A 457499-nucleotide genomic window follows, 5' to 3' on the forward strand; every position below is an offset into this window, starting at 1 on the left:
GTAGGTCGCTGCCAGGTCTGCAAAGCGCAACTTATATCAATCAATCTTCTCAATCACGCCAAACGGCCCATAGCCGAGACAAAAGGGCCGCCCATCAAGCGGCCTTTTGTGTTAAATTATATCTCGCGGGGTGGAGCAGCCCGGTAGCTCGTCAGGCTCATAACCTGAAGGCCGCAGGTTCAAATCCTGCCCCCGCAACCAAATCCCACACAGACCGCCATACACACTGATACAAAAAGCCCGCCTCGTGCGGGCTTTTGGCGTATCTGCAAGTCCTCCTTCGTCGAACCGGTGCGTTGTCGAACTGCCGGAACAGACACCGGGACCGGAAGGCACGTCCTCCGCGGGATCAGAGTGGGCCGAACCCGATGCGGGCCGAATAACGGCCGTTGCCGTCACGATTTGTGCGTGGCATCTTCCCAGCGTGGAGGATGCCACGTCTCGCTTCGAGTCGTTGGATGACGGGTTTTCCATTTTTCGCTGTGTTAAGTCTGTCTTCTCAACGGAGGCTCGAATGAGTGTCGGCCTGATTGCCCTTTTTGATGATATCGCTGCACTGGCCAAGGTGGCTGCGGCCTCGCTTGACGATATTGCCGGCCAGGCAGCCAAGGCCGGCACGAAAGCGGCAGGTGTCGTCATCGATGATGCGGCTGTGACACCCCGTTACGTCACCGGATTTTCCGCAGCACGCGAATTGCCGATCATCGGCAAGATCGCCCTCGGCTCGCTGAAGAACAAGCTTCTGATCCTGCTTCCCGCGGCGCTTATCCTGAGCCTTGTCGCACCGCAGGCGATCACACCGCTGCTCATGATCGGCGGGCTTTTTCTCTGCTATGAGGGCGTGGAAAAGGTTTACGCACTCGTGCTACCGCATGCAGCGCACACCCATGAATCGGCACTCGAGGCTACGAGCCTCGATGCACAATCGCTCGAAGACGAGAAGGTTGCGGGTGCGATCAAGACGGATTTCATCCTGTCGGCCGAAATCATGGCGATTACGCTCGGTGCGTTGCCGTCAGGCAGCATAGTCACGCAGGCCTTCATCCTTGCGGTCGTCGGACTGGGTATAACGGTCATGGTCTATGGTGGCGTGGCGTTGATCGTGAAGGCTGATGATCTGGGGCTGATGCTGGCGCGTGTACAGACGCCGTCTCCGATGGGTTCCTTCTTGCGCGCGATCGGAAAAGGGCTTGTCACCGGCATGCCCTATTTTCTGAAAGTGCTCGGCATTATCGGAACGGCGGCCATGATCTGGGTCGGCGGCGGCATCATCGTTCACGGCCTCGAAACCTATGGTTTCGGCGGCCTTGCGCATCTCATCCATGATGTCGGGGAGGCGACCGCGCATGCCATTCCCGTTCTGGCGTCGGTGCTGCGCTGGGTCGTCGAGGCTACAGGAGCTGGCATCGTCGGTATTGTCGCGGGCCTGATTACAATTCCGGTCGCAGGCTACGTCATCTCGCCACTGTGGCGGTACCTCAAATCGCTCCTGCCGCGCCGCCGGCGGAAAGAGGCACTGGCGGATGGGAAAAAAATGAACATAGCGGCCACCGACAGGCAGCAATGATTGACGATGCACGGCATCACTCGATGCAATTCCAGGCAAAGCGCGAGGCGCTTTTGCCGGGAATTGTGTAAAAACAAAAAGTTAGGGCGGTTCTGCGTTTCCGTGAAAAGCTGAAGCGCTCTAAGGCGTCATATCCAGCGGGGCGGAGACCGAATTTGCCTACTCGCCCTGTCGTAAGTTGCGAAGTCGGTCGAAAAGGACGGCGAGCACGATTGCTCCGCCGATGAAGCTTCCCTGCCAGAAGGCGTTGATGCCGAGCAAGCCGAGACTGTTGCGGATGATCTCGATGAGGGCGGCGCCGACCAAGGCTCCGAAGGCGGTGCCGACACCGCCGGCGAGATTGGCGCCGCCGATAACCGCGGCCGCGATGACTTGAAGTTCCATTCCGGCGCCGATGTTTGTGGTGACGGCGCCGAGCCAGCCGGTTTGAATGATGCCGGCAACGCCTGCCGACAGGGCGGAAATCATATAGACGATAACCTTGATCCTCGGCACTGGAACGCCCGTCAGTGTCGCCGCGTGCTCATTGCCGCCGATGGCAAAGACATAGCGGCCGAACTTGGTCCAGCGCAGCACGAAACCGGTGATGAGGGCCAGCACGACCATGTAAAGCACCGGATTGGCGATGCCGAAAAGCCAAGCGCCGCCACCCAGCGCCAGCAGCTTGTCGTGATCAGGCCCGAACTGGAAAACGACGGTGTTGTTGGATGCGACCATTGCAAGGCTGCGTGCAATAGACAACATGCCGAGCGTGACGACGAAAGGTGGGAAGCCGAGATAGGCAATCAATACGCCGTTGAAAGCTCCGACCAAAAGAGCTGTACCGATCGAGGCGGCGATGCCGACTTCAATGCCGTATCCCGCGTGCATGACGACCGCCAGCACCATGCTGCACAGGCAAAGCACGGAGCCGACGGACAAATCGATGCCGCCGGTGATGATGACCAGCGTCATACCAAGCGCGATAATTGCAACGAAAGTGACGTTGCGGGTGATGTTGTAGATGTTCTTCGCGGTCGCAAAGGAGTCCGTCGCCATCGACAGAAAAATGCAGGCGAGAATGACTGCAGTGAGCACCCAGAAGGTCTGGCCGCTGAAGACCGATGCCAGCCAACTCCGTTGCTTCTGTCCGATCGTCTGGTCAAGTGTAATCGCCATCGTCGACCTTCTTTTTTCCTATTGCAGCGGATAGCATCGATCACACCTGTTCGATGGCGCCGGTGATCAATCCCGTCACTTCCTCCGGCGAACTTGCGGCAATCTGCTTGTCGGCCACTTTTCTGCCCCGCCGCATCACGATCACGCGGTCGGCGACCGAAAAGACGTCGGGCATGCGGTGGCTGATCAGGACAACGACAATGCCCCGGTCACGCAATTGGCGGATCAGGTTCAAAACCTCAGCCACCTGGCGCACGGAAATGGCTGCCGTCGGCTCGTCCATCAACACGATTTTCGCTTCCGACAACATCGTTCGGGCGATCGCCACCGCCTGTCGCTGGCCACCCGACATTTGCTTGACGAGATCGCGCGCCCGCGTCTCGGATTTGAGCTCGCGAAATATCTCGCCGGAGCGTTTGTACATGCTCTTGTAGTCGAGGATGCGAAAAGGCCCCATGCCGCGGCGCAATTCTCGTCCGAGAAACACGTTTGCTGCCGCCGTCAGATTGTTGCAGAGCGCCAGATCCTGGTGAACGATCTCGATGCCATGCTGGCGTGCTTCCTTCGGCCGATGAAGCACCAGATCGGCGCCGTCGAGGCGCATGGTTCCGTGGCTCGGGCGAAAGTTGCCGGCGATCATCTTCACCAATGTCGACTTGCCGGCGCCGTTGTCGCCCATCAGGCCGACAACCTGCCCCGCTTCAAGCGAAAACGAAATATCGTTGACAGCCTGGATGGCGCCGAAATGTTTGGAAATATTGGTGAGCTCAAGAACCGCCACCAGCCTTCTGGCCTCCCAAGACTTGCAGGCTATCCGTCGCGTGTCTTCGGCGCGAGGCTCCAGCGACTTCGCTTTTCCAATGTCCTCCCAGAAAAGCGATCAGAAACATTTACGCAAAACCTTGCCGCAGCGTCAACTATTGTCCGGTGTATTGGCCTTATTATCGCAAAAATCTGTTTTGTCAGACAAATATCGTTTGACGAGAGCGGCGCGTGAATATTAGCTATCGGTGGGAGAGAGAGCATGCTGATCCTTGTGACCGGTGCGACGGGCAAGGTCGGGCGGCGCTTCATTGCTGGGCTGCTTGACGATCCGAGATTTTCCAAGGCCCGTATTCGCGCGCTTTGCCATAATCGGCTGTGCGATGAGACCGACCGTGTCGAAGTCATCCGCGGCTCGATCGCCGATCGCGACATCGTGGCAGCGGCGCTCGACGACGTTACCCATGTCGTGCATCTCGCCACCTGCAAGGAAACGCCTGAAGACATCATGGATGTCACGGTCAAAGGTCTGTTTTGGCTGCTCGAAGAGTTCCGCACGAGCGTCACTGCACGCCAGTTCATCCTGATCGGGGGTGATGCGGGCGTGGGACATTTCCACTATCGCCACAATGGCCCGATCACCGAGAATACTCCCCATCGTGCTTATCCGGGAAGCTATGCGCTTTCCAAGGTTCTGGAAGAGGTGATGCTGGAGCAGTTCGGCATTCAGTACGGCCTCAATGGCTGTTGTCTGCGGGCGCCCTGGATCATGGAAAAGGACGATTTCAAATATTCGCTGTCTTTTGGCGACGATGTCTTTGGTGGCCCGGACTGGAAGACGCTGGTTCCGGAAGACGCGGCACGGCGCTACGCTGCTCTGGGGACGGTGCCACTGCTCCTTGATGCTGACGGACGACCGCTGAAACGCAATTTCGTGCATGTCGATGACCTCGTATCGGCCATATTGGCAGCGATCGACAACCCGCGGGCGGAGCGGCAACTCTTCAATATCTGCATGGATCGCCCTGTCGACTATGCGGACGTCGCCGCCTACCTCCAGCGCACGCGCAATCTCGGCTCTGTCGAGATACCAAGCCGCTTCCATTCCAATTGGATGGACAACAGCAAGGCGAAATACCTGCTGGACTGGCGGCCGGACTACGATCTCGAAATGCTTATCGACTCGGCATGGCAATACGAGCGTTCGAAGGAGGAGCCTCGCATCGTCTGGTATCCGGGTTGATTTCGTATGGCGGGCATGTCGTGCCCGTCTGTTTCAAGGGAGGAAACTATGAGGAAGGCATTACTACTGACAGCCGCAGTTCTAGCACTGACCGCCGGGCAGGCCCTGGCGAAGAAGCAACTGGTCATCGTCGTCAAGGGCCTCGACAATCCGTTCTTCGAAGCAATCAACCAGGGTTGCCAGAAATGGAACAAGGAGAACCCGACTGCGGAATACGAGTGCTTCTACACCGGTCCGGCATCGACATCCGATGAGGCCGGCGAAGCGCAGATCGTTCAGGATATGTTGGGCAAGGCAGACACGGCTGCAATCGCAATTTCGCCGTCCAATGCAAAGCTCATCGCCCAGACCCTGAAAACCGCCAATCCAACGGTTCCGGTGATGACGCTCGATGCCGATCTTGCCGCCGAGGATGCAGCGTTGCGCAAGACCTATCTCGGCACGGACAACTATCTGATGGGCGCACGCATCGGCGAGTACATCAAGAAGGCTAAGCCGAAGGGCGGCAAGATCTGCACGATCGAAGGCAATCCGGGAGCAGACAATATTCTACGCCGGGCGCAAGGTATGCGCGACACGCTCACTGGCGAGAAGGGCTTGACCGCGCTGAAGGGCGAGGGCGGGTGGACGGAGGTCGCCGGCTGCCCGGTGTTCACCAATGACAATGGTGCCCAGGGTGTTCAGGCAATGACCGATATCCTCGCGGCCAATCCCGACCTGGACGCATTCGGCATTATGGGTGGCTGGCCATTGTTCGGCGCGCCGCAGCCCTATCGCGACCTGTTCAAACCGATGGCCGACAAGATCGCCAGCAACGATTTCGTCATTGGTGCGGCTGACACGATCGGCGACGAGGTTGCCATTGCGAGGGAAGGCCTGGTGACGGCGCTCGTCGGCCAGCGGCCGTTCGAGATGGGCTACAAGGCGCCTTCGGTGATGATGGATCTGATTGCCGGCAAGCCGGTCGAAGATCCGGTCTTCACCGGGCTCGACGAGTGCACCAAGGATACAGTCGATACCTGCATTCAAAAGTAGGTCCGCGGTTTGGCGGCACTCGGTTCAAGGGTGCCGCCGACTGCCCCACGAGAGACGGATCGAAAGGCCCGCAGGGCTTGACGCGCCCCGGATTCCGCGCTTTTTGGCGGCGTCAATCGCAGGCGACTTCCTCGTTATTACGATTGTTTTGAGAGTACATGCAGACAATCGAAAGATGCTGAGGCAGTAGAAATAAATGCCTGACAAGAAATCGGGAAAGCCGGCGGCTCCGGTCGAAGTGGTGACGGTTGACCGTTCGGCCACAAGGCGCCCAAATGCTCCCCGCATGACGGGGGCGAGCGTTCATGTGTCTTTGGCGGGAGAGATTGGGCTGCGAATCGTACGCGGCGACTATCCGCCGGGCACGATCCTGCCAAATGAGGCAAAATGGTCTGAAGTCTTTGAAGTCAGCCGATCGGCGGTGCGCGAAGCGATCAAGATGTTGATGGCCAAGGGCCTGCTTTCTTCTCGCCCGAAAATCGGCAGCTGGGTCGAACCCAAGGAGCGTTGGAACCTACTGGATCGAGATGTCTTGGGCTGGTATGCCGCGTCTCCCGATCGTGAAGCCTTTCTGAGGGCTGTGCAGGAACTCAGGCATATGATCGAGCCGGAAGCGACGGCACTGGCTGCGGAGCGGCGAACCGAGGAGCAAATGAATGCGATCAGTCAGGCCCTGCATGACATGGATCAGGCGACATCGCTTCAGCAGCGAACGGAATCCGATGCGCGATTTCATATCGCGATCCTACGCGCCTCCGGAAATGATCTGCTGGTGCCGCTCGGCGTACTGATCGAATCGGCGTTGAACCACCTCTTCGCCCACGTCACGCGAGAGGAAGACAATTTGCGCTATGCACTGAAGCTTCATGAAAATATTGAAAAAAACATCCGATTGCAGCGACCGAACATGGCGCGCAACGCCGTTCGCAAGGCGCTGGCAAATACCGACCAGATCATAGCACGTTGGTCGCGATAGAGGTGTGCATCCTGCCCGGCTGGCGCCTTGCCGGCAACCTGATGCAGAGCCGTTCAAGCTCCTACGGTGCTTGGTGCCTACCCAAAACCTGCGGCTTGTGCTATTTTCTCAGGCTACCTTCGGGGGCTGAACCATGCGCGGGTTGCTTGCATCGGTGGGGTTGATTTTCACAGCGACAATGGCCGCTGCGGGGAGCCCCTTGTTCGATGCAGTCGCAACCGGAAACACCGCCGCCGTCGAACAGGTTTTGGCTGCGGGTACGGATGTCAACAGCCGGGCACGCGATCTGGCGACGCCTCTCATCAACGCCGCGCTCGGAGACCAGCTCGCCATCGCCGAATTGCTCATCGGCAAAGGTGCTGACGTCATGGCTCGGAATTCGGGCGGCTTTACGCCGCTTCATGCCGCGGCCTTTTCCGGCAGCTTGCCGATCAGCAAGCTGCTGCTTCACCACGGGGCGACGCTCGACGATGCGGCCAACAAAGCGGGTGTAACGCCGCTGATGGTCGCCGGTGAGGAAAACCACGTCGCTCTCGCCGCGTTTCTTCTCGCTGAGGGGGCTGACGTCGGTCATGCAGAGGTTCACGGCTACACGCCGATCACGCGTGCGGTCTGGAAGGGCAACATGGACATCGTGCGATTGTTCAAACGGCACGGCGCGTCGTGCCCACCGGCCAGCCGCCTCGGCGAAGAAGGTTACGCCAAGTGCATTGAAATCCACGATTGAATAGGAGGCGCAGATGTGTGCAGGGACCAGAAGCGGTGCGCGAGGAATTGGTCGCTCTGTGGCGGTGTTCCTTCTGGCTTTGGCAGCCGCCGGTGGATCGCAGGCTTTTGCCGACGACTCGGTCAATACGGGGTACTTCGGCGGCGTGGCAATCATGGGATACGATCCTGTCGCCTATTTCACCGAAGGCAAAGCCGTGAAAGGCTCCGAGGAATTCTCCCACGAATGGCTCGGGACGCCTTGGCTTTTCGCCAATGCCAAACACCGCGAAATGTTCATCAGCGAGCCGATCAAATATGCGCCTCAGTATGGCGGTTACTGCGCGGGCGAGGTGGCTCTCGGGTCGGTCACGGTAAATGTCGATCCAGAGGCGTTCAAGATCATCGACGGCAAGCTTTACCTGATCTACGACAAGGGATCGGCGGAGGGGTTTGCCGCGCATGTGGCTGAAGCAGTCCCGAAAGCCGACAGCAACTGGCCGAAGGTCGCAGCCGATCTCGAACGGGATCAGTATCACTGACCGCGGGTGGAGTGCGGCTATTTGACGGGCGAAAAATAGAAGACCTTGGTGGAGTTCACGTAAGCATAGCTGGTTTCAGCAGGCGAGTTTGCAGATCTGTAGACCGGGCCGCAATCGGCTCGTCCGAATGCATTTTCGCTCTGCTCGCAGAGCATGTCGCCCTGGACGAAAACCGTCTCGGTGATCATCTGCGTCGCCGAGCGGAATGCAGCCTTTCCATCGCGTTCGATTTGCATGAGTGCAGGGCTTCCTGAGGGCTCGGTCTTGCCCCGCAGGAGTTTTCCCATGACGGCGCTTGTGATTTCGTCGTCGTGCAGCCGGTCCTGCTCGTCGCCCTTGAAAGCGAACGGCCATTCCGGCAGACCGGCCTCGCGCAGAGCATCGAGGATAAAGGCCAAATCCTGCTCGTTGCGGAAGTGGGCGTTGCTGATACGCCAGCCCGCCAGGGAATCGCGCCCTGCCACAAAGCGAAGTCCTTCGGTGACTGTCGCACGGGCGTCATCGAGGCGACCGGCACGGGCATAGGCCATTGCGAGCGGGGTAACGAAATCGCCATTTCCCGGAGAACCGTCTCGCGCGCGTTGGAAATTGTCGATGGCCTTTGCGTAGTCGCGCTGCAAATAAAAGACCAGGCCGGCCGTGTATCGGTTGATGGCGGAGAGGTTCGGATCGTGCCTGAGCGCCGTCTCGACGGCCGCGCCGGCTTCGGCATGATTGCCGGAGAACAATTGAACATATGCCAACGCCATATGCGCCTCGGCATCGGTAGACCCGAGCGACACTGCCTGCTGCGCCGAGGTGACAGCCTGCTCATAGCGGCGGTCCACGACCTGCATGACGGCAAGAACGGCGTAGGGCGATGACAGAACCGGGTCGAGAGCCAGCGCGCGACTTGCTTTCTCGTAGACCCTTTTTCGGGCCAGCGCGCTCTGGAGAACATCGTCGTAGGCGCTTCGCCAGACATAAGCTGTCGCGCGCGCATCGGCCGCGAAGGCCTCTGCAAAACCGGGGTCGAGCGCTTCTGCTTTGTCAAAGAGGGCCAGTGCCTCCAGCAGCCGGGAACGGCGGCCGGTCCGCGTCGCCTGCTCGGCACGAAGGTAGTAGTCGTATGCTTCCAGATTGGCGGTCGGCGGACGGGTAATCCGCTCCGCCTCGGATCGAGTGAGCTTCAGGCCAAGCGCGCCGGCGATCTGCCGACTGAGCTCGTTTTGCACAGCCATCACATCCGCCGCGCCGCGGTTAAACCGGTTGGCCCACAGGTGATCGCCGCTTGCGGTATCGATCAGTTGCGCATTGACACGGATTTGGTCGCCTATCCGCTGCACGCTGCCCTCGACGACAAAGCGCACGCCGAGATCGCGTTCGATGTCGGCCAAGACCAAGGGCTTGCCTTTGTAGGCAAACACCGAATTATGACCGATGACGTCAAGGTCCGAAAGCATGGCCAGATCGGCAATCAGGCTGTCGGTCATGCCATCGGTGAAATAATCCTGGCCGGGATCTTTGCTCAGATTCGCGAAAGGAAGCACCGCGACGGATGGACGTTGCGGCACGAACGGCCATTGCCATACGAAGACAATTGCAGCGGTCGCGATCAGCAGCGCTGCTAGCGTCGCCAGGATAATCGCACGGCGGCGCGGCCGAGGGGAGGCGACAACCTTGCCTGCCTCAGCGGGATCTAACAGGACACGATAGACGCGAACCGGATCGGCTATGTTTTTCAGTTGCTGCTCACCGAGGGCGGAGAAGCCGACATCAGCCTTGTGTACCGTGTGATCGAATGCGGTGCCGGATATGCAAATTCCGCCGGGCTGGGCAAGACTCTCCAGCCGTGCGGCTATGTTGACGCCGTCTCCGTGAATGTCCTCTCCTTCGACGATGACATCGCCGAGATTGACGCCGATGCGGAAAAGCATCCGCTGCTCGGGACGCAGGGCTGCATTGCGTTCTGCCTTTTGTTGCTGGATCTTGACGGCGCAGCGCAAAGCATCCACCACGCTTTGGAACTCAACCAGGATTCCGTCGCCCATGGTCTTGATCAGGCGGCCGTGATGCGTGGCGATCTTCGGTTCGAAGAGTTCGTGGAGATCGGAGTGGAAGCGGATACGCGTTCCCTCTTCGTCGATTTCGCTCAGACGGCTGTAACCGACCACATCTGCAATCAGGACTGCTGCAAGACGGCGCTCCATACCAGCTCTTCCTGGGTGTCAGATCCCCGACCGATATCTTACAGCAGGTGCCGAGCCGTTGCCATGACAGTCGCCCAAAGTGGCATCACGCTCGCCGGCGACATGCCTCGCGAAATCAACTGCGTGAAATGAGTTGCCGGGACGTCGGTCCGAGCCGCAGTTCCTGTCAGCTTTGGCGAGTATCCGGGACCACCAGGCCCGCCTTGCGGAGGCCTTCAACACGGCGGCTAAAGTCCTCGGGGTTTCGGAATGGAAGGACGCGGCGGCGGCGCTCGACGGAGAAATTGGGATTGATCTGGAGCGCTTTTTCCCAGGCCTGTCTGCTCTCTTCCGGCCGCCCGAGGTGGCCGTAACATGACGCGAGCAGGGCATAGGCCGTTTCAGATTGGGCGTTTTGCTGGAGCCGCTGCTCGATCGCGGCAATCGCCTGCTCATATTCGCCGAGAGAAAAGTGCGCATCGGCGAGAAATTGGAAAAGAACTTCCGGATGGTGCGGGTCGAGCCGCATCGATTCATTCAGTGTCTCGAGAGCGCCTGCGGGATCGCCGGAAAATATCTGGATATGGGCCATCAGCATCAGGAGGTCGGCGGAGTTGGGAGAAAGCGTGAGGCCCTGCAACACTTCTGCGCGCGCCCGGTCCAGTTCCCGGTTCCACATGCAAGCCATGCCCAGCGCGAAGTGGCCATTCGGCTGTTCCTCGGCCATCTCCATTGCCTGCTGCGCGAGATCCAGTCCGATCCGCAGCGAAGCCTCCGGATCGTTGCTCCACGCGTTGATGTAGTCGAGCACATGCGTGAAGGAAATCAGTGCCTGGGCGGCCGCATAATCCGGATCGATAGCGAGGGCGTCGGCCGCCAGGCTGCGGGCGGCTATATTTCCGGTTCGGGTGTGGGCCGACGCCTGCTCGCGGCCGCGCAATAGGAGCTCATATGCGCCGATATCGACTGCGCGTCCTTGGACCAACCGATCCTGGTCGCCATGCGTGAGGTTCAGCTTCAGCGCCGCCACGATCTCCTGGGTGAGCTCATCCTGAACCGCAAAAATATCCGTAAGCTCGCGGTCGAAACGGCTGGCCCAGATATGCCCGCCATTATTGGCGTCGATCAATTGGGCAGTGACACGCACGCGGTTGCCAGCCTTGCGCACGCTGCCTTCCAGGACATAGCGGACGCCGAGCGCCTTGGCCATCTCAGGCACGGAGGCTGTGACGTTCTTGTAGACGAAGGAAGAGTTGCGGGCGATCACGTGCAATTCGGAGAGCTTCGAAAGGTCGGTAATGATGTCCTCGCTGATGCCGTCGGAGAAATATTCCTGCTCGGCGTCGCCGCTCATGTTGTTGAACGCCAATACTGCGATGGAGGGCTTATCGGAAACGGCCGTAGCCGGAGGCATTTTCATTGCCGGCTGGACTTGTCGTGCCGTGTTCGACAGCGGTCCGACCTGGAGAGAATAGACCTGCATCGGCTCAGCGATATTCTTCAGCTGGATCCGGCCGAGATCGGTCACGGCAAGATCAAGCCGCGCTTTCACCTGGCGGTAGGCATCCTCGGAAAGACAGATGGCGCCGGGCTTGGCAATGCCCTCCAGCCGCGCGGCGATATTGACGCCGTCGCCCATCAAGTCGCCATCGCTTTCCTCGACCACATCCCCCAGATGGATCCCGACCCTGAACTCGATGCGATGCTCGGGCGACACGCCGATATTGCGCTCGACCATGGCAGTCTGCACTTCGATTGCGCAGCGCACGGCGTCCACGACGCTGCGAAACTCGATGAGGCTTCCATCCCCGGTACGCTTGACCACACGGCCATTGTGCACGGCGATGGTCGGATCGACCAGATCGCTGCGCAGAGTTCTCAACCGCGCCAGGATGCGATCCTCGTCCGCACCGGCGAGACGGCTGTAGCCGACCACATCCGCGACCAGGATCGCCGCCAGTTTTCGCGTCACGCTCGTAGCCTCAGTTCCTTGTCGGACCAAAATAACACAGTGTGAGCGGTAGCGTCGCCAAATCCCGTTTGCCTTTGCTGAGAAGCGGCCGGTGGCCAGGCTAATCTCCGTTTTTCAGCGAAAAGGCAAAGACGTAGTCGCCGGCGTCCTTCGAATATGGTGCGCCGCCGACCGATATCAGGACATATTGCTTGCCTGTTTTCGGCGAGACGTAGGTCATGGGCGTCGCGCTCGAGCCGACCGGCAGGGGATATTTCCAAAGCTCGGTACCGTTCTCGGCATCATAGGCGCGGATATAGTAGTCCTGGAAGCCGGCGAAGAAAACGACACCGCCGGCGGTCACTGAAGTGCCGGCATAGCTCGGCAAGCCCATCGGCATAGGCAAACGGGTTTTGATCTTGAACGGCCCGAGTTCTTCGGCGGTCCCCGCCGGAACCTGCCAGGCGATCTTGCGGGTACTCAGATCCACCGCCGTGACGGTGCCGAAGGGCGGCTGCGTGCAGGGAACGCGGAGCCTCGAGGTCCACATTTCGGTGGCCATGCCATAGGGCGTACCGCGCTGCGGGGCGGAGGGGCCGTGCGCGGTCGTGGTGAGGGCAAAATCGACATACTCCGCGCGCGGGATGAGCGCGAAGAGGCTCGGTACGCGGATATCGTTCATGAAGACTCGGTTGTTGGGCAGATCGACCGATACGCTTCCCCAATTGAGGCCACCCAGATTTCCCGGCTGCTGGATCGCATATTGGGTGCCGATCGGGGTGAAATCGCCGTCGTAGCGCATCTTTCGGAAGGCGATGCGGCATGCCAGCTGATCGAACATGGTCAGGCCCCAAGCTGTCTGCTCGGTCACGCGTTCCGCGCCAATGGTCGGCATGCCGACGGAATAGGGCTGCGTCGGAGACAGTTTCTCTTCCGGTGCGCCGCCTTGCTGCGGCACCGGCTTCTCCTGGACTTCGGCAAGGGGCACGCCGGTCTGACGGTTGAGCAGGAAAAGCTGCCCACGTTTGGTGGTCTGCAGGAGAGCGGGCACGGTGGCGCCATTGCCGTCAGGCAGATCGATCAGGACCGGTTGGGCCGGCAGGTCATAGTCCCAGATGTCGTGATGCACAGTCTGAAACTTCCATTTCTCCCGCCCGGTCGTCACATCGAGCGCCACCAATGTCGCGTTGTATTGGTCGGCGAAGGCCGGACGATTGACGCCGTAATAATCCGGGGTGGTATTGCCGAGCGGCGCATAGATGAGACCGAGCTTGTCGTCGAAGGCGGCCGTCGTCCACATATTGGGTGTGGCCCGCGTATAGGTCTGGCCCTCCGGTGGGAGTTTGGTGATCTCAGGGTTGCCGAGATCCCATGCCCATTCGAGCTCGCCGGTGACCACGTTGAATGCGCGGATGACGCCCGAGGGTTCGCCGACCTCCTGATTGTCGGTGACCCAGCCCCCGACGACGATCAGATTGCGGGCAATCAGCGGCGCCGATGTCTGGAAGTAATAGCCTGTCTTGACTTCGCCCATGCCCTGGGAGAGCTGCACGGTGCCATTGTCTCCGAAGCCCCTGCAGGGGGCGCCGGTCTTGCTGTCGATCTCCAGCAGACGGGCATCAATCGTTGTCTGCACCAGGCGCTCGTTGCAAAGACCGTCGGCGGATTGCGCGTCCTGCGGCATCTTATAGTAACCGAGACCACGGCAGCGCTGCCAGTAAGGCGCCGTCGCCTTGGGATCGAAGATCCAGCGCGGCTTGCCGGTATCGGCATCGAGCGCTGCGATCACATCCGTCGGCGTGCAGGTGTAGACCGTGTCGCCGATCTGCAGAGGCGTGTTCTGATCGGCGCCATCGCTCTTTCCGGTGCGGTATGTCCAGGCAAGATCGAGTTTGGAGACATTGCCGCGGTTGATCTGATCGAAGGGCGAGTAACGATCTCCCGCCGTGGTGCGGCCATAGGAGGTCCAATCGGAGGGAGAATTGTCGCCCTTGGTCGCCTTGTAGGCGGTGATGTCGGCGGAAGGGCGGATGACGCCATGCGGCGTGAAAGCAAGGCTAAAACCGGCAACGAACAGGATCGCCGTGACCAGGGCGCCGCCATGGTAGAGCTTCCGGTTGGCGGTCGGCGAGAGCGATGGCGCAAAGAGAAGCGCAAAACCCGCCAGCGCGATCGGAGACATCAAGCGCGCAAAAAGTGCCCAAAAATTGAGACCCGATTCCCATAGCGCCCAGGGAAAACTGAAGATGGCGACAAGCAGGACGATGAGGCCGCCGGACGTCTTGCGGCGCCAGAGCAGAAACGCGGCAACCAGATAGGCAAGCCCGACGATCGCATAATAGGGCGAGCCGCCGAGGCTGAGCAGCAAGGCGCCGCCTCCTATCAGCCCCAATCCGATCAGGGCGAGAACAATACAGAACAGGGTGGCTAGAAATTTCATAGTCTCCTCATCCAATCTGCTGCCCGATCGCCTGGATCCCAACTCCGACCGTCGCATGGCGCCCCGGGAAGCGCGGGGCCATTGGATTGGCGGTCGGATACGTATCTTCGGGAGAGCGGTGCTCTCTCGTTCAATTTTTACTTGATGTAGCTGTGGTCACTGACACGCCGCCCCGATCCGGCAATGATGCCGCCGCCGCTCCTGCGGCAACGGCTTGCCATTCCAAATCGAGTCAATACTTCTGAAAGGGGCACAGATGTTTCTCGGCGAAAAGCTTGATCTAGCGAACGGGCGACCGACAGGATTCGATTATATGCGATTACTGTTAGCCTTTTCAGTGCTTTGGATACATACGGCCCGCGTCACGTACGGCGATGACCTCTTTCTTTGGGAGTCACCCTTCCGTCCTGTCATCAAGTCAGTGCTGCCCATGTTCTTTGTCCTGAGCGGGTTCCTCGTGGCTGGCAGTCTTGAACGATCGAAGACATTGATCTCCTTTCTCGGGAATCGGTTTATCCGGATCTACCCTGCTCTTGCGGTAGAGGTGTTGCTGGCTGCCTTTATACTCGGAGCGATCTATACGGAGTATGACCTGCGTGACTATTTCACCGATCCTCAGTTCTTTACTTATCTGCTGAATGTCACCGGGCACATTCACTTCAATCTTCCCGGCGTATTCCTGGACAATCCTGATGCTGCGATGGTGAACGGGCAACTCTGGACGGTGCCCTTCGAGCTTGAGTGCTATGCTGCGATCGCCGCCCTATTTCTGCTCGGCGTGGTCAGGCGGCGCGTGATCGCCCTGATCGCAACGCCGGCCTTGATCATAGCCTTTGGGATCGCAAGATATTGGAAGCATGAAAGCGACTGGGCCACCATGCCCACGACCGCATCGGGCAATCTGCTTATTTGTGCATTTCTGGTGGGGGTGACCTTCTATCTCTACAAGGACAGGGTTCGCTGGGATATCCGGATTTTCCTCGCCTCAGTGGCAGTCATCCTCTGGGCCTACTGGTTCACCTCTTTCGGAGACTTCATTGCCATCCCGGCAATCGGATATGTCACGGTTTTCCTCGGTCTGACCTCGCCCCGAAAGCTTGGTGTTCTGCGCGGGGCCGACTATTCCTATGGCGTCTTCCTCTACGGCTACCCGATCCAGCAGGCCTTCGTCGCGCTCGGGCCTTGGGCGCATAACTGGTGGCTGAACGGCATCGTCTGCAGCATTATTGCCACCTGCTTTGCCGCTTTCTCGTGGAGATTCATCGAAAAGCCGGCGTTGAAATTGAGGAAACAAGTAACCTGGCTTGAAAATCTCAGGCTTCAGCGCGGCACGAAACGACAACTGGCCGGGGCGGTCTCGAAATAGAGTTCTGGATGCCGGCTTGGAGGCGGGCAATTCCGGAACAGGCTCAATCCAGAAAACAACTCAATAGGGCTCGCCATCACCGCGAGCCCTGTTTCTTTGATGCTGGCTGAGCGCCACAGACGAAAATCCGGGCCGTTTGCAAGGGCCTGGTTTGCAGCAGGCTTGCTGCACGATCACTGCCATATCGACGTACCTACACCGATAAGCGCGGCCCGGATTTGGCGCGCATATCCGCTCATGCGTAAGCCTATGTTCAGACTGATCTTTTCGGTTGGACAAGGTAACGTCGTGGCTAGATCTATGACTGTATTAATCCTCCAAATGCCCAACTTTTCCAGCTGTCGTATCCGATGGTTTCTTGGTTTTTTGGGGAGTGATCGGCCCTTCTGGATGAATAGTTGAATATTCTCCAGCGTTGTTCAATCGATCTGTTGGGCGGCTATTAGCAATATTTTAACGGTAATAGATAAAATACTTTGATCGAACTTCGTTTCGACTTTGGGTTTTGTCATGTCATTGAGGGGCTGACGGTGGCTTGAAGAAGGTGAAGAGAGGAGCAGAATAATGCTGAAGAGCACGCTCATCGTGATTGCCGTCTCCTTCGCCGCCGGAGCGACCATTCGCGCCTGGGCCTTCGCATTCTTTGCATTTCTGCTGGTCGCGGCTTTGAGCGTTGTGATCCTGCTGAAAGGTTCTTCCTTGACGGAGGCAATCGCTTCCGGCCTCCAAGTGCTTGTATTGATGGAGATATGCTATCTGGCGGGTCTCTTCGCTTTCTCGTTGGGGGGGCATATTCAGAAGCGCCGGAAAAAGACCTCCATCGCTGACCGCTCCCATGCGACCGGCAAGCGTCCTCATGGATGGTGACATGACCGATGCGGCAGGAAGCTCGGCTGTGCTATGGACGCAAACCCGCTGAGCACTTTTGCTGGAATTGCTTAGGAGTCCACCCTGGGCAGTAATGCGTGCCGGGAAAGCAGGGCCGAGAGTGTTTTTGCGATGATCACGAAATCCAGCGCGAGCGTCCATTTGGACAAATACTCGACGTCGAGGGAAACTCTGTTCTGATGGCTGGCGTCGTTGCGTCCGTTGATCTGCCAGTGGCCGATCAAGCCGGGACGGACGGCCATATAGGCAGAGGCATGTTCGCCGTAACGCGGCAGCTCTTCCTTGGTAATGGCGTGGGGCCCGACGAGGCTCATTTGACCCAGCAACACGTTGATCAATTGCGGGAGCTTGTCGAGGCTCGATCGTCTGACGATAGCGCCGACGACAGTGACATGTGCCTTGGCCGTTGCGTCGGCGCGTGTCGTGCGAAACTTGAGGCAGCCAAACTCTTTTCCCTTATAACCGATCCGCGGATGGGAATTGAAAATGGGTCCCCAATCACTTAGCGTTATGATGGCTGCTACGGACAGAAGAAACGGTGACAAAAGGAATAAGAGACCTGTCGCAATGATGATGTCGAATGCGCGTTTCAGAAGTCTGCTGATCGTATGGGATTGTGACGAATTGAATGGACGCCTTTCCTGCCGCGCCCTGGCGAAATCCCGCCAAGGTTCGGTTGGGTTGCGCCCATGATTTTTTCCCGCCATCCGCGTCTCCGTTAGGCGAATCCCAGAAATCACAGTCAAAAGCTTGTTTGAGTGCAAGTTTGGTGTCTGTGACCGAAGTCATAACCGTGGATAAATTCTTTATCATGTGAAGAATTTCTTGTGAATAGTTGAAGAAGTATTTTTTTAGAAAAATATACATCTGTGATGTTGGAAATATTTATTCCAGGTAAAAATATTATTATTATATTGTTGGCCTATTCTAACGGCGCACAATTGTTTCGAATTGTATAAAAATTATCCAACAGCTTCAGAAGTGTGCTTTTAACAGAATTAAATATGGATTTTATGATATATAAATGTGAGGATTCGTCAGAATTATGTATAGTTTTAGAATGTAAATTTTATATTATTATTATTTGACTTTCTAACTTAACGCATTACGAATGTCGGTGACGACAATAAATCAATTAGTCTGCTTGGAGTTGCGCGTATGGACGGTGCGATTAGCATCAAAGACAGCAGGATTGAAGGAGGCGCGGCGCGAATAAGCGAAACGGTTACTTGCGGTCCTGTAGGTATTGTTTACGGCGGCCGGCCGGATTTGGATCACGAGTTTCCGTTTTGCCGCTCGAGTGTTCGAAAATTTCGTCGCGGTGAGGTTATTGCCGGCGCCGGTGTCGTCATCGACATGTTTGCCCGCGTGCAGCGCGGAATGGTGAGTGCAAGCACCCCGCTTGCCGATGGACGCGAGTTCATCGTGGAAATCATTCCGAAAGGCGGCTTGATCGGCGAATTGGAGGTGTTGCGCAAACAGTCTCTCAGCCTGGAATATCGGGCCACGGCGGACTGCGAACTGCATTACTTCGACGGCCGTTTGCTGCGGGACTGGTGTGCGAATGATCCGCAATTTCAGGTGAAGATCCTGTCGAAGGCACTGGCGCGTGTTTCAGAACTCGAACTGCGGATTATTTCCAACGCCGGGTCGAGTTTAAGGCAGAGGCTGGCCCGGACGCTGCTGCGTCTTTGTGCCTTGTACAACGTCGATACGCAGAATAGCGGCAACGAGCTCATTATCTCCCAACACCACCTGGCCGCGACGCTGCCGGCGTCGCGTGAGAAGGTCAACCAATGTCTGCGCCGTTTGCGCGAGAGCAAGGTGGTTGACGGGACACAGGGCAAAATCCGCATTCTCAATCGGAAGGCGCTTGAGGCTTATGCCGAGGGGGCAGTGTCTCTCGCTTGAGGCACCGCCGCGATAAACAAAAAACGGAGCAGCAGAAAGCCTCGACAGAACCCGCCACCGGCGGGTTCTGTGTTTGATGCGGTGGGCGTTGATAAATCGGAGCAAGCAGGGCCGAAAGATCAGCTTGGCGGTTTGCCTTCATGCACATCGTCGCAAACCGCTGCGGATTTTGCGTGGCCTGCTTTAGAGCATTTCCGTTTTTCTCCGAATCATGGAAATGCTCTATCTCTTTGTTTTCACGCAATTCCGGACGGAAAACCGCTACGCACTTTTGCTGGAATTGCTCTAGACTTCGCTCTCGCAAGCATGTCTCCAGTATTGCCAGCCTTCACCCTGGATCAGCCCGTGATCGGACAGGTCCTTCCAGCTTCTGTAGGTGCCCGTATCCTCACAGACGAAGTCATCCATGTCCTTGCTCGAAGAGTATACGGTATATTCTTCCGTATGTTGGGACAGGTGCGCCGCATCGGCAACCTTGTGCACGAAGGTCGACAGGAACTTGAAATGCAGAAGAGCGCCGGATACGCCGAGCGCTCCGCGCATGTCGCCCAGATTTAGGGAGAGCGGCCAGACCTGGTGCGATGATTTCAGAAACAGACGTTCACCCTTGATATAGACGAGTGGTATCTTATTGAGCGCGGGGCCGTCCCAGAGCCGGTCGTGGAAATAGACGCGCCCGCGGACGCCGCCCTTGATCCATATCGTCCCGTTGCGTTTGTCGAAATGTGCGACATAGCCGGATCGGTCGAAGAGATTGCAGACCTCGAGCGGGTTGCGACCGGGTTCGCATATGTTTTCGAGAACGGGATGCGGGCTGTACATGTCGATCATGACCGAGCGGAGCGAGTGGCCGCCCATGGATTCGATATAGGTGGTCAATTGATCGATCGGTCGTGTGTCGCAATGCGGATAGACCAGAAACTCGTCCGCATCGACATAGAGGACCCATTTCTCCCGGCAGTGGCGGTTGATTACTTCGTTGATCCAGTCGTTTCCGAATCTCGCCGCCTTGTAGGAGCCATGAGCCGAAAGAAGGGACACATCGTCGAAGCTGGACAGCAACTCGGCCGTACCGTCGGACGAGCCGTTGTCGATGCAGATGAAGTGCTCGAAGCCGAGATCGCGATAATACTGCAGGAAGAATGCCAGCCGATGTCCCTCGTCGCGGATGACGCAGATGACGACATGACGCGCCTGCTTGAGCCCGTCGCGCAGCAGGTCGTAGCGAACCTGCCGAGCCTTGAGCGTCCGGCGCAGGCGAGCTTTTAGGTAATGCGAGATACTGGCGGCGGAAGCCCTATAACTCATATTCTGTCCTGAACACTATCCATTCTGGGTGAATGGATGAATACTTGCGCATCCGCCTGCAATCCACGGCTCGACCGGCAATCCCGACATCCGTCACGCGGACAATCCTCAGGTCTGACCAACAACACATCATCATACGGCGTAGTCGCCGCCGACCAGCAGGCTCTGGACGCGCGGATGGGGTCCGTTTTTCTCGATTGCGTGTTCGATGCGCGCTCGTATCGATCGGTATTTATACAGCATCTTACGGTCGAAGCTTATTCCGCGATACAGCGCGTTGTAAATCGGATGTGCTTTGCGCAGGTCGACGTAGACTTGGCTTTCCTTGTCGGTCCATGGAAAGAAGGTGCCATGCCACGGCTTCGGATGCGCCATGTAATGGACGATCGACAGGGAGGACATGTTTACCAGATGAAGGAACTGTTTGGGGAAGTTCCAGCGGTTCGATACGAGTATAAGCGATGAACCGCAGACATAATTCAATGCGCCTTGATCATGTTTGCCCTCGCAGGCCTCGGGGTTTTTAGCAAAAAGCTCAAGCGCCTCCTGCCCGATCCAACCGTTGCGGTGGAATTTCAGCACCCCTGCGTTGAAATAGTAGTTGCTCTTTCCAGTGTCGAGGAAGTCATGGATCGCGGTGTAATCGCGCGCCGCGAAAAACCTGCCCTCGGGCACAGTGGCATTTTCGAGCCGACTGAGATCGCTGACGATCTGGGTATCTCCATCGAGATAGATGATCTGGGTATAGTTGGCAGGCAGGATCTCGCAAAGGACCAGCTTGGCCATGGTGCTGACGCTGATGCGTCCCTGGAAATGCGAACTGTCGAGCTTGCCGAGCGAATCCCGCAGCGCGTCGGTCGCATCGATCAAGTCGACCCGGCTGGTTGCCAGCAGGGCTTTCAGCTCGTCGAAATTATCGAGATGTTCCGACATGAGGACGCAGACATCTGTCGCGGGGCTTGCAAATTTGCGAGCCTGAAGTGCGGAGAGAATGGTCGGAAATGAATACTCGACATCCGTGACGTAGACGACGCACTGATTGTTCATGTCATCACCCTTCCGATTGTGCGCAATACGAATGAATCGGCATTGACTTGCCCGTCGAGGGAACGGTTGAGAATTGAGCCGACGGGTCTGTCATATGAAGGCCCTGTTCGGTATATATAGCCGGTGCTCAGCGCCGCAGAGCTGAACGGGTGTCTGGCCGCCGGCGGTTTTTATGTGTTTCATTGTTGAGATATTCGCCATGAAGAGTGCCTTGCCTGTAAAAAGGCTGTGTTTCGACATCGTGTTTCGCGGTACGACGGTCGGTACCGGGACCCTTGTCGGAAAGCAGAGGGAAGGGGAATTGTCATGTTGATCACCGCAGTCGTGGCAGCGGTGATATCGATAGCTGCCGGAGCTTCCATCCGTGCCTGGGCTTTCGCAATTTTCGCCTTCCTCGTGGCAATCGGCTTCGGCAGCGTGGTTTTCAGCGACGGCTCCTCCATGATCGCGGCCATCCTCTCTGCCATTGCCATCCTCGCACTCATGGAAGTTGGCTACTTGGCAGGCGTGTTCGTTTCGGGGTTTGTGCGGCGTAGTGCCAGGCAGCGGCAAAACAATTCCGTCGCAGATAACGTCGCGCCCACCAGAGAGCGCCAGCAGAGCTGATTTTGACATAGAATCCGCAGAATAGCCTTCTGGGGACGGTTTTGCGCGATCGCGTTCGGCCGACGAATTGCTATTACCGGCAATGTTTGAAAGATGCGGCGCGGCCGGCCGATTCCGAACCGGCGCGGGCATGCCGATGGCTCGACGAGACCATCTCGCGCCATGGCGAAACTGCAAGGCGGGCGTCATCGCGTTGAAAACATCGGCGCTCTCATCTGAGATGTCGATGTCTCCAGTGGGGTCCGGTTGGCAAGCGATCGGGTCGCCTGTCGTGGCGAGATATTGGTTGTCGCCAGGCAACCGGCCGCCAGGCCCGCCGTGGTGCTGAACAGCAAGCCGAGATCGGTACCGCTTCCTGATATCGATGCCGAGGCGACCTGAGCTATCGATGCCATAATTGCGGCGTTTCCGATCGCGTGCGTTTTCCGATCGCCTGATATGTGGCGGCCGGACGCCCTCACAAGGCTGTACAGGAAGGTGGCGAAGAGCAGAGTGCCGGTCAAACCGACATTAGAGAGCAGGGCTGCGATAAAACTCGAAGCTCGAACCGTGCCGAGCCCGGCGCCGAAGGTAGCGGTGTCGACGAATGCGATCAATGCCAGCGTATTCCAGGCGGTCCGCTCTTCGCCGGATTGCGATTGGAGCTTGTCCGATAGGGTGGTGTTCACAAGGCCGGCGATGGAATCCCACGCGTCGGGGACAAGGCTGAGTGCGACGATGGCGCAGGGGATCAAGAACAGCGTGATCACCAGGAGTGTGACATGCGGCGTCGTAGCCGGGCCCCCGATCAGCCGTTTCAGGCAGAACAGCACGAACATGCAGACGACGAAGATGCCCGCGATATAGGCGGTCGTCGACGTGCAGAGGACGATCGTCGGGCCGATGAAAAGCGTTGCAAGTCCCGCCATTCGGCTTTGAACACGCTCCAGCCAGAGCATGAGCGTGAAGGAAAAATAGGCCAGTGCGACCGCGCCATACATGCTTGCTTCGGGAAAGGGGCCGACAATGCGCTTGAAGCCGCTGATCGTCTCGGCCGTATGCATCGTATAATTTGCGTTCCTGATGACATCGAGCAGGTAGGACTGGCCGGTCAGGAAGGTTCCGATATCAATCAACGCCAGGGCAAAACAGACGATTGACGCCACGATCAACTGCTGTGCGATGAAACGGGCATATCCAAGTCTTGCAAGCCCTGAAACGACGGCAAAGCAGGCGAGGTCGCCGAGCAGATAGACAGACTGGCTGAGATTGGACGAACCCGGCGCCAGCGGCGCGGCTACCGTCGACATCATGCCCGATGCGTCTCGTGCCGAGGAATAGACGAGGGTTGCGCCGGCAAAAATGCGGGGCAAGAAGAAAGACGATGCCACGGAAAACAGGATGTAGGTGGCAAACCAGAAGCCGGGGCCCGGATAGGCGAGGCTGGTCAGTATGGCCTGCGTTTGAGCCGGGCGCAGCAGGGCGGCCGCAACGAGAAAGAGCACCAGAAGATGGCTCGGCTGGATGCTGCTGCTGCCGAGCGCCGGCAATTGGAGCGCCGCTGCGGCGCCCAAGAGCGTCGACAGGCAGAGGGTCGCTATAGAAAAACGCGCGCCGTTGACCATGGTGAGCAGGCCAAGCAGCAGAATGAGGAAGCCGATCGGTTCTATCGACATGCTTCAGATCCCGATCCGGAGGACGAACGGCCAAGGCATCGGGTTTGCCGAAAACCGGTATCCGGCTTTCGGCGCGATGCTTGAGGCGAAAGCCGCCTGTTGTCATCGATGATCACAGCCGCCCCCTAATTCGCTCCCGTCTGGGATATCCAGCCGGGAGCCGCCTGATTGTCTCCGGCGACATTAGACAGCGGGACTGCCGAGCTTTGCTGCTGCGGCGCGGACTGCAGTTGCAGTGGAGGCGGTGGCGTCTGAAGGTCGGTGTCGGTGTCGATGCCGATTTCGACGACATCATGTGGCCGCAAGGTGGTCGTCTCGTCCGCCTCGATGTTGCGATAAGTCCCATCGTCGTTGCGACGCACGATCCGGTAGTTTTTCTGTGCTCTGCCAAGACCCGGCATGTCGGTGTTCATCTGCGCGAGTTGAGCGCTGTATCCGGCCTGTTCGCCGAGGAGTTGGGCCACCTGGATGTCGATTGCCGCCCTGCCGATCGCGAGATTGACCTGATTCAGCAGTTCCTGGTTTTCGCTGTTCTGCCTGTTGGCGATGTTGATCTTCGAGCGATCGGCTTCGCTGAGCCCCTGGCGAGCCGTGGTCAGGGCGACCTCGAGATCGATCAGCGTACCTTGTGCATCCGCCGCCCAGCGGTCGACCGAGACCTGACGGGAATTGCTGACCAGGCCCTTGCTCACCAGACTGTTGACATTATCCAGTTCCTTCTGCGCAAGATCGATCTGCCGCTTCTGCGAATTGATCTTGGCTTCGAGCGACTCGACCTGCTGGCCGTAGAGACGCGCGAGGTCGCTCGCCGCGTCGATCTGGCTCTGGATATCGACGCGGCGCAGCCGCATCAGGTTCAATTCCTGCGCCTTCAGCTTGTCCACATCGGGCGTTCCGACGAGCTCGGCAGGGATCTCGAAACTCTGTTCGCCGGCAATTTCGGCACGCAGCCGCGCCTGGCGCATCAGAAGATCGCGCCTGTTGAGAATGGCCGTTCGATAGGCGCCTGCAGCCTGGATCCGGTCGCGCTCGAAGACGGTATTTTCCTCGCGATCCCGAAGGAAGCCGCCGGCAATGCTGACGGCCTTCATGACCGTCATATCTGCCTCAAAAGCATAGCGCCCGGGGGTCTGCACGGTTCCGGTTACGAAGATCGGCGCATGCTGGGCGATCTCCAGGGCGATGAACGGTTTTCCCGGCAGTTCGGCCTTTTCGGACAGTGCGCCGGCGATCGCATCGGCGACCTGCTGCGTTGTTTTCCCGATCGCCTGCACCTGGCCGGCGATCGGGATCGACAGATTGCCGGCATCGTCGACGGCATAGGTCCCGTCGAGCGCCTCCCAGCTGGCATATCGGGAATCCGACGATCGCCATTCAACGACACGCAGTCTCACCTGGTCTTCCGGCACAAGAGTGTAGTTTTCCGCATGGGCGACGCTCCAGCCGGTCATGCAGGAGAATACCAGCAATGCAAGGGCGACGGAGACGAGGCGATCGGACAAGGATGTGTGCTGCATTGTCTGCTATCTCCGTTTCGTTGCGATCGATGGCGACGGCATCTCGCGCGGCGAAGGATTGCCGAACTCGAGAATGCGGGACGGAGAGGTACGGCCGACAACAAGATCGGACAGCGCCAGAAAATTTCCGTTCAGACGTCCCCAGCGGTCGATCAAGCGGTCATTGAACAAGAGGCCCCGCGTATTCGCCAGGATGTTGCGGCCGATCTGGACGACGGCACGACCCCTCGACATCGTGCCCTTCCGGATCAGATAGACGGGATTGGCAACCTGCGAATAGCCGAGCCTTCGCCCGGGCTGGCGCCCGGATCTGACACCGAGATGCACCCCGCGGGCGCCTTCGACATGCACGGACCTGCCATAGCGGGCGATGGACCGGCTGAAATCGACATCCTCGAGCCAGCCATAGAGCGGCAGCTGTTCGTCAAAGGCCAGCGCGTGCTCGAGAACGGGTGAAAGGCGAACCGCCATGTTGCATCCGTAAGCGTTGTAGACCTCCGTCACCCGCTCGGTTGCTTCGCCCGCAGTATCAAGGATCTGCAGGGCCTTTGACATGCTGAGGCCACCATCCAGGACACCGTCGGCCAGGACTTCGCCGGTGGCGATCGCCACGTTGGGGTTAGCCGCAAAGACGGCCGCCATCCGGGGCAGGAAGGTCGCGGCGGGAATGAAGTCATCGTCCAGGAAGATCAGAACATCGATATCGAAAGCGGCAGCCTGGATGATCCGGTTGCGCTGGGAGGTCAGGCCGCGGCTGCCGACGATGACTTCCACATCGCAGCGGTCGGCGAGCCCGGCGGCATCGTCGATCGCGGGCACGCAGACGATCAGCCGCTCCGCCTGGTTCGGCAGAGCGGTGAGATAGTCGACCGTCTCCCGCAGTATCGAGGGGCGGCCCGCCGAGGCGATCCCCACGGCCATTCGCAGTGGATGGCTTGCGCGCTCCGCCATGGCTTCAGGTCCGCAAGGGACAGGCGCCGGCCCGATCGACCCGTCCTGCCTGGTTGCTTCTGCCGAGGGGGAGGTCATGACTGCATTCTCTTCGGCGCATGGTTGATGATCGCCCCGAGGATCTCCGCGCCGACATTCCGCAGCGTGTCGATGACGCGCATGGTATCGTCGATCGAAGTGTGCCCGTGCGAGGTCACCACGAGGACACCGTCCAGCTCCGACGCGATCGCATTGGCATCCGGCGACGCGGAGAATGAGGAGATATCGACGAATATGGCGTCGAATTCCTTTTTCAGGTCGGCAAAGCTCAACTGCGTGCGGCGGGAACTCAGGCGAATGGCCGGCGTCACCGCTTCGACCTTGCCGAGGGGAAGGAATTTCAGCGTCGGGGTGAGCGGCAATGCCGCCGTCTGAATCAGCTCACCATTGTCGAGAACATCGACGAGGCCTGTGGAACTATCGGGCGCGATCGATTTGCTGAGCGAGGATTTCTGCGCGGCCGCATCGATCAGCAGCGTGTGCGCCCCTGATATCGACGACAGCACCGCAAGTTCGCATGCTATGGTCGATGCGCCACTGCCGGGATTGACGGCGACTATACCGATGACGACCCGGCGTTTGCGCCGAAGACCGACGACCGTCGCGCTCAATTCCGCCATGCCCGGAATAACAGGATAGGCGGCTGTGTCGCTACTGCCGGTGTCGGCGGCGAGGAAACGCGCGGGGTCTCCATTCCGGCTCTTCCTCGATGTCGACAGCAAAGTGACGAAGGGCAGCCCACCGGCTTCCGCGATCTGATGGGGGCGGACGATCCGGCGATCGCCGGCATGCCTGATCATGGCAAGTGCCAGGCCGGCGCCAAGACCAACCGCCGCCGCAAAGGCGATGATGAGCGTGCTGCGTGGTCTCTCCTTCGAAAGAGGCAGCGTGGCTCGTGAGACGATCGTCGCATCGGACACCGGGTAGGTGATGCGCTGCTTGGCTTCGGTCAGCTGGTTCAAGGTATTTTCATAGAGGGTGCGGCGAGCGTCCGTCGCGCTCTGCAGTTCCGCAAGCTTGAATTGATCGCGCGGATTGCTGGTGAAGCTGGCCAGGGCGCTGGCAGCTTCGGCCAGTCCCCGCTGCTGCTCGATTACGAATTTTGCCAGCCAGTCGCTATATTGCCGGGAAGCATTGGCCTTCATCGCGATATTCTTCTGGATATACTGCCTGGCGAGCGTGTCGGCGATGTCGACTGCCTTCTGAGGGGTGGACGCTGCCGCCGATATCTCGATGATCGTCGAACTGCCGATCCGGCGTACTCCCATCATACTCTGCAGCGTGGCGATCGCCCGATCGTGGGTCCGCTCCTCTTCCGTCTGCGGTCGTCTCTCACTCGTGGCTGCGTCTGCCGTTTCCTGAGATGCGTCCGGTTCTGAAGAGATTCCCATCAACCAGTTCTTTGCCCTGTCCTGCAGCGAAGGCGTCTGATCGACAAAGTCAGGATCGGTGTCGAGACCAAGGACTCTTACCGTTCCGCTGACGACATCGCTGGATTTGGCAATCTCCAGTTGACCCTCTATAAATGCGTCTTCCGCGAAAGCCCTCTGGGCTTCGGAGCCGCTCACCTGGGGGAAGATCACAAGCTGCGTGTTGGCAACGAAAGTCGGCTCGACGGTCAGCAGGTAGCTCCCTGCGATTGCGAGGAAGGCGATCGTCGTCGTCACAATCCACAGCCAGCGCATTCTGAGAAAGAACAGCATATCCCGCAAGGTCAGCGGCGAATTCCCGCCAGTGGCTGCGGGAGGCAGAGATATCGGAGAAACACCGCTGAAGATCGTGCTCGAGGTCATGTCGTCCTATTCCAAAATGGCGATATCACGGAGTCACCAGGCACCGGGTGACCGGGTGCTGGCAGCTTGGAGGGGACGGGGGGAGTAGCGTGTCTTCCGATTTCAGGCATGATCGGCAGCCCTCCCCCTGAAGGCTCAGTACGAGCCACGCTGCGAAAACAGGGCGGGAATTGTCTTGGCAATGATGACGAAGTCCCGGCCGAGCGACCAGTTGTTGAGATACTGGACGTCGAGGGAAACCCGGTACTCGTAGCTGACATCATTGCGCCCGCTGGTCTGCCAGTGACCGGTCAGGCCCGGGCGGACGGCCATGTAGGCCCATATATGCTCGCCGTAGCGCGGCAGTTCCTCGGCGGTGATCGGCCGGGGGCCGACAAGGCTCATTTCGCCGCGCATGATATTGATCAGTTGCGGAAGCTCGTCGATGCTCGACCGCCTCAGAATCTCGCCGACGGCCGTGATTCTCGGATCGTCCTTCAGCTTGCGCGTCGCTTCCCATTCGCTTCGCGCAGCCGGGTTGTTTTCCAGCAATTCGGCAAGCTGAGCACTCGCGTCGGTCTTCATCGTCCGAAATTTGAGGCATCCGAATGGCGCTCCGCCGACCCCGATGCGCGTATGGGAATAGAAGACCGGGCCGCGGTCGCTCATCTTCACGATCAGTGCGACGAGCAACAGAAGCGGGGAAAGCAGGATCAAGGCGATAACGGCGATGAAAAGGTCTATCGCGCGCTTCGACGATCTGCCCGCTGCACGGGGCCGGGACGAATGGAGATCGCCGCCTTTCGCGGGCGGCCGCCCAACACGCGACCAAGCCTCGAAACTATGTGCTTCCCATGTCATCGGTGCTCTCCAAACATTCCGATTAAGAACCGTTGAAAGTTTGCTGCGCCGCACCCTGGTTGTCTGTTACCAAGGTCATAATCCTTAACAAATTCTTTATGCTACTAACCGGCATTAGTGAATTCCAACTACACCCAATAGCCTTATTTTCATATCTAATGACAATCTAACCTACTTCATGGTGATTAATAGGCGCAGATTCATTTACAGTTTTGATATGATCATTTCGGTTGTTGCTGATTTTTAATTCACCAAGACTGTTTAATAAGCATGTGTCATTGATTGAACGATGGTTTTGTGGTTTCGCCGAAATTTTGATTGCAATTGATAATGTATCTTTTGCTTCTCAACCAAATGTAGACTTTATCTTTGCGTTATCTCTTGCCGATGTTATTTGACTCTCATATTAAGACAATATAAATGATGCAGTGCAGCATTGCCTATGGTTATTCGAGTACTGGGAGTTGTGCGCATGGACGGGTTGACACACGCATCAGATCGCAGAGCCGGCATCGGCAAGGCGGCGGTACCGGCTAACGGCGGCATTCATCTCAACAGTCGCATCGTCATTGACGACGAATTTCTTTCCTGCCGATCGAGCGTCCGACGTTTCCGGCGCGGCGAGGTCATCGCCGGGGCCGGCGTTCTCGTCGATACGTTTGCGCGCGTACAGTCGGGGGTGGTCAGCGCAAGCACGATGCTACCCGACGGCAGGGAATTCATCGTCGAGATCATTCCGAAATCGGGCCTTATCGGCGAGCTCGAGGTTCTGCGCAGGCAGGCCTTGAGCCTCGAATACCGAGCCGGTTCCAACTGCGAACTGCATTTCTTCGAAGGCCGGCTGCTGCGCGACATGTACGCCAGCGACCCCAGCTTTCGCGAAAAGGTCTTCTCCAGGGCGCTGGCGCGTATTTCAGAGCTTGAACTCCGCATCATTGCAAATGCGGCGTCGAGCCTGCAGTCGAGGCTGGCCAGTACGCTGCTGCGGCTCTCCGCCGTATATGGAAAAGATGCGGCAAACAGCGGGGACGAGCTGGTCATCTCGCAAAATGACCTGGCGGCGACGCTGCCGGCGTCCCGCGAGAAGGTCAATCAATGCCTGAGGCGCCTGCGGGAAAGCAAGATCATCGACGGCGGGCAGGGCAAGATCCGCATTCTCAACCGCAAGGCGCTGGAGGCCTGTGCCAACGCGGTTTCGGTGAAGTGATGGGCTCATCGCTCCCCGAGGCCCCTCGATCCGCTGCTAGCTTCGGCCGCTTTCCCCGCCCCGGCACCACAAAAATCGATCGCGTCGTCATCATCGACGACTACTCGGTGGCCAGAGGCGGTGCAACAGCGCTTGCGGTGTTGTCTGCCAAGCTTTTTCGGGGACTCAGCATCCCTGTAACCTATATTTGCGGGGATGACGCCGCCAATGCGGAGCTTGCCGCACTTGGGGTCTCGATGGTCGGGCTGAACAGCCGCGACCTGCTCAGCGCCGAACGTGCCAAGGCTTTCGTGACCGGCATTCACAATGGCGCCGCCGTCCGTATGGTCGCCAACTGGATTGCCGCACAGGACACCGCCAACACCGTCTATCATGTGCATGGCTGGCACCAGATCCTGTCTCCGGCAATTTTCAGGGCGCTGATGCCGGTCGCCAGGCGATGCGTGGTTCACGCACACGATTTCTTCACGGCCTGCCCCAACGGCGCGTTCTTCGACTATCAGGCGCAGGAAATCTGCCTTCGACGTCCGCTCGGGGGAAGCTGCATTGCAACGGCCTGCGACAAGAGAAGTTATTCGCATAAATTGTGGCGGGTCGCCCGCGGCTCCAATATCCTCCGGCGCCTGAAGGATCAGGCCGATTTCGGCCGGATAATTCTGCTGCACGAGAAGATGGCGAGCTTTCTCGTCGGCGCCGGCTATCGACCGGAGCGGCTGACGACGATCCGCAATCCCGTCGCTCCTCTCTCCATCAAACGCATCGAGGCGGAGGCCAACGACGAGTTCGTCTTCATCGGGCGGCTGGACGAGGAGAAGGGCATAGAAGACGCTGTGGCCGCCACGCGCAGAGCCGGCGTCAGGCTCTGCGTGATCGGGGACGGGCCGCTGATGCCGTTGGTCGCAGCGTCAGGAAATCACGTCAGGGCCTTGGGCTGGCAGTCGCATGCGGAGATTGGCCCGACCATCCGCAAGGCGCGTGCCCTGTTGATGCCTTCGCGCTATCCCGAGCCGTTCGGCCTCGTCGCTATCGAAGCAGCCAGGAGCGGTCTGCCGGTCATCATGTCGCGCAGCGCCTTTCTCGCCGAGGAAATGGAAAGAGCCGGCATGGCGCTTGCCTGTGATACGGCTGACGAAAGCGCCTTTGCCGAGACTTTGGCGCGATTTAGCCAGATGCCGAGGCATGAGGTCCGCGCCATGAGCGAGCGGGCTTTCCGGCTGTCGCCGGATCTCGCCTCGACACACGAAGAATGGCGCGACGCGCTTCTTGCCGAATATCACAGCCTGATTTCAACGAATGTGGTTCCCGAACTGACAGACGGTGTGGCGATACAAGGAGTATTCAGTTGACCCTTAAAGCAACAACCTCTCTTCCTGACGCGAGAGCATTTCTTGGTGATGCGCCTGTGATGGCGAAAAGACGCGTCGCGGAGGCCGGAAGCGCAAGCGAAACCAAGCAGCTGCGGGTTGCCATCGTGCATTACTGGCTCGTTTCGATGCGCGGCGGCGAGAAGGTCGTCGAAGAACTGTGCCGCATGTTTCCGCAGGCCGACATCTTCACCCTCGTCTGCAACCGGGATCGCATCAGCGATTTTCTGAAGACGCGGAACATCCGCACGTCCTTCCTGCAGAAGATCCCCGGCGCGCAGCGTCATTATACCAAGATGCTGCCGCTGATGCCCTTCGCGCTCGAGCAGTTCGACCTGCAGGATTACGATCTCGTGCTGTCGAGCGAATCCGGACCCGCCAAGGGCATCATCACACGCGCCGACGCCCTCCACGTCTGCTACTGCCATTCGCCGATGCGCTATATCTGGGATCAGTTCCATGTCTATCGCCATGGCCTTCCCTGGGTGGGCCGCGCGTTGATGTCGATCACCGCGCCCATGCTGCGCGCCTGGGATGTGACGACGTCCTCGCGGGTCGATCTGTTCGTCGCCAACTCCGATTATGTCGCAAGCCGCATCCGCCGCTTCTACGACCGGGAATCCATCGTCATCCATCCTCCCGTTGCGACCGATGATTTTGCGGTGGGGAAGGGGAAAGGCGAGTTCTATCTCTATGCGGGACAGCTGACCACCTACAAGCGGCCGGATATCGCCGTTCGCGCCTGCACCGAGGCCGGCCGAAAACTGGTGGTGATCGGCGAGGGCGAACAATTGGCTTATCTGAAGTCGATTGCCGGACCGACCGTCGAGTTTCTCGGCCATCAGCCCTTCAACGTTCTGCGCGATCACCTGTCGCGATGCCGCGCCCTGTTGTTTCCGGGTACCGAAGATTTCGGCATCCTGCCGGTGGAAGCCATGGCATCGGGGCGGCCGGTCCTGGCGTTCGACGCCGGCGGCGCCAGGGAAACCGTTTCCTCGCCGCAGGTCGGCTTTCGCTTCGCGGAGCAGACCACAGAAGCTCTGCTGGAAACGATGGCGGCGTTCGAAGAGGTGGAGGACGATATCGATCCGCATGCGATCCGCGCGCACTCGTTGAAATTCTCTTCCGCCGTGTTCCGCGACCGTCTGTCCGGCCTGATCGAGCAACAACTATCCACCCATGGCGACCGACCCGCCGACGTCTTCAGAAGACGGCCGGGCTGACGGGAAGAAGCGGAGCCGCCTGCGTTGCCGCCGCGACCGAAACCGTCTCTCAAACCCTCGACGAGGAATAAATAAACAGACCATGTCAAGCGTATCTCAGAGGACGGCGACGGCGAGCATCTGGACCATCAGCGGAAAATTCCTGGCGCGGATGCTCGATTTCGTCAGCCTCCTTGTCCTGGCAAGGCTTTTGAGCCCCGCGGATTTCGGCCTGGTCGCCATCGCGACCTCGGTGCTGGTCATCGTCGAGACAATTTTGGACCTGCCGCTGACGCAGGCCCTGATGCGTCAGCCGTCGCCTTCGGACGATATGTTTGCCACGGCCCTTACCCTCAGCCTGCTTCGAGGCGTGGCCATCAGCACGCTGATGATGATCATCTCCTGGCCGATGGCGCTGATCTATGACGATTCCCGGATTTTCTCTCTTGTCGCCGTGCTCTCCATCGCGCCTGCCATGCGCAGTGTGATCAGCCCGCGCATGGTGTTGTTCATGCAGCGGTTCGATTTCAAACGCGAGTTCGCACTCGATCTCATCACCAAGGGGTCGACACTGCTATTCGGTGTCGGGGTGGCGGTCGCGACCGGCAGCTATTGGGGACTGGCGATCGGCGCGGTTGCAGGCCCGACCGCCGCGGCGATCACCTCCTATGTCTTTGCGCCGATGCGGCCGAGGTTCAGCCTTTCTGAGTGGAAGCACTTTCAGGACATGATCAGCTGGAACACCGTCTCGCAGGTACTGAGTTCGATCAACTGGCAACTGGACCGGCTGCTTTTGCCGCGCTTTACCGGCTTGTCGACGTTCGGCGCCTTCAGCGTCGCCGACAACATCGCCGGTATTCCATACCAGACCTTCGTTGGGCCATTACTGCGTCCGCTGATGGCGGCATTCTCGACCGTCGATGACAGTCGCAATCTGATCGCGGCCTATCTGAAGGCGACGAACGCGATCACCTTCGTTGCTGCGCCCATCCTCCTCGCGCTCGCTTTTCTTGCCGAGCCGTCCGTACGCATTATCGTCGGCGAGAAATGGGCATCCGCGGCGCCGATTCTACAATGGCTGTGCATCGTCAGTCTGCTCGGTCTTCCCACGAACATGATGCCGCCATTGGCTATGGTCCTGAACAAAACCCGCTATCTCGCTCTCCGGATGTTTGCCGAGTTCGCCGTCAGGGTTCCGGTCACCATCCTGGGCGTTGTCTATTTTCAGGTAGCAGGAGCATTGGGTGCGCGGATCGTGGCGGTGCTTGTCGCCTATGCCGCATCGCTCATCATCACGCGTCGGCTGATCGGCGCGACGTTTGCCGCTCAGTTGTATGCCTTTTTACGGCCTCTGGCCGCGAGCTTGCCGATGATCGCTTTCCTGCTGTGGATCGAGCCGATGCTCTCCGCCATGCCTGTCGGCCTCAACCTTGTCGTCAGCCTGGCGCTTTACGGCGGGGCGGCAGTAGCGATCTTCTGGGCCTTCGCGCTGCTCGTGTGGCAGGTTGTCGGTAGACCCGACGGCATCGAGACCATCGTCGTCCAAAGGCTCATGCCGCGACGAAGCGGGGTTCTCACTTCATGATCGAAACAAGTGCAGTCCAACGATTGGTTTGGCGTTTTCGGAGGAGCAGAATGCGTTACAAGGTATCTTCTAAGGCTTTTGGTTTGCTCATCATCCTCGGACTGGGGGCGTTACCCGGCCAACCGAGCGTCGCCCAGGAGCCGCTCAATATCAATGCCTACCAACTGACGTTCGAGGAGAGTTTCGACAGCCTCGACGTTTCGGCCTGGGGAGAGAAAAGCTCTCGCTGGATCGCCCATACGCCCTGGAACGGCGATTTCGGTGACGCCCGTTTCACCGATCCGGCCCCCGGCTTTCCGTTTACCACCGATCAGGGAATTCTGAAGATCGAAGCGCGCAAGGAGGCCGATGGAACCTGGCGTTCGGGCCTGTTGTCGTCGGTGAACCCGAAAGGCCAAGGATTCTCGCAGCAGTTCGGCTATTTCGAAGCACGGATGAAGCTGCCGCCGGGCAAGGGCGTCTGGCCGGCCTTCTGGCTCATCGGGCTCGACCGGTCGAAATACACCGCAGAGATCGACGTCTTGGAATATTATGGACGCGCGCCCTACGAATTCAGCATGGGCTTTCATATCTGGCGTCAGAGCCAGGGTGGCCAGAACACCACCGGTGGCCATTGGCAAACCGTCCAGGATGGAATTTTGAACAGCGAATATCACACTTACGGCGTCGATATCCAAGCTGACAAGACGAGCTTCTACCTCGACCGCCAGTTCATCTGGAGCTTCGATACGCCGAAGGAGTTCCATATGCCGTTCTATCCGCTGGTGAACCTGGCACTCGGCTCAGGTTGGCCGATCGATGAAACGCCGAATCCTTCCATCCTGCTCGTCGACTATATCCACGTCTACCAGCGGAAGCCCACCGACGCGGCGAATTGAGCAGGGGACGGGGATAGTCGTTCCGTCGCTAACGGCCGCAGCTGAGGCCGGTTTCCGGATCGAAGAGATGCATTGCCTCTTCGTCGAAAAAGAGGGTGAGCTTTTCGTTGTCGCGGATCGGCGTGCGCGGCGGCAGGCAGGCCATCAGGCGCTGATTTCCGGCAAGGACGGTAACGACGAGTTCCGGGCCGGTCAGCTCTGCGACCTCCAGGTTTGCCTCGATCGACGGGCCGGTGCCGCCTGTGCGAAGCGCCTCGGGACGGATGCCGAGGATGAGGTCGCGGCCATTGCCGGCCGTCTCGCGGAAACGGGCGGGCAGGGGCAGGCTGGCATCGGAGCCTGAAAGCGCCAGGCGATCGTCACGCACTGTTGCCTTCAGCAGGTTCATCGGCGGCGCGCCGACGAAGGTGGCGACATAGAGCGTTGCCGGATGGTTGTAGATCTCCTCGGGTGTGCCGAGCTGCTCGATGCGGCCGTCGCGCATGACGGCAATGCGGCTGGCCAGCGTCATCGCCTCGATCTGGTCATGGGTGACATAGACGACCGTCGTCTTCAGCATCTGATGCAGCCGCTTGATCTCGGTGCGCATCTCCATGCGCAGCTTGGCGTCGAGGTTGGAGAGCGGTTCGTCGAAGAGGAATACTTCAGGCTTGCGCACCAGCGCGCGGCCGATCGCGACGCGCTGGCGCTGGCCGCCGGAAAGTTGGCTCGGCTTGCGGTCGAGCAGGTTTTCGATCTGCAGCAGCTTTGCAGCATCACGCACGGCCTTGTCGCGTTCCGGCGCCGGCACCTTGCGCATTTCCAGGCCGAAACCGATGTTCCGGTGCACCGTCAGGTTGGGATAGAGCGCGTAGGATTGAAAGACCATGGCGATGTCGCGGTCCTTCGGATGCACGCCGAGCACCGAGCGGCCGCCGATCCTGACATCGCCGCTCGTCGCCTCGGCAAGGCCGGCAATGATGTTCAGCAGGGTGGATTTGCCGCAGCCGGAGGAACCGAGCAGCACCAGGAATTCGCCGCTTTCGAGTGAGATGTCGATGCCTTTCAGCGTTTCGACGTCGCCATAGGTCTTGCGGATGTTCTGAATTTCGAGTGCGCTCATCGCACTGGCTCCTGCAGGTGTATCGGGCCGCCATAGTTGCGGGGAAGGGTGGAAATGGCGCGCGAGGCAACCTCGGTTCCCGCCATGAGGCAGGAAACCAGCGGTGCATCGCTTGCGAGCGCGGCGAGGAAAGCGGCGTTGAAGACATCGCCGGCGCCGATCGTATCGACGACCTCAACGACGGGTGCGGCCACCGAAACCAAGAGGCCGTCCGGCCCGATCGCGATGGCGCCGTCCGGCCCACGTTTGACGACGACGATCGCACCCTCCGGCATATGCGACCTGATGTGACGGGCGGCCTCGATCGGATCGGCGATGCCGGCAAGCGTGGTCGATTCAACCTCATTCAGCAGCGCGATGCCGCTGCGGGAGAGCCAGGCGCGTGTCGCCGCGCAATTCTCGTCTGTCCAGCCGTCGAGCGGCCAGCCGGTATCGAGGGCGATGGTGATGCCATGGCTGTCGGCCCAGTCGAACAAGGCGTCATATTCTCTCGTCAGATCGTCGGTCAGGAACGAGCCGCAGAGAAGGGCATAACCGCCCTGAAGCCTCTCGCCCTCGATGACCGCGAAGACATCTGCCAGGCTGAAGCGCGGCAGATGACCCCTTGTGGTGAAGAAGGTGCGTTCGCCGTCCGGATGGGTGATGCCGACGGAGAGTGTCGTTTTCTCAGGACGCACCGGCCATTTCTCTGAACGGCGGCCGAAGGCTTCTCGCAGCCAGCGGCCGAACTGGTCACTGCCGATGTTGGCGGCGATCTCGAATTCGACGCCAAGCGCTTGCCAGGCGAGCGCGCTGTTGCCGGCTGCTCCGCCGACCCGCAATTCGTCATGGTCGACGATGATTTCCGTCCCGGCCTTCGGCCAGGGGGCGGCCGGTCCAAGGATCAGGTCGACATTGACGTTGCCGATGACTGCAAGTGGCCGCATTCATTCGCTCCGGGTGATTTTGGTGGATCGAACAGGCGTTCCGGCATTCTCCACGCGGGTATCGGCAAAGGCGATCATCAGTCGCTGGGCAACCGGCAGCATGGCGAAGATCGCGGCAAGGCCGGTTGCAGGGGCAAAGCGGATCGTCACTGCGCCGGCGACCGGCGCTTGCCCGGATGCGTCGAACAGGATGACGGGGGCGCCGGTCTCGACGGCGGATACCGCCATTGCGGTGACCAGGCCGGCCGTCTCGTCCGAGCCGCGGAAGAGCACGACGCCGATCTCCGGCCCCAGCATCTCCATCGGTCCGTGACGCAACTGGCCACCCTCCAGCGAGAAGCAGGGACGACGCGACAGTTCCGTCAATCCGAGCGCCAGCGCCTCGGCGACACCCTGCAGCCGCCGGCCTGAGGTGACGACGGTCGCGACGTTTTCGAGGGCGGCGAGGGCGTCGGCGATGTCCTGGTCTTCAGGCGCCCTGAGGACGGCAAGCGCGGCGCCCGGATCTTCGCCGAGGGCGGCAAGGATTGCCAGATGCAGGGCGAAGGTTACCGTCAGGCTGCGGGTGGCGGCGAAGGCAAGCTCGGTGCCGCCGCTACCCACCAGCGACGGGGTCGTTCTTGCAAGGAAGGAACTGCCTTCGAGCGTCAGGCCGAAGGTCTCCGCCGTGCCGCCGGTCTCGTCGAACCAGCGCACGACCTCGGCGCTTTCGCCGGATTGCGAGGTGACGAAGATCGTCCTGCCGGTGATCGGCAGCGGCTGGCCGAGCTGCTCGGACAGCGGCAAGGCGAGGGCATCGATGCCGAGCGCGCGGTAGAGCGGCTCGACGGCACGGTTGACGGCGTGCGAGCCGCCCATGCCGATCAGCAGCAGCCGGCCGGTTTTCTTCAGCGAGGCGGCGGCCCTCGCCGCCATCGGCCGGGCAGCTTCGTAGGAGGCGATCGCATCGGCATGCTGGCGCGCCATTTCGCGATCGATCGCGGCAAGTCCGGCCGGCCGGATTGTTTCTTCTGTCATGTTCATCCCTTGACGCCGCCGCTGGTTAGCCCGGAAATCAGGGCGCGTTGCATGACGAGGCCGATCAGCACGGGAGGCAGGGCGGCGAGCACGCCTGCCGTCGCGATCAGTCCGTAATCGGAAACGCGGCCGCCGGCGAGATCGGCGATGGCGACGGTCAGCGTCTTGGCGCGCTGGTCCGAGGTGAAGAGCAGCGCATAGAAGAATTCATCCCAGGCAAGCAGGAATGCAAAGAGGCTTGACGTCGCGACCACGGGGGCGGCGAGCGGCAGCGTGATGATCCGCAATGTCTGGATCAGGCCGGCGCCGTCGATCATCGCGGCGGATTCGATTTCGCGCGGGATGGAATCGAAGCCCGATTTCATCAGCCAGGTGGTGAACGGCGCGAGAATTGTCAGATAGACGAGGGCGAGGCCGAAGACGTTGTTCAGCATGCCGAGATGGGAGAGGCTCATATAGAGCGGCACGGCGAGCGCCACCGGCGGCAACATGTAGGTGGCGATCACCATCGACAGCGACCAGCCGACGGAAGGCGTGCGCGACACCGCCCAGCCGGCCGGAATCGCAAGCGCGATGGCGGCGATCGTCGCCATGCCCGCCACCTCGATGCTGTTGCGCAGCGATGAGGTGAAGGCGGCGCCGGCGCTGTTTTCGAGCGTCGAGAGCAGCACGGCGTAGCGCGAGAAATCCGCCGTCTGCGGCCACCAGCGCAGGGGTTTTGCTGCAAGATCGGCGGCCGGCGAGATGCTCATGATGAACAGCCACAGGATCGGCGCCAGGATGACGGCGGCGAGCAGCAGCGCGCAGAGATGGATGAAGGCGGAAAAGAGCGGGCTCTGGCGTTCCATCAAGCGGCACTCCCGGCGGTCTTGCGCACCAGGGCGGCGTAGCCGGCGGCAAGCAGCGTCACCAGCAGCGTGACGATCAATGCCAGCGAGGCGCCGGAGCCTGCCCGCTGGAAGGAGAAGGCTTCCTGATAGACGAGGATCGACAGTGTACGCGTGCTGTTGGCCGGGCCGCCGCGGGTCATGACCCAGATGATGTCGAAGACCTTGAAGGCTTCGATCGTGCGCAGCACCAAGGCGACCATCAGCGGGCCGGCGAGATAGGGGAGGATGACGAAGCGGAAGCGGGCGAAAGCACCGGCGCCGTCGACCAGCGAGGCGGCGGTGATGTCGCGCGGCACGGCCTGAAGTGCGGCCAGTGCGATCAGCGCCACCAGCGGGAAATTCTTCCAGCAGTCGGCGACGATGAGGGCTGCCAGCGCCGTGCCCGGCTCGCCGAGCCAGGAGCGGTAGGCCTCCAGCAGACCGAGTTGGGTCAGTGCGGCATTCAGCGCGCCGTATTCCGGATTGTAGATCAGCCGCCAGAGCGTGGCGTTGACGACGGTCGGCAGTGCCCAGGGCAGGATCATCAGGGCGCGAAGCACGGTGCGGCCGCGAAACTGCTGGTTCAGCAACAGCGCCGCCAGAACGCCGATCACCATTTCGGCGGCGACCGAGATGATCGCGAACCATGCGGTGGTGATCAGCGTGCGCTGGAAATTCGAGCCGGAGATCATCTTGGCATAATTGTCGATGCCGACGAAGTTTCCTTGCGTGCCGACGAGCTTGGCATCGGTGAAGGAGAGGCCGATAGTATCGATCAGAGGCCAGCCGATGACTGATATCATCACCACGAGAAGCGGCAGCATCAAAAGCCACGCGCGGGTTGTCAGCCAAGTGCCCGACATCGAGGCGACCCTTCTTCATTCATAGGTTATCGAAAGCGAACCGGGCGACGGCGGGCGCCGCCCGGGTTTCATGCTTTGCTCAGAGGCCGCTGTTGTCGGCCGCCGACTTCAGCGCGTCTTCGGGCGAGGTCTGGCCGAGCAGCGATTCCTGGATCGCTTGCTGCAGCGCGGTCGAAAGCTCCTGATATTTCGGTGTCGTCGGACGTGGATACATGGCGGCAAGGCCGATCTTGGCGGCGGAGATCAGCTCCTCCTGGCCCTTGGTGACAGCAGGGTCTTCGTAGGAGGATGCCCAGATCGGCAGGCTGAGCTTGGCATAGGCATTCTGCGTTGCCTGTGATGTCATGAAGGTGATGTACTTCCAGGCCTCATCAGGATGCTGGCTGGCCGAGGTGATGCCGAGGCCCATCGAGCCGTTGACGGCCGAAGCCTCGCTCTTGCCGGCAACACCCGGCGCCGGCACGACGCCGACCTTGCCCGCGACCTTGCTGTCCTTCGGATTGTTGGCCATGTTGTACATGTAGGTCCAGTTCAAAGCGAAGGCGGCATCGCCGTTTTCGAAGACCTTGCGGACGTCCTCTTCCAGGAATTCCTTGGAGTTCGGATTGGTCAGGCCCGAGGAATAGCTGGAGACCATGTATTTCAACGCATCGAGGCCGCCGCCGGTCTGGAAGGCCGGCTTGCCGTCCTTGAGGAAATCGCCGCCATAGGCGCTGACGAGTGTGGTGTAGTCGCAGATCGCGGCCTCGGCCTGCGACCAGCTCCAGGCGATCGGCGTGGCGAGCAGGCCCTTGTCCTTGATGGTCTTTGCCTGCTCGGTCAACTCGTCCCAGGTTTTCGGCGGCGCCTTGATGCCGGCCTTTTCAAGGATTTCTTTGTTGTAGAACAGGTATTTGGTGTCGAGGATCCACGGCATGCCGTAATATTTGTCGTCGTACTGCACGGTGGTCCAGGCGCCCGGCAGCACGCCCTTCTTCATCTCGTCGGTGACACGAGAGGAGACGTCGACCAGAACCTTGTTGGTGGCGTATTCGGCCGGCCAGATGACGTCGAAGAGGACGACGTCGTAACCGCCGCCGGACCCTTGCGCCAGCACCGTCTTGTCGTGCAGGCCTTCATAGGGAACGAATTCGAGATTGACCTTGATGTCGGGGTTCGCCTTGGCGAAGGCGTCGGTCATGGCGCGCACATCGGCCTCGCTATAGGCGGCCTGTGCCATGAAGAGCGCGTTCAGCGTCGTTTCGGCGAAAGCGTGCGGCGCAAAGGATGCGCCGATCAAGGCCGCACCGAGAAGCGTCTTGTTAAGGGATTTCAGCATTGCAGCCTCCAGTTTTTGACATTTACGCATTGCCGAGGGCGGACTTCGCCGCCCTCGGCGTTCGAGAAGGCGCGTGTTGAAAACGTGCCAGTCCATCATCTCGGAGCGTCGTCGGAGGCCTCGCTGGGCTTCCTGCGTTCCCTGGGACTCTCCGGTCCCTCATTAAGTCAAATGTATTGACTTAATACTTCTTCAACATTCTAATGGAGTCAAGAGGCAATTGCAGATGAATGACAGTCGACCGATCCGGGCCAAGAGCGGCACCAATCACGAAGGCACCAGCGCCCATAACCGGCGCGTGATGATCGATGCCCTAAGGATCAACGGTGCGCTTTCACGCGCCGATCTGGCGCGGGCGACGCGGCTGACCAAGCAGACGGTGTCCAATATCATCGAGGAACTCGAACGCGACGGTCTCGTCAGTTCGCAGGAGGCGGTGCGGAAGGGCAGGGGCCAGCCCTCGACGCCCTACGGCCTGGTGCCCGAGGGCGCCTTTGCGATCGGCCTGCAGATCGACCGGCATGTGACGCGGGCGGTCGCCGTCGATCTGGTCGGCAGCGTTCTCGTGCGTGACGAGGCCGGCCTGCCGCCAGGCGGTCCGTTTAACGGGACGAAGGTCATCCTTGATCTCGTCGCCGGCGTGCGGTCGAAGCTCGCCGGGATCGTCCAGCAATCGGAAAAGCGGCTGGTCGGCCTCGGCGCCGCCATGCCCGGACCCTTCGGGGTCGCCGGCAGCGGCGACGATCCGTGGATGATGGAGGCTTGGCAGAAGTTTCCATTGCTGGAAACGCTGGCCGCCGGCACCGGGCTCGATGTCGGCCTGCAGAACGATGCGGCCGCGGCGGCGACCGCCGAGCGTATGGTGGGAGCCGCCCATGGCCTCGACCATGCCGTCTGCCTCTTCGTCGGCTATGGCATCGGTGCCGGCCTCATTCTGAACGGCGAGCTTTACCGCGGCGCCAACGGCAATGCCGGCGAGATCGGCATGGCATTGCTGTTTGCCGACGGCAAATCGACGCCGCTCGAACATCGCGCCTCGCTCGCCTCGCTCTACCAGCATCTGTCGATCGATCCCGCCGATCCTGACCTTTATGCGCGGATCAACGAGCTTGCCTTAAGGGGCGATCACGGCATCCGCGCCTGGGTCGAGGCGGCCGCAGCGGACCTGCGCTGGAGCATCCATCTCCTCGAGACGCTGTTCGATCCGCAGACGGTGATCCTCTGCGGCAGCGCGCCGGAAGCGCTGGTAAGCAGGCTGTTTGCGGCGATCGGCCCGCTGCTGCCGTCGATCGCCGAGCGCCGCGGCCGGACACTGCCGCGCCTGCAGCCGGGCATAGCCGATCCCTGGTCGGTGGCGCTGGGTGCCGCCGCCGGGCCGATCAGTCGTGCATTCGATCCACGTTTTGCCGCGATCCTGAAGGATTCCCGTCAGTCCTGAGGCTGAAACCAGTGTTGCACACCAGTGCAACGGCAAAAAATGCGGGCTGTTGGCAAGTTTCGTTAGGATGGTTCGGGCGAATAAATCCGTCCGGTCGAAATATAAATAAATATTGCATTCCCCCTAAAATTCCATTGTTTTGAATGTAATAGAAATTTACTCGCAATATGCTAAAGAACTCCTCGAAATTTCTCCAAATATATCTCCGATATCGGCGAATAACAACTATGTGAATTTTTTATGACAACTGGATTTCGATCATTTCATGTCATGGAATATTCATTGGCCGCGGCAATTTGAACCCGCTAATAGGGCGTGCGCTGAAAGTGCGCGTCCCTTTTACGTTCGAGGTTCTCATGCAAGCCAAGCTTCTCGGCGCCGTTGGCGCCCTTCTCGCTACAGCGTTTCTTGCTGGTCCCGCCGCCGCCGCCGATAAGACCAAGATCGACTTCTGGTTCGGCAACTCCGGTGACATTGCCAAGCGTGTCCAGGAACAGTGCGATCGCTTCAACCAGTCGCAGGCCGATTACGAAGTCGTCTGCACCAGCCAGGGTAGCTACGATGCGTCCTTGCAGAACACCATCGCTGCCTTCCGCGCCGGCAAGCAGCCGACCATCGCCCAGGTCTCCGATGCCGGCACGCTCGATATCATGCTCTCCGGCGCCTATTATCCGGCCAACAAGCTGATGGCCGACATGGGTTATACCGTCGACTGGAACGATTATTTCTCAGGTATATCGGGCTATTACGCGACCTCGAAGGGTGAGATGTACTCCTTCCCCTTCAATTCCTCGACCGCTCTGCTCTACTGGAACAAGGACGCCTTCGCCAAGATCGGCAAGGATCATGCTCCGGCAACCTGGAAGGAAGCAGGCGAAGACCTCAAGGCTCTGAAGGATGCAGGCTATGCTTGTCCGCTCGGCTTCGACATCTCCAACAACGAAGTCTGGCAGTACATCGAGCAGTTCGAAGCCGTCAACGGCGAAGCCATCGCCACGAAGAAGAACGGCTTTGAAGGTCTCGACGCCGAGCTGGTGTTCAACAAGAACCCGCTTCTGGTCAGCTATATCAAGGACCTCAAGTCCTGGTATGACAACAAGCTTGCCGTGATCAAAAACAAGGCCGTCGGCCAGACCTTCGTCGAAGCCTTTGCCGCCGGCGATTGCCAGGTCATCCTGACCTCGGTCGGCGACCATGGCAATGTTGGCCGCACCGCCAAGCAAGGCATGAACTGGGGCGTTTCCATGCTCCCGACCTACGGCGACGCAACCCGTCACAGCTCTTACGTCGGCGGCGCTTCGCTTTGGGTTCTGAAGGGCCATTCGGACGCTGAATACAAGGCTGCCGCTGCCTTCTTCAACTTCATCGCAAAGCCGGAAGAGGCTCTGACCTGGTCGACCGTTACCGGCTACATCCCGGTTCGTAACTCCGGCTTCGAATATCTCAAGAAGCAGGGCTTCTACGACAAGGCGCCTTATGCCGGCCGCGAACTCGCCATTCAGAGCCTGACCGCATCGCCTGCCGGTGACGCGGCTCCGCACGGCATCCGCCTCGGTGGCCTGCTGCAGGTCCGCACCGAAATCGCCAATGGTCTGCAGGCCATCTTCGTCAACAATGCCGATGTCCAGGCTTCGCTCGACGGCGCTGCCGAACGCGGCAATACGCTCCTGCGCCGCTTCCAGCAGACCTATAAGAACGTTCAGTTCCCCTGATCGCCCGATATATGCCGCACCCGGCCCGCGTCGCGCGCCGGGTGCGTCCTTGTAAGTTCCCTTATCGGCCGCGGATGCGTACTCGCCGCCCGCGTCTAAAGCGCGCCGCTCGCGCTTTAGATCTTTATGTCGGCGCATGTCGTTACCGCAAAACCGCTGCACACTTTTGCGCGACATGCTTTAAACCAAACCAGGACGAAAACGACCACTCATGGAAAAGCGCGTCACTTTCTCCTCGACGACGATCGGACTGCTCTTCGCATTTCCGATGCTGCTGCTGATCTTCGTCTTCTTCTATTGGCCAAGCGCGCAGGCGCTCTATTGGGCGTTCACGCTTGAGCAGCCATGGGGCGGCGGCAATGCCTGGGTCGGTTTCGACAATTTCAAACAGTTGCTCACCGATCCGATCTATTGGGACTCGATCACCCGTAGCATGATCTTCGGCTTCAGCTCGACGGCGATTGCCATGGGACTGGCGCTCATCCTGGCGCTTTTGACCGATCGTGAACTGCGCGGCCACAAGGTCTACCGGTCGGTGTTCATCTGGCCTTACGCAATTGCCGCTCCCGCTCTCGGGCTCGCCTTCCGCTTCATCCTGGCGCCGGAGGCCGGCCTGCTGTCGGTCATCAATCACGTCTGGCCCGGTCTCTGGAACCCGGCGCTCGACGGCAAGGATGCGATGATCGCCGTCATCGTCGCCTTCTCGTGGAAATATATCGGCTACAACTTCATCTTCTTCCTCTCGGCGCTGCAAGGCATTCCGCGCTCGCTGATCGAGGCGGCGGCCATGGACGGTTCGGGGCCGATGCGCCGGATCTGGGATATCCAGCTGCCCTTGCTGACGCCGACGCTGTTTTTCCTGCTCGTCATCAACATCACAGAGAGCTTCCAGGATTCCTTCGGTATCGTCGACGTCATGACCCAAGGCGGGCCGGCGCGCGCCACCGAACTCATGGTCTACAAGATCTATTTCGACGGCTTCAGAGGTCTCGATTATTCCGGCGCTGCGGCGCAGTCGATCATCCTGATGGTGCTCGTCGTCCTTCTCACCATCTTCCAGTTCCGCTTCATCGAGCGGCGCGTGCACTACAAGTGAGGTCGCGGACATGATCGAACGCACGCCGATATTCAACTTCATCTGCTATACGCTTCTTGCGCTCGGCATGGTGATCGCGCTCCTGCCTTTCGCCATCGTCATCATCGCGTCGACGCTGGATCTGGAAACGGTCAATCGCGTGCCGCTGCCGCTCACGCCGGGCTCGCATTTCTGGGAAAACGCCGAGGCCGCCTGGGTTCGCGCCGACCTCGGCAACAAGCTGTTCCACAGCATCATCTTCGCCACGACGGTCGGTGCCGGCAAAGTCATGCTTTCTTCCATGGCGGCTTTCTCGATCGTCTATTTCCGCTTCCGTGGCCGCTATGTGATTTTCTGGATCATCTTCATCACGCTGATGCTGCCGCTGGAAGTCCGCATCGTGCCGACCTATTCGATTGCGGCCAACGCGCTGCAGCCTTTCCAGACGATCCTCGACGTCACCGGGATAAGCTGGCTCGTCTCGCAGATCACCGGCATTCAGATCAAGCTCGAATGGGGTCTGCTGAATTCCTATCCCGGTCTCGTTCTGCCGCTGGTCGCCACGGCGACCGGCACCTTCCTTTACCGGCAGTTCTACCTGACGGTTCCGGACGAGCTGGCCGAAGCCTCGAAGATGGACGGTTCGGGCCCGGTCCGGTTCTTCTGGGATATTCTGCTGCCGCTTTCGCGGCCGAATATGATCGCGCTGTTCACCATCATGTTCGTCTGGGCCTGGAACCAGTATCTCTGGCCGTTGCTGATCACCACCGATCCGAATTTCGGCATTGCGGTGACGCAGTTGAAGACCCTGATCCCGTCCGAATTCGGCCTGCCCGACTGGAACGTCGCCATGGCTGGAACCCTGATCATCATGTCGCCGCCGCTGGTGCTCGTCATCCTGATGCAGCGCTGGTTCGTGCGCGGCCTTATCTCCACCGAGAAGTGAAGGAGTACTCCCTTGGCACCGATCTCCATTCGTGGCGTGAAGAAGAACTACGGCAAGACCCCCGTCGTCCACGGCGTCGATCTCGACATCCAGTCGGGTGAGTTCATCGTCATCCTCGGCCCGTCCGGCTGCGGCAAGTCCACGCTGCTGCGTATGATCGCCGGCCTCGAGGAAATCAGCGGCGGCGAAATCGCCATCGATGGCCGTGTCGTCAACCAGATGGAGCCGCGCGAACGCGGCTGCGCCATGGTGTTCCAGAACTACGCGCTTTACCCGCATATGAGCGTCGCCGAGAATATCGGCTATGCCTTGAAGGTGGCCGGCGTTTCGACGGCGGAGCGTACGCGGCGCATCGGCGAAGTCGCCAAGGCGCTCAGCCTCGAACCCTTCCTCGACCGTCGGCCGGCCGCCCTTTCCGGCGGCCAGCGGCAGCGCGTCGCCATGGGCCGCGCGATGATCCGCGAGCCGAAGGTGTTTCTCTTCGACGAGCCGCTATCGAACCTCGACGCCAAGCTGCGCATCGCCATGCGCGCCGAAATCCGACGCCTGCACCGCCGCCTCGGGGCCACCTCGATCTTCGTCACGCATGACCAGACGGAGGCGATGACGCTGGCCGACCGGCTGGTGGTGATGAACGGCGGCAGGGTGGAGCAGGTCGGCACGCCGGAAGAAGTCTATCATCATCCGGTCTCGCGCTTCGTCGCCGGTTTCGTCGGAACGCCGGCGATGAACCTGCTCGAGGGTACGATCAATGACGAGGGCGTCTTCGTCTACGACCAGAGCCGCAAGGTCGTGCTGCCGCGCGAGCGCGCCGCACCGCTGAAAGGCAAACGCGTCGTGCTCGGCATGCGCGCCGAAGCCGCCCGGCTGGTGGCCCCGGATGCGCCGGGTGCCCTCACCGCAACGGCCGATTTCATCGAAGAGCTTGGCGCAAGCCGTGTCGTCCACGCCGATTTCGACGGGCTGCCCTTTGCCGTGGCGCTGACCGAGGCGGTGAAGGTGAAGTCGGGAGATCCGATCGGCATCGCGATCGATTACGACCAGATCCACCTCTATGCCGCCGATACCGGCCGAATCATCGAGAACACTGCCATGAGCGGCGCCGGCGTCGTTCACGCCTGAGCGCGCCGCAGGCGTTTCCGGTCCCGTGTGAGCGCCCGATATCAGCGATGGATCGGGTCGAGGTGCGGCACATAGGGCGGAACATAGATGAAATCGCCGGGGCCGGCCTCGGCGGTATATTCCAGATGTTCGCCCCAGCGCATGCGGGCCTTGCCCTTGACCACGTAGATGATGCTTTCGAGATCGCCGTGGTGATGGGCGCCGGTCTTGGCGTTGGCATGGATCGTTACCGTGCCGGCCCAGATCTTTTCGGCGCCGGCACGCGCATTGTTGATCGCAGTCGCGCGGTTCATGCCCGGCGTCTGCGCGGTATTCGGATCGAGCGAATTGCCGGGAATGACCTTGACGCCATGTTCGCGCCAGTCGACATGATGGTGCTCGTGGTCGTCGCTCATGCCTTGCCTCCTGCTTCGATTTGGTCAGTCTAGGCCGGCGCCGGGCGGCAGCCAAGCGGATTTGCCCGCACAATATCTTGGCGCCCCGATAGCTTCTGTGCACATAGGAAAGAACGGACCCGATGAGCCACCTCCCGCAGATCGACTACGACACGGCTTCGGAAGAGATTCGTGCGGCGCATGACGAAGAAATCAGGCTGCGCGGACGGATGACCAATATGAAGCGGACACTGCTGCATTCGCCCGCCGCCCATCGCATCTACGCCGAATGGTTCACGCTGCGGGCCGAACTCGATCCTGCTGTCAATGACCGGGCGATCTGGATCTTCTCGCATGCAATCTCTAAGGCGGCGCAATCGAAAATCGCCATCACCTTCTTTCGTCGGGCGCTGATCAACAATGGTTTCAATCCGGACGCACTGGAGCTTTCCGAGGAGGAAGCGCTGCTCGACGCTTTCGGCAAGGCGATCGTTGCCGATTCCAACGCCGTACCCGCCGAACTCTGGGCGAAGCTGAAACAGCGCTACGAGATCAAGGTGCTTGTCGATCTCGTCGCCTTCGCCGGCATCATGCTGGCGACCGCCGTCTTCAACAATGTCGTCGACGTCGATTTCGACCCCGAGCTTGAAGCTTTCGCCGAAGGCGCCAATTCCGCCTAACCGAGTGCGGCGATCGCGCCCCTGACGGCGTCCGCGCCGGGTCTGGTCGGCCGGTATTCCAGACCGACGGCGCCGTGGTAGCCGTTGGCGAAGATCCAGTCGAGGCGATGGGCAAGGTCGATTTCGCCAGAGCCCGGTTCGTTGCGGCCGGGGTGATCGGCGACATGGACGTGGATGATGCGATCGAGGCGGCCATCGAGCACGTCCTCGGTGCGCTCGTCCATCACGGCGGAGTGGTAGATGTCGTAGACGATGCCAATCTCGGGGCGGGCGACGTCATCGATGATGTCGAGGCCTTCGCGGGTCGAATCGAGGAAATAGCCGACATGGTCGATGCGGATGTTGAGCGGCTCGACGCCGAGGCGCACACCGCTGTCTGCAAGAATATCGGCGCCGGCCTTCAGTGTTTCAGTCAGCGCCCGGCGCTGTTCTTGCCGGCTCAGGGCCGGGAGATCGTCGCCCGCCTGGGCAATCAGCACCGGCGCGCCGAGACGCCTGGCGACAGTGACGGATTCGGCAAGGCCTTTCAGCCAAGCCTGCCGGTTGGCGGCGTCGGTCAACGCGATCATCGGTTCGGCGACGAGGCTGGTGACGGCAAGGCCGGTTTCCTTCAGTGTCGCCTCGATCGCGTCCAGATCCCTGTCGCTCCAGCGCCAGAATTCGATTGCCGTCAGGCCGGCAGCATGGGCGCGGCGGATGCGGTCGGGAAAGCGGTCGCCCTCTTCGGCAAACAGCCACTCTATGCAGGCTGAATAACGTGGCATGAAAACTCCTCCCATCCTGTTGATGTAGGCATGCGACAGATCGCAGCCTCTCGCAAGAGGCGTTCGGGCGCTTGACGCCCGGGTTCATTGGCGGAACACTCAGCATATCAGGCCGGGATCTCCGGCCGTTGCGGAGGAAGACATGGATCTCGGATTGAAGGGAAAGACTGCCGTCATAACAGGCGCGTCGGTCGGTATCGGACTGGCGATCGCCGAGGGGCTGGCGGCTGAGGGCGCCAATCTCGTGCTGGCGGCCCGCGGCGGCGATCGGCTCAAGGCGGAAGCCGCCCGTATCGCCGAGAAGTACGGTGTCGACGCCATCGCTGTTGCCGCCGACGTGGCGACGGCTGGGGGAACCGAGGCGATCATTGCGGCGGCGGCCGAAAAAGGCGGGGCCGATATCCTCATCAACAATGCCGGCACCGGATCGAATGAGACGGTGATGGAGGCGCCGGACGAGAAGTGGCAAGCCTATTGGGACCTGCATGTGATGGCCGCCGTGCGGCTGGCGCGCGGCATCGCGCCGCAGATGAAGGAACGCGGCGGTGGTGTGATCCTGCACAACGCCTCGATCTGTGCCGTTCAGCCGCTGTGGTACGAACCGATCTACAATGTCAGCAAGTCGGCGCTGATGATGTTTTCGAAGACACTGTCGACCGAGCTCATCAAGGACAATATCCGTGTCAACTGCGTCAATGCCGGCCTTATCCTGACGCCCGACTGGATCAAGACCGCCAAGCAGTTGACGGCCGAAACCGGCGGCAACTGGGAAGGCTACCTGCAGAGCGTCGCCAACGAACACGCCGCCTCCAAACGCTTCGGCACGCCGGAGGAACTGGCGAATGTCTTCGTCTTCCTGAGTTCGGAGCGCGCGAGCTATTGCATCGGCTCGACCTATTTCGTCGATGGCGGCATGCTGAAGACGATTTGACGGCGGCCGCCGGCAGGGCTCGGCAAGTCGATCTTTCGCAAGACTGCCGGGCCGGCCTGTGGACGTTGCCGATACAAGCTATAAATAATAGCTATTTTGTTGTATGTTCACGCTTTTGACGCTATTTGCCTGCTATTGGCAGGATAAATACTGCGATTCTACAAGGCGACGACGATGCTGACGAAAAAGGGAAAATACGGGCTGAAGGCGCTGGTCGATCTGGCGCGGCTGGCGCCGGGCGAGACTGCCTTCATCAACGATATCGCGGCCCGCAACAATATCCCGAAGAAGTTCCTCGATACGATCCTGCTGGAACTGCGCAATGTCGGCATCCTGCGCTCGAAGAAGGGGCCGGGCGGCGGCTATTCGCTGTCGCGGCCGGCCTCGGAAATCCGCATCGGCCATGTCATCCGCACGCTCGACGGGCCCCTAGCACCGATTCGCTGCGCCAGCCGGACGGCGTACGAGGCCTGCGACGACTGCGCCGATCCTGAGACCTGTCAGGTGCGGCGCTCGATGACCGATGTTCGGGACGCGATCGCCGCCATTCTCGACAATATGACCCTCGAGCAATTCGTCGCCGACGGCGGCCGCATCGAAGGCGCTAAGGAACAGTTCCCGATCTCCGCCGCCAGCTGATTAGGCGCCACCGACCTTCGACATGTATTCGCCTGCGGTATGCACCAATCTATCCCGCGGCAGCGAAAGCGCGTGAATGCGGGCATTCCGCCAATGGCGGTCGAGATTGAGCCCGATGCCTGCTGATGTTCCCCCTGCAAGTTCGAACAGCGCGTTTGCGGTGTCGAGCGCCGTTTCCTCGGCAAGGATCGCGGCCGCCGAGGCGGAGAAATGCGCGTCCGCCATCGCTGCCTCGACAGGATTGACCTGGGCGATGTCGAGCTTGCGGCCAGCCCGTTCCAAGGCCGCCGCTGTCGCTTCGATGCGGATGGCGCGTTCGCCGATCCGGGGAAGAACCGTCGTGCTGCGATCGCCGATCGCGGTCATCAGGTCGCTCCATGCGGCTCGCGCGATGCCGAGGCCGACGCCGGCCTTGAGCAGCAGGCCGAGCGAGATGCCGGTCGAATGTCCGGACGAGGGGGCAGGCGCAACCGCATCGGCATTGACATGAAGCGTGCCGACGATCGCCGTCGCCGATCCATTGGTGCGTTGGCCGAAGCCGTCCCAATCGTCGACCACCTGCACGCCTTCGTCATCGCGTGCGAGGTAGAGCGTCACCGGGCGGCTGGGCGGAGCGGTGGCGGCTGCGGCGATCCAGTCGGCGAACAGAATACCGGGCACTTGGCGCGTGCGCCCGCTGAGGCGATAGCCCGGGCCTTCGGCCGTAAGCTCGGCCTCGTCAGTAAAGGCGGCGCCGGCGAAGCGGTCGCCGAGCAGCACACGGGCAAACAGCGATGCCTTCAAATCCTCGCCGGCCTGGGTACGGAGCGTTTCCAGTGCGCAAAAATGATTTTCCAACGCCTCGCCGATCGAGGCGTCGCCCTCGGCGATGATCGCAACGATTTCGGCGAGCAGGGCGTTCGACACGTCGAGTCCTTCATGGTCAGGCGGTACGGCGATTGCCGTCAGCCCCGATACCGACAGCGCATCGAGCTCGGCAAAGGGCAGGATGCGGTTGATATCGCGTTCGCTCGCCTGGTGCCGGAATGCGGCAGCGTGGTCGCGGGCCGCGGATATCGCCTCCTCTTCGCTTTCGATGCGATGCGCGGGAGGCCTCAAGCTCTCATGAAACTGCGATACCGTTCCCATCGGTCACTCTTTCCTCGACGGATACAGGAGTGAGGGATTAGCCCTCGAATGATAAGACCGGTTTTTCTACAAAACCCGAATGGTTTGAATTTTCTTACCAGCTTGATTGCCCTGTTCTCCACGCTACTTACGGTGAAGTGGGGCTTCCTTGATTGAGAAACATGATGAGCGACTCTCGTGCTCGCAACAGCGAGGTTTCGAAAATGGCGCGCCAGCCGAGACCGCGTCTGACGCTGGATATTGCCGCTATCCCAACCTATGCGATCGGCGACATTCACGGCCGGTACGATCTGCTTGTGAAAGCCGAGGAAGCGATCCTGCGTGATGGCGCGCGGCTGCCCGGGCGCAAGCTGATCGTCACGCTCGGCGACTATATCGACCGCGGCCCGGAATCGGCACAGGTTATCGGCCATCTCATGGAGCCACCACCTGATGGATTCGACCGCATCTGCCTTGCCGGCAATCACGAAATCGCCATGCTCGACTATATCGACGGCTGGATCTCCTATGACGATTGGATGCAGATGGGGTCGGCGGAGCTGCTCAAATCCTATGGGCTCGATCCGGACCACCTGCCCCTGGTCTTCCCCACCGGCGCAAAACTCGATGCCTTCATCCGCCAGTCGTTGCCGCGTACGCATATCGATTTCATGCGGGCGATGCCTGTCCTGCTGGAAACCCCAAGCGTGATTTTCGTGCACGCCGGCATCAATCCGAAACTGCCGCTCGACAGGCAGACGGACGAGGATCTGGTCCTCATCCGCCAGCGATTTCTCGAAAGCCGGGTGCCGTTACCGAAACTCATCGTTCACGGCCATACGCCGAACGACAAACCCGATATACAGCCGAGGCGGCTCAATATCGATACGCGCGCCTATCGCAGTGGCAAGCTCACCGTCGCGCGCCTGTGGCAGGGCCAGGTGCATCTGTTTTCGACCTGACTTGCGCGCGTGTTTCTTCAGAGCCGGGTGGGTCGTCTCAGACGACCCCTTCATCGACCGGCTCCGTCTTTGCCGGTTCTACCGTAGCCGGCCGGTTGCGGCGCCAGCCGCGCAGCACGACGTAGAAGACCGGCGTCAGGAACAGACCGAAGATCGTCACACCGAGCATGCCCGAGAAGACGGCGGTGCCGAGCGACTGGCGCATTTCGGCGCCGGGGCCGGTGGCGATGGCAAGCGGCAGAACTCCGAAGATGAAGGCGAATGCCGTCATCAGGATCGGGCGCAGGCGAAGATGGCTGGCCTCGATGGCCGCTTCCACCGGCGACTTGCCTTCCTCTTCCGCCTGCCTGGCGAACTCGACGATCAGAATGGCGTTTTTGGCCGCAAGACCGATCAGGACGATCAGGCCGATCTGCGTCAGGACATTGTTGTCCATGCCCCGCAGGGAGACCCCGATCAGCGCCGCGAGCACCGCAAGCGGGACGATGAGAATGATCGCGAGCGGCAGAACCCAGCTTTCATATTGGGCCGCCAGCGCCAGGAAGACGAAGACGACGGAGAGGGCGAAGATGTAGATGGCCGTGTTGCCGGTGTGGGTCTCCTGATAGGCGAGTTCCGTCCATTCGAAGGTCGTGCCCTGCGGCAGGATCTTCGCAGCCAGCGCTTCCATCTTGGCGATGGCATCGCCGGTCGACGTGCCCGGCGTCGGATTGCCCTGAAGCGGCACCGAGACGTACATGTTGTAGCGCTGGACAAGCGCCGGGCCGCTGGCATCCTGAATGTCCATCAAGGTTCCAAGCGGAACCAGCGCGCCGGTTGCCGATCGAACCTTCAGGGCGAGAATGTCTTCCCTGTCCATGCGATATTGCCGGTCGGCCTGGGCGCGGACCTGGTAGACGCGGCCGAACGCATTGAAATCGTTGACGTAGGCGACGCCGAGATTGATGGAAAGCGCGTTGAAGATATTGGGGATCGGCACGTTCAGGAAGCGTGCCTTGTCGCGGTCGAGCGCCAGGAAGTATTGCGGGCTTGCATCGGAGAATGTCGTAAAGACGCCCGTCAGCCCTTCGGTCGTCGCCGCCGCACCCATCATCTGGCGGGCGAGGCCGAGCACGCGCGTCATGTCGGCGTTTTCGAGATCTGATATCTGCATCTTGAAGCCGCCGGAATTGCCGACGCCACGCACGGATGGCGGCGGGATGGCAATGATGAAGGCTTCCTGGATGCTTTGCAGCTTGCCGTAAAGCTCGCCGATGATCTTGTTGGCGTTCTCTCCGCCTTCTTCACGTTCGGCAAAGGATTTGAACGGAACGAAGACGACGCCGGCATTCGAAGCATTGGTGAATGTCGCCCCGCTGAAGCCGGCAAATTGCACGGCGTTGCCGACGCCGGGCACGGTGCGGGCGATATCGCCCACCTGTCTGACGACGGCATCGGTACGCGCAAGCGAGGCGCCGTCCGGAAGCTGGATGACGATGATCGCGTAACCCTGGTCCATGGTCGGGATGAAGCCGGCGGGAACTTTCGTTCCCATGTACCAGGTGGCCCCGAGCAGGCAGACGAAGGCGGCCATCGCGGCTGTCAATCCCACCCAACTGCTGACCAGATGCCGAACGGTCCATGAATAGCCCGAGCTCAGCCGATCGAATCCACGATTGAAGCCGTTTGCAAGTCCTCTTCCCAGGCGCGTGGCGACGTTCGTGCGCCTGGTTTCGTGGTCATGGGTTTTCAGCAATATGCCTGCAAGGGCGGGCGACAGCGTCAGCGAATTCAATGCGGAAATTGCCGTGGTGACAGCGATCGTCACCGCGAACTGCCGGTAGAACTGGCCTGAGATGCCGGGAATGAAGGCGGTCGGCACGAATACGGCAATCAGCACCAGCGAGATGGCGACGACGGCAGTTCCGACTTCGTCCATCGTGACGTGGGATGCCTGTTTTGGCGTCATGCCGCGGGCGAGATTGCGCTCGACATTTTCCACCACCACGATCGCGTCGTCGACGACGATCCCGATCGCCAGCACGAGGCCGAACAGGGTGAGCATGTTGAGCGAGAAGCCGAAGGCCAGCAGGACGGCGAAGGTGCCGATCAGCGATACAGGGATGGCAATGATCGGAATGATCGCCGTTCGCCAGGATTGCAGGAAGACGAGAACGACAATCGCCACCAGGATGGCCGCCTCGGCGATGGTTCTATAGACCTCGGTGATCGAATCCGAGATGAATTCGGTCGTGTCGTAGACGATGCGATATTCCAGGCCCTGCGGGAAATTCTGCGAGAGGTCCTTCATGATCGACTGGACCTGATGGGCGGTGTCCAGGGCATTGGTTCCCGGCCGGGCGAAGATGCCAAGAGCAACGGCCGGGTCATTGTTGAGATAGCTGTTGGTGACGTAATCCTGCGCGCCGAGTTCGATACGGGCGACATCCTGCAACTGCACGAGCCGGCCCGATGTCGTCGATTTCACGATGACATATCGGAACTCGCGCACATCGGAGAAGCGTCCATCCGTTCGCACCGTATATTCGAACGCATTCTTGCCGGTCACCGGCGGGGCACCGATCTTGCCTCCGGACACCTGGACGTTCTGGTCTCTCAGCGCGGCGACGACGTCATCGGATGTCATCCCGTAGGCGGAGAGTTTTTCCGGATCCAGCCAGATTCGCATCGAATACTGGCGTTCGCCGAAGAGCTGCACGTCGCCGACGCCGTCAAGGCGAACGAGAACGTCACGGATTCGGTTGCGGGCGTAGTTCGAGACATAAAGCTGGTCATAGCGGTGCGACGGCGACAGCAGATGCACCACCATCATCAGATCGGGCGAGCTTTTGTCAGTGGTCACCCCAAGCCGCTGGACTTCCTCGGGAAGACGGGGCAGGGCGATGGAAACGCGGTTCTGAACGAGCACCTGCACCTTGTCGAGATCGGTGCCGAGCTTGAAGGTGATCGTCAGCGACATGGCGCCGTCGGCGCTGGAATAGGACGACATGTAAAGCATGTCTTCGACGCCATTGATCTGCTGTTCGAGCGGGGTCGACACGGTATCGGCGATCGTCTGCGGATCGGCACCCGGATATGACGTGCGCACGACGATGGTTGGCGGCGCTATCTCCGGATACTGGGATACCGGCAATTGCGTATAGGCAATGCCGCCGACGACCAGAAGAACGATCGAGATGACGGCCGCAAAGATCGGCCGGTCCACGAAAAAATGAGCAAATCTCATTGTCCGTTCTCCGCGCCGGCGGTTTCGGGCGCAGTGTCCTGCCGCTCCTTGGGCAGTTCGGTCATCTGAGGTGTGATCTTGGTACCCGGCCGGGCGCGGATCAGGCCGTTGACGATGATCGTCTCGGTCCCGTCAAGGCCTTCGCGTATGACGCGGTAGCCATAGAGCCGGGGTCCGGGTCTCACCGGCTTGGTCGAAACCGTGCCGTCCTCGGCGACGACATAGACGACGCGCTCATTCTGGTCGGAGCCGATTGCCTCGTCGGGAACGAGAATGGCCTGGTAGGTGTTGGAGGCTTCGACCTGTATGCGGCCGAAGAGGCCGGGCTGAAGGACGAGATCGGGGTTGGGGAAGCGGGCCCGCAGACGAATGGTGCCACTCTCATTGTCGACCCGGTTTTCGGCGAAATCGAGCTTTCCCTTGAATGGTTTTGCATTGGGATCCGAGATCGTGACGGAGACATCCAGACCGCCGCCGCCCTGTTGGAGATCCTTGCCGAGCTTGCGCGCCGTGTCGGCGAAATTCAACAGGCGGCGCTCGTCGACGTCGAAATAGAAATCGATCGGATCGAGCGAAACGATTGTTGTCAGCACGGTCTGGTCGGTCTGCACGAGGTTGCCGGCCGAAATCAGCCGGCGATCGATGCGGCCGCTGAGCGGCGCCTTGATCTCGGTATATTCCATGTCGAGAGAAGCGCGATCGGCTGCGGCCTGCGCGCCGCGGACATTGGCCTCGGCCGAATCGAATTCGCGGCGGCGATCATCCAGCGTCTGCGCCGACTGGCTGCCGCTCGAAGCAAGCGATTGCGTGCGCTTATATTGCGCATCGGCAAAGACCAAGGCGGATTGCGCCGATTCGAGTGCGGCCTTTGCCTGATTGAGCGCGGTGACGAACGGCCTCTGGTCGATGACGAAGAGCAGGTCGCCCTGCTTGACCAAGGCGCCGTCCTGGAAATGGATTTCCTGCAGGTACCCACCGACGCGCGAGCGAACGGAGACTTCGTCGACCGGCTCGAAGCGGCCGATGAATTCGTCGCTGTCGACGACATCGCGCACAACAGGCTTGGCGACGGTGACGGGCGGGGGCGGCGGGGCGCTCTGAGCCAGCGCGGCCAAAGGCATGAATGCGGCGATAGAGCCAAACACCAGCATCTGTCGAAGCGCGTAGGTCATACCAGTCCTCCAATCTTGGCAGCCGATTAACTAGCCGCCAACCTCAAGATGAAGTGATGCTGTTCAGGTCTTGCTGCTTTGAACGAAGGCCTCTGCCCCCGGGGATTTCTCCGGCGTCCGATCCCTTGGAAAGGAAGGCCGGCAGGCAATGTCGATCAGAAAAATCGTAACCCTATGGAATTGGACTATAAACGGCAGCGGCGAAAAATTGCAAATGCCAATTGGTTACGATTTTCGAATCCATCAAAACTTCACAGAGCGCGTCAGCTCTCCACAATCTCGTCTCTGCCCGGCGGCAGGGCGCCGAGTTCGGCCCAGTCGAGTTCCTGTTCCAGCATGTGAAAGACATCGTCGTCGATCTCGCCGGCGCGGCGCATTGCCGCCAGTCTGCGGCGCTTCGCAACGATGACATTGCGGCGCTGCTTGTCGAGCCGGCTGACCTCGCGCGGATGTTTCCCGTCCACGGCGATCTCGCGCTCGGAGGTGTACACGTCGCGCAGGATGCGGGTGGATTTGTCTTCGCCGCCGGCGAGTTCGGCAAGTGCTGCATCGATCAACGTGACACGGGCTCTGGCGAGGTCGCGGTCCACGGAGGTGTCCGGTTCGAATTTCAGGAAACGGATCAGCGGCCCGAGCGTCAGGCCCTGGACGATGAGCGTGCCGAGAACGACGGCGAGCGCGCTGAGCAGGATGATGTCGCGATCGGGGAAGTCGATCGGCAGGGCGAGCGCGGTGGCCAGCGTGACGAGGCCGCGCATGCCGCACCAACCGGCAAGCAGGCTCGTCGCGAAGGTGGGAACGGCCTGTTTCGTGCGCCCGCGCGCGGCAAGAAAGTTGATGACGCGGTTATAAAACAGCACCCAGGCCAGCCGGACGAGAATGACCGTGACGAAAACCATGGTGGCGAAGGTGATTGCGAAATCCAGGCGGCCGGGATCGAGGTCGAGGACGATCTGACGGGCCTGCAGGCCCATCAGCAGGAAGGCCAGCACGTTGAGCAGAAAGACCGCGGCCTCCCAGACCGAATAGGAATGGATGCGGTGGCGGGCCGTCTGCCGCTCGGGCATGTAGCGGGCGATGACCATCGCGTAGACGACGATCGCCAGTATTGCCGAAAAGTGTAGCCGCTCGGCGATGATCCACGTGCCGAAAGTGGCGACGAATTCAAGCAGGGTGCCGCCGAGCGTGCCGGCGAGCCTCAGGCCGACGACCATGTAGAGACGGCCCATGAGGTAACCGAGGATGAGGCCGCCCGGCACGGCGAGCGCCAATTCCGCCAGGGCACCGGCGAAGAAGGCGGGGCTCGCGGCGGCTGCCACCGCGGCGCTGAAGATCAGGAGCGCGACGGCGTCGTTCAGGAGGCTTTCGCCCTTCAGGATCACATAGGTCTGGCGCGGCAGGGTGAAGCGGTCGAGCATGGCGGTCGCCGCCGCCGCATCCGGCGGCGCGACGATGGCGCCGAGTGCGACGGCCGCGGCAAGCGGCAGGCCGGCGATCGTCACGCTGACGGTGGCGACGGCGGCGGCCGTCAATATCACGGCGATGGCGGCGAGCGAGAGGAGTGGCAGCCAGTTGTGCCTCAACGTCCTCGGCGGCAGATCATAGGCGGCGTCGAAGAGCACGGGCGCGATCAGCAACGCCAGCGCAAGCTCGGGATCGATTGCGACCTCAGGCGCCCAAGGCACGGCGGCGACGATGACGCCAGCGATCGCCAGCATTGTCGGATAAGGGATCCGGAACTTCCTGGAGAATTGCAGAAAGACGATCGCCACCAGCAGCAGCGTCAGCATGCTTTCGAAGAACGCCATCGAGCTCCCCAATGCGGCGCCTCCGGCGGAGGCGACGACTACAGGCAGAATTAGGGCGGAGCTAGGCCGCGGCTACCGTCTGGCGTCTGCAACCGGCGAAAGGAAGAACTGCAGGACAAGCCTGAGCCGGCCTGCGGCATTTTCGCCGCTGCTTCCGAATCTGGCATCCCAGCTCTTGTGTGGCGTACATGCTCAATATATGTACCGATATCATAAGTATGCTTATAAATAATGATCGCAGGTTTTCATGAGCGCCACTCCGACCCTTGGCTTCCTTCTCCACGACGTCGCACGGCTGCTGCGCAAGCGGTTCGAGCAGCGCGCGAAGTGTCTCGGGCTGACCCGGTCGCAATGGCAGACGCTTGCCTATCTCTCGAACAATGAAGGCATCCATCAAGGCGGCCTTGCCGAAATCCTCGAAGTCGAGCCGATCACACTGGTGCGCATTCTCGACAAGCTCGCCGAACGCGGGCTGATCGAGCGCCGCCAGCACCCGACCGACCGGCGCATCTGGCTGCTCTACATGCGCGACGAGGCGCACCCGCTGCTCGCCGAAATGCGCGAGCTCGGCGACACCACCCGCGCAGAAGCGTTGGACGGCGTCTCCGTCGAGCAGCGCGAGCAGCTTTTCCACATTCTATCCGTAATGAAGACGAACCTGGTTCAGGCATGCCGGAGCCCGGTTGACGAGAACGAGACGAACGATGGCTGATCAATCCCCCCTCCGCGTCGTTGCCGACGCCCATGCCAAGACTCCTGTCGAAGAAACGGAAGCGAAACAGCAGGAAACGGTAGCCGAAGCGCCTTCATCCAATTCAGCGCCGGCTGCCGCCGTGGCTGCGCCTGGCGGCAACAAGGTCCGCCGCCGGCGCAGTCTCACGCGGCCGATCCTGTTCGCCCTGCTGCCGGTGGCGCTCGTCGTCGGCGGTTATTATTACGTCAATGGCGGCCAGGTGATGTCGACCGACAACGCCTATATTCAGGCCGACATGGTCGGGCTCACCACCGATGTCTCGGGCATCGTCGAGCAGATCGACGTGCATGAGAACGAGGCGGTCAAGGCAGGGCAGGTGCTCTTCAGCCTGCGGCCGGATGCTTTCAAGATTGCGCTCGATGGCGCCAAGGCGCAGCTCGGCGCGCAGCGCAACCAGATCATGAATCTCAAGGCCAGCTATCAGCAGTCGCTTGCCGAGATCACGCAGGCGCAAGCCGATCTGCCCTATTATCGGGATCAGTTCGATCGGCAGCAAAACCTCGTCAACAACGGCAGCGCGACGCAGTCGGCCTATGACGAAGCCAAGCATAATCTGGAAGCCGCTGAGCAGAAGGTTACCGTCGCCAAGGCGGAAGCCGCAACGACGCTCGCCCAGCTCGGCGGCTCCGCCGATCAGCCGATCGAGGAGAATCCGCTCTACCTGCAAGCCAAGTCGAATGTCGACAACGCCCAGCGCGAACTCGACCACAGCGTCGTCAAGGCGCCGTTCGACGGCATCGTCACCAATGTCAACGCGCTGCAGGTCGGCTCCTATCTGCAGGCGTCGCAGCAGGCCTTCTCGCTTGTTGCCACCGATCACCTTTGGATCGCCGCCAGCCCGAAGGAAACCGAGCTCACTTACGTCAAGCCCGGCCAGACGGCCGAGATCTATGTCGACACCTATCCCGGCGTGAGATGGAAGGGCAAGGTCGAGAGCATCAGCCCGGCCTCCGGCTCCAGCTTTTCGCTGCTGCCGGCGCAGAATACCACGGGCAACTGGGTGAAGGTCGTGCAGCGCATTCCGATGCGCGTCAGCATCCAGGAAACCGAAGGCAAGCCGCCGCTCCGCGTCGGCATGAGCACGGTGGTCGATGTCGAGACCGGCCATGTCCGCGGCCTGCCTGATTTCGTCAACAAGCTTCTGGGCCGGCCTCAGGGCGGGGATCATGAGTAGCGCTTCTGCATCTGCGGCGACGCCGGTTGCCAATCGCGGTGCGATCACGGCCTGCGTCATTCTCGCCGTCATCATGCAGGCGCTGGACACGACGATCGCCAACGTGGCGCTGCCCTATATCCAGGGCAGCGTGTCGGCCTCCGCCGACCAGATCAACTGGGTCTTGACCTCCTATATCGTCGCGGCGGCGATCATGACGCCGCCATCGGGCTTTCTCGCCGCCAAGTTCGGCCGCAAGCGCGTGCTGCTCGTCGCCATCGCCGGCTTCGTGGTTGCTTCGGTGCTCTGCGGCCTGGCGCAATCGCTGAACCAGATCGTTGCCTTCCGCCTGCTGCAGGGCCTGTTCGGCGCATCGCTGGTGCCGCTTTCCCAGGGCATCCTTCTCGATATCTATACCGTGGAGGAGCGCGGCTCGGCCATGGCGCTTTTCGGCGTCTCGGTCATGGTCGGACCGGTCCTCGGCCCAGTCATCGGCGGCTGGCTGACCGACAATATCAGCTGGCGCTGGGTGTTCTACATCAACGTGCCGATCGGCGCGCTTGCTTTCGCCGGTATCGTCATCTTCGTTTCGGAAACGAAGAGGGATGCGCTCGCCAAACTCGATTGGTTCGGCTTCGGGATGATGAGCCTGTTCATCGCCGCGCTGCAGCTCTTCCTCGACCGCGGCGAGCAGCTCGACTGGTTCTCCTCGGGCGAGATCATGCTCGAAGCGATCGTCTGCGCCGCCGCATTCTATCTGCTTCTGGTGCACACGCTGACCGCAGAAAAATCCTTCGTCAATCCGAAGCTGTTTCTCGACCAGAACTTCACGGTCAGCATGATCTTCATCTTCGTGGTTGGCGTCACCTACCTCGCATCGCTGGCGCTGATGACCCCCTATCTGCAGACGCTGATGGGTTATCCCGTCATCACCGCCGGCATCGTCATGGGGCCGCGCGGGCTCGGCACCATGCTGTGCATGTTCATTGTCGGGCGGCTGATCGGCAAGGTCGATACGCGCTTGCTGCTGGTGCTCGGTCTCGGCCTAACCGCCTGGGCGATGTACGACATGACCGGCTGGACGCCCGATGTTTCGCAATGGACGATCGTCTCGGTCGGCTTCATCCAGGGCGCCGGCCTGGGCTTTCTCTTCGTGCCGCTGACGACCATCGCTTTCGCGACGCTGCCGGCCCATATGCGCGGCGACGGCACCGGCCTCTACAACCTGTCGCGCAACATTGGTTCGGCGGTCGGCATCTCGATCGTCTCGGCCCTGATCGTCGAGAACACGCAGAGCAACCATGAATCGATCGCGGCCTATGTGACGCCGTTCAACCATGCCTTCAACGCTGTGGCGGCGCAGGGCCTCAGCCCGGTAACGGCGGCGGGGCGTGCTTCGCTCAACGAGATCATCACGCTGCAGTCGACGATCATCGCCTATATGGACGATTTCAAGCTACTGATGCTGATGTCGCTTGCGGTCATCCCGCTGGTGCTCTTGCTACGCAAGCCGAAGGCGGCGCCCGCCGTCGACCACAGCGCAGTCATGGAATAGTCAGCGAAACGGCTTGCTGAGATAACGCGATCCCTGAATGCCGAAGCGCCACGGAACTTCGGCATTCTTCGTAATGCCGATGCGTTTTCCCGAGACTATGGGCACCGGCGCGGAGGGCGTGAGTGTGTAGGGCGGGCGGTCGAGCAGTCTGTCATTGATCTCGATATCGATGCCGAGCGCCTGACAGAGCTTGCCGGGGCCGCTGCAGAGCGACGTCAGCGCATCGGTGCCGCGTCGCTCCATCATCACGGGGATTCCGGTTTCCGGCTCCAGGGCGCGGATGAGGGCTGCCGAGCCCGGATGGCAGACGAAGTTCAGGCACCAGTACATGCCGTAGATGCGGTAGATATAGACATTGCCCGACTTGCCGTACATGGCGCCGTTGCGCTTGGTCGGGCCGCGGAAGCTGTGCGAGGCCTCGTCATCGGGGAAATAGGCTTCGGTCTCGGTGATGCGTCCGCCGACGCCATTCACGGTCAGATGGCAGCCGAGCAGGTCGCGGGAGACGGCGATCGCATCGCGCTCGAAAAATGCCCTGAGGCTTTCGCCGGCGAGCGTGCCGGCGCCGATCGCGCCTGATATCGTTCCACCATCGGTCATATCAGACGCAGATAACATCCAGTGTGGCTGCCGTCATCCCAAAAGGCATCAGTGGCCGGCATTCGGATCGCGCATCGGGATCGACGACGATGTGACCGAGACCGGGTCACTCGCCGGGAAGGAATCTTCCAGACCCTCCTCCAGCTCTTCTTCGAGCAAGGCGGGATCCTTGCTGCGCGCGCCGTCGCTATGGGCCGGTTCGATGGCTGCTGCGAGCAGGGTCTTGGCGCGCATGGCGGCGTTTTCCGAGGTCAGCTCAGGCGTGCTCCGCAGCGTCACGGCAATGCTGTCTTCGCCTTCGCCGCCGAATTCGACGACGAAACCGTCTTCCGTCTGGTAGACGGTGATATCGTAGAGTGCCATGGCCGTTCTCCGAGGGCGCGCATATTAGCAGGGCGCATTTTAGTGAAGCGCGTTTTCGGAATTTTGTCGAGCGAAGACCTTCACCAGCCAGTCGATGAAGACGCGCACGCGCGGTGAAAGCTGGCGGTTGCGAGGGTAGAGCAGGGAAACCGGCGTCGGGGTCAGTGGAAAATCCTTGAGCACGTGGATCAGCGCTCCCTCGGCAAGGTCCTTTTCGGCGTGATAGCGCGGGATCTGGATCATGCCGAGGCCCATCCTCGCCGCTGAAATATAGCTTTCAGCGGCGTTGACGGCGACGGTGGCGGGAATGGTGATCTCACGCACCGTGCCGTCGACGATGAATTCGAGCGGCAACAGGCTGCCGGTGCTGCTGGACCGGAAGCCGACCATGCGGTGGCCGGCAAGCCGATCCGGGTGCTGCGGCAGGCCATGGGTGGCGATATAATGGGGAGAGGCGAGCGTGATCTCATCCAGCATGGCGACGCGCCGGGCGACCATGTCGCTATCGCCCAACGTGCCGACGCGCAGCACGCAATCGATGCCTTCGCGCACCAGATCGACCAGCCGGTCGCCCTCGCTCATGTAGAATTCGATCTCTGGATAAGTCTCGAGAAAGGACGGCAGGCTCGGCAGCAGGAAATGGCGGGCAAGCGTGCCGTGCACATCGACGCGCAGCAGGCCCTTCGGTTTGGCGCCGGCAAAAGCGCCTTCGGCATCCTCGATATCGGCAAGAATCGACAGGCAGCGCTGGTAATAGGCTTCGCCATCGAGCGTCGCACTGACATGACGTGTCGTGCGCTGGAGCAGGCGCACGCCGAGGCGGGCTTCGAGCTGCTTTACCGCATCGGTAACGGTCGAGCGCGGCAGGCCGGTGTCTTCGGCGGCAAGCGTGAAGCTGCGACGTTCCACGACACGGCAAAACACGCGCATGGCATCGAATCTGTCCATCTATTTGTTCGTTATTCCCGGATAGTTATGGCGAAGAATGCACGATTATCCGCTTTTGGGAAAGGCGCATCTTGTCCTCATCGAAAACGCGCTGCGGCGCAGGATGAAGGAGAAGGACAATGGCTTCCAACGAAAACGGCAAGGTTGCACTCATCACCGGTGCTTCCCGCGGCATCGGCGCAGCAGTCGCTCGACGCCTCGCCAGGGACGGTTTCACCGTCGTCATCAATTATTCCGGCAATGCGGCTCCGGCCGAGGAACTGGCCCGGGAGATCGAGCAGGCCGGCGGCAAAGCGCTGACGGCGAAAGCCGATGTCAGCGAGGCGCAGGCCGTCCGCCGCATGTTCGATGCTGCGGAAACCGCCTTCGGCGGGGTCGACGTGCTCGTCAACAATGCCGGCATCATGATGCTCGCGTCGCTTGCCGAGGCTGACGATGCCAATTTCGACCGCCAGATCGCCGTCAATCTCAAGGGTACCTTCAATACGCTCAGGGAAGCGGCCAAGCGCCTGCGCAACGGCGGCCGGGTCATCAACTTCTCGACCTCGGTCGTCGGTCTGAAGCTCGAAACCTACGGTGTCTACGCCGCCACCAAGGCCGCCGTCGAAACACTGACGGCGATCATGGCCAAGGAGATGCGCGGCCGCAACATCACCGTCAACGCCATCGCGCCCGGCCCTGTGGCCACGGATCTTTTCCTCAGCGGCAAGTCGGACGAACTCATCGCCCGCATGGCGAAGATGAACCCGCTGGAACGTCTCGGCACACCCGAAGACATTGCATCTGCGGTTGCCTTTCTCGCCGGCCCGGACGGCGGCTGGATCAACGGCCAGACGCTGCGCGCCAATGGCGGGATGATCTGACGACAGACCGGCGGCGGCTTCCAGACCGCCGTCATCGCAATTATGTGAACGTGATTGCGGAATTTTTCCTTACAATCCTGCGGAGAGTGCGTATATCTGTTTTATCGCGAGAGAGTGGAATTCCCTGCCGCTCTCTTCCGAACCTCCGGAGCCTGCCGCGCCCATCTGCGGTGCGACAGGCTTGATGTTCAAAGTTGTAAATTGCGGCCCGTCGAAGGTTTTCCCCTGCCTTCCGGGCCGTATTTGTATTGGCGCTTAGACGTCGTTCAGTCTCGCCTCTCCCAGAAGCTTCACCAGCCAGTCGACGAAGACGCGCACCTTGTTACTGAGATGGCGGTTCGGGGGATAGACGACGTAGAGCGGCAGCGCATCGCGGCGCCAATCCGGCAGCACGCGCACGAGCTCGCCCTTCGCAATCGGCTCGCGCGCCATGAAGATCGGCACCTGCGCGATGCCGAGACCCGTCAATGCAGCTGTCAGATAGGTGCGGCTATCGTTGACCGAGGCGATGTAACGCGGACTGGTCTCGATCACCTCCTCGCGCCGGCGAAATTCGAAGGGCAGCGTTCGGTTGTTTTGGGCGCGGAAATAGTTGACGGAGTAGTGGTCAGACTCCAGATCCTCCGGCCGCTCGGGCATGCCGAATTTCTGGATATAGCTCGGCGAAGCACAGGTGATCATCTCGACTTCGGAGACGCGTCGCGCAATCAATGACTGGTCGGCCGGCGTGCCGGCGCGCAGCGCGCAGTCGACATTTTCCGCAAGATAGTCGACCGTGCGGTCGCCGACACCGAGGTCGATGCGGATATCGGGATAACGCTGATAAAAATCGCAGAGTGCGGGAACGACGATCCAATCGGCGAAAGCACCAGCCATCTCGACGCGCAGCCGCCCGCTCGGCAGGCTTTGTGAATTGGAGAGGCTGCCGTCGAGTTCTTCCAACTCCGAAATAATCTGGGCGGCGCGTTCGTAATAAAGCGCGCCGTCCGTGGTTACCATGACCCGGCGCGTCGTACGATTCAAAAGCTTGGTGCGCAGATGCGCCTCAAGGCCCTGGATGAGATTGGTCACTGTTGCCTTGGGCATGGCGAGCATGTCGGCGGCGCGGGTGAAATTGCCCGTCTCCACGACGCGAATGAAGACGCGCATTGCCGAGAGTTGATCCATCGGTTTCAAATCCGCAGTTTGCGTTGCACCATTGTTCGAGATCTGGAACAGTGTTATCGCGATATAGCTTCTTATTCCTTGGTTGGAATAACAATATCTTTTTTATGGAAAATGCAAGCGGCAGCTGTTGTCTGCCTGCGGCCGACGCAAAGAGACCGGAAGCATGACGGTGGAATGGAAAGATATGTTGCTGGATAAGGTGGCCATCGGCCCCGTTTCCGCACGCATCTACCAGGGCGCCGATTACGGCAAGGGGCCGCCGATCGTGCTTTACCTGCATGGCGGCGCCTTTCTCGACAGCGAGAAGAACGTCGACCGGCCGGTGGCGATGAGTCTGGCCAAGGCCGGCGCCATCGTCGTCGCCGCCGACTACAGCAGCCTGTCCGGCAATCTGTTTCCGCAGGCGCTGGAAGTCTCTTTCTCGGTTTTCACTTATCTCGCCAACAAACGCGCCGGTCTTGGCGACCGCAAGTCGCTGCTCTTCGTTGCCGGCGAAGAGGCAGGCGGCAATGTCGCTGCCGGTGTGGCGCTGAAGGCGCGCGACCAGATGCCGGATGCGCTCGACGGCCAGGTGCTGATTTCGCCGCTGCTCGATCCCTTTATGGGTACGTCGTCGATCCGCAAGGCCGAGGCCATCGGCATGCGCCAGCGCTGGACGGAAGGCTGGAGCCATTATCTGAGCGGCGGCGGTTGCCATCCTTATGCGGCGCCGTGCCTCTGTTCGCGTATTTCCGGCGTCGCGCCGGCGCTGATATTCACCGCGGAGGATGATCCTCTGCACGACGAAACAATTGGTTACGGTGCCCGCCTGAAACAGGCCGGCGTCGGTGTGCGCCAGCATGTTCTTCCCGCCGGGACGGGCTGGCCCTCGATTTATGGTGGGAAATCCGACGGAGCGCCCGACTGGCAGGAAAACGTCAGCCGCCATTTCGGAAGCTTCCTTCGGGACGTAAGCGTCCAACCGCAATTGCATTGAAGAAGACCTGATATTTCGGCGGCCTGGGGCCGCAAGGAGAGTACTCATGACGTCCAGAAGTAAGCGCTGGGCCCTGTTGGGCGCCGGCATAGGCCTTGTTGCGTCCGTTTCCGGGGCCGCATTGTTTTTCGAACTGCCGATGAGCACGACCGCCACGGCCGCTTCCGCCCCCGCGCAGGCTCCCGCTGTGCCGGTGACGGTTGCCGTCGTTGCGGCGCGCGACGTGACGGCCTGGGAGAATTTCTCCGGCCGTCTCGAAGCGGTCGACCGGGTGCAGGTGCGTTCCCGTGTTGCCGGCGCCATCCTGTCGGTGGCTTTCCGTGAAGGGGCGCTGGTCAAGCAGGGCGACCTGCTCTTCACCATCGACCCGGCCCCCTACCAGGCGAGCGTGGCGCAGGCGCAAGGTCAGGTCGCTTCGGCCGAAGCCAAGGTCAGTCTGGCTCAGACCGAACTCGACCGCGGCCGCAGGCTTTCCGACAATCGCACCATCTCCCAGAGCGATCTCGATCAGCGCCAGAGTTCACTGGCCGAGGCTCAGGCGGGGCTGCGTTCGGCGCAGGCCGCCCTGCAGTCGGCCCAGCTCGATCTCGATTACACCGAGGTGCGGGCTCCGGTTTCCGGCCGCATCGGCAAGATCGAGGTGACCGCCGGTAACCTCGTCGCGGCCGGTTCGACCTCGCCGGCGCTGACGACGCTCGTTTCCGTCGATCCGATCTATGCGAGCTTCAATGCCAGCGAAGAGATGGTGACGCGCGCGCTCGCCCAGCTTCCGCAGACGGACAGCGCCCTGCCTGCCGTCGAAGAGATCCCGGTCGAGGTCGGCACGCTGACCGACAGCGGTACCCCGATCAAGGGCAAGCTGCAGCTGATCGACAACGAGGTGGATGCATCAAGCGGCACGATCGGCGTGCGGGCCGTCTTCGACAATCCGGGCGGACGCCTCATCCCCGGCCAGTTCGTGCGGGTGCGCATGGGCCAGCCGAAGGCCGAGAACAAGATCGTCATCAGCGACCGTGCCGTCGGCACGGACCAGGACAAGAAGTTCGTCTTCGTCGTCGATGGCGAGAACAAGGTCGCCTATCGGCAGGTCCAGCTCGGCACGCTGGCTGACGGCCAGCGGGTCGTCGAAAGCGGCCTGAACGTCGGCGAAAAGATCGTCGTCAACGGTCTGCAGCGCATCCGTCCAGGCGCCGTCGTCGCACCTCAGATGGAAGAGAAGGTCGCGACCGCGCAGTAAAGACTTTGCCTTCCCCTCCGGGGGAAGGCCAACACCCGAAATGATATGACCCGCCGGCGGCTCCCAAACCGCCGGAGAGGGACGTTGTATCCATGTTCACCCCGGAGAGGGCTTTGATATGAACATCTCCAGATTCTTTGTCGACCGCCCGGTCTTTGCCGGCGTTCTTTCGGTCCTCATCCTGGTTGCCGGCTTGATCGGCCTGCGCGCGCTGCCGATTTCCGAATATCCGGAGGTCGTGCCGCCGTCGATCGTCGTGCGCGCCACCTACCCCGGCGCCAATCCGTCCGTCATCGCGGAAACGGTGGCAACGCCGCTCGAAGAGCAGATCAACGGCGTCGAGGGCATGCTCTACATGTCCAGCCAGGCGACATCGGACGGTGTGCTCAACGTGACCGTCACCTTCAAGCTCGGCACCGACGCGGACAAGGCGCAGCAGCTCGTGCAGAACCGCGTCAGCCAAGCCGAACCGCGGCTGCCGTCGGAAGTCCGGGCCCTCGGTATCACCACGGTCAAGAGCTCGCCCGACTTCATCATGGTCGTCAACCTCGTCTCTGACGGCGACAATCACGACATTACCTATCTTCGCAATTACGCGACGCTGAATATCAAGGATCGGCTCGCCCGTATCGCAGGCGTCGGTCAGGTGCAGGTCTTCGGCGCCGGCGACTATTCCATGCGGGTCTGGATCGATCCGCAGAAGGCGGCCGAGCATGATCTCGCCGCCAGCGACATCAGCAACGCCATCAGCTCCCAGAACGTTCAGGCCGCCGCTGGCATCATCGGCGCTTCGCCGAGCCAGCCGGGTGTGGACCTGCAGCTGAATGTGAATGCCCAGGGCCGTCTGCGCACGCCCGAGGAGTTCGGCAGCATCATCGTCAAGACGGGCGCCAATGGCGAGATCACCCGCCTTCGCGATGTCGCCCGCATCGAGCTCGGTGCTGCGGACTATACGTTGCGTTCGCTGCTTGACGGCAAGCCGGCCGTTGCCGTTGCCGTCCTTCAGGCGCCTGGTTCGAACGCGATCGAGATCGCGGACAATGTGCGCGCCACCATGGACCAGCTGCAGCTCGCCATGCCCCAGGGCGTCAAATACGAGATCGTCTACGATACGACGAAGTTCGTACGCGCCTCGATCGAGAAGGTCATCGACACGCTGCTCGAAGCCATTGCGCTCGTCGTCCTCGTCGTCATCCTGTTCCTGCAGACGTGGCGCGCCTCGATCATTCCGCTGATCGCGGTTCCGGTATCGATCATCGGTACCTTCGCGGTCATGTATGTCTTCGGCTTCTCGATCAACGCGCTCAGTCTGTTCGGGCTGGTGCTTGCGATCGGTATCGTTGTCGACGACGCGATCGTGGTGGTGGAAAACGTCGAGCGCAATATCGAACATGGCCTGTCGCCACGGGCTGCGACCTACAAGGCGATGAAGGAAGTCTCCGGTCCGATCGTTGCGATCGCGCTGGTCCTCGTCGCCGTCTTCGTCCCGCTCGCCTTCATCTCCGGCCTGTCGGGACAGTTCTATCGCCAGTTCGCGCTGACGATCGCAATCTCGACCGTCATCTCGGCCTTCAACTCGCTGACGCTCTCTCCGGCGCTGGCTGCTCTTCTCCTGAAGGGCCATGATCAGCCGAAGGACTGGCTGACGCGATTCATGGACGCCATCTTCGGCTGGTTCTTCCGCGGCTTCAACCGTGTCTTCGGCGCGGGTTCGAATGCCTACGGCAAGGGCGTGGGTGGGCTCTTGTCGCGCAAAAGCATCGTCATGGTGATCTATCTGGCGCTGGTTGGTGCGACCTACAGCATGTTCAGCACGGTCCCCGGCGGCTTCGTGCCGTCTCAGGACAAGCAGTATCTGATCGGCTTCGCCCAGTTGCCGGATGCTGCAAGCCTCGACCGCACGGAAGACGTCATCAAGCGCATGACCGATATCGCGCTGGCGCAGCCGGGCGTTGCCAATGCGATCGCCTTCCCGGGGCTGTCGATCAACGGCTTCACCAACTCCTCGAATGCCGGCATCGTCTTCGTGACGCTGAAGGACTTCGAAGAGCGCAAGACGCCGGATCTCTCGGGCGGCGCAATCGCTATGGCGCTGAACCAGAAATTCGGCGCCATCCAGGATGCCTTCATCGCCATGTTCCCGCCGCCGCCGGTCAATGGTCTCGGCACGACAGGCGGCTTCAAGCTGCAGATCGAGGATCGTGCCGGCCTCGGCAACCAGGCGCTCGACGAGGCCACGAAGGCAGTGCTTGCAAAGGCCTACCAGACGCCTGAGCTTGCGGGGCTGTTCTCCAGCTTCCAGATCAACGTGCCGCAGCTCTATGCCGATCTCGACCGCGCCAAGGCCGAGCAGCTCGGGGTTTCCGTCACCGACGTCTTCCAGACGCTGCAGATTTATCTCGGTTCGCTTTATGTGAACGATTTCAACGCCTTCGGCCGCACTTACAGCGTCCGTGTGCAGGCCGATGCGAAATTCCGCGCCCAGCCGGAAGACATCGGGCAGTTGAAGGTCCGTTCGGCATCGGGCGAGATGATCCCGCTTTCGGCGCTGCTGAAGGTGGAGCCAAGCACTGGTCCGGAGCGTGCGAACCGCTACAACGGCTTCCTCGCTGCCGATATCAACGGCGGTCCGGCACCGGGCTTCTCGTCCGGCCAGGCGCAGGCGGCAATCGAGAAGATCCTTCACGAGACCCTGCCGGCGGGCATCGACTTCGAATGGACGGATCTGACCTATCAGCAGATCCTTGCCGGCAATTCGAGCATTGTCGTCTTCCCCCTGGCTCTGCTGCTCGTTTTCCTCGTGCTGGCCGCCCAGTATGAAAGCCTGACGCTGCCGCTTGCGATCATCATGATCGTGCCGATGGGCGTTCTGGCCGCACTGACGGGCGTCTGGCTCACGGGTGGAGACAACAACATCTTCACTCAGATCGGTCTTGTCGTCCTTGTCGGCCTATCGGCGAAGAACGCGATCCTCATCGTGGAATTCGCCCGCGAACTGGAGTTCGAGGGAAGGACACCGCGGGAGGCCGCGATCGAGGCCAGCCGCCTTCGCCTTCGCCCGATCCTGATGACCTCGCTCGCCTTCATCATGGGCGTCGTGCCGCTCGTCGTCTCCACAGGCGCCGGCTCGGAAATGCGCGCCGCCATGGGGGTCGCGGTCTTCTCGGGTATGATCGGCGTGACCTTCTTCGGCATCTTCATGACGCCGGTTTTCTACGTGCTGCTGCGGCGGCTGACGGGCAACCGTCCGCTCGTCCAGCACAAGCCGGACGAACACAAGGAAGAAGAGGCGGAGGTTATCCGGCTCGCGGCGGAATAAACGGAATTCAACCTTCCTTTGTCGAGTAAATCGGGCGGGAACTTCGGTTCTCGCCCGTATCGTTTGGGGCGTTCGATAAAAATGCGCTACGTCCGTCAAAACGGTTTGCATCGCGGAACGAGGGGACTATCAAAGGTGGACAACGGTTTGGGAGGACTGAATGACGAGTTCGAGAAAAGGTCATGACGGCAGGCGGATCGCCTTTCTCGGCACCGGCCTGATGGGGGCGCCCATGGCTCGCCGGCTGCTTGCCGGAGGCTTTGCCGTCATCGTCTGGAATCGCGATTCCAGCAAGGCCGAGGCGCTTGCGGAAGACGGCGCGGTTTGCGTGAAAACACCTGCGGATGCCGTTTCCGGCGCCGACGTCGTCATCACCATGCTGACCAATGCCGGGGCGGTGGAGGACGTGTTGTTCGACCGGGGCGCGGCCGATGCGATGGCGCCGGGCACCGCCGTCATCGACATGAGTTCGATTGCCCCGCATTTCGCCCGCGATCATTCGGCGAGGCTTGCCGAACTCGGCATCCAGCATGTCGATGCGCCGGTATCCGGCGGTGTCGTCGGGGCGGAAGCCGGTACGCTCGCGATCATGGCGGGCGGCGACAAGGACGTGATCGACGGACTTGCGGATGTCTTTGCGCCGATGGGGCGGGTAACCCGCGTCGGTCCGAGCGGGGCGGGCCAACTCGCCAAGCTCGCCAACCAGCAGATCGTTGCCGTGACGATCGGCGCCGTCGCCGAAGCGATGTTGCTGATCGAGGCGGGCGGCGGCTCGCCGGCGGCCTTCCGAGACGCCATTCGCGGCGGCTTTGCCGAGAGCCGCATCCTGGAACTCCACGGCAAGCGCATGGTCGAGCGGCAGTTTACTCCAGGCGGTTCGTCCAGCAACCAGCTGAAGGATCTGAACGCCGCCATGGCGACGGCCAAGACCCTGTCGCTGACGCTGCCGCTGACGGCGGCGGTGCATGCCGAATTCAGCGAATTCGTCGCCAACGGCAATGGCGAAAAGGATCACAGCGGCCTGCTTCTCCATCTCGAAGAGAAGAACGGCCGGCCGGGAGGAAAGCAGTGACGGACAGCCATTCGCCGCAGCGGCGCCTGCGCTCGCAAGATTGGTTCGACAATCCCGATCATATCGACATGGCGGCGCTCTATCTCGAGCGTTTCATGAATTACGGCATCACGCCGGAAGAGCTGCGCTCCGGCAAGCCGATCATCGGGATTGCCCAGAGCGGCAGCGATCTCACGCCTTGCAACAGGGTGCATGTCGAACTTGCCAAACGCGTGCGCGACGGCATCCGCGACGCCGGTGGCATTCCAATCGAGTTTCCGACGCATCCGATCTTCGAGAATTGCAAGCGCCCGACGGCCGCACTCGACCGCAACCTCGCCTATCTCGGTCTCGTCGAGATCCTCTACGGCTATCCGCTCGACGGCGTTGTGCTGACCACCGGCTGCGACAAGACCACACCTTCGGCGATCATGGCGGCTTCGACGGTCGATATTCCGGCGATCGTGCTCTCCGGCGGCCCGATGCTCGACGGCTGGCATGAAGGGGAACTGGCCGGCTCCGGCACGGTGATCTGGCGGATGCGGCGAAAATATGCGGCAGGTGAGATCGACCGGGAAGAATTCCTGCAGGCCGCACTCGATTCGGCTCCCTCCGTCGGCCATTGCAATACGATGGGCACCGCTTCGACGATGAATGCATTGGCCGAAGCGCTCGGTCTTTCGCTGACAGGCTGCGGCGCCATTCCGGCCGCCTACCGTGAGCGCGGCCAGATGGCCTACCGCACCGGGCGGCGCGCCGTCGAGATCGTGTTCGAGGATCTGAAGCCGTCGGACATCCTGACGCGCGAGGCTTTCCTCAATGCGATCCGCACCAATTCGGCGATCGGCGGCTCGACCAACGCGCAGCCGCATCTGGCTGCGATGGCCAAGCACGCCGGCGTCGAACTCCATCCGGACGACTGGCAGGTGCACGGCTTCGATATCCCGCTGCTGGCCAATGTCCAGCCGGCCGGCGTCTATCTTGGCGAGCGCTATCATCGCGCCGGCGGCACGCCGGCGATCATGTGGGAACTGCTGCAAGTGGGGAAACTCGATGGTAACTGTCGCACGGTGACCGGCAGGACGATGGCCGAGAACCTGGAGGGCAGGCAAGCGCGCGACCGCGAAGTCATCAAGCCATTCGCCGAGCCGCTGAAGGAGCGGGCGGGCTTCCTCGTTCTCAAGGGCAATCTCTTCGATTTCGCCATCATGAAGATGAGCGTCGTCTCAGAGGATTTCCGCCGGCGCTATCTTCAGGAACCCGGGCACGAAGGCGTCTTTGAGGGCAGGGCGGTGGTCTTCGACGGTTCCGAGGACTATCACAAGCGCATCAATGAACCCGAACTCGGCATCGACGAGAATACCATCCTCGTCATCCGCGGCGCCGGGCCGATCGGCTGGCCGGGTTCGGCTGAGGTCGTCAACATGCAGCCACCGGATCACCTCCTAAAGCGTGGTATCCGCAGCCTGCCGACGATCGGCGACGGTCGCCAATCGGGCACGGCGGACAGTCCCTCTATCCTCAACGCCTCGCCGGAAAGTGCGGCCGGCGGCGGCCTCGCCTGGCTTCGTAGCGGCGACATCATCCGCATCGACTTCAACGAGGGGCGCTGCGACATGCTGGTCGATGACGCCGAGATCGAACGGCGCAAGGGTGAGGGTATTCCGCCGGTACCGGCGGATGCGACGCCGTGGCAGCAGATCTACCGTCGAACGGTCACGCAATTGTCGGACGGCGCGGTGCTGGAGGGGGCGACGGAATTCCGCCGGATCGCGAAAAACCCGCCGCGGCACAACCATTGATCTCGAGATACGGTAGACTGCAAGTTCCTTGATCCAAAAGGGGAAAGTCGTAACGAACAGTTCACCTAGTCACGAGTTCGATCATCAAGACAAGGCTTCATTAATGCCGGCCTGAGACCATATTGCAGTTATGCAAGCTTCTAAGGCTAGACCGCGTTGCCAGAAAATAAACCCACACGATCCGAACAAGAGTTTCAGGATCTTCTGCGCCGGCTCGAACTCGCTCTCGATGCATCGCGGATCGGTGTCTGGGAGCACAGTATCGCGAAGAACGGGATCTTATGGGACGCGCAGATGCACCGGCTCTACGAGACCGGCGAGTCGTTCCGGGAGGTGCCGGCATGGCTCTGGTCGAATGCCATCCATCCCGACGATCGCGAGCAGGCCGAACGCGACTTCGACCACGCGATTGCGACACGGGGCGCCTATAATTCGCAATTCCGGATCGTGCTGCCGAGCGGCGAAATCCGCCATCTGCGCTCGCGCGCGCATTTCTACGTGGATGCGGAGGGGTCGCCTTCCTTCATCGGCGCCGAATGGGATGTGACTGCCGACGTACAGCTCAACGCGGAGCTGGCGCGGCAGAAGCTGGTGGCCGAGGCGAGAGCGCTGGCGCTCGAGGAAAGCAATGCGCGCATCGAGCATGTCGCCGATCACGATTATCTCACCGGCTTGTCGAACCGGCGCCTTCTCGACAAGCGGCTCGCGGAGCTGCCGGCCGACAAGAGCATCACGACGCTCGCGGTCCTGCATCTCGACCTCGACCAATTCAAGCAGATCAACGACAGCCACGGTCATGCGGCCGGAGACGCCGTGCTCAGGGCGGCAGCTCTTCGCATTACCGCTGCCATTCCCGCGAATGGCATGGTCGCCCGCGTCGGCGGCGATGAATTCGTCATCGTGCTGGTGAATTTCACCGATCTCACGGAACTGAAGCTGATCACCGAGGACCTCCAGCGCCGATTGCGCAAGAAGATCCGCTTCGGTCAGGAGATGCTGCAATCCGGCGCCTCGATCGGCGTATCCTGGAGCGGCGATCGGCGAGCGCGCAACCTGCTGGCCGAATCCGACCTGGCGCTCTACCAGGCCAAGAAGCTCGGGCGCAATCGCGTCGAATTCTTCACGCGGCAACTGCAGGAGGATCTGCGGGCCAAGCGCCGGCTAGCCGAAGAGCTGAAGCTCGGGCTGGAGCGCGGAGAGATCGTTCCCTATTATCAGGTGCAGCTCGACGCTAGGACACGGGAGGTCATCGGCTTCGAGGCGCTGGCGCGGTGGAAACATCCGGAAAAGGGTGTGCTCGCCCCGGGGATATTCCTGAAGATTGCCGATGAGCACGGACTTGCGGCGGAGATCGACGCGGCGATCCTCAAAAACGTTCTCCAAGACCGGCTGTTCTGGCTGTTGCGCGGCTTTGCGGTTCCGCGCATCGCCGTCAATATCTCGGCGTCGCGCCTTGCCGATCCGGCATTGCTCAACAAGCTGAGGAAACTCGACATCCCGCCCGGTGTGATCGTTTTCGAACTGGTCGAAACGATTTTTCTCGACGACAGCGACGAAAAACTGCTCGAGCATATCGGCGATATCAAACAGATGGGCATCGACATCGAGATCGATGATTTCGGATCGGGCCATGCCTCGCTCATCGGTCTCGTCAAGCTGCGGCCGAAGCGGCTGAAGATCGACCGGCAGCTCGTCACCGAGGTCGTCAGCTCCGCCGAGCAGCGGCGGGTGGTGGGGTCGATCGTGGAAATCGCCAAGGCGCTCGATGTCGAGGTGATCGCCGAGGGCATCGAGACCGAGGCGCATGCCGTCGTGCTGGCGCAGCTCGGCTGCGACGGCCTGCAGGGTTATGCCTTCGGTTATCCCGCCCCGGCCGCAGAGACCGACCGTCTTTTCGCATCGACGGCGAGCGGCATCGAAAAGCAGAAGACCGCGACGGGCGGTTGAACGGCCGGTGATCCTTTTTGCCGGCTGGCGAAAATGATTTCGGCCGGAATGCTCTCCTCGCCTTTCGGATCAGGCAGGCGATATCCTGTCGGCGCGGCACTTTATTTGCCGCGGCAGGAAGATAAATGGGACACAAGTAATTTGCTTGAGCTTGCAACCGCATTGTTTCATGGTAAGGCGGAAACGAAGCTTTCTGCATTGCATCGAAAAATGATTATACGCGTCGTCAACACCATGAGCGCGGTTCTCCATCATTGACAGATGCAATCGGGGCGCTTGGGGCCTGACAATTGCTTTGCCGTTGCTGGGATGGACTTGCGGGACATTCAATCTGGGAAGGTCGCATGAATTCGGAATTTGCCGTTCGTTCGATGCGGCCCGGCGAACTGGAACTCGTACTCGAATGGGCGCGTCAGGAGGGCTGGAACCCGGGCCTCGATGATTCGCTTGCATTTCTCGAGGCCGATCCGTCGGGATTTTTCGTCGGCTCCATCGGTGAAGTCCCCGTCGGATCGATCTCGGTCGTCAAGTATGGCGAGAGTTTTGCCTTCCTGGGCCTCTACATCGTCCATCCCGATTTCCGCGGCAAGGGTTACGGCAAGGCGATCTGGGAGGCCGGCATCGCCAGCGCGGGAGACCGGACGATCGGTCTCGACGGCGTTGCCGCACAACAGGACAATTACCGCAAGGCGGGCTTCGAGCCTGCCTCTTCCACCATTCGCTACGGCGGTGTCGCCACCTCCTTGCCGGTTTCGACGCTGGTCGCGCAGCCGGTGCTCGATTCGCGTCTCGAAGGCCTGCAGCGGTATGATTCGGCGATCTTTCCGCAGCCGCGCGATGCCTTTCTTGCCGCCTGGTGCACCGGCCGCAAGGGCCGTCGCTCGGCGGTGGTGCGTAAGAGCGGCAAGATCCGCGGTTACGGCACGATCCGCCGCTGCTACGAGGGCTACAAGATCGGCCCGCTCTTTGCCAACGATGCCGACAGCGCCGCGGCGCTGCTTGCCGAATTGATCCCCGAGGCGAAGGGGGCTGCGATCTTCATCGACATTCCGGCGGAGAACCACGAGGCGGTCGCGCTTGCCGAAGGCCTCGGCCTTCAACCGGTGTTCGAGACGACGCGCATGTATCGCGGGCCGGCGCCGGCCATCCCGCTGAAACACGTCTTCGGTGTGACGACGCTGGAGCTTGGTTAGGGCCTAATCCAGAGGTGAGGCGGTTACGGTCGGAGCCGAGGCTTTCGGCCGGCCCTTTTCGGCGATTGCGATGCCGCCCAAAGTCAGTACCAGCGCGATGACATGGAAGGACTGCAGCGTCTCGCCGATCAGAGCTACGGAGAGCAGCGTCCCGAATACCGGCACGAGATTGATGAACAGCCCGGCCCGGTTGGCGCCGATGGCTACGACACCCTTGATATAGAGGATCTGCGCCACCAGCGAGGGGAAGATCGCCGTATAGAGCGTGATGACCCAACCGGCCTGGTCCGGCCACTGTGCGGCGCCGCGTTCGGCCTCCCAGATGAGCAGCGGCAGCGAGGTCAGCATGGCGCCAAGCGCCGGGACCGCCATCAGCGTTCGCCAGTCGAGTGGCGGCTTCCAGCGCAGGAAGATCGTGTAGACCGAATAGGCGGCAATGGCGATCAGCATCAGTCCGTCGCCGCGGTTAAGGCTCAATTGCAGCAGCGTTGTGAGGTCGCCATGGGCGGCGGTCAGAGCAACGCCGATCAGCGTCATGCCGAAGCCGAGACATTGCGCCAGCGAGATGCCGGTGCGGAAGAACATGAAATTCAGCAGGAAGATCAGCATCGGGATGCCGGCCTGCTCGATGGCGACGTTGATCGCCGTCGTATATTGCACGGCCGAATAAAGCATCGCGTTGAAAAGCGTGTAGCCGATGACGCCGTAGAACAGCAGCAGCGGTAGGTTCTTCCTGACCACCGGCCAGTCCTTGCGCAGTTGCGGCACCGAAATGGCGACGATCACCGCCACGGCGAGGAACCAGCGCAGGAAGGTCAGCATCATCGGGCTGACATGCCCGAGCGCGAGTTTGCCGGCGACGGAATTGCCGCCCCAGCAGAGGGTGGCGATAACGAGGCAGATATAGGCCGTGGCTTGCAAGAGCGTTCTTCCCGTCTTTCTGCGGTCGTCGTCCGGCGTTTTGTGACGGGCAATAGCCTGCCGGCTGCTGATTTGTCACGTAAAAAGCCCAATCTACTGTGACAACAGGGTCGCTTTCCAAAAAACAAAGCTTTATAGATGCGCGGGTTTGAGCAGGTGCGCGGTTCAGCGCCGGTAACAGGAAGAGTTGGATGACGAACGTAGTCGTGGTCGGTTCGCAATGGGGTGACGAAGGCAAGGGCAAGATTGTCGACTGGCTTTCGGAGCGTGCGGATATCGTTGTGCGCTATCAGGGCGGACACAATGCCGGCCATACGCTCGTCATCGACGGCACGAGCTATAAGCTTTCGCTCTTGCCGTCCGGCGTCGTGCGCCCGGGCAAGATGGCGGTAATCGGCAACGGCGTCGTCGTCGATCCGCATGCGCTGATCGCCGAGATCGGCCGGCTGGAGGCGCAGGGCGTGACGGTTACGCCTGACAACCTGCGCATCGCAGACAATGCGACACTCATTCTTTCCCTGCACCGCGAGCTCGACGCGATGCGCGAGGATGCTGCGTCGAACAGCGGCACCAAGATCGGCACGACACGCCGCGGCATCGGTCCGGCCTATGAAGACAAGGTCGGCCGCCGCGCCATCCGCGTCATGGATCTTGCAGATCTCGAAAGCCTTTCCGGCAAGGTCGACCGTATTCTGACGCACCACAATGCGCTTCGCCGCGGCCTCGGCGTCGCCGAAGTCAGCCATGAAGCGATCATGGAAGAGCTGACTTCGATCGCCGATCGGGTGCTGCCGTTCCGTGACACCGTCTGGCTCTTCCTCGACAAGGAGCGCCGCAAGGGCTCCCGCATCCTCTTCGAAGGTGCACAGGGCAGCCTGCTCGATATCGACCACGGCACCTATCCCTTCGTGACGTCGTCGAACACCGTGGCCGGTCAGGCCGCGGCCGGTTCCGGCATGGGTCCCGGCTCGCTCGGCTATATCCTCGGCATCACCAAGGCCTATACGACACGCGTCGGCGAAGGCCCGTTCCCGACCGAGCTGAAGGACGCGATCGGCGAGTTCCTGGGCGAAAAAGGTCATGAGTTCGGCGTGGTGACCGGACGCAAGCGGCGCTGTGGCTGGTTCGACGCCGCGCTGGTGCGCCAATCGATCGCCACCAACGGCATCACCGGCATCGCGCTCACCAAGCTCGACGTGCTCGATGGCCTCGAGGAATTGAAGATCTGCGTCGGCTATATGCTCGACGGCGAACAGATTGATCATCTTCCCGCAAGCCAGGGAGCGCAAGCTAGGGTCGAACCGATCTACATCACGCTGGAAGGGTGGAAGGAATCGACCGTCGGCGCCCGCAGTTGGGCGGACCTGCCGGCACAGGCGATCAAGTATGTTCGCCAGGTCGAAGAGCTGATCGGGGCGCCTGTCGCGCTCCTTTCCACCAGCCCGGAGCGGGATGACACGATACTTGTGACCGATCCGTTTGAGGATTAAGCTCACGGGTCACTGTGGAGGATGGTTCGGTAGGGTACCGGACTTCTTGAGAAAGTACTGATGGCGGATTTTATTGCAGTTATTCGGCGGGCCGTCGACGGCTTGGCTGAAAATACCCCCGAAATGCGGGTGAAGGTCTACGAACGTGCCCGCGGCGCAGTGCAGCGGCAGCTCGAGAACATGAAGCCGCGTCCGCCGGAAGCCATGCTGCAACGCCAGCTCGAAAAGCTCGAGGCCGCCATCCGCGAAGTGGAAGGTGAACACTCCGAGGCGCTGTCGCTCGACGAGCCTGTTGCCGCCGCCACCGCGCTGGATTCCGCAGAAGAACAAGCGCTTCACGACGAAAGCGAACCGGCGCCTGTGCCGGAGACTGATGTCGAGGAGCCGGTTGACGAAGCCTATGCCGAGCCGCAAGCGGCCGAGGCCGCCGACGAGCCCGGTCACGTGGAAGCTGCCTCGCCCGAGGAAGCTGAGGAAGAGGTCGCTGCCGAGGAACCCCTTTCCGCGGAAGCATCCGTTCCCGCGGAAACTCCTGTTCCCGCGGAAGCTCCTGCTTCCGCCGAGACATACTGGCATCCCTCGCATGAGGAGGAAGCGCCGGCCGAGGAATGGCATGCCAGCGAGGCGCGCGACGTCGCTGCCGAGGATGTGCCGGCCGAACATGACGGCTGGGAGCCGCCCGTCGGGGATCACGACGAACAGGCCGGCGACTATCATGCGGACGAGCAGCATCCTGCGGAAGCCGAAGAGGTTGCGGCGGAACCGGTGGCGGTGGAGGCTGACGAGCCGGAAGTCGAGGAGGCTTACGAGCCCGCCGAGCCGCTTCAGCCGGTCACGCGTGGCATAGATCACGCGTCGAACCGGCTGGTTGAGCCGGTCGCCGATTTCGATCGCCCGCAGGAGTTCGTCGAGCACAGCCGCGAGGAGCCGCTGCAGGCCGACGCCGTGGCGCATTTCGATCCCGTCTGGGCCGAGCCCGCCGCCGAGACGCCGGCTCCGGCGCCCAAAGATGCGGAGACCGAATGGGCGGAAGAGGAACTCAGGCAATATTCGCAGACGGCGCCGATCACCGCGGATGCTTCGGCGCGCGCCTTCGAGGAGGTGATATCGAGCCTCGAAAATGCGGCCCCCGCCGCCGTCATGCCGGCTGCCAAGGAAAGTTTCTCCTGGGAGACGGCCGCTTTCGACGATCTGCCGCCGATCGAGGCCGGCAGCAATAAGAAGACGCCGGTCGCTTCGCATTTCGACGATGTCGATATCTTCGCAGAAGTGCACAACGGCAAGCCGGCGCCTGCCAGCGCCGCGCCGAGCGAGGACTGGCGCGAGGCGAAGGCGCTGCGCGGCTACGACCGTCGCGGTTCGGTCGCCGCTGACGACGATGACTCCAATCCGGCGATGGATATCGATCAGATTGTTGCGTCCAAGCTGCAGGGCAAGAATTTCCGGATGGAGCCGAAGCGCCGTCGCTTCGGCCTCGGCACCGTGATCACGCTCCTCTTCGCCCTCATCCTGATCGGTGGCGGCGCCTATGCCGGCTGGATGAACAGAGAGGCGCTGGTGGCGATGGTCGACGGGCTTGTCAGTTCGGCACCGTCGCAGGCGACCCGGAACGAGGCGGCAACACCGCCGGCTGGCTCCGCGACGCCTGCCCAGCCTGAGCCAGCGACGCCTGCTCAGCCGACCACGCCAGGAGCGCAGAATACGCCAGTGGCACCGCCGCAGCCGAACCCGAACCCGCAGGTGGCGTCAATGAACAATGACGGCGCCCCGGCCAATTCGAAATTCACTCAGCGGCTGCTGACCGATGGGACAGAGGTCGACAGCGGACCGGCCACGGTGCCGGGAACGCCGACGGCAGAAGGAAAATCGGTCGCCGAGCAGAACGTCGCGGCAGCCGATACGCCGGCTGCCAGCGCACAGGGCGATGCGGCACCCGCCGAAACGCTGACGCCGAACGGTCCGGCGGCATCGCCGCAGCAGACCGCGCCCGTTGGTTCGTCGCAAAAGATGTTCCTCTATGAGGAGCGCATCGGCCAGAGCTCGCCGACGGCAATCGAGGGATCGGTCGTCTGGAGTGTGCAGCACGAGGCCGGTCAGGGCGGACGGCAGGAGGCGACGGTGCAGGGCAATGTCAGCGTGCCCGAGCGCAATCTCTCGGCTCTCATCACCTTCAAGCGCAATTCCGATCCGTCGCTGCCGGCAAGCCATCTCGTCGAGGTGGTCTTCTCGGTGCCGCCGAATTTCGAAGGCGGCAGCATCGACAGCGTCCAGCGCATCTCGATGAAGCGCACGGAGCAGGACCGTGGTGACGCGCTGATTGCGGTTCCGGCCAAAATCACCGACGATTTCCACATGATCGCGCTCAACGACTATCCCGATGCGCGCAAGGCCAATCTCGACCTGATGGCGACCCGTAGTTGGATCGATATGCCGATCACCTATCGCAACGGCCGCCGCGCGCTGCTGACGATGGAAAAGGGCGACACCGGAACGAACGCCTTCAACACCGCGATCAAGGAATGGACCGCCCTCGGGGATGTGTCGACGAGCCAGTGATGGTTTTTTCCGCAATGCCAACTTTATCGGACTTTGGCGGCTGACGAGGCTGCGAAAAGCGAATGAAACAGAAAAGGCGGGCCGCAAGGACCCGCCTTCTTCAATTCTATCACGCGGCAGGTTTATGCCGTGGCTTCGACGACGCGGACGGCCTTGGCGCGTTCCAGCGCTTCCTTGCGGACCGCATCCTGCACCTTTTCGAAGGCGCGGACCTCGATCTGGCGGACGCGTTCGCGGCTGATGTCGAATTCGGTCGAAAGGTCTTCCAGGGTCACCGGATCCTCGGCGAGGCGGCGAGCCTCGAAGATGCGGCGTTCGCGCTCGTTCAGCACGCTCATCGCTTTTGCCAGCATGCGCCGCCGGGTGTCGAGCTCATCCTGTTCGATCAGCACGTCTTCCTGGCTGTCATGGTCGTCCACCAGCCAATCCTGCCATTGGCCGCTATCACCTTCGGCAGCCTTGATCGGCGCGTTCAGCGAAGCGTCGCCGGAAAGGCGGCGGTTCATCGAAATGACCTCCTCCTCCGAGACGTTCAGCTTGGTGGCGATTTCCGAGACGTGCTCCGGCTTCAGGTCGCCGTCGTCGATCGCCTGGATGCGGCCTTTCAGCCGACGCAGGTTGAAAAACAGGCGTTTCTGGTTGGCGGTCGTGCCCATCTTTACCAGCGACCACGAGCGCAGGATATATTCCTGGATCGAGGCCTTGATCCACCACATGGCGTAGGTGGCGAGGCGGAAGCCGCGCTCGGCATCGAACTTCTTGACGGCCTGCATCAGGCCGACATTGCCCTCGGAGACGACTTCGCCGATCGGCAGGCCGTAGCCGCGATAACCCATCGCGATCTTCGCGACGAGGCGAAGATGGCTGGTGACCAGCTTGTGGGCGGCGTCGCGATCGCCATGCTCGGCATAACGCTTGGCGAGCATGTATTCCTGCTGCGGCTCGAGCATCGGGAATTTGCGGATTTCGTCGAGGTAACGATTGAGACCGGCTTCGCCGGCGGTAATGGACGGCAAGGTATTTCGGGCCATAGTGCACCCTCCTAAAGTGAATTCCGGCTCCCGATGGAAACGCGTTCTCGCGTTAAAAAAGGCAAACCGGGACGTGCGGCTCTACTGTGAGCCCGCACTAAATCCATATACAGATAAGTGTGGCGAAACGGCGGTTCAAGGGTGCCGCTCACGCAGGTGTGAGTTGGAAGAGGGGTCTCTATCGCCGCAGTGCCTCGACCAATTCCACCATATCATCCGGCAGCGGCACTTCGAAATGCATGATTTCGCCGGTGCGGGGATGCTCGAACTGCAGCATGAAGGCATGCAGCGCCTGGCGGTCGAAACCGTTGACGACCTTACGGATCTCTTCGGGCAGAAGATTGACCTTGGTCTTGAAGCCGGCGCCGTAAACCGTGTCGCCGAGCAGCGGATGGCCGATATGGGCCATGTGGACACGGATCTGGTGGGTGCGCCCGGTTTCGAGGTGGCACTCGACCAGCGAGGCGAACGCGGTGGCGTCCGGCTTTTCGTGGAAGCGTTCGACCACCGTGTAGTGCGTGATCGCCTCGTCGGCGTCATGACTGTCGGGGCGCTTGACGGCGCGGCGCGTGCGATCGCCGGTGGCGCGGCCGAGCGGCGCGTCGACGGTGCCCGTCAGCGAGCGCGGCCGGCCCCAGACGACTGCCTGGTAGGCCCGCTCCAGCGGCATGGTGCGGCCGTGGTCGGCAAATTGAAGCGAGAGGTGGCGATGGGCGATGTCGTTCTTGGCGACGACCATGACCCCTGTCGTGTCCTTGTCGAGACGGTGGACGATGCCGGGGCGGCGCACGCCGCCGATGCCGGAGAGCGTATCGCCGCAATGGTGGATCAGTGCGTTGACCAGCGTTCCTGTCCAATTGCCGGGACCGGGATGGACGACGAGACCGGAAGGCTTGGAGATGACGATGACGTCGTCGTCCTCATGGAGGATAACGAGCGGGATGTCCTCGCCCTGCGGCGTCGGGTCTTCCGGCTCGGGCAGCGTGATCTCGAAACTATCGCCGGTGCGCACCTTGCGCTGCGGGTCGGTGACGGGTTCTCCGCGCAGAAAAACCTGGCCGTCCTTGATCAGCGCCTTGATGCGGCTGCGTGAAAATTCCTCGCCAACCTGCGCCGTCAGCCAGGCGTCGAGCCGGCCTTCGGCGGTTTCATCGGCAGTCAGGACTTTTCTATTGCCGGCTGCTTGTTTAAAGGGGTCGCTCAAGACGCTTCTTCTCCGACGTATTTTTTTAGAACGGGACGCACAGATGACAGCAATCGAGCCAGACGACCAGGAAGAGAAGCCCCTTGATCCGGCGATGGAAAGTGTCCGGCGCAAGATGGTCCGCCTGCAGATCGTTTCCGGCGCCATCATGTTCGTGAGCCTTATGGCGGTCTTCGGTGCCGTTGTCTACAAGACGATGCGCGACGATCCGAAGGAGACGGCAGCAACCGTTGCCGCCTCCGGCGTGCCCTCGGATGCGCCGCTTGCCGCGACCGTTTCTCTGCCGCTCGGCTTCAAGGTGCAGTCGACCTCGTTGTCTGCCGGGCAGATCCTGTTTTACGGCGAAACCGTCGAGGGCAAGAACAAGGCCCTGGTCTTCGACCTCAGGACCGGCCGTACCGTCGCCGACGTCACCGTCGCGGGCAATTGAGGTCGGCATGGCCGCCGTCCCGATCGCCATCGACAGCGCCGACGATCCGCGCCTCGCCGAATTCCGCGACATAAGAGAGCGCGACCTGACGGGTCGCGAGAACCGCTTCATCGCCGAGGGCACCGTCGTGCTGCGCATGCTTGCCGAGGCGCATGCGGGAGACCGCGGCTTTTTCGCCGAAAAGATTCTGCTGCTGCGCAATCGCGTCGAGGGCGTGCTGCCCATCCTGGAGCGGTTTCCGGCCGATGTGCCAGTCTATGTCGCCGAGGCCGATGTGCTTAACGGCGTCGTTGGCTTCCATCTGCATCGCGGCGTTCTCGCGCTCGGCCGGCGGGAGGATGGCGGAGAGGGTGCCCTTCTCGCGGCGCTGCCGGAACGGGCGCTGGTGCTGGTCGGCTGCGGCATTTCCAATCACGACAATGCCGGCTCGATGTTCCGCAATGCGGCCGCCTTCCGGGCGGATGCGGTGCTGCTCGACGAAACTTCCTGTGATCCGCTTTACCGCAAGGCGTTGCGTGTTTCGGTCGGTTCGGTGCTGAGCGTTCCACATCGGCGCGGCGGCAAGGCGCTGGATGTGCTCCTGGCGCTTGCCGAACGGGGCTTTGCCATCTGGACGCTTTCGCCGCACGGCAAGACCGATATACGCGCCATTCCGGCTTCAGCGCGCATGGCGCTGGTCGTCGGCACGGAAGGGGAGGGCTTGCCCGAGGCGCTGCTTGCGCGTTTCCAGAGCGCCCGCATTCCACAGTCGGAGGACCTCGATAGCCTCAACGCTGCGACGGCGACGGGGATCGCGCTGTTTTCCATGGCTTCCGCGATGGCGCGGATCTAACCGGGGTTATCTGGCAGATCGGCATGATGGCGCGCCGCCGCGCGCCCTATCGGACGCGCTCGGGATCGGCGATGATTGCGGCCGCCCTGTCGGCAAGGCTGATGCGATCGTTTGGGTTCTTTTCCGCGGTATCCGCCAGCAAGGTACGGATCGGCGAGGAGGGACCTTCGTTGAGGGCGGTCAGCGCCACCATGTTGGCGGCGATCGAGGCGATCTCCTCGCGGATCGCGCCATCGCGCCCGGATACCGCCTTTGCCTTCTGCAGGCGCTCGGCAAGGGCGGCGCTGCGTGTGCGGACATCCTCGCCGATCTCGGCGATGACGTCGGCGGTGTCGAGCGCGGATACTGTCGTGTCTTCGGCCGTCACTTCCGCCGGCAGCTCGGCGGCCATCCCGGCAAGGCCGGCGTCGCGCAGCACCCGGTTGACCTTGCGGATCTCGGCATTGGCGGCCTTCAACTGTTCCTTCAACTTGGCAATCTCCTGCAAGCGGCGGGCGACCAGGGTTTCCTTTTCGGCGGCGGAAGCGCTCTCGCGCGCGGCCTTGTCTTCCAGGCGGATCACCATATGCTGCTGCTGCGTCAGTTTCTGTTCGGCGTCCCTGGCGCGCTTCTGCAAGAGAGTCACGTCCTGGCGTAAGGTATCGCGTTCGTCACGCAGCGCGTTGGCGCGGAATTTCAGGCTCTCCGCCTCGGTGTCGCGCGCGGCCAGGTCGATCCTCAGCCCATCGGCCTGTTCACCGAGCTTGCTCAGTCGCGTCCTCATCGTCGCCAGTTCGCTTTCCTTATTGGCAGCGGACTGCTCGGCAATATGCAAATTGGTCTTCAACTGGCTGATATAGTTCTCGTCCTTGCGCAGATGCGAGCGTTGCTCGGCCGCTTCGACATGCATCTCGCCGATCTGGGCCTGCAATTCGCCGATCTCGGCGGCAAGCCTGCCGGCGTCGACGGCGAGTGCATCATGGCGAAGCTGGAGCGACAGGGATTTCTCGCGCTCACGCAGAAGGTCCTGGGTGGTGCGGGCGTTCTCGGCGGCATAGAGCGCGCGGACCATATCCTTCTGGGCGCGAACTTCCTGCGGGCTCAGCGGCATGGTCGCCTTCAGCCGGTTCTCGGTATACCAGACGATGCGGCGATGAACGGCGGGCGAGACCAGAAAGACGAGGAACGCCGCGGTCAGGAAGCCCAATCCGAACAAGAGAGCATATTCGATCACGGCGCGGCCATCGGTAAGAAGGTTGATACGGGGTCAGCCGCGATGATTAAGCGCGCATGATGCGCATGGCAAGGCCGCCGGTGCGGGCGGCCGCGGATTCCAGCGGCTTGGCGGCCTCAGAAGGGGTTCCAGGTTGGCGCCTGGGTGATCTTGAGATAGCCGACATTGACACCCAGGCGGGCGCCGACACCGGTGCGGATCGGCACGACCAGCACGTCGTTGTTCTTGAGCAGCGTCATGCCGAAGCCGGCGATCACATAGGCCGAGCCGCTGACGCCGCCGAAGCGGGCATAGATGCCGTTGATGGAGGGCAGGTCGTAGACCAGCATCATCACCCGCGAGCCTTGGCCGCCGTAATCGAGGCCGAGCGAGGGGCCTTGCCAGTAGAGATTATGTTCGCCGGCATTCTTGGTATTCAGCTGGCCTTCGCCGTAGGTCAGACCGGCGATGAAGGCGCCGCCGCCTTCCTGTCCGAGGATATAGCCGTTCGGCAGGCCGTATTTCTGGAAGGCGCTCTCGACCACTTTGGCAAGCCCGCCGCTGGCGGAGCCGAAGAAGGAGTGGCCGGCATCGACGATTTCCTGCATCGTGTACTGGCCGTTGTCCTGGGCGGCGGCCGGCCCGGCAACCATCAGCGAGGAGAAGACGAGGGCCGAAAGCAACCTGCAGAAGCCGATGAATCGGTGCGGAATTTGAGGGCGCATGGTGTCATCCGTTCGTCGTTTGGCTGAGAGCGGGCAACCGCTCGCGGCGATTGGTGCATTTTGCGCCGATGATCTTAACAATCGGTTTACCAAATATGGTGTCATTATGGCATCGAGTACGATCGCAAACTTCGCGCAATTTTGATGAAGCATATTCCGGGCGCGATGAAATTGCCGCCCCTCAGGAGACGATGATGTCCAAGAACCCCAATCTCACCCTGTCCGGCCCGGATCTGGCCGCGCTTCTCTGCAGCCGCGTTTGCCACGATGTCATCTCGCCCGTCGGCGCGATCAATAACGGGCTGGAACTCCTGGATGAGGGTGGCGCCGATTCCGATGCGATGGACCTGATCCGCACCAGTGCGCTCAACGCTTCCGTCCGCCTGAAATTCGCACGCCTCGCCTTCGGCGCGTCGGGCTCTGTCGGCGCCTCGATCGACACTGGCGAGGCCGAGCGCGCCGCCAAGGATTTCGCCATCGCCGAGAAGAAGACCGAGGTGATCTGGAACGGACCGCGCGCCATCGTCGCCAAGAATCGCGTCAAGCTGCTGCTCAACCTCTTCCTCGTTGCCTATTCGGCCATTCCGCGCGGCGGCGTGCTTGAGGTAACGCTCGAAAATCCCGAATTCGATGCCAGGTTCACGCTCACGGCCAAAGGCAAGCTGATGCGCTTGCCGCCGAAATTCGTCGAGATATCGACCGGCACGATCGAGGAGGCGATCGACGCCCATTCGATCCAGCCCTATTATACCGTTCTTCTGGCGCAGGAGTGCGGAATGATGCTCGATCACAGCGCCAGCGCCGAAGAACTGGTGTTCACCGCGGTGGCTGCGGCCGCCTGATTTTTGCGCGTAAAACGAGTATCGGTGTTCGCGCGGTAACGATTCCTTAGCCTGATCGACCTATGCTTGGCTGCTGTTTAGAGGCCTTTGCAAGGACAGATGCAGGGGTAAAGGAGTCGCCATGCAGAGATTCATGATCACCGATAATTCGGACATCGTCCGCAAGGTCGGCAAGCGCATTCTCTCCGAACTCGACTTTCTCGTCAGCGAGGCCTCCAATGCCGGCGAGGCGCTGCAGCGCTGCCAAGCGGAGCTGCCGGAATATCTGATCGTCGATTCCGGCATGGAAGGCGCTCTCGACCTCATCGCCGCCATCCGCGCCATGGACGGCGGCAAAGAGGTCAAGATCTATTACTGCGTCGTCGAGGCGGATCTGAAGAAGCTGATGGCTGGCAAACGGGCTGGCGCCACCGACTTCCTGCTGAAGCCGTTCGATCGCAAGATCCTGACCGCCGTCTTCGGAAACCGCGCGATCGCCGCCTGACGGCAGATCTCATCCCGCCCAATCGGCGACCTTGGAGCATAATGCCGAAAGTGCAAGCGCGTTCGGCCGCCGCAACGCTCTATTTTTTTGACCGAAAGACAGGGAATTTCAGGCCGATCCAGCCTGAAATCCTCTCCGTCACGGCGGCTTGTTGTTGCCGGCAGAAACGAAAAATCCCGCCGGAAAGGCGGGATCTTCGTTTATCCGATAAGGGGGATCGGAAAATCAGGCGGTTTCGGCGTATTCGGCCCCATCCGGCTCGCGAAGAACGTAACCACGGCCCCAGACGGTCTCGATGTAGTTGGCGCCGCCGGCAGCGTTGGCGAGCTTCTTGCGCAGCTTGCAGATGAAGACGTCGATGATCTTCAGTTCCGGTTCGTCCATGCCGCCGTAAAGGTGGTTCAGGAACATTTCCTTGGTGAGGGTGGTGCCCTTGCGGAGCGAAAGCAGCTCCAGCATCTGGTATTCCTTGCCGGTCAGGTGGACGCGCTGGCCACCGACTTCGACAGTTTTGGCGTCGAGGTTGACGATCAACTCGCCGGTCATGATGACCGACTGGGCGTGACCCTTGGAGCGGCGGACGATAGCGTGGATGCGGGCGACGAGCTCGTCCTTGTGGAACGGCTTAGTCATGTAGTCGTCGGCGCCGAAGCCGAGGCCGCGAACCTTGTCTTCGATGCCGGCCATGCCCGACAGAATGAGGATCGGTGTCTTGACCTTGGACAGCCGGAGCGTGCGGAGCACTTCATATCCGGACATGTCGGGCAGGTTCAGATCGAGAAGGATGATGTCATAATCATACAGCTTGCCCAGATCGACGCCTTCTTCACCGAGATCGGTGGTATAAACATTAAAACTTTCTGATTTCAGCATCAACTCGATGCTCTGCGCCGTAGCGCTGTCATCCTCGATGAGAAGTACCCGCATAATTATCCCCTTTACCGCCGCCGAAAGGTGGTCTGGCCCCCTACACGATACCGAACACGCTACGTGATTTGGAAGCTGCCACGAAATGGTTAACAAATTCTAATTCACTCTGGCAAGGAGTATCGAATTTATTAAATAATTTTTCCATTTCTCTGTTTTCCAATAGGAATCTCAAAAAGGCTCTCCTCAACTTTTACATTAGGAAAAGGCGCTAAGTGATTCATCCGACTCGCCAATGAAAAGGTTCGAACTTCATGCCTCGGCATTTACCGACCCTTAAATCATCGGGCCTATCATTAACGATGCCCGTAAACGAAAGGTTACCAGCGGTAGGTATTTGTTAATATCGCAGGAAATTTTTTAGCAAACCGTGTCAAAGCGGCGCGCAGGGCGGTTTCAAGTTGAGCCGGGGTCTCGCATCACGGGAGTAATGCGTATGAAGTCGCGAGAGAGTCTCGTTCGCCTGAAGGAATTTCAGGTGAACGAAAAACGACGTCAATTGCAGCAGTTGCAGATGATGATGTCCGAATTCGAACGGATGACGAAGGATCTGGAGAGCCAGATCGTCGTCGAGGAAAAGAAGTCCGGTATTTCCGACCCGAATCACTTTGCTTATCCGACCTTCGCCAAGGCCGCGCGTCAGCGGGCCGATAACCTGCAGGTTTCGATCAAGGAACTGAAGATGCAGGAAGAGACGCTGGAAATGGCGCTCGAGGAGATGCAGGCGGAATATGCAAGGGCGACGGCGCTGGAAGAGCGTGACGGCGGCGCCCGCGCAAGGGCGTAAGAAAACGGCGGGCGCCGGCTTCGGCGCCCTGAGATCGCCACTGAGAAGCCATGTATGATGGGCACGCTGTCCGTCATACATGGCTTTTGGTGTTTGCCTGACGGTGTCACTCCCACCGGCGACGAGATTCGTCACCGACGGCGAGGATTTGCCTTATGGACGTCGTGCTCCCAAAACCGTTGCACGGTTTTGGGAGCACGCTTCAATTCACGACATCCTTCCATTCCGGATGGCGTTGCGCCTGCGCCTTGAAGAAGGGGCAAAGCGGAATGATCTTCCAGCCGCCGGTACGGGCTGCTTCCACAGCATGGAGCGCCAAGGCCTGGCCGACACCCTTGCCGCGCAGCGCATCGGGAACGGCGGTGTGATCGATGATGACGAGCGTCGGCGATGTGCGTGAATAGGTCATCTCAGCCTCATGCCCTTCGACCTCGGCCGCATAACGGCCGCCGGAGGCGCCTTCCTCATTTCGAATGTCCATTGTCTTTCCTCGCAGCGAATATTGTCGTAGCGGACCGTGACACGGCGGCGCGGTCGTGCCAAGCCGTGGAAGGAATAGGGACGGAGACGGAGTGTTCATGCAAAATATCGGATCGATACGAGGCTCAGGGCAATGAGTGCACTTTCGATGATCCGTCCGGTCCTTCTCGTGGCGGCGCCGTTCTTCCTGGCACTCGGCCTGGTTTTGCCGCTGGTCCGTTTCGAGACGCTGTATTTTTTCGACAGGACGCCGTCGCTCATCGAAGTCGTCGTGTCGTTGTGGCAAGGCGGGGATGGGCTGCTGGCGGCGATCGTCGCACTGGTTTCGATTCTGCTGCCGCTTCTGAAGATGATCGGGATCGCTGCAGAGGCAACGGCCGCCGGCGGCGGGGCCGGCAGTCTGTTCTATCGTCGAGTCGTACCGCATCTGTCCAAGTGGTCGATGATGGACGTGCTGCTGGTTGCGATCGTCATTGCGGCGGCGAAGACGACGGGGCTGGCGGATGCTTTCACGCAGCCCGGTCTCTGGTGCTACGCGGCCTCGTCAATGATTTCGGGCCTTCTTCATTCCCTCATGGGAGATGCGTCCGGCCCGAAATAAATGTCGTCGATGCTGGGGATTGATCAGTGACGATATTGCTGGATGCGCGTGGTGCGCAGGCCGGCGAGACCGTGACTGTTGATCGACGATTGCCAGGAGAGGAATTCTTCGACTGTGAGCGTGTAACGCTCGCAGGCCTCTTCCAAGCTCAACAAGCCACCGCGGACAGCCGCGACAACCTCTGCCTTACGGCGAATCACCCAGCGCCGCGTATTGGGCGGCGGGAGATCCGCGATCGTCAGGGGGCTGCCATCGGGGCCGATGACATATTTTACTCGGGGACGTATCATTTCGGTCATTGGACTCTCTACACAACGCAAGACCACGAAGCCCACTCTAGCCTGCCACATTTAAAAATTGCCTAAACCCATCGTAAGACTTTGATAACAAATTTAGACGCCCCGCCCTGGTCGGTGATTGGCGGCGGCCGCCTGCCGTTACGTCAATTTGCAGCGCCTGCATGGGAGGCATGCCGGATAAATATCACCCCAATTTCCCTGGATGATCTTATCAGCGCGGCAACATAGGAATGAGGGCGAGACCCCTCGTCTCCCTTCTTTCCGCTGTATCGGTACTGTTCGTGCTTTTTGAACTTCGATCCTTTGGATGCGGGGGCAGAAGCCGTCTTTGCCGATCCTCAGGCGTGAGCTTCCTGCTGCCGGGCAGCGGGGCCGATCCGAAGCCGGCCATACGAGGATATGAAGATGACAAGACGTGAGCGCGCAGCCGACGACTGCGCTGTGGATGCGGCATTTTCGCCTTCTGAGGCCGATGGCGGCGGGTTTCGCTGAGCGACGGCAAGGAACGGCTTGGCGGGGTGGCGAAGCTTGCGGGCTTCGACTTCCATCTGTTCTCGGCTTTCCGGCGGAGAGACCCTACCGCCTTCACCGGAAACCGGTTGATCAGCACCTTGCCGCAAAGCCTTGTCGGTTTTTACGGGGTTGCCGATCTCTTCCATTGCAGCAAACTGGTGAACGAGATGAAACGACGATAATGCCGATCTTCTGCGAGGAGGGGGCGTTTGCGGGCAGTGCCGCCAATCGGGAAAACCGCCGTCTCAACACGCTCTTTCCGATGCTTGAGGTGAAGAACACCGTCGCCTTTCCGCCACCCGTCATTGACCTGAAACGATACATCTTCACCTTTTCAGGTGGCTGTCCCACTCCTCACACAGGAATGGGCGATGGTGCTGCTGTATGGGCGCATGGAGCTTCTAGGCTCGCGGCGCTGTCATACGCAGCCGCCCGAGCAACGACGAGATCGCGGTCGTTCTCGATCTCTCGTCGTATACGGTGGCGGGGTTATCTGAAGAGCGCGATCCGCAAGCTCGATTCGGTCAGCTGCAGACAGGCGGTTGCCACGGCATTCCAGTACCGGGTGCTCATAAAGCGCGTTGCACCGCGCTTTGGGTCTTTGTCCTATGCAGATCGCCCAAAACCGCTACGCAGTTTTGGGCGATCTGTGTAAGGCAGCAGATGTCTGGGCTGAAAAGCTTAAAAGCGGGGAAGCTTAGAAGCCCTTTCCGCCGGTCAGCTCCGACACGACGGTTCCAGCAATGATGCGCATATCCATCCAGATCGAAAAATTTCCGACGTAATAGAGATCGCTGACGATGCGGGCGCGTGCTTTGGCCGGACGGTCGGTCGGGCCGCGCAGGCCGCGCATCTGGGCAAGGCCGGTCATCCCAGGACGCATCGCGTGGCGCTGATGGTATTCCGGTACGAGCTCTTCGTAGAGCATGCCGCCGGCGCGCATCCCGATTGCATGGCAACGCGGACCGACGACCGACATATCGCCCAGCAGCACGTTCAGCAGCTGCGGCAACTCATCGATATTCGTGCGGCGCAGAATGGCGCCGATACGGGTGATGCGTGGATCGTTCTTCACCGTCTGGGCAATGCCGGAGACATCGCAGAGATCGGTGCGCATGGAGCGGAACTTGTAGACCTTGATGGCCTTGCAGTTCTTGCCCCAGCGGGTCTGCTTGAAGAGCACCGGCCCCGGGCTGTCGAGCTTGATCAGCAGGGCGACGAACAGGAGGAAAGGCGCGAGGACGAGGAGGGCGCTCAACGACGAAACAATGTCGAACGCCCGCTTCAGGACCAGATCCACCAGCGGCGCTTGGGGCGCATCGCTATGGATAACAGGGGTCTGGATCTTCAGGCTCGGCTGCTGGTGGCGGCTCGGCCGGAAGGACTCTGTCGAAATGCTGTTGTTTAGTTCCGTGATGCTCAAGGATCGTACTCTGTTGTCTTCGAGGGGCGCGGCGGCAATAGGCGATCAATGGTTAACCCTGTCACCAGGGCTGCACTCAGGTCTTGGTAACCCTACTAAAACGGAAAAATGCGACAATTGTGTAATGGTGTCCAGAGAAATATCGCATCGCAGCAAATCTTTCGCAATTGCGTTAAGTTGAGGCAAGCTCATGATATTTCGTTAATAATTGGAATTTTGTCAAAGTTTCTAGGCCCTTGGCAGGGGTTCGCAGGGGGCCGGCGGCGCGTCGTTTCGACACGTGACCCAGGTCTCTTAAGCGTATTTGTTAACGGAACACGAGGCGAAATTTTTGTGATGAGGATATCGATCACTGCCGAAGCCGTGTCGAAATGTGACAAAATCAAGGCGGGATTGATGGCGGGCAGCGTCTTGAAACGATGCAAAGCAACGAATTCGTCCCCAGACTCGCTTGATAAGGCCCGATAACGCGAATCACTTCACGGTTGGAAACGGGATCGCGGCCACGCTTCCAGGAGGGACGGCTTGCTCAGTTGGCGCGCGCCAGAGGCCGGCCGCGGATTGTCGCGACAGGTCTGAACTCATGGTTACGATGCAGAAGAATCGCGCCGCCTGCCGGTATTCAGCGATTTCTAAGGATGGTCACGCCGGTTCGAGGACGCGTTTCCTGCCGCCCCAGGAGATGAAGTTCGGGTTGGCGAAGTCGAAATCGGCGGCCTTTCCCGTCTTGCCGTAGGTCAGCAATGTTCCGTCCAGTGTCACCGTCGAGCCGCCGGCAGCACGCAGCACCGCATCGCCGGCCGCGGTGTCCCACTCCATCGTGCGGGTGAAGCGCGGATAGACGTCGGCCTTCCCTTCGGCCAGCAGGCAGAACTTCAGCGAGGAGCCGATATTGGTACATTTAAAGATCGCGTGGTCGGCGAGGAAGCTTCCGGTCTCCGGGCTGTTGTGGCGAAGGCTTGCAAGCGCCAGCCTGTCGTCCGGCTGTTCGCGCACCGTGATTGCACTGCGTGCGCTAACGGTGAAATCGTCGGCGACGACGAGCCTCTCGGCGTGGCCGCACTCTCCGGAGAAGGCAAGCCCGAGCGCCGGCGCATAGACGATGCCGGCCACCGGGGCGCCGTTCTCGATATAGGCGATGTTGACGGTGAATTCCTGCCGTCCTTCGACGAATTCACGCGTGCCGTCGAGAGGGTCGACCAGGAAGAAGCCTCGGCCGCTGATGTCGGGCACCTTGCCGGCAGCGACCGATTCTTCCGCCACCACGGGTATCTCGGGATAATCTCTGGCGAGATGAGTAAGGATGATGCGTTCGGCCTCCTCGTCGGCGACCGTGACCGGACTTGCATCCGCCTTCATGGCGACGGGGAAACCTTCGCGCAGGACCGTCATGATGGCCCTGCCGGCTTCGAGCGCCGCCTTTTCAAATGTCCTCAGCATTGTCCTTTTGCCGTTCGCCATGCGAGCCGAGCACCCCACTGTCGCTCGTCCGCAAACCATCCCTGTCACACCATATACCTATCAAAGATTGATATGGTGTTTCCCGTTGCGCTTCGCACCCTTACACGTAAGGCAGTGATGCTACCATAAGTTCCCAGTCCTGTCAGAGGAGATGGTGGTCGGTCGCTCATGAAATGGCATTCGGAAAAGCGCCCGGCCTGAGGTCTGAATTTGCGTCATCTTCCAATTTTGTGGAATAGCTTGCACAGCAGACGGCGCAAGAAATCGGTGGCAACATTGCCGAACTTTTAACCGCGCGGCGATTTCTGGCTAAAAATCCGCCGCTCCATGCCGTTTTTATGTGGATTTTGGTTCAAAACGAACCATTTAGCCCTGTTCTGACAAGAATCTGTCGGAATAAATCCTTTTTGTCTTCACATTTCCAACGAAACCGGTATGCATTCGGCCTATGAGGTTCCCTGAAACGGGGAACCAAAGAACCAAAAAGAGATGCAGTGTCTTCCGCTCGCATCCAGGGGAAAACGACATATGGAGTATTTCGTCCAGCAGCTCTTCAATGGGCTGACGCTCGGATCCATCTATGGCCTTGTGGCTATCGGCTATACGATGGTTTATGGCATTATCGGCATGATCAATTTCGCCCATGGCGACATCTTCATGCTCGGTGGTTTCGCCGCTCTTATCGTCTTTCTCGTCCTCACATCCATCTTCGCAGGTCTCCCGGTGGCAATTCTGCTGCTGGCGATGCTTGTCGTCGCGATGCTGATGACGAGTTTATGGAATTGGACGATCGAGCGCGTCGCATACCGTCCCTTGCGCGGGTCTTTCCGCCTGGCGCCGCTGATCACGGCAATCGGCATGTCGATCACGCTGTCCAACTTCATCCAGGTGACGCAGGGTCCGCGTAACAAGCCGATCCCGCCGATGGTGAGCTCGGTCTACCAGTTCGGCAACATCTCGATATCGCTGAAGCAGATCATCATCATCGCGATCACGGCGGTGTTGCTGACGATCTTCTGGTATATCGTCAATCATACTTCACTCGGCCGTGCCCAGCGCGCCACCGAACAGGATCGCAAGATGGCCGCATTGCTCGGCGTCAATGTCGATCAGACGATCTCGATCACCTTTGTGATGGGGGCGGCGCTGGCTGCTGTCGCCGGCACGATGTATCTGATGTATTATGGCGTCGCTTCGTTCGCCGACGGCTTCACGCCGGGTGTGAAGGCATTTACCGCAGCCGTTCTCGGCGGCATCGGGTCGCTGCCGGGCGCCGTTCTCGGCGGGCTGATGATCGGCCTCATCGAATCGCTGTGGTCGGCCTACTTCACCATCGCGTACAAGGATGTCGCGACCTTCGCCATCCTCGCTTTCGTACTGATCTTCAAGCCGACGGGTATCCTGGGGCGGCCGGAAGTCGAGAAGGTATAACGTCATGGCAAACATTGAGAATTCTGCAGGCAAGCCCGATGCCGGACTTGTCCGCAAAGGCCTTACCGAAGCCCTTTTCGCCGCTGTCCTGTCGTTCGGCATGTTCGTTCTCTATGTCGGCCTCAAGACCGACCAGAATATCAACAACGAGCTGATCATCGTCCAGCGCTGGGGATTGCTTGCAATCTTCGTCGCCGTTGCCGCGATCGGCCGCTTCGCCATGGTCGTTTTCATCAAACCGAATATCGACCGTCGCAAGCTCTCGAAGGCGCGCGAGGGCGAGCTCGACATCTCGACCGAGAAGGGCTTCTTCCGTCGGCATTTCCTGAAGATCTCGCTGATAGCACTGCTGCTCTATCCCGTGGTGATCGTGGCGTTGGTCGGCGCTCAGGGCTCGCTGAAATGGGTCGATAATTTCGGTATCCAGATCCTGATCTACGTGATGCTTGCCTGGGGACTCAACATCGTCGTTGGCCTGGCCGGCCTGCTCGATCTCGGTTATGTCGCCTTCTACGCGGTTGGCGCCTATTCCTATGCATTGCTGTCGAGCTATTTCGGCTTTTCCTTCTGGGTCTTGCTGCCGCTTTCCGGCATCTTCGCAGCCCTCTGGGGCGTCATCCTCGGCTTCCCGGTGCTGCGCCTGCGCGGCGACTACCTCGCCATCGTGACGCTTGCCTTCGGTGAAATCATCCGCCTCGTGCTCATCAACTGGACTGACGTGACCAAGGGCACTTTCGGTATCTCGAGCATTCCGAAGGCGACACTCTTTGGTATTCCCTTCGATGCGACGGCCGGCGGCTTTGCCAAGCTCTTCCACCTGCCGATGTCGTCTGCCTATTACAAGATCTTCCTCTTCTATCTTATCCTGGCGCTCTGCATGCTGACGGCCTACGTCACCATCCGGCTGCGCCGCATGCCAATCGGGCGTGCCTGGGAAGCGTTGCGCGAAGACGAGATCGCCTGCCGTTCGCTCGGCATCAACACGGTGACGACCAAGCTCACCGCCTTTGCGACGGGCGCCATGTTCGGCGGGTTCGCCGGCTCGTTCTTCGCAGCCCGCCAGGGCTTCGTCTCGCCGGAATCCTTCGTCTTTCTGGAATCGGCCGTCATCCTCGCCATCGTCGTTCTTGGCGGCATGGGGTCGTTGACCGGCATCGCGATCGCCGCGATCGTCATGGTCGGCGGCACCGAGGCGCTGCGCGAAATGGACTTCCTGAAAGCGGTCTTCGGGCCCGACTTCACGCCGGAACTTTACCGCATGCTGCTCTTCGGTCTCGCCATGGTCGTCGTCATGCTGTTCAAGCCGCGCGGTTTCGTCGGCTCACGTGAACCGACTGCCTTCCTCAAAGAGCGCAGGGCAATATCCGGAAGCTTCATCAAGGAGGGCCACGGTTGATGAGCCCCGTTATCAATACAATGTCGAGCGATACGCTTCTCAAAGTTGAACACCTGTCGATGAAGTTCGGCGGCCTGATGGCCATCAACGACTTCTCCTTCGAAGCCAAGCGCGGCGATATTACTGCGCTGATCGGGCCGAACGGTGCCGGCAAGACCACGGTCTTCAACTGCATCACCGGCTTCTACAAGCCGACGATGGGCATGATCACGCTCAACCAGAAGAGCGGCAAGCAGTACCTGCTGGAGCGTCTGCCGGACTTTCGCATCACCAAGGAAGCCAGGGTGGCGCGTACTTTCCAGAACATCCGGTTGTTCTCCGGTCTGACTGTTCTAGAAAACCTGCTCGTTGCCCAGCACAACAAGCTGATGAAGGCATCGGGTTATACCATCCTCGGCCTTATCGGCGTCGGTCCCTATAAGCGGGAAGCGGCCGGAGCGATCGAGCTTGCCCGCTTCTGGCTCGAGAAGGCCGACCTGATCGACCGCGCTGACGACCCTGCCGGCGATTTGCCTTATGGCGCCCAGCGGCGTCTGGAAATCGCTCGCGCCATGTGCACCGACCCGGAGCTGCTTTGCCTGGACGAACCGGCTGCAGGCCTGAACCCGCGGGAATCGGCAACGCTCAACGCGTTGCTGCAGAATATCCGTGCTGAAACCGGAACGTCGATCTTGCTGATCGAGCATGACATGTCGGTGGTCATGGAAATTTCCGACCACGTCGTCGTTCTCGAATACGGCCAGAAGATTTCCGATGGCACGCCGGATCACGTGAAGCACGATCCGAAGGTCATCGCGGCCTATCTCGGTGTCGAGGATGAAGAAGTGGAAGAGGTGATCGCGACCGTCGAGCAGCTCGAAGGAGGCGCAAACTGATGGGCGATGAAGTAATGACGGGTCAACCGCTCCTTCAGGTGAATGGCGTCGAAACCTATTATGGCAATATCCGTGCACTGGCCGGCATCGATGTTCACGTCAACAAAGGCGAGATCGTCAGCCTGATCGGCGCCAATGGCGCCGGCAAATCGACGCTGATGATGACGATCTGCGGCAGCCCGCAGGCCCGCACCGGTTCGGTCGTCTTCGAGGGCCGCGAAATCACTCGCATGCCAACTCATGAAATCGCCCGCCTGCGCATCGCGCAGTCACCGGAAGGCCGCCGTATCTTTCCGCGCATGACGGTTCTGGAAAACCTCCAGATGGGCGCCGGCCTCGACAATCTCAAATACTTCGCCGAGGACGTCGAGAAGATCTTCACGCTCTTCCCGCGCCTCAAGGAACGCCATGCCCAGCGCGGCGGAACGCTTTCGGGCGGTGAGCAGCAGATGCTGTCGATCGGCCGCGCCCTGATGGCGCGCCCGAAGCTGCTTCTTCTCGACGAACCCTCGCTCGGTCTTGCGCCGCTGATCGTCAAAGGCATTTTCGAGGCGATCAAGAAGCTCAACGAGGCAGAGGGGTTGACCGTTTTCCTCGTCGAGCAGAACGCCTTCGCCGCCCTCAGGCTGTCGCACCGCGCCTACGTGATGGTGAACGGCAAGGTGACGATGAGCGGCTCCGGCAAGGAGCTTCTCGCCAATCCCGAGGTCCGCGCTGCCTATCTCGAAGGCGGAAGACACTAGGTCGAAAGGAGAGTTTGATATGCAGGGACTTTTCTTCGAAGGCGATGCCGGCTCCCTTGTGGCGATCCGCGTCATCGTCGTGCTCTTGGGCTTCTGGACGGCTTGGCGTGCCGGCAAAGCGGTCGCCGAGAGCTGGAACAACTATCCGCTGGCCGTCGTCTACACCTTCCTGTTGGCCTGGGCGATGCAGTTCCTGCACCACGCCCTGTTCAACGGGCCGATGCTCGACGCTTTCTACTACATCATCGATTTCGTGACGCTGCTGGTCTTCTCGACGGCCGGCTTCCGCTACCGCCGCACCAATCAGATGGTCAACAACTATTACTGGCTGTACGAAAAAACTTCCGCGTTCTCGTGGAAGGACAAACATTGACAGTCCGTTGAAACTAGGCATGAATTGCCTTCCGAGTGGAACAGCTTCCCTGGTGCAGTCAATGGTGGGTAATGCGCCGGGTCTTGGACCGAAACCCGCCCAAAAATTGGGAGTAACAATATGAAGAAGTCTCTTCTGTCGGCAGTGGCTCTGACGGCGATGGTCGCCTTCAGCGGCAACGCTTGGGCCGACGTCCTCATCGCTGTCGCTGGTCCGCTGACTGGTCCGAACGCCGCATTCGGCGCTCAGCTTCAGAAGGGTGCCGAGCAGGCGGCTGCCGATATCAACGCCGCCGGCGGCATCAACGGCGAGCAGATCAAGCTCGAGCTCGGCGACGACGTCTCCGACCCGAAGCAGGGCATTTCGGTCGCCAACAAGTTCGTTGCTGACGGCGTCAAGTTCGTCATCGGCCACTTCAACTCGGGCGTTTCGATCCCGGCTTCGGAAGTTTATGCCGAAAACGGCATCCTCGAAATCACCCCGGCCGCAACGAACCCGAAGTTTACCGAACGGGGCCTCTGGAACACGTTCCGCACCTGCGGCCGTGACGACCAGCAGGGCGCCATCGCCGGCAAGTATCTTGCCGACCACTTCAAGGACGCCAAGATCGCCGTCGTTCACGACAAGACCCCCTATGGTCAGGGCCTTGCCGATGAAACCAAGAAGGCGATGAATGCCGCCGGTCTCACCGAAGTCATCTATGAAGGCATCAATGTCGGTGACAAGGACTTCTCCGCCCTCATCGCCAAGATGAAGGAAGCCGGCGTCTCGATCATCTATTGGGGTGGTCTGCACACGGAAGCCGGTCTCATCATCCGTCAGGCAGCCGACCAGGGCCTGAAGGCGACGCTGGTTTCGGGTGACGGTATCGTGTCGAACGAACTGGCCTCGATCGCTGGCGACGCAGTCGCCGGTACGCTGAACACCTTCGGTCCCGATCCGACGCTGAACCCGGCCAACAAGGAACTCGTCGAAAAGTTCAAGGCCGCCGGTTTCAATCCGGAAGCCTACACGCTCTATTCCTACGCTGCGATGCAGGCGATCGCCGGTGCCGCCAAGGCTGCCGGTTCGACAGACGCAGAAGCCGTTGCAACGGCCATGAAGGAAAAGGGTCCGTTCCCGACCGTTCTCGGCGACATCTCATTCGACGAAAAGGGCGACCCGAAGATCCCCGGCTACATCATGTATGAGTGGAAGAAGGGCCCGGACGGCAAGTACAGCTACTTCCCGCAGTAAGCTTCGCTTCCCCAATATGGGACATGACTATCGAAGCCCGGTTCCGACCGGGCTTCTTTTTTTGAATGTTTACATTCTCTTTCCTGGTTTGCTCGGCGTCACGAGGCCGAACCGATATGCCGGAGGCGTTACGGCGGATGGAGAACTCCGGGCATCGCCACGGAAGAGACGCGGACTGCCACGCTGTGTCAGGTATGTCTGCGAACACCTGTCAGCTATGTATCAGGGCCGTACAACAGGTGGGGAGATGGCCGGTAGGCCAGAGGGGGACTTTTGATGTTTCCTCACATCTCGTGCAGCACATGCGTTGCCTTTACGGCGGCTGATGCCCGGTTCTCGACGCCGAGCTTCACGTAGATCTGTTCGAGGTGCTTGTTGACCGTGCGCGCCGACAGTCCCAATATTTCGCCGATGTCGCGGTTGGCCTTGCCTTTGGCGATCCAGAGCAGCACTTCGGATTCGCGCTGGGTGAGCGAGAAGCGCTGGCGCAGCACCTCGTCGTCGCTGCGCTGATTGGCGGCGGTGAGGCGGAAGAGATATTCGTCGGGACCGATCGCGCCGAGGAAGGCGAGCTGGAGCGCCGCCTGGCCGGCATGGGCGATCGAGATGATGCCGTCACGCACTGCGGCGACGCGGTCGCGCATCCAGCCGGCGATATGGCGGACGACGATGTCCATGCCGTCATCGCTGCCCATGGCGGCATTGACCAGCCGTGTCGCTTGCGGCGTCGACCAGTGGATGGCGCCGTCGCCCTTGACTGCCAGCAGATGGCGGCCGGCTGCATCCAGCGCGATGCGGGCGCTTTGGGCCGAGCGAGCGTTGCGCAGATGCACGCGGATGCGGGCGCGCAGCTCGTCGATGTTGATCGGCTTGCTGAGATAATCGACGCCGCCGGATTCCAGCGCGTGCACGACATGCTCGGTTTCGGTCAGGCCGGTCATGAAGATGACGGGCACCTGCGCCACCGCGGCATTCGCCTTCAGCCGGCGGCAGGTCTCGAAGCCGTCCATGCTGGGCATCACCGCGTCGAGCAGGATGAGATCGGGGGTGATGCGCTCGACGATACCGAGCGCCGCCGCGCCAGATGTGGCGATCAGCACGGAGAAGCCGGACTGTTCGAGCGCGTCGGTCAAGAAGCCGAGCGCTTCGGCTGAGTCGTCGACGAGCAGAACTATGTCGCGGGGCAGGGCCGGCTCAGCCAATGGATTCCACCTTTTCGTCGAAGTCGTGCAGGAAGGTCATGAAGCCGGCGAGATCGAAGGCGGCGACATAGACGCGAAGCTGCTCGGTGAATGGCTGATTTGCCTCCACCTTGGCAAGATCCGAAAGCTTGGCTTCGATGCCTCTGATATAGCCGATTTCGCCAAGCCGCAGCAATTCCTGCACATGGGCGGCACCTGGGCTCAGCATCGGCGCTTCGATCTTGACAGGAATGGCAGGCGCGGCGTCGGCATAGATCCATTTCAGCCCAAGATGCAGGGCGAGCTTGTCGCGCAGTTGGCGGATGTCGACCGGCTTGCCGATCGCGTCGTTGTGGCTGTCGTCACTGTCGATCAGAGCGGCCGCGTCGCCGATATTGGCCGAAAGCATCAGCACTGGCGCCGTCTGACCGGCCTCGCGCAGACGCGAGACGAGCTGCCAGCCATTCATCCCGGGCATCAGGATGTCGACGAGGAAAAGATCCGGTATGATGCCCTCGATCAGCGTCAGGCATTCGCCGCCGCCTGCCGCCGTCAGCACGATGAAATCGAGAGGCGCCAGGATTTCGCGCATCATCTCGCGATGGTCTTCGTTGTCGTCGACGACGACGAGCGTGCGCCGCAGGCCGTCGTAGCCGGCGATCCGCTTTTCCTGCGGTGCCGCGGCCGCAACGCGCATGACGGCAGACAGCATCAGCCGCACGCGGAAGGTCGAGCCTTCGTCCTTCACGCTCGAAACCGAAATCTCGCCGCCGAGCGTGTTGGTCAGAAGCCGGGTGATGGTGAGTCCCAGGCCGAGCCCCGGCATCGGCCGCACGCTTTCGGCCTCGCCGCGCTGGAAGGGTTCGTAAATGCGGGGCAGGTCTTTCTCTGTAATGCCGCGGCCGGTATCGGCGACGGTGAAGGTCGCGACCTGGCTGCGATAGCCGACATCGAAGGTGACGCTGCCTTCGTCGGTGAATTTGATGGCATTGGAGAGCAGGTTGACGAGGATCTGGCGCAGGCGCTTTTCGTCGGTGCGGACGAATTGCGGCAGAGCGGCTGAGCGCTCGTGGATGAAGGCGAGCCCTTTTGCCTGCGCTTGCGGGCGGAACATATCGACGATCTGGTCGAGGAAATCCTGGATGTTGATCTCGTTGGAATAGACCTGCAGGCGGCCGGCCTCGATCTTGGAGATATCGAGCAGGCCGTCGATCAACCCGGAAAGGTGTTCGGCGCTGCGGCGGATGACCTTGATCGAGGATTGGCGCGGCGCCGGGATGGTCTCGTCGCGCTCGAGAATCTGGGCATAGCCGAGCACGGCGTTCAGCGGCGTGCGCAATTCATGGCTGAGCCCGACGACATAGCGGCTCTTGGCGCGGTTGGCGGCCTCGGCCGTCTCCTTGGCATTCTGCAGGGCGGCGTCGGTCTTCTTGTGGGCGGCAATTTCCTTGAGCAGCAGCGTGTTCTGGCGCGAGGATTCCTCCTCGGCGACGACGCGGCTGTCATGGGCGAGCACATAGAACCAGCAGACGACGCCTGAGATCACCGAGAAAACGAAGAAGACGATGAGGATCGTCCGGTTGACGACCTCGGCCGTCTCGGGTGAGGCGGCGGCGACCTGATGGGCGATCATCGCCAGGATCGCGCCGATCGCGGTCAATGCCAGCACGACGGCGATGCCGTAACGGCCGAGGCGCGTCGTCAGCTTTCCGACAATGGTATCCGGCAGCAGCGCCTTGGCGACGGTGCCGACCTGCGCGTTGAAACGGGCGGCCGGCTTGCACATGTCGTGGCAGCGGCTGTCGAGTGAGCAGCAGAGCGAGCAGATCGGTGCGGCATAGGCCGGGCACCAGGCCATGTCCTCCGGCTCGAACGGGTGTTCGCAGACCGAGCAGGTGATGTTCGTCAGGTTCTTCCAGCTCTGGCGCGGCTTGCGGGCGAGATAGAATTTGCCTTTGGTCGCCCAGGCGATGACGGGCGACGCGATCAACGCGATGACCAGGGTGATATAGGGAGCGAGCGAGGCGGCGATCTCGCCGAAGGCGCCGAAATGGGCAATCAGCGATACCGTTGCCGACAGCGTCATGGCGCCGAGACCGACGGGATTGATGTCGTAGAGGTGGGCGCGCTTGAACTCGATGCCGGGGGGAGCCAGCCCCAGCGGCTTGTTGATGAACAGATCGGCGGAGATCGTGCACAGCCAGGCCATGGCGATGATCGAGAAGATGCCGAGCGTCTCCTCCAGCAGCCGGTAGATGCCGAGTTCCATCAAAAGCAGGGCGATGGCGACGTTGAAGACCAGCCAGATGACACGGCCGGGGTGGCTGTGGGTCAGCCGCGAGAAGAAATTCGACCAGGCGAGCGAGCCGGCATAGGCGTTCATCACGTTGATCTTCAGCTGCGAGATGACGACGAAGGCGGCCATCAACAGCAGCGCCGCATTGTGCCAGGGGACCATGTAGCCGAAGGCGGTCAGATACATTTGCGCCGGGTCGGCGGCGCGGTCGAGGGGGACGCCCGAGGTGAAGGTGAGCACGACCAGGAAGGAGCCGGCAAGCAGCTTCGGCGCGCCGATGATGACCCAGCCGGGGCCGGCCAGAAAGACCGCCAGGCGATGGCGCCACTTGCGCTGCGGGTCCGGCGGCAGGAAGCGCAGGAAGTCGGCCTGTTCACCGATCTGCGACATCAGCGCCAGGATGACGGCGGAGGCCGCGCCGAACTCGACCAGATCGAATTCGGCGATGGTGCCCGGCGGGCCTGAGGCGTGGCGAATGCCGGCGAAGGCGCGCCAGAGATCGAATTTTTCCCAGTCCAAAAAGGCGATGAAGATGAAAGGCAGGATATTCAGCACGATCCAGAAGGGCTGGGTCATCAGCTGGAACTTGCTGATCAACCGCACGCCGTGCGTCACGAGCGGGATCACCATGACGGCGCTGATGATGTAGCCGATCCAGAGCGGGATGCCGAGGGTAAGCTCCAGCGCCCCGGACATGATCGATGCCTCGATCGCAAACAGCATGAAGGTGAAGCTCGCATAGATCAGCGAGGTGATGGTCGAGCCGATATAGCCGAAGCCCGCGCCGCGCGTCAGGAGATCGATGTCGACGCCGTGGCGGATGGCGTAGCGGCTGATCGGCAAGCCGATCGCCAACATGGCGATGCTGGCGACGATAATGGCATAAAAGGCGTTGGTGGTGCCGTAGGAGAGGGTGATCGCACCGCCGATCGCCTCAAGCGCCAGAAAGGAAATCGCGCCGATCGCCGTCTGCGAGATGCGCTGCGAGGAGAAATGGCGGGCGCTTTTGGCGGTGAAGCGCAGCGCGTAATCTTCCAGCGTCTGGTTGGCGACCCAGCGATTATATTCGCGTCTTACCGGAATGATGCGTTGGCGCGCTGCCATGTCTTCCTTTCGGCATTCCGGTTGGGGCTCATCGTCTCTCCGGCAGTTTTGGCGGGATGGGCGGGAAAGGCAAGAGGCGGGTGCCGGCTGGTTCACAGAATGGCAATATTTTTGCAATTGATCTGTCACATAAGCGCTCTAACTCTCCCGGCGTTCGTTCAACCATTTCGGGTATCACCATGTCTGTTTTAAGCCTTTGCCGCCTGAGCACCGCCCTTGTCTGCCTTCTTTCCATCGTGCCATCGCTTGCCAGCGCCGAGCAGGCCACGGCGGCGAAAGTTCCTTATGCGGAGGCTGGAAACACCAACAAACGTGGTGACGCCTGCTTCTCGACGGCGGACACCAATGCCGCCGTTCACCTCCTCTCCGGCTTCCTCGAAATCTGGACCCCGCGCACGCCTTTCGTCGATGCGGGTGTCGAAGCCCCGGCCAAGGACAATTGTCCGGCAGTCGCCAAGACGGATTGGGACGGTATTCCCGCCAGCAAGACCGACGGCCATATCGTCAACCAGGCCGTCCATGACGCCAACATCGCCTATGTCGTCAATGCGACGCGGGCGCGGACGGCCGATCAGGCGTTGGCCGCCTATCTCGACGATCGGCGCGGCAAGAATGCCAGCATCGTCGATGGTCTCGGTCCGCTGACGGATGCCTGGAAGGCCGGCTCGAAGCAGACCACCACGATCACCGAGGTGGCGGCTGATGCGACGACGGTCAAATACGACGATAAGGGCAACAATCGCGGCGCCGGCAGCAAGCCGGACGCGGAAAACAAGACCGATGCCAACCCGGACATGGGCCTTGCGATCGACTTCATCAACGCCGCAAGCGGCGACGGTTCGACGGAGCCTGCCAAGCGCTATTTCAAATATGGCCGTCCGTATCGCTGGAGTCGGGACGTGTCGGTCGTCCCGACGCTGGAGCCCGCCAAAAGCGTCAAGCCGGTCGAAGACGGCGGTTTCCCGAGCGGGCATACGGCGGAAGCCTGGCGGGATGCACTGGCCATGGCCTATCTCGTGCCGCAGCGCTTTCAGGAAATGATCACGCGCGCCAGCGAACTGGGTGAAGACCGCATCCTTGCCGGCATGCATTCTCCTCTCGACGTGATGGGCGGCCGCATGCTCGGCACCGCCACGGTCGTCTACAATCTGAACAAGGCCGACATCTCAGCGCTGAAGAGCGATGCGTATGCCCAAGCGCAGGCATGGCTCATCGCCAAATCAGGCGTTGCGGATGCGGGTGCGCTCGAAGTCGCCGCGCATGCAGCGCCGCTCGCGGCAGACCGTTTCGCCGATCATGACGCCAACCGCGCTTACGTACTGAAGCGCCTGACCTACGGCCTGCCGACGATCCATGCGACCGATCAGCCGGCTCGCGTGCCGCAGGGCGCCGAAGCGCTTCTCGAAACGCGTCTGCCCTATCTGGACGGCGCGCAACGCCGTGACGTGCTTGGCACAACGGCGATTGCATCCGGCTATCCGCTCATCGACGACGCGGAAGGCTACGGCCGTCTCAACCTGTTTGCCGCCGCCGATGGCTATGGCGCGTTCGAGCAGGATGTCACCGTGACGATGGACGCGGCAAAGGGCGGTTTCAATGCGATCGATACCTGGCGGAACGGTATCGGCGGCAAGGGCAAGCTGGTGAAGCGCGGCAGCGGCATTCTCGGGCTTTCGGGCACCAACAGCTATGCCGGCGGCACCGTGCTGGAAGATGGCGTGCTGGTGGCCGGCTCATCCTCGGCCTTCGGTACCGGCGGGCTGACGGTCAATGGCGGTTCGCTCGTTCTGGCGGCCGATAAGCCGTTGACCGTGAGCGGCGATTATCAGCAGCTCGCCAATGCGACAGCGAAGCCGACGCTCGGCGCTAACGGCGCAGGCGCGCTGGTCGTCGCAGGCAAGGCGGTGCTGGCCGGCGATCTCGACGTGACGCTTGCCGATGGCTATGCCCCGACGCCGGGAACGAAGATCGAGATCTTGAAGGCGAATGCCGTGACCGGCACCTTCGGCAAGCTCACGGTCTCCGGCCACAAGGCGAGCCTCTCCTACAGTCCGACAACGGTTACCTTGACGATCGACGGATAATTTCCGGTATCGAGCGGACAGGGCGTCGCTGCTGTGGGATGCCCTTCCTGCCCCGGCCTGTCTGTTTGACCCCCGCACCTACGTCATTTTGCGTATGTGTTTTTGCGCTGCAGCACCCGATAGTCCCTTAAGCAACAGTTAATCTCCGTTTCCGGCCTGTTGCGGAACAAGAAGAGGGGCTCAACCTGATGAATCTCAAAACCACTATCACCGGTGCTGCGCTCGGCGCCGTCATGGCGGCATCGGCCGCTTTCAGCGGGGCGATTGCCGCCGACGACACGATCAAGGTCGGCGTATTGCATTCGCTCTCCGGCACCATGGCGATTTCCGAAACGACGCTGAAAGATGCCATGCTGATGCTCATCGACGAGCAGAACAAGAAGGGCGGCCTTCTCGGCAAGAAGCTCGAGGCCGTCGTCGTCGATCCGGCTTCCGACTGGCCGCTGTTTGCCGAAAAGGCACGCGAACTGATCGAAAAGGACAAGGTCGCTGCCGTCTTCGGTTGCTGGACTTCGTCTTCGCGCAAATCCGTGCTGCCGGTCTTCGAAGAGCTGAACTCGCTGCTCTTCTACCCGGTGCAGTATGAAGGCGAAGAATCCTCGCGCAACATCTTCTACACCGGTGCGGCTCCGAACCAGCAGGCGATCCCGGCCGTCGACTACCTGATGAACACCGAAGGCGTGAAGCGCTTCGTGCTCGAAGGCACCGACTACGTTTATCCCCGCACGACCAACAAGATCCTCGAAGCCTATCTCGAAGCCAAGGGCATTCCGAAGGAAGACATTCTCGTCAACTACACGCCGTTCGGTTTCTCCGACTGGCAGACTGAAGTCGCCAAGATCAAGGAATTCGGCTCGGCCGGCAAGAAGACTGCCGTCGTCTCCACCATCAACGGCGACGCCAACGTTCCCTTCTACAAGGAACTCGGCAACCAGGGCATCAAGGCAACCGATATTCCCGTCGTCGCCTTCTCGGTCGGTGAAGAAGAGCTTGCCGGTCTCGACACCAAGCCGCTCGTTGGCCATCTCGCCGCCTGGAACTACTTCGAGTCGGTCGAAAGCCCGGCCAACAAGAAGTTCATCAAGGAATGGCATGCGTTCACCAAGAACGACAAGCGCGTGACGAATGACCCGATGGAAGCCGCCTATATCGGCTTCAACGCCTGGGTCAAAGCTGTCCAGGCTGCCGGCACCACCAATACCGATGCCGTTCTCGACAACATCATCGGCGTCACCGTTCCGAACCTCTCCGGCGGCTATGCCACCGTCATGCCGAACCACCACATCACCAAGCCGGTGCTGATCGGTGAAATCCAGGCCGACGGCCAGTTCGAAATCGTCCAACAGACGCCTGCCGTCGTCGGCGACGAATGGTCGGACTACCTGCCCGACTCCAAGGACCTGATCTCCGATTGGCGCAAGCCTATGTCCTGCGGCAACTTCAATGTCGCGACCGGCAAGTGCGGCGGCAAGGGCTCCTGAGCGAGCTGACCTGACACGAGCCTGAAGACTTCCGTCCGGATTGCAAATCCGGGCGGAAGCTCCGTCCCCGGCGGTCGCTGCCGAGAAGGCAACGCTGGAGCAATTCCAACAAAGGTGCACAGCGGTTCTGTGTCCGGAATTGCGTGAGAACACTGAGATAGAGCATTTCACACTATGCTCCGGTTAGGCGGGAAAGCCGATGTATCGCGCCATCAAGATTTTTCTTTTGACCCTTTGCCTGACCCTCTCGGGGCTGACGGCCGGCCTGAAGGCTCAGGACGATATCCATGCCCTCGTCGATGCGCTCGGCACCGGCGGGTTTCCGGAGCGCGAAGCCGCCATCAAGGCGCTCGTCGCCTCGAAGGATGCGCATGTCAGCCAGATATTGCAGCAGTTGAGCGACGGCCTGCTCTATGTCAATTCCGAGGAGGGCGGTCCAGTTCTCGTCCAAGGCGGCACCGAAGACGAGCCGACCTTTTCCGATCCGATCACCGGCGAGGCTGTCGCCGATCTCGATCCCGACATGATGTCCAAAGTCCGGATCAACAATTCCGTTCGTACCCTGATCGGCACCATCATGAGCCAGTTGACGCTGCTGAGCCCCGATCGCGGCGCTCGCCTTGCTGCGGCTCAAGGCCTGCTGAAGGATGCCGATCCCGCCAACCTTGATCTGCTTAATTCCGCGCTGGCGGATGAGAAGGACGCCGAGATCAAGAGCACCATGGAAGCGGCCCGTGCCGTGATGGTGCTGAAGGGCGATGTCAGCGCCGCCGAGAAGAAGGAGGCGATCGATACGGTCGCAGCCCGCGGCGGTCGCGACGCCCTGACCATTCTGACCACGGCGTTGACAACGGCGCCCGAAGATCTGAAGCCCGTCATCCAGGCGCATATCAGCTCGATCAACCGCAGCTTGGTGCTCTGGGATATCGTCCAGAACGTCTGGTACGGTCTGTCGCTCGGCTCGGTGCTGCTGCTAGCGGCAATCGGCCTTGCCATCACTTTCGGGGTCATGGGCGTCATCAACATGGCGCATGGCGAAATGGTGATGATCGGCGCTTACACCACTTATGTCGTGCAGGAATACATCACCTCGACCTTTCCTGAGCTTGCCGATTATTCGCTGGCCTTTGCGGTGCCGGCCGCCTTCATCTTCACCGGCTTCGTCGGCCTGATCATCGAGCGTGTCGTCATCCGCTATCTCTACGGCCGGCCGCTGGAAACCTTGCTTGCCACCTGGGGCGTATCGCTGATCCTGCAGCAGGCGGTGCGCAGCTATTTCGGCCCGACCAACCGCGAGGTTCGCAATCCGAGCTGGATGTCCGGCACCTTCGATTTCGGCGGGCTTGCCATCACTTGGAACCGGCTCTGGATCATCGTCTTTTCGGTCGTGGTATTCCTGACGCTGCTGATGCTGCTGAAGCGTTCCGCCTTCGGCCTGCAGATGCGGGCGGTGACGCAGAACCGGCGCATGGCCTCCTCAATGGGCATCCGGACCGGCTGGGTCGACGCCTTCACCTTCGCGCTCGGCTCCGGCATCGCCGGCATGGCGGGTGTCGCACTCTCGCAGATCGATAACGTCTCGCCGAACCTCGGCCAGAGCTACATCATCGACAGCTTCATGGTCGTCGTCTTCGGCGGTGTCGGCAATCTCTGGGGCACGCTGGTCGGCGCGCTTTCGCTCGGCGTCGTCAACAAGTTCCTCGAGCCTTTCGCCGGCGCCGTGCTCGGCAAGATCCTGGTGCTCGTCCTCATCATTCTCTTCATCCAGAAGCGTCCGCGCGGGCTCTTCGCACTCAAAGGAAGGGCGGTGGAAGCATGATTACGGCCTTCCTTCTCCGGTCTCTCGATCGCAGGATCTCGATTGCCATCGCCCTGTTGCTGGCGGTCGCCATTCTCGTACCGGTGCTCAATCTGGCGACCGGCCCGACCAACCCGCTGCACATCCCGACCTATATCATGGCGCTGTTCGGCAAATATCTGACCTATGCGCTGCTGGCGCTGGCGCTCGATCTCGTCTGGGGCTTCTGCGGCATCCTCTCGCTCGGCCACGGCGCCTTCTTCGCGCTCGGCGGTTATGCGATGGGCATGTATCTGATGCGCCAGATCGGCTCGCGCGGCGTCTACGGCGATCCTGTCCTGCCCGATTTCATGGTGTTCCTGAATTGGAAGGAGCTGCCCTGGTTCTGGTACGGTTTCGACCAGTTCTGGTTTGCGGCGCTGATGGTGCTCGCCGTGCCCGGCCTGCTCGCCTTCGTCTTCGGGTGGTTCGCCTTCCGCTCGCGCGTCAACGGCGTCTATCTTTCGATCATCACCCAGGCGATGACTTATGCGCTGCTGCTGGCCTTCTTCCGCAACGATATGGGCTTCGGCGGCAACAACGGCATGACCGATTTCAAGGACATCCTCGGCTTCAACATCCAGGCGGACGGCACGCGTGCGAGCCTCTTTGCGGCGACCGCGATCTTCCTGGCCCTGTCGCTGATGATCGCCTCGGCGATCGTGCGCTCGAAATTCGGCAAGGTGCTGGTCGGCGTGCGCGATGCCGAAAGCCGCACGCGCTTCCTCGGCTACCGCGTCGAGCATTTCAAGCTCTTCACCTTCGTCGTCTCGGCGATGATGGCAGGCATTGCCGGCGCGCTCTACGTGCCGCAGGTCGGCATCATCAATCCGGGCGAATTCGCTCCTGCCAATTCGATCGAAGTCGTCATCTGGACGGCGGTCGGCGGGCGGGCGACGCTGATCGGGCCCATCATCGGCGCGATCCTCGTCAACGGCGGCAAGACGATCTTCACCGGCCTCTTCCCGGAGATCTGGCTGTTTGCGCTGGGCGGCCTTTTCGTCGCCGTGACGCTGTTCCTGCCGAAGGGCGTCGTCGGCACGATTGCGCAATATCTCGGCAAGCAGAAGCTTGTCTCCAAGGCTGCCCCGCCGGCGGCTGAAGAAGACGACATCGAGCCGAAAATCCAGGCAGCGGAGTGAGCACAGTGATTCCCGACGTCAAACCCACCAGCGTGCTTTATCTCAACGGCGTGTCGGTTTCCTTCGACGGCTTCAAGGCGCTGAATTCGCTGTCGATCGTTATCGAGCCCGGTGAGCTTCGCGCCATCATCGGCCCGAACGGCGCCGGCAAGACGACGATGATGGATATCATCACCGGCAAGACCAGGCCCGATGAGGGCGAGGTGTTCTTCAACGGCACGATCGACCTGACCAAGAAGGATGAAGCCGATATCGCCCAGCTCGGCATCGGCCGGAAATTCCAGAAGCCGACGGTCTTCGAAAGCCATACGGTGTGGGACAATCTGGAGCTTGCGCTGAACCGGCGTCGTGGTGTGTTCCCGACGTTGTTCTACCGGCTTTCGGGCGAGGACAAGGCGCGCATCGAGGAGATCCTGGAAACGGTGCGGCTGACGCACCGCCGTGACGAATTCGCCGCCAACCTCTCGCATGGGCAGAAGCAGTGGCTGGAGATCGGCATGCTGCTGGCGCAGGAGCCGAAACTCCTGCTGGTCGACGAACCGGTGGCCGGCATGACCGATGCGGAAACGGCGGAAACGGCGGTCCTGCTCAAGGATATCGCTAGGACCCGCTCGGTCGTCGTCGTCGAGCACGACATGGGCTTCATCCGCGACCTCGGCGTCAAGGTGACGTGCCTTGCCGAAGGCTCGGTGCTGGCGGAAGGGTCGATCGATTTTGTCAGTTCCGATCCGAAGGTGATCGAGAACTATCTGGGGCGGTGATCAGTGCAACTTGGAGACTTGAACCTGACAAAAGAAGACGCTCTAAAACGGGCGGGTTTTACTGTGGGGTTTCATCATGGCTTTTCTCGGTATTCTGGTTGTGGCGCTCAGCGGCGCGGTCGTCTGGTATTGGCGTTTGAAAATGGCGCGTGAAGCGGGAAACGAGATCATCGATTCGGTCGAGCGGATGCGGGGCGCTTATAAGCGCAAAAAGTTTCGCAAGCAGGCCGAAGTCGCGCCGCTGGCCTCGATCGCCGATCCGGCGATTGCGGCGGTGGCCTTTTTCTTCTGCCTTGCCAAGGAAAAGCCGATCTATGTCGACGCTGCGAAGGATGTCGTTCGCAACCGCATGAAAGGCATCATCCGGCCGGGCGACATGGAAGAGGTGCTGGTTTTCGGCGAGTGGGCGTCCAAGAACGTCACCAGTCCCGAAGATCCGATCCGCCGGTTCCGGCCTCTCTGGATAGAGGCGCTCGACATGCAAGAGCGTCAGCAATTGATCGGTATTGCCGAGGACGTGGCCGCGGTCGGCGGCGAGAGAACGACGGAACAGGAGCACGCCCTGCAGACGCTGAGGCGTGGCCTAATGAACTGATGGGGAATGGGTGAACGGATGCTGACAGTCGAAAACGCAAATCTGCATTATGGCGCCGCCCAGGCGCTGCGCGGCATCTCGATCAAAGCGGAGATGGGAAAGATTACCTGCGTGCTGGGGCGTAACGGCGTGGGGAAGAGTTCTCTTCTGCGCGCCGTTACCGGCCAGCATCCGCTGTCGGCGGGTACCATCACCTTCAATGACACCAGACTCAACGGTCTGCCGCCCTTTGCCCGCGCCAAGCAGGGCGTCGGCTATGTGCCGCAGGGCCGCGAAATCTTCCCGCTGCTTACCGTCAAGGAAAATCTCGAAACCGGCTTCGCTCCGCTTGGTCGCCGCGACCGCAACATCCCCGACGACATCTTCAGCCTCTTCCCGGTGCTGAAGTCGATGTTGTCGCGTCGCGGCGGCGATCTTTCCGGCGGGCAGCAGCAGCAGTTGGCGATCGGGCGCGCCATGGTGACGCGGCCGAAGATCCTCGTGCTCGACGAGCCGACCGAAGGCATCCAGCCCTCGATCATCAAGGATATCGGCCGGGCGATCCGCTATTTGCGTGACTCCACAGGCATGGCGATCCTGCTCGTCGAACAATATCTGGATTTCTGCCGGGAGCTCGCCGATTACGTCTACATCATGGATCGCGGCGAGATCGTGCATGAAGGGCTTGCCGAAACGCTGGATACACCGGAGGCCCGCCGTCATCTGACCGTCTGACCGGCAGATGCCGCATTTTGCAGCAGTGGACCCAGCAATTCGCAGATCTGCCGCATCTGCTGCGGGCATCCTGGACGGCATGGGAATTGCTTGCTTTCTGCTATCTGCGCGCTTGAATGAAAATCAAAGGCGCGACCGAAAGGGACGATATGACGATTGCGGCGGCAGGCACGAGACCGCAAAGAGCGGAGGGGCGCGGGCATCTGGCGGCAAAGCTGTTCGATGGCCGTACGCGCATCCGTGAGCTCTATCAGGAGGGAGCGGCGAAGATCCGCCTGCCTGATACCTTCAATGCCTCCATGGAAGCCGTCATCATCAACACCGCTGGCGGGCTCACCGGCGGCGACCGGATGGATTGGAGCGTCGATGCCGGCGCCGGTACGCGCATCGACGTCACCACCCAGGCCTGCGAGAAGATTTACAAGGCATCGGCCGGCACCGCCGAGGTGACGACCAGCATCAAGGTTGGAGCCCAGGCTCGCGTCGACTGGCTGCCGCAGGAAACGATCCTCTTCGATAGAGCCGCACTTTTCCGCCGGCTGGATGTCGATCTTGACGAGAGTGCCGAATTTCTGGCCGTCGAAGCCGTCCTGCTCGGCCGCAAGGCGATGGGGGAGGCGGTGGAGACCGGGCTGTTCCGCGACCGCTGGCGCATCCGCCGCTCGGGCCAACTGATCCATGCCGAGGAACTCAGGCTTTCCGAAGGCGTGGCGGCGCTGGCCGCGCGGCAGGCCGTGCTCGGCGGGCAGGTGGCCTTTGCGACGCTGCTTTATGCCGGACCGCTTTCCGAAGCCTATCTCGCCAAGGTCCGGCCGCTCGTCGAAGGATCGATGGGCGGTGCAAGCGCCTGGGATGGCAAGCTTGTCGTCCGCCTTGCGGCGGCCGACGGATTCTCACTCAGAAAAATCCTGATCCCGGTCATTTCCGCCTTGCGCAATGGCGCGCCTGTGCCGAAAGTCTGGAATCTATGAACCTGGAGCATGATGCCGAAAAGTGTGAGCGGTTTTCGGACGACATCAGGCTCTAACTCTTTAATGCAGAACAGGATCATCCTGTTCTAGGTATGAAGCAGATGGGCAAGCAATGAACCTCACTCCGAGAGAAAAAGACAAGCTGCTGATATCAATGGCGGCGATGGTGGCGCGGCGGCGGCTGGAGCGCGGCGTCAAGCTGAACTATCCCGAAGCGATCGCGCTGATCAGCGATTTCGTCGTCGAAGGCGCCCGCGACGGCCGCCCGGTTGCCGAGCTGATGGAAGCCGGCGCCCATGTGATCGGCCGCGGCCAGGTGATGGAGGGCGTTGCCGAGATGATCCACGACGTGCAGGTGGAGGCGACGTTCCCGGATGGAACCAAGCTCGTCACCGTGCACGAGCCGATCCGGTGAGGAGATAGGAATGCTGGAGCTCAGGCCCAATTGCGAATGCTGCGATAAGGATTTGCCGGCGGACAGCACCGAGGCACGGATCTGCACCTATGAATGCACCTTCTGCGCCGATTGCGTCGAGGGTGTGCTGAAAGGTGTCTGCCCGAACTGCGGCGGCAATCTCGTCGCGAGGCCTATTCGGCCGGTTGATATGCTTGCCAAAAATCCGGCGTCGACGAAGCCCGTGCTGAAGGCCGAGGGCTGTGCGCCCAAGGCGGCTTAAGGAGGACGAGATGATTCCAGGTGAAATCATTGCCGCAAGCGGCGACATCGAACTGAATGCCGGCGCGCAGACGGTGACGCTGGAGGTTTCCAATACGGGCGACCGGCCAGTGCAGGTCGGCAGCCACTATCATTTCGCCGAGACCAATGCCGGGCTTTCCTTCGATCGCGCTGTTGCACATGGCAAGCGGCTCGATATCCCGGCGGGAACGGCGGTGCGCTTCGAGCCGGGGCAGACGCGCTCGGTGACGCTGATCCCGCTTTCCGGCAAGCGCGAGGTTTACGGCTTCCGCCAGCTGGTGATGGGCAAGCTCTAAGAGCGATGGTCGGGAGGAACGCATGCGTTTGAATATCTGCCTGGTCGGAGCGGCGATGCTGCTCATGGCTGGTAGCGCCTCCGCCGAGGAGATCGATTGCAACAGTCCCAAGACGCAATCGGACATGACGGCCTGCGAGGCGGCGCGCCATGAGGCTGCCGACAAGGCTCTGAATGCGCAATACAAGAAGACCCGCGCCGCCCTGGCGGCGATCGACAAGGACCTGGATGGCGACATGAAGGGCGCGGAGCAGGCGCTGGTCAAAGCGCAGCGCGCCTGGATCGATTATCGCGACGCCGAATGTGACGCCTTCGGCTTTCAGGCCCGCGGCGGCACGATGGAGCCGATGCTGGTCGCCGGATGTCTCGCCAACATCACGGACAAACGCACGAAAGAGCTAAAAGAGCTCGAAGACACGATGAGCAACTGAGGTGATCAGGAAGATCATGATCGTCGGCAATGGTGAGGTCGGAGAAGGGATGGCAGGCATCATCGATGCCGCCGATTTCGTCGTCCGCTTCAACGAATGTCGCTCCTATGGCGACGGCGGCAGCCGCACCGATGCCGTCGCGGTCTGCAATACCGGCCGGCCGGCGAAAGCGATGCTCGGTTCGCGTGAGTGGCGCGCCCATCCCGGCGTCGTTTCGGCGCGCGAGATCTGGAGCGTGCGCGATCCGGAAAAATTCGCCGCGCTGCGCGCGCCGCTTGCCGTCTCGCATCCGGAACTCGACGATTTCTGCGACGACTATACCGATGAGTTCAGTGCCTTCTGTGCCGATGCCGGCAAGAGGCACGTCGTCATCGGCAAGTCGATCCACGAGGCCGTCGACGTGTCGCTTTCGGCTTTTGATCCGCAGCCATATGTCGTGCCGAGCAGCGGCATGATCGTGATCGGCGAGGTGCTGGAGACATATGCCGATGCCGAGGTGACGCTCGCCGGCTTCGGCCATGCCGGCTGGGAATGGCACCCTTTTGCGGCCGAAAGGCAGCTTGTCGATAGTTATATTGCCGCCGGCCGCCTCACCCGGCTCGGCGGAAAAAACCTTATCTCTTCTTCCCACGGAGCCTGATGGATGCCCTACAAGATCTCGCGCGCCGCCTATGCCGGCATGTTCGGACCGACCACCGGAGACAAGGTGCGCCTTGCCGATACGGAGCTTTTCATCGAGATCGAGAAGGATTTCACCACCTATGGCGAGGAGGTGAAGTTCGGCGGCGGCAAGGTGATCCGTGACGGCATGGGCCAGAGCCAGGTGACGCGGGCGGATGGCGCGGTCGATACGGTCATCACCAATGCGGTGATCGTTGATCATTCCGGCATCTACAAGGCCGATATCGGGCTGAAGGACGGGCGCATCGTCGCGATCGGCAAGGCGGGCAATCCTGACATGCAGCCTGGCGTCAATATCATCGTCGGCCCGGGCACGGAGGCGATCGCCGCCGAAGGCAAGATTATCACCGCCGGCGGCATGGACAGCCATATCCACTTCATCGCGCCGCAGCAGATCGAAGAAGCGCTGATGAGCGGCATGACCTGCATGCTCGGCGGCGGCACGGGGCCGGCGCATGGCACGCTTGCCACCACCTGCACGCCCGGTCCCTGGCATCTGGCGCGGATGATCGAAGCGGCCGACGCCTTCCCGATGAACCTCGCTTTCGCCGGCAAGGGCAATGCCTCGCTGCCGGGGGCGCTCACCGAAATGGTGCTAGCCGGCGCCACCTCGCTGAAGCTGCACGAGGATTGGGGCACGACGCCAGGCGCCATCGACTGCTGCCTGTCGGTTGCCGACGAATATGACGTGCAGGTGATGATCCACACCGACACGCTGAACGAAAGCGGCTTCGTCGAGGATACGATCGGCGCGATCAAGGGCCGCACCATCCATGCCTTCCACACGGAAGGGGCGGGCGGCGGGCACGCGCCCGACATTATCAAGATCTGCGGCCAGCCGAACGTCATTCCCTCGTCCACCAATCCGACGCGGCCGTATACGGTCAACACCATCGCCGAGCATCTCGACATGCTGATGGTCTGCCACCACCTGTCGCCATCGATCCCCGAGGATATCGCCTTTGCCGAAAGCCGGATCCGCAAGGAGACGATCGCGGCGGAAGATATCCTGCATGATATCGGCGCCTTCTCGATCATCTCGTCCGACAGCCAGGCCATGGGCCGCGTCGGCGAAGTGGCGATCCGCACCTGGCAGACGGCCGACAAGATGAAGCGTCAGCGCGGCCGGCTGAAGGAAGAAAAGGGTGACAACGACAATTTCCGCGTTCGCCGTTATATCGCCAAATATACGATCAATCCGGCGATCGCCCATGGTCTCAGCCATGAGATCGGCTCGGTCGAGATCGGCAAACGCGCCGACCTCGTGCTCTGGAACCCGGCCTTTTTCGGGGTGAAGCCCGACATGGTGCTGCTCGGCGGCTCGATCGCGGCCGCGCCGATGGGCGATCCGAACGCCTCGATCCCGACGCCGCAGCCGGTCCACTACCGGCCGATGTTTGCTTCCTACGGCAGGAGCCTCACCAATTCCTCCGTCACCTTCGTCAGCCAGGCCTCGCTCGACGCCGGCCTGAAGGGCCGGCTCGGCGTCGCCAAGCAACTGGTTGCGGTGAAGAATACGCGCGGCGGCATCTCCAAGGCATCGATGATCCACAACGACCTGACACCCGAGATCGAGGTCGATCCGGAGACCTACGAAGTGAGGGCGAACGGCGAATTGCTGACATGCGAGCCGGCGACGGTGCTGCCAATGGCGCAACGCTACTTCCTGTTTTAGGTCCACGTCCGATGTGCGACGGACGGCCCTGATGAGAACAGGCATCCGCTGGCTGTTGCGGATCGTCTTCCTGCTTGTGCTTCTGGCGGCCTGCGGAATCTTCATTCCCAGGCCGCTGATTGCGCCGGGCAAGGCGTCGGCGGCGGTGACGCATCGGGTTCTCCTGCTGTCGGGTCCGATCCATACCGATATTGCCATTCCGCTCGACGCGGAAACGCGGGCGGCTTTCTCCTTCCTCGGCGATACCGGTTTTCCGCTTGGCCATCCGAATGCCGAATGGCTCATTATCGGCTGGGGCGGCCGTGCCTTCTATCTGGAAACGCCGACATGGGCGGAGCTGAAGCCGGTGCCGGTGCTGCGCGCGCTGACGATCGACCGTTCGGCGCTGCATGTGGACCTTGCCGGTCATATCACCGAGCCCCAGCCCACCGTTACGGCATTCGATGTCAGTGACGATCAATTGGCGCGGCTGCGCGATTTTATTTCGGAGAGCTTCGTCCGCGACGCAGGCACGGTGGTGCCGATCCCGGATGCAGGATACGGCGAGATCGACCGGTTCTTCGAGGCCAAGGGATACTTCAACGCCCTCTTCGGCTGCAACACCTGGACTGCCGCTGCCCTGCGCTCGGCCGGGCTTCGAACCGGCTTATGGAACCCGCTTCCACAAGCATTGCGATTATCTGTTTCTGTCTACAATTGAAGCAACCGCCGAGCTCGCCCACTCCTAAAGTGAATTGTGAATCGCACTCTCCATTTGGTTGTAAAAATCGCTGGGAAAACCGATGTTTTCCCCAGCTAAACCATTCTGGAACAGCGGCACTGACCAGCGTAGAAAATCGCTTTTATGTCAATTAGTTAAGTGTCTCTCTGAGCTGTTCGATTCAGGGATTGGAAAGCTGCATCCCCTGCTAGAAAAATTCTGTCCACCGAATCGTCTGAAACCGTTCGAATTTTAACGAGTCGATTAAGACACCCGCAGCAATTGGGCTCTTATCAATGCCTTGAAACGCCGGGCAGGAAGGTCGATTCTCATGAGAAACTGGATGTCGCTGCAGGCCGATTTTGGCAATTTTCAACATCGCAGAAACGTCTATGTCTTCGCGCTGAAGATGAGCTTTCTTGCCGTTGTCCTCTCCGGCGTCATCATGGTGCTGACGATACCGCCGCTTGGCTTTTTCGGCCTGTTGCCGGTGACACTCTCGCATGCGATCAGCTTCGGCGCCATTTTTTCCTGGCTCGTCGGCGGGACGGTTTCCGGCATGCTGTCGCTGGCTGCCGGTTTTGCCCTGCATGAGCTGACGCTGTCGCGGGCGGAGTTCGAAAAGCTCAGCCGCACGGACACGCTCTCCGGCCTGCTGAACCGGCGCGCCTTTACGGAGGCACTGGAAAAAACCGAGGGCAACGCTTCGCTTGTGATTTTCGATGTCGACCGCTTCAAGGCGATCAACGATCGCTTCGGCCATGCTTGCGGCGATGCCGTCATTACCGCAGTATCAGGCATGCTCACATCTACCTTCGATGAAATTTCCATTGTCGCACGGCTGGGTGGGGAGGAGTTCGGCGTCATCGTCTCCGGCGAGCCGCTGGAGGCACGGATGGAGCGCATCGAAGGTGTCCGAGCCCGGATCGCAAGCGGCGCCATCAAGGCGGACGGGCACGACATCCGCATTACCGTTTCCGGCGGTGTGGCCGATCTCGTCGCCGAGCGCAACAAGCAGCAGGTCTATGCTTCTGCCGACCGGGCGCTCTATCTGGCCAAGGCGCTTGGGCGCAATCGCGTCGTGCACGAGCGGGAGGGTTTGCATCATGCCTGGCACGGGCTTGCGGAGAACGGCGTCGATGTCGAAGGCAGGGGGCTGGAGAGCGACAACGTGATGCAGGCTTACGGAATATAAAGATGGATCCGAGTGAAAAACCATTGGTGCTTGCATCGGGAAGAGCTATTTTGCATGGTCGTCCTCTCAGAAAACGGACATACCATGCAGCGCGTTACTTCCTATCTTCCTGCCGGAACCCCTTCCTCCCATCCGACCGCCCAGGTCAAGCTGCCGCATGACTTGCGCCATTTGCGCCGCAAGCTGCTGCATCTGGAAAATGGCGAGATGGTCATGCTCGATCTCAAGGATGCGGTGCTTTTCGCCAATGGCGATCTGTTGGTACGTGACGACGGCGAGTTGATCGAGATCCTCGCTGCCGACGAGAAGCTCTTCGAGGTTCGCGGACGCGACCGCACGCATCTCGTGGAACTCGCCTGGCATCTCGGCAACCGGCATCTTGCTGCGCAGATCGAGGAAGACCGCATCGTCATCCTGCGCGATCATGTCATCCGCACCATGCTGCAGGGACTCGGCGCCGTCGTTCTCGAAATCGACGAGCCGTTCCAGCCGGCGCGCGGCGCCTACCATTCTCACGGCGGGCATTCGCATGGGCATGATCACGATCTTGCTCATAATCACGGCCATGACCATGATCACGAACATGGCTACGAGCATGAGCATGAGCACCGCCACGATCGCGGTCATGATCATGACCATAGTCATGACCATGGACGGGATCATGACCATGGACATCACGACCACAAGCACGACTGAGCCTTGATGACGAGTGATCGCGAGCTCCAGGCATTGCTGCGCCTGACGGCATGGCTCTCGCCGGCCTTTCCGATCGGCAGCTTTGCCTATTCGGGAGGGCTGGAGCGGGCAGTGTCCGACGGGCTGGTTACAGATTCGAGCTCGCTTGCGGCCTGGATCGGCACGCTGATCGGCCATGGGTCGGTCTGGAACGATGCCGTGCTTCTGGCCGAAAGTCACAGGTACCAGGCAGAGCCCCTGCGCCTTGCCGAGATTGCCGCACTCGCCGAAGCGCTTGCCGGGTCGCGCGAGCGCCATCAGGAAACGATGTTGCTCGGCGAGGCTTTTCTTGCGGCGGCGCGGGCCTGGCCGGACGAGGTGTTCGAGCGATTGCCTGACAAGGTCGCTTATCCCATTGCGGTCGGGGCGGTGACGGGCGCCCACGACATAAAGCCCGAGAAGGCGCTTGCCATCTTCCTGCATGCCTATGCATCGCAGGCGATATCGGCAGGCATCCGTCTCGGCGTTGCCGGACAGAGGAATGGCGTTGCCATCCTTGCCGGTCTTGAAGAATGTATCGCGGAGGTCGCCCGACGGGCGGCAGCCTCGACGCTCGACGATCTGGGCTCGGCGACCGTGCAGGCCGATATTGCCAGCCTGCGCCACGAGATGCAGACGACGCGGCTGTTCCGCTCGTGACGGTGCGAAATTATCGCTGTGGCTAGAGCAATTCCAGCAAAAGTGCGCAGCGGTTTTGCGCCCGGAATTGCGTGAAAACAACGAGATAGAGCGCTTCCGTGATTCGAAGAAAAACAAGCGCTCTAAGTCATTTGACGGTGGCGCGGGCGGGCGGCTTCGCTATCATCAGCTTGGATTGGAGTAAGGCACATGAAATCAAGAAACGGACCTTTGCGTGTCGGCATCGGCGGGCCGGTCGGTTCGGGCAAGACGGCGCTGACCGAAAAGCTCTGCAAAGCGATGCGCGACGATTATTCCGTCGCCGTCGTCACCAACGACATCTATACGACCGAGGATGCCGAAGCGCTGGTGCGCATGCAGGCACTGCCTTCCGACCGCATCGTCGGCGTCGAGACCGGCGGCTGCCCACATACCGCTATTCGCGAGGATGCGACGATTAATTTGCAGGCGATCGCCGGCCTCAACCAGCGGATCCCCGATCTCGACGTCGTCTTCATCGAATCCGGCGGCGACAATCTGGCGGCGACCTTTTCGCCCGATCTTGCCGATATCACCATCTATGTCATCTCCGTCTGCCAGGGCGAGGAAATCCCGCGCAAGGGCGGGCCTGGCATCACCCGCTCGGACCTGCTTGTCATCAACAAGAAGGACCTGGCGCCCTATGTCGGCGCCGATCTCGAGGTGATGGACCGGGATGCGACGCGGATGCGTGCGAGCCGCCCCTTCGTCTTCTCCGACATGAAGCGCGGCGACGGCATCAGCTCGATCGTCAGCTTCCTCAGGGAGCAGGGCGGGCTCTGACGGTCAGAACGGCGAAAAAGGAATGGCAAAATGAACGGGCCGGGAGTTGACTCCCGGCCCGTTCATTTTGTGGGTTTTTTGACTATTCCGCCGCGAAGGGCGGCAGGCGGAGCACGTTGGTGTCGTTGCTGTTGGCGGTCTTGCGCTTGCTTTCCGGCTTTTCGATCGCGGTCAGGCGCTCCTCCAGCGAGTCGATCTCGCTGCGGTTCTCGCGGGTGACGCGGGTGAGATCCTCGCGCGACAGCGGCAGGTCCTCATTGTCCTTCCGGCCGACCAGGCGGCCGAAAGCCCAGCCGAGCAGGCGGGACAGATCGTCCATGATCAGGAAGAAGGAGGGCACGACGACGAGCGAGAGCACCGTCGAGACGATGATGCCGCCGATCACCGCGATCGCCATCGGCGCCCGGAAGGAGCCGCCTTCGCCGACACCGAGCGCGGAAGGCAGCATGCCTGCCGACATGGCGATCGAGGTCATGATGATCGGCCGGGCGCGCTTGCGGCCGGCTTCGACCATGGCTTCGACCCGGGCTATGCCCTGGTGGCGCATCTCGATGGCGAAATCCACGAGCAGGATGGCGTTCTTGGTGACGACACCCATCAGCATCAGGATACCGATCATGACGGGCATGGACAGCGGATTGCTGGTGAGGATCAGGCCGGCTGCGACGCCGCCAATGGCGAGCGGCAGTGAGAACAGGATGGTGAAGGGCTGGATCACGTCCTTGAAGAGCAGGATCAGCACCGTCAGCACCAGCAGGAGGCCCATCAACATGGCGTTGACGAAGCTCTGCTGCATCTCGGACTGGACTTTGGTGTCGCCGCTTTCGGCAAGGTGCACCGTGGCCGGAATATTGGCCTCCTTGACGATTTCACGGAACCGGGCCGAAGCCGTGTCGAGCGCCACGCCCTGCGGCAGGTCGGAACCGATCGAGACGACGCGGTAACGGTTGTTGCGCTTGATCGAGCTTACGCCCTCCGAATAGTCGATATTGGCGACGCTCGCGAGCGGAACGGTGCCGCCGCTGGCGGTCTGGATCTTCAGTGCCCGCAGCGCCGCAAGGTCGCGACGCATGTCGAGTGCCGCCTGGACACGGATCGGGATCTGGCGATCGTCGAGCGAGATCTTGGCAAGGGCCGCATCGACATCGCCGATGGTGGCGACGCGGATGGTCTCGGAGATCTGCTGCGGCGTGATGCCGAGGCGGGCGGCCTCGTCCTTGCGCGGGTAAACCTGCAGTTCCGGGCGGGGCAGGGCGCCGTCGGCGCTGACATTGGCCAGCAGCGGATCAGCGCGAAGCTTGGATTCCAGAATGCCGACGGCGTCGTTCAGGTCCTTCTCGTTCTTGGAGAGGAAGTTGAAGGAGAGGTCGCGTTCGCCGCGGTCGTTGAGCTTGAGGATATGAACGTCGGGAATGTCGCGCAACTTGGCGAAGACTTCCTTTTCGATATCCCATTGCGGACGTTCGCGGCCGTGGACTTCCACCTTCGGCAGCATCGGCCCGATGACCGGGATATGGCCGAGCCCGTCATTGACCATCTTCTTGATCAGCGATTGGTCGAGCTTGTGAAGCGCCAGCGTGATGGTGGCGCGGCGCAGTTCGAGATCCCCCTTCGGCGATGCGCCGCCGAGGACGAAGACGCTTTCGACGCCGTTGATGTCCTTGACCCGATCGTAGATCGCATCCGTCGTCTTCTCGGTATCGTCAAGCCGTGCATTGGGCGGCAGTTCGACGGAGAGAACGATGCGCGAGGCATCTTCCGGCGGCAAAAAGCTGCCGGGAACCTGCATCAGCAGCAAAACGGAGCCGACCAGGAAAGCGAAGGCGACAATCAGCGTCGCGTAACGCGTATACCAGCGCCCGGTCGTGCCGCGTATGAGACGGGTGTATCCACGCATCAGCAGGCCGTCATTGTCGTGATGGTCTTCCATGCCGTCTTCGGCGCGCATGAGATAGGCAGCCATCATCGGGGTGATGAGGCGCGCGACCATCAGCGAGAAGAAGACGGAGAAGGCGACCGTCAGGCCGAACTGGATGAAGTACTGGCCCGGAATGCCCGGCATGAAGGAAACCGGCACGAAGACGGCAATGATCGTGAAGGTGGTGGCGATGACGGCAAGGCCGATTTCATCAGCCGCCTCGATCGCCGCCCGATAGGGCGTCTTGCCCATCTTGATGTGGCGGGCGATGTTTTCGATTTCGACGATCGCATCGTCGACGAGAATACCGGTCGCGAGCGTCAAAGCAAGGAAGCTGACGAGGTTCAGCGAGAAGCCCATCATGTCCATGATCCAGAAGGTCGGGATCGCAGACAGCGGAAGGGCGATTGCCGAAATCAGCGTCGCGCGCCAGTTCCTGAGGAACAGGAAGACGACGATGACGGCGAGCAGCGCGCCTTCGAGCAGCGTATGGATGGCGGCTTCGTAATTGCCATAGGTGAAATACACCGAATCGTCGATCAGTTCGATCTTCACGTTCGGGTTTTCGGTCCGCACCTTGTCGAGGCTTTGCGCTACGGTTTCGGCGACGCTGACTTCGCTGGCGCCCTTCGAGCGGAAGACGCCGAAGGTGACAACCGGCGTGGCGTTGAAGCGCGAGAAGGATTTCGGCTCTTCATAGGTGTCCTTGATGACACCGAGATCGGACAGTTTGACGAAGCGGCCGTTCGGCAGTGCGATCGTCGTGTCGGCGAGTTCGGCGACGTTGCGGGCATCGCCCAGAACACGGATCGCCTGTTCGCTGCCGGCCACCTGGCCGCGGCCGGAGCCGAGGTCGATGTTGGTGCCACGCAGCTGCTGGTTCACGCTTGCAGCGGTGATGCCATAGGCATCGAGCTTGCCGGGGGTGAGTTCAATGCGCACTTCGCGCTCGGCGCCGCCATAGCGATCGACGCGGCCGATACCGGCCTGGCCCTGCAGCGCACGCTTGACGGTATCGTCGACGAACCAGGAGAGTTCTTCCAGCGACATATCGGGCGAGGAAACGGCGAAGGTCTGGATCGCCTGGCCCTCGACATCGACCTTGGTGACGATCGGCGCTTCGGCAGTCGCCGGCAGGTCGCTGCGGATTCGGTCGATCGCGTCCTTGACGTCCTGTACGGCCTGTTCCGTCGGCACTTCCATCCGGAACATCACATTGGTCTGCGAGCTGCCGTCGGTCACCGTCGACTGGATTTCGTCGATGCCGGTGATCGAGGCGATCGCGTCTTCGATCTCCTTCGTCACCTGCATTTCGAGTTCAGCCGGTGAGGCGCCGCTCTGGGTCACGCTGATCGAAACGAGCGGCACATCGATGTTCGGGAAGCGCGTGATCGGCAGCGAATTGAAGGACTGCATGCCGATGAACACCAGCAGGCAGAAGGCCAGAAGCGGCGCGATGGGATTTCGAATGGACCAGGCTGAAAAATTCATCGGATGGTCTCTTTAGTTGGAAGCCGGGGGCTGTTCACGCACCGGAGTGATGTGGTCGCCGTCACGGACATAAGCGCCCGCCTTGGCCACGACCTCGTCGCCGGTCTTCAATCCATCGACGATCTCGACATAGGCACCGTCCTGGATGCCGGTCTCGATCTTGGCGAATTTCACCACGCCATCCTCGACCTTGCGGGCGGAGGAGCCTTCATTGCCGGTCAGCACGGCGGTCAGGGGAAGCGATACGCCCTCGGTCTCGCGGACGATGATCTCGGCGCTGCCATACATGCCGGAACGCGCCTTGCTGTCATCGTCGATGGAGATATGGACGAGGCCGAGGCGGGTGACCGGATCGACGGTCGGCGACACCAGGCGGATGGCGCCGGAAAGCTTCTCGCGGCTGCCGGAAAGCGAAATTGCCGCCTTCTGGCCGGCCACGACCCTGACGATATCGCTTTCGGCGACCTCGGCGACAAGCTCGACATCACCGTCGCGGATGATGGTGAACAATGGGTCGCCGTTGCCGGCAGCTATCGCACCGACCTTGGCGTTTTTCGCCGAGACCGTGCCGGCGACCGGCGTCTTCACGTCGGTGCGTGCCAGCTTCAGATCGGCATCGGCGATCTGGCTGTCGAAGACCTTGAGATCGGCTTCGGCGACCTCGATCGCCTGTTCGGCGGAGACAACGCGGGCATTGGCGGCGGCGGCAGTCGCATCGGCCTGTTCGACCTGGGCGGTGGAAACCGTGCCCTTCTTGACCATTTCCTGGGCGCGGGCCTGCTGCTGCCTTGCCTGTTCGGCATTGGCCTGTGCCTCGATGAGCTGGGCGCGCAGCTGGGCGAGACTTGCCTGACCCTTGGCTTTCGTCGCCATCATCTGGCTCTTTTCCAGCACCAGCGCGTCGTCATTGAGCGTCGCCAGCGTGCTTTCCGCCTGAACCTTGTCGCCGACATCGGCTTTCAGCGTGCGGATCGACAGACCTTCGACCTGCGGCTGGATATAGACTTCCTCGACGGGCTTGATCGTTCCCGTGCCGATGACACGGTCGACGAGAGTGCGATTGACAGCCTTGGTGACGACGATTGCCGGCAGGTTCTGCTGCGGTTTTGCGACCGGCGTTTCCTGCGAAAATGCGGTTGATGCAGCCAGAGCTGCTGCGAAAAGGGTGGAGGCGCCTAGAATTCCAATCGGCTTACGTGCCATGCGTCTTCGTCCAATCTTATGATAAGGTTGGCCGAACTCGCGCGTCTGCCACTCAGCGCGCGATCAGGCCACTGCCCTTCCTGCATTCTCAGAGGTATCCGCCGATCCTTTGCCGTCTTCATCCCTCGCCGGCAAATTCGGCTTGTAGGTGGTATCGATTTGCTCGATCTACAAGTCCGGCAGAAAACAATTCCCCATGAGGCGATAATAATTACCATTCCGACGTCAATCAATCACCGCAAGGTTATGTCAACATTACGAAGATTGATCGCGCTTCTACCCCATGACGTTTGACGCCCGATAAATGCGACAGTTGCAAGGTGTTTTTTCCGGTCTTGCGCCGAAAAAACAAAACGCGCGGAAATCTTCCGCGCGTTTCGCTTCGCAATATTGCCGAAACTACTTGGCAGCGGCGTCGGTAATGTCGTGCGTCCAGGCGCCCGCAGGCTCCTTGCTGATGATCTTCTGGTCGAGCAACGCCTTTGCCGTGCGGGCATAGAGCGCTTCATCCAGCTTGCCGGAGCCGTCGCCGACCAGCTTGGCGACTTCGCCCATCATGCGCTTCTGGTGGTTTTCGTCCTGACCGCCATTGTCCATGACGATCTCGGCGGCTTCATCGGGATTCTCGGTCGCATATTTCCAGCCCTTCAACGAAGCGCGGACGAACTTGACCATCTTTTCCTTGAAGGCCGGGTCCTTCAGCTTGTCTTCCATCGCATAGAGGCCGTCTTCGAGAAGGTCGTTGCCCATCTCGGTATAGTTGAAGACCGTCAGTTCTTCCGGCTTGAAGCCGGCATCGATCGCCTGCCAGTATTCGTTATAGGTCATGACGGAAATGCAGTCGGCCTGCTTCTGGACGAGCGGCTGTACGTCGAAGCTCTGCTTCAGCACGGTGACGCCGTTCGGGCCGCCTTCCGTGGACAGGCCGAGCTTGTTCATCCAGGCAAAGAAGGGATATTCGTTGCCGAAGAACCAGACGCCGAGCGTGTGGCCCTTGAAGTCGGCTTCGGTCTTGACCGGGCCGTCCTTGCGGCAGACCATTTCCAGGCCGGACTTCTGGTAGGGCTGGGCGATGTTGACGAGCGGAACGCCCTTTTCGCGGGCAACCAGGGCGCCGCCCATCCAGTCGACGATGACATCGGCGCCGCCGCCGGCGATCACCTGCTCGGGGGCGATATCGGGGCCGCCCGGCTTGATGTCGACGTCGAGGCCTTCTTCCTTGTAAAAGCCCTTGTCCTTGGCGACGTAATAACCGCCGAACTGGCTCTGCGTGACCCATTTCAACTGCAGCACCACCTTGTCGGCGGCCATCGCATGGGCTGCTGCAAGCGACATCGCGCTTGCCATCATTGCAACCATCAACTTTCTCATTTTCTTATCCTTACCCTCTGAAGTTATGCCCGGACCTGTTTGCAAAGCCCGCGCGCGTCTAGCCACCACGGATAGACGGATGCCAGAACGTCACCGCCCGTTCGGTCAGGGCGATGACACCATAGAAGATCGAGCCGGCCAGCGCCGCGACGGCGATTTCCGCCCAGACCATGTCGACATTCATGCGGCCGATCTCGGTGGAGATGCGGAAGCCCATGCCGACGATCGGCGTTCCGAAGAATTCCGCAACGATGGCACCAATCAGCGCCAGCGTCGAGTTGATCTTCAGTGCATTGAAAATAAAGGGCATTGCTGCCGGAAGCTTGAGCTTGAGCAGCGTCTGCCAGTCGCTCGAGGCATAGGTGCGCATCAGGTCGCGCTCCATGCTGCCGGAGGCGGCAAGGCCGGCGACGGTGTTCACCAGCATCGGGAAAAAGGTCATGATGATGACGACGGCGGCCTTCGACGGCCAGTCGAAGCCGAACCACATGACCATGACGGGGGCAACGCCAATGATCGGCAGAGCCGACACCATGTTGCCGATCGGCAGCAGGCCGCGGCGCAGGAAGACGATGCGATCGGCCAGCACCGCGACGGCGAAGCCGCTGAGGCAGCCGACGATGTAACCGATCAGCACCGCCTTGAAGATCGTCTGCCTGACATCGTCGCCGAGGATCGGCAGCGAGGCCATGATGCGCGCGCCGATGGCGCTCGGCGGCGGCAGCAGGATGAAGGGGACGCCGGCACCGCGCGTAACCGCCTCCCAGAGGATGAGTATCCAGGCGCCGAAGATCGCCGGGATCAGCAGTTGGAGTGTCGATCTGCCGAAGGCGGTGACGGGCTGCAATTTCGACAGCTCGGTGACGCATCGCCAGGCAAGCAGCCAGCAGGCAAAGAGCAGCAGGAAGAAAGCCCGTGTGGCCGCGCCGTCATTGCCGGAGAGAGCGGAAAGCAGCATCCAGGCGGCGCCATGTGCGCCGATAAACAAGACGGTGGCACGATAGGCCGGCGGCTGCGGCGCGAAGGACAGGAGGGCTGCCGCGATGACGATGGTGAAAGTGAGGCTTGCCGTGCCGTCGGTGAAGGGGCGCGGCGCGCCATCGGCCAGGAGCGGCAGGGCCGTCAGCGCCGCGAGACAGAGAAGGAGGGCAACGACGCCTTGCCAGGAAAAGCTCAGATGTCTCATGCCGGCCTCCCGCCCATGGTGCGGTCGACGATCTTCGCCGCAAGGCCGACGATCGCGACCAGGATACCGGCCAGCAGCGATCCGGCGACGAGGGCGGCCCAGATGTCGATGGTCTGGCTATAATAGGAGCCGGCGAGCAGCTTCGAGCCGATGCCGGCGACAGCCCCCGTCGGCAACTCGCCGACGATGGCGCCGACCAGGCTGGCGGCGATCGCGACCTTCATCGAGGTGAAGAGGAAAGGGATCGAGGCGGGAACGCGGAGCTTCCAGAACGTCTGCATCGGGCTGGCATAATAGGTGCGCATCAGGTCGAGATGCATGATTTCGGGCGAACGCAGCCCCTTCACCATGCCGACGGCGACCGGAAAGAAAGAGAGGTAGGTGGAGATCAGCGCCTTGGAAACGAGGCGGGAAGTGTCGGAATCGAGGTTCAGCAGATGCGCAATTGCATTGTCGCCGGTCAGCACATTGTAGGAGATGATGACGATCATCGGTGCAATCGCAAGGATCGGTATGGTCTGGCTCGCCACCAGCCAGGGCATCAGCGAGCGGTCCATGGCGCGATTGTGCACGATCAGCACGGCAAGAAGGATGCCGAGCAGCATGCCGAAACCGAAGCCGAGCAGGGTCGAGGAGAGCGTCACCCAGCTGTGATAGACGAGGCTGCGATTGCTCGAAAGGCTGCGCAGGAAGGTGTTCTCGTAGACGTTCTGCGCCACCTGATGCGGCGCCGGCAGGATCGGCTTCGGCTGGGCGAGCGTCTTGCCGATGAATTCGATGGTCGTAGGGGTGGCGCCGGCGCGGCCGTCCATGTCGCGCTGGAACGGCGCGTTCATCAGGACCGCAGCGACATACCAGATGACGAGGAGGGCCAACAGAATGGTGGTGACGGGGACGATCTTGTCTTTGAAGGTGTCGGGTTTCACAGCGACTGCCCCCATTTGCTGGCCCCGGACGCCCAACCATCCCTCGAACTCAACCGGCTAAACCTCATGGCTATGCCCCGTTCTCAGCCCCTCGCGGACGCGATGGGCGATTTCCAGGAATTCGGGGGTGTCGCGGATGTCGAGCGGGCGTTCGGCAGGCAGGGTCGAGTCGATCACGTCGGTCACGCGGCCCGGACGCGGCGACATCACCACGATCTTGGTCGAGAGGTAGACCGCCTCGGGGATGGAATGGGTGACGAAGCAGATCGTCTTGTTGGTGCGGGTCCAGAGCTTCAGCAGCTCTTCGTTCAGATGGTCGCGGACGATCTCGTCCAGCGCGCCGAAGGGCTCGTCCATCAGCAGCAGGTCGGCGTCGAAGGCGAGCGCGCGGGCGATCGAGGCGCGCTGCTGCATGCCGCCGGAAAGCTGCCAGGGGAATTTCTTCTCGAAGCCGGAAAGACTGACGAGATCGAGCGCTTCGGCGATGCGCCTCGTCCGGTCGGCGCCAGAATATCCCATGATTTCCAGCGGCAGGGCGATGTTGTTTTCGATGGTGCGCCAGGGATAGAGCGCCGGCGCCTGGAAGACATAGCCGTAGGCACGGGCCTTGCGCGCCTCTTCCGGCGTCATGCCATTGATCGAGATCTCGCCCGAGGTGCTCTTCTCCAGATCGGCGATGACACGCAGGAAGGTCGTCTTGCCGCAGCCCGACGGGCCGATGAAAGAGACGAAATCGCCCTTGCGAACATCGAGATTGACATTGCTCAGGGCACGCACCGGGCCGTCATTCGCCTGGTAGGTGAGACAGAGATCCTTGGCGGATACGACGGAGGGTGCTTGCATCAATGCGACCAGTCTTGTTTTCCCCGCGGGAACGCGGTTTGCGTGTTATCATTATCGCCGGTTTTATCGACGATACATTCCATGGAGGATGAGGATGGACGTGACATCAAAGCCCACCTGCCACATCGTTCGCCCCAATCATGCCTATGACGGCAAGCAGGGTCTCAGCTATTTCGAAGGGGTCGCGGCCGAGACGGTCGGCGCCAAGGGCATCTGCATGCACCTCCTGACGATCCCACCCGGCGTGCGCGCCAAGGCGCATCTGCATGAGGCGCACGAGACGGCGATCTACATGCTCTCCGGCGAGGCGCATACCTGGTACGGGGACCGGCTGGAGCATCACGTCGTCGTCCATGCCGGCGAACTTTTCTATATCCCGGCAGGCGTGCCGCATCTGCCGGCAAACCTCAGCAGCACGCCGTGCACGGCGGTCATCGCGCGCACCGATCCGAACGAGCAGGAGAGCGTCGTGCTGCTGCCGGAGTTGGACGCTTTGGTGCCGGCGTGAGGTCATTGGCATGGAGGCGTCGGTCCCCGGTTGATGGCCGTATCGTTACGCACCATCATCATACGCCGGTTGCCGGAATGCCGCTGCGCTCCACCTTGCGCGGAGAGGTGATCTCCTTCCAGGTGGACAGCGCCTTGCTGACGGCCGTCACCGGCTCGCGCCGGACGAATTCGCCGTGGCCCTCGCGGGTCTTGATGGTGCTTTCCTCGATCGCGACGATGCCGCGCGTCAGCGTGTAGCGCGGCAGGCCGGTCACTTCCTTGCCCTCGAAGACGTTGTAGTCGATCGCCGACTGCTGGGCCTTGGACGAGATGGTCTTGGAACGTTTCGGATCCCAGACGACGATATCGGCATCGGCGCCGACCAGGATCGCGCCCTTCTTCGGATAGATGTTGAGGATCTTGGCGATGTTGGTCGAGGTGACGGCGACGAATTCGTTCATCGTCAACCGGCCTGTGTTGACGCCATGCGTCCAGAGCATCGGCATGCGGTCTTCGAGGCCGCCGGTGCCGTTCGGGATCTTGGTGAAATCGCCGACGCCGAAGCGCTTCTGCGCCGTGGTGAAGGCGCAATGGTCGGTGGCGACCACCTGCAACGAGCCGGAGGCAAGGCCCGCCCAAAGCGAGTCCTGATGCTGTTTGCTGCGGAAGGGCGGCGACATCACTCGGCGGGCGGCGTGATCCCAGTCGGGGTTGGAATATTCGCTCTCGTCGAGCGTCAGGTGCTGGATCAGCGGTTCGCCATAGACACGCATGCCTTTGGCGCGGGCGCGGCGGATCGCCTCGTGCGCCTGTTCGCAGGAGGTGTGGACGATATAGACCGGGCAGCCGGCCATATCGGCGATCATAATGGCGCGGTTGGTGGCTTCGCCCTCGACTTCTGCGGGCCGCGAATAGGCATGCGCCTCGGGGCCGTTATTGCCTTCGGCCAGCAGCTTTGCCGACATCGAGGCGACGACGTCGCCGTTTTCGGCATGCACCAGCGGCAGGGCGCCGAGTTCGGCGCAGCGCTGGAAAGACGCGAACATCTCGTCGTCGTCCACCATCAGCGCGCCCTTATAGGCCATGAAGTGCTTGAAGGTGTTGATGCCCTTGTCGCGGACGATGGTCTCCATCTCCTTGAAGACCTGCTCGCTCCACCAGGTAACCGCCATGTGGAAGGAATAATCGCAATTGGCCCGGGTCGATTTGTTGTCCCACATGGTCAGCGCTTCGAGCAGGGACTGGCCGGGGGCGGGGAGCGCAAAATCGACCACCATCGTCGTGCCGCCGGAAAGGGCCGCGCGCGTGCCGCTCTCGAAATCGTCAGAGGAATAGGTACCCATGAAGGGCATTTCGAGATGGGTGTGCGGGTCGATGCCGCCCGGCATGATATAACAGCCGGAGGCGTCGAGGGTTTCGTCGCCGGAGAGGTTCGGGCCAATCTCGACGATCTTGCCGCCATCGATCTTGACATCCGCCTTGTAGGTCAGGTCGGCGGTGACGATGGTGCCGTTCTTGATGACTGTGGTCATGGCTGCTGTTCCTTTTCCCCGCGATCTTGTTGCTCTTATGGCTCCACTGCCATCGTCAGTGTGCCGTTTCTAAGGAGTTCCGCACCCTTGGCGATAAGGCTGTAGACGTCCGCCTCGCTCAACTCATCGTGCGCGTCATGCTCTTCCTCATAATACCAGTCGGGCCGCTCGACGACATCGGTGCCGCCGATTGACAAGGACCAAAAACCATCGCTTTCGCGAAAGTAGAAATCCTTGCCGTCGATCAGCCCGGTTGACTGTACGGGTTGGCTGCCCTGGGGGCGTTTGATCAGTATGCCGGGCATGGAGGGGCCGAGCTCGATTCGAACGACGCCAGTCCCAGGCCCAGAGATATAATAGGTCTGGTGGGGCGCATCTGGGTCGCGGTCATCTGAATGGGCCAGTTGAACACCAGAAGGTTTATAGCGCCAAAGGCTCGATATTTGCGGAAGCCTGATCCGCTCGCCTGCCGTGTTGATGCCAATGTAGAAAATCTGCATGCCAGGTACATCGCCCCACGGACCTTCGTTCACCGGCGTCTCATTGGCACTAGCCCATGCAAGATCGTCGGGAGTTTGCTGAAAGTAGAACTTAAAAGCATCAGGATAATCGAGATAAGTCGTCGGCAAGTCTGACGTCATCACACCACGATCTCCGCCGTCTCGACCACCGCATGGAACAGCACGTCGGCTCCAGCCGTCGCCCATTCCTTGGAAATCTCCTCGGCCTCGTTGTGAGAGAGACCACCCACGCACGGGCACATGACCATCGTCGCAGGTGCAACCTTGGCGGCCCAGCAGGCGTCGTGGCCGGCGCCGGAGATGATGTTCATGTGGCTGTAGCCGAGCCTCTCGGCGGCATCGCGCACCGAGGTGACCAGTTTCGGATCGAAGGTGATCGGCTCGAAGTGGCCGATTGCCTCGATGGAACAGCCGACGCCGAGCGCATCGGTGATCTCGGGCGCCTTCGCCTCGATCTTGGCCCGCATCCGGTCGAGCTTCTCCTTGTCGGGCGAGCGGATGTCGACGGTGAAGACGACCTTGCCCGGCAACACGTTGCGGGAATTCGGCGAGAAGAACACCTGGCCGACACCGCCGACGGCGCCCGGCTGTTCGCCCATCGCCACACTCTGGACCATTTCCAGAATGCGGGCCATGGCAAGGCCGGCATTGACACGCAGGTTCATCGGCGTCGAGCCGGTATGGGCTTCCTTGCCGATCAGCGTGAATTCCAGCCACCAGAGGCCCTGGCAGTGGGTGACGACGCCGATCTGCTTTTCTTCTGCTTCCAGGATCGGTCCTTGCTCGATGTGATATTCGAAATAGGCATGCATCTTGCGGGCGCCGACCTCTTCGTCGCCGACCCAGCCGATGCGCTTCAGTTCGTCGCCGAACAGATTGCCCTCGGGGTCCTTGCGATTATAGGCAAAATCCAGGCTGTGCACGCCGGCGAAGACGCCCGACGCCAGCATGGCGGGGGCAAAACGCGCGCCTTCCTCATTCGTCCAGTTGGTGACGACAACAGGATGTTTGGTCTTGATGCCGAGGTCGTTCATGGTGCGGACGACTTCGAGGGCGGCAAGCACGCCGAGCACGCCGTCATATTTGCCGCCGGTCGGCTGGGTGTCGAGATGCGAGCCGACATAGACCGGCAAGGCATCGGGATCGGTGCCGGGGCGGGTGGCGAACATCGTGCCCATGCGGTCGATCCCCATGGTCAGACCGGCATCGTCGCACCATGTCTTGAAGAGGCTGCGGCCTTGCGCATCCGCATCCGTCAGCGTCTGGCGATTGTTGCCGCCGGCGATGCCGGGGCCGATCTTCGCCATGTCCATGAGACTGTCCCAGAGACGGTCGCCATTGACGCGCATGTTCTCGCCTGGTGCTGCCACCATTTCCTATGCCCTCACCTGTTTGCGGCAGTCATGCAAAGGGCATGCCTGCCTGTTCCCGTGGTCTATTCCTGCGCTTCTTATTGGTTTTGTCGAGCGCCGGAAAATCGCCAGTTGCCTTTGTTTTTCATCTGGCGGATAATTTGACCGATTGGTAAACATTACAACTTCCACCGCCGGGCTCAAGACGAAAATCACGAAAATCGCCGATAAAAATACGGGCAGTTGCTCAACAAAGCGGCAGGAGGTGTCTCCGGGCAAAACTTGAGCGAAGAAGTTGAATTTCAAGGGGAAATAACAGCCTGTGACCATACCGAGAGCAGCGAAAACCCTAAGGCGGACGCGAATCCAGGAGGAGAAGGAAGAGCAGATCCTGGAGGCGGCGCTCGACGTGTTTTCGGCAAGCGGCTTCCGCGGCTCGACCATCGACCAGATCGCCGAAGTGGCCGGCATGTCGAAACCCAATCTGCTCTATTACTTCCGCACCAAGGAAGCCATGCACCGGGCGCTGATCGACCGGGTGCTCTACACTTGGCTGGAGCCGCTGCGGGCCTTCGACGCCGAGGGCAATCCCGAGGAGGAAATCCGCAGCTACATCAGACGCAAACTGGAGATGGCCCGCGATTTTCCGCGCGAGAGCCGGCTTTTCGCCAATGAGGTGCTGCAGGGCGCGCCGCATATCGAGGACGAGCTGAAGGGGCCGCTAAAGGAACTGGTCGACGAGAAGGCGGAGGTCATCCGCGCCTGGGCGAAAGCCGGCAAGATCGTCAAATGCGACCCCTACCATCTGATCTTCTCCATCTGGTCGACGACGCAGCATTACGCAGATTTCGACGTCCAGGTGCGGGCCGTGCTCGGACAGGAGCATTCCGGCGATGGGCGCTTCGAGGATGCGGCGCGGTTTCTGGAGCAGCTCTTCATCGGCGGGCTGCGACCGGATCCCATCGGGACGTGACCTTTACTCTCTCCTAGGAAGCGGCACCCGGGCAAGAATATCCGTCATGCCTTCCATCGTATAGGGCTTCTGCAGCACAGGTGCGTCCGAATGGCTGTTCGCCTGGGCGATGCCTTCCCCATAACCTGTGGCAAAAATGAAGGGCACGCCGTCAGCTGCGAGCCGGTCGGCGATCCCGAAACTCGTCTCATCGCCGAGATTGACATCGAGAAGCGCCAGATCGAAGGACCGGCCAGCCAGGATTTCCATCGCCTCGGTGACACTTGGCGCCGTTGCCACCTCGGCGCCGAGCCGGCGCAGGATGTCCTCGCCATCCATGGCGATGATCAGGTTGTTTTCCACCAGCAGAACATTCAGGCCGGAGAGTGGCTGAGCGTCGGCAATCGTCTTGCGATCGGCCGCTCCGACCGGAGCCGGCTTTGACGGTTCGCTCGTCGGGCCGACGACATGTCGCGCCGGAATGCAGAAATCCGCCTCGAGCCCGTCCTTGGCGTAGCGGACCTCCGCCTTGCCGCCGAGGTCATAGGGAATCGAGCGGCGGATGATGGTCGAACCGAAGCCGTGGCGTTTGGGTTCGATGACGGGCGGGCCGTCCTTTTCGTGCCAGTCAATGTGCAGATTGCCCTCGTCGTCGCGCCGCCAGCCGAGTTCGACGGTGCCGCTGCCGTTGCCGGAAAGACTGCCGTATTTGGCGCTGTTGGTCATCAGCTCATGGAAAACAAGGGCGGCGGTGGAGAATGCCTGCGGTTCCAGCAGTACGTCCTCGCCGCTCATCCGGATGCGTTGTGCGTTTTTCCCGAGATAGGCGGCAGTTTCCGCCAGCAGCAATTGCCGGAGCGAAGCGGGCGCCCAGTGGTCGCGGGTAATCTGATCATGGGCACGGGCGAGCGACTGGATGCGGCCCTCGAGCTGGCGGATGTAGTCGCCAAGGCTGACGGAGGTTGCCTGTGACTGCCGGACGATACCGGTGATGAGGCTCAATATGTTGCGGACACGGTGGTTCAGTTCGGCGATCAGCAGTTCCTGGCGCTCGTTTGCCGTCTGGCGCGCCATGCTGACCTCGTCGGTGAGGCGCAACACCACCTCGATCAATGTAACGCGGATGGTTTCGGCGACGCGGTGCTCGGCTTCGGTGAAGGGCAGCGAGCGGCCGCGCACCAGTTCAGACCAGGCTTCGAAACTCTTGCGCGGCGTCAGCCGCGGGCCGTTAGGGCCGTACTCCACCGGCTTATACGGGTCGCCGCCCCAGCGGACAGTGCGCACCAATTCCTGACGGAAAAGCACGACATAATCGCGCGGCGAACGCGAGATGGGGATGGCGAGCATGCCCGCCACCGCGTCGTCGACTTCAAGATCCGGATAGGCTTCTGCGAGCCTGTCCACGGCATAGATGCGGCCGGCGGCATTGCGGTTGAGGTGGCGGACGAGGGCTGTGAAGCCTCTCTCGTCCGGCCCGATGCCGGCAAGTGCCAGCCGGCCGTTGATCCAGACGCCGATGCCGTCGGCAGGAATGGCGTCGGCAAGCGCCTCGATCAGCCAGGCGGGATCGTCGAGCAGGCTTGCATTGTCCGCCACGGAGGTGAGGAGCCGGTCGGCGATGCGGCGCGCCTTGGTCTCGTATTCGAGAGCCTGCCGCCGTTCGCGGCTTTCAAGGCGCGAAGCAAACATCTGGCCGAAGAGTTCGGCAGTGGAGCGGCTTTGGGCCGAAGGCAGACGCGGGCCGTAGTGATGGCAGGCAAACAGGCCCCAGAGCCTGCCGTCGACGACGATCGATATGGAGAGCGAGGCGCCAACGCCCATGTTTTTCAAATATTCGATATGGATCGGCGAGACCGAACGCAAGACCGACATGGAAAGATCGAGCGGCTGGCCGTGTTCGTCGAGCGGCGGGAGGATCGGGACCGGGACGGCGTCGACATCGGCAATGATGCGGAACAGGTTGCGCAGATAAAGCGCGCGTGCCTGCACCGGAATGTCGGAAGCCGGGTAGTGCAGCCCGAGAAACGAGCCGATCCCGGCCCGGGCGGCTTCCGCCACGACTTCGCCGGAACCGCTTTCGTCGAAACGGTAGACCATGACCCGATCGAAGCCGGTGAGGGCGCGCGCCTGTCTTGCTCCTTCGCGGAAAAAAGCCTCCATTGTTTCCGTGTGATCGAGGCGGGACATCATGCTGCGCATTGAGAGGGAAGCGGCGTCGCGCCTGTCTTCCTGGCAGCGCTCGCCTTCGATGATGACCTGACCTTTGTTCAGATGCACGGCAACGTCGAACCTGTTTTGATCGGGCGTCAGAGCAATGCCGAAAATGCGCTCGACGACGTCGGAGCTGCGCAACGTGGTCAGCTTGTTGCGGACCGTGTGGAGTGCTTCAGGGGTGATCAGGGAGACAATGGGACGGCCGATCGCGTCGGTCTGCGCAACACCGAGGAACTCCACCAGATTTGTAGAGGCGCGCGTGACAATCCAATCTGAGGATACCGCCAAGAGAAAACCGAAGGGTTGAACCGAGCCGAGCTGGTGTATCGGCTCGCGGTCGCAATTGGTGAGATCGACGGGTTCGTGCGTGCCGCTCATTGGACAGCTTCCGTGGGGACCGCTTCCATCGGGGCCGCTTCCAGCGCGAGTTGCCCGGCTTTGAGGAAGAGGTCGAAGACATCGCGGGCAGCGGTTATGGCAGCGGCGGGATCGTCGACGTTGCTCCCGTCAAGACGATCCATGAAGAGCCGCATGGCGTCCTTTGGGCCTTGCGGGCTCAGGTAGCTGCCGGGCAAGTGATCAGGGATGGCCTTGGCGAGCAGGGCGCCGCCGAGCTTGGAGCCTTCAAGGACGTAGGCAGCCCCCCAGACCGCCGCGTCGCAATGCAATGCCGGTTGCGGAAGGAGCGGGGGCAATCGATCGTCGAGCGCCCTTATGTCGGCAGCGAGCAGGTGTGCACGCCTTCGTCCCGTCCAGTCGGGGAGCAGGCGGGCGATTCCGGCTTGCTCAAGCGCATGTTCGACTGATGGTACGACCTGGGCATGGGCGCGCAGGAAGGCCTTGTAATCCTGGGGGCGTGAGAGGTTGAAACTGCCGAAGAGAGTGTCGACCGCGGCGTGGCAATCTGCTGTTTGTGCGCGGAGGGCGCTGCGAAGTGACATGCTGACCGTGTTCCGAGTGATATGGCGTGCGCTATGAGGGGCGACGAACTAGCGATATACTGCGGCATCGGGTTATTTCCAGAGAAACGGCTAGGAATAACATAGGTTTCTCGCCAGCTGGTGGCTGCAATCCACCATTGGCGATCAGCACCCAACGTTCAGCCCATCATTGCGGGCAGTCTGGCGGCGAGCGTGTCGATCGCGAGCCTCACCTTGGGCAGCATGACCGGGGAGCGTAGCCAGATGGCATGGGCATCGAAGACATTGGCCGGTTCGTGCTTCAGCACCTGAATGAGCCGGCCTGCCAGCACCTGCTCGCGTACCAGCCAGCAAGGCAGCCAGGCCAGGCCGCGCCCGGCGACGGCGGCATCGGAAATCGACGCGAGGTCGTCGAGCCGCAGCCGTGCCTTCGGCTGCATCCGCCGTCCGGGATCGGCTGCAGTGGGGAATATCCACCCTTTGTCGTTATCGCCCCGCCTGTAAACGATGCCTTCATGCAGCGGAATATCGGAGATCGTCTGCGGCGCGCCATATCTTTCCAGATAGGCGGGCGATGCACAGACGGTCATGCGCTGGCGGGCGATCGCCCGGGCCATCAGATCCGGATTGTCCTTCAGCGGTCCGTTGCGGATGGCAAGGTCGAAGCCGTCCTCGAGCAGGTCGACGATCCGGTCGCTGAAGGAAAGGTCGAGTTCGAGATCCGGATGTTCATCGAGCAGGCTTGCGAGGATCGGCGCGATGCAATGGCGGCCGAAAAGCACGGGCATGGAGATGCGCAACCGGCCGCGCACATCACGCCGGCCGGATTCCAGCATGGCTTCCCCGAGGCGGATTTCCTCGACCGCTCGCAGGCAGCGCTCGTAGAAGAAACGGCCTTCCTCGGTCAGGCTCTGCATGCGCGTCGTGCGGTTGAAAAGCCGAACGCCGAGACGCTGTTCCAGACGTGCGATCGTCTTGCCGACGGCCGAGCGCGTGAGGTGGAGCCGCTCGGCGGCAGCCGAAAAGCCGCCTGCCTCGACGGCTTCGACAAAAATCGAGATCCCCTTCAGCTGTTCCATTTGTTTCCTCTTTGGAACCATTCTGGCGAATTAATATCGCAACTGGCGCAAAATATTCAACGATATGTTTTCGCTCCCTGCAATGGACAAGGAGCAAGACAATGCAGACAACACGGCAATGGCAGATCGATGCGGTTGGATCGGAGCACAATCTCACGGTCGGCGAGCGGAGGCTCGAACCGGTTTCGGGAAACAGGATCCTGGTCCGGACGGAAGCCGTCTCGCTCAATTTCCGCGACCGGCTGGTGATGGAGAGCGGTATGGGATTGCCGCTGCAATTTCCCTTCGTGCCGGCCTCCGATATGGCGGGGGTCGTGGAGACGGTCGGGCCTGAGGTCACCCGTTTCAAGCCGGGCGACCGGGTCATTTCGACCTTTTCGCCCGACTGGATCGACGGACGCGGGTTGGGCGATGCCCGCACGCCGCCTTACAAGACACGCGGCGGCGTCTATCCCGGCGTCCTTTCCCAATACACCGTTCTGTCGGAGGAATGGTATTCGCGCGCACCCGATACGCTCGATGCAGCACAGGCGAGCACCTTGCCCTGCGCCGGGCTGACTGCCTGGTTCGCCTTGATCGAACGCGGCGGTCTGAAGGCCGGTGACAAGGTGCTGGTGCAAGGCACCGGCGGCGTGGCGCTTTTCGGCCTGCAGATCGCCAAGGCGCACGGCGCCGAGGTCTTCATCACCTCAGGCAGCGCGGAGAAGCTCGAGCGCGCCGTTGCTCTCGGCGCCGATCACGCGATCAACCGCCGCGAGGGCGACTGGGTTGAGCAACTCTACCAACTGACCGGCGGCTATGGCGCCGACCACGTGCTTGAGATCGTCGGCGGCCCGCATCTCGACCTGGCACTGAAAGCGGTGGCGATCAATGGCCGCATTTCCGTGATCGGCGTGCTCGAAGGCTTCGAAGTCTCCGGCCAGGCCGCTCCGCTGCTGCTCAAGGCGCCTGTCGTGCAGGGCATTTCCGTCGGCCATCGCCGCGCGCTGGAAGACCTGGTGCGGGCAGTCGACCAGAACGGGCTGAAGCCCGTGATCGACAAGCGCTATGCCTTCGACGAATTCCCGCAGGCGCTCGATCATCTCTATCGCGGGCCCTTTGGCAAGGTGGTCGTCGAGTTCTGACGGTCGCGATCTTCCGTTCGATTAAGTTATGCGGCCATTCAAAGGGCGACAGCGCCGGGCATCTGAAAAGACGCGCGGCGCTGCCGGCGGAGAAGGGAGGCCGCTCAGGCCGCGGCTGGAACGCCTTGTTCGAAGGTGAAGCGTTCATCGGCCCAGCCGGTCATGCCGCCGATCATCAGTTTCACGGACAGGCCGAGGCGGGAGAGGCGAAGTGCGGCCTTGTCAGCGCCGTTGCAATGCGGGCCGGCGCAATAGACGACGAAGAGCGTGTCGGAGGGCCAGGCCGACATGCGGTGCGCCGTCATCTTTCCATGCGGCAGGTTGATGGCGCCGGGAATGTGGGACTGTGCAAAGAGCGTCGGCGAGCGTACGTCGAGAAGAACGAAATCGACCTTGCCAGATGCAAAGGCTGCGTGGACGTCGGAGCAATCGGTCTCGAAGGCAAGCTTGGCGGCAAAATGGGCAGCGGCGATATCAGCAGCGGCGGCGGGGATGTCTGCGACGGGGCTTGGCATTTGCGATTTCCTTTTTGGTTCGAATTGCAGCCTGGTATCGCCGATGCTAAAGCTCTGCGAAATTGGCCATCATGACTGACAGCGTAAAGATCATGCCAAACTCCTCGCCGCAGCAGACGAAAGGACCGCTGGTCGCAGCGCTTGCCTATGACGGGCTCTGCACTTTCGAATTCGGCATCGTCTATGAGGTCTTCGGCCTGCCACGCCCGGAGATGGGGGAGGATTGGTATCGCTTCTCGGTCTGCGGCATCGAACCGGGGCCGCTTCGCGCCGCCGGAGGGCTGACGGTCGCCGTCGACAAGGGCCTGGAGGTGCTCGATGAGGCGGATCTGATCGTCGTGCCCGGCTGGCGGGCGATTGATGCGCCGGTGCCGGCACCCCTCGCGAGAGCACTGACGGCAGCGCATCAGCGCGGCGCGCGCATCATGTCGCTCTGCTCGGGCGTTGCAGTTCTTGCCGGATCGGGACTGCTTGCCAACCGCAGGGCGACGACACATTGGCGCTATGTCGCCACGATTGCCGCGCGTTATCCCGACATCACGCTCGATGCCGACGTTCTCTACATGGACGAAGGCAGCCTGCTGACGGCGGCAGGCAGTGCTGCCGGCATCGATCTCTGCCTGCATGTGGTGCGCGGCGATTTCGGTTCGGAGGCGGCAAACAGCGTCGCCCGCCGGCTGGTCGTGCCACCGCATCGCGAAGGCGGACAGGCGCAATTCATTCGCGCGCCGGTTCCCGAGGAGCGCGAGGGCATCCGCTTGGGGCCGCTGATCGAATGGATGCGCGAAAGCCTTTCCGAGGACCAGCCGATCAGCCTGCTTGCCAAAAGAGCCGGTATGAGCATGCGCACCTTTCAGCGGCGCTTCGAAGCGACGACGGGTCTCAGCGTCGGCGAATGGCTGCTGACGGAGCGGCTGCGCCATGCCCGCGATCTGCTGGAGAGGGAACTTGCCGTTTCGCTCGACGATATCGCCGTCGCCAGCGGCTTTGGAACACTGGCGACGATGCGGCATCATTTCCGCAGGCGGCTCGGGACGAGCCCCAATGCCTATCGGAAGTCGTTCGGCGGTTAAATTGGCCCGAGGCTTCGAACGTTACTGGCAAGACTGCAACGCCGCGGATTTCCGCGGCGTTGCAAATCCCTATTCCGCCGCCTGGCGTGCCATCGGGTTGTTCGGGTGCGTCGTCCAGTTGGCATAGTTCGGGTCGACGACGCGGCCGGTGCGCTTGTCGAGGGTGCCGGCGGGAAGCTGCTCCATGGTGATGCAGTTCTCGACCGGGCAGACGCTGACGCAGAGATTGCAGCCGACGCATTCCTCGTCCATCACCTCGAAATGACGAGCGCCGTTGACGAAGTTGGTGATTGCCTGGTGCGAGGTATCCTCGCATGCGATGTAGCAGCGGCCGCACTTGATGCAGGCGTCCTGGTCGATCTTGGCCTTGGCGATGTAGTTGAGGTTCAGATACTGCCAGTCGGTGACGTTGGGCACGGCGCGGCCGGTAATGTCGTCGAGGTTGCGGTGGCCTTTTTCGTCCATCCAGTCGGAGAGGCCCGTGATCATCTCCTGGACGATCTTGAAGCCGTAGGTCATCGCCGCTGTGCAGACCTGGACGTTGCCGGCGCCGAGAACGAGGAATTCGGCCGCGTCCCGCCAGGTGGTGATGCCGCCGATGCCTGAGATCGGCAGGCCGTAGGTTTCGGGATCACGGGCGATCTCGGCCACCATGTTGAGCGCGATCGGCTTGACCGCCGGGCCGCAATAACCGCCGTGGCTGCCCTTGCCGCCAACCGTCGGGTTGGGGGCGAAGTTGTCGAGATCGACGGAGACGATCGAATTGATCGTGTTGATCAGCGAGACGGCATCGGTGCCGCCCGCCTTGGCGGCGCGGGCGGGGCGGCGGACATCGGTGATGTTGGGCGTCAGCTTGGTGATGACGGGCATTCGGGTGTACTGCTTGCACCAGCGCACGACCATTTCGATATATTCCGGCACCTGGCCGACCGCGGAACCCATGCCGCGCTCGGACATGCCGTGCGGACAGCCGAAATTGAGCTCGATGCCGTCGGCGCCGGTCTCTTCGACCAGCGGCAGGATCGCCTTCCAGGCCTGCTCCTCGCAGGGTACCATGATCGAGGCGATCAGCGCCCGGTCCGGCCAGTTCATCTTCACCTGCTTCATTTCCCGCAGGTTGGTATAGAGGTCGCGGTCGGTGATGAGCTCGATATTGTTCAGCCCCAGCAGGCGGCGGTCGGCGCCCCAGATCGCGCCGTAGCGCGGGCCGTTGACGTTAACGACAGGCGGGCCTTCCTCGCCCAGCGTCTTCCAGACCACGCCGCCCCAACCGGCCTTGAAGGCACGCTCGACGTTGTAGGCCTTGTCGGTCGGCGGCGCCGACGCCAGCCAGAACGGGTTCGGGGACTTGATGCCGACGAAATTATTGCGGAGATCAGCCATTGTTCATTCTCCCCTTCATGCAACCGCGACAGCCGGAGCGGCGGCCGCGGTGAGGGTGCGGTGGATGGATTCAGCCGCGTCGCGACCGTGGGCGACGGCGGAAACCGTGAGGTCGTCGCCGCCGAAGACGCAGTCACCACCGGCCCAGACGCCGTCGAGCGAGGTATGGCCTTCGCCATCGACGGCGATGCGGCCGCTTTCCATGCGCAGCGAACCGAGACCGGAGGCGTCAAACGTCTGGCCGATCGCCTTGAAGATCTGGTCGGCGGCAATGACGCCGGTTTCGCCGGTGCCGACCAGGCGGCCTTCGAGAAGCTTGGTATATTCCACTTCGATGGCGGCGACTTTGCCGTCCTGCGACAGGATCGATTTCGGCGCCAGCCAGTGGCGGATGATGACGCCCTTGGAGCTTGCCAGATCCTGCTCGAATTCCGAAGCGTTCATGTGTTCCTTGCCACGGCGGTAACAGATCGTCACCTCCTCGGCGCCAAGCAGCTTCGCCTGCACGGCAGCGTCGATCGCCGTCATGCCGCCGCCAAGGACGACGACGCGGCGGCCGACGGCGATTTCGCTCTTGTTTTCAGCCTGACGCAGTGCCGCGATGAAATCGACGGCGTCGTCGACGCCTGCGAGGTTCTCGCCCTCGATGCGCAGCGCGTTGACGCCGGCAAGGCCGATACCGAGGAAGACGCCGTCATATTGGGCCTGCAGATCGGCAAGCGAGAAATTGCGGCCGAGAAGCTGCCCATGCCGGACCTCGATGCCGCCGATCGAGAGGATGTAGTCGACTTCCTTCTGGGCGAAATCGTCGACCGTCTTATAGGTGGCGATGCCGTATTCGTTGAGGCCGCCGGATTTTTCCCTGGCATCATAGATGACGACGGAATGGCCTTTCACGGCCAGGCGATGGGCGGCGGCAAGGCCGGCTGGGCCTGCGCCGACGACGGCGATCGTCTTTCCGGTCGGTTCGGCCCTGGCATAGAACTGCTTGCCGGCCTGCATGGCGGCATCTGTCGCATAACGCTGCAGGCGGCCGATCTCGACGGGCCGCTCTTCGGCCGTGTTGCGCACACAGGCCTGTTCGCAGAGTTCTTCGGTGGGACAGACGCGGGCGCACATGCCGCCAAGGATGTTCTGATCGAAGATCGTCTTTGCCGAGCCGATCGGATTGCCCGTCGAAATCTGGCGGATGAACAGCGGAATGTCGATCGAGGTGGGACAGGCCGTCATGCACGGCGCGTCATAACAGAAATAACAGCGGTCGGCGGCGACCAGCGCCTCGTGATTGTCGAGGCGCGGATGCAGATCGGAAAAATTAGCCTCATACTCGGCGGGCGAAAGCCGGCCAGCATGAATCCCAGTTTCCAGTCGTTCCATTGAAGTTCCCTCATTATTGGTAAACGGCCTGTGAGGGAAAGCGTAACTCAGGTTTAAAAATTTATCAAACGGTAAAATTTTGACGGTTTTCTCTTGCTGGATGCCAAGTAATCAATTGTTTTTATTGGAAGAATTTATCTGGTCCGCATTCGTGAAATGGCTGGACGCGCCCCGCGCCAAGGGCATCGGAAAAAAGATTCAAAAAAGTCGAATTTTTTTCCGATCGGAGGGAACCAAAGTTTGATGTCGCCGTTATTGCGATATCCGGATGGTGATCGCATCGACCCAACATGCGCGCCCCCAACCCACTATCCGGACGTACTCACGGTCCCCTCCCGGTGAGTGAAGACAGCCGGTGCGCCGCCCTCGCACCGGCTGTTTTTCCGTTTGGCGCCTATTTCCAGGCTTTCACACGCGTTTGAAGATCTCGAATTCGGTTTCCGGAATGGTCAGGCGATACTCGATGCGGCCGGGAACGAGTTTCAGCTCCGCCTTGCCATTGACCGACGAAGGCACGACCCGCTCCAGCACGGTGCGGCCGAAGCTGTTGTCGCTGAATTCGTGGACTTCCGACTGATCATGAAGCACCTCCGCCCAAGCGACTTCGATCGCCTTCCTGTCGCCGATTGCGGCTTCGCGGCAATTCAGCGTGATCGAGGCGGCGCCGCCTGATATCGCGCCGTAGGAGGCGGAGTTGACGATGAGTTCGTGGAGGGCGAGCCCGAGATGCACGGCGGCATTCGGCGTCAGATGCGCATTGATGCCATAGATCGGCATGGAGCCTGATGTTTCCGGCCAATAGGGGGCGAACTGCTTTTCGGCGAGTTCGAAGAGATAGGCGCCGCGCCAGCTCGAATCGGTAATCAGATCCTGCGAGTTGGAAAGCGATTGCAGCCGTCCGCGGAATTTGAGGAGGAAGGTGTCGAGAGACAGCGTGTTGCGCGCGGTCTGCGTGGCAATCCCCTGGATGATGGCGAGAAGGTTCTTCGAGCGGTGTGAGAGTTCGCGCAGCAGCGATTTCAGCACTTTTTCGCGGTGCCGGCTTTCGGTCACTTCGGCCATGACGGAGAGAAGTCCGTGCGCGCCGCGTTCACCGGTGCGCTGGATCTTCAGTTCATAGGTACGCCTTTCGCCGTCGACGTCGATCTCGACCTCGGCATTGTTGGGGATCCCGGTTTCCAGCACCTTGTGTTTCAGCGCTGTCAGATATCGCCCATGGGCGTCGCCGAAAAGGGCAGCGTCGCTGTTGCCGGGCATAAAGAGCGCTGCAAAATGCGGCGGCAGATTTTCGGCGTAGAAGATCGACAGCCGGGCGTCTTGGCAGAGGATTGAAATCCCGGCGCTGCCGAGCGCGCGTTCCATCATTGCGGCTTTGCCTTCGAAGGTGAAAGGCACGCCGGACAATGGTTCAGTCGTATTCACTCGACCGCCTTTCCTTGTGACATCTTGAACGTCGCTGAAGGGAGCGCCCTTCCAGACACCGCCTGTCAACTCTAGAACAAAGCGCTGCAAAAACCGTTAAAGCCACCGGAGTCCCGGTAGCACCGGAACGCATGCTTTGGCGATTTGGTTCCGAAGTCCGGAAAATTGCGTCTCAGGCGGCCACTCTGGTCGATTCGTTGAAGAAAAGAGCTTGGCTGATCAGTGCCTTGACCATGTCCGGATTGAAGGGCTTGGTGACAAGGAAAGTCGGCTCAGGGCGCTCGCCGGTCAGAAGCCGTTCAGGGAAAGCGGTGATGAAGATCACCGGCACGCTCGACGTCTTCAGGATGTCGTTGACTGCGTCGATACCGGAACTGCCGTCGGCAAGCTGGATGTCGGCCAGCACCATGCTCGGCTTGGTCTTATTGTAGAGCGCGACGGCTTCGGCATGCGTGCGGGCGATGCCGGTGACGCGATGGCCGAGGCTTTCGACCATCTGCTCAATATCCATGGCGATCAGCGGCTCGTCCTCGATGATCATGATATCGGTGGCGACCTGACGGGAAATTTCCTGCGAGGCCACGTCGAGCAGATGCATGACGTCCTGTTCCTCGGTTTCCAGGATATCGGCGATTTCGGCGACGCGAAAATTTTCCACGGAGGCGAGCAAAAAGGCCTGACGGGCACGAGGCGAAACCTTGGAAAGGTTCAGTGTGGCGCGTTGCTCCCAGGCATAGGGCGAAGTCGGCTCTGGAATCTGGACTGCGGTGGAACCAAACAGTTGCGTAAACAGTTTGTAGAGTGCGACCCGGTCGTTCGCCGTATCCGGGAAAATCGACAGATCGGCGATGATGGCTTCGAGGACGGCGGCGACATAGGCGTCGCCCGAAGTCTGGGTGCCGGTGAGGGCGCGGGAATAGCGGCGCAGATAAGGAAGGTGCGGCGCAATTCGAGTAGAAAGTGTCATTAATGGCTCCTGCATACAGGCCGGCATTGGCTTCAATGAGCGGTTAACGTCGCCTTGCTAAAAAAGTTCCGGAACGGGAGGAACTTTTTTTGTCGCGCCGCATTATTCCAGCCGACAATGAAAGGGCGTAGCGTTTTGACCCATGCAACGGCAAATACTGGCGACATCGACACTGGAACGTTCGGAGTCGATGGTTGAAATCATGATTGATCCCCTGCACGCCCCTCTAACAGACAACCGGCGAGAAGACGAATTGATGACTACACGCAAGAAAGAGGCAGCCGATCAGCGAAAGCTGGAGCTGCGGGCAAGCGACATCCTGGACCCGAACAATCAGATCGGCGTCAGGTTGCGGTCGCTTTATGCGGCCGCACAGGATGAAGCGATTCCCGATCGTTTTCTCGACCTTCTCGAAAAGCTCGACCATGCTGAAATGATGGCTTCCGCCAAAATGGCCGAATAGGATCGCCGCATGGAAGATAAAGCGCAACCCAGCTTCAAGCGGGAACTGCTGGCGGCACTCCCCAGTCTTCGCGCCTTCGCGATCTCGCTCATCGGACGGCACGACCGTGCCGACGATCTCGTCCAGGACACCATCATGAAAGCCTGGGCCAAACAGGATCATTTCGAGATGGGCACCAATATGAAGGCCTGGCTCTTCACGATCCTGCGCAACGAACTCTACAGCCAGATGCGCAAGAGCGGCCGCGAGGTTCAGGACAGCGACGGGCTGTTTACGGAATCGATGGCGATGCATCCCTCGCAATATGGCGCGCTCGATCTGCAGGACTTCAAAAAGGCGCTCGACCAGCTGCCGCCGGACCAACGCGAAGCGATCATCCTCGTCGGCGCCTCGGGTTTCTCCTATGAGGAGGCCGCCGAAATCTGCGGCTGCGCCGTCGGCACCATCAAGAGCCGCGTCAACCGGGCCCGCCAGCGACTGCAGGAATTGCTGCAGATATCAGGCGAGGCGGATTTCGGCCCCGACGCCACGTCGGCGCCGCTGACGTCGAAGGCCTTTGCCTTCTGACAAGAGTTATACTTGGGAGGAAGGCCGGCTGCCCCTTCGGGCGCCGGCTTTTTTGCGTTCGTGGGAGTGTTAGAAGGGCGTGTATCCAAAAGTGGTGGATAGTTGTCTAACGCGCACTACTGTTCGTCCCTCATTCCTGTGCTCGTCACAGGAATCCAGTGCGCCCAAGTCCTTGGGCGCGAAAGGTTTTTCCCACCTGCCGTGTCGGTTCATTCACCGCGCGGAACGCGCCGTAGCTGGATTCCTGTGACAAGCACAGGAATGAGGGAGAGCGAGGTGGGAGTCATGCCTAATCTTCCGCTGGTAATGTGAAGAGGAAATACTTTCCCCTCTCCATTCTCGTGACAGTTGCGGGATAGGAGCAGGTGGGTTGCCACCTCAATCAATCCTCGCGCTTCGAGCCCACCAGATTGGCCGCGACGATTGCCGCCAGGACGCCGGCGGTCAGGAGCGGCTGGGCGCGGACGAGGCCGAGCCCGACCGTTGCCAGCGATTCCAGTGCCGCGCGGCGTTCACGGGCGCGGCGCGCTTCCCGGGCGTTGATGATCGCCATCACCACCAGCGCGATGATGGCGATCAGCAGCGCGCAGGCGGCCAGGAAGAGGGCCGCGCCGACCGGGCCGTAGATGCCGGCGAGCCAGATGGCGCCGGCGGTGACGGCCAGCGCGTAGGCGGTGAGGAGGAAGAGCACGGCAAGCGCAATGAAGATGCCATTGCGCTTGGCGCGTGCAACGGTGCGGTGCACGCTTGCGCCCGTCAGCAGGCTGAGGATCGATAACAGCATCGCGCTTCCTCAGCGCCGGGCGAGGAAGGCGATGGCAAGGCCGAAAGCGGCTGCGGCGCCGATCGTTGCCAATGGATGCTTGCGCACGGTCTCGCGCATTTCGGTTGCGCCGCGCTCATAGCCCTGCTGCAATTCGCGCAGCAGATCCTCGCTCCGGCCGAGCAGTTCCTCATAGCCGGCGCTGGCCTGGCCGCGGATTTTGTCGCCCTGGTGGCGTGAGCTCTTGCCAACGAGGCGGGTCAGTTCCGCGAGTTCGTCGCGCAACGCTTCGATCTGCTCCTCGATGCCGGATTCCAAATTGTGGAAGGTGCCGTTGCGGCGGCTGCGGCCGGACTGGAAGATAGAATAGCTCATGGCTGTCTCCATTGGCTGGGGCGCGCGCAAGCTCGCCTGTTTCGCACGTGGGTCACCACCGTCCGTTGCATGAATCATATCGCCCGGCATTGACCCAGATCACTGCCGACAACGTGTCGCACGGTCAAAAGTTCCGTGCAGACAGGCTCAGGGGCGGGAAACGGCGCTGTGGGCGAGCACGAAGGGGGTGCCGTCGGCCGGCACCTGATTGATCCGCAGCGCGCAGCCGAACACCGACAGCATCGTTTCGTCGGTCAGCACGTTACCGATGCTGCCGGCGGCGGCGAGGCGGCCGGATTTCATCAGCACGATGCGGTCGGCAAAGAGCGCCGTCAGGTTGAGATCGTGCATGACGGCGATGACACCGCCGCCGCGTTGGCAGAAGTTGCGGGCGAGCGTCATGATGGTCAGCTGGTGGCTGATGTCGAGGCTCGAGACCGGCTCGTCGAGCAGCAGCCAACAGGGCTTGCCATCGACGACGGGCTCGGCGATCTGGCAGAGCACGCGGGCAAGCTGCACGCGCTGCTGCTCGCCGCCGGAGAGTTCCTGATAGAAACGGCCTTCGAAGCCGGTCAGGTCGACGGAGGCGAGCGCGGCCGCCGCCGTCTGCTCGGCCTTGTCGGGATGCAGGTTGAGGCCTGATGTCAGGCCCATGCGGACGATCTCGCGCACGGTGAAGGGAAAGGAGATGGTGCTTGCCTGCGGCAGCACGCCGCGGATGGCGGCAAGCTGCCAGGGTTTCAGCCCCTTGACCTCGTCGCCGCCGATGCGCACCGAGCCGCCATAGGCAAGTTCGCCGGAGATGGCTTTCATCGTCGTCGTCTTGCCGGAGCCGTTCGGTCCGGCAATCGCCGTCAGTTCGCCGCCCTTTGCGGTGAAGGCAACGTCGCTGATGATGGCCTTGCCGGAAAGGCGCACGGAGACGCCGGAAACTTCGATCATCTGAACGTCACTCACAACATCCGCTCACAGCGCAAGACGCGAACGCTGCCTCAGCAGGATCCACAGGAAGAACGGCCCGCCGACCGCCGCGGTGATGATGCCGATCGGCAGTTCGGCCGGCGCAACCAGGGTGCGCGCCAGGACATCCGCGAAGATCAGCAGCGAGCCGCCGAGAAGCGCTGCGGCCGGCAACAGGAAACGATGGTCCGGGCCGATCGCCATGCGCAGGATATGCGGCACGACGATCCCGACGAAACCGATGCCGCCGCTGACGGCGACGGACGCGCCGGTCGCCGCGGCGACCCCGACGATCGCGACATTTTTCAGCCGTTGCACCGGCACGCCCATATGAAAGGCGGCCGCCTCGCCGAGCGTGATGGCATTGAGGCCGCGCGCCATGAAGGGCAGGGCGGTGAAGGACAACAGGATGATTGGGCCGGCCGCGGCGATCTTCGTCCATGTGGCGCCGGCAAGCGAGCCCATGCTCCAGAAGGTCAGGTCGCGCAACTGCTGGTCGTTGGCCATGTAGATCAGCAGTCCTGTCATGGCGAGGGCAAGCGCGCCGAGTGCAATGCCGGCAAGCAACATCGTTGCCACGGAGGTCTGGCCGTGACGGGTGGCGATCCGGTAGAGCAACAGCGTCGTGACGAGACCGCCGCCGAAGGCGGCCGCCGGCAGAGCGTATATGCCGAGAAGGGCTGAGAGCGGGGCTGCGATGCCGCCGCCGAGCACGATGATGGTGACTGCGCCGAGGCTTGCGCCGGAGGAGACGCCGACGAGGCCTGGATCGGCCAGCGGATTGCGGAACAGGCCCTGCATCACCGCACCGGAAACCGCGAGCGAGGCGCCGATCAGGAAGCCGAGGATCGCCCTGGGCAGGCGGATATCGAAGATGATGATCCGGTCACGCATGCTGAGCGCCGTCTCGGAGCCGGCCATCTTGCTGATAACGTCGAGGATCGAGGCATCTGAAGCGCCTGTCGTCACCGAAAACAGCATCGAGAAGACCGAGCCGGCGGCAAGCAGAACGATTGCCAGCAAGGCAAGCCGCGTCCGGTCGCCCGCCGGCCTGATTTCGCGCATGTCTGCCATCGACACGTGTCGCCCTCGTTCCATGGCTTGCGGCAGGGCCATGATCAGCCCCCGTAGATCGCCGTGTTGAGATCCCGCGCCGCGGCTGCCGTGCGCGGACCGAAGCCGAGCAGGTAGACGCCGTCCATCCGGATGATCGCTTTTTTCTCGCCTGCTGGCGTCAGCGCGATCGCCGGCTGCGCCAGCAGGTCCTCGTTCTTGGTGCCGGCGCCATCGCCGCGGTTCATCATCAGGATGAAGTCAGGCTTGGCTTCGATGATCGCCTCGTCCGTCAGCGGCTTGTAGCCTGGGAATGCGCCGACGGCGTTGACTGCGCCGGCGAGCTTGACGATGCCGTCGGCTGCGGTGCCGGTGCCCGATGCCATGATCCGGCCGTTCTGGGCGCTGAGGATGAAGAGGACGCGCTTGCGTTCGGCCTCCGGGCGCTTTTCGGCATCGGCGATCGCCGCGTCGAGATCGGCCGCGACCTTTTCTTCAAGTGCCTTCGCCTTGTCCTGCACGCCAAGCAGCGTGCCGACGCGGTCGATCTTGGCGATGATGCCGTCGCGGGTAAAGGCGCTCGGCACGGTCTCGAAGGGTACGCTGGCATTCTTCAGCACAGCCAGCGCCTCCTGCGGGCCTGAACCTTCGACGGCGATGATCGCCGTCGGGTTCATGGCGAGGATGCCTTCCGGCGAGAGTGCACGCATGTAGCCGACGTTCGGCAGCTTCAACGCCGCCTCCGGATAGATGCTCGTCGTGTCGCGGGCGATCAGCCGGCTTTCCTCGCCGAGCGCATAGACGATCTCGGTGATGTCGCCGCCGACCGAAACCAGGCGTGACGTGTCGAGCTTCTTTTCCTCGCCATGGGCGGCGCGCACGAAGGCGAAGCCTTCGATCGGCCGCGCCGTCGGGATCAACGGCAGCGCCATGACGGCTGCCGTCAGGGCCAGTTCCCAGGCACGGATCCGGCGCAGATTGTTACGCATCGTCATCGCTATGATCCTTATGCGGCCACGCTTGCTGCCCGCGGCAGGTTTTCCATGATCTCGCGCCACTCGACGCGTTCGTCGGAACCTTCCTGCCGCTTGCCGAAGAACTGGATGATCATTTCGCCGTTTGCATCGTAAGCCTCCAGCGAGGTGACGTGCCCGTCCTTGGTCGGCTTGCGCACGGCCCAGGTCTCGGCGATGTGATCCTGGCGCAGATGCAGATGGAAGGTCGGGTCCATGATATTGATCCACGGACCCATCGGCTGCACGTTGAAGATCGGGCCGGAATGGATCTGGACGATGCCGTTATTGGCGACGAAGCACATGATCGGCAGGCCTGATTTGACCGAGGCATGCATCATCTCTGCCGTCGCTGTGTTGTCGAGTTTCCAGGCATAGTCGTCGCCGACGCTGCGTACGGCCGCCTGGCGGCCGATCTTCAGGCGCTTCAGCATGCCGAAGAACTCGTGTGTATCGGTGAGTTTGCTCCAATTGTCGCGCAGCTCGTCGCGGCTGACTTCGGCGGTTTCATCGACGGCATTCGAGGTCTCGGCCTCGATAAATTCCTGCGACTGGTCTTCCAGCTTCAACTCGGCGACGATGGCGTGATAGGCCTCGACATTCGAGCTTGGGCGCAGATGCACCTTGTGCACGGCGTTGCCTGATTTGTCGAAATATTGCAGGCTGAGGCGTTCCTGGTCGCCATCCTTCTTGGAGACGGCGAAGCCATGCTCCCAGCGGCTCGGGAAGATGCGCAGGTCGATATTCTCGCCGAGAACGATGGCGGCCTGCGCGCCGCTCTTGATGTTTTCGAAGACGCCGATCTTCTCGTGCACGGCGCTTTCGTTGCGCGACAGCGCCATCACTTCGCCGAGACCGGCGACGCGTTCGAGAAGCTTCAGTGCGCTGCCGTCGATGCGGGTGACGCTGATGCCGGTTTCGGCGGCGACGAGGGCTGCCTCTGATATCTTCAGCTGGGCGGCGATATCGCGCTCGCGCATCTTCGGATTTTCAGCGCGAAACGCACGGATTTCGGCTGGCGCCGGTCTTGTCTGCTCGGTCATGTCCTACCCTACTTATTGAGAATGAGCTTGCCCTGACGGGTGATCTTCAGGCGGTAGACCACGCCGTCATGTCGAATCATGATCTCGTTCGTGCCGCGGAAAAGATCCGGGCTTTCGACGATCCGGTGCTGCGCCGCAGGCTCGCTCTGCAGCGGCACATGCTTAAAGTTATCTGGCTTTTCAACCATCATTTCGGTTGGCAATTCCGTGAAGCCGGTGATCGGGATCGCCGGTTTTGATGACAATTAACTTGACTTTCTTACTCATAGTTTTTTAAAGACGCAATAGGAGACTAATGCAGTCAAGTTTTTGAGATTGCTGATATCGGGACAATGGCGGAGAAGATTATGGCGGTGAGGTTTGCGGCTGTTACGGCTGGCATGGCGATGGCGGTTTCAAGCATATGCCAGGCGCAGGATGCGGCAACCGCCAAGCTGGATATCGAACTCAACGCTCTGGCGCCATCGCAGAAGGGCTGCATGATGACCTTCGTCGCCGAGAACAATCTTCAGGCGCCGATCAACAAGATCTCCTTCGAGCTCGCCTTCTTCAATGACAAGAATGCCGTCGACCGCATCACCGTGCTCGACTTTCGCGATCTGCCGCAGGGCAAGAAGCGCGTGCGCCAGTTCGATATGCCGAACGTGAAGTGCGAGACGGTCACGCGCATCATCATCAACGACACGCCGGTCTGCGACGGACCTGTTGCCGGCGAATGCATGAAGGGTCTGGTCACCCGCTCGCAGATTTCAGTTCCCTTCGAGGGCTAAAAATACGCCGGGGATGAACTCCGGCGGACATGTTTCAGGCTGTCCGAGGCATACACAATGGCAATTTCAGCGAAGTCCAGATCGAGACAGGTGCTCATCGCGGAGCCGGACGCTGGCGGCAGCCTGAACGACAATATCCCCGGCATGCATCCCGGCCACGAGCTTTCCGATCTGCGCAATGCGCAACGGCAGCCGGCCGGCGAGGCGATGGTCCACTATGCGCGTTTCGCGCAGATACCGTCTTTTCCCGACCATCCGGAAGCCGCGCCGGCGGCTCCCGTTGCTGCGCCTCCGATGGATGCGATGGTAGAAAAGCAGGAGGATGAAAAGGCGCCCGTGCGGCGGCGGGTGGCGCTGACTTGTATCGGTTCGTTTTTCTTTCACGCCGGTCTGGTGGCGGCTCTTGCTCTGTTCATGCCGAAACCACCGAACAAAGTGATTGAAGATGCCGGCGAAGCCGTTAGCGTCATCGTGTATGGCGATTCCGATGTTGACCAGACCTCCGCAGGTGATCCGGAGCTGGAAGTGAAGCCGGAAGAAATTGCCGCAGAGGAGGTTAAGCCGGATGCGGTTCAGTCGACTAGCGAGACTACCGAATTTCAGCCGACAGAGATACAGCCAGAGCCGACTCAACCAGTCGAGGCCGAACCTGTAGAAGCCGTGCCGCCTGCCCAGGAGGTGACGCGTGTTTCGCCCGAGACAGTTGTGGCAGCGGAACCGGAGGTGCTTGTTTCTCAGAACCCCGCCGACACTTTCGTCGCTCAGCCGATGGCAACGGCGGTGCCGGAACTGCCCGTGCCCGATATCGTATCGACCACGGTACCAGAACAGGTGACGACGGCTGCAGTGCAGCCGACCGAAGTTCAGCCGGAAGAAGTGAAGCCTGTCGAGGTCGCTGAAGTCCCGCCGGAACCCGAAGAAAAGCCAGAGGCGAAACCGAAGCCGAAGGTTGAGAAGCCGAAACCGGATGAAAAAAAGCAGCCTCGGAAGAAGGTGGAGCCGGCAGGCGGAAAGAAGGGCTCGGATAGCCGGGACTCGACGAGGGGCGTTGCTACTGGTGCACAGGAGGCGCCACAGTTTGACGGCATGTCGACAACAGCTGGCAGAGGCGACGGCACAGGAAGCGCGGCGGTGGCCAATTATCCCGGCAAAGTGCAGAAGCGTATTCGCCGTGCAATTCGGGTGCCCGACGAATACAAGAGGATGGGCGGCGCCATGTCTGTGCGTCTCAAATTGACGATTGATGGAACGGGCAGGTTGGCGGCTGTCTCCGTCGCCGGCAGTTCAGGAATTGCAGACTTGGATAAGGCTGCTGTCGATGGCGTACGCCGTGCGGCGCCGTTTCCACCCTTACCCCCTGAGTGGGGTAAGCCGAGTTGGACCTTTACCCAAGAGGTTCAAGTCACGGCTCGATAAATATGATAAAAATAATCAACTTTATACTTTACTCTAAAAATCAAGTTTAATAAGGTCCACCCGCACACGCAGGAATCGTGTGACGATCAACGAGTGAACGGGTGGTATATGGCTCGCAAGGGCAAGAAGGGTTCGAACCGGGAGGTCCGCGACAGCGCGGGCGAGGACGCTGCTCAGGCATCCACCGGGCGATCCAAACTGGATGGCCGCAGTTTCCTCTATGTCGGCGGCCGCGACTGCCAGGTGGCGCATCTTCGCCAGATCTGCAGCAATTTCGGCGCCGAGCTCATTCATCACGACGGCGGCTTGCGCGAAGCGGTTTCCCGCATCGATACCGTTCTTCCCTCGGTCGACTGCGTGTTCTGCCCGATCGACTGTATCAGCCACGATGCCTGCCTGCGGGTGAAGACCGGCTGCAAGAAGTTCGGCAAGGCCTTCATCCCGCTTCGCAACGGCAGCAAATCCAGCCTGGAGCGTGCGCTGCAGACGATGAACGAACGAGACAATGCAAGATGAACGACCAGCGCCCCGACGGCTTCACCATGATCGGCCTGCACAAGCTCGCCGCGCAGACCGGCGAGGGCCTCGTGCCCGAGCTCTACGCACTTTTCCGGCAGCATGCCGAACGCCAGAATATCCACCAGAATGTGACGCTGTTCCCGACCTGGGAAGCGCGTATGCCCGGAGAAGCCGCAACAAGACCGCTTGGCCAAGCGGCGGCAAACGGTAATAATATCCTCGCTTTTCCCTCGCGTTCCGCAAGGGCGGGCAAGAGGCAGGCGTAGGGAGATTCCATGTATATCGCAATGAACCGCTTCAAGGTCGCAACCGGAAGCGAAGGTGATTTGGAGACGGTCTGGCGCAACCGCGATTCCAGCCTGCCGGAGGTGCCCGGTTTCGTCGAATTCCGGCTGCTGCGCGGCAAGGTCAACGAAGAGGAGGGCTATACGCTCTATTCCTCGCACACGGTCTGGAAAAGCGAAGCGGATTTTCAGAACTGGACGAAGTCCGAAAGTTTTCGCGCGGCGCACCGCAATGCCGGCGATCACAAGGCGATCTACAAGGGGCCGCCGGTTTTCGAAGGCTTCAATGTGGTTGATGGCGTTTGATTGCAGTTGGTGCGGCGTGATTTAGCTCTTAGCGAAATCTTGATTCTGTCTTCAGCATGGCCCCACGCACACCCTCATTCCTGTGACAGGCACAGGAATGAAGGAGGAGAAGACGTGAGCAGTCAGCAAAAACTCTCTCAAGCCTTAACCCGGAAGACAGCGCCCGCGGCAACGGCCAGCCAGCCAAGCATCATCGCCCAGCCGCCGGTCGGTGCGGCATAGGGGAAGAGGCTGGAGCCGGTAAAGCGCAAGGTGACGAGATCGCCGGCAAAAAGCAGCGTTCCGACAATCATCAGAAAACCGGCCAGCCAGGCGGTTCTGAGCCTGGCGTTGCCGAGAGCCAATGCCAGCAGGGCCGGGGCGTGGGCAAGGCACATGGCGGATGCAGATGCCGCAAGATTGGCTTCGCCGCCGCCATGGGCGGCAAGGGCGGCGAGCCCCACGCCGGCGACGCCGAACAGGCCGGCAAAGAGATAGAGCACCGGCTCCAGACGCGCGTTCAAGCTCATGGTCAATCCTTATCGCCAGATGGCCTTATAGTCAGAGGGCCTTATAGTCAGAGGGCCTTATCGTCAGGGGCCTTGTTCTGCATGTGATAGGCGAGCCGTTCGACCGGCGCCCAGATGAGATCGCGCAGCGCCTGGCTGGCAATGGTTTCATCCATGGCACGGCGGAAGCAGAGCAGCCACTCATCGCGCTCGACAGGGCCGATCTCGGCGACGAAATGGCGGCTGCGCAGGCGCGGATGGCCGCGCTTGTCGGTATAAAGCGGCGGACCGCCGAGATATCCGGTCATATATTCGTAGAATTTCTCTTCGCTGCCCTGAAGGCTCGGCGGATGCACGGCGCGCACGTTCCTCGCCTCCGGCAGCCTGTCCATCAGTTCGTAGAAGCGGTGCGTCAGCGCCCGCACGATGGGATCGCCGCCGATCGCCTCGTAAAGTGTGGTGACTTTCTCCGTCACGAAACCATCCCTGAATACATCTGTCCCCGCCTCTACATGCACCTCTGGGAAAACGATCGCAACCGTCATCAAGGTGCCGCGGCATTTCGCGCATAATCCCGGTATCGCAGGGGTTCCAATCGATTCCTCTTGACAAAACCGTCCGGACGGTATCTTTTAATCTGCATGTCGAACGCTCATCATCGCAAGAAACAGCCCGCTCTCGTGCGCCAGCAATTGCTGGAGGTCGCCGCCCGCCTTGCTGCCAGCGAAGGCATGGCCGCGGTCACGCTCGATGCGGTGTCGGCTGCCTCCAGCGTCAGCAAGGGCGGGCTGCTGCATCATTTTCCGACGAAGAATGCGCTGCTCGATGCCCTGTTCGAGAGCCTGCTCGAAAAGTTCGACGCTGATATTGAGGAACTGATGCGCGGCGATCCGCAGCCGCAGGGCCGCTTTACCCGCGCCTATCTCAGGGCGGTAGCCGGTCTCAAGGATCGTCCCGACGATTCCAGGGGTTGGACGCAGGTGACGATCGCGCTTCTGGCCGAACCCCGGCTGCGTCTTCGCTGGCGCCAATGGGTGCAGGCACGGGCGGAGGAGTATATCGGCACCGACTCCTCCCTCGATGCGCAGGTCGTGCGTTTCGCCGCCGACGGACTTTGGTTCGCAGATACGTTAGAAAGCCATGATATCAACGGCGTTCTGAGGCGGGATCTCATCGATCGCCTTGTCGAACTGACCGGCAAGTAGTCCGAAAGGAATTCGCCATGAGCCAAGCTGCCGTCTACGGGCTGCTGTTTGCAGCCATCGTGCTCGAGGTCATCGGCACGACCGCGCTGCAACTGTCGCAGCAGTTCACCCGCATCGGGCCGACGGCACTCGTCGTCGCCTGTTATGCGGCCGCCTTCTATTGCCTGTCGCTGACGCTGAAGAGCATCCCGGTCGGCATCGCCTATGCGATTTGGAGCGCTTTGGGAATCGTGCTGATTTCCTCGGTCGGTCTGGTCTTCTTCAAGCAGCGCCTCGACCTGCCGGCCATCGTCGGGCTCGGGCTGATCGTAACAGGCGTTATGGTCGTCAATCTCTTCTCGAAATCCGTTTCACATTGATATTGCTGTGGTATTTCCAGGCGGATTTTCCGCCTTCGTCCGACAAATTTTCCCCTTTGTCAAAATACTGACAAAGGTCTATGTGTTCCTTGGACGTGGAGGAGACGAGGCGCAGCCAGCGCCGTTTTCCAAAGCGCTTTGAATCCTGCCTTCCCGCCTATCGATACTTCCAGGTTTCTACAGGAGCACATCATGGCCATTCGCACCGTCGTCTGGGGAGAGAATATCCACGAGAATACCAATGCCATCGTCCGGGGCATCTATCCCGAAGGCATGCACACGACGATCGCCAACGCTTTGAATGCCGACCCCAGCATCTCGGCGACGACGGCGACGCTGCAGGAGCCGGAACACGGCCTCAGCGAAGCCCGCCTTGCCGAAACCGATGTCTTGACCTGGTGGGGCCACAAGGATCACGGCGCGGTCTCCGACGTCGTCGTCGAGCGTGTCGCCAAGCGCGTCTGGGAAGGCATGGGGCTACTCGTGCTGCATTCCGGCCATTTCTCCAAGATCTTCAAGCGGTTGATGGGCACACCCTGCGCGCTGAAATGGCGCGAGGCGGGTGAGCGCGAGCGTCTGTGGACGATCAATCAGCGCCATCCGATCGCCGCCGGCATCGGCGAACATTTCGAACTCGAGAACGAAGAAATGTACGGCGAGCAGTTTTCGGTGCCGGAACCGCTCGAAACGGTGTTCATCTCCTGGTTCCAGGGCGGCGAAGTGTTCCGCTCGGGCCTGACCTGGCGCCGTGGCGCCGGCAACATCTTCTATTTCCGCCCCGGCCACGAGACCTATCCGACCTATCACGACGTCAATGTCCAGAAGGTGCTGATCAACGGCGTGAAGTGGGCCTATAACCCTGAGGGCTCGTTGACGGGTATCACCGACGCTCCAAATGTGCCGGTAGAAAAAGCACTGGAGCCGATCGTCGAACGCGGCCCGAAACTACACCAAGCCGGCGAAGCCGGTTACCGCTGAGGAGCATCCATGCGATTACTCGTTCTTGGCACGGGCGTGATGGCGAAAAACCAGCTCGCCCGCTTCCCCCTCATCGATGGCGTGACAGTGGTTGGCGCCGTCGACACCGATCCCGATCGGCTTTCGGCCTTCGCCGACAAATTCAACATCGAAAAGCGGTTTCTTTCCCTGGAGGAGGCGATCGCCTGGGGTGAGTTCGATGCGGCGACGAACGTCACGCCCGACCGCATCCATCACCCGACGACGATGGCGCTGATTGCTGCGGGCAAGCACGTCTTCTGCGAAAAGCCGCTGGCGGAGAATTATGCGAAGGCGCTGGAGATGACGGAGGCGGCCGAAAAGGCCGGCGTCATCAACATGGTGAACCTTACCTATCGCAACGTCGCGCCGCTGCAGCGCGCCCGTGAGATGGTGCTCGCCGGCGAGCTCGGCACGATCAGACACGTGGAAGCATCCTATCTCCAGAGCTGGTTGGTGTCGCGCGCCTGGGGCGACTGGCGTACCGAGTCCACCTGGTTGTGGCGGCTTTCCACCGGCCACGGCTCGAATGGCGTGCTCGGCGATGTCGGCATCCATATTCTGGATTTCGCCGCCTATGGCGCGGCGACCGACATCGACCACGTCTTTGCGCGGCTGAAGACCTTCAACAAGGCGCCGGGCGGTCAGATCGGCGAATACCTGCTCGACGCCAATGACAGCTTCACCATGTCCGTCGATTTCGCCAATGGCGCACTCGGCGTCATTCATGCCAGCCGCTGGGCGACAGGGCATCTGAACGAGTTGAAGCTGCGCATTTATGGCGAGAGGGGCAGCCTCGAGGTCATCCATCGTCCCAACGGTTCCGAGCTGCATGGCTGCCTCGGCGAGGATGTCGAAACCGCCACCTGGACGAAGATCGAGGTTGAACCGGTGGCGACCAACTATGAGCGTTTTGCCGAGGCCGTGGCAAGCGGCATCCAGCCGGACCCGAACTTCCGCCACGCCGCCAACCTGCAGAAGGTGCTCGACCTCGCCATGGTGACCGAGCGCGAACGGCGCGAGCTGAAGGTCTGATCCTGTCCGCTGGATAAGCCGCCGTTCATCCGACGGCGGCTTACGCAGCGCATCGGCGCGTCATCGGCTTTTCGTTTGCGAGGTTTTGACGCTATGCTTCTGCATGGGCAGCTCGAGGCTCTCCTTTGGTCCGTTCCTTTACGATCCCGTGACAGGAAGCCTGTGGCGGGACGGGAAATCCGTTGCGGCGGGACCGCGACCGGTCGCGCTGCTCGGCTTGCTGCTGGAAGCTGAGGGCCGGGTCGTCACCAAGGCGGATTTGATTGACAGGGCCTGGACGGGGCTTGCCGTGGAGGAAGGCAACCTTACGGTTCAGATTGCCGCGCTCAGGAAGCTTCTCGGCGCACGGCCGGATGGCACGGAGTGGATCGTCACCGTTCCCAGGGTCGGCTACCGCCTGCCGCGCCAGGAGGATGGCAGGATGGCGCCCGTGGCGTCGCAGCCGCCTTCCGTCGCGGTTCTTCCTTTCGTCAATCTCGGCGGCGATGCCGACCAGGATTATTTTGCCGACGGTGTGGTGGCGGAGATCATCACCGCCCTTGCGCGCTTCCGCTCCTTTTCCGTTGTCTCGCGTCATTCCGCCTTCGTCTACAAAGGACGCAGTGTCGATGTGCGAGAGGTGGCTCGAGAACTGGGCGTGCGCTATGTGCTCGAAGGCAGCATCCGGCGGGAAGGGGCGCAGGTGCGTATCAATGTACAACTGGTCGACGGCGTGACCGCGACCAATCTCTGGGCCGATCATTTTGAAGACGGCATCAGCCACGTCTTCGCTTTCCAGGACCATATCACCGAACGCGTCGCCTCGATCGTCGAGCCGGCGATCGAGATCGCCGAAATCCAGAGGTCACGACGTGACCGGCCGAACAGTCCGGCAGTTTACGATCTCTATCTGCGCGCCCTTGCCGCGATCATCGACGAGTCGATCGAAAGCAATGCCGCCGCCTATGCCTTGCTGCAGGAGGCGCTCGCCATGGAGCCGGAAAATGCGATGCTGCTTTCGCATGCCGCCTGGGTACTCGAACATCGCATTACCATGGGCTGGCCGCGGCTCGGGACGGACGACAAGGCGGAATGCGTCAGTCTTGCCCGGCGCGGGCTTCAGCATTCGGCCGGCGATCCCCGCGTGATGGCCCATTGCGGTATGGCGTTGCTGCAGACAGGCAAGGATTATGAAGGCGGCATGGCTGTGCTGGAGGCGGCCGCTGCCGCCAATCCCAACGATCTTCTGGTCGCGGCTTGCTCCGGCATTGCGGCTTTGCACTGCGGCGATATCGAGCATGCGCTCGAGCGCCTGCATCGCGCCCTGAAATTGGGACCCCGCGATCCGGATGCGCGTTTTTCTCTGACGGGCATCGCCATGGCCGAAATCTTTCGCGGCAATTACGAGGAAGCACTTTCATTTGCGTCACGCTCGCTGGCGCTGAACGCCCATTTCGATCCGACTTACTGGATGCTGATCGCCGCACACGCGCATCTCGGCAATATGGAGCAGGCGCGGCAGTTCCTGCGCGCGCTCGAGAAAATGGCACCTGATGTGACGCTGGAAGGCATTCTGGCGGGTCAGCCGGCCAAGAATCCCCAGCGTTTTGCGCCGGTGCTGGAAGGGCTGGCGCGCGCCGGGATGCGGCCGCGGCCATAGGCTTTTGCAAGTTTTTGCAGTTTTTAGTCGGACTTTAAGGACCTAGCCCCGTTGCGTCAGCCACGCTGATCCCATCAATCGGGATGGAGGGTCGGCTGATGCTTTCCAGCATGCATATTCTGTCGCTCAAACAGGGCAAGCTTTATGGCGAGCGAATTCCGATAGAGACGCTGCCGCAGGAGTTCAAGTTGCCACAGCGCCTTATCCTTCTGTTCTCGCTGATCGGTAGCTGGCGCGAGCGTACGAAAAAAGGCCCCACCGAAGCGGGGCCGGAAGTTGCCGAGCCGCAGCAGGCGGCTTCGGTTGCCTGATTATTCGATGACCTGCACCACACGGTGGGTGCGGGGTTCGACGATCACGCGTTGATTGTTGATGACCGTATAAGCATATTTCGGGTTGTCAGGGACCGGCGTTACGACGACGTCTGCCGGAAGCGGTTTGCCGACGACGATCGGTTCCTGGACGACCACGGAAGCAGTCGGGGCCGGCTGCTGCTGGACATAGGTCACGACCTCGCGCGGCGGCGGGTCGACAACGGCACCGGCGACACCGCCGGCCACGCCGCCAATGGCAGCACCCACGGGACCGCCGACGATCGCGCCGGTGATGGCGCCACCGGCTGCACCGGTCACGGCGCCATCAGCGAGCGCATTGGTTGCAAGAGACGACAGCGCAAGAGCGCTGGAGACAAGTAGGACCTTGTACATTTTGCTTCTCCTTACTGGGGTTGCGTTTGGGTAACGACCGCGCCAATTCGAGGTTCCAGCAGGAGAGAGTCACGCTTTGGAAGACCGGTTCACATTGTGTGAAGTGGCCCAGGCATGGGTCGGGATGCATTATTCCAGCCGACGGCGGAAGAGCCAGGCGGCGGCGCTGAGCGTGAAGGCGGCGATCAGCGCCAGCGGGATCGTCTGGTTCACCACCTCGCTCAAGGGGATATCCTTGAGGAAAACGCCTTTGACGATCACCAGGAAATAGCGCAGCGGATTGATGAGGGTTATCGGCTGCAGCCAGCTCGGCATGTTCTCGATCGGCGTGGCGAAGCCTGAGAGCAGCATGGCCGGAACCATGAACAGGAAGGCGCCGAGGATCGCCTGCTGCTGTGTCATCGACAGCGCCGAGATGAACAGGCCGAGGCCGGCGACCGAACCGAGATAGAAGATCGCGCTGCCGTAAAGCAGGAAGAGCGAGCCGCGCAGCGGCACCTCGAAGAGGAAGACGGCGGCCAGGATATAGACAGTAATGTGGAAGAGGCCGATCATCATCGGCGGGATCAGCTTGCCGATCAGGATTTCGTGCATGCGCAGCGGCGAGACCATCAACTGGTCGAAGGTGCCGAGTTCGCGCTCGCGGGCAATCGACAGCGCCGTGACGATAAGCCCGATCAGGAGCGCGATACTGGCGATCAGGTTCGGCACCATGAACCATTGGTAGGTGAGGTTCGGATTGAACCAGTTGCGCGGCACTGTCGAGACGATGTCGGCGCCGGCCCGTTTGCCGGCCGGCGTCTCGGCAGCAAGGCCGGCGCCTATCTGTGAGAGGTAGCCGGCGACGATCTGCGAGGCGTTGGAGCGGCGGCCGTCGAGCACCACCTGCAGGTCGGCCGGCGCTCCCGCCTCGATATTGCGCGAAAAATCCGGGCCGATCTCTATCGCCGCAATGGCTGTCTGGGTATCGATCGCCACCTGGATATCCGCCTGGCTTCCCGCCATCTCGATCCGGCGAAAGGTCGGCGAGCCATCGATACGCTCGATCAGTTCCTGGCCCCAGTGACCACTGTCGCGGTTGAGGATCATGATATCGACATTACGGACTTCGAGAGTTGCGGCGTAGGAAAAGACGAGAAGCTGGACGATCGGCGGGCCGATCAGGATGGCGCGACCCTTGGGGTCGCGCAGTACAGCCAGCAGTTCCTTGACGATGAGGGCGTAAAGCCTTGTCCATCCCATCTCAGCCGATCCTCTTTCTGGTGCTGCGGGCGGCAAGCATGAACATGATGGCGCCGATCGTCAGCATGACCGATATCGCCTTCACGAACATCGGCCAGATGTCGCCGGCGAGGAAGACCGTCTGCAGGCTGGGGATCAGGTAACGCGCCGGCACGATGAAGGTGATCCACTGGATCACGGTCGGCATGGAATTGATCTCGAAGAGGAAGCCCGACAGCAGGAAGGCCGGCAGAAATGCTGTAATCAGCGCCAACTGCGAGGCGAGGAACTGGTTCTTCGTTACCGTCGAGATCAACAGGCCCTGGCCGAGCGCCGGGATCAGGAAGGCGGCCGAGAGTGTATAAAGGGCGGCGACGGAACCGCGGAACGGCACGCCGAAGAGGAAGACCGCAAGCAGCACGCAGAGCGTCATCGAGGTGAGGCCGAGCAGGAAATAGGGCAGGATCTTACCGGCGAGCAGTTCGACCGCCGTCACCGGGGTCGCCATCATCGCCTCCATGGTGCCACGCTCCCATTCGCGGGCGACGACGAGCGAGGTCAGAAGCGTGCCAACCAGCGTCATGACGATGGCGATCGAGCCCGGCACGAGGAAATTGCGGCTGGTCAGTTCAGGATTGAACCAGAAGCGCTGCTCGACCGCGATGGCGGGACTATGCGAGGCGACGTCCGCCTGTCTCTGCCGCTCCCAGTTGGCGACGGCGCCCTGGGCATAATTTTGCACGAAATTCGCCGTGTTCGGATCGGAGCCGTCGACGATCACCTGGATATCGGGACGGTTGCCGGCGGTGTAGCGCGTGGTGAAATCGGCGGGGATAACGACGACGCCGCGCACCTTGCCGACCACGAGGTCTTCTTCGAAAAGACGCCGGTCACGGCCCATCGCCACATCGAAATAGCGTGAGGCCTGGAAACTGGCCGACAGATCCTGCGTCAGCGGCGTCATCTCCTCGGTCACGAGGCCGATGCCAGTGCGGGTGGTATCGAGCGAGACGCCGTAGCCGAACAGAAAAAGCAGGATCAGCGGCAGCACGAAGGCAATGAGGATGCTGCTCGGATCGCGGATCGCCTGCAAGCTTTCCTTGCGCACCAGGGCTGAAAGACGCCGAAGCCGACCGGAGGAGACACTCATGCGGCATCCTCCACTTCCGATTGCTGCACGAGGGCGATGAAGGCATCCTCCATCGTCGGGTCCGGCTGCTCCTTGGTCGCGACCCGCGCCTTCAATTCATCGGGCGAGCCGAGCGCAATCGAGCGGCCGCGATAGATCAGTGAGATTCGGTCGCAATATTCGGCCTCGTCCATGAAATGGGTGGTGACGAGCACTGTGACGCCCTTTTCGACCAGCGCATTGATATGCGTCCAGAATTCACGCCGGGTGATCGGATCGACGCCGGAGGTCGGTTCGTCGAGGAAGAGGGCGCGCGGCTCGTGCATAACGGCGCAGGCAAGCGCCAGGCGCTGCTTCAGGCCGAGCGGCAGATCTTTGGCGGGTTCGCCGGCATGGCGACCGAAATCGAAAATGTCCGCCATCAGGTCGATGCGCTCGCGCCGGTGTTTTCCGCGAAGGCCATAGACGCCAGAGAAGAATTCGAGGTTCTGCATGACGGTGAGATCGCCGTAGAGCGAGAATTTCTGCGCCATGTAGCCGAGCTGGTTGCGGGCTTCGGCGGCATCACGGCGAAGATCGAAACCGGCAACGCGGCCTTCGCCGCCGGTCGGCTTCAGCAGGCCGCAGAGCATCTTGAAGGTGGTGGACTTGCCGGCGCCGTTCGGACCGAGCAGGCCGAAGATCTCGCCGCGGCGGATATCGAAGCTGATATCGTCGGCAGCGGTGAAATCACCGAAGCGCTTGGTCAGGCCCTTGGCCTCGATTACCGGCCGGTCGTTCTCAGCCTTCAGCGACTGCTGAGCTTCTGCGAGCCTGGAGCGGCCACCCGGACCGCCGCCCAACATATCGATGAAGGCATCCTCGAAGCGCGGCGGTGCAGGGGCGAGTGTTGCGCCATCGCCGGCCTTGCTGATATCGGGCTTCTTGTCCTTCGCCGCGACCAGGCGGATCGCCTCGCCCTGGATCACGCCGTCGATGACGCCATCGGCCTGCAGGAGTTCGGCGAGCACCTGCCGGCGGCGGCCGGTGACATTGGATACCCTGAAGACCCGGTCCTTGACGCGCTCGGTCATCTCCATCGGTTTTCCCGAAAAGAGCAGCTTGCCCTGGTTCAAAAGCAGCACGTGATCACAGGCTTCCGCTTCGTCCAGATAGGCGGTCGACCAGAGCACGCCGATGCCTTCCTTCGTCAGGTTCTCGACCATCTTCCAGAGGTCGCGGCGCGAGATCGGATCGACGCCGACGCCCGGCTCGTCGAGCAGCAGCAGGTGCGGCTTCTTCAGAAGCGCACAGGCAAGGCCGAGCTTCTGCTTCATGCCGCCGGAGAGTTTCCCGGCCAGCCGGCCGGTGAACCGCTTGAGATCGGTGAAGGTGAGCAGTTCGTCGAAGGTGCTCGCGCGTTCGCTCTTCGGCAAGCCACGCAGATCGGCATAAAGATCGAGATTTTCCCGCACCGAGAGATCCTCATAGAGGCCGAAGCGCTGCGGCATGTAGCCGATCGCCGCCTGGATGCCGGCTGCATTCTTCCTGGTGTCGAAGCCGAGAACCTCCATCGTTCCCGTGTCGGGCAGCATCAGACCGGTCATCAGGCGGATCAGCGTCGTCTTGCCGGCGCCGTCAGGGCCGACGAGGCCGGTGATCGCGCCGCCGCCGATCGTGCCGGAGACGGTGTCGAGGGCGGCGGGTGCGTCGCCGAAGCGCTTGGTGACGCCGTCGATCCGGACGAGCGGCTTGTCGTCCGAACCTGTCAGCGAGCCGGTCTCGGCGGCAATCATTGTCCGCCTGCCGTCGGCATGGGAAGGCGCACGGTGACCGGCATGCCCTGGCGCAGATCCGGGCCGGGCTTGTCGATGACGATCCGCAGGCGATAAACGAGGTCGGTGCGGAGTTCCGGCGTCTCCACCGATTTCGGAGTGAATTCGGCGACCGGCGAGATGAAGCCGATCGTGCCTTCGTAGGGCTTGTCGGGCGCCGTATCGGAGGCGACCGAAACCTTCATGCCGGGGTGGATGCGGCCGAGATCGGGCTCCGCAACATAGGTGCGCACCCAGACGGGCTCGGTCAAGGACAGCACGAAAACGGTATCCGCCGGCGAGACGATGGCGCCATTTTCCCGCACGCGGGAAAGGATGACGCCGTCGTTCGGGGCGCGCAGTTCGGCATCTTCCAGCGAGGTGCGGGCTGAGGCCAGGGTTGCCTCGGCAGCCTTCACCTGCGCGTCGGCGGCGGCGATATCTTCGACGCGTGACCCCTCCTGCAGCAGTTTCAGCGCCTCGTTGGCGGATTGGGAGCGGGCGGCGGCCATCGCCCGTGCAGCGGTCGCCTGGTCGAGGCTCGCCTCGGAAATCGTGCCCTGCGGGCGCAACTGGCGGGCGCGGTCATAGGCAAGGTTGGCATTCTGGAGATCGGCGAGGCTTTCGTCATAGGCGGCGCGCGCCTGGGCGATTTCGGTCGGCCGTGGGCCGGCCTTCAGCTTGTCGAGCGTCGCTCGAAGGGCTGCTGCATTGGCCTCTCCGGAGCGGACAGCGAATTGATAGGGGGCGGCGTCGAGTTTCGCCAGAACCGTTCCGCTCTTGACCACATCGCCCTCGTCCACGCGCAGTTCGGAGAGGCGTCCGCTGACGCGGAAGCCGAGCGAGACCTGGCGGATATCGACATTGCCGTAAAGGACGAATTCTCGGCGGGCCTCGGCTTGCCAGCCGAGCTTTTCGGGCAGGCCGTACCACCAGGCGGCGGCACTCGCCGCAAGGAGGAGGATGGCGAGAGGAAGGATGCGTTTCATGCTGCGCCTCCCTTCGGCGAGCCGAGGACATCAACCAGTTCGGCGGCGAGGCCCCGCAAGGTTTCCACCTGTTCCGGGCCGATGGTGTCCCATTCCATCTGGGCAAGCACTGCCGCGTGGGTGACGCGAAAGACCAGGATGCTGCCGAGAAGATTGAAGGTGCGCAGGCGCACATGTTCCGAGGCGGGGTCTTCGCGAAGGATCGCGCCGATCAGCCGCCGGCCCATCTCGATCATCGGCCGCATAATACCTTGGTAGACCTTCGCAAAAGCCTCGGTCGGCTCCATCTGCTCGCGGATCAGGAAGCGCGCCCACGATTCGGATTCCTTGCCGACGAAAAGCGTCACCATGGTCTGTAGAATTTCGGTGAGGAAGAGGCGGGCCTGAGCTTCGGCGAGGCGTTCGCCCGCGGCGTCGAGCGCCAGCAGATGCGTGCCGATGCGCGCCCTCATGTCGCCGACATGCGTGTCGATGCGGGCCATCAGATACTCGGCGGTGGCGATGTAGAGACCTTCCTTGCTGCCGAAATAATAGGGAATTGCCTGCAGGTTCACGCCGGCGGCCTCTGTCAGCTGGCGTGTCGAAGCACCGTCGAAGCCGTACCGGCCGAAGACGTCGAGAGCGGCGGAGAGCATCTTCTGCCGCGCGATATCGGCGCGGGCGGAGGCCGGTGGCTGTGCGTCATGTTCTTGGGTCATGACAGATTTATAACGCCGTTAGGTAATTAAGTCAATCGATTGATATATTCTTGGCCGAATTGGCGGTTTATGCCTTCACTGGGTGCAAAGGTAGCAAGACAGGAACGTGGCATCGCTCGTGGCGGCTGCATGATCGGATTGGGATCGAAATGTGCCGTTCAGCGGTTCAACGTCGATCGGAACAGGTGATATCGGCTGTTCTGGAAAACGATTCGAAAGAAAGCAAAGAGGCCCGTGGGGAACGGACCTCTCAGGGTTCTCGGAGTGGGAAGAGGAACCAAGCCTCGGGGTCGGCTGCTAACAGGGTAGTGCTGCAATATCGCTAATTTTCACGACACTAATGTGTCTGGTATCAGCCGGCTGCGACCCAAAAGCCTGCCACTTTTTCGTGAAGCCTATGGCCATGTTTTGACACAAAACTGCCTTGCTCTTTCCGTATCGCCGGTTCGATGCGTATTCAGATTTATATCATTGCGCTCCTGCTCAGCGCCATCATGTGGTCGATCTCATTCGATGCGGCCCGGGAATCCTATCATGCCGCGCAAAGCGCGGGATTGATGCCGAACCTGCATATCAACAAGAAGCTGGATCGCATTCTGTAGACTGCGATGTAGCTCCCAGGTCCTTGCCGATTGCGTTCTCGGCCCGCGGCCGGGACCCTGTTTCTTTCTGCGTATCGAGCCCTTCCGGACAGAAAATCAAATTTCTTAAAATTTGACCGATCCGCTTAAAAGCGCTGAAAATACTGATGTGTAGAGTGATCTCATGAAAGCGACCGAAGCGTGGACAGACGCATCGATCGTTTGAAGCCGGGCTGAAAGCCCGCCGATCCGCAAACGGGGACCTCGACATGCGCAGAACTCTTACCGCCATCGCCTTGACCGTGACCATCAGTGCCACTGCCGGGCCGGCCTTCGCTATGGGCCCCGCCAGCCTTGCCCGCGACCTGATGTACACATCCGCCATCGGCCATTCGCCTGAGGTTCCCTTGACCACACGCGCCGGTTTCGTGCGCCCCGGCATTCCCCTCGTCCTGCGCAGCCCCGTGACGGTCGAGGGTGAGGGTTATCGGCTCAAGACCTATTCGCGGAGCCTGACCGTTGTCGTCGACTATATGTTTTCGAAGGCGGTCGATGTCGTGAGCGCGGTGACATTTCTCCGCTGACGGGATCGACTGGAAACAGTTCAGCAATAATTAGGCGCCAAGTTCGCCGCGTACGTCGAGATACCAGTCGACGAAGGCCTTGACGCCGACATCCAGGGTCGTATCCGGCTTGTATCCCGTCAACGCGACGAGCAGATCGGGGGCGGCGAATGTGCGCGGCACATCACCCTTCTGCATCGCCAGCATCTTGCGGATAGCGGGACGGCCGAGCGCCTTTTCCACCGTTTCGACAAAATTCATTAGGCTGACCGGCTGGCCTCCGCCAATATTGACGACACGAAAGGGTGCCTGGCGCGAAAGCGTTTCGATGCCCGCGTCGTCGAGGCGGTTTTCTTCGCTCGGGGTGATTGCCGACAATCTGACGATCGCTTCAATGAGATCGTCGATATAGGTGAAGTCACGGCTCATATTGCCTTCGCCGTAGATCTCGATCGGCTGGTCTTCCAGCATGTTCTTGGCGAATTTGAACAGCGCCATGTCGGGCCGGCCCCATGGGCCATAAACGGTGAAGAAGCGAAAGGCCGTGGTCGGAATCTTGTGAAGATGGGCATAGCTGTGCGCCATCAACTCCATCGATTTCTTCGTCGCGGCATAGATGGTCAGCGGCTCGTCGGCCCGATCGGTCTCGCGAAAGGGGACGGTCTCATTGGCGCCGTAGATCGATGACGTGGAAGCCAGCATCAGGTGACGGACGTCGACGCGCCGCGCGACTTCCATGATGTTCCACGAGCCTTCGACGTTCGAACGGAGATAGGCCTCGGGATTTTCCAGGCTGTAACGCACGCCGGCCTGCGCGGCGAGGTGGATCAGGATGTCGGGCTTGGCTGCCAGAACAGCCGATTCCAGCGCCGGCCGGTCCTCGAGCATTGATATGACGGGTTTGAACGCCGGAAACTGGGAGAGTGCCGCATGGCGCATCTCCTTGAGCTTGATGTTGTAATAGGGAGTGAGGCCATCGAAGCCGGTGACGTCATGCCCTTCCTGCAGCAGGCGCCTGGCCAGATGAAAACCGATAAAGCCGGCCGTACCGGTAATGAAGTAGCGCATTCCCACCTTTTCTCGGCTCCCTGCCGACGGCAAAGAGCCGATTCCGCATCAAAGTGCCCCCACTTACAAGATAAAAAGAGGCCGAGTCGATAGGTCTTTGAAAGAGACGGCAAGAGCTTCGTCTCGGCTGCCGTCGGCCCGCCCGCCGCTGTCTTGCCGGATGACGGCCGGCCGCCGATCTTTGCCGTGCCGGCCAGCCGTCCCTCCCGGGCATTATGCTGCATTGCAACATTGAGGCTTGCATGTTATGGCCGGCTGGTCGTCTGCAAGCAGGTCAGGATCGATGAGAAACATAATCTATTGGATTCTCTGCGCGTTTCTGACCGTTGCCATCTCGATCGTGTCGCTGCGCTATGTGACGAACTTCTGGCTGCTGTCCTTCGTCTACAGCTTTCAACTCCACCTCGGTGTCGTCTTCGTTGCCGCCAGCCTCGTCATTCTGGCCGTCAAAAGGCAGATCTACGGCTTTATCCTTCTGCTTGTCTCGCTTCTTCTCATCGCACACGGCGTCGTCATGCTGCGCGAGTTCTCGCAGGATGGCAGAGCAGCGGACACGCCGCCGCTTTTTCGTCTGATGTCGTTCAACATTGCGATCGATAACTGGAAAAACTCGACCGAAATTACCGATATGGTGATTGCGTCGAATGCCGATGTCGTCAATCTGCTCGAAGCCAAGCCGCTGACATTCCATCTGCAGCAATTGTTCAAGGCCTATCCCTATCATATCGGCTGCGACAGTGGGAAAGATACGTGCGATACGCTGGTGCTGTCCAAGCGCCCGTTCGTCAGCCGGCAGGTCGCAAGCATGGGCAGCCTCCGAAAAAACAGGCTGGTGATATCGAGCGTCGACTTCGGCGGCGAGACCATCAATCTGGTGTCGGCGCACCTGACCAAACCATATTTCGACGATTTCCAGATGGCCGAATTGGAAGATCTCGGCAAAGTGCTGGGTTCGATCGACGGTCCGCTGGTGTTGTCAGGCGACTTCAACTCCTCGGTGATCGCTCCAAGCATCCAAGGTTTTCTGCGTGAACAGAAGCTGAAAACGATCGTGCCGGAACCGGCAACATGGCCGGTTGCCGCCGGCGCGCTCGGGATCGCCATCGACCATATATTTGCCCGCGCGCCGCTTCATCTGCGATCACTGAAACGTCTCGATGACAATCTCGGCTCGAACCATTCAGGCCTTATCGCCGAATTCGTTCTCGACAAGGGTGGCGAAACTTCACCGGCAAAGTGAGCTAGCCGGGGGCAAGATGACCTTGCCCGGGGCAAGAGAGCTTGCCGGGGGCAAAGTCAAAATCTCGTTCTGCCGCCTTTTTTGTCGATCATCTGAAATTTCTCGCCGTCGGTCTTCACGCTGACGCAGTCGGTCGACTTGTTGGGAAACCGGACACACACCTGGCCGTTGGTGATCTTATAGCCATTGGCGTTGCCCTTGCGATATTCGTAACCGTTGCTGCTTTCTTTCAGCTCCGACGTGCCCGGCAGGTGCTGGCGAATTTCAGCCTCGCTTGCGGTTCGCATCTTTCCCGTTTCGGCTAACGCAATTCCCGGCAACATGACTGAAAGAAATCCGGCGAGGGCGGTCATGATACGCATCAGGGGGATATCTCCAGTCATGTCTTTCGGTGCGCCCATTCTACGAGAACTCCGAGAGCGAATTCAACAGCGAAGGTGGTCGCGCCGCAGGCCGACCAGCGGCTGCGGCTGCGATTTTACGTTCTTCCGAACTCATCGACGATACGGATGATGTCGTCTTCGCCGAGATAGGAGCCGGTCTGCACCTCGATGAGTTCGAGGACGATCTTGCCGGGATTGGCGAGACGATGAACTTCGCCGAGCGGAATATAGACGCTCTCGTTCTCGCGCAGCATCCGAACGGTCTCGCCGACTGTCACCTCGGCCGTTCCCTTGACGACGACCCAGTGTTCGGAGCGATGGTGGTGTTTTTGCAGCGAGAGCTTCTTGCCCGGCGTGACGAAGATGCGCTTCACCTGGAAACGATCGCCGTTGAAGATGGAGGTATAGCCGCCCCAGGGACGGTAGGACGTCGGATGGGTTTCGGCGAATTTCGCCGTGGCGGACTTAGAGGCCAGCATCTTGACCAATTGCCCGACATTCTGGCTGTCTTTGAGCGGCCCGACATAGACGGCGTCTTCGCTGGCGATGACGGCGACATCATCCATGCCCTGGACGGCAAGATGCACGCCATGGGTCATGACGAGCGAGTTGCGGGTATTGACGACGGTGGTGTTGGCGGCGGCGACGTTGCCGTTGTCGTCGCGTGCGCCTGATTTCCAGACGGCATCCCAGCTACCCATGTCCGACCATTTGAACGGTGAGGGGACGACAGCCGCCTTGGACGTTTTTTCCATGATCGCATAGTCTATGGAGATATCGGGGCTCTTGGCGAAATGGTCGGCGTCGAGGCGGGTGAAATCGAGGTCGCGGCTTGCTTTCGAAACGGCCTTGCTGGCCGCCTTCAGCACATCGGGCGCATATTCCTGCAGTTCGGCGATGAGCTCCGCCACCGGGAACATGAAGATGCCTGAATTCCAGTAGAAGCCGCCGTCGGCGAGCATCCGTTCGGCCGTTTCCAATGCCGGCTTCTCCACGAAGCGGACGACCTTGTGCGCACCGTTTTCGAGGGCATCGCCGATCTCGATATAGCCGTAACCCGTCGCTGGCTCCGTCGGCGTGATGCCGAAGGTTACGAGCTTGCCGTCGGCAGCGGCGTCGCGGGCGATGCGGATGCAATCGAAATAGCTCTTGTCGGCGAGGATCTCGTGATCCGAGGCGAGCATCTGGATGATGGTGTGCTTGCCAAAGAGGTCAGCTGCAAGCGTTGCGGCCGCGGCCACCGCTGCGGCTGTGTTGCGGGCGACCGGTTCGAGCAGGATCGCTGCGAGCGGGATGGCGCGCTCGCGAGCCTGTTCGGCGACCAGGAAGCGGAATTCTTCATTGGTGACGACGATCGGGGCTTCATAGAGTTCGGGATCGGAAACGCGTTCGAGAGTTTCCTGAAACAACGTCTTGTCGCCGACGAACTGGATGAATTGTTTCGGTGCGGTGGCACGGGAAAGCGGCCAGAGCCGCGTGCCTTTGCCGCCGGCCATGATCACGGGAACGATTTTCTGCGTCATAGGCGGGTTCCTTGAGATAAACGGCTTGTTCGTCACATGTTACCGGGCGCCTGCCCAGTCTCTTATTCGATTGAGCCCTGTCTTCAGCAAGTCCAGGGCTGCAGCTTCGCTGCCGGCCTCCACGTAGCAGCGCATCTCAGGCGCATTGCCGGATGGGCGGAAGTGAATGATCCCGCCATCTCCTAGCGTCACCCGAAGTCCGTCGATATCGGATTTCGCGGCCACCTCGCCGATCGGCTGCAGGAAAGCCCGGAGATTTTCTTCCGAGGCGCGCAGATGCTCCATCAGTGCCGCGCTCGTCTCCACCGGAAAATTCTCCAGCCGATCGGCTGCGGCAAAGGGCAGGTGATAGGAGGCGGCAATGGCTGAGAGCGGCTGCCGGCGGATAGCGGCGAGCGACAGGATTGCGAGCATCGGGACAAAACAATCACGCGTCGGCAAGGCGCGCACGGCTCTGCCGTTGATATCGAAAGGGGTTGCTGTCAGCAGCCCGCCATTGGCTTCAAAGCCCATGACATGATCTTCGCCGGCGGCTACGGCCTCTTCCATACCGGATATGACGAAGGGCGAGCCGACGCGGGTGCGCCTGACGGCGAAAGAGCCTGCGGCCTCGATGCCGGAATTTGACGTAACCGGTGTCACCACCGTCCCGGCGCGCAAGAAATTGGCTGCCACAAGGCCGAGAAGGTCGCCGCGCAAGGGGGCGCCGGTTTCGTCAGCGACCAGCGGACGATCGCCGTCGCCATCGGTCGAGACGATTGCATCGAACTTGTGCTCGGACACCCAGCGCTTCATCAGCGTGATCGTCTCGTCGGAAACAGCCTCGGTATCGACGGGGATGAAACTCTCCGAACGTCCGAGAGCGGTAATCTCAGCGCCGTAATGAGCGAGAACGTCAACCAGCAGATCGCGGGCGACGGTGCTGTGCTGGTAGACGCCGATCTTCAGGCCGGACAGCGCGCCTTGCGGAAGCAGGGCGGCATTGCGTTCAAAAAAGAGCTGCCGGCAGATCGCTTCATGATCCTCCGTCTCGGCCGGCGCCTGCGTCACCGCTTCACCGCTTCGCTCGATCTCGGCCGCCGATGCGGTAATTGCCGTCTCGTCCGATTTGTCGATCTCGCCATCGGGACGATAGAACTTGATGCCATTGCGGTCCGCCGGAATATGCGAGCCCGTAACCATCAGGCATGCGGCGTTGCTCTCGAGGCCATAGAGAGCAAGAGCGGGTGTGGGGACATTGCCGCAGTCGAATATCCGGAAGCCGAGCGCGGCGAGCGCACCTGCACAATTTCCTGAAATTTCGGGGCTTGAATCGCGAAAATCACGGCCGATCAGAATGACGTCGCCGGCCTGCGCCTTGCCGGTCTGCAACAGATATTTGCCGAACGCGGTGGCGTAGAGAGCAGAGGCGCGTCCCTTGAGATCGACTGAAAGTCCGCGAAGGCCGCTCGTGCCGAATTTCATAGGAAGACATGGCTCCGATTGCACGATCAAGTTTCTACTCAGGCCGCCTGCCGGCGTAAACACCAAAGCTCACATATAGTTAAACACGGAGGATGATGTTTCACGCAGGCTTTTGCAATCTTCTCTTGCTGAATTCTGAGGGCGTAGACCCATTGCTGATCCAGCAGGCATTGCAGCGTAGGTCGATTTTGTTAGAACCGTGTGTCTGTTGTTTCGTCCTATGCGAAGGATTTTCCTAGATGAGCGATACATCCGTCAGTCTCGAGGAGAGTTGGAAGGCTGCGCTGGAGGGGGAGTTTTCAAGCCCCTACATGCAACAGCTCAAATCTTTCCTCGTCGCGCAGAAGCAAGTCGGAAAGCGGATTTTCCCCAAGGGCAGCGAATATTTCCGCGCCCTCGATCTGACGCCGATCTCCAACGTCAAGGCCGTCATCCTCGGCCAGGACCCCTATCACGGGCTCGGGCAAGCCCATGGGCTGTGCTTCAGTGTCCGGCCGGGTGTGCGCATCCCGCCCTCCCTCGTCAATATCTACAAGGAGATGGAAACGGATCTCGGCATAGCGCCGGCACGTCACGGTTTTCTCGAGCATTGGGCAAGACAGGGCGTGCTCCTGCTGAACAGCGTGCTGACCGTCGAGGAAGGACAGGCGGCGGCTCATCAGGGCAAGGGATGGGAGCGCTTCACCGACGCCGTCATCCGCAAGGTCAATGATGAATGCGAATCCGTCGTCTTCATGCTCTGGGGTTCCTATGCCCAGCGCAAGGCCGCCTTCGTCGATACGACGCGGCATCTCGTGCTCCGGGCGCCGCATCCCTCGCCGCTTTCGGCCCATAACGGCTTTTTCGGCTGCGGGCATTTTTCGAAGGCGAACGCCTTCCTGCAGTCGCGCGGACGAGAACCGATCGACTGGCAATTGCCGGCTAATCCCCATGAAGCCTAGATGTGAACGTAAGCGAGCATTCGTTCACTAAAAGAAGACAATGCGTTTTGATCTAAGGGTCTGTTCCGCAGGAGCTGCAGCGCGCATCTTAGCCTCATTGAAAGCCCGCAACGGCGGGCATGAAAGGGGTCTCACATGCTCGATCAGATCAAGGGTCTGCACCACGTCACGTCGATGGCGCAGGACGCCCGCACCAACAACCAGTTTTTCACCAATGCGCTCGGCCTGCGCCGGGTCAAGAAGACTGTCAATTTCGACGCGCCTGACGTTTATCACCTTTACTACGGTGACGAGATCGGCACGCCCGGCAGCGTGATGACCTATTTCCCGTTCCCGAAGATGGCGCAGGGCCGTGCCGGCACCGGGGAGGTCGGCACGACTGTGTTTTCCGTTCCGCAAGGCTCGCTCGGCTTCTGGAGCGATCGCTTGGCCGCGCTTGGTCTCGGCGGACTGAAGGCGGAGGAAAGTTTCGGCGAAAAGAGGCTGAACTTCTCCGGTCCCGATGGCGACGGCTTCGCGCTCGTCGAGGTCAGGGATGATGCGCGTCAGCCCTGGACACAGGGCGGCATCAGCGAGGACCATGCCATTCGCGGCTTCCACTCTGTCGCCATGCGGCTGAGGGACGAGGGCGCCACGGCCGAACTCCTGAAGTTCATGGGCTACGAGGTCTCTGAGGAAAGGGATGGCGTCAAGCGGCTGATCAAACCCTCCGGCAATGGCGCGCATCTCATCGATCTCGAAACCATGCCGAACATTGCCCGCGCGCTTCCCGGCGCCGGCTCCGTTCACCATGTCGCCTTCGCTGTCGAAAACCGCGAGAAGCAGCTCGAAGTGCGCAAGGCACTGATGGACACCGGCTACCAGGTCACACCAGTGATCGACCGCGATTATTTCTGGGCGATCTATTTCCGCACGCCGGGCGGTGTGCTGTTCGAGGTCGCGACCAATGAGCCCGGCTTCGATCGCGACGAAGATACGGCCCATCTCGGCGAAGCCCTGAAGCTGCCGCAGCAGCACGCCCATCTTCGCGCGCTGCTCGAGCAGCATCTGCAGCCGCTCGAAGCGTAAGGAGAGGCGATATGACCGAAACCGGATATGTGCACCGGCTGTATGCCGGTGCACCGGATAAACCCATCCTGTTGGTGCTGCACGGCACCGGCGGTGACGAAAACCAGTTCTTCGACTTCGGCCGGCGCCTGCTGCCCGAGGCGACGATTCTCTCGCCGCGCGGAGATGTTTCCGAACATGGCGCGGCGCGATTCTTTCGCCGCACCGGGGAGGGGGTCTACGATATGCCCGACCTTTTGCGAGCGACGGAAAAGATGGCCGCCTACGTCAAGGCGTTTGCCGACGAGCACCGGGCTTCCAAGATTCTCGGCCTGGGTTTTTCAAACGGCGCAAATATTCTTGCCAACGTGCTGATCGAGAAGGGTATCTTCGATGCTGCGGTTTTGATGCACCCGCTCATTCCGTTTCAACCTGAAACCCAGTCGACGCTTGCGGGAAAAAAGGTGCTGGTGACGGCAGGGCAGCGAGATCCGATCGCTGCCGTTCCCATGACCGAGGCGCTGTCCGACCATCTTAAGAGCCGAGGGGCTGATGTCAGGGTGGTCTGGCATCCCGGTGGCCACGAGATTGCGCCGCTTGAGATCAATGCGGTCCGCGATTTTCTCGGCGCTTATTGAAACGTACACCGCTAAAGCGCGTCGCAATCTTTACAGATTCGCTTCTGGCGCTTTAGGTCCTTGGTTTTACGCATGTCATTGTCGCAAAACCGCTGCACACTTTTGGGCGACAAGCTTTAGCTGGCGGGAGACTGATTTGCGGGACCGACGATTGCCGGTCCCGCATCTTTGCTGGCACGATGATCCCATCGTCCGTTATCGATAAGACTTCAGGGGCGAGGAGGATATTTGCCCCTGATTGCCTTCATGTAAAAATTTCCCGGGGATTCCGCCATCGTCAACCCGACGACGACACCCTTGGGAACGCCTTCATATTCTCGTCTCTGACCGTTGGTCAGATAGACCCGTAGATGCCGGCTGTCTTCGTCGTAGGTGATTGCCTCGATAAGTTTCGAATCAACCGCAGTTTCCACTTTGCACCCCGCAATTTTGGATCTGAGATTCCCAATCAAGAATGTCATTCACGCTCGCAACGCACCATCTTTATGCTGCCCCGCGGGGGCGTCAAGCGCGATCTTCTTTAACGTTCATTTTTTCGTGTAGGCTCTCGTTATAGTTGATTAATACAGCTTTTTCGAAGGTTTCTCCTGTGGAAATCCGACAGCCGCGATTCTTCCACTCGGGAAATATTAACCGCAAAGATGACGTGAAACACCATATGCGCTCCGCTTAACGACGGATTAACCGTCATATATTAAAATATAGCGGAATATTAACCGTAGCGCTCTCCCAGATATGAACAATTACAGATTGCTGTTTCTCGCGACGGTAGTGTTACTATCACTGGCGAGTTGCTTGAGTGGGCGTGGCCACGTGCCTCCGACAACCGATCTGCCTGCAAAATTTCGAGAAAGCGCCATCGAAGAGGTCGAGAATGCATTGTCGTCCGTTCACCGCGACACGCAAACCGGTCAGGCGCTACGCGCTCAGGCGAAGACTACGCAGGATTCCCTTGCGCTTTCAATCGGCAGCTACAAGGATGGACAATCATCCTTCACTGAGCCTCATGCCGTTGCGGCGATGGACAAGAGATGGATTGTTTCCGACAGCCCGTCATCCGGTCGGGTCTCATAAATGGGTTACATGTTTAACTATCTAGGGCCGTGGCGACAACAGATACCGATACTGGCTGGCAACCGTAAAAGACGCGCTCGGCTGACGTTTGCCGAAGGCGAATTCGCTGCGGTCTACGCGATGAGCGATGTTCACGGATGTTACAATGAGCTTGTCGAGGCGCATCGCCGCATCGAGGCGGACGCCGCCCGCATTCCGGGACCGAAACTCATCGTCATGCTCGGCGACTATGTCGATCGCGGGCCTGATTCGAGTGCTGTGCTGGAGTTCCTGAGCAAGAGCCCCCCGCCGGGATTTCAGCGGTTCGTCCTGTGCGGCAATCACGATTCGGAACTGGTGCAGCTCTATCGCAAACCGGCGCGCATTCTCGAATGGCTCGGCTTTGCCGGAACGGAGACGTTGCACTCATACGGTATCGATATCGAGCATCTGCTGCAGTCGGCGGCCGGAAGCGAAACGATTGCCCGCGTCATTCACAACATGATTCCCGAACGGCATATCGAATTCCTGGAATCGCTGCCGATCATGCTGCGGATGGGAAGGCTCCTCTTTGTCCATGCGGGCATCAAGCCGGGCATCGACCTCAAGAAGCAAAAGGACAGCGACCTCATGTGGATCCGTCAGCCCTTCCTGGAGGAAGGGCCGCAGCTTCCTGTCCTCGTGATTCACGGCCATACCCCGGCGCGAACCCCGACATTCGGTCCGCAACGCATCGGCATCGACACCGCGGTTTCGGCGACGGGCCGGCTGACCGTGCTGACGATAAAGGGGACGCGGGTCGGGATCCTCTAGCGCATCATGCTTTCCGAAAATCGGAATCGATTTTCGGAAAGAATGATGCGCAGGTTCAACGTGTTAGAGCGTCCTTTGTGCGTCCGAAAAGGACGCACGGCGCTCTAAATCGACGAGCCCGGTGTCGGCCGAAAACCGCTTACACTGTTTCGACATCACGCTCTAAAAGCAAACGCCGCGGGCTATGCTCCGCGGCGTCAGGACGATCAGATGTTCATCTATTTCAGGAGTGGGTCACGTCCTGGTAGAGATTGGTGCCGATACCGGTATAGGTGAAGCCGTATTTGCGGACCTCGTCACTGCGGTAGATATTGCGCAGATCGACCAGGATCGGAGCGCGCATCGACTGCTTCAGGCGATTGAAATCGAGCGCGCGGAACTGGTTCCATTCGGTGACGATGACAAGCGCATCCGCGCCGGCCGCCGCTTCGTAAGGGCCACTTGCATATTCGATGTTCTCGATCACCTTGCGGGCATTCTCCATGCCCTCGGGATCGTAGCCGACCACCTGGGCCCCGGCATCCTGCAGGGTCTGGATGATTGCGATCGCCGGGCTGTCGCGCATGTCGTCGGTGTTCGGCTTGAAGGTCAGGCCGAGAATCGCGACCTTCTTGCCGCGAATGTCTCCGCCGACGGCCGAGATGACTTTGCGTCCCATCGCCCGCTTGCGGTTGTCGTTGATCGAGATCGTCGTCTCGATCAGCCGGACCGGCGCGTCGTAATCCTGCGCCGTCTTGGCAAGGGCAAGCGTATCCTTGGGGAAGCAGGAGCCACCGTAACCCGGGCCGGCATGCAGGAACTTGGCGCCGATACGGCCATCGAGACCGATGCCGCGCGAGACGTCCTGGACGTTTGCGTCGACCCGTTCGCAGAGATCGGCGATCTCGTTGATGAAGGTGATCTTCATCGCGAGAAATGCATTGGCTGCATATTTGATCAGTTCCGAGGTGCGGCGGGTGGTGAAGACCAGGGGGGCCTGATTGAGATAAAGCGGACGATAGACCTCAGTCATGGTTTCACGCGCCCGATCGTCGTTCAGCCCGACGACAATGCGGTCAGGGCGCTTGAAATCTTCGATCGCCGCGCCTTCGCGCAGGAATTCGGGATTGGAAACCACGGCGACATCCGCCGCAGGGTTGGTTTCGCGCATGATGCGTTCGACTTCGTCTCCCGTGCCGACCGGAACCGTCGACTTGGTGACGATAACGGTGAAGCCTTCCACGTAGGTGGCAATCTCGCGCGCTGCGGCGTACACATAGGAGAGATCCGCGTGGCCATCGCCGCGCCGGGACGGCGTGCCGACTGCGATGAACACGACGTCGGCGCTGCGGACGCTTTCGCCGACATCCGTCGAAAACGACAGCCGGCCGGTGCTGGTATTTTCGGCGACCAGTTGCTCCAGACCCGGTTCGTAGATCGGAATGCGCCCTTCGCGAAGGGCTTCGATCTTGCTCAGATCCTTGTCGACGCAGATGACGTCGTGGCCGAAATCCGCAAAGCAAACGCCTGAAACGAGGCCGACATAGCCTGATCCAATCATCGTGATGCGCATAATTCCCTCAAATCATTAGAGTAGAACGTCATGCTGCGTCGCAGCATGAGTTCGTCTTAGTTAATCTGGACGAAAAGACAATACCGAAGATCGCCTTGGTACCCACATCGGACATCGAACTCCGGGCATCGCAGCTTGCTGCCGGCTACCCCGTCGACAGCCAAAACATAGGTTTATGTGGAAGATATGACAAGTCGAGCCGCTCGTCAGAGCGGCTCGACTTCAATCCGGAAACAGGATCAATCGGTCTGTGTCGTTGCTCGGCTGCTACAGCCGGTACCAGACGTAGGGGTCTGTTCCCGATTGAATCTTGTCCCAGCGCAGGTCGGTCTCGCGCCAGTTCTTGATGGTGCTTTTCCTGTTGTCGAGGACGAGATCGCCCTTGTCGGTTCTGACGACGAGGACCGCATGTCCTTCACCGGAGGGCGTATATGCGGTCGCGATCCGCAACGCGCGCGATGACCAGCCCATCGCTATCAGGCGGCTGCGTTTGGTCAATGCGAAATCTTCGCAGTCGCCGCTGCGCACATTCACTTTCCAGACGTCGCCATTCAGTTCGCTGCGGGAGTCGTTCCGGCCGATCATCGTACGATTGACGGCGGTGTTGACACCCTTCAGTTGCAGCATTTGCTTGTCCGTCAGCGCAATGACTGCCAAGCCATTGTTGTCGCGGCATTCGGCCGGGTTCTGGGCGCAGAACAGCACCTGGGCGAAAGGCGGAATGATCTTGTCTTTTTCCGAGATATAGCTGACCGACGAACTATCGGTCAGACCGCGGGCAAATCCTGCGGGACCGGCGGCAAATGCCGAGCATGCATTGCCGGCTGTAAAGGCCAGTGCCAGAAGTGTAACGACTGTTTTCTTCATCTCTTAAATCCCCGTTACGGGCAACCGATTGAGATCAGGCTTGCCTTTTGTCTCAGTCAATGGCATGGCGATTTAGTGATCTGCCAAGTATTGGCTGCAGAACGTCTGTCCCGTTCCTGCTGCTTGAAGGAGCATAGCCGGGGCTTGTCTCGATTGGTTTAAACCTTTCGCGACAATTTTAAACGATATGGATTTCTGTCAGACCTTAACATTCAAGCGCTTGATCTGCAACTTAAATTAGCATGAATAAATGATCGCAGCGGTTGCCTCACGGCTTTTGATCGCGTTTGCTTTGGTAAATAAACTCTGATGCTGTCCAATCTGATCAACAGGCCGGTCTTGCGAGAGGTTCTTCTCTCCGCCTTTATTAGCCTGGTTATACTGACACTCATTCCGTTCGGCAGCGTCACGCCCTTTCCCTTCGCCTTCGCCGCGATCGCAATCTTTGCGCTTGCCATCATTTCAGCACTGCTGTTCGGAGAGCCGCGACAAAGCCGATGGGTTTTCAGTGTCGCTTTGCTTTTGCTTGTCGTGCTGACGGGGTGGACCTTCGTCCAGACCATCGAGCTGCCTTCCGATTGGCTGGCAAATCCTGCCTGGAATGCTGCCCGGGACCTGGCAGATGTCCAGTATGCGGCGATCTCGGTCGAACCGGCCGATACGCTCGCGTCGACCCTCTGGGTCGCGCTGCCTTTCGTCACGTTCCTGACCGGGCTTCTGTTATGCGATACAGATCAGCGCGCGCGCAAAGTGCTCTCCGGCCTCGGGCTTTCGGCAGGCATCATCGCTGTTTTCGGTCTGTTGCAGTTTTCGCTGTTTCCCAACATCCTGATCGTCGTGGACAAACACGCCTATCTCGACAGCCTGACCGCGGTCTTCGTCAACCGCAATACCGCTGCGACCTTCCTCGGGCTTGGAACGCTGCTCATGCTGACCCTGGTCCGGGACGTTGTCCGTGCCTATTCGAACTATCCGCCCGGCGAACCGGGCCGAAACGCGCTTCTCTTGAGATCGTGGATCTACATCCTGCTCTTATGCGCATGCTTCACCGCGCTGATGCTGAGCCGCTCACGCGCCGGGATATTTGCCACCTTTGTTGCCGCCCTCATCTATTTTCCATGGCTTGTTCTCAATTGGCGCGGATCGAGGCGTCATCTGAAACCGGCGCCAAAATGGCGTTCGATGCTGAAAATCCTTTCGGCGATTGGTTTCGTCGTGGTGCTCTTGGCGATGTTTGCAGGCCAGGCGATTTTGCGTGCGCAAGAGCGGCGGCTCGAGGATGATGATCGGTTCTGTATCCTGCCGGGCATATTGCGTGCCGTTTCGGACCATTGGTTGACGGGGACGGGGCTCGGAACCTTCCGGACCGTGTTTTCCGCCTACCGCGATCCGGCCTGCGGGATTTTCGGCATCTTCGACCGCGCACACAATTTCTATCTGGAAGGATTTCTGGGCCTCGGAATATTGTTCCCGATAGCGGCGATCCTTGCCTTCTCGGTCCTTGCCAAAGTTTTCTGGCGCGGGTTCGCCCAAAGGCGGCGCCTCAGGCATTATGTTCTTCTTGGCCTGGCGGGGACGGTTTTGGTCGCCCTTCATGCAGCGGTCGATTTCTCGCTGCAGATACCGGGTTTCGCCGTGTTTTATTCGGCCTTTCTCAGTGCGGTTGTCGCGATAAGTCTCGGGCGCAACAATGGAGACGCGGACATGGCATATGAGCGGCCGTTAACCACTTAAAGTTTAAATGGATGGATTTTAATAAGATTTTCGGAAAAGATCGATTGTGCAGGTGCGAACGGTTGACTCTGAAACCCAAGAAATTTTATAGCGGGGGCAGCCTTCGGATTGTTGCGACGCCAGAAAAGTCGGACCGAAGTCGTTTTTCGCTTCCTAAGGGGCTCGGCGTTGCCAGCCTGCCACAGTTAGGGGAATGTTAATCGGCTTTCAGTGTTATTGATCGGGGATCGTCTTGTATTTTGTCAGATTGCGGGGCAGTAGCTTCAGGGGCGTCAACACAGGTTATTCTATGGGTTGTTCTCGTATCGGTAGTACACGCGTCGCCATTGTTGTAGCGCTAACGACTATATTGGCAAGCTGCACCTCGTTGCCAAGATCCGGTCCTGATCACAAAGATGTTGATCGGGATGCGGCAGTGAAAGTGACAACGAAGGAGCGTCGCGTCGGTATCGACTACGCCCTGATTGATCTCAGCAAGAACGTTCTCCCGTATTTTACTTCTCCCCAGCCAACTTCCTTCAAGGGCTTTGGCGGCGGTCGAGGCGGGGCGCCCGAAATTCCGCTTGGGTACGGTGACGTCGTTGAGGTCGCCATCTTCGAAGCTCAGTCCGGCGGTCTCTTCATTCCGTCCGATGCCGGCAGCCGACCCGGCAACTACATCTCTCTGCCGAGCCAGACTATCGATAGAAACGGAACGATCACAATTCCCTATGCGGGCAGGGTTCCGGCTGCCGGCCGCCTCAAGGAGACCGTGGAGCAGGATGTCGAGGATCGCCTGGCGAGCCGCGCGATCGAGCCGCAGGTGGTCATTACGACGACGACGAGCCGCTCCAGCCAGGTGGCTGTGCTCGGTGATGTCAACAATCCCCAGCGCATCGAGATCAGCCCGGCCGGTGAGCGCGTTCTCGATGTCATTTCCGCCGCAGGCGGTTTGACGACCAACAATATCGAAACGAATGTGACGCTGCAGCGCCGCGGCAAGATCGCGACCGTCGCCTACAACACGCTCTTGAAGAACCCGGCGGAAAACATCTACGTCGCACCGGATGATACGATCTCGATCGATCATGAGCGTCGCACATTCCTTGCGCTGGGTGCCGCAGGTACCAGCGGGCGCTTCGATTTCGAAGAATCCGACCTGACCCTTGGCGAGGCTATCGCGAAGGCGGGCGGCCTGCGTGACGACCGCGCGGATCCGGCCCAGGTCATGCTTTATCGCCTTGTCCCCAAGAAAACGGTTCAGGCGATGCATGTGGACACGACGAGATTTGCGGGTGAAACGGTTCCGGTGATAGTTCGAGCCAACCTTCGTGATCCGGCCACCTTATTTGCTGCTCAGCAATTCAAGATGGAAGACAAGGATATTATCTATATTTCCAATTCGGCCTCTGTTGAACTGGTCAAGTTCCTTGACATCGTAAACTCGGTATCGTCCACTGTTTCCGGAGTGGCCGACGATGCGAATGATACCCGTAACGCCGTACAAGATCTTGGAAATTGATTGAAATAGGCGGGCCGGCATCGATCACCAATGATCAATGCCGGCGGCCTATATAGCGATTTGATGAAGGACGATGGTTGTGGCAAGGTCAGGTGTTTATCGTAAGCTTGCGTATAGCGGAATTGTCGTCACCACGGTTGTCGGCATGAACTCAAGCGCTTTTGCGGCAGCTTGCGTGCGGCTTTCAAATCTGAGTTCCGTCGATATCAGTGGATTTACAGCCAACCCCGCCGCTCTCCTTGAAATGTCCGATCCGCTGGTTCTGTCGTCGCACGTCCGCGCGCTGGTAGGGAGCAGCAATGACGCGCTGTCGCCGGTGATCGAGCAGGCCAAGAAGGCCGATGCCGCACAGATGGCTGCTATCGGTGCCGGTCTTGGGAGGGCCGCAAACAGCTGCCAGGTAACGGATCCGCAATTCAAGCTGGCCATCGAAAAGGCCGTCGCCGAGGCGGCGAGCGCTGATCCAAATCTTGCGCCGCTCCTTGCCGCTTTTGCGAAGGTTCTCGCCGAAGGTGGAACCGCGGCGCTCGGCCCGGGTGGAAGTGCGGCAGCCGCCGCATCTGGCATCGGCAACAATGGGTCGATCGGCCGGACGGGGCCGGGTGCCGATGATGGCACGCCCTTCGAGGGTGCCGCGACGACTGCCGGTACGCTGCAGGTTTCGAATGCCGGCTCGGACTCGGATTCGAGTTCAACGACAACGACTACGACCGCGACTATAATCGTTAGCACAGGCTCGGGAGGGCAGTCGTCTACCGATACGACGCAGTCGACGAGTCAGAGTGTGCCGGTCATACAATAGCTGGAATTGCCCTTAGATCTTAGCGCTTGACGCCTTTGTTGGAGATCGAAATTGCTATCGCCAGATAAACTTACGCCACGTATCGACCCCTCCCGCGATACCGGAAACGAAGCTGACTTCATCGATTTCGATAAGCTCATCGCAATTGCCCGCCGACAGTGGCGGATGGTTGCGGCGTGTGGTTTCGCCTTCGCCATTCTCGGCATTGTCTATGTGCTGACCTCGGTGCCGGTCTACACTGCCGATACAAGCGTGCTGATCGACCGCAGCGACAACCAGGTGATCAACCAGCTGGCCGCTTTCGGTCAGATGGACGATGACGAAGGGACTGTCCTCAGTCAGGTCGAGTTGTTGAAGTCCGACACGATCGCCTATGCCGTCGTCGACAAACTGAAACTCGTCGACAATCCGGTGTTCATGGCGCCGAAAAGCTCGCTTTTTTCCGTCTCGACGCTGAAATCCTTTGTGAATTTCCGGTCATGGTTTGCCGATGACGCAGTCGTCGCACCCGATCCGGAAATGAAGCGGCGAAGCGCTGCGGAGACCGTCGCAGGCAATATCGATGTCGAACGCGTGGGCAAATCCTATGTGCTCGATGTCAGCTATACCTCGCAGTCGCCGGATCTGGCGCGTGATATCGCGGCTGCCATCGCCGACGTCTATCTGGTTGACAAGCTCAATTCGAAATATGAGGCGACACGCCGGGCCGGCGAGTGGCTGCAGGAGCGTATCGAAGAGCTGCGTCAGCAAGCGCTGGACACCGACCTTGCGGTTCAGAAATTCCGCAGCGAGCATGGGCTTGTCGAGGCCGGCTCCGGTACACTGATCAGCGAGCAGCAGCTTTCCGAGATCAACACTCAATTGATCAATGCACAGGCCGAGACGGCAAAGGCCGAGGCGAAATATGCCCGCGTCAAGTCGATCATCGATGCCAAGCAGACCGATGCGATCGTCACGGATGTGCTCGACAGCTCGATTTCGAACGACCTGCGCAAGAAATATCTGGAGGCTTCCAAGCTCGAGACCGAAATTGAAGCGCGGCTCGGTCCCGATCACGTCCAGGCTGTTCGGCTTCGTGCGGAAATGGAAGAATATAAACGGCTCATGTTCGATGAGTTGAACCGCATCGCCGAGAGCTACCAAAGCGAACTGCAGGTCGCGAAATCGCGCGAAAATTCCTTGCGCGACAGTGTGACACAGGCGACGGGCATTGCCGCAAGCGCCGGCGAAACGCAGGTGCAGCTTCGCGAACTCGAGCGTACGCGCGATACCTACAAGAACCTCTACCAGAGCTTCCTGACGCGTTACCAGGAAGCCATTCAGCAGCAGAGCTTTCCGATCACCGCCGCACGCATCATCACGACGGCGGAGACCCCGACGAAGCCGAGTGCTCCGAAGCGCGCCCTGGTCGTCGCTTTTGCAATGTTCCTGGGATGTGCAGTCGGAAGCGGCATAGGCGCTTTCCGCGAATTCCGGGATCGGTTCTTCCGCACCGGCGATGATGTCCGCGAGGTCCTCGACGTCGAGTCTCTCGGCGTCATGCCGCTGGTTGAAAATAACGTCGAGGATCCGACGCTCGTTGATCCCAGCAATCCACGCAGCATCGCCAGGGGCGGGAAGACCACGACCTATGTCGAGGAGCATCCGCTTTCGGCATTTGCCGAGACGCTTCGAAGCGCCAAGATTGCCATCGACCTCAGTGCAGCCGATCAGCGCTGCAAGGTCATCGGCGTCGTGTCGAGCTTGCCCGGCGAGGGTAAGTCGACGACATCCATCAATTTTGCCAAGCTTCTGGCAATGCAGGGTGCGCGTTGCTTGCTTATCGATGGCGACATGCGCAATCCCGGCGCCACCCGGGCGATCGGCCGCCATGCCGAGGCCGGCTTGCTCGAGGCGATCGTCGATGGTCGTCCGCTCAAGGATCTGATCCTTCTCGATCCGAAAACTAAGCTTGCATTTTTGCCGACGGTGGCACGGTATCGTGTTCCGCACTCGTCGGAACTGCTTGCGTCACGCGGCATGGATCAGCTTCTTGAAACGGCGCGTCAAAGCTTCGACTATATTATCGTTGACCTTCCACCCCTCGCGCCGGTTGTGGATGCGCGCGCAATCAATTCGAAGCTCGATGCGGTGGTTTTCGTTATCGAGTGGGGCAAGACGTCGCGCAAGGTCGTGCAGTCGACCCTGCTGTCCGAGCCGGAACTCTACGCGAAGTGCGTCGGCACCATATTGACCAAGGTCGACCCGTCGCAGATGAAACTTTACCGGACATTCGGTTCGAGCGAATATTATTATAAGCGTTATTCGCGATACTATACCGAAAGCTGATGATCCGCAGTCAGTTCGTTTCGGTCAGCAGGATCGCTTTCATCATCGTCACCGTCGTCTTTGTGATGCTGGCCGGTCGGGAGCTCTACGCTTCGATCAGAACGGCCAGCATCTCGATCGTCGCCGAAAGGATCGAGCACGGCGACACCGTAAGTGACGATGTCGTGACCAGATATGCGTCACGCAGTGCCGAGGTGGTTGACGAGCATTACTGCCGATCCGACATTGTGGCTGCTGGCGTGACCCTTGTTCTGGCGCAACTTGACCGCCAGAACGTTAATGTCAACTACGACGCCTGGGCCGCTGCGGCGTCGAGTGCGGACCGATACCTGCGGTATGCGCTTTCGTGCATGCCGACGAACAGCAATTTTTGGCTTCGTCTTGCGGCCGTGCAGTCGATCATCGCCGAAGAGCCGCTTTCGCTTGCGGGAATGATGAAGCGTTCGGTCGCTCTCGCGCCTCACGACGAGTCGATGATTCTAACCCGGTTCTATTTCTGGAACGATTTTACCGATGCGACGCTTTTGGCGGCAAAGAGTGCCCTCGATAGCGATCTTATGACGATGCTGAAACGGGGCGATCGTTGCCGGGTCAACGCCACCATAAAAGAGATCAGCCCGCAACTCCGCCCTGTCTTCGATCGAACCTGGGCAGCCGTCGGTAATGGAGCGACAGCGCGATTTCGGCAACGCTGCCGCAAGTAATCCGCCGGCAGTTTTTCCGAGAACAGTTCCAGATGCACGTCGGCTTTGGACCAAGTGTTTACGGGCAGCAACGCCCGCCGCTTAGGGGGGCGTTGCTCATTGGATTGCTTTATTGACGATCAGACGCTGACGCCCGAAACAAAATCCGTGCCCGTGATATTCAGCGTCAGAACGCCGACATCGGTGTGGCCTTCGCCGTCGGAGATCTTGTAATACTGGATGGTTTCCGTGACGTGATCGCCGGGGGCGATATCTGCAGCCAGATCATAAGTGAAGCTGCCGTCCGCCTTGACATGGAACGTGCCATAGGTGCCGGCGACGTCAGTCGTTGCGCTCGGGCTGCCGCTAACGTTCGTGCCGGCAAACTGGCGAAGAAAGAGATGACCATTGTCGCCGGCAATGTCGTTGTCCAGAACGTTGCCGCCGATGGCGCTGCCTTCGTTGAAGCTGTAGTGGTCGTCGACGGCGATCGGCTTCACCTGGGTTACGCCCTGAATATTCAGGGTAAACAGGCCGACGTCGGTATGACCTGCTCCGTCGGAAATCTTGTAGGAGACCTTCTCCTGAAGCAGTTCACCATTGGTGAAGTTGACCTTGGCAGCGTCGCTCAGGACATAGGTGTAGCTGCCGTCCGGCTTGACGAAGAAGGTGCCGTAGTCGCCCTGGATTTCGGTGACCTGGCTGTTGCCTTGCTTGGCGCCAACGCTTTGCTGGTCGAAGAAGCGAAGGAACAGGTTGCCGTCGGAGGTATCGTTGGCAAGCAAATTCCCCGAGATGGCGTCAGTTTCCAAGAATGTTGCAGTATCATCGGTTGCATGAATGGCCATTAATGTCTCTCCTTGAATTGTTCTTCACTGGTCAATTCTGACCTTTAGCGAGCGGCTCGATTAAGGATATCTTAATACAGAGAGTCAAGGGCGTAATTAACAGGAGATGAACATTTTCGGGTGTATCGTGTAATAATGACACACGTACAATGTGCACAAGACGATGAAACGCCTGGTTATTATTTCATTAATAATAAGTGAAAACGCCGATGTGTAGACATGAATTCATATTTCTTCAGGGTGTAAGAATCTTTATTCAAAAGCAATTTATAAGAATACGAATCCAGGCTGATGCGCAGATGAAATTTCGATATAACCACTTCGGATTATCGATGTGGCGGTTCGATCTTGTTCGACTAGCCTCAGCTTGGCGCTTTCGATCCGCCGAAGTAACTGATGTCATTTCCTTGTCACATATGTTTACCAAGTAACGTTTCTTGCTGATCGAAATTCTGCCGAGTGACCTTGAAGATAGACTTACATCCTCTACAGGTGTGAGGTAACGGATCTCGCAATTGTGCGGTGCACCTTTGTTGCAACGCGATATATTCAATACATAAAGATGTTTATGTGGAAGGCGTAAGAATTATTGCGAGATGTCACGCATTTTAGTGTTTCATTTTAGCAGGCAGAGAGAGATGCGCGATTAAAAGATTTTCCAATACCTTTGGGAGATCGCAGCATGACCGTCTATTACGTGAATTCAGCAACAGGGTCCGACCACAATAGCGGAACCAGCGAGAGTTCAGCTTTTGCGACGTTATCTGCCGTCGAATCCTTGAGGCTGAACCCCGGCGACAGCGTGCTGCTTGCTGCCGGAAGCGTATTCAATGAACAGTTCGACCTGAAATATTCAGGCAGCATTACCGCTCCGATCACGATCGGCAGCTACGGTATCGGCGATGCGCCGGTCATTCACAGCAGCAATGATGGCATCCACGGTTCCAAGGCTTCGAATATCGTCATCGAGAATATCAAGATCGCCGATACCGGCGCCAATGCGATATATGCAGGGAATGTGTCGAACTGGACGGTGCGCAACGTCGAGGTGACCAATACGGGCCTTTCTGGAAAGCCCGGCTCGATCAGCTTCCAAAGCAGCCAAAACATCACGATTGAGAACAGCACCCTGACCGGCGTACATGCCGATGGCATTTGGATGGACAAGGTCAACGGTGTCACCCTGATCAACAATACCGTCACCAACAGCCAGGGTGCAGCAGCAGACGCCATCCAACTCAACAACAGCAGCAATATCCTGGTCAAGGACAATCATCTGGAGCAGACGGAGACCAACAGCGCCAAGGGTGTCCTTGTGCTGGTTCGGGCTGTAAATGCCGTGGTCGAGGGCAACACGCTGGTCGGAGGCGGCTTTGGGTTGAGTGCTCAGGCAGGCACGAACATCGCCATCCATGACAATGATATCTCGGGATACGGCGGTTATAGCTGGTCCTACGGCATCGGCCTTGGCGATCAGGGTGACGCCAAGAACTATGATATCAGCGGAAATTATGTACATGGTGGCGTGTATGGCGTCCTCGTCAGCGCCGCTGGCAATCCCAGCTATATCCGTGAGAACATCGATATCCATGACAATGTCTTTGACGACCTGTCTTCGTCAGCGCTGAAGGTTGACAGGCCTGCATCAGGGTCCTTCTATGACAATATCATCGACAGCTTGGTCTCGACGCTGACGATGCCGGCAGCAATTGCTGCTCAGAACACGTTCTCGATCGGCGAAAACAAAACGCTCGAACAAGCGCAGGCCGAACTCGACAGCGCCGCTGGCAGCACAAGCAGCGATACGTCATCGAACAATGAGCAGACGCCCGCAGTGCCCGTCGTCGAGCAGCATGTGGAAGCGCCGGCGCAGCCGCAGACAAGCACCCCGCCGGCTACGACCGAAACGCCTACCGCCACGGTGGCTGCGGCCGTCGTTCCGAAGATTGTCGCGGTCCATGACAGCCTGAAGATCTCGGCCGACACCGGCAGCGCCTATCACGGCAATCTCCTTGAGAACGACAGTGCCGTCAACGGGACCGTGCTGCTGCGGCGTTTCGGTGACAGCGCGGTGGACAAGCATGGCCTGACGCTGACCGGGAAATACGGCGTCATCCATGTCGACAGCGATGGCGACTATACCTATACGGTCGATGCCGCTAAACTCGCCGGCCTTAGCGGAAAAGTCAGCGAATCCTTCCAGTACAAGATTTCAGATGGTGCGTCGCACATCGATACGGACTCGTTGAGCGTTGGCATCAATGTGGACGCGTTCCATAGCAGCCAGGCTTCGCACCTGCTGGTCTGAGTCCCGCCAATGCCAGAGAGTGTCGGTCGTCTTCGGCCGGCCGACCGTTCCCGGCTTGAAGGCCCGATCATGAATTGATGTCGGGGGTCGGGACCGGGGAGCTAGTCGATGACAAAAGATTTCCGCCGTTCATCAGAAGAATAAACTATAGGTCGAATTTATAGTTAATAGCCTAGTAAACATCCGGTCTATGCGCGCGACACGTTCATCTTTCTGAGCCGTTATTGGGCGGTTTGCGATTTTCACTTGCTTCGGCCGGTGTATTTAGCGTAGCGTTAGGCTAGAATCCCTGAAATCGCTCGCTATAAATTGGAATATTTGGTCACTTTTCGGTTGGATTCATGCAATAAGCTATGGGCTTGCAAGCGGAGTTCGGCGCCGACGCCGGGATCCAAAGGCAGTCGTGTGATTGATCGGGCTTGATGGACCCGTAGCTGCGGTGCGCGCTCGCATATTTGCTTGTGTGCGATGCAGTAAGAGAGGGATTATTTCGTGTTTCAGAGTTCAGCAGCGGATGTCAACGAGCCGTCCAAAGCCTTGCGGAAATGCAAGGGAGGGCTTGTCTTCATTGGTATAGCAAGCGCGCTTGTCAACATCCTTTATCTTACAAGTTCGTTCTTTATGCTTGAGGTATATGACCGCGTCATACCCAGCAAAAGCATACCGACGCTGGCGGCTTTGGCAATACTTGCGCTCTTTCTCTACGCTTTTCAGGGGGCGTTCGAAGTCCTGCGCAGCAGGATGTTGGTGCGCGTTGCCGGCGCGCTCGACGAGATGACCAACGGACGTGTGTTCCGGGCGCTCATCAAGGCACCGTTGAAGGTCAAAATCGGCGGGGACGGGCTTCAGCCATTGCGCGATTTTGACCAGATCAGAACCTTCCTGTCCGGCATGGGCCCGACGGCGATGTTCGATCTGCCCTGGCTTCCGTTCTATATTGTGATCTGTTTCCTGTTCCATCCGGCGATCGGATATATCGCGATCGGCGGATCGCTGGTTCTCGCCATCCTGACGTTCATGACCAACCAGGGAACGCGCACGCTCTCAAAACAGCAATCCGAAGCCGCCAATATGCGCAATGCCTTTGCGCAGAGCTCGATCCGTAACTCGGAGGTCATTCATGCCATGGGCATGGCCGGCACCATGGGTGAAATCTGGGATCGCAAAAACGCGGAATATCGCAGCATCACCCGGCAAGCTTCGGATGTCGGCAACGGCTATGCGACGCTGTCGAAGATTTTCCGTATTGCCCTGCAATCGGGAACGCTGGCGACCGGCGCGATCCTGGTCATCCAGGGGCAGGCGTCCTCGGGCATTATCATTGCGGGTTCGATCCTGACGTCTCGGGCTCTGGCGCCTGTGGAAGCGGCGATCGGAAATTGGCGCGGTTTCGTTTCCGCCCAGCAGAGTTGGGCGCGGCTGTCGAACCTGTTGAAGACAATTCCGGAGATTCCGACTCCGCTTGCGCTTGCGGCTCCGACCAAGCAGGTCACGGTCGAGGGGGTGGCAAGCGGGCCGCCGGCGGGCCAGCGCCTCGTCATTTCCGATGTCAGCTTCGGCCTGAGGGCAGGAAGCGCGCTTGGGATCATCGGTTACAGCGCCTCGGGCAAGTCGTCCCTGGCTCGGGCGATGATGGGGATTTGGCCGACCGTCAGAGGATCCATTCGTCTCGATGGCGCAGCACTCGACCAATGGGATGGCGACGCACTTGGCCGGCATATCGGTTATCTCCCACAGGACGTGGAGCTTTTCTCAGGAACCGTCGCGCAGAATATCTGCCGTTTTGCGAAGGAAATGTCGCCTGAGGCGGTGGTAGCCGCGGCGCGGGCGGCGCGTGTTCACGATCTCATTCTTCGTCTGCCGAACGGTTATGAAACCGAGATCGGCGAAGGCGGTGCTGCGCTTTCCGCCGGCCAGAGGCAGCGTATCGCACTTGCAAGAGCCCTTTACGGTGAACCATTCCTCGTCGTGCTCGACGAACCCAACTCCAATCTCGACGAGGAAGGCGAGCGGGCGCTGAGTGCCGCGATCATGAGCGTGCGTGCACGCGGCGGCATCGTCGTCGTCATCGCGCATCGATCCGGCGTTCTGACGGTGTGCGACTTCGTGCTGATGATGCAGGACGGCCGGATGATCGCATTCGGTCCCAAAGAGGAAGTTATGGCGCGGGTTAGCCGACCGGAAACGGCGCGCACGCCGATTGCCGAGCGCGTGGCTCAGCTCAAAGTCGTCGTCGACGGCATGAATGCGGCCGAATAGGCCGGAGGGAAGATTGTGACTAAGCTTATCAGTGAATCCAGGCGTTCTCTTAATCGCCATGTCGCGGTTGTCGGCGCATTGTCGATAGCCCTCGTTTGCGGCATTGGCGGTTGGGCGGCGACGACAGAGCTTTCGAGCGCAGTCATCGGCGAGGGCGTGGTTGTCGTCAACGGCGATGTCAAGAAAATCCAGCATCTGACTGGCGGCATCGTGTCGGAACTTCTGGTCTCCGAAAATGACCACGTGTCGGCCGGGCAGGTCCTGATACGGCTCGATGGAACGTCGACGAGAGCGAACCTTTCGATCGTCGAAAGCACGCTCGCCCAGCTCTATGCGCGCCGCGCCCGTCTGAAGGCGGAACGGATCGGTGCCGATTCGTTCGAGGTTCAGGAGAACATCAGCGATCTCACATCATCCGGCACAGCCGCGCAGGATCTTCTCGATGGCGAGCGGAAACTGTTCGACAGCCGCAGGTCGGCGCTTATCGGAATGAAGAGCCAGTTGGCGTCGCGCAAGGATCAGCTGGCCGAGCAGGTCAAAGGGTTGGTCGTTCAGATCAATGCCACCAACGATTCCCTGGGTTTGATCGAAGAGGAGCTCGAAGGAGTCGACACTCTCTACAAGAAGGGGCTCGTAACGCTTCAGCGTTTGAATCAGCTCAAGCGCGCGCGCGCCGATCTCCAGGGCAATAGTGGCCAGGAAATTGCCGCAAAGGCGGAAGCCGAAGGCAAGGCGATCGAGATCGATCGTCAGTCGATTCAGCTGGACGAGGATCGTCGTTCGGAGATCGCAAAGGATCTGACCGACGTCGAGGCGAAGATAGCCGAAAATGAAGAGCGCCGTGGGGCCGCGGTCGACCAACTCCGCCGTCTCGACATTACCGCGCCGCTGAGCGGGCGGGTTCACGAACTTTCGGTCCACACGGTCAATGGCGTCATCGATCCGGGCCAGACGCTGATGCTCGTCGTCCCTGAAAATGACGACCTTACGGTTGAGGCGAAAGTCGCTACTCGCGATATCGATCAGGTTCACGTCGGCCAATTCGTCGATGTGCGATTCAGCGCCTTTGATCAGCGCACGACGCCCGATGTGCGTGGCGAGATCACCTCCATTGCGCCTGATATCGTCAAGGATGAACGGACCGGCATCAGCTACTATCCTCTTCGCGTCAAGCCGGAGGCTGCGAGCATCGCGAAGCTGAAGTCAATAAAGCTCTATCCCGGCATGCCGGCTGAAGTCTTTATCAAGATCGGCGACAGGACGGTTATCTCCTATCTCACGAAGCCGCTGACCGATCAGATGCAGCACGTATTTCGTGAGGAGTGATTGGCGGTCGTATCGGATCGCCAAGAACGCCAACGTTTCAAAGTAGCCGTTGTCATCCGCTAAAGCGCGTCGCGAATCTTTCAGATTCGCGACGCGCTTTATGTTAATGCATGTCGATATCGTAACCGCTGCACAGTTCTGCGGAACATGCTCGAGGCTTGGGTTTGGTTATTTTGCCACGATCGAACAGGCATGAGCGGCCATTTCACGAATTTGTCTCAAGCCAGCTGCAGGGTCTCCCGATGATTGGTTTGCGGCTTTGGCGAACAGTGCGAATTCGGAGACGACGGGCTTCTGGGCTGGTTTTGCTTTTGGCTTGCCTCGGGATGTTTTCAATCACCAGGAACAGTTATGCCGAGGGTCTTGCGCCGTTGAAAATAGTGGCTTTCGGAACATCCTTGACGGCCCGCGGGGGATGGCAGCCCGCCTTGGAGGCCGAGCTTGCAGCCTGTCTGCGCCGGCCCGTGAAGGTCGACAGCGTTGCAAAGAGCGGCGAGACGTCGCTATGGGCTCTTACCCAAGTTGATCGCGTCGTTGCCGAGCAGCCGGATATCATCCTCATCGAGTTTTATGCCAATGATGCGGCATTGCAGCGGTTCGTGTCGCTCGCACAAAGCCGAAAGAATATCGGCGACATTCTCGACCAGCTTCGGCAGCGTCTGCCGCAAGCTCGGATCATCGTCATGGCGATGAATCCGTTTTCAGGATTACGTGGGCTGATCCGCCCCTTTGTGGATAGTTACATTTCGGTTCATCAGGCGGAGGCGCAAAAACGGGGTCTGGAGTTTGTCGACCACCGGCCCAACTGGCAGCGTCTTGCGCCGGATGACCTGGCCGCGGCGATTCCTGATGGCTCGCATCCTCTGCCCGACATCGCGTCCAGGATCATCGCGCCTGAACTTGTCAAACATATCGCTGGCAACAACTGCGGAGAATGAAAATTCCTCACTTGCCCGTCACCGTCGGTGACTGCAGCCGGGTTCAGGCCGTTGCGATATAGTTTTTCAGGTAGCTGACCAGCGAAGCCCGACCGGCTTCCGAGGGGTCTTCGTGAGACGGACTATCCAGGTCTTCGAGGAGATAGTTTCTGAGATCGTCATCGCTATGCGCGACGTAGATTCCCGGCCGGCCCGCAAGCTGGCTCACCGTGGCAAGCTGGTGATCGTTTCGGTGCTCGCCGAGAGCCGCTTTCCGGGGGACGAGAATGATCGGTTTCCCAAAACGCTTGGCCGTCAGAACGGTGCCGATCCCGGCATGAGAAACGATGATGGTTGCATCGCGAAAGACTCTGTCGAAGTCCTGCGGCTCGATATTCTTGATCCACTTCATGTTCTGTGGCGTGTAGCTGCCCCTGCCGATCTGTGCCAGAACCGGTTTGGACAAATCCTTTGCGAAGGTGTCGACAGCCTTGACGAGGCGATCGAATGGCAACTGCGTTCCGACGGTGACAAGGATCAAAGCACAGCTCCTGCGTAGTGGGGGCCATCCGGCCGTGAAAGATGCTGCCATTGCGTGAGCCAGAGTGTCGCAATATGGCCGGCCAATTTACCCGATAGGGAAAGCTTCTCGACATTGGCGACGCTGTCGATCCAGATCGTTCGCTTGCCTGTCAATTTGCCGGCTAGCAGGCAAAAAAGTCCGGGCGCGGCGCCAGTGGAGATGACGACGTCTGGCCTGTGCCGGAGGACGATCGAGAAGGCGCTGAAAAAGCACCGGATCGACATGGGAATCGAGTCGCGGCTGCAATCGGGAAGCACCAGACCGTCACGAATGTCGTATTTGGCAAGCAGCCCTGGGATGGTCGTTGCAAAGATGATATCGCAGCCCTCGAATGCGCTGCGCATCGCCATCAGCTGCTCCCAGTGGCCACCTCCTGACGAGGCTGCGAGAACCTTCAATTTTTTCTCAGTCATAGACAGGCATCTCCTATATTTGACCGATGATAAAAGCGAAAAAACCATTCCGTTCGAACAGCGGTGGTGTCACGATCGTTCAACGGAAGTGTACCATTTTTGGCCCGGTCGGTTGAAGCCTTGAAGTTGATAAACAGCCAATTAGGCATGACGTTTTCGTCTGAAACAGAATAACGGCCAAACTCGTCCGAGCGCGCCCCGCAAACGATATCAGTGAGCGGCATTGGGCCTATATTCCTGATATGCATGTCCGAGAATCCCGTTAACCATGCCCGCGCCGCGCAGAACATGGGTGAGGGCACGCATGCCCCAATAAGGTGAAATCAGGATCGCCGGCAGCATGACCAACCCAAGCACGACTCTCGTGGCGCCATAGGCCGCGCGGTAGATCCGGCGCTTCAGGTTGCCGTGCAGGACTTCGCTGACTGCGAAGGTATTGCCGAGCCGGTATTGTCTTTGCAACACCCATTTCCAGGTCATCCGGTTCGCAGGCACGATGTCGTAGACAAGTGCCTTGTCAGCCCAGAAAACCTGCATGCCCCGGCGGATGGCCTGGTTGAAGAAAAGGTAGTCCGTGCCCCCGGTAAAGCGCATCTTCTCTTCAAAACGCAGGTTCCATGAGCGGATCAGCGGATAGTCGAACATGACGTTGTTCGAGGCCGCATAGGAAATGCGTTGACCGTCGGTGTTCTTCTTGCGCTCGAACACCCTCGCCCTGATGAAATATTCCGGCGGGTTTTCGGGATAGACCGGTTGGACGGGACCGTAGACGCAATCTGCGCGGTTTTTCTCCCGGGTCTCCAGCATCGCGTCCAGCCAGCCGTCGACCGGCCATTCGTCATCATCGAGAAAGCAGAAGAGGTCGGTGCCGGGAGGCGCCGAATCCAGCGCGCGATTGCGCGCAAAGGGTATGCCCTGGTTCGGTTCCACGACATAGATCAGGTCGTAGGCGCCTGTCTGGCCAAAGCCCTCCACTGTCGCCTTTGCGCTGCCGGTCGCATCATTGTCGACGATCACCATGGTGAGATGATAGGGACGATCTGGATGCCTGACCTGGCGCGTCATCACGTCGAGCAGCTTGGCGATCCCGTCCAGGCGCCGATAGGTCAGCACGCCGACGGCGATCTTCAACGGCGAAACACCTGCCTGACCGGCGCCGACGGAAGAATGCGGGAAGGTTTCTTGCTGGTTCATGACCGTCCTCTCCGCAGCATATTTCCCAAGCGCTTGCGCGCGGCCATCAAGGCCACTTGGGTTGCGGCATCCTCGCCGAACGGACCGCCGGCCAGCGTGTTGCGCGCTTCGCTGCGAAGCTTCAGCAGCGAAGTCGTTTCGGCAATGCCGCCGGCGACCAGGCTCTTGCCGAGCGCCTGCAGCCCATCATAGCGACGCGCCAGTTCCAGCCCGGTCGCGATCATGATCTGCGGGCGTAGCGTTTTTGCCCTGCTTGTGCCCGTGTAGCGGTTCGACGCATGAATGCGCTGGAATGTCAGAGGCGTTTCGACGATGGCGCCGCGGCCGAGAAAGGCAGCGGCGAATTTGAGATAGTTGTCGCTGAGCACGACGCCATCTGCCGCGGACATCGGCAGGATCTGGCGCAGCAGGTCGCGGCGGAAGCTCAAGCCCGATGTCGGAACGGGAAGAGAGGGGAAGCCACCTTTGCCAAGCGTTGCCCGCTTGTCGAACAGCGTCACCTGCAGTTCTGCAGGAGGCTGGTCGCCTTCATTGGTCGTCACCCGGTCGAAGCACCAGTCGATCTCGTTGCGATCGTAGATCTCGGTGATCCGCGCGAGCTTGCCGGGCAAAAACGCATCGTCGGCATCGAGGAGAAAGATGATGTCGCCGCTTGCCGCCGCGAAGCCTGCATTGAAGCTCGAGGCCTGGCCGCCGTTTTCCTTCAATACGGTCCGGATCTGTTTCCCGTAGGAAGCAAGGATCTCGCGGGAATCGTCCGTCGACCCGTCGTCGACCACCACCACTTCGAAATCAGGGTAGCTCTGCGACAGAACGCTGTCGATGCATGGGCGCAAAAACTGCCCATAATTGAAATTGTTGATCAGCACCGAGAGTTTCAAATTATCGTCTCCTGGACCAATCGATCACCGCGCCAGCGTCTGGGGCGCGTATCTGCGAATTCCGGCGCGATAACCACGCATGTAGTAATATTTCCAGATGGCCCAGAAACGCTTCTTCGATTGCGGCAGGAGATAAAGCGTGGCTGCCCGACAAGCCCATTGCGCGCTTTCGACCCAGGTTTGCAGCGGAACGCCACTTAGCCTCATCCCTTCGGGAACCTCATCCGGGAAGAGTGCCGGCATGCCGTAGCCGAGCCGTTCGCCCCGTTTCTGTACCCAATCCTCGGTGACACTTGATGCCGGAATCCAGTGATGGACCACGGCTTCGGCGCATCGATAGGATTTGGCGCCATTTGCCGCCAGGCGAATGATGATCTCCGCATCTTCACCCATGGCGAACATCTTTCCGGGAAGAGGACCGATATCTTCCCGGTAGCGCACGCTCGTTCCAAGCAGATCCCGCCGAATGATCGTGTTCGGACCCCAGACTTTCGTCGGATCACACGGTCCGCTTTGCGTTTCGTCGACGATCGCGAAGGTGGATCCCATCGGAATCCAGTCGATAAAGCGGCCCTTCGGTTCTTTTTCCCAATCGGGGACGATACGGCCTCCGAAAACGCCGTAGGCCGGATGAGCGATGGCGCAATCAACGATCGCTTTCAGCCAGTTCGGTTCGGCGCGTATGTCGTCGTCCGTAAAGACAACGAGATCTCCCTTTACCCGATCCAAACCCAAATTCAGCGCGCCGGATTTCCCCGGCTTGCGCTGCTGCAGGATGGTGATTGGAAGCGTCTCGCTATACGATTTCAAAAGATCAAAGGTGCCGTCATTGCTGTTGTTGTCGACAGCAATCAATTCCCATCGGTCATGGGGAAGCTCCTGGCGCACCAAGGAATCCAACATGTGGCGCAGCCGCCGGCTGGCGCCATTGTAGGATGCAAAGAGCACGCTGACGAATAGATCCGACATCAGTTACCAACCCTCTTGGTGAAGTCGAAAGAGAAAAGCGTCATATTTTGACTGCCTGTGCGATGTTCGAACGGGACTGATTCCTTACGCGGGGTTTGACCGCGTCTTGCCGAAAAACTCGCGCCTATGACTTTCACCGAGTACCCTCAGCTTACGAAGATTGCGCAACCACCGCCGCGGTTTGGTCAGCACGCCGCGATTCAGGAAATACTGTCGTAGCAGGCTCGGTGCCTGGCTATGCGATCCGCCATGGGCAACCCGATAGACCGCCCCACGAAAGGGAAGCTTCGTGAGCGGCGCTCCGCGTTGGGCAAGGATGTTCGCAATGCGGACATGGCTGCCGAGCATCGACTTGATCCAGTCGAGCGAAGCATCCTCAAAGCGTTCCGGCAGTTCATAGAGATCGGCACGAATGATCAACGAGGTACCGCAGAGATGGCTGAAGTCGTCGTGGCCAAACAGGAAATTGCCGCCATCGTCCCAGATGTAACCGTGGTCGATCGTCCATCCGTTGGCGTCCCGATGATCGGATACGTGCTGAACGATCCTGGAGCTGACGAAGTCATCGTCATCGACAATCATGAAGAAGCGACTGTCGGTGGCGTTCAACATGCCACTGAGTACGCGACGGCCTTTGTCTGCCCGGAACGCATCAAGGAAGTCTTCCTTGCTGCCCTTTCCGAGCTCATGCAGGTCGTTCGGCGGAAAGGTGACGCGCACCGCGGAAAATTTCTCCGGCAAATCGGGCAAGTCGGCCCCTTCGTTTGCGACGATGATTCCGCGCCAATCTCCATTGGTCTGGTTGGAAATGGAGGTCACGGTCTGGCTGAGGTTCGCCTTCAGCCTGCTCCAATCACGGGCATTGTCCTGATGTCGGACCGGGATAATGAAGGTGACAAGTGGCATCGAATGACCCCCTTAAGCCCGCAAGCTCACAGCTTCTTTTTGATCGGCACGCCCCTTGGACGCCTGACCACGCGCCCACTCGATTCCGTCCTCGAGCGAGGTTGCCTTATATGAAAGGTCGGTTCCGCCGGAGAAAGCATTCATGAAGCGGCGGATCTTTCCATAGCTGTTATCAAGCACGGCATGCGGGCGACCGAGCAGCAGCGAGCAGATATGGACGTGCAGGCGATCGGTCACGATTGCGCGGGCGCGCGAAATCTGACTGATGCCGCGCTCGAAGCGGTTGTGTGCCGCAGCATCCAACCTGCGCAAGGCAACTTCGCTCGGCTTCAATGCGAGATAAGCCGAAGCTACCCCCAACCTCTTGGCGATATCGACCTTCCGTTTCGACTCGGTAATCCAGTCTTCCACAGGAATATCGGAAGGAATCTCGCGATCGGTACCGCCCACCCGTTCCGCATCCTCGCGCAACATGGCGAGGACGGGGATCTGTGTCGCCCTTTCCGGCAGCGGGCCGATGGCAAAAGCCATATCGGGGCACAGTCGTACGGCGCAGTCGAAGTGTTTTTCGGAAAACTCCTTCGATTCCTCGTCGCGCACAAGCAGCACGAAATTCTTGTGGCGCCCGATTGCCCGTTTGGATTGCTCGATGCGTTCAGACGAGCTGTAGTGGATCGATTGCGGGAACTGGATGATCTGCCGATCCGGAAAACGCTCCATGATGGCTTCGCGAAAATCCTGGTGGGCAACCCAGATATCGCCGAAATTGCCGCCGCCGTGAATGAAGATCGGGCCGGTCGGTACCCGCCGTTTCAGTTCGTCGGCAGAGAAGTCGTACAGCCTGGAAACATAGTCCGGGCGCTTGCCGAAGCGATCCCTGAGATAGGCCATCTCACCCAGCCAGATTGCCGAGTCGCCGCAATTGCGGATGTCGGGAAAATCGAGAATCGCAAGCGGTTCGTCGCGCGAGACATAGTCCTTCAGGCAATCATGGATCATGCCATTGAGTTTTGCGATCAGCTCCGATCTGGATTGGCTGGTCATTCTGCCTCTCTTGTTTGTGTTCGTTTAGCTTCAGGCCGACTTGGCTACGGCAATACGTTTGGCTTTTGACAGGAACTTGACAAAGATACGCTGAACTTCGGTTTCCGGCCCGTTTGGCTTGTTCATCGCGAGCCAAAGGACAAAGCTGGAACCGATATAGATGATGCCGCCGGTGATGAGCAGAATGGCCAGATGAAGGGTCAAGCCCAGCTTATCAGTAGGCATGCTGAGGAAATGCGACAATCCTAGGACGCCGGCTGCCATCAAGGCAACGCTGGCAAGCGCGCGGAAGTTGGCGCCGAGCTGTTGGAAGAATGGCAGGTTGATCAAGCGCTTGACGAGAAGCATGTTGACCACGGTGGAAATCAGGCCCGTCAACACGCGCGCATAAACGACGCCGGGAAGCCCGGCCATCATGAGACCAGCGATGATGATGGGAACGCGAACCACCAGCATCTGCGTGTCGCGGATGAACAGCATCTTGGTATGGCCCTTTGCCATGCCCAGCGGCTGCACGAGCGAACCCAGGGTCTGCAGGGCGAAGACCGATGCGAGCGCCTGGACGATGAAGATCGCGGGAACCCACTTCTCTCCCAGGGCAAGCCGCATCATTGGATCGGCCACGACGGCCATGCCGATTCCCGCCGGAAGCGCCACCGCCGCCAAAAGCGCCTGGGCGCGCTGATAGGCCGCGATCAGGCGGACCGGGTCGTTGCGGACCTTCGAAAAGCCAGGGTAAATCGTCTGGTTCAACGGTGCCGTCGCCTCGCGCGTCGGCAGCGTCGACAGGGTGTTGCCGACCGTATAATGGCCAAGCTGCGTGGCGCCCAGCATCTTGCCGATCAGCAGATATTCGATGCGCCAGTTCAGCGTGTTGACGATCTGTCCGGCCGTCAGCCACACCGAGAACGAAAACAATTCGCGTGCATGACGGAAGGTGATGCGAGGCCAGAACGGCAGGACGGTATAGGAAACGATAATATTGGTCACCTGATAGGCGAGGGTGCCGATAACGAGCGCCCAATAGCTGTGATAGATGGCCGCGATTCCTACCGTGACGACAAATCCGACCAGCTTTTGCGAGACGTTGAGGACGAATTCCTGCCAGAAGATCAGGTCACGCTGGAGCATGACACGGCGCGGATTGGCTAGCCCGCTGAGCAGCAGGCTGAAACTCAAGGCAAGCATCACGCTCGTCAGCCGCGGCTCGTTATAGAATTCGGCGATCGGATAGGAGGCGGCGGCAAACAGCAGCGCCAATACCGCGCTTCTCGTCACGCTCAACGTCCACACCGCGCTGAAATGCGTTTCGCTTGGAGATTCGTGGCGGATAAGCGCCTGATTGAGCGAGAGTTCGGTGACCGAACTCAAGATGACCTGGATCGTCGTTGCAATGGCGACGAGACCAAAATCAGCCGGCACGAGATACCATGCGAGCACAAAGGTGCTGAGTGCCGAAAGTCCGTTGACGATGGCGCGGGACAGACTCAGCCACATGCTGCCCTGAATCAGGCGGTCGGTAACACTGCTCATGGGCGAACGGCTCCTGAGGTCAACAACATCGACCGTCCAAGCGGGCTGCACACCCATTCCGAGTGCGTCTCCCTCTTGCAGGAGCAAAGGGTGTTGATGGAGTTGGAAAGCATCATGCTTTGTTGCCTCGTCACGGGGTCTGCGACATTAAAGGGCGCTTGCCGTCTGCGTGGAAAAATCTTGCTTCAGCCGGCCCAGTTCGGCCAGCATTTTCTCGTGCGCTCTTACGATAGCCTCGTCGGAGCTGAGCTGTCCTGGCTTCGCGGCTACCCGCTGCAGCGTCTGGACGGTAGAGCCGAAGACATAGTTACCGGTCAGCTGCCGGATGCGGCGGTGGCGGAACGTGATGTTTTTCAACAGGTAGGTGTTCTTCCGCACCAGCGACGCTCCGGCTTCAACCAGGTTCGACGGGCCGATCGGATCGAAATCGATCTCCAGATCCAGCGCACTCGCCCAATCATACCATTTGGCGCGATTGCCGGGTGCGATCGGCCGGATCGCCCGCCAGGGAACGCGGAGCGCATCGGATATGATGCAGCCATGCATCGCCTCGGAGACGACCTTATGCGATGCGCTGATCTCGGTTAGAACCTTTTCCACCGACCAGCGGGGATCGATATAGTGGATGCCGGCGAGATCGCAGACTTTATCCCAGCTGCCGTACATGGCGCTTTCGTAGTGCGGCATGAAGGAGACGGGATAACGCTTCTCGATGCTTTTGGCATCCCAGCAGCTGCGCGTGAGGATGCCCGAATCGCCGATCGCGTAGCTTGGGTCGATGCCGAGGATTTCCGCGGTCTTCTTTCCGCGCACGAAATAGAACGTCCAGTTGCCGTCGACTTTCGGCGGGTTGGTATATCCGCCATAGCCTGAGCCGAAGACGATCTTCTGCATCTTCGGATCGAAATTGTCGTAGAGGATCGAGCCGATGCCGAGAAAGAGCTGGCTTTCGTCTTCGTCGAAGAAGCCGGGCAGCAGACGCTCCCAAAGCCAATGGTTCAGTTCGTCGCCAAAATTCTCGTGTTTCCCCCGGTAGGCAAACATCTTCATCGTGCTTCTCCAGTCGGCAAGTGCGTCACGATCTGCGAGACCGTGTCGTCTTCGCGGGCCATGCGTCCGTAACGCGAAATGATCTTGATGTCGCTGCGGATTATCTTGGCCGGGTTGCCCGCCACGAGCGAGCGCGGCGGAACGCTCTTGGTCACCACCGAGCCGGAGCCGATGACGCATTCGTCGCCGATCTCGACGCCGGGCAGAATGATGCTGCGGGCGCCGATGAAGCAGCGTTTGCCGATTCTCGTGTGAAGATAGAGCCCGCGTGTGAGATCGTGGGTCAGGATAGCCGCCTCAAAGGCGACATAGGTTTCCGCGCCGATATGCAATCCCTTCGGATTGGTCTTGTCGAACCGCACGCTCAACGAAAAGCTGGCCGTCGGATCGATGTCCATTCCCCAGAACTTCGTATAATAGAGCCATTTGGCCTTCACAAATCCGTTCCGCAGCGGGCGAAATACGTTCAGTCCCCACTTCGGCTTTTTTCCTGTCTGCACCATCAAGTCCGACCCCGGCTGGCAAATTCGTCTAGCACGGAACTGTAATAGTCCTCGAGCATCCCCGTCTGACGACGTAAGTCGAAGCGCTCGGCCACCAGAAGCGGTGCCCGCACGCTAAAGGCTGTCCACAAGGCCTGGTCGTTGAGCAGCCTTCCGACCGCCTCCGCCATTCCCGCGACATCCCGCTCCTCCACGAGATAACCAGTTTTCCCCTCTTCGATCGCTTCGCCCACGCCTCCCGAGCGAAATGCGACGACCGGAGTCCCGACGGCTTCCGCCTCGAGATTGGCGAGGCCGAAAGCTTCGGCGTGACCATTATCGAGGGTCACGCTTCCATGGAGATAAAGCTCCGCACTGGCGAGCAGATCCCTTATCTCAGTCTGCGACAGATTTTCATGGATCGTGACGCTTGGCAAGGAACGACGTGCCAGTGCTTCGATTTCCTCCTTCAACGGACCCTGGCCGACCATGACGAATTCGACCGGGGTACCGGCGGCAGCCACGCGCGAAAGCGCATCGATCATGAAACGATGGCCCTTGTAGTCGACGAAACGGGCAATGGAAACCACGAGCCCTTTTTTTCGCGGACGAGGCTCCATTTTGAAGAGGTCGAGGTCGATGCCGATATGATGGCGATAGACGCGCTCGGCGCGAAAGCCGAGCGCTAGCAGCCGGTCGCGGATGAAATCGGAAACGGCGATGTTCCAGCTGTTCCAGCCGGCCATCTCGCTTCGGCCTTTGGCGAAGAAGCGCACCTGATTGAAGCCGCCCGGCTTTTTCGGATCGCCGCCATAGGTGGCGTCGAAGCCGTGGAACGTCGTGACCAGCGGCTTGCCGGCGGCGCGCGCCAAGGGACCGATGACATAACCGTTCTTGCCGAAATGGGCGTGAACGAGATCGGCTTTGCCGATCGCAGGAAAGAGGAAGGGAAGGCCGATCTGCGGGATTTTCAGAAGCAGTTCACCGACTCGCGCAACGGGGGATCGACGGATGTCATGAACCGGAACAGTGGATTTTTTTGTATGGGCCGAAGAAATGCGCGAGCCGGCAAGAATTTCAGCTTCGAAAGAACGAAACGCTACTGCCTGGTTGAGAACAAATGCCTGGCTGGCAGGCAAAAATTTTTCCACATAAATAACGGCCTTTTTCATGAATCTGTTCGCGTCTCCGTTGTCTTGCGCATCACATTGCCTCTATTGCCCGCCGGATACCATCAATCGCACTTCTCGGCGCATTATTGTCGTCGTAAAGATTAACGCGCTTAGTGCAAGCCGCATTGGGATCGGCCCCCTTCTCATCGCGATCGGCATATTTTTCCGACATGCCCCATACTGTCACGCCTTTCAAGTCGCCATGCTCAGCCGCCACGGTGATTACGTCGCTGAAAATATCGGCGTAGGACGCCGGCGTGAAGCCTTTGTCGCGGTTCAGGAAGTGGCAGGAGGCATCGAGCTCGGTAATGAAAACGCCGATTCCCATCTCCTTCAGCGCCGCACAGAAGCGCCCCATTCCCTCCGGATCGATCCGGTCGAGGCCGGGGCGGAAATGCGCCTGCAGCCCGACCGCATTGATCGGCGTTTTCTTCGCGACGAGATCCTCGACGATTTTCAGGATCCGCGCGCGCTTCTGTTCGAACACGTCGGATTTTTTCTCCAGATGCGTTTCGTTGAGCACCAGCGTCGCGTCGGGATTGGCCTGGTGCGCCATGTCGAAACTCATGCGGATATATTCATCGCCAAGAAGGCGTCGGAAAACACAATCCCGCAGGTCCGGTGCATCATACTCCAACGGCTCGTTGACCACATCCCAAGCATCGATCGAGTTCTTATAGCGAGTGACAACCTGTTTTATGTGACGGTTCATGGTCGCCTGAATGGTCTTTGCATCCGTGATATCAGACACCCACTCCGGGACGCGATACCAGATCAGCGTATGTCCATAAACCCTCATGTTGTTTTTGCGTGCAAATGCAACCATACGGTCGGCGCTGCCGAAGCTGAAAACGCCGGGTCTCTTTTCCGTGGCATTCCACTTCAGCTCGTTTCGCGGCGTTATTGAATTGACGTTGTCGATGTAGATCTCGGAAGCGATTGGATCGTTGATGTTTTGCAGATCGATTGCCGATCCGAATCGGAACGACTTCCTGTCGGCAAGGGCGCGTAGCCCTGCAGCCGGAGGCACCTGTGCAAAGGCGTGGCCCGCCCTGGCATATAACAGAGCGAGCGGAACCGAGGCGAGGAAACGTCTTCTATTCATTCTATCTCTCACTGTTGGCTTTTTTCATGTCCGCGGTGGAAATTGAAGGGCCGGGCTCGTCGGCAATGATCCATCGCGGGGTTCGCGTTCAATTGAGTAGAGTAATGCAACCTCAAATATACTTTCGCCGCAGGGGATATTGTCAGTATCTGATAGACTTTTCAGGATGCTCCAAGATATGAATCTTTGCGGAGGGGCGCTCGTGATGGAAGATTGGTTTAGCTATCTGATGAGCTGTTTTCCTATGGCATTTCATAATGCCGTTTTTTTTATGGCGACTGCACGAAACGCTCTATCCCTTCTCGATGACTGGCAGTTCATAGCCCTTGCTCTCGGCGTCATCGGCATCATTTTCCTCCTCTCTGCAGCGCTCGTCAGAATGTCGTGGCGGCTGCGTCGGTCGGAGATCGTCATCCGCTCGCTGAACGAAGATCTTGCGCAAGTCACGCAGGATCTCAATGTCGAGCGTGTCTGGCGTCTGGCGGGTGGGGACAGCACCGAACGGCCGAGTGCGGACAGTTTGAAAGAGCTTTACAGGCTTCTGGCCAGACATCACGACGATGCAAGTTACATGGCGTGATCAGCGCTAATGCGGATGCTCACGGCTCTCTGCCGGCGCCTCGCGATCGGGTGGCGTGGAGACCGATTCCGGTTGCTCGCTGCCGATCTCGGCTGCGGGGTCTGGCGATGGAAGCCATATTTTGCTCGAAAAGTAATTTCTCGTTCTTTTCTGAGGTCCTGAAGTGGCATCCAACGACAGTGTAAAATTATAATTCCCGGGATTGAGCACCTCGCGGGTGAAGCTGATGCTCGCTCCGAAGCCGTCTTCCTTGATGTCCTTCAGATTCTTGATCGCGTCGAGCGTCTCGTGAAAATCGAGCCATTGTGGCTGCCGCAGCATGATTTGGAAGATTTGCAGAATGCCGGGATCGAGCTGGCCATTTTGATCCGTCTCGGGATTGATGATTTTCACGCGCATATTGTTGATCGTGCCAGCGGCGTCACCCCGAACGATCACAAAGATAGAGTTCGGGAACTGGTCCTTCTGTCGCTTGCCGCTGTGCTCAAAAAAGCATTCGAACGTATCGGCGTTGAAGCTCGCCGCCGCCCAATCGCTGGTTTCTATACCGGCATCGCGCAGCGCCGCGCACATTGCGGCGCCGGATATCCGCCATGTCCGTAGAAAAGTCGACGCGGTCTGCGCCGCCGGTGGTTCGATGAGATGCACGGGAAGCGTGAAGGTGACAGGTGGTTTCGGGCGGGGAAGGGCTTTGGGCGGAGGCCTAACCTCAGGAGGAAAGAGATCGTAGCCAAAATAATGGCCGACCGTCTTCAAGTGTTTCATGTCGTTGGAAAGAAGCACCGTTCCCATGATTAGCGAGAGGGAAATCGTCAGCAGCAACCAGAAGACCACGGGAACCCGCGGTTTCCCCAACGGCTGTTTCGCATATGCGGACGACGAATTATCGGGCAAGCTTGTCTTCTCCGGCACGCGAGAAGGGTTTCGATCGGCTGTCTAAATCAAGCAGTATACATTCATCCGTTAAATATCTTTGGCTTCGTGTCGGCAATTGGGCACTTTAAGGGCCGGCATCAGGGGAGGGCTGCAGATTTCGGCAGGGACGCTTCAACACCGTCACACGCGACAATCTCCAATGCAGCCCTGCAATTGCAGGGATGGATACCAGGATGACCTCGAAGCGATTGTATCGTTTTGTTTTCTTGGCAACCCCACGGATTTTTAGCGTTATTTCGGATGTTGGGCGTTTATTTATGTATAACCTAGTTTAAGTAAATAATACTTACAATTGTTTTTGCCTATTCTGCGTTGTAAATTCCTTTATCGCGTATAGGTTTTGTTTTTTATTATAAAACTTTAGATTATAATTTGACTATTATTATTGTCTGTCGGTTGCTGGTCAGGTTTAATCAAATTTTCGACGTATTCCTGGATAGGGTCTGCCGCGCAATCGCCGAGGGGGAGGGGCATGTCCGTCGAGCTAGACGCAACCACCTATATTCACGCCAAGCCGACAACCGCGCATTCCTACATCTTGCCTTCCGTGCTCGACGTGCTCGAGAGCCATTTCGAAGGTTCTGCAGAAAACGACGTCTTTGATTTGGGATGTGGCACCGGCGGCGCAGCAGCGGCTCTTGCGCGACATGGGTATTATGTCGTCGGCGTCGATCCTTCCAGCGACGGCATCGCCAAGGCCAATGTCAATTATCCCGACCTGCCGTTGAATGTCGGCTCGGCCTATGGCGACCTTTCCAGGGAATATGGCACATTCAATGCCCAGATCAGCCTTGAGGTGGTGGAGCATGTCTACGATCCGAAGGCATTCATCTCGACGGTGTACGATCTCGTGAAGCCGGGCGGTATCGCAGTCATGTCGACGCCCTATCATGGTTACCTGAAGAATCTTGCCCTGGCTGCGCTGGGGAAAATGGACGACCATTTCATGCCGTTGAAGGAACATGGTCATATCAAGTTCTGGTCGAAAAGCACATTGAGCACGCTGCTGCTGGATGCCGGCTTCGACAATATTCGTTTTGAATATGTCGGAAGGATTCCTGTTTTCGCCAAGTCGATGATCGCCGTCGCTCAAAAACCTCTTTGGCGGCGGCGTCGCAGTGGCGCATCTCCCAGAGAGCATTCGTTCCCGCGAAATGGGCGATAGAGCGCAGCGCATATCCGCGCCAAGCGGCGCCCGCTGTAATAATCCACAGGTTGTTTTTTACTGTGTGTGATGCTGAAAAAAATCCTTACGAAATATTTACTTTTAGTTGCATTCTTGCTTAAACTCTCCATTATACAGCTGGCGTGCTGATAAAGCGGGAGACTTATTCACATGAAGGCTAAATCGCCGAATTCTATCGACGTCTATGTTGGCAATCGCGTGAGAGTTCGGCGAAAGACGCTCGGGATGACCCAGCACGGTTTGGCCGAACTTCTGGGCATTACCTTCCAGCAGATCCAGAAATACGAAAAGGGAACGAATAGAATCGGCGCCAGCCGTCTTCAGCGCATATCCGAGATTCTTCGCGTGCCCGTCGGCTTTTTCTTCGAGAACGGCGGCGCTGGACCGATCGAGGGCGAGACGAGCGAGTTGAACAAGTTTTTGTCCTCGAAGGAGGGGCTGGCGCTCAACAAGGCGTTCATCGCCATCGAGGACCCGAATATCCGGCAAAAGCTGGTAGCATTGGCCAAAAGCCTGGCGGTCGCGGGATTGACTGACATCGACGGTGAGTTGCAGGATCCGGTTGTGAACGGCTGAAGGTGCACCTTGCTTCATTTGCAGACGTTCGGCGATCTACGGTTGATCGACGCGAATGGCGAACCGGTTCGCTATCCGATCAAGGGCCTGTTGATGATGGCCCATCTCTACGCGGGTGCGAGCCATGAGCTCAGCCGGTATGAATTGGCGCAGTTTCTATGGAGCGATGTCGAAGCCGAACTGGCGCGGCTCAATCTGCGCAAACTGATTTCCCGCATCCGCGAGACGGACGGCGGGCGGGCCGAAATACCCTTCGATTTCACCGCCACCACGGTTCGTCTCAACACGCAGGCGGTTTCCAGCGATCTGGATGTCTTTCGCACCGCCGGTCCGCCGCTGGAGCGGCTGAATGCGATCGCCGAACTGACCCAGCGCGGCTTCATCGGAAATATCAAACCAGCGACAAAGCTAATAGATACCTGGATGAGGGCGCAACGGGACGCTCAGGCGCTGCAACTGCGGCAAGCATTGCTGGATGCGCTGCCTGATGTAGAGAAGTCGGGGGCTGCGCGCATCATTTCGAGCGCCGCTCTGCAGATCCTCGAACGGGATCCGAACGACGAGCAGGTCCGAGCCTTGCTGCAACAGCTATCGGGCGGTTCATCGTTCGGCGAGAGATTGCCAAGCGGCAATGGTCCTGCAAGGGTGGAGGTGAAGCGCGCTGAGACCGGTGGCGCGACCTCTGCCGATATCGAACGCGCATCGCTGCCGCTGATCCTGCCTCGGCTGGTGTTGCTTCCCCCGACTTCGATACACGCAGATGCCGGGCTGGCGCTTGCGAGCGCCCTGATCGAAGACGTCACGATCGAACTCTGCGCGCTTCGAAATATTTCCATCGTTGCACCGCATACGGCCGGACAAATCCGCCGGGATTCCGAGAAGGCGACCGTCGTCGCCCGCCATTCGATCGCCTATCTCCTGGATACGCGGTTCTCCGACGAAGGATTGTTCGCGCAGCTGATTTACTTCCCCACGGACGAGATCATCTGGGCCCATCGCTTTGTGATGACGCCTGATACGCTGCCCCGGCAGAGACGGCTGATCGCGCAGCAGTTGACCTTGTCGGTGGCCCGCGAACTGGCTGAAAAGGAGGAAGAGCGCTTACGCTTCGAAGCCAACCCTGAGGCCTATCACGCTTATCTCGTCGGCTCGAGCCTGATGAGCAAGCTAACATTGCCGCATATCCGCCGGGCACGGAAGGCTTTCAAGCAGTCGCTGTCGCATAAGGCGGATTTCTCTCCATCGTTTACCGGGCTGGCGAGAACCTTCACCAGCGAATGGCTTGTGACGGCGCAGGGGAATAATGAGCTGCTGCATCTGGCAGAGCAGAATGCGCTTCGGGCGATCGAGCGGGATCCGGCATCGGCGGCGGGCCATCGCGAGCTTGGCGTCACCAAACTCTATCTCGGCGATGTCGATGCCAGCGTCGCCGCACTTCATCTGGCGGAGGAGCTCAGCCCGCATTTTGCCGACGTCATCTACAGCCATGCCGACACGCTCGTGCATGCATCCCGTCCGGGCGATGCGCTCGCCAAGATCCAGAGAGCGATTTCGCTCAATCCGATCGCGCCTGATGCCTATCTCTGGTGTGCTGCGGGAGCGAGCTTCTTTCTGGAACAGTACGAGGAGGCCATTGCCTATGTCGAGGCGATGAAAGACAAAGCGCCGGCCCATCGCATCGCTGCGGCCAGTTGCGCAATGATCGGCGATCGAAAACGGGCGCTCTTCCATCGGCAGCGCGCCGAGAGCATCAACCCGGTGTTCGACGTCGAGAAGTGGCTCGCCATCGTTCCCTTCAAGGAGCAATGGCAAAAGGAGCTTTATCGGGAGGGCCTGTTGAGGGCTGGTTTTTAACAATCACTTAGGGGCATTACATGGCAAAGGCAGTCATTATTGGAATACCCGGCGAAGCAGGTCTCTGGCTCGCCGACCTCGATGCGGGCACGGTCAAGCCTCTCAATCCGACGGGGGATTTGGCAACCGCAAACGGCCTGCGCAAAGCCGGCGGTACATTCGTAAAGAACGTCGACCTCGGCGTCGCCGTTTCGTCGGCGCAGGTCGCCCTTTCCGGTCACGTCGACGGCTGAGCCGGCATTCTGACGCACCGGTCGATATATTCCGATAGAAGCATGTCGCCGCGGGAAACTCTTTCCCGCGTCGAACCTCTTTTGGCCAGGTTCGGCATTACCAGGGTCGCGCGACACACCGGGCTGGATGACACCGGAATCCCCGTCTGGTGCGCATACGCCCCGAATTCGCGGTCGATCGTGATTGCCCAGGGAAAGGGCCTGACCGATCTCGACGCCAAAGTATCCACCGTCATGGAAGCGCTCGAGCGGGCGGTTGCGGGCGAACCCTCCGTCGATCTCGTCCGCGGCACTGCTTCCCGTCTGCAGGCGATGGGGCACAAGGCCGAAACGCTGAACTGCCTGACCGCTCTTCATAAATCCGATCTCGGATCGGACGAGGAGACTGAATGGGTTGCCGGCGTTAATATCCTCACCGGCGATGAGGTTTATATCCCTTTTGAAGCGGTGGTGCTCGACCGGACACGCGACGCGCGATACTGGATGTCTTCGGACGGTCTGGCATCGGGAAACAATATCGAGGAGGCGATCCTTCACGGCGTCCTGGAGCGCATCGAGCGTGATGCCCATGTGCTGTGGCAGGTGAGCGGGGAAGCGGATCGTTATGCCGGCTGCGTCGATCCCCGCGGCTTTGAGGATGGCGCCCTGGACGGGCTGATCGACAAGATCGAAGCATCGGGATTGGCACTGAAGCTCTTCGATATCACCAGCGATATCGGCATCCCCTGTTTCACCGCCATGCTGGGCCCGCGGGATATTGGCGGCGGCAGGGACATTCGCCTTGTCGAGGTGACCGGCGGCGCCGGCGCGCATCCGTCCCCCGTGCGCGGGGCCATTCGGGCGGTGACGGAGGCCGTGCAATCCCGGCTGACCTATATCAGCGGAGCCAGGGACGATATTACCCCTGCAACTTTCTCAAGATCGTTGCCGCCGCTGATGCGGCGGGCCTTCGATGCTGTTGCCGCACCGCCTGTTGCCGCCATTGGTAGCGGTGGGGAGGCCGGATCTCGGCAATGGGATCTGGCGCAGATGCTGCAGCACGTGCTCGATGCGCTGCGACAGAGGCAGATCGCTTCGGTGATTGCCGTGCGCCTCAGCGATGAGGCGCTTCCCTTCAGTGTCGTCAAGGTTGTCATCCCCGAACTCGAAAATCCGGAGGGCGCGCGCGCCCGGCGGTTCGGAACGCGGGCGCTTGCCAGGGCGATAGGCTTTTGAAGATCATTTTCGCCGGACCCAGTCTTCCCGATGCGGCGTCGCTGGCCGGCGACGGGATCCGCGTCCTGCCGCCTGCCACGCAAGGCGATGTCCTGGCTCAGGTGGAGCAGGGCGCCAATGTCATCGGCCTGATCGACGGCGGCTTCGAATATGCCGCGCCGGTCTGGCACAAGGAAATTCTCCATGCTCTTTCGCTGGGCGTCGCGGTTCTCGGGGCGGCAAGCATGGGCGCGTTGCGGGCTGCCGAATGCCATTCGTTCGGCATGGTCGGGATCGGTCGCATTTTCGACGATTATCGCAGCGGCCGGTTGGTTGACGATGCCGCCGTCGCACTTACGCACGCGCCAAGCGCGCTTGGCAGCAAGCCGCTGACGGTGCCCCTCGTCAATGTCAGCGCAACGCTCGATGCGATGGAGGATGGCGGACTGCTGGCAAGCGGGTTGCGCCGGGAGCTCGACGATGCCGCAGGCGCGATCTTTTTCAAGAAACGGACATGGCGGGCGATCGTCGAGCAATGCGCAGGGTTGACCGAACCGGATCGTCCGCGACTGTTGGCGGCCCTTCTGTCGAATGCCGTCGATCAAAAGCGCATCGATGCCTTGGCATTGCTGAAAGCCGTGCAGGAGGCCGGCGACAGTCGTTCGAATGCCGACCTGCCCTGGACACTGCACGAAACCCCGTTCCGGACACGCCCAGCATTGTGAATCGAAGATGATGATGGTCACCGGGGGTTGTGTCACGCTTTTTTCACGGGCTCGATCACGTTTGCGCGCGTATCATGCCTTCAATTCGTTGGAGAAATGGGCATGGGCGTGACATCGGTTGTCAAGATAGACGCAGACCAAGGGGCGGAAGACGGTCTGGAGGAGCTTGTCGCATTGGCGCGAATGATTGCCTATGCGCGACAGGTCGCTCAGGATGTCAAACTGCAATTCGCAACGAATTGCCTCGACCTGGCGCTCGAGGCCGTCAAGCAGGAGGTGGGGGAGGGTTTGACCAGGGAACTGGCTGAATTAAGTTCTCCGGTTCCGCAAGTGAGTGTGAGAAGTCATTAGTACGGCGCGTCCGATCGGACGGGCTGAAGAAACTCCACCGCTTTCAAACCCGCGCATAACCCCGAAAATCGGCTTCGATTTTCGGGGTTATTTTGTGCGCTTGCGCAATCGGGCAACCGTCAATCGAACGGATCCGCTTGTTTCAACCGCCGTGAGGCAACGCGCTGAAGCCGACGCCCGGTACGGGCCCATGCTTCGGCGCTTAATGTCGATTTTAGGTTGGGGAAGGCCGGCTCGTTTCCGGCCGCTGGCGTTTGGTTTAGAAGCTGTTCGATATCCATCTCACGGATGGCTTCGAAGCGAGGGGTAAGCGCCTTCGCTGACGTTGCCTCCCGGCAGGGAAGCGGCGGCGATTTCGGGTTTCATTTGTGCTCTGGACATCGGCCGCTTGCCGGCCGATCCCTGCTTTCAGTGGGTCAAATTGCGCTTCTGAGCCAGCAGCAAAATGTAATCGTCGGCAATGTCTGCGATGGCCATTGCCACTTCCGCCGGATCGCATCCGTCGACCTTGGTATTTGCAATGAACTGATAGACCGCCTTCTCGATCTGCTTCCGGCAGATCATCACGCGCTCATCGTAACCAAATTCCGGAATCTGCGATGCTATATCACTCATCAGGTCGGCTCCCTCACTACTTACAGTGACCATGACACAAATTATAAGTTGAGCAAGCAAATGCTTTATGAACGGTTAATTCGCTGCCGAGGTGAGACCATTTCGACACAGGTTAAGCATGTCATCGAGGATCCGGCGTATTGAAACAGGGGTTTTCGACTACGCTCGGGCATATCTATTGTTTCGTTTCGGGACACTCGCCAAAGACGGCCGATGCTTCCTACGTCGCGGATTTTGCGTCGGTATTTCAAGCGGCGAGGGCGAGCCCATATGCCGACGTTCGAAATGATAGAGCGAATGTTGCTGGCCGGGTTTGTCGGTTCAACCCGCGGAAATCTATTAAAAATCTATATTTATCAATATGTTACTTTCTGCTTGGCCGTGTGGCTTTGTATCGGCAAGTTTCCGAGGCGCGGCCATCCCCGAATTTTGGACCATCGGCTGTCGTAACCTCACCAGTAATACCGGCAGGTTGCGGGGGATGTTGAGAATTCGGAGCGGACATCGCTTTCGGCAGATTTTCCGGTTCCAAAGAAAAGCTAAAGCCGACATCGTGAACATTAAATGTACGGAATAGACTGAGATGGTCAATTTACCAAAACAAATCAAATTTTATCAAAAGGTAAAATTATGATTTCAAATAATGGTTGTATTTAAGTATCAATTGCAAAACGATATATAGCTTCTATTGCAATAGTCTCAGGATGCATTGTTCTTGATGGGTTTGCGATACTTATAAAATTCTATCTGGTGATGATATCAGATTGATGAAGACTGTTTCGCCTCCGAAAATATCCTGAGATCGATTGGGGCCTTAGCTAAAATATCGACCAAGGAGAGCCGGCGCTTCGGCATTTGCCGCTGCGGGAGTTTCGCGTCGGGCCGATCTCAATGGGGCAATATCGTCACCCCCCACTCCGATCCACGGGCTTTGATGCAGCGATAACAGTGATCGTATTTGCGGCAACCTGCCATCAGGCAAAGTTGAGGACCCGTCGGGGTGGATGACGGGTCCTCCGGTAGGAATGTTTGCACAGTGCGCTGCTATGATTACAGTTAAATTTGATATTGTCACAGATCATTATTGGGATGATTGTTATTTTTGTAGATTAATTGTCTTTTTCTGGCGGTTATTCTGTTTTGATATCGATTTTTTGGATGTGTAATGACGAGATATTCAGAGGATGGTAGAAGTGTTATTTGTCAAAGCTTTAGACATTTGACAACGCTCGATCCTTTGGCGCGATATGGGCGCAGAGCCAAAGGCGCCAGAGCTAATAGCCGACAGGCTCAGGCGTCCTGCGGCGAGGTCGCCGGCGAGGATTCACCAGACCGGTCGATCTCCGACAAGCGGCTGAGCAATGCCTTGGTTCTAAAGCGCGACCAGCCGCCAACCAGTGGGATAAGCGGGTCTATCTCTTCGAATTTTCCGAAATTCTTTTGCTTTGGTTGCCTGGCCGGCCAGGCTTTGGACAAGACCCTGTGTGCGGCCCTGTTGGCTTTTGACAGAATCAATTTGGCTATGATGCCAGAAGCAAGCAGTGGGCTATGATGATAAATCTGTTTGAGCGAGGCAGCGGCGCTCGGCCAATCTTTCAACGCGGCAAATTTTGAAAATGCATAAAGATGCGCCGATGCGCGGGCGCAGCTGACGACAAAGGCCGGAAGTGTCGGATTTCGGGCAATACACTGTTCGCTCACAGCGAGAAGGGATCGCGCCATGCGCGATCTATCGGCGGACATGGCTTCGGAGTGAACACGATATCCCACCAGCCCCAACGGCACCGTCTCGATCTTGAAATGCTCGGCGGTGCGAAGTTCGAAATCGAAATCCTCGCACCCTCCGATCCCCTGTCTTGCATAACTTGGATCGTAGCCTCCGATCGTGTCGACGACGGCCCGGCGAACCATGAAGCCGCTGCCATTGCCGACGAAGCGGAATACGAGATGACGGCTCAGAATGGAATCCCGGGCGCTCAGCGACGAGCCGGATTTCGTGCAATATCCCTCAGGATCAATGAAGCGGTGCAGAGAATAGACCGCGCCCCAGCTGTCCGGCAGGCGATGGAGCGCCGAAAGCATTCTTTCGATATAGGTCGGATGCCAGATGTCATCGGCATCGAGGAAAGCGATATAGGGGGAGTTCGATGCCTGGATCCCGGTGTTGCGGGCGGCAGCGACGCCGTGGTTTTCCGTCGACAGAATCCGGATCCTTGCATCTCCATCGGCGAAGCGGCGGCAGATGGAAGCGGTGTCATCCGTCGAACCGTCGTCGATGATGACGATCTCCAGCGCCTTGTGGGTCTGGTCGACGACCGACCGCAGCGTCTCGGCAAGGTAGGAGCTGGCGTTATAGGCAGGAACGATCACCGCCACTGGAATGTTGGATGTGGTTGGCATCTCCATCACCGTCACCCGAGCTTGGATGTGAGTGCGGGCGGACGCAGATCGATCCGGTTCTTCATCAGCCTGGCCACAGCCGGCCGATGGCTGACGACGATCAGCGTTCTGCCCGCGTCTTCTTTCATCGCCGAAAATACCCGCATCTCGGTGTCTTCGTCGAGCGCGCTCGTGGCCTCGTCCAAAAGCAGGATCTGGGGCCGGCCGGCGAGCGCGCGCGCCAGGCCGATGCGCTGCCTCTGTCCGCCCGAAAGCCGGATCGCCTCGTCGCCCAGCCATTCGTCGAAGCCATAGGGCAGATCTTCGATGAACTCCGTGGCGCACGCCACATCGGCGGCCCAGCGGATATCCTCCTCCGGGATATCGCGACGAAACCGGATGTTGTCGAGGACTGTACCCTCCATCAGCTCGACGTCCTGGCCGGATACGGAGAGCAGTTGCAGCCAGCTGGAGCGGTCGATGCTTGTCAGATCCCGGCCGTCGACCGTGATCACGCCTTGGGTCGGCCGGTTGAGATCGAGGATCATGTTGAGGATGGTCGTCTTGCCGGAGCCGCTTGGCCCGGTCAGAGCCGTCGTCTCGCCTGCCCTGATCGCAAAGCTCAGATCGTGAACCGCTGGCGCGTTCGAGCGCTCGTAGGCGAAGGACACATTGTGAAAGACGATCGCCTCGGCCAGGCGGGTGACCTTCTCCCCTTGCGCGGTCTGCTTGATGTCATCCTTTTCGGCAAGCAGCGCCAGGACGTTCTGCAGCGACGCTTCCATCTCGTAAAGGCTGAGGATCTGCGAGTCGAATCCCTTGATATGCGGCTGAAGCCGATAAAGCAGGATGGTGGCCGAGAGCGCTGCCTTGAAATCGACCGGCAGGAATTCCGAGGACAGGATGATCGTCAGAATGACCCCGAAGGTCAGGATTTCGCTCAGAAGCGAGGTCGTCGCTCCCATCCAGTCCGACCGGCGCCAGGTCTGGCCGACGTCTCTCGAAAGCGTCTCGAAGAGCTGCTGGTGGCGCTTCTCCAGGCCGAAGCTCTTGACTGCCTTCAATGTCTGCAGGGTTGTCCAGCTCAACTGCGTCAAGGCTTCGACTGCGGCCAGGGCGGAGGTGCCGAGACGGCGGTAGGCGCCGGCGAAGAACCCCAGTACGAAATTATGGATGAAGCCGAAGGCCAGCCCGAGCAAGGCGATCGGCCAAGCCATGACCAGCATGCCGACGCCGAAGATCACGATTGTGCCGAAATTGACCCCCAGTCGGACGAGGCTGGCATGGGCAGACGACACCGCGTAGGATTCGGTGGCGATGACATTGATCAGGTCGCTGCGCTCATAGTCCTGAAAGCGCTGGAACGGCATGGTCAGGACCTTGGCGTAGAGGCGGTCCCGCATGCTGTCGCTGATCCGATGGTTGACCGCGCTTGCAATCAGCGAATTGGCGCATCCGAGAAGAATCCGGAACAGGATCGAGCTGATGAGGATGCCGATCAGCACAGGCTTGGAAAGACTGAGGTCGATGCCGCCGAAAAACGCCGGAAGCCATGCGACGGCGCTGCCGGCAACCGGGCCTTCCTGCCCGAGAAGAAAGACGAGGCTAACCAGAAAGGTGATCCCGACCATTTCCGAGAAGCCCGTGAGGATGCCCAGGACGATCATCACCGTCATCTTCAGCCGCAACGAGGGAACGAGTTGGCGAAGCTCACGGAACCGGGCCGCGACCACCAGATAGGCGCCTGTCGGTTTAGCGGAAGCTGGTTTTCGAAACCTATTCATGGCCGGCCGTCCGCGAAGAGGTCGGGCTGATCGCCTGCTCGGCAGGCATGGCCGAGAAACGATCGCTGAATGCCGTTCCGATTTGCGGAATCTCCGCGGCGAAGTGCTTCTTTTGCCGGGCTGGCTTTCCGAGAACATGCCTTGCCATCCGCATGCCCTGGCGTTTCGTCTGGCGCCAGCCCTGCTTGATGCCATGAAGGATCAGCTGCGGGATGTATTTTTTTGCCATCATCGGCGCCAGCCTGCTGAGCTGCGCGTAATCGGCTTGGAAAAACGCCTTGTTGAAATACCAGTGCGCCGTGTGGAATTGGGCTGCCCGGACATCCCGCGCAAGCTGCGGATAACGCGCGATGATCGGGGCCATGACCAGGTTATGGGACTTCAGCATCCGATAGGCGTTGCTGGACATGTTGCCCCTGGTGAAGCGATAGCCTGTGAGGAAATCGGGAACCAAGGCGAAGGGCAGGATCTCGGCGAGCGCCAGATAAAGCTTCAGATCCTCACAGCCTTCGGCGCCATTGTCGCGCAGGCCGGCGTCATAGCCGCCGCAGCGAAGGATCTCCGCCCGCGGCATCAAGGGGGTGCTGCCATTGCCGATGAAGTTTTCCCGCAGCAGCGGCTCGAAGATATTTCCTTGATGCATGACCGGTCGTGAATGGCCGAAGATGATGCCGTTCTCGTCGATCGCCGCATACCAATTGTAGGCGACCCCGTGTCCGCCGGGCAATGTCCTCAGCGCCTGAAGCTGGCGCTCGATCTTCTCAGGGTGCCACACATCATCGGCGTCGACGGGAGCGATATAGGGGCCGCGTGCCTCTCTTATGCCGTGGTTGCGCGCGCGTGCAACCCCGCCATTGTCCTGGCGCAGAACCCGGATACGGCGGTCGCTCAGGCCATAATCGCTCGCAAGTTCGAAGGTCCCATCCCGCGATCCGTCGTCGACCACCAGGATTTCGAGCTTGTCGTAGGACTGGGCAGAGACGCTTCGCAATGTTTCGGCAAGCGTCCTCTCGGCATTGTAAGCCGGTATGACGACGGTGATGAGAGGGGCGGCTGCGCCTGATATTGTCATCCGATAAAGGCTCCCGGCAGGCCAATAAGCTCAGGGAAGGCTTCGAGCGGATGATCGCCGCGCACTTCGAGGCGCGGCAGACCGAAGATATTGTCGGAAAAGCCGGCCTTATCCGGCCGTGTTGTGAAGCCGACCCCGTAGCCGGAAAGCGCCAGAATGCCCGGGACCCTGAAGTCCGTCGCGCCGTAGGGCAGCGCGATGGAGTCGACCGGGGCGCCCAGCCGGTTCCGCAGCACATTGCGCGACAGCATGGCTTCGGCGAGCAGGGCTTCATTGTCCAGCGCAGTGGCCGGTGTGTGGGATGCGAGATGGGAACCGAAGCTGATGCCCTTTTGGTGCAACTCCTGAATCTGCGACCACGACATCAGGGCCGCGGGCTCTCCATAGGCGGAATCCCAGTCCGACCGGCCGCCGACTTTATCGGTCACGACGAACACCTCGGCGCTGAAGCCATTCTCGGCCAGGATCGGGAAGGCGTCCGTCAGGAAATCCAGATAGGCGTCGTCGAAGGTCAGCATGACCGGCCGGCCCTGGATCGGCTTGCCGCTGCGCAAAAGCTCCGCCAGGGTCTGCGCCGTCACGGTGTAATAACCCTGGCGCCGAAGGAACTGCATCTGCTTGCGGAAGATATCAGGCGAGGTGCGGAAGCGCCGGAGTGCGGCGGGGCCATCCCGTGCGATCCGGTGATACATCAGGATGGGAACCGAGGTCGTGACCTCCGTCATCCATGCCGCTTCGCGGTCGACGCCGTCAGGCCCCCAGATGATGTGTTTTGCCACATCCGCATCCAATGGGGTTCCATGCCCCTCGCTGCGTAGGACAGCCGCGGCAACAGGGCCTTTTCGGAACCTGTGGATGGCATAGAGTTCGGTCTCGATCGTCTCTTCCAGGGCCATCCCGGGTTGCGCGGCCAACACCTGCCGGATCGTCCCGACACCGAAAGGATTGCCCCAGTCGAAACCCGTCCGGTTGGGTTCGTCGCGGCGGATATGCGCATGGGCGGTGATGAGGTAGCCGTTCGCCTTCAGCGCGGCCGCCATCTTCCGGCAGGCAGCCGCGAGCATCTCCTCATCCTTCATGTAATACAGCACTTCGGAGCAGACGATGAGATCCTGTTCGGGCGGAAGATCCTGTCTGACGAAATCGAGAACGCGAAGCTCGATATTGCGATGGTCGCGACACCGCTCCACCGCCCTGTCGATCGCCCGCTGGGAAATATCGGTGGCCGTCAGCCGGCCGACCTTTTGCGCCAGCTTTTCGGTGAAAATCCCCTCGGCGCAGGCCAGCTCCAGCACCTTCTCGATCCCTTCTGGGATCAGGCTCAGCGTCTGCGCATATTTCACCTGCTCGTAGACCGAGACGTAGTTCCACGGATCCGGTCGTTCGAAGATATGCTCCCAGTATTCCTCCTCCGAGTGAACGGCAGGAGCTGCCTTTTCTTCCTCTGGGCGCGGCCCGGAGGGGTTTAGGGGGCGTGGCGCCGGGTCGCGCTGGAGGGTCCGCAGGCTGTCGGAGAGCCGTGCATCATTGTCATCGCTGTCGCTTGACGCAGAGGCAAGGAGAGCTTTGCGCCCAAGGCCCACCATCAGTCTTTCCAGGCGGCCGCGCCGCCGGCCGTGCCGGATTATGATCCCGCCGAAGGCTCGGTATCCGCGCAGCGCCTCCCTCGTCCAGGAACCGATATAGGCGAGCGTCGGCGGCGTCTGCAGATGCTCGCCTGCCTGCATCTCCTGCATGATCAGCCGGATTTGCGCCCGGATCGAAAGATCGCCCCAGAGCGGCCCGACAAAGGTGCCGACATGCTGTCCGCGTGAGAAAGCGTGCATGACGAGCGTATCGGCCTGCTCGGCCTTGGGGATCCTGGAAAGCGCGCCCAGCTCGACGCTGACGACTTGGACATTGCCGAGCGTGAAAGATCGCAGGAGATTCGCGGCAGATAGCTGCCAAGCGACGTTCTCCACGATCTTCCGCCCGGTGCCGGGGAAGGAATGCCGCTGGATCAGCTCGATGAGCGAAAGAAAAGTCGGTCGCCATGTGTCGAGTGCATCGATGAGATCGTCGGCCCGATCGGAAAACACTCCCGTCTGCAATCCGTGCATGATCACGTCGACAAGAAAGCCCTCATAGCCCGTGGCATCAGGCATGTCAGGCAGCAGTGCGCCAAGGGCCGCGACATCCAAGGTCGGATCGAGCTTGGCTGCGACGACCCAGGCGAGCATGCGCAGCTGGCTGACGGCGGGCGGGATCCAGCCTGTCTGCGGCCCCTCGGTCGACAAGCCCTGCTGCCTCAGCAGCGCTTGCGCCTTCCTCGTCACGCGAACGGCGTCACGCACCATTTTGACCGGATCGCCGGAGAGCGAGCCGGCCTTCATGCGATAGAAAGCCAGGCACGTGTCGACCCGGCGAAATTCTGCGCCTGCAAAGGCCATGCGCATCCAGAGATCCCAGTCCTCGCCGGTCTGTAGGGTCTCATCCATGCCTCCCAGCCGCTCGAAAAGGCTTTTGGGAAAGACAACCGTATGGATGGCGAGCGCGCAGAAGGAGGAGAACTCGCGCTTGGCGACATCGCCCGCCAGAATGGGGGCTGCTTCCACCCGCAGCAGCCGGCCGTCCGGGGCGACCCGGCGGTAGGCGCAATAGGCGATGACAGGCGGGGAGGCATCCTCTGCCACAGGCAGCATGCTTTCGATGAAGGTCGGATCCAGCCAGTCGTCGGCATCCAGCATGCAGAGCAGGGGCGCCGCCGCCAGGCGTGCGGCATGATTTCGCGCCGCGGCCGCACCGGCATTCGGCTGGCGGGCGGGTAGAATGCGGCTGTCTTTTCCGGCGATGGCCTCGAGAACCTCCCAAGTCCGGTCGCTCGAACCGTCATCGACGACGACGGCCTGCCAGTTCGAGCGTGTCTGTTGCTGCAGGCTGGCAAGACATTCGGCAAGCGTATCGTCTGCATTATAGGCAGGAATGAGGAATGAGATCTCAGGTGTCGCAGCACTCACCATGCAGGCATCTTCCATCGTCGCAGAACATAGAAAGCGCCATTCACGCTGCCGAGCATCTCCTGCTTCAGGAAAAAGTCGTTCGATGTCGCGCCTTTGCGAAATCGTTTCCGTAGCCTTCCGGCATAATATTTCGGAAAGGAGATGAGGATGCGCCTGAGATTGCCGTTATGTCCGGTGTTCTGATACTGCACCAGCAGGGCTGCGACATGGCCGCTCATATATTGGTGGATCTGCTTGGCCAGTCCCTTCATGTCCTTGCGGTGAAAGTGCCAGGCCACAGCCGTCGGCTCGTAGCGGCAGACGTGGCCATGATGGAGCAGCCGGTTCCAGTATTCGGAATCGCCCGAGCAGCCGGCAGCGCCCATGTCGAGACGGACATCGAACAGGCCGATCTCGTCGAAGACCTTGCGGCGGAAGGCCTGGCTTGCGCCGGCGCCGATCGTCCAGACCGGAGCGCCGTAACGCGTGTCCCTGGTATAGAAATCCTGATTGAAGTCCTGCCTGAGATAGCCCCGGCCGAAGCTCCAATGCTTTTCGAAGATGAACTGTGCCGGCGTTGCCAGTTCTCCGGGAAGGACCAATCCCGTCACGCAGGCGATCTCAGGCAGATCGAATCCCTTCATCAGGTTCTCCAGCCATCGCTGGTGGAGAACGACGTCGTCGTCGGTAAAGGCGACGAATTCGGTTCTCGCCGCCCGAACCGCCGCATTGCGGGCATAATCCAGCCCGACCCGGTCTTCACGGACATAGGTGGCGCCCGCTTCCTCCACGACGCGGCGCGTCGCATCGCCTGCTGAGGCATTATCCACCACGATGATCTCGACCGGCTGAAGCGACTGTTCGGGGATCGAGGCCAGGCACCGGCGCAGTTCCTCCGGCCGGTCCTTGGTGCAGATCAGAATGCTGACGTCGCGGTTGCGCACAGGGGTTTGCGCAACGTGACGCGCATGCTCGAGCGTCTCGCGTCGTACGACACGCTCGGCGAGTGCCGCCGCCGTCTCGGGCCTTTCGATATAGGCTTGTCCGACGGGAAGACCATCCGACAGAAAGACCACGAGCCCATCGGAGACCAAAGGCGAAGCCGCATCGAGGTGAGACGTGGCGAGATCAAGATAGTGGATCGGTACGGGAAAACTTATATCCTTCAGATCGGACGGAATGGGTTCTCGCATCGTCACTCTCTCAATCGCCCCGTGAACATACGCCACATGCAGCCGGGGCGCGAGTCTCGAAAGTCATCATGGTTTATTCTGCCGCGTGCGCCTTCATTTGGCTCCTGAACCAATCGAGCGTCTTCGCCACGCCCTGTTCGTAGGTGATTTTGCACGACCACTCGGGCATGACATAATTCGCGTTGGTCAAGTCCGGCCGTCTGTTCGTGGGGTCCTGCGGCGGTGACGGCTCGAAGACGATCGGCACGCCGCCGACGAGTCTGGAGACATATTGCGCGACCTCCAGAACCGAAATCTCGCGATCGTTGCCGACGTTCAGGGGCCCCTTGTAGTCGGTTTGATTGATCCAGAAATAGCGCGCGAAACCGTCGACAATGTCGTCGACATAACCCCAGCTGCGCGACTGCAGGCCGTCGCCGAACACGGTAATCGGGCGGCCCGAAAGCGCCTGGGTGATGAAGTTGGAGACGGCGCGCCCATCGTCGGTGCGTGTCCGCGGACCATAGATATTGAAGGGGCGGACGACTTTGACATCGAGCCCTTGCGTGCGCTGCATCTCGAACAGCAGCGACTCCGTGCACCTTTTGCTCTCGTCATAGGACGAGCGCGGACCGGTGCAGTCGACCTGACCCTTGTAGGATTCCGGCTGCGGCGACACCAGAGGATCGCCATAGACTTCCGAAGACGAGGTGAAACCGAAACGTCCGCCCTTCTTCAGCAAGTCGAGCAACCGGAATGCCCCGAGAAGATTGGCGGAGATCGTCCTCTTCGGCTCCTTCATGTACCACGGCGGCGATGCCGGGGATGCAAGGTGATAGATTTCGTCGAACTTATCCGAGGTCTGCAGCGTCTCGACGTCGGATTTCACGAAGTGGAAACGGGGATCCCGGATGTGCGCGATATTTTCGAAAAGCCCCGTCCAGAGGTTGTCAACAACGACCAACTTCTGAATATCCGTCCTCAGCAAAAGTCGATCACACAAGTGGGATCCGATGAAGCCAGCCCCGCCAGAAATCAATACGCTTTTCATTGCTTCGTGCCTCGTGACTTGAGATTAAGCTGATTGTTTATTAGCATTACCTGTAATGCATGACAATTATTTAGAAGAGTTCTAAGAATTACTCGCCTATTAATGTTAATTGTTAGATGTGCCTACTTTAAAGTGTTTCTGCCGATGCCGCGCTCGATCACGAGCTGCCGGGCCGGACTGGATGCTGCCGATGATCGTCGCGCGATCATCACGACCTGCCCGAACTTGACTATCCGTTCCATGAGACGGCCCCACCATTTGCGGTTCGACGAAGGAGTCGGCATGGTATCGACAACCACTCAGACGCGTTCCGGACCCAGAGAGCTGAGGTTGTCTCAACGAAAAGCATGTCTGTCGGTGCAGACACCGCATGCCTGATGTGCGCTATATTTTCGAAAGATCCGCTGCAATGATTGTCAACAACAGCCAGTCTCTGGGTATCATTTTCCAAGTAGAAGTCGTCACATAAATACGATCCGATGAAGTCGAACCCGTTTCTCACGCCATCTCGCTTCGTTACTTGAGGATATAGTATTGTTATTACAGTGATCGAACGTTTTGTATGGGCACGAAGTCCGGGGTGGGTCGGACTTTGGTCTGAATTTTGCGCGTGGAAACGATCGTCATCGTCATTCGACTATCCGCCGCGCGTCTTTTTCAGGCGGGGAGATAACGCGCTAAGGCATTGAATCAAGCTCATTGTTTCCGAAAATCGGTTTCGATTTTCGGAAAGCACGTGTGGCGGTGCCCGGCTCTCCGCATAGCCCGAAACGAACTTTCATTCATCGGTGCCGGCGCCGCAAAAGACGCCGCCGGCACCGTCTGCTTCGTTTAGACCTCGATAATGTAGACGATCGTCAATGCATTGGGATCGACGATCACGATGCGGCCGTCTGCAAGGATGAAGAAGCGGTAGCCTTCATATTGCGGAACGATCTTCACGATGCGCGTCGGCAACCGCTCGAGCCGGACCTTCTTCGGAATCTTCGTTCCGACGGAGACCGTGAAGTTCACTTCTTTCACCGGCTCGACATGCACCTCTTTCACCGCCGTTCGAATTTCGGTCTGCTGTTCGACCGAGATGTTGACGTTGGTCTTGGTGTTCGTCTGGTTGTTCGTCGTGGTGTTGTTCACGTTGGTTTCGGACGAACTCTTGTTCGTCGTCGCGTTCTGGTCGGCAGGTTGCTTTGACGCATCACCGCTCTTGGTGGCGCTGCCGCTATCCGTGCCTTCCGCCGGCTTGGCATTCTGCATGCTGCTCTTCGAGGTGGCGGTGCCGCTGCCATCCGTGGTGGCGGACTTTCCGGCTGGCTTCTGTTCGGCCGTGGCGCCGCCGCTGGCGTCTTGCGATCCGGATTTGGTTTCGGTCGAAGACTTGCCGGATGCACTTCCGCTCTTCGCGTTATCGTTCGAAGGCTGCTCGGCGTTCTTCTGCATGTCGGAACCCTGGCCGGATTTCTGCTGCGTTGACTGGCCCTTGCCTTGCGGGCAGGCTCCGGAAGCGTCGGGGGTGCAGTCGGTGCCTGTCTTGCCGGCGCCGGATTGCGCACCGGCGTCCATGCCCATCTGAGAACCGGGCTGCGCCTGGCCGCTGCTCTTGGTGTCCTGCTGGGCTGCGGCCGGCAGTGCTGCAAGCGGCGATACGCCAAGCGACAGCGCGGCCAGGATCATGGTGAGATGGTTGCTTTTCATAATCGATCTCCGAAGTTTGAACACGCCATACCGCCCGCATTCCCATGCGTCGCATGCGTGCCCTAATGGTTGGAAAGGGCGGCCGCAGCCGCTCGTCGGTCACTGGATGACCTGGATGACCTTCCGGGAGGAAGGTTCGACGATCACACGCTGTTCGTTGACGATCGCGTATGCATATTTCGGATCGTCGGGAATTGGCGTCACCACGACGGTCTCCGGCAGAGGCTGCCCGACGACGACCTTCTCCTTCACAACGACGCGTTCGGCCGGAGCCGGAGCCTGCTGTACATAGGTCACCACCTTCTGCGGCGGCGGGTCGATGACGCTGCCCGCCACGCCGCCGACGATGCCGCCGACAGCAGCACCGACCGGGCCGCCGACAATCGCGCCCGTTGCAGCACCACCCGCCGCGCCTGTGACCGTCGATGACTGCGCAAAGGCAGATGTCGATGCCAACAGGACGCTGGCGGCAATTCCTACTGCTTTGATATTCATCCGTTTTCCTCCTTCAATGCGGTTGGTTCCGCTGGTGAGCCAAACCTGAAAATGGAGGAAGTGTTCCCGGGCTGGGACTTCATGCCGGGGCTGGCCCGGACTATGGTCCTAGAGCCTCCAGCCCGGCCGGACAGTGTCCGTCATTGCGTCGGGAATCGACTCAACATCCGATCCTGAACGTTCTCCGGGCCGACGATCATCGCTGCCAGCGAGATGGCTTTTTCCCGGGCTTCGGGTTTTGTTATATAGCCTTCGAGCAGCACGACAGGACCGAGCATCCTGATCTCGATGGCGCTGCTGTCGAGATCCGGATCGGCGGAAAGGGCTGCTTCGATTGTTGCGATGGTCGATGCCGAACTATGGCCTTGCGGACAGCGCTCTTCATGGCTGTGGTTTTCGGGGCCGAACTTCATATACTCCTCCTGTTCCGTCCCCTCCACGGACCTTACGTTGCCTCAACCCACTATATGAGCAGCGGGTCCTCAGGCCGCCAGTCCGACTTAGGTCCGGCTTTCCCTCGCTGCCATCCTGCCTAGATTCTCCTCATCCTTGTTGAAAGGACATCAGGGAGGTTCGGTCGTTGTAGCTGAACTCCAGTCAGAACCTCCCTGGTGAAGCATCAGGTGCCGATCGGCGCGAGATAAAAGGCGGTTATCCATGCAAAAGATCGGCATAGTGGATTGGCGCAGGAGCGAAGACTTCGCGCCTGTGATGCTTGTCATCGGCGGCAAGCCCAGGCTGGTTCGCTCTCTCCATGAGGTCGCCGACGCCCTTATTGCCGCCTGGCCGACAGACGACGGCAAGGAATATATCGCAGCCATAAAAACATGCCTGGATGCCATCCAGGGCAATATTCCGGCCACGGTAGCCCGCGCCGCACTCATTCACGCTGCGGAAGAAGCCGGAATTCGCGTCATCGCGGTCGTTCACTGAGATTTTTGCAAGCTCGTGCAGCGCATCAAGCCTTGATGATTGCGGTCAGCCCTCCGGGGGCGACGCAAACCGGCTCGCATCGAACAGGTCTATGGCGGCGACCGGAGTGATGTCCTGACCTGAGGTCGCGGCATCGACCTCACGATGAACCGTGCGGGGGGAAACGCGAGGCGCGTTCAATTCCATCACCTCGCCGGGAGAATGCAGCGCCCATTTCATCAGCGCCGCGTCCGTGGTCGTTTCAAAGAAACTTGCTTCTTCCCAGGAAGCGGTCATCGGCAGGGAGGCGATCATATCCGCGCCCTGCTTGGAGGCCTGGTGTGCAACACGGAGAGGTTCGAAGCGCGCGTAGCCCGGCAATGCGGGCGCAGGTCTGGCCGGAAGCACTTCAATTGGGCCGATCGATGCCGTCTCCAGTTTGTCATCCACATCAGCGTCGTGCTCAAGGGCAGCCGGCCGCATCGCCGGTATCGGAATCGGCAAAGATGCAAGATCCCCAGCGGACCGTTTGTCATCCTGCTCGACCGCGCCGGTCTGCAGCGCCAGCGCATTCAATGCCCGGCTGCGGGGCGTGGGCAGAAGCGCCGTCATGAGCTTATTGTCTGTGGTGTCGCCGCCCGGCCCGGTCGCCGCGCCCACCTCTTCGTCTTCTCCAGCGGTGCTGGCGATCTGGATCGAGGTGGAGCTGCCGCGCTTCCTGTAGTTCGCAACCGCCTGATTGTATCCAGGCAGCGGCCGGCCATCGGCAGGGAGATGCATCGTCTGCCCGTTCGGGAACAGTCGGGCGAGTTCCTGCCGGGACATGCGGGGCCAGGCCCTGACATTGCCGACGTCGAGATGCACGAAGGGCGATCCCGAGGTCGGATAATATCCGACGCCGCCGCCCTGCATCTGCATGGCCAGCGCCCGCAGCGTCGAAAGCTTCACGCCGGGAACGTAGAAATCCATCGCCTTGCCCAGCATATGCTGGCTCTTCTTGGCGACGCCCGTGCTGCGCGAGCGGTTGCGGAGCATGTTGTTGGTGGTGGGCGAACGATAGGCGGAGACGATATGGATATAGTCCTTGCCGCCGCTGCGCTTATACACCTCCCAGACCAGGTCGAGCAGCCGCGGATCCATCCGGGTCGGCTCGTTCCTTCGCCAGTCGCGCAGAAACCGATTGATCTGGGCAAGGCCTTTGGGATCGAACTTTCCGTCGCGCTTATAGGTGATCGTGGCCCGCTCGCCGGTATGGGTAAAGAACAGCTTCAGGGCCCGGTCTTCGGCCGAGGCAACGGATGCCGAGCCGACAAGCGCCGGCAGCGCAAACAGAGCCGGCAGAATGGTCTTCGCGACCAACCGTTCCGCACGCGACAGCAGCGTGGCAATTCCGCCCAAGCCTGCGCCCGATAATCCTCGCACTGGATACTTCAACACGAACAATCCCGCCTACACCAAACACGCGACGATGTGCGGGAACCTCCGCATCCATCACGCCCAGTAAAGCCAGCTTATGGTCAACAAATCGCTAACAAGCGTAACCGGTGCTCCGCTCCTACACTGTCCTCGCCGCCCCAATCCGCCTTTCTATGGACGAGCAACGGGAGTTTTCTCCATAGCAGGCGTGATCTCTCACCCAACCGGATTATTGAAATCACCGGTCCGGTCTATATTTGAGCAGGTTTCGGCGACCCTATGAGAAATAGTCGTCGATTGGGCTCGATCTTCGCGACGAACGCTCTTTTAAAGATCATGCCCGAAGCAAGCGGATGTGGCTGGTGTAAAGGAACCCTCATGGCTGGAGCAGCCTTGATCGGTCTGAGGCTCCATGTCATCGGATGATGTTTGAAGGTAACGGCATGCGCAAAACAATGGCAGTCGGCCTCGCCGCCTTGATCGCCATGTACTTTCTCGGCGGCATGAGCGCGAGACATGAGACATTTCCTTGGCCACAACTTTCCGCGATGAGGAAAATGGTTGGCGGAGAGAAGGCGACTGCTCCAAGCCGTTATACGTTCGACGACAAGGAACGACTCATCGGGGATGAATCAAAAACGCTTGTGACCTGCCCGGCTCAAACTGACCGAACGGCTGTCTTACTCATTCTTGGCCAATCGAACGCGGCCAACGACAGTGGACAACGGTACAAGTCAAATTATGGCGCTCGCGTTATAAACGCCTTTGACAAACGGTGCTTCATCGCCGCGTCGCCACTTCTTGGATCGACCGATACCAAGGGAGAGTATTGGACGCTTCTTGGCAACAATTTGATCGCATCGGGACAAAATGACAGCGTCATCCTCGCACCCCTCGCATATTCCGGATCTGAGGTCGCACGATGGGCGAAAGGCGGTGACCTCAATCCTATGCTGGTCGATACATTGAAACAGCTTCAGGATTCCGGTTATCGGATAACGAACGTCCTCTGGATGCAAGGAGAGGCGGACCTCGTTATCGGCACCACTGCGGAGGCCTACCAGAACCGTTTCATGTCGATGGTTGACACATTGCGTCAGTACGGCGTCGAAGCACCGGTTTACATTTCGATCGCATCGAAATGCCTCGAACCGAGCAACGGCGGCTTCAAGGAGCATATTCCGGACAACGCGATAGTACGGGCGCAACTGGCCCTATCAAGAAGCGGCCCCGGTATCCGAGAGGGCGTCAATTCCGACGCGTTGCTCGATGGAGAAGACCGCTACGACGATTGCCATATCGGGGGCACAGGCGCGGAGAAACTGTCGCGGGCCTGGCTGAACCTTTTGCGCGGCGATGGCCGACTGGAAACCTCGCGATAATCTTCCCAGAACCGGTTTTCGCGCCTTAGCGAGCTTCAGCTTCAGGCTCTGAAAGCTGAACAAACTCTATGTCCTCAGAAGTTTGGACTATTCTCATGGCCCTCCAACTCAGGGCACCCCCTGATGTTGCCGAAACCGATCGTTCGCCGGTCGCCGGATTCATCCAGACCTCTGAGCACGATGATATTCTCATCCTGCTGTATAATCTCGCTACGATAGATACCGGCCCGAATCGCCCGGTTTTTCGCTTGGCTTATATTGCATTGCCCGGGCGGCGGAGTGACATGCCAGTATCTCGTACCTTGCCCATCCGAATGCCATCCGCCGGAAGCAGCGAATCCCGACAGACTGGATAGCAGTATGCCAGATGCCAATATCATGCTGCCTAGAACCAGTTTCATGTCATCTCCGTAAGCTGCGGCAGGGCTCGTCTTCATTCTGCTTGTCCTGTTTTTCAACGGACAACCGGGTTTCCCATGGCGTCACCACCACATTAAGTGGCTCGCGCTAACACTGTGCTAACGCCGGTTTCGGCGGCAATTTGCGGATATTGGCGCGGGTTGCGCCGGCGTTGCTCGCCGAGGATCAAAAGGAGCCCCGCCGAAACGCGCCTATTTGTGGAAAGGACGGACCGCACAGGAAGGAAGGGAAGCGGACAACCCCAGTTATGGGGCGCCTGTGCGATCCTTGTGCTCTAACAGTAGATAGCCGGAAAAGTTCCTTAAGGTTCCTGACCAATGAATGGCTCCGAACCGGCAGGAGAGGGCGGATCGCGAAGATTGCAAGGGGTGTGCTGCTGGAGACAGGAGACTCCTCTGCGCGATCCGCTCCGAGCCAAGTAACACTTTTGTATGACAACAGTTCCGGTGTAATTCTGCGCGGCAATAGTATTGTCGACTTCAAGGGACCTGCTAATGCCAAAAAAAGGACCCCGCTTCTGAGCGGGGCTAAGGTTGAGGTGGGCCGAACAGCTAAATGTCGTGTGGCTGTTGTATAACAAATCTCCGCACGGCCCGAAGGTATTACGATCAACGGAGCAAATTGTTCCGTGCCGACAGATTTTTTTAATCAGTCGCACAATTCGTTCCGCCACTTCGGGCTCCACGTCCTGGCGAAGCCATTCTTTAGCAGTTTCTTGTCGACTTCAGGCCGTGCTCGGCCAGCAGTCTTTCAGCCAAAGGTCGCTTCCCGCAGCGGCATCGGGCGTTCGGCTTCCGGGCGTGGATCACCCGATCCAAACCCGGATATGCTCTCTAACTCCCCGCCCTCAGCAATGCCGCCGTCCGCCTTAGCCAGTCGGCGGGATCGTGGCGGTGATAGACCTGTTCCGACGGCTCGATGTTGTCCAGGAACCGCCGATAGATCACGGCCTGCCTGGCCGCGGCAATGGGCGCGAGGAGGCCGGCCGCACGAGCGGGCTCGCAGCCGGGCAGCCGGGCCAGCCATGCGCGAGCCCAGTGCTCCTTGATCGTCTCCACGTACTCGGATGCGACGCGGTCGAGAAATGCCGGCTGGTCTAGCATCGGATGGCCGATCCCGCTGTCGCCCCAATCAAGTAGAGTAAGGGTTCGTTCTGTTCCGCGAAAGTTGCCGGGATGAAGATCGCCGTGGACCAGCGTATCAGGCAATCCGCAGGACTCGAGCGCGGCAAAGCGGTCGGCGAGACCGCTGACGAAACGCTGGAGCAGCGTAAGCTCGTTCCGAGGCAGCTCCTCGCTTGCACGCTCCGTCACATCGCCGATCGCAGCGATCAAAGCCGGACCGCCCCAGTCCGGCAGTCCCATGGAGCGCAATTGATCAACGCGGCCGGTCCACGATGACTGCAGCTCAACCAGTAGGGTCACCATCTCGAGCAGTCGCGGCAACGGCGCCTCGTACATGTCCTCGCCCGCGATTTCTGCGAGCAGCATGCGTCCGCCGTCGTGGCCAAGCAGTTCCGGAACGGGACGGCCGGCCAATGCTGTGATGACGCGCGGCTCGTGCGCGAAGAATGGCGGCACGACTTTTAGCCATACAGTTTGGCGGGCGACAGGAATGCGCCAGATGCTGGATAGATTCCAGCTTCGGATCTGGACAGGCATCCCGGCGGGCGCCAAGCCATGCCCGGCTAGTATGCGCGTCGCCCAAGCGAGATCGGCGGCAGGCCCGCCGGGTTCAGCGTAGCTTTGGCGCAGCGGGTGGGGCTCGAGTCGCCCTGCCCAGACCTCGGTCGGAACGGACTGTGCGACCTCGGCCAGATACGTGACCTCCCCACCGTGCGGTCGGTCGCGAACTGCCTCCAGCAGCCGCAGGATCGTGACATCGATCCCATAGTATTCGCGGACGGCTAGGACTACCGACTGCGCATCCTGCCACCAAGGAAGATCAACCGGGACCAGTGCCAGTCGGCCGATCACGGCACCCTCTGGCGTAACGAGCACCAGACGGGCGACACGCGGCGGCGGCTCCGATTGCTTTTCGCCGTCCATGGTTCCCCTCGCGACTCCCCAAACACAAAAGCGGGATGACGTTGGCGCAATGTGACCGTAGTGACAACGAATCCTTGCTACGACTCGTTCTGGTGTCTAGCTTTTCGATGCTCGCGCATCCGCGCTCCGCTGCATGACGCAGTTCGCTACCGCAACATTATCTCCGAGCATGCTCTCCCTGAAATGACGAGGATCTGACATGCTTGCTGAACGTCATACGACACCGGAATCCAACCCCGTCGACGCAGCTATGGCCTGGCACGGAGGGGATCCGCGCGCAACCATCGATGCTCTGCTCAAGGATCGGGAACGGCTGTGCGAACAGCTTGCAATGGCCCAGGCATGCATCAGCAAGGGCTATACGCGCGGTTGGCTGCCCGGCGCTGAATTCGAGGGGTGATGACGATAACTGCGGAGACGAGCAGCATCCCGGGGTTCGTCGCAGAACTTGTACGGCAAATGAAGTTGACCGCCGACCGCGGGCGAAATCGAGAGCTTGTTGCCTCGTGCGATGATCACGGTGCGCGATCTGCGCCAGCAAGCTGGCATCCCTCGAAGTGGTACCGAACACGATGCAATCGTCCGGCTGGATATCGTGGCAAAAGGCATCGTCACATTTTCCCAAGCGAATATTTCGGCAACCCGTCGCGAAGCGGCAGATTTGGTCCGGAGTTTCTGGATCATTGTCGACAGCGGGACCATAGTGACCTTGAAGCCGTCGCGGTAAAGCAACAGCGATCGTCCTCCCGTGTGATTTAGGCTAGTAGCCTCCCCGGCGCATGGGGGGCGTCCTTGCGATTGATCGTTATTCGAAGAGAGCACGGCGAAGATGCCGTTGGCGCGAGACCGGACGTCGAGCGCTACCCTATTGGCGGCCCAGTTTCCAACTGTCCCCAGACGGACAGGCTACGCCGTTGAAGCGCGTCATGCCGTCGAGCGATTGCCGACTGGTTACAAAACCGCGACATCCGTCCGGCCCATCGTTACTGGCATCGATCTGTTCGATAACGCCCGCGCTGCCCGTCGATGGGTTGGCCCAAGCAAGCGCAGTCGCACCGACAGCACCGCGACCGACTGTATCTGCGATCACCGCTTGATCGGTCAAAGGCGTCTGGTGCTGGATTGCTGACTGGGCGAGGGGAGTCTCAAGCGGCTCGATATGAGAGCACGCCGCCAAGGCCGCGATGCTCATTGCCGAGATGAAGTGCTTCGGAGTCATCGCTCGGATAAAGCGCTTTGCCTGTTGTGTTTCAAGTTACGAATAGTTCACATTCTGGCGAGGTCTGAAGAAAACGAGGTCGCGTTTCAACCGTTCGCTACGATTACCGTGATGACCAAGTCTCCGTTGCTCGCCCAAGCGACACCCAGTAGTCTCGTCGTCTCATCGACATATCGACAGTGGCACGCATCGATTCCATGGCAATTCTCTTCAAAACAACAATCAGCGAAAACACCGCATTCGAGATGATCGAACGGTCACTGTCAGGTGTTTACCAATATGACGGTTATCTCAATGTCGTTAGCGATGCGGGCGAGACGGCATTGTCTTGGGGTCCGGCAATGCATGCCGAAGAGTTCAAGGCAGAAGTCAGCCAAATCCTGCGGCAGACTTGGGATGCTGCCTGCTTCTGGGTCATTTATGAGCGCCGCGAAGACCGGAAGGATCCAGAAGGGACTGACATCCGTAACGCGGCTTTCCGCCTGACGCGCGGATACAGCGGCGTTATCGTTGTCACGCTCAGCCTCCTCGGGAAGCGTGACAGCGCCAACGACCTGGAACTCGTCTTCGTCTGCTTCGAGCAGGATTTTCACAGGAGGAATTTTCGCGTGCGCTATGAGGGTAAGCCGATACCAAACCCGGACTGATGTTGCGAGGACGTGTGCTCACGCGCGCGACCCGTTCTACGTTCGATTTGCAGACGAGGGCAAGGCACGAGAACTGGCGACCATCGCTTCGCTCATCGAGACCGGCAAACTCAATGCCGTCGATCCGCAGACCTATCTCACCGCCACACTCACTGCCATAGATAAGCTATTGCCGTGGAAGGAAATCACAGACTTCGACTTTGACGACGGCCCGCTTAAGATGTGTTGGAACTGGCAACACCATCGCACGCAGGATGCTCCGACAGAGTACCTATGCCCATGATCAATCGGGAGGTTGGCCGCCCGCGAACCGTCGGTGCCGAGGGTTAAGGGGGATTCCCGAAAACGAGTTTGAAAAGGGTGCTCCGGATCAGGGGCAGACACCCTTTTCGTGCTGAGTTTTGCAGTCTCAGCGGAACGGAAATTAGCAGAGAGATTGCTGTCTACCATCGGACCGAAGTCCGACTCACTCGCAATAATTCGTCGATGTCAGCAGCCGAGGTGACACCATCAATTGAGTTGCATTGTGCCTCTACGTCAGGGTTGTGGCGGACGCTTCGAGGGTCAACGCGCTTACAAAAAAACAGGCGCAGGAAGGATTGCGCAGGGCCTACATCCATGCTCTCGCGTCCGAGGCGCGCGTGCCCGCTTGTTGAAGTGGAGGGCCGAGCTGTCTCCTCGTCGGCCATGGACCCTCGACCAGGTGAAAAGGCTAAGGGGGCGCAGCTTATGGCTATGGGGCAGTCTTCAAAACGGTGGCGCACCCGACAGGATTCGAACCTGTGACCTTTGGAATCGGAATCCAACACTCTATCCAGCTGAGCTACGGGTGCATGCCGAAGGCGGTTTGAATCGCCTGTCCGATGGGTGGTTCTTAGCCTAGCTTGCGGCCGGCTTCAATCGCGAAATTCTCAGAAATACCGATGCTTGCGGTTTGGCGGGTGTTTTTATCCGTCAGCCTGTGAGAACGCATAAAAAACTCCGCCGGCCTTGCGGGCGGCGGAGCGTTGTTGTCGTGGGCTGTCGCCTGGTGGCGGTCAGATCTGCATGGCGCCGGGGCCGGGGATGGCTTTCGGCGGCACCTTGCCGAGGATGATCATGCCCAGCACCTCGTCCTTGGTCACGTCCTCGGTGCGGGCGTGGCCCACCACCTGGCCGTTCTTCATCACCGAGACGCGGTCGGCGAGGTCGAAGACGTCGTGGATGTCGTGGCTGATGAGGAAGATGCCAATGCCTTCCTTCTTCAGCTGCTTGATCAGTTCGCCCACCTGCGCCGTCTCCTGGGGGCCGAGCGCTGCCGTCGGCTCGTCCATGATCAGGATGCGGGCGTTGAAGAGGATGGCGCGGGCGATCGCCACCGATTGCCGCTGGCCGCCCGAGAGCGCCTTCACCGGCTCCTTGAAGCGTTTGAAGTTGGGGTTGAGCCGCCCCATCACTTCGCGGGCCGAGGCCTCCATCGCCACGTCGTCGAGCGTGCCCCAGCGGGTCTTCAGCTCGCGGCCGAGATAGAGGTTGGCGGCGGCGTCGACATTGTCGGCGACGGCGAGCGTCTGGTAGATCGTCTCGATCCCGTATTTCTTGGCATCGCGCGGATTGCGGATGTCGGCCGGCTCGCCGTTGATCAGGATCTCGCCGCCATCGCGCTTGTAGGCGCCGGAGAGGATCTTGATGAGCGTCGACTTGCCGGCGCCGTTATGGCCGAGCAGGGCGACCACTTCGCCGGGGTAGAGATCGACCGAGGCATTGTCCACGGCGTGAATGCCGCCGAAGGCGATCGAGATGTTTTTCAGTTCCACGAGGGGAGTGCGTTGATCAGCCATATCCAGGGCTCCTCTCACTTGGCACGGGCGCGGTAGACGGTGTCGAGCCAGACCGCCACGACAAGGACGGTGCCGACGACGACGCTCTGCAGCGGCGTGTCGACATGTGCGAGCACCATGCCCGACTGCAGCGACTGCATGACGAGCGCGCCGAGCATGGCGCCGGCGATGGTGCCGGTGCCGCCTGCCAGCGACGTTCCGCCGATAACGGCGGCGGCGATGGTGTAGAGCTCGTCGAGCGTGCCCTGCGAGTTCGTCGCGGCGTTGAGGCGGGCGGTTGATATCGCCGCCGCGATGGCTGCGAGTACACCCATCAGCGCGAAGATGCGCACCGTCACCCAGCGGGTCTTGATGCCGGCGAGTTCGGCCGCCTCGGGGTTGCCGCCGATCGCGAAGACATAGCGGCCGAAGCGCAGGCGTGTCGCGATGAAGGTCATGATGATGCCGACCACGATGGCGATCAGCACCGGCACGGCGATGCCGTAGGGAATATCGAGGCCCGTTTCCGGCCAGGGGATATTGTTGGTCTCGGCATATTTCTTGGCGATATTGATCGGCCAGTAATAGCTGTTGGCGATCGAGACGGCGCCGAGGATCAGGAAGCAGCTGAGGATGGCGAGGAAATATTCCGCCCAGATCGGCCGGCGCGGAAAGCCGAAGCGGCGGCGCTGATGGCGCGAGCCGATGATGCTGGCGATGACGAAGAGGCAGGCGGCGATGCCGACGATCCAGCTCCAGGTGGCGCCGATCGAGCCTTCGGCGCCGCCACCCATGATGCGGAAGGTCTGGTCCATCGGCGCAACCGTCTGGCCGCTGGTGACGAGCCAGGTCGCGCCGCGCCAGACGAGCAGGCCGCCGAGGGTGACGATGAAGGAGGGAACGTTCAGGAAGGCGATGATGACGCCCTGGAAGGCGCCGATCAGGAAGCCGGCTGCGATGCCGATCAGCAGCGTGATCGCCCAGGTGAAGGGGCTGTCGAAGCCGATATATTCCGGCAGGATCTTGGCCTGCGTGACACCCATGATCATGCCGCAGAGGCCGAGCACGGAACCGACCGAAAGATCGATGTTGCGGGTGACGATGATCAGCACCATGCCCGTCGTCATGATGGCGATGTCGGTCGTCTGAACCGAGAGGTTCCAGAGATTGCGCGGGGTCAGGAACAGGCCGCCGGTGATGATGTGGAAACCGATCCAGATGATGATGAGCGCGCCGATCATGCCGAGCAGGCGTGTGTCGATCTCGGTGGCGCGGAAGAAGCGGGTCACCGGATTGGCTTCCGCCGTTCGCGGCCCGCTTGATGTTGTGGATTTTACCATTTCGGCCATGGGTTTGCCGTTCCCCCACTGTGTTTGGACGGACGCGCCGGCGTGCCCGAATCTGCCATCGGCGTCATGCGTCTGTTCTTCAACTAACCATCGCGATGCTTGCGGAAACCGGTCGCGTGGCGTCGCGACACCCTTCCGGCAGGGAATGAAAACCCGCGATGGTGCGGCGAGGCGGAGAAAACTTCGTCGTTGGAATTCTCATCCGCGTCCGGCGCCGCAGCGATGTTGCGCTGCGGCGCCGGCAATTTCAATTACAGCCGCGGCTTACTTGCAGGCAGCGACGGTGTCGGCCTTGACGCCCTGGCAGGCTTCCGCCTTGGAGATCCAGCCGGCGTCGATGACGACGTTCAGGTTGTCCTTGGTGATCGCCAGCGGCTTCAGGAAGACCGACTGCATTTCAACACCCTTCGGGCCGCCCTTGAAAGCCTGGGCGCCGTCGATCTTGCTCATGTCCTTGCCGCCGGCGAGGTCTAGAGCGATTTCTGCGGCGCGCTTGCCGAGTTCCCGGCTGTCCTTCCAGACGGAAACCGTCTGCGTGCCGAGAGCGATGCGGTTCAGCGCCGCCTTGTCACCGTCCTGGCCGGAAACCGGAACGGAGCCGGCAAGACCCTGCGCGTCGAGCGCTGCGATCGCGCCGCCGGCCGTGCCGTCGTTCGAAGCGACGACGGCGTCAACCTTGTTGTTGTTGGCGGTCAGGAACTGCTCCATGTTGCGCTGGGCGTTCTCCGGCAGCCAGCCGTCGGTATAGGCTTCGCCGACATTCTTGATCTTGCCGGCGTCGATCGCGGCCTTCAGCACTTCCTGTTGGCCCGAGAACAGGAAGTCGGCGTTCGGGTCCGAAGACGAGCCCTTGATGAAGACGTAGTTGCCTTCCGGCTTGGCCTTGAAGACGCCTTCAGCCTGCAGGCGGCCGACTTCCTTGTTGTCGAAGGTGATGTAGAAGGCAGCCGGGTTTTCGATCAGGCGGTCGTAGCCGACCACCGGAATGCCTTCAGCAGCGGCCTTTTCGATGGCCGGGCCGATTGCGTCGGAGTCCTGAGCGAGGATGATCAGCGCGTTGGCGCCTTGCGAAATCAGCGATTCGACGTCGGTGAGCTGCTTTGCGGCAGAAGACTGCGCGTCAGCGGAAATATACTTGGCGCCCTTGGCTTCGAGAGCCTTCTTGATGGCGGCTTCGTCCGTCTTCCAGCGCTCTTCCTGGAAATTCGACCAGGAAACACCGACGACGAGATCGGCAGCCATGGCAGCGGTATGTACGGAAACGAGGATGGCAGCGCCGGCCATCAATTTGAAAATAGACTTCATAATGTCCTCCCGAGTGAGTTGCGGCCGGCCCAGCCCATGCTTCCTCCGGCCACCGCGAAAAAGCCTGTCGGGAAAGGTTTGGATTTTTTTCTCGACAGTCGAGAAATTTAGTGTCAGAGATTTTTTCAACTGTCAACACTGCACTACCGGCTTAATTCGCTTGCGCAACAGCAGCCGGAGATGCAGTGGAAACCACGGGAAGAGCAAGCAGGAGGAGAGGGCGGCATTCATGCTGACCAAGTCGAGCACGGAGCTGGTCCGGCAGAGAAACAGCGTGCTCGTGCTGTCCGTGCTGCGCCGCCACGGCGCGCTCGCCCATACCGAAATATCCGATTCCACCGGGCTTTCCTCAGCCACCATCTCGGCGATCACCGCCGACTTGGAAAAAGCCCAGATCATCGAGAAATCCGAGCAGCAGCCGGCAAGCGGGCGTGGCCGGCCGCGCGTGCTTTTGCGCCAGCGGCGCGATTGCGGCTATCTCATCGTCGTCATCATCTCCTCGGATGCGGTGCAATATTCGCTTGTGGATTATGCCGGCAAGCTGATCGACCGCTTCAGCGAGGAGCGTTCGCATGATCCGGCGGGTGCCGTGCGCTTCGTCGCAGCAGTACGCGCCGGGCTTTCGCGCATTCTCGATCGTTCGAAGATTACGCAGGAAAAGGTGCTGCTGATCTCGATCAGCAGCAAGGGGCTGGTCAACTCCACCGAGCCGGTTCTAGTCTGGTCGCCCATCTTCGGCAGCGAGCAGATCGATTTCGAATCGGCGCTCCGGCCGGAATGGCAGGCCAAGGTAATCCTGGATAACGAGACGCTTTTAGTCGCCGCAGCGCTCGGCGCGCGTGAAGAAAATATGAAGGGCGCCGATTTCCGCTCGCTCGCCGCCCTTTCGCTCGGCCACAGCATCGGGCTCGGCATCGTCCGGCGCGGCAACCAGACGGGCCAGGAGATCTCGGCCCCCAATTTCGGGCACATGCTGCATATGGCCAATGGCGGCCTCTGCCGCTGCGGCACACGCGGCTGCATCGAGGCCTATGCCGGTTTTTACGCCATCCTGCGCAGCGCCTTCGAAGTGCCGCTCGATACCATCCCGGCCAAATTCGTGCCGGTGGCGGAACTCGACAAGATCGCCGCCAAGGCGCGCCAGGGTCACCGCATCTCCGCCTTCGCCTTCCGCCAGGCAGGGCTGGCGCTCGGCAACGGCCTGTCGCGCATGCTGAGCCTGACCGAGCGCATGCCGATCGCCATCACGGGCCCGGGCACACGTTATTACGACCTTCTCCGCCAGGGGATCGAAGAGGGCCTCGGGCAATCGCATGTCGTGCGCATGGAGGGCATGCCCGAGATCAGGGTGGTCCCCGAAGAACAGATCCTCGTCTTCGAAGGCCATCTGAACCGGGCGCTATCGGTGATCGATCAGGATATCGTACTCTCGGGCGTACAGAGCGCGGAATGAGGGCGCGTTGCTGAAATGCATGGGGAGCAGGTGTCCTTTCTCCGACATAGAGTCAAACGCCACCAAACGCGAAATGGCCGGGCAAATGCCCGGCCATCTCATGCATGGCTTCCGGTCGGGAGAGGGCCGTCAGCCGATCTTGATGAGCTTGCCTTCCTTGACGGACTGAACCGCGGCATCGGCGAGCGCCAGCGCTGCGAGGCCATCTGCGCCAGACGGCGAGATCTTCGAACCCTTCTCGATCGCGGCGATGAAGGCTGCGATCTCGTTGGCATAGGCTTCGGTGTAACGGGTCATGAAGAAATCATGCAGCGGCGGGCGGGTGTAGCCGTCGCCGTTTGCCACCTCGATCGAAACAGGACGCTGGTTTTCGGCCGCAGCCATGCCCTTTGCGCCATGCACTTCGATGCGCTGGTCATAGCCGTAGGTGGCGCGGCGGGAGTTGGAGATCACCGCCTGCTTGCCCGATTTCGTCTGCAGGATCACCGAGACGCTGTCATAGTCGCCGGCTTCGCCGATCGCCTTGTCGACGAGCACGGCAGCGGTCGCCAGAACCGAGACCGGCTCTTCGCCGAGCAGGAAGCGGGCCATGTCGAAGTCATGGATCGTCATGTCGCGGAAGATGCCGCCCGAGCGCTTTATGTAATCGACCGGCGGGGCGCCGGGGTCGCGCGAGGTGATCGTCACCATCTCGACATCGCCGATCTTGCCGTCGTCGATGACCTTGCGCACGGCCATGAAATGCGGGTCGAAGCGGCGGTTGAAGCCGACCATCAGCTTGGCGCCGGTCTCTTCCACCACCTTGATGCAGGACTTGACGCGGGCGACGTCGAGATCGATCGGCTTTTCGCAGAAGATCGCCTTGCCGGCGCGGGCGAAGCGTTCGATCAGGTCGGCATGTGTATCCGTCGGCGTGCAGATGACGACGGCGTCGATATCCTTGGCGGCTTCGATCGCCTCGATGGTGCGGACTTCGCAGCCATAGGCGGAGGCGATCGCTTCGGCAGCCTGCGGAAAGGCGTCGGCGACCGCGACGAGCGTCGCATTGGCGTCGCCACTGACGGCCTTTGCATGGACCTTGCCGATGCGGCCGGCGCCGAGAAGACCAAATCTCACTGTCATTCTAACCTCCCTTGAATTCGGAACAAATAAACCGAATTGCCAAAAATCTGGAATTTTCATTCCATCTTCTGCGGACCACGTCAAGCCCGCGGATCTTTCACATTTGCAAGATTCGAACCAGAGCCTTCCTGGTCGGATTGAAGTCTTCTACCGGGCCGGGTTTTGGTCGAGGCAGAGCCGATAGTCTCTGATCCTGGCGTAAAGATGCCCGGTCTTTCAGCCAAGAGAATACTTTAATCTGATCAGGAAAGGTTCTAGAGACAATCGCAGCACGGGCCGAAGGCGGTGCGACATATGCGACCGCGGGGCAGGAATGCAAATCATCGATCCGAACCATCCGGCATACCGTCATCTTTGGGTGCGTGTTGCCATTATTGCCGTCTGCTTCGGCTGGGCCGTGGTCGAATTCGTCACCGGCGATCCGTTCTGGGGCGTGCTCGCGGGCGGGGCAGGCGCCTATTCCTTCTATATGTTGTTCTGGACCTTCAATCCGCAGCCGCCGGTCATCGAGCCACCCGTGCAGCCCGACGCCGAGGACGAGGACGAACCCGCGGCGACCGCTGAAAAACCTTCGAAGGACGGGCCCGCGGAATAGTCAGCGGCCGATTCGGCGCAGTGCTTCGTCGATCAGCAGGTTGGCCAGCATCATCCGCTTCGTCGCATTGTCGCGGAAGGGCAGCGCGACGCCATCGGGGTGATTGGCCCGGGCGAAGGCGCGGCGCTTCTCGCGCAGTGTCAGCGGCGTATCGGCGGCGGAGATCGCCAGTTCGGCGGCAACCTCCTGCGGTGTCGTGCGGGCGAGATGATCCGGCATGGCGGGCTCGGCTGGAGGCGCAGGCGCCGGCTTTTCCACGACCCCAGCGGCGGCATCGAGATCCAGATTGTCGAAATAGGCCTGGCCGACGCGCTGCGAGGCAGCTGAGACGCCCTCCATGACATCGAAGGCAAGGCCGGTGCCGAGGCCGGAAACGCGATGGGCGGCCGGCGCATCGGCGTCTTCGGCCGTCTCGTCCTCCGCCTTCAGCCGCTCGAGGACTGATTGAAATACCGACTGCCCGAACAGCATCACGCCTCCCTTTCGAAGCAGGTATTAGAAGAGAGCAAGATGGCGCAGGGCTTGCGGGCTTGTCCGCCGGCTTGTCAGCCGGCCTGCTTGCGGCTCTCCTCGAGGATGATGTCGTAGAGCAGCCTTGCGCTCGGCGGCAGCGCCCGTTCTCTCGCGGTGATCATGCTGTAGGGCTTGACGTTGATGTCGAAATCGATCGGCAGCATGCGCACATCGGAGGCATTCGAGCTCTGGCTCGCCAGGAACTGGGCGACGTCGACGGCGACGGGCGCGATCGCATCGGTTTCGCAGATGATGGCGCAGGTCAGAAGCAGCGACGAGGTGTTGACGATATTCTCCGGCAGCGCCACGCCACGCGACAGGAAAACGTCCTCGATCGTGCGGCGCAGCAGCGTGCCCGGCGGCTGGAACACCCAGTCATAATCCCTGACGTCGGAAAGGCTGCTCACCTTCTGTTTCATCAGCGGGTGGCGGTCGCGCACGATCAGGCAAGCCCGCTCGATACCGATCTCCGTCACCTCGAAGAGGCGCGGGTTGAGATCGTCGGGGATGCGGCCGATGATGAAGTCGTGGCGGGCGGCGAGCAGCTCGCGGGCGAGCACGTTGCTCGTCTCCACCTGGATATTGATCTCAATGCCCGGATAGGCCTTGCGCACCTTGTTGATCGCCGGCACGACGAGGCTCATGGCGGGTGCGGTCACCGAGCCGATGAAGACCGAGCCGCCCTTGCCGCTTTTCAGCTCGCCGATCTCGCGGCTCGCCTCGCGCAGCTCCAGAAGGATCTTCCGGGCCCTGCGCGCCAGCGCTGCGCCGAAGGTCGTCAGCACCACGCCGCGGGCCACGCGCTCATAGAGCGAGGTCTTGGTGATTGATTCCATTTCCGACAACATGCGCGACGCGGCCGGCTGCGAGATGTTCAGGACTTCCGCAGCTGCGGAAATCTGTCCACTATCTTCGATTGCGACGATCATCCGCAGGTGATTCAGCTTAAGTCCTGCACGCAAAAGGCTGTCATCGCCGAAATTATCACTGTGGATATCGACGTAGTCCATCGAAAATGGCTCGGAAACGATCGTCATGGTTGCAGCCTCCTCGCTGCGCTCCATCAAAAGTAATACTTTTTAACGATATACCAAAATTGTTATGCACGTTAGCACTTATTCTATTTGACAGTTATAGGAATCCATACCAGTTTGCCGCCGTGTGCTGGTTGGCACTCAACACGTGTGAGATCGTGGAGGAGACCTACTTCGTTTCTCACCATCTGAAGTAACTATCCAATACGGAACCTGCCACAGTTTCGGGGCGGGCGATTTTTCGTCCGCTGCTCTATTAACAAGGGAGAGAGAAATGAAATCCATTATCTCATTGATGGCTGCGGCTGCCTTCGGCGTCGCTTCGTTCGTTGCACCGGCGCTCGCCGCGGACAAAGGCACTGTCGGTATCGCGATGCCGACCAAGGCTTCGGCCCGCTGGATCGACGACGGCAACAACATCGTCAAGCAGCTCCAGGCTGCCGGTTACGGCACTGACCTGCAGTATGGCGACGACGACATTCCGAACCAGCTTTCGCAGATCGAAAACATGGTGACCAAGGGCGTCAAGGTTCTCGTCATCGCTTCGATCGACGGCACGACGCTTTCCGACGTTCTCCAGAAGGCACACGATGCCGGTATCAAGGTCATCGCTTATGACCGTCTGATCCGCGATTCGGGCAACGTCGACTACTACGCAACCTTCGACAACTTCCAGGTCGGCGTTCTGCAGGCTGGCTCCATCGTTGACGGCCTCGGCCTCAAGGATGGCAAGGGCCCGTTCAACATCGAACTCTTCGGCGGTTCGCCGGACGATAACAACGCCTTCTTCTTCTATGATGGCGCAATGTCCGTCCTGCAGCCCTACATCGACAGTGGCAAGCTCGTCGTGAAGTCCGGCCAGACCGGCATGGACAAGGTCGGCACGCTGCGTTGGGATCCGGCAACGGCCCAGGCCCGCATGGACAACCTGCTCTCGGCTAACTACACCGATGCCAAGGTTGATGCCGTCCTGTCTCCCTATGACGGTCTGTCGATCGGTATCATTTCCTCGCTGAAGGGCGTTGGTTACGGTACTGCGGCCCAGCCGCTGCCGATCGTCACCGGTCAGGACGCTGAAATCCCGTCGGTCAAGTCGATCATTGCTGGCGAACAGCATTCGACGATCTTCAAGGACACCCGCGAACTCGCCAAGGTCACCGTTGCCATGGTCGATGCCGTGATGTCCGGCAAGGAGCCTGAAGTCAACGACACGAAGACCTACGATAACGGCGTCAAGGTCGTTCCGTCCTATCTGCTGAAGCCGGTTGCCGTCGACAAGACCAACTACAAGCAGATCCTCGTCGACAGCGGTTACTACACCGAAGACAAGCTGAAGTAAGTTGAGCAGGAGGCCGGAGCCCGCGCTTGCGGGTTCCGGCCTTCGATTTTATGATTACCCGGCCATTAAACGGCTGGGGGCGCTGGAACTTTGACTATGGACAATACCATCCTCGAGATGCGGAGCATCACCAAGACGTTCCCGGGCGTCAAGGCGCTGGAGAACGTGAACCTCAAGGTTCGCCAGGGTGAGATCCACGCATTGGTGGGCGAAAACGGGGCCGGCAAATCGACCCTGATGAAAGTGCTATCAGGCGTCTATCCCACCGGCAGCTATGAAGGCGACATCGTCTATGAAGGCGAGACGCGCAACTTCAAGGCCCTGAGGGACTCCGAAGAAATCGGCATCGTCATCATCCACCAGGAACTGGCGCTCGTGCCGTTGCTGTCGATCGGCGAAAACATCTTCCTCGGCAACGAGAACGCCAAGAACGGCGTCATCAGCTGGGATGAGACGTTCAACCGCACGAAGCAGCTGCTCAAGAAGGTTGGCCTGCAGGAATCTCCGAACACTTTGGTGACCGACATCGGCGTCGGCAAGCAGCAGCTGGTCGAGATCGCCAAGGCGCTGTCGAAGAGCGTGAAGCTGCTCATCCTCGACGAGCCCACGGCCTCGCTCAACGAAAGCGATTCCGACGCTCTGCTCAACCTGCTGATGGAGTTCCGCAAGCAGGGCATCACCTCGATCATCATTTCCCATAAGCTGAACGAGATCCGCAAGGTCGCCGACCAGATCACGGTCCTGCGCGACGGCATGACCGTCAAGACGCTCGACTGTCACGCGGACGAAATCAGCGAAGACATCATCATCCGCAACATGGTCGGCCGCGATCTCGAAGACCGCTATCCGCCGCGTTCGGTGCCGATCGGCGAAACCATTCTCGAAGTGAAGAACTGGAACGCCTATCACCAGCAGCACCGCGACCGCCAGGTTCTGCACAATATCAACATCACAGTCCGGAAGGGCGAGGTCGTCGGCATCGCCGGCCTGATGGGGGCAGGGCGCACCGAATTCGCCATGAGCCTGTTTGGCAAGGCCTATGGCCACAAGATCTCGGGCGAGGCGCTGATGTACGGCAAGCCGGTCGACGTCAGTACCGTGCGCAGGGCGATCGACGCGGGTCTCGCCTACGTTACCGAAGACCGCAAGCAGCTCGGCCTCGTGCTCAACGACACGATCCTGCACAACACGACGCTCGTCAATTTGAAGGCGGTGTCGAATGCGTCCGTCATCGACAGCGTCAAGGAATCGCGGGTTGCGACCGACTATCGCTCGAAGCTGCGCATCCGCTCCTCCAGCATCTTCCAGGAGACGGTCAATCTTTCCGGTGGCAACCAGCAGAAGGTGGTGCTGTCGAAATGGTTGTTCTCCAATCCCGATGTTTTGATCCTCGACGAGCCGACGCGCGGCATCGATGTTGGCGCAAAATACGAAATCTATACTATCATCAACCAGCTTGCCGCCGATGGAAAGGGCGTTCTGATGATCTCGTCGGAAATGCCCGAATTGCTTGGCACTTGTGACCGCATCTACGTGATGAACGAAGGACGCATCGTCGCTGAACTGCCGAAGGGAGAAGCAAGCCAGGAAACCATCATGCGCGCTATCATGCGCTCAGGGGAGAAGAAGCAATGACACCGATCAATCAACCCATCGCTGAGCAGGGGCGTGTCGTCTCCATCGGAGACTATGTTCGCGGCAACATCCGCGAATATGGCATGTTCATCGCGCTCATCGCGATCATGGTGTTCTTCCAGTTCTCGACCGGTGGCGTTCTCTTCAGGCCGCTCAACCTGACCAATATCATTCTGCAGAACTCGTTCATCGTCATCATGGCGCTCGGCATGCTGCTGGTCATCGTCGCCGGCCATATCGATCTGTCGGTCGGATCCGTCGTCGGCTTTATCGGCGCTATCGCCGGCGTGATGACGGTGCAATGGCACACCAATTATGTCCTGGCGGGTATCGTATGTCTTGCCATGGGCGCGCTTGTCGGCGGCATCCAGGGCTATTTCGTCGCTTATCACAAAATCCCGTCCTTCATCGTCACGCTGGCCGGCATGCTGGTCTTCCGCGGCCTGACGCTGTTCGTGATGACGGCATCGGGGACCGGCACCAGCATCGGTCCTTTCCCGCCGGCCTTCCAGCTGATCAGCATCGGCTTCCTGCCAAACGCTTTCGATATGGGCGGCATCAACTCGACCTCGATCATCCTCACCGTCGTCGGCGCCGTCGCCCTCTTCTATCTGGCATGGCGCAAGCGTCTGTCGAACGAGAAGCATGGCAACGACGTTGAGCCGCTCGGCTTCTTCCTTGCCCAGAACGCCCTCGTCACGCTCGCCATTCTGGCGCTCGGCTATCAGCTGTCGATCTATCGCGGCTTCCCGAACGTGCTGATGGTCATGCTGGTCCTGGTTGCTGCCTATGCCTTCATTACCCGCCGCACGACGATCGGTCGCCGCATCTACGCCATGGGCGGCAATGAGAAGGCGACGAAGCTTTCCGGTATCAACACCGAGCGGCTGACCTTCCTGACCTTTGCCAATATGGGTCTGCTCGCCGGACTGGCTGGTCTGATCGTTGCCCTGCGTCTCAACTCGGCGACGGCCAAGGGCGGCTTCGGTCTTGAACTCGACGTGATCGCCGCCTGCTTCATCGGTGGCGCATCCGCCCAGGGCGGCGTCGGCAAGGTGACCGGCGCTGTCATCGGCGCGCTGATCATGGGCATCATGAACAACGGCATGTCGATCCACGGTCTCGGCACCGACTCGCAGCAGATGGTCAAGGGCGCCGTGCTCCTCGCCGCCGTGTTCTTCGACGTCTATAATAAGAACAAGGGCTGACCGCTTCCGAAGCGCCAGCCAGGCATTCGCAGTCATATGAATGATGGATTCCGGCTCCTGATGGAGCCGGACAGGCGGAGCTTTTTCCTGTCTTCGCCGAAACGAGAAGGATCGAAGACGTGCTTATTTCCCAGATCAAAGGTGCCAACGGAGAGATCGTCGTCGCCGTGCGTGAGCCGGGCGGCGCTGCAAAGTCGGTCAACAATGCCGGCAGCGTCTATGCGCTGGCGATGGAAGCCGCAGACGGCGGCAAGTCGCTTGCCTCAGTCATCGAGGCCCATGGCTACGGCGCTGCCGTCGATCTTGAAAAGGCCTATGCGGAGGGCCGCTTCCTTCCGCCGATCACCCATCCCGATGCCGCCCACCTGCATCTGACCGGCACCGGCCTGACGCATCTGGGATCGGCGGCAACGCGCGATTCCATGCACAAGAAAACCACCGAAGCCGCCGAGGAAACCCTGACGGACTCGATGAAGATGTTCAAGATGGGGCTGGAGAACGGCAAGCCGAAGGCCGGCGAGAAGGGCGTGCAGCCCGAATGGTTCTACAAGGGCAACGGCTATGGCACGGCAGCCCCCGGCGCCCCGCTGATCTCGCCGTCCTTCGCGCTCGACGGCGGCGAAGAGCCTGAAATGGCTGGCATTTACGTGATTTCCAAGGACGGCTCGCCGTTCCGCATCGGCTTTGCGCTGTCGAACGAGTTTTCGGACCACGTCACCGAGCGGATCAACTATCTCTATCTGGCCCACTCCAAACTGCGCCCGGCCGCCTATGGTCCGGAAATCCGCATCGGCGCCGCCCCGGACGATATTCGCGGCACCTCGCGCATCAAGCGCGGCGACAAGGTGATCTTCGAAAAGCCGTTCCTCTCCGGTGAGGCGAACATGTCGCACACCTTCGCCAATCTCGAATATCACCATTTCAAATACGGCCTCTTCCGTGTGCCGGGCGATGTTCATGTCCATATGTTCGGCACGGCGACCCTTTCCTTTGCCGATGGCGTCAAGACCGAAGAGGGCGACATCTTCGAGATCGAAGTCGCCGAATTCGGCCTGCCGCTCCGCAATCCGCTTGCAGTGGCCGCCGAGGAAGAGATCGCCGTCCGGCAGCTCTGATTTCAAGACCTGGCCGCATCCGGCGGCCGGATCATGCTCGTAAACGGTAAAGGAGGCTTGTTAAGCCCATGACCATTTATCAAAACCTGATCGCCGGCGAATGGGTCGGCTCGAACGCGACGAAGAATATCAATCCGTCGGACACGAACGAAGTCGTCGGCCTCTATGCCGACGGCAGCGCTGAAGACACCAGAAACGCCATTGCCGCCGCCAAGGCCGCTTTCCCGGCCTGGTCGCGTTCCGGCATCTGGGAACGCCACGTCATCCTGAAGAAGACCGGCGACGAGATCATGGCGCGGAAGGACGAACTCGGCGCGCTGCTCGCCCGCGAGGAAGGCAAAACGCTGCCGGAAGCCACCGGTGAAGTGATCCGCGCCTCGCAGATTTTCGAATTCTTCGCCGGCGAAGCGCTGCGGCTGGCTGGCGAGGTCCTCCCCTCGGTTCGCCCGAACATCGGCGTCGAGATCACCCGCGAGGCGCTTGGCGTCATCGGCATCATCACGCCGTGGAATTTCCCGATCGCCATCCCCGCCTGGAAGATCGCGCCGGCACTCTGCTACGGCAACACCATCGTCTTCAAGCCGGCCGAACTGGTGCCCGCCTGTTCCTGGGCGATTGTCGATATCCTCAACCGCGCCGGCCTGCCGAAGGGCGTCTTGAACCTCGTCATGGGCAAGGGCTCGGTCGTCGGTCAGGCCATGCTCGAAAGCCCCGACGTTCACGGCATCACCTTTACCGGTTCCACCGGCACCGGCCGGCGTGTCGCCGCCGCCTCCATCGAGCATAACCGCAAGTTCCAGCTGGAAATGGGCGGCAAGAACCCGATGGTCGTGCTCGACGATGCCGACCTCAACGTCGCCGTCGAGGCCGCCGCCAATTCCGGCTTCTTCTCCACCGGCCAGCGCTGCACGGCGTCGTCGCGCCTGATCGTCACCGAGGGCATTCACGACAAGTTCGTCGCAGCGCTCACCGACAAGCTGAAGACGCTGGTCGTCGACAACGCGCTGAAGGCCGGCACCCATATCGGTCCGGTCGTCGATGAGCGGCAGCTGAAGACCGATACCGACTATATCGAGATCGGCAAGTCGGAAGGCGCCAAACTCGCCTTCGGCGGCGAGGTCATCTCGCGCGACACGCCCGGCTTCTATCTGCAGCCGACGCTGTTTACCGAAGCGACCAACCAGATGCGGATTTCGCGCGAGGAGATCTTCGGGCCTGTGGTCTCGGTGATCCGGGCGAAGGATTACGACGAGGCGCTTGCCATCGCCAACGACACGCCGTTCGGCCTTTCGGCCGGCATCGCCACGACCAGCCTGAAACATGCGACGCACTTCAAGCGCAATTCCGAGGCCGGCATGGTGATGGTCAACCTGCCGACGGCAGGCGTCGATTTCCACGTTCCCTTCGGCGGCCGCAAAGGTTCGTCCTATGGCCCGCGCGAGCAGGGCAAATACGCCGCCGAATTCTACACAACCGTCAAGACCGCCTACACGCTGGCTTGAAACAAAGGCGATGTCCCGGACCGTACGAGGCGGTCCGGCGACATCCTGAAGGATAGAGACGATGAAGAAGAAAGCGGAATGGCCGCGCAAGCTGAGGTCGCAGGAATGGTACGGCGGCACGAGCCGCGATGTGATTTATCACCGCGGCTGGCTTAAGAACCAGGGTTATCCGCACGACCTGTTCGATGGCCGGCCGGTGATCGGCATCCTCAACACCTGGTCGGATATGACCCCGTGCAACGGTCATCTCAGAGAACTCGCCGAAAAGGTGAAGGCGGGCGTATGGGAGGCCGGCGGCTTCCCGCTTGAGGTGCCGGTATTCTCGGCGTCGGAAAACACCTTCCGCCCGACCGCGATGATGTATCGCAACCTTGCCGCGCTCGCGGTGGAAGAGGCGATCCGCGGCCAGCCGATGGACGGCTGCGTGCTGCTGGTCGGCTGCGACAAGACCACGCCGTCGCTTCTCATGGGAGCGGCTTCCTGCGACCTGCCGTCGATCGTCGTCACCGGCGGACCGATGCTGAACGGCTATTTCCGTGGCGAACGCGTCGGCTCGGGCACGCATCTGTGGAAGTTTTCCGAAATGGTGAAGGCCGGCGAGATGACGCAGGCCGAATTCCTCGAGGCGGAAGCCTCGATGAGCCGTTCGTCGGGCACCTGCAACACCATGGGCACCGCGTCCACCATGGCTTCCATGGCCGAGGCGCTCGGCATGGCACTGTCAGGTAATGCCGCGATCCCGGGCGTTGATTCCCGCCGCAAGGTCATGGCGCAGCTCACCGGCCGGCGGATCGTCCAGATGGTCAAGGACGACCTGAAGCCCTCCGACATCATGACGAAGCAGGCTTTCGAGAACGCCATCCGCACCAACGCGGCCATCGGCGGATCGACCAATGCCGTCATCCACCTGCTCGCCATCGCCGGCCGTGTCGGCATCGATCTTTCGCTTGATGACTGGGACCGCTGCGGCCGCGACGTTCCCACAATCGTCAACCTGATGCCGTCGGGCAAATACCTGATGGAAGAGTTCTTCTATGCGGGCGGCCTGCCGGTGGTGCTGAAGCGCCTCGGCGAGGCAGGTCTTCTGCACAAGGATGCGCTGACGGTCTCCGGCGAAACCGTCTGGGACGAGGTCAAGGAGGTCATCAACTGGAACGAGGACGTCATCCTGCCGGCTGAAAAGGCGCTGACATCTTCGGGCGGCATCGTCGTGCTGCGCGGCAATCTCGCGCCGAAGGGCGCGGTGTTGAAGCCTTCGGCCGCCTCGCCGCATCTCCTGGTGCACCGGGGCAGGGCCGTGGTGTTCGAGGACATCGACGACTACAAGGCCAAGATCAACGACGATAATCTCGACATCGACGAAACTTGCATCATGGTCATGAAGAACTGCGGGCCGAAGGGTTATCCCGGCATGGCCGAGGTCGGCAACATGGGGCTGCCGCCGAAGGTGCTGAAGAAGGGCATCCTCGACATGGTGCGCATTTCCGACGCGCGCATGTCCGGAACGGCTTACGGCACCGTCGTGCTGCACACCTCTCCGGAAGCAGCCGTCGGCGGACCGCTGGCGGTCGTGAAAAATGGCGACATGATCGAGCTGGATGTGCCGAACCGTCGCCTGCATCTCGACATTTCCGAGGAAGAACTGGCGCGGCGGCTCGCCGAATGGCAGCCGAACCACGATCTGCCCAAATCAGGCTATGCCTTCCTGCATCAGCAGCATGTCGAGGGGGCCGATACCGGTGCGGACCTCGACTTCCTCAAGGGATGTCGCGGAAACGCTGTCGGTAAGGACAGCCACTGACAGCGTAGATCCAGGATTGGAAATCGATGAAAGGCGGGGCATCACCCCGCCTTTTTTGCACTTGTTCAATGAGAAGATGGCGGCAATTTTGACGTGCGACGCCTCCCGAAATAAGGTGGATTTCGGGAGTGTCCAGTCAGCTCTGGCTTTGACTTTGCATCTGGCCGCCGTCTTCTACCTTCACGGTGACCGACAACGTTTCGCCCGGCGTACCGATGCGCATGCCTGAAATCGGCGCGGCGTCGCGGTAGCAGAGGCCGGAGGCGATCCTGACGTACCGGGCATCCGGGCAGATCTCGTTGGCGGGATCGAAGCCGACCCAGCCGAGGCCGGGAATATGGGCCTCGGCCCAGGCATGGGTCGCCGCCTGCTCGACCTTCTCTTCCATCATAAGATAGCCCGAGATGTAACGCGCCGGCACCTGCAGGGCGCGGGCGGCGGCAATGAAAATGTGCGCGTGGTCCTGGCAGACGCCGCTCTTCTTCTCCAGCGCCTGTTCGGCCGTCGTCTCGGTGTTGCTGGTGCCGGGCTTGTAGTCGACCGTCTCGTGGATTGCCGCCATCAGCGCATGCATGCGGGCAAGCTCGTTATCGCCTCCGACACCCTTGATCAGTTCCTTGACCAGCTTGCCGCCCTTGGTCAGCGGCGTGTCGCGCAGAAACAGCCAAAGCGGGCAGAAGCCGGTATGCGGGCCGGTGACGCCGTTGTTGTCCTCCGTCTCGACCTCGCCTTCGGCGAGAATGCGCGTCACGTCCTGCTCGCCTTCCAGCGAGACCAGATTGACGTGATTGCCGTACTGGTCGTCATACTCGACCTCGGGTACGGCACCCTCTACGTTCAGCGCCCAGGTGAGGACTTTCTGATGGGGGCTCGTCGGCGGCGTCAACCTCAGCCGTTGCAGCGAGAACTGCGTCGGTCCGTCGTAGCGGTATTCGGTGAGATGGCTGATCTTCATTCTCATGTTCTGATCCGCTTATACATAGAACCGGTAGCCGTCGGAAATTTCCGCACCGAGCTTGTTGTTGCGCGCGACGAAATCCTCCAGGAATTCGTGCAGGCCCTGATCCATGATATCCCGGATCGCTCTCGTCTGCAGTGTGGTGCGGATTGCGTCCGCCGTATCGTGAGCGGCGAGCCGCTCCCCGTAATCCGTGGCGAGATAGCCGAGATTGCTGACGATCTTCTCATAGCAATAGGCAAGCGAGCGCGGCATCTGCACATTCAGCGTCAGAAAGTCGGCGATGTTCATCGCCCGGTATTCGCCGTCATAGGCCCAGCTATAGGCCCGGTGTGCGGAGACCGAGCGCAGGATCGATTCCCACTGCACATTGTCGAGAGAGGAGCCGACTGATGAGACCGAGGGCAGCAGCACGTAATATTTCACGTCGAGGATGCGGCTGGTATTATCGGCCCGCTCGATGAAGGTGCCGATGCGGGCGAAATTATAGAGTTCGTTGCGCAGTGTCGAGCCGTGGAAGGCGCCGCGGATGAGGCCGGCACGGCGCTTGATGACGTCGATCACCTCCGGCATGTCGGCCGCCTTGACGCGCTTTTCGAGCAGAGACTTCAGCTCGATCCAGCATTCGTTGGTGGCTTCCCAGGTCTCGCGCGTCAGAGCCGTGCGCACCATGCGGGCATTGTTTCTGCCGGACTCGATGCAGGACATGACGCTCGACGGATTGGCGCGATCGCGCAGGAGATAGTCGATCGCGTCGGCATTGGTCAGCTTTGCGTGGCCCTCGTCATAGGCCTCGCGCACGCCGGCGCTTTGCAGCACGCCATCCCAGTTGTCATCGCCGGTGCTGCTGCGGGTCAGCGACATGCGCAACCCGGCATCGATCAGGCGGGCGATATTTTCGGCGCGCTCGATGTAACGGAACATCCAGTAAAGGCCGTTTGCGGTTCTTCCGAGCATCAGTCCTCCAATACCCAGGTGTCTTTGGTGCCGCCGCCCTGGCTGGAATTGACCACCAGCGAGCCTTGCTTCAGCGCCACGCGGGTGAGCCCGCCCGGAATGATCTGAACCTTGTCGGATACAAGCACATAGGGGCGAAGGTCGACATGGCGCGGCGCGATGCCCTTGTTGACGAGGATCGGCACGGTGGAGAGCGACAGCGTCGGCTGGGCGATGTAATTGTTCGGCTTGGCCTTCAGCTTCTCGGCGAAATCGGCGCGTTCCTTCTTCGATGCCGTCGGTCCCACAAGCATGCCGTAGCCGCCGGAACCGTGCACTTCCTTGACGACCAGCTCCTCCAGATGTTCCAGCACGTATTTCAGGCTTGATGCTTCCGAACAACGCCAGGTCGGCACGTTTTCGAGCAGGGCCTTGCGGCCGGTATAGAATTCGACGATCTCGGGCATATAGGAATAGATCGCCTTGTCGTCGCAAATGCCGGTGCCCGGCGCATTGGCGATGGTGATGTTGCCGGAACGGTAGACATCCATGATGCCGGGAATGCCGAGCGCGGAATCGGCCCGGAAGGTCAGGGGATCGAGGAAGTCGTCGTCGACGCGGCGGTAGAGCACGTCGATCGCCTCGTAACCGCGGGTCGTCCGCATCTTCACCTTGCCGTCGATGACGCGCAGATCCGAGCCCTCGACCAGTTCGACGCCCATCATGTCGGCGAGGAAGGAATGCTCGTAATAGGCCGAATTGTAGATGCCGGGGGTCAGCACCGCGACGCGCGGCTTGCCGGTGCAGCCGGGAGGAGCAAGCGAGGCGAGGCTCTGGCGCAAGAGATAGGGATAATCCTCGACACGCTGCACCTTGTTCTTGTGGAACAGTTCCGGGAACATCTGCATCATGGTTTCCCGGTTTTCCAGCATGTAGCTGACACCGGAGGGCGTGCGGGCGTTGTCCTCAAGCACGTAAAACTGGTCCTCGCCGGTGCGCACGATGTCGGTGCCGACGATATGGGTGTAGACGCCGCCGGGCGGACGGAAGCCGATCATCTCGGGGATGAAGGTGACGTTGTTCTCGATCAGTTCGCGCGGGATGCGGCCGGCGCGGATGATCTCCTGCTTATGGTAGATATCGTCCAGAAAAGCGTTGAGTGCGATTACCCGCTGCTCGATGCCCTGGGCGAGCTTGCGCCATTCGCGGGCGGAGATGATGCGGGGAATGATGTCGAAGGGGATGAGTTTTTCGGAACTGTCGGCATGGCCGTAGACCGCGAATGTGATGCCGGTCTTCCGGAAGATGTTTTCCGCATCGCGGGACTTGGCAATCAGATGCGCCCGGTCTTGGCTGTTGTACCACTCGAAGTATTTGTCATAAGGCGGGCGAGGGCTTTCGTCCCCGGTAATCATTTCATCAAATGCCAAAAGCGCGGCTCCCCTTTTTTGTTCATTTGAATACAACGCAAATGGCAATGCAAGAACCATGCGCAGTTCGGGGAAAAGATTTCGCGCTGCGAGAAACGGGTGAAAATCTGGGCATTTAACGTGATGCGCTGCGGCATGGCGGATATTCATCCAAGGTGCCTGCGTAAAATCTGAGCATATGACCGTTTTTCGTTCAGCCAAGGCGATCGAATATGGCCATGCGCGCGAGGCTCGCCGACCTCTGCAGAACCGCCATCGGGTCCTTGCATCAGCGAAATTTCAAATAAGCATCAACGCTTCGCCTTTGACTGCGGCTACGGGGTGCCGCTATCAGCACAGCGAAGCTTTTATTGCGAGCCGCCATGTCCCTCGATCGCCTTGCCCCCGCCGTTTTCGTCCTGCTCTGGTCCACGGGCTGGGTGGTGGCGAAATATGCCTCGCTGCATTCCGAGCCCTTCACCTTTCTTTCGATACGTTACGCGCTGTCGGCGGCGGCGTTTCTGGCGCTCTGCCTGGCGGTGCGGGCGCGATGGCCCAAAAGCCGGGCGACAGCGCTGCGCGCCATCTATTCCGGTTTCTTCCTGCATGGTTTCTATCTCGCCGGTCTCTGGTGGGCGATCGCCAACGGGGTGCCGGCCGGCATATCGGGCATCATCGCGGCGCTGCAGCCGCTGTTGACGGCGATGGCGGCTCCTTTCCTCATCGGCGAGCGCTTGCAGCAGGCACAGAAACTTGGCCTTGCTCTCGGCTTCATCGGCATTGCCATTGCGATTTCGCCGAAGCTGCTCGATCCGGCGACCGCCGATCTCACCCATGCCGCCCTGCCGCTGGCGATCAACCTCGTCGCCATGGCGTCCGTCACCTACGGCACGCTCTACCAGAAGAAACACCTGCAATCCGGTGACCTCAGAACGATCGCGACCCTGCAATATATCGGCGCGCTGATCCTCACCCTGCCGCTTTCGCTCATCTTCGAGCATCAGCATTTCGACGGCGCCGCGCAGGCCTATGGCGCGCTCATTTGGTCGGTTTTCGGCCTGTCGATGGGCGGGGTCGGACTGCTGCTTCATCTGATCCGTCGCGGCCAGGTGTCCCGCGCCGCCTCGCTGATCTACCTGATGCCGCCGACCGTCGCGCTCGAGGCCTTCATCGCCTTCGGGGAACCGCTGACCCTGCCGTTGATCCTCGGCACCGTGGTGGTCGTGACAGGCGTTTATCTCACCAACCGCCGGGCGGTCAGCGAGCATAGGCCGGTCGAGGTATAGAGCCTGTGCGTTCTTTCGGACGCAGAAAAGACACCCTAACACTTTCAACCCTCGCATCATGCTTTCTGAAAATCGATTCCGATTCTCGGAAAGCATGATGCGGAGATAACAAAAAGGCCGGAGATATCCCCGGCCTTTCCGCTTTTCAGTCGTTCAACGATCAGGCGCGTTCGCGGCGCTGGCCGCTGCCGTTGCGGGAGCCTGAGCCACCGCGGCGGTTGCCGCCGTTGCCGTCGCGGCGTGGTTCGCCGCCCTGGGCCTGCTGCGGGCCGCGGTCTTCGCCGTGCTTGCGGGCCGGGCGGCCGTGGGCATGGCGATTATTGCCGCGGTGATGACCGCTCGGTTCGCCATTGGCGTGGGCGCCGTGATGCGCCGGACGCTGCGGCTTTGCCGAGGGGCGGAAGTCGGAGGTTGCGACCAGATCGTTATCAGGACCGAGATCCGGGGTCACTTCGCCGCGGCGCTGGCCGCGGAAATCCTCGTTACGGCTGGTCGGGCGCTCGGGGCGCGGGCGGCGCTCCTGGCGGCTGCCGCGATGCTCGGAGCGATTCTGGTCGCCACGGCCTTCGCCGCGACCATTACTTTCGCGACCCTGGCCGCCATTGCGATTGCGGTTGTTGCCGTTGCCGTTGGCACGACGGGGTGTGGCATTCATGTTTGCCGGAGGTTCGCCGCTTGCGACGGTGATATCGATGCCCATCAGGCGTTCGATGTCACGCAGCAGCTTGGCTTCGTCAGGGGCGCAGAAGGCGATGGCGATGCCGTCGCGGCCGGCGCGCGCCGTGCGGCCGATGCGGTGGACATAGGCGTCGGGCACCTCAGGCAGATCGTAGTTGTAGACGTGGCTGACGGCCGGGATATCGATGCCGCGGGCGGCGACGTCGGTGGCGATCAGCGTCTTGATGCTGCCGTCGCGGAAGGCCTTCAGCGCCCGTTCGCGCTGACCCTGGCTCTTGTTGCCATGGATCGAGGCAACGGAATAGCCGATGTTCTCGAGATGCTTCATCAGCTTTTCCGCACCGTGCTTGGTGCGCAGGAAGACGATGGCGCGGCCATCCGGGTTTTCAGTCAGCGACTTGCGGAGCAGTTCCGTCTTGTCGTTCTTGCCGCCGACGAAATGGACGTATTGTTCGACCTTGTCGGCAGCCTTGCCCGGAGGCGTAACTTCGACTTTGACGGGATCGACGAGGTATTCGCCGGCGAGATCGGCGATCGCCTTCGGCATGGTGGCCGAGAAGAGCATGGTCTGTCGCTTCTTCGGCACCATCTTGGCGATCTTGCGCAGATCATGCACGAAGCCGAGGTCGAGCATCTGGTCGGCTTCGTCGAGCACGAGATAGCGGACCGTGGTCAGCGTGATCGCGCGGCGATTGACGAGGTCGAGCAGGCGGCCAGGCGTGGCAACGAGGATATCGGTGCCCTTTTCGAGTTGAAGCTGCTGCTTGTTGATCGAAACGCCGCCGACGACGACATTGATGCGCAGCGGCGACTTGCGGATGAACTTCTTCAGGCTCTCGGCGATCTGGTTCACCAGTTCGCGGGTCGGGGCCAGGATCAGCGTCCGCGTCGTGCGGTTGTCGGGACGCCGTTCGTCGGCGAGCAGCTTTTCGATGAGAGGCAGGCCGAAAGCGGCGGTCTTGCCTGTGCCGGTCTGGGCGAGGCCGATCAGGTCGCGGCCTTCGAGGAGGAGAGGAATGGCATGTTCCTGGATGGGTGTCGGCGTTTCGATGCCGAGCTGGAACAAAGTAGCGACGATCGGCTTGGAGACACCAAGCGATTCAAAATTAGTCAAGGCATAACCTTTCGGGGCGCCACAACGACTATTGCCGGAACGCACCATGCGATCCGGTTTCATTCTGGCGTCAAGAACCCCGCGTGAAGTGGGAACTTGTGAGTTGGAAAAAGCTTTCCAGCGCTTCTGGCCGCTCATGGGAGTGCGGCGCTCTATCGAAATGCGCTTTTGTCCCTTCTTCCTGCGTCCGTATTTTTTAGCAGGGGCACGCTCACGCGGCGGCCGGAAGGGTGAAAGCTGACCCGCATTTGGGCTAGTTCGCGTGGAAAGTCAAGTGCGGTGCACAAGAAAGCCTTAGCCTGGGTCAGCTGAGGGCATGACGAGGACGAAGCTTTCCGATGCGGTCTCCGCGCCGTTGACGAGGATGGCGATGCGGTGTTCGCCGGGATAATAGCGCCGCGTCGTGATTGGCCGCATGGCGTGGCGGCGCTCAATCGTCCGGCTTTGCCCGGGCGCGAGCGTGATCGTCTTGCACTTGAAAACCTTGGGCGAGAGCGAACCGTCGCCCTTCACATGGTGGATGGCGTAGTCGATCATCAGCGATTGCGGGATCTCGCCGGCATTCGTCAACCGGATTTCGAAATCCAACCCTTCGCCGAACATCACCTCACCGTTTACGAGCCGTAGTTCGCATTGGAGCGAAGCGGTGGCGGCGAAGCCGAAATTGGCGAGCGCCTGCGCGTGGCCCTTCTTCAGAAGCGTGCGCGAGGCGTGTTTCAGCAGCCAGCGGCGTTCGGGCGAAGCGGCATCGATATGACAGGCGATGAAGGCGGCGACCATATCGGGGTGATCCTTGGCGACGTCGTTCAGGCTGTTGGCGACGGAACGGCGCACATAATCCTCCGGGTCATCCATCAGCGCGGTCAGGATGGGCAGGATCGGCGCCGGGTCCTTTACGAGCTGCGGCAGGCGCATGGCCCAAGGAAGACGTGGCCGCGTTCCCTCGCTCGCCAGCCGGCGCACATGCCGGTCGGGATCGCCGACCCAGCCGGAAATGATGGCGAGTGCGCGTTGCTGGTCGCGGTGGATGAATTGCCGGATGCCGAATTCGGCAGTGAAATGCGGCGTCAGCGCCTTCAGCAGGTCGAGGCCGAGATCGAAATGATCAAGGCCGCGCGCAGCGATGAACTGATTGACCGGCAACAGCATCCAGCCGGAGAGCCCCTGCCTGCCGGTGGCGGGCAGGCTTGCCATCAGAATGGCTGCGGCCTCGCGGAAATCATCGGGAAGCGTCGCAAACAGGGCGTCGCGGATCAGCGCCGAGCGCTCCATCAGTTCCAGCGCCGTGAGGCCATTGGTCGCCAGCGTCACGAAACGGTCTCTGTCGAAAGCCGACGCGTTGCCACCAATACGATCGGCCATATCGCCGACCAGCGCTTCATGCAGCAGGTTCTTCAGCGGTTCCGGCATGCTGGGGTCCTTCCTCTATGCGGCGGCCGCATGAGGGCGGCTTGGTCTGCGAAACAGCTGGCCTTTGTTGGAGAATAGAGTGATCGCATCCACCCGAGCAATCGGGTGCAGATAGCGGAAGCGCGCGACTTCGCGACCTTTCAACGCAACGGTGCCGTCGATTTCCTTGGAATGAGGGTTGGGGCCGAGATCCGAATGCGCTCCTCGGCAGGACTGTTGTCACCTGCAAGAAGATCAAGGGCGTTTGATGCAATTTGCTCGAACGGCACCCGTAGTGTCGTGAGCGGTGTGGGGAGGTGGCTGACAATCGGAATGTCGTTATAGCCTACGATCGAGATGTCCTGCGGCACGGAAAGGCCAAGTTTCGTCAGTCCCGACAAAGCGCCGATGGCAGTATTGTCGTTGACGGCGAAAACGGCGGTTGGACGTGGACTGAGATGCATCAGTGTCTCGACGGCTACCGCACCGGACTCGATGCCGAATGTCGAGGGAATGATGTATGAGGGATCTGCATTCAATCCAGCCTCTTCCAGGGCGTGGCGGAAACCCTCCACGCGCCCCCGCGAACTGGAGGCATAGGATGGACCGGCAATGACGCCAATTCTGCGGTGGCCGAGATCGAGGAGATGGCGGGCCGCGAGGTAGCCACCGAGCCTGTCATCGCCGACTGACGAGAGGCTGTGGCCATCCGTTCGGAGCGCCAGGACATAGGGAATGCCGCGTTTTGCCAGCTCGTCCGGAAAGTCATCGTCTTCCCGCGCTGTCGAAAGAATCAATCCATCGACACCCCGCTTCAACAGAGACTCGGCCGCAAGCCGGTCTGCTCTTGGCTTGTCGTCGGTCGTTGCGACAATCGCGAAGCGGCCACTACGGCTGCAGGCCTTGGCCAGCGCTTCGTAAAGCATGGCCATGACCGTATCCGTCAGCCTGGGTACAATCACCCCGACCGTCATCGTGTTGCCGCGCCTGAGGCTCGCTGCAGAAACATCGCGAACGTATCCGAGCTCTTCGGCAACCTTGCGCACGCGCCGCGCGGTCTCACTGTCGGAGCGCGGAAGCCTCTCGTCCAGAATGCGGGACACGGTAGACTTGGAGACGCCGGCTGCGGCAGCCACGCCGTGAATAGTGACGCGGGTCTGTCCCAGAACTTCATCCGCTTTTGAATTCATTGAGCCTTTTCCATACGAGTCGGCATTGGGCCGCCGCTCTCAGCATGCACCAAAAAAGATATTGACTCCAGGAAATTCAAGAACGATAGTGGGAACGTTCCCGTAAACGATCCTATAGCGATCGCGAGTGAACCGCGATCGCACGAAGGAGGAGACCAATATGCAACCGATGGATATGCGCGGGCTGAGCCCGGCCCCCGTTACCGCTTTCACCCGTGACGGCGAAGTTGATCACAAAGCCAACGCCAAGCTCGCCAAATGGCTGGTCTCGATGGAAGGCGTCAAAAGCCTCGTCATCCTCGGCCATGCCGGCGAGGGCACCTTCCTCACGGAAGAGGAGCGCCTTGCTCTCATCCGCACATATGTTGAAGCAGTCGACGGTGCCGTTCCGATCATTGCCGGGATTACCGGTGAAGGCACGAAGGTCGCCGCTGAAGAGGCCAGGAAATGCAAAGCCGCGGGTGCCACCGGCGCACTCGTCTATCCCAACCACGGCTGGCTGCGTTTCGGCTTTCAGAAGGGAGCGCCTCAGGATCGCTACAAGGCAATCTGGCAGGAGTCCGGCCTCCAGTGCATCCTGTTCCAATATCCCGACGCCACCAAGGCATCTTACGATCTCGATACACAGCTTGCGATTGCCACACAGGAAGGCGTCGTCGCCACCAAGAACGGCGTGCGCAATATGAAGCGCTGGTATGTCGAAATTCCAGAGCTGAAGAAGGCCAATCCAAAGCTGCAGGTTCTGAGCTGCCACGATGAATGGCTGCTGCCAACCATGTTCGATGTCGATGGCCTGCTCGTCGGCTATGGCAATATCGCGCCGGAGTTGCTCATCGACCTGATCAAAGCCGGCAAGGCGCAGGACTATCCGGAAGCGCGCAAGATCTTCGAGCGCCTTCTTCCGGTGACGCGTGCCGTCTATCATCGCGGCTCTCATATGGAAGGCACCGTGGCCCTGAAACTCGGCCTCGTGCACCGCGGTATCCTGGACCACGCCACGATCCGCGAGCCGCTGAAGAGCCTTGGCGACAAGGCAGAAGCGGAGATTTTTGCTGCCTTCGACGCTGCCGGTATTGGTCGCGTTGACCAACTGCTGGCTGCCGAGTGACCTCTTTGACGCCCCTGCGCAGGTCGCAGGGGCGCATTGCAAAGGGAGGAGGAAGTCATGGAAACCCGCCGAGGCAGGTTTGAACGTCTTTGAAGGCCATTGCTCTGACAGGACAAACTGACGCGCAGTAGCAACCATCAAGCAGGAGCGCCCCTGGCCGGGAGAGTGGTAGGCCACGGGGCGAGAAGGAGGAACCAATGAATGTCATGCAGCCTATACCGGCTGAGACGGCGAATGCCGCTGATCCTCAGGCCGAAATCAGCGCTCGTCTGGAGCGCCTCCCCATCACCCGCGAGGTGTTCTGGGCGCGCAATATCGTCGGCGCCGCAACGTTCTTCGACGGCTACACGGTCATCGCTATCGCTTATGCCATGCCCGTCCTCGTCCGCGAGTGGGGCCTGAGCCCCTCACAGACCGGCATGATCCTATCGATGGGCTATCTGGGACAGTTGATCGGTGCGATCCTGTTTGGCTGGCTTGCCGAGAAGGTCGGCCGGCTGAAAGTTCTTCTCTTCACGATCCTGCTCTTCGTCAGCATGGATGTCGCATGCCTGTTCGCTGCCGGGGCCGGCATGATGATGGCCTTCCGTTTCGTCCAGGGGATCGGCACCGGCGGCGAGGTCCCGGTCGCCAGCGCCTATATCAACGAGTTGATCGGGTCGAAGGGGCGCGGCAAGTTCTTCCTCCTTTATGAGGTCATGTTCTTGTTGGGCCTCGTCGGCGCCGGGCTGATCGGCTACTTCATGGTACCGGTTTACGGTTGGAAGGCGATGTTCGTCGTCGGCCTCGTTCCCGCAATCCTGATGATTCCGCTGCGCTGGTTCCTCAAGGAATCACCGCGTTGGCTGGCTGCCAACGGCCGATACGGCGAAGCAGACGCTATCGTCACCCGCATGGAAGAAAGCGCTCGTGCCGCCGGCAAGGAACTGCCCGAACCGAAGCTCATCCAAGCGCCGGTCCGCCGCACGTCGGACTGGCGCGAGCTCTTCCAGGGCGTTTACCTGAAGCGGACGCTTTCCATCTGGGCAATGTGGTTTACCGCCTATACGGTGGCCAACGGTACGATCACCTGGCTGCCGACCCTTTATCGACAGGTCTTCAACCTGCCGCTTCAAACCAGCATCTTCTATGGTTTCCTGACGTCAGTCGGCGGCGTGATCGCGGCTGTCATCTGCGCGCTGCTCATCGATAAAGTGGGGCGCAAGCGTTGGTACACGGGTGCGCTGCTTCTCGCTCCCGTGCCGCTGCTGGCCCTCGCATGGCTCGGCGCGACCTCTCCCATCCAGGTTTTGGTTCTTGCCGGTCTCGCTTATGCGATCGTCCAGACCGTCACATTTTCCTTGTACCTGTACTCGGCAGAGATCTACCCGACGCGCCTCAGGGCACTGGGAACAGGAACCGGTAGCGCCTGGCTTCGCTTGGGGTCATCGACCGGCCCGATCCTCGTCGGCACGGTGATGTCTTCCATGGGCATCCAGTATGTCTTCGTGAGCTTCGCAGCCATTCTGATCGTCGGTGCAATCATCACCATGCTGTTTGCAATAGAAACCAAGGATCGCGTGCTGGAGGAGCTTTCTCCGTAACGGTTCAAAATGTGGTCTGATTGGCTTTGATCTGGCGGATGAAAATCCGCCAGTTTCATTTGATTGCCGTTGCAGCAATTCAAAGTGTTACAGCGCCGCACGTCTGAAAGCCGCGCGGCGCTGTCATGGACCGGCGTCTGCGAAGGTCAAGCGGCGCCGAATTGAGGCTTCTCTATTCCGGGCAGACTTTGACGCGGTAGGGATCGCCCCAGCGATCATGCCGCCATTCGAGATGGCAATAGGACGGCCGGTAATAGGTCCTATAGACGGGATAGGGGCGATAAACAGGATAGGCGGGATAGACAGGGTAGGCGGGACGGGCGGCCTCGGACAGCAGCGCGCCGCCGACGACGCCGGCGGCAAGGCCGCCCCAGAAGGCATCGCGTGGACGGGCATCGGCGGTGGTAGCGGTGGCGAGCGAGGCGCCGGCAAAGGTCAGCGCGATCAGGCCCGTCGCCATGGTCTTATGAAAAACGGACATGCTATTTTCCTTTCATGGCTGGCTTTCAATAAAGCCATGTCGAGACTCGGCCTGGATCACGGCGCCGCAATGGCCGCGCAAGCGGTTTCGGCATTAAATTTTTGTCATGATTTCAGCGGATCCCCTGCTTTCAAGTCTGGGCGGTCAAGGTGAGTTGTCTTCAACTTGGCGAGCCGGAAATTGGCGAGCCGGCCCGTAAAATTTCGCTATCGAAATTTATGGTTAAAACCTTGTTAAAAGCCTTGGCGTTATAGTTTTTGTAGTCGATATTTCATTCATTGCTGGAGCTATATTTTTGAAATCAGCCGGGGACCTTCTGGAGTTGGCTTGCCGCCGGATCGCTGATCTGGATACCCCGGCCTATGTCAAGAACAGCGAGCTGCGCTATATCGCCGTCAACGAGGCCTATGCCCGTTTTCTGGGCCGCGAAATCTCCGATTTCATCGGCAGACGCAGCCGCGAACTCTTCGACCGTCCCGAGGAAGAGGAGCGCGAGGACAGGGAACGCCGCGCGCTGGTGTTCGGCACCGAGGAAAGCGCCATCTGTTTCGATGCGGCAGGCCTTGGCCATGAGCGCATTCAGATCGAAAGCTTCTCTCCGTCGCCGGAGCGGGCCTATGTGCTCGGCATTTTCGAAGTGCGCGAGGCGCCGCGCCGCGCCGTTGGCGATAGCGGTGTCGCCGCCGATTTCGCTCGCGTGCGCGAGGTGCTGGAAAAGCTTGATCATCCGATCGGCATCTTTGCCGGGGACGGCCGCCCGCTGGTCGTCAACGCCGCCTACAGTAATGGCGCGAAGCCTGCGGCCGCCGGAGATTCGGCCTGGGGCGAGAGCGTCAACGAACTCGACGTTCTCCGCACTGTCCTGGAGGACCTACCGGTTGCAGTCTTCGTGCGCGATGACGGGCACCGCCTGGTCTATGCCAATAAATATTACGACACCTTCAGCGGCCACGACCGCTCCCAGATACTGGGAATGACCGAATATGAAATGTTCGGGCCGGAAGGTGGCGAGGCGATCTACCAGGAAAACCTGCTGGCGTTGAAGTACGGCACGTCGGTGGAGATCGAAAGCGAAATGCCGAGCAAGAGCGGCCACGTCTATCCCGTCATCTCGCGCGTCAACCGCGTCATGACGGCGGACGGCCGCACTTATGTCGTCGGCTCTTTTTCCGACATCTCGCCGCTCAAGGAACGCGAAAAGGCGCTGATTGCGTCGCGTAAGCAGGAAGAAATCCTGCACCGGGATATCGAAAGCATCCTGCGTTCGCTGCCGGTCGGCGTGCTGATCCTCGATAACGACCATCGGATTCTCTACGTCAACGACGAATTCTACAGCATCTGGGATCTGCCGCTCGACGATCGCTTCGACGGTCGCCACTTCATCGACGTCATCCGCCGCAATTACGAGCTCGGTCGCTACGACGGCACGCAGACGCCGGAGGAAATCTACGCCTTCCGCAAGCACCTGTTCGAGACAGATGAGCCGGAGCCGATCGAACTCGGCTGGGCGGGCAGCAAATCCGTCATCTTCGACAGCCGCCGCCTCTCCCACGACCGCATCCTGCTTTCTTATGCCGATATTTCGGCGGTGCGCGAACGGGAAAAGGAAATCCACGAGGCGCGTGCGGCGCTGGAGCAGGTCGGCGAGATGATGCGCGATGCAACGCGCGCCATGTCGCAGGGGATCGCCATCGTCCAGGACGGCATCATCAAGCTATCCAACGAAGCGCTTTCAGAGATCCTGCGCATTCCGGCCCCCTATATCGAGCCAGGCGTGAGCTGGCTCGGGCTCTTCGATTTCTGCGCGGTGCGCGGCGATTTCCATGATGCGGCGGCCGAGATCCTGCAGGGCTGGCGCGCCAATATTGCGGCGCGGCAGCCGATTTCCACCGTCTTCCATGTCGCCGGGGAACGCTGGGTCAACATGGAGGCGACGGTCAGCGAGGGGCAGCATTGGGTGGCGCTCTTCACCGACGTCACCGAGCTGAAGAGCCGTGAGGAGGAACTGCGGCAGCTGCTGTCGCGCGCCGAAGCCGCCGACCGCGCCAAATCCGAATTCCTCGCCAATATGAGCCACGAGATCCGCACGCCGATGAACGGCGTTCTTGGCATGGCGGAGCTGCTTGCCAAGACCAATCTCGACACGCGCCAGAAGACTTTCGTCGACATCATCGTCAAATCGGGCAATGCGCTGCTGACGATTATCAATGACATCCTCGACTTCTCGAAGATCGATGCCGGACAGATGAAACTGCGCAAGGCCGCCTTCGATATTACCGAAGCGGTGGAGGACGTGGCGACACTCTTGTCTTCGCATGCCGCCGAGAAGAACATCGAGCTGCTGGTGCGGGCCGCACCCGACCTGCCTGCCGCCGTGATCGGCGATGCCGGGCGTTTCCGTCAGATCGTCACGAATCTCGTTGGCAACGCCGTCAAGTTCACCGAGCGTGGCCACGTCTTCGTCGATCTCGGCTTTCAGGCCGCCGACGGCGGCGAGATCATGGCGAGCATCCGCATCGAGGATACCGGTATCGGCATCCCGCCGGAGAAACTCGAATCGATCTTCGACAAGTTTTCGCAGGTGGACGCCTCCTCGACCCGCCGGCATGAGGGAACGGGCCTCGGCCTTGCGATCACTGCCGGGCTCGTCGACCTTTTCGGCGGGTATCTCAACGTCGAAAGCGAAGGCAACAAGGGCTCGGTCTTCACCGTCAATCTGCCGTTTGCGGTGGCGGCCGCCCGCATCGAACCGAAGCCGTTGCCGATCAACGTGCAGGGCGCGCGCGTCCTCGTCGTCGACGACAATGACGTGAACCGGCGCATTCTGACCGAGCAGCTTGCTCTCTGGGGTTTCGACGGCGTGGCCGCCGAAGGCGGCGGTACCGGCCTTGCGATCCTCGAGGCGGCGGCCGATCTCGGCATTGCCGTCGATGCCGTGGTGCTCGACTATCACATGCCCGATATGAACGGGGCCGATGTCGCGCGCCGGCTCCGCGCCGATCCCCGCTTTGTCGAATTGCCGATCATCTTCCTGACGTCGATGGATATTTCCGGCACGGAAAAGGAATTCGCGGCGCTCAACGGCCACGCGCATCTGATGAAGCCGGCGCGCGCCAACGTGCTGCGCAACACCGTCGTCGAAGTGGTGCGCGCCAGCCGCGTCAAGCAGGCCTCCGAGGCCGAGATCGCCCGGCTGCAGAGGGAAGCGGCGGCACCGGCAAAGCCGCCGGCACCCGCGCCGCAGAAGCGGGCGGCCGAATTCGTCGACGTGCTCGTTGCCGAGGACAACGAGGTCAACCAGATCGTCTTCACGCAGATCCTGCAGGGAACGGGTCTTTCCTTCCTCGTCGTCGAGAATGGTGAGGCGGCGGTCGCTGCCTGGGAGCGGCATACGCCGCGCATCATCATGATGGATGTCTCCATGCCCGTCATGAACGGCCATCAGGCGACCCAGACGATCCGCGAAAGGGAAAAGGGCCAGGGGCACCGCGTGCCGATCATCGGGGTCACCGCCCATGCGCTCGAAAGCGACCGCGAGCTTTGCCTCGACGCCGGCATGGACGATTACATGTCGAAGCCGATCAGCCCTGAACTATTGGAAGAGAAAATCCGGCAATGGCTCGGAACGAGCGAGCAGCAGCCGGAGCGCAGCAGCTATTAATCCGCGCGCTGACCGGGGGACGCCTTGATACCGCAGAGCATTTCGCGCTTGCCGGCGAAGCCTTGGCGGCGCTCGACGGCAAAACCGGCGGCAATGAGGTTGCGGCGCACGAAGCCGGCCGCCGCATAGGTGGCGAACGTGCCGCCGGCGGCACTTTTCTCGCAGACGAGCCGCATCAGTTCCTCCGACCACATGTCGCCGTTGCGTGACGGGGCGAAGCCGTCGAGATACCAGGCGTCGAAGCCGGGCTTTGCCGCGGCGACACCGTCGAGCGCGCGGCCGCAGACGACGCTGAGTCGCGTCTGAGGATCGAGATCGAGCGAGACGGTTCCAGCAGGCGTCTGCGGCCAGGCCGCCGTCAGCGCCTCGCGCTCGCTATCGATCTCCGGCCAATGCGACAGCGCCCGGCCGATCTCTTCGCCACGCATCGGATGGAGCTCGAAGGAGATGAAATGCAGGTGCTGGCCGCCGGCTCGGTGGAGCTTCCACTGCCGCCAGGTCTCGGCGAAGTTCAGGCCGGTGCCGAAGCCGAGCTCGCCGATCATGAATTCCTGCCGCCCGTTCCAGCGCTCAGGCAGGCCGTTGCCGGCGAGGAAGACGTGGCCGCATTCCAGCCGGCCATCCGTCTGGCAATAAAAATGATCGCCAAAGGCGGTGGAATAGGGCATATCGCCGTCGCGCCATTCGAGCGGCTGCGGCGCGCCTGCGCCAATCTGATCGGGGTTCACGTCTGTCATGGAAAAAGCCGATAATCCTCAGCAGGTCTCAGGTCAATCATCCTCGGAATTGCTGATCGTCGGCGGCGGCATCATGGGTCTCTGGGCGGCCGTCCACGCCGAGCGCCGGGGCATCCGTACCCTTATTGCTGACGCCGGCAGATTGGGCGAAGGCGCAAGCGGCGGCCTGCTCGGCGCGCTGATGCCGCATATGCCGGATCGGTGGTCTGAAAAGAAGCAGTTCCAGTTCGATGCGCTGGTCCTACTCGAAGCCGAAATCGCAGCGCTCGAAGCAATGACCGGGCTTTCCGCCGGTTATACCAGGTCCGGGCGGCTGATCCCGTTGCCGAAGCCGCATCTCAACCGCATAGCGTGCGGCCATTTCGAAGACGCCGAGCGCCATTGGCGGGCGGGCGAGCGCCGCTTCCACTGGCATGTGCTCGACAGTCCGCCGGTCGATGGCTGGATCGAGCCGTCCGCCGGCAAGAGCGGCTTCGTGCACGACACGCTCGCCGCGCGCGTTGCGCCGCGGTTGCTGATCGCGGCGCTTACCGCCTTCCTGCGGCGGGCAAAACACGTGCGGATCATCGAACATGCCAGGGTTGCAGGCCTTGATCCCGATCGCGGCACCGCCGAAATAGGCGGCGAAAGCTTGGCTTTCAGCCGCTGCATCCTTGCCGCCGGCTATCAGTCCTTTCCGCTGTTGCAGGAGCTGACGCCCGGGCTGAAGCAGCCGCTCGGCCAGCCGGTCAAAGGGCAGGCGGCTCTGTTGAAAGCCGATATCGACCCGTCGCTGCCGACGATCTTTCTCGACGGGCTCTATGTCGTCGCACATGAAGGCGGGCACGTGGCGATCGGCAGCACCAGTGAGAACCGCTTTGACGATCCCATGTCGACCGACGCCCAGCTCGACATGCTGATCGAGACGGCGCGGGTGATCGTGCCAAGCCTTCGCGACGCCCCGGTCGTCGAGCGCTGGGCGGGGCTTCGCCCGAAGGCGATCGACCGGGATCCGATGACCGGTCGCCACCCCGATCACCCACGCCTGATCGCGCTGACCGGTGGCTTCAAGGTCAGCTTCGGCCTAGCGCACCGGCTGGCGGAGGCGGCGATAGCAATCGCAGGCGATACAGATTGCGGATTTTTGTTGCCGGAAAGCTTCGCAATTTCAAGCCACATCGCGGCGGCTTCACGTTAAACGTGAATTAGGCGCCGCTGCGTTTCGTTATTCTGTCATGCAAATCACCTATCTGCTTGCGCATCGACAGCGCCTGAAGTCAGCGGCGCTCACTTCCTTGATGGAGGAAATTGCATGCGCTATGCCATTTGCTTCACGCCCCCGGCGAGCGACCCGCTATCGCTCGTGGCCGCCAGTTGGCTTGGCCGCAACGTGTTTTCGGGCGATATGGTGGAGCCTCCGGCCGTTCGTGGTCTCGGCATTCACGAGATCGCCTTCCATACCGCCGTGCCGCGGCGCTATGGTTTTCACGGCGTTTTGAAGACGCCATTTCACTTGTCTCACGAGATGTCGGAAGCGCAACTCTTGCGCGATCTGATGCGTTTTTCCGGGACCTTCGTTCCCTTCCAGATTCCGCGTATCGAAGTCGCCCGGCTCGGCAATTTCTACAGCCTGCTGCCGAGTATTCCCTGCGAGCAGATCCAGTATCTCGCCTCGGCGATCGTGCAGGAATTCGATCGTTTCCGCGCGCCGCTGAGCGAGGCCGAGATCGAACGCAGCGATCCGGACGGGCTGTCGGCGACGCAATTTGCCAATCTGCATCGCTGGGGTAGCCCTTACGTGATGGAGGAGTTCCGCTTTCATATGCCGGTGACAGGCCCTGTCAACGCGATCGACATGCCGCGCATCGAGCCGGCGCTGCAGACGATCTTCGAGCCTGTGTTATGCGAGCCGGTCACGGTTTCCAACGTGGCGCTGATGATCGAGGAGGGCACCGGCGGCCCTTTCCGCGTTCATTCGCTGCATCCGATGGGCAAGGTCAGCGCGCGCAAGATCGCCTGAATATCCAGGCTAAAGATTTGTTCCGTAATGGGAAAATCCCGTTGCGCAGTTTCCGTCTCGACATTCCGGCTGCGGATGCTACCGTTCCCCGTCTTTTCAGAAGGTGATTTGATGGTATCCGAGACCTATCCGCGCAATCTTGTCGGTTATGGGCGTTTGACGCCCGATCCGAAATGGCCGGACGAGGCACGCGTCGCCGTGCAGTTCGTCATCAACTACGAGGAGGGCGGCGAGAGTTCGATCCTTGACGGCGATCCGGCTTCCGAAAACCTGCTGTCGGAAATCGTCGGCGCAGCCGCCTGGCCTGGGCAGCGCAACCTCAACATGGAATCGATCTACGAGTATGGTTCGCGTGCCGGCTTCTGGCGGCTTTGGCGGATGTTCACCGATCTCAAGGTGCAGGCGACCGTCTACGGCGTGACGCTGGCAATGGCCCGCAACCCCGAGGCCGTCGCCGCGATGAAGGAGGCCGGTTGGGAAATTGCCAGCCACGGCTACCGCTGGCTGGAATACAAGGATTTTCCTGAAGATCTGGAGCGCAAGCATATCCTCGAAGCCGTGCGGCTGCACACCGAACTCACCGGTGAGCGGCCTTACGGCATGTATCAGGGCAAGCCTTCCGACAATACGCTTCGGCTGGTGCAGGAGGAGGGCGGTTTTCTCTATTCCTCCGATTCCTATGCCGACGACCTGCCTTATTGGGTGAAGGGCGTCGACGGGAAACCCTTCTTGATCATCCCCTATACGCTCGAAACCAACGACATGCGGTTTGCGACGCCGCAGGGCTTCAACGCCGGCGATCAGTTCTTCACCTATCTGAAGGATGCCTTCGATACGCTTTATGAGGAAGGCAAGGCGAGCAGCCCGAAGATGATGTCAGTCGGCCTGCATTGCCGTCTCGTCGGGCGCCCGGGCCGGGCGGCGGCACTGAAGCGGTTCATCGAATATGTGCTGAAGCACGACAAGGTCTGGATTCCGCGCCGCATTGAGATCGCCGAGCACTGGCACAAGCATCATCAGCCGGATGCGCTCTGATGATGTCGCGCGAGGATTTTGTCTCCCGCTTCGGCGGCGTCTTCGAACATTCGCCTTTTATTGCCGAGCGCGCCTATGACGCCGGCCACCTGCCGGCGCCGCTGACGGCATCAGGCGTGCATGCGGCCCTTGTGGCCGTCTTCCGGGCGGCAAGCCGAGAGGAGCGTCTCGGCGTGCTGCTGGCTCATCCCGATCTTGCCGGGCGCCTCGCCATAGCAGGCGAACTCACCGAAGACAGCCGGAAGGAGCAGGCCGGCGCCGGTCTCGACCGGCTGAGCCCGGCCGAACACGGCCGCTTCACCGAACTCAATTCGGCCTATGTCGAAAAATTCGGCTTTCCCTTCATCATCGCCGTCAAGGGGCTCGGCAAAGACGACATCCTGTCGGCGTTCGAAACTCGCATCGGCAACGATCGGGACGAGGAATTTGCGACCGCGACGGCGCAGGTCGAGCGGATCGCGCTGCTACGGCTGACATCGATGCTGCCGGAGGCTGAATGAAAGAGCGGCGCGCTATCGATTATCTCAACGAGATGTATGAGGCAGCATCCGAAGCGCTGTCTTTCGTCGGCGGAATGGATGAGGCGGCGTTCGCCGGGGACAAGCTCACCTTCAAGGCGGTTGCCTTCTGCCACTTCACCATCGGTGCTGCGGCGTCCCGCCTGCTCGTCACACATCCGGAATTTGCGACCGAGCATCCCGACCTGCCATGGACGAAAATCTGTGGCACGGGCAATCGCATTCTCGAGGACGTCTTCGATCTCAATCCCTCCGAAATCTGGGAGGCGACGTATCGCACGCTGCCGGAACTTCTTTCCGCGATCGACGCTGTCCGTTACTGGCATGCCCAAGGCGAGTGAAGCCATGTCCGAATTTCTCGAGATCCGCCCGCTCACCAAATCCGCCTTCGCACCCTTCGGCGAGGTGATCGAAGCCGATCCGGCCTCGATGCGGCTCATCAATGGCGGCACGACGGAGCGTTTTCACGCGCTGGCCGCCGCTGAAGCGACAGGCGAAGGCGCACGCGTCATCATCAACCTCTTTCGTGGCCAGCCGCGTGCCTTCCCCTATGAAATCACCATGATGGAGCGGCACCCATTCGGCAGCCAGAGTTTCTCGCCGGTCTCTGGCCGTTCCTTTCTCGTCGTCGTTTCCGAGGACGAGAACGGCCGTCCGCACAGGCCGCAGGTGTTTCTGGCGCGTGGCGATCAGGGCGTGAACTACCGCCGCAACGTCTGGCATCATCCGCTGATGGTGCTCGGCCAAGCCTCAGATTTCCTGGTTGTCGACCGCGATGGGACGGGCAATAATCTGGAAGAATTCTTCTTCGAAACCCCTTACATCATCAAAGAGCCAGCCCCATGACCGGACTGACCACGCATGTTCTCGACACCGCCCTCGGCAAGCCTGCCGAGGGTCTGAGGATCGATCTTTTCCAGCTCGACGGCGAGATCCGCAGACATCTGAAGACGGTCGAGACCAATGCCGACGGCCGGGTCGCCGGTGGCCCCATCCTGGTTGGCGAAGGCTTCCGGGCCGGCATTTATGAACTGGTCTTCCATGCTGGCGACTATCTGAGGGCGAGCGGCACGCCGCTGCCGCATCCTGCCTTCCTCGACATCGTGCCGATCCGCTTCGGTATCGCCGATGTCACGGCGCACTACCATGTGCCGCTGCTGATTTCGCCCTATGGCTATTCCACCTATCGAGGGAGTTAGAGCCTTTCCTGGTCAGATTGAAGCATTCTGTTGGCTCAAACGGAGTTGGATGGTCGACCGGCCGGCGCGCGTCGTAGCCCAGCTCTACGGCCAAGCCGGCCGGTCGATCAGCCGGCCCGTTTCAGCCAACCCGAAGGGCTGGGCATCTTTCCGCCAGGATCAAAGGCGATCGGCTCGGACGTACCAAGAGGTATGCCCTTCGCCAATCGCCTCTGCCCTGACGAAAACCTGCTCCGGCAGAATGCTTCAATCTGACCAGGAAAGGCTCTAAAAATGCGGTTTGCGGCAATTGCGGATATCCACGGCAACCATCTGGCGTTGGAGGCGGTGCTTGCGGATATTCGTGCGCAGGGCATCGATGAGATCGTCAATCTCGGCGATTTCTTCAGCGGACCGCTCGAGGCGGGCAAGACGGCAGACCTGCTGATGCCGCTTAGCCTGACCTCGGTTCGCGGCAATCACGACCGCTACCTCATCGAACAGGATCCGGCTTCCATGCATGCCTCGGATGCCGCCGCCTATCGGCAATTGTCGTCGTCGCATCTCGATTGGGTGCGTAGCCTGCCGTTCGATACCGTCTATCGCGGCGAGGTCTATCTCTGCCATGCGACGCCGAAGGACGACAATCTCTACTGGCTGGAATCGGTTTCCCCGGAGGGCTTCGTCTTCCAGAAACCGATCGAAGCGATCGAGGCGCTGGCGGAGGGCGTCGACCTGCCGCTGATCCTCTGCGGTCACAGTCACATTCCCCGAGCTATCATGCTTTCCGACGGCCGCCTCATCGTCAATCCCGGCAGCGTCGGCTGCCCGGCCTATGACGACGAACTGCCCTATTACCACAAGGTGGAGGCCGGTCATCCGCTGGCCAGCTATGCCATTCTGGAAAAGACGGCGACCGGATGGACATGGCAGTTCCGAGCCGTCGCCTATGACCATAAGGCGATGTCGGCACTGGCCGCCGAAAGGGGCCGTGCCGACTGGGCAGGCGCGCTAGCAGCGGGTTGGGTGAGATAGAGCACGATGCCGAAAAGTGTGAACGGCTTTCGGCATCGTGCGCTAACTATTTAATTTAGAACAGGATTCAGATTTTAGGCCGAACCGGCCTGATCTAGTCCAGACCCGTCAGCGCGGCGATCATTTCTCCTTTGGTGCCGGGGGGACGATCGGCTTTGCCGGGGCTGCAGCCGGTGTTGCCGGCTTTACCGGGGCTGCGGCAGGTATTGCCGGTCTTGCCGGTTTTGCGCCATCGAGATTTCCAAGGAGGGACGAGATGGCGTCGTCGCCCTCGAAGCCGGCCTCCTTCAACAATTTGTCGAGGATCGGTTTGTTGGCCTGATAGGAGAGGAGCTGGCCTGCCAGTCCTTCGCCGAGGCCGATGCCGGTTCCTCCGGTCGCGCCGTTTCCGCGGCCGAGCATGCCGCCGGTATCGAAGATCCTGATATCGGAGATCTTCTCGATCGGCTTGACCGCCTCGGCGAGTGCTTCGGGAATGATGCGGATACGCTCGCGGGTGATCTCGAACTCGATGATGGCAGCGCTCAACTTGTTGCGGGCGTCGTTAAGCAATGCCTCGCTCTCGGCAGCGGCCTTGCCGGTTTCGAGAATACCCTTGGCCTTGATGATGGCCGCATCCGCTTCGGCGGTCGCAAGCGTCTTGATGGCCTCGGCCTGGTCGCTTGCCGCCTGTTTTTCGGCCTCGGCGCCGACGGTGACGGCGGTTGCTTCCGTCTCGGCCTTCTTGCGCGCGTCGATGACGGCGATCTGCCTTTCGCGTTCGGCGATCTCGATCGCCTTGGCGGTGCCGACCTTTTCCTCCGCCGCTATCGCCAGCGCGCGGGCCGCTTCCGCAGCTGCCTTCGCTTCGGATTCTTCGCGGCTCTTGTTGGCAACGGCGATGGCGCTCTCCTGCGCCACGATCTGCAGATCACGCTTGGCTTCGGTGTCGCGCTGCTGGACGGCGCGGGCGGAATCGATGTTGGCGCTTTCGCGGGCCTGCTTGGCGGATGCCTCGCGTTCAGCGATCGCCTGTTCGGAGGCGATGCGGGCTTCCTCTTCGGCGCGTTTGGCGGCCTGTTCCTGCTGCGCGGTTTCGGCGCGTGTCGCCGCGGATTTGTTGGCGATGTCGCGTTCCTGGCTGAGCTCGGCTTCCCGCTTCGTCCGCTCGATGGTCAGCGATTGCTGGCGGGCCTCGAGATCCTTCTGGGCGATGGCGACTTCGGTATCGCGAACGATCTCGTTTCGCTCCTTCTTGCGTCCCTCGGTGATGCGGGTCAATGCGGCGAGACCTTGCGCATCGAAGAAGTTGTTGGCGTTGAAATGCTTGATATCGGTCTGGTCGAGGCGGGTCAGCGACACGGATTCGAGCTCGAGGCCGTTCGACTGGAGATCGGCGCCGACGGCTTCCTGCACGGCCTTGACGAAATCCATGCGCTGTTCCTGCAGCGCGTCGAGGTTCATCGTCGCGGCCACCGAGCGAAGGCCGTCGACGAATTTCGCTTCGATCAGGATGCGAAGCGCCTCGGCATCATTGGTCCGGTTGCCGAGCGTCTGGGCGGCAAGCGCAATCGAGGAGGCATCGGGTTTTACGCGCACATAGAACTCGGCGCCGATATCGACGCGCATGCGGTCCTTGGTGATCAGCGCATCACCTTCACCGCGGCGAACTTCGAGCCGCAGCGTCTTCAAATTGACCCTGGCGATCGAGTGGAAGATCGGCAGGACGACCGAACCGCCGTCGAGCACGACCTTCTGGCCACCGAGGCCGGTGCGCACATAGGCCTCATCGCGGCTGGAGCGTGTGTAAAGAGAGGCGAGGACAAAACCGATGCCGAAGATCAGAACAATCCCAATGCCGGCTGGTAGAATAACGTCGTATATCATTGCTGGTCCCTCAAAGATTGATTGTCCGCATCGGTCGGGTCGGCCAGTGCGGGAATGGCGATATATACATCTGCCGTGCGGTCGACGAGGAGAACCTCGGTGCCGACCTTCAGAGGCTCCTGATCTCTGGCGGCCTTGGCTCTCAGCACGTGCCAGTTTCCATGCTGGTCCTTGACGCGGACGCGTCCTGGCAGCCCCTGATCGAGCGGGCCGAGCGATACTTCGGCCGTCCGGCCGATGAGCGCGTCGAGATCGACGGCATAGGTCTCGTCATGCGGCACGAGCCGCGCCACGGTCCTGCTCGACGCCCTGACCATGGGGATGGCAACCAAGATGGCGGGAAGAGCGGCGACGGTGGCGGGAAGCGGTGCCCAGAAAGCATTGGCGACGGCCTGTATGGCAAAGCCCGTCATGGCGAAGAAGCCGAGCGCCAGCATGATGAGGATGAGCAGGGGAACACCGCCGAGATTGAGCCAGGACAGGTAGCCCGCAAACCCGTCATGGCCATGGAAATCCGGTTTTCCTAGAAATTCCATGATCGAAAAACCCATGACGGTCGCGAGCATCTCGATCGCGGTCAGGCCGGCGAGGACCGCGGCGGCGATGGCGAAGGGGGCACATTCGGGGGCGAAGAGAAGTGCCATCGCCGTTACCGGTTATCCGCCTTGAAGCGTGCGAGGCGCGCTTCGATCGCCTGTTCGCGGTGCAAGCGGTCGAGTTCGTCCAGCTCCGAACTATGGGCGTGCTCGCCTGATGGAACACCGGTCAGCCGCGACACCGCCGCCGCAGCCCGGGCAGCATCGGCGCCCGGCGCGGGCCGGCTGTGACCTGCTGCGGCGTCTTCGGGATGCCTGGCGATGCTGCGCTTGAAATCGGCAAGGCGGGCGTCCGCCTCGCGGCGCGTGGCGAGCACGGCCTGAAGGGCTTTCTGGCCCTCGTCCAGCTGCTCCCTGGCATCGGCCAACGCCTTGTCGAGCGCCGCGATCTGGGATTCGAGATCGATCTGCCGGGCGACGCCGGCCTTTGCCAGATCATCGCGCCCGGAAGAGACGGCGAGGCGGATCTTCTGGTCGAGCGCGTTCATGTCTCCGACGATCTCGTCCTTGCGGCTCTGGATGCGATATTCCTCGGCACGCGCCTTGCCGAGATCGGTGCGGGCCTCATCCGCTGCCGCATCGATCTCGCGGATCGCCTGTTCGATGACGGCGATCTTGTTGACGCCTTCCGCCTTGTCGACCGCCGCATTCGCGATGCCCGCGATCAGGCGGCCCATGCGGGAAAGAATGCCTTCATTCGTCATGTTTTCCTCCATCCGAGCGGAATTCGGCGTGACGCCGATGTGAATCTCGTAACGATCCTGGCCGGCCACAAGATAGGCCGGAAAAATACTCTCCCATCCCCTGGAATAGCCCGCGACATCAAAGGGTACGGCAACGCGCCCGTGCACTGTGGCGATCGTTAGATCCGCGGGGCCTTTGATGGCGAAAAGCTTGTCGTCGAGCGGCAGAAGCGGGGGATCGGCACTCGCGCCGCGATTGGCGGCGAAATCGCGAAGACCGAGTGTCACCAGCCGCGCCGGCAGCCCCGTCTGCTCGCGGACGGTTTCATAGGCAAGTTCATGCAGGAGGACGAGATTGGCGCCCGCCCTGTCGTCGATGCGTTCGTTCAGGATGTCGATCATCCTGCGATAGGCGGCAAGAGTATCGTCCAGCGCCTGCCGGGCCTGTTCATCAGGCGCCAGCGTGTAGCGCAGCAGCGATAGGTGCGGTGTCTTGCCTGTGTTCGCCATAGGATAAAACATAAAGCACCGCTTTGGTGCTTTCAAGGGGTTGTGCTAAAAATACAACCTAAGCTTAACATGGCGTTAGAAGGAGAGGCAGCGTCCTATCGGGCGGCGGTATGCGCCTCGCGAATACCGGCGCTGATACGGTTGATGATGGTCCATATGAGAAGGAGAGCCACCACCGCCCAGAGCCACGAAGTCCATGCTGCAAACGTACCGCCAACCGCGACAAAGATGCCGAGCGCGCCGAAAAGCACCGCGCGGTCGCTCTTGCCCAGCGGCCCGTCGTAACGCCGGCTTGCCCCGACCGTTTGACCCAGAACGCCGGCAAATTCCGTCAGCGCCGAGAGGAATATGACTGATAACGCCGGCACCAAGCCGTTCGGATCGATGAGCGCAAACGGCAAATACAGGGCGACATCCGACACGACATCACCGATCTCGTTCAGATAGGCGCCTAAAATGCTCTTCTGCCCATGTTCGCGCGCGAGCATGCCGTCGATGGCGTTGAGGCCCATGCGCAGGAGAAACCATACCGGCACCAGCAGGAACCAGTGCGGAAGCGGGGCGACGCTCAGAAAAAGGCCCAATGCAACCGAGACGGCGGCGGCAACTGAAGTCACCTGATTGGCGGTGACGCCTCGCGCCGCGAGGGAGCGCACCAGAGGGCGAAGAATATTCTGAAATCGGGACTTCAATTGATAAACAGACATGCTACCTCATTGGAATTTCGTGGCATTTGAACAGTCTATCCCGGCTCGGGCAGTGCAGATCGTCGCAGCTGTGAGGAAGGCCGCACTTCATATCGGTTCATGCAAAGGACTTACATTTGCAACTAGACTTTTGCAATGAAAGCAAATCACTGTGCTCGCCAATGGATGCAACCTATCCACCCATCAGAATTGGAGAAGAGCGTGCTGCAAACTGCCGATAGTGGGCAACCGTCCTCGACGGCCAGACCAATGCATGAATCAGAATTCGCATCGCATGATGGCACTCGGCTGTTTTATCGGGCGTGGCCTTCGACGAGCGCTGCACCGAAGGGCGTGATCATTCTTCTCCATCGCGGCCACGAGCATAGTGGCCGCGTCGCTCATCTCGCCACCGAACTCGGTCTCGATGATTTTTCCTTCTACGCCTGGGACGCACGCGGCCATGGGCGTTCACCGGGAGAGCGCGGCTATTCTCCATCCTTTGCTGCCTCGGCGCATGATCTCGATTGCTTCGTCCGCCATGTCAGCGAGACAAGCGGTACTTCAGTCGAAGACATCGCCGTCATTGCGCAGAGTGTCGGCGCGGTCCTCGCCAGCACCTGGGTGCACGACTATGCGCCGCCGATCCGTGCGCTCGTGCTTGCCTCGCCGGCCTTCAGCGTCAAGCTCTACGTGCCTTTTGCCAAAGAAGGCATCGCGTTCTGGGAAAAGCTCAAAGGTACATTCTTCGTCAATTCCTATGTCAAGGCGAGGTTCCTGACGCATGATCCCGAGCGCATCGCCTCCTACGAAACCGACCCATTGATATCTAGGCCGATTGCCTCCAACATCCTGGTGCAGCTCTATGAGGCGGCAGCCCGCGTCGTCGGCGACGCCCGCGCCATCACCGTCCCGACCCAACTGCTGATCTCCGGCAGCGACTGGGTGGTGCGACAGGCGCCGCAGCACCGGTTTTACGAAAACCTCGGCAGCCGGATCAAGGAACGGCATGTGCTTGCCGGCTTCTACCATGATACGCTTGGCGAAAAGGACCGCGCGATTGCGCTCGCCGAGGTCCGCCGTTTTATAGATGCGCGTTTTGCCGAGCCCCGGGCACCTGCCGACCTTCGCAACGCCCATATCCAGGGCTATACAAAGGACGAGGCCGACCGGCTTGCGAGCCCGCTGGACGCGACATCCCCACGTGGCATCTACTGGGCGCTCAGCCGCCTCAACATCAAGATCGGCGCCTTGGTGTCCGAGGGCATCAAGACCGGGGTCAAGACCGGCTTTGATTCCGGCTCGACGCTCGACTACGTCTACGAGAACAAGCCGCGCGGGCTCGGTCCCGGCGGGCGTTTGATCGACAAGGTGTTCCTCGAGGCGATCGGCTGGCGCGGTATCAGGCAGCGAAAGCTGCACTTGCAGGAGCTGATCGACCGCGCGCTGCAGCGCCTGAAAGCAGCCGGCCGCAGCACCCATATGCTCGACATAGCGGCCGGGCACGGCCGTTATGTGCTTGATGCGATCGAGGCGGCTGCCGTGCGTCCCGACAGTGCGCGGCTGCAGGACTATTCCCCCATTAACGTCGATGCCGGCCGCAACAGCATTGCCGCACGTGGACTGGGCGATTTCGTCAACTTCCGCCAGCAGGATGCCTTTGATGGCGAGGGGCTGGCAGCAACCACGCCGGCTCCGGATCTCGCGATCGTCTCCGGCCTTTACGAGCTGTTTTCCGACAATGCGATGATCGCCGCTTCCCTCAACGGGATCGCCCGCGCGATGCGGCCCGGTGGTCTGCTAGTCTACACCAACCAGCCATGGCATCCACAATTGGAGATGATTGCCCGCGCCCTGACCTCCCACCGCGGCGGCGAGGCGTGGGTGATGCGGCGGCGGACGCAAGAGGAAATGGACCAACTGGTCGCCGCAGCCGGTTTCCGCAAGATCGAACAGCGCATCGACCAGTGGGGCATTTTCACTGTCTCGTTGGCCGAGCGAGTTTGAGGGCAAAGCGTGGAGAAGGCACGTTCACCTTTTTCCCGGGCAGCACCGGTCCAGAAGCGGGCGGCGCTCTGGCTCGCCTTCCTGGGACCGTTCTTCTATCTGAGCTATGGCGGCGCCAATTGGCTGGCGTCGCAGCGCGCTCATGTGCCGAACGTCGCCTTCGCATGGGAAAGCGCCATTCCGTTCCTCGGATGGACGATCATTCCCTATTGGTCGATCAATCTGTTCTATGCACTCTGCCTGTTCATCAACACGACGCCGCGCGGTGTGGATATGCTGGCGAGGCGTTATCTAACGATCCAGATAATAGCCGTCGCCTGCTTTGTCGCGTTTCCGCTTGAAGCGACCTTCGTGCGGCCGGCAACGAGCGGCCTGCCCGGTTTCATGTTCGCCGTGCTCGGCGGCTTCGATAAGCCGTTCAACCAGGCGCCGTCGCTGCATATCGCGCTCCTGGTTGTGATCTGGGACCATCTGCGCGGCCGGCTGCCGCGCAAGGCACGGCTTCTGTGGCACTTCTGGTGCCTCCTGATCGGTGCCTCCGTGCTGACCACGTGGCAGCATCACGTCATCGACATACCGACCGGCATGCTGCTCGGCCTGTTTGCCGCCTGGCTTTTTCCGCGCGATGCCGGTTCGCCTCTCGCGAATTTTGCGATGAGCGGCGATCCGAAGTCGCGTCGCCTCGGCATCTATTATCTATGCGGCGCCATCGCATTTCTCGGCCTTGCAACGCTCTGCACACCTCTATCGGCCGCGGCCCTGCTGTTGCTCTGGCCGGCTGTTGCGCTGGCGATCGTCTCGCTCGGATATCTCGGCGCCGGCCCGCAGATATTCCAGAAACGCGTCGATGGCCGGGCCACCCTTGCCAGCCGCTGGCTGCTGGCACCCTACCGGCTCGGCGCTCACATCAATATTTGGCTCTGGACCCGGGGAATGCCGGCGTCGGTGGCGATCGCCGACGGCGTCCATCTCGGTCGTTTTCCGCGTCGCTACGAGGCCGACCGTTTTGCCACGGTGATCGACATTACCGGCGAACTTCAGCGCCCCGGCGCGACACGCGCGCGCTGGTGCAGCTTTCCCACCCTTGATCTTACCGCCCTCGACAAGATCCAGACGCTCGCCGCGGCGAACCTCGTCGAGGCTGCGCGCGAGCAGGGACCGGTTCTCGTCTGCTGTGCGCTAGGTTTCCAGCGGAGCGCTTGCGTCATCGTGCGTTGGCTGCTCATCAGCCGACGTTGCGAAGATCCGGCCGAAGCAGTGCGGCTGATCGAACGGGCGGGGCGGCGTGTTCATCTGCCCGCGGAAAGTATCCATGCCGTGACGGAGGGCGTGCAATGACGCAGTGGAATAGCACGGCCTCGGCGGCGGCGCGAAATCTCGGCCGTAATTCGATCTTCTGCGGGCTGACGGCACTGTTGCCACTGATTGTCGGCCCGATCACTGCCGAATATCGAGGCTTCGTTCCACAGTTCGGCTGGCTCTTGATGCTGGTTTTCTGCGTGATTGTTCTTGCGCTGGCGATCCATCTTCTCTTCGATGCGCTGTTGTTTCGCCTCGCGGCGAGCCACGAGACCGAGACGGCCGGTCTTGCTGCCGTCGACGACCTGTTGTCCCGCATGCGGCTTCGCAAGCCTGACGGGACACCGTCTGGGCTCGAGAGGCGGATTGCCGGATCGCGTCGCATCGTCTGGCGGCAGCGTTTTGCGCTCGCCATCTGTCTCGTGATTTTCGCGATCCTGGTGCTCGATGCGACCGATGGGCAGCCGCTCTGCTGAATATGACGGCAGGCGATTGATGCAAGCGCTCCGGCACGTGTCCGGCAGGTCTTGCACGCGCCAATCGCGACGGCGATTCCGGGATCCGTGACCCTTCTAGAGCAATTCCAGGAAAAGTGCGAAGCGGTATTCCGTCCGGAATTGCGTCAAAACAAGAGCTTAGAGCGGTTTTGCGTTTCCATGAAAAGTTGAACCGCTCTCAGCTGGCTTCTCCAGCAGCTTCACTGCCGTCCGTCGATGATCGACGAATTCACGTCGTTGATGTCGCGCTTGCCGCAGAGCGCCATGGTGATGTCCATCTCCTTGCGGATGATGCCGAGCGCCAGCGCCACGCCTTCCTTGCCCATGGCGCCGAGGCCGTAGAGGAAGGGGCGGCCGATATAGGTGCCTTTGGCGCCGAGCGCCACGGCCTTCAGCACGTCCTGGCCAGAGCGGATGCCGCCGTCGAGATGGACCTCGATACGGTCGCCGACGGCGTCGACGATCTTCGGCAGCATGCTGATCGAGGAGGAGGCGCCGTCTAGCTGCCGACCGCCATGATTGGAGACGACGATCGCATCGGCACCGGTATCGGCGGCTGCCTTCGCATCCTCCGGATCGAGTATGCCCTTGATGATCAGCGGTCCGCCCCATTGTTCCTTGATCCAGGCGACATCCGCCCAAGACAGCCGCGGATCGAACTGTTCGGCCGTCCAGGAGGAGAGGGACGAGAGGTCGGAAACATTCTTCGCATGGCCGACGATATTGCCGAAGGTGCGGCGCTTGGTCTGCAGCATCTCAAGGCACCAGAAGGGCCGGGTCGCCATCTGCCAGATATGCTTCGGCGTGAATTTCGGCGGCGCCGACAGGCCGTTGCGCAGATCCTTGTGGCGCTGGCCAAGGATCTGCAGATCGGCCGTCAGCACCAGCGCCGAGCATTTGGCCGCCTTGGCGCGGTTGATGAGGTTGAGGACGAAATCCTTGTCCCTCATCACGTAGAGCTGGAACCAGAAGGGGCGGGTCGTCACCGAAGCGACATCCTCGATCGAGCAGATGCTCATCGTCGAGAGCGTGAAGGGAACACCGAATTCTTCGGCGGCGCGCGCCGCCAGCATCTCGCCGTCGGCATGCTGCATGCCGGTCAGGCCCGTCGGCGCCAGAGCCACCGGCATCGACACTTTCTGGCCAACCATCGTCGTTGCCAGCGTGCGGTCGGTCATGTCGACCATCACCCGCTGACGCAGCTTGATCTGACTGAAATCGCTCTCATTCGCCGCGTAGGTCGATTCCGTCCAGGCGCCCGAATCCGCATAGTCGAAGAACATCTTCGGCACGCGGCGCTGTGCGAGTTTTTTCAGGTCGGCGATGGTGAGCGGGGTGGCCATGAATTGAACCTTCACATCTGAATGCGGCCATCGGCCATAACATGAATTTGGCGGCAGTGTTATGGGAAATTGGCCGTGTGAGGCAGCTTTTCACGGACCGATTTCGAGAGCAACGGCGCGCGTTATCGAAGTCCCGCCTTCAGCGCCACACCTGCAACATAGGTCTCGGCAATCGCCCGGTCGTCGCCCATCGTCTGCAGCAGGAATAGCTCCTCGGGCAGCGTCTTCACCACCTCCATCTTCAGCGCCATGGCCGGTGTCGCCGTCGCATCGAGCACGACGAGATCGGCTTCGGTGCCAGGTTCCATGGTGCCGATTCGGTCTGTCAGCGACAGCGCTTCGGCATTGCCGCGCGTCATCAGGTAATAGCTTTCCAGCGGGTTCAGCCGTTCGCCAAGCAACTGCTGGATCTTATAGGCCTCGTCCATCGTCCTGAGCATCGAATAGCTGGAGCCGCCGCCGATATCGGTGGCGACGCCGATACGGACCGGCTTTTGGCGCCGCGCCAGCGCCTTCAGCGGAAACAGGCCCGAGCCGAGGAAGAGGTTCGAGGTCGGGCAGTGGACGGCGACGGCGCCCGCCTCGCTCATGGCATCGGCCTCGCGCTCGGACAGGTGGATGGCATGGCCAAAGAGGCTTTTCGCCCCGAGCAGGCCGTAGCGGGCGTAGATGTCGGTATAATCGAGCGCCTCGGGATAAAGCTCGCAGGTGAATTTGATCTCGTCGTGGTTTTCCGAAAGATGCGTCTGGATGTGCAGGTCGGGAAATTCACGGGCCAGGGCCGATGTCGCTTCCATCTGCGCCGGTGTCGAGGTGATGGCGAAGCGCGGGGTAATGGCGACGTGATTGCGGCCCTTGCCGTGCCAGTCCGATATCACCTGGCGGGTTTCGTCATAGCCCATTTCGGGGGTGTCGAGCAGGCCCTGCGGGGCATTGCGGTCCATCATCACCTTGCCGCCGACCATGCGCATGTTGCGCTTCATCGCCTCGGCGAAGAAGGCGTCGGCCGAGGTCTTGTGCACGGAGCAATAGGCAACCGCCGTCGTCGTGCCGTGGCGGATCAGCTCGTCGTAGAAATGCGTGGCGATCCTTTCAGCATGCCTGCTTTCGACGAAGCGGCATTCCTCGGGAAAAGTATAGGTGTTCAGCCATTCGAGCAGGTTGGCGGCATAGGAGGCGATCACCTGCATCTGCGGAAAATGCAGGTGCATGTCGATGAAGCCGGGCATGATCAGATGCGGGCGGTGGTCGATCTCGGCCACATCAGCGGCTGCCTTTGCCTTGACATCGGCATAGGGGCCGATTGCCGAGATCAGCCCGTCCGTAATCAGCAGGCCGCCATCTTCCTCATAGAGATAGCTTTGGCTGTCGGTCAGGCTCAGCGGCGCGCGATGGAAGGACAGCAGGCGGCCGCGCAGGAGTGTCGTCGTCATTGTTTCTTGCCTTCGACTGCGTTTTCGAACCAGGCGACGAGCAGCTTGCGCTCGTCCGGCGTGATGTCGGTGATGTTGCCGGGCGGCATGGCATGGCTGCGGCCGGCCTGTATATAGATTTCACGGGCATGGGCGGCGATTTCGGCGTCGTTTTCAAGGATTACGCCCTTTGGCGGTCGCACGATGCCCTCATAAACCGGCTCGGCGGCATGGCACATGGAACAGCGCGTCGACACCAGTTGCTTGACGGCGGGAAAATGCGGGTCGCCGGCGAATTGCTGGAAGGCGGGCGCGACTGCTGCCGCATCCGTTTCGCCGGTCAGCAGCTTCGGCGCGGTCGAAAGCCACATGATCAGGATGAAGAGGATGACGGTGACGATCCAGGTCCAGGTCGGCCGGCCTTTCCTGGCATGCGTGGTATTGAACCAGTGGCGGATGGTGACGCCCATCAGGAAGACCAGGGCGGCGATCACCCAGTTGAACTGCGTGCCGAAGGCCAGCGGATAGTGGTTCGACAGCATGAAGAAGATGACGGGCAGCGTCAGGTAGTTGTTGTGCAGCGAGCGCTGCTTGGCGACCTGCCCGTATTTGGGGTCGGGCGTGCGCCCGGCGATGAGATCGGCGACGACGATCTTCTGGTTCGGGATGATGATCATGAAGACGTTGGCCGACATGATCGTCGCGGTGAAGGCGCCGAGATGCAGGAAGGCGGCGCGGCCGGTGAAAAGCTGTGTATAGCCCCAGGCCATGAAGACGAGCACGATATAGAGCACCGCCATCAAACCCCAGGTGTGCCGCCCAAGCGGGGATTTGCAAAGCACATCGTAGACGACCCAGCCGAGCGCCAGCGACGCCAGCGAGATCAGGATCGCGACGGGCGCACTGATATCGAGCACATGCCGGTCGATCAGGAAGAGATCGGCGCCGCCGTAATAGACGATGCACAGCATCAGGAAGCCGGAAAGCCAGGTGAAATAGCTCTCATATTTGAACCAGGTCAGATGCTCGGGCATCTGAGCGGGCGCCACCAGATATTTCTGGATATGGTAGAAGCCGCCGCCATGGACCTGCCACTCCTCGCCATAAGCGCCGGGCGGCAGATGCGGGCGTTTCACCAGTCCGAGATCGAGCGCGATGAAATAAAAGGACGATCCGATCCAGGCGATCGCGGTGATGACATGAAACCAGCGCGCCGCGAAGGCGAACCATTCCCATGCTATGGCATATTCATACATCGAGTTCCCCTATCTTCCTCCGACTCGTGACATTGCGGAAATTTTGGCGGGGAGGGAAGAGGAGATTGAAGGACTGCACACGCGCGACGACCCGGCGCGCCAAAGGAGCAAGGGAATGATCACCGCCCTCTACAGCGATCAGCTCATCGCCGAAAACGCGCCGATGGACCGCAGGATTGCAGCACTCGTCCGCGCTCGCGGAAACCGCATCGGCTATATCGCGTCGGGTCCAGACCCGGAGCGCGCGTTTTTTGATGAGAAACGGCAATATTACGCCAAGTATGGGCTTTCGCTTGATCTCTTTGTCGATCTCGATGCGCTCTCCGGCGATGAGGAGATCAGCCGGCTGTTCTCCTGTGACGCCATTCATCTTTCCGGCGGCCACACCGGCGATTTTCTGAGAAGGCTGCGCCAAAGCGGCATGCTGGACAAGTTGCGCGCATGGGCACTGAATGACGGAATTCTTATCGGAACTAGCGCCGGGGCGATTTTGATGACGCCGACAATCGCTGTCGACGCCCTCTTTTCTGGCGGTTCGCCCAATACGGTGCGGGATGGCGCGGCTCTCAATATGCTGCCCTTCGAATTCTTCCCGCATCTCGATGATGATCCCGGCTATTTCTCCGCGCTGCTGCGCTATAGTGAGACGACGGCGACCCCCATTCTTGCGTGCCGGGATGGTGAAGGAGTCATCATCAGCAATGGGCTCGTCGAGATCTTCGGCGCTCCGCTGATGATTTTCGACGGTTATGCCGAAGCCGCCGATCACGGTCGTATCGCCGATCTGCTGTCGCGTGCCTAAAAGCTGCCGAGAAGACTGTGCATTATCCCTGACTTATACTGCGCCTGCTAAAATAGCAGACCTTGAACTACGACGACTCGATTACAATTATTTTTGCAGGCCGCCGGAATAAAATAAGAACCGTTGGATCATCGGCGGCGCATTCATCGACGGAGAAGATGCCCATGCGCAGCATTCTGACGTGTGTGATGATTGCGTATGCGTCGTTGGCGACGGCCCACGACGCACCTTCGGGGTGGAGTTATGACCCCTATTGTTGCAACGGCGACAGTCATAATGGCGATTGCCAGATGATCCCTTCGAAAAGCGTGGCGGTGACGCCGGGCGGATATCGTGTGACGTTGATGCCTGGCGACCACCGGTTGGTCACGCATGCTCATGTCTTCCTGCTGCCGATGACGAAGGCGATGCAATCCGGCGATAACGACTATCATCTCTGTCTGTTCCCGAACGAGGATACGCCGCGCTGTTTTTATGCGCCGGAAATGGGATATTGAAGGCGGACCACAGCACCGGACCCGGCTCGCGAACCGGGTCCGGCATGGCGTCGTCAGAAAATCACCGCACAATTCAGGCGGCGTGCATCAATTTCCGGCTGCCTTCATCTCCTCGAGGATCCAGTTGCGGAAGGCCTTGATCTTCGGCACGTTGCGACGGTTTTCGGGGTAGGCGAGCCAGTAGGCCTTGCCGTCGCTGCGGGTCAGTTCGAAGGGCTGGTAGAGCCGGCCGAGCGTGATCTCGGCCTCATAGAAGGCCGGATGGAGGATGGCGACGCCATGGCCGGCGATGGCCGCATCGGCTTCCACGGCCTGGGAGCCAAGCTGGTTGCGCGGGCGCCGATCGAGATCCGTCTCCGTGACGCCGGCTGCCTCGAACCATTGTTTCCACCAGATATCGCCGGCGTCGAAGAGATCGAGCTTCAGGAGATCGCGCGGCTCCTTGATGCCGCCGGCCGCTTCCGCCAGCTTCGGGCTCAGCATCGGCGTGAACTCCAGCCCCATCAGCCGGTGCAGTGTCAGCCCCGGCCAGTTGCCGTCGCCCCAGCGGATGCCGACATCGATCTGCTCGCGGGTGAAATCGATGATGTCAGAGCTTGCCTGAAAGCGCACCGCGATCGCCGGATGCTTCAAGTGGAAAGAGCCGAGGCGCGGCGCCAGCCATTTCGAGGCGAAGGTATGGGTCGAGCTGATGGCGAGCGTGCCTTCGACGCTGTCGCGGGCCGTCGCCATCGCGTCGTGCAGCATGGCAAAGGCTTCGGTTACCTTCGGCGCCAGTCGCTCGCCGGTCTCCGTCAGCGCGATCTGGCGGGGACGGCGCAGGAAGAGCGGCTCGCCGACATTCTCCTCCAACAGCTTGATCTGGTAGCTAACGGCCGTCTGCGTCATACCGAGTTCGTCGCCTGCCTTGGTGAAACTTCCGAGCCGGGCAGCGGTCTCGAAGACGCGCAGCGCATTCAGTGGAAATTGCTTGGAAAGTTTCATGGATAAGTTCTCTTGATGCATGCAGACGGTCGTTCGATTGGAATTGCAGCATTTTTAGCTGCAAACTGCAACTCATACCATCAAACTATTGAGGTGATGTCATGGATTGCTATGCTATCGAACAAAGCCCGCCGCAGCCGACCATCGGAATTTTCCGGCGCATCGGCGGCCAGCTGGCGCGGATCTGGCGCATGCCCAGCCTCGATCTCGACACGGCGCCGGATCGCGTCAAGCGTGATCTCGGTTTCCTCGACGGGCGCGATCCCTACTGCGAGGACGAACGCATGCGGTAGACCGCAAGCGCCGTCAGGATTTCGGCGGCGGTCATGGCGGCGATCACCTCAGGGCGCTTGTCCCTGACCGCCGAGCCGCCGATCGGCAGCGTCAGGCGTTCTGTCCAGCCACGTTCTCCGCCGCCCTCGCGGGAAAGCCAGCTTACGAACGTGGCGCGCTTCGTCGCCGAGCCGATCATGCCGATATAGGCGAGGTCGGTCCGTTCCAGCGCCTCGCGGGCGATGAGGAAATCCAGCGCATGGTCGTGCGTCAGGATGACCAGCGCGCCGCCGGCCGCAACATCCTTCACCAGCGCTTCCGGCATCGGCACGAGCCGCGTCTTCGTTTCGGGAGGCAGGCTGGTGATTTCTTCCTGCCGCGTCTCGACGACCGTGATTGACAGCGGCAACGGCGCCAAGGCCGCGGCCAGCGCCCGACCGACATGACCGGCGCCGAAGAGATAGACCTCCGGCAGACGCTCGGTCTCGCCGGCAAGCCTGACTTCGATTTCTTCGGCAACCGCCTGTGTCACCCGGCGAAACCGCAATTGCGTGCGCCCGCCGCAGCATTGGCCGATGTCGGGCCCGAGCGGGATATCCATCTCCGCCATCCCGCCGGTTCCCGCCAGCATGTCTCGCGCATTGCCGATCGCCATGAACTCGAACCGGCCGCCGCCGATCGTGCCCCATAAGGCGGTTTGCGAGACCAGCATGAAAGCGCCCACCTCACGCGGGGTCGAACCTTGTGTGCCGGTGATGTCGATGAGGATGCTGTCCGGGTGGGCGGCGAGGAAGCGGCGGATGGCGGTCATGGGTGAATGACCGGTAGGTTCGTGGGTGTCTCACGGCGGTTCCAGTCTCTCTGCCCGCCCCGATCAGCCGCCGAGGCCAATAAACAAGCGGGACGCATTCGCATCTCCTACACCCGCTTCATCCGCTCGACTGCCATCAGTACCCGCTCGGGCGTCGCCGGCGCATCCAGCCTCGGGCAGACCTTGTAGTTGGCCACACTCGCCACCGCCATCGACAGTGCCTCCAGCACCGAGATCGCCAGCATGAAGGGTGGTTCGCCGACCGCCTTGGAGCGACCGATGGTGGCCTCAGCGTTCTCCGACCATTCGGCGAGGCGCACGTTGAAGATCTTTGGACGGTCGGAGGCGAGCGGAATCTTGTAGGTCGAGGGGGCGTGAGTGCGCAGCCGGCCCTTGTCGTCCCACCAGAGTTCTTCCGTCGTCAGCCAGCCCAGGCCCTGCACGAAGGCGCCTTCGACCTGGCCCATATCGATCGCCGGATTCAGCGAGCGACCGACATCGTGGAGGATGTCGGTACGGTCGATCAGATATTCGCCCGTCAGCGTGTCGATCGACACCTCGGTGCAGGAGGCGCCGTAGGCGAAATAATAGAAGGGCGTGCCGCGGCCGGCCTTGCGGTCCCAGTGGATCTTCGGCGTCTTGTAGAAGCCGGCGGCGGAAAGCTGGACGCGGGCGAAATAGGCCTGCTTGATGAAATCGGGAAAGGGAATCTCGATCTCGCCGGCGCGCACCCGGTTCGGCAGGAAGACGATGTCGGAAGGCGCCACATCCCATTTTTCGGCAGCAAACGCCACCAGCCGTTCCTTGATCTGGCGGGCGGCGTCGAAGGCTGCCATGCCGTTCAAATCCGAGCCGGAGGAGGCCGCCGTCGCCGAGGTGTTCGGCACCTTGGCCGTTGTCGTCGCGGTGATCTTCACCCTGTCGATATCGACCTGGAAGCTGTCGGCCAGCACCTGCGCCACCTTGGTGTAGAGGCCCTGGCCCATTTCGGTGCCGCCATGATTCAGATGGATCGAGCCGTCCTGATAGATGTGGACGAGGGCGCCGGCCTGGTTGAAGGCGGTCATGGTGAAGGAGATGCCGAATTTGACCGGCGTCAGCGCGATGCCCTTTCTGATATAGCGGCTGTCGCGGTTGAAGGCGATGATGGCGTTGCGCCGCGCCTGGTATCCGGCGGTCTCTTCCAGCTCCTCGACGACGCGGGCGATGACATTGTCCTCGACCTCCTGATGGTAAGGGGTGAGCGTGCGCCCGGAGCCCGGCTGGCCGTAAAAATTCCGCTTGCGGACGTCGAGAGGATCCTTGCCGAGGGCATAGGCGATCTCCTCGATGAAGCGCTCGGCGCCGAGCATGCCCTGCGGCCCGCCGAAACCGCGGAAGGCGGTGTTGGAAACGGTGTGCGTTTTCAGCGGTTTCGAGACCAGATGCACATGGGGGTAGAAGTAGCTGGAATCAGCATGGAAGAGGGCGCGGTCGGTCACCGGTCCGGAGAGGTCGGAGGAGAAGCCGCAGCGGGCCGCATAGGTCGCGTCGACCGCGTGGATGCGACCTTCGGCGTCGAAGCCGAGTTCGTAATCGACGAGGAAATCGTGGCGCTTGCCGGTGGCGCTCATGTCCTCGTCGCGGTCCGGGCGGAACTTGACCGCGCGGCCGAGCTTCTTGGCGGCGATGGCGGCGAGTGCTGCGAACTGATTGCCCTGCGTCTCCTTGCCGCCGAAGCCGCCGCCCATGCGGCGCACATTAACGGTCACGGCGTTGGACGGGATATCGAGCACATGGCCGACGATGTGCTGGATCTCACTCGGATGCTGCGTCGAGGACCAGACGGTGACCTCGTCGTCCTCGCCGGGGATCGCTACGGCGATATGGCCTTCGAGGTAGAAATGCTCCTGTCCGCCGATGCGCATCTGACCTTTCAGACGCATGGCGGCATTGGTCATTTCCGTTTCCGGCTCGCCGCGCCTGAGCGTCATCGGGGTGATGACCAGCGGGCTGCCATTGGCGAGCGCACCATCGATATCGCTCCAGTGCTGCAGGTCGCGATAGTCGATCTTTGCCAGCCGCGCGGCGCGGCGGGCAGCGTCGCGCGTTTCGGCGATGACGGCAAAGATCGGCTGGCCGTGGAACTGAACTAAAGTTTCGGCCAGCAGCGGCTCGTCATGGCTGCCGTTCGAGCTGACGTCGTTGACGCCGGGCACGTCCTTGCCGGTGAAGACCCATACGACGCCGGGATAGGCGGCGACGGCGGAAAGGTCGATGCCGGCGATTTCGGCATGCGCCCGGTCGGAGAGGCCGAGGGCGCCGTGCAGCAGGCCTGCGGGTTCCGGAATGTCGTCGATATAATCGGCGGTTCCAGTGACGTGCTTATGCGCGGAATCATGCCGCAGCGCGCCGTGCATCGGGCCTGATATGATAACCTTGCGGTCGTCGAAGGTGGACTTGTCCATTAGCGCCTCCCTGTCGAGAGATTGCCCGCAGCCGATGCTCCGGGCGCTCGCGGCTCAGCGCCGACGGTCAATCTTTCCATCACGCCACCTCCTCGAACCGCTTCAGTTCCGCCGGCGCGCCGACGGTCTCGAGGTAGAACCGCGTCAGCAGGTTCTTTGCCGTCAGCTGGCGGTATTCCGCCGAGGCGCGCCAGTCGGTCAGCGGCTGGTAATCGGCGTCGAAGGCGGGACGGGCCGCCTCGATCGTCGCTTCCGTCCATGGTTTGCCGATCAGTTCGGCCTCCACCGTGCGGGCGCGTTTCGGCGTTGCCGCCATGCCGCCGTAGGCGATGCGGATATCGGTGATCATCTCGGCATCGTCGAGCGTCAGCAGGAAGGCGCCGAGCACGGCGGTGATGTCCTCGTCGCGACGCTTGGTGATCTTGTAGGCGGCAAAGCGGCTGGTTGCTGCCGGATAGGGCACAAAAACGCTTTCCACGAATTCGCCGGGTTTCCGGTCCTGCTTGCCATAGGCGATGAAGAAATCCTCGAGCGGCATTCTGCGCTGGCCTTGCAGGGACCGCAGCGTCAGCGTCGCGCCGAGCGCGATCAGCGGCGGTGGGCTATCGCCGATCGGCGAACCGTTTGCGATATTGCCGCCGATCGTGCCCATATTGCGCACCTGCTCGCCGCCGATGCGGTCGATCAGCCGCCCGAGCGCGGGGATTTTCTTGGAGATCGCCTCGAAAGCCTTGGTGTAACTGACGCCGGCGCCGATGGTGATGCCATCCTCGCCTTCCCCAACCGACTGCAATTCGCTGAGGTGGCTGATGAAAACCACCGGGCTCAGCCTGCGCATCTGCTTCGTCACCCAGAGGCCGACATCCGTCGCGCCGGCGACGATAATCGCATCAGGCTCCTGCGAGAGGACTTCGGCGAGCGCCTGGACCGAAGCCGGCACGATCAGCCGGTCGTCGCCATTGGCAATCCGGATCGTGCCGCTCGCCTGCATCGCCCAGAGCCGGGCGACGATTTCGGATCGCGTCCGTTCCAGCGGATCGAAGAGGGTGCTTGGCCGCATCAGGCTCACCTGCTCGGCAGCCTTGACGATCGGCTCATAGCCGGTGCAACGACAGAGGTTGCCTTGCAGCGCCTTTTCGATCTCGTAGCGGCTGGGGTTTTCCCTGGTCAGCCACAGGCCATAGAGCGACATGACGAAGCCCGGGGTACAGAAGCCGCATTGCGAGCCGTGACAATCGACCAATGCCTGTTGCACCGGATGCAGCGCGCCGTCCCTGCCGGCGAGATGCTCGACCGTCACCACATGGGTGGCGTGCAGTGAACCGATGAAACGGATGCAGGCATTGACGGATTCATAGGCGAGCTTACCGTCGGCAAGCCGCCCGACGAGCACGGTGCAGGCGCCGCAATCGCCTTCCGCACATCCTTCCTTGGTGCCTGTCAGCCGTCGCTTCAACCGCAGAAAATCGAGAAGCGTCTCGGTCGGCCTGACATCGGTGAGCGTGATGTCCTCGCCATTCAGGATGAAGCGGATGCTGTCGTTCATGATATTCCCGGTTATTTTTTCCAAATGGTTAAGCCGCCGTCCAGCCACCGTCAATCGAGATATGCGTTCCGGTCACCTGGCGGGCCGCGTCGCTGGCGAGGTAGAGCGACAGTGCACCGATTTCCTCGGCCTTGACGAATTCACGCGTCGGCTGCGCCTTGAGGATGACTTCGCTCTTCACCTGCTCCTCGGTCATGCCGCGGGCTTTGGCGGTATCCGGGATCTGCTTCTCGACGAGCGGTGTCAGCACATAGCCGGGGCAGATGGCGTTTACGGTCACGCCGAATTCGGCAAGTTCAAGTGCTGCCGTCTTCGTCAGGCCTAATATACCATGTTTTGCCGCGACATAGGCGGATTTGAAGGGGGAGGCGACGAGCCCGTGGGCCGAGGCGATGTTGATGATGCGGCCGTACTTCCTGGCCTTCATCAGCGGGATCGCGGCGCGCATGGTATGAAAGGAGCTCGACAGATTGATCGCGATGATCTGATCCCATTTTTCGACCGGGAAATCCTCGATCTTCTCGACATGCTGGATGCCGGCATTGTTGACCAGGACGTCGACGGTGTCGAAGGTCTTGTCAGCCGTTTCGATCAGGTCGGCGATCTCGGCGGGCTTCGTCATGTCGGCCGGATGATAGATCGCCCGGCCTTTGGACAATGATTCAAGCCGCTCGACGATCGCCTTGATTTCATCGGCCTTTCCGAAGCCGTTGATGACGACGTTGTCGCCCATTTCGGCGAAGGCCGTGGCGATCGCAAGGCCGATGCCGCTGGTGGAGCCGGTGACGACGACTGTTCTGCTCATGCTTTTCACTCCTGAAATCGCGATGCTGCGTTGCAGCGTTATTTGCGAGGTTATGCCCAAAGCCGTCGGGCTGGCAATTCCGCTTTATTCGCTTTTCTCGCCCGCATCCGTGTCCTATTGATTTGCCTCGACAATTGACATGTTGAGGGAGGGTTTTCATGAGCGGATATGTTCTGGCGATCGATCAGGGAACGACATCGACGCGGGCGATCGTCTTTGACGGCGATATGCGTATCGCCGGCAAGGGCCAGAAGGAATTCACCCAGATCTATCCGCGTTCCGGCTGGGTCGAGCATGATCCCGAGGAAATCTGGGATTCGGTCGTCTCCACCGTCCACATGGCGTTGCGCGACGCCGGGATCGAGGCCAAGGATCTCGCAGCACTCGGCATCACCAACCAGCGCGAGACCGTCGTCGTCTGGGAGCGCGAAACAGGGCGACCGATCCAGAATGCCATCGTCTGGCAGGACCGGCGCACGGCAAGCTATTGCGACAATCTGAAAAGGCAGGATCTGGAGCGGCTGTTCACCAAGAAGACCGGCCTGATCCTCGATCCCTATTTTTCCGGCACGAAGCTTTCCTGGATGCTGGCTAACGTAAAGGGCGCGCGGGCACGCGCCGCCAGGGGCGATCTCTGCTTCGGCACGATCGACACTTTCCTGATCTGGCGGCTGACGGGTGGCAAGAGCTTCGTCACCGATGCCACCAATGCCTCGCGCACGCTGATGTACAATATTGCCGAAAATGCGTGGGACGAGGATCTGCTCGACATTCTGAGGGTGCCGGCCGCCATGCTGCCGGAGGTCAAGGATTGCGCCGCCGATTTCGGCACGGTCAATCCCGACATCTTCGGTGCAGCGATCCCGATTCTCGGTGTTGCCGGTGACCAGCAGGCGGCGACCATCGGCCAGGCGTGTTTTGCGCCGGGCATGATGAAATCGACTTACGGCACCGGCTGTTTCGCACTGCTCAACACCGGCGCCGATATGGTGCGTTCCAGAAACCGGCTGCTGACCACCATCGCCTATCGCCTGAACGGCGAGACGACCTATGCGCTGGAGGGTTCGATCTTTATCGCGGGTGCCGCCGTGCAATGGCTGCGGGACGGGCTCGGCATCATCGACAGCGCCGCCGAAACCAACGCGCTGGCCGAAAAGGCCGATCCGACACAGGAAGTCTATCTCGTGCCCGCCTTCACCGGCCTCGGCGCGCCGCACTGGGATGCCAAGGCGCGCGGTGCAATTTTCGGGCTGACGCGCAACAGCGGTCCGGCGGAGCTCTCCCGGGCGGCACTGGAAGCCGTCTGCTACCAGACCCGTGACCTGCTCGACGCCATGCAAAAGGACTGGAAGAACGGCACGGAAGACACGGTGCTGCGCGTCGACGGCGGCATGGTCGCTTCAACCTGGACGATGCAGCGCCTTGCCGACCTGCTCGATGCCCCGGTCGACCGCCCGGTCATTCTCGAGACGACGGCGCTGGGGGCCGCCTGGCTCGCCGGCAGCCGGGCAGGGGTGTGGCCGGACAAGGACGGTTTTTCGGCGAGGTGGAAGCGGGATCGGCGGTTCGAGCCCGATATGGATGAGAAGCTGCGGGCGGCAAAGCTCAAGGGCTGGAAGAACGCGGTCAAGCGGACCTTGAGCGAGGGGTGATCAGCGGGATGTAGTTCCGTTCGTCCCAGGAGATGCACCGCTATTCTTCAGCTACGGCGCCGCCCGTGCTCCGGAGATCACGAATCTCCGCCCATAATTTTTTGATGCGCGCTGTCGGTCAAGGCGGTACTCCTTCGTCATTCGGAAAGAGGAGTGAGCGATGCTTTATGCAATCCTTTGTTACGCCCATGAGGAAACCGTCTTTGCCTGGAGCAAGGAGGAGGAAGCTGCCGTCATGGAGAAACTCTATGCCGTGCAGGAGCCGCTTGCCGCATCCGGCAAACTCGGCCCCGTCGGCCGGTTGATGCCGACGACCGCTGCGACCACCGTGCGCAAGGGCAAGGACGAACCCTTGGTCATCGACGGGCCCTTTGCGGAAACGAAGGAGGCGCTTCTCGGCTTCTATGTGGTCGACTTCGAAACGCTCGACGAGGCGATCGCCTTCTCGAAGCAGCTTTCATCCGTCAATCCAGGTTCCACCTCTTACGAAATTCGGCCTTTCTACGTCTTCAGGCCCGGAGATGCTTCATCATGACAGACATTGCCTGGATCGACCTCGCGCTTGCATCGGCCCGCCCGAAGGCGCTCGGCGCGCTGCTGCGCTATTTCCGCAATCTCGATATCGCGGAAGAGGCGTTTCAGGAGGCGTGCCTGAGGGCGATCCGGACATGGCCGGAGAAAGGGCCGCCACGTGACCCCACAGCCTGGCTGATCTTCGTCGGTCGAAACAGCGGCATCGATGCTGTGCGCAAGCGGGCGAAGACCCAGGCTCTGCCGGATGAGGACGTCATCTCCGATACCGAGGATGCCGAAAGCGATATTGTCGAGCGGCTCGATGATTCCCATTATCGCGACGATATTCTGCGGCTTCTCTTCATCTGCTGCCACCCGGACCTGCCGGCGACCCAACAGATCGCCCTGGCGCTGCGCATCGTCTCCGGCCTTTCGGTGCCGCAGATCGCGCGTGCCTTCCTGGTGTCCGAAAGCGCCATGGAGCAGCGCATCACCCGGGCCAAGGCGCGCGTCGCCAAGGCAGGGGTGCCTTTCGAAACGCCGAGCCCTGAGGAAAGGGCCGAACGGCTCTCGATCGTCAGCACGATGATCTATCTGATCTTCAACGAGGGCTACAGCCAGGCCGATCCCCGGCATGAGGCGGCTGCCTTCAGCGACGAGGCGATCCGGCTGGCTCGGTTGATGCTGCATATCTTCCCGTCGGAACCGGAGCTGATGGGGCTGCTTGCGCTCATGCTCCTGCAGATCTCGCGCCGGCCGGCGCGCTTCAGCGCCGAGGACGAGATCGTGCTGCTCGAGGATCAGGACCGGTCGCTCTGGAACCAGCCCTTCATCAACGAGGCCTTAGCGCTGCTCGACAAGGCGCTGCGCCATCGTCGGCCCGGCCCCTATCAGTTGCAGGCAGCCATCGCCGCCGTTCACTCCCGGGCAAAACGCGCTGGGGATACCGACTGGGTGGAGATCGACCTGCTCTACCGCGCGCTGGAGCGCCTTCAGCCGTCGCCTGTAATAACGCTCAACCGGGCCGTCGTCGTCTCCAAGCTCCAAGGTGCACAGGATGCGCTCGATCTCATCGATCCGCTTGGCGAAAAACTCGGCGGCTATTTTTACTACCACGGCTTACGGGGCGGGCTGCTGAAGCAGCTTGGCCTGACCAGCCAGGCGCGCGAAGCCTTCGAGCGCGCCATTGCCCTGGCCCACTCGGCCGCCGAGGCCGCCCATATCCGCAGGCAGATCGACAAGATGCAGGAAGAGGCCACGCAGCCGATCGCAAAATAAAATCCGAAAAGGCCGGTACGCTGTCGGAACGGCGAACGTCGACACGTCCTTGTAACAACCTGACAGGAGACAGGTTTCATTCAAATGGAGAGATGTCGCAATGACCGCCAGCACGCAACATGAACTCGTCCTCGTGCGCGAATTCGACGCGCCACGCGAGAAGATCTACAAGGCATGGACCAATCCCGATCTGCTGAAGCAGTGGTTCGTGCCGCGTCCCTGGGGTGTGGCGGACGCAACGCTCGACGTCCGCCCCGGCGGTTCCAGTCTCGTCGTCATGCATGATCCCGAGGGCAATCAGTATCCGAACCGCGGCGTCTATCTCGAGATCATCGAGAATGAGAAGATCGTCTTCACAGATGCCTATACCAGCGCCTGGGTACCATCCGAGAAACCTTTCTTTACAGGTGTCATCCTGCTCGAAGATCTGGGCAACGGTCGCACCAGATATACGGCCAAGGCGCTGCACTGGCGCGCCGAGGACAAGGAAGCGCATGAGAAGATGGGCTTCCACGAAGGGTGGGGCAAGGCTGCCGATCAGCTGGCGGAGCTGCTGGCGAAGATGTGAGCGGCGGCTGGACGGCGCGGCGAGGGTGCGCCGTCCAGCCGCTTCAAGTACGATCTAAGGCGGTTCGAAAGATGAATCCGCCGGCGCTTCGAAGTGGTTGAATTCAGATTCGAATTAATCGATCGCTCTGCCTGATCACCAAACACATCATGCCGCCATCGAAATTCTCGAACATTCCGTTCCACAATTTGTATTTGCGCTCCATCCCAGCCATCCTTATCTCAGCCGGGAATTCAATAGGATGCCGATGATGGAACTGGGGCTTTACACATTTGCCGACGTCAATCCGAGCCCTGCCGGCAGCAGAGGTGTCGAAGGGGCGGAGCGGCTGAAGAACCTGATCGAGGAAATCGAGCTCGCCGACCAGGTGGGGCTCGATGTCTTTGGGCTCGGCGAGCATCATCGGCCGGACTATGCGGCATCCGCTCCTGCTGTCGTATTGGCCGCGGCCGCGGTCAAAACCAAGAACATCCGGCTGACCAGTGCGGTCACCGTGCTCTCCTCCGACGATCCGGTGCGCGTCTTCCAGCAGTTTTCGACGCTCGACCTGCTCTCCAACGGCCGGGCAGAGATCATGGCCGGGCGTGGCTCCTTCATCGAGTCCTTCCCGCTATTCGGCTATAATCTCGAAGACTACGACCAGCTTTTCGAGGAGAAGCTCGATCTGCTGCTGGCGCTGCGCGACAGCGAGGTTGTGGAGTGGAAGGGCGAGCTTCGCGCGCCGATCAACGGGCGCGGCGTCTATCCCAGGCCGCTGCAGGATCCGCTGCCGCTCTGGGTCGCCGTCGGCGGCACGCCGCAGTCGGTGGCGCGCGCCGGGGCGCTCGGGCTGCCGGTGGCGCTGGCGATCATCGGTGGTGAGCCACGCCGTTTCGCGCCGCTCTTCGATCTCTACCGCGAGGCTGCGCGCCGGGCAGGGCAGGACCAGGCGAAGCTGAAGACCAGCATCAATGTCCATGGCTTTATCGCCGATACGACGGAGGCCGCCGCCGACCAGTTTTACGGGCCGCAGGCCGAAGTGATGAACCGCATCGGCCGCGAGCGCGGCTGGGGGCCGACGAACCGGGCGCATTTCGATATGTCGCGCGGGCCGAACGGCGCGCTCTTCGTTGGCGATCCCGAGGCGGTCGCCGAAAAGATCATCGCCCATCACGCGCTTTTCAGGAACGACCGCTTCCTGCTGCAGATGGCGATCGGCCTGATGCCGCATGATCAGATCATGCGTGGTATTGAACTGTACGGGACGAAAGTCGCGCCGATCGTCAGAAAGGCATTGACTGAAAAGGGTGAAGGGGCGAAAGCCTCAGCTTGAGGTGGCCGCGGCCGCCCTGCGCACGGCCGGGACAGACGAATGGTTATCGCAAACGACGACGAACTGACAAAGCTCAAGGAGATCGGCCGCATCTGCGCCAACGCCATCCAGGTGATGGCGGCAGCGATGGAGCCCGGCATGACGACGCTGGAGCTCGACGGGATCGGCCGCAAGGTGCTCGAGGATTCAGGTGCGCGCTCGGCGCCGGAGTTCTGCTACCAGTTTCCGGGTGCTACCTGCATCAGCATCAATGAGGAAATCGCCCACGGCATTCCCGGCCCGCGCGTCATCCGCGCCGGCGATCTCATCAATATCGACGTTTCGGCGGAGAAGGACGGTTTCTTCGCCGATACCGGCGCCTCCTTCGCGATGCCGCCGGTCAAGCCGAAGATCGAACGGCTTTGCCGCGACGGCAAGCGAGCGCTTTGGGTCGGGCTCAACCAGGTGAAATCGGGCGAACCGCTGGCCAAGATCGGCACCGCAGTCGGCGCCTTTGCGCAGAAGAACCGCTATACGCTGGTCGCCAATCTGGCGAGCCACGGGGTCGGGCGATCGCTGCACGAGGAGCCGGCCGAGCTATCGACCTGGCCGGACCCTTCGGAAAAGCGGATGATGACGGAAGGCCTCGTCTTCACCGTCGAGCCGTTCCTTTCGCTCGGCGCGACATGGGCCGAGGGCGGCGACGATGCCTGGACACTCTATGCCGATCCCAAGGCGCCGACCGTGCAATATGAGCACACGGTGGTGGCGACTCGCAACGGCCCGGTGGTTTTGACCTTGCCGGATGCGCGGGGGTAGGGGCAGCTCGCCAACGTTCCTCATCCTTGTAGGTTGCCGTTGCTGAGGTGCGCAGCCTGTAGGGCGGAGCCTCGAAGGATCATACTTGCTTGTCGCTTCTTGCATTCATCCGGCGTCAGTACACCCGCCTCGCCCTTCGAGGCCCCTGCGGGGCGCACCAGGATGAGAGGCTCTCTTGGGGGGCGCGGCGTCCTCGAACCCGACGCACGTCGGCGCCAACCCCGTCTTCACCCCCGCGTTTCCGGCCTGCCGCCCTGCAGAATTTCGGTGGCGGCACGTTCCAATATGCCGGCGATGCGGGCGGCTTCGGGTTTCGACCAGGGATAGCGCATGCGCAGGGCTGAGCGCAGCAGCATGCGGGCGGCGCGAATATCGCCGCCATCCTGCATGAAATCGCCGTCATCGCCCTCGTCGGCGCCGTGACGATCGGTTTCGAAGACGCGCTTCACATGGGCCATCTTCTCGCCGATGCGTTCCAGCTTGGCGAAGGTATGCAGGATCATGGCGCGGTTTTCCTCGACGCGGCTGCGGCCGGCCTCGGTGATGCGGTAGAGCTTCTTGGCGCCCTCAGCCTCCACCTCGGCAAGGCCAGTTTCCTCGAGATAGGTGAGTGCGGGATAGATGACGCCTGGGCTCGGCACATAGAAGCCGCCCGAACGTTCTTCCAATATCTTTATCAATTCGTAGCCGTGGCGCGGCTGCTCAGCGAGCAGTGCCAGGATGACGAGCTGCAGATCGCCCGCCGCGAATTTGCGGCCCATGCGGAAATCTCCGCCGAACATGCCGCCTTTAAAACCTCTCATTGCCCTTCCTTTCATCGTTGGATGTATCGTTAGCTATGTCGTAAAACATATATCTTACGATAACTGCTTTCAAGTGCGGCCGAGAATTTTTGACGTTCGGGGAAATTGATCGATCGATCAGAATTACTTGATTGTGGTGCGGATGTTGCGGCGCGATAAGCGCTGCATGCTCGAGCGCACCCGTCACTCCCGGCCGAACCTTGTCTCCACTGCCGCTGCCGGCGCCGTTGCGATGGCGGCCGCCATGGGCTTCGGGCGCTTCTCCTATACTCCCATCCTGCCGGGCATGATCAGCGGCGTGCCGCTTTCGGCCGCGGATGCCGGCTTCATTGCGTCGGCGAATTTCGTCGGTTATCTCGTCGGCGCAGTGCTTGCCGCCTATGGCTGGGCGGCGGGTCGGGAGCGGCTGGTTGCGCTGCTGTCGCTGCTGGCAACGGCGATCCTGCTTGCCGCCATGGCTGCCACCGATTCCGTCGCGATCTTCTCTGTCATCCGCTTCCTGGCCGGCCTCGCCAGCGCTTTTGCGCTGGTCTTCACCTCGTCGATCGTGCTCAGTCACGGAGCTGCTGCCGGCAATGACCACGTGCAGGCGGCGCATTTTGGTGGGCCGGGAGTGGGTATCGCGCTGTCCTCAGTCATGGTGTTTCTGATCGGCCTCGGCTTTCACGATGGGTCGGGCGGCTGGCGGGCCGACTGGATCGGCGGGGCGCTCTATTGCGCGGCAAGCCTCGTCGTCGTTTTCCTGCTGCTGCCGGCGGCGCCGGCGCAATCGGCGCAGGCGGGCAGGGAACCGGCGCTGGTCTGGAACCAGCCGATGGTGCTGCTGACGCTCTCCTACGGCCTGTTCGGTTTCGGCTACGTCATCACCGCGACCTTCCTCGTCACCATCGCGCGCCTTTCTGCAACCGGGCCCTTCGTCGAATTCCTCTGCTGGTTCATCGCCGGCCTGACGGCGGCGGTCGCGCTGTTTGCCTGGAAGCCACTGGTCAGATCGCTGGGGCTTGGCGGCGTCTATGTCGCGGCCCTTCTGGTCGAGGCCGCGGGCGTGGCCGCGACCGTGGCGCTGCCGCCTGCCGTCGCACCGCTGATCGGCGGGGCGCTGTTTGGGGCGACCTTCCTGGCGATCACGGCTTACGGGCTGCAGATCGGCCGCAAGCTTTCGCCTCAGAGCCCGCGGCGGATCCTGGCGATGATGACGGCCGCCTTCGGCGTCGGCCAGATCGTCGGGCCTGTTGTTGCCGGCTGGATTGCCGAGCGCAGCGGCAGTTTCACCGTCCCGACGGTGATTGCCGCCATCGCGCTCGTCGCCTGCGCAGCGCTTGTCATGCCGGTGATCAGGAAAATCGCTTAACCGGTTACATCTCCGTAACAATGGGCCGAACCCATTGCTGCTTCCTTGGAACTGCCTTAGTTTCCGGCACAATCCGTGTTCCACGACACTCCCGAGACTCACAGTTCAGGAAAGCAAAGCCCTCCCGTGTTTCATTCCTTTTTTCCACAGCCAAAGGCGTTCTTTACTTCACTCGTCGTTTGGACCCTGATTTCCATTGCCGGCTGGTATCTCTTCGCTGCCGGTCTCGGCGCATCGCTGGGCTTCGCACCGGTTGCCGAGGAACAGCAGCCGATCGACCTTTCGTTTTTCCTGCTCCCAGAAAACGTCTGGTTTTACAGCTATTTCTTCCTTTCGGCAGTGATCTTCTGCGGCGCATGGCATCTGAAGGCGCTGCGCCACCCCTGGAAACTGTGGTCGATCTGGGGTTCGGCACTGATCATCTTCGTGACCTATTTCGGCGTTCAGATCACCGTGGTGATCAACAACTGGCGCCGGCCGTTCGGCGATCTTCTGCAGAACGCATTGTCGAAGCAGCCGGGCATTTCCGTCGACAATTTCTACAGCCTGATGTGGATCTTTTGTCAGATCGCATTTCTCAGCATGTTCGTGTCGATCATGACCGACTTCTTCACCAGCCACTACATCTTCCGCTGGCGAACAGCGATGAACAATTTCTATATGTCGAAGTGGGAAAAGCTGCGTCACATCGAAGGTGCCTCACAGCGCGTTCAGGAAGACACGATGCGCTTTTCGAGCACGCTCGAAGGTCTTGGTATCAGCCTCATCAACTCGGTGATGACGCTCGTGGTATTCCTGCCGATCCTTCTGGCGCTATCGCATTATGTGACGGAACTGCCATTCGTCGGCCCGGTGGCGAATTCACTCTTCTGGCTGGCGCTCTTCTGGTCGGCGTTCGGCACGGTTCTGCTGGCGGTCGCCGGTGTCAAGCTGCCGGGCCTGAACTTCCGCAACCAGCGCGTCGAAGCAGCCTATCGCAAGGAACTGGTCTATGGCGAGGACCATGCGGAACGGGCTCAGCCGCTGACAGTCAGTGAGCTCTTCGGTAACGTTCGTAGGAACTATTACCGGATGTATTTTCATTACATGTATTTCAATGTCGCCCGCTATTTCTATATCCAGGCCGACGCGCTCTTCGTGGTCTTCATGCTGGTGCCGACGATCGTGGCGGGCGCCATCACCTACGGGATCTTCCAGCAGATCTCGACCGCCTTCGGACAGGTCAGCAACTCGTTCCAGTATCTCGTCAACTCCTGGACAACGATCATCGAGCTGCTCTCCATCCACAAGCGCCTCAAGGCCTTCGAAGCGGCAATCGACGACGAGCCGCTGCCGGATATCGACCAGCGCTACCTGGAGCGTGACGCGGGCGTCGTGCATGCTGACGGTTGATGGACGGGACTTGTCCGTGATCCAAATGTCGGCGCGTGGGGCTCTTCATCTGCCCGCCGGCACCTTCCCTCCGTTGGGGAGAAGAGACTTGCCGCAGGGTCTCGATTCCTCCTTCTCCCCTTGGGGAGAGATGCCCCGTAGGGCGATGAGGGGCGGCATGATACGCCGTCTCGGCGATGGTGCCATCAATCCTGATGTGGTGCCACGCCGTCAGAGACCCGACGCCCGCTCCAGCTTCCCGCGCGCCTCGATCATCGGGATCGCTTCCGAATAGCTGATGCAGGCGACGTCAGCCCGGTGGCAGACGTCGCTGACCAGGCGGTCGAGGGCGCGCCAGTAGGCGCCGCCGTTCATTTCGACGAAGTGGAAGCCGAGCTGGAGCGGGATGCGGGCGCCGGCATACTGCTTGTCGAATGCCTCCCTGAAGGCGGCATAGGCGCGCGCCTCGAATTCAGCGGAATCGGCCGTGTCTTCCTCGCCCTTGGAATGGCGGACGAAGAGATTGTAGTCCATGCCGATGATCGGCTTTTCATTCGGGCCTTCGGGGATCAGCGGCAGGCCGAAGCGGATGATGTCGTCTTCCTCGACGGGCATGGCCGGGCCCTTGGTGACAAGGCTCGCATCATAGCTGAAACCCGCCTTCTTTTCTGCGGCGGTCATGTCGGCGCCCGCTGTCGCCGAGAGATAGGGGGCGCGAAAGCCCTTGATGCCGTGGTCGACCAGATCCTGCCAGCCGGCCGGCTCCTCGAGGCCGACGCTCTTCCAGGCATTCTTCAGCGTCGCGTGAAAGGTCGCGTATTCGGCCGACCAGTCGGCCTCGCTCCATTGGCGGCCGTCGAAGTGGCCGCAGGCATGGCTCGATATGTCGTGGCCTTCAAGATGGGCGTGCCAGATATTGCCAAGGCGTTCGCGGATCTCGTCGTCGCTCTGGGCGAAGCCGACATTGGATTTTCCGCGTTTCTGGTGCGGCGCCTGATAGGCCTTCTTCGCCGCATCGTTCATCAGGAAGGTGCAGGAGAGGAAATAGGTGAAGTGGGCGCCGTTCTTCGCGGCCATCTCGCGGCTCTTCAACCACAGCGCATTGTCGTGGGCGCCGTCGAAGGAAATGATGACGAGCTGTTTCGGCCGGTCGGCCGCCTCGGCGGTTGCCGGGAGCAGGAACGAGGCAGCCAGACAGGCGGAGAGGAAAAAACGGGACATGGACACCGCGACAATTTGTTCGCGGTTTCCCTCTAACAGAAATGCGGCGAAGCTGCGGTCTCGCTGGCATTTATTTACGCCAGCCGTTAGAGCCTTTCCTGGTCAGCTTGAAGCATTCTGCCGGAGCAGGTTTTCGTCAGGGCAGAGGCGATTGGCGAAGGGCATACCCCACGGTACGTCCGAGCCGATCGCCTTTGATCCTGGCGGAAAGATGCCCGGCCCTTCGGGTTGGCTGAAACGGGCCGGCTGATCGACCGGCCGGCTTGGCCGTAGAACTGGGCTACGACGCGCGCCGGCCGGTCGACCATCCGACTCCGTTTGAGCCAACAGAATGCTTCAATCTGACCAGGAAAGGCTCTAAGCCATGACAAACGGCACGGAAGGGACTCGCAATGACATTGCTTATCGTCGGCATCATACTTTTCCTCGGAGTGCATCTGGTGCGGGTGGTGGCCCCCGGTTTCCGGCGTTCGATGATCGCAAGCCTCGGCGAGACGGGCTGGCGGGCGGCCTATTCGATCGCGAGTCTGGCCACGCTGATCCTGTTGATCTACGGTTTCGGGCAGGCGCGCGCGGTGACCGGCATGCTTTACAATCCGCCGGTCTGGACGGCGCATATCGCGATTACGCTAATGTTGATCGCACTGATCTGTCTCGTCGCCTCGCTGCTGCCGGCGGGGCATATCGCGACGAAGACCAAACATCCGATGGTGCTGTCGGTGAAGATCTGGGCGCTGGCGCATCTGCTCGCCAATGGCGAGACGTCCTCGGTGCTGCTGTTTGCAGCCTTTCTCGCCTGGGGCGTCATTCTGCGCATCTCGCTCAAACGGCGGCAGCGGGCGGGCGAGATTGTGGTCCGGCCCTTCGTCTCGGCCAAATACGACCTCTATGCCGTCGTCATCGGCGTCGTCGCCTGGGCGTTGATCATCTGGAAGCTGCACGAATGGTTGATCGGGGTCTCGCCGCTCGTGATGTGACCGGCGCATAACCCCAAAAATCGATTCCGATTTTCGGAAAGGATTATGCGCGGATTCAAAGTGTTAGAGCGTCCTGTCGGACGCGTTAGGGATAGGGCGGTTCAGCTTTTCATGGAAGCGCAGAACCGCTCTAATTTTTTGTTTTAGGCAATTCCCGGCAAAAGCGCTTCGCGCTTTGCCTGGGAAACCGCTTCGCACTTTTCCTGGAATTGCTCTAATCTTTCACATCCCCCTTACAACAGCGGCAAAATGGAGTAGAAGGCCGACAATATGCGTTTTGCATGTGTATGGGTATTTCCGCGGCCGGAGACGAGAATGGCATTCAACGACGACAGCTTCATCCGTGAAGTCAATGAGGAATTGCGGTCTGACCAGATGAAGGGCGTCTGGCGCCGGTTCGGCCGCTATATCATTGCCGTTGCCATCCTGATCGTCGTCGGCACCGCCGGCAAGGTCGTCTACGAATATTGGGACAACAACCGCTCCTCCGGCACCGGCGACCAGTTCCTGGCGGCGATGAAGCTTGCCGACGAGAATAAGAACGACGAGGCGCTGGCCGCGCTCGACAAGCTTGAGAAGGAAGGCCACGGCGCCTATCCGGTGCTGGCGCGCATGCGGGCCGCGACGGTCCAGGCGCAGAAGGGCGACGCTAGCGCGGCGATCGCCGCCTTCAACGAGATCGGCAAGGACAATGGTGTTCCTGCCGCCGTGCGCGATGCCGCCAGAATGCGCGCCGGCTGGCTGCTCATCGAAAATGGCAGCTACGAGCAGGTTTCGGCTGCGATCGAGGAAATGGCCGTGCCGGGCAACGCCTTCCGGCATTCGGCGCGCGAAGCGCTCGGCCTTGCCTCCTATAAGGCCGGCAACATGGCGCAGGCGCGCCAGTGGTTCCAGTCGATCGTCGATGATACCGATAGCCCGCGCAATGTTGCCAATCGCGCCCATATGATGCTTGATCTCATTACCGCATCCGGCAAGGCGCCCGCCGCACAGGGCTGAGTTTTAAGGAAAAAGAATGAGTTTCACGGTCGCCATCGTCGGTCGTCCGAATGTCGGCAAGTCGACGCTTTTCAACCGACTGGTGGGGAAGAAGCTGGCGCTTGTCGATGACACGCCGGGCGTGACCCGCGACCGCCGGCCGGGCGATGCGCGGCTGATGGGCCTGACCTTCACGATCATCGATACCGCCGGTCTGGAAGAGGCCGACGCGGAAAGCCTGCAGGGCCGGATGCGCGCGCAGACAGAAGCGGCGATCGATGAGGCAGATCTTTCGCTTTTCGTCGTAGACGCCAAAAGCGGGCTGACGCCCGTGGACACCGCCCTTGCGGAAATGCTGCGCCGGCGCGGCAAGCCGGTGGTGCTGGTCGCCAACAAATCCGAAGCGCGCGGATCCGACAGCGGCTTTTACGACGCCTATACACTCGGCCTCGGTGAACCGACGCCGATTTCGGCCGAACACGGACAGGGCATGATCGACCTGCGCGACGCGATCGTCGCGGCGATCGGCGAGGACCGGGCCTATGCGAAGGAAGATGTTGCCGTCACCGACGTCGACATTTCCGAGACTGCGGGTGAGGACGAGGACGAAGAGCCCGTCTATGACGACACCAAGCCGCTCAGGGTGGCGATCGTCGGCCGGCCGAACGCCGGCAAATCGACACTAATCAACCGCTTCCTCGGCGAGGACAGGCTTTTGACCGGGCCGGAGGCCGGCATCACCCGCGACTCCATCTCGGTCGAATGGGACTGGCGTGGCCGCACCATCAAGATGTTCGACACCGCAGGCATGCGCCGCAAGGCGCGGGTGATCGAGAAGCTGGAGAAGCTCTCGGTCGCCGATGCGCTGCGCGCCATCCGCTTCGCCGAAACCGTCGTCATCGTCTTCGATGCGACGATCCCCTTCGAGAAGCAGGACCTGCAGATTGTCGACCTGGTGCTGCGCGAGGGGCGCGCGGCCGTGCTCGCCTTCAACAAGTGGGACATGATCGAAGACCGGCAGGCGGTGCTTGCCGACCTGCGCGAAAAGACCGACCGGCTGCTGCCGCAGGCGCGCGGCATCCGCGCCGTGCCGATCTCCGGCCAGACCGGCTGGGGACTCGACAAGCTGATGCAGTCGATCATCGATACCGACAGGGTCTGGAACAAACGCATTTCGACGGCGCGTCTCAATCGCTGGCTGGAGACGCAGCAGATCCAACATCCACCACCGGCGGTTTCCGGCCGACGGATCAAGCTGAAATACATGACGCAGGTCAAAGCCCGCCCGCCGGCTTTCATGATCTCCTGCACCCGCTCCGATGCGCTGCCGGAATCCTATACGCGCTACCTGATCAATGGCTTGCGCGCCGATTTCGACATGCCGAGCGTGCCGATCCGCATCCATTTCCGCTCGCCGGACAATCCGTTCGAAGGCAAGAAGAGGCGGACGTAGAGCTGGGCTTGCAATGATTGCCGGCGTTTTGTGAAGTTAGGGCGTGTGCCGTGTGGCACACGCTTGGCCTGCCTGACATCTCCCCCACAAGGGGAGATCGGCAAGAAGCTATGCCTCGCCTTAAATTTGCGGTTCATGTGATGGCCAGTTGTTTGGGGAAGCCATCACGCCCAGCCGATCTCCCAACCTGTAGGGGGTCCGAAGGACGGGTCAGACCCGTGGTTCGACCCCGAGCCCGGCAGGGCAGAAGGGGCTATCACAAGCTCTGTGATAGCCATCTGCTGTTCAACAGCTAAGCCACGCTTCTATTCAACGCCTCGCGCAGCGCCACGATCTCGCTCTGCAGCCGAGTGAGATCGACGGCATCGCGGCCGCTGGCAGCGGCGATGCAGCCGGGAATGCCGATCGCCTTTTCCTTCAGGCGAAGGCCTTCTTCGCTCAAGCGGATGACGACGACGCGTTCGTCCTCCCGGCTGCGTTCGCGTCTGACATAACCAGCGGTTTCCAGGCGTTTCAGCAGCGGGGTCAGCGTGCTCGATTCCAGGAAGAGCTTTTCGCCGAGGCCCCCGACGGTCTGGCCATCCTGCTCCCATAGAGAAACCATCGCCAGATATTGCGGATAGGTAAGTCCCAGAGCATCGAGCAGCGGCTTGTAGACGCGGTTCAGTGCGTGGCCTGCCGTATAGACGGCGAAGCAGATGAAATTGTCGAGCTTCAGTTGATCCTGCATGGCTTGTCTCCGAAACTGACGAAATTTATATCGCGCAATAAATAATCGGAAGCGATTTTTATGCATGGCAGCCATGACTAAATTTAAATTGTCCGATAAATAATCGTGCGCGATATAAACTCGGTGTTCACAACGAACATCGAAACCGAGAGGACAAGACAATGTCGACCATCAAGACCGCAGTTTCCGCAGTCGCACTGCTCGCAGCTTCCGCCGCTGGCGCGCTTGCTGATCCGGTACTGGAACCGGCAACGCAGAAATTCATCGACGGGCTTGCCGGTGGCGCGCCGATCTACACGCTCTCGCCGGCCGATGCCCGCGATGTCCTGGCCGGGGCGCAGAAGGGCGACGTGAAGATGCTTGCTGCCCAGGAAGAGGGCAGGGTCATCAAGGCAGGCCCGACAGGCAGCATCAAGCTGCGCATCATCCGCCCGGAACATGCCAAGGGCACGCTGCCGGTCATTCTCTATTTCCATGGCGGCGGGTGGGTTTTGGGCGATGCGGATACGCATGACCGGTTGGTGCGCGAGATCGCCAACGGCGCCGATGCCGCTGTCGTCTTCGTCGATTACGAACGCTCGCCGGAAGCCCGCTATCCCGTCGCCATCGAGCAGGCTTATGCTGCGACCAAATATGTCGCCGAACACGCCAAGGAGTTCAAGGTCGACGCCAGCAGGCTCGCGGTCGCCGGCGATAGCGTCGGCGGCAACATGGCGGCGGTGGTGACACTGCTTGCCAAGGAACGCGGCGGTCCTGCCATCGATCAGCAGGTGCTGTTCTACCCAGTCACCGACGCCAATTTCGACAACGGGTCCTACAACCAGTTCGCCGATGGCCCGTGGCTGACCAAGGAAGCGATGAAGTGGTTCTGGAACGCCTATTTGCCTGATGAAGCCAAGCGCAAGGAGCCGACGGCCTCACCGCTGCAGGCCTCGCTGGAGCAGCTGAACGGCCTGCCACCGGCGCTCGTCATCGTTGACGAAAACGACGTGCTGCGCGACGAGGGGGAGGCTTACGCTCGCAAGCTTAGCCAAGCTGGCGTCAAGGTCACGTCGATGCGCTATAACGGCACGATCCATGACTTCGTGCTGCTGAACGCGATTGCCGAAACGCCTGCCGCACGCAGCGCGATTGCGGTCGCCAACGACACGCTTCGCAGCGCGCTTCACAAGTAAACCAATCAGTCTGCGGAGGGGAGAGGCCCGGCGGTTTCGCCGGGCTTTCTGCTTCTTGGAAGCGATTTGGCAAATTGCCAGGCCTTCTTCCATTTCGGCGTGATGATGCCGTTGGCGGCGCGGATATTGTTGATGAACTGCAGGGTCGCTGCTTCCCAGGAATATTGCATGGCGAGCTCACGCGCCTTCTGCCGCGAGGCGGAGAGGGCGGCAAGGCAGGCGATCTGCAGGTTGGCATCGAGTGCCCCGACTTCACTGTCCTCACCGATGATGTCGAGCGGGCCGGTGACCGGATAAGCTGCGACCGGAACGCCCGATGCCAGCGCCTCGAGGATAGTATTGCCGAAGGTGTCGGTGAGCGAGGGAAAGACGAAGACATCGGCCTGGGCATAGATTTTCGCCAGATCCTCACCGAATTTCACGCCGGTGAAGTGTACCTGGGGATAGCGTTGCTCCAGTTCGGCGCGCGCCGGGCCGTCGCCGACGACGACTTTCGAGCCGGGCAGGTCGAGATCGAGAAAGGCCGGCAGGTTCTTTTCCAAGGCGACGCGACCGACCGTCATGAAGATCGGACGGGGGAGGCCGAAAGGCTCGTCTTCAAGCGGCATGGGGTGGAATTGCGAGGCGTCGATGCCACGGGTCCAAGGCATCAGGTTCTTGATGCCGCGCGCCGATAGCTCGCGGGCAAGGCTCGGTGTCGCCACCATGCAACCGGCACCGCCATTGTGGAACCAGCGCACGAAGGCATAGAGCCAGCTCTGCGGGATCGGCAAGCGGGCAGAAACATACTCCGGAAAACGCGTGTGATAGCTTGTCGAGAAGGGCATGCGCTTGCGCAGGCACCAGCGCCGGGCAGTGAGCCCCAGCGGGCCTTCGGTGGCGATATGCACGTAGGAAGGATTGTGCTTTTCGATCTCGCGGGCGACGCGGCGGTAATTGGCGATCGACAGGCGGATCTCGGGATAGGTCGGGCAGGGGATGCTGTGGAAGCGCTCCGGCGTCACCATCGAAACCTCGACGCCCATCTTCGCCAGCTCGCGATTGGTGTTCTCGATCGAGCGCACGACGCCGTTCACCTGCGGATGCCAAGCGTCGGTGACGATTACCAGCCGTTCCGGCAGATTACCGGCGGCTGCGGCACTGGCCCAGCTTTCGCCGCTATAAGTGTTTGCCGGACGTTGCAACATGTCACGATTTCCATCTGCGTTGCAGTGATCTGGCAACGCTCAACCCCAAAGCGGGGTTCCGGAACGGCGATTCCCGCTTCTCTATTTTGAGGCATGACCATGATGGAAATATTACAGCCGCATGCCAGCATCTGCAGGGCCTTAGCGGCTCGATCCCCGCGAATATGTCAGCGGTCGATCGCAGTTCTCTTACGGAAAGAATGACGGCGCCGGTCATGGACCGGCGCCGTTTGGGAGGTTAAGCGGCAGCGGAAGCCGAGCTTGCTGTCGGAACTTCCGAAATCGTCTTCAGAACCTGCGAAGCGATCTGGTAGGGGCAGCCCTGCGAGTTCGGGCGGCGATCTTCCAGATAGCCCTTGTAGTCGTTCTTGACGAAGGAGTGCGGAACGCGGATCGAAGCACCACGGTCGGCAACGCCGTAGGAGAACTTGTTCCACGGAGCCGTTTCGTGCTTGCCGGTCAGGCGCTTGTCGTTGTCAGGACCGTAGACGTTGATGTGGTCCATCAGGTTCTTTTCGAACTGCGCCATCAGCGCTTCGAAATAGGCCTTGCCGCCGACTTCGCGCATGTACTTGGTCGAGAAATTGCAATGCATGCCCGAGCCGTTCCAGTCGGTGTCACCGAGCGGCTTGCAGTGATACTCGATGTCGATGCCGTACTTTTCGGTCAGGCGCTGCAAGAGGTAGCGTGCCATCCAGATTTGGTCGGCGGCCTTCTTGGAGCCCTTGCCGAAAATCTGGAATTCCCACTGGCCCTTGGCCACTTCGGCATTGATGCCTTCGTGATTGATGCCGGCAGCGAGGCAGAGGTCGAGATGTTCTTCGACGATTTCGCGGGCGACGTCGCCTACATTCGAATAGCCGACGCCGGTGTAGTAGGGACCCTGCGGAGCCGGGTAGCCCTGCTCGGGGAAGCCGAGCGGACGGCCGTTCTGGTAGAAGAAATATTCCTGCTCGAAGCCGAACCAGGCATCTTCGTCGTCGAGGATGGTGGCGCGGGCATTCGATGCGTGCGGCGTGACGCCATCCGGCATCATGACTTCGCACATGACGAGAGCGCCGTTGGTGCGGGCCGGGTCGGGATAGATGGCGACCGGCTTCAGCACGCAATCGGAGCTGCGGCCTTCAGCCTGCTGCGTCGAGGAGCCGTCAAAGCCCCAGAGCGGAAGCTGTTCCAGCGTCGGGAATGCGTCGAATTCCTTGATCTGCGTCTTGCCACGCAGGTTCGGTACCGGAGTGTACCCATCGAGCCAAATATACTCGAGCTTATATTTTGTCATCGTGACTCTCTCAATGCTACGAAGGTGAGCAAATCCGGAGACGATCTCGGCGCGCAAGCGCATCCGACCGCCAGGGGATGACGCTTTAAAAGCATGTAGCGTGCCAGTTCAGTTGCCGGGCCAAAGAAAAATCGCGAATCAGCCAGTCGACGCGCATTTTTCTTTTTCCAGAAACAGCCCGATTTGACGGTCGAGGGCCCTATCTTCAAGCAGAACGCGGCTTTTCCGCTTCGGAATCGGATGAAAATTGAGGCGTTAGGGCTGAAATGATGAAGTGTTGAACAAATAGGCGGAAGCTTTCGGCCTGGTCAGCATGTCGAGCGGCTATAATTACAACAATGCATATATATTGTGCAATTTGCATAAACTATGTGCATTGTGCTATGGTAATGGTCCTGAATGTTGATGCGCCGTGCTGAATGGAGGCGATCTCATGCCCACCGGTTTCCATCGTGAATCCGCAACGATCTACCAGTTTCCCGTCAAGCCGATGCGGGCCACCAACCGGTTCGAACGCGCCCGGCTGATGGAGCGTGAGGCGGCCGATGTCTGCGATGCGCTCGACAGCTGCTGGTATCATGACGAGGCGGTTCGCGAGTCCGATCGGCCGAAGAAGTCCTGATTTCGAAATCCTGATTTTCCTGGCACCCGACCCGGTAAAGCGGAGTTTTCGGCTCGTGCGGGGATCTAAGGCAGCGGTGCTTCCCTGGCGCGCGGTGCAGGAGATGCCGACAAGGCGGGGGCAGCGTTCGTAGGGTGTTCTCAGCGCGGGTTCAGCCGCGATCCAATCCAAGCTTTTCCTTTGCGACCAATGCGCCGTGTTCGCTGACGACGCGGGCTGCGACCTTTGCGGCGAAGCGGGCGGCGGCCGGTGCGTCCGAGGTCTCAAGGTAGCGGGCAAGGAAGGCGCCGTTGAAACTGTCGCCGGCGCTGGTGGTGTCCACCACTTTCTTCACCTTTTCGGCTGGAACGAAGGTCTCCTCGCCGGCAAAATTCAACCTTACTCCGTCTGCGCCGTTCTTGACGACGATATCGACAGCGCCCAGCGTGCGATAGCGGTGGATCGTTGCCTCGATGGAATCGTCGCCGAAATGGGCGGCCTCGTCGTCGAAGCTCGGCATGACGATCACGGAGGAGCGGGCGCCCTCGCTGATCGTCGTATGCATGACGTCGTAGCTCGACCAGAGGCGGGGACGGATGTTCGGATCGAACACGACGAGCTTGCCGGCGGCCTTGGCGCGGCGGACCTCGGCGAGCAACGTCTCAGCATCCTCATGCGGCAGGATGGCAAGGGTGATGCCCGAGAAATAGATAACGGCAGCGCTTTCCACCGCCTCGCGCAGACGATCCGGGTCGGCGGCCAGGCTGCGGGCGGCAGAGCTGTCGCGCCAATAGCTGAAGGAGCGTTCGCCGTCTTTCAGGTTGATCATATAGAGGCCGGGCGTCCTGCCCCTGATGCGGCGGATGAGGCTCGTGCCGATGCCTGATTTGTCGATGAAGGCCAGCATCTCCTCCGACATGGCATCGTCGCCGAGAGCGGTGAAATAATCGACCGACCAATCGGCGGCAAGGCAGGCGCGGGCATACCAGGCGGTGTTGAAGGTATCGCCGGCGAAGCCTTTGCGCAGCAGGCCGTCGCCTGCCTGCGAGAGCTCCACCATGCATTCACCGATCGATAGAAACCGTCTGCTCACCTTGTCCTCCCGGCATGAGAGCGCTGCAGATCCAACAGGACACGCTAAGGACGCTCTATCACTTTGAATTGGCGGATTATCCGCTGCTCTTCATTCGCTGATACGCGGAGCCGGGCGGAGTGACAAGCGCCGATATCACGGGAGATGAAAGCCCGCCTTCACCGACGAGGCGAAGGCGGGCTTTCAGAAGGATGCCTATTCGTGGATGGTATAGCTGCCCATCGCGCAAAGATCCTGCGTATCCTCTGTGGTTGCGAGGTTTGAGCCTTCCTCGAATTCGAAGCGCATGTCGTATTTGCAGACGGTGCGGCCATCGGCGATGGTGATATCGATGCTCTCGCCCGGATTGAGAACGTCGTCGCCGAAGACGTCTTCTTCCCATTCGCCGACGCCGGTCGGCGAACTGTAGAAGCGCGTCAGGACGGAGTTCGTTCCGTTGGTGAGCTTGAAGTTCAGATCTTCGGCATGCGACGAACCGGCGGAGGCGGCGATCATCGTGGCGGCGAGTGCGATTAAAGCTGATATTTTCGATTTCATGTAAGCGTTCCCCTGGCTTGCGATTAGGCCGAAATGGGATAGCACGCGCTCATAAAATCTTTCTTATTGGGGACTTTAGATCCAAAAATAATCCGCTTCGTTCTGACAATGGATGGCGCATCAGGCATCCAAGGCGAAGGCCGCTCTCACGCGGCCCTCGTTCCGTTCATGGCCTGTCCATATGATAACAGGCGGCCTTCTGGCCGGGACGGACCTCCTCGGTCGGCGGCATTTCGGTGCGACAGATGTCGGTCGCCTTCCAGCAGCGCGGTGAGAAGACGCAGCCTTTCGGCGGGTTGAGCGGTGAGGGTGGATCACCCTGCAGCCGGATGCGGGTGCGCAGGCGCGCGAGCTTCGGATCCGGGATCGGCGCGGCGGAGAAGAGTGCCTGCGTGTAGGGATGGGCGGGATGGTCAAAGACGGTGGCGCAGTCGCCGGCTTCGACAACCCTTCCGAGATAGAGCACCAGTACATCGTCGGAGATCAGGCGCACGACGGAGAGGTCGTGGCTGATGAAGATCAGCGTCAGGCCGAACTCCTTGCGCAGCTTGCGCAGAAGCGTGATGACCTGACCCTGGATCGAGACGTCGAGGGCCGAAACCGGCTCGTCGCAGATGATGAGTTTCGGTTTGGTGACGACCGCGCGGGCAATGCCGATGCGTTGCGCCTGGCCGCCGGAGAATTCATGCGGATAGCGGTTGATCATTTCCGGCACCAGGCCGACGGCGGTCATGATCTCGCGGACACGTTCGGTGCGCTGGGCTTTGGAGAGTTTCGGCTCGAAGACGGTGAGCGGCTCGGCGATGATGTCTCCGACCGTCATGCGCGGGTCGAGCGAGGCGATCGGATCCTGAAAGATGATCTGCATGTCGCGGCGGGCGGCGCGCATTTCCTCGTCCGTGAGGTCGAGAAGGTTCCGGCCCTGCCAGAGGATGCGGCCTTTCTGCGATTTCAGCAGCCGCAGGATGGAGCGGCCGAGCGTGGACTTGCCGCAGCCGGATTCGCCGACGATGCCGAGCGTGCGGCCTTCGCTGAGGTCGAAGCTGACATTGTTGACGGCAGTCAGGAAGATCGGCGGCTTGAAGAGGCCTTTCGCCGGCAGCTCGAATTGGGTCGTCAGGTTCTCGACCCTCAGAAGCGATCGTTCAGCCATGGTTGAGCAACTCCTCGCGACGCGGGAAAGGGTGGTAACAGGCGGCGCAATGGTGCGGCGCCAGCGTTTCGAGCGGCGGCGGGCGATCGATGCAATCGTCCTGGACCTGCGAGCAGCGCGGAGAGAAATTGCAGCCCTTCGGCAGGTGCTGCAGGTTCGGCGGGCGGCCCGGGATGACGACGAGGTCGTCGACATCCTGGTCAGGGCGCGGGATCGAGGCATGCAGCGCTGCGGTATAGGGATGGGCCGGGTTGTCGAAGAGCTCGTCGACCGGCGCCTCCTCGACGATGCGGCCGGCATACATGACGGCGACGCGGTCGGCGAGGCCGGCAACCACGCCGAGATCGTGGGTGATCATGACGAGCGCCGTGTTCATCTCCGCCGTCAGATCGTTGAAGAGATCGAGGATCTGCGCCTGGATGGTGACGTCGAGTGCCGTCGTCGGTTCGTCGGCGATCAGAAGTTTCGGCCGGGTGAGCAGCGCCATGGCGATGACGATCCGCTGGCGCATGCCGCCGGAGAGCTCATGCGGATAGAGGTGGAAGCGCCGCGTCGGGTCGGGGATGCCGACGCGTTTCAGCATGTCGAGTGCGGCGGCGGATGCGGCGCGCGCCGTGAGCCCACCGTGAACCTCGAGCTGCTCCGTCAGTTGCCGGGAAATTTTCAGCGATGGATTGAGGGCGGTCATCGGGTCCTGGAAGACCATTGCCATATCCTTGCCGCGGATCTGGTCGAGTTCGCGCGGTTTCAGCGCCAGCACATCCTTGCCTTCCAGCAGCGCCTGTCCCGTCGTTTTGCCGTTCTTGGCAAGCAGGCCCATGATGCCGAGGAAGGTCTGGCTCTTGCCGGAGCCGGATTCGCCGACGATGGCGATGCGCTCGCCGCGCTTGACCGTCAGGTTCATGTTCGAGACCGCCTTCACCTCCCCATCGGGTGTTTTGAAGGTGATCGAGTAGTCTTTGAGTTCGAGGAGGGTGTCCGTCATTTAACGATCCTTCGGGTCGAACGCGTCGCGCAGGCCGTCGCCGATGAACAGCAGGCTGAGCAGCAGGGCCACGAGGAAGCTGGCCGGGAAGATCAGCAGCCAGGGCATGCTTTCCATGGCATCGGTTCCCTCGGCGATCAGCGTGCCGAGTGAGGTCAGCGGCTCCTGCACGCCGAAGCCGAGATAGGAAAGGAAGCTTTCGGTGGCGATGATCTCGGGAACGGTCAGCGCCGCGAAGATCACCACCGGGCCGACGAGGTTCGGGATGATGTGCTTGATGATGATCTTGAACGGCCGCTGCCCGGATGCGCGGGCCGCCTCGATGAATTCGCGATGCTTGATCGACAGCGTCTGGCCGCGCACGATGCGGGCCATGGTCAGCCATTCCAGCGCGCCGATCGCCGCGAAGAGCAGATAGACGTTGCGGCCGAAGATCACCATCAGCAGGATGACGAAGAGGATATAGGGAAGCGCATACATGATGTCGACGAAGCGCATCATGATCGCATCCAGCCTGCCGCCGATATAGCCCGATACCGCGCCGTAGAGCACGCCGATGAAGACGGAGACGACGGTCGCCGTCAGCGCCACGGCAAGCGAGACCCGGGTGCCGTAAAGGACGCGGGCGAGAAGGTCGCGGCCGTTCGGGTCGGTACCGAAATAGTGGCCGGTTTCGATCGAGGGCGGTATGCGGAAGGCCGCCCAATCCGGATCCTCATAGTTGAAGGGAATGAACCAGGGGCCGAGGAAGGCCGCAAGGATCAGCAGCGCCAGGACGAAAATCGACAGGACGGCTGCCTTGTTGCGCCCGAGGCGGCGTAGCGCATCCCTGGTGAGCGAACGGCTTTCGGGCGCAAGGCCCTCCGCCTCCAGCAGTTCCTGGGCGAGCAACTCGCGTTTTGCGGGATTGAGGATCATCGGTTTCTCACTTTCGGATCGAGCCACGCATAGGCGATATCGACGAGAAGGTTCAGGAACACGATTAGCACCATGTAGAAGATGACCGTGCCGAGAACCATGCCGTAGTCACGGTTCAGCGCTGCGTTGACGAAATAGCGGCCGATGCCGGGCAATCCGAAGATGCTCTCGACAACCAGCGAGCCGGTGAGAAGGTAACTTGCCGCTGGACCCAGATAGGAGACGACAGGCATCATGGCGGGCTTCAGCGCATGGCGCATGACTGTCAGGCGGGGACCGATGCCTTTGGCCTTGGCAGTGCGAATGAAGTTCTGATTCATCACCTCGATCATCGAGCCGCGGGTGATGCGCGAGATACGGCCGGCATGCGGCAGCGCCAGAACGACGATCGGCAGGATAAGGTATTTGATCGAGCCGTCACCCCAGCCGCCGACCGGAAACCAAGCGAGACGGATGCCGAAGACGAGCTGCAGGATGGGCGCAATCAGGAAGTTCGGCAGCACGACGCCCACCAGAATGAGCGCGCCCAGAATATAATCCGGTGCCTTGTTCTGATAGAGCGCCCCAAGACAGCCGACGGCCACGCCGACAATGATGGCAATCAGGAAGGCAGCCGTACCGATGGTGAAGGTGTAGGGCAGACCGATCATGATCTGCTGGGCGACGGTGAAATCCTCGCTGGCGAAGGAGGGGCCGAGATCGCCCCGGAGCAGGTCACCGACATAGATCAGGTACTGCTGGATGAGCGGCTTGTCGAGATTGTAGTGGATCGCAAGGTTCTTCAGGATCACCGGCGGCAATGGCCTTTCGCCATCGAAAGGGCCGCCGGGGGCAAGGCGCAAAACAAAAAAGCAGGCTGTGACGGCGATCCACAGAACGGGGATCGTCGATAGCAGGCGACGGAGGGCGTATTTGATCATGATCGTGGGCCGGTCCTTTCCGCAATGCGCGGAAAGGACCGTTTTCCCTTACTCTTTCATCGACAGCCAGCGGGTGCGGTGGATGTCCTGAATATTGTCGACGAAGCCTTCGATCTTCGGCGAAACGACGTTCTTCGAGACATAGTAGTAGATCGGCAGGGCGGCGGATTCATCCAGCGCCAGCTGTTCGGCCTTCTTGAAGATCGCCGCACGCTTGGTGAGATCGGTCTCGGCGTTGCCTTCCTTGATCAGCTTGTCGTATTCGGGATTGGACCAGCGGCCATAGTTCATCTGGACGCCTGTCACCAGGAGGTTCAGGAAGTTGTCCGGGTCGTTATAGTCGGCGAGCCAGCCGGCGCGGCCGATTTCGACCTGGCCACGCTGCATCTGGTCGTAATGCACCTTGGTTTCGGCATTGACGAGCTCGACATCGACGCCGAGCGGCTTCCACATGGAGGCAATGGCGACGGCGATGCGCTTGTGGTTGTCGTTGGTGTTGTAGCTGAGCACGGCGTGCAGCGGCTTGTCCGGGCCGAAACCGGCTTCGGTCAGAAGCTTCTTGGCTTCGGCGACCTTCTCGCTATAGGGCAGGTCCTTCCAGCTGACATAGGCCGGCTCGCCGTAATTCGCTGTGCCCGGCGGAACCCAGGAATAGGCCGGCAATTCGCCGGTGCCGAGGATCTGCGGGCCGATCACTTCACGGTTGATCGCCATGGACAGAGCCTGGCGGACGCGCTTGTCGCTGAAGGGCGGCTTCTGCGAGTTGACGACGTAATAGTAGAGGCCGGAGAAGGGGGCGACGTGCGCCTGGCCGGGCAGGTTCTTCTTCATCCATTCATACTGGTCGGTCGGGAAGTCGGTGAGGATGTCGAATTCGCCGGCGCGATAGCGTTTCAGCGCGGCTTCCTGGTCTTCGAGCACGAAGAACTTCGCGCCGTCGATCTTCAGGTCCTTGGTGTCGTACCACTGGTCGTTCTTGACCGTCGTGACATGCGAGCCCGGAACCCATTCGACCGGCTTGTAAGGGCCGTTAGTGACGATGTTGCCGATCTTGACCCAATCCTGACCCTTCGCCTCGACGACATGCTTCGGCAGCGGATAGGCGGTGTAATGCATCAGGGCATTGAGGAAATAGGGCGTGGCATTTTCGAGCGTGATTTCGAGCGTCTTGTCGTTGATCGCCTTGACGCCGAGCTGGTTGAGATCGGTGATCTCGCCCTTGTTGATCTTTTCGGCATTCTTGATGGTGAATTGCAGATAGGCATAGTCAGCGGCGTTCTTCGGGTCGACGAGGCGCTGGAAGGCGAAGACGAAGTCTCCTGCCGTTACCGGCTGGCCATCGGACCACTTGATGCCGTCGCGAAGCTTGAAGGTGTAGACCTTGCCATCAGGCGAAATCGTCCAGCTTTCGGCCTGGCCTGGGATCGGATTGTCCTTGGCGTCCTCGGTGACGAGGCCCTCGAAGATGTCACCGGCGATACGGTTCTCCCAGTCGCCTGACAGTTTCTGCGGATCGAGCGACTGCGGGTCGCCACCATTGTGAATGTTCAGCGTGGCCGCATGCGCCGAAAACGCCAGCAATGTGCCAAGCATTGCAGAGGCGAGAAATTTTTTCGTGAATTGGTTCATGGTGGGTCCACCTTTCTAGGCTTTGCGCCTTTATTAGACATTTGTTCCCGGTGTTTGACCTCTTACGTGCAGGTCAGTGCGCACATTATCGCAAAGGCTTTGCGTTGCAACCCCAAATCCGGTGGGTGGAAAGGGGTTGTGGACAAGCCTATATACGTCTCCCCCTTGTCGGATCGCGACGATGCCTCCCGGCCTTCGCAGCGCCTTCATAACGGCTTCACATGGTTGTCTTTTGTTTCTTCCGCTTTAGTGTGGCGGGCGCAAACGAGGCAGGAGATGTAGCCGATGGCATTGCAGGCAGGCGGGAGTGCGGACTGGTGGCGCGGCGCGGTGATCTATCAGGTCTATCCGCGATCGTTTCAGGATACCAACAGCGACGGGCTCGGCGATCTCAGGGGAATCACCCGCCGGCTGCCGCATATTGCCAGCCTCGGCGTCGACGCGATCTGGCTCTCGCCCTTCTTCAAGTCGCCGATGGCCGATATGGGCTACGACGTTTCCGATTATTGCGATGTCGATCCGATCTTCGGGACGCTCGCCGATTTCGACGAGATGATGGCCGAGGCACACAGGCTCGGCATCAAGGTCGTCATCGACCAGGTGATCTCGCACACATCAGACCGGCATCCCTGGTTCGTCGAGAGCCGGTCGAGCCGGACCAATTCCAAGGCGGATTGGTATGTCTGGGCCGATCCGAAGCCTGACGGTACGGCGCCGAACAACTGGCTGTCGATCTTCGGCGGACCGGGCTGGGAATGGGATGGCGTGCGTCGCCAATATTACCAGCATAATTTCCTGACCTCACAGCCGGACCTCAACTTCCACAGCAAGGCAGTGCAGGATGCGGTACTGGAGACAGTGAGGTTCTGGCTCGACCGCGGCGTCGACGGCTTCCGGCTGGACACAGTGAACTATTATTTCTGCGACAAGCAGCTCAGGAGCAATCCGCCGCACGAGCCGGACGAGGACGACGCAGGCCTCGATGCGCCCGACACCAACCCCTACGGCATGCAGAACCATCTCTACGACAAGACGCAGCCGGAAAATGTCGATTTCCTCAAGCGCTTCCGGGCGCTGCTCGACCAATACGAAGATCGCACGACCGTCGGCGAAGTCGGCGACGGCGCGCGTTCGCTGAAGACGGTCGGCGCCTATACGAGCGGCGGCGACAAGCTGCACATGTGCTACACATTCGATCTGCTCGGACCGGATTTCACCGCCGTGCATATTCGCGGCTGCGTCGAGGCTTTTCAGAAAGCGGTGACCGACGGCTGGGTCTGCTGGGCTTTTTCCAACCACGACGTCATGCGCCATGTCAGCCGCTTTGCGCGGACGGAGGAAGAGCGGCCCGTCATCGCCATGCTGGCGATCTCGGTGCTTGCGGCGCTGCGCGGCTCGATCTGCCTCTATCAAGGCGAGGAACTCGGGCTTCCGGAGGCCGAACTCGCCTTCGAGGATCTGCGTGACCCCTATGGCATCCGCTTCTGGCCGGCCTTCAAGGGCCGCGACGGATGCCGCACGCCAATGCCCTGGGAGGCGGGCAAAGCGCATGCGGGCTTCACCTCGGCGGAAAAGAGCTGGCTGCCGGTGCCTTACGAGCAGGCAGCACTTTCGGTGGATATGCAGGAGGCAAGCGACGGCTCGGTGCTGCATCACTACCGCAGGACGCTTGCTTTCCGGAGGAGCCATCCGGCACTGATCGACGGCGATATGACCTTCATCGGCACCAACCAGGATCTGCTCGCCTTCACCCGCGAAAAGGACGGAGAAAAACTACTCTTCGTCTTCAACCTGACGCGCGAACCGGCGGAATTCCACCTGCCTGATGGCGTGGTGCTTGAGGAACCGCTCGAGATGCCGGGCTTCGGGGCGATGGCTGGCGTGGGATCGGTGAAGCTTGCGGCGCTCGACGGGTTTTGCGCGCGGGTTTGATGTTCTTTCTGCCGTAACCATGAAGGCAACATTCAAAGGTCGCCCACTGCGAAATCAGCCCTAGAATTGCATCACCCGATCAACGCGAACTTATCCACGTCAACCATGCCGCGGTCGGATATCTTCAGGTGCGGGATGACCGGCAGCGGCAGGAAGGCGAGTTGGAGGAAGGGTTCCTCGAGCGTGGCGCCGAGCGCGAAGGCGGCTTTGCGCAGGTGGTGCAGTGTATCGCGGACCGTCTCATAGGGCTCAAGGCTCATCAGGCCGGCGATGGGCAGGGCGATTTCGCCGGTGACCTTGCCGTCTTCGACGACGACGAAGCCGCCGTTGATTTCGCCGAGACGGTTTGCCGCGCGCGCCATATCGTCCTCGCTGACGCCGACGACGCAGATGTTGTGGCTATCATGGCCGACGGTGGAGGCGATCGCGCCCTTCTTCAGGCCGAAGCCCTGGACGAAGCCGTTGGCATGGTTGCCGTTCTTGCCATGGCGCTCGATGACGGCGACCTTGATGATATCGTTGGCAAGATCGACCGTCGTCTCGTTGCCGCTGACCGGCAGGCGGTAGCGGCGATGTTCGGTGATGATCTTGCCCGGCATGACGCCGATGACAGGCGTTTCACCCTCGGCGACCGGCACGCCGAAATGGGCGGCGTTGACGGGCCGGGCCTTGACGCTGTCGAGGCCGATCGGAGCAACCGGTTTGCGCGAGGAAAAGAGTGCATCGGTGACCCGGCGGCCGGCGGAGAAGACCATGTCGGCGCGACAATTTTCCAGGCTGTCGAGAACCACAAGATCGGCGCGCCAGCCCGGCGCGATCAGACCGCGATCCCTGAGGCCGAAGGCGCGGGCCGCCGAGATCGAGGCGGCGCGGTAGATCGCCAGGGGCTCGACGCCGCTTGCGATCGCCGTGCGGATCATGTGATCGAGATGGCCCTGTTCGGCGATATCGAGCGGATTGCGGTCGTCGGTGCAGAGCGCCAGATAGGGCGACAGCCGCTCGGTGATAATGGGTATCAGCGCGGCGAGATCCTTGGATACCGAACCTTCACGCACGAGGATATGCATGCCCTTGCGGATCTTTTCCAGTGCTTCGCGGGCCGTCGTGCATTCGTGCTCGGTGCGGATGCCGGCCGAGAGGTAACCGTTGAGGTCGTTGCCGGACAGCAGCGGCGCGTGACCGTCGATATGGCCGCCCTGGAAGGCCTCGAGCTTGGCCATGCAGACAGGATCCTTGTGGATCACGCCGGGGAAATTCATGAATTCGGCAAGGCCGATGACTTTCGGATGGTGGCGGTAGGGCAGGAGGCGCTCGATCGGCAGATCGGCGCCGGAGGTTTCGAGATGGGTCGCTGGAACGCAAGAGGAGAGCTGGACGCGGATGTCCATGATCGTCTCCAGCGCCGATTCGAGAAAGAATTCGATGCCGGCGCTTCCGAGCACATTGGCGATCTCGTGCGGATCGCAGATCGCGGTGGTGACGCCATAGGGCAGGACGCAGCGATCGAATTCATGCGGCGTCACCAGCGAGGATTCGATGTGCAGATGCGTGTCGATGAAGCCGGGAACGACGATCCTGCCCGAAATATCGACCTCGGTCTCGCCATCATAATTGCCTGAGGTGCCGACGATGCGATCGGCGCCGATGGCAATGTCGGAGAGGACGAGTTCGCCGGTGACGAGATCGAAGAAGCGGCCACCCTTCAGCACGATATCGGCCGGCACGCGGCCGACGCCCTGGTCGATGAGACGTTCGAGCTTGGTGGTCATGGCATTGCTCACATTGCAACCGATTCCGAAACTTATAACCGATCTGCCGCCACAAGCGAGTGCCGCAAAACGAAACCGGGCGCCGTAAGGGCGCCCGGTCGTCGACGGTCAGCGATGGTTTATTCGGCAGCAACGATCTTGCCGGCTTCCCATTTGTAGAGCGAGAAACTCTGCGAGGTCAGGTCGCCGGTTTCGCCGTAGGTGATTTTGCCGATGGCGGTCGGGATCTCCTGGCCGCCCTTCAGCGCGGTCGCGACGGCTTCCGCATCCTCGGCGCTGCCGGCCTTCTCGATGCCAGCCTTCAGCACTTCGACGGCGGCATAGGCGTTCAGGGTGAAGGCTTCGGCCGGGATGTTCTTGGCGGCGAGCGCCTCGGCTGCGGCCTTGGAGTCCGGGTTCTTGGTGGCGTCCGAGGCATTGGTGAAGATGGTGCCGGCGGCGGCATCCGTGCCGATTGCCCAGAATTCGGTGTTGGAGAGGCCGTCGCCGCCGATGATCGTCGCGTTGGCGGCGAGGTCATGCAGTTGGCGGGCGAGCAGACCGCCTTCCGGGTGATAACCGCCGAAATAGACGAGGTCGACCTTCTCGGACTTGATGCGGGTGGTGAGCGCGCTGAAATCCTTGTCGCCTGGGGTGATCGCGTCATTGACGACTTCGGTGATGCCGCCGGCGTTCAGCGTCGCCTTGAAGGCGTCGGCAAGGCCCTTGCCGTAGGCGCCCTTGTCGTTGACGATGGCGACGCGCTTGTCCTTGAAATTCTTCAGCACATATTGGGCGGCGACTTCGGCCTGCTGGTCGTCGCGGCCGCAGGTGCGCAGCACGTTGGTGAGACTGCGCTTGGTCAGGTCAGGGGCCGTCGCAGTCGGAGTGACCATCAGCACGCCGTTTTCAGCAAGCACGTCCGAAACCGGGATGGCGACGCCCGAGGTCACCGGGCCGACAACGAAACGGATACCGTCGCCGACGACCTTGTTGGCGGCGGAAACGCCCTGTTTCGGTTCGCCGGCATCGTCGGCCAGTTCGAGGACGACCTTCTCGCCGAGAATCCCGCCCTTCTTGTTGATCTCGTCGACGGCGGTCTGAGCGCCGTTCTTCACCTGATCGCCATAGGCCGCGACGGGGCCGGTCAGCGGCGCGATCAGGCCGATGGTGATATCGGCATGGGCGAGCGGCGCAAAGGCGAGTGACGCGACGAGGGTCGCCGTCAATGTCTTGAGGGTCATTGTCTGTCTCCTTGGATGGGGTCATTCGACCCACGATGAGGTGCCGCGCCGGTTTTTCCGGATCGTTCAACGACCCTCAGGCCGTGCCAAGGACGATCGATATCGGCGCGATCAATGCGCCCTCCGGCCATGTTTGGCTCGAACGGGCGCAACGCCAAGATTTCTAGGAATTTTGGTGAGATTCCGCAAGATGATAACAAAATGAAACGAAAATCGAGCCGATTCGGCGCGAATCGTCGAAAAATCATCGATCTCGGCGCCGTTTTCCATTTTTTCTTGGTGCCGGTACCCCGCGTCAGCGGCGCGCCGATGAACCCTCCCGAATTTCGCGGAAGCTCTCTATCTGTCTGACTATTCGAATTCCGCTTTGAGATTAACACTTGATTCTACCAGTTAGTGTAGAACCATTGTGCGCGCATATATTGCTGCGATGCAAAAGAGCGGTCGAAATAAACAGAGAGATATTTTCAGGAATAGAGAGCTGGATGCTCAAGCGGGTCGAAGCCAGACAGGTGCGCACCGGAATGTTTGTAGAGGCGATCGAGGGTGCCTGGCAGGATCCTCTTCTGTCTAAACGAAGATTTCTCCTGCGCCGTGAAATCGATGCCCAGAAGCTTCGCAAGAGCGGCATGACAGGTGTTATCATCAACACCAGCAGAGGCCTCGACATTGATGGCCTGCCGGGCGGCAATATCGAGATCGATACCAAGGCGGCACGCGAGACCATCCAGAAATCCGTGCAGGTGCTGGAAAGTGTTTTTGGTCGACTCCAGCACGGCGACGGGATCAGCATAGATCAGGTGGCTCCGGTGATTTCCTCGGTCTCCAAGTCGATAGATCAGAATCCCACTGTCTTTTTGAGCGTTACGCGTCTGAAATCCAGGGACGAAGCGACATTCCTGCATTCCATTTCGGTGAGTGCGCTGATGATCCTTTTCAGCCGTCATCTCGGGCTTGACGAGGCTACCGTGCAGGCGCTCGGCACGGCGGGATTGCTGCACGATGTCGGTAAACTCGAAATTCCGCTCGAGATACTGAACAAGGAAGGTCCCTTGGACGAGGACGAGATCAAGATGATCCGCGATCATCCGGAAAAGGGACACGCAATCCTGTCACGCCAGGAAGGCATATCGGAGATCGTTCTAGACGTCTGCCTCAACCATCATGAGCGTATCGACGGCAAGGGTTATCCCCGCAAGCTTTCCGAAGAGCAGGTCAGCTTCCATTCGCGCCTTGCCGCGATTTGCGACGTCTATGACGCCATCACCTCCGTGCGGCCGTACAGAGCGCCATGGAGCGCGAGCCAGGCATTGAAGTGGATGCTTGGCAATGAAGGGCATTTTGATCGCCGGCTCCTGAAGAAATTCGCCCTCTGCCTTTCCGTCGCCGCCGTGAACTGAAATCCATCCATCTTCGCAACAAAAGGGCCTGCACGGGCTTACAGCGCCGCGCCTCTTTTCTGACGCGCGACGCAGGCGCTGTTGCCGGAAGCTTGCGAGCTTTTTCAGATGTTGTTTTGCAGGATCGTCCGCAGCTTGCCGAAGAGCTCGTCGATGTGTTGCTTCTCGATGATCAGTGGCGGAGAGAGCGCGATGATATCGCCGGTGGTGCGGATCAGCAGGCCGCTTTCATAGGCTTTCAGGAAAGCGGTGAAGGCGCGCTTGGTCGGTTCGCCGGCGATCGGGTCGAGTTCGATCGCGCCGATCAGCCCGGTGTTGCGGATGTCGATGACATTGGGGCAGTCCTTCAGCGAGTGCAGAGCATCGGCCCAGTAGTCGGAGAGCTCGGCGGCGCGTGTCAGCAGACCCTCTTCCTTGTAGGTGTCGAGCGTGGCGAGTGCTGCGGCAGACGCGATCGGGTTGCCGGAATAGGTATAGCCGTGGAAGAACTCGATCATGTGCTCCGGGCCGTTCATGAAGGCATCATGGATCTCGGAGGTGACGAAGACGGCGCCCATCGGAATGACGCCATTGGTCAACCCCTTGGCGGCGGTGATCATGTCAGGCTTGACGTCGTAATATTGCGCGGCGAAGGGGGCGCCGAGGCGTCCGAAGCCGGTGATGACCTCGTCGAAGATCAGAAGGATGCCATGCTTGGTGCAGATCTCGCGCAGCTTCTGCAGGTAGCCCTTCGGCGGGATCAAGACGCCGGTGGAGCCGGCCACCGGCTCGACGATGACGGCCGCGACGGTAGAGGCGTCATGCAGAGTGACGATACGCTCGAGTTCGGTGGCGATGTCGCCGCCATGCTCGGGCTCGCCGCGGGTGAAGCTGTTCTTGCCGGGCTGGTGGGTGTGCGGCATGTGATCGACGCCGGTCAAAAGCGTGCCGAACATCTTGCGGTTGGTGACGATGCCGCCGACCGAGATGCCGCCGAAATTGACGCCGTGATAGCCGCGCTCGCGGCCGATCAGGCGGAAGCGTGAACCATTGCCCTTCACCCGGTGATAGGCGAGCGCCACCTTGAGCGCCGTCTCGACGGATTCAGAACCGGAATTGGTGTAGAGAACGTGGTTCAGGCCTTCCGGGGCGATATCGACCAGCCGGTTTGCCAGTTCGAAGGCCTTGGGGTGGCCGAGTTGGAAGGCCGGCGCGTAATCGAGTTCGCCGGCCTGCTCGCGGATCGCCTCGGTGATCTTCGGGCGGCAGTGGCCGGCATTGACGCACCAGAGGCCAGCCGTGCCGTCCAGCACCTGACGGCCGTCATGGGTCGTATAATACATGTCCTTGGCGCCGACGAACAAACGCGGCTCCTTCTTGAACTGGCGGTTTGCCGTAAACGGCATCCAGAAGGCGCGAAGATCGTTCGGTGCGTTGAGGCGGTTGGACATGCTGTTCTCCTGGCCGCTGACGGCCCTTTCCCGGGGGCTTCTCGCCCATATTTTTACTGCCCGGTCAAATTATCAGGGCTTCCCAAGGCGTCAACGGGAAAAGTCCCGGAGCCCCTCCTGACGGCAGGCTCAAGCTGCTTCGCTCGATCACGGGCGAGCGCCTCGGCGCGGTCATGCTGCAAGTCTTTCCGGTGAGGGGAGCAGGAAGAATATGGCTTTCAAGAAAAAAGCACGACCGGCAAATCGCAAATTTGCCGGTCGTGCCATTAATGTTCAGGTGCTGAAATATCGCTGCCACGCCTCCGGAAACATCCCCTTGCGGCAGGGCATCGGCCGACATTCATGTCAGCGCTATCATCAAGCGGCGGATCTATTCCTGTTTTGCACGAGGTAGATATCTTCGAGCGTTGCCAGAATTTTCATGACCGGCTCGGAGGTGCTCGAATAGTAGATGGTTTGTGCGTCCCGTCGGGTCTTGACCAGCTTTTGAGCGCGCAGTTTCGACAGGTGCTGAGAGAGAGCCGACTGGCTGAGGCCGACCTGCGTCGCCAGCACACCGACGGCGACTTCGCCCTTCACGAGGCTGCACAGGATCAGCAATCTCTTCGGGTTGGCCATGGCCGACAATAAAGCTGCCGCCACGTTCGTGTGATCGGCCAAATCAGAGGTTTCCATATGTTATCTTCCTAATGCGAAACGTACATCATGCGTGCTGGCACTGGCCCCTCAGCCGAGATTTTGACTGATGCCAAAAACTAGCAACTGGGGTCGAAGATTGTATATACCTAAATTTAAGGTATCGAGTATGCTATTTTAGATATGTTTGAACAAATGTGATCGGCATCCACAGCGAGGGTTTCGAACTCGTGTCGCAGCAGAAAATCGCCGGAAATCATGTCGAAACCTGAGGAATCGATACCACAAATACGCCAAGAACCCGATTCCGGCGCCTTTAGGCGGTCAGCGAGCCTTTCGGCCACATCGGGGTGACGTTCTACTAAATCTCGCACTGCTGCCGTCGCTGCGGCGGCGATCTCCTCATTCGCGGCCGACTGGATTATCAGATCGTTGCCATCGAGCTGGTAGGCGCGGCCGAAGCCGCCATTGAGGCTGGCCTGCTCCGGCTTGAGACGGAAGAAGAGGAAATCAGGGAAGTCGATATAAAGCTTCGCCTTGGTGTGGCGATCGAGAAAACGCGTGCGGATACGTTCGTAAAACGGGTGCCCGCGCTCGACGGCTTCCGCCAGGCATTGGGTCGTCAGACGCCCGTGGGCGAGGGGATCGCCCCTGCCGGGCTCGCCGGTCAGGAGCGAGGCGCGCGGGTCGCTGCCGAGCGCCCTGGTATGGGCCGACAGCCTCGAAACCAGGATGACGGGCGTGCCGTCGATGTCGATCGCGACCAGCACGCGGCTGGCGAAGGGAAAGCCGGTCTCGGGGTCGAGAACGGCAATCGCCGCGTGCCGCGCGGAGCGCAGAAGCACGCGGGCGAGCTTGCGGGCCTCGTCGTCGGTTTCGCGTAAGGGCGAGGGCTGATCTTTCATATCCGCTTTGTGGCAAAGCGGACGGAAAACATCAAGCGTCCTGCTTGCGGCGATGGCGGGTGAGGCCGGCGACGATATCCTGGGCCGAGATGGTGCCGACGATCGCGCCGTTCTCGACGATGCCGATACTGCCCGGCTGGCGGGCAAGGGCATCGAGGACATCGACGAGTGGCGTCGCGGCACGGGCCGTGGCGCTGACGCTCATGCCGGCGGCAGTCTGGCCGAGGCCGGGCTGCATCACGTCGGCCGCCGTCAACATATTGATCGGATTGAGGTTCTGCACGAAATCCGCGACATACTGGTCGGCCGGGTTCTTGACGATGTCATGCGGCGTTCCGCACTGGATGATGCGGCCGCCCTCCATGATGGCGATGCGGTTGCCGATGCGGAAGGCCTCGTCGAGATCATGGCTGACGAAGAGGATGGTCTTCTTCAGCCGCCGCTGGAACTCCAGGAGTTCGTCCTGCAAGCGGGTGCGGATCAATGGGTCGAGTGCCGAGAAGGGCTCGTCCATCAGCAGGATCGGGGCGCCGGTGGCAAAGGCGCGGGCAAGGCCGACACGCTGCTGCATGCCGCCTGACAGTTCGTTGACCTTGCGGTCCGCCCATTTCGTCAGGTTCACGAGTTCGAGCTGCTCACCGACGCGGACCTTGCGTTCGGCCTCCGGCATGCCCGCGAGCTCGAGACCGAAGCCGACATTGTCGGCGACGGTGCGCCAAGGCAGGAGGGCGAACTGCTGGAACACCATGGAGACGGTGTGGGTGCGCAGGTCGCGCAGGGCTTTGGCATTGCATTTGTAGGGGTTGACGGAGCCGGTGGCGGCCGAGACTGCGACATCGCCGCGTACCACGGGCGCGAGCCCGTTGACGGCGCGCAGCAACGTCGATTTGCCGGAGCCGGAAAGGCCCATCAGCACCAGGATCTCGCCCTCCTCGATCGTCAGCGAGGCATTGGCGACACCTAGCACCAGGCCGGTCGTGGCGCCGATTTCGTCGCGCGTTTTGCCCTGGTCGACCATGGCAAGCGCGGTTTCCGGCCGGTCGCCGAAGATGATGCTGACATTGTTAAAGCTTACCGCGGTCATGCGCCGCCTCCTTCACCCGCCGTGCGGAACATCCGGTCGAGAATGATCGCCAGGATGACGATGCAGAAACCCGCCTCGAAACCCTTGGCGATATTGACGGTATTCAGCGCGCGGACGACCGGCACGCCAAGCCCGGGAGCGCCGACAAGGGCGGCGATAACGACCATCGACAGCGACAGCATGATGGTCTGGGTGAGGCCCGCCATGATCTGCGGCGTGGCGAACGGAAGCTCGATCTTGCGTAGCACCTGTATCGGCGTCGCGCCGAAAGCGACGGCGGCTTCGACGAGCGAAGGCGGCGTCGAGATGATGCCGAGCCGCGTCAGCCGGATCGGTGCGGGGATTGCGAAGATGACGGTGGCGATCAGCCCGGGCACCATGCCGAGGCCGAACAGGATCAGCGCCGGGATCAGATAAACGAATGTCGGGATGGTCTGCATGAGATCGAGCACCGGGCGCATGGCGGCATAGACCCAAGGGCGGCGGGCGGCGGCAATCCCGAGCGGAATGCCGATCACCATACAGACGAAGGTGGCGGCGAGCACGAGGGCGAGCGTCTCCGTCGTCTCCTTCCAATAGTCCTGGTTGACGATGAGCAGCAGCCCGAGACAGGTGAAGACGGCGACCGCGATCGACCGGCGCAGCCAGAAGGCGATGGCGGTGATGGCAGCGATGACGATCAGCGGATGAGGCTTCTGCAGCACGAAGAGCAGGCCGTCTATGGCGCTCGATAGCAGGAAGGCGATCTGGTTGAAGAACCATTCGCCGTTCGAGGTCAGCCAATCCACGAAGGATTTGGCCCAGGGGCCAACGGGAATCTTAAATTCGGTGATCCAATTCAAGGGGCGCGCCTATCCAGAAAAACAACAATCGGACAAAAATGAAACGGGGCGGCGAGCCGCCCCGTTCATGTCATCAGAGACCGAGGCCGGTCTTGGCGGCCGCCAGCGCGTCGCCCTTGCCGTCGCGGGTTTTGACGCCCGCAAGCCAGGGTTCGATCGCCGAGGGGTTCGCCTTCAGCCATTCGGAAGCCGCAGCCTCCGGCTCCTTGCCGTCGTTGAGGATCTTGCCCATGATGTGGTTCTCCATGTCGAGGGAGAACGTCAGGTTCTTCAGCATCGCGCCGACATTCGGGCATTCGTCGAGGTAACCGGCCCGCACGTTGGTGTAGACCTTGGCGCCGCCGAAATCCGGACCGAAGATATCGTCACCGCCGGTGAGGTAGGTCAGCTTGAAGTTGGTGTTCATCGGATGGGGCTCCCAGCCGAGGAAGACAACGGGCTTGCCGGATTTGTCGGCACGCGCGACCTGAGCGAGCATGCCCTGCTCGGAGGATTCGACGACTTCCATATCCTTCAGGTCAAAAGTGTTCTTCTCGATCATGTCCATGACGAGGCGGTTGCCGTCATTGCCAGGCTCGATGCCATAGATCTTGCCGTCGAGATCGTCCTTGTGAGCGGCGATGTCCTTGAAGTCCTTGATGCCGAGCTCGGCGCCCTTGGCGTTGGTGGCGAGCGTGTACTTGGCGCCGACAAGGTTGGGGCCGAAGGATTCGACCGACTTATCGTCGAGGTAGGGACGGACATCCTTTTCCTGTGTCGGCATCCAGTTGCCGAGGAAGATGTCGATGTCCTTGTTCTTCAGCGAGGTGTAGGTGACCGGCACCGAAAGGACCTTAACATCGGTCTGATAGCCGATGCTCTTCAGAATGACGGATGCGGTGGCGGTGGTGGCGGTGATGTCAGTCCAGCCGACATCCGAGAAATGCACCGTAGAGCAGCTGTCTGGATCTGCGGCGAAGGCGGCGGTCGCAACGGAGAGGGCGGCGACGGCAGTTGCAGTGACGAGTTTGAATGTGCTTGTTGTTTTCATTTTAGACTCCCAGTCTTTAAGTTCCCAAGCCAACCATCAATAACCGAGTTTGACAAGCGACCTCAGTGCGTTTGCGTCGTATCGACCCATGCGATTGCGACGTCGGCGGATTTTTTCGCGACGCCCTGTTTTCGGGGCTTTCGGCGGTTTTTGAGCGTGGATTCCTGTGATTATCGCCGCCACGGGGCTTTTCTTTGCCATTCCGAGCTTTCAATAAGCCGATTAAGGAGAAATCGGATGGCAAAACTCTATTTCAACTACTCGACGATGAATGCCGGCAAGTCGACGATGCTGCTGCAGGCCTCCTATAATTATCAGGAGCGCGGCATGCGCACCGTGCAGTTGATCGCCGCTTTCGACGAGCGCGCGGGCCGGGGCGTGATCGGTTCGCGGATCGGCTTGGAGGCGAGCGCCATTCCCTTCGAGCCGCACGAGGATCTGTTTCGGCTGGTCGCGACGTTGAGCGGCGAAGGGGCGCCGATATCCTGCATCTTCGTCGACGAGGCGCATTTCATGACGCCTGTCCATGTCTGGCAGCTTGCCAGGGTCGTCGACAGGCTCGGTATCCCCGTCATGGTCTACGGGCTGAGAACCGATTTCCAGGGCAAGCTGTTTCCGGCCTCGCAGGAACTGCTGGCGATCGCCGACGAAATGCGCGAGGTGCGCACCATCTGCCATTGCGGGCGCAAGGCGACGATGGTGGTGCGACACGACGCAGAGGGAAAAGTGTTGCACGAAGGCGCGCAGATCGATGTCGGCGGAAACGAGAAATATGTCTCGCTCTGCCGCAGGCATTGGGACGACGCGATGAACGGTGCCTGGATCGCCGAGCCGGTCTGAAGCCGCGAAGCTGCCTGTTTTCTTTGGCGCCGCAAGCGACTAGCTTGAGCAGGAGATTCCTTGGAGAGATCAGGTGCGCAAACCCCCGCCATTCGACGGCCAGTACGAAGTCGCAGGCAGACTTGCCGAGAGCATTGCGGCGGAGGGAGCCTATTGCGTGGCTGCGATCGGCGCCTTTAGCGGTGACGAAACACGGTCGGCCGACGAGATCTTCATCGAGCAGAATGTCCGCTTCCAGGCCCATATCGCCGATGCTGCGGGGCTCGACGCCCAACTGGCCGAGCTGGTCTTTGCCCTCGACCGGCTGACGGCCGAGGTTTCGGCCGATCTCGACAGCTTCCGGGGGCTGACGCTGCGCGAGAAGATGGCCGGCTGGCTGTCGCGCCAGCGGATGTGGCGCATGTATACCTCACGTGTACGTGAGGCGCCCGTCATCGAACGGCTGCTCGATCTTTTGGCGAAATCGGACGCGCTCGCCAGGCTGATCGCCGGCCAGCGCGCCTTGCTCACCGAACGGCACAAGGCAGCCGAACTCAGCCTCGTCGACATTGTCGAGCAGCGGCGCCGGCTGGTCGTTTCCATCGATATCGCCCGCCTCAAGATGAAGGAGCTCAATGCCAAGGCGCTGACGACGCAGGGCCGTATCGGCGTCTATGGCAACAGGGCGCATTGGGAGCAGATGGAGGCGGAGCGGCGGGCGTTGAAGGCGGAGGCCGAGCGGATTTCCGCCGGCGAGCACGAGATGCGCGACGATAGCCAGCGGCGCGAGCGCTTCATCGGCCTGTTCCAGGCTTTTGTCGATTCGCTGAACGGCCGGATCGCCGCCTGCAACGTGCTGCTGCGCAAGCTGATGATCGATGTCGAGGAGCGGCTGATCATCTACCAGGCGCAGGTCGATACCGACCGGCCGGGCATGAAGATGCGGATCAAGCCAGAACTCTTTCCCGATATCGCCGCGCCGATCCGGCTGTTCGAAAAGGGCATGCTGGTCGCCCAGGATCTGGAGCGACGAAAGAGCCGCGCCGATCTCGAATTCGCCAGGCGGTTTCCGACCTATGCCGAGCCGCCGCCGGCAACATCGGGAGCACCTCTGATCGACACGGCGCGCAGGTCCTTCCGTTTCAACCTGCCTTTCCTGCGTTCCTGATCGCCGGGCGCGTTGCGCGCCCTTTTTCGCCATAACTTCAATCCGAAAAATCGAGAGGCTGTTGTTGTGCTCGGGCCATCGAGCGCATATGTGGAAGCAGCGGGGCGGCAATGTCCCGATGTTCGCCTCGCCCTGACAGGAGACGACGATGCTTGACGGGATTGCCGGTTTTTTCAGGCTGATCGGCCAGACGATCGGCCGCTGGGCCCGCCTGTTTGCCGCTTGGGCCTTCTGGCCTTTTCTTGCCGCGCATGGCTGGTATCAGCGCCGGAGCTGGATGATCCGATTGCCGGTCATCGCATTCGTGGCGCTGTTCGTCGTGCTTTACGGCTATTTCTTCTGGCAGACGCAGATCTGGACGAATTTCAACACCGCCTTCGTCGACCAGTACCGGCTTTCCGAACGCAAGGTTGCCGCCGGGCAGGACGTGCCGGTCGCTGAAGGAGCCGATGCGACCGCGCGAAAGACCTGCCAGCGCTCGGCGATCGTCGACGTCGCGGCCGATCTGACCGATTTCAATGTCAACCAGAACGCATGGATTTCCTCCATGCTGCTCTACAAGATGGGCTTCTTCGGCATCGACTGGGATCACACGCCCTTCCTCGACAACAAGGCGTCGTTCCAGCGCGGCGTCAACCAGGCGGTCCGGCGGACCTCGGTGGAGCTTGTCGACACGCTCGGGCGCGTGCGCGGTACGTCGGGTATCAACAACGACTTGCAGCGCGCGCGGGGCAATCTGCAGTTCGACGAATATAGCTGGTATTTCGGGTTCAATCCCTTCGGGCCGAAGACGCCGACGCCTTCCTATTACCGCTCGGCGATCGGCAGCCTGCGCAAGTTCAACACTGATCTCGCCCTCTGTAACGCCATTTTCGATGGCCGTGCCGACAATCTGGTGCAGTTCATCGACCGCATCGCCAACGATCTCGGCGGCACCTCGGATATGCTTGCCGAGCGCTCGGAAAACCACAATCGCGGCTGGTTCGATACCCGCGCCGACGACCGGTTCTGGTTCGCCTACGGCCAGCTCTACGGCTATTACGCGATTATGGCGGCTGCCCAGGCCGATTTCTCGCAAGTTGTGTCGGAGCGCAATCTCGGAGCGATCTGGGGCGGGACCATGCGACAGTTCCAGGCGGCGCTGCGCATCCAGCCGGCGATCATCTCGAACGGGCGCGAGGATGGCTGGATCATGCCGAGCCATCTCGCCACCATGGGCTTTTATATTCTGAGGGTGCGCTCGAACCTCGTCGAAATCCGCTCGGTGCTCGACCGCTAATCCCGCGCGTCCAACAGACGAGCTAATCAGGCGTTATCGCTGTCGAGTCAGCGAGACGCCGTGTTGTCCTCGAAGCCGACGACACGCAGTTTCTCGACGAATTCGTAGGTGATGCCGACGATGCCGCTGCCACTTTCATCGTCACGGAAGCGGCCGACGCTGCGCACCACCTTGTAGCCGCCAAGCCGGTTGTCGACACGATAGACAAAATGGAAACCGGCGCGGTGAAGGCTCGCCTCTTCGAAGGTTTGAGCGATGAGGCTGCGGTCCTCCTCATGAATGCGCGACATCAGCTCTGTCAGATTGACGGGGCCGTCGCTGTAGGGGAGATCGAAGATCGTGTGCACATCCTCGCTTGCAAAGAAATGTCCAGTCTCGATGTCGATGCGCCAGAAGCCGAAAAGGCGATAGGCAGCAAGCATCTGGACAATTTCCGCATCGGTGATGCCGATGTGGGCGCGGGATTGCGCTGTCTTGTCAATGACGGGCTGTTCGAAACGAAGAGACACGATTCCCCCAGATCACGGGACGACGTGCCGACTCTCTTCTGATGCCTCAGTTGATCAGCTTCAATCGAATTGCCTTAGCTACCAACTGGGTGCGGTTGACGCAATCGAGTTTTTTGATCGCGTTCGTCATATAGGCGTTCACCGTATGGTCCGAGAGCGCTAGGATCTGGCCGATTTCGATCGAGGTTTTGCCTTGGGCAGTCCAGCGTACAACTTCTAGTTCTCGAGTCGACAGCGCGTTATGCGCGCATTCCTCGTTGCGTTTGACTGCATTGTATGCATCGAGTGCATGCAGAATGATCATTGCCAACTCATTGATCTCGCTCTGGCCGAGTGCGGCGCGGTCGCCGCAGAACCAGAAGACCAACCGTTGGCCATCGGCTGCGATGGTCGGCATGGCGACGCCTGCCGGTATGGCATGGCGCAGCATCAGGGCACGCAGTTCGGCAGGAAAGGCCTGACCATTGACGGTGTCGTTGAGGTGCCAGACCGGCGGCACAGCGGACTCTCTCAGCCGCACGCCAAATGGACAACCGCGCATCATGTGGGCGCGATCAAACTCCCTGACATAGGCGGCCGGAAGCGAACTCTCGATCAGCAGCGGTTTCAAAAGAAGGTCTTCGGGAGAAGGGGCGTGCATCAGCGTCGCATGCGACAATCCGAAGGCTGTGGAGATTCTGCCGAGCGCCTGTGCAAAGAGGCCACGTGTTCGTGCAGTCGCAAGCTCTGCCGAAAGCAATGACTGTCTTTCAGAGGTAGTCATGTAAGACATTTGTACGCCTCCGGCAGCCCCAATGTTACCGCTATCAAACACAGAAAGGCGGCGGGATGCTAGTCCCAACCGACTTGGCGCAAGCCGATTCATTCAAATTGTGAAAAATTAGTCACAGTAGATCGCGTCTTGGTTGAGTTTCGACTTGCAAAAATAGCGTTGCGGTATCTTTGGCTCCCGCGTGGCCGCAGAGCGATGGATCTCACGCAGCCGGACAGGAAGAGAATCACTTCGGGAAAGAGGTTGGGCGGTAACCACCAGCGAAATCTGGCTTGCTGCGGTTCGATGCAATTGCTAATCGTATTCTCATGTATAACTGAGGCGATTTAATCGTGCGCTTTGCAATTTTTGTTTTTCGCAAGCATCTGTTTTTCCTTATATTACTTGCCCTGTTATTTTTGAGCTTGCCGATCGGTGCCGCGATCTCACAGGCTGCCGAGAAGAAGAAGCAGGCGGGGCAGGCGCCAATGCGTTTCATCATCGTACGAAGCCTCCTCTGCATGGAAGACTGTCCTGAATGGATATCGGCAGAGGGGCGCATAACCACCGATACTCCCGGCCAGCTCCGAAAAATTCTGAAGAAAATCGGGGATCGGAAATTGCCGGTGGTCTTTCAGTCGGAAGGTGGTGAGGTCGATGCTGCCTATGCGATGGGCCGGATCATCCGCAAGGCCGGTCTGGAAACAGCCGTAGGAGGCACGCGACTGAAGGATTGCCCAGCGGACGATACGCGCTGCGCCGCCGCTATCGAAAAGGATGGCAGCTCGGTCGGCGTCACCTATTCGGATGGCGCATACTGCTTTTCCGCATGTCCTCTGGCTTTCGCCGGCGGTACCTCGCGCGTCTCGTCGCAATGGGCTTTCATCGGTGTCCACCAGATCACGACTGTCTACAAGAGAGAGCGTGTCTCCTATCGCATCGAATACAAGATCGTGAATGGCAAGAAGACGGAAATTTCCCGCAAGGAGGTTGGACGCAAATCCGCGGGGCAGAGTAGTTCCACTAAACTTGGAAAGAAGGCGGCCGCTGCCCTGACGGGCTATTTGAAGGAGATGGGCGTCAGTGCCGATCTGATCGGTTTGATGATGAGTACCCCTCCCGATCGCATCACTATCGTACCGCCAGCAGATGCACTTCGCATGGGGCTGAACACCGACATGCTGGCTTACAATGAGTGGCCGGGCATGCCGCTCTGCGTGGCGGGTGCAGCCACTGATGCCGCCTGCCACGGCCATTCGGCGGTCGAAGCGGCTGGGGCGCCCGCAACTGCAGACACAAGCGAGAAACAGCCGACAACCCTGCCGATGGACTTTCTCCTGATGTATCATGGCAATTGCCAGGAGGAGTGCACGCAGTGGATTTCTGCGGAAGGAGACATCACGCCGGATACCCCGGCTCGGCTGGCGGCAATCTTGAAGACGCTCGGCGAAAGAAAGCTGCCGCTCGTTCTTCAGTCCAATGGCGGGGATATGGATGCGGCTTTCGCGATGGGGCGTGTGATCCGTGCGGCAGGTCTGGAGACCTCGATTGGCAGAACGCGGTTGCCGAACTGCCCGACGCTCGATCCGCGTTGCAAGGCGAGCATGGCCAAAAGCGGTCCGACGGAGGGGGAGGTCTCTGCCGGCGGTGCATACTGCCTTTCGACCTGTACTCTCGTCTTGATGAGCGGAACGCCGCGGATTGTCGGATATTCCGATATCGGCCTTGTCAGACCCACGACGGCTGAAGATAGGAAATTCTTCGCCTATTTCGACGAGATGGGCGTTAATGCCGAGTCTTTCGAGACGATGATGCTCGCGACCTCGATTGAGCGAAAGAATATTCCTCGTTCTCAGGCGCTCGAGCTTGGCATCGTCAACGGGATCATCCCTTACGGTGATGAGCCCGGTGATCGCCTATGTGGACCCGATGCCAAGGAAAGTCTTCGATGCCCCAGAAAAGCTGAGGCAGAGATCGCTCCTGTTGCTGCGGCCTCGAATTGATGCGGAAAAGAACGCCGGTGTGCCCACTCACTGACGTGGGACAATCAGTTCGTCGTCCCTTTACCCCTTGTCCTTCAAATCATTTTTCGACGTCACGCTCATCAGCTTCTCCAGGAAGCCGAGCATGACGGCGGAGGCGACGAAGGCGAGGTGCATGAAGGTCAGCCACATGATCTTGCCGTCGGCATATTTGTCGGCATTAAGGAAGACCTGCAGCAGATGGATGGAGGAAATGGCGACGATCGAGGAGGCGACCTTGATCTTCAGGCTGCCTGAATCGAGCTTGCCGAGGAAGGAAACCTCGTTGTCAGCCTCACTGGCCTCATCGAAGCGGCTGACGAAATTCTCGTAGCCCGAGATCATCACCATGACGATCAGGCTGGCGACGAGGGCTGCGTCGATCAGACTGAGCATGGCAAGGATCATCTCCGCTTCGTCGAGCTCGAAGACGCCGGAGGCGATCTTCAGGAGCTTGTAGGCGAAGGAAACGGCATAGACGGCGAGCGCCGCTACCAGGCCGATATAGAAGGCGACGAGGAGCCAGCGGCTCGACAGGATGATGCGCTCAATGATGAGTTCCAGTGACTTCATGTTTTCACCCTGTGAAACCGCAATCGTTGACCGCCACATAAACGCCCAGCGTGGCTGCCGCAAGGCGTGGCGCTATTCACACTTCGCCGATATTTCGCTATCTCGATAAGGGGAAAACAACGACTCTGCGTCCGCGGAGGTCGGACGGGGGACATCCATGCCAGCCATCAAATCCGATATCGAAATCGCGCGCGCAGCTGCCAAGAAGCCGATCTTCGAGATCGGGGCGAAACTCGGCATTCCGGTTGAGCAACTCGCTCCCTATGGTCACGACAAGGCGAAGGTCAGCGCTGAGTTCATCGCGGCGCAGGCAGGCAAGAAGGACGGCAGGCTGATCCTCGTCACTGCGATCAATCCGACACCGGCGGGCGAGGGCAAGACGACGACCACCGTCGGGCTCGGCGACGGGCTGAACCGGATCGGCAAGAAAGCCATCATCTGCATCCGCGAGGCTTCTCTCGGCCCCTGTTTCGGCGTCAAGGGCGGGGCGGCCGGCGGCGGTTATGCGCAGGTCGTGCCGATGGAAGACATCAACCTGCATTTCACCGGCGATTTCCATGCGATCACCTCGGCGCACAATCTGTTGGCGGCGATGATCGACAACCATATCTACTGGGGCAACGAAGAGAATATCGACATTCGCCGCATCACCTGGCGGCGGGTCATGGACATGAACGACCGGGCGCTCAGAAGCATGGTCTCCTCGCTCGGCGGTGTCGCCAACGGTTTCCCGCGCCAGGGCGGGTTCGACATCACCGTCGCCTCCGAGGTGATGGCGATCCTCTGCCTCGCCACCGATCTCAAGGATCTGGAGCGGCGGCTCGGCGACATCATCATCGGCTATCGCTTCGACCGCACGCCGGTGCATGCGCGCGACCTGAAAGCCGACGGCGCCATGGCGGTGCTCTTGAAGGATGCGATGCAGCCGAACCTCGTGCAGACGCTGGAGAACAATCCGGCCTTCGTGCATGGCGGACCCTTCGCCAACATCGCCCATGGCTGCAATTCGGTGACGGCGACGAAGACGGCGCTGAAGCTCGGCGACTATGTGGTGACGGAAGCAGGCTTCGGGGCCGATCTCGGAGCGGAGAAATTCTTCGACATCAAATGCCGCAAGGCCGGGCTGAAACCGGATGCGGCGGTCATCGTCGCGACCGTCCGGGCGCTGAAGATGAATGGCGGGGTGAAGAAGGAGAATCTCGGCACCGAGGACGTGGCGGCGTTGAAGAAGGGCTGCGCCAATCTTGGACGGCACGTCGCCAATGTGCGCCGGTTCGGCGTGCCCGTCGTCGTGGCGATCAATCATTTCGTCTCGGATACCGACGCCGAGATTGCGGCGGTCAAGGAATTCGTCTCAAGACTCGGCGCCGAGGCGATCCTCTGCCGCCACTGGGCGCTGGGTTCGGCCGGCATCGAGGAACTGGCGCACAAGGTGGTGGAACTGGCTGAATCCGGCCAAGCGAAATTCCAGCCGCTCTATGGCGACGACATTTCGCTGTTCGAGAAGATCGAGATCGTCGCCTCGAAGATCTACCATGCCGGCGAGGTGACGGCCGACAAGGCGGTGCGCGACCAGCTACAGACATGGGAGGAGCAGGGCTACGGCAATCTGCCGATCTGCATGGCGAAGACGCAATATTCCTTCTCCACCGATCCGAACCTGCGCGGCGCGCCGGAAGGCCATGTCGTCACCGTGCGGGAGGTGCGGCTTTCGGCGGGCGCCGGCTTCGTCGTCGCCATCACCGGCGAGATCATGACGATGCCCGGCCTGCCGAAATCGCCGTCGGCGGAGCGGATTTTCCTGAACGATCAGGGTTATATCGAGGGCTTGTTCTGATCTTCAGAACGCTTGCTCATCTGTTCGACGGCCTGATTCAAGCGTGAACCGCAACTCGTTGAAATGATTAGTGGCAATAGCGATAGCCGCCCTTCCTCTCGATGACGTCGAGATGGAAATGCGTCTCGTGGGCCGCGTCGCTTTCGGGGTCGAGGACGGTGGTGAAATAGAGGCAGCCGGCGGCGCTGACGGTGCGCTGGAAGGCGCCGGTGAGCGTCGGATCCTCGCGGCGGGAGCGGACGGCGACATCCTCGCCCTTTTCGAAATGGAAACTGGCAATATCGATGGCGTTGCCGCGGGCATGTTCGGAGATCTTGCCTGTTCCGGCGCCATTACGCAGGCGGCACATATAGGCCGTTGCCTGGTTGACGGTGGTGATGCGGCCCTGCTCCGGCAAGGCGGCGGAGGCGGTCGGGATGACGCTGTCCTTCATCCAGCGGGCAAGGGCGAGTGCTGCCGGGCAGCGGAGCGTCGCTTCCGGCTTCAGGCTGATGCCGGGCAGGGCTTCGGAGACGATGATCGGTTTGTCGATGCCGCAGCCGTTGCCGTCATCGATACGCGGCGTTTCCTTGAAGACGACGCCCAAAGCCCGGAGTGCGGCCGTGCATTCGGCGTGCTCGGTGTCGCTTTCGGGTTCGATCGTCAGATGCTGTTCTTCGAGCGTCTGCTCGGCTGGCGGCTTGTTTTCTTCAGTCGGGGTCTGCGGGCTTTCAAGCTTGCCCGGGGGCAGCGGCGGGCCTTGCATGGGTTCGGCCGGCGCAGGCTGGGCCGGTTCGGCCCCCGGCGTCGACGGCTGGCTCGGTGCCTCCGGAGCCTTTACATCAGGTTTCGGCTGAGGGGCCGGCACCTCTTCAGGCGCGGGCGGTTCCGCCTCCGCAGGCGGGACAGAGGTGGGGCTGCTCGTCTCGCCGGCATCGGGCCGAGGTTGGGGCAGTGGACCTTGTGGGGGCAAGCGGGCGCCGGCAAGAAAGGCGGTAGCGGCGATCAGGATCGCCAGTATCGAAAGTTTTCTCAACGCATCCGATTCCCTGCTGCCGATAGTTAGGGATAATGCGCGAGGGCGGTTTTCGTTGCAAATGCGCAACGTTTAGGAAGATCGTTAAAACTTGATAATATTATTCAACATAAATCGCCGGATTATGTTGACAATAGAACTCATGTTTTTTATGCGGCAAAAAGAAGGCAGAAATTCTGCGTCGCCTTCATCCGCAAAAGCCCAGCCAGCCCCTCGAGCGTTTGACGCGCCACGACCAGCCAGCCCGGTAATCATCATTAGAGGGTAGGTTATGATCGTCCGGCATTGGCGTTCGGTTTTGTTGGTCTGCACGGCAGCCACAGTTGTTTTTCCTGTTTCGCAGTCTTTCGCGCAAAGCGCTCCGGCAACGACGCCGCAAGCCACCGCAGAAGACAGCACCGTCCTGCAGAAGATCGTCGTCAAGGGCAAACGCGTGGCGCCGGGCAGCGTCGCCGACACGCCGCTTGCGACCGAGATCACCGCCAAGACGCTCGAAGAGAAGCAGGTCACCAATTTCGACGATATTGGCCGCAGCGTCGATGCAGGTGTGAACTACTCGCGTGGCGACGCGGGCTTCAACCTGCGCGGCCTCTCCGGCGCTCGCATCCTGACCACCATTGACGGCATTCCGATCCCATATATTTCGAACAGTTCGCGCCAGGGTGCTTTCGCGCCGGCCAACGCCAATGGCGGCGGCGATACCTTCGATTTCGATTCGCTGTCGTCGCTCGATATCGTGCGTGGCGCAGATTCGAGCAAGGGCGGCTCGGGCATGCTCGGTGGCGCCATCGTTCTCAATACGCTCGAGCCGGAGGATCTCATTCCCGAAGGCCGGGATTGGGGTGCGATCGTCAAGTCGACATACGACAGCGAAAATCGCAGCATTTCCAGCTCGGCCGCCGCTGCCAAGAAGATCGGCAACACGTCGATCCTGTTTCAGGGCGGCTACCGCAAGGGCCATGAACGCGACAATATGGGCGACAACGACAGCTATGGCCGCTCTCGCACCGAGGCGGATCCCGCCGATTTCGACCAGCACAACCTGCTCTTCAAGCTGCGACAGGAGCTGGAAGGCGGTCATCGCATCGGCCTGACGGCCGAACGCTTCCGCCGCGATCTCAAGACCGACCTGCGCGAGCTCCAGGGCGGCACGACGCCGCGCAACTTCCGGATCGACAATTATGACGGCCGCGAACTGCGCGACCGCGACCGCGTTTCTCTCGATTACGATTATGAGGCGCAGTCTTCCGACGCATTCTTCAGCAGTGCGCGCGCAACGCTTTATTGGCTGGATTTGAAGAAGGAAGCCGGCAGCCGGGGCCGTACGACCACCAATGTGGCCTATGGCCGTAACAACCAGATAGAAAACGAAACCTGGGGCTTCAGCGGCACGGCGACGAAGGATTTCGAATATTCCGGTCTCAGCCACTCCGTTCGCGTGGGCCTCGACGTCGGCATTTCCAGCTGGAGCCAGTATAGCTGGGCACTTTGCCCGACGCCCACAACGTGCCCGGCGCTGAACAACCAGGCGGAAGTGCCCAATGTCGACAGCCAGAACCTGGGGCTGACCTTCGAAGACAAGATCGAAATCGGCAATACCGGCTTCGCGTTGACACCCGGCTTCCGCTTCGACTGGTTCAACTACAATCCGTCGACCGGCGGAAGTTTCGCAAGCAATACCGGGCTTACTCGTTTCGGGGACCTGAACGACCGGACGGAAGCCGGCCTGTCGCCGAAGATCCTTGCCACATATGACCTGACGCCCGACGTGCAGCTTTACGCACAGCTGGCCGTTGGCTTCCGCGCACCCACCGTGGACGAGCTCTACAGCCGCTTCTATAATCCGACGGGCCGCTACGCCCAGCTCGGCAATCCCGATCTGGAGCCGGAAATCGGCCGCGGCGTCGAAATCGGCGCCAATTTCGACACGGGCGATTTTACCGGTCGGGTTGCGGCTTTTCACACCCGCTACCAGAACTTTATAGAGACGGTGACAAGCCGGGACGCGACCGGCTTTACGGAGTTCAACTACACGAACGTTTCTGCGGCCACAATTTCGGGTATTGAAGCCAGTGCCGTCAAGACATTCAACAATGGCATCAACCTGCATGCGTCGCTTGCCTATGCCTATGGCCGCAACGAGGATACGGGCAAATACTTGCGATCGGTTGCTCCCTTCAAGGCGATCATCGGCGGCGGTTGGAGCAACGACAACTACGGTTTCGATCTTTCCTCGACGCTCTCGGCAGCCATGCCTGACGACGATGTTGCGACCACATTCGATGCGCCAGGTTATGGTGTCGTCGATCTGACGGCATGGTGGACGCCGGAACAGTTGAAGGGTCTGCGTATCCAGGGGGGTGTCTACAACATCTTCGATCAGGAGCATTACAACGCGCTCGCCGTGCGCGACGTCAACCTGACCTCGGTGACTGCGTCGCAGCCGCAAGAATGGTATTCGGAGCCGGGCCGTACGTTCAAGGTGTCGATCACCAAGACTTTCTGATCGCGATCACGCTTTCAAGGCTGGGGGAGGGCGGCTTTCGGGCCGCCCTTTTTCAATCCCGCAATCGCCTCTTGCGCAATGGCTGATCTCAGGCTAACAATTTTTCATGATCAAGTCCTTGAACATTGCTGTTTGGTGGTGGGTTCGCTAAGGCGGCCTCGACCAATCGTGTCCAAAGACGACGAGTGAGCCGCCCGAAACTTCGAGGCGGCTTTTTTGTTTTATGGCCGCCTGTCGTCCGGGCCCCGATAACGGAGTGGAACAATGGTAACGATCCTGCGGGATGATGGTGCGGAAATCTACGAGACCAAGGGCGGGATATCCGTCACGCGGCAGCGGCGGGCGATTCCCTACGGCGATGCGGTCTCTTCCTATGTCGACAAGCTCGACGAGCGCCGCGGTGCGGTGTTCTCGTCGAACTACGAATATCCGGGCCGTTACACGCGTTGGGATACTGCCGTCGTCGATCCGCCGCTCGGCATCTCCTCCTTCGGGCGCGACGTCTGGATCGAAGCCTTTAACGAACGTGGCGAAGTGATCCTCGGCTTCGTAACCGAGCGGCTGAAGACGGTGGCCGACCTTGTGCTCGGCGCTTCCTCTGCCCGTCGCCTCGACCTGACCGTCAAGACACCGGACCGGGTGTTCACCGAGGAAGAGCGCTCGAAGATGCCGACGGTCTTCACCGTGCTGCGCGCCGTGACCGATTTGTTCTATTCGCAGGCGGATGCGAGCCTCGGGCTTTACGGCGCCTTCGGCTACGACATCGCCTTCCAGTTCGACGCGATCGATCTGAAGCTGACGCGGCCCGCCGACCAGCGCGACATGGTGCTCTACCTGCCGGACGAGATCCTCGTCGTCGACAATTATGCCGCCAAGGCCTGGATCGACCGTTACGATTTCGAAAAAGGCGGGGTTTCGACCGAGGGCAAGGCCCAGGATATCGCGCCCGACCCCTTCCAGCATACGGATTCCATTCCGCCGAAGAGCGATCACCGGCCGGGCGAATATGCCGATCTTGTCACCAAGGCGAAGGAAAGTTTCCGCAAGGGCGACCTCTTCGAAGTCGTGCCGGGGCAGAAGTTCATGGAACGCTGCGACAGCAAGCCTTCCGATATTTCCAGGCGGCTGAAGGCGATCAATCCGTCGCCCTATTCCTTCTTCATCAATCTCGGCCATCAGGAATATCTGGTCGGCGCCTCGCCCGAAATGTTCGTGCGCGTTTCCGGCCGCCGCATCGAGACCTGCCCGATCTCGGGCACCATCAAGCGCGGCGACGATCCGATTGCCGACAGCGAGCAGATCCTCAAGCTTTTGAATTCGAAGAAGGACGAATCCGAACTCACCATGTGCTCGGATGTCGACCGTAACGACAAGAGCCGGGTGTGCGAGCCGGGCTCGGTCAAGGTGATCGGCCGCCGGCAGATCGAGATGTATTCGCGCCTCATCCACACGGTCGACCATATCGAGGGACGGCTGCGCGACGACATGGATGCCTTCGACGGTTTTCTCAGCCATGCCTGGGCCGTCACAGTCACCGGCGCCCCGAAGCTCTGGGCGATGCGCTTCATCGAAAGCCATGAAAAGAGCCCACGGGCATGGTATGGTGGGGCGATCGGCATGGTCGGCTTCAACGGCGATATGAACACCGGCCTGACGCTCCGCACCGTGCGCATCAAGGACGGCATCGCCGAGGTGCGCGCTGGTGCTACGCTGCTGAATGATTCCATTCCAGAGGAAGAAGAAGCCGAAACCGAACTGAAGGCCTCCGCCATGCTTTCCGCCATCCGCGATGCCAAGACCGGTAATTCCGGCAAGATCCAGCGCGACGTCGCAAGCGTCGGCAAGGGTGTCAGCATCCTGTTGATCGATCATGAGGACAGCTTCGTTCACACGCTCGCCAACTATTTCCGCCAGACGGGGGCGACGGTTTCGACCGTGCGCACGCCGGTGCCGGAGGAAATCTTCGACCGTTTGAATCCCGACCTCGTCGTGCTGTCGCCTGGCCCCGGAACCCCCAAGGATTTCGACTGCAAGGCGACGATCAAGAAGGCGCGGGCGCGCAATCTGCCAATCTTCGGCGTCTGCCTCGGCCTGCAGGCGCTTGCCGAAGCCTATGGTGGGGAACTGCGCCATCTGGCCCTGCCGATGCACGGCAAGCCATCGCGCATCCGCGTGCTGGAGCCGGGCATCGTCTTCTCCGGCCTGTCGAAGGAGGTGACGGTCGGCCGCTACCACTCGATCTTCGCCGATCCTTCGACGCTGCCGCGCGAGTTCATCATCACGGCGGAAAGCGAAGACGGCACGATCATGGGCATCGAACATGAGAAGGAGCCGATCGCCGCGGTGCAGTTCCACCCCGAATCGATCATGACGCTCGGCGGCGATGCCGGCATGCGGATGATCGAGAATGTGGTGGCGCATCTGGCGCGCAAGGTGAAGACCAAAGCTGCCTGAGCGCAATTCCACCTCTCCCTTCCTGCTTTGCGGGAAGGGAAAGGCGGGTCAGCGGCGTTCACATCAGAGTTCGGTTGACTTCTTCCCGTAAATCAGAACATTTCAGGAACGATCAATCGGAGCCCGTCGCCGTGGCCAATGCTGAAAAGTTCATCATTCTCCCTTATCGTAAGAACCGCGGCAATCTCGTGCCCGGTGAAATGCGCCAGGCATCGACCTCCGTCAGCGCGGAAAAGATCGCTTCGGCGATGGCGCAGCGTTTCGTCGGCGTGGCGGCCTATGCCGTAATCGTCGATGAAGAAACCGGCGACATGTCGTCGCCGCGGTTGCTCGCGCGATATGGCGAGATTGCCGATCTCAACGCCGCCTGAGGCGCGGTTTTCAGCATGGAGACATCACTCTACCTGCCGGTCAAAGCTTTCCTGGAGGCGGCCGGTTATGTCGTCAAGGGCGAGGTCGGCGGATGCGATCTCGTGGGGTTGAGCGATGGCGAGCCGCCGGTCGTGGTGGTCTGCGAACTCAAACTCTCCTTCAACCTCGAACTGCTTCTGCAGGCGGTCGACCGGGCGGCGATGAGCGATGAGGTCTGGATCGCGGCCCGCGTTTCCGCCAAGGGGCGCGGGCGAGAGGCCGACAGACGCTACCGCGACCTCTGCCGGCGCCTCGGCATCGGCATGCTCGGCGTTTCCGATGGCGGCGAGGTCAGCGTCATCGTCAGCTCCGTCTCGCCGATGCCGCGCACCAATCCGAAGCGGCGCTCGCGCCTCGTCAAGGAGCATCAGCGCCGCCGCGGTGATCCGGCCGTCGGCGGCGGCTCGCGGGCGCCGATCATGACCGCCTATCGCCAGCAGGCGCTGTTGTGCGCCGCCGCACTCGAGCGGGGATTGGCGCGGCCGCGGGATATGAAGGCGCTTACGCCCAAGGCCGGCCCGATCCTGCGCGACAACGTCTACGGATGGTTCGAGCGCATGGAAAAAGGCGTTTATGCCCTGACGCCTGCAGGGCAGGCCGCTCTTCTACGCTGGCCGCAGCCTGTATTTTCCGACCCGCCACCTTGAAAGCTGCGCTGTAGGGAGCATCGGCGGGATCGCTCAGTATGCCGCTTTCCGACCGGACACGGCAACGCCTGTGAACGACTTGTCATTCCCCTTTGACAAATCCGCCGTCATCGCCCATATCACCCTTAACTGAACCGCCTGCGCGACATTCGCGTGGGCGGTTTTGCGTTTCAACGGCTTGAATTCTGCAATTCATTCGCAACCGCAGGGGAACGATATGAGTGACAATGGCGATCTTACGGTTCGGAAGCTGGCGATGTGGGGGATTCCGCTGTCGCTCGGTGTCATGGGCCTGAAGATGGTGGCTTGGTGGGTGACCGGATCGGTGGCGCTGCTGTCCGACGGGCTCGAATCCTCGGTCAACGTCGTTGCCGCCTTCGTCGCCTTCTTCGTCATCCGCTATGCGCAGAAGCCTGCCGATCACGACCATCCCTTCGGCCATCACAAGGCGGAATATCTGTCTGCCGTCACCGAAGGCGTGCTGATCGTCGTCGCTGCCCTGCTGATCGTCACCGAGGCGATCGGTTATCTCGCCGAGCCGCGCATGCTGGATGCACCCGTCCTCGGCCTTGCGATCAATTTCGCGGCCGGCGTCATCAACGCGATCTGGGCGCGGTTGCTGATCCGCACTGGGCGCAGGCATCGCTCGGCGGCACTGATGGCGGACGGTCAGCATATCATGTCCGATGTGGTGACCTCCATCGGCGTGCTCGTCGGCCTGCTGCTGGCGCTGGCGACAGGTTATGCGATCTTCGACCCGGTGCTTGCCATCCTCGTTGCCGTCAACATCTTGTATCAGGGCTGGAAGGTGATCTCGCAATCGATCGGCGGGCTGATGGACCAGGCGGTCGAGCCACAGGAAGAGGAGGCGATCAAGCAGGCGATCGCCACCCATGCGGCGGGCTCCATCGGCGTGCATGACCTGAAGACGAGGCGGGCGGGCACCGTCACCTTCATCGATTTTCACATGGTGGTGCCCGGCGGGATGTCCGTGCGACAGGCGCATGATATATGCGATCGCCTTGAGGATGCCATCAGGGCAGTGCACGAGGGCGCCACTATCGCAATTCACGTGGAGCCCGAGGGCGAAAAGGCTCACGGCATCCGCGTCAAAGTCGTCAAGGAGGCATGATGCCGAGTACCGATGTTTCCAGCCTGTCGATGCTGGGTCAGCAAACCGAAACCGCGCAATCGCCGGAGGAGGCGGTGCTTGAAAAAGTGCCGTCCAACCATGCCGGTACCGACTACGTTGTGCGCTTCACCGCGCCGGAATTCACCTCGCTCTGCCCGATGACCGGGCAGCCGGATTTCGCCCATATCGTCATCGACTACATTCCGGGCGAATGGCTGGTGGAATCGAAATCGCTGAAGCTCTTCCTGCATTCCTTCCGCAATCACGGCGCTTTCCACGAGGATTGTTCGATCTACATCGCCAAGCGCATCGTCGAGCTGCTCGATCCCCGGTGGCTGAGGATAGGCGCCTATTGGTATCCGCGCGGAGGCATTCCGATCGACGTCTTCTGGCAGACGGGCAGGCCGCCGGAAGGCGTGTGGCTGCCGGAGCAGGGTGTTGCCACCTATCGCGGGCGTGGGTGAGCCGCGGTCGGGCAAAGCCCGAGCAATCGATCCAGTGAATCGATTGCAGCGGCGAACGCCCTGAGCCCAAGCGAAGGGCCGGGCAACAGCGCGGCATGTAAAACCAACTGGCGCCGTTCCTTGGCCCTTAAACCTCAAGCATCAGTGACGTCGTTGCCGGACGAATCGTCAACATAATCGTCGTCGCCATCGTCGTAGTCGGCCTGCTGCACGTTGGCGTCCTTGTCGTCACTTGCGTTGTCCGAGGCCTGGCGGGTGTCGTCGTTGCCGTAATAATTGTTGATGACGGTTTCTTCGGTCGGCGCACTGGCATTGCCGAAGGGGTTGGCGCCGAAGGGCGAGCCCCAGCCGAGCGAGGACATGTGGTTGCCGAAGATGCCGCTCAGCGAATTGGCAAGCAGCATGCCTCCGGCAACGCCCGCTGCCGTGCCGAGCGCGCCGCGCAGGAAGCTGCCGCCGGCCGATGGCGCATAGGCCTGCTGGCTCCAGGGGCCGGACGGCTGTTGCGGCGGCTGGCGGGCATCACGGTCGTAGCCACGGGGCTCGTCATAACCGCGGGAGGCCTGGCCCCATGGGCCGGGGTTGGAGGGGACAGGCGCGGGCTGCTGGGTCTGCGTATTGCCGAAGATCGAGCTCAGGAAGCCGCCGCCCTGTTCGGCCTGGTGGTGTTCACTGGCGCCGGCTTCCAGCTGGCGGATATGCTCTTCGAGTTCCTTGATATGATTGGCGGCCGCCTCCAGCCCCTTTTCCTGAACGATGACGGCCTGGGCCAGATAATAGGTGGCCGATGGCTGTTCGCGCGTTGCCTGGTCGATCAGCGCTTCAGCCTCGCGGTCGCGCGGTGTGGCCGCGGCGGTGCGCACGCGGTCGAAGAGGGCGGTCAGCAGTTGGCGTTCTTCCGGTGACATGTCCTGTCTCCTAATGATCTAGAGCGCCGCGCGTCCGATAGGACGCGCTAAGGACGCTCTATCAATTTAAAACTGCGCATAATCCTTTCCGACAATCGATTCCGATTTCGGGGTTATGCGCTGGCGGCGTTTGCCGCGTGAGGCTGAGGTAGGAACCGATTTTGGCTTTTCAAAGCCTTTCACCGTTACAATTCAGTAAGGCTTGCAGAACGGCGCGCGGCTTCTTAAGGATATCTGCATCGCTTCGGTGCCTTGTGTTTTTCCCGCATTGTTTTAGGCATTGAGTCGCACTATGTGCGAGGAACCCGAATTCATCTCCAAGAGGTTCGAATGAACGACGAAGACCAGGACGACAAGACGAAGGAACTGCCGCTCGGCAAGGAAACGGAGGCGAATCTTTTCAAGTCGCGTTCGATCTTCATCTACGGACCGATCAATCAGGAATTGGCGCAGAAGGTCTGCTCGCAGCTGGTGGCGCTTGCCGCAGCCAGTGACGAGGACATCCGCATCTATGTCAATTCGCCCGGTGGCCACGTCGAATCCGGCGATTCCATCCATGACATGATCAAGTTCATCAAGCCGAAGGTCTGGATGATCGGCACGGGCTGGGTCGCCTCGGCCGGCGCGCTGATCTATGTCGCGGTTCCGAAAGAGCGGCGCCTGTGCCTGCCGAACACGCGCTTCCTGCTGCACCAGCCCTCCGGCGGCACGCGCGGCATGGCATCCGACATCGAGATCCAGGCGCGCGAGATCATCAAGATGAATGAGCGCCTGAACAGGATCATGGCGGCGGCCACCGGCCAGCCGCTCGACAAGATCGCCAAGGATACGGATCGCGACTACTGGCTTTCTGCCGAAGAGGCGAAGGACTATGGCCTCGTTTCGCGGGTTGTGACGTCGCAGTCCGACATCTGAGCTTTCTCAGCCAAAAGCTGCCAAGAAGCCGCCCTTGCCTGCCGATCGCAGGCGAGGGCGTTTTATCTTCGGCTGGTTTGAATGAAGACGGTTATCCGCAAGGGTTGAACGGAAAGCGCTGATTCCGGACTTGCGCCTGCGGCAGCCATCATGCTCCATGCGTCACTCCTGCAGCCCACGAGTCCGCCATGCTCAAAGATTTTTCCGTCCAGGCCCTGTTCATGGGGCTGCTGACTGCCTTCGTCGGTTCCGCCAGCTCTTTTGCCGTTGTGCTGCACGGGCTGCAGGCGGTCGGCGCCACGGATGCTCAGGCGGCTTCGGGCTTGATGGCGTTGTCGATTTCCATGGGCATCTGCGCGATCGTGCTGAGCGCCGTGACCCGATTGCCGATCAGCATTGCCTGGTCGACGCCGGGCGCCGCACTGCTGGCAAGCACCGGGGCTATCGAGGGCGGCTTCAATGCGGCGGTCGGGGCATTCCTTATCTGTGCTGTATTGATCATCGTCGCGGGGCTTTTCAAGCCGCTCGGTCGGGCGGTGGCCGCCATTCCGGCGCCGCTCGCCAATGCGATGCTCGCCGGCGTGCTGATCGGCCTCTGCTTCGCGCCGGTGAAGGCAATCGGCTTCAATCCGCTGTTCGGCCTGCCGATCGTTGTCGCCTGGATCGTCGTCGGCGCCTTCAAGCGGCTCTGGGCGGTGCCGGCGGCACTCGCAGCCTTCGCGCTGGTGCTCGCCTTCGGCGTCGATATCCCCGAGGGTGCGCTCAGATCGCTGGAACAATCGCTGGTGCCGACGGCGGAGATCGTCCGGCCGGTGTTCAATCTTGCCGGCCTCGTCTCGATCGCGCTGCCGCTTTTCATCGTCACCATGGCCTCACAGAATATCCCGGGTATCGCGGTCCTGAAGGTCAATCACTACGATCCCAAGCCCGGTCCGCTCTTTGCCGTCACCGGCTTCTTCTCGCTGCTGTCGGCGCCATTCGGTGGCCACGCCGTCAATCTGGCGGCAATCACCGCGGCGATGTGTGCCGGGCAGGATGCCCATACCGATCCGAAGCGGCGCTATTGGGCGTCGCTGATCGCCGGCGTCGGTTATGTCATCCTCGGGCTGCTCGCCGGCGCGGTAACGGCCTTCGTCGCGCTCGCGCCTTCGATCCTGATCGAGGCGGTGGCGGGGCTGGCCCTGGTCGGCGCCTTCTCGTCCTCGGCAATGTCGGCGTTCCAGGTGCCGGATTCGCGCGAGGCGGCGGCGATCACCTTCCTCGTCACCGCCTCCGGCGTTTCCTTCGGCGGCATATCAGGCGCCTTCTGGGGCCTGATCGCGGGCGGGCTGATGCTCGCCCTGTCCCGGCTAGTGAAGATTTGGAAAGACCGGGCCTCGTCGAGATAGCGGAAGGTCGTTGTGCCTGAGGGCTTGCCAGTTCCACTGCCCGAGGTTATAAGCGCGGCCATGAAGACCACTGGCGCCAAGATTTCCAACAGCATTGCACGCGGCCGCATCGCCCTGCGTGACAATACGCGCGCCCTGACCTCGCTTCTTCTCCTCGGCCTTACGCGCGGTTGCCGGGTCCTTTGAGGAGCGCCCGGCGGCCGAAAGCCCGCCCGGCCATCGCTCCTCGCGACTCACTTTCAAAATTGACCTAACGACCGACAAAGGTCCGCATTTGTTTATCGCCAAGCCCGACACGATCGGCTAAGAGGCGGGGCAAATGCCGGGACGAGGAGACGATACGATGGACGCGAAGACGCAATCCTCCCAGAACAAGACCACCCCCGCAAAAGGCATGCCTGACGCCGCGGTGAAATACCGGGCCTATCCGCAGGTAAACATTCCCGACCGCACATGGCCGACGAAGACCATTACCAAGGCGCCGGTCTGGTGCTCGGTCGACCTGCGCGACGGCAACCAGGCGCTGGTCGATCCGATGGGCCACGACCGCAAGGCGCGCATGTTCCAACTGCTGCTCGATATGGGTTTCAAGGAAGTCGAGATCGGCTTCCCCTCGGCTTCGCAGACCGACTTCGATTTTGCCCGCTGGTGCGTGGAGGAGGGCAATGTGCCCGCCGACGTCTCCCTGCAGGTGCTGGTGCAATGCCGCCCGGAACTCATCACCCGTACCTTCGAAGCGCTGGAAGGCGCAAACCGGCCGATCGTGCATTTCTATAACTCGACCAGCGAGCTGCAGCGCCGCGTCGTCTTCGCCAAGGATGTGCAGGGCATCAAGCAGATCGCCGTCGATGCCGCCAAGATGATCACCGATATGGCCACCAAGGCCGGCGGCGGCTACCGTTTCGAATATTCGCCAGAGAGCTTCACCGGCACCGAACTCGAGGTGGCGCTGGAAATCTGCAACGGCGTCATCGAGGTCGTCAAACCGACGCCCGATAACAAGTTGATCATCAATCTGCCGTCCACCGTCGAGATGGCGACGCCGAACGTCTATGCCGACCAGATCGAATGGATGTGCCGCAATCTCGACAATCGCGAGAACCTGATCATTTCGCTGCATCCGCATAACGACCGCGGCACGGGCATTGCCGCTGCCGAACTGGCATTGCTGGCAGGCGCCGACCGTGTCGAAGGCACGCTGTTCGGCAATGGCGAGCGCACCGGCAATGTCGACATGGTGACCATGGCGCTGAACATGTTCACCCAGGGCGTCGATCCCGGGATCGACTGCTCGAATATCGAGCGCATCAAGGAAGTGTTCGAATATTCGAACCAGATGGCGATCGGCGAGCGCCATCCTTATGTCGGCGAACTGGTCTATACCGCCTTCTCCGGCTCGCATCAGGATGCGATCAACAAGGGCATGAAGGCAGCACAGGTCGCCAACCATCCCGTATGGGAGGTCCCGTATCTGCCGATCGATCCGCGTGATGTCGGTCGTTCCTACGAGGCGATCATCCGCATCAACTCGCAATCCGGCAAGGGCGGCATTGCCTACATCCTGCAGCAGGATTACGGGCTGAACCTGCCGCGCAACCTGCAGGTCGAGTTCCGCGAGGACATTCAGCGCATTACCGACGTAGAGGGCAAGGAGCTTCCTTCGAAGCGCATTCACGATCGTTTCATCGAGCGCTACGTGACGCAGCCGAGCGCGCGCCTGAAATTCGTCGACCACCACACCTATCCCGATACTGAGCGCAAGGGCCAACGGGTCGTGGCCGCCGAGATCACCGACAATGGCGAGATCAAGCGCATCGAAGGGCGTGGCAACGGCCCGATCGACGGCTTCATCAACGCGCTGTCGCATTATCTCGGCATCGAGATGTCGGTCGAGGACTATTCCGAGCATTCGCTGCAGCACGGCTCGAATGCGGCGGCGATCTCCTATGTCGAGACCTCCTATCCCGGCGGCAAGCTCTTCGGCGCCGGCATCAATACCAACATCGTCGCGGCGTCGCTGGAGGCGATCGTCTCGGCCGCCAACCGTGTGCTCGAGGTGAAGGCCGGCAAGGCCTGATCTCAAAGGAACTCAGGCCGCGATCGTATCGGTGCGGCGCGGTCTGACGATGCAGTCGGCGATATCGCGGGCTTCGTTGCGCGCCTCGGCATGGCGCTGGCCCCATTGGCAGAGCGCCAGCAGCACCGGTTCGAGGCCGAGACCGAGTTCGGTCGCGCTGTATTCGACGCGGGCGGGGATTTCGGTAAAGATCCGGCGCGCAACCAGCCCATGTTCCTCCATTTCGCGCAGCTGCTGGATCAGCACCTTCTGGCTAATGGCAGGCATCATGCGCTTTAGCTCCGAAAGACGCTTCGGGCCGGAGAAGACGTAGTAGAGGATGACCGGCTTCCAGCGCCCTGAAATCACTTTCAGCGCGCGCTCGACCGGCAGCTCGGGGAGTCTTTTCATCGGCTCAGCCATGGTCACCTCCTGGTGGGTATGGCACGAAAGAGTGTGTATTTTACAGGATATCCTATTGCTAAACCTGCCCCACGCCAAATCAGACGTGAGGTTCATCTGTTATGAAAGCGATCCAATTCACGCGCTTCGGTCCGCCCGAAGTCCTCGAGGTGGTGGAACTGCCGGTTCCCGAGCCGGGGCCGGGTGAGGTTCTCATCCGCGTTCATGCGGCCGGCGTGAATTTCTTCGAGGTACTGGTGCGGGCCGATCGCTATGCCGTATCGCCCGACCTGCCGATGTTTCCCGGTGTCGAGGTCGCGGGTATCATCGAGCGGGCGGGGCCCGGTGCCGATCGCTCGCTCATCGGCACGCGGGTTGCCGTTCCTCTCTTTGCGATCGGCCGCGGTTCGGGCGGTTATGCCGAGTTCGTCGCGGTCGACGGCGGGGCGGTGGTGCCGCTGCCGGATGCTGTCTCCTTCACGATGGCTGTGGCGCTGATGGTGCAGGGACTGACGGCGCTGCATCTCCTGCGCAGCAGCCCCGTCAATGGCAAAATCGTCCTCGTCAATGCGGCAGCCGGCGGTGTCGGCTCGCTGCTGCTGCAGCTTGCAAGACGCGACCGCGCAAAGATGGTGATCGCGGCGGCGAGCAGCGAGGAGAAACGGGCGCTTTCCCTGTCTCTCGGCGCCGATCATGTGGTCGACTATACGGCGCCCCGCTGGCAGGAGGAGGTCAAGGGGCTGAGCGGAGGGCTCGGCGCGGATATCATCTATGAAACCGTCGGCGGCGCGGTTTCAAGGGCGACGCTCGATGCGCTGGCGCCTTGCGGCGAGCTGGTGCTGACGGCGATGGGACGATTCGGGCTTGGGGTCGCCGATATCGAGCGCATGCTTGATCAGAACCAGTCGATCAAGGGATTTTCGCTGTTGCCGCTGCTGACGCTCCAAGCTGTGCCAAAGGATTTTGGCGCGCTCTTCGATCTTGCGGCGACGGGCGCGCTGACGGTTGTCGAAGGCGGTCGCTTCCCACTGCATCGAGCCGCGGAGGCGCATCGCGTCATTGAGGAGCGGAGGGCGGTCGGAAAAGTGGTGTTGACGCCGTCAATCCAAGAAAGCGAGCCCGACGCGATGCCAAAAAACTTGGCCCCTTAAGCACCGTGCGTCCTTTCGGACGCACAAAGGACGCTCTAACAGTTTGAACCGACGCATCGTGCTTTCCGAAAATCGATTCCGATTTTCGGGCGATGCGCTAGATCGCCGTGGCGATCTCCATGGCGAGCTGGCCGAGCGTTGCTTCGGCGGAGGGACCGGCCAGCACATAGGAGGTGCCGGCATTGTGCCAGGTTACCAGGCCGATCTCGTCCTTGATCGTTTCCTTGAAGTCGTCGGTCTCCGGCGGCTGCGCGTCTTTGCGGAAGCAGATGGAGATAACGTCGCCATCGGCGTTGGAATAGACGAGCTGCCCGACAGGGCGGCTGTCGCCGAGGATGACGCGCGCGCCTTGGAAGGTCCAGCCTTCGGCGCTGAGATCGGGCACGCGGAAGGGCACGCCGATCGCGGTCGTCAGCCAGCTGGAGATTTCCTCGGCTTGCGAGGCGGGCACTTCGACGAGGTGACGGGGCTGGCGGATCAGCAGGCGCTGATAGGCGGTGACGTCGCCCAACCAGTCGCTGGTATTGGCCGGCGCCGTGGCGGCGGTCGTGGTGGCGATTTCGTCGGCATCGGGGCTGGTGCCGACGAAATAGCCGATGCCGCAACCGACGACGAAGAGGATCAGAGCGGCGGCCAGCGCCTGCGGGCCGCTCGGCGCCAGTTTCACCTGCGGGCGCGTGGCACGCTGGGCGATCGGCGTCTTCGGCGGCTGCGTGCTCTTGATGGAGCGGACGAGGGCGAGCGGCACCGGCTCCTTCAGGATATCGTCGAGGCGCCGGCGGCCGAAATCGGCACCGTGGCGCAGCTTCTCATGCAGCCGGCGCGCATTCTCGTCGCTTGCCAGACGCTGCTCCAGTTCGTGCCTTTGTTCGGGCGAGACTTCGCCGTCGAGAAGGGCGGTAAGCTGGACTTCGAGCGGCAATTTCCTAAGATCGAGCAAATTCAGTACCTGTGGATCGGGTGGGTGCCGGCAAGCTCGGCAAAGTGCAGCCTTGCGGCGGCGAGCTGCGAAACGACGCTTGCCACTGGGATGCCCATAATGTCGGCCGCCTGCTGGTAGCTGTGGCCTTCGACGTCGACAAGCAGGAACATGCTGGAAACGCCATCCGGCATATCGGCGATCATGTGATGGATGGCGTCGGGATCGACGGCAGCCGAGCGTTCGCGTGCAGCCTCACGAAGATCGGTGACGTTGCCGCGGACGGAAGCCTTCGGCTTGCGCTTGCGGCTGTCGTCAGTCCATTGCTGGCGGGCAAGCGTGTAGATCCAGCTTTCCAGCCGGCCTTCGCCGCTCCATTGATGACCCTTGGCGATGGCGCGCTGACAGACGGCCTGAACGAGTTCGTCGGCCACGGAAACCTCACCCGCGAGCGTGATCGCGAAGCGGCGAAGGCGGGGCAGAAGGCCGACGAGATCACGTCGGAGATCGATGGTCGTTGCGGGTTGACGCATTGTCTATCCAAGAAGCATTCACAATGGTTTCGCGGACGAAGGGATTGCCCTCGGGCGCGAAGCCGACCTTATCGACGCCGGCGATGCATGTGCTTTATGAAACAAGTCTCCTGCACTGCGCAAGCATCCGGTCGTCTTCATCCCTCTTTCCCAAGGGAATTTCGTATTATGGCCCGCCAAGCTTGCGTCAATATGTCTTGTAGCCGTTCAAGCTTTGCAGCAGAGCCCGATAGGCCCAGGTGCCTTCGCCGCCGCGATCACGGATTTCGACGAGCTGAACGCGGGCGCCCTGAATGTCTCCCTGTTCGACCAGCGCCATGCCCATGTAGGAGCGGGCGAGGATGTAATTCTCATCCGCCTGCAGCGCCTTGCGGTAGTAGGACATGCCGAGCTCCATCCGGCCGGCCTTGCGGTTGGCGTAGCCGAGATAGTTCAGGATGCGCGGGTCGTTCTGGTTGCGGGCGAGATTGAGCACGGTGATGGCGTTGTCATATTGGCCGGCATAGGCAAATTCCCGGGCGAATTTATAGAGATCGTCGTCGTTGAAGCTGCTCTTCTTCGGGTTGACGCATTCCTTCTTGGCCTTGTCCCAGACCTTGCCGCCGGTGCAGGTCTTGGTCGTCTGCGTCTTCGGCGGCGGATTGGTGTCATCGTTGTTGTCGCCGACCGCGAAAGCGGCCGTGGCGATGCCGAAGGCAAAGCCGGCGGCGAGCGAAAATCTGGACAGGCGACGGAAAGGAGAAGTCATGGGCGGGCTCCGTTCTCAGGCGATGCTGTTGCTGGAATTGTACGCTTACCATTAAAAATACCAAGAGGGTAAGCAACCTCCACGGCAAATGTCGCGACGATGGTCTGATCTCTTCGCAGATCGATTCAAGTGCGGCACAAACAGAGTCTGGAACTGGTGCTAACGCGCGAAAATATCGGCGCTTTCCGGTATCACCGCGTCGCCGGCCCTGTTGAGGCTGAAACGCTCGCCGCGGAGTTCCCAGGCACCTGGAGAGCCCTCGATGGAGAAGAGGTTATAGGCGGCAGGCGGCTTGATGCTGCCGGGTCCCTGCGACGCCGACGCGATGCCGACGACGGGCACCGGCTGCACCTGGCCGCGCAGCCAGTGCAGCGTGTTCAGGTGCGTATGGCCGTGCAGCACGAGTTCGGCGCCGCCCGTCGAAATTACGGCGGCGAAGCGGCGGATGCCGATCATCCGTTTGTAGAAGGCCGTGGCGCCGCGGATCGGCGGATGGTGGATCATGACGACGCGAAAGAGACCGGCTTCGCCGGCCGCGCGCAACATGTTGACGGTGTCGCGGGCCTGGCGCGCGCCGAAAAAGCCGGAAGCGGCAAAGGGAGGGGTGGCGACCGCCGTCGAGCAACCGACGATCGCGACTTTGTCGCGGATGCGCAGATAGGGGAAGACGTGGCGATCCTCCTGCCATTGCGGCGGGGCGAGATCGCCGCGGACATAATCGTACCAGGCGCGCATTGACTTCTCATAGGCGCCCGGCACATAGGCGTCGTGGTTGCCGGGAACGACCGAGGTGTCGGCGGGATCGCCGAGCGTGCGCAGCCAGGCGGCGGCGGCGCGGATCTCGATGCCGCTCGCCAGATTGACGAGGTCGCCGGTGACGGCCAGGTGATCGGCCTGGCGGGCGCGGATATCCTCAAGCAGCAGATCCAGCGTGCTGCCGAAAAGGTGCTTGCGTCGGTTTCGATGCCAGTTCACAAAGCCGGTTATGCGTTTTGAAAACAGCTCTTGAATGGAAAGGCGGGGCAGCGGTCCGAGGTGGACGTCGGAAATATGCGCGAGCTTGAACATGCTACGAGACATAGACCAGCTTATTGACAAATCAAACACATCCGGCGCGATGAATAGCCGAAACGGAACCATGGTGGATAAAGAGAAGCGCCCCCCTCATATCAGGCTGGCCTTGCGCCTGCTGCATGTTTATTTCTCCTTCGCCCGCGGCATGACGATGGGCGTCAGGGCCGCCTGCTTCGATGCGGACGGCCGGATTTTTCTCGTGCGTCACAGTTATATCGGTGGCTGGCATATGCCGGGCGGCGGACTGGAGCGTAACGAGACGGTAGAAGAAGCGCTGGTCAAGGAGCTACGCGAGGAGGGCAACCTCAGGATCATCGGCAAGCCGGAACTGGTCCAGGTCTACTTCAATACCACGACGACCCGGCGCGACCATGTCGTGTTCTACAGGGCGACCGTCGAGCAGACGGCGCCCCGTCCGCCGGACTGGGAAATCTCCGACAGCGGGTTCTTTTTCCTCGACAGCCTGCCCGAGGGTACGACCGAGGCGACGCATCGCCGCCTCGCCGAGCTTCGGGGCGAGCAGGAGCCCGATCACCGCTGGTAAGAAGTATCAGGCGGCATTTAGCCTGGCGCGGCCATGCGGGCTGTCGAGATCGAGCGCCGGACCGACAGGGACGATGCCGGTCGGATTGATCGTCTTGTGGCTGCGGTAATAATGCTGCTTGATGTGGTGCAGGTTCACCGTCCCGGCAACGCCCGCCGTCTGGTAGAGGTCCCTGAGATAACCGGGTAAGTTGCGGTAATCGGCGATGCGGCGGATGTTGCACTTGAAATGGCCGACATAGACGGGGTCGAAGCGCACCAGCGTGGTGAACAGGCGCCAGTCGGCCTCGGTCAATCTGTTGCCGAAGAGGTAGCGGCCCTTGCCCAAGCGTTCGTCGAGCATGTCGAGCGTTTCGAACAGCTTGCCGACGTTTTCCTCATAGGCCGCCTGGGTTGTGGCAAAACCCGCCTTGTAGACGCCGTTGTTGACGGTGTCGTAGACGGTAGTATTAAGCGCATCGATTTCGGCACGGATATCCTCGGGATAGAAATCGGCCTTCGAGCCGGTCAAGCCGTCGAAAGCGCTATTGAACATCCGGATGATCTCGGCGGATTCGTTGCTGACGATCGTGCCGGTTTTCTTGTCCCAGAGCACGGGAACGGTGACGCGGCCGGAATAGTGCGGATCGGCTCTGACATAGATCTGCCAGAGCGCGGACGCACCGAAGAGCTGGTCGCCGGTGGCGCCGTCGCCGACCTTGAACTCCCAGCCATTCTCCGCCATCAGCGGATCGACGACGGAGACCGAGATCAGCCCTTCGAGCTTCTTCAGCTTGCGGAAGATCAGCGTGCGATGCGCCCAGGGGCAGGCAAGCGAGACATAGAGGTGGTAACGCCCGGCCTCGGCCTTGAAGCCGCCGGCGCCGGAAGGGCCGGCTTCACCGTCCGACGTCACCCAGTTGCGAAACTGCGAGGGCTGCCGCTTGAAATGGCCCTTGCTCTCCTTCGTGTCGTACCAGACGTCATGCCAGACGCCATCCACCAGCATTCCCATGGTGTTCATCCCTTTGATTGCGTGTTGGAACGGAAGATATCGCAGATGGCAGGGCTTTACAGGCGGCAAAGATTGAACAGAGCGTCACGTCGTGCATTTTGCGTTGGACGACGGAAATTTTTCCTGCTATCGGCCTTTTCACGATTTTCGGACCCCTGCTTGATGTTCATTTCCAGAAACCCGCGACGACGCTGATGTTCCCGAACGCCCAAGGCGTGTTCGAGACCCATCAATCTGTCCATCCGGTTTCTGTCATCATGTACAAGCACGATCTCGTCTACCTCACCGAAGACGCGTCCCACGACGCCGCCATCGAACACATCAACGAAGAAGCCTTCGGTCCTGGCCGTTTCACGCGTGCCGCCGCGCGCATCCGCGAGCAGGGGCCGCACGATCTGTCGCTCTCCTTCATCTGCGCCGACGACGGTGAGACGATCGCCTCCGTGCGCATGACGCCGGTGCTGGCAGGCTCCGTGAAGGGGCATCTGCTCGGCCCGCTCGCCGTCCGCCCCTCCCATAAGAATCAGGGCATCGGCCGGGAGCTGGTGCGGATCGCCGTGGAGGCGGCTAGACGCAAGGGCTCGGAAGCCGTCATCCTCGTCGGCGATCCGCCCTATTACGGCCCGCTCGGCTTCGAGAAGGTCGCCTACAACGCGCTGTCCTTCCCTGGCCCCGTCGATCCCGGCCGCGTGCTCGTCGTTCCGATCGCCGAGGGCGTGCACGAACGGCTGAAGGGCATCATCGCCTGGCACGGATGATCAGAGGTTTTTGCGGAGGAAGCTGCGCGTGCGGCCTTCCGGGAAATCCTGAAGCTCCCCGAAAACCTCATAACCCTGACGCAGATAGGCTCGCAGCGCCAGCGGGCTGAAAGTGTCGATCCAGGCGCCGCGGCATCCCCGGGTTCTCGCCTCGTCTTCCGCTTTTGCGAGGATCTCGCCGGCGAGACCGGTGCCGCGCAGCGTGTCGGGAATATAAAGCATCTGGGTGAAGAGCCAGCCCCAGGCGGTAAAGCCGGAAAGACCGCCGGTCACCTTGCCGTCGGTATCGCGGATGAGGACGGCGAGCGGCCGGCGATCCGAGGGGCCGACATCGCCGGTGTTGAAGGCCGAGAGCGCATCGGTGATCGCCGCGAGTTCCTCCGGCGAGGGTGAGGCGGTCAGCTCGAATTCCGGCATGAGATTACCGTCCTTCGCGCCACCACATGGCGCCGAAGGCGAGCAGCAGGATGCCGACGCCGGCGAACCCGGCAAAGAGCGGCAGCGTGTTGATGCCCTTCAAGACCGTCTCGCTGGTCATGCGGATCATCATGCGATCATTGTCGGCGACGCGGACCTGGCCGCGCACCGGCAGGATCGGCGGGACGGAGATCGCGCCATTCGCATTGGCGACCCGGGTGACGAGACCCTTGCTTCTGTCGGCGACCGGCTGCAGCACATCGGTCGTCGAGATCATCGCCTTGAATTCCGGTGCGTCGACGGCGCCGATATGAACAAGCGTCGATAGCTTGCCGTTGCGGATTTCGAAAAGGCCGATCTCGTCCATCCTCTTCTCGGCCTTGTAGAGGCCCGGTTCGGACTGGGTGAGCGGCAGGGTTTCGGTCTTGCCGGAGGGATAACGCACGGTGGCGTTGCCGGGATTGTCGCCGATCGTCTGGCGCGTGACTTCAAGGGTCCGGCCGGAGGCGCGCGCCGTCAGCGCTTCTTCCTCGAGCGCCGGCTCCTTCATCAGCCAATGGGCGATCCGGCGATAGAGCGAAACGTTCGGACCGCCGCCTTCAAAGCCGCGCGCCCAGAGCCAGCCCTGATCGGAAAGCAGCATGGCGACGCGGCCCTGGCCGGCGCGGTTCAGCACCAGCAGCGGATGGTTGTCGGCGCCGAGCATGATCGTTTCGCCCTGCGGCCGGTCGACATCGACGCTGCGGAACCAGCGGCCCCAATGCGGCGGATCCTCGCCCGAACCATCAAGGCCGCGCGTGACGGGATGTTTGCGGCCTTCCTCGGAGAGGCGGGGATAGAAGGCCTTCTCGATCATCTGGCCGGTGGGCGTTGCCGGCAGGACCGAGGAAAGTGGCGTCAGTGCAATGGAATCGGGGCCGGCGTGCTCGGGACCGGCGGCGATCAGCAGCGCGCCGCCATTGTCGACATATTGCGCGATGTAATCGTAATAGAGCAGCGGCAGCACGCCGCGGTGCTGGTAGCGGTCGAAGATGATCAGGTCGAAATCCTTGATCTTGTCGACGAAGAGCTCACGCGTCGGGAAGGCGATCAGCGACAACTCGTTGATCGGCGTGCCGTCCTGTTTTTCCGGCGGACGCAGGATGGTGAAGTGGACGAGATCGACCGACGCGTCCGATTTCAGCAGGTTGCGCCAGGCGCGCTCGCCGGCATGCGGTTCGCCGGAGACAAGCAGGACGCGGAGATTCTGGCGGATGCCGTCGATGACGTGGACGGCGCGGTTGTTGGCGGTGGTGACTTCGCCGGGAAGGGCTGCGACCGAGAATTCGAGCACGTTGCTGCCGCCACCCGGCACCTTGAAGGAGAAGGGCGTATCCTGCCCGGGGGTCGCCTGCAGGGTGGCGATCTCGTCACCGTTCAGCTTCACCGTGACATCGGCTGTGCCGCCGGGGCTCGGGCCGTCGTCGAAGACGCGCAGGATCACCTGCTGCTCCTCGTTGACGATGCCGAAGCGCGGGCCCTTGATGACTTGGATGCGGCGATCGAATTCGTTGGCCTTGCCGGTGACCAGGCCATGGATCGGGGCGTCGAAACCGAGCGCCTGATTGGCGGCTGGAACATCATGGACCTCCCCGTCGGTCAGCATGATGGCGCCGCCGATGCGGGCGGGCGGAACATCGGCGATATTGGCCGACAGGGCGTCGAACAGGCGCGTGGACGGCACGTCGGAATTGACGTCGCCTTCGACATCGACGAAGCGCGGCTCTATCTGCGGGAAGCGAGCGAGCTGTCCCTTCAGCGCCGCAAGCGCGTCGTCGGTCATCTTGACGCGATCGGGCGTCTGCTGGCTCTGGCTGCGATCGACGAGAACAGGCACGATCGTCGACAGCTGATCGCGGTCCTCCTGCAGCAGCACGGGATTGGCAAGCGCAGTCAGCATGGCGAGTGCCGCCAGCGTTCTGATCCAGGCGCCGCGAATGCCGCGCCAGATCGCGAAGGCGGCGATAACAGCGCTGACGACGGCCAGTGCGGCCAGAACCGACCAGGGCAGGAAGGGCGAAAAATCGAAGGTCATCTCATTGTCCTAACCGTTCGAGAAGGTCGGGAACATGGACCTGGTCGGTCTTGTAGTTGCCGGTCAGCATGTACATCATGATGTTGACACCGGAACGGTAGGCATACTCGCGCTGCGTTTCATCGGACGGCACGGTCGGCAGTATCGGTACGCCGTTGTCGTCGATCGCCCAGGCGCCGGCAAAATCATTGCCGGTGATCAGGATCGGCGAAACGCCGTCGGCCGTCGCCGCCGATTTTTCGCTCGGCTCCTGGCCGCCCTGCCGCGCCTCGATCCAGAGGGGGCTGCCGGTATAACGGCCGGGAAAGCTCGAGAGGAGATAGAAGGATTTCGTCAGCACGTGGTCCGATGGCACCGGCTCCAGCGGCGGAATGTCGAGATTGGCGAGGATTGCCTGTAGCCTCTCGCCGTTGGCGCTGACATTGCCGCCATTGTCCAATGCGCTGATCTGGTCGCGCGTATCGAAAAGCACGGTGCCGCCATTGCGCATATAGGCGTCGATGCGGCTGATCGCCGCCGATGACGGCATCGGCGCCGTTGCCGAAACCGGCCAGTAGATGATCGGATAGAAGGACAGCTCGTCTTTGGTGAGATCGATGCCCACCGGCGGCGCCGGCTCCAGCGTCGTGCGGAAAGTCAAAAACTGGGTCAGTCCCTCGAGACCGCGCTCGGAAATATTGTCCACCTCCTGTTCGCCAGTAACGACATAGGCGAGGTGGGTGTTATCGAGCCTCTGCAGGATGAGGTCGTCGCCGGGTTGGGAATCGTTGGCGTGAAGCGTGCCGGGTTGCACGAGGAAGCCGGCGCCGACGGCGACCGCGACCATCGCTGCGGTGCGGACAGCCGGGCGCAATCGTGAGAATGCGCCATTCATGAAGAGAACGATCAGGCTGTCGGCCAAGAGCAGCAGAAAGGCTGCGAAAAAGAGTGCGGGTTTTGCCGACCAGCTTTCGCCGCCGATCAGGCCTTCGCGCACGGCATTGGTCCCGGTTGTGTCGAGCGGCGTCAGTTCGGCGTTCTCGGGCAGCACGTTCAGGGAGGTGAAACCATCCTCCGAGCCATAGAGCCCGGGCGGATTGTCGAAATTCGCGGTCGGTTCGGCTCCGGCCTGCGGAATGAGCGGCCGCGCCGAGCCCGTCTCGGAGACGAGCGTGCCCTTGGCCGTGAGCATGCGGAATGGCGGCAGGGTTTCGGAGACACGCGCATTGCCGCGCGCCTCCGACGTCACGCCGCCCGATCGCGATATCTGCAGGAGGTGACGCAGCATGTCGACGAAGGTACCTGAGATCGGCAGATCGGACCAGGTGGCCTCGGCGGTGACATGAAACAGGACGATCTGGCCGGATGCGATCTGCTTCATCGTGACGAGCGGCGTGCCGTCAGCCAGGCTTGCCCAGGTGCGTTCGGCAAGATCGGGCGTCGGTTCGGCAAGCACCTGTCGCTTGACGACGACATCGGCGGGGCGGGCTATGCCGGCGAAAGGCCCAAAATTCGGAAATTCGGCAAGCGACTGCGGCTCGCTCCAGGACAATGTGCCGCCAAGCGCCCGTTCCCCCTGGCGCAGGATGACGGGAATCAATGGATCGTCGGCGGGGGCAGCCGCCATGCGCGGGCCGGCGAAACGCAGCAGCATGCCGCCATTCGATATCCACCGCGTCAGAGGCTCATAGGTTTCCTCAGGCAGCCGGCCGATATCGGCCATGATGATGATGGAGGGATTGCTGGCGAGAAGTTTTGGTATCGCGACCGAAAGATCGGAATCGGCGGGCTGGATCAGATCCGCATAGGGCTGCAGTGCCCGTTGGATATAATAGAGCGGCGAGAGCAGCGGTTGGAACTCATCGCCTCCTTCACCCGACAGCAAGACGACGCGGCGGCGCTTGAATGCGTCGTCGAGAAGGTGGACGGCGCCAGCCGTGGCGCCGTTGTCGACGCTGACGCGCGCGAAATCGTTGCGCATCTCGAAGGGGGCGGTGATCGAACTCGTCGCGACGCTCTGGCCGGGACGGAAATCTACCCTGCCGTTGGCAATCGAGCGGCCCTGGGTATCGACGGCGTTCAGCGCCACCGATGCGGCCTGCGAACTGTTGAGCCGCGTGACCTTGACGGTCATGGCATCAGCCGCATTGTTGGCGGCGGTGATCGCGACCGTCCTTGCGGCATCGCCCTCGATCAGGCGGAGATCGACGGGCTGGAGTTCGGCGAGTCTGCGCACCGTGGCGTCGTCGGCCTTGGCAGCGGCGCCGTCGGTGAGGAAGGCGAGGGTGCCGGGCTTGATGCCGTTCAACGCGCCGCGCAGTGCCTGGAAGGCGCGTTCGCGGTCTGGCACCAGCGGTCGCGGTTCGGCGGCGCGCAGCTTGTCTCGGGCGGCGGCGGCGGTGCCGGGCACGGCGTCGTTGGTCGGATCGGCGGTAAAGGTGATCGACACCGGCGTGCCGGCGGATTCGGCGTCGTCTATCAACGCGTCGGCGGTCTGGATGCGGCGCTCCCAGTCGGGTGCCGCTGCCCAGCTGTTGTCGACGAAGAGGACGAGCGGGCCACCCGATGCGAGCGAACTGGTGCGCGGATTGAAAACCGGATCGGCGATCGCAAGGATGATGGCGGCGGCGAGCAGCATGCGCAGCAGCGTCAGCCACCACGGGCTTTGCGCCGGGGTCTCCTCGCGTTTCAGTACGGAAGCGAGGATCTTCAGCGGCGGGAAGACCTCGGTCTTCGGGCGTGGCGGTGTCAGCCGCAGCAGCCACCAGATGACGGGCAGGGCGACGAGCGCGCCGAGAATGGCGGGATAGGCGAAAGCGAAGGGAAGGGCGTTCATAGCTGCCCTCCATGAGTCGCCTTGGCCGGCATGCCGGACAGATACATGTGCACCGCGACCAGCGCCTCGGAAGCAAGATGATCGGTGCGGTGGCTTGCGAAGGTCCAGCCGAGATGGCGCAGCGACTGGCCGAGGCTGTCCCTGCGGGCGAGGTAGGCGTTGCGATAGGCCTCGCGAATGTGTTCGGCGCGGCCGGAAACGAGCTTGGTGCCGCTCTCCGGATCGGTGAATTCGGTGCGGCCGCTATAGGGGAATATCTCTTCGGCGGGATCGGATATCTCGACCACGTGGCCGCGCAGGCCGCGGCGGGCCAGCGGCCCGAGCCGTTCCATGATTGCCGGCGCATCGTCGAGGAAATCGCCGATGAGGACGAGATCGCTCCAACCGCGGATCATCGCCGTTTCCGGCAGACCGCCGGTCAGCGGCGTGTGCATGAGCGCGGATGCGAGGCGTTCGGCCGCGTTGCGGGCGGAGGCGGGTTCCATGATGCCGGGGCAGCCGATGCGCTCGCCGGAGCGGGCGAGGATTTCGGCAAGCGCCAGCATGATGACCAGCGCGCGGCTTTCCTTGGAGACATTGCCGTAGCTCGACTTGTACATCATCGAGGGCGACATGTCGCACCAGAGCCAGATCGTGTGCGCCGCCTCCCATTCGCGTTCGCGCACATAGGTGTGGTCGTCGCGGGCGGAGCGGCGCCAGTCGATGCGCGACAGGCTCTCGCCCTCTGAATAGGGACGGAACTGCCAGAAATTCTCGCCGATGCCGCGCTTGCGGCGGCCATGCCAGCCGGCGATCACCGTGTTGGCGATGCGCTTGGCTTCCACCAGGCAGTCCGGCACCAGGGCGGCCCGCTGCCTGGCGCGGGAAAGGGCATCGCTGCCGGGTGTCGGATTGACGATCTGTCCGATAGATGCCACGCGTCCGGCTTCCTTATCCCTTTGCCTGCTTGACCAGTCCGGCGATGACGTCGCGCACCGACATGCCTTCGGCGCGGGCGGCGAAAGTCAGCGCCATGCGGTGCTGGAGAATGGGTTCGGCGAGCGCGAAAATATCGTCCAGAGACGGTGCGAGACGGCCTTCGTAAAGGGCGCGGGCACGCGCGCAGAGCATCATTGCCTGGCCGGCGCGCGGGCCTGGACCCCAGGCGACGTTCTTGTCGGTCGAGGCATTGCCCTGTCCGGGACGGGCCGAACGCACCAGCGCCAGGATGGCGTCGACAACCGTGTCGCTCACCGGCATCTGGCGCACCAGGGTCTGGATCTCGATCAACCGCTGCGCATCGATGATGGCTTCCGGCCGGGTTTCGCCCAGGCCCGTCGTTTCGAGCAGGATCTGCCGCTCAGCGGCAAGTTCGGGATAGTTGACGTCGACCTGCAGCAGGAAGCGGTCGAGCTGGGCTTCGGGCAGGGGATAGGTGCCTTCCTGCTCGAGCGGGTTCTGGGTGGCGAGCACATGGAAGGGCGCCGGCAGGTCATAGCGCTGGCCGGCGATCGTGATGTGATATTCCTGCATGGATTGCAGAAGAGCCGACTGGGTACGTGGCGAGGCGCGGTTGATCTCGTCGGCCATCAGGAGCTGGGCGAAGACCGGGCCCTTGACGAAACGGAAGGAGCGGCGTCCACTGTCGTCCTGGTCCATCACCTCGGAGCCGAGAATATCCGAGGGCATCAGGTCCGGCGTGAACTGGATGCGGTTGGCGGCAAGGCCGAGCACCTCGCCGAGCGTCGTCACCAGCCTGGTTTTGGCAAGACCGGGAACGCCGACAAGCAGGGCATGGCCACCGGAGAGCACGGCGAGGATGGTGTTTTCGACGACGCTTTCCTGACCGAAGATCACCTTCGAGACTTCCGCGCGGATGGCGGCGATATCGGAGAGCGCCTTTTCGGCGGCGGCGACGATCGCCTTTTCATCGAGGCTGGATTCGGTCTTCATCATACCCACGGGCATCTCCAACGGCTGAAATCATTCGGCAGCGAATCGGCGGACTTATACATGTGCCTCATACCCGATAGAGTTATGGAGATGAGACGGGCTGACAAGTTCGTTGCGAATGACTATCTCGTGACTTCACTTCGTTAAGGACAAACCGGGACGGAAGAATGGCAGCCGAGGAAATCAGCGGACAGGCGGATGCGGCGGGACTTGCCGCACTGATTTCGCGTGCATCTGACGAAAGTGGCGGAGAAAAACGCGGCTTACCGCCGGTCGAGCGGTGGAATCCGCCTTTTTGCGGCGATATCGACATGGAAATCAAGGCCGACGGCACCTGGTTCTACATGGGCACGCCGATCGGTCGGCCGGCGCTGGTGCGGCTGTTTTCGACGGTTTTGAGGAAGGACGATGATAAGAAGACCTATCTCGTAACTCCTGTGGAAAAGGTCGGGATAAGGGTCGTCGACGCGCCTTTCACCGCCGTGGAGATGAGCGTGACGGACCGAGAGGGTCAGCAGGTGCTGACCTTCCGTACCAATGTCGGCGATGTCGTGGAGGCGGGAGGAGACCATCGGCTGCGTTTTGCCATTGCGGACGGCAACGCCGAACTGAAACCCTATCTGCATGTGCGCGGGCGGCTGGAGGCGCTGGTGTCGCGTGCGGTGATGTATGAACTGGTCGCGCTCGGCGAGACTTTCGACGTGGGAGGGCGCGCGATGTTTGCGATCCGCTCCGCGGGCGAGGTCTTCCCGGTCATGCCGGCCGACGAACTGGATGCGCTTTCCCGATGAATGATGCAATTACCCAACGTTATCCGCTGTTCTCAGCAGCCGAATTCCGTCGCCGTGCGCTCAACCAGAATGGCGGGCCGGTCGATCATGCCTGGCGCGATCACGGGGACCATATCCTCAACCCCGATATCGTCGCCGAAGTCGAAACCTTCAAGCTGCGCGACGCCGCCGTGCTGGTGCCCGTCGTCGACGACGGCGAGGAGGCGCAGGTGATCTTCACCAAGCGCACGGCGACGCTGCGCAAACATTCCGGGCAGATCGCCTTTCCCGGCGGTTCGATCGATCCTGCAGATGTCTCGCCCGAAATGGCGGCGATCCGCGAGACGGAAGAGGAGATCGGCCTGGCCGGTTCCTTCGTCGAAACCGTCGGTCGCTTGCCGAATTATCTTGCCTCGACGGGCTTCCGCATCACGCCTGTGCTCGGCGTCGTCACGCCGGGCTTCGCGCTGACGCTGAACCCGACCGAGGTGGACGACGTGTTCGAGGTGCCGCTTTCCTTCCTGATGGATCCTGCCAATCACACCCGCGACAGGCGTGTCATCGACGGGATCGACCGACATTTCTACCGCGTGCCCTATGAAACCAGAATGATCTGGGGCATCACCGCCGGCATCGTCCGCACGCTTTACGAAAGGCTTTATGCATGACCGGCCTTGCCGACCAAGCATGGTTCCGCGACCCGGCACTCGGCCGGATCTTCGCACTTCTCAACGCCGATAGCGGGGAAGGACGGGTGGTCGGCGGCGCGGTGCGCAACAGCCTGATGGACCTGCCGGTCAGCGATGTCGACATCGCCACGACGCTCAGACCGGAGGCGGTGATCGAGCGGGCAGCGGCGGCGGGCATCAAGGCGGTACCAACCGGCCTGCAGCACGGCACAGTGACGCTCGTCATCGACGGCAAACCCTTCGAGGTGACGACGCTTCGCACCGACATCGAGACCGACGGACGCCATGCCAAGGTTGCTTTCAGCACCGACTGGAAGGCAGATGCCGAACGGCGGGATCTGACGATCAACGCGCTTTACGCCGATGCCGACGGCGAGGTGGTGGATCTCGTCGGCGGACTTGCCGACATTAAGACGCGCAACATCCGCTTCATCGGCGATGCCGCAAGGCGTATTGCCGAAGATCATCTGCGCATCCTGCGTTTTTTCCGCTTCTTTGCCTATTACGGGTCAGGACGGCCGGACGCCGAGGGGCTGAAGGCCTGTTCGGCAGCGCGTTCAAAACTGAAGATGCTTTCGGCAGAACGCGTCTGGTCGGAATTGCGAAAGCTGCTCGGTGCTGCCGATCCTGGCCGGGCGCTGCTCTGGATGCGGCAGGTGGCCGTGTTGACGGAAATCCTGCCGGAATCGGAACGATGGGGCATCGATGCGATCCCATCGCTGATCACCACCGAAAAGGCGCTCGGCTGGACGCCCGATCCGTTGCTGCGCCTTGCGGCGATCGTGCCGCCTGACGCGGGGCGCGTGGAGGCGCTTGCGGCCCGGCTCAAGCTCTCGAATGCGGAAGCGGCCACTCTCAAGGCCTGGGCAATGGCAGCGCCCGTCAATGACGAGATGTCGCCGGCCGCCTTCGAAAGGCTGCTTTACCGCAACGGCGCCGACGGCATCACGACGCGGCTGAAGCTGGCGCTTGCGGTGGCACGCGGCAAGGCTGAAGGCGATTTCGACGAAATGGCGCGGTCGGCGCGGCTCAGCAAGCTGCTGGACAAGGCAATGCATTGGAAGAAGCCGCAGTTTCCGCTGAACGGCGGCGACGTGATTTCGGCGGGAGTGGCGTCCGGCCCGCGCGTCGGCGAATTGCTTGCCGGCCTGGAAAACCAGTGGGTGGAGGAAAATTTCGCCTCCGACCGGGCGGAACTGCTCGTCCGGCTGCAGGAACGCGTGCAATAGGCAATCCGGCGTCGCATCCGTCGGATGCGGCGACTTTGGTCGTTGATATCGATACTCGCCCAGCTATTAGGCGGCGGTCGCTTCGTCGCGGATGCGGGCCTTGATGTTATCAACCATGTTTTCGCGTATGGTCGTTTCGCCGTGGGCCGTCTTCAGGTGCTCGACGGCGCGGCGAACCACTTCTGCGTCATTATCCGCCCGGGTGTGCCAAGCGCAGCCGGGAACGAGCGTGCCGCATTCGAAAAGTCGCATGGTTTTCTCCTCTGTCTGAAACGCAACGGCCATCGCGCTTTCACGCGATTGATGAATGTGCGGAGGAGGAGAAGGTTCCGGCCGGCATAAGATGACGACCGGAGAAGGTCTTTCAGTCGGGCATCGCCCAGGCTTTGTAGGTATCCGAAAGCTGGCCGGGCATGTTGCTGTTGGCGGCCGCGGCTTCGTTCTGCAGCTGTTCCGGTGATTTCCCACCGGCCAGTTGCAGCTTGACCTGCTCGATGAAGCAGGACAGCGGCAAATCCGAGCCGCTCTTGGCCCGCAGTTTCTCCGCGATGCGCGTCAAAAACTCGGATGTGTCGATCGTGCGGGATGTTTCCTGGACATCCGTGGACGTAGGCGAGCCACTTTGTATCGTCATGACAATCCTCCTCCGATTGTTACGCACATACATATAAAGTTAGGACGCGCTGAATTTTCGTGAAGGTCTATCAACTCGAATTTATCGATGAGATATCACAGTCTCACGGCCAACGGACGACGGGGGGCAGCGAGGAGAGAATGGATTCCACATTGCCGCCGGTCTTCAAGCCGAAGATCGTGCCGCGATCATACAGCAGATTGAATTCGACGTAGCGGCCCCGGCGGATCAATTGTTCGTCGCGATCGGCCTCTGTCCACAACTTGTTGAAGTTGGAGCGAACGATCTTCGGATAGACCATGGCGAAGGCCCGGCCGACATCGCGCGTGAAGGCGAAATCGGCGTTCCAGCCGCCGGCTTCCTCGCTCGAATGCAGCCAGTCGTAGAAGATGCCGCCGATGCCGCGGGCCTCATTGCGGTGCTTCAGGAAGAAATATTCGTCGCACCAGGCCTTGTAGGCATCGTAATCGGCGACGGCGTGATTGCGGCAGGCGATCTCCATCGCCTTGTGGAAGAGCTGGCTGTCCTCGTCCTCCTGGGTCCGGCGGCGCGACAGCACCGGCGTCAGGTCGGCGCCGCCGCCGAACCAGCGGCTTGATGTGACCACCATGCGGGTGTTCATATGCACGGCGGGAACGTTGGGGTTCACGGGGTGGGCGATCAGCGAGATGCCCGAGGCCCAGAAACGCGGATCATCCTTGGCACCTGGTATCTGCGTCCGGAAATCCGGGGAGAATTCGCCGTGAACGGTGGAGGTGTGGACGCCGACCTTTTCGAAGACGCGGCCTTCCATCATCGACATCCGGCCACCGCCGCCGGCGCCGTTTTCGCGTGACCAGTCCTTGGCGACGAAGCGGCCGGGTTCCTGGTCGGAGAGCGGCCCTTCCAATTCGTCTTCGATGGCTTCGAAGGAGGCGCAGATCGTATCGCGCAATCCCTCGAACCAATTGCGGGCGGCAGCCTTCTTCTCTTCGATATCGTCAGGCAAGCCGATCGGCAGTTCCGGTCTTTCCATTTGCGCCTCCGGCGGTCACATCCGCTGTGGAAGCGACTCGCTCATTCTTGATTGCGCGCCATGATTAGCAGTTGGCGCAGCATCTCGCCAAGCGTGGCCAAGCACGGCTGGGCGCTTCCGAGATTCGACTCGCAAATCAAGTATTTCGATACTACCTTTTCCCAAGAGGTAGGTTAGATGAAAAAAGTTCCAGGACCTCCATCCTTCGATGGGCTGAAGCGCAGGATAGCGAGACATCGGGCGGAAAATCCTCCGCGCAAGAAGGACCATTTCGTGCGTGAGACATATTGCCTCGGCCTCATGGACGCGCGGGCCAAGGCGCGCGAATGGTTCGACGAATATCCGAAAGCCGCCTACTGGACCGAGGTGGAAAGCTGGCGCCAGCTCGACGGCGACCAGATCGAATTCACCATGCGCCGCCTGCCTTCGGCCGACTGATCGTCACTTCGCAGTGGTGCGTACGCGGCTTTCGATCAAGAGGCCGCTTTCATCCATGATTGGATGCGCGACGGAGACGATGTGGGCGTTGATGCGCTTCAGGTCGCGCAGCATGTCGAGATGCAGCGAACTCGTCTGCAGGCTGTCGGCGCGGCCATCGCGCAGACGTTCGAGGTGGCGCTCGGCAGATTGTTTTTCCATCCGGCGCACCTCGACCTTCACCTCCATCATCTGACGCGCGAGATTGAAATCGCGGGTGACGAAGATCGTCTGGGCGACGCGCAGATTGTCGATCGTCAGATCGAACAACTTGCGCAGTTCCTGATGACCGTCCTCGGAGAATTTCAGGCCAAGCGAGATCTTCTTCGTCACCTGCTCCAACAGGCCCTTCTCGATGATGTCGCCCATATGTTCGAGGTTGATCGCATAGTCGATGACGACGATCGAGCGGCGGGCGTTCTCATCGCTGAGACCCTCGCGGCCAAGTCTGGAGAGATAGACCTTCACTGCCTGCTGCAGTCGGTCGACGCGCTCTTCGAGGGCGGGGATCTCGGCAAGCTTGGATGCGTCGTTGCGCTCGAAGGCTTCGGAGACCCGGATCAGCATGCGCTCGATCAGGTCGCCGACGCCGAGCACTTCGCGGGTGGCGCTGGCGAGGGCCACGACCGGCGTCGAAAGCTCCTGCGCATCCAGATATTTCGGGGCACTGTCAGGCTCGGCCTGATCCGGCACCAGCCTGGCCATCAGGGCGGCGAGCGGCCTGGAGAATGGCCAGGCAACTGCTGCCAGCAGAAGGTTGAAGGCAAGATGCGCATCGACCGGCAGCTTGGCCGGGCCAAAGGGCAGCATCTGGATGAGTTCCGCACCGTAGCCCGCCAGCGGCAGGGCGATGAGACAGCCGAGCGTGCGGATGGCGAGATTGCCGAGAGTGACGCGCCGCGCCGAAGCCGGGCCGGACAATGTCGCGACCACAGGCGGTATCGCACCGCCGAGATTGGCGCCGAGCACGAGCACGATGACGAGTTCGGCAGAGACCACGCCGGCCGAGGCAAGCGACAGGATGAGCACCACCACCGCAAGACTCGACGAGGACGCAAAGGCGAGTGCCGCCGAGACGATCATTGCCACGGGCAGGGCGCCGTCCAGCAGGCCGATGAAGGCCGCAAGGGCGGGAGAGGCGCGCATGGGCTCCGTCGCAAGGCCGAGAAGGTGCAGCGACAGCAGCATCAGCCCGATGCCGATCAGCGCCGTGCCGCCGCCCTGGCTGGTGCTGGAGCGGCCGCGGTAAAGCACGATGCCGGCGAGGATCAGAAGCGGGGAAAGCCATTCGATGCCGGTGGCGACGATCCAGGCTGTGATCGCGGTACCGACATTGGCGCCGAGCAGAACGATCTGCGCCATGCGCGGCTTGATCAGGTCACGTTCGACGAAGGAGGCGGTCATCAGCGCCGTTGCCGTCGAACTCTGCAGCGCGACCGTTGCAACGAGACCCGACAGGAAAGAACGAAGACTGCCGCGCGTACCGGTCGCCAGACCCGTTCTGAGGCGGGCTCCGAAGGCTCTGGATACGCCATCCTTTACCTGCGCGAGGCCGAACAGCAGCAGAGCCACGGCGCCGAACAGGTTGATCATGATGATTGTAGAGTCCATTTTGTTGTTTTTATTCTTCTTTCACAGATCTGGAGAAGTGCTGCTTTCCTCGCATAGCTATTCCAACTTATTGAAATCATGGAGGCCAATATTGAATTTTTGATTGCCCGGCTAATAAATATACGCTGGTTTCACAGATAGACAACGCTATTTTGCGACATATTCTGGAGCGGATCGGCAATTCCGCAGGCTTTGCTCCGCCGGCGCCGCGTTCGTCAGGTCCAGACGGTTTGGCGCATTGCCTCACCGACGATCATGGCGGCCGAAACAGCGACGTTGATCGAGCGCTGGCCGTCGACCATTGGGATCAGGATGCGTGCATCGGCTGCTTCATGGACCTGATCCGGCACGCCGGCGCTTTCGCGGCCGAAGAGCAGGATATCGTCCGGGCGGAAGGCAAAATCAGTGTAGCGCTCCGCCGCCTTGGTCGAGGCGAGGATCAGGCGGCCGCCGGTGGTCAGGCGCCACGCTTCGAAGCGGTCCCAATTGACATGGCGGGTGAGGGCCGCGGCGGCGATATAATCCATGCCGGCCCGTTTCAGGTTGCGGTCGGACACATCGAAGCCGGCGGGCTCGATCAAATCGACCGCGAAGCCAAGGCAGGCGGCAAGGCGCAGGATCGTGCCGGTATTGCCAGGAATATCCGGCTGATAGAGTGCCAGTCTGAGTAAAGTCATGATGCGCCGTCTTTCCGCTTTCGCCGTCAAAGGCCTAATGCAACTGTGATTTCGGCGCAACAGGGCGCGTTTTGACCAGGAAACGTTCAATTTACGGCAATACAGGGCTGGAATTTTCGCGGTTTTCGCGTTATCCATGCCTATCTTCAATCGCCAGCAGGGAGGGTCACAATGAATATTTTGCTCGATATGCGCCTTCCCGCCGTGATGCCGATTAAGGCGACACGCCGCCGCTAGTGCGCATTTCTTTCTGAAATCCCCCTTTTGATCCATTGTGCGGCTGTTTCGGCCTCGCCCCTTGAACGTTCGGTTCCCATATGTGCTTGCATGGCGCTGGGATGGCGCGAAGCCGGGAGCCGAAACGCTGACGTTTCGGAGCAATTTCATGTTTGGCTGGTTCGAACAGCGACTCAATCCCTTTCCGAGCGAGGAGCCTGTCGCCCCGCCGAAGGGTCTCTTTGCCTTCTGCTGGCATTACAGCAAGCCGGCAGCCCCCTGGCTCGGCCTGATGGCGCTGCTGACAGCGCTGATCGCCGTCGGCGAAGTGGCGCTGTTCCAGTTCCTGGGCGACATCGTCGACTGGCTGACCAATGCCGACCGCGCCACCTTCCTGCAGACGGAGGGTCACAAGCTTTTCTGGATGGCGGCGCTTGTGCTGGTCGGTCTGCCGCTGACGGCGGGGCTCGATTCTCTCATCATGCATCAGATGATGCTCGGCAATTATCCGATGATCGCACGCTGGCAGATGCACCGCTTCCTGCTGCGCCACAGCATGTCGTTCTTCGCCAACGAGTTTGCCGGGCGTGTCGCCACCAAGGTGATGCAGACGTCGCTCGCCGTGCGCGAGACGGTGATGAAGATCCTCGACGTCTTCGTCTATGTCGTGACGTACTTCCTGACGATGATCATCGTCATCGCAGCGGCCGACTGGCGGCTGATGATCCCGATCCTCGTCTGGCTCGCCGTCTATATCAGCATCGTCGCCTATTTCGTGCCACGGCTTCGCAAGATCGCGGCCGCCCAGGCGGATGCGCGCTCGATGATGACGGGGCGCGTGGTCGACAGCTATACGAATATCGCCACCGTCAAGCTGTTTTCGCATGCGGGCCGCGAGGAGGTCTATGCCAAGGAGGGCATGGATGAGTTCCTGCAGACCGTGCACAAGCAGATGCGCAAGGTGACGCTCTTCCACATCAGCGTCTATCTGAACAACTGCGTTGCGCTCTTCGTCATTTCGGGCCTGTCGATCTGGTTCTGGCTGAACGGAGCGATCTCCGTCGGCGCCATCGCCATCGCCATTGGTCTTGCCATGCGCGTCAACGGCATGTCGCAATGGATCATGTGGGAAGTCTCGGCGCTGTTCGAGAATATCGGCACGGTCTATGACGGCATGGAGATGATGAGCAAGCAACACGACATCGTCGACAAGCCGGGCGCGCCCACCTTGACGGCGAAGAAGGGCGCGATCCACTACGACCGCATCCGCTTCCACTACGGCAAGAGCAAGGGTGTCATCGACAATCTGTCGCTCGACATCAAGGCGGGCGAGAAGGTCGGCCTGGTCGGCCGCTCGGGCGCCGGTAAGACGACGCTGATGAACCTGCTGCTGCGCTTCTACGACCTGGAGGCCGGCCGCATCACCATCGACGGGCAGGACATCGCCGGCGTCTCGCAGGAAAGCCTGCGCTCGCTGATCGGCGTGGTGACGCAGGATACGTCGCTGCTACATCGCTCGATCCGCGACAACATCGCCTATGGCCGTCCCGATGCCTCGGACGTCGAGATAATCGAGGCCGCCAAACGTGCGAATGCCTGGGAGTTCATCGAAGGCCTCGTCGACATGCAGGGCCGCGAGGGGCTCGACGCGCAGGTCGGCGAACGCGGCGTCAAGCTGTCTGGCGGTCAGCGGCAGCGCATCGCGATCGCCCGCGTTTTCCTGAAGGACGCGCCGATCCTGGTGCTCGACGAGGCAACTTCGGCGCTCGATTCGGAAGTCGAAGCGGCAATCCAGGAGAACCTCTTTGCCCTGATGGAGGGCAAGACGGTGATCGCGATCGCCCACCGGCTTTCGACGCTGACGGAGATGGACCGGCTGATCGTGCTCGACAAGGGCCGGATCATCGAGGCCGGCTCGCACAGCGAACTGATCGAGGGCGGCGGTATCTATGCCGACCTCTGGAACCGCCAGTCCGGCGGCTTCCTCTCCGATCACGCCGAGGAAGCGGAAGAGGCTGCGGAATAAGATGAAAGAGGCCCTCCCTGCGAAAGCGGGGAGAGCCTCTTGAATTCTCAGGGTTGCTTCGAATTTGCCGGCGCGTTTGCTATCCGTTCAAAGGCTGTCGGCCCAGTCGATCGCGCGGTGATGTTCGATCAGGACGATGGTGTTGGCGGCGGCGATCGTGCGCAGCGCCGTGATGCGGCGGCGCTCCTCCTGGTCGATCCATGCGGTGATGGCCTCGGTGACGATTTCGTCGCGCGGCTGCGCCAGGTCGATGGCCAGGGCATCCAGCCTCTCTGCAAGCGGAAGCGGAATATGCGCATCGAGCATTTTCGTTTCCATGGACCTTCTCTCCGGTGACACGCGATCATAACGTCAGATTGTGACGGGTTCGGGGGCAGTCAATGGCGATGCCGCCGATGTTATCGTTTATTACAAAAATATAAGCTTGCGTCCGCTTTTCATTCTCTTTGCCGCTCCCCTCAATCCGCCTATATCGCTTCTATGTTCCTGCGCCCCATCCTCCGCCTGTTCGAAACCTGGATCGATCCGTTCCGTCCACGCGCCAATCTCCAGCCCCCGCGTTCGACGCTCGGCTTCGTCTGGTTCTATATCGGCCAGGCGAGGATGCCGTTCATCGCCATGCTCGTTCTCGGCGGGACATCGGCGGCAATCGAGGCGGCGCTCTTCTGGTTCGTCGGCCGGCTGGTCGATATCCTCGGCAGTATCAAGCCCGGCGCCGGCTGGAGCGGACTTCTCGCAGCCCATGGCGGCGAACTGTTCGGCATGCTCGCCCTCATCGGGGGTGTGCGCTTCGTCGTCGCCTTCCTGATCGCGCTCGTCGATCAGCAGGTGATCACGCCTGGTTTCTATAATCTAGCACGCTGGCAGTCCTATCTCCATGTCTCCCGCCAGTCTTTATCGTTCTTTCAGAGCGATTTCTCCGGACGTATCGTCACCAAGGTCTGGTCGGCCGGGCAGGCAACCGGTGATCTCGTCACCTCGCTGATGGAAAGCGTCTGGTTCGTCGGCATCTATGCCGTAACGACGCTCGTGCTCGTCGCCCGGCTGGACTTCTCCCTTGCCGCCGTCGTGCTGTTCTGGCTTGGCGCCTTCAGCCTGCTTGCCCGCCACTTCGTTCCGCGAATTCGCCATCATTCCCGCGAAACGGCGGAAGCCGGATCGATGCTGAATGGCCGGATGGTCGATTCCTACAGCAACATGCAGACGTTGAAGCTGTTTGCGCGCGATGAGGAGAGCGACCGCTATATGCGGCAGGGCTTCGATATCTATCAGGATACGGTGCTGCGTTTCACGCGGTTCATCACTGGTGTCAGGGCCTCCATGGCGCTGCTCTCCGGCCTGATGATCGTGACGATGGCGGGGCTGAGCGTCGATTTGTGGCTGCGCGGCCTGGTCAGTTCCGGTGCTGTGGCATTCTCGTTGGCGCTGGTGCTCCGCCTGAATTTCCTGCTCGGACGGCTGATGACGCAGTTCAACGGCATCATGCGCAATCTCGGCACCATCCAGAACGCCGCCGAGCTGATCTCGCAGCCGCTGGGGCTCGTCGACCGGGCCGATGCCAAAAACCTGGTGATCCGGCATCCCGGCATCCGCTTCGACAATGTTTCCTTCCGCTACGGCAAGGGTCATCAGCCGGTCGTCGAGAATTTCTCTCTGACCATCCGACCGGGCGAAAAGGTCGGAATCGTCGGCCGTTCGGGCGCGGGGAAGTCGACCCTGATGAACCTGCTTCTAAGACTCTACGACATCCAGGACGGCCGCATTCTCATCGACGGCCAGGATATTGCAGCCGTGACGCAGGAATCGCTCAGGATGCAGATCGGCGTCGTCAGCCAGGACACTTCGCTGCTGCACCGTTCGGTGCGTGACAATATCCTGTTCGGACGGCCGGATGCCGGCGAGGAGGGGCTGGTCGAGGCGGCCAAGCGCGCCGAAGCCATCGACTTCATCGCCCGCCTGCAGGATCAGCAGGGCCGCAGAGGTTTCGATGCGCATGTCGGAGAGCGCGGCGTCAAACTGTCTGGCGGGCAGCGCCAGCGCATCGCCATTGCCCGCGTCATGCTGAAGGATGCCCCGATCCTTGTTCTCGACGAGGCGACGTCGGCGCTCGATTCGGAGGTGGAGGAAGCGATCCAGTCCAATCTCCACCGGATCATGGAAGGCAAGACGGTGCTTGCGATCGCCCATCGGCTGTCGACGATCGCCGCACTCGACCGGCTGATCGTCGTCGATCTCGGCCGGATCATCGAGGAGGGCAGCCATGACGAACTGCTTCGCCGCGGCGGGCTCTATGCCGAACTTTGGGCACGCCAGTCCGGCGGCTTCCTCGCGACGGACGAGGATGTGGGCTCAAGGGTCGACGACGAATTCCGCCATGAGGCCAAAATGGTTTGATCCGAAACTGTCCTCGATGCGGCGGACCGATTTCAGCCGCAGGGGCGCCCTGCTGAAGATATGATCGATCGGAATGCCGAAAGCACCGGCGCGGATTGGCCATGTCGCCGGCTCCAGCGATGCCGTGCCCAGGCCCTGGCTGCGCATGAGATACTGCACGTCGGGCGCCAGAATCGACGTATTGAAATCACCGGCAAGAACGAGCGGTCCCGGCAGGGAAGGGATAATCTCCGCGAGGTCTGCGATCTCAAGGCCGTGGAATTCGTCGTAATAGGGTTTGGTCAGGTGCGCGGCGAGGAAATTGACCTTCTGGCCGTCGAAATCGATCGTCGAGATCGTCAGCCGGTTGCGCCATAGGAGCCCGAGGCTGCGGATACGAGGTTCGATAAGCGGGCGCTTCGACAGGACCAGCGTATCGCATTGCTCCATGCCGACACCGCAGCCGATGTAATAAGGGTAGGTCTTCAACAGCCGCGGCAATTCCGACAGCAGCGGTTCGGCCTCCAGGATGTTGACGACGTCGGCGCCTGAGGCAATGGCCATGTCGGCGATCGCTGCCCCGTTCGCGAAATTATCGTTCTCGATATTGAAGGACATCAGCTTGAAGAGGACCGGGCGGCTTTGATCGACCGCGGGCTCGACGAATTCGCGCATCATCACGGCGCCGTGGACGGCAAGAACCAGCGATACGCCGAGCGTCAGAAACCCATACCAGTGCCGCTTGACGAGAAGGGCCGCGATCGAGGCGGCCGCCGCGGCCGCCGCCAGATGGAGCTGGAAGCTGTAAAAGAAGGAAAGCAGGTAGAAATCTTTGACATAGCGCAGAGAGACGATGGCGAGGACGAGGGTGGTGAGGACGCTGAATACGCAAAAAATCGTGTCTCTCATCCGCTCCGGTCCGGCTCGCTGGCGTGGTTGTGACTGCGCCTATCACGCCGGCTTTTTTGTTGCAATGCAACATAATGGCGAGCGCGTGTTTGCCTTAAAAAATTCATCCGAAATTTCCCGCGACATTGTGCCCTCATCCCCTTGTCAAGGCTGGACATAATTTGCGATCAAGCATAGAACGCGCCGGATTGCCGGGGAATCTATGGCCGAATTGTGTCCAGAGAGATTCGCCGGTAGAGGGGGTAGGGCGGAATTCCGCGAAAATTGCGCAGAGGATGTTAGCCGTGAGCGAACACGAAACGACAAGCGAGGGCATGGGCGAACCCACTCGCCGTGATTTCCTTTATCTCACCACTGGTATGGCAGGCGCCGTCGGCGCCGTTTCGGTCGCTTGGCCGTTCATCGATCAGATGCGTCCTGATGCTTCGACGCTCGCTCTCGCCTCCATCGAAGTCGACGTTGCCAGCCTCGAGCCCGGCATGTCGCTGACGGTCAAATGGCGCGGCAAGCCGATCTTCATCCGTAACCGTACCCCGGAAGAAGTGACGGCCGCAGCCGATGTTCCGCTGTCGGACCTCAAGGATCCGGTCGCGCGCAATGCAAACCTTCCTGTCGACGCTCAGGCAACGGGTGTTGACCGTTCGGGCGGCAAGGGCAAGGAAAACTGGATCGTCATGATCGGCACCTGCACACATCTCGGCTGCGTGCCGCTCGGCCAGGCCGGCGAATACAATGGTTGGTTCTGTCCCTGCCATGGCTCGGTCTACGACACGGCCGGCCGTATTCGTAAGGGTCCTGCGCCGCAGAACCTGGCGATTCCGACCTTTTCATTTTTGTCCGATACCAAAATCAAGATCGGTTGAGGGGAGACTGATTAATGAGTGGCCATTCCAGCTACGAGCCATCAACCGGCCTCGAGAAATGGGTCGATGCGCGCCTTCCGCTGCCGCGCATGGTCTATGACAGCTTCATCGCCTATCCGGTTCCGCGTAACCTGAACTATGCCTACACCTTCGGCGCCATGCTCGCCGTCATGCTGGTGGTGCAGATCCTGACGGGTGTCACGCTCGCCATGCACTACGCCGCCGACACGACGATCGCCTTCAACTCCGTTGAAAAGATCATGCGCGACGTCAACCACGGCTGGCTGCTGCGCTACATGCATGCCAACGGTGCATCCTTCTTCTTCGTCGCCGTCTACCTGCACATCGCCCGCGGTCTTTACTACGGCTCCTACAAGGCGCCGCGCGAAATCCTCTGGATCCTTGGCGTGGTCATCTACCTCCTGATGATGGCGACCGGTTTCATGGGCTACGTCCTGCCCTGGGGCCAGATGTCCTTTTGGGGTGCGACGGTCATTACCGGCTTCTTCTCGGCTTTCCCGCTGGTCGGCGAATGGATCCAGCAGTTCCTGCTCGGCGGCTTTGCCGTCGACCAGCCGACGCTGAACCGCTTCTTCTCGCTGCACTACCTGCTGCCCTTCATGATCGCCGGCGTCGTCGTCCTGCACATCTGGGCGCTGCATGTCGTCGGCCAGACCAACCCGACGGGCGTCGAGGTCAAGACGAAGACCGACACGGTTCGCTTCACGCCCTATGCGACGATGAAGGATGCGCTCGGCGTTTCGGTCTTCCTGCTGGTCTATGCCTATTTCGTCTTCTACCTGCCGAACTTCCTCGGCCATGCCGACAACTACATCCCGGCCGACCCGTTGAAGACGCCGGCCCACATCGTTCCGGAATGGTACTTCCTGCCCTTCTACGCGATGCTGCGCTCGATCACCTTCAACATCGGCCCGATCGACTCCAAGCTCGGCGGCGTGCTGGTGATGTTCGGCGCGATCATCGTGCTGTTCTTCCTGCCGTGGCTCGATACCTCGAAGGTCCGTTCGGCCGTCTACCGCCCCTGGTACAAGCTGTTCTACTGGCTGTTCGTGATCAATGCGATCATCCTCGGCTGGCTCGGTTCGCAGCCGGCGGAAGGGCTGTTCACCACGATCTCGCAGATCTGCACACTCCTCTACTTCGCTTTCTTCCTGGTCGCGATGCCAGTTCTAGGCCTGGTGGAAACGCCGCGCCGTATCCCGAACTCGATCACCGAAGCGGTGCTCGAAAAGCGCAACAAGACAGCTGCCGCCAGTGCAGCGGCCAATGCGTAAGCGCGCGACGGAAGGGAATAGAAATATGAAAACGCTTGTTGCAAGCATTCTGCCGCTCGCCGTCGCTGTCGTTCTCGGCAGCGCAGCCTTCGCCGAGGAAGCGGCGCCCGCGAATGGAGCAGCACCTGCCCATCACGAGGAAGGCGCGACGCCGCACTATCCGCTGAAGGAGCCGAAAGAGGAAGAATGGAGCTTTGCCGGACCGTTCGGTCATTACGACAAGGCTCAGCTTCAGCGCGGCCTCAAAGTTTATACCGAAGTCTGTTCCGCCTGCCATTCGATGAACCTTGTGCCTTTCCGCATGCTCGACGAGCTCGGTTATTCCGAGGCGCAGGTAAAGGCTTTCGCCGCGAATTACGAGGTCCAGGATGGCCCGAACGCCGCCGGCGAGATGTTTACCCGCAAGGCGGTCCCTTCCGATCACTTCCCGTCGCCTTTCCCCAATGCGGAAGCGGCGGCTGCTTCCAACAATGGCGCGGCTCCGCCCGACTTTTCGTTGATCGCAAAGGCCCGCGAGGTCGAGCGCGGTTTCCCGCAATTCGTCTTCGATATCTTCACCCAATATCAGGAAAGCGGACCGGACTACATCCACTCGCTGCTGACCGGCTATGAAGAGCCGCCGGCCGGTTTCCAGGTGCCTCAGGGTGGACATTATAACCCTTATTTCCATGCCGCCGCCGTCCTCGCCATGCCGAAGCCGCTCTCCGACGGCCAGGTGACCTATGACGACGGCGCGCCGGCGACCGTCGAGCAGTATTCCAGGGACGTTTCCGCCTTCCTGATGTGGGCCGCCGAGCCGCATCTCGAAGAGCGCAAGCGCACCGGCTTCATGGTCATGATCTTCCTGGCGATCTTCACGGTGCTGATCTACCTGACGAAGCGCTCGGTTTACGCCAACAAGGAACACTGAGCGTTCCCTACCGGAATTCGAAAGGCGGCTTGCAGGCCGCCTTTTTTGTTGGTTCCATTCCTGTCAATTGATAGGGTGCGGCCAGTTTCATGCGCTCGCAGATATGGATTTTCCATGGACAATACGACTTCGGAGCTCGCAGCCAGCATCCGCTCCATTCCCGACTATCCCAAGCCGGGCATCATCTTCCGTGACATCACCACGCTGCTCGGCAACCCCCGCGCTTTCCGCCGAGCAGTCGACGAACTCGTGCAGCCCTATGCGGGCATGAAGATCGACAAGATCGCCGGCATGGAGGCGCGCGGCTTCATCCTCGGCGGCGCGGTGGCGCACCAGCTTTCCTCGGGCTTTGTGCCGATCCGCAAGAAGGGCAAGCTGCCGCACGAGACCGTGCGCATCGCCTACAGCCTGGAATATGGCGTCGACGAGATGGAGATGCATCGCGATGCGGTGCAGCCCGGCGAGAAGGTGATCCTGGTCGACGACCTGATCGCTACCGGCGGCACGGCGGTGGGTGCCACGAAGCTGCTGCGCCAAATCGGCGCCGAAGTGGTCGGCGCCTGCTTCGTCATCGATCTGCCGGATCTCGGCGGCCGCAAGAAGCTGGAAGAGCTCGGCGTCGTCGTGCACACGCTGGTCGAATTCTCCGGTCACTGAGTCCGTGGCTACTATGCGGCAGCGTCAGTCGAATTCGAGCACGCTGCTTTCGAAGCGGATTACGGCATCGCCGTTTTGATCGACGCCCTCGCAGAGGATGGTGTTGAGGTGCCAGCCCGGCCGCGACGCGAGCGGCCGGCTGGCGAGGAAGGCGACGGAATAGGTGACGACGTCGCCTGCGAAGACCGGCCGCAGCCATTGCAACTTCTGGAAGCCGGGCGAGGGGCCGAGGTTCGGCGACGTCAGGCCCTCCTGCGCGAGTGCGGCGCTCTGCCTTTCCCAAAAGGCGAGGAAGGTCCGCATCCAGGCGGCCGTGGTGTGCCAGCCCGAAGCGCAGAGGCCGCCGAAGAGCGTGTCTTTGGCGGCTTCCTTGTCGATGTGGAAACGCTGCGGATCGTAGCGCGTCGCGAAACGGATGATGTTTTCTTCGGTAAAGGCGTAGCTGCCGATCTCGACCTTCTCGCCGACGGCGTAAAGTTCCGACATTCTCATGCTGACAGCTCCGAGGTGGGACGCATACGGATCATCACCGAATTCTCCGAGACGCAGACGAGTTCGCCGCGCTGGTTTCCGACCTCATGACGAAACTTGACGATGCCCATTCCGGCGCGCGAGCGCATCGGCCGGGCTTCGAGGACGGTCGAATGGCCAGACAGCGTGTCGCCGGCAAGCACCGGCTTGCGCCATTCCATCAGATCGACGCCCGGTGCACCCTCGCAGAGCGAATGCAGCACATAGCTGTCGGCCATCATGCGCATGAACATCGAAGAGGTGTGCCATCCGGACGCGGCGAGCCCCCCGAGAATGCTGGCGCGGCCGGCCGCCTCATCGAGATGCATCGGCTGCGGGTCGAATTCGCTTGCGAACTCAATGATTTCCTCAGCGATCACCAGCTTCGGGCCGAGCGCGAAGCGGCGGCCGGGCTGGAAATCCTCGAAGGAAAGCTTTTCTGCCGACATTCGCTCCTCCCGCCATATGCAGCGCACAATGCTTACAATAGCATCCGCGCGGGCTCAATGATTCCGGGGAGATAAACCGGCATGACGGAACTGAGGTCGATACTCGACGAGGCGGGGCGCCAGGGACTGATTTCGCCGGAGGCCGGAGAGCGGCTTCTGCCGTTTCTGATCGCGCACGGTGTGGCCGTCGCCGAGGCGCAGCCGGCAATGGCGGCTGAAGGACAGGCCTGGTCGGATACGGAGACGCCGCGTTTCGTGCGCGGCTTCCACGACGTGCTGATCACCATCGGCGTCGTCGTGGCGCTCGGCGGCCTCTGGGGGCTTGCGCCGCTTTACGCGGTGCCGCCCGCTATCCTCGTGCTTTCGGAAATTCTCGTGCGGCGTCAGCGGCTCGCCCTGCCGGCCGTCGGCTTGACGATCGCGCTGTTCTGCTGGACATTTTTGCTGATGTCCCGTGTCTTTACGCCGTGGACCTTCGAGATAGGGGCGGACCTCACGCAGTTCATTGCCGGCTTCCCGATCCTTCTCGGCATCTACTATGCCCGCTATCGCGTGCCCTTGACGCTGGCGCTCGCCATCATGTCGATACTTGCCCTGGTGCTCACCCTGCTTTTACGTTTAGCGCAATGGCTAAGCGGCAATCCCGCATTTTTCGTCGACCATCTTGCCCTGCTGGCTGCGGTGTCCCTCGTCTGCGCGCTCGGCCTCTTCGCGATGGCGCTCTATTTCGATCTCGGCGACCGGCTGCGCCGGACGACGCGCTCGGATATTGCTTTCTGGCTGCATCTCGGTGCGGCGCCGGCGCTGCTCTACAGCACCGTTTCTCTGCTGTCTCTAGGAGAAGGCGGCCGTATCTTCGACCTGGCGAACATGTCGGCCCAGACCCCCGTGGTCGTCGCGACCGTGGCGGCGCTGATGCTGATCGGTCTGATCATCGATCGCCGCGCTTTCGTCACCTCGGGGCTGCTATCACTCGGTGTTGCGATCTTCAGCGTCTTCCGGCACGGAAGCGCGACTGTCGACACCTACATCTTCACGACGCTGATCGTCGTGGGCGCGATCGTTCTCATTATCGGAACAGGCTGGATGCCACTGCGACGGCTGGTGCTGCGGGCACTGCCCCCGGCAATCGCAAACAGGCTGCCGCCTGGTTAAGGCGGCAGCATTTCTTATTTAGGTGTTGAAGCGGAAATGGATGACGTCGCCGTCCTGGACGACGTATTCCTTGCCTTCGTCACGCGCCTTGCCGGCATCCTTGGCGCCGACTTCGCCGTTGTATTTGATGTAATCGTCATAGGCGATGGTGTTGGCGCGGATGAAGCCGCGTTCGAAATCCGAATGGATAACGCCGGCGGCCTGCGGCGCCTTGGTGCCGCGCTCGATCGTCCAGGCCCGCGTTTCCTTCGGGCCGACGGTGAAATAGGTGATGAGGTGGAGCAGCTTGTAGCCGGCGCGGATCAGCCGGTCGAGGCCCGCCTCGTCAAGGTCGAGGGCGGAAAGGAATTCCTTGGCTTCATCCTCGGGAAGCTGGGCGACCTCGGCCTCGATCGCCGCCGAGATGACGACGGTTTCGGCACCCTGTTCCCGAGCCATAACGGCGACAGCCTCGGTGAATTCATTGCCTGTCGAAGCCTCGGCCTCAGCGACGTTGCAGACATAGAGGACCGGATGCGAGGTCAGAAGGTTGAGGCCCTTGAGGATGGCGATTTCCTCGGCATCGAGCGTCGACAGCAGCGTGCGTACCGGCTTGCCCTCGTTGAGCAGTTGCAGCGAGGCTTCCATGATCGGCAGCATCGCCATCGAATCCTTGTCCTTGCTGGTGGCGCGCTTGCGCGTCTGCTCGGTGCGGCGCTCCAGGCTTTCGAGATCGGCGAGCATCAGTTCCGTCTCGATCGTCTCGGCATCGGCGACGGGATTGATGCGGCCTTCGACATGGGTGATGTCGCTGTCTTCGAAGCAGCGCAGCACGTGGACGATGGCATCGACCTCGCGGATATTGGCGAGGAACTGGTTGCCGAGACCTTCACCCTTCGAGGCGCCGCGCACAAGGCCGGCAATGTCGACGAAGGAGATGCGGGTCGGGATCAGTTCCTTCGACTTGGCGATGTCGGCAAGCTTGCGCATGCGCGGATCGGGCACGGCGACTTCGCCGGTGTTCGGCTCGATGGTGCAGAAGGGATAGTTTGCCGCTTGCGCAGCCGCCGTCTTGGTGAGCGCGTTGAAGAGGGTCGATTTGCCGACGTTCGGCAGACCGACGATGCCGCATTTGAAGCCCATGGCTAAAACCTGCTGTTCTTGAATTCCTTGCTGGTGCCTATGGGATAAAGGAGCAATATGGTCAAGTCTTAGAGAGCTTTTACCGCTGCTCACTTGCCGATGGATCGGTGCTGGCCTATTTTTGAATGCGACTGAGATTTTCGACGCATTGCGGATTTCACCAGAATGCCAGGTCACTCCCACGCAGATGCAATTGCTTCTCTCTGCGCCGAAGCCGGGGACGAGATCCTGCCTGTTTGAGGCCGGGAGCTGTGGCGGCTGACCGTCGAAAATTCGTCATCGACACTGATTAGCTGGTTTGAACATTCCTGACCCCATGTCATCAACGGCTGGATTTTTCCGATGAGTGACAATGACATTGCCCTGAAACCGAAGACCAAGGTGAGGCCGAAGCTGGATAAGCCGAAGCTCTACAAGGTCATTCTCGTTAATGACGACTATACGCCGCGCGAATTCGTCATCGTGATCTTGAAGGCCGTGTTCCGCATGAGCGAGGAGACGGGCTACCGGGTGATGATAACAGCGCACAAGCTCGGTTCCTGCGTGGTCGTGGTCTGCGCCAGGGATATCGCCGAGACCAAAGCCAAGGAGGGCATCGACCTTGCCAAGGGCATGGGCTTTCCGCTGATGTTCACAACGGAGCCGGAAGAATAGATGCTGCGGATTCAGGTGCTGCGGATCTGATAGCCGGTCTTGTCCTGCACGAAGCCGCAATTCTCGTAGAAGCGCAGGGTCGCCGGGTTTTTCGAGCCGGTGAGCAGCATCACCTTGTAGCAGCCAGCTTTCCAGGCCTCCGTCACGGCATGGCCGATGACGGCGCCGGCATAACCGCGCCGACGGTGATCGGCGTGGGTGACGACGTTTTCAATCAGGGCATAGGAGGCGCCGTTCCGCGTCAGGTTCGGCACGACGATCAGCGTGACGGTGGCCGCAGCGAGATCGCCGGCAAAGCCGATGAAGAGAGTCATGCCGGGTTGGGCGAGGATGGCGGAGAAGCGCTCTTCGGCCATGGCCTTGTCGAGAACCGGATCGGTCGAGTTCAAATGCTGGTAGAGGGTGATCAGCCCGGGAAGATCGCCGACGGCGGCCGGGCGGATGGCGAAATCCTGGTCCTGGTCGTGAACCGGCACCGGCCTCATTCTCCCTTGTTGCCGAACATCTTCTTCAACATGTCGGCCATCGGGCCGCTGGCCGGCAACTTCGGCTGATTGTGGTTGCGGGCCTGATGGATATGCGACTGGCCGGTCGGCTTCTTTTCGGTATTCTTGTTTTCCTTCCGCGGCTTCTCTTCCTCGGCCTTGCCGCCGAGCGCCAGCGCGATCTTGTTCATCAGCTGCGAATCCTCGTTTCGCACCAGCATGTCGGCATTGTCGGCGAGGGTGTCGAGAAGCGGCTCCAGCCAGACCTTGTCGGCCTTGGCGAAATCGCCGAGCACGTGGTTCTGCACCATTTCCTTGACGCCCGGATGGCCGATGCCGAGGCGCAGCCGCCGGTACTCCCGGCCGCAATGGGCGTCCAGCGACCTGATGCCGTTATGGCCGCCATGGCCGCCGCCGGTCTTAAGCCGCGCCTTGCCCGGGGGAAGATCGAGTTCGTCGTAGATCGCGACGAGGTCGGCGGGCTGGAGCTTGTAGAAGCGCATCGCCTCGCCGACGGATTCGCCGGAGAGATTCATGAAGGTCTGCGGCTTGATCAGCAGCACCTTCTCGCCGCCGATCTCGCCCTCGGCGATCTCGGCCCTGAATTTCTTCGACCAGGGCGAGAAGCTGTGGCGCCGATGAATGGCGTCGACGGCCATGAAGCCGATATTGTGGCGGTTGCCGGCGTATTTGCCGCCAGGATTGCCGAGACCCGCGATGATCAGCATGGTCTGTTTTTCCTTGCTAGAATTTCCCGCCGTTCACCACCTGTAAATGACCGCAAAGTCAAGCGGAAAGGGCAGTATCCGTCGCAGTCACTGCGACAGATTCATGCCGTATTTCAGGAAGATCTGCTTCTGGTCGCCATCGGCGATCAGCTTGTCGAGGGCAGCTTGCATCTTGACGAGCAGATCGTCCGGAAAGCTCTTCTCGCAGGCGATGCTCATCGGCTGGGCGGAGAGCACGGTCACCATCTCCACCGGCTGGTCGGCCTTCAGCTTTTCGAAATAGAGTTCGGAGATCGGCATCATGTCGATGCGTCCGCCGAGCAGCTTGCGCAGCGTCGCGTTGAAGTCGCTGGCGACATCGAGCTTGGTGAAGCCTTTCTCTTTCAGGATCGTCTCGGTGTAATCCTCACGCTGAGTGCCGACCGTATATTTCTTTGCCTCTTCCAGATTGTTGGCGATGACGCCCGAGCCCTTGCGGGTGATCAGGATGTTGCGGTCGATGAGCAGCGGCTCGACCCATTTGAACAGCGGGTCGCGTGCGCCGTTGTGGGCGGTTGCGAAGACACAGGTCATCGGCGCTGTGCGGGCAAGGCCGAAAGCGCGCGCCCAGGGCATGATCTCGATCGTGTAGTCGACGCCGATCGCGGCCATCACCTTTTCGACCTGCTCGACGGTGGCGCCCTTGATCTCCTTGCCTTCGCGATAATTGAAGGGGGCATAGTCCTCAGTCGTGAAGGTCACGGTTTGCGCATGGGCGGCGCAGGGCAGCGCCAGGCATGCGAGAAGCAGGAGCTTTTTCATCATATCATCTCCTTCGTTCTTCATTCACGAGGCGCGTGCCACGGCCGATTGTGAGCCTACCAGTTGCTCGATGAGCGCGGTTGCATGCTGCGGACGATGGAAGAGGTAGCCCTGGCCGTAGTCAAGCCCCATCTGATGGAGCGTGCGGCATTCCTCTTCGGTCTCGATGCCCTCGGCAATGACGGTGCAGTTCATCTTGTGGGAAAGCGTGGTGATGCCTTCGATCAGCATGCGGCTCTTCTGGCGGACGTCGTCGTCGCCGTCGTTGATCGCGCGGGTGAAGGACTGGTCGATCTTGATGATGTCGACGGGGAAACGGTTGAGGTAGCTCAGCGACGAATAGCCGGTGCCGAAGTCGTCGAGCGCGATGCGGCAGCCGAAGCGACGAAGCTCGGTGACAATCATGCGAATCTCGGGGTTGTCGTGCATCAGCACGGCTTCGGTGATCTCGACGACGATGCGCTCGGGGCGGATGCCGTGGCGTCCGACGATGGCGGCAAGACGGGCCGGCAGCGCCGGGTCGAACTGCAGCGGTGAGAAGTTGATGGCGAGATAGCTATCCTGCATGCCCGGTATGCGGGAAATCTTCGCGAGGTTGGCGATCGCCTTTTCCATGATGACGTTGCCGACCCTGACGATCTTTGCCGTTTCCTCGGCGACGCTGATGATTTCGGCCGGCGGCATCAAACCCTTCTGCGGATGGTTGAGGCGCATCAGCGCCTCGAAACCGGCAATGCCGCGGCCGTTCAGGTTGACGATCGGCTGCAGGAAGGCCTCGAACCAGTTGTCGATGAGGCCGGCTTCGATATTGGCCTCGATCTCGGCGCGGCGGCGGGCCCGGTCGAGCATGGCGTTGTCGAAGAGCTGCGCGCCGTTCTTGCCGTCGCGTTTCTTGGCATACATCGCCATGTCGGATTTCTGCAGCAGTTCGGCTGCGGTTGCGGCATGATGCGGATAGACGGCGATGCCGATGGACGCGCTCAGATGCATGTCGGGGGCGAAGGGCGTTTCGAAGATCGAGGCGATCTGCTCGCACATCACCTTGGCGCGTTTTTCGGCGTCCCTGGCCGGCAGCAGGATGGCAAATTCGTCGCCGCCGAGACGGGCCGCTTCGTCGGAAGGGGCAAGATGGGTCTTCAGGCGCTCGACGAGCTCGATCAGCGCCATGTCGCCGGCGGCATGGCCCATATTGTCGTTGATCCACTTGAAGCGGTCGAGATCGACGAAGAGGCAGGCGAGTTCCTGGCCGGCGGCGTCGGCGTCGGCGATCTTGTTATCGAGGACGGCTTCGAAGCCCTGGCGATTGAGAAGACCGGTCAGGTGATCGGTGATCGCCTGGCGGTGGTTGCGGTCCTCGGAGGCCTTGAGTTCGGTCACATCGGTCATGACCGATAGCGACAGGCGGTCATGAGCGCCGGCTCCCGCCTCCGATTCCATGATGAGGACGTCCATGATGCGGCCGTCCAGGCAGACGAACTTGACGGTTACGGTCATGCCGCTTTCGGCCAGGCGGCGCTTGCCGAATTTGTCGCGGGTGGTCGAGGTGACGAGATCGGCGAAGTTGCGGCCGATGACGGCGGCACGGTTATACCCTGTGGCCAGCAGCCAGTAGTCGCTGACGGCGGTGATGCGGTCCTCCTCGTCGAGCGAGAAGAGCATGGCGGGCGTCAGATTGTAGATGTCGGTGGCGCGGCGGTGGGCGAACTTCAGCTCCTTTTCCTCGCTTTCAAGCTTGGTCTGCATCTCGTTGAAGCTGCGAGCCAACCGTCCCATCTCGTCGTTCGACTGCCAGTCGACATGATGGCGGGAGCCCAGCTGGCGGGTGGCCTCGATTGCCGCCGTCAGCCGCATCAGCGGCTGGATGACGAAGAAACGGTTGCCGATCAGCGCCGTGCCGAAAACGGTCAGCACGGCGAAAATGAAGATCGAGATGAAGACGACCTCTTCCTGCTTCAGGCCGGAAAACAGCCCGAGTGCGGGATAATAAACGCTGATGCTGCCGAGGTTCCTCGGACCGTCGACGGTATTGTAGATGATGGCGCGCGACACCTGCACGAGCTGACCGTTGAAGGAGCGCGGAATGGTGGACTGGCTGACGTCAAGCTGGCCTGACTGATCGCGCACCTCGACCTTGACGATGGCGCCCTGGGAAACGACCGTCGCGCTGATCTGGGTGACGCTATCCTCATCGAGGTCCCACAGGGGTTTGGCCAGCGCCTGGGCATTGGCGACAAGAAGAACGGAGATATGGTCGCGTATTTCCTTATCGGCCCGTTCCGAGGAAAGAAAAAGGAAGAGAACAAAAAGCGGAGCGACAAAAACAAGCAGCGCACCGCAAACTATCGCAAAAAATCTGTTCTCAACGGAATTGTTCATGGTTCCGTTTACTCCCCCAGGCCGGCCATATTTCCTGTCGCGCGTCAAGGCGGGCTTCTTCGCAGCTGACGAAGCATGCTTTCACGAATTTGTTAAATGTTGCTGAAACGGGGCAGTTGCCGGGCAATGAAAAGCCCGCTTTCCAGGGGAAAGCGGGCCATATGCTTTACAAATTGGTCGAAGCGATCAGGCTTCGGCTTCGCCTTCGGCAGCAGTCTCGTCGATGCCGGCAGCCGGGGCAATGATGGTCGCGATCGTGAAGTCGCGGTCGATGACCGGGGTGACGCCCTTCGGCAGGGTGACTTCCGAAATATGGATGCTGTCGCCGATCTTCTTGCCGCTGAGGTCGACATTGAAGAATTCCGGGATCGCATCGGCCGGGCAATGAACTTCGACTTCATGGCGAACGATGTTCAGAACGCCGCCGACCTTGATGCCCGGGGATTTCGCTTCGTTGACGAAGTGAACCGGGATTTCGACGCTCACCTGGGTGTTACCGGAGACGCGCAGGAAATCGACATGCATCGTGAAGTCGCGGACCGGATCGAGCTGATAGTCCTTCGGCAGAACCTTGTACTTCTTGCCGCCGACTTCGATCGTCGCCACGGTGGTCATGAAACCACCGGCATGAATGCGCTTCGTCACCTCATTGGTGTTGAGAGCGATGGCAATGGGGGCCTGCTTGTCACCATAGATGACAGCGGGAATCAAACCGTTGCGGCGAAGTTCACGGGCGGACCCCTTACCAACCCGTTCGCGCGCCTCGGCCTTGAGCTCGTAAGTTTCCTGGCTCATGGCTATTCCTTTCGAGGTTATTTGGAGAGTTCGGCGGGCGGGCAATGCCTTGCTCCGTCGAACCGGAGGCGGGTATAACCCAACCTCATCCGCGTTGCCTCCAAGGGTGTCTACGCGGACCGGTGGCCTATATTATAAGTCGATCGGAAACGCAAGTTGCGGTTTCAGGCTGTTTTCCGGCGAAATACGCGCTTCGGCAAGCCGAAACCGCAGCCGACTTCGCAGCGATCGTATTCCCGGTCCAGCAAGCGGCAAAATTCAGCATTCCCGCTGCGGCCGAGGTTGACATCGGCACGCTTCACCTCTTTGGATGCCGCATTCAAAAAGCGGCTGAGGAGAAATCGGACTATGCGTCTTAAACTTGTCACGGCAACGAGCTTGCTGGCACTTTGCCTTGTCACTACGGCCCAGGGTGTCGAGATCAATCAGGGCGGCGCCGACGCGCTCAAAGGTACCCTGACGAAGCTGCTTCCGGAGGATCTGGCAAAGAGCGGCCTGATCACCGTCAATCCGGCAGGCACGCGCTACGAGATCATCTACGATCTGGCGAAGCTGCTTGCCAAGGCCGATCCCGCGACATTCGCGATCAACGGGCTGGCGCCGTTCTCGACGTTCGCTACACCGCTCGATAGCGGGCTTTGGAATATCGAAGGCGACAACAAGTTCAACGTCTCCGGCCATTTCAAAGGCAAGGACGAGAAGCCGACGGATTTCTCCTATTCTATCGCATCGCTTGTTTACAGCGGCGTCTTCGATCCTGCGATTAGCTATCTGCGCTCCGCCACTTCTACGGCCAAGGACATCAAGCTCACCAGCAAGTCCGAGACTGAGGAAGTCAGCGCCAGCATCGCCAGCATGGATCAAAAGCTGAGTTCGACGGACAGCGCAGGCGGCAACGGGCGTATCGATCTTACGGGCAGCGGTTCGATGTCGGCTTTCGTCGAGCAGATTTCCGGCGCGCAAATGCCGCCCGTTGAAATCCGTGCCGACTCGGTCGATGTCGAGGCCAAGGTGAACGGCCTGCCGGCGAAGCAGATCCGCGAGATGGTCTTCTTCATTCTCGATCATGTCGAGGAGAAGGAGTTGAGCCCCGAAAACAGCGACAGGATCAAGGGAATCCTCAAGGAAGCCTTCCCGCTTCTGGCCTCGTTCAGCGAGACGATCGGGGTCAACAATTTGACCGTCAGCACCCAGGTGGGCAGCGGCGGCGTCAAGGCCTTCGGTTATAACGTCGCCATCGATGGGCCGACCAACGCGATGCGCTTCGGCTTCGGCATGAATGCGCAGGAGCTCAGCTTCGACAGCCCGCTGATGCCGGCAAGCTATTCGCCTTTCCTGCCGACCAGCTTCGATCTGCAGCTCGCCATGCCGAATCTAGACTTCGCAAGTTTCGGCGACGCCTTGATGGCGATGGATTTCAATGAGAAGGCGCCGGAGACGAGCGGTGAGGAGATGGGCAAGAAGCTCTTCCGCGATGGTCGGCTCACCGTCGAGTTTCCGAAGATCAGCGCCAAGTCGGATGTCTATGACATCGACATGACGGGCAAGATCGAGGGGCGCGTCGATACCCAGAAGGACTATTCGATGGAGGCGACGATCCTCGCCCGCGATCTCGACAAGACGATCGCCGCAGTTCAGGAGCTTGCCAAGACCGATCCCGATCTCAACCAGGTCTCCTTCGGCATCATGATGGTGAAGGGCTTCGCCAAGACCGATGCGGATGGACGCTCGCGGTGGGACATCAGTGTCAGCCGCGATGGTGCGGTCGCCGTCAACGGCCAGCAGATCAAGGGGCCGGATGGTCCGGATCAGGATCAAGATCAAGGGCTGGAGCCAGATCAGGAGCAGGAACCGGATCAGGGTCAGGATGCGGTACCTGCGCCGCCGCAGCAGCCTTGAGCGTTATCAATTGGGATCAGACATGAAGAGGCCGGCCTTGTGCCGGCCTCTTTGTTTTAAGTCACACGCTTCACCGAGGCCAACGATCGGGACGACGATTTATTCTGGGCTTTCGCTGTCAACGAAGGCGGCTCCGCGACGATCAACGGCCAGCAGTTGACGCGGCTCGGAGGGCCTGCCCGGCAATAGCTTGGTCCATCTGATGCAGAAATTAAAAAGAGCCGGTCGATGCCGGCTCTTTTTTATTGAAGCGGCCGGTCAATCGAAGAGGCTGGAGACGGACTCTTCCTGGGCCGTTCGGCTGATGGCTTCGCCGATCAGCGGCGCCGTCGTCACGATGCGGATATTGTGGGCCGAGAGCACGGCGGTGGTCGGCTGGATCGAATCCGTGATGACGAGTTCGCGCAGCTTCGAGGAGGTCACGCGGGTGACTGCGCCGCCCGAGAGAACGCCGTGGGTGATATAGGCGGTGACGCTGGATGCGCCCTTGGCCAGCATCGCGTCGGCCGCGTTGCAGAGCGTTCCGCCGGAATCGACGATGTCGTCGATCAGCAGGCAGTCCTTGCCGGCAATGTCGCCGATGATGTTCATGACTTCGGATTCACCCGGCCGATCGCGACGCTTGTCGACGATGGCCAGAAGACAGTCCAGCCGTTTGGCGAGCGCGCGGGCGCGAACCACGCCGCCGACGTCAGGCGAGACGACCACGACGTTGCTGAGATCATAGTGACTCTTGATGTCGCGGGTCAGCACCGGCAGCGCAAAGAGGTTGTCTGTGGGTATATCGAAGAAGCCCTGGATCTGACCTGCGTGGAGATCGAGCGTCATGACGCGGTCGGCGCCGGCTTCGGTGATCAGGTTTGCCACCAGCTTGGCGGAGATCGGCGTACGGCCGGAAGCGCGGCGGTCCTGACGCGCATAACCGAAATAGGGAAGCACGGCAGTGATGCGACGGGCTGACGAACGACGCATCGCATCGATCATGATCAGCAGTTCCATCAGGTGGTCGTTGGCCGGGAAGGCAGTCGGCTGCACGAGGAAAACGTCCTCACCGCGGACATTTTCCTGGATTTCCACAAAGATTTCCTGATCGGCAAACCTTCGGACGCTGGCTCTCCCCAAGGGAACATTGAGATAGGTGCAGATCGCTTCGGCGAGTTGCCGGTTCGAATTGCCTGCGAAAACCTTCATTTTGGTCCGCCTGTTATGCGCTGATAGCCGCGCTTTTTAGTCAGCTTCCCGATGAATGCAAGGGCAAAGGTGCCACAGGCTTTCATATTTGCAAAAAGTTTGTGACTAACCGCCCTGAGTCTGTCGCCAGGAGGAGAATTCCGCGATGGTTTTCGAGGCGATCTGCTGCATGACCGAGGCGGGAACGCCTGCCCAGGGATCGGCCGCGGCCGCCGGCACGCTTTCCTGCCCCTGGATGCGGTGCAGGCGACCGCCGGCGCTGTCGAGAATGTCCCAGACATAGACCACTGTGACCTTGCCGTCGTCGCTGAAGGCTGAGAGATAGCCCTTGAGGATGTAATCGCTGCTCGCATCGGTCGAGCTCTTGATGGAAAGGCCGTGCGCGCGCGCCTCGGCGCCGAGCTGACGTGAGAGCGGGGTCACGGCCTGCACCGGCGCGCCGATGATCGGCAGGAAGCGTACGGTATTGCCGCGGCCGGAGGAAGAACTGGGCGGCAGGGCCGCGGTCTGCTGTGGCTGTTGCGCCTCGGCCGGCTGAGCCGGCTGTGCGGGAAGCCCGCCATTGGCCGCCGCCGGTGGCAGCGATTGCCCCTCGATCGGAGTAGAGGCGGCCGGCGAGGAGCCGCTCCGCGACAGGGCGTCTGCCTGCTGCTGCATCGTCGTCGGCGGCGCGCCGCTGCCGGGCCGATAGGCCTGCTGCGACTGATTGTAGGCTGGATGGTAGCCGCCCTGCTGCGCACTTGCCGCGAAACCCGGCTGGCGGGTACCCGCCAAACGCTCGGCTTCGCTCTGCGACACCGGGCTCGACGATGTCGCCCCGGAGGAATCGCCGATATCGACCTGCGGCGTCAGTGCATCGGTGGTATTGCAAGCGGTCAGCAGAGCTGTGACGAACAGGAGCGTGGGCACAATCGCAGCTCGCGTCATCCCTTGATCCGTCCTTCCCACAATTGCAATCAGCCCCACCCGAATTTATGCGGGCGGGGATGGTCGTCTGTCAATTCCGGATTCTCACCGGTCAGAGGCCGATGAAGTCGAGCGGATGCCGGGACAGCGGGCGCGGTGCATCCGCTGTCGTCAGATAGGTCTGGCCGAGCGTCATCGCCGTGCCCGTGTCGGAATCGGCGATGATCATATGCACGAAGAGCGACATGTTCGGCTCGATCGGCTGCGGATTGCCGACATGGAACATCTGGTGCTCCATCCAGGACGGCGAGAAGCGGGCGCCGAGCGAATAACCACAGGCATTCAGCCGGTGGCGAGCCAGGCCGCGCTCATCGATGATCCTGGCATGCATGTCGAAGACATCGCCGAAGGTATGGCCGGGCTTCAGCACGGTCTCAATCGCCTCGATGGTCTCGCGGCAGGCGTTGTAAAGCTCGCGATGGCGGTGCGTCGGCTCGCCGACGACGATCGTGCGCATCATGGCGGCGTGGTAATGCGCATAGGCGCCGGCCCATTCGAGCGTCAGCTGGTCGTTGGCGTCGAGCTTGCGGCGGCCGGCCTTGTAGCGGCAGAGCAGGGCGTCGGCGCCGGAACCGATGATGAACTCGTTGGCGGGATAGTCGCCGCCGCCGGAAAAGATCGCGCCCTGCATGGCGGCGAGGATATCGGCCTCGTCGGCGCCGGGCTTCGTCAACCGGATTGCGGCATCGAGCGCATCGTCGGCCAGAACGGCGGCGCGCTCGACATAGGCGACCTCGGTCGGGCTCTTGATCAGGCGCAGGCGGCTGACGAGGTAGGAGGCGTCGACGATCTGGCCGAAGGTGGTCAGTTGCGCGTCAAGCAGGCGGGCGACGCGGCCGGTCATGCCGTGCGTATCATATTCGACGCCGATGCGGGTGCCGAGCAGATCCATCTCGACCAGCAGGTTCTTCAGGTCGAGCGTCGGATCGGCATTGACCCGGTCGACCCAGATATGGATGTCCTCGAGGATCGAGGTGTGCCTGGCCTGGCGAAGATCGGCCGAGCGGGTGATCAGCGCCATGGTGCCGTCGCTCTTGACGACCAGCGTCTGGAAGAAGCAGTAGCCGAAGGTGTCGTAGCCGGTCAGCCAGTACATGCTTTCCTGGGCGAAGAGCAGCAGGGCGTCGAGCTTTTCTTCCTTCATCTTCTCGGTGAGGCGCGCAAGCCGGCTTGCGAATTCAGCCTTTTCGAAGTGCAGTGCCATTCTGCTCAAGTCTCCCTGATTGATATCGCGGAAATCTGGCGGCCGTAATCCGGCTCCTTGCGATGTGTCGTTCTGCGATAGGAAAAGAAGCGCTCGCTGTCCGGATAGGTGCACAGGCCGAGACTTTCGGCGCGCACGCCGGCTTTCGTCAGCCGATCGACGGTCAGCCCCGGCAGGTCGAACATGGCGTGGCCTGATGTTGCGGAAGGCACGAAGAAGCGATCGTCATCCGGGTTCTCGGCGACGAAACGCTCGACGAACTCGGGACCGACTTCATAACTTGCCTGGCTGATCGAGGGGCCAAGGCAGGCGACGATGCTGCCGCGGTCCGCACCCAGCGCCTCCATGGCGGCGATGGTATTTTCGAGCACGCCCGTCAGCACGCCCTTCCACCCGGCATGGGCGGCGCCGATGACGCGGTTGTCGGGGTCGGCGAAAAGGATCGGCCCGCAATCGGCGGCGAGCACGCCAAGCGCAATGCCGGGGGCCGCCGTCACCATCGCATCGGCGTCGGGGCGGGCACCGTCGTAATTGGCGCGGATCGTCACGACATCGGGGGAATGAACCTGATGCACGGTTGCCAGCCGTTCGACCGGCAGGTCGAACCAGGCGGCGACACGGCGGCGGTTTTCCAGGACCTTGTCGCGTTCGTCGCTGGAGCTGAGGCCGACATTGAGGCCGCGATACAGCCCTTCGGAAACGCCGCCGGCCCGAGTGAAATAACCGTGGCGGATGGTGCTGCCCGCCGCTTCGTTCAGCAGCGTGCTTTCGATCGGTGCGGGAGAGGCCGCGTCCTGCATCTGTGATTCCGGGGTTTTTAAGGGGTTTGTTATTATCCCAAGCGCATCGCATATGCGGCGCGCTTCAAGTTCTTGTTGCGCTGGGATGTTGAACCAGCCGCGTGCGCCCTGTCAATCCACCGGGCGAAAGGGCATGAGATCGACGGCGGGATGGGAGACCGCCATTACCTTGAAGAGTTCGCCCATCCGGCCTTCACCGGCGCCGGCGAGCCTTTCGACCGCCGTCTGGATGATCTGCTGGGTTTGCTGCTCGCGGTCGCGGCCGAGGGCGGCCGCGCGCTCGAGGATGCCGAGGCCGGTCAGAAAATCACCCTGATGCAGGGCGCCGTTCAGATGGACGCCGGCCGCAAGCGCCGTTTCGGCGAGCTGCTGGAAGTCGACATGGCTCGTCAGATCGGCTTCACCGGGATGGGCGAGCGGCGGGTCGAATTCATGCATGCGCACGGCTTGCAGCGTATCGCCGAAGCCGGTGACGAGATGACCGTAGTCGATCGCGAGCGCCGTGCCGCCGAAGGCGCGCAGCCGCTCGCAGATCGCCATCATCACCGCCTGGCGGGCCGGCGAGATCTCGAAGAGCGTACCGACCGGCACGTTCTGCACCGGTTCGGGAAGAAGCGCGGGATCGAGGCCGGCGACGCCGGCGGCGAAGGTCAGTTCGCCATCGGCGTCGATGCCGACCATGCGTTCGCGGAAACCCGTCGGCATGCGGACGAACTGGCGGATCGGGATGGCGTCGAAGAGTTCGTTGGCGGCAATCAAGGTGAAGCCTGATGGTACTTCGTCGAAGCCATCGTGCCAGGAAATCTTCTCGCCGTGGGGTTCGAGCGTCTGGCTCTGGACGTCGCGCAGGCGCTCACTGGTTTCGACGAGATGCACGGTCATGGCGTCGAAAAGCGGTGGAGCGATGCGGGAGATGACGCGCAGCATGTCTGCCATCATCGTGCCGCGGCCAGGGCCGATCTCGACGAGGCGGACGTCGGCCGGCGTGCCGTGACGCTGCCACGCATGGACGATGAAGACGCCGATCATCTCGCCGAAAATCTGGCTGACCTCGGGCGCGGTGACGAAGTCGCCGGAACGGCCGAAGGGCTCGCGGGTGCGGTAATAGCCGTGTTCGGGATCGGCGAGGCACAGCGAGAAATAATCGGTGACGCTGATCGGGCCGTTCGCCTGGATGATCGCCTTGATCTTTTCGCCTAGAGCGGTGGTCATGTCGCGCGTCCTGCCGTTTCAGAGCTGCAGCGCAGCCTGGCGGCGGGCCCGCAGCATCGCCCAGAGGCCAAGCAGGATCATCGGGAAAGAGAGCACCATGCCCATGGTCAGCCAGTTCGTGCCGATGAGGTAACCGATCTGGGCGTCAGGCTCGCGGAAGAATTCGACGAAAATGCGCGACAACGCATAACCGCAGACAAAGACACCCGTGATGAAACCGGGGCTTTTCAGCGCCCGCATGAAATAGACGAGGGCGGCCAGCACCAGCAGCAGAACGATGCCTTCGAGGCCGGCTTCGTAAAGCTGGCTCGGATGGCGGGCGAACGGGCCGCCGGTCGGGAAGACCACGGCCCAGGGCACGTCGGTCAACCGGCCCCAGAGCTCGCCATTGATGAAATTGGCGATGCGGCCGAAAAACAGCCCGAAGGGAACGACAGCAGCGACGATGTCGAACAGGCTCCAGATCGGGATGGCGTTGCGGCGGGCAAAGAGGATCATGGCGATCGTCGTGCCGGTCAGGCCGCCATGGAAGGACATGCCGCCGTTCCAGATCTCGAGCGCGCGGACGGGACTGCGCAGGACGGCAGGGAGATCATAGAAGAAGATATAGCCGAGACGGCCGCCGAGGACGACGCCAAGCGCTGCCCAGACGATGAAATCGTCGAGCTGCGTCCTTGATATCGGCGAGACGTTGCCGGGCCAGAGACTGTCATTGGCGGCGAGGCGGCGCGCATAGGCCCAGCCGAGCAGGATGCCGGCGACATAGGCAAGACCATACCAGTGAATCGCCACCGGACCGATCGAAAAGGCGATCGGATCGATATCCGGGAAAGGCATGATGGCAAGGAGATTGGCTGCTGTCGGCAAGGTTTTCCCACCTGTTTGGTTGCGCGGAACATGCCGCTGCGATCCCGGACGGTCAAGTCCATTGTTCGTGATGGCCCGTTTGCGGCCGCTTCCCGAGGCCTATCCCGTGCAAAGCGCTTGCATCGTCGATGGTGAAGCCCTACCTCAATCCTCGAGGCCCCGAAGGGCTGAATTCACCTCATGCGAAGGGAGAAAAACGCCATGACGACCGGAACGAACCGCATCATGGACGAATTCGCCAAGCTGATGACCGATGCGGCCGGTGCCGCCCAGGGCGTCCGCAAGGAGATCGAAACCGCGTTCAACGCCCAGGCCGAGCGTTGGCTGAACAGTATGGACGTCGTTAAGCGCGAGGAGTTCGAGGCCGTGCGCGAGATGGCGATCAAGGCACGCGACGAGAACGAGGCGCTCGCCGCCCGCGTCGCGGCACTCGAGGCGAAGCTTGCCGGCGAAGGGCACTGAAGTCCCGATATGACGCAGGTGCGGCACGTCTTCCTGGCAGATGCCGCATCTGTCACAAAAAATTCAGGTGAGTTTTCCACCTGTGGACACTGCCAAAAAAGCCAATTCGCAGAGTCGCTTATTCTCCCTTCTGAATTGAATTTCGAAGAGCCTTTCCACAGTGGCCGGTCCTATTTTCCGTTCGGGGGGCTGGCAGGGGGCAAGGGGCGCTATACACTGATTTTAAATGATGATTCGAAGCGACTTGGTAAGCTCCGGGCAGGTTATCTGCGTTAAGTCTGGCAGCGGTTCAACGATCATCCGAGTGGTGGTTTCCGGTATTTGCGTGTGTCTTTCTTGTGTTCGTACACCAAGTTAAGTCGCATTCGTTCCGGTCAAGAAGGTGCTGCATGAACCTGATGGAATTGGAAGTCGAGCGTCAGTCGAACCCGGTCGATATGATCGAGTACGTTGCCTCCAACAACGACTGGTCGTTTGAACGGTCCGGCGAGGACGAGATCGCGATGACGGTCGAGGGTCGCTGGACGGACTATCACGTCTCCTTCTCCTGGATGGAGGAGTTCGAGGCGCTGCACCTTGGCTGCGCCTTCGATATCAAAGTTCCCGACATCAGGGTCAACGAGGTGGTCAAGCTGCTCTCGGCGATCAACGGGCAGGTGCTGATGGGTCATTTCGATCTCTGGCGCCAGGAAGATGTCGTCATTTTCCGCCAGTCGCTGCTGCTCGCCGGCGGTGCAGAGCCCACCAACCGTCAGGTGGAGGTGCTGCTTTCCAGCGCGCTCGATACCTGCGAAGCCTATTTCCAGGCATTCCAGTTCGTCGTCTGGTCCGGCATGGAAGCGACGAAGGCGATGGAAGCCGTGCTGTTCGAAACAGTCGGCGAGGCATAAGATGCCGACGAAGCGTTTCTCCTCGACAAATCCCGTCCTTTTGATCGGCGCCGGAAACATGGGCGGGGCGATGCTATCGGGCTGGCTGAAAAGCGGCGTCCCGGGCTCGGCCGTCATTGTCGTCGATCCCGGTCCGTCGCCGGCGATGCTGGCGACGATCAACGAAGCTGGCGCCACCCATGTGACCGCGCTCCCGGCGGATTTGAAGGCAAGCGTGCTGTTCCTCGCGGTCAAGCCACAGGTGATGGAGACGGTGCTGCCGACGGTGAAGAGTGCGATCGGGCCGGACACGGTCGTCGTCTCGGTCGCGGCCGGCAAGACGCTCGGTTTCCTCGAGAAGCATCTGGGTAAAGCCGCCATGGTGCGCGCCATGCCGAACACGCCCGCTATGGTTGGGCGCGGCGTCACCGGCGCCTTTGCCAATTCAGGGGTCAGCGATCAGCAGCGTGAGCGCGTCCATTCCCTTCTGCGCGTCTCGGGGCCTGTCGAGTGGGTGCCCGCGGAAGCCGATATCGATGCCGTGACGGCGCTTTCGGGCAGTGGTCCGGCCTATGTCTTCTATCTCGTCGAATGTATGGCGGAGGCAGGCCGTAAACTCGGTCTGCAGGCGGACCTCGCCATGCGTCTTGCGCGGGAAACAGTCGCGGGGGCTGGTGAACTTTTGCACCAGTCCCCCGACGGCGCTTCGCGGCTGCGCGAGAATGTGACCTCTCCCGGCGGCACGACGGCGGCGGCGCTCGCCGTGCTGATGGCAGAGGACGGCATGCAGCCTCTGTTCGACGCGGCACTCGCGGCGGCGCGCAAGCGGGCCGAGGAACTGGCCGGCTGACGGAGACGACATGGCCGAAGAGATCACCTATGCCGATTTCGAGCGTGTCGATATTCGTGTCGGCACGATCATCGAGGCCAGCCCCTTTCCGGAAGCGCGCAAGCCGGCGATCAAGCTGGTGATCGATTTCGGCCCTGAGATCGGCACGAAGAAATCCTCAGCGCAGATCACCGTGCATTATATGCCGGAAAGCCTGATCGGCCGGCAGGTGCTCGGCGTCGTCAATTTCCCGCCGCGCCAGATCGGGCCGTTCCGCTCGGAAGTGCTGACGCTGGGATTCGAGGACGAGAACGGCGCGATCGTGCTTGCGGCCGTCGAGCAGCCGGTGCCGAACGGCCGGAAGATGATGTGAGCGGGCGGAGCGCAGCTTCGCCGCCCATTCTCCACTAGGTCAGATTTCCCGCAAAAACGGATTGCTTCGCCGCTCATCGCCGATGCGGCTGCCGGGACCGTGGCCGCAGATGAAGCCGACGTCGTCGCCGAGCGGCAGCACCTTGTCGCGGATCGAATCAAGAAGCTGCTGATGATCGCCGCCCGGCAGGTCGGTGCGGCCGATCGAGCCGTTGAAGAGCACGTCGCCGAGATGGGCGAAATTCTGCGCGCGGTTGAAATAGATGACGTGGCCGGGGGCATGGCCGGGCGTGTGATAGACCTCGAATTCGTGGGCGCCGAAGGAGATCTTGTCGCCATCCTTCAGCCAGCGGTCGGGCACGACGTTACGCAATCCTGATATGCCGTATTTCGCAGCCTGGCTCTCGACCCGCTGCAGCAGCGGCAGATCGTCCTGATGCGGGCCGACCACATCGACCCCGAGGGCCTCCTTCAGTTCGCTGGCGCCGCCCGCATGGTCGAGATGGCCATGCGTCAGCCAGATTTCCTTGATGGTCAACCCGTTTTCCGCGATCGCCTGCAGGATGAGCGGCACGTCGCCGCCCGGATCGATGACGACGCCTTCCTTGGTATCTGGATCGAAGAAGATCGTGCAGTTCTGCTGGAAGGGTGTCACCGGAATAATGCCGGCCTGGAGCATGCCCATAGGTGCCTCGCTTGGTGTCTCGGATATCCAGGGTATAGTCCGAAACCACGGCGAGGACAGCCGGAATCTTCTCCCATTTACGGTCGGCCTCACGGCAAAAAGACAGACTGCAACAAGAGTTTATACCTGCTTTTGTCATCGTCATCAGGCGAAGAAATCGGGTTTTATTCAATTTTTCAAGGCACTTGCAGGAATTCTCATAGAGGCGATGTTCCGCCGGGCTGAGCGCATGGGAACATCGTGGAACCCCGCACGTTGTCAGCCCATCGAAACCAAGGAGACGCTCACATGACCTTAAAGAGAAACATTCTGCTGGCAGGCGCGGTGCTGATAGCGAGCGCCGGTCTTGCGCAGGCGGAGATGATGGCGACGACGGTCGATGATCTCAACGTCCGCGCTGGCCCCGGCCCGCAATATCCCTCGGTCGGTCTTGCCACCCGCGGCTCCACCGCAGTCCTCGACGGCTGCATCGAAGGCAGCCGATGGTGCCGTGTCGACGTCAACGGCATGCGCGGCTGGGTCTATGCCGATTATCTGCAGGTCGATCATGGCGGCAGCCGCGTTATCGTCGAGGAGCATCGTGCCGAGATCGGCGTTCCCGCCGTCACCTACGAGTCGACCGCAAGCGTCGTTCCGGCCGAGCCGCAGCCGGCGCCGGGCGACGAACTGCTCGGCCCCGTCGGGTCGGTCGAGACCATCACTCCGCCGGAGACGGTTCGCACCTATATCGACACCAATCCGGGTGAGACGGTGCGACTTGGCGGCGATGTCGTCGTCGGCGCGGAAGTGCCTGCCGATGTCACCTTCCAGACGATCCCCGACTATGAGTACCGCTATACGAGGATCAACGACCGGCCGGTGCTGGTCGATCCCGGTACGCGCCGGATCGTCTACGTCTATCAATGACGTGAATCGGCAAGAACTGAGGCGAGGCGGAACGTCGGGCCGCCTCGTTCCAGGGCAGTTCTCCCTGCCTTAATCCCGCATCGGTTGATTTTCTTAACGCTGTCTTCCGAAATATGATAAAATCCTAATATGCCGAAGGTTCGGCATGGATCGGCGATCGGGGAGATCGCCAGAGGAGGAAATCATGGAAGCGCTACTTCCGCTCATCACACAATTGATAGCCGGTGCAATCGGCGGCAATGCCGCGAGCGCCGCTTTGAAGCAGCACGCGATCAATGTCGTCGCTCGTACGATCGCAGGCGCGATCGGCGGCGTCGGCGGCGGCATGCTGCTCAGCATGGTCGGCGGGGAAGCGGCTATGACCGGCCTGCTCGCCGACGGCATCGGCGGCCTGATCGGCGGCGGTATTCTCTCGACGCTCGCCGGACTGGTCATGGCACGGGCGCACAGGTAAAGAAGGCCCGGCAGACGTTTACCGACAGCGCCGCGCCTGTTTTGGGACGCGGAAAGGCTGCTGGAGCACGTTGAATGGCTGCGTAATTTTATCCTTAAATCGGTTCCGATTTGAGGAATTATGCAGTGGCCGGACCGATCGCGTGAGGCTCTTATCCGGCGGCGACTGCGGCCGGATAGACCTCCTTCATACAGTCGTTCGTCAGCGCTTCGGAGATCATCGACGGCGTGAAGCGATACGGACCGCTTTCCGAAACCGGGGTAACTTCCGGTTGATGCGATTGGCCTGCGCCGAAACGTTCATCATCTTGCTGTCTCGCGCCAGGCAATTGGACCGAGGCATGCCTAAACCCCTGGCGCTTCGGGAGCTCGACGGTCGCCGCGGGCGCCATGCCTGTTGATTGTTGTCCCCATTACGTTTTATCCACAGACGGAAGGGGAACTCGCGTATTGCGTCGGTGTGCCGGACGGCCTTGGTTTCCAGAAATGCCAGGGACATGAGAGGCCGTGCGGGGCTCCCGCAGAGTTCGGGGAAGCTGGCCGCGATTCAAATTTATGTCAATAAAGCTGACATATCCTCGCGAAGGTTTCCCTATGCGCGGAAACAGAAAGGAAATGCCGAGTGTCACGACAGACCGGCCCGAAAGCAGGCAAACCAGAGCCGCTGGCCACGCCGATGGAAGATACCGATATTATAGATTTCGAGATCATCGAGTTGTTCTTCTTCGCCTATCGCGACTTCGTTTCCGATCCCGACGCCATCCTAGAAAAGAGCGGTTTCGGCCGGGCGCATCACCGCGTCGTGCATTTCGTCAACCGCAATCCCGGCATGACGGTCGCCGATCTTCTCGATACGCTGAAGATCACCAAGCAGAGCCTCGCAAGGGTGCTGAAACAGCTGATCGATTCAGGCTATATTCGCCAGGTCGCAGGCCCCGAAGACCGGCGACAGCGCAAGCTCTATCCGACGAAATCGGGACGAGAGCTGGCGCTTGCCCTTGCCGAGCCGCAATCGCGCCGCATTGAGCGGGCATTCGAAGGGGCTTCTGCGGAGGTGCGGGAGGGCGTAAAAGCTTTCCTCAGAGGGATGCGGGACAGACAGAGGGCGGAGTGAATGGCGGTCAAGACAGGTATTTCAGACGATGCGGCGCATTTGCTGGTGGTCGATGACGACTCCCGCATCCGGGCGCTGCTCAATCGTTATCTCGCCGAGAACGGCTTCCGCGTCACCGTCGCTGCCGATGGCGCCGAGGCGCAGCGCAAGCTCACCGGTCTCGATTTCGACCTGATCATCATGGATGTGATGATGCCCGGCGAATCCGGCATCGACGTCACCCGGGGGCTTCGCGCCATCAAGAACGTACCGATCATCATGCTGACGGCGCTGGCGGAATCGGGCAATCGCATCGAAGGCCTCGAGGCAGGCGCCGACGATTATCTTTCCAAGCCCTTCGACCCACGCGAACTGGTGCTGCGCATCAACAACATCTTGCGCCGAAATGCCGGCGGCGAGGGACCGAAGATCGAACAGGTGATGTTCGGCCCCTACACCTTCTCGCTGACCCGCAAGGAGCTGAAGAAGGCCAGCGAGGTGATCCGGCTCACCGACCGCGAGCAGGAGATCATGCTGCTCTTTGCACGGCGCGCCGGCGACACGATCCCGCGCCACGAACTGATCGGCAACGACACCGAAGTCGGCGAGCGGACGATCGACGTGCAGATCAACCGGCTGCGGCGCAAGATCGAGGACGATCCCGCCAATCCGGTCTGGCTGCAGACGGTGCGCGGCATCGGATACAGGCTGAGCATCGACTAAACTCAAGGTTCGGGACCGGCGCTGATGGTGACGATCGACAGCTTGCGGCGGGAAGACCGCACTCCTGCGCAGGGTTGGCGCTGGATCGTCCGCTGGCTGCGCCGCCGGCTGCCGACCGGACTTTACGCGCGCTCGCTGCTGATCATCATCATTCCGATGGTGCTCCTGCAATCCGTCGTCGCGGCCGTCTTCATGGAGCGCCACTGGCAGATGGTGACCGAGCGGCTGTCGCTTGCCGTCACCCGCGACATTGCCGCGATCATCGAGATCATCGAGACCTATCCGCAGAATTCGGACTACAGCGAGATCATCCGCATCGCCCGCGACCAGCTCAGCCTGCAGATCTCGATCGAGCCGGATGGCGACCTGCCGCCGCCGCGCGTCAAGCCGTTCTTCTCGATCCTCGACGGCATCCTCAGCGACGAGATCACCGACGAGATCCACCGGCCTTTCTGGATCGACACGGTCGGCAATTCGAACCTCGTCGAGATCCGCATCAAGCTGGAAAACAAGATCTTGCGGGTGCTGACCAAGCGCAGTCAGACCTATGCCTCGAACACCCATATCTTCATCGTCTGGATGGTCGGTACGTCGCTGGTGCTGATCGGCATCTCGATCCTTTTCCTGCGCGGGCAGATCCGGCCGATCCTGATGCTGGCGCGAGCGGCCGAAAGCTTCGGCAAGGGGCAGAAACCCGATAATTTCTATCCGCGCGGGGCCGACGAGGTCAGGCGCGCCGGCCTTGCCTTCATCCTGATGCGCGAGCGGATCGAGCGGCAGATCGAGCAGCGCACCGCGATGCTCTCCGGCGTCAGCCATGATCTGCGAACCATCCTCACCCGCTTCAAGCTGCAATTGGCGCTCGCCGGAGACAATCCCGACCTGCACGGGCTGAATGACGACGTCAACGATATGCAGACTATGCTGGAGGCCTACATGGCCTTCGCCCGCGGCGAGGTCGAAGAGGATGTCGGCGAGCTGAAACTCAGCGAGATCTTTGCGAAGCTGGAATCCGATTTCGCCCTGCACGGCAAAAAATTCAGCTATTCGATCGAAGGCGATGACGACATATCGGTCCGGCCGAACGCCTTCATGCGTCTCGTGACCAACCTTGCCTCGAACGCGCGCCGTTATGCCGACCGCCTCGACATCGAGGCCAAGCACAATGCCAAATGGCTGACGGTCATCTTCGACGATGACGGGCCGGGCATTCCCGAAAAGAATCGTGAGGACGTGTTCAAACCATTCTTCCGGCTGGATACGGCGCGCAATCTCGACGCATCGGGGACCGGGCTCGGGCTTGCGATTGCCCGCGACATTGCCCGCAGCCATGGTGGCAACGTCACGCTGAGCGACAGCCCGCTTGGTGGACTAAGGGCAACGATCCGCATCCCAGCCTAACAGGCCTGCATCAAATGAGCTGGATCAATTGGGCTGCAGCGAGACGTTAAGCGACATGAGCAGCTGTCTTTTCGCGGTCTCGAACGAGGCCGATGCCCGATCGCGCTTCCTCGGCAGATCGATGCGGATCTCCTCGAGAATGCGCCCCGGCCACGGTCGCATCACGATAATCCGGTCGGCAAGGACGAGCGCCTCGTCGATATCATGCGTCACCAGCACGAGCGTTGGGCGCGTTTCGGCCCATATGTCGAGCAGGTGATCCTGCAGATCGGCGCGCGTGAAAGCATCGAGGGCCGAGAAAGGCTCATCCAGCAGCAGCACTTCCGGTCGGGTAATCAGTGCGCGAGCGATTGCCACTCTCTGGGCCTGGCCGCCGGACAACTCCTTCGGCCAGCGTCCGCCCAATTTCCCCAGGCCGACCTTTTCCAATGCGGCCTCCACCCGTTGCCGGCGGTCATCACCTTCGAGCTCGGCGAGGCCGAAGCCGACATTGTTTGCGACACTCAGCCAGGGGAAGAGGCGTGGCTCCTGAAAGATGAGATTGATCAGCGGATGCGGCTTGGTGACCTGTTCGCCATTCAGCTCGACCGTTCCCTGCGTGGGAATGTCGAGACCGCTGATCAATCGCAGCAACGTGCTCTTGCCGCAACCGGATCCGCCGATGACGGCGACGATTTCTCCCGGAGCCAGCCCGAGCGAAAAGCCCTCCAGTGCGCGCACCCCATTCGCATAGGTTTTTTCCAAGTTTCGCAGCGTCAGCATCGGCTCATCCCTCCCGCCTGTAACTATCCTGCCAGGTCAGGAAGGGTGCCGTCGCCGCAAGCAACAGGCTGTCCGTCAACTTGCCGACGACCGCGAAGGTGATGATGGCAGCCATGATCTGGTCCGGCTTGCCCATTTGCTGGCCATCAACGAGGAGATAGCCGAGGCCCTCCGAAGCGCCCATGAATTCCGCTGCGACGACGAACATCCAACCGAGGCCGAGGCCGGATCGCAAGGCAGTCACATAGGCTGGAAAGACCGCAGGCAGCATGACCCGCCGCACCAGTGCGAAACCGGAAAGCCGGAAGATGCGGCCGACCTCGACAATCTTGCGATCAACCGACAGGATCGCGCCGGAGATGCCGAGATAGATCGGAAAAAACACCCCGACGGCGATCAGCGCCACTTTCGATGTCTCGAAGATCCCGAACCAGAGAATGAAGAGCGGCACCCAGGCGATCGACGGGATGGAGCGGAGCGCCTGAAGCGACGGATCGATCAGTCGGCGGGCGAGACCGAAATATCCCGTTATGGCGCCGGCGATCGTGGCCGTGGCGGCGCCGATCGCAAATCCGAAGAATACCCGGACGGTGGTGATGCCGATATGGTCGAGCAATTCGCCGGACCTCAAGAGCGCCCATAGCGTCGCTGCGACCCTGGATGGTGGCGGCATGAGACGGCCTGAGAACCAGCCGGCCGCGACCGCAATCTCCCAGAACAAGAGGCCGAGCGCAGGCAGCAGAACGGCCACCGCCATCCGGTTGCTCACGCCATAAAAGATCGAAGCCGCGACCGGGCGCGGCGTCCTTGTTTCCGTCTTGATACCGGTTTCGGCCAAGTCCGTCATAGCGATGATCGATGCTCTGTCACTGGGTTTTCCCCACGGCAAAACGGTCGTCGATCAGTTCGTTCGTGACTTTGGCAATGTCGACGTCGGCGGGCAGGACGCCGGCGCTTTGCAAGGCGATACCCGCTTTCGAGATCGTGTCGCGCTGCAGGTCGCCGATCGTCGGTTGCGAGAGGTCCGTCCGCTCCAGCTGCTTGGCGATGACATTGTCCGGCAGTTTTGCCGCCTCCACCAGCGCTGCCTTGAGCGCTGCAGGATCGGCCAGCGCCTCGGCCCGTGCCTGCTCATAGACGGCGACGACGCGCTTGATGATGTCGGGATGTTCGGCGGCAAATGTCTCGGTCGTATTGAGCACGCCCCAGCTGTTGTTTTCCGGCTTGCGATAGAAGAGCTTCGCCTTGTCGTCCACTTCGGCGGCCGCCATCAGCGGATCGAGGCCTGCCCATGCATCGACATCGCCACGCAGAAGCGCAAGCTTGCCGTCGGCATGCTGTAGCAGCACCAGCTTCACGTCCGATTGTTTCAGGCCGGCATCCGCCAAGGCACGGACGAGAAAGACATGCGGATCGGTGCCGCGCGTCACCGCGATCGTCTTGCCCTTCAGATCCTCGACGGTGGATATCGGACTATCGGCGCGGGTGACCAGAGCCGTCCATTCGGGGCGCGAATAAACATAAATGGATTTGATCGGATTGCCGTTGACCCGCGCGATCAGTGCTGCCGCACCCGCTGTCGAGCCGAAATCGATCGATCCGGCGTTCAGGAATTCCAGCGCCTTGTTCGAGCCGGCGGATTGTACCCAGCGAATGCTGATATTGTCCTTGGCGAATTCCTTTTCCAGCAGGCCTTCCTTCTTCAGAAGAACACTGACGGGATTATAGGTCGCCCAGTCGATCCTGATTTCTGAAAGATCGGCCGCGCCAGCCGATGACAGGCCCAGCCCCAAAGCAACCGCGACACCGATCATCGCCGAACGAAACACGCCCATAACTTATTCCGCTCCTTACCATTGCCATCGATAGGTCGAGATAGCCTACGAGCACTGGTGACGGGCGAGAAACCTATAGCTTCTATTTCTATGGAATTTGTAGAAATATTTTTCCCCGGCCACGTGGATATGGTGCGGGGTGGGCAATGTCGAGAAAGCGGACGCGGTAGAGGACCAGTTGAGGGATCGACAAAAAGAAAGCGCCGCTGAAGAGCGGCGCTTGGCATCAGGGATGATGGCGAAATCAGCCGGCAGTGCAGAAATGGCTGCGGCCGTCATTGCCGATATAGGTGCCGCTGCGCGGATCGAAAGAGCGGTAGCGGTAAGAGCAGTAACGCTCCCATTGCGGCGACCAGGGTTCCACCGCCGTGCGGACCGGCTCGTAATATTGCGGCTGCTCGGCATAGACTCGGCGCGGGGCGCGATAGACCGGAGCGGGCTCATAATAATCCGGCTCGTAGGCCGGGTCGATGTAGCGGCGCTCTTCGTAGACCGGGCCGTTATTGGCGTTGGCGATGGCCGAACCGACGATCAGGCCGGTTGCGAGGCCGACGGCACCGCCGACGAGCGCGTCGTTGCCGTCATGATGGCGCCAGTGGCGGTCGCGTGCCGATGCTTCGCCAATGGCGGAGAGAGTGAGCGCGGCAGCCGTTGCCGTCAGCAGAAGAGTCTTGGCGAGCCTGTTCATAAGCATAAATCCCAATCCAGGGAACCGAACGCCGGTTCCTTTCTCGATGGTGACAGTCCTATCGATTTGTAGCTGAACGAAGGCTGAACGACAAAACCCGGCATTGCTGCCGGGCTTCAACTCGAATTTGACAGCCGTTAAGGGTTCAGCCCGCAATCTGCAGATTGACGGCCTTCGGGCCCTTGCCGCGGCGATCCGGCTCCGTGTCGAAGCTTACCTTCTGGTTTTCCGTCAGACCGGCCAGCCCGGAGGCCTGAACGGCAGAAATGTGAACGAAGATATCGGCGCCGCCCCGGTCCGGCTTGATGAAGCCGAAGCCTTTGTCGGTATTGAAGAATTTTACAGTGCCAGTCTCTGCCATGCGTCAGGTCCTTTTCTCTCTGCCCGCCATCCACACGGGCAGCATCATAGCATTGCCTCCTTGCGGGAGGTGTTGGCAGGCAATTCTTGAAATGTGAGAAAAAGGTCCCCTCTACCTCGGCCTGTTCCAGGCAGGACTTTCGCCCGCCATTTTTGGAACCGGCTGACCGGAATATTAGCGTTCCCGGCGCGCAAATACTTAAGGACTTCCCATGCTCGCAAAATGCCCGAACGCGCTGAGAGTGCTGCGTTTAAAGGATTTTGGCAAGCAAAAGTTTTTTAGCGTGTCGTTCCTGGCACACCCCTGCCGATAAACAATTTGCGCAAAAACGCAAAATTTCCTTCGCCGATAGGGAATGATTAACGTTTTATATCGTCTGCAATATAAGTTCCGAGCAGATTTTCCCAAAAATGCAACGTGAACGCGTCTTTCCGCCCCCAGTAAATTTTTTTCCGCTGTGGGACTCACCCATATTTGGACGCGTGTTCACGTGGCTGGCAGCCGCCGTCGGGCGAATCCAGGGACGAGTTCGACTACAAGCATAGCGATCAACATGAGCGCGCAACCTGCATAACCTGTCGCCGGCATCGTTTCGCCGAGCAGCAGGGCTCCGAGCGATGCGCCGAAGATCGCTTCGGAAGAAAGGAAGATCGCGGCCTGCGAGGGCGTCGTATAGCGCTGGGCTATCACCTGCAGGACGAAAGCCAGGCCAGAGGAGAAAATTCCGACGTAAAGGATCTCCGGCGCCGCCGCCCAAATCGCCGCAAGGCTGACAGGTTCGACGGCTGCGGCAACGGCCAGCGCACAGGTCGCGGTTACGGCGAATTGCACGGCGGAGAGCGCGAGCGGCCTTCCGGTCGCCGAAACGGTCGTGCCGGCGAGGGTGATCTGGATCGCCCAGAAGACGGCGCAGACGACGGTCAGCAGATCGCCCGGCGTCAGCGCCGAAAGATGGCCACCGGACAGGAGGTAGATGCCGGTGATCGCCAGCAGCGCGCCGGGCCAGATGATCCAATGCGGGGCGCGGCGCAGGAAGAACACGGCAATCAGCGGCACAAAGACGACATAGAGGCCGGTGATGAAGCTGGAATTCGTCACCGTCGTCGTCTGCAGTCCGACCTGCTGCGTGGCTGCACCGCCGAAAAGGGCAAGGCCGGTCAGGATGTAGAGCTTCGCATGGCGCGCGCTGGTCTTCTCTTTGGCCTTGCGCGCCTCAAAAAGGACGAAAGGCAGCACCGCCAGCGTGGCGACGGCAAAACGCAGGCAGATGAACCAGAAGGGACCGATCGCCTTCATCGCCGTCGACTGCGCGACGAAGCCGCCGCCCCAGATGGCGGCTGCAAGCAACAGGAGGAGGTTCGCCTGAACGCGCGTCATGTCGTCCTCGATGGGGAAGGGAGGTGTGGTCAAGCGGTTAGCAGTTGCGTTTCCTTCCGGCAAGGGTGAAGACTTTGGGCGGTGTGAACGGAGGTGAAGGCATGCGACGTGAAGAACGGCCAGCCGGCGACACCGCAGCGGCTAAGACGGCAGGCTATTCCGGCACGCCGCTTGCCCGGAAGCTCGGCCTGGCTGATGGGCAGGCCGCGGCTCTTCTCGGTGTTCCCGAGACGATCGGCGAGATCCATGGTTTCGACGGTTTTGCTTCGGTCGTCCGCGCGCTTCCCGAGACGCCTCAGCGCGCCTTCGACTATGTGCATTTGTTTACAACAGAACGGGCGGCGCTGGAGGCTGTTGCGCCCACGCTTTTTTCTGTCCTGATGCCGAGCGGCATGGTCTGGATCTCCTGGCCGAAGAAGAGTTCACGCGTGCCGACCGACATCACCGAGGACGTGTTGCGGGAGGTTCTGCTCCCGACGGGCCTGGTCGACGTCAAGGTCTGCGCCGTCGACGAGATCTGGTCCGGGCTGAAATTCGTCATCCGCAAGGAACTGCGCGGCCCGTTGTGATCTCTCAGCCGTTGCGGGCTTGCGCCCTGGAGACCCTGAGCAGCGCGCCGTCGTCCTCGTCCGTCACCATCAGCAGCGCTCCGTCGGGTGCGACGACGACGTCGCGGATGCGGCCGTATTCGCCCTCGAACAGGCGCTCTTCGGCGACGAAGGCGCCGTTGTCGTCACGTTGCATGCGCGACAGCAACTGGAACTTCAGCGCTGCGACGATGAAATTGCCGTCCCATTCCGGAAACATGGCGCCGCGATAGACGACGAGCGCGCCGGGTGCGATCGAAGGATCCCAATAATGCAGCGGCTGTTCCAGCCCTTCCTTGGCTGTGCCTTCGCCGATCTCGGCGCCGGAATAGTCGCGTCCATAGGTGATGATCGGCCAGCCGTAATTCTTGCCGGCCTGGGGCTGGTTGATCTCGTCGCCGCCGCGGGCGCCGTGTTCGACGGTATAGAGCTTGCCATCCCTGGCGTCGAAGGTGATGCCCTGCGGGTTGCGGTGGCCTTTCGACCAGATTTCCGGCAGCGCCTTGCCGCCGTCCTTGAACGGATTGTCGGCGGGGATGCTGCCGTCGGCATTGATATGGATGATCGAGCCGGCATCGTCCTGCCAGTCCTGCGAGCGGTCGCGGTCGCCGCGGTCGCCGACGCTGATGAACAGCGAGCCGTCGCCGGATATCGCGATACGCGAGCCGTACTGGATATTGCCTGATGTGAAGCGCCGCATGGTGAAAACCGGCTTTACTGCGTCCAGGGTCTTTTCATCGGCCGAAAGTGTGGCGCTGAAGGCTTCGGTGCCGGAGCCCTGCCTGTTGGCGATGGCGGCGGTGAAATAGAGTTTTCGGCTCGTCGCAAAGTCCGGGGCGAGCGCCACGTCCATCAGGCCGCCCTGGCCACGGGCGCTGACTTTCGGCACGCCGCCGATCGGGTCGGAGACCTTGCCCTCTCGGATGATGCGCATGCGGCCCGGCCGCTCGGTGACGAGATAGGCGCCGTCGGGCAACACCTCGACCGCCCAGGGATGTTCGAGACCGTCGGCGAGCTTGTCGACTCGCACTGTAAGATCCTGCGCTTTGATGGTATCAGCCGCATCCGCGGATATAGCCCCGAACAGGACCAGCGCTGCGGCCAAATGGAGGGCGGATATTCTCTTCATCGTGTTTTCCCTGTCGTCTCTCCAGGCTGAACGTGGAGCGGACAGGAAACAGCTTCAACCCTCATTCGACCTGATATAACGGCTTTGTGTTTGGCGGTTGAACCGAGCCGGTCGCCTGAGGGTCGACCAGTTCCGCCTCGAGGATGTAGCGCAAGGGCCCGCGCTCCGTCGCGTCGAAGGGCCAGCAGGTGGTCAGCACGAGACGGCGGCCGTCGGAGGAGGGATCGATGCCGTTTGCATCCCACGGAGCGATGCGGCCTTCGCCCGCCTTGAAGGTCAATAGTTTGCCGTCGCGGCGCGTGACTTCGATCGTATCGCCGGGCTTTATATATTGCAGCCAGCGGAAGTGCGTGTCGCGATGGGCTGCGATCACGGAGGTGCCTTCCTCGCCCGGCTGTGGGGTGTTGACGAGCCAGGCCGGACCGAAGGCGAGAGCCTCGCCGGAGGCGCCGGAAAGCACGATCGCCTCCTTGCCGAGGCGCGGGGCGCGCACCTTGGCCTCGGTGGTGAAATCCGCCCAGGGCCAGGGCTTTGTCTCTTTCCCCTGCAGCTCCGCGGCGAAAGCGCGTTTCAGCAGGATCTGGGAGAGCTCCGCCTTCGCTTTCAGCAGGAAGCCGTCGCCGATCAGCGCCAGGCCATAGAGGGCAAGACCGGCAATGGCGAAGGCGATTGCCTTTTCGATCGAGGAAAGACGCCAGAGGAAAAAGCCCTTGCTCGGGCGCGCCTTCGGCCTGTCATAGGCCGTGGCGGCCGCCATGGCGAGTTCCAGATAGGTCGGAAGCGGCTCGAATTCGGCCGCTTCCTCGTTGTGGCTTGCGGAGAGCCTAGAGACCATAACGCTTGGCCCCGACCGCGATCACCCGTTTGATGCGCCGGCGCCAGATGGCCAGCCCGCTTGCCGCCGTCAGCGCCAGGAGCAGCATGGTAAGCCCGCGGATGATCTGCTCGTCGGCGCGCGTTGCCGTCTGCGGCAGGTTCACGGTCGAGCTCTTCTGCGCGATCATGGTGGCGGCCTTGGCGGTCGGGGCTGCTGCCATCATGTTTGCGATCCCGGGCGATGCGGCGAGATCCTGTGTTTCGGCTGCCGCCTGTTCCGGTCCGGCGTTTCCTGCCGGCGTCGCCGAGCCATGGCGTTCTCCGCCGGCAGGAGGGACAGGGTTTTCGCCGAAGACCTTATCGAAGTCCCAACCTTCAGGCAGATTGAGCGGCAGCTTGGTTGAGCCGAGCGGCTGGTCGGCCGGGCGTGACGGGGTAACGTCGACGGCAACGAGGCTGGTGAGGCGGGAGACGAGATGGTGGGCGAGAGCGACCGTCTCGATATCCTTGTCGAGCGCGGCCCGATCCTGACGTTCATAGGCACGGGCTTCGAAATCGTCGATCTTGCGGCGGGCCCAGAGCTTGGAAATGCCTTTGCCGTCGGCGGCATTGGCGATATCCATGTCGACGCGCCAGGGCTGCTCGCCTGTCTTGCCGAAGATCTGCAGCTTGCCGGCGGGTTTGTCCTCAGGCAGTTCGGCGGTCAGCACGACGGGTTCGCCACTGTAAAGGTCCGGCATCGGGTTCGGCGTGATATCCTCGGCTTTTATGCCTTCAAAGGTCGCGGCGATATCGGTCATGGCTGGGTTCTGCAGCTTGGCGAAAAGCTCGGCCATGCGGCTTGCCACCTGATCGGTCGAGCCGATCGCCGTGAAGGTGCCACGGCCGACTTCGGCGGCCTTGGTCATGAAATAGGTATTCGGCGCCGAGCCGATACCGACGGTGAAGACGCGGGCATCGCCGCGGTTTGCAGTGATTTCCTGGAAGAGCTGTTGCTCGTTGCCGATTGCGCCATCCGTCAGGAACACGACCTGGCGCAACGCTCCGCTTGCGACCGGTCCCTGGTTGCGCAATGCAGCCTCCAGGGCGGGCAGCATTTCCGTGCCGCCGTCGGCTGTCAGGCCCCTGACATAGGCAATGGCCTTTTCGCGATTGTCCGGGGTGGCAGCAACGAGACCCTTGAAGTAATCCGTCATCGTATCGTCGAAACGGATGACGTTGAAACGGTCGTCGGGGTTCAGCTTGGAAATGGCAAGCGCCAGGCTCTGCCTTGCCTGCTCGATCGACGGACCGGACATGGAGCCGGAATTGTCGATGACGAAGACTACCTCGCGTTTTGCCGGCGGCGCTGCCGCATCCGGAGCCGTGGGCGGGGTGACGAAGGCGAGCAGATAGGTCTTGCCGTTCATGACTTCCCGGAAGAGGCCGGCACTCGGCATCTTGCCGGGGGCGGCCTTCCAGGTGAGCTCGAAATCCTTGTCGGCGGGAACGGTGTCCGCCTTCAGGCCGATCGTCCTCGCCTGGTCGCCATCCTGCCTGATATCGACCGCGTGGAAGGACGATTTGACGTCGCCAAGCGGGAAGCCTGCCTTGAGGTCGACGGTCAGCGAAACCGGATTGATCCTGGCGTTCTCACGCGGATCAAGTACGGGGGCTTCGATCTTGTCGCGGTTTTCCACCGGGTCGCGTGGTGTGGCGAAACCGGCGCCGTTATTGAACTCGACGGTCTGGACGATCGGCGCCGGATTGTAGCGCGGGGCGACGACCATCGGAAAACGCAGCGAGAACTCGCCGCCCGACTGGTGGACCGTCTGCTGATATTCGATCTGGACGACGACGGTTTCGCCGGGACCGATATTGGCGACCTGGTTGGTGAAAATGTTCGGCCGCTGTTGTTCGAGCAGCGCCGTCTTCTTGCCCTCGGCCTTGGCCTGCTCGTAGATTTCACGGGCTTCCTGGCGAGGCTTGATCTGGCCTTCGATGAAGCGTTCGCCGATCTGCATTTTCAGGGCGTCAACGGCGGAATTGTCCGGCAGCGGGAAGACGTAGGTGCCTTCTACCCAACCCTGGCTTGGATTCTGAAAGCGCTGCGTCACCTTCACCCTGGCGATCGGGCCGGAGACGTCGATGGCGACATCGGTCTTCAGCCGCGGCGCTTCGACATAAAAGCCCGGCTCCTTCGACGGAAAGAGCAGCGAGCCGCTGTTGACGTCATTCGGCCGGACAAGCGCCGCCAGTTGGTTGGATGCCTGCGGCGCCTGCTCGGCGCGGACTGTGGAGGCAAACCCCAGCATCGCCGCTATGCAGGCGGCAAGAGCGGTGACGGCAACAAGGACTGAAACGGAAATTCGGCGGGCGCGAATGCGCCCTATGGCAAACTCATCTTCCAGAAACATTGGCATACCCTCAATAACCAATTTCGGATGCCGGATGATGCGGCTTCGATCTCGGCGCGCTCACGACCGAATTGCGGCGTGGCTCGGCATTTGTTGCGGCTTATTCGTGGCGATGGTCGAATCCGGCGATGCCACTGATTTCAGGGTATAAATCCGGATGACTTCAGAGTTTGATTCAAGATCCGCGCAGCACGATTCAACCTCGTGACGCCGGCCAGTCCGAAGGCGTGGACAGGCCGGGCGGGCGGCGCGGCGAAATGATCAATAAGAATCATGCCGCCATGACGCCTTTCCGCTTGAAATGCCGTCATACATTGGACATAGAGCTAACCGCAGAACTCCGGTCCCGGCTTTCTGCCCGTTTCAACCAATAGGACCGTTATCATGGCCTTCCTTGCCGATGCTCTTTCCCGTGTGAAGCCTTCAGCCACCATCGCCGTCTCCCAGAAAGCGCGCGAGCTGAAAGCAAAAGGACGTGACGTCATTGGCCTCGGTGCGGGTGAACCGGATTTCGATACGCCCGACAATATCAAGAAGGCCGCCATCGACGCGATCAACCGCGGCGAGACGAAGTACACGCCGGTTTCCGGCATTCCTGAGCTGCGCAAGGCAATTGCCGCCAAGTTCAAGCGCGAGAACGGCCTGGACTATACAGCGGAGCAGACGATCGTCGGCACCGGCGGCAAGCAGATCCTTTTCAACGCTTTCATGGCAACGATGAACCCCGGCGACGAAGTCGTCATCCCGGCGCCTTACTGGGTTTCCTATCCCGAGATGGTGGCGCTGTGCGGCGGCACGCCGGTTTTCGTTTCGGCCACCCAGGAGCATAATTTCAAGCTCCAGCCGGCCGATCTCGAAAAGGCGATCACCGAGAAGACAAAGTGGTTCATCTTCAACTCGCCGTCCAACCCGACGGGTGCGGCCTATACGCATGACGAGTTGAAGGCGTTGACGGATGTGCTGATGAAACATCCGCATGTCTGGGTGCTGACCGACGACATGTACGAGCACCTGACCTATGGCGACTTCAAGTTCGTCACGCCTGTCGAAGTCGAGCCGAAGCTCTACGACCGGACGCTGACGATGAACGGCGTCTCCAAGGCCTATGCAATGACCGGCTGGCGTATCGGCTACGCGGCAGGCCCGCTGCAGCTCATCAAGGCCATGGACATGATCCAGGGCCAGCAGACCTCGGGTGCGACATCGATCGCCCAGTGGGCTGCTGTCGAAGCGTTGAACGGCACGCAGGACTTCATCCCGGAGAACAAGAAGATCTTCGAAGGCCGTCGCGATCTCGTCGTTTCCATGCTGAACCAGGCCAAGGGCATTGTCTGCCCGGTGCCGGAAGGCGCCTTCTACGTCTATCCCTCCTGCAAGGGTCTGATCGGCAAGACGGCTCCGTCGGGCAAGGTCATCGAGACGGACGAGGATTTTGTTTCCGAACTGCTGGAATCGGAAGGCGTTGCCGTCGTTCACGGTTCGGCCTTCGGTCTCGGCCCGAACTTCCGCATCTCCTATGCAACTTCCGAAGCACAGCTCGAGGAAGCCTGCCGCCGTATCCAGCGCTTCTGCGGCGCCTGCAAGTAAGCCGGTTGGCACAGCATCGATCAAAGGCCCGCCGCGACGGCGGGCCTTTTTCTTTGTGGCGAGGTCGGGCTGGCGCTGTGATTGTCGTTCACGTCCCGATTCAACATGCTGCAGAGTTGATTCCACTTTGCCTCGCAAGTCGTTGAATTCCGATTCAAAACGTGACGCAGGGTGACGGCTCGGCGGGTGATCGGCGGTTGCGGGTTGGCATCAAACCAACTAGATATCCGGCATCAAGTTTACGTTGCCGCTTCGGGAGGCCGGGATTTTGCAGCAGAGTGCGGTGATCGTCTGTTCGGATGTCAACATGCTGCCGGCCGCCTGCTGCACCCTGCTTTCCGTCAAGCGCAATCTCGGCGGTTCTGCCGTGGAGTTCCTGCTTCTCGGCATCGACCTTACGCCGAATGAAAGCGCCGAGGTCGGAAATTTCGCGCGGATGCACGGCATGGCGATCACTGTGCTGCCCTACAATACGCCGGATACGGCAAAGCAGGCGCGGGGCCGCTGGTCGGGTGCGACGCTGGCGCGGCTCTACATGGATCTGCACATACCCGCTCATATCGAGCGTCTGCTTTACCTCGACGCCGATGTGCTGGCAGTTGCGCCAGTTGACGAACTCTTCAGCAGGGATTTTCAAGGCAAGGCGCTTGCCGCCGTCGACGACTATGTCATGGCCTTTCCCGAGAAGGCCGGCGCACGGCAGCGGAAGATCGGCATGCACGAGGGTGGCCGCTATTTCAATGCCGGTGTGCTGCTGTTCGACTGGGCGGCCTGCCGGGAGAGGGAGCTTTTTGCCAGGACACGGGAGATCTTCGAGGAGCGGTCGCATCTTTTCGAGAATAACGATCAGGATGCGCTGAACGTCACCTTCGACGGCGACTGGCTGGTGCTCGATCCGCGCTGGAATACGCAGACCGGCCTTCTGCCCTTTGTCGGCCGGCCGGCGATCATTCATTTTACCGGCCGGAAAAAACCGTGGCAGGCCACCGTACCCTGGGTGCACCGCCGGATGGCCAAGCGTTATATCGAGGATCTCAGCAATACGCCGTGGGCCTCGTTCTGCAGGCAGCCGTCGATGATGGGCCGGGTCGCGGGTTTCCTTTCGCATGTGGGAAAGCGTATCGGCGGGCTGACGCGGCTGGCACGGACGCGCGCCTATTTCAGCAACAGCTAGTAAGGCGGGCAGTGCGCATCGTCCTTGGAAAGTGCATGTGAGCCGATATGGAAGCAATCCCCAGTGACACGCAGAGGGCCGCCGCGGATGGCGGCTTCAACTTCCTGACGCCGGAGGCGTGGAAGGCACTGTTGTCACCTTATTCCCACGTCGTGCTGGTGGCAAACAGCGAAGCAGTCGATTTCGAGCGGCTGCGAAGCGAATTTCCGGAGACGACGCTCTACGTCTTCTTCAACAATGTCTATAAGGTGCTCGACGAAGCCTTCACCGGCCATGCGGTGCTGATTGCCCGCAGCGGCGTGATGGGCGCCAATATCGTCCACCGGCGCGAGACGGCGGATGTTCTGCGTTTCTTTGCCGGCAACGATTTTTTGGGTGTCGTCAATATTCGCGCCTCCCCGGAGGAAAACTTCAGTGAGGAGAGCGGCTTCAAAGGCGCCAGAACCCGCCATCTCGATCTGACGCAAATGCTCGGCGATCTCTATCCGACAGGCAAGATCGCGACGAGCGGCTTTGCGATGGCGCTTTGGCTGGCCGACCTGCAACTGCCGGGCAAGATCCTGCTTGCCGGTTTTTCGGCAAAGAGAAGCGAGAAGTGGAAGGTCTTCGACGTGCACGACTGGACGTTCGAGCAGATCTTCCTGCGTCTCTTTGCCAGGATGGGCTCGATCTCGATGATGGGCGGCGTCGATGCCAGCCCCTATTCGGCGCTGGCCAAACGGTTTCCGCAGGTGCCGCCGATCGAGATTGCGATGACGGCGGCCGAAGTTCTGTCGGAACGGCTCCACAATGCGAACGGCCAGATCGACCGGCTGATGTCCGTCACCAAATCGATCCGCGCCATTGAGGGTTTCTTCCGGCGCTTCAAGCCGAAAACCCGCAAGCAGCGCTTCCTCGAAAAGTCGAAGGAATGACTGCCGCAGGGACCTGCCAACAAGGGTGAACTGCCAAGAAGGCGATGTCAGCCGCCACCGTCAAAGTCCCAGCGCCGTCAGCATGATGAAGGTGGCAAAGAGGATGAAATGCGTCATGCCCTCGATGGCGTTGGTCTCGCCGTCGTTGAGGTTGATCGCCGCGGCAATCAGCGTGATCGTCACCATTACCGTCTGCACCGGGGTCATGGCCATGATGAAGGGCTGGCCGGTGTAGAGCGCGATTGCCTCCATGACGGGTACCGTCAGGATCACCGTCGACAGTGAAGCGCCCATGGCGATGTTGACCGTCGCCTGCATGCGGTTCCTGAGGGCTGCCCTCAATGCCGTCAGGATTTCGGGGGCGGCCGAAATCGCCGCGACGACGACGGCGGTCACCGCGATCGGCGCGCCGCTGTCGCGCAGCCCCTCTGCCATGAAGGCCGACATGAACTCCGCCAGCAGGCCGATGATGACCACGCCGACGAGAATGGTGGCGATCGAGATCGCGGCCGACTCGTCGGGGGCGTGCTCGTCCGGACTTTCTTTCTTCCGCTCGGAGCGCGGATAGCTATAGCTGAAGAAATAGCTGTGCTGACCGACTTGCATGCGCAGGAAGAGGCCGTAGAGCGCGATCATCGCGACGATAGTGAAGGCGGAATAATAGTGCCATTTGTCGCGGGGCACGAATTCCGGCACGATCATCGAGATGCCCATGGCGGTGAGGATCATCACGCCGTAGGTCTTGCCGGAGTTATCGTTATAGGGCTGTTCGCCGTGCTTGAGGCCGCCGAGCAGCGCGGCGAGGCCAAGAATGCCGTTGATATCGAGCATTAGGGCGGAATAGATCGTGTCGCGCACCAGCGTCGGCGAACTCTCGCCACTCATCATGATGGCGAGGATGATGACTTCGACGGCGACGGCCGAAAGGGTCAGGATCATCGTGCCGTAGGGATCGCCGACTTTGACGGCGAGCAGTTCGGCATGATGGGCGACGCGGATAGAGGCGAGCACGATGGTGCCGACCAGGGCGACGGCTGCGATCAGCGCGACGCCGCGCCCCATCTCGATCACCGCGTGTTCCATGAGATAGGCGATCACTGCAACGAAAAGTGCGACGACCAGAAACTTTTCTTCTTTAAAGCGTGACGCGATCCCCAAGCCTGAGCTCCTGTCCCGATTCATGCGTTTTATCTAAGTCACTGATTTCGCCTATCAAGCAGGCCCAGGGCCAGTCCCGTTTGCAGTCTTCGGCGTTTAATGGAATACTGAACGTCATCGGGGCCGGAAAGCAGATCGCGGCGTCCTCGAATTCTCGTCAAGCGGCCGCGATGATCCGGATCCTGTCCGGAAGCGTGCGAATGCGCAACAAGAAGATGAGGAGACGGATGCATGATCAAGGTGGTCTACGAAGTCGTGCCGCATGACGGCGGCTGGGCCTACAGGCTGGGAGGTGTCTATTCCGAGGCATTTCCGACCCATGCCGAGGCCCTCGAAGCTGCGCGCATCGTCGCGGCCGAACAGCAGGTCGGCGGCGATTCCGCCGAGATCAGCTGGCAAGACGAGAACGGCAAGTGGCATGAGGAATATGCCGAAGGCGGCGACCGGCCGGAAACCGAGGTGGTGGATGGTCTCTGGAAAGGTCACGCGGCCGGGGCCTCGCCAGGCATTTGAAATTACCGATTGCCCGTCAATGCCCGCGCGACGATCGCGTCGACGAATTCACGCTTATGCGCGGTATAGCGATCGCCGTCCATCCTGAATTCGGCTGCCAGCCTGCGTTTGAGCGCGGCATACTCCGCCGCCGCTTGCGGATGCGCGATGAGATAATCCCGGAAAGCCAGCCTGTTTCGATGGGTGCTGTTGCCGGGCGGGCAAAGATAGACCCGCTCCGCCGGCACTGAACCTCTCGACAAAAACGCCCAGACATCGTCGTCATAGCGGTTGCCGCGCGGCTCGTAGCCTTCTGCCAGAAGCACGCGGGTGGCGCCTTCGATATGCCCGAGGCCGGGAAGGATGATGTCGATATCGATAAGCGGCTTGGCGGTCATGCCCGGTATGGACGTGCTGCCGATGTGATCGATGGAGAGCGCCTGCGGCAGCAAGCCCAGCAACCTGTCGCGGATGCGCCGGAAGGCTTGGGGCCATTGCGGATCGTGGGGCACGAGTTCAACCGGGTTGTGCGTCGTCATTTTCCCATCCCGCCGGAGCGCCCGTCCAACAGGACGTGCCAAGGAGCCTATTGCTTTGAAATTTGCGCATGATTCTTTCCGAAAATCGATTCCGATTTTCGCACTTATGCGCTGGTCGAATATCGGTAATAGTCCTGCAGACCGTTGACCAGGGCGTCGAACGTGGCGCGGCAGCGCGGCGAGGTCTTCAGGCTCGCATGCATCGCCACCCATGTACCGAGCGGGATTTTGAAGGCATCGGGCAGGATGTGCACCAGGTCAGGATTTTCCCGCGCAAGCCCGGTCTGGCAGATGCCAATGCCGACGCCGGCGCGGATTGCGGAAAGCTGGGCAAGGTTGCTGTCGGTCCTGTAGGAGAATTCGATGCCGGGCACCGCATAGCGTTTCATCACCATGCGTACATAGGCCGTCTGCCGGTCGAAGCCGATCAGCCGGTGGTTTGCGAGGTCAGCCAAGGTTTGCGGAATTCCGTATCGGCTGAGATAGCGGCGATGGGCGTGAAAGCCGAGCGGGATATCGCCGATGCGGCGCACGAGGAGCGCATCCTGCTGCGGCTCGGCCATGCGCACGGCGATGTCGGCCTCGCGGTTCACCAGGTCCTCGATGATATCGGAAGCCGAGAGCTCGATCTGGAGGTCGGGATAGGTCTCCTGCAGCGGTCCGAGAATCCCAGGCAGCACCTCGACGGCGATGACTTCGCTGGCGCTGACCCTGACCGTTCCAGCCACGCGTTCGCGCTCACCGGATGCGGTGCGCAACAGGGCGGCAGCGGTTGCCGCCAGTGTTTCGGCATAGGGCTTGAGCGCCAGTGCGGCGTCGGTCGGCAGCAATCCATTCGGCGAGCGGGTGAAGAGTTCGGCGCCGATCGCCAGTTCCAGTGCATCGACATGGCGGCCTATGGTCGGCTGGGTCAGCCCCAGTTCTCGGGCGGCGGCTGAAAGCGATCCCTGCTGGAGCACGGTCAGGAAACTGCGGTAGAAATCCCAGCTTGGTTCAACGCTCATATATTTCTGTATAGCAGATGCAACAATTTCGTCAATTTTGTTTATGCCTTGCTGATGGCATGATCCTCTCATCCAACCGAAGGAGATGAATGTCATGAACAGCGAAATGCAGATGACGGCCCTCGTCCTCGGCGCGACCGGCGGTATCGGCGGCGCGGTTGCCCGCAAGCTGCTTGGGCGCGGCTGGCGCATCCGGGCGCTCAACCGTGATGCAGCCAAGGCGTCGAGGCGCGAGCCGGCTTTCGAATGGCTGCAGGGCGATGCGATGAATGCCGGTGACGTGCTGAGGGCGGCTGAAGGCGTCGGCCTGATCGTCCACGCCGTCAATCCGCCCGGCTACCGCGACTGGGAAAAGCTGGTGCTGCCGATGCTGGACAATACAATCGCCGCCGCCCGCGCCGTCGGCGCGCGCATTGTGCTGCCGGGCAACGTCTATAATTTCGGCCCCGATGCCTTGCCGGCGCCGACGGAGGAAAGCCCGCAGCATCCGGTGACGAAGAAAGGGGCGATCCGCGTCGACATGGAGAAGCAGCTGAAGGCCGCCTCGCAGTCCGGTGCCGGCGTCATCATCGTCAGGGCGGGGGATTTCTTCGGTCCGGGCACGACTGGCAACAGCTGGTTTTCGTCTGGCCTCGTAACCCCCGGTAAGCCGGTCGGCACGATCAGGAATCCCGCACGGCGCGGCATCGGCCATCAATGGGCCTATCTGCCCGACATGGCGGAAACCATCGCCCAGCTCGTCGAGCGGGCCGATCGGCTGCCGCCTTTCGCCGTCTATCATATGGAGGGCTTCTGGGATGCGGACGGCATGCAGATGGCCGAAGCGATCAAGCGCGTCGCCGGCGGCAAGGCGAAGATCGCCGGCTTTCCCTGGTGGATCGTGCCGCTGGCAGCACCCTTCGTTCCTGTGATGCGGGAGATCAAGGAGATGCGTTATCTCTGGAAGGTGCCGGCGCGGATGCGGAACACCAGGCTCACGGCCGAGCTCGGAAGGGAGCCGCAGACGCCGATCGACGAGGCCGTCAGGGCTTCGCTCGCGGCGCTTGGCTGCCTGCCTGAACCGCATCGCGACATGACGACCGCCTTTATCGGGCATTCGCCTGAAAAGATGCGTTAGGTCCGAAGTTCGGCCAGCGCAATCCGGGCGACCGTCAGGGCTTTTTCTGCCTGCTCGATGTTCGGATCGCCGAGGAACCAGGCGGCGGAAAGGCCGGAATAGGCAGATATCCATTGCAGCAGCCGTTTCGGCTCGAGCCCAGCCGCTGCTGAGACGACTGCGAGCTGGCGGCGGAAGCGAGCCGGATCGGTGATCGTTGGCAATTCCTCATTGGCGAAGATGTTGGCGAAATCGAAGCCGCGTTCGCCGTGGAGCCGCTTCGGATCGATCGCCAGCCAGCCGCGCGACTCGAAATCGAGGATATTGCCGTGGTGGATGTCGCCGTGAAGGATGGCGACGTCACGCGGATCGGCAAGGAGGGCGTTGGCGATCGCCGAACAATCGGCAAGCGTGCCGCCATGCTTGGCTGCTGCCGGCTCCAGATCGCGGAACCAGCGGGTGAGGGGCACGGGATCGGGAAGCAGTTTTTCGCGCGGCGCATGCAGCCGTGCCGCTGTCTGACAGAGAATGCGGCTTGCCTCGTCGTCCTCACCATTCATCGCCATGGCAAGCAGCGAGCGTTTCCCCATCGCCCTTTCCAGCAGCACGGCGTCGTCCTCACGGGCGAAGACATAGGCTGCGCCGTCACCATCCCACCATTGCATCAGCAGTGCGCCATATCGCTCGTCGATATCGGCAGCCACTTTCAACATGGCGGGCCCATCCTGCCAGAGGACCGGCAGCAACAGGCTCGAATGGGTGATGATCGGCTCGCCGTCTTGTATGAGCGACCAGCGATGGAGATAAGAATCGAACATGGCGACACGCTACAAAGATGCATCGAAAATGGAAATCCCGCCTTTCGGCGGGATTTCGCGGTTTGCATTGCAAAAGGCTCAGGCGACTTTTTCGAGGATAGGATAGTCGATATAGCCCTTGCCGGTGCCGCCGTAGAAGGTCGACTGGTCGGGCGTGTTGAGCGGCAGATGGTGTTCCAGGCGCTCGACGAGGTCGGGATTGGCAATGAAGGGCTTGCCGAAGGCGACGAGATCGGCGCGGCCGCTTTCGACGGTGTCGATCGCCAGATCACGGTCGTAGCCGTTGTTGACCATCCAGTCGGCCTTGCCGCCGGCCCTTTCGTAAGCTTGGCGCAGCGCCTTGTATTCGAAGGAGGGATTATCGCCCTGCTTGTAGTCACGGTCGCCGCCGGTCTGGCCTTCGATGACATGGAGATAGGCGAGGTCGTATTTGGCCAGGCCTTCGACGATGTGTGTAAAGGTCGCCTGCGGATTGGAATCGTAGCTTTCGCCGGACGGCGTCACCGGCGAGATACGGATCGCGGTGCGGCCGGCGCCGATTTCCTTGACCACGGCATCGACGACTTCGAAGGTCAGGCGGGCACGGTTTTCGATCGAGCCGCCATATGCATCGCTACGGTCGTTGACGCCGTCGCGGATGAACTGGTCGAGCAGGTAGCCGTTGGCGCCGTGGATCTCGACACCATCGAAGCCGGCATCGATCGCGGCCCGGGCGGCCTTGCGGTAATCCTCGATAATGCCGGGAATTTCGGCGGTTTCAAGCGCGCGCGGCTCGGAGGTGTCGGCGAAGCCGCCGGTGCCGTCGGCATTGACCAGATAGGTCTTGGCCTTGGCGACGCGGTTGGTCGAGGAAACCGGCTTGCCGTCGTTCGGCTGCAGCGTCGTGTGCGAGATGCGTCCGACATGCCACATCTGCACGACGATCTTGCCGCCAGCAGCATGGACCGCGTCGGTGACGCGCTTCCAGCCGTCGAGAGCCTCCTTGGTATAGAGACCCGGCACATTGGCATAACCCTGGCCTTGATGTGTGATGGCTGTCGCTTCGGTGATGATCAGGCCGGCGCTGGCGCGCTGGCGGTAATATTCGACGTTGAGGTCGTTGGGGATTGCGCCCGGCGAGCGGTTGCGGGTCAGCGGCGCCATGACGATGCGGTTCTTGACGGGGATGTCGCCGACTTTCGTGGGTTCGAAAAGCTTGGCCATGATGGTCCTTTCTTTTGCGGGAGGATCACTCGGCAGGAGCGAGGGCGGCTCGGCCCCTGGCGGAGAGATAGGTGAGCACCGTCGCGCCGAGGCCGATTAGGGCCATCAAGGCTGCGGCGAGTGGAACGCGGGTGAGATCGAAGCCCGCGTCGATGACCAGGCCGCCGACCCAGGCGCCGAGCGCATTGCCGGTGTTGAAGGCGCCGATGTTGATCGTCGAAACAAGATTCGGGGCGTCCTTGCCGAAGCCGACGACGCCGACCTGAAGCGCCGGCACGGCGGCAAAGCTTGCCAGTGCCCAAAGGAAGAGGGTGATTTCGGCCGGGATGAAGAAGCGGCTCGTATAGCTGAAGGCGATCGAGGTGATGGCGATCGCGGCAAAGACGCCGGCAAGCGTCGCGCCGAGCCGCCAGTCGGCAAGCTTGCCGCCGACGAGGTTGCCGACGGTCAGCCCGAGGCCGATCAGGAACAGCGTCCAGGTGACGCCTTCGGGCGACACGCCGGTGACGTCGCGCAGCAGCGGCGCGATATAGGTGAAGAGGGCGAACATCGAGGCGGCGAAGAAGACGGTGGTGGAGAGCGCCAGCCACAGGCCGCCATTCCGGAGTGCCGCGATCTCGCGCAGGATGCTGCCGTTTTCCTGCTGCTTGTCCCTCGGCAAAATGGCGATCAGGCCTGATATAGTGACGATGCCGATGACGGTGACGACACCGAAGGTGGCGCGCCAGCCATAGGCCTGGCCGATCGCGGTGCCGAGCGGCACGCCGAGAACATTGGCAAGCGTCAGGCCGGTGAACATCAGCGCGACGGCGCGAGCCTTGCGGTCTTCGGCGACCAGTCCGGCGGCGACGACCGAGCCGATGCCGAAGAAGGCGCCGTGGCAAAGCGCGGTCACGATGCGGGCGATCATCAGCACCCAGTAGCCGCTCGCCAGAGCGCACAGCAGGTTGCCGGCGATGAAGAAGGCCATCAGCGCAATCAGGGCGGTGCGGCGCTTCAGCTTCGCAGTCGAAACGGCCATCACGGGTGCGCCGATTGCGACCGCCAGCGCATAACCGGTTACCAGCCATCCGGCCTGCGGGATCGTCACCGACAGATCGGCGGCGACCTCAGGCAGCAAACCCATGATGACGAATTCGGTGGTGCCTATCGCAAACGAGCTCAAGGCGAGAACGAGGAGGGCGAGGGGCATTCTAAAGGTCCTGCGTCAGTTGCTTGAGAAAAGCGGCGATCGTTTCTTCGTTTCGCTTGTAGAAGATCCACTGGCCGACGCGTTTGGTGGTGACGAGGCCGGCGCGATGCAGCGTCCCGAGATGAGCCGAGACCGTCGACTGCGACAGGCCGCAGCGCTCGAACTGACTGGCGCAGACACCCATTTCGAAAGGGTGCTCCTGCGAGGGGAAATGTTGCTCGGGGTTTTTCAGCCAGTTCAGAATGTCCATCCGGGCGGGATGAGCGAGTGCCTTGATAATCTCGTCTTTGTCCATCGTCGTTCGCCGAACTATAAATCGTGTTTGACCGATATATTGATCGTCGGAACTCGATATGCAAATCACGGAGGCGTGAGGTGGCGGCTTTTAGTGGGTGCGCAATTTTTGGGCAAAAAAAGAGGGCCACCGGAAAACCAGGGCCCTTGTAATTGTGAAGGTCAAAAACCTCCAGAGGGGAACAGCTAATGCGGTGGTACTGGGAGAGAAACCACAAGATGCATCAGCTGAGATGGATATGGTGCTTCCTTGAGCAGGTTTCAATGCTTTTTTGTGCATGTCTGCTATGCGCCGCACAATTTTTTTGCGGTGCGGCATTTCCCTGGGCAAGCAAGGCAAAAAAAGAGGGCCACTGGAAAACCAGGGCCCTTATAAGTGTGAAGGTCAAAAACCTCCAGAGGGGAACAGCTAATGCGGTGGAACTGGGAGGAAAAGCCACCATGTGCATCAGCTATGTGCGATATGGTGGTTTAATGGGCAAACGGCAACCCTCATTTGTGCATGCCAGTCATGCGCCTTCTGCATAGTATGCAAAACGTCGACAAAATCGGGCTTAAAAGTTCCAGTTTCTAGCCTTGCTGACGATGAAATCGCGGAAGGCCTTCAGCTTGGCGGCGTTCTTGATTTCATCGGGATAGCAGAAATACGTATCGAAGGAGGGGACGTCGGCATTGATCGCCAGCTGAATCAGGCCGGGGTCGCGACCGACGATGTAATCCGGCAGGCAGGCGACGCCGATGCCGAGCAGGGCGGCTCGCTTGATCGAGGTCTGGCTGTTGATCTGCAGATGCGGGATGCGCTTGTTGTCGGACGAGCGGCCAGCGACCTCCAGCCAGTTGACGTCGAGCAGGTAGCTCGGCGCCGGCTCGCCGAAGGTGATGATGCGGTGATTGTCGAGATCCTCGATCTTCTGCGGCTCGCCATGGCGGTTGATATAGGACGGAGCCGCATAGACGTGCATGTGCACGGTGAAGAGCTTGCGCTGGATGAGGTCGGATTGCTGCGGCTGGCGCAGGCGAATCGCGCAGTCGGCATGGCGCATGTTCACATCCACTTCCTCGTTGTCGAGGATCAGCTGGATCTGCACATCGGGATAGAGCTGCAGGAATTCCTGGATCTTGTCGGTCAGCCAGCCCTGGCCGAGACCGACCGTCGTCGTGACGCGCAGCTTGCCGGACGGCGTCTCGGTCGTCTCGGTGAGCTGCATCTTCACGGTTTCGAGCTTCAGCAGCACGTCGTGGGCGGTGCGATAAAGCAGTTCGCCCTGCTCCGTCAGAATCAGGCCGCGCGCATGGCGGTGAAACAGCTTGGTGCCGACATCCTGCTCCAGCGCGCTTACCTGGCGGCTGATGGCGGATTGGGACAGATGCAGTTTATCCGCCGCATGCGTGAACGAACCCGCCTCGGCAGCTGCGTGGAAAATACGCAGCTTGTCCCAATCCAATGGCATTCCCCCACCCCTCATGCCGATCTTACTCCGCGGCCACGGCGACGGGCATGTGGCCCGTCAGATATCGCTCGGCTTCCAGTGCTGCCATGCAGCCCAGGCCGGCGGCGGTGATCGCCTGGCGGAACGTGTCGTCGGTCACGTCGCCCGCAGCATACACCCCCTCCAGGCTGGTCGCGGTCGAATCCGGTGCGGTCCAGAGATAGCCATTGTCCTTCAGCTTCAGTTTGTCCTTGAAGAGCTCGGTTGCCGGCGCGTGGCCGATGGCGACGAAGACGCCGTCGATCGTAACCTCGGTGATCGCCCCGGTACGCGTGTCGCGCAGGCGGGCGCCGGATACGGATTGCGGCATCGGCGGCTTGGCCGGCGTGCCGGTGATCTCTGCCACTTCGGTGTTCCACAGCACCTTGACATTGTCCTTGGAGAACAGACGCTCCTGCAGGATCTTCTCGGCCCGGAAGAAATCGCGGCGGTGCACTACGGTGACCGACTTGGCGATGTTGGAGAGATAGAGCGCCTCTTCGACGGCGCTGTTGCCGCCGCCGACAACGATCACATCCTTGTTGCGATAGAAGAAGCCGTCGCAGGTGGCGCAAGCCGAAACGCCGAATCCCTGGAAATGCTGTTCGCTCTCGATGCCGAGCCATTTGGCCTTGGCGCCGGTGGCGATGATCAGTGTATCCGCGGTCCAGACCTGGCCGCTGTCGGTGCGGGCGACGAAGGGACGCTGGTTCATGTCGACTTCGGTCACGAGATCGTTGACGATCTCGGCGCCGACATGTTTTGCCTGCTGCAGCATCTGTTCCATCAGCCAGGGACCCTGGATCGGATCGGCAAAGCCCGGATAATTCTCCACATCGGTGGTGATCATCAGCTGGCCGCCCTGTTCGAGACCGGCGATCAAAACCGGTTTCAGCATGGCGCGCGCGGCATAGACCGCGGCAGTATAGCCTGCGGGTCCGGAACCGATGATGAGCACCTTGGTATGGCGGGCGGGCATGTCATTTCCTTTCGACTGGCAGGAGGGCGGCGGCTAAGTGGTGATTGCGGCCGTTTCGCGGTCCATGGGCCATTTATGAACGTCCAATGCTTTTATTCAAGGGCAGCCTTGCGTTACCAACAAGGCAAATCGCCAGGATGTGCAAGAATCCGTCATCGGCGTGAAACATTCTTGCGTATTCCGCCGCTTTATATAGAAGCTCCCCGCGGAGAATTAAAGAAAGGCAATGATGTGGGTCGCGCCGAACTCGACGTCATCGACATAAAGATACTCCGGGAGCTGCAGGCCGACGGCCGCATGACCAATGTGGAGCTCGCCGATCGCGTCGGCATCTCGGCGCCGCCCTGCCTGCGCCGGGTGCGCAAGCTCGAGGAAGCCGGCATCATCGAGGGCTATCACGCGATGCTGAACAGCCCGAAGCTCGGCTTCGACCTCGTCGCTTTCTGCATGGTTGGCCTCAAGCACCAGTCGGAAGGCAATCTCAAGGCCTTTGCCGCCGCCACCACCGAATGGCCGCTGGTGCGCCAGGCGTGGATGGTCTCCGGCGACAGCGATTTCCTGCTGCATTGCGTGGCGGAGAACCTCACCCGCTTCCAGGATTTCGTCATCGAGGTGCTGACGGCGAACGAACATGTCGATACCGTGCGCACCATGCTGACGATCCGGCAGGTGAAGAAGCTGGGACTGGTGGAAGTCTAGACTCCCAATTGCTCCCGTCCATTACTTGCGCGAGATATAGCCGCCCCGGTTGATGCCGTGGCGCTGGAGCTTGTCGTAGAACGTCTTTCTCGGAATACCGAGCGCTTCGATGGTGCGGCGCACGTCGCCGTCATTGGCCGACAGCGTGTCGCGGATGATCTCCGCCTCGTAGCGTTCCAGTCGTTCGGGAAGCGTGGAGCCCGCCGGCTGCGCAGGGACCACTGCCGCTCCACCGCCTTCCACACCAAGCACCACGCGTTCGGCATAATGCGAGAGTTCGCGGACATTGCCGGGCCATGTATGCGAGGCGAGATGCTGCCGCACACCGGGCGAAAGCGGCGGGACCTCGCGGCGAAACCGCTCCGCGGCACGGGCGGCGAAATGGGAGAACAGCAGCGGAATATCGTCGCGGCGTTCTCGCAGCGGCGGAATGGAGATCGTCACAACATTCAGCCTGTAATAGAGATCCTCGCGAAAATCGCCGCGCACCGAGGGATCCCCGAGGTCGATCTTGGCAGCCGCGACAACGCGAAGATCGACCGGGCGCACCTCGTTGGTGCCGAGCGGCGTGATCTCGCGCATCTCCAGCACTCGCAGCATCTTGACCTGCGTGGCGGCCGGCATGCTCTCGATCTCGTCGAGGAAAAGCGTGCCGCCGCTTGCATGTTCGATGCGGCCCGTGCGGCGCTTCTGAGCGCCGGTAAAGGCGCCGGCTTCGTGGCCGAACAGTTCGCTTTCGATGACGGTTTCGGGCAGAGCGCCACAGTTGAGCGCCACGAAATTGCCCTTCCGGCGGTGGCTCCACTGATGCAGGATCTGGGCAACCACTTCCTTGCCGCTGCCCGTTTCGCCGGCGACCAGCACGTCCACATCGGTATCGGCGATATGGCGAAGAATGTTTCTCAAGTTTTCCATGACAGGCGTCTGGCCGATCAGCGGCAAGTTCTCCTGCGCATCCTCGGCTGCTTTGCGCAGCATGCGGTTCTCCAGAACAAGCCGCCGCTTCTCGCTGGCGCGACGCACGCTTTGGACGAGCCGATCGGCCGCGAAGGGTTTGGCGATGAAATCATAGGCGCCGTCCTGGATCGCCTGAACGGCCATCGGAATATCGCCGTGGCCGGTCATCAGGATCACCGGCAGGTCGGCATCCATGCCCTGCAGCGTGGCGAAGAGTTGCAGTCCATCGATCTCCGGCATGCGGATATCGGTGACGACGGGGCCGGCGAAGTCGGCCGGCAGGTCCGCCAATGCGGCTTTCGCCCCGTCATAGGCGGACACGGTGAAACCGGCGAGTTCGAGCGTCTGGGCGGTGGCGCGGCGCAAATCCTTGTCGTCGTCGATCAGCGCAACGGGGCTCAGTGTGTCCATGAGCTCAAGCCTTCCTCAGATGAACGATGAAGCGGCTTCCCCCGCTGTCGCTGACGACCTCCATCCGGCCGCCGTAATCGCCGACGATATCCTTGGAGATGACCAGCCCGAGACCGAGACCGCTCTCTTTCGAGGTGTTGAACGGGGTGAACAGGCCTTTGCGAATGTCAGGCGGAATGCCGGGGCCGTTGTCGGCGACCGTCACCGTTATCATCTCCGCATCGGCTGACGTTCTGACCTCGACGCGGCCCTCTCCGGCCTTCGGCGCCACCGCCTCCAGGGCATTCTGAAGCAAGTTGATCAGCACCTGTTCGAGACGGATCCGGTTTCCCATCACCTGCAGCTCAGGCGGCGGCAAGTCGATGTCGAGCAAATCCATTCGCCCGGCAAACCGGCTGCGCAACAGCATCACAGCACCCTCGATGACGTCCTTCAATCCTGTCGGTTCGGCGCTGCCTCGGCCTTTGCGGGCAAAGGTCTTCAGCTCTTCGGTGATCGCACCTATGCGCTCCGTCAGCGCCGCAATGCTTTCGAGATTTTCGCCGGCTGGCGCCGCCTGGCCGCGATCGAGGAAGGTGCGGGCATTGTCTGCATAGGCACGGATGGTCGCCACCGGCTGATTGATCTCATGAGCGACGCCGGCCGCCACCTGGCCCAGGATGGCCAGCCGGTTGGCCTGCACCAGATCCTGCTGCACCGCCTGCAGCTTCTGCTCTGTGCTCTTATGGCCGATGATTTCGGCCTGCAGCCGGTCCCGCGCCTGGCTGAGATCCAGCGTCCGCTCGACTACCCGCCGTTCCAGTTCCTCCCGCGCCTGCTGTTCTCTGGATATCCGCAGGGTGATCGCATGCCGGCGGCGCAACAGGAAGGCTGCTGCGGCCAACAGCGGCAAGAGGATGAGCAAGGCCAGCATGCGGGCTTCGCGAATTCCCGCATCGACGGACGGCCCGAGCGTCACGAGATGCTGCAGCTGCCATCCGGTGGCCGGAACCGGCATCCCGACATCGAGAAACCTGGTTTTTCCGGCATCGCCGGGCATGACGATCTCAACGACGTCAAGGCCGTCCCCGAGGTTCCTGATAAGATCGAGCGGCAGGGGCTGAAGCGGCGCAGCGCCGAATTGAAGGCTTTCGCGGATCGCAGTCAGCCGGTCTTCGGCGATCCGGCCGATCGTCATGAACCGCCATGATGGAAGACTGGTGATGAGGACGATGCCGCGCTCGTCAACGACATAGGACGGGGTGCCCGAGGCATTCCAATCCGCCTCGACGTCGTCGAATTCGACCTTGACCACGACGACACCCAGCAGGCCATTGCTGCCCGAAATCCGCTGGGAGATATAGAGGCCCGGCTTCTTGCTGACCGTGCCAAGTGCGAAGTGCTCGGCCTGTCCTCGTTCGACTGCCCCTTGGAAATACTCGCGGAAGCGGTAGTCATTGCCGACGAAGCTCGTCGGTTCGCGCCAGTTGCTGGCCGAAACCGCCATGCCGTCCTTGTCGATGACATAGATGACGGCGGCCTTCGTGCCCGCCGCCAAATTTTCCAGCTTCTGACTGAGCCGCTCGAACGCGCCGGCATCCTTTCCGGCCAGCGCCGCGGCGAGTGCTGCGTCCTGCGACAGAACGAAGGGAAGCGCCCGGTATTTTTCGAGAACCGTGCGCAGCAAAGCCGCATTCAGTCTCGCATCCATGCGGGCCTGTTCCTCAAGGGCGGCCTCCGCCCGGTGCCGGCCGATCTCGCCGCCAGCCCAGAGGCTTGCGACGACGGCGAGGAGGGCGAACACGGCATAGGTCCACCACATCCGGTGGATGCGGTGCTGCAGGGGCAGGGAAGGCCACAATTTCGGCGACACGGACATGGCGGATTTGTGCATTTTTCTGCACGAAACGCAAATGGATTTGTGCGGATTTCCGCATTTCTTAATTAGCTGTCAGCAGCCCCGTAAATTTTTCATTAATAAATTCAATCTGTTGGTTGGTCGGCGTGAAACTGGCACGGTGATTGCGAAGGAGATGGCAACAACGGCTGAGCTGTTGGATTTGAAGCGAACGGCTCGGGAGGCCGGAGTTCGTTCCGGGCGAGCCATTAGGAGGACATCATGATCGCAGCACCACTCGATGCAGTCGCAGGCAGCAAGGGCAAGAAGCCCTTTTATAGCCATCTTTACGTTCAGGTTCTCGTGGCCATTGCTGCGGGTATCCTTCTCGGCCATTTCTACCCCGAACTCGGCACCCAGCTGAAGCCGCTCGGCGATGCCTTCATCAAGCTCGTCAAGATGATCATCGCCCCGGTCATCTTCCTGACCGTCGCGACCGGCATTGCCGGCATGAGCGATCTGCAGAAGGTTGGCCGTGTCGCCGGCAAGGCGATGCTGTACTTCCTGACCTTCTCGACATTGGCGCTCATCATCGGCCTGATCGTCGCCAACGTCGTCCAGCCTGGCGCCGGCATGAACATCGATCCGGCCTCGCTGGATCCGGCCGCCGTCGCCACCTTTGCCGCCAAGGCGCATGAGCAGAGCATCGTCGGCTTCCTCACCAATATCATCCCGACGACGATTGTCGGCGCCTTTGCCGATGGCGATATTCTGCAGGTCCTGTTCTTCTCGGTGCTCTTCGGCATCGCGCTCGCCATGGTCGGCGAAAAGGGCGAGCAGGTCGTCAATTTCCTGAATTCCCTGACGGCTCCCGTCTTCAAGCTCGTCGCCATCCTCATGAAGGCTGCCCCGATCGGCGCCTTCGGCGCCATGGCATTCACCATCGGCAAGTACGGCGTCGGATCGATCGCCAACCTCGCCATGCTGATCGGCACCTTCTACGTCACCTCTCTGCTCTTCGTCTTCATCGTTCTCGGCGCCGTCGCCCGCTACAACGGCTTCTCGATCGTGGCGCTGTTGCGCTACATCAAGGAAGAGCTGCTGCTGGTTCTCGGCACCTCGTCTTCGGAGGCGGCGCTTCCGGGCCTGATGAACAAGATGGAAAAGGCCGGCTGCAAGCGCTCGGTCGTCGGCCTCGTCATCCCCACAGGCTATTCCTTCAATCTCGACGGCACCAACATCTACATGACGCTGGCTGCACTCTTCATTGCCCAGGCAACCGGCATCCATCTCTCCTGGGGTGACCAGATCCTGCTGCTCCTGGTGGCGATGCTGAGCTCCAAGGGTGCCGCAGGCATCACCGGCGCCGGCTTCATCACCCTGGCAGCGACGCTCTCCGTCGTCCCCTCCGTACCGGTCGCCGGCATGGCGCTCATCCTCGGCATCGATCGTTTCATGTCGGAATGCCGGGCGCTGACCAACCTTGTCGGCAATGCGGTTGCAACGATCGTCGTGGCACGCTGGGAAAATGAGCTGGATACGGCGCAGCTGGCCGCGGCGCTGGACGGCCAGACAAGCGAGGACGCTCCGGCTGCCGGGCTCCAGCCGGCCGAGTAATCGGCCAGGACGTTCACAGTCTTGAAAATCCTGCAGCGGCCCGTTCTTCAGCGGGCCGTTTCTCTTTTCTGCTTCAGCCGCGGTTGTCGCCGAGCAGGCTGTTGTAAACGGCGGCGATCGCGCCTGCTTCCTTCTCCAGCGCGAAATTCGCCCTGACATGCCGCAGCGCATTTTCGCCATGCGCAATCGCCAAGGCGGGATCGGTGATATAGGGCGCGATTGCCCGCGTCAGCGCCTCGCCATCGCCGGCGGCAACGACCGAACCCGTCTCGCCCTCAACGATGAGCTCGGCGTAGGCGCCCGCATCCGATGCCACCACCGCGGTGCGCGAAGCCATGGCTTCAAGCGGCGTCAGGCCGAAGCCCTCGTTGCGGGAGGGCGCGACGTAAAGCGTCAGGCGGCGATACCAGATCTTGATATCGGGCACTTCGCCGAGAAAGAGGATACGGTCGCTAAGCCCGGCGGCGGCGACATCGGCCTTGAGCTTGTCACCGAATGCCGCATGCTCCGCCGTCACGCGGCCGGAGACGATCGCTGTCCATTCCGGATTCTGCGGCAGCAGTTCGATCATCGCTTTGACGAAAAGATCGGTGCCCTTCTGGTGGCGCACGCGGCCGAAACAGCCGATAAGATGGCGTCCGGGCAGGCCGGTGGCGGCGATGCCGTCCTCTGCCGTTTCCGGCGGATGAAAGAGGGCAAGGTCGACGCCGTGCTGGATGACCGTGTGCGGCACCTCGAGGAACGAGCCGGAACGGTCGCTGGTCGCGATGACGGCGTCCATGCGGCGGATCAGCCATTTCGTATAGGCGGTGTGGCGGCGTTGGGCAGCCGAGGTGAAGAGCAGCTTCAGCGGCATGCGCATGAGATGGCGAAGCAGGATGCCGACGGCCATCTCGTTGTTGCGGCGCGCGTGCCAGACACGCTGGCGCCGGCGTGCCGGCGGGCGCCAGAGGCCAAGAAGCTGGCGCCACCTCAGTTTCGGCAGGCCTTCCGGCAGGCCGGGGCCAAGGGTTGCGATCTTTATGCCGAGCCGGATCTGGCAGGGAATGAGCTGAACAATGGTCGACGTGACGCCGGAGAGCCGGCGCTTGAAATTGGGCGCGATGATCTCGACGTCACGCATATCGGGCAAGGGATAGGTCTCGCGGCTGGCGGGCGATCAGCCCCAGGAAACCTGGAGGATTTCGTAGGCCTTGGAGCCGCCCGGCGCATTGACCTCGATGGAGTCGCCGACTTCCTTGCCGATCAGCGCACGGGCGATCGGCGAAGAGATGGAGATGCGGCCGGCCTTGACGTCGGCTTCCTGGTCGCCAACGATCTGATAAGTCTTTTCTTCCTCGGTGTCCTCGTCGACGAGCTTCACCTTGGCGCCGAACTTGATCTTGTCGCCCGACATCTTCGTGAGGTCGATGACCTCGGCACGCGCCGTCAGGTCTTCCAGTTCGCTGATGCGGCCTTCATTATGGCTCTGGGCTTCCTTGGCGGCGTGATATTCGGCGTTTTCGGAAAGGTCGCCATGAGCACGGGCTTCGGCGATCGCCTCGATGATTCGGGGGCGCTCCTCCTGCTGACGCCAGCGCAGCTCTTCCTGCAGCTTGACGAAACCACCCTGTGTCATCGGTACCTTTTCAACCATTTTTCTGTCCTTCACTCCTTGTATCCGCTCGTCCGTGCTTTTCGAGCAATCAGCCGCAGACACAAAAGAAAACAGGTCCCGAAGGGGAGCTTCGGAACCGTGCCACAATCCTAGTTACGTGCTTATAGCAGATCGCCAAGGCCGATTTCCAGAAAATTCGCATAAACGAAACGCAACCCACCGCGGCATCCGGTGGCGCGCCTGAAAAATGGGCAAAGGTGACGTCGCTCCCATTGACTTTGCATATAAGAACATATAGTGAACATACTAATGAAGAAGTCGCTAACAGAACGCTTGGCCATCCTTTCCGATGCTGCGAAATATGACGCTTCCTGCGCTTCCAGCGGCACGGTGAAACGTGATTCTCACGCAAGCGGCGGCCTCGGTTCGACCGAGGGATCCGGCATTTGTCATGCCTATGCGCCGGATGGACGGTGCATTTCGCTGCTGAAAATACTGCTGACCAATTTCTGCATCTACGACTGCGCCTATTGCGTCAATCGCTCGTCGAGCAATGTCGAACGGGCGCGCTTTACGCCTGAAGAGGTCATCTGGCTGACACTGGAATTCTATCGCCGCAATTATATCGAGGGCCTGTTTCTTTCTTCCGGCATCATTCGTTCGTCCGATTACACGATGGAACAGATGGTTCGCGTCGTCCGCGAACTGCGTGTGACGCATAATTTTCGCGGCTATATCCATCTGAAGTCGATCCCTGAAGCATCACCGCATCTGATCGAGGAGGCGGGGCTTCATGCCGACAGGTTGTCCCTCAATATCGAGTTGCCAACGGATAGCGGCATTACCCGTTTCGCGCCGGAAAAGAAGCCCGCCAATATAAGGCGATCGATGGGGGATCTGAGGCTGAAGATCGAGGCCGCCGGCGAGCCGACGCTGCGGACGAAGAAGCGTCAGCGTTTTGTGCCGGCCGGTCAGAGCACGCAGATGATCGTCGGCGCCGATGGCGCCAACGACGCGACGATCCTTGCCACCAGCGGCCGGCTTTACAGCAGCTATGGCCTGAAGCGCGTCTATTATTCCGCCTTCAGCCCGATCCCGGATTCGTCGAAAAACCTGCCGCTGATCAAGCCGCCGCTGATGCGTGAACACCGGCTTTATCAGGCCGACTGGCTCTACCGATTCTACGGTTTCGGCATCGATGAGATCACCGCGAACCAGGCGGGAGGCATGCTCGATCTCACCCTCGACCCGAAACTTGCCTGGGCGCTCGCCAACAGGGCCGAATTTCCTGTCGATATCAACAAAGCCGAGCGCGAGCGGTTGCTGCGCGTGCCCGGTCTCGGCACCAAGACCGTCAAAGCGATCGTTTGGGCTCGCCGTTTTCGCCGCCTGCGGATCGACGATCTCCAGCGGCTCGGCATTTCGATCAAGAAGGTCCAGTCCTTTATTTCAGCGGAAGGCTGGTCGCCGCGCCGTCTGATCGACCGCCCCGACCTTCGCGCCATGTTCGAGCCGCAACCTGAACAATTGTCGTTGCTGTGATGCGCCGGGTCGTGCTGGCAGGACGCGGGGATCTTGCCGAATGGCGTGATGCCGCGCGGGCCTTTGCTGCCGCCGGCATATCGCCTGAAGAGATCGATTGGCGCGAAAAAGATGAAGAGGCCGATCTCGCTTTTCAGCGCGACGCCATGCCGCCGGCGCCGATCATGGCACGCAAGCCGATGACGGTGCCGACCGCCTTCATCGATCTTGCCGAGACCGTTCTCTGCCATTCCGATCCGGTGCGGTTTTCCCTGCTTTACCGGTTGCTCTGGCGGCTGCAGCTGGACCGGCAGCTGCTCGAAGTGGCCTCCGACGAGGACGTTGTCCGTGCCAGGCTGATGGCGAAAAACGTTCGACGCGACGCGCACAAGATGACGGCTTTCGTCCGCTTCAAGGAAGTGGGTGCGGTATCGGCAGACCGTCGGAAATTCCTCGCCTGGTTCGAGCCGGACCACCATATCGTCAGGCGCACAGCGCCCTTCTTCCAACGACGCTTCACCGACATGGACTGGCTGATCGCCACGCCCAAAGGGTCAGCCGCCTGGGACGGCGAGCGGCTGATGCTAAACGACGCGCCGTGTGAAAAGCCCAATCTCACCGATGCCACCGATGAACTATGGCGCACCTATTACGCCAGTATCTTCAACCCAGCGCGATTGAAGCTGAAGGCGATGCAGTCGGAGATGCCGAAAAAATACTGGAAGAACCTGCCGGAAGCCGATCTCATCCCCGGGCTGATCGCCTCGGCGGAGAGGAAGGTGCGGGCCATGGCCGCACGGGAGGCGACGCAGTCACTGCCCTTCCACGATCGCTTGCAGGAGGCCGCGCGCAATATTCCTGTCGTGCCCGAAGCGCCGGCGGGCACGCTGGAAGCGCTGCGCGCGGACGCTGCCGTCTGTACCCGCTGTCCGCTGCATGCGACGGCGACGCAAACCGTATTCGGGAGGGGCCACGCGATGCCGAGGTGATGTTCGTCGGCGAGCAGCCAGGCGACCAGGAGGATATATCAGGGCGTCCCTTCGTCGGTCCGGCCGGCCGGCTGCTGGATCAGGTGATCGCAGAAGCGGGCATCGACCGCTCGCGGCTCTATGTCACCAATGCCGTCAAGCATTTCAAATATGAGCCGCGCGGCAAGCGTCGTATCCACCAGAAGCCCAATATGGGCGAGGTGAAGCATTGCCGCTGGTGGCTCGATCTGGAGATGACGCTGGTCAAACCGAAGCTCATCGTTGCCATGGGAGCGACGGCGCTGGCGGCGCTGACCGATGCGAAGCAGCGGTTGCAGGATGTCAGGGGGAAAGCCATTGCGATCGACGACAGGCGAACGCTCTTCGTGACGGTGCATCCTTCCTATCTGCTGCGTATTCCCGACGAGCGGCTGAAAGCCGAGGAGCTGGCGCGGTTTCGCGAAGATATGGCGAAAATCCAGCGGCTTATGGCAGCGGCTGGATAAATCGATTCCGGAGCTTCGAGGTGTGCATCACCGCTCATCGAGCGGTGATGCTGCCCTATCTCAGGCGAAGTAGCTCTGCAGCGGCCGCACTTCGAGATTGCCGGCCTTCAGCGCCTTGATCGCCTGGGCGGCGGCCTCGGCACCTGCCATCGTCGTATAATAGGGCACCTTCTGCATCAGCGTTGCACGGCGCAGCGACTTGGAGTCCGAGATCGCCTTGTTGCCGTCGGTGGTGTTGATGACAAGCTGGACCTGGCGGTTGCGGATTGCGTCCTCGATGTGCGGACGGCCTTCCAGCACCTTGTTGATCTTGGTGGCGGTGATGCCGTTTTCGCCGAGGAAGCGGGCGGTGCCGCCGGTCGCCAGCACCTTGAAGCCCTGCTCGACAAGGATGCGGATCGCCGGCAGCACGCGCGGCTTGTCCTCGTCGCGCACTGAGACGAAGACCGTCCCGTCACGCGGCAGCTCGACGCCGGCGCCGAGCTGCGACTTGGCGAAGGCAAGGGCGAAATCGGTGTCGAGGCCGATGACTTCGCCGGTCGAGCGCATTTCCGGGCCGAGCAGGGTGTCGACGCCGGGGAAACGGGCGAAGGGGAAGACGGCTTCCTTGACGGCGATGTGCTTCAGCTTGCGCGGATCGGGCTTTTCGCCGTAGGCGGCGAAGGTCGCGTCGAGTTTCTCGCCGGCCATGACGCGGGCGGCGATCTTGGCGATCGGCGCGCCGATGGTCTTGGCGACGAAGGGCACGGTACGCGAGGCGCGCGGATTGACCTCGAGAACGTAGACGATGCCGTCCTTGATGGCGAACTGGACGTTCATCAGGCCGCCGACATTGAGCGCCTTGGCCATCGCCTTGGCCTGGCGCTCCAGCTCGTCGATCAGTTCGACGGGCAGCGAGCGCGGCGGCAGCGAGCAGGCGCTGTCGCCGGAATGGATGCCAGCTTCCTCGATATGCTCCATAATACCGGCGACATAGACGTCGGTGCCGTCGGAGAGGCAGTCGACGTCGACTTCGATCGCATGAGAGAGATAGCTGTCGAAGAGCAGCGGGTTCTTGCCGAGCAGGGTGTTGATCTGGCCGGTCTTGTCGTTGGGATAGCGCTGCTTGATATCTTCAGGCACCAGTTCCGGAACCGTGTCGAGCAAGTAGCTCTGCAACTGGCCCTCAGAATGCAGGATCTGCATGGCGCGGCCGCCGAGCACGTAGGACGGGCGCACGACCAGCGGGAAGCCGATTTCGGCCGCGACCAGGCGGGCCTGCTCGACCGAATAGGCGATGCCGTTGTTCGGCTGGTTGAGATCGAGCTTCATCAGGAGCTTCTGGAAGCGGTCGCGGTCTTCGGCAAGGTCGATCATGTCAGGCGCGGTGCCGAGGATCGGAATGCCGTTCTTTTCCAGCGCCTCGGCAAGCTTCAGCGGCGTCTGGCCGCCGAACTGGACGATGACGCCGACGACTTCGCCCTTTTCCTGCTCGGCGCGCAGGATCTCGATCACGTCCTCGGCGGTCAGCGGCTCGAAATAGAGGCGGTCCGACGTGTCGTAATCGGTCGAGACGGTTTCGGGATTGCAGTTGATCATGATCGCTTCATAACCGGCATCCTTCAGCGCGAAGGCGGCATGGCAGCAGCAATAGTCGAACTCGATGCCCTGGCCGATACGGTTCGGGCCACCGCCGAGAATGACGACCTTCTTGCGGTCGGAGACTTCGGCCTCGGAGCGGGCGGCGCCGGCGAAGGGCGTCTCGTAGGTTGAATACATATAGGCGGTCGGCGAAGCGAATTCGGCGGCACAAGTATCGATGCGCTTGAAGACCGGCCGGACGTTCAGGCCGTTGCGCAGTTCGGCGACTTCCTTCGGGCGTTTGCCGGTCAGCGTCGCCAGGCGGGCGTCGGAGAAGCCCATGGCCTTCAGCATGCGCAGGTTGGTGGCATCCTCCGGCAGGCCGTGCTCGCGGATGCGGGCTTCCATGTCGACGATGTTCTTGAGCTCAGCGAGGAACCACGGGTCGATCTTGCAGCCTTCATGCACCTCTTCGATGCTGAGGCCCTGGCGCAGCGCCTGGGCGACCATGCGCAGACGGTCCGGCGTCGGCGTGCCGATGGCGGCGCGGATGGCGTTCTGGCTGGATTCACCTTCCTCGAAATCAGGAATTTCGATTTCGTCGAGGCCGGTCAGGCCGGTTTCGAGGCCGCGCAGCGCCTTCTGCAGTGATTCGGCGAAGGTGCGGCCGATCGCCATGACTTCGCCGACCGACTTCATCGCCGTCGTCAGCACCGGCGAAGCGCCGGGGAATTTCTCGAAGGCGAAACGCGGGATCTTGGTGACGACGTAGTCGATCGACGGTTCGAATGAGGCAGGCGTTGCGCCGCCGGTGATGTCGTTTTCCAGCTCGTCGAGTGTATAGCCGATCGCGAGCTTGGCGGCAATCTTGGCGATCGGGAAGCCGGTGGCCTTGGAGGCGAGCGCCGACGAGCGCGAGACGCGCGGGTTCATTTCGATGACGACGAGACGGCCGTCCTTCGGATTGACGGCGAACTGGACGTTCGAGCCGCCGGTTTCGACGCCGATCTCGCGCAGCACCGCAATCGAGGCGTTGCGCATGATCTGGTATTCCTTGTCGGTCAGCGTCAGCGCCGGCGCGACGGTGATCGAATCGCCGGTATGGACGCCCATCGGATCGATGTTTTCGATCGAGCAGATGATGATGCAGTTGTCCGCCTTGTCGCGGACGACCTCCATTTCATATTCCTTCCAGCCAAGCACCGATTCCTCGACCAGCACTTCGGTGGTCGGCGAGGCGTCGAGGCCGCCGCCGACGATCTCGAAGAATTCCGAGCGGTTGTAGGCGATGCCGCCGCCGGTGCCGCCGAGCGTGAAGGAGGGGCGGATGATGGCGGGCAGGCCGACATGATCGATGGCCTGGGCCGCGATCGCCATGGCATGGCTCATGTAACGCTGCTTGCGGTCGCTCTCGCCGAGGTTCCACTGGTTTTCCAGTTCGTCCAGCGCCTTGTCGAGCTCGGATCCGGACAGGCTTTCGCGCAGCTTGTTGCGCTCGGCCTCGTGCGTCTTGCGGTCGAGGTCCTTGATGTCGGTGGCGTTGGCCAGCATCGAACGCGGCGTTTCCAGGCCGATACGGGCCATCGCCTCGCGAAACAGCGCGCGGTCTTCGGCCATGTCGATGGCGGCGGGCTTGGCGCCGATCATCTCGACATTGTAGCGATCGAGCACGCCCATGCGCTTCAGCGAAAGCGCGGTGTTCAGCGCCGTCTGGCCGCCCATGGTCGGCAGCAGCGCATCCGGGCGCTCCTTGGCAATGATCTTGGCGACGACCTCGGGGGTAATCGGTTCGACATAGGTGGCGTCGGCAAGGCCCGGATCGGTCATGATCGTCGCCGGGTTGGAGTTGACGAGGATGACGCGGTAGCCTTCCTCCTTCAGCGCCTTGCAGGCCTGGGTGCCGGAATAGTCGAACTCGCAAGCCTGGCCAATGACGATCGGTCCCGCGCCGATGATGAGGATCGATTTGATGTCTTGGCGCTTCGGCATGGGCGATATCCATTTCTAGCTGCGCAAAAAGCCGGCCAGGGTGGGAGATCACCGGGTCGGGTCGCGCATTGAGGGTCTTTTCAGGCTAGAAGCGGCTTATAGGCAAATGTATTTGCAAACGGAACCCCATAAATCGCGGAATCGACAGGAATCCAACACGGCGCGAACGGCTATTTAGCGTCCGGCCCGACGAGCAGCCGGAATCCCTAGCCTTGCTTCGGGACGAGCGAAAGCGGGAGTCCCGCCAGGGGCCTGCGGCGCCGTGCGTCTTCCTTAGGTGAAGCGGCGGCGCACGTCCTCGGCATAACTGCGGCTGACCGGGATTTGCGTGCCGTCACGGGTGAGGATCAGCAGCCTGCCATTGTCGCGTTTCAGGCTTTCGACATGGGCGTCGGCCACCCAATGCGAGCGATGGACACGAAGACCAGGCGTCGCGGCGGTTTCCTTCAGCGCGTCGGCGAAACGCAGGAGCAGCAGTTCGCGCCCGCGGCTGGTCACCACCTCGGTATAGTGATCCTGGACGGAAAGGCGCAGCAGAGGGCCACGATTGTCAGGCTTCAGCCGATCGAGGATCGAGAGGCGGGGGCTGGTTTCCTCAGGAACTGCGGCTTCGGCGATTTTCTGGCTCATCGCCATGTAAGTCAGAAGGCAGAAAAGAGCGCAGAGAGGGATGGCGAAGAGCGCGCGGTAGAGGCCGCTTTCCAGCGTAGTCGCTTCACCGGTGAAGGCGTAGTCGACGAGGCCGATGGCAAAACCGATCGGCAGGGCGGCTATGAGCGAACCGGCCATCTTGCGGGCAAACATCGAAGCGACCACCTCCCGCAACAGTCTTTCGGCGATGACCGCGCAGAGAATGGCGATCGCCCAGGCAAGGGCATGCAGGGTCAGCCAGTAGGCGAGGCGTTCGCCGAAGGCCATGCTTTCCATCGTGCCGTAGGGGCCGGTGACGGCAAAGAGCAGGACGATCGCGGCAAAGGTTCCCCAGAAGCGCCGGGAATGGAGAAAGACCTGCAATTCGCGAAGCGTGGATTGCAAGAAGGGGTGAATCACGAAGTTTTCCTGCCGTTCGCGCGGTTCGGATTGAGGCAGATGCAGTCTTGGCGGAAAGACGGATCGAATTCAACCGGATGCCGCCCATGACCCTCGAACCGCTCCTCGACGCCCCGCTTGCCGTCCAGATCCATGTCGCCGTCGTTACGCCGGCAGCACTTCTCGGCGCCTATATCCTCCTGCGCCCCAAAGGCACGCCGCGCCACCGGCTGTTCGGCAGGATCTGGATGGCGCTGATGGTCGTGACGGCGATATCGAGCTTCTTCATTCATGAGCTCGATCTTTTCTACGGGTTCAGCCCGATCCATCTTCTGTCCATCGCAACATTGTTCGGCAGCTGGAATGCGATCGCGGCGGCTCGTCGCGGCGATATCCGTCTTCACAGGCGCATCGTCGCCGGTCTTTATTTCGGCGGCATCGTTCTTGCCGGCCTGTTTACTTTCGTGCCCGGCCGGATCATGCATGCGGTCGTCTTCACCGGCGGGCAATGGCCGGCGGCCCTTGCCGCGGCGGTGATCGGCTCGATCCTGGCCGCAATCGCGCATCGTCGCCGGCGCGGGCGCCTGATGGCCCGATGAAGCCGCTGGAATTCCGGCCGCTGACGGATATATAGATTCCTTGAGTGCAAGCACGGGGCATTGCCGGGGAGAGCGAAGATGGAATGGAGAGGCCGGCGTCAGTCCGACAATGTCGAGGATCGCCGCGGTGATCCGGGCGGCGGAGGTTTCGGCCGCGGGGGCGGCTTCAATTTTCCGTCCGGCGGGGGCGTTCGCCGTGCCGGCGGCGGCCTCAGTATCGGCACGATCATCTTCCTCGTCGTCATCTATTTCATCTTCAAGATGATGGGCATCGACCTGTTGCAGGTGCTCGACACCGGCGGCGTGACGACCGGCCCCGGCTACGAGCAGAGCCAGTCGGGCGGAACGCGCACGCCTGCCAATGACGAGATGACCGCTTTCATG

The 457499-nt window shown here is 60.9% G+C and carries 421 protein-coding genes, 2 tRNA genes and 5 pseudogenes (1 of these 428 running past the window's edge); 210 read left to right on the top strand and 218 right to left on the bottom strand.

Annotated features, from left to right (window positions below; genetic code table 11):
* The first annotated feature begins 124 nt into the window (after nt 1–124).
* Both FHT75_RS00005 and FHT75_RS00010 read left to right on the top strand, forming a co-directional pair.
* Nucleotides 125–201: transfer RNA gene (locus FHT75_RS00005), tRNA-Met, on the top strand.
* 313 nt (nt 202–514) lie between these two features.
* Nucleotides 515–1567 carry a DUF808 domain-containing protein gene (locus FHT75_RS00010; protein ID WP_183844603.1) on the top strand — a complete coding sequence of 351 codons (1053 nt, stop codon included), beginning with the start codon at nt 515–517 and terminating at the stop codon, nt 1565–1567.
* Between the two features lie 159 nt (nt 1568–1726).
* On the opposite strand, the gene FHT75_RS00015 is transcribed toward FHT75_RS00010, so the two are convergent.
* Together FHT75_RS00015 and FHT75_RS00020 are read right to left on the bottom strand one after the other, a co-directional pair.
* Nucleotides 1727–2725 carry an ABC transporter permease gene (locus FHT75_RS00015; protein ID WP_183844604.1) on the bottom strand — a complete coding sequence of 333 codons (999 nt, stop codon included), beginning with the start codon at nt 2723–2725 and terminating at the stop codon, nt 1727–1729.
* 40 nt (nt 2726–2765) lie between these two features.
* Nucleotides 2766–3506 (bottom strand): ATP-binding cassette domain-containing protein, encoded by a 741-nt coding sequence (locus FHT75_RS00020; RefSeq protein WP_063474353.1) that lies wholly within the window; start codon nt 3504–3506, stop codon nt 2766–2768.
* Between the two features lie 243 nt (nt 3507–3749).
* Here FHT75_RS00020 and FHT75_RS00025 point away from each other — a divergent pair, with 243 nt between their 5' ends.
* The 5 genes from FHT75_RS00025 to FHT75_RS00045 all read left to right on the top strand — a co-directional run bounded on the left by FHT75_RS00025 (nt 3750) and on the right by FHT75_RS00045 (nt 7988).
* Nucleotides 3750–4730, top strand: a complete 981-nt coding sequence (locus FHT75_RS00025; RefSeq protein WP_063474354.1) for an NAD-dependent epimerase/dehydratase family protein — start codon at nt 3750–3752, stop codon at nt 4728–4730.
* Between the two features lie 48 nt (nt 4731–4778).
* Nucleotides 4779–5765 (top strand): substrate-binding domain-containing protein, encoded by a 987-nt coding sequence (locus FHT75_RS00030; protein WP_063474355.1) that lies wholly within the window; start codon nt 4779–4781, stop codon nt 5763–5765.
* A 196-nt stretch (nt 5766–5961) separates the two neighbouring features.
* A complete protein-coding gene (locus tag FHT75_RS00035) occupies nt 5962–6741 on the top strand; it encodes a FadR/GntR family transcriptional regulator (RefSeq protein ID WP_025570473.1) in 780 nt (259 codons plus the stop codon).
* A 133-nt stretch (nt 6742–6874) separates the two neighbouring features.
* The gene (locus FHT75_RS00040; protein ID WP_127431339.1) at nt 6875–7468 is read left to right on the top strand and encodes an ankyrin repeat domain-containing protein; all 594 of its coding nucleotides are present in this window, start codon (nt 6875–6877) and stop codon (nt 7466–7468) included.
* Nucleotides 7469–7481: 13 nt separating this feature from the next.
* A complete protein-coding gene (locus tag FHT75_RS00045) occupies nt 7482–7988 on the top strand; it encodes a YHS domain-containing (seleno)protein (RefSeq protein ID WP_088930330.1) in 507 nt (168 codons plus the stop codon).
* 17 nt (nt 7989–8005) lie between these two features.
* On the opposite strand, the gene FHT75_RS00050 is transcribed toward FHT75_RS00045, so the two are convergent.
* The 3 genes from FHT75_RS00050 to FHT75_RS00060 all read right to left on the bottom strand — a co-directional run bounded on the left by FHT75_RS00050 (nt 8006) and on the right by FHT75_RS00060 (nt 14547).
* Entirely contained in the window at nt 8006–10177 is a 2172-nt protein-coding gene (locus FHT75_RS00050) for an adenylate/guanylate cyclase domain-containing protein (protein WP_047618548.1), read from the bottom strand.
* Between the two features lie 166 nt (nt 10178–10343).
* The gene (locus FHT75_RS00055) at nt 10344–12128 is read right to left on the bottom strand and encodes an adenylate/guanylate cyclase domain-containing protein (RefSeq protein WP_183844605.1); all 1785 of its coding nucleotides are present in this window, start codon (nt 12126–12128) and stop codon (nt 10344–10346) included.
* Nucleotides 12129–12228: 100 nt separating this feature from the next.
* Entirely contained in the window at nt 12229–14547 is a 2319-nt protein-coding gene (locus tag FHT75_RS00060) for a membrane-bound PQQ-dependent dehydrogenase, glucose/quinate/shikimate family (protein WP_183844606.1), read from the bottom strand.
* A 256-nt stretch (nt 14548–14803) separates the two neighbouring features.
* On the opposite strand from FHT75_RS00060, the gene FHT75_RS00065 reads away from it, so the two are divergent.
* Nucleotides 14804–15913, top strand: coding sequence for an acyltransferase family protein (locus FHT75_RS00065; protein WP_025570058.1), 1110 nt, complete (start codon nt 14804–14806; stop codon nt 15911–15913).
* Nucleotides 15914–16477: 564 nt separating this feature from the next.
* Nucleotides 16478–16780, top strand: coding sequence for a hypothetical protein (locus FHT75_RS00070; RefSeq protein ID WP_028756340.1), 303 nt, complete (start codon nt 16478–16480; stop codon nt 16778–16780).
* A gap of 71 nt (nt 16781–16851) precedes the next feature.
* Here the strand turns inward: FHT75_RS00070 and FHT75_RS00075 are convergent, their stop codons facing one another.
* A complete protein-coding gene (locus FHT75_RS00075) occupies nt 16852–17508 on the bottom strand; it encodes a sugar transferase (RefSeq protein WP_028756341.1) in 657 nt (218 codons plus the stop codon).
* A gap of 451 nt (nt 17509–17959) precedes the next feature.
* Here FHT75_RS00075 and FHT75_RS00080 point away from each other — a divergent pair, with 451 nt between their 5' ends.
* Nucleotides 17960–18712, top strand: coding sequence for a Crp/Fnr family transcriptional regulator (locus FHT75_RS00080; protein ID WP_028756167.1), 753 nt, complete (start codon nt 17960–17962; stop codon nt 18710–18712).
* 285 nt (nt 18713–18997) lie between these two features.
* Here FHT75_RS00080 and FHT75_RS00085 read toward each other — a convergent pair whose 3' ends face one another.
* Together FHT75_RS00085 and FHT75_RS00090 are read right to left on the bottom strand one after the other, a co-directional pair.
* On the bottom strand, nt 18998–20020 hold the full coding sequence (locus FHT75_RS00085; protein ID WP_025570051.1) for a glycosyltransferase family 2 protein: 1023 nt from the start codon (nt 20018–20020) through the stop codon (nt 18998–19000).
* Nucleotides 20021–20152: 132 nt separating this feature from the next.
* Complete coding sequence (locus FHT75_RS00090; protein ID WP_028756168.1) at nt 20153–21067, bottom strand: glycosyltransferase family 8 protein; 915 nt, start codon at nt 21065–21067, stop codon at nt 20153–20155.
* 306 nt (nt 21068–21373) lie between these two features.
* Between FHT75_RS00090 and FHT75_RS00095 the strand changes: the two genes are divergently transcribed.
* On the top strand, nt 21374–21673 hold the full coding sequence (locus tag FHT75_RS00095; protein ID WP_028756169.1) for a hypothetical protein: 300 nt from the start codon (nt 21374–21376) through the stop codon (nt 21671–21673).
* A gap of 185 nt (nt 21674–21858) precedes the next feature.
* On the opposite strand, the gene FHT75_RS00100 is transcribed toward FHT75_RS00095, so the two are convergent.
* The 5 genes from FHT75_RS00100 to FHT75_RS00120 all read right to left on the bottom strand — a co-directional run bounded on the left by FHT75_RS00100 (nt 21859) and on the right by FHT75_RS00120 (nt 28468).
* Nucleotides 21859–23328 carry a hypothetical protein gene (locus FHT75_RS00100; protein ID WP_028756170.1) on the bottom strand — a complete coding sequence of 490 codons (1470 nt, stop codon included), beginning with the start codon at nt 23326–23328 and terminating at the stop codon, nt 21859–21861.
* Between the two features lie 125 nt (nt 23329–23453).
* On the bottom strand, nt 23454–24845 hold the full coding sequence (locus FHT75_RS00105) for a polysaccharide biosynthesis/export family protein (RefSeq protein WP_028756171.1): 1392 nt from the start codon (nt 24843–24845) through the stop codon (nt 23454–23456).
* A 6-nt stretch (nt 24846–24851) separates the two neighbouring features.
* On the bottom strand, nt 24852–25874 hold the full coding sequence (locus FHT75_RS00110; RefSeq protein WP_028756172.1) for a glycosyltransferase family 2 protein: 1023 nt from the start codon (nt 25872–25874) through the stop codon (nt 24852–24854).
* Nucleotides 25871–27628 carry a GumC family protein gene (locus FHT75_RS00115; protein WP_028756173.1) on the bottom strand — a complete coding sequence of 586 codons (1758 nt, stop codon included), beginning with the start codon at nt 27626–27628 and terminating at the stop codon, nt 25871–25873. The genes FHT75_RS00110 and FHT75_RS00115 overlap by 4 nt, the downstream gene beginning before the upstream one ends.
* A 135-nt stretch (nt 27629–27763) precedes the next feature.
* A complete protein-coding gene (locus FHT75_RS00120) occupies nt 27764–28468 on the bottom strand; it encodes a sugar transferase (RefSeq protein WP_028756174.1) in 705 nt (234 codons plus the stop codon).
* 472 nt (nt 28469–28940) lie between these two features.
* On the opposite strand from FHT75_RS00120, the gene FHT75_RS00125 reads away from it, so the two are divergent.
* From FHT75_RS00125 to FHT75_RS00145, 5 genes are all read left to right on the top strand, one after another.
* Nucleotides 28941–29675: a Crp/Fnr family transcriptional regulator gene (locus FHT75_RS00125; RefSeq protein WP_063474360.1), complete on the top strand. Its 735-nt coding sequence runs from the start codon at nt 28941–28943 to the stop codon at nt 29673–29675.
* Nucleotides 29672–31021, top strand: a complete 1350-nt coding sequence (locus FHT75_RS00130) for a glycosyltransferase family 4 protein (protein WP_176707352.1) — start codon at nt 29672–29674, stop codon at nt 31019–31021. Before FHT75_RS00125 ends, FHT75_RS00130 begins: the two co-directional genes overlap by 4 nt.
* On the top strand, nt 31018–32262 hold the full coding sequence (locus FHT75_RS00135; RefSeq protein ID WP_063474362.1) for a glycosyltransferase family 4 protein: 1245 nt from the start codon (nt 31018–31020) through the stop codon (nt 32260–32262). The genes FHT75_RS00130 and FHT75_RS00135 overlap by 4 nt, the downstream gene beginning before the upstream one ends.
* 82 nt (nt 32263–32344) lie before the next feature.
* Entirely contained in the window at nt 32345–33826 is a 1482-nt protein-coding gene (locus FHT75_RS00140; RefSeq protein WP_063474363.1) for a lipopolysaccharide biosynthesis protein, read from the top strand.
* Between the two features lie 50 nt (nt 33827–33876).
* Nucleotides 33877–34704 carry a glycoside hydrolase family 16 protein gene (locus FHT75_RS00145; protein ID WP_025570030.1) on the top strand — a complete coding sequence of 276 codons (828 nt, stop codon included), beginning with the start codon at nt 33877–33879 and terminating at the stop codon, nt 34702–34704.
* A gap of 28 nt (nt 34705–34732) precedes the next feature.
* Here FHT75_RS00145 and FHT75_RS00150 read toward each other — a convergent pair whose 3' ends face one another.
* The 6 genes from FHT75_RS00150 to FHT75_RS00175 form a co-directional block, all read right to left on the bottom strand.
* On the bottom strand, nt 34733–35806 hold the full coding sequence (locus tag FHT75_RS00150; protein ID WP_063474364.1) for an ABC transporter ATP-binding protein: 1074 nt from the start codon (nt 35804–35806) through the stop codon (nt 34733–34735).
* Nucleotides 35803–36732: a PfkB family carbohydrate kinase gene (locus FHT75_RS00155; RefSeq protein WP_063474365.1), complete on the bottom strand. Its 930-nt coding sequence runs from the start codon at nt 36730–36732 to the stop codon at nt 35803–35805. The genes FHT75_RS00150 and FHT75_RS00155 overlap by 4 nt, the downstream gene beginning before the upstream one ends.
* On the bottom strand, nt 36733–37755 hold the full coding sequence (locus tag FHT75_RS00160) for an SIS domain-containing protein (protein WP_063474366.1): 1023 nt from the start codon (nt 37753–37755) through the stop codon (nt 36733–36735).
* Nucleotides 37752–38597, bottom strand: coding sequence for a carbohydrate ABC transporter permease (locus FHT75_RS00165; protein WP_063474367.1), 846 nt, complete (start codon nt 38595–38597; stop codon nt 37752–37754). The genes FHT75_RS00160 and FHT75_RS00165 overlap by 4 nt, the downstream gene beginning before the upstream one ends.
* Entirely contained in the window at nt 38597–39481 is an 885-nt protein-coding gene (locus FHT75_RS00170; protein WP_063474368.1) for a carbohydrate ABC transporter permease, read from the bottom strand. Before FHT75_RS00170 ends, FHT75_RS00165 begins: the two co-directional genes overlap by 1 nt.
* A 79-nt stretch (nt 39482–39560) precedes the next feature.
* Nucleotides 39561–40799, bottom strand: coding sequence for an extracellular solute-binding protein (locus FHT75_RS00175; RefSeq protein ID WP_063474369.1), 1239 nt, complete (start codon nt 40797–40799; stop codon nt 39561–39563).
* A gap of 226 nt (nt 40800–41025) precedes the next feature.
* On the opposite strand from FHT75_RS00175, the gene FHT75_RS00180 reads away from it, so the two are divergent.
* The 5 genes from FHT75_RS00180 (at nt 41026) to FHT75_RS00200 (ending at nt 47092) form a co-directional block, all read left to right on the top strand.
* The gene (locus tag FHT75_RS00180; protein ID WP_063474370.1) at nt 41026–42237 is read left to right on the top strand and encodes an ROK family transcriptional regulator; all 1212 of its coding nucleotides are present in this window, start codon (nt 41026–41028) and stop codon (nt 42235–42237) included.
* Between the two features lie 356 nt (nt 42238–42593).
* Nucleotides 42594–43949, top strand: a complete 1356-nt coding sequence (locus FHT75_RS00185; protein ID WP_183851423.1) for an extracellular solute-binding protein — start codon at nt 42594–42596, stop codon at nt 43947–43949.
* A gap of 211 nt (nt 43950–44160) precedes the next feature.
* Nucleotides 44161–45045 (top strand): carbohydrate ABC transporter permease, encoded by an 885-nt coding sequence (locus FHT75_RS00190; protein WP_017965892.1) that lies wholly within the window; start codon nt 44161–44163, stop codon nt 45043–45045.
* Between the two features lie 10 nt (nt 45046–45055).
* Nucleotides 45056–45970 carry an ABC transporter permease subunit gene (locus FHT75_RS00195; RefSeq protein WP_025570018.1) on the top strand — a complete coding sequence of 305 codons (915 nt, stop codon included), beginning with the start codon at nt 45056–45058 and terminating at the stop codon, nt 45968–45970.
* 12 nt (nt 45971–45982) lie between these two features.
* The gene (locus FHT75_RS00200; protein WP_063474371.1) at nt 45983–47092 is read left to right on the top strand and encodes a sn-glycerol-3-phosphate import ATP-binding protein UgpC; all 1110 of its coding nucleotides are present in this window, start codon (nt 45983–45985) and stop codon (nt 47090–47092) included.
* Nucleotides 47093–47154: 62 nt separating this feature from the next.
* Here the strand turns inward: FHT75_RS00200 and FHT75_RS00205 are convergent.
* Nucleotides 47155–47487 (bottom strand): annotated as a pseudogene (locus tag FHT75_RS00205) (cupin domain-containing protein); the annotation flags it as partial.
* Nucleotides 47488–47609: 122 nt separating this feature from the next.
* Between FHT75_RS00205 and FHT75_RS00210 the strand changes: the two are divergent.
* Nucleotides 47610–48146: a hypothetical protein gene (locus FHT75_RS00210; RefSeq protein ID WP_047618595.1), complete on the top strand. Its 537-nt coding sequence runs from the start codon at nt 47610–47612 to the stop codon at nt 48144–48146.
* Here the strand turns inward: FHT75_RS00210 and FHT75_RS00215 are convergent.
* Nucleotides 48143–48910, bottom strand: a complete 768-nt coding sequence (locus tag FHT75_RS00215) for a TIM barrel protein (protein WP_063474373.1) — start codon at nt 48908–48910, stop codon at nt 48143–48145. The genes FHT75_RS00210 and FHT75_RS00215 overlap by 4 nt on opposite strands.
* A gap of 142 nt (nt 48911–49052) precedes the next feature.
* On the opposite strand from FHT75_RS00215, the gene FHT75_RS00220 reads away from it, so the two are divergent.
* Together FHT75_RS00220 and FHT75_RS00225 are read left to right on the top strand one after the other, a co-directional pair.
* Nucleotides 49053–49841: an SDR family NAD(P)-dependent oxidoreductase gene (locus FHT75_RS00220; protein WP_047618598.1), complete on the top strand. Its 789-nt coding sequence runs from the start codon at nt 49053–49055 to the stop codon at nt 49839–49841.
* Between the two features lie 174 nt (nt 49842–50015).
* Nucleotides 50016–50480 carry an RrF2 family transcriptional regulator gene (locus FHT75_RS00225; protein WP_026188508.1) on the top strand — a complete coding sequence of 155 codons (465 nt, stop codon included), beginning with the start codon at nt 50016–50018 and terminating at the stop codon, nt 50478–50480.
* On the opposite strand, the gene FHT75_RS00230 is transcribed toward FHT75_RS00225, so the two are convergent.
* Nucleotides 50481–51608, bottom strand: a complete 1128-nt coding sequence (locus tag FHT75_RS00230; RefSeq protein WP_063474374.1) for a monooxygenase — start codon at nt 51606–51608, stop codon at nt 50481–50483.
* A 164-nt stretch (nt 51609–51772) separates the two neighbouring features.
* On the opposite strand from FHT75_RS00230, the gene FHT75_RS00235 reads away from it, so the two are divergent.
* On the top strand, nt 51773–52549 hold the full coding sequence (locus tag FHT75_RS00235; protein WP_176707353.1) for a metallophosphoesterase family protein: 777 nt from the start codon (nt 51773–51775) through the stop codon (nt 52547–52549).
* 37 nt (nt 52550–52586) lie between these two features.
* Here FHT75_RS00235 and FHT75_RS00240 read toward each other — a convergent pair whose 3' ends face one another.
* The 3 genes from FHT75_RS00240 to FHT75_RS00250 form a co-directional block, all read right to left on the bottom strand.
* Nucleotides 52587–55775 (bottom strand): efflux RND transporter permease subunit, encoded by a 3189-nt coding sequence (locus tag FHT75_RS00240; RefSeq protein ID WP_063474375.1) that lies wholly within the window; start codon nt 55773–55775, stop codon nt 52587–52589.
* Nucleotides 55772–56947, bottom strand: coding sequence for an efflux RND transporter periplasmic adaptor subunit (locus FHT75_RS00245; RefSeq protein ID WP_048338375.1), 1176 nt, complete (start codon nt 56945–56947; stop codon nt 55772–55774). Before FHT75_RS00245 ends, FHT75_RS00240 begins: the two co-directional genes overlap by 4 nt.
* Nucleotides 56948–57210: 263 nt before the next feature.
* Nucleotides 57211–58755, bottom strand: coding sequence for a cation:proton antiporter (locus FHT75_RS00250; protein WP_063474376.1), 1545 nt, complete (start codon nt 58753–58755; stop codon nt 57211–57213).
* 247 nt (nt 58756–59002) lie between these two features.
* Here FHT75_RS00250 and FHT75_RS00255 point away from each other — a divergent pair, with 247 nt between their 5' ends.
* The 3 genes from FHT75_RS00255 to FHT75_RS00265 are packed head-to-tail and all read left to right on the top strand — an operon-like array spanning nt 59003 to nt 62217.
* Nucleotides 59003–59467 carry a MarR family winged helix-turn-helix transcriptional regulator gene (locus FHT75_RS00255; protein ID WP_063474377.1) on the top strand — a complete coding sequence of 155 codons (465 nt, stop codon included), beginning with the start codon at nt 59003–59005 and terminating at the stop codon, nt 59465–59467.
* Nucleotides 59460–60683, top strand: a complete 1224-nt coding sequence (locus FHT75_RS00260) for an HlyD family secretion protein (protein WP_063474378.1) — start codon at nt 59460–59462, stop codon at nt 60681–60683. The genes FHT75_RS00255 and FHT75_RS00260 overlap by 8 nt, the downstream gene beginning before the upstream one ends.
* Nucleotides 60676–62217: a DHA2 family efflux MFS transporter permease subunit gene (locus FHT75_RS00265; protein ID WP_047618614.1), complete on the top strand. Its 1542-nt coding sequence runs from the start codon at nt 60676–60678 to the stop codon at nt 62215–62217. The genes FHT75_RS00260 and FHT75_RS00265 overlap by 8 nt, the downstream gene beginning before the upstream one ends.
* Here the strand turns inward: FHT75_RS00265 and FHT75_RS00270 are convergent, their stop codons facing one another.
* From FHT75_RS00270 to FHT75_RS00280, 3 genes are read right to left on the bottom strand one after another with little or no spacing between them, the layout of a single operon-like run.
* The gene (locus FHT75_RS00270) at nt 62218–62835 is read right to left on the bottom strand and encodes a DNA-3-methyladenine glycosylase (protein WP_097631166.1); all 618 of its coding nucleotides are present in this window, start codon (nt 62833–62835) and stop codon (nt 62218–62220) included.
* Nucleotides 62836–62865: 30 nt separating this feature from the next.
* Nucleotides 62866–63180 (bottom strand): hypothetical protein, encoded by a 315-nt coding sequence (locus FHT75_RS00275; protein ID WP_063474380.1) that lies wholly within the window; start codon nt 63178–63180, stop codon nt 62866–62868.
* Between the two features lie 39 nt (nt 63181–63219).
* Entirely contained in the window at nt 63220–64128 is a 909-nt protein-coding gene (locus FHT75_RS00280; protein WP_047618621.1) for a LysR family transcriptional regulator, read from the bottom strand.
* Between the two features lie 119 nt (nt 64129–64247).
* Here FHT75_RS00280 and FHT75_RS00285 point away from each other — a divergent pair, with 119 nt between their 5' ends.
* Nucleotides 64248–64991, top strand: a complete 744-nt coding sequence (locus tag FHT75_RS00285) for an SDR family oxidoreductase (RefSeq protein WP_047618623.1) — start codon at nt 64248–64250, stop codon at nt 64989–64991.
* A 255-nt stretch (nt 64992–65246) separates the two neighbouring features.
* Here FHT75_RS00285 and FHT75_RS00290 read toward each other — a convergent pair whose 3' ends face one another.
* Nucleotides 65247–66158 (bottom strand): LysR family transcriptional regulator, encoded by a 912-nt coding sequence (locus FHT75_RS00290; RefSeq protein ID WP_047618625.1) that lies wholly within the window; start codon nt 66156–66158, stop codon nt 65247–65249.
* 163 nt (nt 66159–66321) lie between these two features.
* On the opposite strand from FHT75_RS00290, the gene FHT75_RS00295 reads away from it, so the two are divergent.
* From FHT75_RS00295 to FHT75_RS00325, 7 genes and pseudogenes are all read left to right on the top strand, one after another.
* The gene (locus tag FHT75_RS00295; RefSeq protein WP_063474684.1) at nt 66322–67134 is read left to right on the top strand and encodes an alpha/beta hydrolase fold domain-containing protein; all 813 of its coding nucleotides are present in this window, start codon (nt 66322–66324) and stop codon (nt 67132–67134) included.
* 46 nt (nt 67135–67180) lie between these two features.
* Nucleotides 67181–68371 carry an efflux RND transporter periplasmic adaptor subunit gene (locus tag FHT75_RS00300; RefSeq protein WP_047618627.1) on the top strand — a complete coding sequence of 397 codons (1191 nt, stop codon included), beginning with the start codon at nt 67181–67183 and terminating at the stop codon, nt 68369–68371.
* A 118-nt stretch (nt 68372–68489) separates the two neighbouring features.
* On the top strand, nt 68490–71690 hold the full coding sequence (locus tag FHT75_RS00305) for an efflux RND transporter permease subunit (RefSeq protein ID WP_063474381.1): 3201 nt from the start codon (nt 68490–68492) through the stop codon (nt 71688–71690).
* 160 nt (nt 71691–71850) lie between these two features.
* Nucleotides 71851–72762 carry an NAD(P)-dependent oxidoreductase gene (locus FHT75_RS00310; RefSeq protein WP_063474382.1) on the top strand — a complete coding sequence of 304 codons (912 nt, stop codon included), beginning with the start codon at nt 71851–71853 and terminating at the stop codon, nt 72760–72762.
* A complete protein-coding gene (locus FHT75_RS00315; protein WP_047618635.1) occupies nt 72759–74543 on the top strand; it encodes an IlvD/Edd family dehydratase in 1785 nt (594 codons plus the stop codon). The genes FHT75_RS00310 and FHT75_RS00315 overlap by 4 nt, the downstream gene beginning before the upstream one ends.
* Nucleotides 74544–74673: 130 nt before the next feature.
* Nucleotides 74674–76490, top strand: a pseudogene (locus tag FHT75_RS00320) (putative bifunctional diguanylate cyclase/phosphodiesterase).
* A 344-nt stretch (nt 76491–76834) separates the two neighbouring features.
* Nucleotides 76835–77683, top strand: coding sequence for a GNAT family N-acetyltransferase (locus FHT75_RS00325; protein ID WP_063474384.1), 849 nt, complete (start codon nt 76835–76837; stop codon nt 77681–77683).
* A gap of 3 nt (nt 77684–77686) precedes the next feature.
* On the opposite strand, the gene FHT75_RS00330 is transcribed toward FHT75_RS00325, so the two are convergent.
* Nucleotides 77687–78604, bottom strand: a complete 918-nt coding sequence (locus FHT75_RS00330) for a DMT family transporter (RefSeq protein WP_063474385.1) — start codon at nt 78602–78604, stop codon at nt 77687–77689.
* Between the two features lie 191 nt (nt 78605–78795).
* Here FHT75_RS00330 and FHT75_RS00335 point away from each other — a divergent pair, with 191 nt between their 5' ends.
* Both FHT75_RS00335 and FHT75_RS00340 read left to right on the top strand, forming a co-directional pair.
* Nucleotides 78796–80094 (top strand): adenylosuccinate synthase, encoded by a 1299-nt coding sequence (locus tag FHT75_RS00335; RefSeq protein WP_047618643.1) that lies wholly within the window; start codon nt 78796–78798, stop codon nt 80092–80094.
* Between the two features lie 60 nt (nt 80095–80154).
* Complete coding sequence (locus FHT75_RS00340) at nt 80155–82650, top strand: hypothetical protein (RefSeq protein ID WP_097623321.1); 2496 nt, start codon at nt 80155–80157, stop codon at nt 82648–82650.
* 122 nt (nt 82651–82772) lie between these two features.
* On the opposite strand, the gene rpoH is transcribed toward FHT75_RS00340, so the two are convergent.
* Both rpoH and FHT75_RS00350 read right to left on the bottom strand, forming a co-directional pair.
* Nucleotides 82773–83681 carry an RNA polymerase sigma factor RpoH gene (gene rpoH, locus FHT75_RS00345; protein WP_018243318.1) on the bottom strand — a complete coding sequence of 303 codons (909 nt, stop codon included), beginning with the start codon at nt 83679–83681 and terminating at the stop codon, nt 82773–82775.
* A 178-nt stretch (nt 83682–83859) separates the two neighbouring features.
* Nucleotides 83860–84885, bottom strand: a complete 1026-nt coding sequence (locus FHT75_RS00350; protein ID WP_025554583.1) for an RluA family pseudouridine synthase — start codon at nt 84883–84885, stop codon at nt 83860–83862.
* A gap of 43 nt (nt 84886–84928) precedes the next feature.
* On the opposite strand from FHT75_RS00350, the gene FHT75_RS00355 reads away from it, so the two are divergent.
* Nucleotides 84929–85315 (top strand): hypothetical protein, encoded by a 387-nt coding sequence (locus FHT75_RS00355; protein WP_025554582.1) that lies wholly within the window; start codon nt 84929–84931, stop codon nt 85313–85315.
* A 7-nt stretch (nt 85316–85322) separates the two neighbouring features.
* Nucleotides 85323–86147, top strand: coding sequence for a TrmH family RNA methyltransferase (locus FHT75_RS00360; protein WP_025554580.1), 825 nt, complete (start codon nt 85323–85325; stop codon nt 86145–86147).
* A gap of 46 nt (nt 86148–86193) precedes the next feature.
* On the opposite strand, the gene FHT75_RS00365 is transcribed toward FHT75_RS00360, so the two are convergent.
* Nucleotides 86194–87360, bottom strand: a complete 1167-nt coding sequence (locus tag FHT75_RS00365) for a hypothetical protein (RefSeq protein ID WP_025554579.1) — start codon at nt 87358–87360, stop codon at nt 86194–86196.
* 116 nt (nt 87361–87476) lie between these two features.
* Entirely contained in the window at nt 87477–88064 is a 588-nt protein-coding gene (locus tag FHT75_RS00370) for a DUF1134 domain-containing protein (RefSeq protein ID WP_025554577.1), read from the bottom strand.
* A gap of 194 nt (nt 88065–88258) precedes the next feature.
* On the opposite strand from FHT75_RS00370, the gene chpT reads away from it, so the two are divergent.
* A complete protein-coding gene (chpT, locus tag FHT75_RS00375) occupies nt 88259–88906 on the top strand; it encodes a histidine phosphotransferase ChpT (RefSeq protein ID WP_025554576.1) in 648 nt (215 codons plus the stop codon).
* Between the two features lie 121 nt (nt 88907–89027).
* On the top strand, nt 89028–89390 hold the full coding sequence (locus tag FHT75_RS00380; RefSeq protein ID WP_010069020.1) for a response regulator: 363 nt from the start codon (nt 89028–89030) through the stop codon (nt 89388–89390).
* A 225-nt stretch (nt 89391–89615) separates the two neighbouring features.
* Here the strand turns inward: FHT75_RS00380 and ctrA are convergent, their stop codons facing one another.
* Complete coding sequence (gene ctrA, locus FHT75_RS00385) at nt 89616–90317, bottom strand: response regulator transcription factor CtrA (protein ID WP_003542362.1); 702 nt, start codon at nt 90315–90317, stop codon at nt 89616–89618.
* Nucleotides 90318–90753: 436 nt separating this feature from the next.
* Between ctrA and FHT75_RS00390 the strand changes: the two genes are divergently transcribed.
* The gene (locus tag FHT75_RS00390) at nt 90754–91104 is read left to right on the top strand and encodes a hypothetical protein (protein WP_003542353.1); all 351 of its coding nucleotides are present in this window, start codon (nt 90754–90756) and stop codon (nt 91102–91104) included.
* 202 nt (nt 91105–91306) lie between these two features.
* Here FHT75_RS00390 and FHT75_RS00395 read toward each other — a convergent pair whose 3' ends face one another.
* On the bottom strand, nt 91307–91585 hold the full coding sequence (locus FHT75_RS00395) for a GNAT family N-acetyltransferase (protein WP_025602725.1): 279 nt from the start codon (nt 91583–91585) through the stop codon (nt 91307–91309).
* A gap of 132 nt (nt 91586–91717) precedes the next feature.
* Between FHT75_RS00395 and FHT75_RS00400 the strand changes: the two genes are divergently transcribed.
* On the top strand, nt 91718–92185 hold the full coding sequence (locus FHT75_RS00400; RefSeq protein ID WP_025602724.1) for a paraquat-inducible protein A: 468 nt from the start codon (nt 91718–91720) through the stop codon (nt 92183–92185).
* Nucleotides 92186–92208: 23 nt separating this feature from the next.
* On the opposite strand, the gene FHT75_RS00405 is transcribed toward FHT75_RS00400, so the two are convergent.
* From FHT75_RS00405 to cysQ, 3 genes are all read right to left on the bottom strand, one after another.
* A complete protein-coding gene (locus FHT75_RS00405) occupies nt 92209–92484 on the bottom strand; it encodes a DUF1153 domain-containing protein (RefSeq protein ID WP_007533628.1) in 276 nt (91 codons plus the stop codon).
* Nucleotides 92485–93694: 1210 nt separating this feature from the next.
* Nucleotides 93695–94420, bottom strand: a complete 726-nt coding sequence (locus FHT75_RS00410; protein ID WP_025554731.1) for a sugar transferase — start codon at nt 94418–94420, stop codon at nt 93695–93697.
* 642 nt (nt 94421–95062) lie between these two features.
* A complete protein-coding gene (gene cysQ / locus FHT75_RS00415) occupies nt 95063–95860 on the bottom strand; it encodes a 3'(2'),5'-bisphosphate nucleotidase CysQ (protein ID WP_025554733.1) in 798 nt (265 codons plus the stop codon).
* A 549-nt stretch (nt 95861–96409) separates the two neighbouring features.
* Here cysQ and FHT75_RS00420 point away from each other — a divergent pair.
* The 6 genes from FHT75_RS00420 to FHT75_RS00445 all read left to right on the top strand — a co-directional run bounded on the left by FHT75_RS00420 (nt 96410) and on the right by FHT75_RS00445 (nt 101935).
* Entirely contained in the window at nt 96410–97312 is a 903-nt protein-coding gene (locus tag FHT75_RS00420) for a branched-chain amino acid ABC transporter permease (protein ID WP_025554735.1), read from the top strand.
* 4 nt (nt 97313–97316) lie between these two features.
* The gene (gene livM, locus FHT75_RS00425) at nt 97317–98708 is read left to right on the top strand and encodes a high-affinity branched-chain amino acid ABC transporter permease LivM (protein WP_025570336.1); all 1392 of its coding nucleotides are present in this window, start codon (nt 97317–97319) and stop codon (nt 98706–98708) included.
* Complete coding sequence (locus FHT75_RS00430; RefSeq protein WP_025554934.1) at nt 98708–99583, top strand: ABC transporter ATP-binding protein; 876 nt, start codon at nt 98708–98710, stop codon at nt 99581–99583. The genes livM and FHT75_RS00430 overlap by 1 nt, the downstream gene beginning before the upstream one ends.
* Entirely contained in the window at nt 99583–100326 is a 744-nt protein-coding gene (locus FHT75_RS00435; RefSeq protein ID WP_025554932.1) for an ABC transporter ATP-binding protein, read from the top strand. Before FHT75_RS00430 ends, FHT75_RS00435 begins: the two co-directional genes overlap by 1 nt.
* A 19-nt stretch (nt 100327–100345) precedes the next feature.
* Nucleotides 100346–100699: a DUF6867 family protein gene (locus tag FHT75_RS00440; protein ID WP_025570339.1), complete on the top strand. Its 354-nt coding sequence runs from the start codon at nt 100346–100348 to the stop codon at nt 100697–100699.
* A 120-nt stretch (nt 100700–100819) separates the two neighbouring features.
* On the top strand, nt 100820–101935 hold the full coding sequence (locus FHT75_RS00445; protein ID WP_025570341.1) for a branched-chain amino acid ABC transporter substrate-binding protein: 1116 nt from the start codon (nt 100820–100822) through the stop codon (nt 101933–101935).
* A gap of 284 nt (nt 101936–102219) precedes the next feature.
* Here the strand turns inward: FHT75_RS00445 and FHT75_RS00450 are convergent, their stop codons facing one another.
* Together FHT75_RS00450 and FHT75_RS00455 are read right to left on the bottom strand one after the other, a co-directional pair.
* A complete protein-coding gene (locus FHT75_RS00450; RefSeq protein ID WP_025570343.1) occupies nt 102220–103137 on the bottom strand; it encodes a DNA-binding response regulator in 918 nt (305 codons plus the stop codon).
* Nucleotides 103130–106516: an ATP-binding protein gene (locus FHT75_RS00455; protein WP_029868139.1), complete on the bottom strand. Its 3387-nt coding sequence runs from the start codon at nt 106514–106516 to the stop codon at nt 103130–103132. The genes FHT75_RS00450 and FHT75_RS00455 overlap by 8 nt, the downstream gene beginning before the upstream one ends.
* A 179-nt stretch (nt 106517–106695) precedes the next feature.
* Between FHT75_RS00455 and FHT75_RS00460 the strand changes: the two genes are divergently transcribed.
* The 19 genes from FHT75_RS00460 (at nt 106696) to ureG (ending at nt 123950) form a co-directional block, all read left to right on the top strand.
* Entirely contained in the window at nt 106696–108600 is a 1905-nt protein-coding gene (locus FHT75_RS00460) for an acid phosphatase (RefSeq protein ID WP_029868140.1), read from the top strand.
* 188 nt (nt 108601–108788) lie between these two features.
* Nucleotides 108789–110081: an urea ABC transporter substrate-binding protein gene (gene urtA, locus FHT75_RS00465; RefSeq protein WP_025570349.1), complete on the top strand. Its 1293-nt coding sequence runs from the start codon at nt 108789–108791 to the stop codon at nt 110079–110081.
* 199 nt (nt 110082–110280) lie between these two features.
* Nucleotides 110281–111900, top strand: coding sequence for an urea ABC transporter permease subunit UrtB (gene urtB, locus FHT75_RS00470; protein ID WP_029868295.1), 1620 nt, complete (start codon nt 110281–110283; stop codon nt 111898–111900).
* The gene (gene urtC / locus FHT75_RS00475) at nt 111897–113060 is read left to right on the top strand and encodes an urea ABC transporter permease subunit UrtC (RefSeq protein ID WP_025570352.1); all 1164 of its coding nucleotides are present in this window, start codon (nt 111897–111899) and stop codon (nt 113058–113060) included. The genes urtB and urtC overlap by 4 nt, the downstream gene beginning before the upstream one ends.
* Before the next feature lie 5 nt (nt 113061–113065).
* The gene (gene urtD, locus FHT75_RS00480) at nt 113066–113821 is read left to right on the top strand and encodes an urea ABC transporter ATP-binding protein UrtD (RefSeq protein ID WP_025570354.1); all 756 of its coding nucleotides are present in this window, start codon (nt 113066–113068) and stop codon (nt 113819–113821) included.
* Between the two features lie 76 nt (nt 113822–113897).
* Nucleotides 113898–114416, top strand: a complete 519-nt coding sequence (locus tag FHT75_RS00485) for a hypothetical protein (RefSeq protein ID WP_029868294.1) — start codon at nt 113898–113900, stop codon at nt 114414–114416.
* Between the two features lie 18 nt (nt 114417–114434).
* Nucleotides 114435–115130 carry an urea ABC transporter ATP-binding subunit UrtE gene (gene urtE / locus FHT75_RS00490; RefSeq protein ID WP_025570357.1) on the top strand — a complete coding sequence of 232 codons (696 nt, stop codon included), beginning with the start codon at nt 114435–114437 and terminating at the stop codon, nt 115128–115130.
* A gap of 149 nt (nt 115131–115279) precedes the next feature.
* On the top strand, nt 115280–116101 hold the full coding sequence (locus tag FHT75_RS00495) for an urease accessory protein UreD (RefSeq protein WP_025570358.1): 822 nt from the start codon (nt 115280–115282) through the stop codon (nt 116099–116101).
* Between the two features lie 112 nt (nt 116102–116213).
* The gene (locus FHT75_RS00500) at nt 116214–116516 is read left to right on the top strand and encodes an urease subunit gamma (protein WP_025570360.1); all 303 of its coding nucleotides are present in this window, start codon (nt 116214–116216) and stop codon (nt 116514–116516) included.
* Nucleotides 116517–116526: 10 nt separating this feature from the next.
* Nucleotides 116527–116778 carry a DUF1272 domain-containing protein gene (locus FHT75_RS00505; RefSeq protein WP_183844607.1) on the top strand — a complete coding sequence of 84 codons (252 nt, stop codon included), beginning with the start codon at nt 116527–116529 and terminating at the stop codon, nt 116776–116778.
* Nucleotides 116779–116788: 10 nt separating this feature from the next.
* Complete coding sequence (locus FHT75_RS00510) at nt 116789–117094, top strand: urease subunit beta (protein WP_025570364.1); 306 nt, start codon at nt 116789–116791, stop codon at nt 117092–117094.
* A gap of 22 nt (nt 117095–117116) precedes the next feature.
* Nucleotides 117117–117524, top strand: a complete 408-nt coding sequence (locus tag FHT75_RS00515) for a lysozyme inhibitor LprI family protein (protein WP_029868292.1) — start codon at nt 117117–117119, stop codon at nt 117522–117524.
* 16 nt (nt 117525–117540) lie between these two features.
* Nucleotides 117541–118164: a hypothetical protein gene (locus tag FHT75_RS00520; protein ID WP_025570367.1), complete on the top strand. Its 624-nt coding sequence runs from the start codon at nt 117541–117543 to the stop codon at nt 118162–118164.
* A gap of 3 nt (nt 118165–118167) precedes the next feature.
* A complete protein-coding gene (gene ureC / locus FHT75_RS00525; protein ID WP_047618681.1) occupies nt 118168–119880 on the top strand; it encodes an urease subunit alpha in 1713 nt (570 codons plus the stop codon).
* A 31-nt stretch (nt 119881–119911) separates the two neighbouring features.
* A complete protein-coding gene (locus FHT75_RS00530; RefSeq protein WP_048338377.1) occupies nt 119912–120580 on the top strand; it encodes a TIGR02117 family protein in 669 nt (222 codons plus the stop codon).
* 331 nt (nt 120581–120911) lie between these two features.
* Nucleotides 120912–121775 carry a GGDEF domain-containing protein gene (locus FHT75_RS00535; protein WP_025570373.1) on the top strand — a complete coding sequence of 288 codons (864 nt, stop codon included), beginning with the start codon at nt 120912–120914 and terminating at the stop codon, nt 121773–121775.
* Nucleotides 121776–121859: 84 nt separating this feature from the next.
* On the top strand, nt 121860–122471 hold the full coding sequence (locus FHT75_RS00540) for an urease accessory protein UreE (RefSeq protein ID WP_082008852.1): 612 nt from the start codon (nt 121860–121862) through the stop codon (nt 122469–122471).
* 6 nt (nt 122472–122477) lie between these two features.
* Nucleotides 122478–123149, top strand: coding sequence for an urease accessory protein UreF (locus FHT75_RS00545; RefSeq protein WP_063474388.1), 672 nt, complete (start codon nt 122478–122480; stop codon nt 123147–123149).
* Between the two features lie 189 nt (nt 123150–123338).
* Nucleotides 123339–123950, top strand: coding sequence for an urease accessory protein UreG (ureG, locus tag FHT75_RS00550; protein ID WP_063474389.1), 612 nt, complete (start codon nt 123339–123341; stop codon nt 123948–123950).
* A gap of 82 nt (nt 123951–124032) precedes the next feature.
* Here the strand turns inward: ureG and FHT75_RS00555 are convergent, their stop codons facing one another.
* The 6 genes from FHT75_RS00555 to FHT75_RS00580 all read right to left on the bottom strand — a co-directional run bounded on the left by FHT75_RS00555 (nt 124033) and on the right by FHT75_RS00580 (nt 132888).
* The gene (locus tag FHT75_RS00555) at nt 124033–127359 is read right to left on the bottom strand and encodes an efflux RND transporter permease subunit (RefSeq protein ID WP_047618693.1); all 3327 of its coding nucleotides are present in this window, start codon (nt 127357–127359) and stop codon (nt 124033–124035) included.
* 12 nt (nt 127360–127371) lie between these two features.
* Nucleotides 127372–128562: an efflux RND transporter periplasmic adaptor subunit gene (locus FHT75_RS00560; RefSeq protein ID WP_063474390.1), complete on the bottom strand. Its 1191-nt coding sequence runs from the start codon at nt 128560–128562 to the stop codon at nt 127372–127374.
* Between the two features lie 399 nt (nt 128563–128961).
* A complete protein-coding gene (locus tag FHT75_RS00565) occupies nt 128962–129933 on the bottom strand; it encodes an ABC transporter substrate-binding protein (RefSeq protein ID WP_047618698.1) in 972 nt (323 codons plus the stop codon).
* Nucleotides 129934–129991: 58 nt separating this feature from the next.
* Nucleotides 129992–131119, bottom strand: coding sequence for an ABC transporter permease (locus FHT75_RS00570; protein ID WP_063474391.1), 1128 nt, complete (start codon nt 131117–131119; stop codon nt 129992–129994).
* Nucleotides 131116–132045 carry an ABC transporter permease gene (locus FHT75_RS00575; protein WP_063474685.1) on the bottom strand — a complete coding sequence of 310 codons (930 nt, stop codon included), beginning with the start codon at nt 132043–132045 and terminating at the stop codon, nt 131116–131118. Before FHT75_RS00575 ends, FHT75_RS00570 begins: the two co-directional genes overlap by 4 nt.
* Nucleotides 132046–132102: 57 nt before the next feature.
* Nucleotides 132103–132888, bottom strand: a complete 786-nt coding sequence (locus FHT75_RS00580; RefSeq protein ID WP_063474392.1) for an ABC transporter ATP-binding protein — start codon at nt 132886–132888, stop codon at nt 132103–132105.
* Between the two features lie 94 nt (nt 132889–132982).
* On the opposite strand from FHT75_RS00580, the gene FHT75_RS00585 reads away from it, so the two are divergent.
* Nucleotides 132983–133396: a cupin domain-containing protein gene (locus FHT75_RS00585; protein WP_025570392.1), complete on the top strand. Its 414-nt coding sequence runs from the start codon at nt 132983–132985 to the stop codon at nt 133394–133396.
* Nucleotides 133397–133454: 58 nt separating this feature from the next.
* Here FHT75_RS00585 and hydA read toward each other — a convergent pair whose 3' ends face one another.
* Genes hydA through FHT75_RS00600 form a run of 3 tightly spaced genes read right to left on the bottom strand, consistent with a single transcriptional unit; the run spans nt 133455 to nt 136803 of the window.
* Nucleotides 133455–134909 carry a dihydropyrimidinase gene (gene hydA / locus FHT75_RS00590; protein ID WP_063474393.1) on the bottom strand — a complete coding sequence of 485 codons (1455 nt, stop codon included), beginning with the start codon at nt 134907–134909 and terminating at the stop codon, nt 133455–133457.
* Nucleotides 134910–134944: 35 nt separating this feature from the next.
* The gene (locus tag FHT75_RS00595) at nt 134945–135550 is read right to left on the bottom strand and encodes a hypothetical protein (protein ID WP_063474394.1); all 606 of its coding nucleotides are present in this window, start codon (nt 135548–135550) and stop codon (nt 134945–134947) included.
* A complete protein-coding gene (locus FHT75_RS00600; protein ID WP_063474395.1) occupies nt 135550–136803 on the bottom strand; it encodes a Zn-dependent hydrolase in 1254 nt (417 codons plus the stop codon). Before FHT75_RS00600 ends, FHT75_RS00595 begins: the two co-directional genes overlap by 1 nt.
* Before the next feature lie 301 nt (nt 136804–137104).
* Between FHT75_RS00600 and FHT75_RS00605 the strand changes: the two genes are divergently transcribed.
* Nucleotides 137105–137755 carry a TetR family transcriptional regulator C-terminal domain-containing protein gene (locus FHT75_RS00605; protein ID WP_063474396.1) on the top strand — a complete coding sequence of 217 codons (651 nt, stop codon included), beginning with the start codon at nt 137105–137107 and terminating at the stop codon, nt 137753–137755.
* A gap of 3 nt (nt 137756–137758) precedes the next feature.
* On the opposite strand, the gene FHT75_RS00610 is transcribed toward FHT75_RS00605, so the two are convergent.
* The 3 genes from FHT75_RS00610 to FHT75_RS00620 form a co-directional block, all read right to left on the bottom strand.
* Nucleotides 137759–140326, bottom strand: a complete 2568-nt coding sequence (locus FHT75_RS00610) for an HWE histidine kinase domain-containing protein (RefSeq protein ID WP_063474397.1) — start codon at nt 140324–140326, stop codon at nt 137759–137761.
* Nucleotides 140323–140889: a biliverdin-producing heme oxygenase gene (locus FHT75_RS00615; protein WP_063474398.1), complete on the bottom strand. Its 567-nt coding sequence runs from the start codon at nt 140887–140889 to the stop codon at nt 140323–140325. Before FHT75_RS00615 ends, FHT75_RS00610 begins: the two co-directional genes overlap by 4 nt.
* Before the next feature lie 158 nt (nt 140890–141047).
* Nucleotides 141048–141947: a LysR family transcriptional regulator gene (locus tag FHT75_RS00620; RefSeq protein WP_063474399.1), complete on the bottom strand. Its 900-nt coding sequence runs from the start codon at nt 141945–141947 to the stop codon at nt 141048–141050.
* A gap of 101 nt (nt 141948–142048) precedes the next feature.
* Between FHT75_RS00620 and FHT75_RS00625 the strand changes: the two genes are divergently transcribed.
* Nucleotides 142049–143071, top strand: a complete 1023-nt coding sequence (locus FHT75_RS00625; protein WP_063474400.1) for a zinc-dependent alcohol dehydrogenase family protein — start codon at nt 142049–142051, stop codon at nt 143069–143071.
* Nucleotides 143072–143175: 104 nt separating this feature from the next.
* Here FHT75_RS00625 and FHT75_RS00630 read toward each other — a convergent pair whose 3' ends face one another.
* Nucleotides 143176–143586, bottom strand: a complete 411-nt coding sequence (locus FHT75_RS00630; protein ID WP_063474401.1) for a rhodanese-like domain-containing protein — start codon at nt 143584–143586, stop codon at nt 143176–143178.
* 71 nt (nt 143587–143657) lie between these two features.
* Between FHT75_RS00630 and ftrA the strand changes: the two genes are divergently transcribed.
* Complete coding sequence (gene ftrA / locus FHT75_RS00635) at nt 143658–144659, top strand: transcriptional regulator FtrA (protein ID WP_063474402.1); 1002 nt, start codon at nt 143658–143660, stop codon at nt 144657–144659.
* A gap of 69 nt (nt 144660–144728) precedes the next feature.
* On the opposite strand, the gene preA is transcribed toward ftrA, so the two are convergent.
* The 4 genes from preA to FHT75_RS00655 all read right to left on the bottom strand — a co-directional run bounded on the left by preA (nt 144729) and on the right by FHT75_RS00655 (nt 149808).
* The gene (preA, locus tag FHT75_RS00640) at nt 144729–146042 is read right to left on the bottom strand and encodes an NAD-dependent dihydropyrimidine dehydrogenase subunit PreA (protein WP_047618719.1); all 1314 of its coding nucleotides are present in this window, start codon (nt 146040–146042) and stop codon (nt 144729–144731) included.
* Between the two features lie 15 nt (nt 146043–146057).
* Nucleotides 146058–147419, bottom strand: a complete 1362-nt coding sequence (locus FHT75_RS00645) for an NAD(P)-dependent oxidoreductase (protein WP_063474403.1) — start codon at nt 147417–147419, stop codon at nt 146058–146060.
* 408 nt (nt 147420–147827) lie between these two features.
* Nucleotides 147828–148823 (bottom strand): sensor histidine kinase, encoded by a 996-nt coding sequence (locus tag FHT75_RS00650; RefSeq protein ID WP_047618776.1) that lies wholly within the window; start codon nt 148821–148823, stop codon nt 147828–147830.
* A 190-nt stretch (nt 148824–149013) separates the two neighbouring features.
* A complete protein-coding gene (locus tag FHT75_RS00655; RefSeq protein ID WP_047618726.1) occupies nt 149014–149808 on the bottom strand; it encodes a response regulator in 795 nt (264 codons plus the stop codon).
* Nucleotides 149809–150064: 256 nt separating this feature from the next.
* Here FHT75_RS00655 and FHT75_RS00660 point away from each other — a divergent pair, with 256 nt between their 5' ends.
* Nucleotides 150065–150271, top strand: a complete 207-nt coding sequence (locus tag FHT75_RS00660) for a NepR family anti-sigma factor (RefSeq protein ID WP_024319398.1) — start codon at nt 150065–150067, stop codon at nt 150269–150271.
* 9 nt (nt 150272–150280) lie between these two features.
* Nucleotides 150281–150838 carry an RNA polymerase sigma factor gene (locus FHT75_RS00665; RefSeq protein ID WP_007630757.1) on the top strand — a complete coding sequence of 186 codons (558 nt, stop codon included), beginning with the start codon at nt 150281–150283 and terminating at the stop codon, nt 150836–150838.
* Nucleotides 150839–151220: 382 nt separating this feature from the next.
* Here FHT75_RS00665 and FHT75_RS00670 read toward each other — a convergent pair whose 3' ends face one another.
* The 7 genes from FHT75_RS00670 to hemP form a co-directional block, all read right to left on the bottom strand.
* The gene (locus FHT75_RS00670; RefSeq protein ID WP_063474404.1) at nt 151221–151622 is read right to left on the bottom strand and encodes a hypothetical protein; all 402 of its coding nucleotides are present in this window, start codon (nt 151620–151622) and stop codon (nt 151221–151223) included.
* Nucleotides 151623–151631: 9 nt separating this feature from the next.
* The gene (locus FHT75_RS00675) at nt 151632–151976 is read right to left on the bottom strand and encodes a DUF883 family protein (protein WP_063474405.1); all 345 of its coding nucleotides are present in this window, start codon (nt 151974–151976) and stop codon (nt 151632–151634) included.
* Nucleotides 151977–152123: 147 nt separating this feature from the next.
* Entirely contained in the window at nt 152124–152918 is a 795-nt protein-coding gene (locus FHT75_RS00680) for a heme ABC transporter ATP-binding protein (protein ID WP_097595704.1), read from the bottom strand.
* Between the two features lie 24 nt (nt 152919–152942).
* Nucleotides 152943–154052 carry a FecCD family ABC transporter permease gene (locus FHT75_RS00685; protein WP_097595705.1) on the bottom strand — a complete coding sequence of 370 codons (1110 nt, stop codon included), beginning with the start codon at nt 154050–154052 and terminating at the stop codon, nt 152943–152945.
* Between the two features lie 2 nt (nt 154053–154054).
* Nucleotides 154055–154984: a hemin ABC transporter substrate-binding protein gene (locus FHT75_RS00690; RefSeq protein ID WP_097595706.1), complete on the bottom strand. Its 930-nt coding sequence runs from the start codon at nt 154982–154984 to the stop codon at nt 154055–154057.
* 11 nt (nt 154985–154995) lie between these two features.
* The gene (locus FHT75_RS00695) at nt 154996–156045 is read right to left on the bottom strand and encodes a hemin-degrading factor (protein ID WP_097595707.1); all 1050 of its coding nucleotides are present in this window, start codon (nt 156043–156045) and stop codon (nt 154996–154998) included.
* 8 nt (nt 156046–156053) lie between these two features.
* Complete coding sequence (gene hemP, locus FHT75_RS00700) at nt 156054–156236, bottom strand: hemin uptake protein HemP (RefSeq protein ID WP_028758866.1); 183 nt, start codon at nt 156234–156236, stop codon at nt 156054–156056.
* Nucleotides 156237–156392: 156 nt separating this feature from the next.
* Here hemP and FHT75_RS00705 point away from each other — a divergent pair, with 156 nt between their 5' ends.
* From FHT75_RS00705 to FHT75_RS00725, 5 genes are all read left to right on the top strand, one after another.
* Nucleotides 156393–156815, top strand: a complete 423-nt coding sequence (locus FHT75_RS00705; protein ID WP_063474687.1) for a hypothetical protein — start codon at nt 156393–156395, stop codon at nt 156813–156815.
* A gap of 57 nt (nt 156816–156872) precedes the next feature.
* Complete coding sequence (locus FHT75_RS00710; RefSeq protein ID WP_097631172.1) at nt 156873–158231, top strand: energy transducer TonB; 1359 nt, start codon at nt 156873–156875, stop codon at nt 158229–158231.
* Between the two features lie 108 nt (nt 158232–158339).
* Nucleotides 158340–158747 carry a DUF2325 domain-containing protein gene (locus FHT75_RS00715; RefSeq protein WP_028758869.1) on the top strand — a complete coding sequence of 136 codons (408 nt, stop codon included), beginning with the start codon at nt 158340–158342 and terminating at the stop codon, nt 158745–158747.
* Nucleotides 158744–159016 (top strand): hypothetical protein, encoded by a 273-nt coding sequence (locus FHT75_RS00720; protein WP_028758870.1) that lies wholly within the window; start codon nt 158744–158746, stop codon nt 159014–159016. The genes FHT75_RS00715 and FHT75_RS00720 overlap by 4 nt, the downstream gene beginning before the upstream one ends.
* Nucleotides 159017–159025: 9 nt before the next feature.
* The gene (locus tag FHT75_RS00725; protein ID WP_097595709.1) at nt 159026–159340 is read left to right on the top strand and encodes an antibiotic biosynthesis monooxygenase family protein; all 315 of its coding nucleotides are present in this window, start codon (nt 159026–159028) and stop codon (nt 159338–159340) included.
* A gap of 137 nt (nt 159341–159477) precedes the next feature.
* Here FHT75_RS00725 and FHT75_RS00730 read toward each other — a convergent pair whose 3' ends face one another.
* Both FHT75_RS00730 and FHT75_RS00735 read right to left on the bottom strand, forming a co-directional pair.
* Nucleotides 159478–159849, bottom strand: a complete 372-nt coding sequence (locus tag FHT75_RS00730) for a DUF423 domain-containing protein (RefSeq protein WP_047618751.1) — start codon at nt 159847–159849, stop codon at nt 159478–159480.
* Between the two features lie 47 nt (nt 159850–159896).
* Nucleotides 159897–160304, bottom strand: a complete 408-nt coding sequence (locus FHT75_RS00735) for a group II truncated hemoglobin (protein ID WP_028758873.1) — start codon at nt 160302–160304, stop codon at nt 159897–159899.
* Nucleotides 160305–160469: 165 nt separating this feature from the next.
* On the opposite strand from FHT75_RS00735, the gene FHT75_RS00740 reads away from it, so the two are divergent.
* The 6 genes from FHT75_RS00740 (at nt 160470) to FHT75_RS00765 (ending at nt 165373) form a co-directional block, all read left to right on the top strand.
* Nucleotides 160470–161033 (top strand): TetR/AcrR family transcriptional regulator, encoded by a 564-nt coding sequence (locus tag FHT75_RS00740; protein WP_028758874.1) that lies wholly within the window; start codon nt 160470–160472, stop codon nt 161031–161033.
* A 17-nt stretch (nt 161034–161050) separates the two neighbouring features.
* Entirely contained in the window at nt 161051–161392 is a 342-nt protein-coding gene (locus FHT75_RS00745; protein ID WP_063474413.1) for an SMR family transporter, read from the top strand.
* Nucleotides 161393–161584: 192 nt separating this feature from the next.
* The gene (locus FHT75_RS00750; protein ID WP_183844608.1) at nt 161585–162370 is read left to right on the top strand and encodes a ThuA domain-containing protein; all 786 of its coding nucleotides are present in this window, start codon (nt 161585–161587) and stop codon (nt 162368–162370) included.
* A gap of 9 nt (nt 162371–162379) precedes the next feature.
* A complete protein-coding gene (locus FHT75_RS00755) occupies nt 162380–163423 on the top strand; it encodes a Gfo/Idh/MocA family protein (protein WP_028758594.1) in 1044 nt (347 codons plus the stop codon).
* Nucleotides 163424–163526: 103 nt separating this feature from the next.
* Complete coding sequence (locus FHT75_RS00760) at nt 163527–165062, top strand: winged helix-turn-helix domain-containing tetratricopeptide repeat protein (protein ID WP_183844609.1); 1536 nt, start codon at nt 163527–163529, stop codon at nt 165060–165062.
* Between the two features lie 98 nt (nt 165063–165160).
* Nucleotides 165161–165373: a hypothetical protein gene (locus tag FHT75_RS00765; RefSeq protein WP_028758592.1), complete on the top strand. Its 213-nt coding sequence runs from the start codon at nt 165161–165163 to the stop codon at nt 165371–165373.
* Here the strand turns inward: FHT75_RS00765 and FHT75_RS00770 are convergent, their stop codons facing one another.
* From FHT75_RS00770 to FHT75_RS00795, 6 genes are all read right to left on the bottom strand, one after another.
* The gene (locus tag FHT75_RS00770; protein ID WP_028758591.1) at nt 165374–165769 is read right to left on the bottom strand and encodes a DUF1236 domain-containing protein; all 396 of its coding nucleotides are present in this window, start codon (nt 165767–165769) and stop codon (nt 165374–165376) included. It abuts the gene before it with no gap.
* Nucleotides 165770–165898: 129 nt separating this feature from the next.
* Nucleotides 165899–167011, bottom strand: coding sequence for an ABC transporter permease (locus FHT75_RS00775; protein WP_183844610.1), 1113 nt, complete (start codon nt 167009–167011; stop codon nt 165899–165901).
* 1 nt (nt 167012) lies between these two features.
* Nucleotides 167013–168140 carry an ABC transporter permease gene (locus tag FHT75_RS00780; RefSeq protein WP_183844611.1) on the bottom strand — a complete coding sequence of 376 codons (1128 nt, stop codon included), beginning with the start codon at nt 168138–168140 and terminating at the stop codon, nt 167013–167015.
* On the bottom strand, nt 168137–169894 hold the full coding sequence (locus FHT75_RS00785; RefSeq protein ID WP_183844612.1) for an ATP-binding cassette domain-containing protein: 1758 nt from the start codon (nt 169892–169894) through the stop codon (nt 168137–168139). Before FHT75_RS00785 ends, FHT75_RS00780 begins: the two co-directional genes overlap by 4 nt.
* The gene (hlyD, locus tag FHT75_RS00790; RefSeq protein WP_183844613.1) at nt 169891–170901 is read right to left on the bottom strand and encodes a secretion protein HlyD; all 1011 of its coding nucleotides are present in this window, start codon (nt 170899–170901) and stop codon (nt 169891–169893) included. Before hlyD ends, FHT75_RS00785 begins: the two co-directional genes overlap by 4 nt.
* Complete coding sequence (locus FHT75_RS00795; RefSeq protein ID WP_132573178.1) at nt 170898–171599, bottom strand: CerR family C-terminal domain-containing protein; 702 nt, start codon at nt 171597–171599, stop codon at nt 170898–170900. The genes hlyD and FHT75_RS00795 overlap by 4 nt, the downstream gene beginning before the upstream one ends.
* Nucleotides 171600–172048: 449 nt before the next feature.
* Between FHT75_RS00795 and FHT75_RS00800 the strand changes: the two genes are divergently transcribed.
* Together FHT75_RS00800 and FHT75_RS00805 are read left to right on the top strand one after the other, a co-directional pair.
* Nucleotides 172049–172201 carry a hypothetical protein gene (locus FHT75_RS00800; RefSeq protein ID WP_009988813.1) on the top strand — a complete coding sequence of 51 codons (153 nt, stop codon included), beginning with the start codon at nt 172049–172051 and terminating at the stop codon, nt 172199–172201.
* 248 nt (nt 172202–172449) lie between these two features.
* Entirely contained in the window at nt 172450–172764 is a 315-nt protein-coding gene (locus FHT75_RS00805) for a hypothetical protein (protein WP_132573176.1), read from the top strand.
* Between the two features lie 30 nt (nt 172765–172794).
* On the opposite strand, the gene FHT75_RS00810 is transcribed toward FHT75_RS00805, so the two are convergent.
* Nucleotides 172795–173811, bottom strand: coding sequence for an NAD-dependent epimerase/dehydratase family protein (locus FHT75_RS00810; RefSeq protein ID WP_183844614.1), 1017 nt, complete (start codon nt 173809–173811; stop codon nt 172795–172797).
* Between the two features lie 283 nt (nt 173812–174094).
* Here FHT75_RS00810 and FHT75_RS00815 point away from each other — a divergent pair, with 283 nt between their 5' ends.
* Nucleotides 174095–175051 (top strand): endonuclease/exonuclease/phosphatase family protein, encoded by a 957-nt coding sequence (locus FHT75_RS00815; protein WP_132573174.1) that lies wholly within the window; start codon nt 174095–174097, stop codon nt 175049–175051.
* A 56-nt stretch (nt 175052–175107) separates the two neighbouring features.
* Here the strand turns inward: FHT75_RS00815 and FHT75_RS00820 are convergent, their stop codons facing one another.
* The 3 genes from FHT75_RS00820 to FHT75_RS00830 form a co-directional block, all read right to left on the bottom strand.
* On the bottom strand, nt 175108–175413 hold the full coding sequence (locus FHT75_RS00820) for a hypothetical protein (protein ID WP_132573325.1): 306 nt from the start codon (nt 175411–175413) through the stop codon (nt 175108–175110).
* Nucleotides 175414–175529: 116 nt separating this feature from the next.
* Nucleotides 175530–176957 (bottom strand): mannose-1-phosphate guanylyltransferase/mannose-6-phosphate isomerase, encoded by a 1428-nt coding sequence (locus FHT75_RS00825; protein ID WP_047611554.1) that lies wholly within the window; start codon nt 176955–176957, stop codon nt 175530–175532.
* Between the two features lie 39 nt (nt 176958–176996).
* Nucleotides 176997–178421 carry a phosphomannomutase gene (locus FHT75_RS00830; RefSeq protein WP_132573172.1) on the bottom strand — a complete coding sequence of 475 codons (1425 nt, stop codon included), beginning with the start codon at nt 178419–178421 and terminating at the stop codon, nt 176997–176999.
* 239 nt (nt 178422–178660) lie between these two features.
* Between FHT75_RS00830 and ung the strand changes: the two genes are divergently transcribed.
* From ung to FHT75_RS00845, 3 genes are all read left to right on the top strand, one after another.
* Entirely contained in the window at nt 178661–179362 is a 702-nt protein-coding gene (gene ung, locus FHT75_RS00835) for a uracil-DNA glycosylase (protein WP_047611549.1), read from the top strand.
* Between the two features lie 135 nt (nt 179363–179497).
* Nucleotides 179498–180430 (top strand): VOC family protein, encoded by a 933-nt coding sequence (locus tag FHT75_RS00840; RefSeq protein ID WP_132573170.1) that lies wholly within the window; start codon nt 179498–179500, stop codon nt 180428–180430.
* 11 nt (nt 180431–180441) lie between these two features.
* Nucleotides 180442–181047 (top strand): alpha/beta hydrolase, encoded by a 606-nt coding sequence (locus FHT75_RS00845; protein WP_183844615.1) that lies wholly within the window; start codon nt 180442–180444, stop codon nt 181045–181047.
* A 209-nt stretch (nt 181048–181256) separates the two neighbouring features.
* Here the strand turns inward: FHT75_RS00845 and FHT75_RS00850 are convergent, their stop codons facing one another.
* A complete protein-coding gene (locus FHT75_RS00850) occupies nt 181257–181508 on the bottom strand; it encodes a KTSC domain-containing protein (protein WP_029868399.1) in 252 nt (83 codons plus the stop codon).
* 613 nt (nt 181509–182121) lie between these two features.
* Between FHT75_RS00850 and FHT75_RS00855 the strand changes: the two genes are divergently transcribed.
* Nucleotides 182122–182913, top strand: coding sequence for a metallophosphoesterase (locus FHT75_RS00855; protein WP_183844616.1), 792 nt, complete (start codon nt 182122–182124; stop codon nt 182911–182913).
* Between the two features lie 223 nt (nt 182914–183136).
* On the opposite strand, the gene FHT75_RS00860 is transcribed toward FHT75_RS00855, so the two are convergent.
* Nucleotides 183137–184465 (bottom strand): UDP-glucose dehydrogenase family protein, encoded by a 1329-nt coding sequence (locus FHT75_RS00860; RefSeq protein WP_097594187.1) that lies wholly within the window; start codon nt 184463–184465, stop codon nt 183137–183139.
* A gap of 267 nt (nt 184466–184732) precedes the next feature.
* Nucleotides 184733–185332, bottom strand: a complete 600-nt coding sequence (locus FHT75_RS00865; RefSeq protein WP_029867831.1) for a transglutaminase-like cysteine peptidase — start codon at nt 185330–185332, stop codon at nt 184733–184735.
* 309 nt (nt 185333–185641) lie between these two features.
* On the opposite strand from FHT75_RS00865, the gene FHT75_RS00870 reads away from it, so the two are divergent.
* The 5 genes from FHT75_RS00870 (at nt 185642) to FHT75_RS00890 (ending at nt 192401) form a co-directional block, all read left to right on the top strand.
* Nucleotides 185642–187066 carry an O-antigen ligase family protein gene (locus tag FHT75_RS00870; RefSeq protein ID WP_097594188.1) on the top strand — a complete coding sequence of 475 codons (1425 nt, stop codon included), beginning with the start codon at nt 185642–185644 and terminating at the stop codon, nt 187064–187066.
* A gap of 289 nt (nt 187067–187355) precedes the next feature.
* Complete coding sequence (locus tag FHT75_RS00875) at nt 187356–188567, top strand: SLBB domain-containing protein (protein ID WP_047611536.1); 1212 nt, start codon at nt 187356–187358, stop codon at nt 188565–188567.
* 73 nt (nt 188568–188640) lie between these two features.
* The gene (locus FHT75_RS00880) at nt 188641–189369 is read left to right on the top strand and encodes a sugar transporter (protein WP_082008782.1); all 729 of its coding nucleotides are present in this window, start codon (nt 188641–188643) and stop codon (nt 189367–189369) included.
* 51 nt (nt 189370–189420) lie between these two features.
* On the top strand, nt 189421–191697 hold the full coding sequence (locus tag FHT75_RS00885) for a polysaccharide biosynthesis tyrosine autokinase (RefSeq protein WP_047611534.1): 2277 nt from the start codon (nt 189421–189423) through the stop codon (nt 191695–191697).
* Nucleotides 191697–192401, top strand: a complete 705-nt coding sequence (locus FHT75_RS00890; protein ID WP_063474428.1) for a hypothetical protein — start codon at nt 191697–191699, stop codon at nt 192399–192401. Before FHT75_RS00885 ends, FHT75_RS00890 begins: the two co-directional genes overlap by 1 nt.
* Nucleotides 192402–192520: 119 nt before the next feature.
* On the opposite strand, the gene FHT75_RS00895 is transcribed toward FHT75_RS00890, so the two are convergent.
* A complete protein-coding gene (locus FHT75_RS00895; protein ID WP_047611531.1) occupies nt 192521–193228 on the bottom strand; it encodes an Ig-like domain-containing protein in 708 nt (235 codons plus the stop codon).
* Between the two features lie 682 nt (nt 193229–193910).
* Between FHT75_RS00895 and FHT75_RS00900 the strand changes: the two genes are divergently transcribed.
* The 4 genes from FHT75_RS00900 to FHT75_RS00915 all read left to right on the top strand — a co-directional run bounded on the left by FHT75_RS00900 (nt 193911) and on the right by FHT75_RS00915 (nt 200059).
* Nucleotides 193911–195536, top strand: coding sequence for a right-handed parallel beta-helix repeat-containing protein (locus tag FHT75_RS00900; protein ID WP_063474429.1), 1626 nt, complete (start codon nt 193911–193913; stop codon nt 195534–195536).
* 492 nt (nt 195537–196028) lie between these two features.
* Nucleotides 196029–197795, top strand: coding sequence for a type I secretion system permease/ATPase (locus FHT75_RS00905; RefSeq protein WP_183844617.1), 1767 nt, complete (start codon nt 196029–196031; stop codon nt 197793–197795).
* A 15-nt stretch (nt 197796–197810) separates the two neighbouring features.
* Entirely contained in the window at nt 197811–199121 is a 1311-nt protein-coding gene (locus FHT75_RS00910) for an HlyD family type I secretion periplasmic adaptor subunit (RefSeq protein WP_025554628.1), read from the top strand.
* 242 nt (nt 199122–199363) lie between these two features.
* A complete protein-coding gene (locus FHT75_RS00915) occupies nt 199364–200059 on the top strand; it encodes an SGNH/GDSL hydrolase family protein (protein ID WP_063474430.1) in 696 nt (231 codons plus the stop codon).
* A 43-nt stretch (nt 200060–200102) separates the two neighbouring features.
* Here the strand turns inward: FHT75_RS00915 and FHT75_RS00920 are convergent, their stop codons facing one another.
* From FHT75_RS00920 to FHT75_RS00980, 13 genes are all read right to left on the bottom strand, one after another.
* Nucleotides 200103–200579, bottom strand: a complete 477-nt coding sequence (locus tag FHT75_RS00920; protein ID WP_025554624.1) for a glycosyltransferase — start codon at nt 200577–200579, stop codon at nt 200103–200105.
* The gene (locus FHT75_RS00925; RefSeq protein WP_025554622.1) at nt 200576–201034 is read right to left on the bottom strand and encodes a glucuronosyltransferase; all 459 of its coding nucleotides are present in this window, start codon (nt 201032–201034) and stop codon (nt 200576–200578) included. Before FHT75_RS00925 ends, FHT75_RS00920 begins: the two co-directional genes overlap by 4 nt.
* Nucleotides 201031–201258: a hypothetical protein gene (locus FHT75_RS00930; RefSeq protein WP_125853694.1), complete on the bottom strand. Its 228-nt coding sequence runs from the start codon at nt 201256–201258 to the stop codon at nt 201031–201033. The genes FHT75_RS00925 and FHT75_RS00930 overlap by 4 nt, the downstream gene beginning before the upstream one ends.
* Entirely contained in the window at nt 201245–202228 is a 984-nt protein-coding gene (locus tag FHT75_RS00935; RefSeq protein WP_028758143.1) for a glycosyltransferase, read from the bottom strand. Before FHT75_RS00935 ends, FHT75_RS00930 begins: the two co-directional genes overlap by 14 nt.
* Nucleotides 202225–203109, bottom strand: a complete 885-nt coding sequence (locus FHT75_RS00940; RefSeq protein ID WP_063474431.1) for a glycosyltransferase family 2 protein — start codon at nt 203107–203109, stop codon at nt 202225–202227. The genes FHT75_RS00935 and FHT75_RS00940 overlap by 4 nt, the downstream gene beginning before the upstream one ends.
* 24 nt (nt 203110–203133) lie before the next feature.
* Nucleotides 203134–204078, bottom strand: a complete 945-nt coding sequence (locus FHT75_RS00945) for a glycosyltransferase (protein ID WP_028758141.1) — start codon at nt 204076–204078, stop codon at nt 203134–203136.
* 84 nt (nt 204079–204162) lie between these two features.
* Nucleotides 204163–204984, bottom strand: coding sequence for a galactosyl transferase (locus tag FHT75_RS00950; protein ID WP_028758140.1), 822 nt, complete (start codon nt 204982–204984; stop codon nt 204163–204165).
* Between the two features lie 12 nt (nt 204985–204996).
* Complete coding sequence (locus FHT75_RS00955) at nt 204997–206028, bottom strand: polysaccharide pyruvyl transferase family protein (RefSeq protein ID WP_063474432.1); 1032 nt, start codon at nt 206026–206028, stop codon at nt 204997–204999.
* A 30-nt stretch (nt 206029–206058) separates the two neighbouring features.
* Nucleotides 206059–207561, bottom strand: coding sequence for a lipopolysaccharide biosynthesis protein (locus FHT75_RS00960; protein ID WP_028758138.1), 1503 nt, complete (start codon nt 207559–207561; stop codon nt 206059–206061).
* 147 nt (nt 207562–207708) lie between these two features.
* Nucleotides 207709–208611 carry an exopolysaccharide glucosyl ketal-pyruvate-transferase gene (gene pssM / locus FHT75_RS00965; RefSeq protein ID WP_063474433.1) on the bottom strand — a complete coding sequence of 301 codons (903 nt, stop codon included), beginning with the start codon at nt 208609–208611 and terminating at the stop codon, nt 207709–207711.
* Entirely contained in the window at nt 208608–209114 is a 507-nt protein-coding gene (locus tag FHT75_RS00970; protein ID WP_047611515.1) for an acyltransferase, read from the bottom strand. Before FHT75_RS00970 ends, pssM begins: the two co-directional genes overlap by 4 nt.
* Nucleotides 209114–210265, bottom strand: a complete 1152-nt coding sequence (locus FHT75_RS00975; protein WP_063474434.1) for a glycosyltransferase — start codon at nt 210263–210265, stop codon at nt 209114–209116. Before FHT75_RS00975 ends, FHT75_RS00970 begins: the two co-directional genes overlap by 1 nt.
* Before the next feature lie 31 nt (nt 210266–210296).
* Complete coding sequence (locus FHT75_RS00980; RefSeq protein WP_047611512.1) at nt 210297–211370, bottom strand: endo-1,4-beta-xylanase; 1074 nt, start codon at nt 211368–211370, stop codon at nt 210297–210299.
* A gap of 205 nt (nt 211371–211575) precedes the next feature.
* Here FHT75_RS00980 and FHT75_RS00985 point away from each other — a divergent pair, with 205 nt between their 5' ends.
* A complete protein-coding gene (locus FHT75_RS00985; RefSeq protein WP_244604782.1) occupies nt 211576–211950 on the top strand; it encodes a hypothetical protein in 375 nt (124 codons plus the stop codon).
* Nucleotides 211951–211956: 6 nt separating this feature from the next.
* Here FHT75_RS00985 and FHT75_RS00990 read toward each other — a convergent pair whose 3' ends face one another.
* Nucleotides 211957–212844 carry a DUF6030 family protein gene (locus tag FHT75_RS00990; protein ID WP_183851424.1) on the bottom strand — a complete coding sequence of 296 codons (888 nt, stop codon included), beginning with the start codon at nt 212842–212844 and terminating at the stop codon, nt 211957–211959.
* Between the two features lie 514 nt (nt 212845–213358).
* Here FHT75_RS00990 and FHT75_RS00995 point away from each other — a divergent pair.
* From FHT75_RS00995 to FHT75_RS01025, 7 genes are all read left to right on the top strand, one after another.
* A complete protein-coding gene (locus FHT75_RS00995) occupies nt 213359–214051 on the top strand; it encodes a methyltransferase domain-containing protein (protein ID WP_246712873.1) in 693 nt (230 codons plus the stop codon).
* 171 nt (nt 214052–214222) lie between these two features.
* Nucleotides 214223–214648 (top strand): helix-turn-helix domain-containing protein, encoded by a 426-nt coding sequence (locus tag FHT75_RS01000; RefSeq protein ID WP_028758131.1) that lies wholly within the window; start codon nt 214223–214225, stop codon nt 214646–214648.
* Between the two features lie 9 nt (nt 214649–214657).
* A complete protein-coding gene (locus tag FHT75_RS01005; RefSeq protein WP_063474437.1) occupies nt 214658–216502 on the top strand; it encodes a hypothetical protein in 1845 nt (614 codons plus the stop codon).
* Between the two features lie 20 nt (nt 216503–216522).
* A complete protein-coding gene (locus tag FHT75_RS01010; RefSeq protein WP_028758129.1) occupies nt 216523–216735 on the top strand; it encodes a hypothetical protein in 213 nt (70 codons plus the stop codon).
* Nucleotides 216736–216777: 42 nt separating this feature from the next.
* Nucleotides 216778–217950 carry a YcaO-like family protein gene (locus FHT75_RS01015; protein ID WP_063474438.1) on the top strand — a complete coding sequence of 391 codons (1173 nt, stop codon included), beginning with the start codon at nt 216778–216780 and terminating at the stop codon, nt 217948–217950.
* Complete coding sequence (locus tag FHT75_RS01020; RefSeq protein ID WP_063474439.1) at nt 217947–218654, top strand: TfuA-like protein; 708 nt, start codon at nt 217947–217949, stop codon at nt 218652–218654. The genes FHT75_RS01015 and FHT75_RS01020 overlap by 4 nt, the downstream gene beginning before the upstream one ends.
* Before the next feature lie 102 nt (nt 218655–218756).
* On the top strand, nt 218757–219005 hold the full coding sequence (locus FHT75_RS01025) for a hypothetical protein (RefSeq protein WP_028758126.1): 249 nt from the start codon (nt 218757–218759) through the stop codon (nt 219003–219005).
* A 408-nt stretch (nt 219006–219413) separates the two neighbouring features.
* Here FHT75_RS01025 and FHT75_RS01030 read toward each other — a convergent pair whose 3' ends face one another.
* The 10 genes from FHT75_RS01030 to FHT75_RS01075 all read right to left on the bottom strand — a co-directional run bounded on the left by FHT75_RS01030 (nt 219414) and on the right by FHT75_RS01075 (nt 232656).
* Nucleotides 219414–219620: a hypothetical protein gene (locus FHT75_RS01030; RefSeq protein ID WP_028758125.1), complete on the bottom strand. Its 207-nt coding sequence runs from the start codon at nt 219618–219620 to the stop codon at nt 219414–219416.
* 1290 nt (nt 219621–220910) lie between these two features.
* The gene (locus tag FHT75_RS01035) at nt 220911–222026 is read right to left on the bottom strand and encodes a glycosyltransferase family 2 protein (protein WP_210294324.1); all 1116 of its coding nucleotides are present in this window, start codon (nt 222024–222026) and stop codon (nt 220911–220913) included.
* A 5-nt stretch (nt 222027–222031) separates the two neighbouring features.
* A complete protein-coding gene (locus tag FHT75_RS01040; RefSeq protein ID WP_028758123.1) occupies nt 222032–223783 on the bottom strand; it encodes an ABC transporter ATP-binding protein in 1752 nt (583 codons plus the stop codon).
* Nucleotides 223776–224849, bottom strand: coding sequence for a glycosyltransferase family 2 protein (locus FHT75_RS01045; RefSeq protein ID WP_176707356.1), 1074 nt, complete (start codon nt 224847–224849; stop codon nt 223776–223778). The genes FHT75_RS01040 and FHT75_RS01045 overlap by 8 nt, the downstream gene beginning before the upstream one ends.
* Nucleotides 224850–224851: 2 nt before the next feature.
* Complete coding sequence (locus tag FHT75_RS01050) at nt 224852–227854, bottom strand: trifunctional glycosyltransferase/class I SAM-dependent methyltransferase/polysaccharide deacetylase (RefSeq protein WP_063474442.1); 3003 nt, start codon at nt 227852–227854, stop codon at nt 224852–224854.
* Complete coding sequence (locus FHT75_RS01055) at nt 227848–229068, bottom strand: glycosyltransferase family 2 protein (RefSeq protein ID WP_063474443.1); 1221 nt, start codon at nt 229066–229068, stop codon at nt 227848–227850. Before FHT75_RS01055 ends, FHT75_RS01050 begins: the two co-directional genes overlap by 7 nt.
* Before the next feature lie 31 nt (nt 229069–229099).
* Nucleotides 229100–230056 carry an NAD-dependent epimerase/dehydratase family protein gene (locus tag FHT75_RS01060; protein ID WP_063474444.1) on the bottom strand — a complete coding sequence of 319 codons (957 nt, stop codon included), beginning with the start codon at nt 230054–230056 and terminating at the stop codon, nt 229100–229102.
* Between the two features lie 831 nt (nt 230057–230887).
* Nucleotides 230888–231748, bottom strand: a complete 861-nt coding sequence (locus FHT75_RS01065; protein WP_063474445.1) for a DUF1236 domain-containing protein — start codon at nt 231746–231748, stop codon at nt 230888–230890.
* A gap of 99 nt (nt 231749–231847) precedes the next feature.
* Nucleotides 231848–232243, bottom strand: a complete 396-nt coding sequence (locus FHT75_RS01070) for a DUF1236 domain-containing protein (protein WP_063474446.1) — start codon at nt 232241–232243, stop codon at nt 231848–231850.
* A 140-nt stretch (nt 232244–232383) separates the two neighbouring features.
* Nucleotides 232384–232656: a BON domain-containing protein gene (locus FHT75_RS01075; protein WP_063474447.1), complete on the bottom strand. Its 273-nt coding sequence runs from the start codon at nt 232654–232656 to the stop codon at nt 232384–232386.
* Between the two features lie 244 nt (nt 232657–232900).
* On the opposite strand from FHT75_RS01075, the gene FHT75_RS01080 reads away from it, so the two are divergent.
* Complete coding sequence (locus FHT75_RS01080; protein ID WP_047611492.1) at nt 232901–233176, top strand: DUF982 domain-containing protein; 276 nt, start codon at nt 232901–232903, stop codon at nt 233174–233176.
* 45 nt (nt 233177–233221) lie between these two features.
* Here FHT75_RS01080 and FHT75_RS01085 read toward each other — a convergent pair whose 3' ends face one another.
* Nucleotides 233222–234598 carry a DUF882 domain-containing protein gene (locus FHT75_RS01085; protein WP_063474448.1) on the bottom strand — a complete coding sequence of 459 codons (1377 nt, stop codon included), beginning with the start codon at nt 234596–234598 and terminating at the stop codon, nt 233222–233224.
* Nucleotides 234599–235014: 416 nt separating this feature from the next.
* Here FHT75_RS01085 and FHT75_RS01090 point away from each other — a divergent pair, with 416 nt between their 5' ends.
* Nucleotides 235015–235953, top strand: coding sequence for a sialate O-acetylesterase (locus tag FHT75_RS01090; protein WP_063474688.1), 939 nt, complete (start codon nt 235015–235017; stop codon nt 235951–235953).
* A gap of 74 nt (nt 235954–236027) precedes the next feature.
* On the opposite strand, the gene FHT75_RS35700 is transcribed toward FHT75_RS01090, so the two are convergent.
* On the bottom strand, nt 236028–236390 hold the full coding sequence (locus FHT75_RS35700) for a hypothetical protein (RefSeq protein WP_245294557.1): 363 nt from the start codon (nt 236388–236390) through the stop codon (nt 236028–236030).
* A gap of 816 nt (nt 236391–237206) precedes the next feature.
* Nucleotides 237207–238421 (bottom strand): phosphotransferase family protein, encoded by a 1215-nt coding sequence (locus tag FHT75_RS01095; protein WP_063474449.1) that lies wholly within the window; start codon nt 238419–238421, stop codon nt 237207–237209.
* A gap of 199 nt (nt 238422–238620) precedes the next feature.
* Between FHT75_RS01095 and FHT75_RS01100 the strand changes: the two genes are divergently transcribed.
* Both FHT75_RS01100 and FHT75_RS01105 read left to right on the top strand, forming a co-directional pair.
* Entirely contained in the window at nt 238621–238821 is a 201-nt protein-coding gene (locus FHT75_RS01100; protein ID WP_063474450.1) for a hypothetical protein, read from the top strand.
* Between the two features lie 99 nt (nt 238822–238920).
* Nucleotides 238921–239148: a hypothetical protein gene (locus FHT75_RS01105; protein ID WP_143541105.1), complete on the top strand. Its 228-nt coding sequence runs from the start codon at nt 238921–238923 to the stop codon at nt 239146–239148.
* 138 nt (nt 239149–239286) lie between these two features.
* On the opposite strand, the gene FHT75_RS01110 is transcribed toward FHT75_RS01105, so the two are convergent.
* Nucleotides 239287–239640 carry an RT0821/Lpp0805 family surface protein gene (locus FHT75_RS01110; RefSeq protein ID WP_063474452.1) on the bottom strand — a complete coding sequence of 118 codons (354 nt, stop codon included), beginning with the start codon at nt 239638–239640 and terminating at the stop codon, nt 239287–239289.
* A 197-nt stretch (nt 239641–239837) separates the two neighbouring features.
* Here FHT75_RS01110 and FHT75_RS01115 point away from each other — a divergent pair, with 197 nt between their 5' ends.
* Nucleotides 239838–240287 carry a hypothetical protein gene (locus tag FHT75_RS01115; protein ID WP_063474690.1) on the top strand — a complete coding sequence of 150 codons (450 nt, stop codon included), beginning with the start codon at nt 239838–239840 and terminating at the stop codon, nt 240285–240287.
* A 64-nt stretch (nt 240288–240351) separates the two neighbouring features.
* Nucleotides 240352–240465: pseudogene (locus tag FHT75_RS36465) on the top strand (transposase domain-containing protein); the annotation flags it as partial.
* Between the two features lie 578 nt (nt 240466–241043).
* Here the strand turns inward: FHT75_RS36465 and FHT75_RS01125 are convergent.
* The 4 genes from FHT75_RS01125 to xylF all read right to left on the bottom strand — a co-directional run bounded on the left by FHT75_RS01125 (nt 241044) and on the right by xylF (nt 244740).
* Nucleotides 241044–241120: transfer RNA gene (locus tag FHT75_RS01125), tRNA-Arg, on the bottom strand.
* A 204-nt stretch (nt 241121–241324) separates the two neighbouring features.
* Entirely contained in the window at nt 241325–242107 is a 783-nt protein-coding gene (locus FHT75_RS01130; protein ID WP_047611477.1) for an ATP-binding cassette domain-containing protein, read from the bottom strand.
* A gap of 14 nt (nt 242108–242121) precedes the next feature.
* The gene (locus FHT75_RS01135; RefSeq protein WP_063474454.1) at nt 242122–243435 is read right to left on the bottom strand and encodes a sugar ABC transporter permease; all 1314 of its coding nucleotides are present in this window, start codon (nt 243433–243435) and stop codon (nt 242122–242124) included.
* Between the two features lie 264 nt (nt 243436–243699).
* Entirely contained in the window at nt 243700–244740 is a 1041-nt protein-coding gene (xylF, locus tag FHT75_RS01140) for a D-xylose ABC transporter substrate-binding protein (RefSeq protein ID WP_047614359.1), read from the bottom strand.
* 229 nt (nt 244741–244969) lie between these two features.
* Between xylF and FHT75_RS01145 the strand changes: the two genes are divergently transcribed.
* On the top strand, nt 244970–246193 hold the full coding sequence (locus tag FHT75_RS01145; protein ID WP_063474455.1) for an ROK family protein: 1224 nt from the start codon (nt 244970–244972) through the stop codon (nt 246191–246193).
* Nucleotides 246194–246322: 129 nt separating this feature from the next.
* Here FHT75_RS01145 and iolG read toward each other — a convergent pair whose 3' ends face one another.
* The gene (gene iolG, locus FHT75_RS01150) at nt 246323–247315 is read right to left on the bottom strand and encodes an inositol 2-dehydrogenase (RefSeq protein WP_063474456.1); all 993 of its coding nucleotides are present in this window, start codon (nt 247313–247315) and stop codon (nt 246323–246325) included.
* Between the two features lie 313 nt (nt 247316–247628).
* Here iolG and FHT75_RS01155 point away from each other — a divergent pair, with 313 nt between their 5' ends.
* Nucleotides 247629–247910: a hypothetical protein gene (locus FHT75_RS01155; RefSeq protein WP_063474457.1), complete on the top strand. Its 282-nt coding sequence runs from the start codon at nt 247629–247631 to the stop codon at nt 247908–247910.
* On the opposite strand, the gene FHT75_RS01160 is transcribed toward FHT75_RS01155, so the two are convergent.
* A complete protein-coding gene (locus FHT75_RS01160) occupies nt 247911–248381 on the bottom strand; it encodes a hypothetical protein (RefSeq protein ID WP_063474458.1) in 471 nt (156 codons plus the stop codon).
* 74 nt (nt 248382–248455) lie between these two features.
* The gene (locus tag FHT75_RS01165; protein ID WP_063474691.1) at nt 248456–249460 is read right to left on the bottom strand and encodes a LysR family transcriptional regulator; all 1005 of its coding nucleotides are present in this window, start codon (nt 249458–249460) and stop codon (nt 248456–248458) included.
* Nucleotides 249461–249731: 271 nt separating this feature from the next.
* Between FHT75_RS01165 and chvE the strand changes: the two genes are divergently transcribed.
* The 6 genes from chvE (at nt 249732) to araD (ending at nt 258057) form a co-directional block, all read left to right on the top strand.
* Entirely contained in the window at nt 249732–250796 is a 1065-nt protein-coding gene (gene chvE / locus FHT75_RS01170; RefSeq protein ID WP_047611463.1) for a multiple monosaccharide ABC transporter substrate-binding protein, read from the top strand.
* A gap of 96 nt (nt 250797–250892) precedes the next feature.
* Nucleotides 250893–252431: a multiple monosaccharide ABC transporter ATP-binding protein gene (mmsA, locus tag FHT75_RS01175; RefSeq protein WP_063474459.1), complete on the top strand. Its 1539-nt coding sequence runs from the start codon at nt 250893–250895 to the stop codon at nt 252429–252431.
* Nucleotides 252428–253639, top strand: coding sequence for a multiple monosaccharide ABC transporter permease (gene mmsB / locus FHT75_RS01180; protein WP_047614346.1), 1212 nt, complete (start codon nt 252428–252430; stop codon nt 253637–253639). The genes mmsA and mmsB overlap by 4 nt, the downstream gene beginning before the upstream one ends.
* Nucleotides 253640–253758: 119 nt before the next feature.
* Nucleotides 253759–254754 carry an AraD1 family protein gene (araD1, locus tag FHT75_RS01185; RefSeq protein ID WP_063474460.1) on the top strand — a complete coding sequence of 332 codons (996 nt, stop codon included), beginning with the start codon at nt 253759–253761 and terminating at the stop codon, nt 254752–254754.
* Between the two features lie 68 nt (nt 254755–254822).
* Entirely contained in the window at nt 254823–256256 is a 1434-nt protein-coding gene (locus FHT75_RS01190) for an aldehyde dehydrogenase family protein (protein WP_047611439.1), read from the top strand.
* Nucleotides 256257–256317: 61 nt separating this feature from the next.
* Nucleotides 256318–258057, top strand: a complete 1740-nt coding sequence (gene araD / locus FHT75_RS01195) for an L-arabinonate dehydratase (protein WP_047611438.1) — start codon at nt 256318–256320, stop codon at nt 258055–258057.
* Nucleotides 258058–258193: 136 nt separating this feature from the next.
* On the opposite strand, the gene FHT75_RS01200 is transcribed toward araD, so the two are convergent.
* The 3 genes from FHT75_RS01200 to FHT75_RS01210 are packed head-to-tail and all read right to left on the bottom strand — an operon-like array spanning nt 258194 to nt 261381.
* A complete protein-coding gene (locus tag FHT75_RS01200; RefSeq protein ID WP_063474461.1) occupies nt 258194–259018 on the bottom strand; it encodes a transglutaminase domain-containing protein in 825 nt (274 codons plus the stop codon).
* A gap of 12 nt (nt 259019–259030) precedes the next feature.
* Nucleotides 259031–259972 carry an alpha-E domain-containing protein gene (locus FHT75_RS01205; protein ID WP_063474462.1) on the bottom strand — a complete coding sequence of 314 codons (942 nt, stop codon included), beginning with the start codon at nt 259970–259972 and terminating at the stop codon, nt 259031–259033.
* Complete coding sequence (locus FHT75_RS01210) at nt 259972–261381, bottom strand: circularly permuted type 2 ATP-grasp protein (protein ID WP_047611432.1); 1410 nt, start codon at nt 261379–261381, stop codon at nt 259972–259974. Before FHT75_RS01210 ends, FHT75_RS01205 begins: the two co-directional genes overlap by 1 nt.
* A 362-nt stretch (nt 261382–261743) precedes the next feature.
* Here FHT75_RS01210 and FHT75_RS01215 point away from each other — a divergent pair, with 362 nt between their 5' ends.
* A complete protein-coding gene (locus FHT75_RS01215; RefSeq protein ID WP_063474463.1) occupies nt 261744–262646 on the top strand; it encodes a DMT family transporter in 903 nt (300 codons plus the stop codon).
* 160 nt (nt 262647–262806) lie between these two features.
* Here the strand turns inward: FHT75_RS01215 and FHT75_RS01220 are convergent, their stop codons facing one another.
* The 3 genes from FHT75_RS01220 to FHT75_RS01230 all read right to left on the bottom strand — a co-directional run bounded on the left by FHT75_RS01220 (nt 262807) and on the right by FHT75_RS01230 (nt 267017).
* Complete coding sequence (locus FHT75_RS01220; RefSeq protein ID WP_063474464.1) at nt 262807–264486, bottom strand: DEAD/DEAH box helicase; 1680 nt, start codon at nt 264484–264486, stop codon at nt 262807–262809.
* Between the two features lie 246 nt (nt 264487–264732).
* Nucleotides 264733–265848 carry a DNA alkylation repair protein gene (locus FHT75_RS01225; protein ID WP_063474465.1) on the bottom strand — a complete coding sequence of 372 codons (1116 nt, stop codon included), beginning with the start codon at nt 265846–265848 and terminating at the stop codon, nt 264733–264735.
* A 140-nt stretch (nt 265849–265988) separates the two neighbouring features.
* The gene (locus tag FHT75_RS01230) at nt 265989–267017 is read right to left on the bottom strand and encodes a LacI family DNA-binding transcriptional regulator (protein WP_183844618.1); all 1029 of its coding nucleotides are present in this window, start codon (nt 267015–267017) and stop codon (nt 265989–265991) included.
* A gap of 160 nt (nt 267018–267177) precedes the next feature.
* Here FHT75_RS01230 and FHT75_RS01235 point away from each other — a divergent pair, with 160 nt between their 5' ends.
* Together FHT75_RS01235 and FHT75_RS01240 are read left to right on the top strand one after the other, a co-directional pair.
* Nucleotides 267178–268125 carry a dihydrodipicolinate synthase family protein gene (locus tag FHT75_RS01235; RefSeq protein ID WP_047611424.1) on the top strand — a complete coding sequence of 316 codons (948 nt, stop codon included), beginning with the start codon at nt 267178–267180 and terminating at the stop codon, nt 268123–268125.
* Nucleotides 268126–268322: 197 nt separating this feature from the next.
* Nucleotides 268323–269708, top strand: a complete 1386-nt coding sequence (locus FHT75_RS01240) for an MFS transporter (protein WP_063474468.1) — start codon at nt 268323–268325, stop codon at nt 269706–269708.
* A gap of 172 nt (nt 269709–269880) precedes the next feature.
* On the opposite strand, the gene FHT75_RS01245 is transcribed toward FHT75_RS01240, so the two are convergent.
* A complete protein-coding gene (locus tag FHT75_RS01245) occupies nt 269881–270189 on the bottom strand; it encodes a hypothetical protein (protein WP_063474469.1) in 309 nt (102 codons plus the stop codon).
* 295 nt (nt 270190–270484) lie between these two features.
* Here FHT75_RS01245 and FHT75_RS01250 point away from each other — a divergent pair, with 295 nt between their 5' ends.
* Nucleotides 270485–273850: a response regulator gene (locus FHT75_RS01250; protein WP_063474470.1), complete on the top strand. Its 3366-nt coding sequence runs from the start codon at nt 270485–270487 to the stop codon at nt 273848–273850.
* Here the strand turns inward: FHT75_RS01250 and mnmD are convergent.
* On the bottom strand, nt 273847–274587 hold the full coding sequence (mnmD, locus tag FHT75_RS01255; RefSeq protein WP_063474471.1) for a tRNA (5-methylaminomethyl-2-thiouridine)(34)-methyltransferase MnmD: 741 nt from the start codon (nt 274585–274587) through the stop codon (nt 273847–273849). The genes FHT75_RS01250 and mnmD overlap by 4 nt on opposite strands.
* Between mnmD and FHT75_RS01260 the strand changes: the two genes are divergently transcribed.
* The 8 genes from FHT75_RS01260 to FHT75_RS01295 all read left to right on the top strand — a co-directional run bounded on the left by FHT75_RS01260 (nt 274586) and on the right by FHT75_RS01295 (nt 280352).
* The gene (locus FHT75_RS01260; protein ID WP_063474472.1) at nt 274586–275764 is read left to right on the top strand and encodes an NAD(P)/FAD-dependent oxidoreductase; all 1179 of its coding nucleotides are present in this window, start codon (nt 274586–274588) and stop codon (nt 275762–275764) included. The two genes, mnmD and FHT75_RS01260, sit on opposite strands and share 2 nt — an antisense overlap.
* Before the next feature lie 114 nt (nt 275765–275878).
* Nucleotides 275879–276586, top strand: coding sequence for a DUF1045 domain-containing protein (locus FHT75_RS01265; RefSeq protein ID WP_063474473.1), 708 nt, complete (start codon nt 275879–275881; stop codon nt 276584–276586).
* Between the two features lie 111 nt (nt 276587–276697).
* On the top strand, nt 276698–277621 hold the full coding sequence (gene puuE, locus FHT75_RS01270) for an allantoinase PuuE (protein WP_063474474.1): 924 nt from the start codon (nt 276698–276700) through the stop codon (nt 277619–277621).
* Complete coding sequence (gene uraD / locus FHT75_RS01275; protein ID WP_028758997.1) at nt 277621–278121, top strand: 2-oxo-4-hydroxy-4-carboxy-5-ureidoimidazoline decarboxylase; 501 nt, start codon at nt 277621–277623, stop codon at nt 278119–278121. The genes puuE and uraD overlap by 1 nt, the downstream gene beginning before the upstream one ends.
* On the top strand, nt 278118–278480 hold the full coding sequence (locus FHT75_RS01280) for a DUF86 domain-containing protein (RefSeq protein ID WP_047611413.1): 363 nt from the start codon (nt 278118–278120) through the stop codon (nt 278478–278480). The genes uraD and FHT75_RS01280 overlap by 4 nt, the downstream gene beginning before the upstream one ends.
* A 4-nt stretch (nt 278481–278484) precedes the next feature.
* On the top strand, nt 278485–278985 hold the full coding sequence (locus FHT75_RS01285; RefSeq protein ID WP_028758999.1) for an ureidoglycolate lyase: 501 nt from the start codon (nt 278485–278487) through the stop codon (nt 278983–278985).
* On the top strand, nt 278982–279338 hold the full coding sequence (gene uraH / locus FHT75_RS01290; protein ID WP_063474475.1) for a hydroxyisourate hydrolase: 357 nt from the start codon (nt 278982–278984) through the stop codon (nt 279336–279338). Before FHT75_RS01285 ends, uraH begins: the two co-directional genes overlap by 4 nt.
* 273 nt (nt 279339–279611) lie before the next feature.
* Entirely contained in the window at nt 279612–280352 is a 741-nt protein-coding gene (locus tag FHT75_RS01295; protein WP_063474476.1) for a metallophosphoesterase family protein, read from the top strand.
* A gap of 120 nt (nt 280353–280472) precedes the next feature.
* Here the strand turns inward: FHT75_RS01295 and FHT75_RS01300 are convergent, their stop codons facing one another.
* The 4 genes from FHT75_RS01300 to FHT75_RS01315 form a co-directional block, all read right to left on the bottom strand.
* Nucleotides 280473–282218, bottom strand: coding sequence for a flotillin family protein (locus tag FHT75_RS01300; protein WP_063474477.1), 1746 nt, complete (start codon nt 282216–282218; stop codon nt 280473–280475).
* Nucleotides 282215–282862 carry an OB-fold-containig protein gene (locus FHT75_RS01305; protein WP_063474478.1) on the bottom strand — a complete coding sequence of 216 codons (648 nt, stop codon included), beginning with the start codon at nt 282860–282862 and terminating at the stop codon, nt 282215–282217. Before FHT75_RS01305 ends, FHT75_RS01300 begins: the two co-directional genes overlap by 4 nt.
* 5 nt (nt 282863–282867) lie before the next feature.
* Nucleotides 282868–284007 carry a PspA/IM30 family protein gene (locus FHT75_RS01310; RefSeq protein WP_373289053.1) on the bottom strand — a complete coding sequence of 380 codons (1140 nt, stop codon included), beginning with the start codon at nt 284005–284007 and terminating at the stop codon, nt 282868–282870.
* Nucleotides 284008–284102: 95 nt separating this feature from the next.
* Nucleotides 284103–284714, bottom strand: coding sequence for a CDP-alcohol phosphatidyltransferase family protein (locus FHT75_RS01315; protein ID WP_063474479.1), 612 nt, complete (start codon nt 284712–284714; stop codon nt 284103–284105).
* A 201-nt stretch (nt 284715–284915) separates the two neighbouring features.
* Between FHT75_RS01315 and FHT75_RS01320 the strand changes: the two genes are divergently transcribed.
* The 3 genes from FHT75_RS01320 to FHT75_RS01330 are packed head-to-tail and all read left to right on the top strand — an operon-like array spanning nt 284916 to nt 288475.
* Entirely contained in the window at nt 284916–286700 is a 1785-nt protein-coding gene (locus tag FHT75_RS01320) for a bifunctional alpha/beta hydrolase/class I SAM-dependent methyltransferase (protein ID WP_063474480.1), read from the top strand.
* A gap of 9 nt (nt 286701–286709) precedes the next feature.
* The gene (locus FHT75_RS01325; protein WP_063474481.1) at nt 286710–288038 is read left to right on the top strand and encodes a phosphatase PAP2/dual specificity phosphatase family protein; all 1329 of its coding nucleotides are present in this window, start codon (nt 286710–286712) and stop codon (nt 288036–288038) included.
* Nucleotides 288035–288475 (top strand): hypothetical protein, encoded by a 441-nt coding sequence (locus tag FHT75_RS01330; protein ID WP_063474482.1) that lies wholly within the window; start codon nt 288035–288037, stop codon nt 288473–288475. Before FHT75_RS01325 ends, FHT75_RS01330 begins: the two co-directional genes overlap by 4 nt.
* 221 nt (nt 288476–288696) lie before the next feature.
* On the opposite strand, the gene FHT75_RS01335 is transcribed toward FHT75_RS01330, so the two are convergent.
* The 3 genes from FHT75_RS01335 to puuD all read right to left on the bottom strand — a co-directional run bounded on the left by FHT75_RS01335 (nt 288697) and on the right by puuD (nt 292507).
* On the bottom strand, nt 288697–289839 hold the full coding sequence (locus FHT75_RS01335) for an alpha-hydroxy acid oxidase (protein WP_063474483.1): 1143 nt from the start codon (nt 289837–289839) through the stop codon (nt 288697–288699).
* 122 nt (nt 289840–289961) lie between these two features.
* On the bottom strand, nt 289962–291272 hold the full coding sequence (guaD, locus tag FHT75_RS01340; RefSeq protein WP_063474484.1) for a guanine deaminase: 1311 nt from the start codon (nt 291270–291272) through the stop codon (nt 289962–289964).
* Nucleotides 291269–292507 carry a urate hydroxylase PuuD gene (gene puuD, locus FHT75_RS01345; RefSeq protein ID WP_063474485.1) on the bottom strand — a complete coding sequence of 413 codons (1239 nt, stop codon included), beginning with the start codon at nt 292505–292507 and terminating at the stop codon, nt 291269–291271. Before puuD ends, guaD begins: the two co-directional genes overlap by 4 nt.
* Nucleotides 292508–292622: 115 nt before the next feature.
* Between puuD and FHT75_RS01350 the strand changes: the two genes are divergently transcribed.
* The gene (locus tag FHT75_RS01350; protein ID WP_063474486.1) at nt 292623–293309 is read left to right on the top strand and encodes a Type 1 glutamine amidotransferase-like domain-containing protein; all 687 of its coding nucleotides are present in this window, start codon (nt 292623–292625) and stop codon (nt 293307–293309) included.
* A 164-nt stretch (nt 293310–293473) separates the two neighbouring features.
* Nucleotides 293474–293806, top strand: coding sequence for a hypothetical protein (locus FHT75_RS01355; RefSeq protein WP_018243137.1), 333 nt, complete (start codon nt 293474–293476; stop codon nt 293804–293806).
* A gap of 87 nt (nt 293807–293893) precedes the next feature.
* Here the strand turns inward: FHT75_RS01355 and FHT75_RS01360 are convergent, their stop codons facing one another.
* Entirely contained in the window at nt 293894–294790 is an 897-nt protein-coding gene (locus FHT75_RS01360; protein WP_063474487.1) for a LysR substrate-binding domain-containing protein, read from the bottom strand.
* A 101-nt stretch (nt 294791–294891) separates the two neighbouring features.
* On the opposite strand from FHT75_RS01360, the gene FHT75_RS01365 reads away from it, so the two are divergent.
* On the top strand, nt 294892–295083 hold the full coding sequence (locus FHT75_RS01365; RefSeq protein ID WP_047611388.1) for a hypothetical protein: 192 nt from the start codon (nt 294892–294894) through the stop codon (nt 295081–295083).
* Here FHT75_RS01365 and xdhC read toward each other — a convergent pair.
* The 4 genes from xdhC to FHT75_RS01385 form a co-directional block, all read right to left on the bottom strand.
* Complete coding sequence (xdhC, locus tag FHT75_RS01370) at nt 295056–295874, bottom strand: xanthine dehydrogenase accessory protein XdhC (RefSeq protein ID WP_063474488.1); 819 nt, start codon at nt 295872–295874, stop codon at nt 295056–295058. The genes FHT75_RS01365 and xdhC overlap by 28 nt on opposite strands.
* Nucleotides 295875–295981: 107 nt before the next feature.
* Nucleotides 295982–298321 (bottom strand): xanthine dehydrogenase molybdopterin binding subunit, encoded by a 2340-nt coding sequence (gene xdhB / locus FHT75_RS01375; RefSeq protein WP_063474489.1) that lies wholly within the window; start codon nt 298319–298321, stop codon nt 295982–295984.
* A 79-nt stretch (nt 298322–298400) separates the two neighbouring features.
* Nucleotides 298401–299867: a xanthine dehydrogenase small subunit gene (gene xdhA / locus FHT75_RS01380; RefSeq protein WP_063474490.1), complete on the bottom strand. Its 1467-nt coding sequence runs from the start codon at nt 299865–299867 to the stop codon at nt 298401–298403.
* Between the two features lie 28 nt (nt 299868–299895).
* Complete coding sequence (locus tag FHT75_RS01385; RefSeq protein WP_063474491.1) at nt 299896–300672, bottom strand: 3-hydroxybutyrate dehydrogenase; 777 nt, start codon at nt 300670–300672, stop codon at nt 299896–299898.
* Between the two features lie 158 nt (nt 300673–300830).
* Between FHT75_RS01385 and glpK the strand changes: the two genes are divergently transcribed.
* From glpK to map, 6 genes are all read left to right on the top strand, one after another.
* Complete coding sequence (gene glpK, locus FHT75_RS01390) at nt 300831–302324, top strand: glycerol kinase GlpK (RefSeq protein WP_063474492.1); 1494 nt, start codon at nt 300831–300833, stop codon at nt 302322–302324.
* 160 nt (nt 302325–302484) lie between these two features.
* Nucleotides 302485–302859 carry a YciI family protein gene (locus FHT75_RS01395; RefSeq protein ID WP_011653034.1) on the top strand — a complete coding sequence of 125 codons (375 nt, stop codon included), beginning with the start codon at nt 302485–302487 and terminating at the stop codon, nt 302857–302859.
* Nucleotides 302856–304115 (top strand): RNA polymerase sigma factor, encoded by a 1260-nt coding sequence (locus FHT75_RS01400; protein ID WP_063474493.1) that lies wholly within the window; start codon nt 302856–302858, stop codon nt 304113–304115. Before FHT75_RS01395 ends, FHT75_RS01400 begins: the two co-directional genes overlap by 4 nt.
* A 100-nt stretch (nt 304116–304215) precedes the next feature.
* On the top strand, nt 304216–304683 hold the full coding sequence (locus FHT75_RS01405; protein ID WP_063474494.1) for an SRPBCC family protein: 468 nt from the start codon (nt 304216–304218) through the stop codon (nt 304681–304683).
* Between the two features lie 250 nt (nt 304684–304933).
* Entirely contained in the window at nt 304934–305995 is a 1062-nt protein-coding gene (locus FHT75_RS01410; protein ID WP_063474692.1) for an LLM class flavin-dependent oxidoreductase, read from the top strand.
* Between the two features lie 39 nt (nt 305996–306034).
* Nucleotides 306035–306793: a type I methionyl aminopeptidase gene (map, locus tag FHT75_RS01415; protein ID WP_047611367.1), complete on the top strand. Its 759-nt coding sequence runs from the start codon at nt 306035–306037 to the stop codon at nt 306791–306793.
* A 227-nt stretch (nt 306794–307020) separates the two neighbouring features.
* Here the strand turns inward: map and FHT75_RS01420 are convergent, their stop codons facing one another.
* Nucleotides 307021–307596: a PadR family transcriptional regulator gene (locus FHT75_RS01420; RefSeq protein WP_047611365.1), complete on the bottom strand. Its 576-nt coding sequence runs from the start codon at nt 307594–307596 to the stop codon at nt 307021–307023.
* Between the two features lie 166 nt (nt 307597–307762).
* On the opposite strand from FHT75_RS01420, the gene FHT75_RS01425 reads away from it, so the two are divergent.
* A complete protein-coding gene (locus tag FHT75_RS01425; RefSeq protein ID WP_174824438.1) occupies nt 307763–308947 on the top strand; it encodes a YbfB/YjiJ family MFS transporter in 1185 nt (394 codons plus the stop codon).
* A 126-nt stretch (nt 308948–309073) separates the two neighbouring features.
* A complete protein-coding gene (gene sbmA / locus FHT75_RS01430) occupies nt 309074–310339 on the top strand; it encodes a peptide antibiotic transporter SbmA (protein ID WP_063474495.1) in 1266 nt (421 codons plus the stop codon).
* A gap of 210 nt (nt 310340–310549) precedes the next feature.
* Here the strand turns inward: sbmA and FHT75_RS01435 are convergent, their stop codons facing one another.
* Nucleotides 310550–311539 carry a polysaccharide deacetylase gene (locus FHT75_RS01435; RefSeq protein ID WP_097542064.1) on the bottom strand — a complete coding sequence of 330 codons (990 nt, stop codon included), beginning with the start codon at nt 311537–311539 and terminating at the stop codon, nt 310550–310552.
* A gap of 392 nt (nt 311540–311931) precedes the next feature.
* On the opposite strand from FHT75_RS01435, the gene FHT75_RS01440 reads away from it, so the two are divergent.
* The 3 genes from FHT75_RS01440 (at nt 311932) to der (ending at nt 314947) form a co-directional block, all read left to right on the top strand.
* Nucleotides 311932–312516, top strand: a complete 585-nt coding sequence (locus FHT75_RS01440) for an NnrU family protein (protein ID WP_063474497.1) — start codon at nt 311932–311934, stop codon at nt 312514–312516.
* A gap of 315 nt (nt 312517–312831) precedes the next feature.
* Nucleotides 312832–313515, top strand: a complete 684-nt coding sequence (locus FHT75_RS01445; protein ID WP_063474498.1) for a tetratricopeptide repeat protein — start codon at nt 312832–312834, stop codon at nt 313513–313515.
* Nucleotides 313516–313531: 16 nt separating this feature from the next.
* Nucleotides 313532–314947 carry a ribosome biogenesis GTPase Der gene (gene der, locus FHT75_RS01450; RefSeq protein WP_047611354.1) on the top strand — a complete coding sequence of 472 codons (1416 nt, stop codon included), beginning with the start codon at nt 313532–313534 and terminating at the stop codon, nt 314945–314947.
* 292 nt (nt 314948–315239) lie between these two features.
* Here der and FHT75_RS01455 read toward each other — a convergent pair whose 3' ends face one another.
* On the bottom strand, nt 315240–315677 hold the full coding sequence (locus tag FHT75_RS01455) for a MarR family winged helix-turn-helix transcriptional regulator (RefSeq protein WP_063474499.1): 438 nt from the start codon (nt 315675–315677) through the stop codon (nt 315240–315242).
* Nucleotides 315678–315838: 161 nt separating this feature from the next.
* Here FHT75_RS01455 and FHT75_RS01460 point away from each other — a divergent pair, with 161 nt between their 5' ends.
* The gene (locus FHT75_RS01460) at nt 315839–316852 is read left to right on the top strand and encodes an alpha/beta hydrolase (RefSeq protein WP_063474500.1); all 1014 of its coding nucleotides are present in this window, start codon (nt 315839–315841) and stop codon (nt 316850–316852) included.
* Between the two features lie 5 nt (nt 316853–316857).
* Here FHT75_RS01460 and FHT75_RS01465 read toward each other — a convergent pair whose 3' ends face one another.
* Nucleotides 316858–318039, bottom strand: a complete 1182-nt coding sequence (locus FHT75_RS01465) for a glycosyltransferase family 4 protein (RefSeq protein WP_063474501.1) — start codon at nt 318037–318039, stop codon at nt 316858–316860.
* Between the two features lie 238 nt (nt 318040–318277).
* Nucleotides 318278–319318 carry a glutamine synthetase beta-grasp domain-containing protein gene (locus FHT75_RS01470; RefSeq protein WP_047611346.1) on the bottom strand — a complete coding sequence of 347 codons (1041 nt, stop codon included), beginning with the start codon at nt 319316–319318 and terminating at the stop codon, nt 318278–318280.
* A gap of 433 nt (nt 319319–319751) precedes the next feature.
* Here FHT75_RS01470 and gstI point away from each other — a divergent pair, with 433 nt between their 5' ends.
* Nucleotides 319752–319940: a glutamine synthetase translation inhibitor GstI gene (gene gstI, locus FHT75_RS01475; RefSeq protein ID WP_063474502.1), complete on the top strand. Its 189-nt coding sequence runs from the start codon at nt 319752–319754 to the stop codon at nt 319938–319940.
* 151 nt (nt 319941–320091) lie between these two features.
* Here the strand turns inward: gstI and FHT75_RS01480 are convergent, their stop codons facing one another.
* The 7 genes from FHT75_RS01480 to FHT75_RS01510 form a co-directional block, all read right to left on the bottom strand.
* Nucleotides 320092–321012 (bottom strand): sugar kinase, encoded by a 921-nt coding sequence (locus tag FHT75_RS01480; protein ID WP_063474503.1) that lies wholly within the window; start codon nt 321010–321012, stop codon nt 320092–320094.
* A 195-nt stretch (nt 321013–321207) separates the two neighbouring features.
* Nucleotides 321208–321549, bottom strand: a complete 342-nt coding sequence (locus FHT75_RS01485) for a hypothetical protein (RefSeq protein ID WP_063474504.1) — start codon at nt 321547–321549, stop codon at nt 321208–321210.
* Nucleotides 321550–321715: 166 nt separating this feature from the next.
* Nucleotides 321716–322702 carry an ABC transporter ATP-binding protein gene (locus tag FHT75_RS01490; protein WP_097542065.1) on the bottom strand — a complete coding sequence of 329 codons (987 nt, stop codon included), beginning with the start codon at nt 322700–322702 and terminating at the stop codon, nt 321716–321718.
* Nucleotides 322695–323687 (bottom strand): ABC transporter ATP-binding protein, encoded by a 993-nt coding sequence (locus FHT75_RS01495; protein WP_018243107.1) that lies wholly within the window; start codon nt 323685–323687, stop codon nt 322695–322697. The genes FHT75_RS01490 and FHT75_RS01495 overlap by 8 nt, the downstream gene beginning before the upstream one ends.
* On the bottom strand, nt 323688–324605 hold the full coding sequence (locus FHT75_RS01500) for an ABC transporter permease (RefSeq protein ID WP_063474506.1): 918 nt from the start codon (nt 324603–324605) through the stop codon (nt 323688–323690).
* Nucleotides 324602–325525, bottom strand: a complete 924-nt coding sequence (locus tag FHT75_RS01505; RefSeq protein WP_063474507.1) for an ABC transporter permease subunit — start codon at nt 325523–325525, stop codon at nt 324602–324604. The genes FHT75_RS01500 and FHT75_RS01505 overlap by 4 nt, the downstream gene beginning before the upstream one ends.
* Nucleotides 325526–325573: 48 nt before the next feature.
* Complete coding sequence (locus FHT75_RS01510) at nt 325574–327154, bottom strand: peptide ABC transporter substrate-binding protein (protein ID WP_047611333.1); 1581 nt, start codon at nt 327152–327154, stop codon at nt 325574–325576.
* Nucleotides 327155–327439: 285 nt separating this feature from the next.
* Here FHT75_RS01510 and FHT75_RS01515 point away from each other — a divergent pair, with 285 nt between their 5' ends.
* Nucleotides 327440–329086 carry an alpha-glucosidase family protein gene (locus tag FHT75_RS01515; RefSeq protein WP_063474508.1) on the top strand — a complete coding sequence of 549 codons (1647 nt, stop codon included), beginning with the start codon at nt 327440–327442 and terminating at the stop codon, nt 329084–329086.
* 71 nt (nt 329087–329157) lie between these two features.
* On the opposite strand, the gene ade is transcribed toward FHT75_RS01515, so the two are convergent.
* Entirely contained in the window at nt 329158–330855 is a 1698-nt protein-coding gene (gene ade / locus FHT75_RS01520) for an adenine deaminase (RefSeq protein ID WP_063474694.1), read from the bottom strand.
* 119 nt (nt 330856–330974) lie between these two features.
* Nucleotides 330975–332078, bottom strand: a complete 1104-nt coding sequence (locus FHT75_RS01525) for a branched-chain amino acid ABC transporter substrate-binding protein (protein WP_047611329.1) — start codon at nt 332076–332078, stop codon at nt 330975–330977.
* A gap of 114 nt (nt 332079–332192) precedes the next feature.
* On the opposite strand from FHT75_RS01525, the gene FHT75_RS01530 reads away from it, so the two are divergent.
* Nucleotides 332193–332429, top strand: a complete 237-nt coding sequence (locus tag FHT75_RS01530; RefSeq protein WP_155295704.1) for a hypothetical protein — start codon at nt 332193–332195, stop codon at nt 332427–332429.
* Between the two features lie 134 nt (nt 332430–332563).
* Nucleotides 332564–333478: an HD-GYP domain-containing protein gene (locus FHT75_RS01535; RefSeq protein ID WP_047614315.1), complete on the top strand. Its 915-nt coding sequence runs from the start codon at nt 332564–332566 to the stop codon at nt 333476–333478.
* A 104-nt stretch (nt 333479–333582) separates the two neighbouring features.
* Here the strand turns inward: FHT75_RS01535 and FHT75_RS01540 are convergent, their stop codons facing one another.
* The 6 genes from FHT75_RS01540 to FHT75_RS01565 form a co-directional block, all read right to left on the bottom strand.
* A complete protein-coding gene (locus FHT75_RS01540; RefSeq protein WP_029867900.1) occupies nt 333583–334908 on the bottom strand; it encodes an aspartate aminotransferase family protein in 1326 nt (441 codons plus the stop codon).
* Between the two features lie 357 nt (nt 334909–335265).
* Nucleotides 335266–335583, bottom strand: a complete 318-nt coding sequence (locus FHT75_RS01545; RefSeq protein ID WP_003561417.1) for an ArsR/SmtB family transcription factor — start codon at nt 335581–335583, stop codon at nt 335266–335268.
* A gap of 116 nt (nt 335584–335699) precedes the next feature.
* Nucleotides 335700–336449: a HugZ family protein gene (locus FHT75_RS01550; protein ID WP_029867901.1), complete on the bottom strand. Its 750-nt coding sequence runs from the start codon at nt 336447–336449 to the stop codon at nt 335700–335702.
* A 31-nt stretch (nt 336450–336480) separates the two neighbouring features.
* A complete protein-coding gene (gene choV, locus FHT75_RS01555; RefSeq protein ID WP_029867902.1) occupies nt 336481–337533 on the bottom strand; it encodes a choline ABC transporter ATP-binding protein in 1053 nt (350 codons plus the stop codon).
* Nucleotides 337530–338375 carry a choline ABC transporter permease subunit gene (choW, locus tag FHT75_RS01560; protein WP_024319499.1) on the bottom strand — a complete coding sequence of 282 codons (846 nt, stop codon included), beginning with the start codon at nt 338373–338375 and terminating at the stop codon, nt 337530–337532. The genes choV and choW overlap by 4 nt, the downstream gene beginning before the upstream one ends.
* Before the next feature lie 73 nt (nt 338376–338448).
* A complete protein-coding gene (locus tag FHT75_RS01565; RefSeq protein ID WP_029867903.1) occupies nt 338449–339405 on the bottom strand; it encodes a choline ABC transporter substrate-binding protein in 957 nt (318 codons plus the stop codon).
* Nucleotides 339406–339642: 237 nt separating this feature from the next.
* On the opposite strand from FHT75_RS01565, the gene FHT75_RS01570 reads away from it, so the two are divergent.
* The 3 genes from FHT75_RS01570 (at nt 339643) to FHT75_RS01580 (ending at nt 342671) form a co-directional block, all read left to right on the top strand.
* Nucleotides 339643–340245 (top strand): thymidine kinase, encoded by a 603-nt coding sequence (locus tag FHT75_RS01570; RefSeq protein ID WP_029867904.1) that lies wholly within the window; start codon nt 339643–339645, stop codon nt 340243–340245.
* A 73-nt stretch (nt 340246–340318) separates the two neighbouring features.
* Nucleotides 340319–341392 (top strand): hypothetical protein, encoded by a 1074-nt coding sequence (locus FHT75_RS01575; protein ID WP_029867906.1) that lies wholly within the window; start codon nt 340319–340321, stop codon nt 341390–341392.
* 148 nt (nt 341393–341540) lie between these two features.
* Entirely contained in the window at nt 341541–342671 is a 1131-nt protein-coding gene (locus tag FHT75_RS01580) for a DUF2333 family protein (RefSeq protein ID WP_029867907.1), read from the top strand.
* A gap of 47 nt (nt 342672–342718) precedes the next feature.
* Here the strand turns inward: FHT75_RS01580 and FHT75_RS01585 are convergent, their stop codons facing one another.
* Both FHT75_RS01585 and FHT75_RS01590 read right to left on the bottom strand, forming a co-directional pair.
* A complete protein-coding gene (locus FHT75_RS01585; RefSeq protein WP_029867908.1) occupies nt 342719–343180 on the bottom strand; it encodes a PAS domain-containing protein in 462 nt (153 codons plus the stop codon).
* 46 nt (nt 343181–343226) lie between these two features.
* On the bottom strand, nt 343227–343952 hold the full coding sequence (locus FHT75_RS01590) for a helix-turn-helix transcriptional regulator (RefSeq protein WP_029867909.1): 726 nt from the start codon (nt 343950–343952) through the stop codon (nt 343227–343229).
* A 332-nt stretch (nt 343953–344284) separates the two neighbouring features.
* Between FHT75_RS01590 and FHT75_RS01595 the strand changes: the two genes are divergently transcribed.
* Entirely contained in the window at nt 344285–345934 is a 1650-nt protein-coding gene (locus FHT75_RS01595; protein WP_029867910.1) for a hypothetical protein, read from the top strand.
* Between the two features lie 60 nt (nt 345935–345994).
* Here FHT75_RS01595 and FHT75_RS01600 read toward each other — a convergent pair whose 3' ends face one another.
* The gene (locus tag FHT75_RS01600) at nt 345995–346525 is read right to left on the bottom strand and encodes a TIGR00645 family protein (RefSeq protein WP_080759844.1); all 531 of its coding nucleotides are present in this window, start codon (nt 346523–346525) and stop codon (nt 345995–345997) included.
* Between the two features lie 157 nt (nt 346526–346682).
* On the opposite strand from FHT75_RS01600, the gene FHT75_RS01605 reads away from it, so the two are divergent.
* Nucleotides 346683–348362: a formate--tetrahydrofolate ligase gene (locus tag FHT75_RS01605; protein WP_029867912.1), complete on the top strand. Its 1680-nt coding sequence runs from the start codon at nt 346683–346685 to the stop codon at nt 348360–348362.
* 67 nt (nt 348363–348429) lie between these two features.
* On the opposite strand, the gene FHT75_RS01610 is transcribed toward FHT75_RS01605, so the two are convergent.
* Nucleotides 348430–349377 carry an extensin family protein gene (locus tag FHT75_RS01610; RefSeq protein WP_029867913.1) on the bottom strand — a complete coding sequence of 316 codons (948 nt, stop codon included), beginning with the start codon at nt 349375–349377 and terminating at the stop codon, nt 348430–348432.
* 271 nt (nt 349378–349648) lie between these two features.
* Here FHT75_RS01610 and FHT75_RS01615 point away from each other — a divergent pair, with 271 nt between their 5' ends.
* The 6 genes from FHT75_RS01615 (at nt 349649) to queF (ending at nt 356991) form a co-directional block, all read left to right on the top strand.
* The gene (locus tag FHT75_RS01615) at nt 349649–351883 is read left to right on the top strand and encodes a TonB-dependent hemoglobin/transferrin/lactoferrin family receptor (RefSeq protein ID WP_029867914.1); all 2235 of its coding nucleotides are present in this window, start codon (nt 349649–349651) and stop codon (nt 351881–351883) included.
* Nucleotides 351884–352147: 264 nt separating this feature from the next.
* Nucleotides 352148–354337 carry an anthranilate synthase gene (locus tag FHT75_RS01620; RefSeq protein WP_029867915.1) on the top strand — a complete coding sequence of 730 codons (2190 nt, stop codon included), beginning with the start codon at nt 352148–352150 and terminating at the stop codon, nt 354335–354337.
* Between the two features lie 131 nt (nt 354338–354468).
* Complete coding sequence (locus FHT75_RS01625) at nt 354469–354708, top strand: hypothetical protein (protein ID WP_029867916.1); 240 nt, start codon at nt 354469–354471, stop codon at nt 354706–354708.
* Nucleotides 354709–354723: 15 nt separating this feature from the next.
* Entirely contained in the window at nt 354724–355395 is a 672-nt protein-coding gene (locus tag FHT75_RS01630; RefSeq protein ID WP_047611309.1) for a DUF2161 domain-containing phosphodiesterase, read from the top strand.
* Nucleotides 355396–355612: 217 nt separating this feature from the next.
* Nucleotides 355613–356527 carry a CDF family cation efflux transporter EmfA gene (gene emfA, locus FHT75_RS01635; protein ID WP_047611305.1) on the top strand — a complete coding sequence of 305 codons (915 nt, stop codon included), beginning with the start codon at nt 355613–355615 and terminating at the stop codon, nt 356525–356527.
* Complete coding sequence (queF, locus tag FHT75_RS01640; RefSeq protein ID WP_029867919.1) at nt 356527–356991, top strand: preQ(1) synthase; 465 nt, start codon at nt 356527–356529, stop codon at nt 356989–356991. The genes emfA and queF overlap by 1 nt, the downstream gene beginning before the upstream one ends.
* A 134-nt stretch (nt 356992–357125) precedes the next feature.
* On the opposite strand, the gene FHT75_RS01645 is transcribed toward queF, so the two are convergent.
* A complete protein-coding gene (locus tag FHT75_RS01645; RefSeq protein WP_029867920.1) occupies nt 357126–357899 on the bottom strand; it encodes a DUF2076 domain-containing protein in 774 nt (257 codons plus the stop codon).
* A 330-nt stretch (nt 357900–358229) separates the two neighbouring features.
* Here FHT75_RS01645 and FHT75_RS01650 point away from each other — a divergent pair, with 330 nt between their 5' ends.
* The 4 genes from FHT75_RS01650 (at nt 358230) to leuA (ending at nt 362279) form a co-directional block, all read left to right on the top strand.
* Complete coding sequence (locus FHT75_RS01650) at nt 358230–358814, top strand: ATP-dependent Clp protease proteolytic subunit (protein WP_029867921.1); 585 nt, start codon at nt 358230–358232, stop codon at nt 358812–358814.
* Nucleotides 358815–359002: 188 nt separating this feature from the next.
* The gene (locus tag FHT75_RS01655) at nt 359003–360202 is read left to right on the top strand and encodes a benzoate/H(+) symporter BenE family transporter (protein WP_029867922.1); all 1200 of its coding nucleotides are present in this window, start codon (nt 359003–359005) and stop codon (nt 360200–360202) included.
* 60 nt (nt 360203–360262) lie between these two features.
* Nucleotides 360263–360388 (top strand): hypothetical protein, encoded by a 126-nt coding sequence (locus FHT75_RS36240; protein ID WP_254959063.1) that lies wholly within the window; start codon nt 360263–360265, stop codon nt 360386–360388.
* A 157-nt stretch (nt 360389–360545) separates the two neighbouring features.
* The gene (leuA, locus tag FHT75_RS01660; RefSeq protein ID WP_029867923.1) at nt 360546–362279 is read left to right on the top strand and encodes a 2-isopropylmalate synthase; all 1734 of its coding nucleotides are present in this window, start codon (nt 360546–360548) and stop codon (nt 362277–362279) included.
* 12 nt (nt 362280–362291) lie between these two features.
* Here the strand turns inward: leuA and FHT75_RS01665 are convergent.
* Nucleotides 362292–362777 (bottom strand): annotated as a pseudogene (locus FHT75_RS01665) (winged helix-turn-helix transcriptional regulator).
* A 5-nt stretch (nt 362778–362782) separates the two neighbouring features.
* Here FHT75_RS01665 and FHT75_RS01670 point away from each other — a divergent pair.
* Nucleotides 362783–363811, top strand: a complete 1029-nt coding sequence (locus tag FHT75_RS01670) for a zinc-binding alcohol dehydrogenase family protein (protein ID WP_049813628.1) — start codon at nt 362783–362785, stop codon at nt 363809–363811.
* Nucleotides 363812–363908: 97 nt separating this feature from the next.
* On the opposite strand, the gene FHT75_RS01675 is transcribed toward FHT75_RS01670, so the two are convergent.
* The 4 genes from FHT75_RS01675 to FHT75_RS01690 form a co-directional block, all read right to left on the bottom strand.
* Nucleotides 363909–364751, bottom strand: coding sequence for an anti-sigma factor family protein (locus tag FHT75_RS01675; protein WP_029867926.1), 843 nt, complete (start codon nt 364749–364751; stop codon nt 363909–363911).
* Between the two features lie 2 nt (nt 364752–364753).
* Nucleotides 364754–365263 (bottom strand): RNA polymerase sigma factor, encoded by a 510-nt coding sequence (locus FHT75_RS01680; RefSeq protein WP_029867927.1) that lies wholly within the window; start codon nt 365261–365263, stop codon nt 364754–364756.
* 187 nt (nt 365264–365450) lie between these two features.
* Entirely contained in the window at nt 365451–366011 is a 561-nt protein-coding gene (locus FHT75_RS01685) for a tetratricopeptide repeat protein (protein ID WP_029867928.1), read from the bottom strand.
* Between the two features lie 159 nt (nt 366012–366170).
* The gene (locus tag FHT75_RS01690) at nt 366171–367079 is read right to left on the bottom strand and encodes a metallophosphoesterase family protein (RefSeq protein ID WP_029867929.1); all 909 of its coding nucleotides are present in this window, start codon (nt 367077–367079) and stop codon (nt 366171–366173) included.
* A gap of 70 nt (nt 367080–367149) precedes the next feature.
* Here FHT75_RS01690 and FHT75_RS01695 point away from each other — a divergent pair, with 70 nt between their 5' ends.
* Nucleotides 367150–367629: an NUDIX domain-containing protein gene (locus FHT75_RS01695; RefSeq protein WP_029867931.1), complete on the top strand. Its 480-nt coding sequence runs from the start codon at nt 367150–367152 to the stop codon at nt 367627–367629.
* A 6-nt stretch (nt 367630–367635) separates the two neighbouring features.
* On the opposite strand, the gene FHT75_RS01700 is transcribed toward FHT75_RS01695, so the two are convergent.
* Entirely contained in the window at nt 367636–368622 is a 987-nt protein-coding gene (locus FHT75_RS01700) for a glutathione S-transferase family protein (protein ID WP_029867932.1), read from the bottom strand.
* Nucleotides 368623–368816: 194 nt separating this feature from the next.
* Between FHT75_RS01700 and FHT75_RS01705 the strand changes: the two genes are divergently transcribed.
* The gene (locus tag FHT75_RS01705; RefSeq protein ID WP_080759849.1) at nt 368817–369380 is read left to right on the top strand and encodes a GNAT family N-acetyltransferase; all 564 of its coding nucleotides are present in this window, start codon (nt 368817–368819) and stop codon (nt 369378–369380) included.
* On the opposite strand, the gene FHT75_RS01710 is transcribed toward FHT75_RS01705, so the two are convergent.
* The 5 genes from FHT75_RS01710 to FHT75_RS01730 are packed head-to-tail and all read right to left on the bottom strand — an operon-like array spanning nt 369381 to nt 376627.
* Nucleotides 369381–369797 carry a GNAT family N-acetyltransferase gene (locus tag FHT75_RS01710; protein WP_029867935.1) on the bottom strand — a complete coding sequence of 139 codons (417 nt, stop codon included), beginning with the start codon at nt 369795–369797 and terminating at the stop codon, nt 369381–369383. It lies immediately after the preceding gene.
* Nucleotides 369798–369801: 4 nt separating this feature from the next.
* Nucleotides 369802–371871 (bottom strand): membrane protein, encoded by a 2070-nt coding sequence (locus FHT75_RS01715; RefSeq protein ID WP_029867936.1) that lies wholly within the window; start codon nt 371869–371871, stop codon nt 369802–369804.
* A gap of 1 nt (nt 371872) precedes the next feature.
* Nucleotides 371873–374686 (bottom strand): DUF4159 domain-containing protein, encoded by a 2814-nt coding sequence (locus FHT75_RS01720; protein ID WP_029867937.1) that lies wholly within the window; start codon nt 374684–374686, stop codon nt 371873–371875.
* Nucleotides 374683–375603 (bottom strand): DUF58 domain-containing protein, encoded by a 921-nt coding sequence (locus FHT75_RS01725; RefSeq protein ID WP_029867938.1) that lies wholly within the window; start codon nt 375601–375603, stop codon nt 374683–374685. Before FHT75_RS01725 ends, FHT75_RS01720 begins: the two co-directional genes overlap by 4 nt.
* Before the next feature lie 13 nt (nt 375604–375616).
* Nucleotides 375617–376627 (bottom strand): AAA family ATPase, encoded by a 1011-nt coding sequence (locus FHT75_RS01730; protein WP_028757018.1) that lies wholly within the window; start codon nt 376625–376627, stop codon nt 375617–375619.
* 158 nt (nt 376628–376785) lie between these two features.
* Here FHT75_RS01730 and FHT75_RS01735 point away from each other — a divergent pair, with 158 nt between their 5' ends.
* Genes FHT75_RS01735 through FHT75_RS01745 form a run of 3 tightly spaced genes read left to right on the top strand, consistent with a single transcriptional unit; the run spans nt 376786 to nt 379306 of the window.
* Nucleotides 376786–377409, top strand: coding sequence for a DUF1285 domain-containing protein (locus FHT75_RS01735; protein ID WP_028757008.1), 624 nt, complete (start codon nt 376786–376788; stop codon nt 377407–377409).
* On the top strand, nt 377406–378056 hold the full coding sequence (locus FHT75_RS01740) for a CoA pyrophosphatase (RefSeq protein ID WP_028757009.1): 651 nt from the start codon (nt 377406–377408) through the stop codon (nt 378054–378056). The genes FHT75_RS01735 and FHT75_RS01740 overlap by 4 nt, the downstream gene beginning before the upstream one ends.
* Entirely contained in the window at nt 378053–379306 is a 1254-nt protein-coding gene (locus FHT75_RS01745; RefSeq protein WP_063474521.1) for a CCA tRNA nucleotidyltransferase, read from the top strand. The genes FHT75_RS01740 and FHT75_RS01745 overlap by 4 nt, the downstream gene beginning before the upstream one ends.
* A gap of 66 nt (nt 379307–379372) precedes the next feature.
* On the opposite strand, the gene FHT75_RS01750 is transcribed toward FHT75_RS01745, so the two are convergent.
* The 3 genes from FHT75_RS01750 to hemF form a co-directional block, all read right to left on the bottom strand.
* Entirely contained in the window at nt 379373–379558 is a 186-nt protein-coding gene (locus tag FHT75_RS01750; protein WP_010029983.1) for a DUF1059 domain-containing protein, read from the bottom strand.
* A 112-nt stretch (nt 379559–379670) separates the two neighbouring features.
* Nucleotides 379671–379940: a hypothetical protein gene (locus tag FHT75_RS01755; RefSeq protein ID WP_028757011.1), complete on the bottom strand. Its 270-nt coding sequence runs from the start codon at nt 379938–379940 to the stop codon at nt 379671–379673.
* A 103-nt stretch (nt 379941–380043) separates the two neighbouring features.
* Nucleotides 380044–380955 (bottom strand): oxygen-dependent coproporphyrinogen oxidase, encoded by a 912-nt coding sequence (hemF, locus tag FHT75_RS01760; protein ID WP_028757012.1) that lies wholly within the window; start codon nt 380953–380955, stop codon nt 380044–380046.
* A 177-nt stretch (nt 380956–381132) separates the two neighbouring features.
* On the opposite strand from hemF, the gene FHT75_RS01765 reads away from it, so the two are divergent.
* Entirely contained in the window at nt 381133–381393 is a 261-nt protein-coding gene (locus FHT75_RS01765) for a hypothetical protein (RefSeq protein WP_017965345.1), read from the top strand.
* A 3-nt stretch (nt 381394–381396) separates the two neighbouring features.
* Here the strand turns inward: FHT75_RS01765 and FHT75_RS01770 are convergent, their stop codons facing one another.
* Both FHT75_RS01770 and FHT75_RS01775 read right to left on the bottom strand, forming a co-directional pair.
* The gene (locus FHT75_RS01770; RefSeq protein ID WP_028757013.1) at nt 381397–383043 is read right to left on the bottom strand and encodes a Na/Pi cotransporter family protein; all 1647 of its coding nucleotides are present in this window, start codon (nt 383041–383043) and stop codon (nt 381397–381399) included.
* A gap of 215 nt (nt 383044–383258) precedes the next feature.
* Complete coding sequence (locus FHT75_RS01775) at nt 383259–383720, bottom strand: tRNA (cytidine(34)-2'-O)-methyltransferase (protein WP_028757014.1); 462 nt, start codon at nt 383718–383720, stop codon at nt 383259–383261.
* Between the two features lie 385 nt (nt 383721–384105).
* Here FHT75_RS01775 and FHT75_RS01780 point away from each other — a divergent pair, with 385 nt between their 5' ends.
* A complete protein-coding gene (locus FHT75_RS01780) occupies nt 384106–385962 on the top strand; it encodes an ABC transporter ATP-binding protein (RefSeq protein ID WP_028757015.1) in 1857 nt (618 codons plus the stop codon).
* Between the two features lie 87 nt (nt 385963–386049).
* Here the strand turns inward: FHT75_RS01780 and FHT75_RS01785 are convergent, their stop codons facing one another.
* Entirely contained in the window at nt 386050–386280 is a 231-nt protein-coding gene (locus tag FHT75_RS01785; RefSeq protein ID WP_028757016.1) for a CopG family ribbon-helix-helix protein, read from the bottom strand.
* Between the two features lie 162 nt (nt 386281–386442).
* Between FHT75_RS01785 and FHT75_RS01790 the strand changes: the two genes are divergently transcribed.
* Nucleotides 386443–388356 carry an ABC transporter ATP-binding protein gene (locus FHT75_RS01790; protein WP_063474522.1) on the top strand — a complete coding sequence of 638 codons (1914 nt, stop codon included), beginning with the start codon at nt 386443–386445 and terminating at the stop codon, nt 388354–388356.
* Here the strand turns inward: FHT75_RS01790 and FHT75_RS01795 are convergent.
* Nucleotides 388312–389244, bottom strand: coding sequence for an endonuclease/exonuclease/phosphatase family protein (locus tag FHT75_RS01795; RefSeq protein WP_063474523.1), 933 nt, complete (start codon nt 389242–389244; stop codon nt 388312–388314). The genes FHT75_RS01790 and FHT75_RS01795 overlap by 45 nt on opposite strands.
* 284 nt (nt 389245–389528) lie before the next feature.
* Between FHT75_RS01795 and petA the strand changes: the two genes are divergently transcribed.
* From petA to FHT75_RS01815, 4 genes are all read left to right on the top strand, one after another.
* The gene (petA, locus tag FHT75_RS01800; protein WP_063474524.1) at nt 389529–390107 is read left to right on the top strand and encodes a ubiquinol-cytochrome c reductase iron-sulfur subunit; all 579 of its coding nucleotides are present in this window, start codon (nt 389529–389531) and stop codon (nt 390105–390107) included.
* Between the two features lie 14 nt (nt 390108–390121).
* Nucleotides 390122–391402, top strand: coding sequence for a cytochrome b (locus FHT75_RS01805; protein ID WP_047611266.1), 1281 nt, complete (start codon nt 390122–390124; stop codon nt 391400–391402).
* 25 nt (nt 391403–391427) lie between these two features.
* Nucleotides 391428–392312, top strand: coding sequence for a cytochrome c1 (locus FHT75_RS01810; protein ID WP_047611264.1), 885 nt, complete (start codon nt 391428–391430; stop codon nt 392310–392312).
* Between the two features lie 114 nt (nt 392313–392426).
* On the top strand, nt 392427–392969 hold the full coding sequence (locus FHT75_RS01815) for an adenine phosphoribosyltransferase (RefSeq protein ID WP_018243044.1): 543 nt from the start codon (nt 392427–392429) through the stop codon (nt 392967–392969).
* A gap of 24 nt (nt 392970–392993) precedes the next feature.
* On the opposite strand, the gene FHT75_RS01820 is transcribed toward FHT75_RS01815, so the two are convergent.
* On the bottom strand, nt 392994–393461 hold the full coding sequence (locus FHT75_RS01820; RefSeq protein WP_063474525.1) for a MaoC family dehydratase: 468 nt from the start codon (nt 393459–393461) through the stop codon (nt 392994–392996).
* Nucleotides 393458–393928, bottom strand: coding sequence for a MaoC family dehydratase (locus tag FHT75_RS01825; RefSeq protein WP_063474526.1), 471 nt, complete (start codon nt 393926–393928; stop codon nt 393458–393460). Before FHT75_RS01825 ends, FHT75_RS01820 begins: the two co-directional genes overlap by 4 nt.
* An 81-nt stretch (nt 393929–394009) precedes the next feature.
* Here FHT75_RS01825 and FHT75_RS01830 point away from each other — a divergent pair, with 81 nt between their 5' ends.
* Nucleotides 394010–395083 carry a hypothetical protein gene (locus FHT75_RS01830; RefSeq protein WP_063474527.1) on the top strand — a complete coding sequence of 358 codons (1074 nt, stop codon included), beginning with the start codon at nt 394010–394012 and terminating at the stop codon, nt 395081–395083.
* A gap of 18 nt (nt 395084–395101) precedes the next feature.
* On the opposite strand, the gene ychF is transcribed toward FHT75_RS01830, so the two are convergent.
* Nucleotides 395102–396205, bottom strand: a complete 1104-nt coding sequence (gene ychF / locus FHT75_RS01835; RefSeq protein WP_063474528.1) for a redox-regulated ATPase YchF — start codon at nt 396203–396205, stop codon at nt 395102–395104.
* A gap of 342 nt (nt 396206–396547) precedes the next feature.
* Here ychF and clpS point away from each other — a divergent pair, with 342 nt between their 5' ends.
* Nucleotides 396548–396859, top strand: coding sequence for an ATP-dependent Clp protease adapter ClpS (gene clpS / locus FHT75_RS01840; protein ID WP_047611252.1), 312 nt, complete (start codon nt 396548–396550; stop codon nt 396857–396859).
* Nucleotides 396860–396870: 11 nt separating this feature from the next.
* Here clpS and FHT75_RS01845 read toward each other — a convergent pair whose 3' ends face one another.
* The 5 genes from FHT75_RS01845 to FHT75_RS01865 form a co-directional block, all read right to left on the bottom strand.
* The gene (locus tag FHT75_RS01845) at nt 396871–397344 is read right to left on the bottom strand and encodes a GNAT family N-acetyltransferase (RefSeq protein ID WP_063474529.1); all 474 of its coding nucleotides are present in this window, start codon (nt 397342–397344) and stop codon (nt 396871–396873) included.
* Complete coding sequence (pth, locus tag FHT75_RS01850) at nt 397341–398072, bottom strand: aminoacyl-tRNA hydrolase (RefSeq protein WP_063474530.1); 732 nt, start codon at nt 398070–398072, stop codon at nt 397341–397343. The genes FHT75_RS01845 and pth overlap by 4 nt, the downstream gene beginning before the upstream one ends.
* An 87-nt stretch (nt 398073–398159) precedes the next feature.
* A complete protein-coding gene (locus tag FHT75_RS01855; protein WP_047611786.1) occupies nt 398160–398873 on the bottom strand; it encodes a substrate-binding periplasmic protein in 714 nt (237 codons plus the stop codon).
* Between the two features lie 24 nt (nt 398874–398897).
* Nucleotides 398898–401249 (bottom strand): putative bifunctional diguanylate cyclase/phosphodiesterase, encoded by a 2352-nt coding sequence (locus FHT75_RS01860; protein ID WP_063474531.1) that lies wholly within the window; start codon nt 401247–401249, stop codon nt 398898–398900.
* Between the two features lie 186 nt (nt 401250–401435).
* Nucleotides 401436–402044, bottom strand: a complete 609-nt coding sequence (locus FHT75_RS01865) for a 50S ribosomal protein L25/general stress protein Ctc (RefSeq protein WP_047611239.1) — start codon at nt 402042–402044, stop codon at nt 401436–401438.
* Nucleotides 402045–402392: 348 nt separating this feature from the next.
* On the opposite strand from FHT75_RS01865, the gene FHT75_RS01870 reads away from it, so the two are divergent.
* Complete coding sequence (locus FHT75_RS01870) at nt 402393–403943, top strand: hypothetical protein (protein ID WP_063474532.1); 1551 nt, start codon at nt 402393–402395, stop codon at nt 403941–403943.
* Between the two features lie 258 nt (nt 403944–404201).
* Here the strand turns inward: FHT75_RS01870 and FHT75_RS01875 are convergent, their stop codons facing one another.
* The 6 genes from FHT75_RS01875 to lgt form a co-directional block, all read right to left on the bottom strand.
* Complete coding sequence (locus FHT75_RS01875; RefSeq protein ID WP_047611235.1) at nt 404202–405134, bottom strand: ribose-phosphate pyrophosphokinase; 933 nt, start codon at nt 405132–405134, stop codon at nt 404202–404204.
* Between the two features lie 105 nt (nt 405135–405239).
* Nucleotides 405240–406061 (bottom strand): hypothetical protein, encoded by an 822-nt coding sequence (locus FHT75_RS01880; RefSeq protein WP_047611232.1) that lies wholly within the window; start codon nt 406059–406061, stop codon nt 405240–405242.
* A 91-nt stretch (nt 406062–406152) separates the two neighbouring features.
* Nucleotides 406153–407304, bottom strand: a complete 1152-nt coding sequence (locus tag FHT75_RS01885; RefSeq protein WP_047611230.1) for a M24 family metallopeptidase — start codon at nt 407302–407304, stop codon at nt 406153–406155.
* A 5-nt stretch (nt 407305–407309) separates the two neighbouring features.
* Entirely contained in the window at nt 407310–408104 is a 795-nt protein-coding gene (gene pgeF / locus FHT75_RS01890) for a peptidoglycan editing factor PgeF (protein WP_047611227.1), read from the bottom strand.
* 111 nt (nt 408105–408215) lie between these two features.
* Nucleotides 408216–409316 carry a class I SAM-dependent methyltransferase gene (locus FHT75_RS01895; RefSeq protein WP_063474533.1) on the bottom strand — a complete coding sequence of 367 codons (1101 nt, stop codon included), beginning with the start codon at nt 409314–409316 and terminating at the stop codon, nt 408216–408218.
* 18 nt (nt 409317–409334) lie between these two features.
* Nucleotides 409335–410183, bottom strand: coding sequence for a prolipoprotein diacylglyceryl transferase (gene lgt, locus FHT75_RS01900; protein ID WP_063474534.1), 849 nt, complete (start codon nt 410181–410183; stop codon nt 409335–409337).
* A 201-nt stretch (nt 410184–410384) separates the two neighbouring features.
* Between lgt and FHT75_RS01905 the strand changes: the two genes are divergently transcribed.
* The 4 genes from FHT75_RS01905 to FHT75_RS01920 all read left to right on the top strand — a co-directional run bounded on the left by FHT75_RS01905 (nt 410385) and on the right by FHT75_RS01920 (nt 412716).
* On the top strand, nt 410385–410645 hold the full coding sequence (locus FHT75_RS01905; RefSeq protein ID WP_063474535.1) for an accessory factor UbiK family protein: 261 nt from the start codon (nt 410385–410387) through the stop codon (nt 410643–410645).
* A 389-nt stretch (nt 410646–411034) separates the two neighbouring features.
* The gene (locus tag FHT75_RS01910; RefSeq protein WP_003541709.1) at nt 411035–411535 is read left to right on the top strand and encodes a YbjN domain-containing protein; all 501 of its coding nucleotides are present in this window, start codon (nt 411035–411037) and stop codon (nt 411533–411535) included.
* Between the two features lies 1 nt (nt 411536).
* The gene (gene proC / locus FHT75_RS01915; protein ID WP_063474536.1) at nt 411537–412364 is read left to right on the top strand and encodes a pyrroline-5-carboxylate reductase; all 828 of its coding nucleotides are present in this window, start codon (nt 411537–411539) and stop codon (nt 412362–412364) included.
* Nucleotides 412365–412374: 10 nt separating this feature from the next.
* Nucleotides 412375–412716, top strand: a complete 342-nt coding sequence (locus tag FHT75_RS01920; RefSeq protein ID WP_063474537.1) for a tRNA-binding protein — start codon at nt 412375–412377, stop codon at nt 412714–412716.
* 39 nt (nt 412717–412755) lie between these two features.
* Here FHT75_RS01920 and FHT75_RS01925 read toward each other — a convergent pair whose 3' ends face one another.
* Complete coding sequence (locus FHT75_RS01925) at nt 412756–413400, bottom strand: MBL fold metallo-hydrolase (protein ID WP_047611207.1); 645 nt, start codon at nt 413398–413400, stop codon at nt 412756–412758.
* Between the two features lie 288 nt (nt 413401–413688).
* Here FHT75_RS01925 and FHT75_RS01930 point away from each other — a divergent pair, with 288 nt between their 5' ends.
* From FHT75_RS01930 to FHT75_RS01950, 5 genes are all read left to right on the top strand, one after another.
* Nucleotides 413689–414306 carry a DUF1236 domain-containing protein gene (locus FHT75_RS01930; protein ID WP_047611204.1) on the top strand — a complete coding sequence of 206 codons (618 nt, stop codon included), beginning with the start codon at nt 413689–413691 and terminating at the stop codon, nt 414304–414306.
* Between the two features lie 184 nt (nt 414307–414490).
* On the top strand, nt 414491–414760 hold the full coding sequence (locus FHT75_RS01935; protein ID WP_047611201.1) for a hypothetical protein: 270 nt from the start codon (nt 414491–414493) through the stop codon (nt 414758–414760).
* A gap of 621 nt (nt 414761–415381) precedes the next feature.
* Nucleotides 415382–415873: a MarR family winged helix-turn-helix transcriptional regulator gene (locus tag FHT75_RS01940; RefSeq protein ID WP_047611199.1), complete on the top strand. Its 492-nt coding sequence runs from the start codon at nt 415382–415384 to the stop codon at nt 415871–415873.
* Nucleotides 415874–416575: a response regulator gene (locus tag FHT75_RS01945; RefSeq protein WP_018073989.1), complete on the top strand. Its 702-nt coding sequence runs from the start codon at nt 415874–415876 to the stop codon at nt 416573–416575.
* A 24-nt stretch (nt 416576–416599) separates the two neighbouring features.
* A complete protein-coding gene (locus tag FHT75_RS01950; protein ID WP_063474541.1) occupies nt 416600–417976 on the top strand; it encodes an ATP-binding protein in 1377 nt (458 codons plus the stop codon).
* 24 nt (nt 417977–418000) lie between these two features.
* On the opposite strand, the gene FHT75_RS01955 is transcribed toward FHT75_RS01950, so the two are convergent.
* From FHT75_RS01955 to FHT75_RS01980, 6 genes are all read right to left on the bottom strand, one after another.
* Entirely contained in the window at nt 418001–418738 is a 738-nt protein-coding gene (locus tag FHT75_RS01955) for an ABC transporter ATP-binding protein (RefSeq protein ID WP_047611192.1), read from the bottom strand.
* A gap of 4 nt (nt 418739–418742) precedes the next feature.
* On the bottom strand, nt 418743–419585 hold the full coding sequence (locus tag FHT75_RS01960) for an ABC transporter permease (RefSeq protein ID WP_047611189.1): 843 nt from the start codon (nt 419583–419585) through the stop codon (nt 418743–418745).
* Between the two features lie 19 nt (nt 419586–419604).
* Nucleotides 419605–420573: an aliphatic sulfonate ABC transporter substrate-binding protein gene (locus tag FHT75_RS01965; protein ID WP_047611186.1), complete on the bottom strand. Its 969-nt coding sequence runs from the start codon at nt 420571–420573 to the stop codon at nt 419605–419607.
* 244 nt (nt 420574–420817) lie between these two features.
* The gene (locus FHT75_RS01970; RefSeq protein WP_174824439.1) at nt 420818–421267 is read right to left on the bottom strand and encodes a BA14K family protein; all 450 of its coding nucleotides are present in this window, start codon (nt 421265–421267) and stop codon (nt 420818–420820) included.
* A gap of 139 nt (nt 421268–421406) precedes the next feature.
* Complete coding sequence (locus FHT75_RS01975; RefSeq protein ID WP_003561293.1) at nt 421407–421622, bottom strand: cold-shock protein; 216 nt, start codon at nt 421620–421622, stop codon at nt 421407–421409.
* A 486-nt stretch (nt 421623–422108) separates the two neighbouring features.
* The gene (locus FHT75_RS01980) at nt 422109–422999 is read right to left on the bottom strand and encodes a DMT family transporter (protein WP_063474695.1); all 891 of its coding nucleotides are present in this window, start codon (nt 422997–422999) and stop codon (nt 422109–422111) included.
* Nucleotides 423000–423100: 101 nt separating this feature from the next.
* Between FHT75_RS01980 and FHT75_RS01985 the strand changes: the two genes are divergently transcribed.
* Nucleotides 423101–423568, top strand: a complete 468-nt coding sequence (locus FHT75_RS01985) for a hypothetical protein (RefSeq protein WP_063474542.1) — start codon at nt 423101–423103, stop codon at nt 423566–423568.
* Nucleotides 423569–423572: 4 nt separating this feature from the next.
* Here the strand turns inward: FHT75_RS01985 and FHT75_RS01990 are convergent, their stop codons facing one another.
* From FHT75_RS01990 to FHT75_RS02000, 3 genes are all read right to left on the bottom strand, one after another.
* Nucleotides 423573–424715, bottom strand: coding sequence for a PQQ-dependent sugar dehydrogenase (locus FHT75_RS01990; protein ID WP_063474543.1), 1143 nt, complete (start codon nt 424713–424715; stop codon nt 423573–423575).
* Between the two features lie 61 nt (nt 424716–424776).
* Nucleotides 424777–425550 (bottom strand): class GN sortase, encoded by a 774-nt coding sequence (locus FHT75_RS01995; RefSeq protein ID WP_063474544.1) that lies wholly within the window; start codon nt 425548–425550, stop codon nt 424777–424779.
* Entirely contained in the window at nt 425540–427927 is a 2388-nt protein-coding gene (locus FHT75_RS02000; protein WP_047611151.1) for a marine proteobacterial sortase target protein, read from the bottom strand. Before FHT75_RS02000 ends, FHT75_RS01995 begins: the two co-directional genes overlap by 11 nt.
* Nucleotides 427928–428311: 384 nt before the next feature.
* On the opposite strand from FHT75_RS02000, the gene FHT75_RS02005 reads away from it, so the two are divergent.
* From FHT75_RS02005 to FHT75_RS02015, 3 genes are all read left to right on the top strand, one after another.
* Entirely contained in the window at nt 428312–429514 is a 1203-nt protein-coding gene (locus FHT75_RS02005; protein WP_028758400.1) for a pyridoxal phosphate-dependent aminotransferase, read from the top strand.
* A 268-nt stretch (nt 429515–429782) separates the two neighbouring features.
* Nucleotides 429783–430688 (top strand): glycosyltransferase family 8 protein, encoded by a 906-nt coding sequence (locus FHT75_RS02010; protein ID WP_028758401.1) that lies wholly within the window; start codon nt 429783–429785, stop codon nt 430686–430688.
* Between the two features lie 47 nt (nt 430689–430735).
* Nucleotides 430736–431602, top strand: a complete 867-nt coding sequence (locus tag FHT75_RS02015; protein ID WP_063474545.1) for a hypothetical protein — start codon at nt 430736–430738, stop codon at nt 431600–431602.
* 60 nt (nt 431603–431662) lie between these two features.
* Here FHT75_RS02015 and FHT75_RS02020 read toward each other — a convergent pair whose 3' ends face one another.
* A complete protein-coding gene (locus tag FHT75_RS02020) occupies nt 431663–432760 on the bottom strand; it encodes a calcium:proton antiporter (RefSeq protein WP_063474546.1) in 1098 nt (365 codons plus the stop codon).
* Between the two features lie 231 nt (nt 432761–432991).
* Between FHT75_RS02020 and FHT75_RS02025 the strand changes: the two genes are divergently transcribed.
* Nucleotides 432992–433273, top strand: coding sequence for a DUF2188 domain-containing protein (locus FHT75_RS02025; protein WP_028758403.1), 282 nt, complete (start codon nt 432992–432994; stop codon nt 433271–433273).
* Between the two features lie 2 nt (nt 433274–433275).
* On the opposite strand, the gene FHT75_RS02030 is transcribed toward FHT75_RS02025, so the two are convergent.
* Together FHT75_RS02030 and FHT75_RS02035 are read right to left on the bottom strand one after the other, a co-directional pair.
* Entirely contained in the window at nt 433276–433791 is a 516-nt protein-coding gene (locus tag FHT75_RS02030) for a GrpB family protein (protein ID WP_028758404.1), read from the bottom strand.
* A gap of 104 nt (nt 433792–433895) precedes the next feature.
* Nucleotides 433896–434795, bottom strand: coding sequence for a LysR family transcriptional regulator (locus FHT75_RS02035; RefSeq protein WP_063474547.1), 900 nt, complete (start codon nt 434793–434795; stop codon nt 433896–433898).
* 94 nt (nt 434796–434889) lie between these two features.
* On the opposite strand from FHT75_RS02035, the gene FHT75_RS02040 reads away from it, so the two are divergent.
* A complete protein-coding gene (locus FHT75_RS02040; protein WP_047611139.1) occupies nt 434890–435912 on the top strand; it encodes an NAD(P)H-binding protein in 1023 nt (340 codons plus the stop codon).
* Here the strand turns inward: FHT75_RS02040 and FHT75_RS02045 are convergent.
* The 6 genes from FHT75_RS02045 to trxB all read right to left on the bottom strand — a co-directional run bounded on the left by FHT75_RS02045 (nt 435909) and on the right by trxB (nt 441846).
* Nucleotides 435909–436709 (bottom strand): aminoglycoside phosphotransferase family protein, encoded by an 801-nt coding sequence (locus FHT75_RS02045; protein ID WP_047611136.1) that lies wholly within the window; start codon nt 436707–436709, stop codon nt 435909–435911. The two genes, FHT75_RS02040 and FHT75_RS02045, sit on opposite strands and share 4 nt — an antisense overlap.
* A 78-nt stretch (nt 436710–436787) precedes the next feature.
* Nucleotides 436788–437912, bottom strand: a complete 1125-nt coding sequence (locus tag FHT75_RS02050) for an alkene reductase (RefSeq protein WP_063474548.1) — start codon at nt 437910–437912, stop codon at nt 436788–436790.
* Nucleotides 437913–437937: 25 nt separating this feature from the next.
* Nucleotides 437938–439104, bottom strand: a complete 1167-nt coding sequence (locus FHT75_RS02055) for an MFS transporter (protein ID WP_028758409.1) — start codon at nt 439102–439104, stop codon at nt 437938–437940.
* Between the two features lies 1 nt (nt 439105).
* Nucleotides 439106–439399, bottom strand: a complete 294-nt coding sequence (locus FHT75_RS02060; RefSeq protein ID WP_028758410.1) for an ArsR/SmtB family transcription factor — start codon at nt 439397–439399, stop codon at nt 439106–439108.
* A 553-nt stretch (nt 439400–439952) separates the two neighbouring features.
* Nucleotides 439953–440849, bottom strand: a complete 897-nt coding sequence (locus FHT75_RS02065) for a LysR family transcriptional regulator VtlR (protein ID WP_003581089.1) — start codon at nt 440847–440849, stop codon at nt 439953–439955.
* Between the two features lie 22 nt (nt 440850–440871).
* Nucleotides 440872–441846 (bottom strand): thioredoxin-disulfide reductase, encoded by a 975-nt coding sequence (gene trxB / locus FHT75_RS02070; protein ID WP_028758411.1) that lies wholly within the window; start codon nt 441844–441846, stop codon nt 440872–440874.
* A 231-nt stretch (nt 441847–442077) separates the two neighbouring features.
* On the opposite strand from trxB, the gene FHT75_RS02075 reads away from it, so the two are divergent.
* Entirely contained in the window at nt 442078–442545 is a 468-nt protein-coding gene (locus FHT75_RS02075) for an Lrp/AsnC family transcriptional regulator (RefSeq protein ID WP_017994786.1), read from the top strand.
* 21 nt (nt 442546–442566) lie between these two features.
* Here the strand turns inward: FHT75_RS02075 and FHT75_RS02080 are convergent, their stop codons facing one another.
* Nucleotides 442567–443913, bottom strand: coding sequence for a sigma-54-dependent transcriptional regulator (locus tag FHT75_RS02080; protein ID WP_047611123.1), 1347 nt, complete (start codon nt 443911–443913; stop codon nt 442567–442569).
* A gap of 4 nt (nt 443914–443917) precedes the next feature.
* Nucleotides 443918–445786: an ATP-binding protein gene (locus tag FHT75_RS02085; protein ID WP_047611122.1), complete on the bottom strand. Its 1869-nt coding sequence runs from the start codon at nt 445784–445786 to the stop codon at nt 443918–443920.
* A gap of 225 nt (nt 445787–446011) precedes the next feature.
* On the opposite strand from FHT75_RS02085, the gene FHT75_RS02090 reads away from it, so the two are divergent.
* Nucleotides 446012–447346, top strand: coding sequence for a dicarboxylate/amino acid:cation symporter (locus FHT75_RS02090; RefSeq protein WP_047611120.1), 1335 nt, complete (start codon nt 446012–446014; stop codon nt 447344–447346).
* 73 nt (nt 447347–447419) lie between these two features.
* Here FHT75_RS02090 and FHT75_RS02095 read toward each other — a convergent pair whose 3' ends face one another.
* Nucleotides 447420–448478 (bottom strand): glycosyltransferase family 4 protein, encoded by a 1059-nt coding sequence (locus FHT75_RS02095; RefSeq protein WP_082849685.1) that lies wholly within the window; start codon nt 448476–448478, stop codon nt 447420–447422.
* A gap of 27 nt (nt 448479–448505) precedes the next feature.
* A complete protein-coding gene (greA, locus tag FHT75_RS02100) occupies nt 448506–448982 on the bottom strand; it encodes a transcription elongation factor GreA (protein WP_017965278.1) in 477 nt (158 codons plus the stop codon).
* Between the two features lie 270 nt (nt 448983–449252).
* On the opposite strand from greA, the gene FHT75_RS02105 reads away from it, so the two are divergent.
* Both FHT75_RS02105 and FHT75_RS02110 read left to right on the top strand, forming a co-directional pair.
* Nucleotides 449253–450485 carry a putative DNA modification/repair radical SAM protein gene (locus FHT75_RS02105; RefSeq protein WP_063474550.1) on the top strand — a complete coding sequence of 411 codons (1233 nt, stop codon included), beginning with the start codon at nt 449253–449255 and terminating at the stop codon, nt 450483–450485.
* Nucleotides 450485–451938, top strand: a pseudogene (locus FHT75_RS02110) (UdgX family uracil-DNA binding protein). The gene FHT75_RS02105 and the pseudogene FHT75_RS02110 overlap by 1 nt, the downstream one beginning before the upstream one ends.
* Nucleotides 451939–451998: 60 nt before the next feature.
* Here FHT75_RS02110 and carB read toward each other — a convergent pair.
* Complete coding sequence (gene carB, locus FHT75_RS02115; RefSeq protein WP_047614239.1) at nt 451999–455487, bottom strand: carbamoyl-phosphate synthase large subunit; 3489 nt, start codon at nt 455485–455487, stop codon at nt 451999–452001.
* 273 nt (nt 455488–455760) lie between these two features.
* Nucleotides 455761–456537 (bottom strand): LytTR family DNA-binding domain-containing protein, encoded by a 777-nt coding sequence (locus FHT75_RS02120; RefSeq protein ID WP_183844620.1) that lies wholly within the window; start codon nt 456535–456537, stop codon nt 455761–455763.
* A gap of 47 nt (nt 456538–456584) precedes the next feature.
* Here FHT75_RS02120 and FHT75_RS02125 point away from each other — a divergent pair, with 47 nt between their 5' ends.
* Together FHT75_RS02125 and FHT75_RS02130 are read left to right on the top strand one after the other, a co-directional pair.
* Nucleotides 456585–457115: a DUF2306 domain-containing protein gene (locus FHT75_RS02125; protein ID WP_063474552.1), complete on the top strand. Its 531-nt coding sequence runs from the start codon at nt 456585–456587 to the stop codon at nt 457113–457115.
* Nucleotides 457116–457193: 78 nt separating this feature from the next.
* Nucleotides 457194–457499 carry the beginning of a neutral zinc metallopeptidase gene (locus tag FHT75_RS02130; RefSeq protein ID WP_028759077.1) on the top strand. The gene runs 615 nt beyond the window's last position, so the window shows 306 of its 921 coding nt (coding positions 1–306); it begins with the start codon at nt 457194–457196; its stop codon lies beyond the right edge, outside the window.

Source organism: Rhizobium sp. BK112 (assembly GCF_014193215.1).
Lineage (GTDB): Bacteria > Pseudomonadota > Alphaproteobacteria > Rhizobiales > Rhizobiaceae > Rhizobium > Rhizobium anhuiense.

Excerpts from the sequence above, each read along its gene's own strand:
- FHT75_RS00010 (WP_183844603.1), top strand. The coding sequence starts at position 515 with ATGAGTGTCGGCCTGATTGCCCTTTTTGATGATATCGCTGCACTGGCC.
- FHT75_RS00015 (WP_183844604.1), bottom strand. The coding sequence starts at position 2,725 with ATGGCGATTACACTTGACCAGACGATCGGACAGAAGCAACGGAGTTGG.
- FHT75_RS00025 (WP_063474354.1), top strand. The coding sequence starts at position 3,750 with ATGCTGATCCTTGTGACCGGTGCGACGGGCAAGGTCGGGCGGCGCTTC.
- FHT75_RS00030 (WP_063474355.1), top strand. The coding sequence starts at position 4,779 with ATGAGGAAGGCATTACTACTGACAGCCGCAGTTCTAGCACTGACCGCC.
- FHT75_RS00035 (WP_025570473.1), top strand. The coding sequence starts at position 5,962 with ATGCCTGACAAGAAATCGGGAAAGCCGGCGGCTCCGGTCGAAGTGGTG.
- FHT75_RS00040 (WP_127431339.1), top strand. The coding sequence starts at position 6,875 with ATGCGCGGGTTGCTTGCATCGGTGGGGTTGATTTTCACAGCGACAATG.
- FHT75_RS00045 (WP_088930330.1), top strand. The coding sequence starts at position 7,482 with ATGTGTGCAGGGACCAGAAGCGGTGCGCGAGGAATTGGTCGCTCTGTG.
- FHT75_RS00050 (WP_047618548.1), bottom strand. The coding sequence starts at position 10,177 with ATGGAGCGCCGTCTTGCAGCAGTCCTGATTGCAGATGTGGTCGGTTAC.
- FHT75_RS00060 (WP_183844606.1), bottom strand. The coding sequence starts at position 14,547 with ATGAAATTTCTAGCCACCCTGTTCTGTATTGTTCTCGCCCTGATCGGA.
- FHT75_RS00065 (WP_025570058.1), top strand. The coding sequence starts at position 14,804 with ATGTTTCTCGGCGAAAAGCTTGATCTAGCGAACGGGCGACCGACAGGA.
- FHT75_RS00070 (WP_028756340.1), top strand. The coding sequence starts at position 16,478 with ATGCTGAAGAGCACGCTCATCGTGATTGCCGTCTCCTTCGCCGCCGGA.
- FHT75_RS00075 (WP_028756341.1), bottom strand. The coding sequence starts at position 17,508 with ATGGCGGGAAAAAATCATGGGCGCAACCCAACCGAACCTTGGCGGGAT.
- FHT75_RS00080 (WP_028756167.1), top strand. The coding sequence starts at position 17,960 with ATGGACGGTGCGATTAGCATCAAAGACAGCAGGATTGAAGGAGGCGCG.
- FHT75_RS00085 (WP_025570051.1), bottom strand. The coding sequence starts at position 20,020 with ATGAGTTATAGGGCTTCCGCCGCCAGTATCTCGCATTACCTAAAAGCT.
- FHT75_RS00090 (WP_028756168.1), bottom strand. The coding sequence starts at position 21,067 with ATGAACAATCAGTGCGTCGTCTACGTCACGGATGTCGAGTATTCATTT.
- FHT75_RS00095 (WP_028756169.1), top strand. The coding sequence starts at position 21,374 with ATGTTGATCACCGCAGTCGTGGCAGCGGTGATATCGATAGCTGCCGGA.
- FHT75_RS00100 (WP_028756170.1), bottom strand. The coding sequence starts at position 23,328 with ATGTCGATAGAACCGATCGGCTTCCTCATTCTGCTGCTTGGCCTGCTC.
- FHT75_RS00105 (WP_028756171.1), bottom strand. The coding sequence starts at position 24,845 with ATGCAGCACACATCCTTGTCCGATCGCCTCGTCTCCGTCGCCCTTGCA.
- FHT75_RS00110 (WP_028756172.1), bottom strand. The coding sequence starts at position 25,874 with ATGACCTCCCCCTCGGCAGAAGCAACCAGGCAGGACGGGTCGATCGGG.
- FHT75_RS00115 (WP_028756173.1), bottom strand. The coding sequence starts at position 27,628 with ATGACCTCGAGCACGATCTTCAGCGGTGTTTCTCCGATATCTCTGCCT.
- FHT75_RS00120 (WP_028756174.1), bottom strand. The coding sequence starts at position 28,468 with ATGACATGGGAAGCACATAGTTTCGAGGCTTGGTCGCGTGTTGGGCGG.
- FHT75_RS00125 (WP_063474360.1), top strand. The coding sequence starts at position 28,941 with ATGGACGGGTTGACACACGCATCAGATCGCAGAGCCGGCATCGGCAAG.
- FHT75_RS00140 (WP_063474363.1), top strand. The coding sequence starts at position 32,345 with ATGTCAAGCGTATCTCAGAGGACGGCGACGGCGAGCATCTGGACCATC.
- FHT75_RS00145 (WP_025570030.1), top strand. The coding sequence starts at position 33,877 with ATGCGTTACAAGGTATCTTCTAAGGCTTTTGGTTTGCTCATCATCCTC.
- FHT75_RS00150 (WP_063474364.1), bottom strand. The coding sequence starts at position 35,806 with ATGAGCGCACTCGAAATTCAGAACATCCGCAAGACCTATGGCGACGTC.
- FHT75_RS00155 (WP_063474365.1), bottom strand. The coding sequence starts at position 36,732 with ATGCGGCCACTTGCAGTCATCGGCAACGTCAATGTCGACCTGATCCTT.
- FHT75_RS00160 (WP_063474366.1), bottom strand. The coding sequence starts at position 37,755 with ATGAACATGACAGAAGAAACAATCCGGCCGGCCGGACTTGCCGCGATC.
- FHT75_RS00165 (WP_063474367.1), bottom strand. The coding sequence starts at position 38,597 with ATGGAACGCCAGAGCCCGCTCTTTTCCGCCTTCATCCATCTCTGCGCG.
- FHT75_RS00170 (WP_063474368.1), bottom strand. The coding sequence starts at position 39,481 with ATGTCGGGCACTTGGCTGACAACCCGCGCGTGGCTTTTGATGCTGCCG.
- FHT75_RS00175 (WP_063474369.1), bottom strand. The coding sequence starts at position 40,799 with ATGCTGAAATCCCTTAACAAGACGCTTCTCGGTGCGGCCTTGATCGGC.
- FHT75_RS00180 (WP_063474370.1), top strand. The coding sequence starts at position 41,026 with ATGAATGACAGTCGACCGATCCGGGCCAAGAGCGGCACCAATCACGAA.
- FHT75_RS00185 (WP_183851423.1), top strand. The coding sequence starts at position 42,594 with ATGCAAGCCAAGCTTCTCGGCGCCGTTGGCGCCCTTCTCGCTACAGCG.
- FHT75_RS00190 (WP_017965892.1), top strand. The coding sequence starts at position 44,161 with ATGGAAAAGCGCGTCACTTTCTCCTCGACGACGATCGGACTGCTCTTC.
- FHT75_RS00195 (WP_025570018.1), top strand. The coding sequence starts at position 45,056 with ATGATCGAACGCACGCCGATATTCAACTTCATCTGCTATACGCTTCTT.
- FHT75_RS00210 (WP_047618595.1), top strand. The coding sequence starts at position 47,610 with ATGAGCCACCTCCCGCAGATCGACTACGACACGGCTTCGGAAGAGATT.
- FHT75_RS00215 (WP_063474373.1), bottom strand. The coding sequence starts at position 48,910 with ATGCCACGTTATTCAGCCTGCATAGAGTGGCTGTTTGCCGAAGAGGGC.
- FHT75_RS00220 (WP_047618598.1), top strand. The coding sequence starts at position 49,053 with ATGGATCTCGGATTGAAGGGAAAGACTGCCGTCATAACAGGCGCGTCG.
- FHT75_RS00225 (WP_026188508.1), top strand. The coding sequence starts at position 50,016 with ATGCTGACGAAAAAGGGAAAATACGGGCTGAAGGCGCTGGTCGATCTG.
- FHT75_RS00230 (WP_063474374.1), bottom strand. The coding sequence starts at position 51,608 with ATGGGAACGGTATCGCAGTTTCATGAGAGCTTGAGGCCTCCCGCGCAT.
- FHT75_RS00235 (WP_176707353.1), top strand. The coding sequence starts at position 51,773 with ATGAGCGACTCTCGTGCTCGCAACAGCGAGGTTTCGAAAATGGCGCGC.
- FHT75_RS00240 (WP_063474375.1), bottom strand. The coding sequence starts at position 55,775 with ATGAGATTTGCTCATTTTTTCGTGGACCGGCCGATCTTTGCGGCCGTC.
- FHT75_RS00245 (WP_048338375.1), bottom strand. The coding sequence starts at position 56,947 with ATGACCTACGCGCTTCGACAGATGCTGGTGTTTGGCTCTATCGCCGCA.
- FHT75_RS00250 (WP_063474376.1), bottom strand. The coding sequence starts at position 58,755 with ATGGCGTTCTTCGAAAGCATGCTGACGCTGCTGCTGGTGGCGATCGTC.
- FHT75_RS00255 (WP_063474377.1), top strand. The coding sequence starts at position 59,003 with ATGAGCGCCACTCCGACCCTTGGCTTCCTTCTCCACGACGTCGCACGG.
- FHT75_RS00260 (WP_063474378.1), top strand. The coding sequence starts at position 59,460 with ATGGCTGATCAATCCCCCCTCCGCGTCGTTGCCGACGCCCATGCCAAG.
- FHT75_RS00265 (WP_047618614.1), top strand. The coding sequence starts at position 60,676 with ATGAGTAGCGCTTCTGCATCTGCGGCGACGCCGGTTGCCAATCGCGGT.
- FHT75_RS00270 (WP_097631166.1), bottom strand. The coding sequence starts at position 62,835 with ATGTTATCTGCGTCTGATATGACCGATGGTGGAACGATATCAGGCGCG.
- FHT75_RS00275 (WP_063474380.1), bottom strand. The coding sequence starts at position 63,180 with ATGGCACTCTACGATATCACCGTCTACCAGACGGAAGACGGTTTCGTC.
- FHT75_RS00280 (WP_047618621.1), bottom strand. The coding sequence starts at position 64,128 with ATGGACAGATTCGATGCCATGCGCGTGTTTTGCCGTGTCGTGGAACGT.
- FHT75_RS00285 (WP_047618623.1), top strand. The coding sequence starts at position 64,248 with ATGGCTTCCAACGAAAACGGCAAGGTTGCACTCATCACCGGTGCTTCC.
- FHT75_RS00290 (WP_047618625.1), bottom strand. The coding sequence starts at position 66,158 with ATGGATCAACTCTCGGCAATGCGCGTCTTCATTCGCGTCGTGGAGACG.
- FHT75_RS00295 (WP_063474684.1), top strand. The coding sequence starts at position 66,322 with ATGACGGTGGAATGGAAAGATATGTTGCTGGATAAGGTGGCCATCGGC.
- FHT75_RS00300 (WP_047618627.1), top strand. The coding sequence starts at position 67,181 with ATGACGTCCAGAAGTAAGCGCTGGGCCCTGTTGGGCGCCGGCATAGGC.
- FHT75_RS00305 (WP_063474381.1), top strand. The coding sequence starts at position 68,490 with ATGAACATCTCCAGATTCTTTGTCGACCGCCCGGTCTTTGCCGGCGTT.
- FHT75_RS00310 (WP_063474382.1), top strand. The coding sequence starts at position 71,851 with ATGACGAGTTCGAGAAAAGGTCATGACGGCAGGCGGATCGCCTTTCTC.
- FHT75_RS00325 (WP_063474384.1), top strand. The coding sequence starts at position 76,835 with ATGAATTCGGAATTTGCCGTTCGTTCGATGCGGCCCGGCGAACTGGAA.
- FHT75_RS00335 (WP_047618643.1), top strand. The coding sequence starts at position 78,796 with ATGACGAACGTAGTCGTGGTCGGTTCGCAATGGGGTGACGAAGGCAAG.
- FHT75_RS00340 (WP_097623321.1), top strand. The coding sequence starts at position 80,155 with ATGGCGGATTTTATTGCAGTTATTCGGCGGGCCGTCGACGGCTTGGCT.
- rpoH (WP_018243318.1), bottom strand. The coding sequence starts at position 83,681 with ATGGCCCGAAATACCTTGCCGTCCATTACCGCCGGCGAAGCCGGTCTC.
- FHT75_RS00355 (WP_025554582.1), top strand. The coding sequence starts at position 84,929 with ATGACAGCAATCGAGCCAGACGACCAGGAAGAGAAGCCCCTTGATCCG.
- FHT75_RS00360 (WP_025554580.1), top strand. The coding sequence starts at position 85,323 with ATGGCCGCCGTCCCGATCGCCATCGACAGCGCCGACGATCCGCGCCTC.
- FHT75_RS00370 (WP_025554577.1), bottom strand. The coding sequence starts at position 88,064 with ATGCGCCCTCAAATTCCGCACCGATTCATCGGCTTCTGCAGGTTGCTT.
- chpT (WP_025554576.1), top strand. The coding sequence starts at position 88,259 with ATGTCCAAGAACCCCAATCTCACCCTGTCCGGCCCGGATCTGGCCGCG.
- FHT75_RS00380 (WP_010069020.1), top strand. The coding sequence starts at position 89,028 with ATGCAGAGATTCATGATCACCGATAATTCGGACATCGTCCGCAAGGTC.
- ctrA (WP_003542362.1), bottom strand. The coding sequence starts at position 90,317 with ATGCGGGTACTTCTCATCGAGGATGACAGCGCTACGGCGCAGAGCATC.
- FHT75_RS00390 (WP_003542353.1), top strand. The coding sequence starts at position 90,754 with ATGAAGTCGCGAGAGAGTCTCGTTCGCCTGAAGGAATTTCAGGTGAAC.
- FHT75_RS00395 (WP_025602725.1), bottom strand. The coding sequence starts at position 91,585 with ATGGACATTCGAAATGAGGAAGGCGCCTCCGGCGGCCGTTATGCGGCC.
- FHT75_RS00400 (WP_025602724.1), top strand. The coding sequence starts at position 91,718 with ATGAGTGCACTTTCGATGATCCGTCCGGTCCTTCTCGTGGCGGCGCCG.
- FHT75_RS00405 (WP_007533628.1), bottom strand. The coding sequence starts at position 92,484 with ATGACCGAAATGATACGTCCCCGAGTAAAATATGTCATCGGCCCCGAT.
- cysQ (WP_025554733.1), bottom strand. The coding sequence starts at position 95,860 with ATGCTGAGGACATTTGAAAAGGCGGCGCTCGAAGCCGGCAGGGCCATC.
- FHT75_RS00420 (WP_025554735.1), top strand. The coding sequence starts at position 96,410 with ATGGAGTATTTCGTCCAGCAGCTCTTCAATGGGCTGACGCTCGGATCC.
- livM (WP_025570336.1), top strand. The coding sequence starts at position 97,317 with ATGGCAAACATTGAGAATTCTGCAGGCAAGCCCGATGCCGGACTTGTC.
- FHT75_RS00430 (WP_025554934.1), top strand. The coding sequence starts at position 98,708 with ATGAGCCCCGTTATCAATACAATGTCGAGCGATACGCTTCTCAAAGTT.
- FHT75_RS00435 (WP_025554932.1), top strand. The coding sequence starts at position 99,583 with ATGGGCGATGAAGTAATGACGGGTCAACCGCTCCTTCAGGTGAATGGC.
- FHT75_RS00440 (WP_025570339.1), top strand. The coding sequence starts at position 100,346 with ATGCAGGGACTTTTCTTCGAAGGCGATGCCGGCTCCCTTGTGGCGATC.
- FHT75_RS00445 (WP_025570341.1), top strand. The coding sequence starts at position 100,820 with ATGAAGAAGTCTCTTCTGTCGGCAGTGGCTCTGACGGCGATGGTCGCC.
- FHT75_RS00455 (WP_029868139.1), bottom strand. The coding sequence starts at position 106,516 with ATGGCAGCGCGCCAACGCATCATTCCGGTAAGACGCGAATATAATCGC.
- FHT75_RS00460 (WP_029868140.1), top strand. The coding sequence starts at position 106,696 with ATGTCTGTTTTAAGCCTTTGCCGCCTGAGCACCGCCCTTGTCTGCCTT.
- urtA (WP_025570349.1), top strand. The coding sequence starts at position 108,789 with ATGAATCTCAAAACCACTATCACCGGTGCTGCGCTCGGCGCCGTCATG.
- urtB (WP_029868295.1), top strand. The coding sequence starts at position 110,281 with ATGTATCGCGCCATCAAGATTTTTCTTTTGACCCTTTGCCTGACCCTC.
- urtC (WP_025570352.1), top strand. The coding sequence starts at position 111,897 with ATGATTACGGCCTTCCTTCTCCGGTCTCTCGATCGCAGGATCTCGATT.
- FHT75_RS00485 (WP_029868294.1), top strand. The coding sequence starts at position 113,898 with ATGGCTTTTCTCGGTATTCTGGTTGTGGCGCTCAGCGGCGCGGTCGTC.
- urtE (WP_025570357.1), top strand. The coding sequence starts at position 114,435 with ATGCTGACAGTCGAAAACGCAAATCTGCATTATGGCGCCGCCCAGGCG.
- FHT75_RS00495 (WP_025570358.1), top strand. The coding sequence starts at position 115,280 with ATGACGATTGCGGCGGCAGGCACGAGACCGCAAAGAGCGGAGGGGCGC.
- FHT75_RS00500 (WP_025570360.1), top strand. The coding sequence starts at position 116,214 with ATGAACCTCACTCCGAGAGAAAAAGACAAGCTGCTGATATCAATGGCG.
- FHT75_RS00505 (WP_183844607.1), top strand. The coding sequence starts at position 116,527 with ATGCTGGAGCTCAGGCCCAATTGCGAATGCTGCGATAAGGATTTGCCG.
- FHT75_RS00510 (WP_025570364.1), top strand. The coding sequence starts at position 116,789 with ATGATTCCAGGTGAAATCATTGCCGCAAGCGGCGACATCGAACTGAAT.
- FHT75_RS00515 (WP_029868292.1), top strand. The coding sequence starts at position 117,117 with ATGCGTTTGAATATCTGCCTGGTCGGAGCGGCGATGCTGCTCATGGCT.
- FHT75_RS00520 (WP_025570367.1), top strand. The coding sequence starts at position 117,541 with ATGATCGTCGGCAATGGTGAGGTCGGAGAAGGGATGGCAGGCATCATC.
- ureC (WP_047618681.1), top strand. The coding sequence starts at position 118,168 with ATGCCCTACAAGATCTCGCGCGCCGCCTATGCCGGCATGTTCGGACCG.
- FHT75_RS00530 (WP_048338377.1), top strand. The coding sequence starts at position 119,912 with ATGAGAACAGGCATCCGCTGGCTGTTGCGGATCGTCTTCCTGCTTGTG.
- FHT75_RS00535 (WP_025570373.1), top strand. The coding sequence starts at position 120,912 with ATGAGAAACTGGATGTCGCTGCAGGCCGATTTTGGCAATTTTCAACAT.
- FHT75_RS00540 (WP_082008852.1), top strand. The coding sequence starts at position 121,860 with ATGCAGCGCGTTACTTCCTATCTTCCTGCCGGAACCCCTTCCTCCCAT.
- FHT75_RS00545 (WP_063474388.1), top strand. The coding sequence starts at position 122,478 with ATGACGAGTGATCGCGAGCTCCAGGCATTGCTGCGCCTGACGGCATGG.
- ureG (WP_063474389.1), top strand. The coding sequence starts at position 123,339 with ATGAAATCAAGAAACGGACCTTTGCGTGTCGGCATCGGCGGGCCGGTC.
- FHT75_RS00555 (WP_047618693.1), bottom strand. The coding sequence starts at position 127,359 with ATGAATTTTTCAGCCTGGTCCATTCGAAATCCCATCGCGCCGCTTCTG.
- FHT75_RS00560 (WP_063474390.1), bottom strand. The coding sequence starts at position 128,562 with ATGGCACGTAAGCCGATTGGAATTCTAGGCGCCTCCACCCTTTTCGCA.
- FHT75_RS00565 (WP_047618698.1), bottom strand. The coding sequence starts at position 129,933 with ATGAGAAAGTTGATGGTTGCAATGATGGCAAGCGCGATGTCGCTTGCA.
- FHT75_RS00570 (WP_063474391.1), bottom strand. The coding sequence starts at position 131,119 with ATGAGACATCTGAGCTTTTCCTGGCAAGGCGTCGTTGCCCTCCTTCTC.
- FHT75_RS00580 (WP_063474392.1), bottom strand. The coding sequence starts at position 132,888 with ATGCAAGCACCCTCCGTCGTATCCGCCAAGGATCTCTGTCTCACCTAC.
- FHT75_RS00585 (WP_025570392.1), top strand. The coding sequence starts at position 132,983 with ATGGACGTGACATCAAAGCCCACCTGCCACATCGTTCGCCCCAATCAT.
- hydA (WP_063474393.1), bottom strand. The coding sequence starts at position 134,909 with ATGACCACAGTCATCAAGAACGGCACCATCGTCACCGCCGACCTGACC.
- FHT75_RS00595 (WP_063474394.1), bottom strand. The coding sequence starts at position 135,550 with ATGACGTCAGACTTGCCGACGACTTATCTCGATTATCCTGATGCTTTT.
- FHT75_RS00600 (WP_063474395.1), bottom strand. The coding sequence starts at position 136,803 with ATGGTGGCAGCACCAGGCGAGAACATGCGCGTCAATGGCGACCGTCTC.
- FHT75_RS00610 (WP_063474397.1), bottom strand. The coding sequence starts at position 140,326 with ATGAGCGGCACGCACGAACCCGTCGATCTCACCAATTGCGACCGCGAG.
- FHT75_RS00615 (WP_063474398.1), bottom strand. The coding sequence starts at position 140,889 with ATGTCACTTCGCAGCGCCCTCCGCGCACAAACAGCAGATTGCCACGCC.
- FHT75_RS00620 (WP_063474399.1), bottom strand. The coding sequence starts at position 141,947 with ATGGAACAGCTGAAGGGGATCTCGATTTTTGTCGAAGCCGTCGAGGCA.
- FHT75_RS00625 (WP_063474400.1), top strand. The coding sequence starts at position 142,049 with ATGCAGACAACACGGCAATGGCAGATCGATGCGGTTGGATCGGAGCAC.
- FHT75_RS00630 (WP_063474401.1), bottom strand. The coding sequence starts at position 143,586 with ATGCCAAGCCCCGTCGCAGACATCCCCGCCGCCGCTGCTGATATCGCC.
- ftrA (WP_063474402.1), top strand. The coding sequence starts at position 143,658 with ATGACTGACAGCGTAAAGATCATGCCAAACTCCTCGCCGCAGCAGACG.
- preA (WP_047618719.1), bottom strand. The coding sequence starts at position 146,042 with ATGGCTGATCTCCGCAATAATTTCGTCGGCATCAAGTCCCCGAACCCG.
- FHT75_RS00645 (WP_063474403.1), bottom strand. The coding sequence starts at position 147,419 with ATGGAACGACTGGAAACTGGGATTCATGCTGGCCGGCTTTCGCCCGCC.
- FHT75_RS00655 (WP_047618726.1), bottom strand. The coding sequence starts at position 149,808 with ATGACACTTTCTACTCGAATTGCGCCGCACCTTCCTTATCTGCGCCGC.
- FHT75_RS00660 (WP_024319398.1), top strand. The coding sequence starts at position 150,065 with ATGACTACACGCAAGAAAGAGGCAGCCGATCAGCGAAAGCTGGAGCTG.
- FHT75_RS00665 (WP_007630757.1), top strand. The coding sequence starts at position 150,281 with ATGGAAGATAAAGCGCAACCCAGCTTCAAGCGGGAACTGCTGGCGGCA.
- FHT75_RS00670 (WP_063474404.1), bottom strand. The coding sequence starts at position 151,622 with ATGCTGTTATCGATCCTCAGCCTGCTGACGGGCGCAAGCGTGCACCGC.
- FHT75_RS00675 (WP_063474405.1), bottom strand. The coding sequence starts at position 151,976 with ATGAGCTATTCTATCTTCCAGTCCGGCCGCAGCCGCCGCAACGGCACC.
- FHT75_RS00680 (WP_097595704.1), bottom strand. The coding sequence starts at position 152,918 with ATGATCGAAGTTTCCGGCGTCTCCGTGCGCCTTTCCGGCAAGGCCATC.
- FHT75_RS00685 (WP_097595705.1), bottom strand. The coding sequence starts at position 154,052 with ATGGCCCTGCCGCAAGCCATGGAACGAGGGCGACACGTGTCGATGGCA.
- FHT75_RS00690 (WP_097595706.1), bottom strand. The coding sequence starts at position 154,984 with ATGACGATGCGTAACAATCTGCGCCGGATCCGTGCCTGGGAACTGGCC.
- FHT75_RS00695 (WP_097595707.1), bottom strand. The coding sequence starts at position 156,045 with ATGACCGAGCAGACAAGACCGGCGCCAGCCGAAATCCGTGCGTTTCGC.
- hemP (WP_028758866.1), bottom strand. The coding sequence starts at position 156,236 with ATGATGGTTGAAAAGCCAGATAACTTTAAGCATGTGCCGCTGCAGAGC.
- FHT75_RS00705 (WP_063474687.1), top strand. The coding sequence starts at position 156,393 with ATGGCGGTGAGGTTTGCGGCTGTTACGGCTGGCATGGCGATGGCGGTT.
- FHT75_RS00710 (WP_097631172.1), top strand. The coding sequence starts at position 156,873 with ATGGCAATTTCAGCGAAGTCCAGATCGAGACAGGTGCTCATCGCGGAG.
- FHT75_RS00715 (WP_028758869.1), top strand. The coding sequence starts at position 158,340 with ATGGCTCGCAAGGGCAAGAAGGGTTCGAACCGGGAGGTCCGCGACAGC.
- FHT75_RS00720 (WP_028758870.1), top strand. The coding sequence starts at position 158,744 with ATGAACGACCAGCGCCCCGACGGCTTCACCATGATCGGCCTGCACAAG.
- FHT75_RS00725 (WP_097595709.1), top strand. The coding sequence starts at position 159,026 with ATGTATATCGCAATGAACCGCTTCAAGGTCGCAACCGGAAGCGAAGGT.
- FHT75_RS00730 (WP_047618751.1), bottom strand. The coding sequence starts at position 159,849 with ATGAGCTTGAACGCGCGTCTGGAGCCGGTGCTCTATCTCTTTGCCGGC.
- FHT75_RS00740 (WP_028758874.1), top strand. The coding sequence starts at position 160,470 with ATGTCGAACGCTCATCATCGCAAGAAACAGCCCGCTCTCGTGCGCCAG.
- FHT75_RS00745 (WP_063474413.1), top strand. The coding sequence starts at position 161,051 with ATGAGCCAAGCTGCCGTCTACGGGCTGCTGTTTGCAGCCATCGTGCTC.
- FHT75_RS00750 (WP_183844608.1), top strand. The coding sequence starts at position 161,585 with ATGGCCATTCGCACCGTCGTCTGGGGAGAGAATATCCACGAGAATACC.
- FHT75_RS00755 (WP_028758594.1), top strand. The coding sequence starts at position 162,380 with ATGCGATTACTCGTTCTTGGCACGGGCGTGATGGCGAAAAACCAGCTC.
- FHT75_RS00760 (WP_183844609.1), top strand. The coding sequence starts at position 163,527 with ATGGGCAGCTCGAGGCTCTCCTTTGGTCCGTTCCTTTACGATCCCGTG.
- FHT75_RS00765 (WP_028758592.1), top strand. The coding sequence starts at position 165,161 with ATGCTTTCCAGCATGCATATTCTGTCGCTCAAACAGGGCAAGCTTTAT.
- FHT75_RS00770 (WP_028758591.1), bottom strand. The coding sequence starts at position 165,769 with ATGTACAAGGTCCTACTTGTCTCCAGCGCTCTTGCGCTGTCGTCTCTT.
- FHT75_RS00775 (WP_183844610.1), bottom strand. The coding sequence starts at position 167,011 with ATGGGATGGACAAGGCTTTACGCCCTCATCGTCAAGGAACTGCTGGCT.
- FHT75_RS00780 (WP_183844611.1), bottom strand. The coding sequence starts at position 168,140 with ATGAGTGTCTCCTCCGGTCGGCTTCGGCGTCTTTCAGCCCTGGTGCGC.
- FHT75_RS00785 (WP_183844612.1), bottom strand. The coding sequence starts at position 169,894 with ATGATTGCCGCCGAGACCGGCTCGCTGACAGGTTCGGACGACAAGCCG.
- hlyD (WP_183844613.1), bottom strand. The coding sequence starts at position 170,901 with ATGAAACGCATCCTTCCTCTCGCCATCCTCCTCCTTGCGGCGAGTGCC.
- FHT75_RS00795 (WP_132573178.1), bottom strand. The coding sequence starts at position 171,599 with ATGACCCAAGAACATGACGCACAGCCACCGGCCTCCGCCCGCGCCGAT.
- FHT75_RS00800 (WP_009988813.1), top strand. The coding sequence starts at position 172,049 with ATGCGTATTCAGATTTATATCATTGCGCTCCTGCTCAGCGCCATCATG.
- FHT75_RS00805 (WP_132573176.1), top strand. The coding sequence starts at position 172,450 with ATGCGCAGAACTCTTACCGCCATCGCCTTGACCGTGACCATCAGTGCC.
- FHT75_RS00810 (WP_183844614.1), bottom strand. The coding sequence starts at position 173,811 with ATGCGCTACTTCATTACCGGTACGGCCGGCTTTATCGGTTTTCATCTG.
- FHT75_RS00815 (WP_132573174.1), top strand. The coding sequence starts at position 174,095 with ATGAGAAACATAATCTATTGGATTCTCTGCGCGTTTCTGACCGTTGCC.
- FHT75_RS00820 (WP_132573325.1), bottom strand. The coding sequence starts at position 175,413 with ATGCGTATCATGACCGCCCTCGCCGGATTTCTTTCAGTCATGTTGCCG.
- FHT75_RS00825 (WP_047611554.1), bottom strand. The coding sequence starts at position 176,957 with ATGACGCAGAAAATCGTTCCCGTGATCATGGCCGGCGGCAAAGGCACG.
- FHT75_RS00830 (WP_132573172.1), bottom strand. The coding sequence starts at position 178,421 with ATGAAATTCGGCACGAGCGGCCTTCGCGGACTTTCAGTCGATCTCAAG.
- ung (WP_047611549.1), top strand. The coding sequence starts at position 178,661 with ATGAGCGATACATCCGTCAGTCTCGAGGAGAGTTGGAAGGCTGCGCTG.
- FHT75_RS00840 (WP_132573170.1), top strand. The coding sequence starts at position 179,498 with ATGCTCGATCAGATCAAGGGTCTGCACCACGTCACGTCGATGGCGCAG.
- FHT75_RS00845 (WP_183844615.1), top strand. The coding sequence starts at position 180,442 with ATGACCGAAACCGGATATGTGCACCGGCTGTATGCCGGTGCACCGGAT.
- FHT75_RS00850 (WP_029868399.1), bottom strand. The coding sequence starts at position 181,508 with ATGACATTCTTGATTGGGAATCTCAGATCCAAAATTGCGGGGTGCAAA.
- FHT75_RS00855 (WP_183844616.1), top strand. The coding sequence starts at position 182,122 with ATGGGTTACATGTTTAACTATCTAGGGCCGTGGCGACAACAGATACCG.
- FHT75_RS00860 (WP_097594187.1), bottom strand. The coding sequence starts at position 184,465 with ATGCGCATCACGATGATTGGATCAGGCTATGTCGGCCTCGTTTCAGGC.
- FHT75_RS00865 (WP_029867831.1), bottom strand. The coding sequence starts at position 185,332 with ATGAAGAAAACAGTCGTTACACTTCTGGCACTGGCCTTTACAGCCGGC.
- FHT75_RS00870 (WP_097594188.1), top strand. The coding sequence starts at position 185,642 with ATGCTGTCCAATCTGATCAACAGGCCGGTCTTGCGAGAGGTTCTTCTC.
- FHT75_RS00875 (WP_047611536.1), top strand. The coding sequence starts at position 187,356 with ATGGGTTGTTCTCGTATCGGTAGTACACGCGTCGCCATTGTTGTAGCG.
- FHT75_RS00880 (WP_082008782.1), top strand. The coding sequence starts at position 188,641 with ATGGTTGTGGCAAGGTCAGGTGTTTATCGTAAGCTTGCGTATAGCGGA.
- FHT75_RS00890 (WP_063474428.1), top strand. The coding sequence starts at position 191,697 with ATGATCCGCAGTCAGTTCGTTTCGGTCAGCAGGATCGCTTTCATCATC.
- FHT75_RS00895 (WP_047611531.1), bottom strand. The coding sequence starts at position 193,228 with ATGGCCATTCATGCAACCGATGATACTGCAACATTCTTGGAAACTGAC.
- FHT75_RS00900 (WP_063474429.1), top strand. The coding sequence starts at position 193,911 with ATGACCGTCTATTACGTGAATTCAGCAACAGGGTCCGACCACAATAGC.
- FHT75_RS00915 (WP_063474430.1), top strand. The coding sequence starts at position 199,364 with ATGATTGGTTTGCGGCTTTGGCGAACAGTGCGAATTCGGAGACGACGG.
- FHT75_RS00925 (WP_025554622.1), bottom strand. The coding sequence starts at position 201,034 with ATGACTGAGAAAAAATTGAAGGTTCTCGCAGCCTCGTCAGGAGGTGGC.
- FHT75_RS00930 (WP_125853694.1), bottom strand. The coding sequence starts at position 201,258 with ATGCCGCTCACTGATATCGTTTGCGGGGCGCGCTCGGACGAGTTTGGC.
- FHT75_RS00935 (WP_028758143.1), bottom strand. The coding sequence starts at position 202,228 with ATGAACCAGCAAGAAACCTTCCCGCATTCTTCCGTCGGCGCCGGTCAG.
- FHT75_RS00945 (WP_028758141.1), bottom strand. The coding sequence starts at position 204,078 with ATGTCGGATCTATTCGTCAGCGTGCTCTTTGCATCCTACAATGGCGCC.
- FHT75_RS00950 (WP_028758140.1), bottom strand. The coding sequence starts at position 204,984 with ATGCCACTTGTCACCTTCATTATCCCGGTCCGACATCAGGACAATGCC.
- FHT75_RS00955 (WP_063474432.1), bottom strand. The coding sequence starts at position 206,028 with ATGACCAGCCAATCCAGATCGGAGCTGATCGCAAAACTCAATGGCATG.
- FHT75_RS00960 (WP_028758138.1), bottom strand. The coding sequence starts at position 207,561 with ATGAGCAGTGTTACCGACCGCCTGATTCAGGGCAGCATGTGGCTGAGT.
- pssM (WP_063474433.1), bottom strand. The coding sequence starts at position 208,611 with ATGAAGATGTTTGCCTACCGGGGGAAACACGAGAATTTTGGCGACGAA.
- FHT75_RS00970 (WP_047611515.1), bottom strand. The coding sequence starts at position 209,114 with ATGGTGCAGACAGGAAAAAAGCCGAAGTGGGGACTGAACGTATTTCGC.
- FHT75_RS00975 (WP_063474434.1), bottom strand. The coding sequence starts at position 210,265 with ATGAAAAAGGCCGTTATTTATGTGGAAAAATTTTTGCCTGCCAGCCAG.
- FHT75_RS00980 (WP_047611512.1), bottom strand. The coding sequence starts at position 211,370 with ATGAATAGAAGACGTTTCCTCGCCTCGGTTCCGCTCGCTCTGTTATAT.
- FHT75_RS00985 (WP_244604782.1), top strand. The coding sequence starts at position 211,576 with ATGGAAGATTGGTTTAGCTATCTGATGAGCTGTTTTCCTATGGCATTT.
- FHT75_RS00995 (WP_246712873.1), top strand. The coding sequence starts at position 213,359 with ATGTCCGTCGAGCTAGACGCAACCACCTATATTCACGCCAAGCCGACA.
- FHT75_RS01000 (WP_028758131.1), top strand. The coding sequence starts at position 214,223 with ATGAAGGCTAAATCGCCGAATTCTATCGACGTCTATGTTGGCAATCGC.
- FHT75_RS01010 (WP_028758129.1), top strand. The coding sequence starts at position 216,523 with ATGGCAAAGGCAGTCATTATTGGAATACCCGGCGAAGCAGGTCTCTGG.
- FHT75_RS01015 (WP_063474438.1), top strand. The coding sequence starts at position 216,778 with ATGTCGCCGCGGGAAACTCTTTCCCGCGTCGAACCTCTTTTGGCCAGG.
- FHT75_RS01025 (WP_028758126.1), top strand. The coding sequence starts at position 218,757 with ATGGGCGTGACATCGGTTGTCAAGATAGACGCAGACCAAGGGGCGGAA.
- FHT75_RS01030 (WP_028758125.1), bottom strand. The coding sequence starts at position 219,620 with ATGAGTGATATAGCATCGCAGATTCCGGAATTTGGTTACGATGAGCGC.
- FHT75_RS01035 (WP_210294324.1), bottom strand. The coding sequence starts at position 222,026 with ATGGAGATGCCAACCACATCCAACATTCCAGTGGCGGTGATCGTTCCT.
- FHT75_RS01040 (WP_028758123.1), bottom strand. The coding sequence starts at position 223,783 with ATGAATAGGTTTCGAAAACCAGCTTCCGCTAAACCGACAGGCGCCTAT.
- FHT75_RS01050 (WP_063474442.1), bottom strand. The coding sequence starts at position 227,854 with ATGGTGAGTGCTGCGACACCTGAGATCTCATTCCTCATTCCTGCCTAT.
- FHT75_RS01060 (WP_063474444.1), bottom strand. The coding sequence starts at position 230,056 with ATGAAAAGCGTATTGATTTCTGGCGGGGCTGGCTTCATCGGATCCCAC.
- FHT75_RS01065 (WP_063474445.1), bottom strand. The coding sequence starts at position 231,748 with ATGAAAAGCAACCATCTCACCATGATCCTGGCCGCGCTGTCGCTTGGC.
- FHT75_RS01070 (WP_063474446.1), bottom strand. The coding sequence starts at position 232,243 with ATGAATATCAAAGCAGTAGGAATTGCCGCCAGCGTCCTGTTGGCATCG.
- FHT75_RS01075 (WP_063474447.1), bottom strand. The coding sequence starts at position 232,656 with ATGAAGTTCGGCCCCGAAAACCACAGCCATGAAGAGCGCTGTCCGCAA.
- FHT75_RS01080 (WP_047611492.1), top strand. The coding sequence starts at position 232,901 with ATGCAAAAGATCGGCATAGTGGATTGGCGCAGGAGCGAAGACTTCGCG.
- FHT75_RS01090 (WP_063474688.1), top strand. The coding sequence starts at position 235,015 with ATGCGCAAAACAATGGCAGTCGGCCTCGCCGCCTTGATCGCCATGTAC.
- FHT75_RS35700 (WP_245294557.1), bottom strand. The coding sequence starts at position 236,390 with ATGAAGACGAGCCCTGCCGCAGCTTACGGAGATGACATGAAACTGGTT.
- FHT75_RS01095 (WP_063474449.1), bottom strand. The coding sequence starts at position 238,421 with ATGGACGGCGAAAAGCAATCGGAGCCGCCGCCGCGTGTCGCCCGTCTG.
- FHT75_RS01100 (WP_063474450.1), top strand. The coding sequence starts at position 238,621 with ATGCTTGCTGAACGTCATACGACACCGGAATCCAACCCCGTCGACGCA.
- FHT75_RS01110 (WP_063474452.1), bottom strand. The coding sequence starts at position 239,640 with ATGACTCCGAAGCACTTCATCTCGGCAATGAGCATCGCGGCCTTGGCG.
- FHT75_RS01115 (WP_063474690.1), top strand. The coding sequence starts at position 239,838 with ATGGCAATTCTCTTCAAAACAACAATCAGCGAAAACACCGCATTCGAG.
- FHT75_RS01130 (WP_047611477.1), bottom strand. The coding sequence starts at position 242,107 with ATGGCTGATCAACGCACTCCCCTCGTGGAACTGAAAAACATCTCGATC.
- FHT75_RS01135 (WP_063474454.1), bottom strand. The coding sequence starts at position 243,435 with ATGGCCGAAATGGTAAAATCCACAACATCAAGCGGGCCGCGAACGGCG.
- xylF (WP_047614359.1), bottom strand. The coding sequence starts at position 244,740 with ATGAAGTCTATTTTCAAATTGATGGCCGGCGCTGCCATCCTCGTTTCC.
- FHT75_RS01145 (WP_063474455.1), top strand. The coding sequence starts at position 244,970 with ATGCTGACCAAGTCGAGCACGGAGCTGGTCCGGCAGAGAAACAGCGTG.
- iolG (WP_063474456.1), bottom strand. The coding sequence starts at position 247,315 with ATGACAGTGAGATTTGGTCTTCTCGGCGCCGGCCGCATCGGCAAGGTC.
- FHT75_RS01155 (WP_063474457.1), top strand. The coding sequence starts at position 247,629 with ATGCAAATCATCGATCCGAACCATCCGGCATACCGTCATCTTTGGGTG.
- FHT75_RS01160 (WP_063474458.1), bottom strand. The coding sequence starts at position 248,381 with ATGCTGTTCGGGCAGTCGGTATTTCAATCAGTCCTCGAGCGGCTGAAG.
- FHT75_RS01165 (WP_063474691.1), bottom strand. The coding sequence starts at position 249,460 with ATGACGATCGTTTCCGAGCCATTTTCGATGGACTACGTCGATATCCAC.
- chvE (WP_047611463.1), top strand. The coding sequence starts at position 249,732 with ATGAAATCCATTATCTCATTGATGGCTGCGGCTGCCTTCGGCGTCGCT.
- mmsA (WP_063474459.1), top strand. The coding sequence starts at position 250,893 with ATGGACAATACCATCCTCGAGATGCGGAGCATCACCAAGACGTTCCCG.
- mmsB (WP_047614346.1), top strand. The coding sequence starts at position 252,428 with ATGACACCGATCAATCAACCCATCGCTGAGCAGGGGCGTGTCGTCTCC.
- FHT75_RS01190 (WP_047611439.1), top strand. The coding sequence starts at position 254,823 with ATGACCATTTATCAAAACCTGATCGCCGGCGAATGGGTCGGCTCGAAC.
- araD (WP_047611438.1), top strand. The coding sequence starts at position 256,318 with ATGAAGAAGAAAGCGGAATGGCCGCGCAAGCTGAGGTCGCAGGAATGG.
- FHT75_RS01200 (WP_063474461.1), bottom strand. The coding sequence starts at position 259,018 with ATGAGAATGAAGATCAGCCATCTCACCGAATACCGCTACGACGGACCG.
- FHT75_RS01205 (WP_063474462.1), bottom strand. The coding sequence starts at position 259,972 with ATGCTCGGAAGAACCGCAAACGGCCTTTACTGGATGTTCCGTTACATC.
- FHT75_RS01215 (WP_063474463.1), top strand. The coding sequence starts at position 261,744 with ATGTCCCTCGATCGCCTTGCCCCCGCCGTTTTCGTCCTGCTCTGGTCC.
- FHT75_RS01220 (WP_063474464.1), bottom strand. The coding sequence starts at position 264,486 with ATGGTGCGTTCCGGCAATAGTCGTTGTGGCGCCCCGAAAGGTTATGCC.
- FHT75_RS01225 (WP_063474465.1), bottom strand. The coding sequence starts at position 265,848 with ATGCCGGAACCGCTGAAGAACCTGCTGCATGAAGCGCTGGTCGGCGAT.
- FHT75_RS01230 (WP_183844618.1), bottom strand. The coding sequence starts at position 267,017 with ATGAATTCAAAAGCGGATGAAGTTCTGGGACAGACCCGCGTCACTATT.
- FHT75_RS01235 (WP_047611424.1), top strand. The coding sequence starts at position 267,178 with ATGCAACCGATGGATATGCGCGGGCTGAGCCCGGCCCCCGTTACCGCT.
- FHT75_RS01240 (WP_063474468.1), top strand. The coding sequence starts at position 268,323 with ATGAATGTCATGCAGCCTATACCGGCTGAGACGGCGAATGCCGCTGAT.
- FHT75_RS01245 (WP_063474469.1), bottom strand. The coding sequence starts at position 270,189 with ATGTCCGTTTTTCATAAGACCATGGCGACGGGCCTGATCGCGCTGACC.
- FHT75_RS01260 (WP_063474472.1), top strand. The coding sequence starts at position 274,586 with ATGGAAAAAGCCGATAATCCTCAGCAGGTCTCAGGTCAATCATCCTCG.
- mnmD (WP_063474471.1), bottom strand. The coding sequence starts at position 274,587 with ATGACAGACGTGAACCCCGATCAGATTGGCGCAGGCGCGCCGCAGCCG.
- FHT75_RS01265 (WP_063474473.1), top strand. The coding sequence starts at position 275,879 with ATGCGCTATGCCATTTGCTTCACGCCCCCGGCGAGCGACCCGCTATCG.
- puuE (WP_063474474.1), top strand. The coding sequence starts at position 276,698 with ATGGTATCCGAGACCTATCCGCGCAATCTTGTCGGTTATGGGCGTTTG.
- uraD (WP_028758997.1), top strand. The coding sequence starts at position 277,621 with ATGATGTCGCGCGAGGATTTTGTCTCCCGCTTCGGCGGCGTCTTCGAA.
- FHT75_RS01280 (WP_047611413.1), top strand. The coding sequence starts at position 278,118 with ATGAAAGAGCGGCGCGCTATCGATTATCTCAACGAGATGTATGAGGCA.
- FHT75_RS01285 (WP_028758999.1), top strand. The coding sequence starts at position 278,485 with ATGTCCGAATTTCTCGAGATCCGCCCGCTCACCAAATCCGCCTTCGCA.
- uraH (WP_063474475.1), top strand. The coding sequence starts at position 278,982 with ATGACCGGACTGACCACGCATGTTCTCGACACCGCCCTCGGCAAGCCT.
- FHT75_RS01295 (WP_063474476.1), top strand. The coding sequence starts at position 279,612 with ATGCGGTTTGCGGCAATTGCGGATATCCACGGCAACCATCTGGCGTTG.
- FHT75_RS01300 (WP_063474477.1), bottom strand. The coding sequence starts at position 282,218 with ATGATATACGACGTTATTCTACCAGCCGGCATTGGGATTGTTCTGATC.
- FHT75_RS01305 (WP_063474478.1), bottom strand. The coding sequence starts at position 282,862 with ATGGCACTTCTCTTCGCCCCCGAATGTGCCCCCTTCGCCATCGCCGCC.
- FHT75_RS01310 (WP_373289053.1), bottom strand. The coding sequence starts at position 284,007 with ATGGCGAACACAGGCAAGACACCGCACCTATCGCTGCTGCGCTACACG.
- FHT75_RS01315 (WP_063474479.1), bottom strand. The coding sequence starts at position 284,714 with ATGTCTGTTTATCAATTGAAGTCCCGATTTCAGAATATTCTTCGCCCT.
- FHT75_RS01330 (WP_063474482.1), top strand. The coding sequence starts at position 288,035 with ATGACGCAGTGGAATAGCACGGCCTCGGCGGCGGCGCGAAATCTCGGC.
- FHT75_RS01335 (WP_063474483.1), bottom strand. The coding sequence starts at position 289,839 with ATGGCCACCCCGCTCACCATCGCCGACCTGAAAAAACTCGCACAGCGC.
- guaD (WP_063474484.1), bottom strand. The coding sequence starts at position 291,272 with ATGACGACGACACTCCTGCGCGGCCGCCTGCTGTCCTTCCATCGCGCG.
- puuD (WP_063474485.1), bottom strand. The coding sequence starts at position 292,507 with ATGTATGAATATGCCATAGCATGGGAATGGTTCGCCTTCGCGGCGCGC.
- FHT75_RS01350 (WP_063474486.1), top strand. The coding sequence starts at position 292,623 with ATGATCACCGCCCTCTACAGCGATCAGCTCATCGCCGAAAACGCGCCG.
- FHT75_RS01355 (WP_018243137.1), top strand. The coding sequence starts at position 293,474 with ATGCGCAGCATTCTGACGTGTGTGATGATTGCGTATGCGTCGTTGGCG.
- FHT75_RS01360 (WP_063474487.1), bottom strand. The coding sequence starts at position 294,790 with ATGAAACTTTCCAAGCAATTTCCACTGAATGCGCTGCGCGTCTTCGAG.
- FHT75_RS01365 (WP_047611388.1), top strand. The coding sequence starts at position 294,892 with ATGGATTGCTATGCTATCGAACAAAGCCCGCCGCAGCCGACCATCGGA.
- xdhC (WP_063474488.1), bottom strand. The coding sequence starts at position 295,874 with ATGACCGCCATCCGCCGCTTCCTCGCCGCCCACCCGGACAGCATCCTC.
- xdhB (WP_063474489.1), bottom strand. The coding sequence starts at position 298,321 with ATGGACAAGTCCACCTTCGACGACCGCAAGGTTATCATATCAGGCCCG.
- xdhA (WP_063474490.1), bottom strand. The coding sequence starts at position 299,867 with ATGAACGACAGCATCCGCTTCATCCTGAATGGCGAGGACATCACGCTC.
- FHT75_RS01385 (WP_063474491.1), bottom strand. The coding sequence starts at position 300,672 with ATGAGCAGAACAGTCGTCGTCACCGGCTCCACCAGCGGCATCGGCCTT.
- glpK (WP_063474492.1), top strand. The coding sequence starts at position 300,831 with ATGAGCGGATATGTTCTGGCGATCGATCAGGGAACGACATCGACGCGG.
- FHT75_RS01395 (WP_011653034.1), top strand. The coding sequence starts at position 302,485 with ATGCTTTATGCAATCCTTTGTTACGCCCATGAGGAAACCGTCTTTGCC.
- FHT75_RS01400 (WP_063474493.1), top strand. The coding sequence starts at position 302,856 with ATGACAGACATTGCCTGGATCGACCTCGCGCTTGCATCGGCCCGCCCG.
- FHT75_RS01405 (WP_063474494.1), top strand. The coding sequence starts at position 304,216 with ATGACCGCCAGCACGCAACATGAACTCGTCCTCGTGCGCGAATTCGAC.
- FHT75_RS01410 (WP_063474692.1), top strand. The coding sequence starts at position 304,934 with ATGGAACTGGGGCTTTACACATTTGCCGACGTCAATCCGAGCCCTGCC.
- map (WP_047611367.1), top strand. The coding sequence starts at position 306,035 with ATGGTTATCGCAAACGACGACGAACTGACAAAGCTCAAGGAGATCGGC.
- FHT75_RS01420 (WP_047611365.1), bottom strand. The coding sequence starts at position 307,596 with ATGAGAGGTTTTAAAGGCGGCATGTTCGGCGGAGATTTCCGCATGGGC.
- FHT75_RS01425 (WP_174824438.1), top strand. The coding sequence starts at position 307,763 with ATGCTCGAGCGCACCCGTCACTCCCGGCCGAACCTTGTCTCCACTGCC.
- FHT75_RS01435 (WP_097542064.1), bottom strand. The coding sequence starts at position 311,539 with ATGTCCCGTTTTTTCCTCTCCGCCTGTCTGGCTGCCTCGTTCCTGCTC.
- FHT75_RS01440 (WP_063474497.1), top strand. The coding sequence starts at position 311,932 with ATGACATTGCTTATCGTCGGCATCATACTTTTCCTCGGAGTGCATCTG.
- FHT75_RS01445 (WP_063474498.1), top strand. The coding sequence starts at position 312,832 with ATGGCATTCAACGACGACAGCTTCATCCGTGAAGTCAATGAGGAATTG.
- der (WP_047611354.1), top strand. The coding sequence starts at position 313,532 with ATGAGTTTCACGGTCGCCATCGTCGGTCGTCCGAATGTCGGCAAGTCG.
- FHT75_RS01455 (WP_063474499.1), bottom strand. The coding sequence starts at position 315,677 with ATGCAGGATCAACTGAAGCTCGACAATTTCATCTGCTTCGCCGTCTAT.
- FHT75_RS01460 (WP_063474500.1), top strand. The coding sequence starts at position 315,839 with ATGTCGACCATCAAGACCGCAGTTTCCGCAGTCGCACTGCTCGCAGCT.
- FHT75_RS01465 (WP_063474501.1), bottom strand. The coding sequence starts at position 318,039 with ATGTTGCAACGTCCGGCAAACACTTATAGCGGCGAAAGCTGGGCCAGT.
- FHT75_RS01470 (WP_047611346.1), bottom strand. The coding sequence starts at position 319,318 with ATGACAAAATATAAGCTCGAGTATATTTGGCTCGATGGGTACACTCCG.
- gstI (WP_063474502.1), top strand. The coding sequence starts at position 319,752 with ATGCCCACCGGTTTCCATCGTGAATCCGCAACGATCTACCAGTTTCCC.
- FHT75_RS01485 (WP_063474504.1), bottom strand. The coding sequence starts at position 321,549 with ATGAAATCGAAAATATCAGCTTTAATCGCACTCGCCGCCACGATGATC.
- FHT75_RS01490 (WP_097542065.1), bottom strand. The coding sequence starts at position 322,702 with ATGGCTGAACGATCGCTTCTGAGGGTCGAGAACCTGACGACCCAATTC.
- FHT75_RS01495 (WP_018243107.1), bottom strand. The coding sequence starts at position 323,687 with ATGACGGACACCCTCCTCGAACTCAAAGACTACTCGATCACCTTCAAA.
- FHT75_RS01500 (WP_063474506.1), bottom strand. The coding sequence starts at position 324,605 with ATGATCCTCAATCCCGCAAAACGCGAGTTGCTCGCCCAGGAACTGCTG.
- FHT75_RS01505 (WP_063474507.1), bottom strand. The coding sequence starts at position 325,525 with ATGATCAAATACGCCCTCCGTCGCCTGCTATCGACGATCCCCGTTCTG.
- FHT75_RS01510 (WP_047611333.1), bottom strand. The coding sequence starts at position 327,154 with ATGAACCAATTCACGAAAAAATTTCTCGCCTCTGCAATGCTTGGCACA.
- FHT75_RS01515 (WP_063474508.1), top strand. The coding sequence starts at position 327,440 with ATGGCATTGCAGGCAGGCGGGAGTGCGGACTGGTGGCGCGGCGCGGTG.
- ade (WP_063474694.1), bottom strand. The coding sequence starts at position 330,855 with ATGACCACCAAGCTCGAACGTCTCATCGACCAGGGCGTCGGCCGCGTG.
- FHT75_RS01525 (WP_047611329.1), bottom strand. The coding sequence starts at position 332,078 with ATGACCCTCAAGACATTGACGGCGACCCTCGTCGCGTCACTCGCCTTT.
- FHT75_RS01530 (WP_155295704.1), top strand. The coding sequence starts at position 332,193 with ATGCGCCCTCCGGCCATGTTTGGCTCGAACGGGCGCAACGCCAAGATT.
- FHT75_RS01535 (WP_047614315.1), top strand. The coding sequence starts at position 332,564 with ATGCTCAAGCGGGTCGAAGCCAGACAGGTGCGCACCGGAATGTTTGTA.
- FHT75_RS01540 (WP_029867900.1), bottom strand. The coding sequence starts at position 334,908 with ATGTCCAACCGCCTCAACGCACCGAACGATCTTCGCGCCTTCTGGATG.
- FHT75_RS01545 (WP_003561417.1), bottom strand. The coding sequence starts at position 335,583 with ATGGAAACCTCTGATTTGGCCGATCACACGAACGTGGCGGCAGCTTTA.
- FHT75_RS01550 (WP_029867901.1), bottom strand. The coding sequence starts at position 336,449 with ATGAAAGATCAGCCCTCGCCCTTACGCGAAACCGACGACGAGGCCCGC.
- choV (WP_029867902.1), bottom strand. The coding sequence starts at position 337,533 with ATGACCGCGGTAAGCTTTAACAATGTCAGCATCATCTTCGGCGACCGG.
- FHT75_RS01565 (WP_029867903.1), bottom strand. The coding sequence starts at position 339,405 with ATGAAAACAACAAGCACATTCAAACTCGTCACTGCAACTGCCGTCGCC.
- FHT75_RS01570 (WP_029867904.1), top strand. The coding sequence starts at position 339,643 with ATGGCAAAACTCTATTTCAACTACTCGACGATGAATGCCGGCAAGTCG.
- FHT75_RS01580 (WP_029867907.1), top strand. The coding sequence starts at position 341,541 with ATGCTTGACGGGATTGCCGGTTTTTTCAGGCTGATCGGCCAGACGATC.
- FHT75_RS01590 (WP_029867909.1), bottom strand. The coding sequence starts at position 343,952 with ATGTCTTACATGACTACCTCTGAAAGACAGTCATTGCTTTCGGCAGAG.
- FHT75_RS01600 (WP_080759844.1), bottom strand. The coding sequence starts at position 346,525 with ATGAAGTCACTGGAACTCATCATTGAGCGCATCATCCTGTCGAGCCGC.
- FHT75_RS01605 (WP_029867912.1), top strand. The coding sequence starts at position 346,683 with ATGCCAGCCATCAAATCCGATATCGAAATCGCGCGCGCAGCTGCCAAG.
- FHT75_RS01615 (WP_029867914.1), top strand. The coding sequence starts at position 349,649 with ATGATCGTCCGGCATTGGCGTTCGGTTTTGTTGGTCTGCACGGCAGCC.
- FHT75_RS01620 (WP_029867915.1), top strand. The coding sequence starts at position 352,148 with ATGGTAACGATCCTGCGGGATGATGGTGCGGAAATCTACGAGACCAAG.
- FHT75_RS01630 (WP_047611309.1), top strand. The coding sequence starts at position 354,724 with ATGGAGACATCACTCTACCTGCCGGTCAAAGCTTTCCTGGAGGCGGCC.
- emfA (WP_047611305.1), top strand. The coding sequence starts at position 355,613 with ATGAGTGACAATGGCGATCTTACGGTTCGGAAGCTGGCGATGTGGGGG.
- queF (WP_029867919.1), top strand. The coding sequence starts at position 356,527 with ATGCCGAGTACCGATGTTTCCAGCCTGTCGATGCTGGGTCAGCAAACC.
- FHT75_RS01645 (WP_029867920.1), bottom strand. The coding sequence starts at position 357,899 with ATGTCACCGGAAGAACGCCAACTGCTGACCGCCCTCTTCGACCGCGTG.
- FHT75_RS01650 (WP_029867921.1), top strand. The coding sequence starts at position 358,230 with ATGAACGACGAAGACCAGGACGACAAGACGAAGGAACTGCCGCTCGGC.
- FHT75_RS01655 (WP_029867922.1), top strand. The coding sequence starts at position 359,003 with ATGCTCAAAGATTTTTCCGTCCAGGCCCTGTTCATGGGGCTGCTGACT.
- FHT75_RS36240 (WP_254959063.1), top strand. The coding sequence starts at position 360,263 with ATGAAGACCACTGGCGCCAAGATTTCCAACAGCATTGCACGCGGCCGC.
- leuA (WP_029867923.1), top strand. The coding sequence starts at position 360,546 with ATGGACGCGAAGACGCAATCCTCCCAGAACAAGACCACCCCCGCAAAA.
- FHT75_RS01670 (WP_049813628.1), top strand. The coding sequence starts at position 362,783 with ATGAAAGCGATCCAATTCACGCGCTTCGGTCCGCCCGAAGTCCTCGAG.
- FHT75_RS01680 (WP_029867927.1), bottom strand. The coding sequence starts at position 365,263 with ATGCGTCAACCCGCAACGACCATCGATCTCCGACGTGATCTCGTCGGC.
- FHT75_RS01685 (WP_029867928.1), bottom strand. The coding sequence starts at position 366,011 with ATGACTTCTCCTTTCCGTCGCCTGTCCAGATTTTCGCTCGCCGCCGGC.
- FHT75_RS01690 (WP_029867929.1), bottom strand. The coding sequence starts at position 367,079 with ATGTTCAAGCTCGCGCATATTTCCGACGTCCACCTCGGACCGCTGCCC.
- FHT75_RS01695 (WP_029867931.1), top strand. The coding sequence starts at position 367,150 with ATGGTGGATAAAGAGAAGCGCCCCCCTCATATCAGGCTGGCCTTGCGC.
- FHT75_RS01700 (WP_029867932.1), bottom strand. The coding sequence starts at position 368,622 with ATGGGAATGCTGGTGGATGGCGTCTGGCATGACGTCTGGTACGACACG.
- FHT75_RS01705 (WP_080759849.1), top strand. The coding sequence starts at position 368,817 with ATGTTCCCGAACGCCCAAGGCGTGTTCGAGACCCATCAATCTGTCCAT.
- FHT75_RS01710 (WP_029867935.1), bottom strand. The coding sequence starts at position 369,797 with ATGCCGGAATTCGAGCTGACCGCCTCACCCTCGCCGGAGGAACTCGCG.
- FHT75_RS01715 (WP_029867936.1), bottom strand. The coding sequence starts at position 371,871 with ATGACCTTCGATTTTTCGCCCTTCCTGCCCTGGTCGGTTCTGGCCGCA.
- FHT75_RS01720 (WP_029867937.1), bottom strand. The coding sequence starts at position 374,686 with ATGAACGCCCTTCCCTTCGCTTTCGCCTATCCCGCCATTCTCGGCGCG.
- FHT75_RS01735 (WP_028757008.1), top strand. The coding sequence starts at position 376,786 with ATGGCAGCCGAGGAAATCAGCGGACAGGCGGATGCGGCGGGACTTGCC.
- FHT75_RS01740 (WP_028757009.1), top strand. The coding sequence starts at position 377,406 with ATGAATGATGCAATTACCCAACGTTATCCGCTGTTCTCAGCAGCCGAA.
- FHT75_RS01745 (WP_063474521.1), top strand. The coding sequence starts at position 378,053 with ATGACCGGCCTTGCCGACCAAGCATGGTTCCGCGACCCGGCACTCGGC.
- FHT75_RS01750 (WP_010029983.1), bottom strand. The coding sequence starts at position 379,558 with ATGCGACTTTTCGAATGCGGCACGCTCGTTCCCGGCTGCGCTTGGCAC.
- FHT75_RS01755 (WP_028757011.1), bottom strand. The coding sequence starts at position 379,940 with ATGACGATACAAAGTGGCTCGCCTACGTCCACGGATGTCCAGGAAACA.
- hemF (WP_028757012.1), bottom strand. The coding sequence starts at position 380,955 with ATGGAAAGACCGGAACTGCCGATCGGCTTGCCTGACGATATCGAAGAG.
- FHT75_RS01765 (WP_017965345.1), top strand. The coding sequence starts at position 381,133 with ATGAAAAAAGTTCCAGGACCTCCATCCTTCGATGGGCTGAAGCGCAGG.
- FHT75_RS01770 (WP_028757013.1), bottom strand. The coding sequence starts at position 383,043 with ATGGACTCTACAATCATCATGATCAACCTGTTCGGCGCCGTGGCTCTG.
- FHT75_RS01775 (WP_028757014.1), bottom strand. The coding sequence starts at position 383,720 with ATGACTTTACTCAGACTGGCACTCTATCAGCCGGATATTCCTGGCAAT.
- FHT75_RS01780 (WP_028757015.1), top strand. The coding sequence starts at position 384,106 with ATGTTTGGCTGGTTCGAACAGCGACTCAATCCCTTTCCGAGCGAGGAG.
- FHT75_RS01785 (WP_028757016.1), bottom strand. The coding sequence starts at position 386,280 with ATGGAAACGAAAATGCTCGATGCGCATATTCCGCTTCCGCTTGCAGAG.
- FHT75_RS01790 (WP_063474522.1), top strand. The coding sequence starts at position 386,443 with ATGTTCCTGCGCCCCATCCTCCGCCTGTTCGAAACCTGGATCGATCCG.
- FHT75_RS01795 (WP_063474523.1), bottom strand. The coding sequence starts at position 389,244 with ATGAGAGACACGATTTTTTGCGTATTCAGCGTCCTCACCACCCTCGTC.
- FHT75_RS01805 (WP_047611266.1), top strand. The coding sequence starts at position 390,122 with ATGAGTGGCCATTCCAGCTACGAGCCATCAACCGGCCTCGAGAAATGG.
- FHT75_RS01810 (WP_047611264.1), top strand. The coding sequence starts at position 391,428 with ATGAAAACGCTTGTTGCAAGCATTCTGCCGCTCGCCGTCGCTGTCGTT.
- FHT75_RS01815 (WP_018243044.1), top strand. The coding sequence starts at position 392,427 with ATGGACAATACGACTTCGGAGCTCGCAGCCAGCATCCGCTCCATTCCC.
- FHT75_RS01820 (WP_063474525.1), bottom strand. The coding sequence starts at position 393,461 with ATGAGAATGTCGGAACTTTACGCCGTCGGCGAGAAGGTCGAGATCGGC.
- FHT75_RS01825 (WP_063474526.1), bottom strand. The coding sequence starts at position 393,928 with ATGTCGGCAGAAAAGCTTTCCTTCGAGGATTTCCAGCCCGGCCGCCGC.
- FHT75_RS01830 (WP_063474527.1), top strand. The coding sequence starts at position 394,010 with ATGACGGAACTGAGGTCGATACTCGACGAGGCGGGGCGCCAGGGACTG.
- ychF (WP_063474528.1), bottom strand. The coding sequence starts at position 396,205 with ATGGGCTTCAAATGCGGCATCGTCGGTCTGCCGAACGTCGGCAAATCG.
- clpS (WP_047611252.1), top strand. The coding sequence starts at position 396,548 with ATGAGTGACAATGACATTGCCCTGAAACCGAAGACCAAGGTGAGGCCG.
- FHT75_RS01845 (WP_063474529.1), bottom strand. The coding sequence starts at position 397,344 with ATGAGGCCGGTGCCGGTTCACGACCAGGACCAGGATTTCGCCATCCGC.
- pth (WP_063474530.1), bottom strand. The coding sequence starts at position 398,072 with ATGCTGATCATCGCGGGTCTCGGCAATCCTGGCGGCAAATACGCCGGC.
- FHT75_RS01855 (WP_047611786.1), bottom strand. The coding sequence starts at position 398,873 with ATGAAAAAGCTCCTGCTTCTCGCATGCCTGGCGCTGCCCTGCGCCGCC.
- FHT75_RS01860 (WP_063474531.1), bottom strand. The coding sequence starts at position 401,249 with ATGAACAATTCCGTTGAGAACAGATTTTTTGCGATAGTTTGCGGTGCG.
- FHT75_RS01865 (WP_047611239.1), bottom strand. The coding sequence starts at position 402,044 with ATGAGCCAGGAAACTTACGAGCTCAAGGCCGAGGCGCGCGAACGGGTT.
- FHT75_RS01870 (WP_063474532.1), top strand. The coding sequence starts at position 402,393 with ATGCGTCTTAAACTTGTCACGGCAACGAGCTTGCTGGCACTTTGCCTT.
- FHT75_RS01875 (WP_047611235.1), bottom strand. The coding sequence starts at position 405,134 with ATGAAGGTTTTCGCAGGCAATTCGAACCGGCAACTCGCCGAAGCGATC.
- FHT75_RS01880 (WP_047611232.1), bottom strand. The coding sequence starts at position 406,061 with ATGACGCGAGCTGCGATTGTGCCCACGCTCCTGTTCGTCACAGCTCTG.
- FHT75_RS01885 (WP_047611230.1), bottom strand. The coding sequence starts at position 407,304 with ATGGCACTGCACTTCGAAAAGGCTGAATTCGCAAGCCGGCTTGCGCGC.
- pgeF (WP_047611227.1), bottom strand. The coding sequence starts at position 408,104 with ATGCAGGACGCGGCCTCTCCCGCACCGATCGAAAGCACGCTGCTGAAC.
- FHT75_RS01895 (WP_063474533.1), bottom strand. The coding sequence starts at position 409,316 with ATGACCACCGCTCTAGGCGAAAAGATCAAGGCGATCATCCAGGCGAAC.
- FHT75_RS01905 (WP_063474535.1), top strand. The coding sequence starts at position 410,385 with ATGACGACCGGAACGAACCGCATCATGGACGAATTCGCCAAGCTGATG.
- FHT75_RS01910 (WP_003541709.1), top strand. The coding sequence starts at position 411,035 with ATGAACCTGATGGAATTGGAAGTCGAGCGTCAGTCGAACCCGGTCGAT.
- proC (WP_063474536.1), top strand. The coding sequence starts at position 411,537 with ATGCCGACGAAGCGTTTCTCCTCGACAAATCCCGTCCTTTTGATCGGC.
- FHT75_RS01920 (WP_063474537.1), top strand. The coding sequence starts at position 412,375 with ATGGCCGAAGAGATCACCTATGCCGATTTCGAGCGTGTCGATATTCGT.
- FHT75_RS01925 (WP_047611207.1), bottom strand. The coding sequence starts at position 413,400 with ATGGGCATGCTCCAGGCCGGCATTATTCCGGTGACACCCTTCCAGCAG.
- FHT75_RS01930 (WP_047611204.1), top strand. The coding sequence starts at position 413,689 with ATGACCTTAAAGAGAAACATTCTGCTGGCAGGCGCGGTGCTGATAGCG.
- FHT75_RS01935 (WP_047611201.1), top strand. The coding sequence starts at position 414,491 with ATGGAAGCGCTACTTCCGCTCATCACACAATTGATAGCCGGTGCAATC.
- FHT75_RS01945 (WP_018073989.1), top strand. The coding sequence starts at position 415,874 with ATGGCGGTCAAGACAGGTATTTCAGACGATGCGGCGCATTTGCTGGTG.
- FHT75_RS01950 (WP_063474541.1), top strand. The coding sequence starts at position 416,600 with ATGGTGACGATCGACAGCTTGCGGCGGGAAGACCGCACTCCTGCGCAG.
- FHT75_RS01955 (WP_047611192.1), bottom strand. The coding sequence starts at position 418,738 with ATGCTGACGCTGCGAAACTTGGAAAAAACCTATGCGAATGGGGTGCGC.
- FHT75_RS01960 (WP_047611189.1), bottom strand. The coding sequence starts at position 419,585 with ATGACGGACTTGGCCGAAACCGGTATCAAGACGGAAACAAGGACGCCG.
- FHT75_RS01965 (WP_047611186.1), bottom strand. The coding sequence starts at position 420,573 with ATGGGCGTGTTTCGTTCGGCGATGATCGGTGTCGCGGTTGCTTTGGGG.
- FHT75_RS01970 (WP_174824439.1), bottom strand. The coding sequence starts at position 421,267 with ATGCTTATGAACAGGCTCGCCAAGACTCTTCTGCTGACGGCAACGGCT.
- FHT75_RS01975 (WP_003561293.1), bottom strand. The coding sequence starts at position 421,622 with ATGGCAGAGACTGGCACTGTAAAATTCTTCAATACCGACAAAGGCTTC.
- FHT75_RS01980 (WP_063474695.1), bottom strand. The coding sequence starts at position 422,999 with ATGACGCGCGTTCAGGCGAACCTCCTCCTGTTGCTTGCAGCCGCCATC.
- FHT75_RS01985 (WP_063474542.1), top strand. The coding sequence starts at position 423,101 with ATGCGACGTGAAGAACGGCCAGCCGGCGACACCGCAGCGGCTAAGACG.
- FHT75_RS01990 (WP_063474543.1), bottom strand. The coding sequence starts at position 424,715 with ATGAAGAGAATATCCGCCCTCCATTTGGCCGCAGCGCTGGTCCTGTTC.
- FHT75_RS01995 (WP_063474544.1), bottom strand. The coding sequence starts at position 425,550 with ATGGTCTCTAGGCTCTCCGCAAGCCACAACGAGGAAGCGGCCGAATTC.
- FHT75_RS02000 (WP_047611151.1), bottom strand. The coding sequence starts at position 427,927 with ATGTTTCTGGAAGATGAGTTTGCCATAGGGCGCATTCGCGCCCGCCGA.
- FHT75_RS02005 (WP_028758400.1), top strand. The coding sequence starts at position 428,312 with ATGGCCTTCCTTGCCGATGCTCTTTCCCGTGTGAAGCCTTCAGCCACC.
- FHT75_RS02015 (WP_063474545.1), top strand. The coding sequence starts at position 430,736 with ATGGAAGCAATCCCCAGTGACACGCAGAGGGCCGCCGCGGATGGCGGC.
- FHT75_RS02025 (WP_028758403.1), top strand. The coding sequence starts at position 432,992 with ATGATCAAGGTGGTCTACGAAGTCGTGCCGCATGACGGCGGCTGGGCC.
- FHT75_RS02030 (WP_028758404.1), bottom strand. The coding sequence starts at position 433,791 with ATGACGACGCACAACCCGGTTGAACTCGTGCCCCACGATCCGCAATGG.
- FHT75_RS02035 (WP_063474547.1), bottom strand. The coding sequence starts at position 434,795 with ATGAGCGTTGAACCAAGCTGGGATTTCTACCGCAGTTTCCTGACCGTG.
- FHT75_RS02040 (WP_047611139.1), top strand. The coding sequence starts at position 434,890 with ATGAACAGCGAAATGCAGATGACGGCCCTCGTCCTCGGCGCGACCGGC.
- FHT75_RS02045 (WP_047611136.1), bottom strand. The coding sequence starts at position 436,709 with ATGTTCGATTCTTATCTCCATCGCTGGTCGCTCATACAAGACGGCGAG.
- FHT75_RS02050 (WP_063474548.1), bottom strand. The coding sequence starts at position 437,912 with ATGGCCAAGCTTTTCGAACCCACGAAAGTCGGCGACATCCCCGTCAAG.
- FHT75_RS02055 (WP_028758409.1), bottom strand. The coding sequence starts at position 439,104 with ATGCCCCTCGCCCTCCTCGTTCTCGCCTTGAGCTCGTTTGCGATAGGC.
- FHT75_RS02060 (WP_028758410.1), bottom strand. The coding sequence starts at position 439,399 with ATGGACAAAGACGAGATTATCAAGGCACTCGCTCATCCCGCCCGGATG.
- FHT75_RS02065 (WP_003581089.1), bottom strand. The coding sequence starts at position 440,849 with ATGCCATTGGATTGGGACAAGCTGCGTATTTTCCACGCAGCTGCCGAG.
- trxB (WP_028758411.1), bottom strand. The coding sequence starts at position 441,846 with ATGCCCGCCCGCCATACCAAGGTGCTCATCATCGGTTCCGGACCCGCA.
- FHT75_RS02080 (WP_047611123.1), bottom strand. The coding sequence starts at position 443,913 with ATGGACACACTGAGCCCCGTTGCGCTGATCGACGACGACAAGGATTTG.
- FHT75_RS02085 (WP_047611122.1), bottom strand. The coding sequence starts at position 445,786 with ATGCACAAATCCGCCATGTCCGTGTCGCCGAAATTGTGGCCTTCCCTG.
- FHT75_RS02090 (WP_047611120.1), top strand. The coding sequence starts at position 446,012 with ATGATCGCAGCACCACTCGATGCAGTCGCAGGCAGCAAGGGCAAGAAG.
- greA (WP_017965278.1), bottom strand. The coding sequence starts at position 448,982 with ATGGTTGAAAAGGTACCGATGACACAGGGTGGTTTCGTCAAGCTGCAG.
- FHT75_RS02105 (WP_063474550.1), top strand. The coding sequence starts at position 449,253 with ATGAAGAAGTCGCTAACAGAACGCTTGGCCATCCTTTCCGATGCTGCG.
- carB (WP_047614239.1), bottom strand. The coding sequence starts at position 455,487 with ATGCCGAAGCGCCAAGACATCAAATCGATCCTCATCATCGGCGCGGGA.